The sequence below is a fragment of the Rhodoferax ferrireducens T118 genome, assembly GCF_000013605.1.
Classification (GTDB): Bacteria; Pseudomonadota; Gammaproteobacteria; order Burkholderiales; family Burkholderiaceae_C; genus Rhodoferax; species Rhodoferax ferrireducens.
In genome coordinates this window covers 1,995,807-2,457,179 of the sequence record NC_007908.1, presented here as the reverse complement: position 1 = coordinate 2,457,179, position 461,373 = coordinate 1,995,807, and the positions used below count along the sequence as shown (strand labels likewise).

The 461,373-nt window shown below is 59.8% G+C and carries 396 protein-coding genes, 3 tRNA genes and 1 pseudogene (2 of these 400 running past the window's edge); 185 read left to right on the top strand and 215 right to left on the bottom strand.

What is annotated here, in order from left to right; translation table 11 throughout:
• The 4 genes from earP to RFER_RS11310 form a co-directional block, all read left to right on the top strand.
• On the top strand, positions 1-856 hold the 3' portion of the coding sequence (gene earP / locus RFER_RS11325) for an elongation factor P maturation arginine rhamnosyltransferase EarP (protein WP_041792032.1). Its footprint begins 266 nt before the window's first position; only the last 856 of its 1,122 coding nucleotides appear in the window; the start codon falls outside the window, past its left edge; it ends in the stop codon at positions 854-856.
• Between the two features lie 92 nt (positions 857-948).
• Positions 949-1,503: an elongation factor P gene (gene efp, locus RFER_RS11320; protein ID WP_011464532.1), complete on the top strand. Its 555-nt coding sequence runs from the start codon at positions 949-951 to the stop codon at positions 1,501-1,503.
• 130 nt (positions 1,504-1,633) lie between these two features.
• Positions 1,634-3,202 (top strand): thymidine phosphorylase family protein, encoded by a 1,569-nt coding sequence (locus tag RFER_RS11315; protein ID WP_011464531.1) that lies wholly within the window; start codon positions 1,634-1,636, stop codon positions 3,200-3,202.
• The gene (locus RFER_RS11310; protein WP_011464530.1) at positions 3,202-4,107 is read left to right on the top strand and encodes a ribose-phosphate pyrophosphokinase; all 906 of its coding nucleotides are present in this window, start codon (positions 3,202-3,204) and stop codon (positions 4,105-4,107) included. Before RFER_RS11315 ends, RFER_RS11310 begins: the two co-directional genes overlap by 1 nt.
• 27 nt (positions 4,108-4,134) lie before the next feature.
• On the opposite strand, the gene RFER_RS11305 is transcribed toward RFER_RS11310, so the two are convergent.
• A complete protein-coding gene (locus RFER_RS11305; RefSeq protein ID WP_011464529.1) occupies positions 4,135-5,535 on the bottom strand; it encodes a phenylacetate--CoA ligase family protein in 1,401 nt (466 codons plus the stop codon).
• Positions 5,536-5,665: 130 nt separating this feature from the next.
• On the opposite strand from RFER_RS11305, the gene RFER_RS11300 reads away from it, so the two are divergent.
• From RFER_RS11300 to ahpC, 5 genes are all read left to right on the top strand, one after another.
• Positions 5,666-5,977 (top strand): DUF883 family protein, encoded by a 312-nt coding sequence (locus RFER_RS11300; protein WP_011464528.1) that lies wholly within the window; start codon positions 5,666-5,668, stop codon positions 5,975-5,977.
• 24 nt (positions 5,978-6,001) lie between these two features.
• Positions 6,002-6,403, top strand: coding sequence for a phage holin family protein (locus RFER_RS11295; protein ID WP_011464527.1), 402 nt, complete (start codon positions 6,002-6,004; stop codon positions 6,401-6,403).
• On the top strand, positions 6,390-6,695 hold the full coding sequence (locus tag RFER_RS11290; protein WP_011464526.1) for a YqjK-like family protein: 306 nt from the start codon (positions 6,390-6,392) through the stop codon (positions 6,693-6,695). The genes RFER_RS11295 and RFER_RS11290 overlap by 14 nt, the downstream gene beginning before the upstream one ends.
• 60 nt (positions 6,696-6,755) lie before the next feature.
• The gene (locus RFER_RS11285; RefSeq protein ID WP_011464525.1) at positions 6,756-7,619 is read left to right on the top strand and encodes a TIGR00730 family Rossman fold protein; all 864 of its coding nucleotides are present in this window, start codon (positions 6,756-6,758) and stop codon (positions 7,617-7,619) included.
• Positions 7,620-7,840: 221 nt separating this feature from the next.
• A complete protein-coding gene (ahpC, locus tag RFER_RS11280; protein ID WP_011464524.1) occupies positions 7,841-8,404 on the top strand; it encodes an alkyl hydroperoxide reductase subunit C in 564 nt (187 codons plus the stop codon).
• Positions 8,405-8,495: 91 nt separating this feature from the next.
• Here ahpC and RFER_RS11275 read toward each other — a convergent pair whose 3' ends face one another.
• Both RFER_RS11275 and rlmB read right to left on the bottom strand, forming a co-directional pair.
• Complete coding sequence (locus RFER_RS11275) at positions 8,496-8,855, bottom strand: hypothetical protein (protein ID WP_011464523.1); 360 nt, start codon at positions 8,853-8,855, stop codon at positions 8,496-8,498.
• Positions 8,856-8,907: 52 nt separating this feature from the next.
• Entirely contained in the window at positions 8,908-9,678 is a 771-nt protein-coding gene (gene rlmB / locus RFER_RS11270; RefSeq protein WP_011464522.1) for a 23S rRNA (guanosine(2251)-2'-O)-methyltransferase RlmB, read from the bottom strand.
• On the opposite strand from rlmB, the gene RFER_RS24105 reads away from it, so the two are divergent.
• Entirely contained in the window at positions 9,677-9,862 is a 186-nt protein-coding gene (locus RFER_RS24105; RefSeq protein WP_166485711.1) for a hypothetical protein, read from the top strand. The two genes, rlmB and RFER_RS24105, sit on opposite strands and share 2 nt — an antisense overlap.
• A gap of 277 nt (positions 9,863-10,139) precedes the next feature.
• Here the strand turns inward: RFER_RS24105 and RFER_RS11265 are convergent, their stop codons facing one another.
• The 3 genes from RFER_RS11265 to RFER_RS11255 form a co-directional block, all read right to left on the bottom strand.
• Positions 10,140-10,325 (bottom strand): hypothetical protein, encoded by a 186-nt coding sequence (locus tag RFER_RS11265; protein WP_011464521.1) that lies wholly within the window; start codon positions 10,323-10,325, stop codon positions 10,140-10,142.
• A 273-nt stretch (positions 10,326-10,598) separates the two neighbouring features.
• Entirely contained in the window at positions 10,599-11,429 is an 831-nt protein-coding gene (locus tag RFER_RS11260) for a class I SAM-dependent methyltransferase (RefSeq protein WP_011464520.1), read from the bottom strand.
• A 46-nt stretch (positions 11,430-11,475) separates the two neighbouring features.
• Positions 11,476-11,838, bottom strand: a complete 363-nt coding sequence (locus tag RFER_RS11255) for a group I truncated hemoglobin (RefSeq protein WP_041792026.1) — start codon at positions 11,836-11,838, stop codon at positions 11,476-11,478.
• A 206-nt stretch (positions 11,839-12,044) separates the two neighbouring features.
• On the opposite strand from RFER_RS11255, the gene RFER_RS11250 reads away from it, so the two are divergent.
• Positions 12,045-15,092, top strand: coding sequence for an AAA family ATPase (locus RFER_RS11250; RefSeq protein ID WP_011464518.1), 3,048 nt, complete (start codon positions 12,045-12,047; stop codon positions 15,090-15,092).
• A 203-nt stretch (positions 15,093-15,295) separates the two neighbouring features.
• Positions 15,296-15,754, top strand: a complete 459-nt coding sequence (locus RFER_RS11245) for a CHRD domain-containing protein (protein WP_011464517.1) — start codon at positions 15,296-15,298, stop codon at positions 15,752-15,754.
• A 195-nt stretch (positions 15,755-15,949) separates the two neighbouring features.
• On the opposite strand, the gene RFER_RS11240 is transcribed toward RFER_RS11245, so the two are convergent.
• The gene (locus RFER_RS11240) at positions 15,950-17,701 is read right to left on the bottom strand and encodes a methyl-accepting chemotaxis protein (protein ID WP_011464516.1); all 1,752 of its coding nucleotides are present in this window, start codon (positions 17,699-17,701) and stop codon (positions 15,950-15,952) included.
• Between the two features lie 289 nt (positions 17,702-17,990).
• Positions 17,991-18,470 (bottom strand): BON domain-containing protein, encoded by a 480-nt coding sequence (locus RFER_RS11235; RefSeq protein ID WP_011464515.1) that lies wholly within the window; start codon positions 18,468-18,470, stop codon positions 17,991-17,993.
• A gap of 264 nt (positions 18,471-18,734) precedes the next feature.
• Here RFER_RS11235 and RFER_RS11230 point away from each other — a divergent pair, with 264 nt between their 5' ends.
• Positions 18,735-19,970, top strand: coding sequence for an NAD(P)/FAD-dependent oxidoreductase (locus RFER_RS11230; RefSeq protein ID WP_011464514.1), 1,236 nt, complete (start codon positions 18,735-18,737; stop codon positions 19,968-19,970).
• A gap of 11 nt (positions 19,971-19,981) precedes the next feature.
• Here RFER_RS11230 and RFER_RS11225 read toward each other — a convergent pair whose 3' ends face one another.
• Positions 19,982-20,599 carry a 2'-5' RNA ligase family protein gene (locus RFER_RS11225; protein WP_011464513.1) on the bottom strand — a complete coding sequence of 206 codons (618 nt, stop codon included), beginning with the start codon at positions 20,597-20,599 and terminating at the stop codon, positions 19,982-19,984.
• A 101-nt stretch (positions 20,600-20,700) separates the two neighbouring features.
• On the bottom strand, positions 20,701-21,066 hold the full coding sequence (locus RFER_RS11220; protein ID WP_244095709.1) for a hypothetical protein: 366 nt from the start codon (positions 21,064-21,066) through the stop codon (positions 20,701-20,703).
• 439 nt (positions 21,067-21,505) lie between these two features.
• On the opposite strand from RFER_RS11220, the gene RFER_RS11215 reads away from it, so the two are divergent.
• Entirely contained in the window at positions 21,506-23,005 is a 1,500-nt protein-coding gene (locus RFER_RS11215; RefSeq protein ID WP_011464511.1) for a putative bifunctional diguanylate cyclase/phosphodiesterase, read from the top strand.
• A 393-nt stretch (positions 23,006-23,398) separates the two neighbouring features.
• Here the strand turns inward: RFER_RS11215 and RFER_RS11210 are convergent, their stop codons facing one another.
• Entirely contained in the window at positions 23,399-25,528 is a 2,130-nt protein-coding gene (locus tag RFER_RS11210; RefSeq protein WP_011464510.1) for a beta strand repeat-containing protein, read from the bottom strand.
• A 107-nt stretch (positions 25,529-25,635) separates the two neighbouring features.
• On the opposite strand from RFER_RS11210, the gene RFER_RS24100 reads away from it, so the two are divergent.
• The 4 genes from RFER_RS24100 to RFER_RS11195 all read left to right on the top strand — a co-directional run bounded on the left by RFER_RS24100 (position 25,636) and on the right by RFER_RS11195 (position 30,689).
• Positions 25,636-25,824, top strand: coding sequence for a hypothetical protein (locus RFER_RS24100; RefSeq protein WP_166485709.1), 189 nt, complete (start codon positions 25,636-25,638; stop codon positions 25,822-25,824).
• 80 nt (positions 25,825-25,904) lie between these two features.
• The gene (locus tag RFER_RS11205) at positions 25,905-27,827 is read left to right on the top strand and encodes a PrkA family serine protein kinase (protein ID WP_011464509.1); all 1,923 of its coding nucleotides are present in this window, start codon (positions 25,905-25,907) and stop codon (positions 27,825-27,827) included.
• A 49-nt stretch (positions 27,828-27,876) separates the two neighbouring features.
• Positions 27,877-29,145, top strand: coding sequence for a YeaH/YhbH family protein (locus RFER_RS11200; protein WP_011464508.1), 1,269 nt, complete (start codon positions 27,877-27,879; stop codon positions 29,143-29,145).
• 8 nt (positions 29,146-29,153) lie between these two features.
• A complete protein-coding gene (locus tag RFER_RS11195) occupies positions 29,154-30,689 on the top strand; it encodes a SpoVR family protein (RefSeq protein WP_011464507.1) in 1,536 nt (511 codons plus the stop codon).
• A 134-nt stretch (positions 30,690-30,823) separates the two neighbouring features.
• On the opposite strand, the gene lpdA is transcribed toward RFER_RS11195, so the two are convergent.
• From lpdA to aceE, 3 genes are all read right to left on the bottom strand, one after another.
• Positions 30,824-32,683 carry a dihydrolipoyl dehydrogenase gene (gene lpdA, locus RFER_RS11190; RefSeq protein WP_011464506.1) on the bottom strand — a complete coding sequence of 620 codons (1,860 nt, stop codon included), beginning with the start codon at positions 32,681-32,683 and terminating at the stop codon, positions 30,824-30,826.
• 129 nt (positions 32,684-32,812) lie between these two features.
• A complete protein-coding gene (gene aceF, locus RFER_RS11185; protein ID WP_011464505.1) occupies positions 32,813-34,501 on the bottom strand; it encodes a dihydrolipoyllysine-residue acetyltransferase in 1,689 nt (562 codons plus the stop codon).
• 141 nt (positions 34,502-34,642) lie between these two features.
• Positions 34,643-37,354 (bottom strand): pyruvate dehydrogenase (acetyl-transferring), homodimeric type, encoded by a 2,712-nt coding sequence (gene aceE, locus RFER_RS11180; protein ID WP_011464504.1) that lies wholly within the window; start codon positions 37,352-37,354, stop codon positions 34,643-34,645.
• A 208-nt stretch (positions 37,355-37,562) separates the two neighbouring features.
• Between aceE and RFER_RS11175 the strand changes: the two genes are divergently transcribed.
• The 5 genes from RFER_RS11175 (at position 37,563) to RFER_RS11155 (ending at position 44,414) form a co-directional block, all read left to right on the top strand.
• A complete protein-coding gene (locus tag RFER_RS11175) occupies positions 37,563-40,127 on the top strand; it encodes a PAS domain-containing sensor histidine kinase (RefSeq protein WP_049765647.1) in 2,565 nt (854 codons plus the stop codon).
• Positions 40,124-40,750 (top strand): response regulator transcription factor, encoded by a 627-nt coding sequence (locus RFER_RS11170; protein ID WP_011464502.1) that lies wholly within the window; start codon positions 40,124-40,126, stop codon positions 40,748-40,750. Before RFER_RS11175 ends, RFER_RS11170 begins: the two co-directional genes overlap by 4 nt.
• A gap of 74 nt (positions 40,751-40,824) precedes the next feature.
• On the top strand, positions 40,825-41,688 hold the full coding sequence (gene folD / locus RFER_RS11165) for a bifunctional methylenetetrahydrofolate dehydrogenase/methenyltetrahydrofolate cyclohydrolase FolD (protein WP_011464501.1): 864 nt from the start codon (positions 40,825-40,827) through the stop codon (positions 41,686-41,688).
• 6 nt (positions 41,689-41,694) lie between these two features.
• Positions 41,695-43,734 carry a M3 family metallopeptidase gene (locus RFER_RS11160; RefSeq protein ID WP_011464500.1) on the top strand — a complete coding sequence of 680 codons (2,040 nt, stop codon included), beginning with the start codon at positions 41,695-41,697 and terminating at the stop codon, positions 43,732-43,734.
• Between the two features lie 14 nt (positions 43,735-43,748).
• A complete protein-coding gene (locus RFER_RS11155) occupies positions 43,749-44,414 on the top strand; it encodes a DUF4124 domain-containing protein (RefSeq protein WP_011464499.1) in 666 nt (221 codons plus the stop codon).
• 46 nt (positions 44,415-44,460) lie between these two features.
• Here the strand turns inward: RFER_RS11155 and rpiA are convergent, their stop codons facing one another.
• A complete protein-coding gene (rpiA, locus tag RFER_RS11150) occupies positions 44,461-45,165 on the bottom strand; it encodes a ribose-5-phosphate isomerase RpiA (protein WP_011464498.1) in 705 nt (234 codons plus the stop codon).
• 46 nt (positions 45,166-45,211) lie between these two features.
• Here rpiA and RFER_RS11145 point away from each other — a divergent pair, with 46 nt between their 5' ends.
• The 3 genes from RFER_RS11145 (at position 45,212) to dnaG (ending at position 49,145) form a co-directional block, all read left to right on the top strand.
• A complete protein-coding gene (locus RFER_RS11145; RefSeq protein WP_011464497.1) occupies positions 45,212-46,285 on the top strand; it encodes a quinone-dependent dihydroorotate dehydrogenase in 1,074 nt (357 codons plus the stop codon).
• A gap of 108 nt (positions 46,286-46,393) precedes the next feature.
• Positions 46,394-47,152, top strand: coding sequence for a 3-hydroxyacyl-CoA dehydrogenase (locus tag RFER_RS11140; RefSeq protein WP_011464496.1), 759 nt, complete (start codon positions 46,394-46,396; stop codon positions 47,150-47,152).
• A gap of 115 nt (positions 47,153-47,267) precedes the next feature.
• The gene (gene dnaG, locus RFER_RS11135; protein WP_011464495.1) at positions 47,268-49,145 is read left to right on the top strand and encodes a DNA primase; all 1,878 of its coding nucleotides are present in this window, start codon (positions 47,268-47,270) and stop codon (positions 49,143-49,145) included.
• Between the two features lie 30 nt (positions 49,146-49,175).
• Here the strand turns inward: dnaG and def are convergent, their stop codons facing one another.
• Genes def through smc form a run of 4 tightly spaced genes read right to left on the bottom strand, consistent with a single transcriptional unit; the run spans position 49,176 to position 56,389 of the window.
• On the bottom strand, positions 49,176-49,736 hold the full coding sequence (def, locus tag RFER_RS11130; RefSeq protein WP_011464494.1) for a peptide deformylase: 561 nt from the start codon (positions 49,734-49,736) through the stop codon (positions 49,176-49,178).
• Positions 49,723-51,795, bottom strand: a complete 2,073-nt coding sequence (ligA, locus tag RFER_RS11125) for an NAD-dependent DNA ligase LigA (protein WP_011464493.1) — start codon at positions 51,793-51,795, stop codon at positions 49,723-49,725. The genes def and ligA overlap by 14 nt, the downstream gene beginning before the upstream one ends.
• A gap of 26 nt (positions 51,796-51,821) precedes the next feature.
• On the bottom strand, positions 51,822-52,868 hold the full coding sequence (locus RFER_RS11120; protein ID WP_041792010.1) for a cell division protein ZipA C-terminal FtsZ-binding domain-containing protein: 1,047 nt from the start codon (positions 52,866-52,868) through the stop codon (positions 51,822-51,824).
• Between the two features lie 5 nt (positions 52,869-52,873).
• The gene (gene smc, locus RFER_RS11115) at positions 52,874-56,389 is read right to left on the bottom strand and encodes a chromosome segregation protein SMC (RefSeq protein WP_011464491.1); all 3,516 of its coding nucleotides are present in this window, start codon (positions 56,387-56,389) and stop codon (positions 52,874-52,876) included.
• A 268-nt stretch (positions 56,390-56,657) separates the two neighbouring features.
• Between smc and RFER_RS11110 the strand changes: the two genes are divergently transcribed.
• The gene (locus RFER_RS11110; protein WP_011464490.1) at positions 56,658-57,095 is read left to right on the top strand and encodes a universal stress protein; all 438 of its coding nucleotides are present in this window, start codon (positions 56,658-56,660) and stop codon (positions 57,093-57,095) included.
• Positions 57,096-57,134: 39 nt separating this feature from the next.
• Here the strand turns inward: RFER_RS11110 and RFER_RS11105 are convergent, their stop codons facing one another.
• From RFER_RS11105 to ppsA, 7 genes are all read right to left on the bottom strand, one after another.
• A complete protein-coding gene (locus RFER_RS11105) occupies positions 57,135-60,044 on the bottom strand; it encodes an adenosylcobalamin-dependent ribonucleoside-diphosphate reductase (protein ID WP_011464489.1) in 2,910 nt (969 codons plus the stop codon).
• A gap of 311 nt (positions 60,045-60,355) precedes the next feature.
• Complete coding sequence (rplI, locus tag RFER_RS11100) at positions 60,356-60,808, bottom strand: 50S ribosomal protein L9 (protein WP_011464488.1); 453 nt, start codon at positions 60,806-60,808, stop codon at positions 60,356-60,358.
• Positions 60,809-60,819: 11 nt separating this feature from the next.
• A complete protein-coding gene (rpsR, locus tag RFER_RS11095) occupies positions 60,820-61,104 on the bottom strand; it encodes a 30S ribosomal protein S18 (RefSeq protein WP_011464487.1) in 285 nt (94 codons plus the stop codon).
• 29 nt (positions 61,105-61,133) lie between these two features.
• Positions 61,134-61,433, bottom strand: a complete 300-nt coding sequence (priB, locus tag RFER_RS11090; RefSeq protein ID WP_011464486.1) for a primosomal replication protein N — start codon at positions 61,431-61,433, stop codon at positions 61,134-61,136.
• Between the two features lie 23 nt (positions 61,434-61,456).
• Positions 61,457-61,822, bottom strand: coding sequence for a 30S ribosomal protein S6 (gene rpsF / locus RFER_RS11085; RefSeq protein ID WP_011464485.1), 366 nt, complete (start codon positions 61,820-61,822; stop codon positions 61,457-61,459).
• A 120-nt stretch (positions 61,823-61,942) separates the two neighbouring features.
• Complete coding sequence (locus tag RFER_RS11080) at positions 61,943-64,252, bottom strand: VC_2705 family sodium/solute symporter (RefSeq protein ID WP_011464484.1); 2,310 nt, start codon at positions 64,250-64,252, stop codon at positions 61,943-61,945.
• Positions 64,253-64,297: 45 nt separating this feature from the next.
• Positions 64,298-66,697 (bottom strand): phosphoenolpyruvate synthase, encoded by a 2,400-nt coding sequence (gene ppsA, locus RFER_RS11075; RefSeq protein WP_011464483.1) that lies wholly within the window; start codon positions 66,695-66,697, stop codon positions 64,298-64,300.
• 218 nt (positions 66,698-66,915) lie between these two features.
• Here ppsA and ppsR point away from each other — a divergent pair, with 218 nt between their 5' ends.
• The 3 genes from ppsR to RFER_RS11065 all read left to right on the top strand — a co-directional run bounded on the left by ppsR (position 66,916) and on the right by RFER_RS11065 (position 69,244).
• A complete protein-coding gene (gene ppsR / locus RFER_RS11070; protein WP_011464482.1) occupies positions 66,916-67,737 on the top strand; it encodes a posphoenolpyruvate synthetase regulatory kinase/phosphorylase PpsR in 822 nt (273 codons plus the stop codon).
• Positions 67,738-67,800: 63 nt separating this feature from the next.
• The gene (locus RFER_RS24890; RefSeq protein ID WP_279587666.1) at positions 67,801-67,926 is read left to right on the top strand and encodes a hypothetical protein; all 126 of its coding nucleotides are present in this window, start codon (positions 67,801-67,803) and stop codon (positions 67,924-67,926) included.
• Positions 67,927-68,035: 109 nt separating this feature from the next.
• On the top strand, positions 68,036-69,244 hold the full coding sequence (locus tag RFER_RS11065; protein WP_011464481.1) for a serine hydrolase domain-containing protein: 1,209 nt from the start codon (positions 68,036-68,038) through the stop codon (positions 69,242-69,244).
• Positions 69,245-69,334: 90 nt separating this feature from the next.
• On the opposite strand, the gene RFER_RS11060 is transcribed toward RFER_RS11065, so the two are convergent.
• Complete coding sequence (locus RFER_RS11060; RefSeq protein ID WP_011464480.1) at positions 69,335-70,378, bottom strand: NADP-dependent oxidoreductase; 1,044 nt, start codon at positions 70,376-70,378, stop codon at positions 69,335-69,337.
• A gap of 262 nt (positions 70,379-70,640) precedes the next feature.
• On the opposite strand from RFER_RS11060, the gene RFER_RS11055 reads away from it, so the two are divergent.
• The 4 genes from RFER_RS11055 (at position 70,641) to RFER_RS11040 (ending at position 75,250) form a co-directional block, all read left to right on the top strand.
• The gene (locus tag RFER_RS11055; RefSeq protein WP_011464479.1) at positions 70,641-71,228 is read left to right on the top strand and encodes a 2-oxoacid:acceptor oxidoreductase family protein; all 588 of its coding nucleotides are present in this window, start codon (positions 70,641-70,643) and stop codon (positions 71,226-71,228) included.
• On the top strand, positions 71,221-72,474 hold the full coding sequence (locus tag RFER_RS11050) for a transketolase C-terminal domain-containing protein (protein ID WP_011464478.1): 1,254 nt from the start codon (positions 71,221-71,223) through the stop codon (positions 72,472-72,474). Before RFER_RS11055 ends, RFER_RS11050 begins: the two co-directional genes overlap by 8 nt.
• A 95-nt stretch (positions 72,475-72,569) precedes the next feature.
• Positions 72,570-73,562 carry a thiamine pyrophosphate-dependent enzyme gene (locus RFER_RS11045; RefSeq protein ID WP_011464477.1) on the top strand — a complete coding sequence of 331 codons (993 nt, stop codon included), beginning with the start codon at positions 72,570-72,572 and terminating at the stop codon, positions 73,560-73,562.
• A gap of 62 nt (positions 73,563-73,624) precedes the next feature.
• Entirely contained in the window at positions 73,625-75,250 is a 1,626-nt protein-coding gene (locus RFER_RS11040; RefSeq protein WP_011464476.1) for an NAD(P)-binding protein, read from the top strand.
• An 85-nt stretch (positions 75,251-75,335) separates the two neighbouring features.
• Here the strand turns inward: RFER_RS11040 and RFER_RS11035 are convergent.
• The 10 genes from RFER_RS11035 to uvrB all read right to left on the bottom strand — a co-directional run bounded on the left by RFER_RS11035 (position 75,336) and on the right by uvrB (position 83,750).
• Positions 75,336-75,410, bottom strand: a tRNA-Val gene (locus RFER_RS11035).
• 39 nt (positions 75,411-75,449) lie between these two features.
• Positions 75,450-76,151, bottom strand: a complete 702-nt coding sequence (dnaQ, locus tag RFER_RS11030; RefSeq protein WP_011464475.1) for a DNA polymerase III subunit epsilon — start codon at positions 76,149-76,151, stop codon at positions 75,450-75,452.
• 2 nt (positions 76,152-76,153) lie between these two features.
• Positions 76,154-76,492, bottom strand: a complete 339-nt coding sequence (gene fdx / locus RFER_RS11025; RefSeq protein WP_011464474.1) for an ISC system 2Fe-2S type ferredoxin — start codon at positions 76,490-76,492, stop codon at positions 76,154-76,156.
• A gap of 22 nt (positions 76,493-76,514) precedes the next feature.
• A complete protein-coding gene (hscA, locus tag RFER_RS11020; RefSeq protein ID WP_011464473.1) occupies positions 76,515-78,371 on the bottom strand; it encodes a Fe-S protein assembly chaperone HscA in 1,857 nt (618 codons plus the stop codon).
• A 25-nt stretch (positions 78,372-78,396) separates the two neighbouring features.
• Positions 78,397-78,930, bottom strand: a complete 534-nt coding sequence (gene hscB / locus RFER_RS11015) for a Fe-S protein assembly co-chaperone HscB (RefSeq protein WP_011464472.1) — start codon at positions 78,928-78,930, stop codon at positions 78,397-78,399.
• On the bottom strand, positions 78,927-79,250 hold the full coding sequence (gene iscA, locus RFER_RS11010; protein ID WP_011464471.1) for an iron-sulfur cluster assembly protein IscA: 324 nt from the start codon (positions 79,248-79,250) through the stop codon (positions 78,927-78,929). Before iscA ends, hscB begins: the two co-directional genes overlap by 4 nt.
• 2 nt (positions 79,251-79,252) lie before the next feature.
• A complete protein-coding gene (gene iscU, locus RFER_RS11005) occupies positions 79,253-79,651 on the bottom strand; it encodes a Fe-S cluster assembly scaffold IscU (protein WP_011464470.1) in 399 nt (132 codons plus the stop codon).
• A 55-nt stretch (positions 79,652-79,706) separates the two neighbouring features.
• Positions 79,707-80,927: an IscS subfamily cysteine desulfurase gene (locus RFER_RS11000; RefSeq protein WP_041790588.1), complete on the bottom strand. Its 1,221-nt coding sequence runs from the start codon at positions 80,925-80,927 to the stop codon at positions 79,707-79,709.
• Positions 80,928-80,979: 52 nt separating this feature from the next.
• Positions 80,980-81,516 (bottom strand): Fe-S cluster assembly transcription factor, encoded by a 537-nt coding sequence (locus tag RFER_RS10995; RefSeq protein WP_011464468.1) that lies wholly within the window; start codon positions 81,514-81,516, stop codon positions 80,980-80,982.
• A 101-nt stretch (positions 81,517-81,617) separates the two neighbouring features.
• On the bottom strand, positions 81,618-83,750 hold the full coding sequence (gene uvrB, locus RFER_RS10990; RefSeq protein WP_011464467.1) for an excinuclease ABC subunit UvrB: 2,133 nt from the start codon (positions 83,748-83,750) through the stop codon (positions 81,618-81,620).
• A gap of 106 nt (positions 83,751-83,856) precedes the next feature.
• On the opposite strand from uvrB, the gene RFER_RS10985 reads away from it, so the two are divergent.
• The 3 genes from RFER_RS10985 to RFER_RS10975 all read left to right on the top strand — a co-directional run bounded on the left by RFER_RS10985 (position 83,857) and on the right by RFER_RS10975 (position 86,958).
• Complete coding sequence (locus RFER_RS10985; RefSeq protein WP_011464466.1) at positions 83,857-85,053, top strand: amino acid aminotransferase; 1,197 nt, start codon at positions 83,857-83,859, stop codon at positions 85,051-85,053.
• 91 nt (positions 85,054-85,144) lie between these two features.
• Entirely contained in the window at positions 85,145-85,990 is an 846-nt protein-coding gene (locus RFER_RS10980; protein WP_011464465.1) for a Rossmann-like and DUF2520 domain-containing protein, read from the top strand.
• 167 nt (positions 85,991-86,157) lie between these two features.
• Complete coding sequence (locus RFER_RS10975) at positions 86,158-86,958, top strand: class I SAM-dependent methyltransferase (RefSeq protein WP_011464464.1); 801 nt, start codon at positions 86,158-86,160, stop codon at positions 86,956-86,958.
• Between the two features lie 24 nt (positions 86,959-86,982).
• Here RFER_RS10975 and ettA read toward each other — a convergent pair whose 3' ends face one another.
• On the bottom strand, positions 86,983-88,644 hold the full coding sequence (gene ettA / locus RFER_RS10970; RefSeq protein WP_011464463.1) for an energy-dependent translational throttle protein EttA: 1,662 nt from the start codon (positions 88,642-88,644) through the stop codon (positions 86,983-86,985).
• 78 nt (positions 88,645-88,722) lie between these two features.
• Entirely contained in the window at positions 88,723-90,936 is a 2,214-nt protein-coding gene (locus RFER_RS10965; RefSeq protein ID WP_011464462.1) for a DUF1631 family protein, read from the bottom strand.
• Between the two features lie 372 nt (positions 90,937-91,308).
• On the opposite strand from RFER_RS10965, the gene RFER_RS10960 reads away from it, so the two are divergent.
• Together RFER_RS10960 and RFER_RS10955 are read left to right on the top strand one after the other, a co-directional pair.
• Positions 91,309-93,033, top strand: coding sequence for a DEAD/DEAH box helicase (locus RFER_RS10960; protein ID WP_011464461.1), 1,725 nt, complete (start codon positions 91,309-91,311; stop codon positions 93,031-93,033).
• A complete protein-coding gene (locus RFER_RS10955) occupies positions 92,933-93,616 on the top strand; it encodes a nucleoside-diphosphate sugar epimerase (protein WP_011464460.1) in 684 nt (227 codons plus the stop codon). The genes RFER_RS10960 and RFER_RS10955 overlap by 101 nt, the downstream gene beginning before the upstream one ends.
• Positions 93,617-93,668: 52 nt before the next feature.
• Here RFER_RS10955 and RFER_RS10950 read toward each other — a convergent pair whose 3' ends face one another.
• Positions 93,669-94,880, bottom strand: a complete 1,212-nt coding sequence (locus RFER_RS10950) for an MFS transporter (protein WP_011464459.1) — start codon at positions 94,878-94,880, stop codon at positions 93,669-93,671.
• A complete protein-coding gene (locus RFER_RS10945; RefSeq protein WP_011464458.1) occupies positions 94,877-96,277 on the bottom strand; it encodes a DNA recombination protein RmuC in 1,401 nt (466 codons plus the stop codon). The genes RFER_RS10950 and RFER_RS10945 overlap by 4 nt, the downstream gene beginning before the upstream one ends.
• A 388-nt stretch (positions 96,278-96,665) precedes the next feature.
• Between RFER_RS10945 and RFER_RS24590 the strand changes: the two genes are divergently transcribed.
• From RFER_RS24590 to RFER_RS10900, 10 genes are all read left to right on the top strand, one after another.
• Positions 96,666-96,890 (top strand): hypothetical protein, encoded by a 225-nt coding sequence (locus RFER_RS24590; RefSeq protein WP_244095707.1) that lies wholly within the window; start codon positions 96,666-96,668, stop codon positions 96,888-96,890.
• Between the two features lie 179 nt (positions 96,891-97,069).
• Positions 97,070-97,558: a MarR family winged helix-turn-helix transcriptional regulator gene (locus RFER_RS10940; protein ID WP_041790585.1), complete on the top strand. Its 489-nt coding sequence runs from the start codon at positions 97,070-97,072 to the stop codon at positions 97,556-97,558.
• Between the two features lie 44 nt (positions 97,559-97,602).
• The gene (locus RFER_RS10935) at positions 97,603-99,834 is read left to right on the top strand and encodes an alpha,alpha-trehalose-phosphate synthase (UDP-forming) (RefSeq protein ID WP_011464455.1); all 2,232 of its coding nucleotides are present in this window, start codon (positions 97,603-97,605) and stop codon (positions 99,832-99,834) included.
• Positions 99,835-99,947: 113 nt separating this feature from the next.
• On the top strand, positions 99,948-101,825 hold the full coding sequence (gene glgB, locus RFER_RS10930) for a 1,4-alpha-glucan branching protein GlgB (RefSeq protein ID WP_011464454.1): 1,878 nt from the start codon (positions 99,948-99,950) through the stop codon (positions 101,823-101,825).
• A complete protein-coding gene (locus RFER_RS10925; RefSeq protein ID WP_011464453.1) occupies positions 101,818-103,860 on the top strand; it encodes an alpha-1,4-glucan--maltose-1-phosphate maltosyltransferase in 2,043 nt (680 codons plus the stop codon). The genes glgB and RFER_RS10925 overlap by 8 nt, the downstream gene beginning before the upstream one ends.
• A 12-nt stretch (positions 103,861-103,872) precedes the next feature.
• On the top strand, positions 103,873-107,211 hold the full coding sequence (gene treS, locus RFER_RS10920) for a maltose alpha-D-glucosyltransferase (protein WP_011464452.1): 3,339 nt from the start codon (positions 103,873-103,875) through the stop codon (positions 107,209-107,211).
• Between the two features lie 40 nt (positions 107,212-107,251).
• Positions 107,252-107,944: a mechanosensitive ion channel family protein gene (locus RFER_RS10915; RefSeq protein ID WP_011464451.1), complete on the top strand. Its 693-nt coding sequence runs from the start codon at positions 107,252-107,254 to the stop codon at positions 107,942-107,944.
• Positions 107,931-110,090, top strand: a complete 2,160-nt coding sequence (gene glgX / locus RFER_RS10910; RefSeq protein ID WP_011464450.1) for a glycogen debranching protein GlgX — start codon at positions 107,931-107,933, stop codon at positions 110,088-110,090. The genes RFER_RS10915 and glgX overlap by 14 nt, the downstream gene beginning before the upstream one ends.
• Positions 110,091-110,097: 7 nt before the next feature.
• Positions 110,098-111,954 (top strand): malto-oligosyltrehalose trehalohydrolase, encoded by a 1,857-nt coding sequence (treZ, locus tag RFER_RS10905; RefSeq protein WP_041790582.1) that lies wholly within the window; start codon positions 110,098-110,100, stop codon positions 111,952-111,954.
• On the top strand, positions 111,947-117,058 hold the full coding sequence (locus RFER_RS10900) for a malto-oligosyltrehalose synthase (protein ID WP_011464448.1): 5,112 nt from the start codon (positions 111,947-111,949) through the stop codon (positions 117,056-117,058). Before treZ ends, RFER_RS10900 begins: the two co-directional genes overlap by 8 nt.
• Positions 117,059-117,109: 51 nt before the next feature.
• Here RFER_RS10900 and otsB read toward each other — a convergent pair whose 3' ends face one another.
• The 5 genes from otsB to RFER_RS24085 all read right to left on the bottom strand — a co-directional run bounded on the left by otsB (position 117,110) and on the right by RFER_RS24085 (position 121,685).
• Entirely contained in the window at positions 117,110-118,150 is a 1,041-nt protein-coding gene (otsB, locus tag RFER_RS10895; RefSeq protein WP_011464447.1) for a trehalose-phosphatase, read from the bottom strand.
• A 160-nt stretch (positions 118,151-118,310) separates the two neighbouring features.
• A complete protein-coding gene (locus tag RFER_RS10890) occupies positions 118,311-118,658 on the bottom strand; it encodes an HPF/RaiA family ribosome-associated protein (RefSeq protein WP_011464446.1) in 348 nt (115 codons plus the stop codon).
• An 80-nt stretch (positions 118,659-118,738) separates the two neighbouring features.
• Complete coding sequence (locus tag RFER_RS10885) at positions 118,739-120,199, bottom strand: phospholipase D-like domain-containing protein (RefSeq protein ID WP_011464445.1); 1,461 nt, start codon at positions 120,197-120,199, stop codon at positions 118,739-118,741.
• Positions 120,200-120,372: 173 nt separating this feature from the next.
• On the bottom strand, positions 120,373-121,464 hold the full coding sequence (locus RFER_RS10880) for a mechanosensitive ion channel family protein (RefSeq protein ID WP_041791998.1): 1,092 nt from the start codon (positions 121,462-121,464) through the stop codon (positions 120,373-120,375).
• A 5-nt stretch (positions 121,465-121,469) separates the two neighbouring features.
• Complete coding sequence (locus RFER_RS24085; RefSeq protein ID WP_166485705.1) at positions 121,470-121,685, bottom strand: hypothetical protein; 216 nt, start codon at positions 121,683-121,685, stop codon at positions 121,470-121,472.
• Here RFER_RS24085 and RFER_RS10875 point away from each other — a divergent pair.
• The gene (locus RFER_RS10875; RefSeq protein WP_041791996.1) at positions 121,675-122,004 is read left to right on the top strand and encodes an antibiotic biosynthesis monooxygenase family protein; all 330 of its coding nucleotides are present in this window, start codon (positions 121,675-121,677) and stop codon (positions 122,002-122,004) included. The two genes, RFER_RS24085 and RFER_RS10875, sit on opposite strands and share 11 nt — an antisense overlap.
• A 19-nt stretch (positions 122,005-122,023) precedes the next feature.
• Here RFER_RS10875 and RFER_RS10870 read toward each other — a convergent pair whose 3' ends face one another.
• The 3 genes from RFER_RS10870 to RFER_RS10860 are packed head-to-tail and all read right to left on the bottom strand — an operon-like array spanning position 122,024 to position 125,169.
• Positions 122,024-122,803 carry a slipin family protein gene (locus RFER_RS10870; RefSeq protein ID WP_011464442.1) on the bottom strand — a complete coding sequence of 260 codons (780 nt, stop codon included), beginning with the start codon at positions 122,801-122,803 and terminating at the stop codon, positions 122,024-122,026.
• 21 nt (positions 122,804-122,824) lie between these two features.
• A complete protein-coding gene (locus RFER_RS10865; RefSeq protein ID WP_011464441.1) occupies positions 122,825-124,291 on the bottom strand; it encodes an NfeD family protein in 1,467 nt (488 codons plus the stop codon).
• The gene (locus RFER_RS10860; protein WP_011464440.1) at positions 124,288-125,169 is read right to left on the bottom strand and encodes a universal stress protein; all 882 of its coding nucleotides are present in this window, start codon (positions 125,167-125,169) and stop codon (positions 124,288-124,290) included. The genes RFER_RS10865 and RFER_RS10860 overlap by 4 nt, the downstream gene beginning before the upstream one ends.
• Before the next feature lie 194 nt (positions 125,170-125,363).
• Between RFER_RS10860 and RFER_RS10855 the strand changes: the two genes are divergently transcribed.
• The 3 genes from RFER_RS10855 to RFER_RS10845 all read left to right on the top strand — a co-directional run bounded on the left by RFER_RS10855 (position 125,364) and on the right by RFER_RS10845 (position 130,288).
• Positions 125,364-126,437, top strand: coding sequence for an AI-2E family transporter (locus RFER_RS10855; protein WP_011464439.1), 1,074 nt, complete (start codon positions 125,364-125,366; stop codon positions 126,435-126,437).
• A 127-nt stretch (positions 126,438-126,564) separates the two neighbouring features.
• Complete coding sequence (locus tag RFER_RS10850) at positions 126,565-127,308, top strand: TVP38/TMEM64 family protein (RefSeq protein WP_011464438.1); 744 nt, start codon at positions 126,565-126,567, stop codon at positions 127,306-127,308.
• 109 nt (positions 127,309-127,417) lie between these two features.
• Positions 127,418-130,288 (top strand): AMP-binding protein, encoded by a 2,871-nt coding sequence (locus tag RFER_RS10845; protein WP_085998762.1) that lies wholly within the window; start codon positions 127,418-127,420, stop codon positions 130,286-130,288.
• 135 nt (positions 130,289-130,423) lie between these two features.
• On the opposite strand, the gene RFER_RS10840 is transcribed toward RFER_RS10845, so the two are convergent.
• The 4 genes from RFER_RS10840 to RFER_RS10825 form a co-directional block, all read right to left on the bottom strand.
• A complete protein-coding gene (locus tag RFER_RS10840; protein WP_011464436.1) occupies positions 130,424-131,407 on the bottom strand; it encodes a 2-hydroxyacid dehydrogenase in 984 nt (327 codons plus the stop codon).
• 37 nt (positions 131,408-131,444) lie between these two features.
• Complete coding sequence (gene nhaD, locus RFER_RS10835) at positions 131,445-132,728, bottom strand: sodium:proton antiporter NhaD (protein WP_011464435.1); 1,284 nt, start codon at positions 132,726-132,728, stop codon at positions 131,445-131,447.
• 278 nt (positions 132,729-133,006) lie between these two features.
• Positions 133,007-133,717, bottom strand: a complete 711-nt coding sequence (locus tag RFER_RS10830) for a nitroreductase (protein ID WP_011464434.1) — start codon at positions 133,715-133,717, stop codon at positions 133,007-133,009.
• Entirely contained in the window at positions 133,714-134,160 is a 447-nt protein-coding gene (locus RFER_RS10825) for an acyl-CoA thioesterase (RefSeq protein WP_041791988.1), read from the bottom strand. The genes RFER_RS10830 and RFER_RS10825 overlap by 4 nt, the downstream gene beginning before the upstream one ends.
• 243 nt (positions 134,161-134,403) lie before the next feature.
• Here RFER_RS10825 and RFER_RS10820 point away from each other — a divergent pair, with 243 nt between their 5' ends.
• The gene (locus RFER_RS10820; protein WP_011464432.1) at positions 134,404-134,946 is read left to right on the top strand and encodes a phasin family protein; all 543 of its coding nucleotides are present in this window, start codon (positions 134,404-134,406) and stop codon (positions 134,944-134,946) included.
• Positions 134,947-135,191: 245 nt separating this feature from the next.
• Here the strand turns inward: RFER_RS10820 and RFER_RS10815 are convergent, their stop codons facing one another.
• The 12 genes from RFER_RS10815 to RFER_RS10760 all read right to left on the bottom strand — a co-directional run bounded on the left by RFER_RS10815 (position 135,192) and on the right by RFER_RS10760 (position 151,340).
• Positions 135,192-136,334, bottom strand: a complete 1,143-nt coding sequence (locus RFER_RS10815; RefSeq protein WP_011464431.1) for an enoyl-CoA hydratase/isomerase family protein — start codon at positions 136,332-136,334, stop codon at positions 135,192-135,194.
• A complete protein-coding gene (locus tag RFER_RS10810) occupies positions 136,331-137,206 on the bottom strand; it encodes a DMT family transporter (RefSeq protein ID WP_041790576.1) in 876 nt (291 codons plus the stop codon). The genes RFER_RS10815 and RFER_RS10810 overlap by 4 nt, the downstream gene beginning before the upstream one ends.
• 17 nt (positions 137,207-137,223) lie before the next feature.
• Complete coding sequence (gene typA / locus RFER_RS10805) at positions 137,224-139,047, bottom strand: translational GTPase TypA (protein ID WP_011464429.1); 1,824 nt, start codon at positions 139,045-139,047, stop codon at positions 137,224-137,226.
• A 13-nt stretch (positions 139,048-139,060) separates the two neighbouring features.
• Positions 139,061-140,077 carry a tRNA pseudouridine(55) synthase TruB gene (truB, locus tag RFER_RS10800; protein WP_011464428.1) on the bottom strand — a complete coding sequence of 339 codons (1,017 nt, stop codon included), beginning with the start codon at positions 140,075-140,077 and terminating at the stop codon, positions 139,061-139,063.
• A 4-nt stretch (positions 140,078-140,081) separates the two neighbouring features.
• The gene (rbfA, locus tag RFER_RS10795; RefSeq protein ID WP_011464427.1) at positions 140,082-140,450 is read right to left on the bottom strand and encodes a 30S ribosome-binding factor RbfA; all 369 of its coding nucleotides are present in this window, start codon (positions 140,448-140,450) and stop codon (positions 140,082-140,084) included.
• 28 nt (positions 140,451-140,478) lie between these two features.
• Positions 140,479-143,415 (bottom strand): translation initiation factor IF-2, encoded by a 2,937-nt coding sequence (gene infB / locus RFER_RS10790; RefSeq protein WP_011464426.1) that lies wholly within the window; start codon positions 143,413-143,415, stop codon positions 140,479-140,481.
• A 24-nt stretch (positions 143,416-143,439) separates the two neighbouring features.
• Positions 143,440-144,936, bottom strand: coding sequence for a transcription termination factor NusA (nusA, locus tag RFER_RS10785; protein ID WP_011464425.1), 1,497 nt, complete (start codon positions 144,934-144,936; stop codon positions 143,440-143,442).
• A 22-nt stretch (positions 144,937-144,958) separates the two neighbouring features.
• The gene (gene rimP, locus RFER_RS10780) at positions 144,959-145,573 is read right to left on the bottom strand and encodes a ribosome maturation factor RimP (RefSeq protein WP_011464424.1); all 615 of its coding nucleotides are present in this window, start codon (positions 145,571-145,573) and stop codon (positions 144,959-144,961) included.
• 115 nt (positions 145,574-145,688) lie between these two features.
• A complete protein-coding gene (locus RFER_RS10775; protein ID WP_011464423.1) occupies positions 145,689-147,386 on the bottom strand; it encodes an ABC transporter ATP-binding protein in 1,698 nt (565 codons plus the stop codon).
• Positions 147,383-148,522, bottom strand: coding sequence for an ABC transporter permease (locus RFER_RS10770; protein WP_011464422.1), 1,140 nt, complete (start codon positions 148,520-148,522; stop codon positions 147,383-147,385). Before RFER_RS10770 ends, RFER_RS10775 begins: the two co-directional genes overlap by 4 nt.
• Positions 148,506-149,540: a microcin C ABC transporter permease YejB gene (locus RFER_RS10765; protein WP_011464421.1), complete on the bottom strand. Its 1,035-nt coding sequence runs from the start codon at positions 149,538-149,540 to the stop codon at positions 148,506-148,508. The genes RFER_RS10770 and RFER_RS10765 overlap by 17 nt, the downstream gene beginning before the upstream one ends.
• Positions 149,541-149,543: 3 nt before the next feature.
• On the bottom strand, positions 149,544-151,340 hold the full coding sequence (locus tag RFER_RS10760) for an extracellular solute-binding protein (RefSeq protein ID WP_041790567.1): 1,797 nt from the start codon (positions 151,338-151,340) through the stop codon (positions 149,544-149,546).
• Positions 151,341-151,470: 130 nt separating this feature from the next.
• Here RFER_RS10760 and fabI point away from each other — a divergent pair, with 130 nt between their 5' ends.
• Positions 151,471-152,256 (top strand): enoyl-ACP reductase FabI, encoded by a 786-nt coding sequence (gene fabI / locus RFER_RS10755; RefSeq protein WP_011464419.1) that lies wholly within the window; start codon positions 151,471-151,473, stop codon positions 152,254-152,256.
• Positions 152,257-152,332: 76 nt separating this feature from the next.
• Here the strand turns inward: fabI and RFER_RS10750 are convergent, their stop codons facing one another.
• Positions 152,333-154,621, bottom strand: coding sequence for an arginine/lysine/ornithine decarboxylase (locus RFER_RS10750; protein ID WP_011464418.1), 2,289 nt, complete (start codon positions 154,619-154,621; stop codon positions 152,333-152,335).
• A 132-nt stretch (positions 154,622-154,753) separates the two neighbouring features.
• Here RFER_RS10750 and RFER_RS10745 point away from each other — a divergent pair, with 132 nt between their 5' ends.
• Together RFER_RS10745 and RFER_RS10740 are read left to right on the top strand one after the other, a co-directional pair.
• Positions 154,754-155,179, top strand: a complete 426-nt coding sequence (locus RFER_RS10745) for an NfeD family protein (RefSeq protein ID WP_011464417.1) — start codon at positions 154,754-154,756, stop codon at positions 155,177-155,179.
• 29 nt (positions 155,180-155,208) lie between these two features.
• The gene (locus tag RFER_RS10740) at positions 155,209-156,120 is read left to right on the top strand and encodes an SPFH domain-containing protein (RefSeq protein WP_011464416.1); all 912 of its coding nucleotides are present in this window, start codon (positions 155,209-155,211) and stop codon (positions 156,118-156,120) included.
• Between the two features lie 84 nt (positions 156,121-156,204).
• Here RFER_RS10740 and murJ read toward each other — a convergent pair whose 3' ends face one another.
• Entirely contained in the window at positions 156,205-157,770 is a 1,566-nt protein-coding gene (gene murJ / locus RFER_RS10735; RefSeq protein WP_041790564.1) for a murein biosynthesis integral membrane protein MurJ, read from the bottom strand.
• An 85-nt stretch (positions 157,771-157,855) separates the two neighbouring features.
• On the opposite strand from murJ, the gene rpsT reads away from it, so the two are divergent.
• The 3 genes from rpsT (at position 157,856) to argF (ending at position 160,642) form a co-directional block, all read left to right on the top strand.
• A complete protein-coding gene (rpsT, locus tag RFER_RS10730; protein ID WP_011464414.1) occupies positions 157,856-158,158 on the top strand; it encodes a 30S ribosomal protein S20 in 303 nt (100 codons plus the stop codon).
• Positions 158,159-158,466: 308 nt separating this feature from the next.
• The gene (locus RFER_RS10725) at positions 158,467-159,681 is read left to right on the top strand and encodes an aspartate aminotransferase family protein (RefSeq protein WP_011464413.1); all 1,215 of its coding nucleotides are present in this window, start codon (positions 158,467-158,469) and stop codon (positions 159,679-159,681) included.
• Between the two features lie 52 nt (positions 159,682-159,733).
• Positions 159,734-160,642 carry an ornithine carbamoyltransferase gene (gene argF / locus RFER_RS10720; protein ID WP_011464412.1) on the top strand — a complete coding sequence of 303 codons (909 nt, stop codon included), beginning with the start codon at positions 159,734-159,736 and terminating at the stop codon, positions 160,640-160,642.
• 63 nt (positions 160,643-160,705) lie between these two features.
• Here the strand turns inward: argF and RFER_RS10715 are convergent.
• The 5 genes from RFER_RS10715 to RFER_RS10695 all read right to left on the bottom strand — a co-directional run bounded on the left by RFER_RS10715 (position 160,706) and on the right by RFER_RS10695 (position 164,352).
• Positions 160,706-160,795 (bottom strand) — tRNA-Ser (locus RFER_RS10715).
• A 106-nt stretch (positions 160,796-160,901) separates the two neighbouring features.
• Positions 160,902-162,032 carry a branched-chain amino acid ABC transporter substrate-binding protein gene (locus RFER_RS10710; protein WP_011464411.1) on the bottom strand — a complete coding sequence of 377 codons (1,131 nt, stop codon included), beginning with the start codon at positions 162,030-162,032 and terminating at the stop codon, positions 160,902-160,904.
• Positions 162,033-162,158: 126 nt separating this feature from the next.
• The gene (locus RFER_RS24080) at positions 162,159-162,461 is read right to left on the bottom strand and encodes a hypothetical protein (protein ID WP_011464410.1); all 303 of its coding nucleotides are present in this window, start codon (positions 162,459-162,461) and stop codon (positions 162,159-162,161) included.
• Positions 162,461-162,895, bottom strand: a complete 435-nt coding sequence (locus RFER_RS10700) for a DNA polymerase III subunit chi (protein ID WP_011464409.1) — start codon at positions 162,893-162,895, stop codon at positions 162,461-162,463. Before RFER_RS10700 ends, RFER_RS24080 begins: the two co-directional genes overlap by 1 nt.
• A gap of 17 nt (positions 162,896-162,912) precedes the next feature.
• Entirely contained in the window at positions 162,913-164,352 is a 1,440-nt protein-coding gene (locus tag RFER_RS10695) for a leucyl aminopeptidase (protein WP_011464408.1), read from the bottom strand.
• A 139-nt stretch (positions 164,353-164,491) separates the two neighbouring features.
• On the opposite strand from RFER_RS10695, the gene lptF reads away from it, so the two are divergent.
• The 9 genes from lptF (at position 164,492) to RFER_RS24075 (ending at position 172,617) form a co-directional block, all read left to right on the top strand.
• The gene (gene lptF / locus RFER_RS10690; RefSeq protein ID WP_011464407.1) at positions 164,492-165,613 is read left to right on the top strand and encodes an LPS export ABC transporter permease LptF; all 1,122 of its coding nucleotides are present in this window, start codon (positions 164,492-164,494) and stop codon (positions 165,611-165,613) included.
• Positions 165,610-166,716, top strand: coding sequence for an LPS export ABC transporter permease LptG (gene lptG, locus RFER_RS10685; RefSeq protein ID WP_011464406.1), 1,107 nt, complete (start codon positions 165,610-165,612; stop codon positions 166,714-166,716). The genes lptF and lptG overlap by 4 nt, the downstream gene beginning before the upstream one ends.
• A 34-nt stretch (positions 166,717-166,750) precedes the next feature.
• A complete protein-coding gene (locus tag RFER_RS10680; protein WP_011464405.1) occupies positions 166,751-167,122 on the top strand; it encodes a sirohydrochlorin chelatase in 372 nt (123 codons plus the stop codon).
• A gap of 76 nt (positions 167,123-167,198) precedes the next feature.
• Positions 167,199-168,152: a CysB family HTH-type transcriptional regulator gene (locus RFER_RS10675; protein WP_011464404.1), complete on the top strand. Its 954-nt coding sequence runs from the start codon at positions 167,199-167,201 to the stop codon at positions 168,150-168,152.
• A 30-nt stretch (positions 168,153-168,182) separates the two neighbouring features.
• On the top strand, positions 168,183-169,343 hold the full coding sequence (locus RFER_RS10670; RefSeq protein ID WP_011464403.1) for a pyridoxal phosphate-dependent aminotransferase: 1,161 nt from the start codon (positions 168,183-168,185) through the stop codon (positions 169,341-169,343).
• Between the two features lie 361 nt (positions 169,344-169,704).
• Positions 169,705-170,601 carry a c-type cytochrome gene (locus tag RFER_RS10660; RefSeq protein WP_011464402.1) on the top strand — a complete coding sequence of 299 codons (897 nt, stop codon included), beginning with the start codon at positions 169,705-169,707 and terminating at the stop codon, positions 170,599-170,601.
• 102 nt (positions 170,602-170,703) lie between these two features.
• Positions 170,704-171,786, top strand: a complete 1,083-nt coding sequence (locus RFER_RS10655; protein WP_049765645.1) for a PQQ-dependent sugar dehydrogenase — start codon at positions 170,704-170,706, stop codon at positions 171,784-171,786.
• A 154-nt stretch (positions 171,787-171,940) separates the two neighbouring features.
• Entirely contained in the window at positions 171,941-172,375 is a 435-nt protein-coding gene (locus RFER_RS10650; protein WP_011464400.1) for a hypothetical protein, read from the top strand.
• A 65-nt stretch (positions 172,376-172,440) separates the two neighbouring features.
• The gene (locus tag RFER_RS24075) at positions 172,441-172,617 is read left to right on the top strand and encodes a PQQ-dependent sugar dehydrogenase (protein WP_166485839.1); all 177 of its coding nucleotides are present in this window, start codon (positions 172,441-172,443) and stop codon (positions 172,615-172,617) included.
• Here RFER_RS24075 and RFER_RS10645 read toward each other — a convergent pair.
• Positions 172,595-173,980 (bottom strand): sodium-dependent transporter, encoded by a 1,386-nt coding sequence (locus tag RFER_RS10645; RefSeq protein WP_011464399.1) that lies wholly within the window; start codon positions 173,978-173,980, stop codon positions 172,595-172,597. The two genes, RFER_RS24075 and RFER_RS10645, sit on opposite strands and share 23 nt — an antisense overlap.
• Positions 173,977-177,813: an ATP-dependent RNA helicase HrpA gene (gene hrpA, locus RFER_RS10640; protein WP_244095872.1), complete on the bottom strand. Its 3,837-nt coding sequence runs from the start codon at positions 177,811-177,813 to the stop codon at positions 173,977-173,979. Before hrpA ends, RFER_RS10645 begins: the two co-directional genes overlap by 4 nt.
• Positions 177,814-177,952: 139 nt before the next feature.
• Between hrpA and argA the strand changes: the two genes are divergently transcribed.
• Positions 177,953-179,308, top strand: a complete 1,356-nt coding sequence (argA, locus tag RFER_RS10635; protein ID WP_011464397.1) for an amino-acid N-acetyltransferase — start codon at positions 177,953-177,955, stop codon at positions 179,306-179,308.
• 58 nt (positions 179,309-179,366) lie between these two features.
• Here argA and RFER_RS10630 read toward each other — a convergent pair whose 3' ends face one another.
• Entirely contained in the window at positions 179,367-179,891 is a 525-nt protein-coding gene (locus tag RFER_RS10630; protein ID WP_011464396.1) for a disulfide bond formation protein B, read from the bottom strand.
• Between the two features lie 105 nt (positions 179,892-179,996).
• Positions 179,997-180,230 carry a hypothetical protein gene (locus tag RFER_RS10625; protein WP_011464395.1) on the bottom strand — a complete coding sequence of 78 codons (234 nt, stop codon included), beginning with the start codon at positions 180,228-180,230 and terminating at the stop codon, positions 179,997-179,999.
• Between the two features lie 127 nt (positions 180,231-180,357).
• Here RFER_RS10625 and RFER_RS10620 point away from each other — a divergent pair, with 127 nt between their 5' ends.
• The 8 genes from RFER_RS10620 (at position 180,358) to bamC (ending at position 187,292) form a co-directional block, all read left to right on the top strand.
• Positions 180,358-180,630, top strand: coding sequence for an oxidative damage protection protein (locus RFER_RS10620; protein ID WP_011464394.1), 273 nt, complete (start codon positions 180,358-180,360; stop codon positions 180,628-180,630).
• A 12-nt stretch (positions 180,631-180,642) separates the two neighbouring features.
• On the top strand, positions 180,643-182,472 hold the full coding sequence (locus tag RFER_RS10615; RefSeq protein WP_011464393.1) for an FAD-dependent oxidoreductase: 1,830 nt from the start codon (positions 180,643-180,645) through the stop codon (positions 182,470-182,472).
• Complete coding sequence (locus RFER_RS10610; protein ID WP_011464392.1) at positions 182,469-183,074, top strand: C40 family peptidase; 606 nt, start codon at positions 182,469-182,471, stop codon at positions 183,072-183,074. Before RFER_RS10615 ends, RFER_RS10610 begins: the two co-directional genes overlap by 4 nt.
• A 213-nt stretch (positions 183,075-183,287) precedes the next feature.
• On the top strand, positions 183,288-184,508 hold the full coding sequence (locus tag RFER_RS10605; RefSeq protein ID WP_011464391.1) for an MFS transporter: 1,221 nt from the start codon (positions 183,288-183,290) through the stop codon (positions 184,506-184,508).
• A gap of 6 nt (positions 184,509-184,514) precedes the next feature.
• Positions 184,515-184,640 carry a hypothetical protein gene (locus RFER_RS24885; RefSeq protein ID WP_279587706.1) on the top strand — a complete coding sequence of 42 codons (126 nt, stop codon included), beginning with the start codon at positions 184,515-184,517 and terminating at the stop codon, positions 184,638-184,640.
• A 14-nt stretch (positions 184,641-184,654) separates the two neighbouring features.
• Entirely contained in the window at positions 184,655-185,239 is a 585-nt protein-coding gene (locus RFER_RS10600; RefSeq protein WP_011464390.1) for a class I SAM-dependent methyltransferase, read from the top strand.
• 36 nt (positions 185,240-185,275) lie between these two features.
• On the top strand, positions 185,276-186,169 hold the full coding sequence (dapA, locus tag RFER_RS10595; protein WP_011464389.1) for a 4-hydroxy-tetrahydrodipicolinate synthase: 894 nt from the start codon (positions 185,276-185,278) through the stop codon (positions 186,167-186,169).
• Positions 186,170-186,212: 43 nt separating this feature from the next.
• The gene (gene bamC / locus RFER_RS10590) at positions 186,213-187,292 is read left to right on the top strand and encodes an outer membrane protein assembly factor BamC (RefSeq protein ID WP_011464388.1); all 1,080 of its coding nucleotides are present in this window, start codon (positions 186,213-186,215) and stop codon (positions 187,290-187,292) included.
• A 16-nt stretch (positions 187,293-187,308) separates the two neighbouring features.
• On the opposite strand, the gene RFER_RS10585 is transcribed toward bamC, so the two are convergent.
• The 4 genes from RFER_RS10585 to tolB are packed head-to-tail and all read right to left on the bottom strand — an operon-like array spanning position 187,309 to position 190,699.
• The gene (locus RFER_RS10585) at positions 187,309-188,052 is read right to left on the bottom strand and encodes a tRNA threonylcarbamoyladenosine dehydratase (protein ID WP_011464387.1); all 744 of its coding nucleotides are present in this window, start codon (positions 188,050-188,052) and stop codon (positions 187,309-187,311) included.
• Positions 188,053-188,083: 31 nt separating this feature from the next.
• Positions 188,084-188,863: a tol-pal system protein YbgF gene (gene ybgF / locus RFER_RS10580; RefSeq protein ID WP_011464386.1), complete on the bottom strand. Its 780-nt coding sequence runs from the start codon at positions 188,861-188,863 to the stop codon at positions 188,084-188,086.
• A 5-nt stretch (positions 188,864-188,868) separates the two neighbouring features.
• Positions 188,869-189,402, bottom strand: a complete 534-nt coding sequence (pal, locus tag RFER_RS10575; protein ID WP_011464385.1) for a peptidoglycan-associated lipoprotein Pal — start codon at positions 189,400-189,402, stop codon at positions 188,869-188,871.
• Between the two features lie 19 nt (positions 189,403-189,421).
• Positions 189,422-190,699, bottom strand: a complete 1,278-nt coding sequence (gene tolB, locus RFER_RS10570) for a Tol-Pal system beta propeller repeat protein TolB (RefSeq protein ID WP_011464384.1) — start codon at positions 190,697-190,699, stop codon at positions 189,422-189,424.
• A gap of 185 nt (positions 190,700-190,884) precedes the next feature.
• On the opposite strand from tolB, the gene RFER_RS10565 reads away from it, so the two are divergent.
• The 5 genes from RFER_RS10565 (at position 190,885) to RFER_RS10545 (ending at position 196,058) form a co-directional block, all read left to right on the top strand.
• Positions 190,885-191,667: a glycosyltransferase family 2 protein gene (locus tag RFER_RS10565; protein WP_011464383.1), complete on the top strand. Its 783-nt coding sequence runs from the start codon at positions 190,885-190,887 to the stop codon at positions 191,665-191,667.
• Positions 191,664-193,409 (top strand): lipid A export permease/ATP-binding protein MsbA, encoded by a 1,746-nt coding sequence (gene msbA / locus RFER_RS10560; RefSeq protein WP_011464382.1) that lies wholly within the window; start codon positions 191,664-191,666, stop codon positions 193,407-193,409. The genes RFER_RS10565 and msbA overlap by 4 nt, the downstream gene beginning before the upstream one ends.
• A gap of 171 nt (positions 193,410-193,580) precedes the next feature.
• Positions 193,581-194,177 carry a methyltransferase domain-containing protein gene (locus tag RFER_RS10555; protein ID WP_011464381.1) on the top strand — a complete coding sequence of 199 codons (597 nt, stop codon included), beginning with the start codon at positions 193,581-193,583 and terminating at the stop codon, positions 194,175-194,177.
• Between the two features lie 12 nt (positions 194,178-194,189).
• Entirely contained in the window at positions 194,190-195,107 is a 918-nt protein-coding gene (locus RFER_RS10550) for an LPS biosynthesis protein (RefSeq protein ID WP_011464380.1), read from the top strand.
• A gap of 126 nt (positions 195,108-195,233) precedes the next feature.
• Positions 195,234-196,058: a glycosyltransferase family 2 protein gene (locus tag RFER_RS10545; RefSeq protein ID WP_011464379.1), complete on the top strand. Its 825-nt coding sequence runs from the start codon at positions 195,234-195,236 to the stop codon at positions 196,056-196,058.
• A gap of 71 nt (positions 196,059-196,129) precedes the next feature.
• Here the strand turns inward: RFER_RS10545 and RFER_RS10540 are convergent, their stop codons facing one another.
• The 11 genes from RFER_RS10540 to RFER_RS10490 all read right to left on the bottom strand — a co-directional run bounded on the left by RFER_RS10540 (position 196,130) and on the right by RFER_RS10490 (position 206,260).
• Entirely contained in the window at positions 196,130-197,284 is a 1,155-nt protein-coding gene (locus tag RFER_RS10540; RefSeq protein WP_244095851.1) for a glycosyltransferase family 4 protein, read from the bottom strand.
• Positions 197,285-197,376: 92 nt separating this feature from the next.
• A complete protein-coding gene (locus RFER_RS10535; RefSeq protein WP_011464377.1) occupies positions 197,377-198,126 on the bottom strand; it encodes a polysaccharide deacetylase family protein in 750 nt (249 codons plus the stop codon).
• A 154-nt stretch (positions 198,127-198,280) separates the two neighbouring features.
• The gene (locus RFER_RS10530; RefSeq protein ID WP_011464376.1) at positions 198,281-199,213 is read right to left on the bottom strand and encodes a hypothetical protein; all 933 of its coding nucleotides are present in this window, start codon (positions 199,211-199,213) and stop codon (positions 198,281-198,283) included.
• Positions 199,214-199,302: 89 nt separating this feature from the next.
• The gene (rng, locus tag RFER_RS10525) at positions 199,303-200,778 is read right to left on the bottom strand and encodes a ribonuclease G (RefSeq protein ID WP_011464375.1); all 1,476 of its coding nucleotides are present in this window, start codon (positions 200,776-200,778) and stop codon (positions 199,303-199,305) included.
• Positions 200,779-200,789: 11 nt separating this feature from the next.
• Positions 200,790-201,392, bottom strand: a complete 603-nt coding sequence (locus tag RFER_RS10520) for a Maf family protein (protein ID WP_011464374.1) — start codon at positions 201,390-201,392, stop codon at positions 200,790-200,792.
• A 31-nt stretch (positions 201,393-201,423) separates the two neighbouring features.
• Complete coding sequence (gene rlmH / locus RFER_RS10515) at positions 201,424-201,891, bottom strand: 23S rRNA (pseudouridine(1915)-N(3))-methyltransferase RlmH (protein ID WP_011464373.1); 468 nt, start codon at positions 201,889-201,891, stop codon at positions 201,424-201,426.
• A 9-nt stretch (positions 201,892-201,900) separates the two neighbouring features.
• On the bottom strand, positions 201,901-202,686 hold the full coding sequence (gene rsfS / locus RFER_RS10510) for a ribosome silencing factor (RefSeq protein ID WP_011464372.1): 786 nt from the start codon (positions 202,684-202,686) through the stop codon (positions 201,901-201,903).
• On the bottom strand, positions 202,686-203,282 hold the full coding sequence (nadD, locus tag RFER_RS10505; RefSeq protein ID WP_011464371.1) for a nicotinate (nicotinamide) nucleotide adenylyltransferase: 597 nt from the start codon (positions 203,280-203,282) through the stop codon (positions 202,686-202,688). The genes rsfS and nadD overlap by 1 nt, the downstream gene beginning before the upstream one ends.
• A gap of 1 nt (position 203,283) precedes the next feature.
• On the bottom strand, positions 203,284-204,216 hold the full coding sequence (gene hemF / locus RFER_RS10500) for an oxygen-dependent coproporphyrinogen oxidase (RefSeq protein WP_011464370.1): 933 nt from the start codon (positions 204,214-204,216) through the stop codon (positions 203,284-203,286).
• Complete coding sequence (gene purD, locus RFER_RS10495) at positions 204,213-205,529, bottom strand: phosphoribosylamine--glycine ligase (RefSeq protein WP_011464369.1); 1,317 nt, start codon at positions 205,527-205,529, stop codon at positions 204,213-204,215. The genes hemF and purD overlap by 4 nt, the downstream gene beginning before the upstream one ends.
• A complete protein-coding gene (locus tag RFER_RS10490) occupies positions 205,526-206,260 on the bottom strand; it encodes a YebC/PmpR family DNA-binding transcriptional regulator (protein ID WP_011464368.1) in 735 nt (244 codons plus the stop codon). The genes purD and RFER_RS10490 overlap by 4 nt, the downstream gene beginning before the upstream one ends.
• Positions 206,261-206,318: 58 nt before the next feature.
• On the opposite strand from RFER_RS10490, the gene RFER_RS10485 reads away from it, so the two are divergent.
• Positions 206,319-207,899 carry a helicase HerA-like domain-containing protein gene (locus RFER_RS10485; protein ID WP_011464367.1) on the top strand — a complete coding sequence of 527 codons (1,581 nt, stop codon included), beginning with the start codon at positions 206,319-206,321 and terminating at the stop codon, positions 207,897-207,899.
• Positions 207,900-207,977: 78 nt separating this feature from the next.
• On the top strand, positions 207,978-208,625 hold the full coding sequence (gene upp / locus RFER_RS10480; protein WP_011464366.1) for a uracil phosphoribosyltransferase: 648 nt from the start codon (positions 207,978-207,980) through the stop codon (positions 208,623-208,625).
• A gap of 102 nt (positions 208,626-208,727) precedes the next feature.
• On the opposite strand, the gene sbcB is transcribed toward upp, so the two are convergent.
• The 3 genes from sbcB to RFER_RS10465 form a co-directional block, all read right to left on the bottom strand.
• The gene (gene sbcB, locus RFER_RS10475; protein ID WP_011464365.1) at positions 208,728-210,185 is read right to left on the bottom strand and encodes an exodeoxyribonuclease I; all 1,458 of its coding nucleotides are present in this window, start codon (positions 210,183-210,185) and stop codon (positions 208,728-208,730) included.
• A 78-nt stretch (positions 210,186-210,263) separates the two neighbouring features.
• Positions 210,264-212,519: a RelA/SpoT family protein gene (locus tag RFER_RS10470; protein ID WP_011464364.1), complete on the bottom strand. Its 2,256-nt coding sequence runs from the start codon at positions 212,517-212,519 to the stop codon at positions 210,264-210,266.
• A gap of 14 nt (positions 212,520-212,533) precedes the next feature.
• On the bottom strand, positions 212,534-213,433 hold the full coding sequence (locus tag RFER_RS10465; RefSeq protein WP_011464363.1) for an alpha/beta fold hydrolase: 900 nt from the start codon (positions 213,431-213,433) through the stop codon (positions 212,534-212,536).
• A gap of 133 nt (positions 213,434-213,566) precedes the next feature.
• Between RFER_RS10465 and RFER_RS10460 the strand changes: the two genes are divergently transcribed.
• The gene (locus tag RFER_RS10460) at positions 213,567-214,337 is read left to right on the top strand and encodes a 3-hydroxybutyrate dehydrogenase (protein WP_011464362.1); all 771 of its coding nucleotides are present in this window, start codon (positions 213,567-213,569) and stop codon (positions 214,335-214,337) included.
• Positions 214,338-214,412: 75 nt separating this feature from the next.
• Here RFER_RS10460 and tsaD read toward each other — a convergent pair whose 3' ends face one another.
• The gene (tsaD, locus tag RFER_RS10455; RefSeq protein ID WP_041791950.1) at positions 214,413-215,477 is read right to left on the bottom strand and encodes a tRNA (adenosine(37)-N6)-threonylcarbamoyltransferase complex transferase subunit TsaD; all 1,065 of its coding nucleotides are present in this window, start codon (positions 215,475-215,477) and stop codon (positions 214,413-214,415) included.
• A 126-nt stretch (positions 215,478-215,603) separates the two neighbouring features.
• On the bottom strand, positions 215,604-216,254 hold the full coding sequence (locus RFER_RS10450; RefSeq protein WP_011464360.1) for a TetR family transcriptional regulator: 651 nt from the start codon (positions 216,252-216,254) through the stop codon (positions 215,604-215,606).
• A 144-nt stretch (positions 216,255-216,398) separates the two neighbouring features.
• Here RFER_RS10450 and RFER_RS10445 point away from each other — a divergent pair, with 144 nt between their 5' ends.
• The 5 genes from RFER_RS10445 (at position 216,399) to RFER_RS10425 (ending at position 224,449) form a co-directional block, all read left to right on the top strand.
• Entirely contained in the window at positions 216,399-217,685 is a 1,287-nt protein-coding gene (locus RFER_RS10445; RefSeq protein WP_011464359.1) for an efflux RND transporter periplasmic adaptor subunit, read from the top strand.
• A 12-nt stretch (positions 217,686-217,697) separates the two neighbouring features.
• Positions 217,698-220,856 carry an efflux RND transporter permease subunit gene (locus RFER_RS10440; RefSeq protein WP_011464358.1) on the top strand — a complete coding sequence of 1,053 codons (3,159 nt, stop codon included), beginning with the start codon at positions 217,698-217,700 and terminating at the stop codon, positions 220,854-220,856.
• 22 nt (positions 220,857-220,878) lie between these two features.
• Entirely contained in the window at positions 220,879-222,348 is a 1,470-nt protein-coding gene (locus tag RFER_RS10435; protein WP_041790551.1) for an efflux transporter outer membrane subunit, read from the top strand.
• Entirely contained in the window at positions 222,345-222,980 is a 636-nt protein-coding gene (locus tag RFER_RS10430) for an MlaC/ttg2D family ABC transporter substrate-binding protein (protein ID WP_011464356.1), read from the top strand. Before RFER_RS10435 ends, RFER_RS10430 begins: the two co-directional genes overlap by 4 nt.
• 65 nt (positions 222,981-223,045) lie before the next feature.
• The gene (locus tag RFER_RS10425; protein WP_011464355.1) at positions 223,046-224,449 is read left to right on the top strand and encodes a patatin-like phospholipase family protein; all 1,404 of its coding nucleotides are present in this window, start codon (positions 223,046-223,048) and stop codon (positions 224,447-224,449) included.
• A 42-nt stretch (positions 224,450-224,491) separates the two neighbouring features.
• Here RFER_RS10425 and eda read toward each other — a convergent pair whose 3' ends face one another.
• Together eda and edd are read right to left on the bottom strand one after the other, a co-directional pair.
• Complete coding sequence (gene eda / locus RFER_RS10420) at positions 224,492-225,127, bottom strand: bifunctional 4-hydroxy-2-oxoglutarate aldolase/2-dehydro-3-deoxy-phosphogluconate aldolase (RefSeq protein WP_011464354.1); 636 nt, start codon at positions 225,125-225,127, stop codon at positions 224,492-224,494.
• 31 nt (positions 225,128-225,158) lie between these two features.
• A complete protein-coding gene (edd, locus tag RFER_RS10415; protein WP_011464353.1) occupies positions 225,159-227,009 on the bottom strand; it encodes a phosphogluconate dehydratase in 1,851 nt (616 codons plus the stop codon).
• A 463-nt stretch (positions 227,010-227,472) separates the two neighbouring features.
• On the opposite strand from edd, the gene pdxH reads away from it, so the two are divergent.
• Positions 227,473-228,135: a pyridoxamine 5'-phosphate oxidase gene (pdxH, locus tag RFER_RS10410; protein ID WP_041790548.1), complete on the top strand. Its 663-nt coding sequence runs from the start codon at positions 227,473-227,475 to the stop codon at positions 228,133-228,135.
• 8 nt (positions 228,136-228,143) lie between these two features.
• On the opposite strand, the gene RFER_RS10405 is transcribed toward pdxH, so the two are convergent.
• Entirely contained in the window at positions 228,144-229,055 is a 912-nt protein-coding gene (locus tag RFER_RS10405; protein WP_011464351.1) for an HTH-type transcriptional regulator ArgP, read from the bottom strand.
• Between the two features lie 120 nt (positions 229,056-229,175).
• Here RFER_RS10405 and RFER_RS10400 point away from each other — a divergent pair, with 120 nt between their 5' ends.
• Positions 229,176-229,832, top strand: coding sequence for a LysE/ArgO family amino acid transporter (locus RFER_RS10400; RefSeq protein ID WP_011464350.1), 657 nt, complete (start codon positions 229,176-229,178; stop codon positions 229,830-229,832).
• A gap of 7 nt (positions 229,833-229,839) precedes the next feature.
• Here the strand turns inward: RFER_RS10400 and RFER_RS10395 are convergent, their stop codons facing one another.
• The 3 genes from RFER_RS10395 to RFER_RS10385 form a co-directional block, all read right to left on the bottom strand.
• The gene (locus RFER_RS10395; protein ID WP_011464349.1) at positions 229,840-230,787 is read right to left on the bottom strand and encodes an AEC family transporter; all 948 of its coding nucleotides are present in this window, start codon (positions 230,785-230,787) and stop codon (positions 229,840-229,842) included.
• Positions 230,788-230,793: 6 nt separating this feature from the next.
• Positions 230,794-233,829 (bottom strand): bifunctional diguanylate cyclase/phosphodiesterase, encoded by a 3,036-nt coding sequence (locus RFER_RS22995; RefSeq protein WP_049765643.1) that lies wholly within the window; start codon positions 233,827-233,829, stop codon positions 230,794-230,796.
• Between the two features lie 213 nt (positions 233,830-234,042).
• Positions 234,043-234,588 (bottom strand): Fur family transcriptional regulator, encoded by a 546-nt coding sequence (locus RFER_RS10385; RefSeq protein ID WP_011464347.1) that lies wholly within the window; start codon positions 234,586-234,588, stop codon positions 234,043-234,045.
• A gap of 115 nt (positions 234,589-234,703) precedes the next feature.
• Between RFER_RS10385 and RFER_RS10380 the strand changes: the two genes are divergently transcribed.
• The 4 genes from RFER_RS10380 to RFER_RS10365 are packed head-to-tail and all read left to right on the top strand — an operon-like array spanning position 234,704 to position 237,544.
• On the top strand, positions 234,704-234,904 hold the full coding sequence (locus RFER_RS10380) for a hypothetical protein (RefSeq protein WP_041790545.1): 201 nt from the start codon (positions 234,704-234,706) through the stop codon (positions 234,902-234,904).
• On the top strand, positions 234,898-235,710 hold the full coding sequence (locus tag RFER_RS10375; RefSeq protein ID WP_011464346.1) for a metal ABC transporter ATP-binding protein: 813 nt from the start codon (positions 234,898-234,900) through the stop codon (positions 235,708-235,710). The genes RFER_RS10380 and RFER_RS10375 overlap by 7 nt, the downstream gene beginning before the upstream one ends.
• Positions 235,707-236,606 (top strand): metal ABC transporter permease, encoded by a 900-nt coding sequence (locus RFER_RS10370; RefSeq protein ID WP_011464345.1) that lies wholly within the window; start codon positions 235,707-235,709, stop codon positions 236,604-236,606. The genes RFER_RS10375 and RFER_RS10370 overlap by 4 nt, the downstream gene beginning before the upstream one ends.
• Before the next feature lie 26 nt (positions 236,607-236,632).
• Positions 236,633-237,544: a metal ABC transporter substrate-binding protein gene (locus RFER_RS10365; protein ID WP_011464344.1), complete on the top strand. Its 912-nt coding sequence runs from the start codon at positions 236,633-236,635 to the stop codon at positions 237,542-237,544.
• Positions 237,545-237,595: 51 nt separating this feature from the next.
• Here RFER_RS10365 and RFER_RS10360 read toward each other — a convergent pair whose 3' ends face one another.
• A complete protein-coding gene (locus RFER_RS10360; RefSeq protein ID WP_011464343.1) occupies positions 237,596-238,621 on the bottom strand; it encodes an AraC family transcriptional regulator in 1,026 nt (341 codons plus the stop codon).
• A 208-nt stretch (positions 238,622-238,829) separates the two neighbouring features.
• Between RFER_RS10360 and RFER_RS10355 the strand changes: the two genes are divergently transcribed.
• The 9 genes from RFER_RS10355 to RFER_RS10315 all read left to right on the top strand — a co-directional run bounded on the left by RFER_RS10355 (position 238,830) and on the right by RFER_RS10315 (position 248,658).
• Positions 238,830-240,386: a malonyl-CoA decarboxylase gene (locus RFER_RS10355; protein ID WP_041790540.1), complete on the top strand. Its 1,557-nt coding sequence runs from the start codon at positions 238,830-238,832 to the stop codon at positions 240,384-240,386.
• Between the two features lie 94 nt (positions 240,387-240,480).
• Positions 240,481-240,672 carry a hypothetical protein gene (locus tag RFER_RS10350; RefSeq protein WP_011464341.1) on the top strand — a complete coding sequence of 64 codons (192 nt, stop codon included), beginning with the start codon at positions 240,481-240,483 and terminating at the stop codon, positions 240,670-240,672.
• A 68-nt stretch (positions 240,673-240,740) separates the two neighbouring features.
• Positions 240,741-241,970, top strand: coding sequence for a succinyldiaminopimelate transaminase (gene dapC / locus RFER_RS10345; protein ID WP_011464340.1), 1,230 nt, complete (start codon positions 240,741-240,743; stop codon positions 241,968-241,970).
• A 35-nt stretch (positions 241,971-242,005) separates the two neighbouring features.
• Entirely contained in the window at positions 242,006-242,830 is an 825-nt protein-coding gene (gene dapD / locus RFER_RS10340) for a 2,3,4,5-tetrahydropyridine-2,6-dicarboxylate N-succinyltransferase (RefSeq protein WP_011464339.1), read from the top strand.
• Positions 242,831-242,871: 41 nt separating this feature from the next.
• Positions 242,872-244,059 carry a PilT/PilU family type 4a pilus ATPase gene (locus RFER_RS10335; protein WP_011464338.1) on the top strand — a complete coding sequence of 396 codons (1,188 nt, stop codon included), beginning with the start codon at positions 242,872-242,874 and terminating at the stop codon, positions 244,057-244,059.
• Positions 244,060-244,078: 19 nt separating this feature from the next.
• On the top strand, positions 244,079-245,254 hold the full coding sequence (dapE, locus tag RFER_RS10330; RefSeq protein WP_011464337.1) for a succinyl-diaminopimelate desuccinylase: 1,176 nt from the start codon (positions 244,079-244,081) through the stop codon (positions 245,252-245,254).
• Positions 245,251-246,183: a 50S ribosomal protein L3 N(5)-glutamine methyltransferase gene (gene prmB / locus RFER_RS10325; protein WP_011464336.1), complete on the top strand. Its 933-nt coding sequence runs from the start codon at positions 245,251-245,253 to the stop codon at positions 246,181-246,183. The genes dapE and prmB overlap by 4 nt, the downstream gene beginning before the upstream one ends.
• A gap of 10 nt (positions 246,184-246,193) precedes the next feature.
• The gene (locus RFER_RS10320) at positions 246,194-246,706 is read left to right on the top strand and encodes a GNAT family N-acetyltransferase (protein ID WP_011464335.1); all 513 of its coding nucleotides are present in this window, start codon (positions 246,194-246,196) and stop codon (positions 246,704-246,706) included.
• On the top strand, positions 246,703-248,658 hold the full coding sequence (locus tag RFER_RS10315; RefSeq protein WP_011464334.1) for an ABC-F family ATP-binding cassette domain-containing protein: 1,956 nt from the start codon (positions 246,703-246,705) through the stop codon (positions 248,656-248,658). The genes RFER_RS10320 and RFER_RS10315 overlap by 4 nt, the downstream gene beginning before the upstream one ends.
• A 496-nt stretch (positions 248,659-249,154) precedes the next feature.
• Here RFER_RS10315 and dnaE read toward each other — a convergent pair whose 3' ends face one another.
• Positions 249,155-252,712 carry a DNA polymerase III subunit alpha gene (dnaE, locus tag RFER_RS10310; RefSeq protein ID WP_011464333.1) on the bottom strand — a complete coding sequence of 1,186 codons (3,558 nt, stop codon included), beginning with the start codon at positions 252,710-252,712 and terminating at the stop codon, positions 249,155-249,157.
• Between the two features lie 112 nt (positions 252,713-252,824).
• On the opposite strand from dnaE, the gene RFER_RS10305 reads away from it, so the two are divergent.
• The gene (locus RFER_RS10305) at positions 252,825-253,463 is read left to right on the top strand and encodes a response regulator (protein ID WP_011464332.1); all 639 of its coding nucleotides are present in this window, start codon (positions 252,825-252,827) and stop codon (positions 253,461-253,463) included.
• Here the strand turns inward: RFER_RS10305 and RFER_RS10300 are convergent.
• The 3 genes from RFER_RS10300 to RFER_RS10290 are packed head-to-tail and all read right to left on the bottom strand — an operon-like array spanning position 253,436 to position 258,405.
• Positions 253,436-255,397 (bottom strand): hybrid sensor histidine kinase/response regulator, encoded by a 1,962-nt coding sequence (locus RFER_RS10300; protein WP_011464331.1) that lies wholly within the window; start codon positions 255,395-255,397, stop codon positions 253,436-253,438. The genes RFER_RS10305 and RFER_RS10300 overlap by 28 nt on opposite strands.
• On the bottom strand, positions 255,394-256,326 hold the full coding sequence (locus tag RFER_RS10295; protein WP_011464330.1) for an ABC transporter substrate-binding protein: 933 nt from the start codon (positions 256,324-256,326) through the stop codon (positions 255,394-255,396). Before RFER_RS10295 ends, RFER_RS10300 begins: the two co-directional genes overlap by 4 nt.
• A 15-nt stretch (positions 256,327-256,341) precedes the next feature.
• Entirely contained in the window at positions 256,342-258,405 is a 2,064-nt protein-coding gene (locus RFER_RS10290) for a TonB-dependent receptor plug domain-containing protein (protein ID WP_011464329.1), read from the bottom strand.
• A 126-nt stretch (positions 258,406-258,531) separates the two neighbouring features.
• Between RFER_RS10290 and RFER_RS10285 the strand changes: the two genes are divergently transcribed.
• Positions 258,532-259,176, top strand: a complete 645-nt coding sequence (locus RFER_RS10285) for a hypothetical protein (protein WP_011464328.1) — start codon at positions 258,532-258,534, stop codon at positions 259,174-259,176.
• A gap of 434 nt (positions 259,177-259,610) precedes the next feature.
• Here the strand turns inward: RFER_RS10285 and RFER_RS10280 are convergent, their stop codons facing one another.
• Positions 259,611-259,907: a hypothetical protein gene (locus RFER_RS10280; RefSeq protein ID WP_166485704.1), complete on the bottom strand. Its 297-nt coding sequence runs from the start codon at positions 259,905-259,907 to the stop codon at positions 259,611-259,613.
• Between the two features lie 98 nt (positions 259,908-260,005).
• Complete coding sequence (dinG, locus tag RFER_RS10275; protein WP_011464326.1) at positions 260,006-262,156, bottom strand: ATP-dependent DNA helicase DinG; 2,151 nt, start codon at positions 262,154-262,156, stop codon at positions 260,006-260,008.
• A 338-nt stretch (positions 262,157-262,494) separates the two neighbouring features.
• Here dinG and RFER_RS10270 point away from each other — a divergent pair, with 338 nt between their 5' ends.
• Positions 262,495-264,012 carry a Ppx/GppA phosphatase family protein gene (locus tag RFER_RS10270; RefSeq protein ID WP_011464325.1) on the top strand — a complete coding sequence of 506 codons (1,518 nt, stop codon included), beginning with the start codon at positions 262,495-262,497 and terminating at the stop codon, positions 264,010-264,012.
• Between the two features lie 294 nt (positions 264,013-264,306).
• A complete protein-coding gene (locus RFER_RS10265; protein ID WP_244095850.1) occupies positions 264,307-265,335 on the top strand; it encodes an ABC transporter substrate-binding protein in 1,029 nt (342 codons plus the stop codon).
• Between the two features lie 6 nt (positions 265,336-265,341).
• Here RFER_RS10265 and RFER_RS10260 read toward each other — a convergent pair whose 3' ends face one another.
• The 3 genes from RFER_RS10260 to RFER_RS10250 all read right to left on the bottom strand — a co-directional run bounded on the left by RFER_RS10260 (position 265,342) and on the right by RFER_RS10250 (position 269,746).
• Positions 265,342-267,138, bottom strand: a complete 1,797-nt coding sequence (locus RFER_RS10260; RefSeq protein WP_011464323.1) for an EAL domain-containing protein — start codon at positions 267,136-267,138, stop codon at positions 265,342-265,344.
• Positions 267,139-267,299: 161 nt separating this feature from the next.
• A complete protein-coding gene (locus RFER_RS10255; RefSeq protein ID WP_041791924.1) occupies positions 267,300-268,883 on the bottom strand; it encodes a methyl-accepting chemotaxis protein in 1,584 nt (527 codons plus the stop codon).
• A 14-nt stretch (positions 268,884-268,897) separates the two neighbouring features.
• On the bottom strand, positions 268,898-269,746 hold the full coding sequence (locus tag RFER_RS10250; protein ID WP_011464321.1) for a GNAT family N-acetyltransferase: 849 nt from the start codon (positions 269,744-269,746) through the stop codon (positions 268,898-268,900).
• Between the two features lie 44 nt (positions 269,747-269,790).
• Between RFER_RS10250 and RFER_RS10245 the strand changes: the two genes are divergently transcribed.
• A complete protein-coding gene (locus tag RFER_RS10245) occupies positions 269,791-270,024 on the top strand; it encodes a hypothetical protein (RefSeq protein WP_166485703.1) in 234 nt (77 codons plus the stop codon).
• On the opposite strand, the gene RFER_RS10240 is transcribed toward RFER_RS10245, so the two are convergent.
• Both RFER_RS10240 and RFER_RS10235 read right to left on the bottom strand, forming a co-directional pair.
• Positions 269,992-271,080 (bottom strand): patatin-like phospholipase family protein, encoded by a 1,089-nt coding sequence (locus RFER_RS10240; protein WP_011464319.1) that lies wholly within the window; start codon positions 271,078-271,080, stop codon positions 269,992-269,994. The two genes, RFER_RS10245 and RFER_RS10240, sit on opposite strands and share 33 nt — an antisense overlap.
• 155 nt (positions 271,081-271,235) lie before the next feature.
• Positions 271,236-272,249: a M14 family zinc carboxypeptidase gene (locus RFER_RS10235; protein WP_049765641.1), complete on the bottom strand. Its 1,014-nt coding sequence runs from the start codon at positions 272,247-272,249 to the stop codon at positions 271,236-271,238.
• Between the two features lie 365 nt (positions 272,250-272,614).
• On the opposite strand from RFER_RS10235, the gene RFER_RS10230 reads away from it, so the two are divergent.
• Positions 272,615-274,114 (top strand): CYTH and CHAD domain-containing protein, encoded by a 1,500-nt coding sequence (locus RFER_RS10230; RefSeq protein ID WP_011464317.1) that lies wholly within the window; start codon positions 272,615-272,617, stop codon positions 274,112-274,114.
• A gap of 113 nt (positions 274,115-274,227) precedes the next feature.
• Here the strand turns inward: RFER_RS10230 and RFER_RS10225 are convergent, their stop codons facing one another.
• The gene (locus RFER_RS10225) at positions 274,228-274,788 is read right to left on the bottom strand and encodes a cytochrome b (protein WP_011464316.1); all 561 of its coding nucleotides are present in this window, start codon (positions 274,786-274,788) and stop codon (positions 274,228-274,230) included.
• 454 nt (positions 274,789-275,242) lie between these two features.
• Between RFER_RS10225 and RFER_RS10220 the strand changes: the two genes are divergently transcribed.
• Positions 275,243-275,716, top strand: coding sequence for an Lrp/AsnC family transcriptional regulator (locus tag RFER_RS10220; RefSeq protein WP_011464315.1), 474 nt, complete (start codon positions 275,243-275,245; stop codon positions 275,714-275,716).
• 162 nt (positions 275,717-275,878) lie between these two features.
• Here the strand turns inward: RFER_RS10220 and RFER_RS10215 are convergent, their stop codons facing one another.
• Together RFER_RS10215 and RFER_RS10210 are read right to left on the bottom strand one after the other, a co-directional pair.
• Positions 275,879-276,640, bottom strand: coding sequence for a lysophospholipid acyltransferase family protein (locus RFER_RS10215; RefSeq protein WP_011464314.1), 762 nt, complete (start codon positions 276,638-276,640; stop codon positions 275,879-275,881).
• Positions 276,641-276,660: 20 nt separating this feature from the next.
• Positions 276,661-278,607, bottom strand: a complete 1,947-nt coding sequence (locus RFER_RS10210) for a PhoX family protein (RefSeq protein ID WP_011464313.1) — start codon at positions 278,605-278,607, stop codon at positions 276,661-276,663.
• Between the two features lie 208 nt (positions 278,608-278,815).
• Here RFER_RS10210 and RFER_RS24575 point away from each other — a divergent pair, with 208 nt between their 5' ends.
• Entirely contained in the window at positions 278,816-279,226 is a 411-nt protein-coding gene (locus tag RFER_RS24575) for a hypothetical protein (protein WP_011464312.1), read from the top strand.
• 54 nt (positions 279,227-279,280) lie between these two features.
• Here the strand turns inward: RFER_RS24575 and sixA are convergent, their stop codons facing one another.
• Both sixA and ppk1 read right to left on the bottom strand, forming a co-directional pair.
• Positions 279,281-279,742: a phosphohistidine phosphatase SixA gene (sixA, locus tag RFER_RS10200; RefSeq protein ID WP_011464311.1), complete on the bottom strand. Its 462-nt coding sequence runs from the start codon at positions 279,740-279,742 to the stop codon at positions 279,281-279,283.
• Between the two features lies 1 nt (position 279,743).
• On the bottom strand, positions 279,744-281,846 hold the full coding sequence (gene ppk1 / locus RFER_RS10195) for a polyphosphate kinase 1 (RefSeq protein ID WP_011464310.1): 2,103 nt from the start codon (positions 281,844-281,846) through the stop codon (positions 279,744-279,746).
• 170 nt (positions 281,847-282,016) lie between these two features.
• Between ppk1 and RFER_RS10190 the strand changes: the two genes are divergently transcribed.
• On the top strand, positions 282,017-284,638 hold the full coding sequence (locus RFER_RS10190; RefSeq protein WP_166485702.1) for a bifunctional diguanylate cyclase/phosphodiesterase: 2,622 nt from the start codon (positions 282,017-282,019) through the stop codon (positions 284,636-284,638).
• Position 284,639: 1 nt separating this feature from the next.
• Here RFER_RS10190 and RFER_RS10185 read toward each other — a convergent pair whose 3' ends face one another.
• The 6 genes from RFER_RS10185 to RFER_RS10160 form a co-directional block, all read right to left on the bottom strand.
• Positions 284,640-284,972, bottom strand: coding sequence for a hypothetical protein (locus tag RFER_RS10185; RefSeq protein WP_011464308.1), 333 nt, complete (start codon positions 284,970-284,972; stop codon positions 284,640-284,642).
• Between the two features lie 83 nt (positions 284,973-285,055).
• Entirely contained in the window at positions 285,056-285,577 is a 522-nt protein-coding gene (locus tag RFER_RS10180; RefSeq protein WP_011464307.1) for a GNAT family N-acetyltransferase, read from the bottom strand.
• Positions 285,574-286,905 (bottom strand): phosphoglucosamine mutase, encoded by a 1,332-nt coding sequence (gene glmM, locus RFER_RS10175; protein WP_011464306.1) that lies wholly within the window; start codon positions 286,903-286,905, stop codon positions 285,574-285,576. The genes RFER_RS10180 and glmM overlap by 4 nt, the downstream gene beginning before the upstream one ends.
• A gap of 41 nt (positions 286,906-286,946) precedes the next feature.
• Positions 286,947-287,825: a dihydropteroate synthase gene (gene folP / locus RFER_RS10170; protein ID WP_011464305.1), complete on the bottom strand. Its 879-nt coding sequence runs from the start codon at positions 287,823-287,825 to the stop codon at positions 286,947-286,949.
• A 73-nt stretch (positions 287,826-287,898) separates the two neighbouring features.
• Positions 287,899-289,818, bottom strand: a complete 1,920-nt coding sequence (ftsH, locus tag RFER_RS10165) for an ATP-dependent zinc metalloprotease FtsH (protein WP_011464304.1) — start codon at positions 289,816-289,818, stop codon at positions 287,899-287,901.
• A gap of 118 nt (positions 289,819-289,936) precedes the next feature.
• A complete protein-coding gene (locus RFER_RS10160) occupies positions 289,937-290,611 on the bottom strand; it encodes an RlmE family RNA methyltransferase (protein WP_011464303.1) in 675 nt (224 codons plus the stop codon).
• A 28-nt stretch (positions 290,612-290,639) separates the two neighbouring features.
• Here RFER_RS10160 and RFER_RS10155 point away from each other — a divergent pair, with 28 nt between their 5' ends.
• On the top strand, positions 290,640-291,113 hold the full coding sequence (locus RFER_RS10155) for a YhbY family RNA-binding protein (protein WP_011464302.1): 474 nt from the start codon (positions 290,640-290,642) through the stop codon (positions 291,111-291,113).
• Positions 291,114-291,167: 54 nt separating this feature from the next.
• On the opposite strand, the gene RFER_RS10150 is transcribed toward RFER_RS10155, so the two are convergent.
• The 20 genes from RFER_RS10150 to rpsB form a co-directional block, all read right to left on the bottom strand.
• Positions 291,168-291,578: a DUF4149 domain-containing protein gene (locus RFER_RS10150; protein WP_011464301.1), complete on the bottom strand. Its 411-nt coding sequence runs from the start codon at positions 291,576-291,578 to the stop codon at positions 291,168-291,170.
• A 4-nt stretch (positions 291,579-291,582) separates the two neighbouring features.
• Positions 291,583-292,059, bottom strand: a complete 477-nt coding sequence (greA, locus tag RFER_RS10145) for a transcription elongation factor GreA (RefSeq protein ID WP_041790533.1) — start codon at positions 292,057-292,059, stop codon at positions 291,583-291,585.
• Positions 292,060-292,244: 185 nt separating this feature from the next.
• Positions 292,245-295,541: a carbamoyl-phosphate synthase large subunit gene (gene carB / locus RFER_RS10140; protein ID WP_011464299.1), complete on the bottom strand. Its 3,297-nt coding sequence runs from the start codon at positions 295,539-295,541 to the stop codon at positions 292,245-292,247.
• Positions 295,542-295,627: 86 nt separating this feature from the next.
• A complete protein-coding gene (gene leuE / locus RFER_RS10135; RefSeq protein WP_011464298.1) occupies positions 295,628-296,308 on the bottom strand; it encodes a leucine efflux protein LeuE in 681 nt (226 codons plus the stop codon).
• Positions 296,305-297,492 (bottom strand): glutamine-hydrolyzing carbamoyl-phosphate synthase small subunit, encoded by a 1,188-nt coding sequence (gene carA / locus RFER_RS10130; protein ID WP_041790530.1) that lies wholly within the window; start codon positions 297,490-297,492, stop codon positions 296,305-296,307. Before carA ends, leuE begins: the two co-directional genes overlap by 4 nt.
• Before the next feature lie 152 nt (positions 297,493-297,644).
• Positions 297,645-298,439, bottom strand: a complete 795-nt coding sequence (locus RFER_RS10125) for a TrmH family RNA methyltransferase (protein ID WP_011464296.1) — start codon at positions 298,437-298,439, stop codon at positions 297,645-297,647.
• On the bottom strand, positions 298,436-299,095 hold the full coding sequence (gene rnhB, locus RFER_RS10120; protein ID WP_049765639.1) for a ribonuclease HII: 660 nt from the start codon (positions 299,093-299,095) through the stop codon (positions 298,436-298,438). Before rnhB ends, RFER_RS10125 begins: the two co-directional genes overlap by 4 nt.
• Positions 299,067-300,236 carry a lipid-A-disaccharide synthase gene (gene lpxB / locus RFER_RS10115; protein WP_011464294.1) on the bottom strand — a complete coding sequence of 390 codons (1,170 nt, stop codon included), beginning with the start codon at positions 300,234-300,236 and terminating at the stop codon, positions 299,067-299,069. Before lpxB ends, rnhB begins: the two co-directional genes overlap by 29 nt.
• Positions 300,237-300,259: 23 nt before the next feature.
• Complete coding sequence (lpxA, locus tag RFER_RS10110; RefSeq protein WP_011464293.1) at positions 300,260-301,054, bottom strand: acyl-ACP--UDP-N-acetylglucosamine O-acyltransferase; 795 nt, start codon at positions 301,052-301,054, stop codon at positions 300,260-300,262.
• A gap of 10 nt (positions 301,055-301,064) precedes the next feature.
• Positions 301,065-301,502: a 3-hydroxyacyl-ACP dehydratase FabZ gene (gene fabZ / locus RFER_RS10105; RefSeq protein WP_041790528.1), complete on the bottom strand. Its 438-nt coding sequence runs from the start codon at positions 301,500-301,502 to the stop codon at positions 301,065-301,067.
• 106 nt (positions 301,503-301,608) lie between these two features.
• Complete coding sequence (gene lpxD, locus RFER_RS10100; RefSeq protein ID WP_011464291.1) at positions 301,609-302,598, bottom strand: UDP-3-O-(3-hydroxymyristoyl)glucosamine N-acyltransferase; 990 nt, start codon at positions 302,596-302,598, stop codon at positions 301,609-301,611.
• Between the two features lie 22 nt (positions 302,599-302,620).
• Positions 302,621-303,145, bottom strand: a complete 525-nt coding sequence (locus RFER_RS10095; RefSeq protein WP_011464290.1) for an OmpH family outer membrane protein — start codon at positions 303,143-303,145, stop codon at positions 302,621-302,623.
• The gene (gene bamA, locus RFER_RS10090; protein ID WP_041790525.1) at positions 303,145-305,427 is read right to left on the bottom strand and encodes an outer membrane protein assembly factor BamA; all 2,283 of its coding nucleotides are present in this window, start codon (positions 305,425-305,427) and stop codon (positions 303,145-303,147) included. Before bamA ends, RFER_RS10095 begins: the two co-directional genes overlap by 1 nt.
• Before the next feature lie 49 nt (positions 305,428-305,476).
• Positions 305,477-306,838, bottom strand: a complete 1,362-nt coding sequence (rseP, locus tag RFER_RS10085) for an RIP metalloprotease RseP (protein ID WP_011464288.1) — start codon at positions 306,836-306,838, stop codon at positions 305,477-305,479.
• 18 nt (positions 306,839-306,856) lie between these two features.
• Positions 306,857-308,071, bottom strand: a complete 1,215-nt coding sequence (ispC, locus tag RFER_RS10080) for a 1-deoxy-D-xylulose-5-phosphate reductoisomerase (protein ID WP_011464287.1) — start codon at positions 308,069-308,071, stop codon at positions 306,857-306,859.
• Between the two features lie 8 nt (positions 308,072-308,079).
• The gene (locus RFER_RS10075) at positions 308,080-308,925 is read right to left on the bottom strand and encodes a phosphatidate cytidylyltransferase (protein ID WP_011464286.1); all 846 of its coding nucleotides are present in this window, start codon (positions 308,923-308,925) and stop codon (positions 308,080-308,082) included.
• Positions 308,926-309,023: 98 nt separating this feature from the next.
• Complete coding sequence (gene frr, locus RFER_RS10070) at positions 309,024-309,584, bottom strand: ribosome recycling factor (RefSeq protein ID WP_011464285.1); 561 nt, start codon at positions 309,582-309,584, stop codon at positions 309,024-309,026.
• Between the two features lie 60 nt (positions 309,585-309,644).
• Entirely contained in the window at positions 309,645-310,367 is a 723-nt protein-coding gene (pyrH, locus tag RFER_RS10065; protein ID WP_011464284.1) for a UMP kinase, read from the bottom strand.
• Between the two features lie 109 nt (positions 310,368-310,476).
• Positions 310,477-311,400, bottom strand: a complete 924-nt coding sequence (gene tsf, locus RFER_RS10060) for a translation elongation factor Ts (RefSeq protein ID WP_011464283.1) — start codon at positions 311,398-311,400, stop codon at positions 310,477-310,479.
• A gap of 87 nt (positions 311,401-311,487) precedes the next feature.
• Positions 311,488-312,240: a 30S ribosomal protein S2 gene (gene rpsB / locus RFER_RS10055; RefSeq protein ID WP_011464282.1), complete on the bottom strand. Its 753-nt coding sequence runs from the start codon at positions 312,238-312,240 to the stop codon at positions 311,488-311,490.
• A gap of 174 nt (positions 312,241-312,414) precedes the next feature.
• Here rpsB and RFER_RS10050 point away from each other — a divergent pair, with 174 nt between their 5' ends.
• The 11 genes from RFER_RS10050 (at position 312,415) to RFER_RS10000 (ending at position 332,589) form a co-directional block, all read left to right on the top strand.
• On the top strand, positions 312,415-313,743 hold the full coding sequence (locus tag RFER_RS10050; protein ID WP_041790522.1) for an amidase: 1,329 nt from the start codon (positions 312,415-312,417) through the stop codon (positions 313,741-313,743).
• Between the two features lie 113 nt (positions 313,744-313,856).
• Positions 313,857-315,083, top strand: coding sequence for an FAD-dependent oxidoreductase (locus RFER_RS10045; protein WP_011464280.1), 1,227 nt, complete (start codon positions 313,857-313,859; stop codon positions 315,081-315,083).
• A 62-nt stretch (positions 315,084-315,145) separates the two neighbouring features.
• A complete protein-coding gene (locus RFER_RS10040; protein WP_011464279.1) occupies positions 315,146-315,988 on the top strand; it encodes an HDOD domain-containing protein in 843 nt (280 codons plus the stop codon).
• Positions 315,989-315,997: 9 nt separating this feature from the next.
• Positions 315,998-316,885: an MBL fold metallo-hydrolase gene (locus tag RFER_RS10035; RefSeq protein ID WP_011464278.1), complete on the top strand. Its 888-nt coding sequence runs from the start codon at positions 315,998-316,000 to the stop codon at positions 316,883-316,885.
• 5 nt (positions 316,886-316,890) lie between these two features.
• Positions 316,891-318,354, top strand: a complete 1,464-nt coding sequence (locus tag RFER_RS10030; RefSeq protein ID WP_011464277.1) for a bifunctional ADP-dependent NAD(P)H-hydrate dehydratase/NAD(P)H-hydrate epimerase — start codon at positions 316,891-316,893, stop codon at positions 318,352-318,354.
• Between the two features lie 171 nt (positions 318,355-318,525).
• Complete coding sequence (locus tag RFER_RS22990) at positions 318,526-322,587, top strand: EAL domain-containing protein (RefSeq protein WP_011464276.1); 4,062 nt, start codon at positions 318,526-318,528, stop codon at positions 322,585-322,587.
• 387 nt (positions 322,588-322,974) lie between these two features.
• Positions 322,975-327,036 carry an EAL domain-containing protein gene (locus RFER_RS23460; RefSeq protein ID WP_166485701.1) on the top strand — a complete coding sequence of 1,354 codons (4,062 nt, stop codon included), beginning with the start codon at positions 322,975-322,977 and terminating at the stop codon, positions 327,034-327,036.
• Between the two features lie 112 nt (positions 327,037-327,148).
• Positions 327,149-327,991 (top strand): HDOD domain-containing protein, encoded by an 843-nt coding sequence (locus RFER_RS10015; RefSeq protein ID WP_011464274.1) that lies wholly within the window; start codon positions 327,149-327,151, stop codon positions 327,989-327,991.
• A gap of 175 nt (positions 327,992-328,166) precedes the next feature.
• The gene (locus RFER_RS10010; RefSeq protein ID WP_011464273.1) at positions 328,167-329,516 is read left to right on the top strand and encodes an HD domain-containing phosphohydrolase; all 1,350 of its coding nucleotides are present in this window, start codon (positions 328,167-328,169) and stop codon (positions 329,514-329,516) included.
• A gap of 119 nt (positions 329,517-329,635) precedes the next feature.
• Complete coding sequence (locus RFER_RS10005; protein ID WP_011464272.1) at positions 329,636-330,931, top strand: HD-GYP domain-containing protein; 1,296 nt, start codon at positions 329,636-329,638, stop codon at positions 330,929-330,931.
• Positions 330,928-332,589, top strand: coding sequence for an ATP-binding protein (locus RFER_RS10000; RefSeq protein WP_011464271.1), 1,662 nt, complete (start codon positions 330,928-330,930; stop codon positions 332,587-332,589). Before RFER_RS10005 ends, RFER_RS10000 begins: the two co-directional genes overlap by 4 nt.
• 59 nt (positions 332,590-332,648) lie before the next feature.
• Here RFER_RS10000 and RFER_RS09995 read toward each other — a convergent pair whose 3' ends face one another.
• Positions 332,649-333,404: an SDR family oxidoreductase gene (locus RFER_RS09995; RefSeq protein ID WP_011464270.1), complete on the bottom strand. Its 756-nt coding sequence runs from the start codon at positions 333,402-333,404 to the stop codon at positions 332,649-332,651.
• A 36-nt stretch (positions 333,405-333,440) separates the two neighbouring features.
• Positions 333,441-335,681 carry a ribonuclease R gene (gene rnr, locus RFER_RS09990; RefSeq protein WP_011464269.1) on the bottom strand — a complete coding sequence of 747 codons (2,241 nt, stop codon included), beginning with the start codon at positions 335,679-335,681 and terminating at the stop codon, positions 333,441-333,443.
• Between the two features lie 50 nt (positions 335,682-335,731).
• Here rnr and RFER_RS09985 point away from each other — a divergent pair.
• Positions 335,732-335,816, top strand: a tRNA-Leu gene (locus RFER_RS09985).
• A gap of 113 nt (positions 335,817-335,929) precedes the next feature.
• Here the strand turns inward: RFER_RS09985 and rimO are convergent.
• From rimO to RFER_RS09970, 3 genes are all read right to left on the bottom strand, one after another.
• Positions 335,930-337,324 carry a 30S ribosomal protein S12 methylthiotransferase RimO gene (gene rimO, locus RFER_RS09980; RefSeq protein WP_011464268.1) on the bottom strand — a complete coding sequence of 465 codons (1,395 nt, stop codon included), beginning with the start codon at positions 337,322-337,324 and terminating at the stop codon, positions 335,930-335,932.
• A 34-nt stretch (positions 337,325-337,358) separates the two neighbouring features.
• Positions 337,359-337,892: a polyhydroxyalkanoate synthesis repressor PhaR gene (gene phaR, locus RFER_RS09975; protein ID WP_011464267.1), complete on the bottom strand. Its 534-nt coding sequence runs from the start codon at positions 337,890-337,892 to the stop codon at positions 337,359-337,361.
• 284 nt (positions 337,893-338,176) lie between these two features.
• Complete coding sequence (locus tag RFER_RS09970) at positions 338,177-338,464, bottom strand: late competence development ComFB family protein (RefSeq protein WP_011464266.1); 288 nt, start codon at positions 338,462-338,464, stop codon at positions 338,177-338,179.
• A gap of 276 nt (positions 338,465-338,740) precedes the next feature.
• Here RFER_RS09970 and RFER_RS09965 point away from each other — a divergent pair, with 276 nt between their 5' ends.
• The 6 genes from RFER_RS09965 to RFER_RS09940 all read left to right on the top strand — a co-directional run bounded on the left by RFER_RS09965 (position 338,741) and on the right by RFER_RS09940 (position 344,992).
• Positions 338,741-339,052: a winged helix-turn-helix transcriptional regulator gene (locus RFER_RS09965; protein ID WP_011464265.1), complete on the top strand. Its 312-nt coding sequence runs from the start codon at positions 338,741-338,743 to the stop codon at positions 339,050-339,052.
• A 95-nt stretch (positions 339,053-339,147) separates the two neighbouring features.
• Positions 339,148-339,501, top strand: coding sequence for an FKBP-type peptidyl-prolyl cis-trans isomerase (locus RFER_RS09960; protein ID WP_011464264.1), 354 nt, complete (start codon positions 339,148-339,150; stop codon positions 339,499-339,501).
• 162 nt (positions 339,502-339,663) lie between these two features.
• On the top strand, positions 339,664-340,227 hold the full coding sequence (gene grpE / locus RFER_RS09955; protein WP_011464263.1) for a nucleotide exchange factor GrpE: 564 nt from the start codon (positions 339,664-339,666) through the stop codon (positions 340,225-340,227).
• Between the two features lie 85 nt (positions 340,228-340,312).
• The gene (gene dnaK / locus RFER_RS09950; RefSeq protein ID WP_011464262.1) at positions 340,313-342,268 is read left to right on the top strand and encodes a molecular chaperone DnaK; all 1,956 of its coding nucleotides are present in this window, start codon (positions 340,313-340,315) and stop codon (positions 342,266-342,268) included.
• Between the two features lie 97 nt (positions 342,269-342,365).
• Entirely contained in the window at positions 342,366-343,505 is a 1,140-nt protein-coding gene (dnaJ, locus tag RFER_RS09945; protein ID WP_011464261.1) for a molecular chaperone DnaJ, read from the top strand.
• A gap of 122 nt (positions 343,506-343,627) precedes the next feature.
• On the top strand, positions 343,628-344,992 hold the full coding sequence (locus tag RFER_RS09940) for an MBL fold metallo-hydrolase (protein ID WP_011464260.1): 1,365 nt from the start codon (positions 343,628-343,630) through the stop codon (positions 344,990-344,992).
• Positions 344,993-345,053: 61 nt separating this feature from the next.
• Here the strand turns inward: RFER_RS09940 and RFER_RS09935 are convergent, their stop codons facing one another.
• Entirely contained in the window at positions 345,054-345,449 is a 396-nt protein-coding gene (locus RFER_RS09935) for a hypothetical protein (RefSeq protein WP_041791899.1), read from the bottom strand.
• 236 nt (positions 345,450-345,685) lie between these two features.
• Positions 345,686-346,936, bottom strand: coding sequence for an iron-containing alcohol dehydrogenase (locus tag RFER_RS09930; RefSeq protein WP_244095848.1), 1,251 nt, complete (start codon positions 346,934-346,936; stop codon positions 345,686-345,688).
• 197 nt (positions 346,937-347,133) lie between these two features.
• On the opposite strand from RFER_RS09930, the gene RFER_RS09925 reads away from it, so the two are divergent.
• The 5 genes from RFER_RS09925 to RFER_RS09910 all read left to right on the top strand — a co-directional run bounded on the left by RFER_RS09925 (position 347,134) and on the right by RFER_RS09910 (position 351,744).
• Positions 347,134-349,266: a dehydrogenase gene (locus RFER_RS09925; protein WP_011464257.1), complete on the top strand. Its 2,133-nt coding sequence runs from the start codon at positions 347,134-347,136 to the stop codon at positions 349,264-349,266.
• Positions 349,267-349,440: 174 nt separating this feature from the next.
• Complete coding sequence (locus RFER_RS09920; RefSeq protein ID WP_011464256.1) at positions 349,441-350,142, top strand: VIT1/CCC1 transporter family protein; 702 nt, start codon at positions 349,441-349,443, stop codon at positions 350,140-350,142.
• Entirely contained in the window at positions 350,139-350,309 is a 171-nt protein-coding gene (locus tag RFER_RS24065) for a hypothetical protein (RefSeq protein WP_166485700.1), read from the top strand. The genes RFER_RS09920 and RFER_RS24065 overlap by 4 nt, the downstream gene beginning before the upstream one ends.
• Positions 350,306-350,788: a GFA family protein gene (locus RFER_RS09915; RefSeq protein ID WP_011464255.1), complete on the top strand. Its 483-nt coding sequence runs from the start codon at positions 350,306-350,308 to the stop codon at positions 350,786-350,788. Before RFER_RS24065 ends, RFER_RS09915 begins: the two co-directional genes overlap by 4 nt.
• Positions 350,785-351,744: a rhodanese-related sulfurtransferase gene (locus tag RFER_RS09910; protein WP_011464254.1), complete on the top strand. Its 960-nt coding sequence runs from the start codon at positions 350,785-350,787 to the stop codon at positions 351,742-351,744. Before RFER_RS09915 ends, RFER_RS09910 begins: the two co-directional genes overlap by 4 nt.
• 55 nt (positions 351,745-351,799) lie before the next feature.
• Here the strand turns inward: RFER_RS09910 and RFER_RS09905 are convergent, their stop codons facing one another.
• The 4 genes from RFER_RS09905 to RFER_RS09890 all read right to left on the bottom strand — a co-directional run bounded on the left by RFER_RS09905 (position 351,800) and on the right by RFER_RS09890 (position 356,469).
• Positions 351,800-352,765 carry an NAD(P)H-dependent flavin oxidoreductase gene (locus RFER_RS09905; protein WP_011464253.1) on the bottom strand — a complete coding sequence of 322 codons (966 nt, stop codon included), beginning with the start codon at positions 352,763-352,765 and terminating at the stop codon, positions 351,800-351,802.
• A 100-nt stretch (positions 352,766-352,865) separates the two neighbouring features.
• A complete protein-coding gene (locus tag RFER_RS09900; protein WP_011464252.1) occupies positions 352,866-354,656 on the bottom strand; it encodes an acyl-CoA dehydrogenase in 1,791 nt (596 codons plus the stop codon).
• 101 nt (positions 354,657-354,757) lie between these two features.
• The gene (locus RFER_RS09895; protein WP_011464251.1) at positions 354,758-355,690 is read right to left on the bottom strand and encodes an electron transfer flavoprotein subunit alpha/FixB family protein; all 933 of its coding nucleotides are present in this window, start codon (positions 355,688-355,690) and stop codon (positions 354,758-354,760) included.
• A 29-nt stretch (positions 355,691-355,719) separates the two neighbouring features.
• The gene (locus tag RFER_RS09890) at positions 355,720-356,469 is read right to left on the bottom strand and encodes an electron transfer flavoprotein subunit beta/FixA family protein (protein ID WP_011464250.1); all 750 of its coding nucleotides are present in this window, start codon (positions 356,467-356,469) and stop codon (positions 355,720-355,722) included.
• 409 nt (positions 356,470-356,878) lie between these two features.
• Between RFER_RS09890 and RFER_RS09885 the strand changes: the two genes are divergently transcribed.
• Positions 356,879-357,754 (top strand): DMT family transporter, encoded by an 876-nt coding sequence (locus RFER_RS09885; RefSeq protein ID WP_244095847.1) that lies wholly within the window; start codon positions 356,879-356,881, stop codon positions 357,752-357,754.
• A 5-nt stretch (positions 357,755-357,759) separates the two neighbouring features.
• On the opposite strand, the gene rraA is transcribed toward RFER_RS09885, so the two are convergent.
• Positions 357,760-358,281: a ribonuclease E activity regulator RraA gene (gene rraA / locus RFER_RS09880; protein WP_011464248.1), complete on the bottom strand. Its 522-nt coding sequence runs from the start codon at positions 358,279-358,281 to the stop codon at positions 357,760-357,762.
• A gap of 184 nt (positions 358,282-358,465) precedes the next feature.
• Here rraA and RFER_RS09875 point away from each other — a divergent pair, with 184 nt between their 5' ends.
• From RFER_RS09875 to RFER_RS09850, 6 genes are all read left to right on the top strand, one after another.
• A complete protein-coding gene (locus RFER_RS09875) occupies positions 358,466-358,900 on the top strand; it encodes an SWIB/MDM2 domain-containing protein (protein WP_011464247.1) in 435 nt (144 codons plus the stop codon).
• 94 nt (positions 358,901-358,994) lie between these two features.
• Positions 358,995-359,999, top strand: a complete 1,005-nt coding sequence (locus tag RFER_RS09870; protein ID WP_011464246.1) for an ABC transporter permease subunit — start codon at positions 358,995-358,997, stop codon at positions 359,997-359,999.
• 8 nt (positions 360,000-360,007) lie between these two features.
• Entirely contained in the window at positions 360,008-360,916 is a 909-nt protein-coding gene (locus tag RFER_RS09865) for an ABC transporter permease subunit (RefSeq protein WP_011464245.1), read from the top strand.
• 23 nt (positions 360,917-360,939) lie between these two features.
• A complete protein-coding gene (locus RFER_RS09860; protein WP_011464244.1) occupies positions 360,940-361,908 on the top strand; it encodes an ABC transporter ATP-binding protein in 969 nt (322 codons plus the stop codon).
• On the top strand, positions 361,905-362,909 hold the full coding sequence (locus RFER_RS09855) for a peptide ABC transporter ATP-binding protein (protein ID WP_011464243.1): 1,005 nt from the start codon (positions 361,905-361,907) through the stop codon (positions 362,907-362,909). Before RFER_RS09860 ends, RFER_RS09855 begins: the two co-directional genes overlap by 4 nt.
• A gap of 19 nt (positions 362,910-362,928) precedes the next feature.
• Positions 362,929-364,557, top strand: a complete 1,629-nt coding sequence (locus tag RFER_RS09850) for an ABC transporter substrate-binding protein (protein ID WP_011464242.1) — start codon at positions 362,929-362,931, stop codon at positions 364,555-364,557.
• Between the two features lie 137 nt (positions 364,558-364,694).
• Here the strand turns inward: RFER_RS09850 and RFER_RS09845 are convergent, their stop codons facing one another.
• The 3 genes from RFER_RS09845 to RFER_RS09835 form a co-directional block, all read right to left on the bottom strand.
• On the bottom strand, positions 364,695-365,951 hold the full coding sequence (locus RFER_RS09845) for an Hsp70 family protein (RefSeq protein WP_011464241.1): 1,257 nt from the start codon (positions 365,949-365,951) through the stop codon (positions 364,695-364,697).
• Between the two features lie 202 nt (positions 365,952-366,153).
• Positions 366,154-366,471 carry a DUF190 domain-containing protein gene (locus RFER_RS09840; protein WP_011464240.1) on the bottom strand — a complete coding sequence of 106 codons (318 nt, stop codon included), beginning with the start codon at positions 366,469-366,471 and terminating at the stop codon, positions 366,154-366,156.
• 115 nt (positions 366,472-366,586) lie between these two features.
• Positions 366,587-367,807 carry an MFS transporter gene (locus tag RFER_RS09835; RefSeq protein WP_041790518.1) on the bottom strand — a complete coding sequence of 407 codons (1,221 nt, stop codon included), beginning with the start codon at positions 367,805-367,807 and terminating at the stop codon, positions 366,587-366,589.
• Positions 367,808-367,988: 181 nt separating this feature from the next.
• Between RFER_RS09835 and RFER_RS09830 the strand changes: the two genes are divergently transcribed.
• Positions 367,989-368,945, top strand: coding sequence for a DMT family transporter (locus RFER_RS09830; RefSeq protein WP_011464238.1), 957 nt, complete (start codon positions 367,989-367,991; stop codon positions 368,943-368,945).
• A gap of 146 nt (positions 368,946-369,091) precedes the next feature.
• Here RFER_RS09830 and RFER_RS09825 read toward each other — a convergent pair whose 3' ends face one another.
• Both RFER_RS09825 and dusA read right to left on the bottom strand, forming a co-directional pair.
• A complete protein-coding gene (locus RFER_RS09825; protein ID WP_041790514.1) occupies positions 369,092-369,286 on the bottom strand; it encodes a DUF3330 domain-containing protein in 195 nt (64 codons plus the stop codon).
• A 252-nt stretch (positions 369,287-369,538) separates the two neighbouring features.
• On the bottom strand, positions 369,539-370,534 hold the full coding sequence (gene dusA / locus RFER_RS09820) for a tRNA dihydrouridine(20/20a) synthase DusA (protein WP_011464237.1): 996 nt from the start codon (positions 370,532-370,534) through the stop codon (positions 369,539-369,541).
• 115 nt (positions 370,535-370,649) lie between these two features.
• On the opposite strand from dusA, the gene RFER_RS09815 reads away from it, so the two are divergent.
• The 3 genes from RFER_RS09815 to RFER_RS09805 are packed head-to-tail and all read left to right on the top strand — an operon-like array spanning position 370,650 to position 374,992.
• The gene (locus RFER_RS09815; protein WP_011464236.1) at positions 370,650-371,414 is read left to right on the top strand and encodes an ABC transporter ATP-binding protein; all 765 of its coding nucleotides are present in this window, start codon (positions 370,650-370,652) and stop codon (positions 371,412-371,414) included.
• Positions 371,415-371,424: 10 nt separating this feature from the next.
• Entirely contained in the window at positions 371,425-373,788 is a 2,364-nt protein-coding gene (locus RFER_RS09810; RefSeq protein WP_011464235.1) for an FtsX-like permease family protein, read from the top strand.
• Positions 373,789-373,804: 16 nt separating this feature from the next.
• Positions 373,805-374,992, top strand: a complete 1,188-nt coding sequence (locus RFER_RS09805) for an efflux RND transporter periplasmic adaptor subunit (protein WP_011464234.1) — start codon at positions 373,805-373,807, stop codon at positions 374,990-374,992.
• 34 nt (positions 374,993-375,026) lie between these two features.
• Here the strand turns inward: RFER_RS09805 and RFER_RS09800 are convergent, their stop codons facing one another.
• Together RFER_RS09800 and hemN are read right to left on the bottom strand one after the other, a co-directional pair.
• Positions 375,027-375,704, bottom strand: a complete 678-nt coding sequence (locus RFER_RS09800; RefSeq protein ID WP_011464233.1) for a sulfite exporter TauE/SafE family protein — start codon at positions 375,702-375,704, stop codon at positions 375,027-375,029.
• 8 nt (positions 375,705-375,712) lie between these two features.
• Positions 375,713-377,110 (bottom strand): oxygen-independent coproporphyrinogen III oxidase, encoded by a 1,398-nt coding sequence (hemN, locus tag RFER_RS09795; protein WP_011464232.1) that lies wholly within the window; start codon positions 377,108-377,110, stop codon positions 375,713-375,715.
• A gap of 140 nt (positions 377,111-377,250) precedes the next feature.
• On the opposite strand from hemN, the gene fnr reads away from it, so the two are divergent.
• Positions 377,251-377,979, top strand: a complete 729-nt coding sequence (gene fnr, locus RFER_RS09790) for a fumarate/nitrate reduction transcriptional regulator Fnr (protein WP_041790512.1) — start codon at positions 377,251-377,253, stop codon at positions 377,977-377,979.
• A gap of 11 nt (positions 377,980-377,990) precedes the next feature.
• On the opposite strand, the gene RFER_RS09785 is transcribed toward fnr, so the two are convergent.
• From RFER_RS09785 to RFER_RS09740, 10 genes are all read right to left on the bottom strand, one after another.
• Complete coding sequence (locus tag RFER_RS09785; protein ID WP_011464230.1) at positions 377,991-378,281, bottom strand: hypothetical protein; 291 nt, start codon at positions 378,279-378,281, stop codon at positions 377,991-377,993.
• A 34-nt stretch (positions 378,282-378,315) separates the two neighbouring features.
• Positions 378,316-378,603, bottom strand: coding sequence for a FixH family protein (locus RFER_RS09780; RefSeq protein WP_011464229.1), 288 nt, complete (start codon positions 378,601-378,603; stop codon positions 378,316-378,318).
• Between the two features lie 9 nt (positions 378,604-378,612).
• Positions 378,613-380,079: a cytochrome c oxidase accessory protein CcoG gene (ccoG, locus tag RFER_RS09775; RefSeq protein ID WP_011464228.1), complete on the bottom strand. Its 1,467-nt coding sequence runs from the start codon at positions 380,077-380,079 to the stop codon at positions 378,613-378,615.
• Between the two features lie 42 nt (positions 380,080-380,121).
• Positions 380,122-381,039 carry a cytochrome-c oxidase, cbb3-type subunit III gene (gene ccoP, locus RFER_RS09770; RefSeq protein ID WP_011464227.1) on the bottom strand — a complete coding sequence of 306 codons (918 nt, stop codon included), beginning with the start codon at positions 381,037-381,039 and terminating at the stop codon, positions 380,122-380,124.
• 29 nt (positions 381,040-381,068) lie between these two features.
• Complete coding sequence (locus RFER_RS09765) at positions 381,069-381,212, bottom strand: cbb3-type cytochrome oxidase subunit 3 (RefSeq protein WP_011464226.1); 144 nt, start codon at positions 381,210-381,212, stop codon at positions 381,069-381,071.
• 16 nt (positions 381,213-381,228) lie between these two features.
• A complete protein-coding gene (gene ccoO, locus RFER_RS09760) occupies positions 381,229-381,855 on the bottom strand; it encodes a cytochrome-c oxidase, cbb3-type subunit II (protein WP_011464225.1) in 627 nt (208 codons plus the stop codon).
• A 13-nt stretch (positions 381,856-381,868) separates the two neighbouring features.
• Positions 381,869-383,305 (bottom strand): cytochrome-c oxidase, cbb3-type subunit I, encoded by a 1,437-nt coding sequence (gene ccoN, locus RFER_RS09755; RefSeq protein WP_011464224.1) that lies wholly within the window; start codon positions 383,303-383,305, stop codon positions 381,869-381,871.
• Between the two features lie 107 nt (positions 383,306-383,412).
• A complete protein-coding gene (gene ccoS / locus RFER_RS09750) occupies positions 383,413-383,550 on the bottom strand; it encodes a cbb3-type cytochrome oxidase assembly protein CcoS (protein WP_041790507.1) in 138 nt (45 codons plus the stop codon).
• Between the two features lie 438 nt (positions 383,551-383,988).
• Positions 383,989-385,452 carry a PAS domain S-box protein gene (locus tag RFER_RS22985; protein ID WP_011464222.1) on the bottom strand — a complete coding sequence of 488 codons (1,464 nt, stop codon included), beginning with the start codon at positions 385,450-385,452 and terminating at the stop codon, positions 383,989-383,991.
• A 158-nt stretch (positions 385,453-385,610) separates the two neighbouring features.
• On the bottom strand, positions 385,611-387,998 hold the full coding sequence (locus tag RFER_RS09740) for a heavy metal translocating P-type ATPase (RefSeq protein ID WP_011464221.1): 2,388 nt from the start codon (positions 387,996-387,998) through the stop codon (positions 385,611-385,613).
• Between the two features lie 105 nt (positions 387,999-388,103).
• Here RFER_RS09740 and RFER_RS09735 point away from each other — a divergent pair, with 105 nt between their 5' ends.
• Positions 388,104-388,547, top strand: a complete 444-nt coding sequence (locus RFER_RS09735; RefSeq protein WP_011464220.1) for a universal stress protein — start codon at positions 388,104-388,106, stop codon at positions 388,545-388,547.
• Here RFER_RS09735 and RFER_RS09730 read toward each other — a convergent pair.
• The 4 genes from RFER_RS09730 to RFER_RS09715 all read right to left on the bottom strand — a co-directional run bounded on the left by RFER_RS09730 (position 388,539) and on the right by RFER_RS09715 (position 392,877).
• Positions 388,539-390,074, bottom strand: coding sequence for a malonate--CoA ligase (locus RFER_RS09730; RefSeq protein WP_041791875.1), 1,536 nt, complete (start codon positions 390,072-390,074; stop codon positions 388,539-388,541). The genes RFER_RS09735 and RFER_RS09730 overlap by 9 nt on opposite strands.
• Before the next feature lie 46 nt (positions 390,075-390,120).
• Positions 390,121-390,939 (bottom strand): enoyl-CoA hydratase/isomerase family protein, encoded by an 819-nt coding sequence (locus tag RFER_RS09725; RefSeq protein WP_011464218.1) that lies wholly within the window; start codon positions 390,937-390,939, stop codon positions 390,121-390,123.
• A 96-nt stretch (positions 390,940-391,035) separates the two neighbouring features.
• Positions 391,036-391,854, bottom strand: coding sequence for a prolipoprotein diacylglyceryl transferase (gene lgt, locus RFER_RS09720; protein ID WP_041790503.1), 819 nt, complete (start codon positions 391,852-391,854; stop codon positions 391,036-391,038).
• Positions 391,855-391,908: 54 nt separating this feature from the next.
• Entirely contained in the window at positions 391,909-392,877 is a 969-nt protein-coding gene (locus RFER_RS09715) for a LysR family transcriptional regulator (protein ID WP_011464216.1), read from the bottom strand.
• 104 nt (positions 392,878-392,981) lie between these two features.
• Here RFER_RS09715 and ilvD point away from each other — a divergent pair, with 104 nt between their 5' ends.
• The gene (gene ilvD, locus RFER_RS09710) at positions 392,982-394,676 is read left to right on the top strand and encodes a dihydroxy-acid dehydratase (protein ID WP_011464215.1); all 1,695 of its coding nucleotides are present in this window, start codon (positions 392,982-392,984) and stop codon (positions 394,674-394,676) included.
• Positions 394,677-394,793: 117 nt separating this feature from the next.
• Complete coding sequence (locus tag RFER_RS09705; protein WP_041791870.1) at positions 394,794-395,294, top strand: ComEA family DNA-binding protein; 501 nt, start codon at positions 394,794-394,796, stop codon at positions 395,292-395,294.
• 71 nt (positions 395,295-395,365) lie between these two features.
• On the opposite strand, the gene clpB is transcribed toward RFER_RS09705, so the two are convergent.
• Positions 395,366-397,978, bottom strand: coding sequence for an ATP-dependent chaperone ClpB (gene clpB, locus RFER_RS09700; RefSeq protein WP_011464213.1), 2,613 nt, complete (start codon positions 397,976-397,978; stop codon positions 395,366-395,368).
• A 95-nt stretch (positions 397,979-398,073) separates the two neighbouring features.
• Here clpB and RFER_RS09695 point away from each other — a divergent pair, with 95 nt between their 5' ends.
• Complete coding sequence (locus RFER_RS09695) at positions 398,074-398,640, top strand: hypothetical protein (protein ID WP_011464212.1); 567 nt, start codon at positions 398,074-398,076, stop codon at positions 398,638-398,640.
• On the opposite strand, the gene RFER_RS09690 is transcribed toward RFER_RS09695, so the two are convergent.
• The 7 genes from RFER_RS09690 to RFER_RS09660 form a co-directional block, all read right to left on the bottom strand.
• Positions 398,637-399,128 (bottom strand): molybdenum cofactor biosynthesis protein MoaE, encoded by a 492-nt coding sequence (locus RFER_RS09690; protein WP_011464211.1) that lies wholly within the window; start codon positions 399,126-399,128, stop codon positions 398,637-398,639. The two genes, RFER_RS09695 and RFER_RS09690, sit on opposite strands and share 4 nt — an antisense overlap.
• A gap of 367 nt (positions 399,129-399,495) precedes the next feature.
• On the bottom strand, positions 399,496-399,747 hold the full coding sequence (locus RFER_RS09685; RefSeq protein WP_011464210.1) for a MoaD/ThiS family protein: 252 nt from the start codon (positions 399,745-399,747) through the stop codon (positions 399,496-399,498).
• Positions 399,744-401,030, bottom strand: a complete 1,287-nt coding sequence (glp, locus tag RFER_RS09680; protein WP_011464209.1) for a molybdopterin molybdotransferase MoeA — start codon at positions 401,028-401,030, stop codon at positions 399,744-399,746. The genes RFER_RS09685 and glp overlap by 4 nt, the downstream gene beginning before the upstream one ends.
• The gene (gene mobB, locus RFER_RS09675; protein ID WP_011464208.1) at positions 401,027-401,560 is read right to left on the bottom strand and encodes a molybdopterin-guanine dinucleotide biosynthesis protein B; all 534 of its coding nucleotides are present in this window, start codon (positions 401,558-401,560) and stop codon (positions 401,027-401,029) included. The genes glp and mobB overlap by 4 nt, the downstream gene beginning before the upstream one ends.
• On the bottom strand, positions 401,557-402,984 hold the full coding sequence (thrC, locus tag RFER_RS09670) for a threonine synthase (RefSeq protein WP_011464207.1): 1,428 nt from the start codon (positions 402,982-402,984) through the stop codon (positions 401,557-401,559). The genes mobB and thrC overlap by 4 nt, the downstream gene beginning before the upstream one ends.
• Complete coding sequence (locus tag RFER_RS09665; protein WP_011464206.1) at positions 402,984-404,342, bottom strand: homoserine dehydrogenase; 1,359 nt, start codon at positions 404,340-404,342, stop codon at positions 402,984-402,986. Before RFER_RS09665 ends, thrC begins: the two co-directional genes overlap by 1 nt.
• A 70-nt stretch (positions 404,343-404,412) precedes the next feature.
• Complete coding sequence (locus RFER_RS09660) at positions 404,413-405,639, bottom strand: pyridoxal phosphate-dependent aminotransferase (protein ID WP_041791866.1); 1,227 nt, start codon at positions 405,637-405,639, stop codon at positions 404,413-404,415.
• Positions 405,640-405,748: 109 nt separating this feature from the next.
• Here RFER_RS09660 and RFER_RS09655 point away from each other — a divergent pair, with 109 nt between their 5' ends.
• The 6 genes from RFER_RS09655 (at position 405,749) to gluQRS (ending at position 411,680) form a co-directional block, all read left to right on the top strand.
• Complete coding sequence (locus tag RFER_RS09655; RefSeq protein WP_011464204.1) at positions 405,749-406,123, top strand: Mth938-like domain-containing protein; 375 nt, start codon at positions 405,749-405,751, stop codon at positions 406,121-406,123.
• A 158-nt stretch (positions 406,124-406,281) separates the two neighbouring features.
• Positions 406,282-406,767: a peroxiredoxin gene (locus tag RFER_RS09650; protein ID WP_041790498.1), complete on the top strand. Its 486-nt coding sequence runs from the start codon at positions 406,282-406,284 to the stop codon at positions 406,765-406,767.
• A gap of 114 nt (positions 406,768-406,881) precedes the next feature.
• Positions 406,882-408,699: a PhoH family protein gene (locus RFER_RS09645; protein ID WP_011464202.1), complete on the top strand. Its 1,818-nt coding sequence runs from the start codon at positions 406,882-406,884 to the stop codon at positions 408,697-408,699.
• Between the two features lie 5 nt (positions 408,700-408,704).
• On the top strand, positions 408,705-409,643 hold the full coding sequence (locus RFER_RS09640) for a LysR family transcriptional regulator (RefSeq protein WP_011464201.1): 939 nt from the start codon (positions 408,705-408,707) through the stop codon (positions 409,641-409,643).
• A gap of 37 nt (positions 409,644-409,680) precedes the next feature.
• Positions 409,681-410,736 carry an NAD(P)/FAD-dependent oxidoreductase gene (locus RFER_RS09635; protein WP_011464200.1) on the top strand — a complete coding sequence of 352 codons (1,056 nt, stop codon included), beginning with the start codon at positions 409,681-409,683 and terminating at the stop codon, positions 410,734-410,736.
• A gap of 14 nt (positions 410,737-410,750) precedes the next feature.
• A complete protein-coding gene (gene gluQRS / locus RFER_RS09630; protein WP_011464199.1) occupies positions 410,751-411,680 on the top strand; it encodes a tRNA glutamyl-Q(34) synthetase GluQRS in 930 nt (309 codons plus the stop codon).
• A gap of 22 nt (positions 411,681-411,702) precedes the next feature.
• Here gluQRS and RFER_RS09625 read toward each other — a convergent pair whose 3' ends face one another.
• The gene (locus tag RFER_RS09625; protein WP_244095846.1) at positions 411,703-412,698 is read right to left on the bottom strand and encodes a PfkB family carbohydrate kinase; all 996 of its coding nucleotides are present in this window, start codon (positions 412,696-412,698) and stop codon (positions 411,703-411,705) included.
• Between the two features lie 166 nt (positions 412,699-412,864).
• On the opposite strand from RFER_RS09625, the gene RFER_RS09620 reads away from it, so the two are divergent.
• From RFER_RS09620 to RFER_RS09575, 10 genes are all read left to right on the top strand, one after another.
• Positions 412,865-413,851, top strand: coding sequence for a sugar ABC transporter substrate-binding protein (locus RFER_RS09620; protein ID WP_041791861.1), 987 nt, complete (start codon positions 412,865-412,867; stop codon positions 413,849-413,851).
• A gap of 156 nt (positions 413,852-414,007) precedes the next feature.
• The gene (locus tag RFER_RS09615; protein WP_011464196.1) at positions 414,008-414,967 is read left to right on the top strand and encodes an ABC transporter permease; all 960 of its coding nucleotides are present in this window, start codon (positions 414,008-414,010) and stop codon (positions 414,965-414,967) included.
• The gene (locus RFER_RS09610; RefSeq protein WP_011464195.1) at positions 414,967-415,764 is read left to right on the top strand and encodes an ATP-binding cassette domain-containing protein; all 798 of its coding nucleotides are present in this window, start codon (positions 414,967-414,969) and stop codon (positions 415,762-415,764) included. The genes RFER_RS09615 and RFER_RS09610 overlap by 1 nt, the downstream gene beginning before the upstream one ends.
• Positions 415,765-415,773: 9 nt before the next feature.
• A complete protein-coding gene (locus tag RFER_RS09605; protein ID WP_011464194.1) occupies positions 415,774-416,226 on the top strand; it encodes an RbsD/FucU family protein in 453 nt (150 codons plus the stop codon).
• Positions 416,223-417,452: an ROK family transcriptional regulator gene (locus RFER_RS09600; RefSeq protein WP_011464193.1), complete on the top strand. Its 1,230-nt coding sequence runs from the start codon at positions 416,223-416,225 to the stop codon at positions 417,450-417,452. Before RFER_RS09605 ends, RFER_RS09600 begins: the two co-directional genes overlap by 4 nt.
• A 187-nt stretch (positions 417,453-417,639) precedes the next feature.
• The gene (locus RFER_RS09595) at positions 417,640-417,834 is read left to right on the top strand and encodes a hypothetical protein (RefSeq protein WP_011464192.1); all 195 of its coding nucleotides are present in this window, start codon (positions 417,640-417,642) and stop codon (positions 417,832-417,834) included.
• 52 nt (positions 417,835-417,886) lie between these two features.
• On the top strand, positions 417,887-421,153 hold the full coding sequence (locus RFER_RS22980) for an EAL domain-containing protein (protein WP_011464191.1): 3,267 nt from the start codon (positions 417,887-417,889) through the stop codon (positions 421,151-421,153).
• Between the two features lie 126 nt (positions 421,154-421,279).
• The gene (gene trmB / locus RFER_RS09585; RefSeq protein ID WP_011464190.1) at positions 421,280-422,017 is read left to right on the top strand and encodes a tRNA (guanosine(46)-N7)-methyltransferase TrmB; all 738 of its coding nucleotides are present in this window, start codon (positions 421,280-421,282) and stop codon (positions 422,015-422,017) included.
• Positions 422,004-422,912 (top strand): RluA family pseudouridine synthase, encoded by a 909-nt coding sequence (locus RFER_RS09580; protein WP_011464189.1) that lies wholly within the window; start codon positions 422,004-422,006, stop codon positions 422,910-422,912. The genes trmB and RFER_RS09580 overlap by 14 nt, the downstream gene beginning before the upstream one ends.
• A 45-nt stretch (positions 422,913-422,957) precedes the next feature.
• Positions 422,958-424,145 carry an MFS transporter gene (locus tag RFER_RS09575; RefSeq protein WP_011464188.1) on the top strand — a complete coding sequence of 396 codons (1,188 nt, stop codon included), beginning with the start codon at positions 422,958-422,960 and terminating at the stop codon, positions 424,143-424,145.
• A gap of 44 nt (positions 424,146-424,189) precedes the next feature.
• On the opposite strand, the gene RFER_RS09570 is transcribed toward RFER_RS09575, so the two are convergent.
• The 3 genes from RFER_RS09570 to RFER_RS09560 form a co-directional block, all read right to left on the bottom strand.
• Positions 424,190-424,789, bottom strand: a complete 600-nt coding sequence (locus RFER_RS09570) for a CBS domain-containing protein (protein WP_011464187.1) — start codon at positions 424,787-424,789, stop codon at positions 424,190-424,192.
• A gap of 258 nt (positions 424,790-425,047) precedes the next feature.
• Complete coding sequence (locus RFER_RS09565; RefSeq protein WP_166485698.1) at positions 425,048-425,680, bottom strand: hypothetical protein; 633 nt, start codon at positions 425,678-425,680, stop codon at positions 425,048-425,050.
• 439 nt (positions 425,681-426,119) lie between these two features.
• Positions 426,120-426,650, bottom strand: a complete 531-nt coding sequence (locus RFER_RS09560) for a PadR family transcriptional regulator (protein WP_011464186.1) — start codon at positions 426,648-426,650, stop codon at positions 426,120-426,122.
• Between the two features lie 198 nt (positions 426,651-426,848).
• On the opposite strand from RFER_RS09560, the pseudogene RFER_RS09555 reads away from it, so the two are divergent.
• The 6 genes and pseudogenes from RFER_RS09555 to RFER_RS09535 form a co-directional block, all read left to right on the top strand.
• Positions 426,849-428,867: pseudogene (locus tag RFER_RS09555) on the top strand (FAD-dependent oxidoreductase); the annotation flags it as partial.
• Entirely contained in the window at positions 428,859-429,347 is a 489-nt protein-coding gene (locus RFER_RS25035) for a nuclear transport factor 2 family protein (protein ID WP_341799120.1), read from the top strand. The pseudogene RFER_RS09555 and the gene RFER_RS25035, both read left to right, overlap by 9 nt.
• A gap of 27 nt (positions 429,348-429,374) precedes the next feature.
• On the top strand, positions 429,375-430,187 hold the full coding sequence (locus RFER_RS09550) for a crotonase/enoyl-CoA hydratase family protein (protein ID WP_011464184.1): 813 nt from the start codon (positions 429,375-429,377) through the stop codon (positions 430,185-430,187).
• A gap of 92 nt (positions 430,188-430,279) precedes the next feature.
• On the top strand, positions 430,280-430,654 hold the full coding sequence (locus RFER_RS09545; RefSeq protein WP_041791854.1) for a response regulator transcription factor: 375 nt from the start codon (positions 430,280-430,282) through the stop codon (positions 430,652-430,654).
• A 5-nt stretch (positions 430,655-430,659) separates the two neighbouring features.
• Entirely contained in the window at positions 430,660-431,268 is a 609-nt protein-coding gene (locus RFER_RS09540; protein ID WP_011464182.1) for a chemotaxis protein CheC, read from the top strand.
• Between the two features lie 13 nt (positions 431,269-431,281).
• The gene (locus RFER_RS09535) at positions 431,282-432,265 is read left to right on the top strand and encodes a diguanylate cyclase (RefSeq protein ID WP_011464181.1); all 984 of its coding nucleotides are present in this window, start codon (positions 431,282-431,284) and stop codon (positions 432,263-432,265) included.
• Positions 432,266-432,288: 23 nt separating this feature from the next.
• On the opposite strand, the gene RFER_RS09530 is transcribed toward RFER_RS09535, so the two are convergent.
• The 3 genes from RFER_RS09530 to RFER_RS09520 all read right to left on the bottom strand — a co-directional run bounded on the left by RFER_RS09530 (position 432,289) and on the right by RFER_RS09520 (position 436,786).
• Positions 432,289-434,568, bottom strand: a complete 2,280-nt coding sequence (locus tag RFER_RS09530) for a nitric-oxide reductase large subunit (RefSeq protein ID WP_041790490.1) — start codon at positions 434,566-434,568, stop codon at positions 432,289-432,291.
• A gap of 598 nt (positions 434,569-435,166) precedes the next feature.
• The gene (locus RFER_RS09525) at positions 435,167-435,550 is read right to left on the bottom strand and encodes a SirB2 family protein (protein ID WP_011464179.1); all 384 of its coding nucleotides are present in this window, start codon (positions 435,548-435,550) and stop codon (positions 435,167-435,169) included.
• Positions 435,551-435,580: 30 nt separating this feature from the next.
• The gene (locus RFER_RS09520) at positions 435,581-436,786 is read right to left on the bottom strand and encodes an NnrS family protein (RefSeq protein ID WP_011464178.1); all 1,206 of its coding nucleotides are present in this window, start codon (positions 436,784-436,786) and stop codon (positions 435,581-435,583) included.
• Between the two features lie 105 nt (positions 436,787-436,891).
• Between RFER_RS09520 and RFER_RS09515 the strand changes: the two genes are divergently transcribed.
• Positions 436,892-437,401, top strand: a complete 510-nt coding sequence (locus RFER_RS09515; RefSeq protein ID WP_011464177.1) for an Rrf2 family transcriptional regulator — start codon at positions 436,892-436,894, stop codon at positions 437,399-437,401.
• A gap of 215 nt (positions 437,402-437,616) precedes the next feature.
• On the opposite strand, the gene RFER_RS09510 is transcribed toward RFER_RS09515, so the two are convergent.
• Positions 437,617-438,780 carry an outer membrane beta-barrel protein gene (locus RFER_RS09510; RefSeq protein WP_011464176.1) on the bottom strand — a complete coding sequence of 388 codons (1,164 nt, stop codon included), beginning with the start codon at positions 438,778-438,780 and terminating at the stop codon, positions 437,617-437,619.
• Positions 438,781-438,883: 103 nt separating this feature from the next.
• The gene (locus RFER_RS09505) at positions 438,884-440,185 is read right to left on the bottom strand and encodes an ice-binding family protein (protein WP_244095844.1); all 1,302 of its coding nucleotides are present in this window, start codon (positions 440,183-440,185) and stop codon (positions 438,884-438,886) included.
• 614 nt (positions 440,186-440,799) lie between these two features.
• Between RFER_RS09505 and RFER_RS09500 the strand changes: the two genes are divergently transcribed.
• A complete protein-coding gene (locus tag RFER_RS09500) occupies positions 440,800-441,039 on the top strand; it encodes a hypothetical protein (protein ID WP_011464174.1) in 240 nt (79 codons plus the stop codon).
• 32 nt (positions 441,040-441,071) lie between these two features.
• Positions 441,072-441,230, top strand: coding sequence for a DUF3309 family protein (locus RFER_RS23455; RefSeq protein ID WP_011464173.1), 159 nt, complete (start codon positions 441,072-441,074; stop codon positions 441,228-441,230).
• A 34-nt stretch (positions 441,231-441,264) separates the two neighbouring features.
• Here RFER_RS23455 and RFER_RS09490 read toward each other — a convergent pair whose 3' ends face one another.
• The 5 genes from RFER_RS09490 to RFER_RS09470 all read right to left on the bottom strand — a co-directional run bounded on the left by RFER_RS09490 (position 441,265) and on the right by RFER_RS09470 (position 443,986).
• Positions 441,265-441,798, bottom strand: a complete 534-nt coding sequence (locus RFER_RS09490) for a hypothetical protein (RefSeq protein WP_011464172.1) — start codon at positions 441,796-441,798, stop codon at positions 441,265-441,267.
• Positions 441,795-442,178 carry a hypothetical protein gene (locus RFER_RS22975; protein ID WP_011464171.1) on the bottom strand — a complete coding sequence of 128 codons (384 nt, stop codon included), beginning with the start codon at positions 442,176-442,178 and terminating at the stop codon, positions 441,795-441,797. Before RFER_RS22975 ends, RFER_RS09490 begins: the two co-directional genes overlap by 4 nt.
• A gap of 125 nt (positions 442,179-442,303) precedes the next feature.
• Complete coding sequence (locus RFER_RS09480) at positions 442,304-442,648, bottom strand: DUF883 family protein (protein ID WP_011464170.1); 345 nt, start codon at positions 442,646-442,648, stop codon at positions 442,304-442,306.
• A gap of 95 nt (positions 442,649-442,743) precedes the next feature.
• Positions 442,744-442,908, bottom strand: a complete 165-nt coding sequence (locus RFER_RS23450; protein ID WP_011464169.1) for a DUF1328 domain-containing protein — start codon at positions 442,906-442,908, stop codon at positions 442,744-442,746.
• 196 nt (positions 442,909-443,104) lie between these two features.
• Positions 443,105-443,986, bottom strand: a complete 882-nt coding sequence (locus RFER_RS09470) for a sensor histidine kinase (protein WP_011464168.1) — start codon at positions 443,984-443,986, stop codon at positions 443,105-443,107.
• A 56-nt stretch (positions 443,987-444,042) separates the two neighbouring features.
• On the opposite strand from RFER_RS09470, the gene RFER_RS09465 reads away from it, so the two are divergent.
• Positions 444,043-444,675 carry a response regulator gene (locus RFER_RS09465; RefSeq protein ID WP_041791843.1) on the top strand — a complete coding sequence of 211 codons (633 nt, stop codon included), beginning with the start codon at positions 444,043-444,045 and terminating at the stop codon, positions 444,673-444,675.
• An 8-nt stretch (positions 444,676-444,683) separates the two neighbouring features.
• Here RFER_RS09465 and RFER_RS09460 read toward each other — a convergent pair whose 3' ends face one another.
• Complete coding sequence (locus RFER_RS09460) at positions 444,684-445,103, bottom strand: response regulator transcription factor (RefSeq protein WP_011464166.1); 420 nt, start codon at positions 445,101-445,103, stop codon at positions 444,684-444,686.
• Positions 445,104-445,333: 230 nt separating this feature from the next.
• On the opposite strand from RFER_RS09460, the gene bktB reads away from it, so the two are divergent.
• The 3 genes from bktB to RFER_RS09445 are packed head-to-tail and all read left to right on the top strand — an operon-like array spanning position 445,334 to position 449,162.
• Positions 445,334-446,521 (top strand): beta-ketothiolase BktB, encoded by a 1,188-nt coding sequence (bktB, locus tag RFER_RS09455; protein ID WP_011464165.1) that lies wholly within the window; start codon positions 445,334-445,336, stop codon positions 446,519-446,521.
• A gap of 28 nt (positions 446,522-446,549) precedes the next feature.
• Entirely contained in the window at positions 446,550-448,460 is a 1,911-nt protein-coding gene (locus RFER_RS09450) for a type IV pili methyl-accepting chemotaxis transducer N-terminal domain-containing protein (protein ID WP_011464164.1), read from the top strand.
• Between the two features lie 6 nt (positions 448,461-448,466).
• A complete protein-coding gene (locus tag RFER_RS09445) occupies positions 448,467-449,162 on the top strand; it encodes a response regulator (RefSeq protein ID WP_011464163.1) in 696 nt (231 codons plus the stop codon).
• 15 nt (positions 449,163-449,177) lie between these two features.
• Here the strand turns inward: RFER_RS09445 and RFER_RS09440 are convergent, their stop codons facing one another.
• Genes RFER_RS09440 through RFER_RS09395 form a run of 10 tightly spaced genes read right to left on the bottom strand, consistent with a single transcriptional unit; the run spans position 449,178 to position 457,453 of the window.
• Positions 449,178-449,408 carry a DUF3079 domain-containing protein gene (locus RFER_RS09440; RefSeq protein WP_011464162.1) on the bottom strand — a complete coding sequence of 77 codons (231 nt, stop codon included), beginning with the start codon at positions 449,406-449,408 and terminating at the stop codon, positions 449,178-449,180.
• Positions 449,409-449,435: 27 nt separating this feature from the next.
• Positions 449,436-450,677, bottom strand: coding sequence for a phosphoglycerate dehydrogenase (gene serA / locus RFER_RS09435; RefSeq protein WP_011464161.1), 1,242 nt, complete (start codon positions 450,675-450,677; stop codon positions 449,436-449,438).
• 50 nt (positions 450,678-450,727) lie between these two features.
• Entirely contained in the window at positions 450,728-451,192 is a 465-nt protein-coding gene (locus tag RFER_RS09430) for an RrF2 family transcriptional regulator (protein ID WP_011464160.1), read from the bottom strand.
• Positions 451,193-451,230: 38 nt separating this feature from the next.
• A complete protein-coding gene (locus tag RFER_RS09425) occupies positions 451,231-451,791 on the bottom strand; it encodes a NifU family protein (RefSeq protein WP_011464159.1) in 561 nt (186 codons plus the stop codon).
• Between the two features lie 30 nt (positions 451,792-451,821).
• Positions 451,822-452,310 carry a Fe-S cluster assembly sulfur transfer protein SufU gene (gene sufU / locus RFER_RS09420; protein WP_011464158.1) on the bottom strand — a complete coding sequence of 163 codons (489 nt, stop codon included), beginning with the start codon at positions 452,308-452,310 and terminating at the stop codon, positions 451,822-451,824.
• Positions 452,307-453,557 (bottom strand): cysteine desulfurase, encoded by a 1,251-nt coding sequence (locus tag RFER_RS09415; RefSeq protein WP_011464157.1) that lies wholly within the window; start codon positions 453,555-453,557, stop codon positions 452,307-452,309. Before RFER_RS09415 ends, sufU begins: the two co-directional genes overlap by 4 nt.
• Positions 453,554-454,882 (bottom strand): Fe-S cluster assembly protein SufD, encoded by a 1,329-nt coding sequence (sufD, locus tag RFER_RS09410; RefSeq protein ID WP_011464156.1) that lies wholly within the window; start codon positions 454,880-454,882, stop codon positions 453,554-453,556. Before sufD ends, RFER_RS09415 begins: the two co-directional genes overlap by 4 nt.
• Positions 454,879-455,670 carry a Fe-S cluster assembly ATPase SufC gene (gene sufC / locus RFER_RS09405; RefSeq protein ID WP_011464155.1) on the bottom strand — a complete coding sequence of 264 codons (792 nt, stop codon included), beginning with the start codon at positions 455,668-455,670 and terminating at the stop codon, positions 454,879-454,881. Before sufC ends, sufD begins: the two co-directional genes overlap by 4 nt.
• Positions 455,667-457,103: a Fe-S cluster assembly protein SufB gene (gene sufB, locus RFER_RS09400; RefSeq protein ID WP_011464154.1), complete on the bottom strand. Its 1,437-nt coding sequence runs from the start codon at positions 457,101-457,103 to the stop codon at positions 455,667-455,669. Before sufB ends, sufC begins: the two co-directional genes overlap by 4 nt.
• Complete coding sequence (locus RFER_RS09395; RefSeq protein ID WP_011464153.1) at positions 457,100-457,453, bottom strand: HesB/IscA family protein; 354 nt, start codon at positions 457,451-457,453, stop codon at positions 457,100-457,102. The genes sufB and RFER_RS09395 overlap by 4 nt, the downstream gene beginning before the upstream one ends.
• Before the next feature lie 131 nt (positions 457,454-457,584).
• Between RFER_RS09395 and RFER_RS09390 the strand changes: the two genes are divergently transcribed.
• Positions 457,585-457,824, top strand: coding sequence for a hypothetical protein (locus RFER_RS09390; protein ID WP_011464152.1), 240 nt, complete (start codon positions 457,585-457,587; stop codon positions 457,822-457,824).
• Here RFER_RS09390 and RFER_RS09385 read toward each other — a convergent pair.
• The 4 genes in view from RFER_RS09385 to osmF are tightly spaced (at most 44 nt apart) and all read right to left on the bottom strand, a layout consistent with a single transcriptional unit that may run on beyond the window.
• Entirely contained in the window at positions 457,813-458,583 is a 771-nt protein-coding gene (locus RFER_RS09385; RefSeq protein WP_011464151.1) for an ABC transporter permease, read from the bottom strand. The genes RFER_RS09390 and RFER_RS09385 overlap by 12 nt on opposite strands.
• On the bottom strand, positions 458,580-459,512 hold the full coding sequence (locus RFER_RS09380; RefSeq protein WP_011464150.1) for an ABC transporter ATP-binding protein: 933 nt from the start codon (positions 459,510-459,512) through the stop codon (positions 458,580-458,582). The genes RFER_RS09385 and RFER_RS09380 overlap by 4 nt, the downstream gene beginning before the upstream one ends.
• Positions 459,505-460,683: an ABC transporter permease gene (locus RFER_RS09375; RefSeq protein WP_011464149.1), complete on the bottom strand. Its 1,179-nt coding sequence runs from the start codon at positions 460,681-460,683 to the stop codon at positions 459,505-459,507. The genes RFER_RS09380 and RFER_RS09375 overlap by 8 nt, the downstream gene beginning before the upstream one ends.
• Positions 460,684-460,727: 44 nt before the next feature.
• Positions 460,728-461,373, bottom strand: the 3' portion of a protein-coding gene (osmF, locus tag RFER_RS09370) for a glycine betaine ABC transporter substrate-binding protein OsmF (protein ID WP_011464148.1). It continues 281 nt past the right edge of the window; only the last 646 of its 927 coding nucleotides appear in the window; the start codon falls outside the window, past its right edge; it ends in the stop codon at positions 460,728-460,730.

Sequence of the window (461,373 nt, the reverse complement as noted above, 5' to 3'; positions counted from 1 at the left end):
ATTTATAGCTGCTTACGCAGACTGGACGGGGGCTAGAGGCCAAAAAGGCTTATGGATTAACCTGGAGTACCTGAGCGCCGAAAGCTACGTCGAACGCAATCACGGTCTGCCCTCCCCGGTCATGACGGGGCCGGGCGCAGGTTTGTGCAAATACTTTTTCTACCCCGGCTTCAGCGTGGCCACGGGTGGCTTGTTGCGTGAACCCGATCTGGCAGAGCGCCAGGCCAGCTTCGAGCGTGCCGACTGGTTGCAACAACGAGGCGTCAACTGGCAGGGCGAGCGCCTGGTGTCCTTGTTTTGCTACGAGCCCCCGGCCTTGGCCGACTTGTTGGACCAGTTGGCCGCTGGTCCGCAAGCCACCCAACTGCTGGTGACCGCAGGCCGGGCGACGGCGGCAGTCACCGCCTGCATTTTGAACAAAACAAGGCTCAAGCCCTTATGGAACAAGCGTGAGCTGCTATCAATCAGCTACCTGCCAGCACTCACCCAGGACGACTACGACCATCTGCTGTGGGCCTGTGACCTGAATTTCGTGCGCGGGGAAGATTCATTGGTGCGCGCCTTGTGGGCGAACAAGCCCTTTGTCTGGCAGATCTACCCGCAGCACGACGACGCCCATCACCGCAAGCTGGAAGCTTTTCTGGCCATGCTGGACGCTCCGCCCTCGCTGCGGGCTTTTCACATGATCTGGAATGGTGTGAATAGCCATACAGACAGCAAGGCCAGCCAACAAACGCAACTGCCCGCGTTGGCGCTTGATTCATGGCGGCAAGTCGTGGTCAGAGCAGGTCAGCAACTGCGCCAGCAAGACGACCTTGTGACCCAGATCATGCGTTTTGCTTTAAAAAACCTTTAAAATAGCGAACTTTTGCGGGACTTCACCGGGTTTTTCATCCGTCCATCCCGCCCTTGCCGCGTCATTAGCGGCCAACTTTCACACATTTCGCTATGAAAACCGCTCAAGAAATTCGCGTTGGTAATGTCATCATGTACGGCAAAGACCCGATGGTCGTGCTACGGACCGAATACAGCCGCGGTGGCCGCAATTCGTCCACCGTTCGTATGAAGCTCAAAAGTCTGATTGCCAACTTCAATACTGAAGTGGTCTACAAAGCCGACGACAAGCTGGAACAGGTCATTCTGGACAAAAAAGAATGCACCTATTCTTATTTTGCCGAGCCGATGTACATCTGCATGGACACCGAATACAACCAGTACGAAGTCGAAGCCGAGAACATGGGCGACTCGCTCAACTACCTCGAAGATGGCATGGAACTCGAAGTGGTGTTCTACAACGAAAAAGCCATTTCGGTTGAAATGCCCACCAACGTGGTGCGCGAAATCACCTGGACCGAACCCGCTGTCAAAGGCGACACCTCCGGCAAGGTGCTCAAGCCAGCCAAAATCTCCACGGGTTTTGACGTGGGTGTGCCAATCTTTGTGGCACAGGGTGACAAGGTCGAGATCGACACCCGCACCGGCGAATACCGTAAACGCGTTTAATCAACGCCCGCCCGCACGCCGGGTCGCATAAAAAAGGCTTCCAGGAAGCCTTTTTTTTATGGGCGATTCCCAGTCCTTCCTGTCGCAAACTTTTTCGATCCAGTTCATTAAACCGATGTAGGCTTCGGCTATGCGCAAACACACCGACAAACCGCAGTTGGCCAGCAAGCTGGTGCTGCGCCGGGTGGCGATCGACACCTACCGTGAAAACGTGGCCTACCTGCACCGGGACTGCGCGGTATACCGGGCTGAAGGCTTCCAGGCCCTGTCCAAAGTCGAGGTCCGGGCCAACGGACGCCACATTCTGGCCACCCTGAACGTGGTGGATGACCCCAATATCGTCGCCTGCAATGAGCTCGGCCTGTCAGAAGACGCTTTTGCTCAGATGGCGGTGATTGATGGTCAGCCAGCCTCGGTGTCTCAGGCCGAACCGCCGCAGTCCATTGGCGCGCTGCGCCGCAAATTGGCCGGCGAACGGCTCGGCCGTGAGGACTTTCTGGGTATCGTGCGCGACATTGCCGAACTGCACTATTCCAAAATTGAACTGAGTGCTTTTGTTGTGGCCACCAACCGGGATGAACTGGACCGCGAAGAGGTCTACTTTTTGACCGAGGCGATGGTGGCCAGTGGTCGAACGCTCAACTGGCATGAACCCCTGGTGGTGGACAAACACTGTATTGGTGGCATTCCCGGCAACCGCAGCTCTATGCTGGTGGTGCCGATTGTGGCGGCGCACGGCCTGCTGTGCCCCAAAACATCATCGCGCGCCATCACCTCCCCGGCCGGTACGGCCGACACGATGGAAGTGCTGGCCAAGGTGGAGCTGCCTGTTGATCAGCTGGCGGACATCGTGCGCACGCATCGGGGCTGCCTGGCCTGGGGCGGCGCCGCCCATTTGTCGCCGGCCGACGATGTGCTGATTTCGGTCGAGCGACCGCTGGCGATTGACTCGCCAGGGCAAATGGTGGCCTCCATTCTGTCCAAGAAGATTGCCGCGGGGTCCACCCATCTGGTCCTTGATATTCCCATCGGCCCCAGCGCCAAAGTACGCTCCATGCCCGAGGCCCAACGTCTGCGCCGGCTTTTTGAGTACGTGGCGGGGCGCATGCATTTGTCGCTCGACGTGGTCGTGACCGATGGACGCCAACCCATCGGCAATGGCATCGGACCGGTGCTTGAGGCGCGCGATGTGATGCGGGTGCTGGAGAATGACCCCCGGGCACCCAACGACCTGCGACAAAAATCCTTGCGACTGGCTGGCCGACTGATTGAATTCGACCCGGATGTGCGCGGTGGCGACGGTTTTGCCATTGCGCGGGACATTCTGGATTCTGGCCGGGCACTGGCGAAAATGAACGCCATTATTGCCGCCCAGGGCGCTAAGCCGTTTGATCACAACCATCCGCAACTCGGCGCCTTGACCTTTGACATTTGCGCCAGCGAGTCCGGTGTGGTCACCGGCATTGACAACCTGCAGGTGGCGCGCATCGCCCGCTTGGCGGGTGCACCCAAAGTCATCGGCGCCGGCATTGATCTTTTTCACAAATTGGGGGAGGCGGTGACCAGTGGCGAGGTCTTGTACCGCGTTCACGCCGGGTTTCAAAGCGACCTCGACTTTGCGCGCCAAGCCTGCGCCAAGTCGACCGGCTATACCCTCGGGCGAGCCGAAGATGTACCCCATGTCTTTACGGAATTCTGATGTCGTCAACACCTGTTTTGCTGTGCTTTGGCGATGAGCAAGAGAACGCGGCACGCATCGCCCAGGTTGCTGGGCACCATCTGGTCCGTATCGATCGTCACCGCTTTCCCGACGGTGAACTCAAGCTGCGCCTGCCCCCGACCCTGCCGGATCATGTGGTCATCCTGCGCACGCTCAACGACCCGAATGAAAAACTGGTCGAGCTGCTGTTGACAGCCCAAACCGCGCGTGACCTGGGTGCCCGGCACCTGACGCTGGTCGCCCCTTACCTCGGCTACATGCGACAGGACGTGGCGTTTCAACCGGGCGAGGCCATCAGCCAGCGCATTGTCGGGAGATTTTTAGCCGGCCTGTTTGATGCCGTGATCACTGTTGACCCCCACCTACACCGCGTCGCCACATTGCAGCAGGCTGTGCCAGTTGCCAATGCGGTTGTGCTCAGCGCCGCCCCGCTGCTGTCAGACCTGATTGTTACCCAGCGCCCGAAAGCTTTGCTCTTGGGCCCGGATGAAGAGTCGGCGCAGTGGCTGGCACTGGCCGCATCACGCCATGGATTTGACTACGCCGTTTGTCGCAAGGTGCGCCGTGGTGACCGGGCAGTAGACATTGCACTGCCGGACATCCTTGTGTCGGGCCGTCAAGTGGTTCTGCTTGACGACGTGGTCAGCACCGGCCACACCCTGGCCCAAGCGACGCGGCAACTGCTGGCTGCGGGCGCAGCCTCGGTCGATGTTGCGGTCACACATGCCCTCTTTGTTGGCGATGCCTGGCAGATGATTCTGAACGCGGGTGTGCGCGAGGTATGGAGCACCGACTGCGTCAAGCATGCCAGCAACGCCGTCAGTATGAGCGCCCCCATTGGCGAGGCTTTGATCCGGATCGACGCCATGACCATGACGCGCTGAGCGCCAGCGTGGCGGGCTATTGCCGCATTAGCGGTGCTTGCGTTTCAATTGCGCGACGACGCGTTGCGGCTTGCCACTGCGTCCCCGGGGCACCGGTCGGCCCAGTTCTGCCCTGACGCGCAGCCGCGCCAGACCCTGCGTCACGGCAAATTTCTCCAGGGCGTTGCGGCAGCGCGCTGCCGCGGCTGCAGCATCGGCCCCATGCGGATCTAGCCTGAGCACCAGCGTGTGATCATCCTGCTGGCGCAATTGAAAATCGAACACGCCCGCATCGTCTTCAAGCAGCGTCGTCAGCGCCAGCGGCAAGAGCGTCACCAGGCGACCATCCTGTCCCGCCATCAGCAATGGATCATCCCGGCGACCCTGCACCTCAATCACCGGCAGTGGCGAGCCGCATTCACAGTGTTCTTTATGCACCGTGATCTGGTCGCCCATGTCATAACGGATCAGCGGTTGCACGAAATTGGCCAGATTGGTCAACAAGGTGGAATGTGAAACCTGCCCCGGCGGCACCGGCTGCCCCTGCGCATCAATCGGCTCCAGAATCAACCAGTCGGTATTGGCATGCATCTGCCCATGTTGACACTCCCAGCCAATCGACATGAATTCCGAGGCACCGTAGCTGTTGCGCACCGTGCACCCGAGCCCCTGCTCCACGTGTCGGCGCACGGCGGCACTCAGCGTTTCACCACCGGTCCAGATTTCTTTTGGGGCGAAGTGCAGCGCCCCTTGCGCAGCCACATCGCTTAGCAAGGCCGCCACGGTCGGATAGGTGGCGATGACGGTCGGCGCAAACGCATTGAGCTCATCAAGCAAAGTGCTGGTTGACTGCAAAATGGAAAAGCAACGCAAGCTTTGCGCCATGAACGGATTGAGTTGGCGCAGCCGTTGCATGCTCACCATACTGGCGAAGTGGCCGGTGGTGGCGCCCACAAAAGCGATGCGTTCCGCCAGCAACAAGGGATCAAACCAGCGCTGCAGCGGCCGTGGCGCGCTGCGGCGCAACGCCTCCAGTGCATCGTAAACCGCCATGGCGCGTGCATCCTGGACAAACACACCCGGTTGATGCCGGGTGCCAGAACTCTCCCATACCAGGTACTTGCCCAGGTAAGGCTCGCCAATACGCTGGGCATCGGCGGTGAACGCGCGAAGCTCAGCCGCCTTGAGTTGCGGGTCAGTCACCCAATCGTCAAAGCGCGCCATCAACTCAGCCCGGTCCAGCACCGGCAGCGCGCTCAGAGCCAGGGTGGCGGGCGTCTTGCCTTGCAGCCGCTCCCGGTACAGCGGGGAACCGCGCACAGCGGCGTCCAGCAGATGAGCCAGCCGGGTTTTCTGGCGCGCGGCGATCGCGTCCGGCGCGGCGCGCCCGCTGGCCAGCACATCCAGCGCCACAGCACCCAAGCGCAAAGGATCAAAAACTGTCGTCATAGGCGAAACATATCAGTGCGACTCCACACCCCCCAAATTGTGCGCAAGCAACGCATGTGATTTTTATCAAGACATGCAACAGGATCGGCTTTATTGTCAGACTTGGTTTCAATTTCAATGGAGGTTTGCAATGAATGATATGACGACGATTCAAAAAGACAAATTGATGAGCGACTTGCGCATGGTGATTGCCGACGCCGAAGAGGTGCTGCGCATGACAGCCGACGAGGTGGGCGAAGGCGCAGCCGATCTGCGCGGCCGCGTGCAAGCCCGAATGAATCAGGCCAAGGATGACCTGGTTCATTTGCAGGAAGCGGCAGTCGCCAAAGCCAAAGCCGCCGGTCATGTCGCTGATGATTTTGTGCATGACAACCCCTGGAAGTCTATCGGCATCGCGACAGGTGTCGGGTTGGTGATCGGCTTGCTGATCAGTCGCCGTTGAAACGGCAGCGAACCAGCCAAATCCATGAGTGAGCTGGGCAAGAACGTTGGTCTATTCGCCTCATTGCGCCGTCTGCTTGGCACGGTGCTTGAAATCGCCCAGGTGCGCCTGGACCTGCTGCGCACCGATGTTGAACTTGAGAAACGACGCCTCTTTGACGGTCTGCTCTGGGGTCTTGCTGCCCTGCTGATGCTGGGCGTTGGTGTGGTGTTGTTGTGCGGCTTCATCATCCTGCTGTTTGGGGAAGGTTATCGCCTGGCCGCGGTGGGCGTGTTGGCACTGCTTTTTCTTGCCGCAGGCGCCGGGCTGATTCGCGCGGCGCGGCGCCGACTGCAGAGTCCGAATGGCATGTTTGAAGCCAGCCTTGCTGAGTTGCAGCGGGATCGCGACGGGCTCCAAACATCAGGTTCCCATGAACAACGATGATCTGGTCTTACGGCAACAGCGCTTGCTGGTGCGCAGTGCGCAGTTGCGACTGCTCCTGGCCGATCAGGCGCAAGTCTTGCAGCGACCGCTGGCCTTGGCCGACCAGGCACAAAGCGGCCTGCAATGGCTTTATCGCAACCCACAGTGGCCGCTGGGCGCCTTGGCGCTTGTGGTTCTCGTGCGGCCGCGCCGCGCCATCGTGTGGGGCGGGCGCCTGTGGTGGGCCTGGAAAACCTTCAAGCAGACGCAAAAATGGTTGGCCAAACAGCCCTTGCAAGGTCGATCTCCTTGAATTGAGTCATCCCGGCCTGAGCCCGCGGTGCGTCACAGTTTTTCGCACACAATTGCCGCCATGGACACTAATCAAAATCTTTCCGAACGCCGCCTGGCTGATGCCTGGGCGGAACTGCAAAACCACTCTGACCTCGGCCATACTCTGGAGGCCGATGCCTACCGTCTGGCATTTGCCGACCCCGAGTTTTTGCTGCGACGGGAAACACGCGGCATCCGCTTTCAACTCGAAATGCTCAAACCCGATCTGGACCAGGCCGATCAAGGCATTGACAGCACCGTCGTGGTTTTTGGCAGCGCCCGCTCGGTCTCGCCCGAGGCTGCCCAAACCTCGCTGCAACAAGCCCAGACCAGTGGCGACGCCAATGCGCTGATCGTGGCGCAGCGGCAGGTGCGAAGCGCCCATTACTATGATCAGGCACGACTGTTTGCCCGGCAAGTGGCAGGGCACAGCGCACATCGACGGCCTGAAGAGCGCTTGTTTATTGCCACCGGGGGCGGTCCCGGCATCATGGAAGCGGCCAATCGCGGCGCGCACGAGATGGGCGCCCCAAGCGTGGGCCTGAATATTGCGCTGCTGCACGAGCAGCACCCCAACCCCTATATCACGCCGACCCTGAGTTTCAAATTTCACTACTTTGCTTTGCGCAAGATGCATTTCATGATGCGTGCCAAAGCCCTGGTGGCATTCCCCGGCGGCTTTGGCACGCTCGATGAATTGTTTGAAGTGATCACCCTGGTGCAGACCCGCAAGGCCAAGCCGGTGCCGATTGTCTTGTTTGGCACCGACTACTGGAAGCGACTGGTCAACATGAACGTCTTGGTGGAAGAAGGCGTGATCTCGGCGCAAGACCTGGATCTGTTCACCTATGTGGACGATGCCGATGCGGCGTGGGAGGTCATACGGAATTTTTATAAACTGTAAAAAAGCCGGACTAAATCAGCTTTGACCACCGACGCCGTGCAACTCGGAGTTCAATCAACCCGGCTCAAAATCCAGTGTCTTTTTCGTGCGCCGTGACGAAGTCTAAATAGTATTTTTCAATAGCTTGCATTTAATCAATTAACCAAAAAATCGCTGTGATGCAATAGCATTGCTGTTGATAGCTCTCTGATTAACCGAATTCATTAATAGGAAACCACGCCATGTCTCTGATCAATACCGAAGTGAAACCTTTTGCTGCCACTGCCTTCCACAATGGCCAGTTTGTGCCTGTCTCCAACGAAAGCCTCAAGGGCAAGTGGTCAGTGGTAGTGTTCTACCCAGCCGACTTTACTTTTGTCTGCCCGACCGAACTGGAAGACCTGGCCGACAATTACGCCACGTTCCAGAAGCTGGGCGTCGAGGTCTACAGCGTGTCCACCGACACCCATTTCGCGCACAAGGCTTGGCATGACACCTCCCCCGCCATCAAGAAGGTGAACTACGTGATGGTTGGCGACCCGACCGGCGCCATCACCCGCAACTTTGACGTGATGATCGAGGAAGAAGGCCTGGCCCTGCGCGGCACCTTCGTGATCAACCCCGACGGCGTGATCAAACTGTGCGAAATCCATGACAACGGCATCGGCCGTGATGCCTCAGAACTGCTGCGCAAGGTCAAGGCGGCCCAGTACGTGGCTTCCAACCCCGGTGAAGTTTGCCCCGCCAAGTGGCACGAAGGCGCCAAGACCCTGACCCCTTCACTGGACCTGGTCGGCAAGATATAGGGAAGGAAGGATGGGCGGATCAAATCAACTTGACCGTCCATTGCTGGCAGCACCAGCCCAGAACCCGGCACGCGCGTTTGACGCTTGTTGATCAGCGCGGGCTTTCAAAAAACAGGTAATTCGAGCCGAAGTCACTGATTTCGAAGTAGACTTTTTTCTCGCCCGGATCTGCCACAAAATTCAGGTTTTCGTCCAGTACGCCATAACCATAGCGGTAAGGACGCGGCTTGTTGTCTTCGGTGCCCATCGCGGTGCTGAGTTTGTCGATCTTGAGGAAGCGGCGCACGACCTTGTCGCCTGCATAGACCTCCAGCACGCCGTTGGTTCCAGTCCAGTTCTGGATGTCGCGGCTAATTTTGTTCTGTTGCTCCTGCGTGCAGCTTGATAGAAGAAACAAGGCGCTAGCCACCGCCAGTATTGCTCTAGCAGCTCTTAATTTAATAGTAATCATGAAGCTCCGTAATAGACAGACCGACGTGACGCGAAGCGAGCAATCTCTGTCCTCAGCCCATTCGCTGGCGTAATGCCTCGTACAAACACACACCACTGGCCACCGACACATTGAGGCTTTCAACAGCCCCGCGCATCGGGATGCTGACCAACTCATCACAGGTCTTGGCGGTCAGCGCGCGCATGCCATCGCCCTCGGCCCCCAGCACGAGCGCCACCGGCCCTTTGAGGTCGGCCTGGTAAATGGTTTTAGGTGCCACGTCGCTGGTGCCGATGATCCAGATATTGCGTTCCTTGAGTTCATTCAGGGTACGCGCCAGGTTGGTCACCATGAAGTAGGGCACGGTCTCAGCCGCGCCACTGGCGACCTTGGCCACTGTGGCGTTGATGCCAGCGGCGTGGTCTTTGGGAGCGATCACGGCGTGCACACCGGCGCCATCGGCCACGCGCAGGCAAGCACCTAGGTTGTGTGGATCGGTCACACCATCAAGCACCAGGATCAATGCTTCTTCCCGCTCGGTGGGGGGTCTGTCGGTCTGCGCCGCTTCGAGCTGCTCCAGCAATTCATCCAGCGATTTCACTTGTGCCAGCTCGTGCACCCGCGCCGCCACGCCCTGGTGGCCGTGACCACCGCAGAGCTTGGCCAGACGAATGCCATCGGCCTCGATCAAGCGCGCTCCGGCCTCATTGGCCTTGTCCAGAAACTGGCGCATGCGCGCATCACGGCGCGTCGGTTCGAAATAAATCTCGATGATGGACTGGGGTGCGGTTTTGAGGCGAACCCCGACGGCATGAAAGCCGAATAAAACTTTGGGTGAAGACATGGCTGAATTATCACAGCTTGCGCTTCTCATGGGTGCCACACGCCGTTACTGCATGATCGCCATGATCCTACCTGTTTGTGCTGCAAGGTATAAGTGGCAAAGAGCTTCTTTGCATTGCCCGCGCGGCCTTGCCCATGTTTCTCTTGATGGTGGCGGTGATTTTGCTGATCTATTTCGTGCCTGAATTGATTACCTGCTTGCCTCCCCAGATGAAACTCTGACCAGAGTTTCTCCATTGCCATGGCGCGGTCGCCAGCTACCTGCAAATTGTGGCCGCAACCGTGCTGGGCTGGCTGGTATTTGACCAGTTGCCGGGTCCAATCACTGCAATCGGTATTGCCTTCATCTGCCTGGCAGGGCTGGGGTGGCGCTGGTCGAGGTGCGCATGGCGTTTGTCAGGTCGCGCACGGCGCTGTTGAACAAATCAGAATAACAGCCCACGCCTCAGTCGGCAGTCAGACTCAGGATGACACGGGGCCGTCAGCGCCGGGTTCGGTCGATTGAGCCGCATCGTTGTCTTCGGGCAGCTCGGTTTCAGCACCCTCACCCACCTTGCGGTCGGCCTTGTGCTTCAGCTTCTCTTCCTTCTTCTTCTTTTTCGCCAGTTCTTTCTGACGCTTCTCGTATCCGTAATTCGGTGTTGCCAAAGTATGCTTTCAGGTTGTTGGAGGCACTTTACCAGAAGTTTCAAACAGTCTTTCGAGATTGGTGCACCTGCAGGCGGAACCATTTTGACGTCATAGACACTTTGAGCTGCAGTCGACCCGTTGCCAGTTTTTTGGTTATGCAACAACAGGATGGAAAACTATCAATGTGATAGCTGCGCACCCAACATTGACGGGGGCTAGCGCTTCATTTTGCCAGTTTTCTCACATGAACCCAATTCTCCAGCCGCGACTGTCCGTGCCCGCCATTCGCAGTCAACGTACTTTTATAACGGCCTCCAGGTACTCGCCCGGCACCACCATCGCGCCGTCGTCTGCGCGGTTGAACTGCCGCACCAAACGCAGCAGATCGGCGGCCAGGGCCTCCTGTTGGGCAGCATCGACGGCGCCGAACGCTTTTTGCATCGGACCGTAGTAGGTGCGAAACGTGTCGAGCCAGTGCTGCGGCGTGCGGTAGCGGAACACGAAGTTCTTGCGTGAGGTTTCGAGCGTGGCGATGGACTCGCCGAACAGCTCGCGCAGGCGATCTTCGGTGCCCCACAGTACCGCTGACTTGACACCTGCAGGCGGTGGGACGTAACGACCAATCAGCTTGAACAACTCACCGATAAAACCGGGTGGCGTCCAGTTGGCGAGGCCGATCTTGCCGCCCGGCCTGCACACGCGGGCGAGTTCATTCGCCGCCCGTTCCTGGTTCGGTGTAAACATGACACCGAAGGTGGATAGCACCACGTCGAACGATCCGTCCGCGTAGGGGAGGTTCTCGGCGTCCGCTTCTGTGAACTGCACGGCCAGGCCCTCGGCGCTGGCGCGCGCCTGACCACGCTCCAGTAACGCGCCCACATAGTCGGTTGAGACCACATCGCACCAGCGCCGCGCCGCGGCCAGTGTGGCGTTGCCGTTGCCGGCGGCGACATCCAGCACGCGCTCTTTGGCGCGTAAATCAAGCGCTTCGCATAGCGTCTCACCGACAATCTGCAGGGTTGTTCCAATGACAGCGTAGTCGCCTGCAGACCAGGTGGCTTGCTGCTTCTGCTTCAGCGCCACCAGATCAATGGCAGGCGCAGGGGATAAAGTTTCCATCATCGTGCTCCTGAATCAGGGTTGTATTTCACCGATATTCATCACGTCTTCATACGCGGATGATCTGGTCCTTGAGTGAATAGAGAATGGCGAGAACGTCTTTCTTCGAGTCCTCGTCGATGCCATTCTTGTTCAGCGCCACAAAGATGTCATCCACCACCACCAGGAATTCCTGCTCGCTGATGTTCATGCCCTTGTGCGCGGCGAGCATGCCCTGCCCGGTGTAAGTTTGCGGTCCGCCTGAGCCCGTCGTCAAAAACTCGCACGACAATTTTTTGATGTGTGCCATGTCTGTGATTTTCTCGAATCGCGTTTTGACGAGGGGATTGGCCAGGTGTGTGGCAATGATGTCGTCCACGAGTCGCGCGATACCGTCTGCGCCGCCGAGTCGTTGGTAGAGTGTCGTAGTCATGGGAAACTCCTTTTGATACTGAGGTACTTCGTTGATCTCACTGTGATCAAACGCGTCCGCGATTGCGAAACACGCCAAGGTATTGCACACCATCGACATCGCCCCAGGGTCACCCAAAAGTGGACAAACGGGGCGACAAATAGCGGACAGGCGCAGACCGCAGGGATAAGATGTATCAATAGGGGCATCAAGGACAGGCACCGAACATGATTGAGCAGAGCAATTCTTTCGGATACTGGCTGCGACGGCGGCGCAAGGCGCTTGATCTGACCCAGGATGCGCTGGCCAAAAAAGCCTGTTGTTCGCTGGCCGCCATCAAGAAGATCGAAGCCGAGGAGCGTCGACCTTCGCGAGGACTGGCGCAACGCCTGGCCGAGCAACTCGCGATTCCCGCCCAGGACCGGGCAGCGTTTTTGCAGGCTTCCCGCAACCTGCAAGCGCCCAAGCGCATGCCGCTTGATGAGTTGCCCATCGAAGCAATGCGCACCGCTGCCGCGAGCGACGGACTCGGGACTGTCGGCGATCAGCTCGCCCATGCCGGCGAACAAAAATTCCCCTTCGTCGGGCGCAACAAGGAGTACGGGCAGTTCATCGGTCTGATCGCCCGACTCACCGCGGGCAGCGGCCAGGTGGTACAGATCGAAGGTGAGGCGGGCATCGGCAAGAGCCGACTCATGGCTGAGGTCGCGTGTTATGCCCGCCAGCGGGCGTTGCCGGTGCTGGCCACCAATTGCTACGAGATCGAGCGCGCGATAGCGTATCAACCAGTGATCGATCTCGCCACCCAAGCGTGCGACGCAGCACCCGAGGCCCGGCTGCGTTTGATCGCGCCGATCCTGCTGGCCGAGATCGCCGCGCTGGTGCCGGCCATGGCGGCCCGTCTGCTTGACCTGCCATCCTTGTCGGCGGACTTTCCCGAGGCGCGCCAGGCGCGCCTGTTTCATGCGCTGGTACAACTCTTCGACGCGCTGGCGCAGGACCGGCAGTTGATTGTCATGATGGATGACATCCAATGGGCGGACGACGCCAGCCTGCGATTCCTGCATTTTTTCGCGCGCCAGATTGCGAGCCGGCCGGTGCTCCTGGCCTGTGCCTATCGGGACGAGGAACTGGGCAGCAACGAACACCTCACTGGCCTGCTTGAGAGCCTGCGCCGTGAACCCTACACGCGGCACATGGCGCTGGCACGGTTCGGACCCGGCGATACGCAAGCGCTGCTCAACGCAATGAACGACCCCAAACTGAGCGCGCCTGATCTCGCCGCCCGGCTGCACCGTGAAACGGACGGCAATCCATTTTTCCTCTGCTCGATCATGCACTCGCTGAGTGAAGATGAAGGCATGATCGGCGACGCGCTCAGCCTGCCGCTGCCGCACGCCCTGCGTGACTCGGTGCGGGCGCGTCTGGCCCGCGTGCCGCAGGAAGACCGGCTGCTGCTGGATGTGGCAGCCGTGCTCGGGCGCCGTTTTGACTTCGAGACCCTGCTCACGCTCGCTAGGGTGCCCGAAGAGCGCTTTTTGCACAGCCTGGATGCGCTGGTGAAGCGCCGGCTGCTGCGAGAGGAGCAGGACGGCGAATTCTATGATTTCAGTCACGACAAGGTGCGAGAGGTGGTGTACCGGGATATCGGCATGGCCGGGCGCGTGCTGCTGCACCGGGCGGTGGCGGAGATGCTGGAGCAGCATGCTGAAAGTGAAACGCATGAGCGCCATGCCCATCTTGCCGAGCACTATGAGCGCGGCAAGATGTGGCCCAAGGCGCTGCTTTATTTGGGTCTGGCCGCCGCGCACTCGCAAAAATTATTTGCAATGCGAGAAGCGCTGAAATGGTTTGACCGCGCCGTCGTGTTACTGCAAGCCCATCCCGAAGCGGCAACGCAAGCCCAACAACTCGCCTTGTACGAGCAGCGTGGCGCGGCGCGGGCGCAGGCAGGCCAGATCGAGGGCGCGGTGGCCGATTTTCAACGGGTGATCGATGCCGCGCGCGCGTTGGGTGAGCACGGGCATGCGCGTGATGTATTGATTCAGCTCGGCATGGCTTATCGACGCGCCGACGCCTACCAGCAGGCCATTGTCTGCTTGGACGAGGCGCTCACGGCGTCGCTGGCCATGGGCGATGAACGCCATGCGGCCGATACCTTGTATCACCTGGGAACGGTGGCCTGGAGCAACGGTCGCAACGATCTGGCGATCACCTACCACCAACAAGCGGTGGCGATCTGCGAGCGCCTGGGCCTGACTGACCTGGTCGCCGTGCAGGCCTTCCACGGCCGAGGGGAAGCCTATTTCGCCAATGCCGAACCGGCGGCGGCCATCGTTTCTTTTTCCCGTTCTCTCGACCTTGCACGCGGCATCGGCGACAAGAGCTATGAATCGGAAAACCTGATGATGATCGGCTGGGCCTGCAGCGGTCATATGGGGCTGGCCGACTACCCACGCGCCTTGTCACACTTCGACGCCGCCCTCGTCATCGCGCGCGCCGCCGACCTGCAATGGCATATCGGCCCGACCCTGATCGGACGCGCCAACGTGCAGGTGGCGCTCGGCCGATTTGGCCAGGCATGGCATGATTTGAACGAGGCCCTGCCCCGCCTTGAAACACTGGGGTTGGTTCGGTACCAGATCATGGCGCATGACGCGCTGGGCGGCCTGTTTCTGGACCTGAATCAGCCCGGGCAGGCGCTGCGGCACTTTGAACAGGGGCTGTCGCTCGCGCGCGACGCCGGCATCAAGTTCTGGCAGCCCAGGCTGCAAGCCGGTCTGGTGATTGCACAACTGCGCCTTGGTGTGCCAACTGATCGGGCAGCATTACTGGCGGCTCAGCAGTACACGCAGGATCACAGTGAAACCTGGCTGACGCTACGCTGCCTGGAGGCGCTCGCCGAGTTGGCGCTGGCCAGAGGCGACGCCGACGGGTGCGTCACGCAGGCGGACCAGTTGCTGGCGCTGGCCTCGCGCGGCGACTTGCGGGAGCTGATCGGACAAGCCCATCGCTTGCGCGGCCTGGCCTGGCTCCATGGCAAGGCATACGAATCTGCGCGCGATGAGCTGACGCTGGCCGCAACGCTGGCCGAGCAGATCGGGTGCGTCCGGCTCGCGTGGGAGTGTCACTGCGCGCTCGCTCGCGTTGCCGCTGCGCTCGGCGACGGCAGCGGCGAAAACACCCAGCGAGCCGGCGCACGCGTGCTGGCTGCACAAGTTGCCGAGAATCTGCGTGGCTCGGGTCTGATTTCCAATTTGGAGGCAGATCCGTGAGAGCCCTCTATCCTTGGCATCGCATTCTGTGCAGCACGGGTCAGCCTTGCTATGGCTACCAAAATAGTAGCTACAAGCCCAATGAATATGGGGGCTGGATGCCTATCTAGTTACACATTATCGGCCAACAAAACCGCGCTCAAAGCGCGTGCCCACCTACACTCGGGCCGAAACACTGCTCAATAACAAAGAAGGAGTCCAGCATGCGTTTTCATCTTGCCCTGCGCCACACGTTCGCATTGACCGGCCTGGCCTTGGGCTTGGCGGATTGCAGCGTCGCGCCGCCTGACCCCAACGCGCATCTGGCGACCTTCAGCACCCAGATGACGGGTATGAACGTGGTGCCTCCGGTGGCTACTGCGGCGACGGGGCGGGTGGACGCCGTGTTGAACAAGAACACTCGGCTGTTTCGCTGGAAGATGTCATTTGCCGGCTTGAGCGGCCCCGCCACCGCAGGCCACTTTCATGGTCCGGCCCTTATTGGCGCCAACGCCCGGGTCGCGCTGCCCTTGCACACCCCGGTCAGTAGCCCCCAGGAAGGTCACGCGACGCTGACCCCGGCGCAGGCTGCCGATCTGCTGGCGGGCAAGTGGTACGCGAATATTCACACCGCAGCCCACCCCGCTGGCGAGATTCGGGGGCAAATGATTTTGCGTGATTAAAGTGCTGGCGGTAGTGGCGACTGGGCTGGACGCGCTCGTCAAATTATGCTAATGTTTATATAGCAATACTTGCAGATGCGACGGGGGCTACAGCCTGATTTTGTTTAAATTCTCGTGGAATAGCCGCACTGCCGCATCAAGCCCCATGGGGCGCTTGTGGGCGTGCGCTGCTGAGAAAAAATTGCGCGTGGTCGGTCAAAAGCTTTCCCAGTCATCACCACCCGCTTTGGGGGTGGCAGCAGCGGGGGCTGCCAGGGAGTCGGGTTTGGCTCTGATCGCGGGTTTTGCGGGCGTGTTGCCCAGTTTCCTGGCCGCTGGAGCTGGAGCTGGAGCGGGTGCGGATCGAACACTCCTTGTCCGCTGCGGGGCGCTGCTGTCGGGCAGACCGGCACCCTGGCTCTGGGACAGCTTGAATACCGACACCGTACCGACCAGTTCTTGTGCCTGGCTCTTCAAGCTGCTCGCGGCGGCCGCCATTTCTTCCACCAGCGCGGCATTTTGCTGCGTCACCTGGTCCATTTGCGTCACGGCCTCGCTCACTTGCGCCACGCCCTGGCTCTGCTCGGTACTGGCGGCGCTGATCTCACCCATGATGTCGGTCACACGCCTGATCGAACTCACCACCTCGGTCATGGTGACACCGGCCTGATCGACCAGTGTGGAGCCCTGCTCGACACGCTGTACGCTGTCGTTGATCAGGCCCTTGATTTCCTTGGCGGCGTCGGCCGAGCGTCCGGCCAGGCTGCGCACTTCAGAAGCCACCACGGCAAAGCCACGGCCCTGCTCACCGGCGCGCGCCGCCTCCACCGCGGCGTTCAAGGCCAGGATGTTGGTCTGGAAGGCGATGCCGTCGATCACTTGAATGATGTCGGAGATTTTCTTGGAGCTGTCGTTGATGCCCTTCATGGTTTCCACCACCCGGCTCACCACCTCGCCGCCCTTGATGGCCACCGTGCTGGCGCTTTGAGCCAGTTGGTTGGCCTGTCTGGCGTTATCGGCGTTTTGCCGCACGGTGGCGCTGAGTTCTTCCATGGAGGCGGCGGTTTCCTCCAGCGCACTGGCCTGCTGTTCGGTGCGGGCACTCAGGTCGTTGTTGCCTTGGGCGATTTCGGCACTGGCCGTGGCCACGCCTTCCGAACCCTGGCGCACATTGCCCACAATGCGGGCGAGATTGTCTTTCATGGCTGACAGGGCTTGCAGCAGTTGTGCCGTTTCGTCCTTGCCCTCGGTCTGAATGTCGGTCGCAAGGTCACCATCCGCGACCCGCCGGGCGACCGCAACGGCATTTGTCAAAGGACCCGTAATACCCACGGTCAGCAGCCATGCGCAAATGACGCCGAAGGTCAGGACAAGGGCGGCGAGTGCCACCAGGTAATTGCGGCTGGTGGTCTCAATCCCGGAAATCTCGACGGCCTTTGCATCCAGATTTTTACGCTGCAGGCCGAGAAACTCGGAAACCAGCTTCATGTAGTTATCTGCAGCAGGTATGTAGGTGCTCTCAAGAAGACGATTCGCTTCGTCGGCTTGGCCGTCCGCCTTCAATTTGGTTACTTGGTCGCGGCTTGATAAATAGGCTTTGCGTACGTCCGAGACTTTTGAAAACAGGTCTTTTTCTTCCTGACTCGAAAGCAGAGGCTCGATCTGCTTCAGCAGCGCCGAAGTGCTTTTGGTGATTTCGGCCGCATTGGTCGAAAAGAAAGGAACCAGACTCGGATCGCTACTTTTTGCAACAGCCGTGGTGCGAATCACGGCAACGTTGATATTGCGGCTCCAGTCGCTGATGAGTCGCTCTTTGGCAAGCGGTTCCCGCGTCATTTCCCGTGTTGCGTTGCCCAGTGCGTTGAGCTGCCAAACGCCGATACCTGTGATGAGGACGGCAAAGGCCAAAACCACCGCAAAGCCGAACCCGAGGCGCTTGCCGATTTTCATTGATGCAAATATCTTCATGTGCGGGTTTCCGTATTTTTTTTGGCCAGTGGGAATTATTGTGGCGTCGATTCGATCAAGCCCATTTGTTCAGACCCGTCAGACGGCCGGTATCCACAAAAATCGTCGTATTCATGGGATAGAAAACTAAGGAGCGCCTTGTCGCGACCCTGAGCGCAACTATAGTCTTTCGACACCGGTTCAGGCCTGACGTGGATCAAGCATCCGGCGGACGGATCGAATATCCCGCCCCGGACCATCAACCTTCCACGAGCAACTTCAGTTTGCCAAGTGCGTGGTCCCAGCGCTTCTACTTGTCCACCACGATGAGTTGATTGATGACGGATTCGACATCGTCAATATTGCGCACGAGTTGCTCGACGGCGGAAGATTGTTCCCGCCTGCTGACGCAGCCCTTCAGCCAGACCCACCGGCGCTGCCCCAGGACCGAGATGCTGGTGTCCGAAAAGCGCCCATCCGCGAGAATCGCCTTCTTGACCCTTGGAATGATTTCCTTGTCGTACAAATAGGCATTCGGAAGGCGGCAGCGCCCGGACTGAAAACAGCTGGTGCCGCGCTCGGCTCGCCAGTGTGTTTCCTCTCGCACCTGGGCTGGCGTCATTGTCGGCTCTGCTGGCTTGGGGCAATTTGTTATGGCGGCTGTGATCTGCAGGAACGGGTCATCGAAATAGTTCGCGCGCGCCTCGTCTGCGAGCGCCCTGGCTGGCGGGACCAGTGCGATAACGCCCAGGATCAGGTAGCAGATGTTCATGGTTGAACCGAAGGCCATCGAATTCTCCTGAAAGTCGCCCGCTTGCCTGCGCCAGGGGCTTGGGTTGGCATGGTTGCGGTGGATGGTAAATCAGCGGCCATCAAGACTGGCATTTGATCTTGATTTCAAGTGTTTGAGGGCCGGCTTGTGGGCGCCGACAAGCAGCTACACTTTGCAAGGGTCGCTCGGCTGCACTGCCACGTCCTGGCAGGGCGTGATTCTGGTGCTGGACGGGCTTGATAGGAACGCGTCCACACGGGATGCATAACAAGGCGAACTACCATGAACTTCGTAATCATCGGCGCCGGATCCGCAGGGGTGCGGGCTGCTGAAACTCTGCGCGAAAATGATCCCCAAGCCAGTATCACGCTGGTCAGCGGTGAACCCGGCGAACCCTATTCGCGCATGGCCATTCCCTACATCCTGAATGGCGCTATTGACGAAAACGGCGCCCACCAGCGCCAATCGCATCACCATCTGGAGAGCCTTGGTATTCGCTACCTCAATTGCAAGGCGCTGCAGTTGCATGCGGGACCGGACGGCGGCCACGTCGATCTCGACGACGGCTCGCAGCTCAACTATGACCGGCTGCTGGTGGCCACCGGCTCATCGCCTTCGCTGCCGCCCATACCCGGCACCGATTTGCCGGGCGCGGTGACTTGCTGGACCCTGGAAGACGCCCGCCAGATCGCGGCCAAGCTCGTGCCCGGTGCGCGCGTGGTCATGTTGGGCGCGGGTTTTGTTGCCGGGGTGTGCATGAAGTCGCTTGTGAACAGCGGCGCGCAGCTGTCGGTGGTGGCCGGTCGCTCGGGACAGATTCTGCGTTCGATGATGACACCGGTCGGCAGTCACTTGCTGCAGCGCTGGCTGGAGGGCCGCGGCGTGGAGGTCATCACCAGCGGGCGCACCCTGCGCATCGAGCCAGGCCCGCGGCTGGTCATGGACACACGCACCATTGACGCCGACCTGATCATCCTGGCCACTGGCGTGCATCCGAATGTTGCTTTCCTCGAAGGCACCGGTGCCGAGATCCGCAGCGGTGTCGTGATTGATGAGCATATGCGCACCACGGTCCCGCATGTTTACGCGGCGGGCGATGTCGCCGAGGGGCGTGATTTTTCCACTGGCGAGTGGGTGGTGCATGCCTTGCAGCCCACCGCCACCGAACATGGACGCATCGCAGCGCTGAACATGACCGGCAAGGAGGTGGCTTACCGCGGCAGCCTGAGCATGAATGTGCTGGACTCCGTCGGCCTCATTTCCCACACCTTTGGGCTGTGGCAGGGCATCCCGACGGGCGACAACACCGAAGTGGTGGACGAAGCCAACTTTATCTACACCCGCCTGTGTTTCGATTCCGACCAGTTGATCGGTGCCATCACCATTGGTCATCCCCACCATGTGGGGGCCATCCGCGGCCTGATCCAGTCACGCCGCCACCTTGGCGCCTGGAAAGACCAATTGATGAAGAACCCACAACTGGTGATGGACGCCCTGGTTGACCTGAACCGCGGCTGAGCTTGACGCTGTCAGGCGCGCAAGGACCAGCGCCCCAGCACCTCATGCACCCCTTGGCCAACATGGCTCTTGATAAGGACAAATTCCTTCGCGGTCCAGATGATGGGCTCAATGGCGTGCTCGGCAATTGGGTGGCGATCGTACAAAACCGTCATATGCGGGGTAAAGCTACGTTTCACCGGTAGCCCCGCATGATCCATCGCCAGGCCAAGACTCTGGCGGAAAGCCGCAAGTTGTGCCGTGCCAGCGCCGCTACACAGAACGTAGGTCCCACTGCTCGGAAAGCTCATCGCGTGGTCAAAGACCACATCAAATGCAGGTGCCGCCACAGCGTCGCCGGCCTCTCTGGCAGTCCTGACAATGTCTGGCGGCAATTGAGCATACCCGCCGAGGTCGTGCAGCGTGACATGCAAGCGATGTGCCAGCAGCGGTTTGCCGAGCAATCCATGCTCGCGCCCCAAACGTGCTCCTTGAATCGCGATGGCATTGGCAGCATCGGCTTCTGGAAAAATGGAGAAGAACAAGGTATAGGGCGCCCGCCCACGTGGAAACTTTGCTGATGCTTTGGCCGAAGGTGGGGCCCCCGGCGGGGCGCCATCAAATCCGGGCAACGTGAACTGTTCAAACATACCGCCTCCTGGCATCAACCCCAAATTTCTGACACAAAAGACAGACTATTCTCGCGCCGGCGAAATTGACATACCTGTATTTTTTCCCAGTTCACGCCACCTCAATCCTGCGCTTTCACTTTGGAAGCCAGGAACAGTGCCGTCACCACATCGCGCACGGTTTTGCGATCTTCTGCTGACAAAACCATGTAGCGCTTGAGCATTTCACGGTTCTGCATGTTCAGGGTCGATGTATACAGACCGCCTTCCTGGTCATCGTGCGTCGCCGCCGCCGCCACGCCATAACGCAATTCCTCAGGGCTGACTTGCAGCCAGTCTGCCAGAACCTTGAGCTTATCCTGCATCGGAATCGACGCCCCCAGCAGCCAGCGGCGCGCTGCGTGGGGCGTGATGCTCTTACCCCAGTAGCGTTGGTTGAATTCATGGGCGACCAGTGTGGGAGAAGGCCGGATGCCGGCACTTTCCAAAGCTCGCCTCAATCGGTCCGAAAAAGCTTGTGTCTCCGCTATCTGTGTTGCATTTGCCATACCTTCGAAGGTAGGAGGTATGGAGCATCCAAGTCTTGATAATTGATCACATATTTTGTAATTCTAAGTTACAATTTTACAAAAAAAACAGATTCCGATCCTCGCATCAAGCGCCGTCCGAGGGCGCACCAGGGAGCGACTCACAACCATTACCACCGGACATCCCGATCACATCAACAGAAGAGGGGGGATGAAATTTATAAGGCAAAACCTGTCCGTTACACAGCATGATTATCAGATCCCCAGTGGTGAGAAGCTGCTATCCAGCGCTGACACATCCAGTCACATTTCGCGTGTCAGCGCGGCTTTCAAATGGTCAAGAACAGGCCCGCCAACTGGCGCATGCCGCCTCTGAAGCAGCGGCCAGGGGGACGATGTAATGACCCGTGTGCCTGGATATCTTTACAAGGTGGCAGCCCACCTGCTCCATGCCACTTTCCACGCATCCCTGCGCCGCCCCTTGAAGTGGCTTAGGGTGCAAGGTCTGCGCGAGAAAGTAACGCTGAATGCCGTACCCGATGGTGTTTTACGCATTGTCTGCGTCCACGACCTGAGCGAGCGCAAGAAATTTGAAGAGTCGCTGCGCTACCAAGCCACCCATGATGAGCTCACCGGTCTGCCGAATCGCTGGTTGTTTCACCTGCACCTGAGTCAAGCCCTGGTGCGTGCCCGGCGCACAGGTCTGAGAGTGGCGGTTTTGTTTCTGGATTTGGACTACTTCAGAAGTGTCAACGACAGTTTTGGGCACACTACCGGAGACGCCCTGCTGGTGCAAGTCGGCACTCGTATCCGCAGCACCCTGCGCGAAAACGACACGCTGGCCCGCCTGGGCGGCGACGAGTTCGCCATTCTGCTCGCCGATATGAAAAATGTGGATGAAGCGGTGCGTGTGGCCAGCAAGCTCCTGCTGTCGCTGCAGGCCTCGTACCGGCTGCAAGACCAGGATGTCTATTCCGGCGGCAGTCTGGGTCTGGCTTTTTATCCGGATGATGCGCAGGACAGTGACACCCTGCTGCGCTACGCTGACATGGCCATGTACCAGGCCAAACAGGCCGGGCGCGGAGGCTATGCCTGCTATTCGCAGGAAATGGACCTGCGCGGGCACGAAAACATGCGGCTGCATACACGGCTGAAAGAAGCCATGGCCCAAGGAATTTTGCAGTTGCATTACCAGCCGCAGGTGGATGTGGAAAGTGGTGCGATCGTGGGGGCAGAAGCCTTGTTGCGCTGGCACGACCCGGAGCTGGGCCATGTATCTCCGGCAAGGTTCATACCGGTTGCCGAGGCCACCGGCCTGATTTTGCCTTTGTCGGACTGGGTGCTGGAGACGGCGTGCCAGCAAATTGCCGCCTGGACTCAGGCCGGCACGCCATTACGGGTGGCCGTCAATGTTTCGGCGCAGCAATTTCGCCAGCGCAATCTGCCCGAGCAGGTACGCGCAGCACTGGCGCGCACCGGTGCGCAGGCCCAATGGCTGGACATTGAAATCACCGAGTCGGTGGCCATGACGCAGCCCGCGCAGGCGCGTGAACAGCTCGATGCCCTGGTGGGCTTGGGCTGCCGCATCGCCCTGGATGACTTTGGTACCGGCTATTCGTCGCTCGCCTATCTCAAGGCCCTGCCGGTGAGCAAGCTCAAAATTGACAAGAGTTTCATGGACGGCATTCCCCAGGACGCCAATGACGTCGCCATTTCCCGGGCCATCATTGCCTTGGCCAAAAGTCTGGGGTTGACACTGGTCGCCGAGGGGGTGGAAACCGATGCCCAGCTGGCCTTTTTGCGCCAATACGGTTGCGAGGTTTACCAGGGCTGGCTGTTTGCCAAAGCGATGACGGTGCAGGAGTTGACGTCACGCCTTCACGGCGTTCAAGTTCCCTGACTAGCCATCAGGGACCACGGCCTTTGCCGGTGCAGTAATCCCGGGCTACTCGTCGTTTTGCATCCAAGCCGTCTGCCTGGGGCGCAGGCTTGCAGCAGCACGAAGTCGGCGTTGCAACCCACGTCCAGCCCGCAATTCTCCAAACCCATGACACGGGCGGCTTGACGCTGACCGCCCCATCCGCCGTGGTTCGTTCAAAGTGCGGGATGCCACCCACCACGTCCACACCCTTGTCCAGCGCGCGCTTGAGGTTGGATGGGCACCCTGTTTTTGCCATCAAATTTATAGCTATCTACGCTTATTGCACGGGCGTAAGAAGCCAATTTTCAAGGCAGATTCATCCTCATGCGCATGGTATTGGCAAGTTCGGTGTATGCAGACGGACTATTGCCACTACTGAACAGTGACGTAAAAACCCGTCGCATCCTGTCCGGCCACGACGGCGGCACCATGGCTGGTGAGGGTGCTGAAGCTGCCGCTGATGCTGGCGGCCTGGATCAGCACCAATTTCTGTCCGCTGGCGTAGCCGCCGGTGAAGTTCAGCGTCAGTGTGCCGCCGAGCACCACCGTACCGGTCACCGTCAGTTGGTCATGCGTTACCCCCGGGGTGGCGCCGTCGATGGCCAGGGTCAGGCTGGCACTGCTACCCTGCTGGAAGCCGCCGCCCAGCGTCAGCGCCCGCGTGCCGCTGAGCGCCAGGGCTGCGTTGTTGGTCACGTTGCCGGTGCCCAGCGCAAGGGTGCTGCCCGCCAGCAGCCTGCCGCTGTTGAGGGTGGTGCCACCGCTGTAGCTGTTGTCGCGCAGGGTGACAGTGACGGCACCGTTGTGCACCAGGCTGCCGCTGCCGCTGATGTTGGACAGAATGATGTCGGTGGTGGTGTTCTGGATGATCAACTGGCCCGCGTTGACGATGGCATTGGTCGCAAGACCACCGCTGGACTCGGCTGTCAGCAGGCTGCTGTCACCGTTGTAGGTGGCTTGCAGCACGGTCGAATTGCTGCTTGCATTGACGGTGATGTAGTTCAGTGGCACGGTCTTGCCAGCACCGATGCGCAGGATGGCGTTGGCGCCGATGGTAGTGGTGCCGTTGTAGTTCTGCGGCTGGGCCAAGGTCACGTCATTGCCCGCCGTGGGCATGAGGGTGACGTTGCCCCAGCCGGTTTCACCCCCGCGGTGTGGGCCGCCACCGCCGCCGCTGATGCCGATGTTCAGGGTTACCGGGGCGTTGTAGTTGAACGCCAGCGTGCAGCCGCGCAGGTTGATGTAGGCGTTCTTCGCGCCCAGCGCCGGATACGGCTCGGCGGGTGATGGCGCAGAGGGCAGGAAGAAATTGGCGTGCGTGCCGTCGCCCCATTGCACCGTGCCTGCGCCGGATTCAATGTTGACCCCGCGGTAGCTGGCATCGTTGCCGTTGTTCAGTCCGTTGCGGTAGATGGCTTTGGCGTAGTTCAGTGCCGGATTGCTCAAGCCGGGATTGAGCACATTCGGGATGTTGTGCGGGCTGTTGTCAGTGTGGCTGTAAATGCCGGACATGACGATGGTGGAATTGCCAATGGCGTGGAAGTTAATGTCGTTGCCATAAGCCGCTTCAAAAATGTTTTGCGACACACTCACCACACTGCCCGGTGGGCTCCAGACCAGCCAGGAACCCTCGTTGAGCATAGCCTTGGCATTAGGTATGGATGCCGCCACATGGTTGCTGCCGAAGTCATGCCCGGTGGTCAGCGACAAAACACCACCAAAGGGATTGACCCCACGCAGTGAGTTGCCACCCCACACCCCCACGCCTTGCAAGACGGGGCCATTGCCGCTGATACGCCCCAGCAGAATGAACTGCGCGCTGCTGAGCACAATGCTGCCGTTGTTCTGGATGTGGTTCAGGTTGATCTCTCCATTGACCAAGCTGGCCGTGTTTTTGCCGTCGGAGGTGGCGATGATGTTGGGGTTGTTGTCGGCAGCGGTGTTGGTGCCGATCTGCAGCGTGACTCCGGGGTTGATGGTGAGCACCGGCGGATTGCTGCCGGTGATGTCAAGCCGATAGCCGCCGCTGGCGCTGGTTTTGGTAACGACCGCCACCTGCTGGGCATCGGGCAGGGTGAAGGTGCTGGCCTGGGTGATAACCAGGGTGCTGGGGTTGCCGGTGCCGCCGGTGGCCACCAGCGCCAGCGTTCCCTTGCCCGAGATCACACCGGTGTAGGTGCTGGTGCCTGCAGGCAGGCGGATGATGGCATCGCCACTGAGCGTGACATTCTGGTTGGCCAGAATGTCGGTGGTGATGTCGGTAGCGCTTGCAGTATCGGTCGCAGTGCCGGTTGGGGTTGCGGCTGAACTGCCGGAGCCACCACCGCCGCACGCTGACAAACCCAAGGCACTCAGGCTGCACAGAAACAGGCGGCGCGAAGCATCCTCTGCTGTGCGGCCCGGCTTGCCGAGTGCATCCGTGAATGCCGCTGATGTGTGGCAGGGGTGTGGCTGCAGGGGGTGGTTGGACACATCGCTTTTGCTCGATTGGGTATTGGTCATTGGTCTTTCACTTGCTTGCGCGGGTAGAAGAATGGCTGTCCATTGAGGGGGCCTGGTAACAGCCAATGTTAAGCTGACGCAAGTCAAGTTTTTATAGGGTGGGGCCGGTGCCCTCTCCTGCCCTTTTTGTATCCGTGGCCGATGCGGCTTACTTCGAAGGTCTGACCGGCAATGATGCCTTGCGGCGCAACAGCCCCCAAGGCAAGATCAATCCACTGCCCCACCAGCATAAGCAAAAAAATGACCCGCTGACCAAGGGCTTTTCTTATCCTTTTCTCCAGTGTCAAATTCCATAAATGACTATGATGAATTATTTCATTCGAAAAGCGCGTGCTTCACTCGGGTAAAGCCCGCCGATTGCAAAAGGAGATTCGTCATGAATGTCTTCGCACGTTACCAAGGTCGGTTTGAGGCCGCCAAGGAAGAAGAAATGTCGATCCAGGACTACCTGGATCTCTGCAAACGCGACACCACCGCCTACGCCACCGTTGCCGAGCGCATGCTGCGGGCCATTGGCGAGCCCGAGTTGGTCGATACCCGCACCGACCCCAGGCTGTCGCGTATCTTTGCCAACAAAATGCTCAGGCGTTATCCGGCGTTTCGCGACCTTTACGGCATGGAGGAAGTGATTGAGCAGATCGTCTCCTATTTCCGCCATGCCGCGCAAGGGCTGGAGGAGAAGAAACAGATTCTGTACCTGCTGGGCCCGGTCGGCGGCGGCAAATCGTCGCTGGCAGAGAAGCTCAAAGCCCTGATTGAAGTTGTGCCCATCTACACCATCAAGGGCTCACCGGTGCATGAGTCGCCCCTGGGCCTGTTCAATCCGCTGGAGGACGCGCAAATACTGGAGGACGACTACGGCATTTCGCGGCGTTACCTGGGCACCATCATGAGCCCGTGGGCGGTGAAGCGTCTGCATGAGTTCGGCGGCGACATCACCCGCTTTCGCGTGGTCAAGCTGCATCCATCGGTGCTGTCGCAAATCGCTGTTTCCAAGACCGAGCCGGGCGATGAGAACAACCAGGACATTTCTTCCCTGGTGGGCAAGATTGACATCCGCAAGCTTGAGACCTACTCCCAAAGCGACCCCGACGCGTATTCCTTCTCGGGCGGCCTGTGCCTGGCCAATCGCGGCGTGCTGGAATTTGTCGAGATGTTCAAGGCGCCCATCAAGGTACTGCACCCCTTGCTGACCGCCACGCAGGAGGGCAACTACAAGGGCACTGAAGGCTTCGGCGCCATTCCGTTTGACGGCTTGGTGCTGGCGCACTCCAACGAGGCCGAATGGCTGACGTTCAAGAACAATCGCAACAACGAGGCTTTTCTTGACCGCATTTACATCGTGAAGGTGCCCTACTCCCTGCGCGTGTCGGACGAGATTCACATCTACGAAAAACTGTTGGCCAATTCCTCACTGGTCAAGGCCCCGTGCGCGCCGGATACGCTCAAGATGCTGGCGCAGTTTGCCGTGTTGTCGCGGCTCAAGGAGCCGGAAAACTCCAGCATCTTCTCCAAGATGCGGGTCTATGACGGCGAAAACCTCAAGGACACCGACCCCAAGGCCAAGAGCTACCAGGAGTACCGCGATTTTGCCGGCGTGGATGAAGGCATGACGGGGCTATCAACCCGGTTCGCGTTCAAGATTCTCTCGCGCGTGTTCAATTTCGACCACCGCGAGGTTGCCGCTAACCCGGTGCATCTGATGTATGTGCTGGAGCAGCAGATTGAACAGGAGCAGTTCCCGGCTGAGGTCGCCGAACGCTACACCCGTTTCCTCAAGGAATTCCTCTCGCCGCGTTACGCCGAGTTCATTGGCAAGGAGATCCAGACCGCCTATCTGGAGAGCTACTCCGAGTACGGCCAGAATATCTTTGACCGCTATGTGACTTACGCCGACTTCTGGATTCAGGACCAGGAGTACCGCGACACCAACACCGGCGAGATTCTGGACCGTGGCGCTCTCAACAGCGAACTGGAGAAAATCGAGAAACCGGCCGGCATCTCGAACCCGAAGGATTTTCGCAACGAAGTGGTCAACTTTGTGCTGCGCGCCCGCGCCAAACACGAGGGGCAAAACCCGCCGTGGACGTCTTACGAAAAGCTGCGTGCGGTCATCGAGAAAAAAATGTTCTCCAATACGGAAGAACTGCTGCCAGTGATTTCGTTCAACGCCAAGGCCAGCGGCGACGAACAGAAGAAACACAAAGACTTCGTGAACCGGATGATCAGCAAGGGCTACACAGAGAAGCAGGTGCGCCTGCTGTGTGAATGGTATCTGCGCGTACGCAAGTCCTCCTGAGTTTTGCGACCCGACGGATGCCGAGATTCAATTTGAACGGGAATACCCCATGCCATTGCATATCGTAGACCGCCGCCTCGATAGCAAGCACAAGAGCTCGGTCAATCGCGGGCGTTTTATTGAACGCTTCAAGGGCCAGATTCGCAAAGCGGTGGCTGACGCCATCAACAAGCGAGGCATTCGCGATATAGACAACGGTGAAAAAATCGGCATCTCCGGCAAAGACATCGAGGAGCCTCAGTTTGCCCATGGTCACGGCGGCGTCTGGGAGACGGTGCGGCCTGGCAACGACCGCTTCAGCCGCGGCGAGCAGGTGGACCGGCCCAAGGGCGGTGGCGCCGGCGGCGGTGGCAGTCAAGCCAGCAAGGACGGCGAGAGCCTTGATGAATTCATGTTCACGCTGACCAAAGACGAGTTTCTGGACATTTTCTTTGACGAGCTGGCCCTGCCGCATCTGGTCAAGCAGCATCTGGCCCAGATCGAACAATATCGGCGCATTCGGGCTGGTTACACCCAGAGCGGCGTGCCCACCAATATCAACCTCGCCCGCACCATGCGCGGCGCCGCCGGCCGGCGCATCGCCGTCGGCGGGCCCTACACGGCGCAGCTGCGCGCCTTGCTGGCGCAGCTCGACGAACTCAAAGACAAGCTCACCGACGACGACCCGGAGCTGGAGCGTCTGCGCCAGGAGATTGCGCGCGTGCGCGCCAAGATGGACAAGGTGCCGTTCGTCGACTCCTTTGATCTGCGCTACAACAACCGCATTCGGGTGCCGCAGCCCAGCACGCAGGCCGTCATGTTCTGCCTGCTCGACGTCTCGGGTTCCATGGACGAAGAACGCAAGAACATCGCCAAACGCTTTTTTATGTTGCTCTATCTTTTTCTGACCCGAAATTACGAGCGCATTGAAGTCGTGTTCATTCGCCACCACACGGTTGCGGCGGAGGTTGACGAGGACGAATTCTTCACCTCGCGCGAATCCGGCGGCACGGTGGTCTCCAGCGCCCTGGAACTGATGTACAAAATCATCAGCGAGCGATATCCCAGCAACCTGTGGAATATTTATGGCGCTCAGGCATCTGACGGTGACAACTGGAACGATGACTCCGCGCATTGCCGCGAGCTGCTGGAGCAGTCCTTGCTGCCCCTGACGCAGTATTTCGCCTATATCGAAATCACCGATGGCCCGCCCCAAAACCTGTGGGAGGAATACGCCAAACTGCAGGCGGGCCATGCTGACCACTTTGCGATGCGGCGCATTGCCGCAGTGGCCGATATTTACCCCGTGTTTCGCGATCTTTTCAAGCAAAAGATCTGAGTCCCATCATGGCGCAAAAATCAAGCCCCGCTTTGCCCACCGGATCTGAGTGGACCTTTGCCGCCCTGGAGCAATACGACGAGGCTATTGGCCGCGTAGCGGCCGATTACCAGCTTGATTGCTACCCCCACATTCTGGAGGTCATTAGTGCCGAGCAGATGATGGATGCCTACGCCTCCATCGGCATGCCGGTGTATTACCACCACTGGTCCTACGGCAAGCATTTTCTGTCCACCGAGAACCGCTACAAGCGTGGCCAAATGGGTCTGGCCTACGAGATCGTCATCAACTCGGATCCCTGCATTGCCTACCTGATGGAAGAAAACACGCTGCCGATGCAGGGTTTGGTCATCGCCCATGCGGCCTATGGTCACAACTCCTTCTTTAAAGGCAACCATCTGTTCAAACAGTGGACCAGCGCCGATGCCATCGTGGACTACCTGGTGTTTGCCAAGAAATTCATTGCCCAGTGCGAAGAGCGACACGGCGTGGGCCTAGTCGAAAAGCTGCTTGATGCCTGCCACGCGCTGCAAAATCTGGGCGTGGACCGTTTCAAGCGCTCGCCGCGACTCTCCCTGAACAAGGAAACACTGCGACAAAAAGAGCGCTCGGACTACCTCCAGAGCCAGGTCAATGACCTGTGGCGCACCGTGCCGCCGCGCCCGGAAGCGGACCGAACCGAACAAGAGGCCCGGTTTCCGGCCGAGCCCGAAGAGAACCTGCTTTATTTCATTGAGAAAAACGCGCCCCTGCTGGAGTCCTGGCAGAGGGAGATCATTCGAATTGTGCGCAAAATCGGGCAGTACTTTTACCCCCAGCGCCAGACGCAGGTCATGAACGAGGGTTGGGCCACATTCTGGCATTACACCTTGCTCAATACGCTCTATGACCTGGGCGGCCTGTCCGACGGCTTCATGCTCGAATTCCTGCAATCACACACCAACGTCATCTACCAGCCGCCCTATAACAGCCCGCATTACTCTGGCATCAATCCTTATGCACTTGGTTTCGCCATGTGGCGCGACATCCGCCGCATCTGCGAAAACCCAAGCGCTGAAGACCGTGAGTGGTTTCCTGACATTGCCGGCTCCAACTGGCGCGAGAGCCTGGAGTTCGCGATGCAGAACTTCAAAGACGAGAGCTTCATCGCCCAATATCTCTCGCCCCAGCTCATGCGTGACTTTCGCTTTTTTTCGGTGCTCGATGATGATGCGCGCTCCAAGTTGCAGATCCAGGCGATTCACGATGAAAGTGGCTATCGGGCCTTGCGCCAACAGTTGTCCGAGCAGTACAACCTGGGCAGTCTGGAGCCCAATATCCAGATCTGGAACGTCGATTTACGCGGCGACCGCTCGCTGACCTTGCGCCACTTTTCCCAGCAGCGCCGGCCCTTGGACGAAGCGAGCAAGGCGGTGATGGAGCACGTTGCCTATCTGTGGGGCTTCACGGTGCGACTCGAGAACCAGGACAGCGACGGTAAAGTCAGCTTGATTGCAGAACGCATGCGGGAGAAGCGCGCCAGCCACCCCGGCATCGGCCCCTGAGGTTTGCCGCATGGCAGGGTCACCGGCGCGCAATCCCGTGGCCAGCACCGTAGAGTCTGTGTAGCTTGCCCCTCAGAATGCAGAAAGCCCGAACCTGTGAGGGTTCGGGCTTTTGCCTTGCAAGGGACGAGAGACTACTTACGCGCCGGCGGCAAGTCCGTGCAACTCCCATGCGCCACTTCAGCCGCCATGCCGATGCTCTCGCCCAGCGTGGGATGCGGGTGAATGGTCTTGCCGATGTCGATGGCGTCAGCGCCCATCTCGATCGCCAGCGCAATCTCACCAATCATGTCGCCCGCATGCGTGCCAACCATGCCGCCGCCCAGGATCTTGCCGTGGCCGTGCGCGTCCTCGCTGTCATCAAACAGCAGCTTGGTCACGCCTTCGTCGCGGCCGTTGGCAATGGCACGGCCGGACGCCGTCCAGGGGAACAGCCCCTTCTTGACCTTGATGCCTTGCGCCTTGGCCTGGTCTTCGGTCAGGCCGACCCAGGCCACCTCGGGGTCGGTGTAGGCCACGCTCGGGATGACGCGGGCGTTGAAGGCGGCGCTGGCCAGCTCTTTGTTGCCTTGTAATTCACCGGCTATCACTTCCGCTGCCACATGCGCTTCGTGCACCGCCTTGTGCGCCAGCATCGGCTGGCCCACGATGTCGCCGATGGCGAAGATGTGGGGCACGTTGGTGCGCATCTGGATGTCGACATTGATGAAGCCACGGTCTGTGACTGCGACGCCGGCTTTCTCGGCGGCGATCTTCTTGCCGTTGGGCGTGCGGCCCACCGCCTGCAACACCAGGTCGTAGGTTTGCGGTTCGGGCACTTTCACGCCCTCCTCTGCTGCGGCAAACGTCACCTCGATGCCCTCGGGCGTGGCTCTGGCGCCGACCGTTTTGGTCTTGAGCATGATGTTGTCGAAACGCGGGGCATTCATCTTTTGCCAGATCTTGACCAGGTCGCGATCCGCGCCCTGCATCAGGCCGTCGAGCATTTCGACCACGTCCAGGCGGGCGCCGAGCGTGCTGTAGACCGTGCCCATTTCCAGGCCGATGATGCCGCCGCCCAGGATCAGCATGCGTTTGGGCACCTCTTTAAGCGCCAGCGCGCCGGTGCTGTCCACCACGCGGGGATCGTCTGGCATGAACGGCAGGCGCACGGCTTGGCTGCCCGCAGCGATGATGCATTTCTTGAACGCAATGGTCTGCGTCTTGCCGGTTTTCTCTTGGGATGTGCCGGTGGTTTCTTCGACCTGCACATGGTTGGCGCCGACAAACGCGCCGTAGCCGCGCACCACGGTCACCTTGCGCATCTTGGCCATGGCGGCCAGGCCGCCGGTGAGCTTGGTGACGACTTTCTCTTTGTGAGCACGCAGCTTGTCCACACTGACTGTGGGCGCGCCAAAGTCCACGCCGAGCGCGGCCATGTGGCTGACTTCATCGATGACCGCAGCCACGTGCAGCAGCGCCTTGCTGGGGATGCAGCCCACGTTCAGACAGACACCGCCCAGTTGGGCGTAGCGCTCGACCAGGATGACTTTGAGGCCCAAATCCGCCGCGCGGAAGGCAGCCGAATAACCACCGGGGCCGCCGCCGAGCACCAGCAAATCGCAATCCAGATCGACGCCGCCTGCATAGCTGGCGGCAGTGGCGACTGGGATGGGCGCGCTCACAGCTGGAGATGCTACTGTTTGTGTAGCTGCCTGCGTAGACGCGACGGGGGCTACAGCCTGATTTGGCTTGATATCTGGAACGACAGGAGCCTCTGCCGCCTCCAGCACCAGCAACACCGAGCCTTCAGAGACCTTGTCGCCCAGCGCAACCTTGAGCTCCTTGACGACGCCCGCGTGGCTGCAGGGAATTTCCATGGACGCCTTGTCGGACTCCACTGTGATCAGGCTTTGCTCGGCCCGGACGGTGTCGCCGGGCTTGACCAGCAGCTCGATGACGGTGACTTCGGCGAAGTCGCCAATGTTGGGGACTTTGATGTCGATCAGTGCCATATTCTTCTCTTTCTAATTAGTTGAGGACAGAGCTTGTTCGCTTCGCGTAACTGCGGTCTGTCCCGCAAGGTTTCAGTATGTCGGGGTCAGAGCACGTTTGCTGCGCAAAGTGGTCTGACCCGCAAGGTTCTAAAGCAACACCCGGCGGAAATCGCCCAGGATTTGGCCCAGATAGACATTGAAGCGGGCCGCAGCGGCACCGTCAATCACGCGGTGGTCCCAGGTAAGTGACAGCGGCAGCATCAGGCGTGGCTGGAACGCCTTGCCATCCCACACCGGCTGGATGGTGGAGCGGCACACGCCCAGAATCGACACTTCAGGCGCGTTGATGATGGGCGTGAAATAACGCCCGCCAATGCCGCCCAGGCTGCTGATGGTGAAGCTGGCGCCGGTCATCTCGGCCGGGCTCAACTTGCCATCGCGCGCCTTTTTGGCCAGTTCGCCCATCTCGACCGAGATTTGCATGATGCCTTTTTGATCAGCATCCTTGATCACCGGCACCATCAGGCCGTTGGGCGTGTCCGCCGCAAAACCGATGTGGTAGTACTGCTTGTAGATCAGCGCGTCGCCGTCCAGCGAGCTGTTGAACTCGGGGTATTTCTTGAGCGCGGCCACGCAGGCCTTGATCAGGAACGCCAGCATGGTGACCTTCACGCCACTCTTCTCGTTCTCTTTGTTGGTCGAGACCCGGAAGGCTTCCAGGTCGGTGATGTCACAGTCGTCATGGTTGGTCACGGCCGGAATCAGGATCGCGTTGCGCAGCAGGTTGGCACCGCTGATTTTCTTGATGCGGCTGAGTTCCTTGCGCTCGACCGGCCCAAACTTGGCAAAGTCCACTTTCGGCCACGGGATCAGGCCCAGGCCTGCGCCGTCAGCGCCTGGAGCGGCTGCGGCTGCCTTGGGCTGTGCCTGAGCAGCCAGCGTTTGAATCGCGCCGCTCATCACCGAGCGGGTGAAGGCTTGCACGTCGTTGTCGGTGATGCGACCTTTGAGACCCGTGCCTTTGACCTCATCCAGGGGCACGCCCAACTCGCGGGCAAACTTGCGCACCGACGGCGAGGCGTGGGGCAGACCCAGCGGGGCCGATGTGGGGATGTGCGCGGGCACGGCCAGCACGGCAGTTGCTGGTGCAACAGCAGCCGCAGCCGAGACCAGCGGTGCAGCGGCTGCCGCTGAAGCCTGCGCAGTTGCAGCTGCAGCCATAGCAACCGGCGCGGCGCCTTCCAGAATCGCCAGCAGGTCGCCAATATTGACTTTGTCGCCCAGTTTGACCTTGAGCTCCTTGATCACGCCCGCCGCGCTGGACGGGATTTCCATGGATGCTTTATCAGACTCCACGGTAATCAGGCTTTGCTCAAGCCGGACAGCGTCGCCCACCTTGACCATGACCTCAATCACCGTCACATCCTTGAAGTCACCAATGTCAGGCACGTGTACCTCGACCGGGCCTGCGCTCGATGCTGCTACATCAGTAGCAGCTGGCGCAGGAGGAACGGGGGCTACAGCCTGATTTGTCTTGAATTCCTGGGCTGCTGCCGGCACCGCGGCGGCCGGTGCTGCAGCTGCGGTGCCCTCGGCACTAGCCACCTCCAGCAACAACAACAATGAGCCTTGCTTGACCTTGTCGCCCAAAGCGACCTTGAGCTCCTTGACCACGCCAGCCGATGACGACGGAATTTCCATCGACGCCTTGTCGGACTCGACGGTAATCAGGCTTTGTTCAGCCTTGACGGTGTCGCCCGGCTTGACCAGCAGTTCAATCACGGCAACTTCATCAAAATCGCCAATGTCCGGGACTTTTACTTCGATTAAGGACATACGTGTCTCCTTATTTATTCAGTTAACGGGCAAGGCAAGCGTGCCGCCCTCTCATTATGAAACCTGCTGTGCCACTGCCACCAACCCCCGCCTGCTGGCATGCGGCAGGGCGTGGTGTCACAAGGCAGCAGGTGATTCAGATCACGCGTACAGCGGATTGACCTTGTCGGTCTTGATACCGTACCTGGCAATCGCTTCAACCACTTTAGCCACCGGCAGCGTGCCTTCTTCACTCAGCGCCTTCAGCGCCGCCACCACGATGAAATGGCGGTTGATCTCGAAGTGCTCACGCAACTTGGAGCGGAAGTCGCTGCGGCCAAACCCGTCGGTGCCCAGCACTTTGAAGGTGCGGCCCTTGGGGATGAAGGAGCGAATCTGCTCGGCATAAGCCTTCATGTAGTCGGTGGCGGCCACCACCGGGCCGGCATGTTTTTCGAGCTGTTGGGCGACAAACGACACGCTGGGCGCCTGCGCCGGATGCAACAGGTTATGGCGCTCACAGGCTTGGCCGTCACGCGCCAGCTCGTTGAAGCTGGGGCAGCTCCAGACATTGGCACTGATGCCCCAGTCCTTGGCCAGCAGCTCTTGCGCGGCAATTGATTCACGCAGGATGCTGCCAGAGCCCAGCAACTGCACCGTCGGCTGCTTGGCAGCCGTTGTGCCCGCTTTGCACAGGTACATGCCCTTGATGATCTGCTCCTCAGTGCCCGCCGTCAGCCCGGGCATCGGGTAGTTTTCATTGAGCAGCGTGATGTAGTAATAAACGTTGTCCTGCTTCTCGACCATGCGCTTCAAGCCGTGGTGCAGGATGACGCCCACCTCATGCGCAAAGGTCGGGTCGTAGCTGATGCAGTTGGGAATGGTGCCGGCCAGGATGTGGCTGTGACCATCTTCGTGTTGCAGGCCTTCACCATTGAGCGTGGTGCGCCCGGAGGTGCCGCCCAGCAAAAAGCCGCGCGCCTGCATGTCGCCGGCCGCCCAGGCCAGGTCGCCGATGCGCTGGAAGCCAAACATCGAGTAGTACACGTAGAACGGCACCATGATGCGGTTGGAGGTGGAGTAGCTGGTAGCCGCCGCGATCCAGCTCGCCATGCCACCGGCTTCGTTGATACCCTCCTGCAGCACCTGGCCCTTGGCATCTTCCTTGTAGTACATGACCTGGTCTTTGTCGACCGGGGTGTATTTCTGGCCTTCCGGGTTGTAGATGCCAATCTGGCGGAATAAGCCTTCCATGCCAAAGGTGCGGCCCTCGTCGACCAGAATCGGCACAACCCGTGAACCCAGCGCCTGGTCGCGCAGCAACTGGCTCAAAAAGCGCACGTATGCTTGCGTGGTGGAGATTTCGCGGCCTTCGGCGGTCGGGTCGAGCACGGCTTTAAAGACTTCCAGCGCCGGCACGGTGAAATGCTCGTCGGCTTTGGTGCGCCGGTGCGGCAGGTAACCACCGAGCGCCTTGCGACGCTCGTGCAGATACTTCATCTCGGGTGTGTCATCGGCCGGTTTGTAGAACGGCAGCTTGGACAACTCGCTGTCCGGAATCGGGATGTTGAAACGATCACGGAAGATCTTGATGTCTTCATCGGTCAGTTTCTTGGTCTGGTGCACGGCGTTCTTGCCCTCGCCGCTCTTGCCCATGCCAAAACCCTTGACGGTCTTGATCAGCAACACGCTCGGCTGGTCCTTGTGATTGACCGCCGAATGGTAGGCGGCATACACTTTTTGCGGGTCATGGCCGCCGCGGCGCAGGTTCCAGATGTCGTCGTCGCTCATCTTGGCCACCATCGCCAGCGTGCGCGGGTCGCGGCCAAAGAAATGCTCGCGCACATAGGCGCCGTCTTTGGACTTGAAGGTCTGGTAGTCACCATCGAGCGTGTCCATCATGACCTTGCGCAAAGCGTCGTCTTTGTCACGCGCCAGCAGCGGATCCCAGTTGCTGCCCCACAGCAGCTTGATCACGTTCCAGCCCGCGCCGCGGAAGGTGCTTTCCAACTCCTGAATGATCTTGCCGTTGCCACGCACCGGGCCGTCCAGGCGCTGCAGGTTGCAGTTGATGACGAAAATCAGGTTGTCGAGTTTTTCGCGCGCGGCCAGACCGATAGCGCCCAGGGACTCCACCTCGTCCATTTCGCCATCGCCACAAAACACCCAGACCTTGCGGTTCTCGGTGTTGGCAATGCCACGGGCGTGCAGGTATTTCAGAAAGCGCGCCTGGTAAATTGCCATCAGCGGCCCGAGGCCCATTGACACCGTGGGGAATTGCCAGAACTCGGGCATCAGCTTGGGGTGCGGGTAGCTGGACAGGCCCTTGCCACCGGTTTCCTGGCGGAAATTGAGCAACTGCTCTTCGGTCAAACGGCCTTCAAGGTAGGCACGGGCATAAACACCGGGTGCCACGTGACCCTGGATATAGAGACAGTCACCACCATGGTTTTCACTCTCGGCATGCCAAAAATGGTTGAAACCGGCGCCAAACATATGGGCCAGCGAGGCAAACGAGCCAATGTGCCCGCCCAGATCGCCACCGTCCACGGGGTGATGCCGGTTGGCTTTAACCACCATCGCCATGGCGTTCCAGCGCATGTAGGCGCGCAGGCGTTCTTCAATTTCGATGTTGCCGGGGCAGCGCTCTTCCTGATCCGGCTCCAGGGTGTTGACATAGCCGGTGTTGGCCGAAAACGGCATGTCGATGCTGCCTTGGCGCGCATGCTCAAGCAACTGCTCCAGCAAAAAATGGGCGCGCTCAGGGCCTTCGCGCTCGATGACGGCGGATAGCGCATCCATCCATTCACGGGTTTCCTGGCTGTCGACGTCAGGCGCTGCTGCGCCGGCCAAATTCTCGGGAACTGCTGACATTTTTGTCTCCTGGGTGAGTTGTCGTTTTGATGTTATTGGGATTTTCTAAAAACGCCAATGGTTTAATTTTGCCAGAATTTTCAAAATATTTCGAATTATGCGATGTGATTTCATACTATGAGATAAAATGCACCCAAGCAAAGCCTAACTCATCCACACGTCGGGGCATCGGCCTTGCGTCAACATGCTGGCATCTACACTCGGCACTATGCCTTCAAGTTCTCTTATTCCACTCGCCGGTCCTGAGAAACTCACGCCGCCGGCAAGGTTAAAACGCTGGTGGCAGCGTTTGGCGCCGCAACGGCAGGACCGTTTTGCCGTGCTGGCGCCACTGGTGGCTGTGGTTCTGTTTTTGGCCGCCATCGTGGCGGCATTCGGTTATCTGCGACTGGAGGAAATCGAACGTGAGCAAGAAGCGGTCAATCGGGACGTGGAGTACACGCAGCAGCGTCTGCGTCTGCGGCTGCTGGAGCGCCAGGAACAGCTCATGCGGATCGCGCGTGAGGTTTCCAACCGGGAGCTCGATGCGGACGAGTTCCAGAGCCGGGCCGAGGCGATCGTCAACCAATACCCCGAGTTGGAAAGCCTGAGCTGGATTGACAACCGTCGCAACGTCAAAGCCAGCTTCGGCTCCGTCAGTCTGGCGCCGCACCTGGTTAAAAAAATAGGCAGCACACTGGAGCCAGGCGAATCGGTCAGCAGCTACAACCTGGCACGCGAGCTGCAGCAACCCATTTACGCGATGCACGCGGCAGGTGCCAACAGTCCTGCCGTGCTGCAATTGCACATTCCATTCAGCGACCGCGCCCGCTTTTTGGGTGTTCTGCTGGCCGAATACTCCATCGACGGTTTGTTCCGTTATGGCGTGCCCGCCGAGGTGTCAGCCCGTTACGCGGTCTCGTTCCATGATGCCAACGGGGGCCTGCTGGCGGGCACCAGCATTGCGCCGCGCAAGCCCGGCGCCCGCTTGCTGCCGTGGGACAAACCGGTCAATTTTTATGAAGTCCCGGTATCCCCGGTAGGCAATGGCCTCATCATCCGGGCCCAGGCGTATCGGGCCTCGCTGGGCGTGGTGGGCAGTGGGCTGTTCTGGCTGGTTAACGCCCTGAGCCTGATGACGGCCTGGATGTTGATCGCCAACTGGCGCCATACCCGCCGGCGCATGCAGGCGCAGCAGGCGCTGATATCGGAAACCAGCTTTCGCCGGGCCATGGAAAACTCCATGCTGACGGGCATGCGCGCGCTCGATCTGCAGGGCCGCATCACCTATGTCAATCCGGCTTTTTGCCGCATGACCGGGTGGAGTGAACCCGACCTGGTGGGGCGAACCGCGCCTTTTCCCTATTGGCCCGAGGCTGACATTGATTCCTTGTCTTCACGCCTGCAAGAAGAACTGGCCGGCAAGATTCAGTCCAGTGGCATCCAGTTCCGGGTCAAGCGCCGCGACGGATCGCTGTTTGACGCGCGGCTTTATGTCTCACCGCTGATTGATGCCCATGGCATACAAACCGGCTGGATGACGTCCATGACCGACATCAGTGAACCGAACCGGATTCGGGATCAACTGTCGGCCTCACACGAACGCTTTACCACGGTCCTCGAAGCGCTGGACGCCTCGATCTCGGTGGCGCCGCTGGGCAGCGACGAGCTGTTGTTTGCCAACAAACTGTACCGGCTGTGGTTTGGAACCGAAGCGGGCGGACATCTGCAACTGGTCGCCGAGGCCGGTGTACCGGCAACGCCCACCAGTGATGACTCGCTTGACCCCGTAGACGCTTTTGCCGGTCTGCCCACCAACTCGCTGCCCGACAGCGATCCTGAAAGTGCCGAGCTGTACGTCGACGCCCTGGGCAAGTGGTTGGAGGTGCGCACCCGTTATTTGAGCTGGGTCGATGGTCGCCTGGCGCAAATGGTGATTGCCACAGACATCACCGCGCGCCGGGTTGCCGAGGAACAATCTGCGGCCCAAATCGAGCGTGCCCAGACCGCCAGCCGCTTGATCACCATGGGTGAGATGGCCTCCAGCGTGGCGCACGAACTCAATCAGCCGCTGACCGCCATCAACAACTACTGCAACGGCATGGTGTCGCGCATCAAGTCGCAGCAAATCAGTGAAGACGAGTTGCTGGGTGCACTGGAAAAAACTGCCAAGCAGGCGCAGCGGGCCGGTCAGATCATTCATCGCATTCGCTCTTTCGTCAAACGCAGCGAGCCCAACCGCTCGCCATCGAACATCGAAAGCATGGTGGACGAAGCGGTGGAATTGGTGGAAATCGAGATGCGCCGGCGCAACGTGCGCCTCACCCACTATGTGGCCCCGCGCCTGCCGGTCCTGCTGGTGGACCCGATTCTGATCGAGCAGGTACTGGTCAATTTGCTTAAAAATGCCGCCGAATCTGTGGATGCCGCCCAGCGGCCCACGGCACAACGCAGTGTCATGTTGCGCGTCGCGCCAACGCAGGTCGACGACAAACCGGTGATTGAATTCGCCGTGCTGGACTCCGGCCAGGGGCTCGCGCCCGAGGTGATGGCGCGGCTGTATGAGGCTTTTCATTCCACCAAAGCCGAAGGCATGGGCATCGGCCTGAGCCTGTGCCGCTCGATTGTGGAATCGCACCTGGGCCGGATGAAAGCCGAGAACCTCTACAATGGCCCCGATCTGACCGGCTGCTGTTTCTCGTTCTGGATTCCCATGATAGAAGTGCTGCCACCGAAGGCACGTCTGCCAGCCGGTCAAGCCAACGACAACCAAGGACACCCAAGTAAAACATGAGTTTGATACCAAAAAAGGGCACGGTTTACGTGGTGGACGACGACGAAGCGGTACGTGACTCGCTTCAATGGCTACTCGAAGGCAAAGACTACCGGGTCCGCTGTTTTGAATCCGGCGAGTCATTTTTAAGCCGTTACGACGCCCGCGAGGTGGCCTGTTTGATCGTGGACATCCGCATGGGTGGCATGACCGGACTGGAACTGCAAAGTCGTTTGCTGGAGAGCCACTCGCCACTTCCCATTGTCTTCATCACCGGCCACGGTGACGTGCCGATGGCGGTAGACACCATGAAAAAAGGTGCGATGGACTTTATCCAGAAGCCATTCAAGGAAGATCAACTGGTCACACTGGTCGAGCGCATGCTGGAGCAGGCCAAAGACACTTTTGCCGACCATCAGAGCGCGGCCAGCCGGGACGCCCTGATGGCACGTCTGACGCTGCGCGAAGCACAGGTGCTGGAACGCATCGTGGCCGGGCGCCTGAACAAGCAGATTGCCGACGACCTGGGCATCAGCATCAAAACGGTGGAGGCGCACCGCGCCAACATCATGGAAAAGCTCAACGCCAATACGGTCGCCGACTTGCTGAAAATTGCTTTGGGACAAACCCCCGCAAAAGCTTAGTGCTATTTATTTTATAGCTGCCCGCCCAGTTCCGATAAGGGCTAGCGGGCTTTTTTACTTATAGGAATGAAATCATGACAACGCAGAAATTCGGTCAAATCATTGATGGTGTCGCCCTCTCTGCCAAGCTGCGTGCCGATGTTGCCACCCGCGTGCTGGCGCTCAAGGCACGCGGTGTGACCCCCGGCCTGGCGGTCATTCTGGTCGGCGAAGACCCCGCCAGCGCCGTGTACGTGCGCAACAAGGTCAAGGCCTGCCAAGACACCGGCGTGCGCTCGGTGTTCGAAAAGTACGAGGCTACTCTGTCCGAGGCCGATCTGCTGGCCCGCATTGCCGCGCTCAATGCCGATCCCAGCATCCACGGCATTCTGGTGCAGATGCCGATCCCCAAACACATCAACCCGCACAAGGTGATCGAAGCGATTTCTGTCACCAAAGACGTGGACGGTTATGCCACCTTGAGCGCCGGTGAATTGATGACCGGGGCGCCTGGTTTTCGGCCCTGCACGCCCTACGGCTGCATGAAACTGATTGAAACCACCGGCATTGATTTGCGCGGCAAACACGCCGTGGTCATCGGGCGCAGCAACACGGTGGGCAAACCGATGGCGCTGCTGCTGCTGCAAGCCAATGCTACCGTGACCGTGTGCCACAGCGCCACGCGGGACATCGGCTACCACACCCGCCAGGCGGACGTGATCGTCGCCGCGGTGGGCAAGCGCAATGTACTGACCGCCGATATGGTGAAACCTGGCGCGGTCGTGATTGATGTCGGCATGAACCGCAACGATGAAGGCAAGCTGTGTGGCGATGTGGACTTTGCCGGTGTGAAAGAAGTTGCAGGCTTCATTACCCCGGTGCCCGGTGGGGTCGGCCCCATGACCATTACGATGTTGCTGGTCAACACCCTTGAAGCCGCCGAACGCACCGTCAAGTAACACCGCATGAACAATCCCCTGCTCTCTTTTGACGATTTGCCGCTGTTCGACCAGATCAAGCCGGAGCACGTGGCGCCCGCCGTCGACCAGTTGCTGGCCGCTGCCAGCGCCGCACTGACGAGGGTCACCGCCCCGGATTTTCCGGCGCGCTGGAGCGACATTGCCAGTGTGCTGGATGTCGCCACTGAAAAGCTGGGGCGCGCCTGGGGCGCCGTGAGCCACTTGAACAGCGTGGCCGACACACCCGAGCTGCGCGCCGCCTACAACGAGGCGCTGCCCAAAATCACCGAGTTTTTTACCCGCCTGGGAGCCGATGAGCGCTTGTATGCCAAGTACAAAGCGATTGACCCGACTTCACTGGATGCAGAGCAGCGCCAGGCCCACAAAAACGCGCTGCGCAACTTTGTGCTGGGCGGCGCGGAACTGGTGGGTGCCGACCGCGAGCGCTTTGCCGCCATCCAGGAGCGCCAAGCCGAGCTGGGCCAAAAATTCAGCGAGAACGCGCTGGACGCGACCGACGCCTTTGCCTACTACGCCCAGGCGTCTGAACTCGACGGTGTGCCCGATGACGTGCAGCAGGCCGCCTTGACCGCGGCACAAGCAGAAGGCAAAGAAGGCTACAAGCTGACGCTCAAAATGCCGTGCTACCTGCCGGTGATGCAGTTTGCCCGTAAGAGCGCCCTGCGCGAGAAGCTGTACCGTGCCTATGTCACACGCGCCTCGGATCAGGCCGACCCCCAAACGCGCAAATTCGACAACTCGGCCCTGATCAGCGAAATGCTGGCCTTGCGGCTGGAAGAAGCCAAGTTGCTGGGCTACCGCAACTTTGGCGAACTCTCGGTTGTGCCCAAAATGGCCGAATCGCCTGAGCACGTGGTTACCTTTTTGCGCGACCTGGCGACCAAAGCGCGGCCATTCGCCGAGCAAGACCTGGCCGACCTGCGCGAGTTCGCCACGCAACAGCTGAACTTGCCCGACCCGCAGGCCTGGGACTGGCCTTATGTCAGCGAAAAGCTCAAGGAAGCGCGCTACGCCTTCAGCGAGCAGGAAGTCAAGCAGTACTTTCCGGCGCCCAAAGTGTTGGCGGGGCTGTTCAAAATTGTGGAGACACTGTTTGACGTCAACATCCGGGAAGACCATGCGCCGGTATGGAATGCCGGTGTCAAGTTCTACCGGATCGAGCGCACAGGCCATCTTGTCGGCCAGTTTTACCTGGACCCCTCAGCGCGCACCGGCAAGCGCGGCGGTGCCTGGATGGACGACGTGCGCTCTCGCTGGTTGCGCCCGGACACGCATCAATTGCAAACGCCTGTGGCGCATCTGGTGTGCAACTTTGCCGAAGGCGTGGGTGACAAACCGGCGCTGCTGACACACGACGATGTCACCACCCTGTTTCATGAATTTGGTCATGGCTTGCATCACCTGCTGTCGCAGGTCAACGAGCGCGACGTATCGGGCATCAGCGGTGTGGAGTGGGACGCGGTGGAGTTGCCCAGCCAGTTCATGGAAAACTTCTGCTGGGAGTGGGACGTGCTGCGCCACATGAGCGCGCATGTCGACACCGGCGCGCCGCTGCCGCGCGCGCTGTTTGACAAGATGCTGGCGGCGAAGAACTTCCAGAGTGGCATGCAGACGCTGCGGCAAATCGAGTTTTCGCTGTTTGACATGTTGCTGCACACGGCGCACGATCCCGCGCTTGACTTGATGCCTTTATTGAACCAGGTGCGGGCCGAAGTGGCGGTGCTGCAACCACCGGATTGGAGCCGCACGGCCCACACCTTCAGTCATATTTTTGCCGGTGGCTACGCCGCCGGTTACTACAGCTACAAATGGGCCGAAGTTTTGAGTGCCGATGCCTACGCCGCTTTTGAAGAAACAGTGGGCCAGGACGGTTTGCCCAACGTGGAGACAGGCCGAAAATACCGCCAGGCCATTCTGGAAGCCGGCGGCAGCCGCCCGGCCATGGAGTCGTTCAAGGCCTTTCGCGGGCGCGCGCCCAATCTGGATGCCTTGCTGCGGCATCAAGGTATGTCCGGAAAAAAGTGAAGCGAGTGCCCAACATGAAAAATAGCATCCATCAAGTCAACCCAAAAACATGGGGCGCCACTGCCGCCATTGGTGCGGCGCTGCTGCTGGCCGTGGGCCTGGCGCAGGCCCAGACGATTTATCGCGTGGTGGGGGCGGATGGCAAAGTGACGTTTTCTGACAAACCCCCGGTCGCTGCGGCCAACGTGAGCACTACCGAGGCGGGCGGCAAGGCGATGAGTGCCGGCGGGCCCGCGCTGCCGTTTGAGTTGCGGCAAGTGGTCAGCAAATACCCGGTCACGCTCTACACCTCCAGCAATTGCGCCCCCTGTGGATCGGGTCGCGCGCTGCTCAGCAGTCGCGGCATTCCATTCACCGAGAAAACCGTCAATACGGCCGAAGATAGCGATGCGCTGCAACGCATCAGTGGTGAGAACTCGCTGCCCTTTCTGACCATTGGCGGCCAGCAAATCAAGGGCTTCTCTGATTCGGAGTGGACACAATTTCTGAATGCAGCAGGTTATCCCAAGGCATCCGTGCTGCCCAGCGCCTACCGCAATCCGGCCACAACACCCTTGGTTGTGGTCCAAAAACCGGTTCCCACTGCCAAAGCTGAAGAGAATCAGAATCAGCCCCAATCGCCAGCGCCAGGCCAGGCGCCGGTGGACAGCCCCTCCAATCCGGCAGGTATCAAGTTTTAAGTCTTGATCAGTTGAGGACAGGGCTAACGATCTGTCCCGCCAAGTATCAGAAAGTCAAAGTCTTGACCCCTCGGGCCGTGCCCAAGAGGCACACCTGGGCCTTTTGATAGGCAAAAACACCCACTGTCACCACACCCGGCCACTGACTGACCAGCGTCTCGAAGGCCAGCGGGTCGCTTATCTGTAATCCGGTCACGTCAAGGAGAATCTGACCGTTATCCGTCACCAGCGGCTGATCGCCTTTGAGACGCACCTGCGCCCGGCCCCCCAGCGCAGCAAACTGCTGTGTGATCCGCTGCGCCGCCATGGGAATGATTTCGACCGGCAAGGGATACCGGCCCAGGGTCTGAACCAGCTTGGACTCATCGGCGATGCAGACGAATTGGTTGGCGAGCGCCGCCACAATCTTCTCGCGCGTGAGCGCTGCCCCACCGCCCTTGATCATGTTGCCGTGGCCGTCGATCTCATCGGCACCATCGATATAAACCGATAACTCGGCCACCTCATTGGCATCAAAGACAGGAATGCCCAAGGCCTTCAAGCGCAGGGTACTGGCTTCCGAACTGGAGACCGCACCCTTGATCAAATGTCTTATGCTGGCCAGGGCGTCGATGAATTTGTTCACGGTAGAACCGGTGCCAACGCCAACGATTTCGCCCGGCGCCACGTACTGCAGCGCGGCCTGGCCGACCAGGGTTTTGAGTTCATCTTGCGAAAGCGCGCCCGCAGCTTGGGAAATAGGGTTTGTCATCGGGGAAAATCAGGTCAGTTAAAAAATACGATGCAGGAATTATCCAATGGCTCTCATCCCTTACGCCCTCGCCCGCCCTTTTTTATTTAGCCTGGACCCGGAGACGGCCCATGAGTTGACCGTGCGTGCGCTGGCGCTGACCCAAGGGACTGCATTGCAACTGGCCTATGGCACCAGCCGGGTGAATGACCCGATCACGCTGGCCGGCCTGACTTTTCCGAACCGCGTTGGGCTGGCCGCCGGGCTGGACAAAAACGCCCGCTGCATTGACGGTCTGGGCGCCATGGGTTTTGGTTTTGTCGAGGTCGGCACCGTCACGCCACTGGCCCAGCCGGGCAACCCCAGACCGCGCCTGTTTCGCCTGCCCCAGGCGCAGGCGCTGATCAACCGGTTCGGGTTTAACAACGAGGGCTTGGCCAGCTTCATGGCCAACGTCAAGAATTCAACCTTTTATCGCCAGCGACAAAACCCGAACCTGGCAAGAAAGCCGCTGCCCTTGTTGCTGGGCCTGAATATCGGCAAGAACGCAGCCACACCGATTGAGCGTGCCACCGAGGACTATCTGACCTGCCTGGACGGTGTCTACCCGTATGCGGACTACGTCGCCGTCAATATTTCAAGCCCCAACACCAGGAACCTGCGTTCACTGCAAAGCGATGAAGCGCTCGACAGTTTGCTCGGCGCGATCGCGCACCGGCGCCAAGCGTTGGTCGCGCAACATGGCAAGCAGACCCCTATCTTTGTCAAGATTGCACCCGACCTGGATGCGTCGCAAGTGGACGTGATTGCAGCCAGCTTGAGGCGCCATGGCATGGACGGCGTGATCGCGACCAACACCACACTCAGCCGGGACGCCGTGAAAGGCCTGGCGCACGCTGATGAAACCGGCGGCTTGTCGGGTGCACCGGTACTGGCCATGAGCAACCGCGTGATCGGACAGCTGCGCGCCGCTTTGGGCCCGGGCTTTCCCATCATTGGCGTCGGCGGCGTGATGAGCGCCGATGACGCGGTGAGCAAAATCAGGGCTGGCGCCGATCTGGTGCAAATCTATACCGGCCTGATTTACCACGGCCCCAAGCTGGTGAAACAGGCCGCGGCACTGATCAAGACCAGCTGCTGAAGGCTTGCGGCAAGCGTCCGATCGATTGACGACGCCCGAAGAAATTGACGCTGGCGTCGATGCGTCATAATTGACGTTTACGTTAACGTCAATTGCAAGGAGATTCACATGGACATCGCAGGTAAGGTTTTCATCGTCACCGGTGGCGCGTCAGGTTTGGGTGAGGGCACCGCCCGCATGCTGGCGGCCAAGGGCGGCAAAGTGGTCATCGCCGATATGCAGGTTGAAAAAGGCGAAGCCATTGCCAAGGACATTGGCGGTGCTTTCGTCAAATGCGATGTCGCCCAGGAAGCCGATGGTCAGGCCGTGGTCGCCAAGGCTGTTTCCATGGGCAAACTCATGGGCCTGGTCAACTGCGCGGGCATTGCCCCGGCCGAGAAGACCGTGAACAAGAATGGCGCGCACAACCTGGCTGTTTTCACCAAGTGCATTACCGTCAATTTGATCGGCAGTTTCAACATGATTCGCCTGGCGGCGGATGCCATGTGCAAGAACGAACCCGAAGCCACCGGCGAGCGCGGCGTGCTGATTTCCACCGCATCGGTGGCCGCCTATGACGGCCAGATCGGCCAGGCCGCCTACAGCGCGTCCAAAGGGGGCATTGTCGGCATGACGCTGCCGATCGCGCGCGACCTGGCGCGCAACGGCATTCGCAACATGACCATCGCACCCGGTATTTTTGGCACCCCCATGATGTTCGGCATGCCTCAGGAAGTGCAGGACTCGCTGGCCGCCAGCGTGCCCTTTCCCTCGCGGCTGGGCACACCGCTGGACTACGCCAAGCTGGCGCAGCACATTTTCGAGAATGACATGCTCAACGGTGAAGTCATCCGGCTTGACGGCGCCATTCGCCTGGCACCGCGCTAGATTTCCTGCGCCCAGCACGGGCGCCCCTATCAGGTAGCCGGACCCCGGCCCCTGAACGCGGGGTGGTCGACCGCTAAAACCAGCCGGTCGATCCCCGTGTTTCTACAATCGCTGCATGTCCATTCCCCAGACCTTTATTCAGGAGTTGCTCGCACGCGCCGACGTGGTGGAGATCGTGGGCCGTTATGTGCAGCTTAAAAAGGGCGGCGCCAACTTCATGGGCCTGTGCCCGTTTCACGGGGAAAAGTCGCCCTCCTTCTCGGTCAGCCCGAGCAAGCAGTTTTATCACTGCTTTGGCTGTGGCAAAAACGGCGATGCCATCAGTTTCTTGATGGAGCACGCGGGCATGACCTTTGTGGAGGCGGTGCAAGACCTGGCCCAGCAATATGGTCTGCAAGTGCCTGAGGACGACGCCAGCCCGCAGGACCGGGCGCGCGCGCTTGAGCAGCGGCAAAAGCAGACTACCTTGACCGACGTGCTCGAAAGAGCAAACGATGCCTACAGAAAGCAGCTGAAAGAGTCCCCGCGCGCCGTGGACTACCTCAAGGGTCGCGGCGTCTCAGGTGAAATTGCCAAACAGTTTGGTTTGGGTTACGCGCCCGAGGGCTGGCGCAGTCTGGCCAGCGTTTTCCCCAGCTATGACGATCCACTGCTGGTCGAAAGCGGTCTGGTGATCCTGAATGTTGACGAGAATTCGGGTGAAGAAAAGCGCTACGACCGTTTTCGCGACCGGGTCATGTTCCCGATCCGCAACGTCAAGGGCGAATGTATTGGTTTTGGTGGCCGGGTGCTGGGCGACGACAAACCCAAATACCTCAACTCACCGGAAACCCCTGTTTTCAGCAAGGGACGTGAACTGTACGGCCTGTTTGAAGCCCGCAACGCGCTGCACGAGCAGGGCTACGCGCTGGTGACCGAAGGTTACATGGATGTGGTGGCGCTGGCCCAACTCGGTTTCTCCAATGCCGTGGCCACGCTGGGCACCGCCTGCACGGCAGAACATCTGCACAAGCTGTTTCGCTTCACCGATGCCGTGGTGTTCAGTTTCGATGGCGACGCGGCCGGCCGACGTGCCGCGCGCAAGGCACTCGATGGCGCCCTGCCCTTTGCCACCGATGTGCGCAGCGTCAAGTTCCTGTTCTTGCCGCCTGAACACGACCCCGACAGCTTCATCCGGGAATTTGGCAAGGAAGCCTTCGCCCGCTATGTGAGCGAAGCCGTCCCCTTGAGCCGCTTTTTGATTGACGCGGCGCGCGAAGGCTGCGACCTGAACACGGCTGAAGGCCGCGCCCACTTCGCCAGCAATGCCAAACCGCTGTGGCTGCTGCTGCCCGATGGTGCCCTGAAGCTGCAGTTGCTGAGCGAAATTGCCGACCTGGTGCAGTTGTCGAGTCGTGAATTGACCGAAGTGTGGAACCCATCAGCCGCAGGCAAAGGCAATGCAAAATCAAAAACCTATGAAAAACATAGCGCATCACCCAATGAATACGGGGGCTACAGCCAGAAATCATCTATAAAACCGCCACCACGTCCGCGTCCAGGTGGCCGCGTTCGGCCCACCAGCCGGGCCGACTACGCCGCCCGCCTCTTGCTGGGTGACATGGCCGCGCTTGAAGTCCTGTCAGCCGAAGACCACACGCTGCTGTGTGACTTGCCGGAACCGCACGGACCGCTTTTTGTGTGGCTGGAAAACCAACTGCATGAACACGGCCCGCAAGCCTGGGTGGCGCTGCGTGAAGGACTGCGCGGGCGCCAGGAGGAAGAACTCGCCGTTCGGCTCATGACCGGCTACGAGCTGGCCGGCCCGCTGGAGACGGATGAATCCAGTAAGGAACTGCGTGACCTGCTTAACCGCATGTTGGTTGAAAAGCTCAAAGTGCAGGAAACCGAAGCCATCCAGGCGGCCAAAGCGGATCCGGGCGCACTGCAACGCTACCGCGAGCTGCAGGCGCGTCGCTTCAAACTCGAATCGGTGCCGACTCGCTCTGAATAAGCGGGCCCGGCACGCGGCGGGCGCTGCAGCTCAGTCGTCCTGCCCGGCATCCAGCCCCGGAAAAAGAACGTCGGTAAAACCAAAGCGGCTGAAGTCGCGCACCCGCATCGGGTACAGCTTGCCGATCAAGTGGTCACACTCGTGCTGCACCACCCGGGCATGAAAACCCTCCACCGTGCGGTTGATCGGGTCGCCGTACTGGTCGAACCCGGTATAGCGAATACGGGCAAAACGCGGCACCATGGCACGCAGGCCCGGCACGGAGAGGCAGCCTTCCCAGTCTTCAACCTGCAGCGGCGTTGCGTCGTTTTCTGATGGCGGCAACGGTGTAATCACAGGGTTGAGCAAGACGGTTTGAGGCACCACCGGCGCCTGCGGATAACGCGGATTGCGGGCGTTGGAGCCAAAAATCACCAGTTGCAGGTCGACCCCGATTTGCGGCGCCGCCAGCCCGGCGCCATCGGCCGCCAGCATGGTGTCGAGCATGTCCGAGATCAGCAGATGCAATTCGTCCGTATCGAACAGGGTCACGGGTGGTGCGATGCGCAACAAGCGTGGATCGCCCATTTTGAGAATTTCACGAATGGCCATCAAGCAACTCCTTCAAACCAGCTTCATCCAACACGGCAACGCCCAGTTCCTGCGCCTTGGTGAGCTTGCTGCCCGCCTCAGTGCCCGCCACCACAAAAGTGGTTTTCTTGCTGACCGAACCCGCCACCTTGCCGCCGGCGGCCTCAATCAGGTCTTTGGCCTCATCGCGGCTCATGCTGGGCAGGGTGCCGGTGATGACGAAGGTTTTGCCTGAGAGTGGCGTCGGAGTGACCGGCGCCGGAGGGCCCTCTTGCCAGGTCACACCACAGGCGCGCAGTTGCTCCACCACCTCACGGTTATGCGGCTGGTCGAAAAATGTGCGCAAGCTTTGCGCCACGATGGGGCCAATGTCGTTGACCTGCAGCAGTTGTTCCAAAGAAGCGTCCATCACGGCGTCCAGGCTGCCAAAGTGCCGCGCCAGTTCCTTGGCGGTGGCCTCGCCCACATGCCGAATGCCCAATCCGAACAGAAAGCGCGGCAGCGTGGTCTGCTTCGATTTTTCCAAGGCTTGCAGGATGTTCTGCGCCGATTTGTCGGCCATGCGGTCCAGACTGGCCAGCGCGGTCAGGCCCAGCCGGTACAGGTCCGGCAGGATGCGAATAACGTGGCCATCAACCAGCTGATCAACCAGTTTTTCGCCCAGCCCCTCCACCTCGACCGCCCGGCGCTGGGCAAAATGCAGGATCGCCTGCTTGCGTTGGGCGCTGCAGAACAGCCCGCCGGTACAGCGGTAGTCAACTTCACCTTCTTCGCGCACGGCAGCGCTGCCGCACACCGGACACTGCCGCGGCATGGTGAACTCTGTTGCGCCGGGCTGACGCTTGTCCAGCAACACCGAAACCACTTCGGGAATCACGTCGCCGGCACGACGCACGATGACCGTGTCGCCCACGCGCACATCCTTGCGTCGCGCCTCGTCTTCGTTGTGCAGGGTGGCGTTGGTGACCGTGACACCGCCCACAAACACCGGCGCCAGCTTGGCCACCGGCGTGAGCTTGCCGGTGCGCCCCACCTGCACATCGATGTCCAGCACGGTGGTGAACTGCTCCTGGGCCGGGAACTTGTGCGCCACCGCCCAGCGCGGTTCGCGCGTCACAAAGCCCATGCGGCGCTGCAGCGCCAGGCTGTTGACCTTGTAGACCACGCCGTCAATGTCAAACGGCAGTGCGTCACGCTGGCGAGCTATCGATTCGTAATACGCTACTAATTCAGTAGCGCCTTGTGCAAGACCCACGAGGGCTGACACCGGAAAACCCCAGGTTTTCAGGGCTTGCAACAGCTCATAATGTGTTCCAAACGCGGGGCCACCCGCCTGCTCTGGTGTGACCTCACCCAAACCATAGGCAAAGAAGCTCAAGGGGCGCTGGGCGGCAATAGCCGGGTCCAGCTGGCGCACCGCACCGGCGGCGGCGTTGCGCGGGTTGACGAAGGTCTTTTGGCCGCGCGCTCGCTGCTGTTCGTTCAGCTTCTCAAAGTCATCGCGGCGCATGTACACCTCGCCGCGTACCTCCAGGATCGACGGCGCGTCAGCCGGCAGCCGCAGGGGAATTTGACCGATGGTGCGGACATTTTGGGTCACGTCCTCCCCCACTTCACCGTCGCCGCGCGTAGCCGCCTGCACCAGGATCCCAGATTCATAACGCAAGTTCATGGCCAGACCGTCAAACTTGGGTTCGGCCACGTACGCCACGGCGGGGGCAGCCTCGTCCAAGCCGAGTTCCCGCCGCACGCGAGTGTCAAAATTGCGCGCGCCACTGGCCTCGGTGTCGGTTTCAGTGCGAATGCTCAGCATGGGCACGGCGTGGCGCACGCTGGCAAACTGTTCCAAAGCTCGCCCACCGACGCGCTGGGTGGGAGAGTCTGGCGTGATCAGCTCCGGATGTTGTGCCTCGATCGCCTGCAACTCCTGAAACATGCGGTCGTACTCGGCATCCGGAATGGTCGGCGCGTCCTCCACGTAATAGTGATGAGCGTGTTCATGCAGCGCGCGCCTGAGCTGCGCCACATGGGCAGGATCAGGCAGCGGCGGCTCGGGTGGGAACAAATCGTTCGTTGCCATCAGGTGAGTGACCAGGAAACCAGCATTCAGGAAAAAAGGCGTCGCGCCAGCGCCGACCCGGCGGACAGATCACGCTGATCCAGCGTGTCGTACAACTGTTCAAGTTCGGCGCCAATCGTGTCCATGGCCTCAGGCGCGAGAGGTTGACCGTTGTCATCGGTTACCACGCCGTCCATGCTGTCTGCCAGCGCCAGGGCGGTCTCGCGCATGCGCTCAAAGGCGCGCTCGCTGCGGTCAACCTGCGCCACGTCCAGGCTGATCGCCACATCGCGAATTGCTGATTGGGCCGGGTCGTCCGCGAGCGCCGCCTGGGTGTCAAAACTCAGGCCCAGCACCGGCGGCATACCGGCAACGCTGGCGGGCACGACCATTCGCCCAGGAATGACGCCCGCCACAAAACCCAGGCGCGCCGCATTTTGCTGCACATAGCCTGGGCTCCAAGCCGCATGGCGAGCGCGCAACACAAAGCCCAACTGGGCATCGTGGTCGCTGGCAAACTGGTCCAGTTCGCGCGCCCGGGCCACCTCTTCGCGCATCTCGGGAAAATCAGGCGAACCATTGATGGCGTCACAGAAAGCCTGGGTTTTCATCACAAACTCGGAGTATTCAATCTCGTTGAGTGCGCCCGATCGGTTGGCCAGCTGTACACCGGCCTGAAACAGAGAATAGCGCTGGCCAGCCAGCGGCGTCTCCCAACGCTGTCCAGTTTCATTAAACCCTTCGATGGAAAACGGCTTGCTGCCAGCCCGTCGCGTTGGTGGCATGGCAGCCAACGCGGCATCGCCCGAGATCAAGCCCTCCAGCGCAATCGGCGCGATGACATCGATCAAGGCGTCCATGGACGCGCGTTTTTCCACTAACGGCAATGGAAAACTCGCCACATCAAACGCGGCTGCATCCAACCCGGGTTCAATGCCCACGCCGACCTGGGATTCAATGGCGGGTCCATCGCCGGGGTCGCTGGGTGCAGCCTGGCGCGGCTGGTTCTTGCGCGCCGACCAAGCCGCGTGTGCGGCCATGGCCGCCAGCACCAAGCCGCCCAGAATGGCCAAACCAATTTGCAAATTACTCATGACCATCAGGCAAGCTCCGCCATCGAGATGGCTGCATCCATATCCACCGCCACGATGCGCGACACACCTTGTTCCTGCATCGTGACACCAATCAGCTGCTTGGCCATTTCCATGGCGATCTTGTTGTGGCTAATGAACAGAAACTGGGTCTCTTTACTCATGCTGGACACCAGTTTGGCATAGCGCTCGGTGTTGGCATCGTCCAGCGGCGCATCGACCTCGTCGAGCAGACAGAACGGCGCCGGATTCAGCTGGAAAATCGCAAACACCAGCGCAATGGCGGTCAGCGCTTTTTCACCGCCAGAGAGCAAATGAATGGTCTGATTTTTCTTGCCTGGCGGCTGGGCAATCACCTGCACACCCGAGTCCAGAATTTCTTCGCCGGTGATCACCAGCCGGGCGTTGCCACCGCCGAACAGCTCGGGGAACATCCTGCCAAAGTGCTCGTTGACGGCGTTGAACGTGCCCGACAACAACTCGCGGGTTTCAGCGTCAATCTTCTTGATGGCGTCCTCCAGCGTGGTCATGGCCTCAACGAGGTCGGCATTTTGCGCATCCAGAAAATTCTTGCGCTCACTGGCCGCGGCCAGTTCATCGAGTGCAGCCAGATTGACTGCCCCCAAGGCGGCGATGTCGCGGTTGATGCGGTCAATCTCGCCTTGCATGCCGCCCAGACGCACATTGCCGTCCGCCAGGGATTTGGCCACCGCCTCCAGATCGGCCTGGGCGTCGGTGAGCAACTGGGTGTACTGCTCATAGCCCAGGCGCGCGGCCTGCTCCTTGAGCTGAAATTCGGTGATGCGCTGGCGCAAGGGGTCGAGCTCGCGCTCCAGCTGCAGGCGCCGTTCGTCGCTGGCGCGCAGTTTGGCGGTCAGGTCGTCGTACTCGCTGCGCTTGGCCCCCAGCGACTGCTCGCGCTCCAGCTTGATCGCCAAGGCATTCTGTAAACCACCCTGGGCCGCGGCATCGTTCAGGCGCGCCAATTCCTCATGGGCTCTTTCGGCTTCAGCCCTTACGGATTCTGCCTGTTGCGCTGCAGTTTCGATAGCACGCGACAGCTCGGCCTTGCGGGCATCCAGACTGCGCATGGAAAATATCGCTTCCTGCGACTGACGCTCCAGACTGCGCTGCTGCTCGCGGCACTCGCTCAACTTGCGCTCGGCCCCCATCACGCGCTCATCCAATTGGGCGTGGCGTTCCTGGGTGTCGGCCAGTTGCATGTCCAGCTCTTCAAACCGGCTCTCGGCGATCACGCGGCGCTCCTGCAAGTCGGCCAGCTGCGCATCGACTTCGGCCAGGTCAGCGGCAATTTGTGCGCTGCGCACCCGGGCCTGGTCGGCCAACTGCGTCAAGCGCAGGGTCTCCACCTGCAATTCATGCGCCCGGCTTTGGCTCTCGGCCGCTTCACGACGCACGGCCACCAAACGCTGCGACGCATCGGCGTAGGCCGCCTCGGCGCGTACCAGTGCTGAGCGCGACTCGTCGCTGATCATGGCCTGTGCCCGGAGCTGCTTCTCCAGGTTTTCAATTTCCTGGGCGCGGGCCAGCAAGCCGGCCTGCTCCGAGTCGGGCGCGTAAAAACTCACGCTGTAGGCGCCCACGGCATGGCCGGTCTTCACAAAAATCGTCTCGCCCGGCTGCAGCTTGTCGCGGCTAGCCAGGGCGTCTTCAAAACTGGGGGCGGTGAAGCAGCCTTGCAGCCAGTCCGTCAATACGGCTCTTTGACCGGCATCGTTGATGCGCAGCAAATCGGACAGGCGCGGCAATACGGCGGCCTTTTCGGGCGATGCGGCCAGCGGTGGGCTGTAAAACGCCAACTTGGCGGGCGGGGCGTCATTGCCAAAGGCGCGCACCAGCTCCAGGCGCGACACCTCCAGCGCACCCAGGCGCTCGCGCAAGGCCCCTTCCAGGGCATTTTCCCAACCCTGCTCGATGTGAATGCGGCTCCACAAACCCTGCAAGCTGTCCAGCCCATGTTTGGCCAGCCAGGGCTGCAGCTTGCCGTCGGTCTTGACCCTCTCCTGCAAGGCCTTGAGCGCTTCCATGCGGGCCGACAAATCAGCCTGCCGGGCTGATTCAGTGTTGACGGCCTGTTGCTGCTGGCGCCGGTCGTCGTCCAGTTGCGGCACGGTCTCCTGCAACTCGTGCAGGCGGGCCTCGGCAATGCTGGCGGTCTCCTGGGCCTGATCGAGCTGGCTTTGCAGGTTCAGCAGCCGCGCTTCATCGGGCGCGGCCAAGGCATTGCGATCCGCGCTCAGGCGTTCGCGGCGCGTGGTGAACTGGCGCGCTTGCTCCTCAATGCCGCGCTGGTCTGCGGCCAGCACCTGAATTTGCTGCTGCACCTGGCCCACACTGGCACGCTGCTCGTTGGCGCCTTTTTGCGCCAGCCGCAAAGCCTCTTCCAGATCGGGCAATTGCTGGGCCTGGTCTTCCACCTGGGCGGCCAGCAGCTCTGTTTTTTCTTCCCCGACCATGGCCAGTTCCAGCAGGTTTTCTATTTCTGCCTGCGCGTCATCCTTGCGGGTGGCCCATTGGGCGGTTTGCTCCTTGAGGGTGATCAGGCGCTGCTCGACCCGGTGGCGGCCTTCCACCACAAAACGGATCTCGGCTTCCAGCCGGCCGACCTCGGTACTGGCCTCGTACAACAGGCCCTGCGCCTGGTTGACCTGGTCGCCGGCCGCATAGTGGGCCTGGCGCACGGTCTCCAGCTCGGCCTCGATGTGGCGCAAATCCGCCACCCGGCTCTCCAGCGCATTGACTGCGCCTTGTGCGTCCGCCTTGACCTTGGCCTGATCGGCCTCGGACTCGGTGCGTTTGAGAAACCAGAGTTGATGCTGTTTGAGTGTGACGTCGGCCGTGAGCGCGTTGTACTTCTTGGCCACTTCGGCCTGCTTTTCCAGCTTCTCCAGATTGGCGTTGAGCTCGCGCAGGATGTCTTCCACCCGCGTCAGGTTTTCACGCGTATCCGACAGACGGTTTTCAGTCTCGCGGCGCCGTTCCTTGTATTTGGAGACACCGGCCGCCTCCTCCAGAAACAGGCGCAGTTCTTCGGGTTTGGACTCGATGATGCGGCTGATGGTGCCCTGGCCAATGATGGCGTAGGCACGCGGCCCCAGCCCGGTGCCCAGGAAGACGTCCTGCACGTCACGGCGGCGCACCGGCAGGTTGTTGATGAAGTAGCTGCTGGTGCCGTCGCGCGTGAGCACCCGCTTGACGGCAATCTCGCCAAACTGGTTCCACTGGCCGCCGGCGCGGTGGTCGGCATTGTCAAACACCAGTTCCACGCTGGCGCGGCTGGATGGTTTGCGGGTGTTGGTGCCATTGAAAATGACGTCCTGCATCGACTCGCCACGCAATTCCGACGCCTTGGACTCGCCCAGCACCCAGCGCACCGCATCCATGATGTTGGATTTGCCGCAGCCATTGGGACCCACCACGCCCACCAGTTGACCCGGCAGCATGAAATTGGTCGGCTCGGCGAAGGACTTGAACCCGGATAACTTGATTGAATTAAGACGCACAGGAATCGTTGACGCTAGCTTAAGTTAATTTGAGGGGCGAGCAGTCTACCTTCCAAGCAGCCCGCCCGGACATTGCCATGATACCTTGTCGGTTTCCGCAAAAAATATCTGCTGGTGACCTTGGTGAACGGTTATCGTGATAGCCTTAATAAATTGCATTTGCCGGCTGGATCGCACAGGAAACGTCAACTATTTGATATCGGTCATGTTTTTTAAGATGAGTCGATCGGACACTTGGTATCGTTGATATTAATAAGGAGTTTTCATCATGTTCAAGCACATACTCGTTCCAGTGGATGGTTCACCGACAGCACAGCTGGCGGTTGAAAAGGCAATCCAGCTGGCCAAGGCCTTTGACAGCCGGGTTTCCACGATTTTCGTGATTGATCCCTACCCGTTCACCGGGGTTGGAACCGATTTTGCTTATGGTCAGGCTGAGTATCTGAGTGCTGCGACCGCCGAGGCCAATGCGGCCGTGAAGGCCGCCAAAGCTGCGTTCATGGACGCAGGCGTCAGCGTGGAAGCTTCCGTGATTGAATCTCACTCTGCCTGGCGTGGCGTGGTGCAGGCCGCTGAGTCAATGCAGGCCGATTTGATCGTTATGGGATCACATGGGCGCAGCGGACTGGAAAAACTGGTGCTCGGCAGCGTCACGCAGGCCGTACTGTCGCACACCAAACTCCCTGTGCTCGTCGTGCGGGACTGAAGGCGCCAGAGGCTCAACCGGGCGCCTCCAAACCAATTCTTAACCGCACTGTCCAACGTAGCCACAGGCGGTACAGAAATCACATCCATCTTTGTGAATGACGGTTGGATTTCCGCATTCCGGGCAGATTTTGCCGGCCATGGTACTTGGTGCTCCCTGATTTTTTGGGGCATCAAGCACGCCCATGTCACGCAAGGGGAAACCTTCCTCGTCAAGCACCCCAAGCATGGCATAGCGGTGAATAATCAGTCTCGCGACATACGCAACCGTTGAAGGCCAGGTCTGCTGGCGGCGCTCCCCACGCGGCAAGCCCGGCACAAATGCCATGAAGTGGCCCAACGGTTCAGCATAGTTGAGCAGCTTGCGCAGCTTCATGCCGATCCACGCCGGATCGATCACTCGCATGTCCAGCGAGAGCAGTCGGGCCAATCCATCGAGTGCTCTTGGGTAATTACCTGAAAAGCCGACGGAGCAAGGTCGGGTCACAATGGCACCGTCAGGACCGGGCAAATTCACCTCTTTGAGTGTGACAGTGAATGCCTCGCCAGTCGCGGGATTGTCGACATCCACCGACCATGCCAGCGTGCCCGAGGGACCAGTCTGCGGTTCGCCCCGGCTGAACATGGCATCCAGCACGGGCGTTGGCACTTTGGTGTCGTTGCCGCCCAAGGCCGTGAGTTGATCACAGCGCCAGCGAATGACCGCCGCCGTGGCAGCCACCACACCCGGGAACAGACGGAGTTGGCCATGCGGCGGAAATGGCATCTCAAACGAATGCTCCTCGGCGACCGTGGCCAATGCGTCGAGCTTCAACTGCAACCAGGCCGGATCATTGGCGCGCAAATCCATGGAAAGCGTTTTGGCGAGTGCGCCCAAACCACGCGGCTGCTCTGTGCCATTGACCCACACCTCGAAGGGTTTGGGCGCGCCGCCTTCTTCGGGGGCCAACTCACCAACGAATAATGCAAAGTCCCCAAAAGGGTGATGCACCATGAACGTCCAAGCCGGATTGCCCGCAGGCAGCTCGGGGCGACTCGGCCAGCGCAAGGACGACAGCACAGCGGCTGGCAGACGCTCCAGCGCCAGTCGCTGGTTCGCGCTGTCAATTTGCAAGGCTGTTGCGGCGGCTGGGGCGGAGGATGAGCCCAAGGCAGGCGTCACGCTCAACACCGACCCCAGCACCGAGTTGGGTCGATAGGTGGCCAAGCCCTTTAAGCCCGACTGCCAGGCCTCCATATACAGGTTCTGAAAGTCGGCATAGGGATAGTTAACCGGAACATTGACCGTCTTGGAAATGGCGGTATCAATAAACGGCGCAACTGCGGCCACCATGGCTTCATGGGCCTGGGCACTCATTTCCAGCGCGGTAACGAATGCCGGGGTCAGTGCGGTGTCCTTGCCATAAAGGTGGCGATAAAGGCGCCAGGCGTGATCTTCCACAGCATACTCTTTGAAGCTGCCGTCAGCCATGCGCTTTTTGCGGGTGTAACTCCAGCTGAACGCGGGCTCGATGCCGTTGCTGGCGTTATCCGCAAAAGCCAGGCTGATGGTGCCGGTAGGCGCAATCGAGAGTAAATGCGAGTTGCGAAGACCATGCGTACGAACGCGTTCCTTCAGGGCGGGTGGCAAACGCGATGCGAACCTCTGGCCGGTGAGGTAAAGATCAGCATTGAACAAGGGGAAGGCCCCGCGTTCTTGCGCCAGATCGACCGAGGCATCGTAGGCGGTGTCGCGCATCAATTCGGAAATATCGCGTGCCATGTCGCGTGCCGCTTGCGTGTCGTAGCGCAAATTGAGCATCACCAGAGCGTCACCGAGCCCGGTATAACCCAGGCCAATGCGGCGCTTGCTGCGCGCCTCTTCCTGTTGCTGTGGCAAGGGCCAGACCGTCACGTCAAGTACGTTGTCGAGCATGCGCGTTGCTACGCGCGCTACTTCGACAAAAGCCGCCTTGTCAAAACTGGCAGCCTTTTCAAAGGGTTGTTTGATGAAGCGTGTCAGATCAATCGAGCCCAGGCAACAGCAACCGTAAGGAGGCAAGGGCTGCTCAGCGCAAGGATTGGTGCTGGCAATAGTCTCGCAATAAGAGAGGTTGTTGTCGCGATTGATGTGATCCAGGAACAAGACACCGGGCTCGGCATGATCATAGGTCGAGCGCATGATTTGATCCCATAATTCGCGCGCTTGTAAGGTCCGGTAGACCCAGATACCACTGTCAGTCACATGATGCGCCCCCGCTTCTTTTTGCGCAGGTCCTGGTTCAGCACGATGGACAAGGGCAAATGCCGCGTCTTTTTGCACCGCCTGCATGAAGGTATCGGTGATACCCACTGAAATATTGAAATTCTTCAGGTCACCGGTGTCCTTGGCATGGATGAACTCTTCAATATCAGGATGATCGCAGCGCAGAACACCCATTTGTGCGCCACGCCGGGCGCCAGCGGATTCGACCGTTTCGCAGGACCGATCAAACACGCGCATGTAGCTCACGGGGCCTGACGCACTGCTTTGCGTGCTGCCAACCCAGGCGCCGCGCGGGCGGATGCGGGAGAAGTCATAACCCACGCCACCGCCACGACGCATGGTCTCGGCCGCCTCGGTCAGCGCGGTGTAAATGCCGGGATGTCCGTCTTCCACATGGGCGATCGAGTCGCCGACGGGCTGCACAAAACAGTTGATCAAGGTGGCAGCCAGATCAGTGCCAGCCGCGGATTGAATGCGTCCGGCGGGTAGGAATCCGTTTTGCAGGGCCTGCAGAAACTTGGTTTCCCATTGCTTTTGCTGCTCTGGCGCCTCTACCTGAGCCAAAGCATGTGCAACACGCTGATTGACGTCAACAATGGTTTTTTCGGACCCTTTGCTGTACTTCTCAATCAGAACCTCTTCGCTGATGGGCTGGGGGGCAAGGGCGTGGATTGGCTTTGTTCGTGAGGGAGTTTTTTGGGTCATTATTTGTTCCTAAATTCTAGGGAATACTTGATTCCAGGTCGTGCGCTTTTCCCAGGGGGACTGTCGGGTACATGGTCTGCGTCAGCATGTGTGATGCGGGCATCACATTACAGCAAGACATTTGTTCGCCGTGAGCCCTTGGTCCGCGTCCAGACAGGTCCGTCAGGCCGGGACAGCGTCAACTTGACCATTCTACCGATTTGACGACCGGCGCCGCGTCAAAAAGAGGTCAGCAGACAGCGTTGACCGAAAAAAAAGCCCTCTGCTCGATTGCTAGAGGGCTTTTGACTCCAAGTGGAGCCTCAGTTGGCTTAAGCCGTTTCGCCGTAAACCGAAACTGTGATTTCCACCAGCACGTCGGTATGCAAGGCGACGCTGACTTTACTGTCGCCAACCACCTTGATCGGGCCATTGGGCATGCGAATTTGCGCCTTGGTTACCTTGAAGCCCGTCTTGGTCAGTTCTTCAGCGATATCGGCATTGGTCACAGAACCAAAGAGACGACCATCAACACCGGCCTTTTGGGTCAGCTTGCAGGTGGTACCTGCAAGCTTTTCGCCAACAGTCTGCGATTCAGCCAATTTGGCTGCGGCAGCTTTTTCGAGTTCAGCGCGCTTGGCTTCAAACTCTTGCTTCGCCGACGCCGTGGCGCGACGAGCGCGGCCAGAGGGAATCAGGAAGTTGCGGGCATAACCGTCTTTAACGCGCACGACCTCACCGAGATTACCAAGGTTCACAACCTTGTCGAGCAGAATAATTTGCATGATTGTGTTCCTTAAATCTTGTGCTGGTCGCTGTACGGCAGCATCGCAAGGAAACGTGCGCGCTTGATAGCGGTGTTGAGCTGACGCTGAAAAATGGCACGGGTGCCAGTCAGGCGAGCGGGAATGATCTTGCCGTTTTCGGCAATGAAATCGCGCAAGGTATCAATGTCCTTGTAATCGATCTCTTCAACGCCAGTCACGGTAAAGCGGCAAAAGCGCTTGCGCTTGAACAGCAGGTTCTGTGCTGGGCGCTTGGGGCGCTTGTCTTTGTTATTGAAACGTTTTGGTCCGGCCATGATGGACTCCTTAAATATTTATGAATTCGTTAATCTTGCTGAAATTCTTGAATGTGAAACACGACGTGCTTGCCATTGCGAGGTGTCGCCAGAAAACCGTTGAATCTCCAGGCACTGGCTATGGCTTGTTTTGCAAGCCGCTCAGCCATTGCACCAAAGGCCACCGCTTTCAGTGTCACCTTCACTTGTCTTATCTGCCCTGCTTCCTGAATCTCTGACTCATGCTCAAGTCTGATGTTCAGCGCCGGCAAACCGGCTGGTGTGTACCGCAGGGAATCAATTCCGGCGATACAGGCAGTCAAAACAAGCTGGTTGGCAACGTGGTTCACGCCCTTTGCAGGCAAAGAAGCCCTTAAGCCTGGTACTCGGCCTGCTGGGTCTTGCGGGCATCTTCACGTTCGACAGTTTTCATCATCGAAGAAGGACCGGTATCGGCTTTTTTCTTCAAAACAGTCAGATGACGCAGCACAGCATCATTAAACTTGAACGCGTGCTCCAACTCTGCCATGACAGCCTGGTCAGCTTCGATGTTGACGCAAAGGTAGTGGGCTTTGGCAAGCTTGTTGATCATGTAGACCAACTGGCGACGGCCCCAGTCTTCAACACGGTGCACTTTGCCGCCACCGGCAGTGATCATGCCCTTGTAACGTTCCAGCATGGCGGGAACCTGCTCGCTCTGATCCGGATGGATCATGAGAATGATTTCGTAATGACGCATTGATACTCCTTGTGGATGGCCCACATTGGGCAGAAAAAACCACCCTCAGCGTCTAATTGAGGTGTGGTAAGGCGAAGCCTCGCATTATATGCCAATGTCAGACCGACCGGTAACGTTACATCAACCGGGCGACGAAGATTCTGATCGAGACAGAAGACTGACCAGCACAGTGACCACAAAACCCGCCAAAACGCCAAATACTCCGGCAGAAACAGGCTGAATATCGAGCCATAACCCCGTGCCACTCAAGCCCAATACCGATCTAAGCGCTACGGAATTCACGGCCATGTAGTAGATCGTTAGTCCAAGACCTGTGATCATCCCGACGACGGCGGCCAACCGTGTCGTACGGCGCCAGAATATTCCCAACACCATCACCGGTACAAATGCGGCCCCAGCCAAAGAGAAAGAAGCCGAGACAAGATAAAGGATATCTGCAGGCCGCTGCGCAGCCACATAGGCAGCGACCAGGGCGACCAGCAACAGCGCAAACTTCGACAACATGACCCGTCTGACCGCCTCCGACTGGCTACTCCCGCCTCGATAGAAAAGATCATGTGCCAGCGCATTTCCAATCGTCAACAACAAGCCATCCGCCGTTGAGAGTGCAGCAGCAAGTCCACCCGCAGCCACAAGGCCGGACACAACATAAGGCAAGCCGCCCAACTCAGGCGTGGCCAGCATCACAATGTCCGCTCCCAGTTTGAGCTCTGAAAACTGGAGAATGTGGTCTCCATTGACATCGCTGACAGACACCAGCGTCGGGTCTACCTTCGCCCACTGTGCGATCCACACGGGCAATGAATCAAAGTTCTGCCCGACCAGTTGGCTCATGACCTCAAATTTCACCAGCACGGCCAAGGCGGGGGCAGACAAATACAGCAACGCAATAAAAAAAAGCGACCAGACGACGGATGTACGTGCCTCGGCCACCGTGCGAGTTGTATAAAAGCGCGTCAGCAAGTGAGGCAAACCAGCGGTCCCCACCATCAGACAAAACGTCAATGCCAGAAAGTTGCGCCGCGAAACATCAAACGCCTTCTTTTCATCAGCGCTCCCCTGCGGATCGCCAGCAAATGGTTTGGCGTGTGCTGGCATGCCGCCCAAGGGCTGCGCTCGATCCAGGTTATCTTGCATCGCATGCATCCAGCGCTCACGCGCGCTGACGGTGTCCTTTGGCAGCGCCGCAAGCTCACGTCTTGCGGCAACGACAATCGATTCATCCACTCGATGTTCGTTCAGAAAACGAATCTTTTCCCTTATCGTGTTTCGTTCACTCTCAAGCGATGCTTCCACGTGTTGCAGCTTGCGCTCATAGTCCCGCGCTCGCCGGGCGTATTCATTGATCACCTGCAGCTCGGCCGGCGAATCGATAAGTTGCCGTTCCAATTCCGTAATTTTTTGCAGTTGCTGCCCGTAAACAAACGGCGCCAATGGATTGCCCAATTGTTTGTAGGCCAGCCATGAAACAGGAATCAAAAAAGCCAGAATCAGTACAACATACTGAGTCACCTGCGTCCAGGTTACAGCCCGCATGCCGCCTAAAAACGAGCACACAAGAACGCCGCCCAACCCCAGCAAAATGCCAATTTCAAACTGAACACCAGTCAAACGGGACGTTATCAATCCTACGCCGTAAATCTGTGCCACGACATAGGTAAAAGAACACAGAACCGCCGCAAAAGCCGCAATCATCCGTGGCCAACGGCCCCCAAAACGGACGCCAAAATAGTCCGGAACTGTGTACAGATCGAGCTTTCTCAGATAAGGCGCGACAAGCAGCCCAACCAGGCAGAAGCCCCCCGTCCAGCCCAGCACATAGACCAGCCCTCCAGGCTGCGATGGTGTCCCTGAAAACCCCTGCAGGTAGAGCCCCCCCGCCATACTGATAAACGAGGCAGCACTCATCCAGTCGGCGGCAACCGCCATGCCGTTGTAAACAGCGGGGATGCTGCGTCCGGCAACGTAATACTCCGAGGCATCCGAAGTACGACCGTAGATCCCTATCACTGCGTACAAGGCGACTGTGGCGAACAAAAAAATGGAACCAACCCACATCTTCTTCAGCCCCAACCTCTCGGCGAGGGCCAGAGCCAGCAAGAACAGCAGCAAGCAAACAACGTACGCGGAGAATCGCCAATGAAGCCGGTGCTTGTAGGCGGTGTATGCAGCATCGGCCGTCGTAATTTCTCTGTCGCGCCGATTCGCAACCCAGGCGAACACCGCCACGACGGCGATAAAAATAAACACGCTGCCCTGGGCCGCGAACCAGTAGCCCAAGGGCCAGCCAGCGACGATTATCTGCAGGTCGCGTGCGAAGAACACCACGCCGAACGACGCCGCAAACCAGATCGCAAGAAGCCAGCCATGCAAGCGAAAACCGCCTGGTATTGGCTTGAATTCACCTACCTCCACCGCTGGATTCAACATCGCTGCATCATGACAGCCTGTGAAGGCTCAGGCCATAGGGGTTTGCTATTGCCCGGCCAGCCTCTGCCAGGTTGCAATCACGGAATCCGGATTCAGGGAAATCGATGAAATCCCTTCCTTGGCGAGCCACTCCGCAAAGTCAGGATGATCGCTGGGCCCCTGACCACAAATGCCAATGTACTTGCCTTCGGCTTTGCAGGCATTGATAGCCTGGCTGATGAGCGCGGTAACAGCAGGGTCGCGTTCATCAAAGTCAGCCGCCAGCAACTCCAGGCCGGAGTCACGATCGAGTCCCAGGGTCAGCTGGGTCAGGTCATTGGAGCCAATCGAGAAGCCATCAAAATACTGAAGAAACTGGCTTGCCAAAATGGCGTTGCTGGGGATCTCGCACATCATGATGATCTTCAGACCGTTTTCACCGCGTTTGAGTCCGTGGGTGGCCAACAGTTCGGTCACCTTTTTGGCTTGTCCCAACGTCCGGACAAACGGCACCATCACTTGGACGTTGCTCAAGCCCATGTCCTGGCGAACACGTTTGAGCGCCTCGCATTCCATCGCAAAGGCCTCACCGAAATCAGCGCTGACATAACGTGCGGCGCCACGGAAACCGAGCATGGGGTTCTCTTCTTCGGGCTCGTAGCGGCTGCCACCAATCAGTTTGCGGTATTCATTGCTCTTGAAATCGGACAGACGCACAATGACGGGCTTGGGCCAAAACGCGGCAGCGATCGTCGCGACACCTTCGGCGACCCGGTCCACATAAAAAGCGCGCGGCGAGGCATGGCCACGGGCAACGGATTCGACCGCCTTTTTAAGATCTGCGTCAATGTTGGGGTAGTCCAGAATCGCCTTGGGATGCACACCGATGTTGTTGTTGATGATGAACTCGAGGCGCGCCAAACCGACGCCTTCATTGGGCAACTGGCAAAAATCAAACGCCAGCTGCGGGTTGCCGACATTCATCATGATCTTGACGGCAGTTTTGGGTAGTTCGCCGCGTTGAACTTCGGTGATTTCGGCTTCCAGCAAGCCATCATAAATAAAACCGGTGTCACCCTCTGAGCAACTGACAGTCACCAGCATGCCGTCCTTGAGCGCCTCGGTCGCATTCCCACACCCGACTACCGCCGGTATACCCAGCTCGCGCGCGATGATGGCGGCATGACAGGTGCGTCCGCCCCGATTGGTCACAATGGCCGAGGCCCGCTTCATCACCGGCTCCCAGTTGGGATCGGTCATATCTGTCACAAGAATATCGCCAGCTTGCACCTTGTCCATCTCGCTGATGTTGTGCACGATGCGAACCGGGCCCGTGCCGATCTTCTGGCCAATGGCCCGCCCTTCGACGATCACGGCACTCTTGCCCTTGCCCTTGAGCTTGTAACGGTACTCGGCCTTGCCTGCGGACTGGCTCTTCACCGTCTCCGGACGGGCCTGCAAAATGTACAGTTCGCCGTCCAACCCGTCTTTGCCCCATTCAATGTCCATGGCACGGCCATAGTGCTCCTCAATCACCAACGCATATGCAGCCAGCTTCTCAACATCGGCCTCGGTCAATGAATAACGGTTGCGCATCTCGGTCGGCACATCCGTGGTTTTGACCAGCTTGCCGCCGTGGGCTTTTTCCTCGGGCGTTGTGAACTGCATCTGGATCAACTTGGAACCCAAACTGCGGCGGATCACGGCCCGCTTGCCCGCCTTGAGCATCGGCTTGTGCACATAAAACTCGTCCGGATTCACAGCACCCTGCACCACGGTCTCTCCCAGGCCGTAACTGGAGGTGATAAACACCACATCCTGAAAACCGGACTCGGTGTCAATGGTGAACATGACGCCCGCTGCGCCCAAGTCTGAACGCACCATGCGCTGAATGCCCGCGCTCAAGGCCACGTGCTCGTGGGCAAAGCCTTTGTGTACCCGGTAACTGATGGCACGGTCGTTGTACAAAGAGGCGAAAACTTCCCTGATTTTGTGCAGGATCTCGTCGATACCGATCACATTTAAAAAAGTTTCTTGCTGGCCGGCAAAGGAGGCATCCGGCAAATCTTCGGCCGTCGCGGACGAACGTACGGCAAAGGAGGCATGCGGATTGTCGGCACTCAGGGTAATGAAGGATTCACGAATGGCCTTTTCAAGGTCAGCCGGAAAGGGCTGCGCCTCAACCATGGCCCGAATCTCCGCACCCACCTGCGCCAGCGCCCGCACGTCGTCAGTGTCGAGGGCACCCAGGCGGGCATTGATCCTCCCGGCGAGGTCCTCATAAGCCAGAAAATCGCGGAACGCATGGGCTGTGGTCGCAAAACCGGTGGGCACTTTCACGCCGGTTGGCAAGTTTGAAATCATCTCGCCGAGACTGGCGTTTTTGCCGCCAACCGACTCGACGTCGGTCATTCTCAGGTTTTCAAACGGAACGACCAAGGCGGTCGAGCTAAAAAGGTCAGACATGGGAAAGCTCCAGAAGTTAAAAATGGATCAATGCACAAGCCCGGGCGCTCTGGTGCGCAGGCCATGCCCATGTCAACAGCTTGACTTTGTCGTTGTTCTAATCGGTCAGTGCAGTACATGGAAGAATTGGGTTGAATTTTTGCCATTGTAGGCTGCGAGTCGGCCGGGCGCAGCTGGCCCGTGCACAATGCCACAAGACAACCTAATCCTCACACACCATGTCGCAACGCACTGTATTTTTCATATCCGATGGCACCGGCATCACCGCAGAAACCTTCGGTAACGCCATCCTGGCCCAGTTTGAAACCAATTTCCGGCATGTCAGGCTGCCATTTACCGACTCTGTCGACAAAGCGCACCAAGCGGTCCGGGAAATCAACCATGCCGGCATCGTGGACGGCAACAAGTCCATTGTTTTTACGACGCTTGTTGATATGGAGGTGCTCAAAGTCATCACAGACAACTGCCACGGCATGGTGTTGGACATGTTTAGCACTTTTGTCCATCCCCTTGAATCCGAGCTCAATCTCAAGTCCAGCCACCGCATTGGCCGCTTCACCGATGCCAGCAAAAGCAGCGCCTACCAATCGCGCATTGAAGCCATTAACTTCTCACTGGCTCATGACGATGGGCAATCCAACACCGACCTGGAGCACTCCGATATTATTTTGGTTGGCGTCAGCCGAAGCGGAAAAACGCCGACTTCACTCTATCTGGCGATGCAATATGGGCTCAAAGCCTCCAACTACCCACTGATTCCAGACGACTTTGAGCGCCAACAGTTGCCCCCCGCGCTAAAGGCTCATAAAAGCAAACTTTTTGGTCTGACGATCCAGCCTGAACGTTTGAGCGAAATTCGCAACGAGCGCAGGCCCAATTCCAAATACGCCTCGCTGGAGAACTGCCGCATGGAAGTGAGTGAAGCTGAAGCCATGATGCGCCGCAGCGGTATCCGGTGGTTGTCCACCACCACCAAATCGATTGAAGAAATATCGACCACCATCCTGCAGGAAATCAGACCGGAACGCCTGGCCTATTGATTTGCTTCAATCAGGCCCTGGATGTCAACTGGATTACCCTGCGCGCAGGGCAACGATCGAACCATGACCGATTCAAACCAGAATATCCTTGGCCAGCCGTTGACCGGCTGGCGATTGCGGCTTGACACCATCATCTTTGAGGTCGATACACGCGCCGGGCGCTGGACTAGGATCGCCAACGCCACCTGAGTTGGCATGCCGACAAATTGACATTACTTTTTTGGAGATCAACTTGTTTCAAAACTCTATTGCGGGTGGCCTGCCAAAGTCGGCCAAGCTTGCCGGGACGCATCAGCAGATGGTTGACCCTCGCGGCAAGGTGTTACCCGGTCTGTCACCGGATCAGGTCGGCTTGTGCCCACAGCGCACGAATCGCGTCATGGCGGTACTGCAAGCCGAGGTGGATCGCCAGCGCCTGCCCGGCGCCGTTGTTCTGATTGCCCGGCACGGCAAGCTGGCCCTGTTTGACAGTTTGGGCGCGCTGGACCCAGCCACGAATTCCCCCATGACGCGGGACGCCATATTCCGCATTTATTCCATGACCAAGCCCATTGTGTCGGTGGCCGCCATGATGTTGATGGAACAGGGGCAACTGTTGTTGAATGACCCGGTGGCCAAATACCTGCCCGAATACGCGATGCAGAAGGTGGCCCATCTGGTTGACGGGGCGGTCCAACTGCAAGCCGTGCGACAAGCGGCCACGCTGCAGGACTTGTTGCGGCACACGGCCGGCCTGACCTATGAATTCATGGGCAATGCATCGGTGCAGCGGCAGTACGCGCAAATCAGAATCGGCTCGCGTGGACGCAGCAATGCCGAGCTTTCGCATCAACTGGCCGCTTTGCCGCTGCTGTTTGAGCCCGGTACCGTATGGGAGTATGGCCGCGCCACGGATGTACTGGGGCGCGTGGTGGAAATAGTCAGCGGCCAGACGCTAGGCGCGTATCTACAGGACCACATTTTCAAGCCGCTGGGTATGACCGACACCGGGTTTTCCGTGCCACCCGAACAGCACGCTCGCATTGCCGAACCCTTTGCCCGCGACCCCGAAGGCGGGGTGCAAATGCGGCTGATCGATGTGCGCGAGAACGCGGCTCTGGAATCCGGTGGCGGTGGCCTGGCGTCAACGGCTATGGATTACGCGCGATTTTTGCAGTTCATGCTAAACAAGGGCGAACTCGACGGCGTGCGCCTGTTGGGGCCCAGAACGGTCGAATTCATGACCGCGGACCATCTTGGGGAAATCCCTGTGAACAGTGGTGCATCGCGCGCCCTGTTGCCGCCGGGTCATGGTTTCGGGCTGGGTGTTGCGGTCCGCAAGAATCTGGGCGTCGCGTCGGTGCCAGGTTCGGTCGGCAGTTATTTCTGGGGCGGCATGGCAGGCACCACCTTCTTTGTGGATCCGGCCGAAGACCTGTTTGCCGTTCTAATGCTGCAGGCCCCCAACCAGCGCGAGTACTACCGTATGCTGTTTCGTGATCTGGTCTACGCCACGCTGATTGATTGAATCAACTATTCTATAAATTTATAATAAATCGGCTTCTAGCCTCCGTGAAATAAGCATAGTTAGCTATACATATAGTAGCGGTTATCAATCTCAATCTTCGGCGACTTGCAGCACCAGCTTGCCAAAGTTCTCGCCGCTGAAGAGCTTGTTGAGGGCTTCAGGGAAGGCATCCAGCCCCTTGACGACGTCCTCCTTGCTTTTCATGCGCCCGTCCTTGAGGTAGCCCGCCATCTCGGTCACCGCCAGGTGGTAGCGGTCGGCGTAGTCAAACACCACAATACCTTCCATGCGGGCGCGATTGACCAGCAGGCTCAGGTAGTTCTTGGGACCTTGTACAGCCGTCGTGTTGTTGTACTGGCTGATGGCACCGCAGATGATGATGCGGGCGCCGCGGTTGATACGCGTCAACACGGTATCCAGAATCTCGCCGCCGACGTTGTCAAAGTAGACGTCAACACCTGCCGGGCAATGTTGCTTCAAACCGTCCTTGACAGCACTGGGACCGGCCTTGTAGTCAATACAGGCATCAAAACCCAACTCTTTGACTACCCAGTCACACTTGGCCTGGCCGCCGGCAATGCCAACCGCGCGGCAACCCTTGATCTTCGCCATCTGGCCCACGGTCTGACCGACGGCGCCGGCCGCACCGGACACCACCACGGTTTCGCCCGCCCTGGGTTGGCCGACGTCCATCAGGCCAAAGTAACCGGTCATGCCTGGCATGCCCAGCACATTAAGCCACTGCGTCAGCGTGCCCATGCTCAAGTCAATTTTGACCAGGCCACTGCGTTTGAAGTCGGCTTGCACCAGCGTCAGGTACTCCTGGACGCCGAATCCTGCCGAAACGTAGTCGCCCACGGCAAATTGCGGATTTCTGGAAGCAATGACTTTGCCCACCCCGCCAGCGCGCATCACCTCGCCAATGGCCACGGGAGGAATGTAGCTTTTGCCTTCATTCATCCAGCCGCGCATGGCGGGGTCCAGCGAAAGTGCCAGTGTTTTGAGCAGCACACCGCCCTCAACCGGTTCCGCGACCGCCTCAAGGGTACTTTGCCAGTTGGCGCGGGTGGGTAGGCCGACAGGACGGGAGGCCAGGCGAATCTGGTGATTGGTCAAGGTGGCAAGTGCTGGCATGAAAAACTCCGGAAATTGAAACCGACTGATCCTAGCGCGAGCCGATACAGACGCGGGTAGCGAAAGCGACAGACGGCTCGAACGATCCCTGTATTGCGGCCTGAATTGACCTTTCACGGCGTCAGCATCTGGTTTTTGCGTCTACGCGAATATTGATCTAAAACAAGTTAAAAATTTATATCGTGGTGCAAAATTTCGTCTGACGGAATTATGCAGATCGCAAACCCGCTCTTTTGCATGACCGCAACACGAAAGGCCAACGATGTTTCAGGTACGAATTCACGGACGTGGGGGGCAAGGGGTGGTGACCGGTGCAGAAATGCTCTCGATCGCAGGTTTTTTGGGAGGTCGGCATGCGCAGGCCTTTCCCAGTTTTGGCTCAGAGCGCACCGGCGCGCCGGTGGTGGCTTATTGCCGCATGGACGACCAGGAAATCCGCTTGCGCGAACCGGTCATGGAGCCCGATGCGATCATCATTCAGGATCCGACTCTGTTGAATCAGGTAGATGTTTTTAGCGGACTCAAGAAAGATGGCTACATCCTGATCAATACCACCCGCACATTCGGGGAGTTGGGTTTGGGCGAGTTCGTCAGAGACTTCCAGAGGGACCATTTGCTGACCGTTGGCGCGACCGAGCTGTCCATCAAACATGTCGGGCGCCCGGTACCCAACGTGCCGCTATTGGGGGCCTTCGCGGCCGCCACTGGACTCATCACGCTCGAAGCGGTGCAGGCGGCCATCAGTCAAAAATTCAAGGGTGCGGTCGCGCAAGGCAACAAGGATGCCGCTCGGGACGCCTATGAAATAGTCAAACAACACGTAGCCAAGAGGGAGGCACACCATGCTTAAACAATGTGAAGGCTCGCATGCGGTGGCTCTGGCGGTGGCCATGAGCCGCCCTGAAGTTATTTGCGCCTACCCCATTTCACCCCAAACCCACATCGTTGAAGGCCTGGGAGAGATGGTTAAGTCCGGCTCCCTCGAACACTGTGAGTTCATCAATGTCGAGTCCGAATTTGCCGCAATGAGCGTTGCCATTGGCGCCTCCGCTGCGGGGGCTCGGGCCTATACGGCAACGGCCAGCCAAGGCCTGCTGTTCATGGCCGAAGCGGTTTACAACGCCTCCGGGCTGGGCCTGCCAATTGTCATGACGGTGGCCAATCGCTCGATTGGCGCGCCCATCAACATCTGGAACGACCACACCGACAGCATGTCGATGCGAGACGCCGGCTGGCTGCAGATATTTGCCGAAACCAACCAGGAAGCACTGGACCTGCACATTCAGGCTTTCAAAATTGCCGAAGAATTATCGCTGCCTGTGATGGTGTGCATGGATGGCTTCATTTTGACGCACGCCTACGAGCGGGTCGACGTGCCGGACCAAGCCCAGGTGGATCGATTTTTGCCGCCCTATGAACCCCGTCAGGTGCTCGACCCGAACGAGCCCGTCACGATTGGTGCCATGGTGGGCCCCGAGGCGTTTACCGAGGTGCGCTACCTGGCGCATGCCAAGCAGATGCAGGCGCTCGACCTGATTCCGCAAATTGCCGACGAATTCAAACAAATTTTTGGGCGTGACTCCGGCGGCTTGATCAAGACCTACCGTCTGGAAGACGCCGAGACCATCGTGATTGCCTTGGGCTCGGTACTGGGCACCATCAAGGACACCGTGGACGACATGCGCAAACAGGGCATCAAGATTGGCGTGCTCGGCATTACCTCCTATCGCCCGTTCCCGATTAACGCCATTCGGGAGGCGACAGCAAACGCCAAGCGCATCGTGGTCATTGAGAAATGTTTTGCCGTCGGCATTGGCGGTATCGTTTCTCGTGATGTGCGCAGCGCCGTGCGTAACCGGCCGCAGCCAGTGCTGACGGTGGTTGCCGGCTTGGGTGGACGGCCAATCACCAAGGCCTCTTTGAACAAATTGCTGCTTGACGCCATTGCTGACAAGCTTGAACTGCTGACCTTCCTGGACCTCGACTGGGACATTGTCAACCGTGTGCTTGATCGCGAGAAGAAGAAACGTCGCTCCGGTCCGGTGGCCGAAGGCATTTTGCGTGACATCGGCACGGTCGCGTCACACCTGGCCTGAAAACTTGCGGGACAGACCGCAGTTACGCAAAGCGAACCGGCTCTGTCCTCAACCAATCAAAGAGCCAGCTCTGTCCTCAACCGATTAGGAAAATCATGGAACAAACATTAGTCAAGTTTTACCAAACCGGTACTTTTACGGTTGGTAACCGCCTGCTCGCGCCCGAGCAGCGCAGCGTACAGGCCAACACCCAGCGCAGCAACTCGCTCAATTCCGGCCACCGTGCCTGTCAGGGCTGCGGCGAAGCGCTCGGCGCGCGCTACGCCATCGACGCCGCCATGCAGGCCACCAACGGCCAGTTGATAGCTGCCAACGCCACCGGCTGCCTGGAGGTGTTCTCCACCCCGTACCCCGAAACCTCCTGGCAAATGCCCTGGATTCACTCGCTGTTTGGCAACACGGCCGCTGTGGCAACCGGCATCGCGGCCGCCATGCGCGTGAAAGGTCGCAGTGAGGTGCGGGTCGTCGCCCAGGGCGGTGACGGTGGCACGACCGACATCGGCTTTGGCTGTTTGTCGGGCATGTTTGAGCGTAACGACGATGTGCTCTATATCTGTTACGACAACGAGGCCTACATGAACACTGGCGTACAGCGCTCATCGGCCACGCCACCGGCAGCGCGCACCGCTACCACGATGCCCGTGGGACCGCATCCAGGCAATGAATTTGGCCAGGGAAAAAATGTGCCGCAGATTGCCATGGCGCATGAAATCCCCTATGTAGCCACCGCGACGGTGGCCGACCTGCGGGATCTGGAATACAAGGTCAAGAAAGCCATGTCGATTCACGGCGCGCGTTACATCCACATCTTTGTCCCCTGCCCGCTCGGTTGGGGCGCCGCCTCACACGACACCATTCGGCTCGCACGGCTGGCCGTTGAGAGCGGTGTATTTCCGGTCTTTGAAGCCGAACGCGGCGAGGTGACCGGCGTGGCGAAAATCCGGCGCCGGGTGCCGATTGAGGATTACCTGAAACCACAAAAGCGTTTTGCTCACCTGTTTGGCAAAACCCCTGACCTTGAAACCATTGCACGGCTGCAAGCCAGGGCCGACCGCAACATCCGCCGCTTTGGCCTGCTGGATTCTTAATTAGTTGAGGACAGAGCTGGCTCACTTCGTGTACCTGCGGTCTGTCCCGCAAGGAGATTATTATGGAAAAACCATTTGCAATCACGCTAGATGTTGGCACCTCGCTGGCTAACCACACGGGCTCGTGGCGCACCGAGCGGCCGGTCTATCTGAACCGCATCCCGCCCTGTAACAGCCAGTGCCCGGCGGGCGAAAACATCCAGGCCTGGCTGTTTCACGCCGAGTCGGGTGATTATGAAAAAGCCTGGCGCGAACTGGTCGAACAAAATCCGTTTCCGGCCATCATGGGGCGGGTTTGCTATCACACCTGCGAGGCAGCGTGCAATCGGGCCCAGCTTGACGCCCCTGTAGGTATCAATTCGGTGGAACGGTTTCTGGGCGATGAGGCGATTGCGCTCGGCTGGAAATTCGAACGTCCCTCTGTGGCATCTGGCAAGAAGGTGCTGGTAGTGGGTGCGGGACCGTCTGGCTTGTCAGCGGCCTATCAACTGGCACGCCTGGGTCATCAAGTCACGGTGTTTGAAGCAGGCCCCATGCCAGGCGGCATGATGCGTTTTGGTATTCCCCAATACCGTTTGCCGCGTCAGGTGCTCGACGCCGAGGTGCAGCGCATTGTCGATCTGGGTGTGAACATTGAGTACAACACCAAAGTGAGCAACGTGCTGGAAGCCAAAGAGCAAGGCGGCTTTGAGGCCGTCTTTCTGGCAGTCGGCGCCCACATTGCCAAGCGCGCCTACATTCCAGCCGGTGACTCAGCCAAGGTGCTCGATGCAGTCTCGGTGCTGCGCTCCATGGAGGGCGAAGACAAACCCATGCTCGGTCGGCGGGTCATTGTTTATGGCGGGGGCAACACGGCGATTGACGTGGCGCGCACCGCCAAGCGCCTGGGCGCCACCGAATCCATCATTGTCTATCGGCGCAATCGCGAAAAAATGCCCGCCAGCGACCTGGAAGTGGAAGACGCGCTACAAGAAGGCGTGATGATCAAGTGGTTGTCCACCATCAAGCAAGCTGGTGAGTCATCCATTACGGTCGAAAAAATGGCGCTCGACGACAAGGGCTTTCCACAGCCCACTGGCGAGTTTGAAACCCTGGAAGCGGATTCTCTGGTACTGGCGCTAGGTCAGGACGTGGATCTGTCGCTGATTGAAGGGGTACCAGGTCTGGTCGTCAAGGACGGTGTGGTGGTGGTCGACGCCCAGATGATGACCGGTCACGCTGGTATTTTTGCCGGTGGCGACATGATTCCTGCCGAGCGCAACGTCACGGTGGCGATTGGGCACGGCAAAAAAGCAGCACGTAACATCGATGCCTGGTTGCGCGCTGAAGTCTATGCCGCTGCACCCAAGAGTGAGTTGGCCAGCTTTGACAAGCTCAACACCTGGTACTACAGCGACGCACCCAAAACGGTGCGCCCGATGCTGGACATGATCCGTCGCCAATCGACGTTTGAGGAAGTGCAAGGCGGTCTGGACGAAAGCAATGCGCTGTTTGAGGCGCGCCGCTGTCTCTCATGCGGAAACTGCTTTGAATGCGACAACTGCTACGGCGTGTGCCCGGACAATGCGGTCATCAAGCACGGCCCGGGCAAGGGTTTTGATTTCAATTACGACTACTGCAAGGGCTGCGGCATCTGCGTCTCAGAGTGCCCTTGCGGCGCGATCAAGATGGTGCCAGAAGATATTTGATCAGCCGCCGCCTCGCTCTAGCGGGCGTACCCAAGAAAAAAGGACTTGGCCATAAGGCCAAGTCCTTTTTTTACATCCAACTATTTGGTGGGCGGTGGAGGCTTCGAACCTCCGACCCCAGCAGTGTGAATGCTGTGCTCTACCCCTGAGCTAACCGCCCTGAATTCGATTCAGGAAAGCGTTGGATTATGCCCTATTTTCAGGCTGATTTACGCCACACTGTCTTGTTACCACTGGCTTTGTCAATCTGATTGAGAACATCATCATGCGCGGCCGACTCCTGGTCGTTCGCGGCCAGCACCGGCAACACAATGCTGCCAAGGTCGATCTGCACCACCTGCAAGCTTTCACTCTCGGTCGCACCAGCCTCCATCAGCAGGGCATCTTGCCCACGCGTCAGGTTAATGTAGACGTCGGCCAGCAGTTCGGCGTCCAGCAAGGCGCCATGCAGCGCCCGGCCCGAATTGTCAACACCGAGACGGTCGCACAGCGCGTTGAGTGAATTGCGCTTGCCGGGGAACATCTCCTTGGCCATGACCAAGGTATCGGTCACGCTGCCTACAAATTCCTTGAACCGGGGGCGGCCCAGCAGGGCCAGTTCCTTATTCAAAAAACCAAGGTCAAACGGGGCATTGTGAATGATGATTTCAGCATCCTTCACGTACGCCAGCAGCTCATCGGCCACGGCTTCAAACTTGGGTTTATCCTTCAGGAACGCAGAAGTAATACCGTGCACTCTGAGTGCATCTTCATGGCTTTCACGCCCGGGATTCAGGTAGAAATGTTTGTTGTTGCCGGTGAGTTTGCGCTTGAACAACTCGACACAACCAATTTCGATAATGCGGTCGCCCGTGTCGGCTGACAGACCCGTGGTTTCAGTATCCAGAAAAATTTGACGCATAGCTAGTGAGTTTCCTTGGCGTGATTGACGGAGTACTTGGGTATCTCCACCACCACATCTTGCCGCGCCAGAATGGCTTGGCAGCCCAAGCGTGATTGGGGCTCCAGGCCCCAGGCGCGATCGAGCATGTCCTCTTCATTCTCATCGACCTCATTGAGTGACGCAAACCCTTCGCGCACGATGACGTGGCAGGTGGTGCAGGCGCAACTCATCTCGCAGGCATGTTCAATATGGATGTGGTTGTCCAGCATGGCCTCACAAATAGAGGTGCCAGCCGGTGCCGATATTTCGACCCCTTGTGGGCAATACTCGGGATGCGGCAGTATTTTGATGACAGGCATATGTTTACTCGTTGAATCGGGATCAGACCGTTGCGATGTTTTTCCCAGCCAATGCTTTTTGTATGCCCCTATTCATCCGCATTGCCGCAAAGGCCTCAGTGCCTTTGGCCAGCGCCTGCGTCGCCGCTTCAATCCGGGCCGGATCTTCCAGGAGGCTTGTCACATGCACGGCAACCATCAGCCGATCAATGCCGGCACGATCCAACTCGGTGAGCAGGTCACCATCCGCATCCAGCGCGCTTTGCGTCGCCAGTACCATACGTTCGGCATCGACGCGGGCCTCGACAAGGGCACGGGCTTTCATGTCCACATCGGCCTTGGTGAAACTGTCTTGCAACATGTTGGCAATCTGCTCGTCACCCAGTCCGTAAGAGGGTTTGACATCAATTCGGGCTTCAACGCCGCTCAGCTGCTCGCGCGCACTGACGCTCAAGAGCCCATCGGCATCAACCGTGAAGGTGACGCGGATACGCGCGGCGCCTGCGGCCATGGGTGGGATGCCACGCAACTCAAAACGCGCCAGGCTCCGGCAATCTGCCACCAGGTCACGTTCACCCTGCACCACGTGCAACGCCAGCGCGGTTTGGCCGTCCTTGTAGGTGGTGAAATCCTGCGCTTTTGCGGTCGGAATGGTCTCATTGCGGGGCACAATCCGCTCAACCAGACCACCCATGGTCTCGATGCCAAGCGACAAGGGAATGACATCGAGCAACAGCAAGTCGCCACCGGCGTTATTGCCTGCCAACTGGTTGGCCTGTATGGCGGCGCCAAGCGCAACCACTTCATCGGGGTTGAGGTTGGTGAGGGGCACTCGACCAAAAAAATCAGCAACGGCTCGCTGAATCTGTGGCATGCGGGTGGAGCCGCCCACCATGACCACACCCTTGACATCGTTCTTGTCAAGATTGGCATCGCGCAGCGTCTTGCGCACCGCTCGCATGGTGCGTTGTGTCAGCTCTGCCGTCAGCTTTTCAAATTGCTCGCCGACCACCTCAAATTTAACGTTCTCGCCGCCAATACAGGCGTGGCAGGCGGCACAATGCGTCGCCGAAAGTTCTTCCTTGCAAGCGCGCGCCGCGATGATGGCAATCGCCTTGTCCTGCGGTGTTTTGGCGCGAACACCAGCCTGAGTCAGGATCCAATCGGCCAGTGCGCGGTCGTAATCATCACCACCCAGAGCCGAGTCGCCACCGGTCGCCAGCACTTCAAATACACCTTTTGTCAGCCGCAAGATGGAAATGTCAAAGGTCCCACCACCAAGGTCATAAATGGCATAAACGCCCTCGCTGGCGTTATCGAGCCCATAGGCAATCGCAGCAGCTGTGGGTTCATTGATCAGGCGCAGCACATTCAGACCCGCCAGCTTCGCTGCGTCTTTGGTGGCCTGACGCTGGGCGTCGTCAAAATAGGCTGGCACCGTGATCACCGCGCCATACAGGTCGTCATTGAAAGTGTCTTCTGCGCGGTAACGCAAGGTCGCCAAAATATCGGCACTGACCTCAACTGGCGATTTTTCACCTTGCACAGTGTGCAAACCCAGCATGCCGGGATGGTCCACAAAGCGGTACGGCAATTTCTCACGCCCGATCACATCGCACGCGCTGCGACCCATGAAGCGCTTGACCGAGGCAATGGTGTTTTCAGGATCGAGGGCTGACGCTGCTTGTGCCTCAAAGCCGATCTGGCGTCCACCCCCTTCAAGATAACGGACGATTGAAGGCAGGATGACACGACCCTGCGCGTCTGGCAAACATTCAGCGACTCCATGGCGCACGGACGCCACCAGTGAATGGGTGGTCCCCAAGTCAATGCCTACCGCAATGCGCCGCTGGTGCGGATTGGGTGTCTGACCGGGCTCGGAAATTTGTAGAAGCGCCATGATTTCTTTGTTCAGGATAGAGACGCTATTGTCCTCGCTCCACGGTTTCCATCTGATCGAGGCGGGCTTGCACATCACGCTCAAAGCGCTCGATGAACATCAACGCCCTCACCTGTTGCGCGGCCTGCAAATAGTCGTGTTGATGATCCAGAAATCGCTCGCATTTAGATAGCCCGTCACGCATAGCCAGCTTGACCTGGAGGCCTAAATCATCTAAATCTTCAAGGCTGTTGGCATCATCGAGCGCTTCGCGCCAGTCCATTTGCTGCATCAAAAACTCAGGCGGCATCGAGGTGTTGTTCTCGGCATTCACCGCCGCACCACGCAGTTCACACAAGTAAGCCGCGCGTTTGAGCGGGGCTTTGAGCCGCTGGTAAGCCTCGTTGATACGCACCGACCACTGCATGGCCACACGCTGCGCGGCAGCCCCTTGCGCGGCGAACTTATCGGGGTGCGCTTCGCGCTGCAAGTCTTTCCAGCGTGCGTCAATCGCAACACGGTCTTGCGCAAATTGAAGCGCGAGACCAAACAGTTCGAAATCGTTGGATTGGAGATTCACACCCGAAACGACTCGCCGCAGCCGCAACGGTCACGCTCTCGCGGGTTGTTGAACTTGAAGCCTTCATTGAGACCTTCACGCACGAAATCAAGTTCGGTGCCGTCCAGATAAGCAAAGCTTTTGGGCTCAATCAGAACCTTCACGCCAAAGTCTTCAAACACCATGTCTTCGGGCTCAATTTCATCGACATACTCCAGCTTGTAAGCCAGGCCCGAGCAACCCGTCGTTTTGACACCTAAGCGCACGCCCACACCCCTGCCCCGTTTGGCAAGGTAGCGAGTCACATGCCGTGCGGCGGCCTCAGTTAGCGTAACAGCCATGTTCAGTTCGTCAGCGCAGCGACGTGTTTTTTTCGATAGTCATCGACTGCTGCCTTGATGGCATCTTCAGCCAGGATGGAGCAATGGATTTTGACCGGTGGCAAAGCCAATTCCTCAGCGATTTCGCTGTTTTTAAGCGCCGCCGCTTGATCCAGCGTCTTGCCCTTGACCCACTCGGTGACCAAAGACGACGAAGCAATGGCCGAGCCACAGCCGTAGGTTTTGAAGCGCGCATCTTCAATCACGCCGGTTTCTGAATTGACCTTGATCTGCAACTTCATCACGTCACCGCAAGCCGGTGCGCCGACCATGCCGGTACCAACCGACTCATCGCCCTTGTCGAAGGATCCGACGTTGCGGGGATTTTCGTAGTGGTCAACAACCTTGTCAGAATATGCCATTTTTCTTTCTCCTGTTTGTCGTGCCGGGCCTGTTCCAGCATCCATGACGATACGGTTAATGGGCTGCCCACTGAATCGTGGATATATCGATACCCTCTTTGTACATATCCCAGAGCGGACTTAATTCACGCAGCTTGGCCACGTTGACTTTGATGGTCTCAACCGCGTAATCAATCTCTTCTTCAGTCGTCCATCGGCCAATCGTCATGCGCAGGCTGCTGTGTGCCAGCTCGTCACTGCGCCCCAAGGCGCGCAACACATAGCTGGGTTCCAGACTCGCCGACGTACAGGCAGAACCGCTGGAGACGGCCAAGCCCTTGATGCCCATCATCAAAGACTCGCCTTCGACATAGTTGAAGCTCATGTTCAGGTTGTGCGGCACACGTTTTTCAAGATGGCCGTTGATAAACACCTGTTCGACATCTTTCAAACCCGCCAGCATGCGGTCGTGCAGCGCCTGAATGCGGATGTTTTCACCCGCCATCTCTTCTTTGGCAATGCGGTAGGCCTCACCCATGCCAACAATCTGGTGCGTCGGCAAGGTGCCGGAGCGCATCCCGCGCTCATGCCCGCCACCATGCATTTGCGCCTCAATGCGGATGCGCGGTTTGCGCCGCACAAACAGGGCACCGATGCCTTTGGGACCGTAGGTTTTATGCGCAGTCAGGCTCATCAGATCGACCGGCAACTGGGTCAGGTCAAACTCGACCCGACCAGTCGCCTGCGCCGCATCAACGTGAAAAATAATGCCTTTTTCGCGGCAAAGCGCACCAATGGCGGCAATATCCTGGATAACACCAATCTCGTTATTCACGAACATGACACTTGCCAAAATGGTGTCAGGACGAATGGCGGCCTTGAATGCGTCAAGATTAATCAAACCATCTTCCTGCACATCCAGATACGTGACCGCAAAGCCTTGTCGCTCCAATTCGCGACAGGTATCAAGCACCGCTTTGTGTTCGGTCTTGACGGTAATGATGTGTTTGCCCTTGGTCTGGTAGAAATGGGCAGCGCCCTTCAAGGCCAGGTTGTCGGACTCGGTGGCGCCGGAGGTCCAGACGATTTCGCGTGGATCGGCTCCCACCAGGTCTGCAACTTGTTGACGCGCTTTTTCCACGGCGGCTTCGGCTTCCCAGCCCCAAGCGTGGCTGCGGGATGCGGGGTTGCCAAAGTGCTGGCGCAACCAGGGAATCATGGCATCCACCACCCGCTGATCGCAAGGGTTGGTCGCGCTGTAGTCCATATAAATCGGGAAATGCGGTGTGGTATCCATGGCGGGCTCGTTACTGCTATTTTGAAAAGGCTGAATTATCGACCGGCCAGTTTTACACTTTCGAATACGCATTGCCCAGCGCAAACACTGAATTCGGTATGTTCATGCGAATCGGCTTGATCGTCGGCATACTGGAAATGGCACGCTTGACCGTCGGCTTGTCTTCAATTTGAAGCCCTTTGGCCAATTGGTCGTCCACCAGTTTTTGCAGTGTCACAGAGTCCAAAAACTCCACCATTTTTGTATTCAATGACGTCCAGAGGTCGTGGGTCATGCAACGTGCACCCTCACCCAAGCAGTTCTCTTTGCCTGCGCAGTGGGTGGCATCAATCGGTTCATCCACAGACGTGATGATTTCTGCCACCGTGATCTCGGCTGGATTGCGCGCCAAGGTATAGCCCCCTCCGGGGCCGCGGGTGGACTCCACCAGCTCATGGCGTCGCAGTTTGCCAAACAACTGCTCCAGATATGACAGCGAAATCTGCTGGCGCTGACTTATGGCCGCCAAAGTGACCGGCCCGTTGCTCTGACGCAGACCCAAATCAATCATGGCAGTGACCGCAAAACGGCCTTTGGTGGTGAGACGCATCGCATACTCCTTGAAGCTGAATCGTACTTACTTGACTAATATAGTTGAGTATATCAAGAAACCAAGTAATTTACTCGGGTAACTAGACTGATCAGTATTTTTTAGTCTTTTGTTCCTGCAGCAATAACCACCACGTTGTCCCTGCCCGCTGCGCCAAAGGCCTGTTCCTTCAAAATACCCAGCTGATCGCGCACCCGCGCCGCCTTTTCGAACTCCAGGTTGCGCGCGTGTTCCATCATCAGTTTTTCCAGCCTCTTGATCTCGCGGGAGATGTCTTTCTCGCTCATGTCTTCCACCTGAGCACGCTGCATCGCGTCGCGCTCCAGCTTTTCTGCCTCTTGGCCGGCTTTTTCGCTGTAAACACCGTCGATCAGATCTTTCACCTGCTTCACGATGGAGCGTGGTGTGATTCCCATCGCCAGGTTGTGCGTCACCTGTTTGACACGACGGCGCTCAGTCTCGCCAATCGCTTTTCTCATCGACTCGGTCACCTTATCGGCATACAAAATCGCACGTCCCTCCAGATTGCGGGCAGCACGACCAATGGTCTGGATCAGGGAGCGCTCGGAGCGCAAAAAGCCTTCTTTATCGGCATCCAGAATCGCTACCAGCGACACCTCGGGAATATCCAGTCCCTCGCGCAGCAGGTTGATACCCACCAGCACATCAAACGTGCCCAAACGCAGGTCGCGCAAAATTTCGACCCGCTCCACGGTGTCGATGTCGCTGTGCAGGTAGCGCACCTTGACCCCGTTGTCACTCAAATAATCGGTCAGCTGTTCGGCCATGCGCTTGGTCAGCGTGGTGATCAACACGCGCTCATGTTTTTCGACACGAATGCGGATTTCTTGCAGCACATCATCCACCTGATTCACCGCCGGACGCACTTCCACTTCAGGGTCAACCAGGCCGGTCGGGCGCACCAGTTGTTCAACAATTTTTCCGGCATGGTCTTTTTCCCATTGCGCGGGCGTGGCGGAGACAAAAATGGCCTGGCGCATGCGGGTCTCGAACTCTTCAAACTTGAGCGGTCGGTTATCCAACGCGCTGGGCAGCCTGAAACCGTATTCAACCAGCGTGGTCTTGCGCGAGCGGTCGCCGTTGTACATGGCACCAAACTGGCCGATCAGCACATGGCTTTCGTCCAGAAACATCAGCGCGTCTTTCGGCAGGTAATCTGTCAACGTGGCAGGCGGCTCACCGGGGGCGGCACCGCTCAGGTGCCGAGAATAGTTTTCAATGCCCTTGCAATGCCCCACCTCGCTGAGCATCTCCAGATCAAACCGCGTGCGCTGCTCAATGCGCTGCGCCTCCACCAGCTTGCCCTGGCCAACAAACTCCTTGATGCGTTCTGCCAACTCGATCTTGATCGCCTCCACCGCAGACAGCACCTGCTCGCGCGGGGTCACGTAATGACTGCTGGGGTAGACGGTAAAGCGCGGTATTTTTTGCCGGATGCGCCCGGTGAGTGGGTCAAACAGCTGCAGTGACTCGATCTCGTCGTCAAACAGCTCGACCCGGATCGCCATCTCGCTGTGCTCGGCCGGAAAAATATCAATGGTGTCACCGCGCACCCGAAACGCCCCGCGTGAAAAATCCACATCGTTGCGCTGGTACTGCATGCGCACCAGTTGGGCAATCATGTCGCGCTGGCCCAGCTTGTCGCCCACCCGCAGCGTCATCACCATTTTGTGATACGCCTCGGGCTGGCCAATGCCGTAGATGGCCGACACCGTGGCCACAATCACCACGTCGCGGCGCTCCAGCACGCTTTTGGTACAGCTCAAGCGCATTTGTTCGATGTGCTCGTTGATGGCCGAGTCTTTTTCAATGAACAAATCGCGCTGCGGCACATAGGCCTCGGGCTGGTAGTAGTCGTAATAACTGACGAAGTACTCCACAGCATTCTTGGGAAAAAACTCACGGAACTCGCTGTACAACTGCGCCGCCAGTGTTTTGTTGGGCGCAAACACAATGGCGGGCCGCCCCAGTCTGGCAATCACATTGGCCATGGTGAAGGTTTTGCCCGAGCCGGTGACGCCCAGCAAGATTTGAAACACCTCACCGTCATTGACGCCTTCCACCAGTTGGTTGATGGCCTCTGGTTGGTCGCCAGCGGGTGGGTACGGCTGATACAGCTCAAAGGGTGAGTCGGGGTAGCGTACAAAGGTGCCGGAGCGAACCGGCTCGGCATCAGAGGACGTAACAAGAGCGGCGGGAGTGGGTACAGTCATAAAAAAGGTCAGTCAGCACGCAAGCGCTCGGTAAAATAACCGTTTGCAATCCGGCAAAACCCTTATTCTCGGTTTTTTTCCAATACCACTCTGAACAGGAACCCCCATGTCTCTCTTTTCCGCTGTCGAAATGGCCCCGCGCGACCCGATTCTGGGTCTCAACGAACAATTCAATGCCGACACCAACCCGGCCAAAGTTAATTTGGGCGTGGGCGTGTACTTCGACGACAACGGCAAACTGCCCCTGCTCCAATGTGTGCTGGCAGCCGAGAAAGCCATGATGGATGCGCCAAAACCCCACGGTTACCTGCCAATTGACGGCATTGCCGCTTACGACGCAGCCGTCAAGGCCTTGGTGTTTGGCGCTGACAGTGAGCCCGTCAAGAGTGGCCGCATTGCCACCATCCAGGCGCTGGGTGGCACCGGGGGCCTCAAGGTGGGAGCCGATTTTTTGAAGAAACTCAACCCCAAGGCCAAGGTGTTGATCAGCGACCCCAGCTGGGAAAACCACCGCGCGCTGTTCACCAATGCCGGCTTCACGGTTGAGTCTTACCGCTACTACGATGCCGCCACACGCAGCCTTGACTTTGCGGGCATGCTGGCCGACCTCAACGCCGCCGCTGCTGGCACCGTGGTGGTGCTACACGCTTGCTGCCACAACCCGACCGGCTATGACATCAGCCCGGCCCAGTGGGATCAAGTGATTGCCGCGGTCAAGGCCAAAAACCTGGTGCCGTTCCTCGACATGGCTTACCAGGGCTTTGGCTACGGCTTGACCGAAGATGGTGCGGTGATCGGTAAATTTGTTGCCGCTGGCCTGTTGTTTTTTGTGGCGACCAGCTTCAGCAAGAGCTTCAGCCTGTACGGTGAGCGTGTTGGCGCCTTGAGCGTGCTGTGCGACAACAAGGAAGAAGCCAGCCGGGTCCTGAGCCAGCTCAAGATCGTGATTCGCACCAATTACAGCAACCCGCCCAGCCACGGTGGCGCCATCGTGGCCGCCGTGCTGGGAACACCCGAGCTGCGCGCCCTGTGGGAAAAAGAATTAGGCGAAATGCGGGTGCGCATCAAAGCCATGCGCCAGAAGCTGGTCGACGGCCTGAAAGCCGCTGGCATCAAGCAAGACATGAGCTTCATCACCCAGCAAATCGGCATGTTCAGCTACTCAGGCCTGTCCAAGGACCAGATGGTGCGCCTGCGCAGTGAGTTTGGTGTGTATGGCACCGATACCGGGCGCATGTGCGTGGCCGCGCTCAACAGCAAGAACATTGACTACGTCTGCGCGTCGATTGCCAAGGTCATTTAAGCCAATCCAAAACTTTAGACAAAATAGCTGCTTAACCCCCGTAGAACGGGCGTAAGCAGCTATTTTTTTTATAGCACTTATCATTGGCGCCATGAAATCCATCAACATCGTTGGTTGCGGTCGGGTAGGCAAGACCTTGGGCCGTGCCTGGCACAGCAGCGGCGTCTATCGCGTACAGGATGTGCTGACGCGCTCGCTGGCGTCGGCCGAGCAGGCGGTGGCTTTTATGGGCGCGGGACGAGCCACAACCCGTCTGGCAGATCTGCGCCCGGCCGATGTCTGGATGCTGGCGGTGCCCGACGACCAGATTGCCCAGACTGCTGTGGCACTGGCACAAGCCGCCGCAAACTGGGCCAAATCCGCCCCAACCAACCCCGGCAAGCCACCCGCCATCGCCTTTCACTGCAGCGGCGCCCTCTCTTCTACCGAACTGGCGTCATTGCGCTCCCTGGGCTGGCAACTGGCCAGCGCACACTGCCTGCTCAGTTTTGCCGACCCCGGCACCGCACTGCAACAATTGGCAGGTTCCCCCTGCGCGCTTGAAGGCGACCCATCGGCGACTCTGGCCCTTGAGCCCGCATTTGTCCGCATTGGCACACGCTGCTTCCCGCTGGCGGCCGAGCACAAACTGCTGTATCACGCGGGGGCCGTATTTTCGACCAATTTTCTGCCGGTGCTACAAGACTTGGCACAGCAGTTGTGGCGCGACAGCGGAGTGCCCGCCGACATGGTGGCGCAGCTCAGCACCACTCTACTGCGCAATGCGGTCAACAACATCCTGGCACTCGGCCCCGTTTGCGCCTTGACCGGCCCTGCCGCCCGGGGCGACACGGCCCTGGTACAGCGCCAAGGCGAGGCCATCGCGCAGTGGAATACCACGGCGGGCGAGGCTTACCAGGCGCTAAGTCAACTGGCAGCCAAACTGGCAGCCAGTTGATTGCCACTTGGCCAGCGGCGCTACTGTGCGCCTGCTTCAAGTGGCTGCACCCAAGGTTTGTCAGCGCCTGAACACCAATCTATTGAGCGAGGTCAATCTTCCAAGGGGGCCCCGGGGAAACCCGTCAGTTATGATTCAAGAATCATCTTGACCCTCTAAGGAAAGCAATGTCTGCCTGGTTTTTATATACGTTTATCGGCGTGTTTGTCGTTCTTTCCAGCACGGCCCTCTTCTTCTTCGCGCTGACCCGCGGCACGCTGATCGTGCGCGGCGCTATGGGCAATTTGGAAGACGATGCAGCCCATGTCTACCCCCTTTACTCGAACATGCGGCTGATCAAATTGATCGATTTTCAGCCAGTCATTGCTGCCATTTTGCTGTTTCAATACGACCGGCTGGTCTCTGCCATTACCAGCGGGCTGCACCACATGGACTTGCGTGGAAAAAAAGTGCTGATCACATCCTGTGCTTTTGGCAATGTGATTCCCCGCGTGGTCACCGCGGCCGTCAAATCAGGCGCCAAACGCGTGCTGATTGCCGACATCATCAAGAACGAGTTGGTGCACGCTAATAGCAAGCTCCCCGAGTTCGCGGGCAAACTTGAATTTCTGCAAGAGAACGCCACATCGATGAAGCAGGCGGACGAGTCGGTTGACGCTAATGTGATTTTTTTCCTACTGCACGAGTTACCGCACCACCTCAAGAGCGTGGCCTTGAGTGAAGCCATGCGCGTGCTGGTACCGGGCGGAAAACTCTATCTGGCCGAATTTCATCGGCCTGATCTATGGGTACTTCGCGCGCTGAGCTGGACTTACTTCAAGGTGTTTGAACCCTTGGGTCTGGCACTCTGGGATTCTCACGACCCGCTGAATCAACTTGAAGCGATGGGTGGCTTTACCTGCGAGCGCCGCACCGTGTTCTTTGGCAACTTCCAGATCGTCATTGCCACCAAAAACCCCAAACCTTGAGGTTTTTGGTGCGCTTCACAGCGCTTATTTGAGGGCTTTGAACCGCATGCGATGCGGTTTGGCGCCCTCTTCACCGAGGCGTTTGCGCTTGTCGGCTTCATATTCCTGGTAGTTGCCATCAAAGAAGGTCCACTGGCTGTCGCCTTCGCAAGCCAAAATGTGGGTGGCAATACGGTCCAGGAACCAGCGGTCATGGCTGATGACCATGATGGAGCCGGCGAACTCCAGCAAGGCGTCTTCCAACGCCCGCAAAGTTTCCACATCCAGGTCGTTGGAAGGCTCATCGAGCATCAACACATTGCCGCCAGCAATCAGGGTCTTGGCCAAATGCAGTCGCCCGCGCTCACCACCCGACAGTGTTCCCACGCGTTTTTGCTGGTCCGCGCCGTTGAAATTGAAACGTCCGCAATACGCGCGGCTGGCCATCTGGAACTTGCCCACGTTCAGAATGTCAAGCCCGCCGGACACGTCTTCCCAGACGGTTTTTTCGTTCGACAAGTCATCCCGGTGCTGGTCGACAAATGCCATCTTGACGGTGGAGCCAATCTTGACCTCGCCACTGTCGGGTTTTTCCTTGCCCGCGATCATGCGGAACAAGGTCGATTTACCGGCACCGTTGGGGCCAATAATGCCGACGATGGCACCCGGTGGCACCTTGAAGCTCAGGTTATCGATAAGCATGCGGTCGCCAAACGACTTGCTGACATTGACAAATTCAATCACTTCGTTCCCGAGGCGGTCAGCGACGGGGATGAAGATTTCGTTGGTTTCGTTGCGTTTCTGATATTCAAAGTCAGACAGCTCTTCAAAGCGGGCCAAACGGGCCTTGCTCTTGGCTTGGCGTGCCTTGGGGTTCTGGCGTGACCATTCAAGCTCTTTCTTGAGTGCCTTGGCACGAGATTCTTCGCCCTTTTGCTCTTGCGACAGGCGCTCCTGCTTTTGCTCCAACCACGCGCTGTAGTTGCCTTTGTAAGGCATGCCATTGCCCCGGTCGAGCTCCAGAATCCACTCGGCGGCGTTGTCCAGAAAATAGCGGTCATGGGTGATGGCCACCACGGTGCCGGGATAGCGCTTCAAGAACTGTTCCAGCCAGTCCACCGATTCGGCATCCAGGTGATTGGTAGGCTCATCGAGCAGCAGCATGTCCGGCTTGGACAGCAGCAGGCGGCACAGGGCGACCCGGCGCTTTTCGCCCCCGGAGAGCACGCCGACCCTCGCCTCCCACGGAGGCAGCCGCAGCGCGTCAGCCGCTATTTCAAGTTGGTGCTCCGTATCCGCGCCCGTGCTGCCAATGATGGCTTCCATCCGGGCTTGTTCTTCAGCCAGAGCGTCGAAGTCGGCATCTTCGTCGCCGTAAGCGGCGTAAATTTCTTCCAGCCGGGCTTTGGCTTTGAACACATCACCCATGCCGGCTTCCACGCTTTCACGTACCGTCTGTTCGGGGTCCAGTTGCGGCTCTTGCGGCAAGTAGCCAATGTTCAGACCGGCCATGGGAATGGCTTCGCCTTCAAACTCCTTGTCGACCCCGGCCATGATTTTTAGCAGGGTGGACTTGCCGGAGCCATTGGTGCCCAGCACGCCAATTTTGGCGCCGGGGAAAAAGCTGAGGGAAATGTCTTTGAGAATGAACTTTTTCGGCGGAACAATCTTGCCGAGGTGGTTCATGGAAAATACGTATTGAGCCATGGGTCGTGCGGGGTACTTCTAAATGGAAACCCGCTATTATCGACGGTTCGCCCGGCGCGGCGGCGCCACCAGCCTGGATTAAGGTTGTTTCTCCACCCGACCCAGGTCATTTTCCAAAGCCATCTGGGCCACGGCGTCAAGCGCGTTGTCAACCACATGACCATCCGAGATGAAGCGCACCCGACCCTTCATCCGCAGGCGTTCCATGGTGCGCCGGGACAACGCATGCGCCATCCCGCCGCGGGAAATAAACATGAAAAGAGTCTGGTGCGGACTGGCCCAGGTCAATTGCGCGCGCACCCACACATCATCCACAATCAGTTCCACCCAAACCCCTGGGGTGAGCTCCACAACAGACCAAGGGCGCTGAACGTCGGTAGCTGATAGATGTTGAACATCAGGCTCCGAATAAGCCGATTCCTGGGCCTGATCATCGGCGCCCCAAAGACCCTCCTCGTCCAGCATGTCAGGCACATCCATCAGGCTGCCGACATCCAACAGGTCGCCAGCTGTCTGAGCCGCGGGCTCTGCCGCTCCGGCAACGGGTCCAACACGGCGACCTTCAAATGCTTTTTCATGCAGCGTGACCAAGGCGTCAAACAAGACCGGAATACGCTCCTGTGGATATTGAATCAGCTGTAGGCCGTGACGCAACTTGACCAGCAAATTAGGCACCAGTTGCACGAGTCTGAGCCGATTGCGCCGGGTCAATTGATGTTGGACGCTCCAGATCAAATCGTCCACCAACGCCAGATAGCCGTCGGGGTCGGTGCTGCCGTCGGCACACCCCAACTGCGACTCCGCCACCACCTGTGCCCAAGGCCCACGCAGAAAACCAGTCACCAGCTCAGGAATCTGCTTGTCTTTTTGACGTTCCTGGAACTCGTCTGCCAGCCGCTGCGCCAGCAGGTTTCTGTGCTCCACGTGCAGCAACGCGCGCGCTGCTTCTTCTTGTTGTTGCCGCTGCTTGACCTCATCCAAAGCCCAACCCGTTTCAAGCACGTGCCCCACCTGGGCAAACGATGCGGCATCACCATCGCCACCGGTCAAAACGCCAACCGCCTCTGAAATGGATGCCAAGAACCGGGAAAACCCGTCATCATTTTCAGACGTGTAACCCAGACTGCGGTGCGTCAGTCGGTCCAGGAACTGGCGTGCCGGATGCTGACGTTCGCTGAAGAACCGGGGATCGGCATCGGAAAGCGTCAACAGCACCGGCTCCAGCGTCTTGATAAGTGCACGCACTTTAAGCAGCAGTCTTTCGTCTTGCATCAGGTTGTCCAGCATCAGGCGTACAACTTCGGCACCCAGTTGCTTGCCCAACTGCTTGCCCTGCGTCGGCTCACGCACGACCATCTGCTGAGGTGTCTCTACCGGCACGCCCGGGTTCGAAGGCAAACTGGCGCGCTGCGCCAGACGTTTCATCATGGGCTCTATCAACTTCATGTCTTCCAGTGCGTCATAGCAGGCGGGCACCGTTTGCAAAAAGTCCTGCGCGGCCGGGTTGCCCTGCGCACCGTCAAGCTCGCCCGAAAGCAGCTTGCGCAGTTTGTCAAGCGTCACCAAGGTGCGCGAAACCGCGTTCTGGGTACCCTTTCCGGCCGCTGCACGCCCACCCGGCAAAGCGCCCACAGGCGAGGCGGGCTCGATGCCTTGTGAGCGCAACCAAATGCAGACTTCACGGTAAAGCTTATGCAGGCTCACCCCTAGCAATCCTGCAGCGGGCGTGATAAGCGCTGCCCGCGCCTGCTCGTCCGGCGCATGCTCCGCCAGGCTTGCTTGCAGTGCCCTCACAAAAACCTCGGGTTTGAGCGGGTTGAGCTGCGGCTGAACCGTGATCCAACCCAACAGACTGCTGACCAGGCCATTCAAGGCTGGAAGCAGGTCATCAACACAGCGGATAACCTCCTGCTGCGCCAGCGCAAATTCAATGCTGGCATCAATTTGGTGGGAGTCGAGTTGCTGCAAATCGTCAAAACGCAACAGCGTATGCGCCGCGATTTGTTGGGAACCGGTGTTGTATAAACCCAGCCGCAATTGTGCTTTGAACGTCGCTTTGACGGACGCGGCCTGCATACGCAGCGCATCAGTCACGGTTTTGCTGACGGCGAAGTGTTGCCCAAAAGACCTTTTACTCTTGGGCGTGGTGGCCGCTGCGGCCAATCCTTCCAGCACATCATCCATCAGGTTGTCGGCCTGCATCAGCACGACTTCCAGGCATTCCCGCAGCGAGGCACGACCATTGGCCTGATCGTGCGCCGCACCGATACGCCGAAGCAGAAATTTCTTCATCAGGAATGGCCCCTCATTGCAGATTCAGTTCGTCGAACCAATTCTCCCCGCTGCCACCAGGCAGAGACTGTCTCGGTAACAGACTGTTTCCAATCGGCCTGCCGTGACGAAATCAATTGTGGTGTGCGGGAGTCCAGACCACATGTCCGACACTGGTTAATCCATTGAATTCCATGAGGCGATGGGCAAAACATCGAGATCATGCGACAATGCATCAGTTGCGGAGCGTCAGTTGCCCGCTACGCCAGCACCTTGCTGGGAACCATGCCTCGCGCGGACGTTCACCCTTTGTACCCCATCTGCCTTTGACTGATTCAGTGTTTCAAGCACCGAGCAGGCCGATGCCACAGCGCCCAGGATAGGCGCCAAACCATGAAATTTGAAGAACTAAATTTGGCTCCGGCCATTATCAAAGCCGTGCTTGAGCAGGGCTACGAGACCCCCACCCCGATTCAAGCGCAAGCCATTCCGGCCGTGCTCGACGGCCACGACCTGCTTGGCGGCGCCCAAACCGGTACCGGTAAAACAGCCGCGTTTGTACTGCCCATGCTGCACAAGCTGAGCCAGAGTGAAGCGGCCCGCAACAAATTCGGCGGCATTGGCATTCGCGCCCTGGTGCTGACACCCACCCGTGAACTCGCCGCCCAAGTCGAAGAATCGGTGCAGACCTACGGCAAATACGTGGAACTGACGTCGACCGTGATTTTCGGCGGCGTCGGCATGAACCCGCAGATCAGCCGCGTCAAAAAAGGCGTCGACATTCTGGTGGCCACCCCGGGTCGCCTGCTGGACCTGCTGCAACAAGGCGTGCTGGATTTGAGTCAGGTGCAAATCCTGGTACTCGACGAGGCCGACCGTATGCTCGACATGGGCTTTATCCATGACGTCAAAAAAGTGCTGGCCGTGGTCCCCAAAGACAAACAGAGCCTGCTGTTCTCGGCCACCTTCAGTGAAGAAATTCGTGAGCTCGCCGCCACACTGCTCAAAAGCCCACTCACCATCCAGGTCACGCCGCGCAACACGACCGTGCAGCGCATCACGCAGCTGATTCACCCGGTCGGTCGCGGCAAAAAGAAAGCGCTACTGGCGCACATCGTTCAAGAGCGTAACTGGAGCCAGGTGCTGGTGTTCACCCGCACCAAATTTGGCGCCAACAACGTCGCCGAATTCCTGACCAAAAGCGGCATCAATGCCATGGCCCTGCACGGCAACAAAAGCCAGGCGGCGCGCACCCAGGCGCTGGCCGGCTTCAAGAGCGGCGACATTCGGGCCCTGGTGGCGACTGACATTGCCGCCCGCGGCATTGACATTGACGACCTGCCGCATGTGGTGAACTACGACATCCCCAACGTTTGCGAAGACTATGTGCACCGCATTGGCCGCACCGGGCGTGCGGGCGCTGACGGTGCTGCCGTCAACCTGGTGTGCCTGGACGAAGAAGGCTTCATGCAGGCGATTGAGCGCTTTACCAAGCAGGACATTGAAGTCCAGATCGTAGAAGGCTTCATGCCGGAGCCCGGCGAACAGGCTGAACCGATCGCCATGGGTCGCCAGACCATTTGGGGTGGCGCAGGCAAGCCGCCCAGCCGCGATGTCATGCAGGCAGCGGCCAGAACGGCACGCACCGAGATGCTGCAACGGGTGCGCGAGAACAAGGGCCCGCAGGGTGAGCGCGGTGGCCGCGCCGGTGCGGGTCGGGGTGGCAACGGCGGCGGACAGCGCTCGGCGGCACCACGCAGCCACGCCTCGGCGGGCGAACAGGCCGCACGTGGCCCCGGCCAACGCCCCGCACAAGGGCGCGCTGGCAATGCGGGTGGGTATCCAGGTGGCAATGGCGGTGGCAATAGTGGTGCTTACGGCGGCGGCAACTCGGCACCCTCGCGGTCGCCGTCGAGCCAGCCCGACCCCATGCGTACCAGCGTCGACATGATGGCTGAACGTGGTGCCCGCCGTGGTGGCGGTGGTTTCGGTGGCGGCAACCGTACGGGAGGTTCTTATGCGGGATCAGGTGGGCGCTCCGGCGGCGCGGGTGGCTTTGGTGGCGGGGGCAACGGGTCTCGTGGGCCGGGCAGTTCTCGCGGCTCTTTTAACCGATAAGCGCTATGCGGCGGTCCACTGTGTGGGCCGTCGACCGTTAACGCTCGAACACCCGAAGCTTTTCAGTCACGTGGTGGATTTCGCCACCCTGTCTGCGCTGCCCGGCATCAAGCACGTTGACGACGTCTTTGTCGCACTCGGCACAACCCTCAAGGTGGCCGGAAGCCAGGCCGCTTTTCGCGCGCTTGATTTTGAGGCTGTTGTGGCACTAGCCCGCGTCGGTAAATCGCTAGGCGCTACAAAATTGGGAGTCGTCAGCGCCATGGGCGCCAGCCCGGCATCCAATGTATTTTACAACCGGGTCAAAGGTGAAATGGAACAAGCCCTCGCCCGGTTGGGTTACCAGGTCTTGATCCTGGCGCGGCCATCGCTGCTGGTCGGCAACCGCGATGCCCTCGGACAAGCCGCACGGCCAGCTGAGAAACTGGGTTTGCTCGCGATGACGCTGTTCAAGCCCCTGATTCCCGCCAACTACAGACCCGTTGCGGCCGCGCAAGTAGCTAACGCATTGCTCAGCGCGGTACACAGTACTGAACGCGGCACGCGTGTTTTACTGTCGGGTGAAATGCAGGCCATCATTTAGAGCAAGCGCGACCGCGTGGCGTACGGTCCGGCTGTTTGATGCGGTTCGACGTTCATTCTGAGGTTTCTGTTGTGCCAGGCGACGCAGTCAAACTCGACACCGGTTTGAGTCGCCAGGCTGTGCGTGCCCCAACACCGACGGCCAATCCCACGATCCAGAACACCACGGACACCCCCACCACTGCCCCAGCGGTGCCAAACAACATCGGCATCATCACGCTCGACGCATTGATGGTCATCAGCCGCAGACCGAGCGCTTCACCATGGCGCGCCTCCGGCGTGATCTGGTGCAAGGTGCTCATGATCATGGGTTGTACCGAACCGAGCGCCAAGCCCAACAGAACGGAACAAGCCCCCATCGCCAGCGGTGTTGTCATCAGGGGATAGACACCAAACAGCACGGCGGTCATCACCATGGCAGAAGTCACGACAAACCACTCATGCACATGTGACGCAAACACCGGCAGCAACACCCGGACAAAGGCGGCCGCAATGGCAAATGCGCCCAGAATCATGCCGATCACCGAAGCGCTGAGGCCGCGCTCGTGCCCGAGAATCGGCACCACAAAGGTGTGCACATCCCAGCACGATGACAAGAGCCAGTTCACCAGTATCAGCCGGCGCATGAGGGGCTCGCGCAACAAGTCCCACGCCTTGTTGGGCGCAGCACCCTGCACCACGGCTACAGGAGGCAATTCCACGGTGCGGCGCACCCAGAACCAGGTCGCCAGTGGCAACAAGGCCATCAACAAAAAGGCCGCGCGAAAGCCGCTGTAGTCAATCAGCAGACCAGCCGTCAGGGGACCGACAAAATTCGACACCGCCGGACCGATGGCCAGCCAGCTGAACACCTTCTTCAACTCCGTCGCATTCTGCGCGGCCCGCCCCACATGGCGCTGCAGCGAAATGACGGCCACGCCCGTTGAGCCACCCGTCATCAGGGCGCTCAGGCACAGCACGGGAAAGACCGGGAACGCCACCGCCAGAGCGGCCCCCAGCGCCGCGGCAACAACACAAAAACCAACCGGGCGCTTGAGCCCGTGCCGGTCCACGTAGCGGCCCGCCGGCAAGGCCAGAAAAACCTGCGTCAAGGCAAACAGGGCCAGCAGGAAACCGACCGCCATGGCGCTGTATCCCGCGCGTAATGCCAGCAAGGGTGCCGCCATGCGCATGCCGGCCATGCAGGCATGCAGGCAGATTTGCCCGGCGATCAGGCGCGCCAGCGCAAAGCGGGGGGCTGGCAGGTGGGCAGGCGCGAGGCTCACGCCCGCTCTGCCTCCACGTCGCTGTCAAAGTCTTTGTCCATCGGGATCAGGGCCTGCACTTGCGTGTCGGGCAGCGCCTCGACTTTTTTCAGCGCGCGGCCCATGGCGCGGCTGCGGGTCTCGGCACTGTCCAGTGTTTTGAGCACGGTCTCGGTTTGCGACTTGACCTTGGCCAGCACGTCACCAAACTTGCCAAACTCGGTCTTGACCGCACCCAGCACCTGCCATACCTCGCTGGATCGCTTCTCCAGCGCGAGCGTGCGAAAGCCCATTTGCAAGGAACTCAGCATCGCCAGCAACGTGGTCGGCCCAGCCAGCGTGATGCGATGCTCGCGCTGCAGGGCCTGCATCAGGCCGGGCCGGCGCAGCACCTCGGCATACAGCCCTTCAGTCGGTAAAAACAGGATGGCGAAATCGGTGGTGTGCGGCGGCTCCACATATTTGTCGGCAATCGATTTCGCCTCCAGCCGGATGCGCAACTCCAGCGCCTTGCCGGCGGCTTCAGCGCCAGAGATATCCGCCCTGCCCTGCGCGTCCAGCAGCCGCTCGTAGTCCTCATTGGGAAACTTGGCGTCAATCGGCAGCCACAGCGGCTCGCTATGCGCAGACGTGCCCGGCAGCTTGATGGCAAAGTCGACGACGTTTTTGCTGCCTGGACGCGTCGCCACCTGCGCCGCGTATTGATCAACCACCAACACCTGTTCCAGCAGCGAGGCCAGTTGCGCCTCACCAAAAATGCCGCGGGTCTTCACGTTGGTCAGCAGGTGTTTGAGGTCGCCCACGCCGGCGGCCAGCGTCTGCATTTCACCCAGGCCCTTGTGGACTTGCTCCAATCGATCGGCCACTTGCTTGAAGCTCTCGCCGAGCCGGGTCTGCAGCGTGGTCTGCAACTTTTCATCAACCGTCGCGCGCATCTCGTCGAGTTTGGCGGCATTGGTGACTTGCAGCTGCGCCAACTGCTTTTCCAGCGTCTCACGAATTTCATTCATCCGCCGCGCGTTCGATTCACTCAGGGATGAGAGTTGCGTCGTCAGCGTATCCGACAGCGTCTTTTGCAGCAGGGCCAACTGCTGGGCAAAGGCGTCTATCTGGCTGTTTTGCGTGCGCGTGGCTTGTGCTCCCTGCTGCACCAGCGTTTGCTGAAACGTGGCCAGATTCTGCGTCAGTTCCTGGCGTCCACCACGTGCTGACTCGCTGATCTCGCGGCGCAGCTCGCGCTCCAGCCGCTCCGAGCTGTTTGCGACCAGTGCCAACAGCGCCTGGTGTGCTGTCTCCCGCGACAGCCGGTCAAGCTCGGCCTGGTCCCGCGCGCCGCCGCGCTGTAGAACGATCCAAATCAGCAAGCCGGCATTGAGCACGGCCAGGGCCAGTGCGGCCCAGAGTAGCAATTCATTCACGCTTGAAGATTCTCCTTGGGGGCTATTGTTGAGCAAAACGATTGTTGGTCTGCACAGGCGCGGCCCATGCCGGATTTTATATAACAAATCGGTCTGTAGCCCCCATGGATACTTGGCAACATGCTATTAAATGAGTAGTAAATTGATTTGTGAAAACGGCACACCCGGCGCATCGACACCATCAACTGGACGGCGTGGCAAGGGAAATCCCTATTTCAGGAATTGCATTTGATCAAAGACAATGAAGGCGTTGCTCTTGTTTTAAGCGGCGAGATCAACAAAACGAGTTTAGAGCCCTTTGGGGCTCTTTTTTTTTTGGGCCACCATTCTCATGACGATGATGAAGGCCATCAGCGTCGGCGCACTGGCGTAAGCCGTCGGTTGGGCGATGTCATTACCCAAGGCCCCGCCCATCGCCAGCGACGCCACCACCGGCCAGACCGCAGCTAACCGCTACCAACAACCCCGGCAGCAACAAAGCCATGCTGAAGTTCTCAACCCGAATGACGCCAAAGTACGCGGCATTGCCGTGCACCGACACGGCCATCACGCCGCCCAGGACTCGTGGGCTGACTCAGGTTTGTCACCAATAATGAAAAAACTGATTTTTTGAAATACATTGCAACAAATGCAATTTTGTTGTGCTGGTCCGGATGTAATCATCAAAAGCGTTCTGCAAAAGCGGGACTCGCAAACAGGAAGAATTCATGATCAAAGTCGGGCTCACGAGTCATGGCAAAGCGGGCCAGGCCGTGGCGCACGTGTTCAGCAGCGGACCACGCTAAGCAAACCATGCCACGCGACCATCAACCTGATGACACCCCCACCAGCGCAGCGCAGGTTTTGCGGCGCTTTCGGGTCGTCTTCAACGCCGTGCGCGGTCATTTTCAGGAAATTGAAAAGCGGGTTGGTTTGGGTGGCGCTCAGGTCTGGGCTTTGAATGTGGTCAGGGATCATCCCGGCATTGGCGTAGGCACCCTGGCAAAAAACATGGATATCCACCAGTCCACCGCCAGCAACCTGGTCAAGCTGCTGCTGCGTAAAGAGCTGATCAGCATGCACAAAGCAAGCGCCGACCGGCGCCAGGTTGAGCTTCAAATTTCGCCATCCGGCCTGGCTATTTTGAGCCAGGTGCCGGGACCGTTTGAAGGCGTGTTGCCGCAGGCCCTCAACCAGTTGTCTGCGGCAAGCTTGCTGCGACTGGATCAGGATTTGGGCGAATTGGTTGCACTGCTCAAAGCAGATGAAAAGGCCGCGGGCATCCCGTTGGCCCAACTGTAAAAATAAAACCGGTCTGTGCTTGAAACAGCGCTACAAGGAAACATATGCGACTCTCTTTACGCTTCGTTCTGCCACTGCTGCTGGTGCTGGCGGGCATTGCCTACGCCGTCGCGCCTCTGATCGACCGATTGACGCTGAGCTGGTTTGTGCGCGATCTCGACAGCCGCTCATCGTTGATAGCCAGCACCTTTCAGGAACCGCTGCAGGAGCAACTCGCTGCTGGCAAGAAGGCAAAAATTACAGAATTCTTCAACCGCGTCACGCAGGATGAACGGATTTTCGCGGTGGGGTACTGCGCCACGCCCACGGCCCCGATGTTGGCCAGCTACCAGCTTCCGGCGCAGATTCGTTGTGACAATCTTGACCGCTGGAACGCCCCGAGCGATCACCTGTTACCAAGCGCCCAGGGACCATTGCACGTGGCAGTGAAACCCATGGGCACTGAGGCCGTACCGACCGGTCAGCTGGTTGTGGTGCACGACATGAGCTTCATCACCCGGCGCAGCGAAGAAACCAAACGCTACCTCTTCTATGTCTTTATGGCATTGGGGGCGGCAGTCTCGCTGATCACGGTGATCGTGGCCCAGCTCTCATGGCGCGGCTGGATGGCCGGTGTGCGCGCTCTGCTGCGGGGCGAGGGGCTGCTGCGCCGGCCTGAAATCAGCGCCCCACCCGACCTGCCCGGCTTCAAGCCGATTGCACGCGACCTGCAACGCCTCATCAGCGAATTGGAGGCCGAGACCCGAGCTCGCGATGAAAGCCAGCTCACCTGGACGGCGGAGACCCTGCGTACCATTTTGCATGGCGAACTGCGTGGCGAGGACGTGATTGTGGTGTCCAACCGCGAACCCTACATCCACCAACGCCGCGGTGAGCGCATCGAGGTGCATCGCCCCGCGAGCGGCCTGGTGACAGCGCTGGAGCCGATCATGCGCGCCTGCTCGGGCACCTGGGTTGCACACGGCAGTGGCTCGGCCGACGCGGAGGTGGTTGACAAAAACGACCGCGTAGCCGTGCCACCCGAAAACCCCGCATACCATATTCGCCGTGTCTGGCTGACGCCTGAGGAAGAAGCGGGCTACTACTACGGTTTCTCCAATGAGGGACTTTGGCCCCTGTGCCACATCGCCCACGTTCGGCCTATTTTCCGCTCCAGCGACTGGACGCAATACGTAGCGGTTAACCGCAAGTTTGCCAAGGCGGTGGTGAGTGAGGCCAAGACCAAAAACCCGATTGTGCTGGTGCAGGACTACCACTTTGCGCTGTTGCCCAAGATGATCCACGACGAGCTGCCTGATGCCACCATCATCAGCTTCTGGCACATCCCCTGGCCTAACCCCGAATCGTTTGCCATTTGCCCATGGCGTGAGGAGATATTGGCGGGCATGCTGGGCAGCAGCATCATGGGTTTTCACACCCAGTCCCATTGCAACAATTTTGTTGATACGGTGGACCGCTTTCTGGAAGCGCGGGTCGACCGCGAATCGTTCAATGTCTCTTTTGGGGGCAAACTCACCGCCGTGCGGCGTTACCCGATTTCCATCGCCTGGCCACCGGACCCGGAACTGCTGCAAAAGACCGTGCCCGATTGCCGCAGCCACATTCGCCAGCTCAACGACTTGCCACCCGAACACAAGCTGGGCATCGGCGTTGACCGTCTGGATTACACCAAAGGCATCTTGGAGCGCTTTCGGGCCATTGAACGTCTGCTGGAGTTGAATCCGAACTGGATCGGCCACTTCACGTTTGTTCAGATTGCCGCACCGACACGCACAGGCATCGACGAGTACCAGCACCACGAGGCGCAGGTGCGTGCCCTGGCAGCGCGCATCAATGCGCGCTTTAGGAGCCGCGGACCCGCCCCCATCCTGCTGAAGATTGAGCAGCACGCGCCACCGCAGGTCTACGAATATTTCCGCGCCGCTGATCTGTGCTTTGTCAGCAGCCTGCACGATGGCATGAACCTGGTGGCCAAAGAGTTCGTCGCCGCCCGCGACGATGAACGCGGTGTCTTGGTACTGTCCGAATTCACCGGGGCCGCAAGGGAGTTGCCCGAAGCCCTGACCGTCAACCCGTACGATGCCGACCAGTGCGCGGCTGCCCTGCACCTGGCGTTGAGCATGCCCGAGGCCGAGCAGCGCGACCGTATGCGACTCATGCGCGGTCTGGTGGCCGAATTCAACGTCTTCCGCTGGGCCGGGCGCATGCTGCTCGATGCCGCCACCAAACGTCGGCGCAGTCGGGTGACTGATCAGCCAGGCACGTCGCCCCTGTGAAATAGAGACGCGCTTTGCCGCTTTCCATGGGACTGAAGGCGGCTTGCAGACATCGTCTGCCTTGCGATAGGGAATACCCATGAATGAGCCCTGTGTGCTAAGCTGAAAACTATATGAAGAGCGATCACGACATCTATCTCTTCCGTGAGGGAACACACGCGAAGCTGTACAACAAGCTGGGCTGCCACTTGCAGTCCAACGGCGGCGCGAACTTCGCAGTCTGGGCACCAAACGCTGAATCCGTCTCTGTCGTCGGCGACTGGAATTACTGGTCCGGCAATGTGGATCGCCTTGATCTGCGCGACGACGGCTCCGGCATCTGGCAGGGTTTCGTCGAGAACGCGGTTCGCGGTCAGGGCTACAAGTACCGCATTCAGTCAAGTCATGGCAGCTATGGCGTGGACAAGGCGGACCCGTTCGCGTTCTATGCGGAACCACCCCCCGCAACGGCCTCGCGCGTCTGGAGCCTTGAACACGATTGGAAAGACGATCAGTGGATGTCATCGCGCGGTCCAAAGAACGCGCTCGATGCACCGATGTCCATCTATGAGATCCATCTTGGCTCCTGGCGGCGCCAGGACGGACACTTCCTCGACTACCGCGAACTTGCGCATTCGCTGGCCGACTATGTGATCGAGATGGGCTTCACCCATGTTGAGCTGATGCCGGTGACCGAGCATCCGTTTTATGGCTCATGGGGCTACCAGACAACCGGGTACTTCGCACCTACCTCGCGCTTCGGCACACCGCAGGACTTCATGCACTTCGTCGATCACTTGCACCAGCGCGGAATCGGTGTGTTGCTGGACTGGGTGCCCTCGCATTTTCCGACGGATGAGCACGGGCTTGGCTATTTCGACGGCACCCATCTGTTCGAACATTCCGATCCGCGGCAGGGCTTCCACCCCGAATGGAACTCGAGCATCTTCAACTACGGGCGCAATGAAGTGCGCAGTTTCCTGATTTCATCGGGGCTGTTCTGGTTGGACAAGTACCACCTGGACGGCCTGCGGGTGGACGGCGTCGCCTCCATGCTCTACCTTGACTACGCCCGCAAGGAGGACGAGTGGATTCCAAACCGCCATGGTGGGCGAGAAAACCTGGAAGCCGTCGATTTCTTGCAGACACTGAACAAGGCTGTTTACCGTGAGTATCCCGACACGCTGACCATCGCCGAGGAGTCAACCGCCTGGCCGCGCGTGTCGCGGCCGACCGACATGGACGGGCTGGGTTTTGGCATGAAGTGGAATATGGGCTGGATGCACGACAGCCTGGCGTACATGCAGCAAGAGCCGGTCCACCGCAAATACCACCATCACAAGCTGACCTTCTCGCTGGTGTATGCCTTCAACGAGAATTTTGTCCTGCCGCTATCACACGACGAGGTGGTGCATGGCAAGGGATCGCTCTTGGGCAAGATGCCCGGCGACGCCTGGCAGCAGTTTGCAAACCTGCGTGCGCTGTTCGGCTACATGTGGGCGCATCCTGGCAAGAAGCTGCTCTTCATGGGCGGAGAGTTCGGCCAACGGCGTGAATGGACCCACGACGGCGAGCTGGAATGGTGGGTCACAAAGCTGGAGGGCCATGCCGGGCTACAACGCTACGTGGCGCAGCTTAACCGCGTGTACCGCAGCCTGCCAGCCCTCTACCAGTTGGATTTTTCTCCCGCCGGGTTTGAATGGGTGGAGGCCGACGCGGCTGACACCAGCGTTTTTGCCTTCCTGCGCAAGCCGCGTGAACATGGAGCACCGGTGCTGATCGTCAGCAATATGACGCCGGTGCCACGCACCAATTACATGCTCGGCGTGCCATTGGCCGGTTTCTGGCGTGAGGTGATCAACAGCGACGCCAGCGAATTTGGTGGCTCGGGTTGGGGCAACTTGGGCGGGGTCGAAGCATCTCCCGTGCGATTCCACGGCCGACCCCATTCGGTGTGCCTGACTTTGCCACCACTGTCCACACTCATCTTTGAACACGTGCCCCATGCCTAAATCCGCCACAGCCCAGACACCCTTGCCTTGCGCCTCGGTCGAGGACGGGCGCATTCGCGCCGTGATTGACGCCGTTCTTCCCAATGTGGACGGTGGCCGCTTCGCGGTGAAACGGGTGGCGGGTGAGAGCATGGTGGTCACGGCCCATTGCTTCACCGATGGCCACGACGTGTTGCGCGTGGTGCTGCGCTGGCGCAAGGAAGAGCAGGCCGAAGTGCACGAAGTCCCCATGAAGCCGCTAGGCAACGACGTCTGGTCCGCCGAGTTCACACCCACTGCGGTCGGACACTATCGTTACTCGGTCACCGCCTGGGTAGATCCGTTCGAGTCGTGGCGCTACGAGATGACGCGCCGCACCGATGTTGACGACATCCGCATGGCGTCGCAGGTAGGCGCGCTTGAGATCGCTGCAGCGGCACAGCGCGCGCGCGGCAGAGACTGCAAGACGCTGTCCAACTGGGCCAGGGATCTAAAGGCAGCAGCAAGCGACCGTACGGTCGACCCGACACTCCTCAAGGCACTGGCGCTGGATGAGGCTCTAGCTCAATTGGCGGCACGTTATCCCGACCGCAGTCTGGCTGCAAACTCCGATCAGGAGTTGCCGCTGGTCGCGGACCGCGCACGCGCGCGCTTCAGCACCTGGTACGAGTTATTTCCTCGCTCTGCCGCGCCTGAGCCTGGCCGACACGGCACTTTCAAAGATGTGGAGGCCCGCCTGCCTGTGATCGCAGCGATGGGGTTCGATGTTCTGTACTTCCCACCGATCCATCCCATCGGACTGGTGCAGCGCAAGGGCAAAAACAATGCACTGACCAGTGAGCCTGGTGATGTCGGCAGTCCCTGGGCGATCGGTGCCATCGAGGGTGGCCACAAGTCGATCCTGCCGACACTGGGTGCACCGGAAGATTTCAGGCACCTGGTGGCCAGGGCCGCGGATTTTGGGATCGAGATCGCACTCGATATCGCCTTTCAGTGCGCGCCCGACCACCCCTACGTCAAGGCGCACCCGAGCTGGTTCCGCTGGCGCCCTGACGGCAGCGTGCAGTGTGCCGAGAACCCACCGAAGAAATACCAGGATATCTACCCGTTCAATTTCGAAAGTGAAGATTGGCGCGGCTTGTGGGCGGAGCTCAAAAGCGTGTTCGACTACTGGATTCTTGAAGGTGTGAAAATCTTCCGCGTGGATAACCCGCATACCAAGGCCTTCCCGTTCTGGGAGTGGGCCATCTGCGAAATCAAGCGCAAGCACCCCGATGTTCTCTTCCTGGCCGAAGCCTTCACCCGGCCAAAGGTCATGCACCGGCTGGCCAAACTCGGCTTCACACAGTCGTACACCTATTTCACCTGGCGCAACAATAAACAGGAATTGACCAATTATTTCAAGGAGCTTTCAGGCGGTCCGGGTGTTGACTACTTCCGCCCCAATGTCTGGCCGAACACACCGGACATCCTGCACGAACAGCTGCAAAGCGGCGAGCCCGCCATGTACATGACCCGTCTGGTTCTTGCCGCTACATTGGCGGCGAGTTATGGTATCTACGGCCCGGCCTATGAGTTGCGCGAGCATTTGCCGAAGTCGCCCGGCAGTGAGGAGTATCTCAACTCGGAAAAATATCAACTGCGCAACTGGAACAATAATGATCCAGATAGCCTTGCACCCTTCATTACCCGAATCAATCAGATCCGTCACGACAACGCCGCGCTTCATGCGGACCACAGCCTGCGCTTCCTGCCCATCGACAACGACCAGCTTCTGGCCTACTCGAAAACCTCGGATGACGGCAACAACGTGGTGGTCACGGTGGTCAATCTTGACCCCCACAATGTCCAGTCAGGCATGGTTCATTTGGACCCCGAATCGATCGGAGTGGATGCCTCGCATCCGTTTCAGATGCACGACCTGCTAAGCAACCAGCGCTTTGTGTGGCAAGGCCGGCATCACTATATCCGTCTCGACCCGCACAGCGCGCCAGCACACGTCTTCGTCGTGCGCCGGCACGTCCGCGATGAACGCGACTTCGATTACTATTTTTGAAACCGGGCACCGATGAATGCACCTGCAACCAATCTGACGCTCGAAACTGTCGAGATTGATGGCCGCGACGATCCGCTGTGGTATCGCGACGCGGTCATCTACCAGCTCAACGTCAAAGCGTTCTTCGACAGCAACGACGACGGTATGGGTGACTTCAAGGGTGTCGCAATCAAGCTCGACTATGTCCGGGACCTGGGGGTCAACACCATCTGGCTGATGCCCTTCTATCCCTCGCCGATGCGCGACGACGGCTACGACATTGCGGAATATGAAGACGTTCACCCACAATACGGCTCGCTCGACGACTTTCGTGAAATGCTGGCCGAGGCGCACAAGCGCGACTTGCGGGTGATCATAGAGCTCGTCATGAATCACACATCAAGCGATCACCCGTGGTTCCAGGCAGCGCGACGCTCGCCACCGGGCTCGCCCGAGCGCGAGTTCTATGTCTGGAGCGATAGCGATCAGCTGTACAAAGACACGCGCATCATCTTCACCGATACCGAGACCTCCAACTGGACCTGGGACCCGGTGGCCAAGGCCTTCTTCTGGCACCGCTTCTTCAGTCATCAGCCTGATCTGAATTTCGACAATCCCAAAGTGCTCGAAGCAATCTTCAAGACCATGCGATTCTGGCTCGACATGGGCGTTGACGGTTTCCGCCTCGACGCCATTCCCTACCTCGTCGAGCGTGATGGCACCAGCAACGAGAACCTGCCGGAGACGCACGCGGTGATCAAACAGCTGCGCGCGGCCATCGACGCGCAATACAAGAACCGCTTCCTGCTGGCTGAAGCCAATATGTGGCCCGAGGACGTTCGAGAATACTTCGGCGACGGCGACGAGTGCCACATGGCCTACCACTTCCCGCTGATGCCGCGCATGTACATGGCCATCGCTCAGGAAGACCGTCACCCGATTATCGAAATCATGCAGCAAACGCCGGAAATTCCCGACGGCTGCCAGTGGGCCATCTTTCTGCGCAACCACGATGAACTGACCCTGGAAATGGTGACCAGCAAGGAACGGGACTACATGTACCGCATGTATGCGACTGACCCGCGGGCCCGGATCAACCTGGGTATTCGCCGCCGCCTCGCCCCGCTGATGGAGAACGACGCGGATCGCATCAAGCTGATGAACGCAATGCTGCTGTCGATGCCCGGCTCGCCCATCATCTACTACGGTGACGAGATCGGCATGGGCGACAACATGTTCGTCGGCGACCGCAACGGCGTGCGTACACCGATGCAGTGGAGCCCCGACCGCAACGCCGGTTTCTCCCGTGCCGACCCGCAACGCCTGTACCTGCAACCCATCATGGATCCGATGTACGGTTACGAGGCCCTCAACGTCGAGGCCCAGGCGCGCGACATCAGCTCGCTGCTCAACTGGACCAAACGGATGCTCGCCGTGCGCAAAAGCAGCCGGGCCTTCGGCCGCGGCAAACGCAGCTTCCTCAAGCCTGGCAACCGCAAGATCCTGGCGTACCTGAGCACGTACGAGGACGACACCATCCTGGCAGTGTTCAATCTGTCACGCGCGGCGCAGCCGGTGGAGCTGGAGCTGTCGGTCTACAAGGGCCGCGTGCCGGTCGAGATGCTGGGACGCACCTCCTTCCCGCCGATTGGCGAGCTGCCCTATCCGCTGACGCTGCCGTCATTCGGTTTCTTCTGGTTCCGGCTCGCCGCCGACGCTGAAGTTCCGAGCTGGCATCAGGAGCATGTGGCACTGCAAGACCGCCCGACGCTGGTGCTGTTTGATGGCTGGACCAGCTTCTTTCGCGATCGCGTGATGCCGTGGCGAATCGGAATGGCCGACCGCATGCGCACGCAATTCGAAACTGACACGCTGCCGCGTCATATTGAGATCCAGCGTTGGTACGCCTCCAAAGGCACGCCCATTGAACGCGCACGGCTGGTCGATCATGCAGTGTGGGAGGCCGGCAACTTCAGCTGGATGCTGCCCATTCTGAAACTGGACGGACCCGTCGGGGAATCGACCTATTTCATGCCGCTGGCACTGGCGTGGGAGGAGCGCGACGAAGAGCGCATCGCCAACCTCGCGCCCGCTGCGCTGGCCAAGGTACGCCAGCAGGCCAACGTTGGCATCATGGGCGATGCTTTCTACGACCCGGCCTTCTGCCGCGCCTTGGTCCAGGCGATCGGCGCCGACATGGAAATTGCCACTGCGGCCGGACGTCTGCAGTTCAAACCCACGACGGTGTTCAAAAACTTTACCTCAGACATCGCCGCGCTAACGGTATCGCGTCCGAGCACGACGAGCAGCAACACGGTTGTGACACTGGATGACACGCTTTTTCTCAAGGGTTACCGTCGTCTGCGCCAGGGCCTGAATCCCGAACTGGAGATGGGTCGCTTCCTGACTGAAGTCGTACACTTCCCGAACTGCGTTCCGGTGCTGGGCGCACTCGAATACTTCATGAGCGATGGCAACGTCATGACGCTGGCCCTGGTCCAGGGTTACGTGGCCAACCAAGGGGACGGCTGGGACTACACATCACGTTACGTCGAGCGCTTCCTGGAAGAGCTGCGCATCTCGGGCGAAGCCAATGCCACCGCAGGCGAAACACATGGCGGCTTTCTGGCTTTTGCCGCCACACTTGGCCAGCGCACTGCGGAGCTTCACCTCGCACTGACGCAACACACAGCAGAGCCAGCCTTCGACCCCGAACCTCTCTTGTCGAGAGATGTCATCGCGTTCAAGGACCGGGCGGCTAGAGAGGCCACCGCCACATTGTCACTGCTGCGCGAGCGCCAGGCGCAATTGCCCGCAGCCGCCCAAGAGGTAGCCCAAGCCCTGCTGTTGCAACAGGACCGCCTGCAGACTCGCATCGCCGCCGTCAAGACCGAGGGGAAAGTCAGCATCAAAACACGCTACCACGGCGACTACCATTTGGGCCAGGTCCTCGTAACCGGCAACGATTTCGTGATTATCGACTTCGAGGGTGAGCCAGCCCGCAGCTTTGAAGAACGCCGCACCAAGAGTTCACCTTTGCGCGACGTGGCGGGCATGCTGCGGTCTTTCAATTATGCACACTGGTCAGCGCTGCGGCGCGTGGCACAAAATACTGCCGAGATTGACCAACTGGAACCCGCAGTGCGCGAATGGGAGCGCAGCACCCGCGAGGCTTTCCTGGCGGCCTACGAGCACGTCATGATGTCGGTCGAATTGGCGCAGCCAGTTGACCTGGACCTGCTCGCATTGTTCGAACTGGAAAAGGCACTTTACGAACTCCGATACGAGCTCAATAATCGCATCGACTGGATCCAGGTGCCTTTGCAAGGTATCCTGGCCCTGATTGATCCTGATACGGGCCTGACACGCTGAGGTCGCCTTTGCAGCTGCAACCCCAACTGGAGTAGAGATCATGGAAAAACTGGACATTCAGCTCGAACCCTTGCGGGCCATCCTTTTTCAGATTGGTGCGTTCCTTCCACGCCTGCTGATCGCCGTGGTGGTGGTGCTGGGCGGCTGGCTGCTTGCCAAGGTAGCACGTATTGCGGTGACCAAGGCATTGCGTGCGATTAATTTCAACGTCCTCACCGAGCGCTCGGGCCTGGACAACTTCCTGCGCCAGGGCGGCATGTCCGGCGACACGACCTCCCTGTTCGGCATGCTCCTGTACTGGCTGGTCATCCTGGCCGCCCTGCTGATTGCCTTCAACGGACTCGGCCTGACCTACATCACCGATCTGCTGTCGCGTGTGGTGTGGTTTATTCCGAATGTCTTTGTTGCGCTGGGGGTGCTGGCATTCGGTTCTTACTTCGCGCGTTTCGTCGGAAACACTGTCGTCAGCAGCCTCAAGCTGCCCGATGCCAGCCTCCTGGGCAAGCTGGCGCAGTACGCCATCATGGCTTTCGTCGTCCTGATTGCACTGGAGCAGATCAAGGTCGGAGGCGACATTATTCGAGAGAGCTTCCTGGTAATTCTTGCCGGCATCGTGTTTGCGCTGGCACTCGCCTTTGGTCTGGGTGGCAGGGACTGGGCGGCCGAACGCATTGAGCACTGGTGGCCGCGCGACAAGAAGGCCAGGGACACCCTCGACCATGAAAACAAATGAGTTAATCACGGCAGTTTGGCCTGGGCACGCCTATCCGCGCGGCGCCCACTGGGACGGTGAGGGCGTCAATTTCGCGCTGTTCTCGCAACATGCCGAGAAAGTAGAGTTGTGTCTGTTCAACGAGACCGGTCGTCACGAACGTCAACGCATCGAGATTCGCGAACGCACCGACGACATCTGGCACTGCTACCTGCCCGAGGCCCGCCCGGGTCTGGCCTACGGCTACCGCGTGCACGGCCCCTACAAACCCGAAGAGGGCCACCGCTTCAACCCCAACAAGTTGTTGGTTGATCCCTATGCCAAAGACCTCATCGGCCAATTGCGATGGGGCGATGCGCTCTATGGCTACACCATCGGCAGCAAACGCGAGGACCTCTCGTTCGACCGCCGCGACAGTGCACCACTGGTGCCCAAGAGCCGCGTGGTCGAGCCCGCTTTCACATGGGGCGACGACCGCCGGCCCACGGTACCGTGGCAGGACATGGTCATCTATGAGTTGCACGTGCGCGGCTTCACCATGACCCATCCGGAGGTGCCAGCGCAGTTGCGCGGCACCTACGCGGGGCTCGGCTGTGCCCCGGTGGTCGACTACCTGAAACGCCTGGGGGTCACCACGATTGAATTGCTGCCCGTACATAGCTACGTCAGTGAACGCCACCTGGCCATCAAGGGGCTTTCAAACTACTGGGGCTACAACACCCTGGGTTTCTTCGCCCCAGAGAGGCGCTACAGCGCCTCGGGCAATGTCAAGGAATTCAAGACCTTGGTGAAGACGCTGCACTCAGCCGGCATCGAGGTGATCATTGACGTGGTCTACAACCACACCTGCGAAGGCAATCAGCTTGGGCCCACGCTCTCCCTGCGCGGCATCGACAACGCGTCCTACTACATCGCCAACGCCAGCAACCACCGGTATTACGACGACTTCAGCGGTTGTGGCAACACCGTCAACATTGAGCACCCGCGAACGCTTCAGTGGATGATGGACTCTTTGCGCTACTGGGTTGAAGAAATGCATGTCGACGGTTTTCGCTTCGACCTTGCTTCTGCGCTGGCGCGCGAAGCCGGTGAGGTAGAGAACCTGGGCGGTTTTTTCGATGCCATCCGCCAGGACCCGACGCTCAACCGCGTCAAGCTGATCGCCGAGCCCTGGGACTTGGGAAGCGGTGGTTATCGGGTTGGCAACTTCCCGCACGGCTGGGCCGAGTGGAACGATCGCTACCGTAACGGCATGCGCGCCTACTGGAAAGGTGACGACGGGCAGATCGGTGAGCTTGCACAGCGCCTCACCGGCTCGCATGACCTCTACGGCTGGTCGGGCAAACGCAGCCACGCCAGCATCAACTTCGTCACGGCGCACGACGGCTTCACGCTGCACGACCTGGTCTCCTACAACGACAAGCACAACGAGGCCAATGGCGAAGATAACCGCGACGGCAACAGCCACAACCTATCCTGGAACTGCGGCGCCGAGGGCGAGAGTGACAACCCCGCTATTCGGGCGCTGCGGGAGCGGCAGAAGCGCAACCTGTTGGCCACGTTGCTGCTGTCACAAGGCTTGCCCATGCTGCTGGCTGGTGACGAACGCGGCCACACGCAACTGGGCAACAACAACGTCTACTGTCAGGACAACCAGCTGGCCTGGCTGGACTGGACCCCGAGTCCGGAGCGCGATGCTTTGCATACTTTTGTGCAGCGCTTGATCAAACTGCGCCGGGAGCACCCGTCTCTGCGTCGGCGCAACTTCTTCGAAGGTAAGCCGCAGGATGGCGACACGGACAAGGATGTGTGCTGGCTGAAACCCGACGGCGGCGAGATGATGGGGCAGGATTGGAGCGACAACCAAGCACGATGCCTGGCGATGCTGGTGTCGGGCAGTGGCATTTCGGAGCGCGGCGCACATGGCGAAACACTGCACGACGATGACTTTCTGCTGCTCCTGAACAGCCACCATGCCGAGATACCCTTTGCCCTGCCGCCGGTGCGCGGGGGCGAATGGCTGCTGCTGCTTGACACCGCGACCCAGACCATTCCACCGGCCGACAACGGTCTGCCGCTCGCTTCGCCGCCAGCGTGGGGGCAGGCGAGTTATCCGCTGCAATCTCGCTCCCTGGTACTGCTGACCCGCGCCAGGACGCTTGTATGAAGTGACCATGAAACACGCCCATACCATGCCTTTTGGCGCCAGTGTGCTGCCGGGCGGTGGCGTGCACTTTGCGCTGTGGGCGCCGGGGGTTGGAAAAATCATGCTTGAGAACGGGCCAGACGCTGGCGCGCTCGCACACCCGATGGCGCATAGCGCCGACGGGTGGCATCAGCTGACGCTGCCCGGCGCGCAGGCCGGCGACCACTACCGCTACCGCCTGCCCGACGGCCTGCGCGTGCCGGACCCGGCCTCGCGCTACAACCCCGGCGATGTGCACGGCGCCAGCCAGGTGATTGACCCGCACGCCTATTTGTGGCGGCACGACACCTGGCGCGGCCGCCCCTGGCGAGAGGCCGTGATTTACGAATTGCATGTTGGCGCCTTCACGCCCGAGGGAACCTTTGCCGCAGCACAAAGCCGCCTGGCGGCGCTGGCCGCGCTCGGCATCACCGCCGTGGAACTAATGCCGCTCGCTGAATTCCCCGGTCGGCGCAACTGGGGCTATGACGGCGTACTCCCCTTCGCGCCCGATGCCTCCTATGGCACCCCGGACGAGCTCAAAGCCCTGATCGATACCGCCCACGAGCTCGGTTTGATGGTGTTGCTTGATGTCGTGTACAACCACTTCGGGCCGGAGGGCAACTACCTGCACGCCTACTGCCCGCATTTTTTCAACCCGGCGCACCAGACGCCCTGGGGCGCGGCCATCAACTACGACGGTGCCGATTCGCGCACGGTGCGCGACTTTTTTATCCACAACGCAATTTACTGGGTGGAAGAATTCCAGTTCGACGGCTTGCGTCTGGATGCCATTCACGCCATACGTGATGACTCCGAACGCCATATCGTGCGCGAGATCTGCGAAGCACTGCGCGCCGGCCCCGGTCGTGAGCGCCAGGTTCATGTAATTTTGGAGAACGACGCCAACCAGGCATCTTTTCTATCGCGCGACGCCAGCGGTGATCCGCTCGCCGCAACAGCGCAATGGAACGACGATCTGCACCATGCCGTCCATGTGCTGACCACCGGCGAGACTGACGGCTACTACGCTGACTACGCCGACGCACCGGTGGCCCAACTCGGGCGGGCACTGGCGCAGGGCTTCATCTTCCAGGGGCAGTCCTCGCCGTTTCGTCATGGCGAGCGACGCGGCGAGCCGAGCACACAGCTGCCACTGGCGGCCTTCGTCTCTTTTTTGCAGTCGCACGATCAGGTCGGCAACCGCGCCTTCGGCCAACGCATCCATGTATTGGGCGATCCGGTGCTGGTGCGTGCCGCCCTCGCCTGTGTGCTGCTGTCACCGCACATACCCATGCTGTTCATGGGTGAAGAATTCGCAGCCTCCACGCCCTTTCTGTACTTCTGCGATTTCGGTCCGGCGTTGGCGGATGCGGTGTCGCGCGGACGGCGTGCCGAGTTCGGCCGCTTCGCCGGGTTCGCCAGTGAAGCTGACCAGGCAAACATTCCGGACCCAAGCATGGAATCCACCCTTCTGGCGTCCAAGCTGCGCTGGGAAGAGCGTGACACCGCGCCACACAAGGACTGGCTGGACGAGGTACGCCACCTGCTGCACCTGCGCCAACGCCGACTGATACCACTGCTGGCCGGCCAACTAGGCGCTGGCCGCTTTCACTGCGAGGGCGAGACGCTGTCGGTTCAATGGCCGCTCGACCACGCGGGCACTCCAGCGAAAGGTGCGTGCCTGCATCTGCTCGCGCATTTCGGCCCGCAGCCGCGCGTCGGCGTGATGGCCCCGCCGGGCGAACTCCTCTATGGCACCGGCCTTGAACCCGAGGCGGGTGCCGCGCTACGGCTCGCGCCCGGCGCAGTCGTTCTAACGCTACAGGAGAGCCATCTTGTCTAGCCCGTGGACCGAGCACAACGCGCAGCCGTTGAATCAACTGTGCGCACACTTTGGCATTGCCACTGACTACGATGACATCTGGGGCACGCGCCACCCGGTAGCACACGCGAGCTTGCTGGCCCTGCTGTCGGATTTCGGCGTCACACTGGCTGACGAATCGGACACGCCTGACGCACTCGATGCCGTGCTGCGCTGTGCCTGGCGCCAGGCCCTGCCGCCAGTGGTGACAATTCAGGCGTCGGCGCCGGCGTGGGACGTGTCACTGCGCCTGCCCGCCTCGCTGACCCACATCCGCTGGCAACTGCGCGACGAAACCGGTACCTTGCACCAGGGCGAGGTCGCCGCCGATGCGCTGCCCGAGATCGCCCGCACCGAACTCGACGGTGTCGCCTGGTGCGAGCGCCAGCTGTCTTTCAGCTTGCGATTGGCCGCTGGCTACCATCGCCTGAGCGTGGCGGACCTGGCCGGCGAGACCCTGGTGATCAGCGCGCCCGAGCGTTGCTATCGTCCGGCAGCGCTGCAAAACGGCGGCAAAGTCTGGGGACCGACCGTACAACTGTATGCGCTGCGCTCCCGGCGCAATTGGGGCATTGGCGACTTCAGCGATCTGGCGCAGCTGGTCGGACAGATGGCCGAACGCGGTGCCGACATCATTGGACTCAGCCCCTTGCACGCGCTGTTCGTGCATAACCCGGCCCATGCCAGCCCTTACAGCCCCTCCTCGCGCCTGCAGCTCAACGTGCTGTACATCGATGTCGATGCGGTCGATGACTACGCCAGCTGTGAAGCGCTGGGACGGCTTGTCCATTCCGCCGAATTCCAGGGCCGGCTGGCGCGCTTGCGCGAGGCGCCACTGGTCGACTATGTTGGGGTTGCCGCAGTCAAATTCGAGGCGCTCGAATTGCTGTTCAGTCATTTCCGAGAACACCATCTGACCCCCGACGGTCTGCAGGCGGGCGACGACGCCGGACGCACCTTTCTCGCGTTCGTGGTGCAGGGCGGCGAAGCGTTGTACCGCCATGCCCTCTTTGAAGCGCTGCAGGCGCATTTCCATGCCAACGATGCCACCATTGGCGGTTGGCCGGGATGGCCGCTGGCGTACCAGGATCCCGACAGTCCTGAGGTGAAATCCTTCGCGGAGCAACACGCCGAGCGTGTGCGGTACCACCTGTACCTGCAATGGTTGGCGGCCAGCCAATTGGCACGCGCGAGCGACCACTGCCAGGCGCTGGGAATGGGTGTGGGCCTGTATGTTGACCTCGCCGTCTCGGTCGATCGAGCGGGCTCCGATGTCTGGTGCGAGCGCGCGTGCTTTGCCGCGGATGCCAGCATCGGCGCCCCGCCCGATGAGTTCAATCCGAATGGCCAGGGCTGGGGCTTGCCGCCGCTGCGGCCGGACCGCCTGCGCGCCAGCCAGTATCGGTACTTCATCGACACCTTGCGCGCCAATATGCGCGGTGCGGGCGCGCTGCGCATTGACCATGTGATGGGCTTGATGCGCCTGTTCTGGCTACCCCCTGGGCAGACCGCGCGCGAAGGCACTTACGTGCATTACGCGCTGGACGAGATGCTGGCCATCGTGGCATTGGAGAGCCAGCGTAACCGCTGCATGGTGATCGGTGAAGACCTGGGCACCGTGGCCGGCGAGGTGCGTTCGGCGCTGGCGCGTTTTGACGTGCTGTCCTATCGCCTGCTGTACTTCGAACGCCAGGACAATGGCGAATTCAAACCGGCGACCGACTACCCGGCGAATGCGCTGGTGGCCGTCAGCACGCACGACCTGGCGACACTGGCCGGCTGGTGGTGGGGGCTGGACTTGCGCCTGCGCCTGCAGCTCGGCCTGTTCCCCGACCTGCAGGTCTTCGAGAACCAATTGCTCGACCGCGCCCAGGAGCGCGTGCGGCTCCTGTCAGCGCTGCACCGCGCCGGCCTGTTGTCGGCGGCCGAAGTGGCCGATGCGCTGGCCGGGCCGGACCTGTCGGCGCACGCCGTGCAAGCGGTGCACGCGTTTCTGGCGGCGACGCCGTGCGCGCTCATGACCGTCCAGCTCGAGGACGCGCTCGGCGTAGCGGAGCAAATCAACATGCCCGGCACCACCGATGAGCAACCCAACTGGCGGCGCAAGCTGCCGCTGGACCTGGCCGCACTGGCCACCCACGAGGTGATGCTGAGTCTGGGCCGTACCCTGTCCGGGCTGCGGCCACGCTGGTCCGGTGGGGCCTCCAACCGCAGCCGTGCCCGGGCGACGGTGCCGCGCGCCACCTACCGGCTTCAGTTCCACAAAGATTTCACCTTCATGGATGCCATCCGCATCCTGCCCTACCTCGCGCGCCTGGGTGTGAGTCATGTTTACTGCTCGCCGATCCAGCGGGCGCGCGCCGGCAGCATGCACGGCTACGACGTGGTGGATCACAGTGAGGTCAACCCCGAGCTGGGCGGACGCGAAGGCTTCGAGCGCTTCGCCGCAGCCTTGCTTGAACGCGGCATGGGCATGTTGCTCGACATGGTGCCCAACCACATGGGCGTCATGGGCGGTGACAACGCCTGGTGGATGGACGTGCTGGAGAACGGGCCGGCCTCGCTTTATGCCCAGCACTTCGACATCGACTGGCAGCCGCTCAACCCCGAACTCACCGGCAAAGTGCTGCTCCCGGTGCTGAGCGACCACTATGGCGACGTCCTCATGAGTGGCAACATCGTGCTGCACTTTGAAGACAGCACGGGCAGCCTGGCGCTGCGTTACTTTGACCATTGTTTTCCGCTGGCGCCCGAGAGCTACCCGCAGGTCTTGATGCTGGCGCAGGCGCGGCTCGGTGATGTGGACCTGGCCGCCAGCCTGGCCAGCACGGCCACCGCTTTCGGTCACCTGCCCGGACGCGACGCCAGCGACCCCGGCGCGCGCACTGAGCGCGCGCGTGACAAGGAACTGCTCAAGACCCGCCTGGCGCGGCTGGCGGCGCGCCAGGCGAGCGTGGCGCAGGCCATCGCCAGCGCGGTGGCGGAACTCAATCTGGCGGGCGCCCGCGACGCGCTGCATGCGCTGATCGAAGCCCAGGCCTACCGGCTCGCCTACTGGCGCGTCGCCGTCGACGAGATCAACTACCGGCGCTTCTTCGACATCAATGAGCTCGCCGCCCTGCGCATGGAGCGCGAAGACGTGTTCGAAGCCACGCAGTCGTTCGCGCTGGACCTCGCGGCAGCCGGCCTGGTGGATGGGCTGCGCATCGATCATCCGGATGGGCTGTATGATCCGGCACGTTATTTCCAGCAGTTGCAGGAGGGCTACGCGCGACGCGCCGGCCTGCTGCTGGAAGGCCCGGACGAGCAGGGTCGGCCAGCGCGACCGCTGTATGTCGTGGCGGAAAAAATCGCCGCGCTCCACGAGGAGATTCCGCTGGACTGGCACATCCACGGCATGACCGGCTACCGTTTTGCCAACTCGGTCAACGGGCTGCTGGTTGACCCCTCGGCGGCGGCCAAATTCGCGCTGATCTGGCGCAACTTCACCGCAATCAGCGAGAGTTTCGACGAGTTGGCCTATGCCGGCAAGCGCGACATCATTCGCACGTCGCTGGCCTCCGAACTCAATGTCCTGTCAACCGAACTGCTGCGCATCGCCCGCGCCGACCGGCGCACCCGCGACTACACACTCAATGCGCTGCGCCGCGCCTTGACCGAGGTGGCCGCCTGCCTGCCGGTCTATCGCACCTACTTCATTGACCAGGCCTCGGCGCAGGACCAGCGCTATGTGGACTGGGCCGTGCGTGATGCCGAGCACCACAGCCAGGACGCCGACCTGTCGATCTTCGGCTTCGTGCGCCAGACCCTGCTCGGGCAGGCGCTGCCCGATGCCTCGGACAGCCTGCGCCAGCGCGTGCGCCGCTTCGCCAACCGGTTCCAGCAATTCAGTGCGCCGGTGGCGGCCAAGGGCGTCGAGGACACCGCTTTTTACCGCTATTTCCCCTTGTGTTCTCTCAACGAAGTCGGCGGCGACCCAAGCCGTTTCGGCGTCACGGTGGCCGCCTTCCACGCCGACAACGCCACAAGAGCAGAGCACTGGCCGCACAACATGCTGGCCACATCCACCCACGACAACAAGCGCTCGGAGGACGTGCGTAATCGCATCAACGTGCTGTCCGAAATGCCGGCGCGCTGGCGCCTGGCCTTGCGCCGCTGGCGCAGCCAGCACCGCGGCCTGCGCCACAAGCTGGAGGCGGCCAGTGCAGCAGTGGGGGCGCCCTCGCACGCCGACGAGTACCTGCTGTACCAGACGCTCCTGGGCACGCTGCCCGTGGGCGACTTGAACGAGACGACGCTGGCGCCCTACCGCGAACGCGTGGTGCTTTACATGCAGAAGGCAGCACGCGAAGCCAAGCTCCATACCCGCTGGACCCATCCGGACGAGAACTACGAGGCCGCGCTCGAAGGCTTCGTGCGGGCGCTGCTGGGGCACATTGAAAACAACACCTTCCTCACCGAACTGCAGACGCTCGGCGTGACGCTCGCGTGGTTCGGCGCGCTCAACAGCTTGAGCACGACCCTGCTCAAGTTGTCCTCCCCGGGTGTGCCCGACTTCTATCAGGGCCACGAGACCATCGGGCTGACGCTGGTGGACCCGGACAATCGCCGGCCCGTTGACTATGAGGCACTGAATCAAAGTCTTGCCTCATTGGAGTCCCTCGATCCAACGCAGTTGCCAACGCTGATGACCGCGCCGCAGGACGGCCGCGCCAAGCTGTGGATCACCTGGCGTCTGCTGGCCCTGCGGCGCGAGCGGCCGGCGCTGTTTCGCGATGGCGACTACACCGCGCTCAAGGTCAGCGGCGCGCATGCCCAGCACGTGGTCGCGTTCACGCGTCGCCATGAAGGCGCAACGCTGGTGGTCATTGCCGGACGCTTGTTCGCCCGGCTGCTCGGGGAAGCGATCCTCCCACCACTGGGCGAGTCCGTCTGGGCCGACACCACAGTTGCGATCAATCTGCCCGACGGCACGCGATTGACCAATGCACTGACCGACGAGACACTCATCGTCGAACACGGGCACATCAAGCTGGGCGCAGCATTCGCGCGCCTGCCGGCCGCCGCGTTGCTCGGTCCGACTTGACGCAGTCCTGCTTTCTTGCAGCGTGAATTCATTCAGCTGTCCATCACTGACTCATGCCCTTGTCCCCTCTGTCAGGGTGGCAAGTTCAGTCAGAAAACGTCGAACTTCCTCAATGCTGCCCAGGGCATACTGCGCCGCGGTGTCGCGGGGCTCGTCGCGCACCAGGATGCCGATGCCGTTGCCTTGCGCGTTCAGCGACCTGAATGCATCCTCGTCGGTGATGTCGTCCCCAAGATAAAGCACGAATACATCGGATTGCGCCAGGCCGAGCTTTCCGAGCAGCCAGATCATGGCCCGGCCCTTGTCCCAGTCGATATCCGGCTGCACTTCAAAAATCATCTTGCCGTGGGTTTTGCGCAGTTTCGGATGTGCTGCAAGCACCGCATTCACAGCGGGCTCCACGGCCTCCAGGTCAGACTCCCCCACGAGGCGAAAATGGACTGCGATGGCGTATTTCTTGCGCTCGACCAGAAGGCCGGGAACGTGCCCAAGTCGCTCCCGCAGCGCCAGCTCGGCCCGGTCGAGCTGGGGCAGAAATTCGCCGCCCTGCTCCTGCTCGAAGTGCATGCCCTGGGGGCCGAAGATTTCAAAGCCATGGCTGCCACCATAAACAATGTCTTTCAAACCCACCCTTGCCTGCACATCGGGCAGATCCCGGCCACTCATCACGACCACCGTGCAGCGCCGGGCCAGTGTGCGCACCGCATCACGCATGTCGTCCGACAGCAGTGCCAGCTCGGGGCTTTGCACAATCGGCGTCAACGTGCCGTCATAGTCAAGAAAAACCGCAGGGCTTCTGCCTTTCATACGGGCTTTGATGTCTGCGAGCGCCGCCAGAGCGGAAGGAAGTTCGTCACTGCGACGTCGGGCAGGTGCGACTTCCTGCGCTACGCTGACCTCCACCAGATCAGTCACCACCATGTGCGCGCCGGCGTCTTTCAGTTCCTGTGCATGGCCGCTACGGTCCACGCCGACGACCATGCCAAACCCGGCACGTCGGCCCGCCTGCACACCGGCAAGCGCTTCTTCCACCACCACGCTGCGGGCCGGTTTCACGTCAAGTTGTTCAGAGCTTGGATTTTTGGCGTTCATGTCCGCGAGCTCCTTACTTCGTGGCGGCAAAAACTACTCGCTCCCTGCCAGGGCTCCACCAGACCTGATTGCCACAAGGAGGCAGCTTCCGAATTGAGAATCAAGGTGCCGCCCCTTGCCTGACTTGACGCACCCCAGCTGTCTGTGCCGGAGACCAGACTTACTCTTGCGCAGCGCGGATCGTGTCGCGCCCGTTGCGGTCCTTGACGCGGCCCAGGTCGGTGTCCAGCGCACGTGCAAGCTTGTCCACAGCGCCGATGAAGGCGTTGTTCATATTGTCGGCCTCGGCCGTCACAGTCACCGGCTGGCGATTGACCACGCGCGCTTCAAGACGACAGCGTTTGTCGTTGACACCAGATTTGCCACCATCCACGTCGGTCAGAAAAACCTCCAGGCGGGAGATATGGTCTTGAAACCGGCCCAGACGTCCGCTCGCCTCGTCTCGCACCCATTGGGCCAGGGATTCGCCACCCTGGATGTGGTCGTCGGTGTTGACTTGTATTTGCATGCTGTCTCTCCTTGGTTGGGCTTTGCACATTGGCCGAAACAGGCCATCAAATATAAGTTCTTTATAGCACGCCCCGGCCTTCACAGATAAGGAGAGAGCAGCCAGACCAGCCGGTCGCGCAGGCGCCCCGCCAGAGACTGGCCCGCCAGCTCAGCGGCAGTGAGGCGGTGCGCATGGCAGATGCGTTCATCGACAAGGCCATCGAGTTGCTGCACCAACTGGGCATCGTGACACTCCAGGTTGTATTCAAAGTTCAACCGCAAACTGCGCGCGTCCCAGTTGGTGGAACCGATCAGCGACCACGCGTCATCCACCAGAAACAGTTTGGTGTGGTCAAACCCGGGTCCGCTCAGGTGCACGCGGCAGCCGCTGGAGACGAGGCCGGCGAACTGCGGTCGCATGGCCCAGTCCAACAAGGGCAGGTTGCTGCGCGCGGGCAAAACGATGTCCACCACCACGCCGCGCAGCGCAGTCACCCGCAGGGTGGTGAGCAACACTTCGTCGGGCAGGAAGTACGGCGTGACGATGCGCACCCGGCGCCGGGCGATGGCCAAAGCGCCAAGGATCACCTGGCGCATATGGTCGATGTCAGCATCCGGGCCGTCGGTCACACCGCGTGCCAGCACCGGGCCGCAGGGTTCGTTGGCGGCAAACCAGGGACTGCCGTGTAATGCCTCGCCGGTGGTAAAGGTCCAATCGGTGGCAAAGGTGCGCTGCAAATCAGCAACCACGGGACCTCGCACGGCGAAATGCAGGCATTGAACAGGCCGCTTCGGCTGGGTTGACAGCCAATGCACCGCGCTGATGTTCATGCCGCCGGTGAAGCCGAGCTCACCATCGACCACCATGATCTTGCGGTGGTTGCGCAAATTGGCCTGAGCCAGCAGGCGGGTCAGGCGCGGTCGCAGGAACGCCGCTGCAGGCACACCCGCATGGCGCAGTTGTTTGACCATGTTGCTACGGCTGTAGCGGGCCCCGACCGCATCAATGAGCACCCGCACCTGCACGCCGCGCGCCTGCGCCAGCGCCAGGGAGTCCACAAAGGCGTTCCCGGCCACATCATTATTGAAGATGTAGCTGAGCAGCGTGACCGAGCGGTGAGCCCCGTCAATCGCGGCCAGCATGGCTGGGTAGGCTTCATCGCCATGGACCAGCGGCGTCACCGCATTGCCAGCCAGCAAGGATCGCCCTGTGATCTCACGCGTCAGCCGGTTGATGCCCGCCAGTTCAGGCAAACAGATGGCATCGGCTTCGACGGAAGCATCAGCGCTTCCCCCCTCCCCCCGCCACGGGTCCTTGAGCCCCAGTGCGACACCGGCACGCTGAATACGGTTCACGCCGAGCATCAGGTACAGCAAGGCACCCAACAGCGGGGCCAGCCAGGCCAGCGCGATCCAGCCGATGGCGGTCTGCACGTGCCGCTTGTTAAGCAAGGCATGCACCGTCACAGCCGCCGCGCAACCCAAGTGCAGCAGGGACGCCAGCAGGGGCGCAAGGCCGTGCATCACCTGCAGCATGGATTCGAACCAGGAAGAGGTCATGCCCGCATGTTAGCCGTGCGTCTCCATGGCTTCCCCCTTTTGGATAAGAAGTAGTTTGGCAGAACCTGCATCGGGGTCACATTGACAACCTGGTGTGGGATTGCAATTAGCTATTGTATTGATAGCTACTAACGCTTATTTCACGGTGGCTATAGCCCTAAAAAGCATAAATACTATTCAACCTTCGCTGCCACTGGATCTTCCGTCTTGACTTGGGACGGGCTGCGATTGAGGTACAGCGTCTGGGTCGGGAAGGCAAACTTGATGTCATGCTCGGCTAAGCGGCGCACCAGTTGCAGGTTGATCGCCTGCTGGACGTCCATGAAGACGTTGTAGTCGGGTTTCAAAACGTAATAGACCGCCTCAAAATCCAGCGAAGACTGGCCAAAACTCTTGAAGTGGGCGCGGTCAAAGCGGGCATCGGCCTGCGCCTCAATGGCTTGCTGAATCAGTGCCGCAATCTGCTCAAGTTTCTTTGCCGGGGTGTCATAGGTGACTGCGATGGCGAACACGGCGCGGCGTTCCTGCATGCGCTTGTAGTTGCGGATGCGGCTTTTCAGCAGATCATTATTGGAAAAAATGATTTGTTCGCCGCCCAGGCTGCGAATGCGGGTGGTCTTCAGGCCGACGTGTTCCACGCTGCCCATCAGGTCATCCACAATCACGAAGTCGCCAATCACAAAAGGCTTGTCGATGGCGATCGACAGCGAGGCAAACAGGTCACCCAAAATGTTTTGCACCGCCAGTGCCACCGCAATACCGCCAATGCCCAGGCTGGTGACCAGGGCCGTCACGTTGAGGCCGAGGTTGTCGAGCATCAGCAGCAAGACCAGCACCCAGACCACCACCCGGCCCAGGAAGGACAACAGCGACAAGGTCATGGCGCGCGCGCCTTCGTCTTCCTTTTCACCTTGGGAAAAACGGTGTTTCAACCAGAACATCAGGCCCCGGTTGGCCCAAAAGCCAGCCTGCAAAATGATCAGGGTGATGAAGGCGCGGTCAACGAATTTCTCCAGCGCAGCGGGCAGCGTCAAAAAATGGGTGCCAAGGTAGACGCCCGTGGCGGCCACCAGCAAAATGCGTGTGGCCGACAGGACTTCGACCAGGAAGTCGTCAATCACCGTATCGGTGGTCTTGGCAACGCGCTCCAGATGGTGCAAAACCAGCCGCCGCAGGATGTGCAGCAGCAGCATGAAGGCGCTAGCGGCCAGCAGCGCGTAGACCCAGTCCTGGGCGGTGTTATTGTTTATCAGTTGACGAAACATCGTGATCAAATCCAAGTTTTCTTGACAGGATTTTGCGGCCATTCACACACCACCCGTGGTGCGCAGAAAAAATCTTTCAGCCGTGCGAGTGCCTCGTGCGGGCCATCACGATTGCCGTGACCGGTACGGGCATCGGATGCTCTGCAATTGAGATACGGCGTCCGGGCCGTGCGCGCGCGGATGTGCTGGTCGTCGCACAATGAAGCCACCATGAAATTCATTTTTGAAGTCCGGATGAAGCCCGGCTATACCGTGGACGAGTACGCTGCGGCCTGGATCCGTGCCAGCGAAATCATCCAGCGTACGCCCGGCGCGCGCGGCACCTTCCTGCACCGCAAGATCGGTTCGCCCGACACCCTGCTGGCGATTGCCACCTGGGAGTCCAAGGCGCACCGCGATGCCAAGGACGACAGCCGCAACGACACCGTGCGCGCCATCCTCGAAAAACATGCCCAAAACTGCGAGATCACGGTGATTGGCGAATTTGAAGAGCCGCAGTGGTCGGTGCTGCCGGACCCACAAACGCCTTCGCCCGGCTGAGCCGATGCAGCGCAGCGGCTCAGCCAGGCGCCGCTGACTTTGGCCGCTCAGACAGGCGATCCAGCACCGACGAAATCAGATCAATCGGCATCGGGAAAATGATGGTGGAACTCTTTTCCCCGGCAATCGCCGTGAGCGTCTGCAGGTAGCGCAACTGCATGGCCTGCGGGGCCTGCGCCAATTTTTGCGCCGCCTCCAGCAGCTTGGCGGACGCCTGCAATTCACCCTCGGCATGAATGATCTTGGCGCGCCGCTCGCGTTCGGCTTCGGCCTGCTTGGCAATGGCGCGCACCATGCTTTCGTTCAAATCGACGTTCTTGATCTCCACCTTCGAGACCTTGATGCCCCAGGCGTCAGTCTGCACATCAAGCACCTGCTGCAGTGCCTGGTTGATCTTGTCGCGCTCGGCCAGCAACTGGTCAAGCTCGTGCTTGCCAAGAATGGCACGCAAGGTCGTCTGCGCCAGCTGCGACGTGGCCAGCATGTAATTTTCGACCTGGATGATGGCGAGCTGCGGATCCACCACGCGGGCGTAGACCACGGCGTTGACCTTGACCGACACGTTGTCGCGCGTGATCACATCCTGCGGCGGTACATCCATCACCACGGTGCGCAGATCCACGCGCACCATCTGCTGGACGCCGGGCATCAAAATGATCAAACCCGGGCCTTTGACTTTCCAGAACCGCCCCAACTGGAACACCACGCCGCGCTCGTACTCGCGCAGAATGCGCACCGATGCGACCACCAGCATGATCAGCACAATCGGGATGAAGCCGTATCCGAGTTCCCAGTACATAGAGGTCTCCTTCATGTGACGTTACGGGCCCGAAGCCCTCAATGATCTCCTTGGCGCAGCGCCCGCGGTGGGCGCAGCCGCCATGGGTTCCACCTGCAACACCAGCCCCTCGCGTCCGGTCACCCTTACACGCTGGCCCCGGTGCAGCGCCGAGTCCGAGCGCACACGCCAGCGCTCGCTGTGCAGACGCATCCAGGCGTCATGGGGCGAGGCCTCAAGAATCTCGCCGGTCGCGCCTATCAGTTCCTCCGACCCGCTGACTACTGGCCGCTTGCGGGCTTTGAGCGCGAGCCGGAACATAACCAGCACAAACAGTCCATTCACGACCGCCACGGTGGCAATCAGCCCCACGGGTAAACCGAAACCCGGCGCGTCAGTGTCAATCAACATGATCGAGCCGATGACAAAGGCAATGGTGCCACCAATCCCCAACGCACCAAAGCTGGGCAGCAAGGCCTCAGCCACCAGCATCACAAAACCGAGCACGATCAATGCGACCCCGGCATAGCTCACTGGCAGCATTTGCAGCGCAAACATGCCCAGCAGGAGCGAGATCGAACCCGCCACCCCAGGCACGCCGAAACCCGGCGACATCAGCTCGAAGTAGATGCCGTAGATGCCGAGCAGCAGCAACAGGTAGGCCACGGTTGGGTCGGTGATGATTCCAAGCAGCCGGGTTCGCCAATCAGGCTCCATGGCGACCGTCCGCATCCCGTTGCTGACCACGCTGCGCGCAACACCGTCGCTCATCTGCACGGTACGGCCATGTGCCCGCTGCAATAGCGTGGGCAGATCAGCAGCGATGAAATCAATCACCCGCTGGTTTTGCGCTTCTTCGGCCGACAGGCTGACCCCGTCACGCACGGCACTGTCGGCCCACTCAACATTGCGCCCTCGCATCTGTGCCAGCGAGCGCAGATAGGCCGCCGAGTCATGCACGATTTTGCGGGTCATGGCGTCTGCCGCCGGGCGTACTGTGTCTGTGGCGTCTTTGGGTTCACTCGCCTTGCCCTGCGGCGCGGCCGGGTTGGCAGGCGTGGGCTGTGGTTGCTGTGGCGCGCCAGGCAAGCCACCCATTTGCACCGGTGTGGCAGCACCCAGGTTGGTGCCCGGCGCCATGACCGCCACATGGCTGGCGTAGACAATGTAGGCGCCCGCGCTGGCCGCGCGCGCGCCGCCGGGGGCCACCCAGGCAGCCACTGGCACGACTGACGCCAGGATGTCCTTGACGATCTGGCGGGTCGAACTGTCGAGCCCGCCCGGCGTGTCAATTTGCAACACCACCAGCGGTGCATGCTCATTGGCGGCCTTGTGCAGACCGCGCGCAATGTAGTCGGCCGTGGCCGGTCCTATCGGGCCGTTCACCGTCAGCAGCGGCACGGCGGCAGCGACAGCGCGCGGCACCGGCTTATCCGGTGTTGCCACACGCTCCTGCGCGGCAACCAACAAGGCAATCGCCATGATTGCCATTGCCAGCGCATATTTCATGGCACGACCAGCACATCGCGCAGGGTGTGTTGCAGCACCTGTTGGGCCATGCTGCCCAGCAGACGCTCAGCGCCTGCGCCCTGGCCATGATGGCTCACGGCTACGCAATCCGCAGGCAGTGCGGCGGCGCGCTCGAGGATGGCGCGTGCGGGCGAGTCTTCAAGTACCTCCGCGATCACCGGATGTTGGGTTTGCCGGGTCAGTGTCAGCGCCAGTTGCTCCAGTTGGCGCAGCGCCTGCGCGCGCATCGAATCGTGAGGCCCCGCTAACTCCTCCTGTGCCAGGGCCTGTAGCCACGCGGCGCGCTCCAGTGCAGGGGCGAGCGCCAGGACCAAATGATGCTGTGCCGCCGGAAACCCGGCGACGGCAAAAGTTGCCGCGCGCATCGCATCCGCGCCCAAATCAACTGCGACGAGCACCTTGGCATAAGGCCGGGCATGACCCCAGCGGACGGTCAGCACTGGGCAGGTCGGCGAGCGCAGCAGCCTGGAGGCGGTGCTGCCCAGTCCCAACAGACCCGGCTCGGGGCGTGAACCGATCACCAGCAATGCGGTGTCGTGGGCATTGACGTAGGCGTTGATGGCACTTGCTGCCTTGCCAACGGTGAAGCGTGCTTCAACCTGCAGCCCGGTTTTGGCGGCCAGCGATGCCGCCACCTCGGTCAGACGCCGCTGTATCTGAACATCCGGCGGTGGCTCTCTGGCAAGACGATGCGGATCAAAGACGCCCTGCAGGCTGTGCCAGGCACTCACATCGAACGCATGCAGCAGGCGCAGCGACGCGCCATGGGTCTGGGCCAACAGCACCGCCCGATCGACGGCCGCGTTGGAACCCGGTGAGAAATCGGTAGCCACCACAATGTTGCGAATCGGCGTCATGGTCGTATCTCCTCATGAGTCCCAAGCCCCTGCGTCACCGTCAATCAAACGCTCTTGGTTTGATGCTCCATGATTTTCAAAACTCGAGTTTGATCATCGTCAACTGCAGGTGCTGACTGCGGGTCGATGCTGTTGTCCGCCGAACCAAAAAGCGCACACTGTGCTTATCTTGTCTATCGTCACTAGGAGCCACCATGACCGAACAGCAAACACCGCTCTGGTTGCGCCGTACCGTACTCGCCGGCTTGCTGGGCGGCCTGTTGCTGGCGGGCTTTGTGGTGATGCAGCCATTCGTGGCGGCCATCGCCTGGGCAGCCATCCTGAGCTATGTCGCGTGGCCGCTGCATCTGAAAATGCTGGCGTGGCTGGGTGGTCGCCGGACCTGGGCCGCATTGGCCATGACCCTCGTGCTGACCCTGGTTCTTGGCTTGTCACTGCTATGGGCAGGCTTGTTGTTGCGCAGCGAGGGGGCAGCGGCCGTGCGTGAGGCAGCTGCGTTGTTGGAGAGCGGCGTGCGCTTGCCAGAGGCAATCTTGAGCATTGTGTGGCTGGGGCCGTGGCTGCAAGAGCGCTTGAGCGCGCTCAGCGGCGACCGTGCCGCCTGGGGCGCACCGCTGTCAGACCTGGCCGATCAATGGGGTGGCCACGCCATGCGCATGGTCGGTGATCTTGGTTTGAATGCGCTGCGCCTTTTTTTTGCCTTGCTGACATCTTTTTTCCTGTTCCTCGATGGTGATCAGATGCTCGAACAACTGCGCGGCGTCCTGTACGGCCTGCTCGGGAATCGGGTCCATGCCTATTTCAAGGCGGTGGGCGACACCACCCGCGCCGTGGTCTATGGCCTGTTGCTGGCTGCCTTGGCGCAAGGGCTGCTGGCGGGCCTGGGTTACTGGGCGGTTGGGGTCAGGGCGCCAGCCTTCTGGGGCGCGGCGACTGCCGTGGTGGCCCTGATCCCCTTCGGCGCCCCGGCGATCTGGGGCTCCATCGGTGCCTGGCTGTTGCTAAAAGGCCAGATCAGCGCGGGCGTCGGCCTGCTGCTTTGGGGCGCGCTGGCCGTGAGCTGGATTGACAACCTGGTGCGGCCGCTCGTCATCAGCGGCGTGGCCAAAATTCCGTTTCTACTGGTGTTGTTCGGCGTTCTGGGTGGGCTGGTGGCGTTCGGGCTCATCGGCCTGTTTGTCGGGCCGGTGATTCTGGCGATTCTGTTGGCACTCTGGCGCGAATGGGCCGCGGACAATGTCCAGGTGCGAGAGCCTCCGCCCGCCTGACACTCTCTGGCAAGCGCTGACGCTATCGTTTCAGTTCGGGTTCCCGCACACCGAAAACGGGACCGCGCGCTGATGGTTGCGTGGTTCAACGGATAATGCCTGACAGGAACTGCAACCCGAACGCTTGATGCCCACACCACCCGCGCGCCCTCCACCGCAGCCTCAGGGCCTGACCAAAGACACCGCTGTCGCACATGCGGGGCGCTGGGACTCGTCAACCGAGATTTCGCGGCGCGCTGGAATCGTGATCGCCGTCCTGCTCGTCACCGGGCTGCTGGCCCTGTCTGACACTGTTCACCACCAGATCGTCGCCGGCCTTGCGCTGGCCGAACCGGTTATTGCCCAGCACCCTGTTCTGGGCGCACTGATTTTCATGGGGCTGGCGGCGCTCTCGGCCATGCTGGTGTTCTTCTCCGGCGTGCTGCTTGTTCCCATCGGCGTTCAGACCTGGGGCGAGACGGGTTGCTTCCTCATGTTATGGAGCGGCTGGTGTCTGGGTGGACTCGTAACCTACGCCATTGGCCGCCGCCTGAAACGCCCCGCCGTGCAGCGCATGCTGTCCGGTGGAGTGATCAACCGCTATGAAAGACGAATTCCCGAAGGAGGCTCCTTCGTCACCGCCGTGCTGGTGCAACTGGCGGTTCCGTCAGACGTTTCGGGCTACTTCTTCGGGCTGCTCGGCTACCCGCTGCGCGTCTATTTCGGCGCCTTGATGCTCACCGAAATTCCGTACGCGCTGGGTACGGTTTTTCTCGGTAGCGCCTTCTTGCAAAGACAGTATGTGTTGCTGCTCTCGGCTGCCGGGGTTGCGCTTGTCGCACTGGGCCTGGCCTGGCTTCGGTGGCGCCGCGAACGGGCATCCCGCTTATAGCCGCAAGCACCCGCGGCGGACCGGCTCAGGCCATCTGGCTGTGAACGCTCTCCTGCTTGTTATTTGTCAATTGGCCGAAGGCTGCTTGTCATTGAATCGGCGAATGTCGATGAGCGATGAACAAACCTCCAGCGAAACAAAACGATCGGCCCCCCTTGGGGGGCGCGGGATTGCCTGTACGCTGGATTCCGAGTCGCTGGCACCGCGCTTGCTGGCGACGGTGCGCAGCGTGGCCGACGAGTTGCGGCCACAGGCGCGGCTCGCCGCCACCCTGGGATTGGACGATTCACTGGAGCGCGACTACGGCCTGGACAGCCTGGCCCGTGTCGAGCTGATCGCCCGCCTCGACCGCGATCTTGGCGTGTCGCTGGGTGAGGCGGCGATCACGCAGGCGGAGACGCCGCGCGACCTGTTGCGTTTCATCACACCCGTCAGTGGGCGCGGTGCCGCACCGGCGCGCGCACCACAGGCGCTCACGTCGCGAGAGGCGGTGAGTGACGACTATCCGCCGGACTCGGTCCAGACGCTGGTGGATGTTTTCGAATGGCACCTGCAGCACCACCCCGACCGCGTGCTCATCACCCTGTACGAGAACGGTGACCAGGCCGTCGATCTGCGCTACGCCGAATTGCACCGCGAGGCGGTCGCGCTGGCTGCGGGCTTGCGCGCGCTCGGGCTGGACAAGGGCGACAAGGTGGCGATCATGCTGCCCACCGGGCGCGAGTTCTTTGCCGCGTTCTTTGGCACGCTGTATGCAGGGCTGGTGCCGGTGCCGCTGTACCCGCCGGCACGGCCGTCGCAGCTTGAGGACCACCTGAAACGGATCGCGGCCATTGTGCGCAATGCCCAGGCGCGGGTGCTGGTGACCGTCGAGCGTGCCAAGCCGCTGTCGCAGCTGTTGCGGGCCCAGGCCGAAGCCCTGCAGTTCGTCCGCACGGTGGCCGACCTGTCGCTGGCGGACGCCCCCAGGATGCAGCCCGCGCTCACGGCATCGGACATCGCGTTCCTGCAGTACACCTCGGGCAGCACCGGCGATCCCAAGGGGGTGATCCTGACGCACGCCAACCTGCTGGCCAACCTGCGCGCGATGTGGCGGGCCTCGCAGGTCGGCAGCAGCGACACCTTCGTCTCCTGGCTGCCGCTGTACCACGACATGGGGCTGATCGGTGCCTGCCTGGGCGCCCTGTACCTGGGCTTTCATCTGGTGCTGATGTCGCCGCTGGCGTTTCTCGCCCGACCGGCGCGCTGGCTGGAGACCATCCACCGCCATCGTGGCACGGTGTCGGCGGCACCCAACTTCGCGTACGAGCTGTGCCTGTCCAAACTGACGGACGCTGAACTGGCTGGACTGGACCTGTCCTGCTGGCGGCTGGCGTTCAACGGGGCCGAGCCGGTGAGTCCCGATACGCTGGAACGCTTTGCGGCGCGGTTCGCGCCTTGCAGTTTCAAGCGCGAGGCGCTCACGCCGGTGTACGGCCTGGCCGAAAACACGGTTGGCCTGGCCTTTGGGCCGGTGGGCCGCGGCCCGCTGGTGGATCGCGTCGATCGGGCCGCGCTCGCCCGCGACGGCGTGGCGGAGCCGGCGCGGCCCGACGACGCGCAAGCGCTGCGCATCGTCTCCTGTGGCTCGCCGCTGCCCGGTCACGAACTGCGCGTGGTCGGCGCCGGCGGGCGCGAATTGCCCGAGCGTGAGCAGGGGCGCGTGCAGTTCCGCGGCCCGTCCAGCACCCAGGGCTACCTGAACAATCCGGTTGCCAATCAGCGCCTGCTCGACGGCGACTGGCTCAACACCGGCGACCTCGGCTACATCGCAGCCGCAGAACTGTTCCTCACCGGGCGCGAGAAGGACATCATCATCCGCGGTGGCTTCAACATCCACCCGCAGGAGCTCGAAAGCGCGGTGGCCAACATCGCCGGCGTGCGCAAGGGGGGCGTGGCGGTGTTCGCGGCGACCGATCGTCGCAGCGGCACCGAACGGCTGGTGGTGCTCGCCGAGACCCGGGTCCGTGAGCCGGCGCAACGTGCGCAAATGATCCGGGCCATCACCGCCCTGTCGGCCACGCTGCTGGGCGCGCCGGCCGACGACGTGGTGCTGGCGCCGCCACGCTCGGTATTGAAGACGTCCAGCGGCAAGACCCGCCGCGCCGCCTGCCGCGAGTTGTACGAGCAGGGCCGGCTCGGCACGACGCAGCGCCCGCCCTGGCAGCAATGGGCGGCCTTGGCCGCGACGGCGGCGGCGGCGCGGGTTCGCCGCGCGATCCGCACAACAGGCCGACTGGTCTGGGGGCTGTGGGCCTGGGCCGTGTTCTGCACGCTGGCGGCACTGGCGTGGGGTGCGGTAATGGTGTTGCCCGGCGTGGCCCGGCGCCGACGGGTCACGCGCGCGCTGACGCGCTTGCTGATCCGGCTGATCGGCCTGCCGCTGCGGGTCGAGGGGCTGGCGCGGCTGCCGGCGGCGGGGCCGCGCATCGTGGTGGCCAACCACGCCAGCTATGTCGATTCGATGCTGTTGGGTGCCGTGCTGCCGCCCGAGTTCTCCTTCGCCGCCAAGCGCGAGCTGGCCGACGCGGCGCTGATCGGCCCGGCGCTGCGCCGGCTAGGGATTGCCTTCGTCGAGCGCGTGGACGCGGCGCAGGGGATCGAGGACACCAAGGCGCTGCAAGCGCGTGTGCGTGCCGGCGAATCGATGGTGTTCTTCCCCGAAGGCCGGCTGCGGCGGGCCAGTGGCCTGCAGCCTTTCAAGCTCGGGGCCTTCGTCATCGCCGCCGAAACGGCGACGCCGGTGGTGCCGGTGGCGCTCAACGGCACCCGCTCGCTGCTGCGCGATGGGGCCTGGCTGCCGCTGCGCTGCGCTATTCAGTTGACGATTGGCGAGGCGATCCCTGCGACGGGTCCAGGCTGGAGCCGCGCGCTTGAACTGCGCGATGCGGCGCGCAAAGCGCTGGCCGCCCATCTGGCGGAGGCGACGCACGATGTTTGAAGCGCGCCAGGACCCGCCATCAGCGCACGGACAGTGCAAGAAAGACGAGGCCGGCCCGCATGTGCAATCCGACTCTGGGCTGCCAACAGGCGAAGCTACGTTGACTTGACACGGGATAAGCAAACAGCAAACAGCTTATGGCGTCACCAGCACCGCGGGGTTCAGCGGCGTCACGGGTTTGCCCTGCGTCAAAAATCCAATCAGGTTGTCAGCCGCCAGATTGGCCATGGCCAGCCGCGTGGGCATGGTGGCGCTGGCGATGTGCGGGGTCAGCACCACATTGGGCACAGTCAGCAAATCAGGGTGCACGGCGGGCTCGCCTTCAAACACATCGAGACCGGCGGCGGCTATCGTCTTGTTGCGCAAGGCCAGCGCCAGCGCGGCATCGTCCACAATGCCACCGCGCGCGATGTTGACCAGCGTGGCAGTGGGCTTCATTTGCGCCAGCTCGGCCGCACCGATGGCGTGGTGTGAAGACGCCGAATACGGCAGCACCAGCACCAGATGGTCTGCGGTTTTCAGCAACTCCTGTTTGCTGACGTAAATTGCCTTGCATTCAAGCTCGGTTGCGGCATCCAGCCGCGATCGATTGTGGTAAATCACCTGCATGCCAAAGCCATGGGCGCCGCGTTTGGCGATGCCCTGGCCGATGCGGCCCATACCCAGAATCCCGAGCGTGCTGCCATGAATATCGGCGCCGGCAAACATGTCGTAGCGCCAGCGTGTCCACTGGCCGGCGCGCAAAAAATGCTCCGCTTCGGCCATGCGACGCGCCGTCGCCATCAATAGGGCAAAGCCGAAGTCGGCAGTGGTCTCGGTCAGCACATCCGGTGCGTTGGTGCCCAACACTCTGGCTGCCGTCATGGCCGCTATGTCGAAGTTGTTGTAACCCACGGCCATGTTGGCGCAGATTTTCAACTCAGGGCAGGCGGCCAGCAACGCAGCGTCAATGCGCTCGCCACCGGTGGTGAACACGCCCTGTTTGCCTTTCAGTCGCTCAATCAACTGAGCCGATGTCCAGAGCTCATCGGCTTGGTTGGACGTGACCTCAAAGTGCTGCGCCAGCTTGGCAACAACTTCTGGGAAGATAGCCCGAGCAATCAATATTTTGGGTTTCATAACTGACAATCTGGTGCGGTTAAAACAAGCTGCCGATTCAATGCAGCAACTGGTTTTGCACGATGTAAACCGCCGCGCCCGCAAAATAACCAATCAGTGCCAGCCCGCTGATCTTGCGCATGTACCAGATGAAATCAATTTTTTCCAGGCCCATGGCGGCCACACCCGCGGCCGAGCCGATGATAAGAATTGAGCCACCGGTACCGGCGCAGTAAGCGACGAACTCCCACAGGAAACTGTCAGTGGGGTACTGTGCCAGCGTGTACATACCCATGGACGCAGCCACCAGCGGCACGTTATCCACCACGGCACTGGCAAGACCAATGACCATGACAATGATTTCCTGGCGCCCAACCAACTCATCCAGTGATTTCGCCAGGGCGGTCAGGATGTGGGTGTGCTCCAGCACCGCCACGGCCATCAGGATGCCGATAAAGAAGACGATGGAGCTCATGTCAATGCGCGTCAGCGCGCGCACCAGCGTCAGGTGTTGCTTCTGGCTTTCTTCCTTTTTCAGGTGCAACAAATCGCCCACCATCCACAACATGCCAAGACCAAACAAAATGCCCATGAAGGGCGGCAGGTGCGTCACGGTCTTGAACACCGGCACCCCGACCAGAATAGCCAGGCCGAGAAACAACATCAGGTTGCGCTCGAAAGCGGTCGAGTGCAGCGTGTCCGCGTCCTGCCTGCGCGGTGGCGGCACCACCGGACGCGCGCCGAGGACGAAACTGGTGACTGCCAGCGGCACAAGCAGATTGGTCAACGATGCAAGAAAGAGGCCCTTCATGATCGCCAGTGTGGTGATCTGGCCGCCGATCCAGAGCATGGTGGTGGTGACGTCTCCAATCGGCGTCCAGGCACCGCCGGCATTGGCGGCAATGACGATGATGCCGGCAAAGAACAGGCGGTCATCCCGTTTGTCGAGCAGCTTCTTCACGAGTGAAATCATGACGATGGTGGTGGTCAGATTGTCCAAGATCGAGCTCAGGAAAAACGACACAAAACCGATCATCCACATCAGCGTCGACAGGCGGGTAGTCTTGATGCGCGAGGTGATGGCCAGAAAGCCCTCATGCGCATCGACCACCTCGACAATGGTCATGGCCCCCATCAAAAAGAAAACAATCTGCGCGGTGCCCATCAGCGAGCGGTCGAGGTCAGCATTGACTTGGTTCACGTCACCGCTGGCCAGCGCATAAATGGTCCACAACCAGCCCGCGCCCATCAGGGCGGAGGCTGACTTGCTGATCTTGAGCGGATGCTCCAGCGCAATCGCCAGGTAGGACAAGACAAAAATGACGGAGATGGCGGCAATCATGGGGTACCTCGGGGGAAAAATCTCAATAGAACTTCAATAAAAATAGCAGCGCGCTGATTATGCAGGCCGTGCCATGTCAAAACCCTGACGTAAGTCAATCTGGCATGCGCGTCGCCACGCATGTCCTTGGACCGCGAATTGCAGAAATCGACAAGTAGTTGGGCCTTTGCGGCGCACCACCTTGATGACGATTTGTCATGGCCGGGATGCGCATGGCTTGACTCTAAGGCTTAACTTGCCTGGCGCCCAGCGTAATAACCCTAGATGTGTACCCCGGATCAAGTCAGCCAGTGCGTGAACTCTGCCACCGGCACCCGCGGCGTACGAAAGGTATTCACCACATCGTCTTCATCGGCGTAACCCAGCGCCATGCCGCAGACCAGCATCTCGTCGGCCCCGGCGCCGATGTGCGGCAGGATGATTTTGGCAAAGCCGTTCCACGCCGCCTGCGGGCAGGTATGCAGGCCACGAGAGCGCGCCGCCACCATGATGTTTTGCAGGAACATGCCGTAGTCCAGCAGCGAGCCGCGGCCCATCACCCGGTCCAACGTGAACATCAAACCCACCGGCGCGTCAAAAAACCTGTAATTGCGCTGATGCTGCAAATGCATCTTGTCCTTGTCCCCTTTGCCAATGCCCAACAGGTTGTACAGGCCCCAGCCGTTCTCGCGCCGCCGGTCGATGTAGGGACTGACCCATTTTTCGGGGTAATAGTCATATTCTTCGCGGTATTCATGGGCCAATACCGGATTGGCGCGCACGGCGTCGTGCGCAGCGCATACCTTCTCCACCAAGGCAGCACGACTCTCCCCCTGCAACACATAAACCCTCCAGGGCTGCGTGTTGGTGCCCGAGGGCGCGCGGCTCGCCACCTGCAGCAAGGCCGTCAGGGTCTGACGCGACACCGGCGCTTGAGTGAAGGCACGCGCGGACATGCGCGAGCTGATGGCGGCGTCCACGAGCGCGGCGTCCAGGCCGGATGGGGTCATAACAGTGTCTCCAGAACAGTTTTCAGATTGAGGGGCAAGGGTGCCGGGCGACGGGTTTGCTTGTCCACATAGACGTGAATGAAATGGCCCCTGGCCGCGGTCAGAGGCTCACCCTGCGCAAACAGGCCGACCTCGTAGCGCACGCTGGACGCGCCCAGCCGGGCCACACGAATGCCGGCCTCCACCGTCTGCGGAAAGGCCAGGGGCGAGAAGTAGTTGCACTGGGTTTCAATCACCAATCCGATGGTGTCGCCGTGGTGGATGTCAAGCACGCCCTGTTCGATCAGGTAGGCATTCACAGCCGTGTCGAACCAGCTGTAATAGACCACATTGTTCACGTGACCGTAGGCATCGTTGTCCATCCAGCGTGTGCTGATGCTGCGAAATACCTTGTAGGCACTGCGCGACGCGGGTTGGGGCTTGTCGGATCTGGCTTCACTCATGGGCCTGATTTTGCCAGTGCGGCGGCCCATTTCCGCAAAGGCTTTCATGTCAGGCGTATGTCAGGCCCCAATCACTGAACTTTTTAGAAATTTTGTTCTAAATTGTTGCAACGCAGCAAAAAACACTTGCATGGGCCCGCGATCACCCTATAATTTGAAACATGCTGCACTGCAACATAAATCAAATTCAAGCAGGGTTACGGGGCAGATATTTTTCATCCTAACTTTCAAAGGAAAATTACCATGTTGACCGTCGAACAAGTCCTGGCCTCACAAAAAGCCAACGTCGAAACCCTGTTGGGTCTGACCTCCAAAGCCTTCGAAGGTATGGAGCGTATCGTTGAATTGAACATGACCGCTTCCAAAGCAGCCCTGGCCGAAACCAGCGAAACTGCCAAAGCCTTTTTGAGCGCAAAAGATGCACAAGAGCTGCTGGCGCTGCAATCGAGCCTGATGCAACCGTTGGCTGAAAAAACAGCCGCCTACAGCCGCCATCTGTATGACATCGCGACCGGCTCCAGCGCTGAATTCAGCAAGGCTTTTGAAGCCCAGACTGCCGAAGCGCAACAAAAGTTCATGGGTTTGGTGGACAACGTCGCCAAGAACGCACCGGCTGGCTCTGAGTCGGCTGTTGCCGTCATGAAAAGCGCCGTAGCTGCAGCCAGCAACGCAATGGAATCAGTGCAAAAAGCGGTTCAGCAAGCAACTGAAGTGGCTGAAGCCAACTTCAACGCAGTTTCAGCGACCGCTGTGAATGCAGCCAAGCCCGCCGGCAAAAAGCGTTAATTAATAAAACTTGTGAAGTAAGTTAGAGATAAATCGTCTTTCTGGAGCAACATCTCTACAAAACTTAGGGCAAACCCTGAGATACTTCATACCAGTTGGATTTATGAAAAACATTTAGTTTTTTACTGGTTGTCTCCTCGGGTCCTTTCGAAACCAACAGGTTCAGGGACTCCTTAAGGGCTGGTCGCAAGATCAGCCCTTTTTTTTGGAAAAAAACTTGACAACGGGCTGAGTGTGATCAGCGACTATCTCAACTCACGCAACGGGTGGGCCTGAGGCGTCCACGGGCTGGTGAAAAATGGCGCCACCATCGCCGGGGTCACGTCTTCAATTCGGACCGGGTTCCAGTGCGGCGTGTTGTCTTTGTCCACAGCCAACGCCCGGATGCCTTCGACCGTCTCGCTCTGGTTGGCGCTGCGCCCCAGATGCCGGGGGGCAAAACAGTGGTGCACCATGTCGCGCTCCATGCGCAGGTCATCAGCCAGGCTCAAGGAGCGGGCGCGGCGAATCTGTTCCAGCGTCACTTGCAACATCACCGGTGAGCGCTGGCGCAAAGTGGCGGCAGTGCGTTGCGACCACTCGTCGTCAGCAGCCTCCAGCGCCTGCACCATGGCGACCACAGAGTCCAGTCCAAAATATTGATCAATTTGGCCTCTAGCCCCCATGGAATAAGCGGCATCAGCTATTGAATACATAGCAGTCCAGGAATCGATGGCTGTATCGCGATCAAAGTCCAGCTGGGCCAAAGCTTCCCAAGCTGACGACAACTGGGTGGCGTCAAAACAGACATCGGCCAGACCCAGCGTCAGCGCCGCGGCGGCGCCAAGGGTTTCCCCGGTCAAGGCCAACCATTCGCCGGTATGCCCCGGGCAGCGGCTCAGAAAATAGCCACCACCCACATCCGGGAACAAGCCAATGTTGGTTTCCGGCATGGCCATTTTGGTACGTTCCGTGACGATGCGGATCTTGGTGCCCTGACCAATGCCCATGCCACCGCCCATGACAATGCCATCCATGAAGGCCATTGAGGGCTTGGGGTAGGTGTGGATCAAATGATTGAGCCTGTATTCCTCGGTGAAGAAGTCTTCCAGCTCAGGATCACCCGCCAGCGCAGCCTGATGAAAAAAACGGATGTCACCACCGGCGCAAAAGGCGCCAAAAGGGCCGGTTTTGCTGTTGCCGCGAATGGCCACCGCCTTGACCCGAGCGTCACCGCGCCAAGCCAGCAGGCATTGGGTCAAGGCGCGGATCATGGGCAGCGACAAGGCGTTCAGGGCTTTGGGCCGATTCAGCGTGATGAAGCCAACCTGGCCGCGTACCTCGCTCAGCACAAGGGCTGCCTCATCGCTTGCTGCAGGGTTTTGTACATTCAGTCCAGCGTTCGTCATGCGCGGTTTCTCCATCCAATCAGTTCATTGACTGCCAATGCCCCGATCACCAGCGTACCGCCCAACAGCACATTGGGGCCCGGCACCTCGCCCGCGCCGACCCAGGCCAGCAAAATGCCAAAAATCACTTCCAGCAAGCCCAGCAGCGCCACTTCAGGCGCCTTCAGCACCCGGGTGCACAGCACCGCCAGTGCACAGGGAATAGCCAGTTGCACCAAGCCCAGCCCGGCCAGTAAGACCAGATCGTGCGCCGAGGCCTGAAAAGGCAAAGCCATGGGCAGGGTCACCAGGGATGAGAGCACGGCGCCGATCAACACAGCCGGAATCAGATCGACGTCGTGTCCTTGCGCGTGGGAATGTTGCGTGACGGTCCAGTTGGCGGCGCCGGAGATGGGGACACACAGAGCCACCAAGGTGCCGAGCAGGCTGCCACCTTGCGTGATCTGGCTGCCATACATATAGGCAATGCCGCCGCCGGCGACCACAATGGCGACCCAGGTTCGCAAAGCAATGCGGTGACCAATGAACAGGCGCGCGGCCAGCGCCGTGAACAAGGGCCCCAGCGCCATGGTAATCAACACATTGGCAACGCTGGTCAGCGTGATCGCCAGCATGAAAAAAGTGAACATGCCGGACCAACAGACGCCGGAAATCCACAGTGCTGAGCCGCCGCTGCGCATCCGGCTGAAAACGCCACGCCCGAGAAAAAGCGGCAGGATCACCAGCAACGACAGCACCGTGAAGAAGCTGCGCCAAAAGGTCACCTCAAAACTGCGGGCCTGCTCCAAATGGCGCGTGACCACCCCGGCGATGGACCACATCAGGGTCACCGCCACCATCAAGAGAACAGCCCGGTTGTGGGTGAGCCTCACGCGTCGTTAATCGGAAATTAGCGACCCGCCCGCTTGCGCTCGCTCTCAGTCAGATAACGCTTGCGCAGGCGAATCGACTTGGGCGTGATTTCGACCAGTTCGTCGTCTTCAATGAATTCCACGCCGTATTCCAGCGTCAATTGAATCGGCGGGGTGATCTTGATCGCATCTTCCTTGCCACTGACGCGGAAGTTGGTCAGCTGTTTGGTGCGCGTGGCGTTGACCACCAGATCGTTGTCACGGTTGTGGATGCCCACAATCATGCCTTCGTATACCGGGTCATTGGCCGTGACAAACATACGGCCGCGGTCATCGAGTTTGCCCAGCGCGTAGTTGAAGATTTCACCCGCATCCATGGAGATCAGTACGCCATTTTTGCGCCCGCCGATGTCACCCCTGTGGGGCTCATAGCTGTCAAAAATGTTGGAGATCAGGCCCGAGCCGCGCGTCAGGTTCAAGAATTCATTGGTAAAACCAATCAGACCACGCGCCGGAATGCGGTATTCCAAACGGACCCGGCCACGGCCATCGGGTTCCATGTTGATCAGGTCGCCCTTGCGCTCGCCCAAGGCTTGCATCACACCACCCTGGTGCTGCTCCTCGACGTCGATGGTCACCAGCTCGATCGGCTCATACTTTTCGCCATTGACCTCCTTGAGCACCACGCGCGGCTTGCTGACTGCCAACTCAAAACCTTCGCGCCGCATGTTTTCCAGCAGAATGGTCAAGTGCAGTTCGCCGCGACCCATGACTTCAAAGATACCTTCTTCATCGGTTTCTTTCACGCGCAAGGCCACGTTGTGTTGCAGTTCTTTTTGCAGACGATCCCAAATCTGGCGGCTGGTGACGTACTTGCCCTCACGGCCCGCCAGCGGGCTGGTGTTGACGCAGAAGTTCATGGTCAGGGTCGGTTCGTCCACCTTGAGCATGGGCAGCGGTGCCGGATTGACGGGATCGGTGATGGTCACGCCAATGCCGATGTCAGCCAGGCCGTTGATCAGCACGATTTCGCCTGGACCGGCATCCGTGGTCTGCACGCGCTCCAGGCCCTGGAAGGTCAACACCTGGTTGACACGACCTTTGACGGCCTTGCCATCCGGACCTTCCATCACGACCACGTCCATCATGGGCCTGATCGTGCCCTGGCTGATGCGCCCGACACCAATCCGGCCCACAAAGGTCGAAAAGTCGAGCGCCGAAATTTGCAGTTGCAGTGGCGCTGCAGGGTCACCCTGTTGGTGCGGCACATGCTTGAGAATGGTATTGAACAGGGCCGACATGTCGGGACCCCACTGTTCACCCTGACCGCCCTCTTCCAGCGACGACCAGCCGTTGATGCCGGAGGCATAGACCACGGGAAAATCCAGCTGTTCATCCGTGGCGCCGAGCTTGTCGAACAAATCAAACGCGGCGTTGACCACCCATTGGGGGCGCGCACCGGGCTTGTCCACCTTGTTCACCACCAGGATTGGCTTGAGTCCCAAGGCCAGGGCCTTTTTGGTCACAAAACGCGTTTGGGGCATGGGGCCTTCTTGCGCATCGATTAGCAGCACCACGCCGTCGACCATGCTCAATGCGCGTTCCACCTCGCCGCCGAAGTCGGCGTGACCGGGGGTGTCAACGATGTTGATGTGTGTGCCTTGCCAGGTCACGGCGCAGTTCTTGGCCAGGATCGTGATGCCACGCTCTTTTTCGATGGCGTTGTTGTCCATCACGGTGTCAACCACCTTCTCGTGCTCGGCAAAGGTGCCAGACTGGCGCAGCAATTGGTCGACCATGGTGGTCTTGCCATGATCGACGTGAGCGATGATGGCGATGTTTCGGATTTGCTTATGGGACATAGTTCACTTTCTCTTAAATCTCGTCAAAGTCTGTCGTCTGGAGGGCTGAGGGCGGGGCTGCGTGCAGCACGCTGGACCCCGATTCGCAATCTCCCACTATTTTCTCAATCTCAAGCGGACTCAATAGCCGCCCTGGTATCAACTCACCTGCCACAACATGGCCAGTGCCCAATAAGGCACGCGGTTTTTCGCCATAAACGGCAACTTGCCCGTTGTCAGGCCAATTTCCCCGGCGGCGCAAGCCGCTCAGGAACCGCCCTGCATTTTCAGTGTCCAGCGTGACGACCGTGTGCTCGCTCAGCAGCGACTCCACCGGCAGCAGCTGGCTCAATCTCTCTTCATCCGTCATCGCCTCCAATGCCGCCAGCGTCACACACTGCGCCACATCGAAGCCACCCGTCTCAACCCGGCGTAGCGCCGTCAGATGCGCGCCGCATCCCAGGGCTTCACCGATATCCTCAGCCAGGGTCCGGATGTAAGTGCCTTTGCTGCATTTAACTATCATTTTAATAGTTAAATATTCAGTATCCACGGGGGCTAGAGCCATATTTAGCTTATAAATTGTGACGTCACGACCTTCCCGCTCCACCTCGATACCGGCCCGCGCGTATTCGTACAGGGCCTTGCCGTCTTTTTTCAAGGCGCTGTGCATCGGCGGTATCTGCCGAATCAGCCCGGTGAAGCGTATCGCCACATCACTCAGGTCTTGCTCTGTCACCTTCACCGACCGCTCTTCAATGAGCTCGCCCTCGGCGTCGCCAGTACTTGTTTTCACACCCAGCCGCGCCACCGCCTCGTACGTTTTGTCCGCATCCAGCTGAAGCTGGCTGAACTTGGTGGCGGCACCAAAGCACAGCGGCAACAGACCCGTGGCCAGTGGATCGAGCGTGCCGGTGTGGCCGGCCTTCTCAGCCCGCAACAGCCACTTGGCTTTTTGCAAGGCGTCATTGCTCGACAGTCCCAAAGGCTTGTCCAGCAACAGCACCCCGTGCACGGGGCGCCTGGCAACCCGTGCACGCGGCGCATTCATCGGATCAATCCTCTTTGGCGCGAGAGGCAACAGCACGCGCAATCAAGGCGTTCATGTCGGCGGCGCGCTCGGTCGTTTGGTCAAACAAAAAATGCAGTGTGGGCACGGTATGAATGTGCAGCCGCTTGAACAGGCCCGCCCGCAAAAAGCCGGCAGCCTGATTCAGTCCTTCCGTACAGGCTTTGGGATCTCCCGCCAGCAGGCTGAAGTACACCTTGGCGTGCGCATAGTCAGGCGTGACTTCCACCGCCTGGATCGTCACCATACCCACCCGCGGATCTTTGAGCTCGCGCGCAATCAGCTCGGTCAGATCCCGCTGGATCTGATCGGCGACCTTGAAGGCGCGGTTGGGGGTTTTTGACTTTTTACGCACGATTTACGTCGGGTCCATCACAGCAACATCAAAGCGTTCTCGCGACTTCGCGAATTTCAAAGAATTCCAGCACGTCACCCTCTTGGATGTCGTTGTAGTTCTTGATATTCAAACCGCAATCAAAGCCTTCACGCACTTCCCTGACATCGTCCTTGAAGCGCTTGAGCGAGTCGAGTTCACCCGTGAAGATGACCATGTTGTCGCGCAGCAAACGCAGCCGCGCGGTGCGCCGCACGACGCCGGCAGTGACCATACAGCCAGCAATCGAGCCAATTTTCGACACCTTGAAAATCTGGCGAATTTCGGCGGTACCAATGACTTCTTCCTTCTTGTCCGGCGTCAACATGCCCGACATGGCGAGCTTGAGCTCATCCACGGCGTCATAGATGATGTCGTAGTAACGAATGTCCACGCCATTGTTCTCGGCCAGCTTGCGCGCGCCGGCATCGGCGCGGGTGTTGAAACCAATGATGACGGCCTTGGAGGCAATCGCCAGGTTCACATCCGACTCGCTGATGGCACCCACCGCGGTGTAGACCAGTTGCACCTTGACTTCGTCGGTCGAGAGCTTGAGCAAGGACTGCGCCAGCGCTTCCTGGGAACCCTGCACATCGGCCTTGATGATGATCGGCACCATCTTGACCTCGCCCGCGGCCATGTCGGTAAACATGTTCTCGAGCTTGGCAGCCTGTTGCTTGGCCAGTTTGGTGTGACGGAACTTGCCCGCGCGGTAAGTGGCAATTTCACGGGCACGGCGCTCATCGGCCATCACCATGAACTCGTCGCCGGCTTGCGGCACTTCAGTCAGACCCTGGATTTCGACCGGAATCGAAGGGCCTGCCGTCTTGATGGTTCTGCCGTTTTCGTCCAGCATGGCGCGCACGCGGCCATAGGTCGAACCCGCCAGCACAATGTCGCCGGTCTTGAGAGTGCCCGATTGCACCAGCACGGTGGCCACCGGGCCACGGCCCTTGTCCAACTGCGCCTCGATCACCAGGCCCTTGGCCATGGCGTCGACAGGTGCTTTGAGTTCCAGCACTTCAGCCTGCAGCAGCACTTGCTCCAGCAAGGCGTCAATACCCTGACCGGTTTTGGCCGACACGGGGACAAACGGCGAGTCACCGCCAAATTCCTCGGGCACCACTTCTTCGACCACCAGCTCGTTCTTGACGCGCTCGGGGTTGGCATCGGGCTTGTCGATCTTGTTGATGGCGACCACGATCGGCACACCGGCCGCCCGTGCGTGCTTGATGGCTTCTTTGGTTTGCGGCATCACACCGTCGTCGGCGGCAACTACCAGAATGACGATGTCGGTGGCCTTGGCGCCCCGGGCCCGCATGGCCGTAAAGGCTTCGTGACCGGGGGTATCCAGGAAGGAGATCATGCCGCGATCGGTTTCCACGTGGTAAGCGCCAATGTGCTGGGTAATGCCACCGGCTTCGCCCGTGGCGACCTTGGCACGACGAATGTAGTCCAGCAAGGAGGTTTTGCCATGGTCAACGTGACCCATGACGGTGACCACCGGTGCACGTGGCAGCGACTCGGACTGCTGCTGAGACACTTCATCGACGGTAAATGCTTCTGGATCGTCCAGCGCCGCCACAATCGCCTTGTGACCCATTTCTTCCACCAAAATCATGGCGGTGTCCTGGTCCAGGGGCTGGTTGATGGTGACCATCTGGCCGAGTTTCATCAGGTGTTTGATCACCTCGGACGCCTTGACGGCCATCTTGTGCGCCAACTCGGCCACCGTGATGGTCTCCGGCACATGCACCTCAATCACACGCTGCTCAACCGGCGCCGCCTGCACCCGATGGTCATCGCGGTCGCGATCACTGCTGCCGCGTCTGCCGCCACGAGCCGGGGCGCGCCAATTGGTACTGCGACCCGCCCCCGGTGCCGCTGTGGCGCCACGGGTGGGAATACCTTTTTTCTTCGCTGGATCGCCGGCCCAGCTGCTGGACAGCTTGGCTGACTTGACTTCTTTGCCAGCGCCCGCAGCGGCTCCGGCCGCCGGTGCACCAGGTGCACCAGGTGCCCCAGGCTTGGCCGGTTTCGCAGGCACGGCGCCAGCAGCTGGTTTGTGCAGCGTCCCCTTCATGGCCGGCTTGACTTCTTCCGGCTTCTTGGGTGGAGGCGGCGCTTTTTTGGCCGGCGAGGACATCATCAGGCGAATGGCAGCCGCTTCGCTCTCTGCCTTGCGTCGACGGTCCCCCAGATCAGCGGCACGAACCACATCTTCAGCCGCCCGAGCCTTGGACTCCGCCAATTCCTTTTCGCGTGCCAGCCCTTTTTCTTTGGCCAGGTGTTGCTCTTTTTCCGCTGCAGCCAAAACCTTGGCAGTTTCAATTTCAGTCGGATTTGGCGCCGGTTGCTCGGGCGCCACCGGCTTGCTTTTTTTCTTGAGCGCTTGTGCTGCTGCGGCTTCTGCAGCTTCTGCGGCTACTGCCGCAGCCTTTTCAGATGCTTCACGTGAGCGCGCTTCCTGCTCTTCACGCTGACGCCTGCGCTCAGACAGCTCTTCTTCCTGACGTCGAATCAACTCAGCCTGACGGCGCGCTTCTTCTTCCCGGCGTGCCAACTCAAGGTTGTCGACCTGCGGCGCGGCCTCGACTTCCTGTTCGGTCTCAAGCGCGGGAGCCTCCGCGCTCACCTCTACGCCATCGTCGCGCCGGATGAAGGTGCGTTTCTTGCGCACTTCGACCTGAATGGTGCGCGCCTTGCCACTGGCATCCGCCTGCTTGATTTCGGTGGTCGACTTCTTGACCAAGGTGATTTTTTTGCGCTCGGCGCCCGCCGCGCCATGGGTGGACTGCAAGTAACTCAATAGACGCTGTTTGTCAGCGTCGTTAAGCTTGTCGGAAGCTGCCGTTTTGGCAACGCCCGCCGATTTGAGCTGCTCAAGCAGCGTAGCGGTTGATTTTTTGAGTTCGTTTGCAAACTCGGCGACTGTCGTACTGAACATTTGTTGGGTAACCTTTCATGACCATTACTCTTGAGAAGCGGCGTCATTGGTAAACCAATGTTCGCGCGCCTTCATGATCAAGGTCTTGGCATCGTCCGCAGACTGGCCGGTGATTTCTGTCAATTCGTCAACGGCCAGGTCAGCCAGGTCGTCCAGGTTGTTAACGCCGCTTGTTGCCAGCTTGGCAATCAGCTCAGGGGTGAGGCCCTGCAGGTCGCGCAAATCCAGCGAAACCGCCTGCACACTCTCTTCATGCGCGATTTCCATGGTCAACAGCGCATCCTTGGCACGGGTGCGCAATTCGTTGGCTGTGTCTTCGTCGAAGCTCTCGATTTCGAGCATTTCTTCCAGCGGCACGTAAGCCACCTGCTCCAGGCTGGTAAAGCCTTCGGCAATCAGCAAATCGGCGATTTCTTCGTCCACATCGAGGTGTTCCATGAACAGCTTGCGACCCGAATCGGTTTCGCTCGCTTGTTTCTGGGCCGACTCGGCCGCATCCAGGATGTTGATCTTCCAGCCGGTCAGCTCGGAGGCCAGGCGCACGTTCTGGCCGCCCCGGCCGATCGCGATCGCCAGATTCTCCTCGTCGACCACCACATCCATGGCATGGCGCTCTTCGTCCACCACAATGCTCGACACGTTGGCCGGGGCCAGCGCCCCGATCACAAACTGGGCCGGGTCCTCGCTCCACAGCACGATATCAACGCGCTCGCCCGCCAACTCGTTGGTGACACCGTTGACGCGGGTACCACGGACCCCAACACAAGTGCCAATCGGATCGACCCGCTTGTCATGCGACAACACGGCGATCTTGGCGCGGGAACCGACATCACGGGCGCAGGATTTGATCTCCAGCAAGCCCTGCTCAATCTCGGGCACTTCCTGACGGAACAGCTCGATCATGAATTCAGGCGCCGAGCGCGACAGAATGATCGGCGCACCACGCAAGGTCAGATCGACTTCCATGATCATGGCGCGAACCCTGTCACCAACGCGCAAGTTTTCTTTCGGGATCATCTCCGTGCGACGCAGGCGGCCTTCAACGCGGCCTGACTCGACGATGAGGTCGCCTTTGTCCATGCGCTTGACGGTGCCAACAAAAATATTGTCGCCACGCGACATGAAGTCATTGAGCAGCATTTCACGCTCGGCGTCGCGGATTTTTTGCAGGATGACCTGCTTGGCCGCCATGGCGCCAATACGGCCAATCGGCAGCGACTCGACCGTTTCTTCGATGTATTCGTCGACCTCGATGTCGGGAATCTGTTCTTTGGCTTCAAACAACAGGATTTCCTGGTCGGGCAACTGCAAGCCCGCCTCATCGGGCACCACATGCCAACGACGAAATGTTTCGTAGTTGCCACTGTCGCGGTCAAGCGCCACCCGGATGTCGACATCACCGGGGTAAATCTTTCTTGTTGCCTGCGCCAGCGCCGCTTCAACTGCGCCAAACACCACATCAAGCTCCACGTTTTTTTCACGGGATATGGCTTCTACCAGCATTAACATTTCGCGATTCATGCCATGACTCTCCTGTTTCAATTCAATCCAAATTCGGCTCAGTGCCAGCCTTGGCACCTCGACCCTTAAAACTGACAATTGGCGCCAGGCGCGCCTCTTTCAACTCGTCAAGCGTAAAACCCAGCGCCTGCAGCGGCGCGGGCAATCTTTTTTTACTGACTCTTTGGCCGGGCTTGACCTCGGGCGCATCGCTCCAGACGATTTGCCAACCCGGCACCACCCCTGACTCGCCGTTGCTGCTTTGCGTGCGCTCCAACGTACCCCGAAACTTTTTGCGTGTGGCGTTCACCAGGGCCCCCGCCGCCGCGCCAATGGGCGCCTTCAAGGTGACATCAATCTCTCGCCCCACAAAGCGTTCAAAATCTTGCCCATGCCGCAAGGGACGATCGATACCGGGCGAGGACACCTCCAGCCGCTTGTAATCGACACCATCCACTTCCAGCGCAAACAACAACTGACGGGTCACTTTCTCGCAGTCTTCAACCGTGACAAACTGCTCAGCCTCGCTACCCGCCGTGCCGGGTACCCAAGGCAAATCGATCGTGATGCGCAGCAAACCGCCAGCGGAACGTTCGATTTCCACCAAGTCGTAACCCAGACCGGCTACGGTTTGCTCAACAATTTCTTTCAGCGCCACGTCAGTCCAAATGTCCCATAAAAAACAATCGACCAAAAAAAACGGGCGGTAGATACCCGCCCGTTTGGTCGTGAGGGGCGAATTATAGCCCAATATTGAAGAATATTCAGTGATTTTAACTGGCGGCTGCCAGCAAAGCGCATGTGTATTCGTGCTGCGGCGCCGCCAACAGGCGGGCTGCCGCGCCGGACTCCACAATGTGGCCTTCTTTCATGACCAGGACATGGTGCGCCATGGCCCGAATCACATCAACATCGTGCGTGATCAGCAAGTAACTCAAACCGCGCTCGCGTTGCAGGCGCTGCAGCAATAGCAACACCTGCTTCTGGATCGTCACATCCAGCGCGCTGGTCGGTTCGTCCAGCACCAGCACACGGGGGTTGATGATAAGTGCCCTGGCAATCGCCAGGCGCTGGCGCTGCCCGCCAGAAAACTCATGCGGGTAACGCTGCAGCAGCTCGGCCAGCCGGGCCGCACTGACGCCCTCATCCATGCCGACGTCGGCCAGTGCCTGTACCACGCGCTGACGACGCGCCTGCCGCGACAAGTCCGGCTCATGCACAGACAAACCTTCGCCGACAATTTCCTCAACGCTCAGACGCGGGGACAGCGAGGAAAAAGGGTCTTGAAACACCGCCTGCACTTCTCGGCGCATGGCCCGGTTGCTGGCCGCACTGATGCCCCAGGTTTGGCCCGCGACCTGTAGGTTGCCATTGCAGGGCAGCAAACCCAAAACCGCCAGCGCCAGCGTGGATTTGCCCGAACCAGACTCTCCCATGACGCCCACCGTCTGCCCCGCTGGCAGACTGAAATCTGCGCCCTGTACTGCGACAAACTCGCCATGTCTGAACCAGCCCTTGAAGCCTGGCAGCGGGATCGGGTAAACCACCCGCAGTCCCTGTGCGGTCATCAGCGCAGGCGCACCGGCTGGCGGCAATTGTTCCGCCCCGTCGCGCACCGGTTTGCTGTCAATCAGCCGACGGGTGTAGGGATGCTGCGGCCGGGCAAACACGTCTGCCGTAGCGCCTTGCTCCACGATCAAGCCGTTTTCCATCACGATGACGCGGTCGGCAAAACGCCGTACCAGATTCAGGTCATGGGTGATCATGAGCACGGCCATGCCGTTTTGGGCCTGAAAACTGGCCAGCAAATCAAGGATCTGGCCGCGCAAGGTCACATCCAGCGCGGTGGTTGGCTCGTCGGCCAGCAGCAATTGGGGCTGGCACGCCAGCGCCATGGCAATCATGGCGCGTTGCCGCTGGCCGCCGCTGAGCTGGTGCGGATAGGCGTTGACGCGCCGCTGCGGCTCGGAGATGCCGGTGTCTGCTATCAATTTAATTGCTACTTGAGCAGACTGAACGGGGGCTAGACCCTGTTTTAGCTCCAAAACCTCGCGAATCTGCTCACCCACCGTGAACAAAGGGTTCAGCGCCGTCATCGGTTCCTGAAAAATCATTGAGATCGCCTGCCCGCGCAGGCCGCGCAAGGCCTGCTCCGGCATTGACAGCAGATCACGCCCCTGAAACACGGCTTGGCCGCTGACGTCGGCGTTTTGCACCAGCCGCAACAGACTCAAGGCAGTGACTGTTTTGCCAGAGCCTGACTCACCGACCAACGCCACTTTCTCGCCCGCAGCGATGCAAAAGTCGATGCCGCGCACCACTTCCTGGCCGGCAAACGAAATACGCAGGCCACGGACATCGAGCAACGGTGTCGGTCCGCAATGACGAGGTTCCGCCGACAGGCCGCCCTTAGGCGGAACAGCCCCCTCGGGGGGCAGCGCAGTACGCGAAGCGACAAGCGTGGGGGTCATTTCTCAGCCTTGCGTGGGTCCAGCGCGTCACGCAAGGCATCGCCCATGAAGGTCAGCAGCAGCAAGGTCAGCACTAGCACACAGAAGGTGGCGAGTGAAATCCACCAGGCATCAATGTTGTTTTTGCCTTGCGACAGCAGTTCCCCCAGCGATGGCGTACCCGGTGGCACGCCCAGGCCCAGGAAATCCAGCGACGTCAACGCCAAAATCGCACCACTCATGCGAAACGGCAGGAACGTGACTACCGGCGTCATGCTGTTGGGCAGCAGGTGGCGGGTGATGATCTGCCAGTTGCTCACCCCCAGCGCACGCGCTGCGCGCACATAGTCCAACTGGCGATTGCGCAAGAATTCAGCGCGCACATAGTCACTCAAGCCCATCCAGCCGAACAGGCTGAGCAGAATCAGCAGCAGCGCCAGACTGGGGGCAAAAACGGCGCTGAAAATGATCAACAGGTACAACTCGGGCATGGAGCCCCAGATTTCAATGAAACGCTGAAACGCCAGATCCGTCTTGCCACCAAAAAACCCTTGAATGGCACCGGTGATGACACCCAGCAGCGTGCCGGTGAAAGTCAGCGCCAGGGCAAACAGCACACTGACGCGAAAGCCATAAATCAGCTGCGCCAGCAGGTCGCGCCCGCGGTCGTCCGTGCCCAGCCAGTTGTCACGCCCAGGCGCTGACGGGTTGGGCTCTTTGGCAAAGTAGTTCAAGGTCTTCGAGCCGTAAGGGTTGGGGGCAAACAGCGCCCAGTTGCCTGCCTGGGACAGGCGCTCGCGGATGAAAGGGTCGAGGTAGTCGGTGGCGGTGTCGAAATCTCCGCCAAAAGTCTTCTCCGAATACTCCTTGACGATCGGGAAGTAGGTCGTGCCCTGGTAGCGCACCAGCAGCGGGCGGTCGTTGGAGATCACTTCAGCCAGCAGGCTGAGCAGCACCAGCGTCACAAAAACCAGCAGGCTCCAATAGCCCAAACGGTTACGCTTGAACCGCAACCAGGCCCGACGGCCCGGCGATGGAGACTTCGGGGGCGTGCTCGCGGGGCCGCCGCGGAACCGGCTTTGCCGGGTCGCTGGCGGCGCCTCCTCAGGGGGGAGGCGGCCAGAGGCCGCTTCGGGGGGGTTAGTCAAATTTGACACGCGGATCGACCCAAACATAAGACAAATCTGAAATCAGCTTGGTCACCAGACCAATCAGCGTAAAGAAGTAAAGGGTGCCCAGCACCACCGGGTAATCGCGCCGGATCACACTCTCGTAACTCAGCAGCCCCAAGCCATCGAGCGAAAACAGCGTCTCGATCAGCAAGGAGCCGGTAAAAAAAGCGCCAATAAACGCCGCCGGGAAGCCGGTGATGATAGGAATCAGCGCATTGCGAAAAACGTGCTTCCACAGCACCTGGCGCTCGTCCAGGCCTTTGGCACGCGCCGTGACGACGTACTGCTTGCGGATTTCTTCCAGAAACGCGTTCTTGGTTAGCATGGTGGTGACGGCGAAGCTGCCCAGCACCATGGCGGTGACCGGCAGGGCGATGTGCCACAGGTAATCGACCACGCGCGCACCCCAGCTGAGCTCATCCCAGTTGCCCGACGTCAAGCCGCGCAACGGAAACCACTGCAGCTGTCCGCCAAAAATCACCAGCAGCGCCACCCCCAGGACGAAGCCGGGAATGGCGTAGCCAAACAGCACCAGCAGGGTCGTGACAAAGTCAAAACGCGAACCCGCGCGCACCGCTTTGGCCACGCCCAGCGGCACGGCAATCAAGTAGCTGATAAAGAATGTCCACAGTCCCAGACTGATGGAGACCGGCAGCTTCTCCCAAATCAGCTCCGACACACTTTTGTTCTGGAAAAAGCTCCGCCCCAGATCAAAACGGGCAAATTGCCCCAGCATTTGCAGGAAACGCTCGTGCGCGGGTTTGTCAAAACCGTAGAGCGCCTTGATCTGCTCGATGCGCCTCGGGTCCACCCCTTGCGCGCCGCGGTAACTCAAGCCGCCACTTTCAGCACCAGACCCTTTGCCACTGCCCGCCTTGGCCTCAGCCAGGTATTGTTCTACCGGGCCACCGGGCACAAATTGAACCACCATGAAAGTGATCAGCAAGACCCCCAGCAAGGTGGGAATCATCAGCAGCAAGCGTTTGAGGATGTAACTCAGCATGGTTTATTTGGCCCACCAGGTGTCGATCGCCCAGCCCTCGCCCGCCGCATAGGGCGGCATCGACTCGGGTTTGGCCAGGCGCCAACTGTTGTACACCATGCGATGTGTGCCCGCGCTCCATTGGGGAATCAGAAAATGACTGTGACTGATGACACGATCCAGCGCACGGCACGCGGGCAGCAGTTCGGCCTTGGACCTGGCGCTGGTCATCGCGCTGATCAACGCGTCGACGGCCGGGTTCTTGACGCCCGCAAAATTGCCGGAATCTTCCTGGTCGGCCGCCTTGGAGCCAAACATGTCCGCATACTCCTGCCCCGGGTTGTGGGTGCCGCCGTAGGCGATCGAGGTGATGTCAAACTCAAACTTCTGCAGGCGTTGCTGGTACAGGGCAAAGTCCACCGGGCGAAAGCTCAAACTGATGCCAATTTTTTCCAGATTTCGCGCCCACGGCGACGCCATGCGGGCACCGCTCTCGTTGCTGTCCAGGTACTCAATTTCAAACGCCTGGCCCTGGGCGTTGCGCAAGGCCCCATCGCGCACCTCCCAGCCTGCGGCCTTCAGCAGGGACTGGGCCTGGCGCAGGTTGGCGCGCAGGGATGAATCACCATCGGTGCGCGGCGCGACCGCCATGAGGCCAAAAGCGGCTGGCGGGATGTCTTGGCGCCAAGGGGTCATCAACGCCAGTTCTTGCACGCTGGGCATCCCGCTGGCCTGGCAATCGGTGTTGCCGAACAGGCCATTGACGCGCTGGTAGGCGTTGTAGAACATCTGCCGGTTCATCCATTCGAAATCCAGCGCCAAGCCCAGCGCCTGGCGCACGCGTATGTCCTTGAGTTTGTCGCGCCGGGTGTTGAGCACATAGCTCTGAAAGCCGGTCGGTAAACGGTGTTTGAACTCAGCCTTGACCAACTCACCAGTGTCAAAACGCTTGCCGTTCACCCGGCGCGCCCAATCGCCAGCCGAGAAAAACCGCATCAAATCAAACTCACCGGCTTTGAGCGCTTCCAGTCGCGCCGTACCATCCTTGTAAATCTTGACCGTGATGCGGTCAAAGTTGTTGCTGCCACGCTTCACATTCAGGTCCCTGGCCCAATAGTTCGGGTCACGCACATAAGTAATGTCTTTGCCAAAGCGCACCGGGCCAATTTTGTAAGGGCCACTGCCAATCGGGATGTCGGTGACGATTTGATCAAATGACTTGAGCTTGCCATTCACCCTGCCCCAGGCCCGGCTGAACACCGGCAGACCACCGACGGTGAGGGGCAGTTCCCGGTTCGGTTTTTTGAAGCGATAACGCACAGTGCGCTCATCAAGCACCTCCAGACCCGCCACATCTTCGAGCAGGCTCTTGTAGGCGGGCGACGTGTACGGCCCCATCAAAGTATCAAAGCTGTATTTCACGTCCTGGGCCAACACCGGGTCACCGTTGTGAAAACGGGCCTCGGGCGCCAGGCGAAAGGTGGCGCTCAAGCCATCTGGCGCCACGTCCACATCACGCGCCAGCAGGCCGTAACCGGCGCCGGTTTCATCCAGCGCGCCCGTCAGCAGCGAGTCAAACATCAAGTCCGCCAGATACGCCGGGGCCGAGCCCTTGATCGTGAACGGGTTGTACTTGTCAAAAGTGGACACGCGCAGATTGCTCACCAGCCGCAGTTCACCCCCCTTGGGCGCGTTCGGGTTGACATAATTGAAGTGGGAAAAATTGGCACCGTACTTCAGATCACCCCACAGCGCGTACCCATGCGCCGCCCACAACGGATTGCAGACAACAGACAAGCATAAAAAAAACAAACGTCGCATGCGACAATTCTGCATCAACAACACCTGCCGTCAGGCGGGTGTGATGAAAGCCGCTATAAACGGCTTTTCAAGCCGATTCCGACACGGCGACGATTTAACTGCATATCAAGAACTGAGAGAAGAGACCACTATGGGATTCCTGACAGGAAAAAAATTGCTGATTACCGGCGTATTGTCCAAACGCTCGATCGCGTACGGCATCGCGCAAGCCTGCCATGAACAAGGCGCGGAACTGGCCTTCAGCTACGTCGGCGAGCGTTTCAAGGAGCGCATCACTGAGTTTGCGGCCGATTTTGGTTCCACGCTGGTGTTTGACTGCGACGTGGCAGACGATGCCCAGATTGAAAAACTGTTCACCGATTTGGCCACGCACTGGCCCAAATTTGATGGCTTTGTGCACAGCATTGGCTACGCGCCGCGCGAGGCCATTGCCGGCAATTTCCTGGACGGTCTGACGCGTGAAAACTTTCGCATCGCGCACGACATCAGTGCCTACAGCTTCCCCGCCATGGCCAAGGCCGCCCTGCCCTACCTCAACGACAAGGCGTCCTTGCTCACACTCACTTACCTGGGCGGCGTGCGCGTGGTGCCCAGCTACAACACCATGGGTTTGGCCAAGGCATCACTGGAGTCGTCGGTGCGTTACCTGGCCGATGCGATTGGCCCACGCGGCATGCGCGTGAACGGCCTGAGCGCTGGCGCCGTCAAGACACTGGCCGCCAGCGGCATCAAGGACTTTGGCCGCTTGCTGGCCATTTCAGCCAGCGCATCACCTTTGAAGCGCAACGTGACGATTGAAGAGGTCGGTAATGTGGCCGCTTTCTTGCTCAGCGACCTGGCGTCCGGCATGACCGGGCAGATTTCTTATGTCGACTGCGGCGTCAGCCAGACCGCCGTGGCGGTCGTGGAGTCTTGATAAAATAGGGCTGTAGCCCCCGTCCCTGTTAAATAGGTAGCTATAATATTTATAGCTACCTATTTTATTTTCCGATTCAGGACTTGACGCAATCCGCGTAATAGTGCCGCTGCCCGTCAGCCTCCTGTTCTTCCACCAGTCCATGAATGTCGGTTTCAAAACCGGGGCACTGGGTATTGAACTCGCGGGCAAATTTCAGGTAGTCCACGATTTTCTTGTTGAACACTTCACCCGGTATCAGCAAGGGAATGCCGGGCGGGTAAGGTGTGACCAGGCCAACCGTGATGCGACCTTCCAGATCATCAATCGCCACGCGCTCGGTCTTGCGTAGCGCAATGTGGGCATAAGCATCGCTGGGCTTCATGGCCGGCGCCAGGTCACTTAAATACATGTCGGTCGTCAGGCGCGCAATGTCATATTTGGCGTAGAGCTGGTGCACGTGCTGGCACAGGTCAGCCAGCCCCATGGTTTCGTATTTGGGGTACTTCTGGCAAAACTCGGGCAGGATGCGCCACATCGGCTGGTTCTTGGCGTAGTCGTCCTTGAACTGCTGCAAGGCGGTCAACATGCTGTTCCAGCGGCCCTTGGTGATGCCGATGGTGAACATGATGAAAAAGCTGTAAAGCCCGGTTTTCTCGACCACCACGCCGTGTTCGGCGAGGAACTTGGTGACGATACTGGCCGGAATGCCGGTCTTGGCAAACTTGCCGTTCAAGTCCATGCCGGGCGTGACCACCGTCGATTTGATCGGGTCGAGCATGTTGAAGCCGGTGGCCATTTTGCCAAAACCGTGCCAGTTGACACCCGCCTTGGCTTTGGCTGACTCGCCTTTGATGATCCAGCTGTCGGCGCGGCCAATGCCTTCTTCCACCAGTTTTTCAGGTCCCCACACCTTGAACCACCAGTCGGTGCCGTATTCTTCGTCGATCTTGCGCATGGCACGGCGGAAATCGAGCGCTTCAGCGATGCTTTCTTCCACCAGCGCGGTGCCGCCGGGTGGCTCCATCATGGCGGCAGCCACGTCGCAACTGGCAATGATGCTGTACTGCGGGGAGGTAGAGGTGTGCATCAGATACGCGTCGTTGAACAGGTGCTTGTCGAGCTTGACGGTTTGCGAATCCTGCACCAGCACCTGGCTGGCCTGGCTGATGCCGGCCAGCAGCTTGTGGATCGATTGCGTGGCATAGACCATGGCGTGCTTGGGGCGCGAGCGCTTTTTACCCATCGCATGGTAGGTGCCGTAAAACGGGTGAAATGCCGCATGTGGCAACCAGGCTTCGTCAAAGTGGATGTTCTCCACATAGCCGTCCAGCATGTTTTTGACCGTCTCGGTGTTGTACAGCACACCGTCGTAGGTGGACTGGGTCAGCGTCAGCACGCGCGGCTTGATCCGGCTCAGGTCCACGTCGGGCAGATGCTCCTTGATCAAGGGGTTGGCCTTGATTTTTGCCTTGATGGACGCTGGCTCAAACTCGCTCTTGGGAATCGGCCCGATGATGCCGAAGTGGTTGCGCGTGGGCTTCAAAAACACCGGAATGGCCCCGGTCATGATGATGGCGTGCAGGATGGACACATGGCAATTGCGGTCCACCACCACCACGTCATTGGGCGCCACCGTGTGGTGCCACACCATCTTGTTGCTGGTACTGGTGCCGTTGGTGACAAAAAAGCAGTGGTCGGCATTGAAGATGCGCGCCGCATTACGCTCGCTCTTGCCAATCGCACCATCATGGTCCAGCAGTTGGCCCAGTTCTTCCACTGCGTTGCAGACGTCGGCACGCAGCATGTTCTCGCCATAAAACTGGTGGTACATCTGACCGACCGGGCTTTTCAGGAAGGCGACGCCACCGGAGTGCCCCGGGCAGTGCCAGGAGTAGGAACCATTCTCGGCGTAGTCCAACAAGGCCTTGAAAAACGGCGGCTGCACGCTCTCCAGATAAGCTTTGGCTTCGCGAATGATGTGACGCGCCACGAACTCGGGCGTGTCCTCAAACATGTGAATGAAACCATGCAGCTCGCGCAGGATGTCATTGGGCAAATGGCGTGAGGTCTTGGTCTCGCCGTAGATATAGATTGGCACATCAAGATTTTTACGACGCACCTCTTCGATGAAGTGGCGCAAGTTCACCACGGCCGGGTCGAGGTCCGGACCGGGGGTAAATTCCTCGTCATCAATGGACATGATGAAGGCACTGGCGCGGCTTTGCTGCTGCGCAAACTGGCTCAGGTCACCATAACTGGTCACACCCAGCACTTCCAGGCCTTCTGACTCGATGGCTTGGGCCAGCGCCCGTATACCCAGGCCGGAGGCGTTTTCAGAGCGAAAATCCTCGTCAATGATGATGATGGGAAAGCGAAATTTCATTGGTAACTCCAGCCACTTACAAAACAATTTCAGGAATGAGGCGCGAAGTGTAAGGACTAATCCATTCTCAGCCCTTGCGTATGGCGACTTTTGCCGCAGAATGTGGCAAGGGAAACACAATTGGAAACAAACATGGCTGAATCGACGATCTGGTGGCTGTTGGCGGGGGCGGTTATCGCGGCCGAACTGCTGACCGGCACCTTTTATTTGCTCATGTTGTCGCTGGGGCTGGCCGGCGCAGCCGTCGCCGCCCATCTGGGGGCGCCGGTGCCAGCCCAATTGGTGGTGGCGGCCGTGCTGGGTGGTGGTTTTGTTGTGGCTTGGCGCAGTTACAGGAAGCACCAGCCGCCTGCACTGCCTGCCAGTGCCAACCGGGATGTCAATCTGGATATTGGGGAAACCCTGCAGATCGAGGCGTGGAACGCAGATGGAACCAGCACGGCCAAGTACCGCGGTGCCGCCTGGAGCGTCTCACTGAAGGCGGGTGCCGTGGCGACCCCGGGTCTGCACCGCATCGTTGAGGTGACTGGCAGCCGCCTGGTGGTCGAGAAAGTGTGAATTCGGTTAGCTATTTTTTGGAGAGTTAAATGGAAGTTGCAGTCATCCTGTTCGTGATCGCGGTGATCTTTGTCACGCAGTCCATCAAGGTCGTTCCCCAACAACACGCGTGGGTCGTCGAGCGGCTTGGCAAATACAACGGTACCCTGATGCCGGGTTTGAACTTTCTGGTGCCCTTTGTCGACAAGGTAGCCTACAAGCATCTGCTCAAGGAAGTGCCGCTGGACATTGCCAGCCAGGTCTGCATCACGCGTGACAACACCCAGTTGCAGGTCGATGGCATTTTGTATTTCCAGGTGACCGATGCGATGCGCGCCAGCTATGGCTCCAGCAATTACATCGTGGCCATCTCTCAATTGGCGCAGACCTCGCTACGCTCCGTCATTGGCAAGCTCGAACTCGACAAAACCTTTGAAGAGCGCGACATCATCAACGCCCAGGTGGTGCAGGCGATTGATGAGGCCGCATTGAACTGGGGTGTCAAGGTGCTGCGTTATGAAATCAAGGACTTGACGCCACCGAAAGAAATCCTGCACGCCATGCAGCAGCAGATCACCGCCGAGCGTGAAAAGCGGGCACTGATTGCCGCCTCAGAAGGTCGGCGCCAGGAGCAGATCAACATAGCCACCGGTGAACGTGAAGCCTTTATTGCCCGTTCTGAAGGCGAAAAGCAGGCGGTGATCAACAAGGCCCAGGGCGATGCGCAATCCATTCTGGCCGTCGCCGAGGCCACCGCCCAGGCGATTGAACGTATCGCGTCGGCCATTCGCCAGCCCGGCGGTGCTGAGGCGGTGCAGCTCAAGGTGGCCGAAAAAGCGGTAGACGCCTATTCCAAAGTGGCGGCAGAGGCCACCACCACGCTGATTGTGCCCAGCAACATGACCGAGGTGTCAGCGCTGATTTCTTCGGCCATGAAAATGGTGCAAGTCCAGCGGGCTTAAGCGACTGTCAAAAGCAGGAAGCCGTCGCATCCATTCGAAAACGACGGCTTCCTGGCGTTGAAGGCCCAACAGCACTGACCCCGCTCAGCGCCGCAAGAACTGGCGCAGCTTCAGGCCCGCCGCCCAGATAGCTGCAAAATATATAGCGCCAGCGCCAATAAGGACGAGGGCTAGAAGCCAAATTCTCTTGAAACTCTCGCTACGCAGCTGGGTCCAGGCAAAAGCACTATTGGCCCACATCAAAAAGACAGCCAGCAAAGCGCAGGCGGCAATCACCTGCAACACAAAAGCGCCCCAACCCGGCTCGGGCTTGTAGCTGCCACGCCGCATGAGGCCCACAAGCAGCCAGCCGGCATTGATCATGGCGCCGATGCCAATTGACAGCGTCAGCGCGGCATGGGCAAACACAGGCACCAGCACAACGTTGAGCAACTGCGTGATGATCAACACGGCAACCGCTATGGTGACCGGCGTTTTGGTATCCTGGTTGGCGTAATACCCCGGCGCCAGGACCTTGATGGCCACGATCCCGATCAAGCCGACGCCCCACCCCATCAGTGCGTAAGTAATTTTTTGCACGTCCAAGTCAGTCATGGCACCGTAGTGGTACAGCACGGCCACCAGCGGCATCGGGAACACGATCAGCGCCACCGCGCACGGTACGGCCAGCAGCACCACCAGGCGCAGCCCCCAGTCCAGCATGGCGGAATATTTCGCCTTGTCTCCCGCTGCGCGGGCCAGTGCAAGCTGGGGCATCAGCACCACGCCCATGGCGACACCGAGCATGGCCGTGGGGAACTCCATCAAGCGGTCGGCATAGGTGATCCAGCTCACGCTGCCGGGCGCCAGATGCGAGGCGATCTGGGTGTTGATCAGCATTGAGATGTGCGCCACGCTCACCCCCAACAAAGCGGGTCCCATCAGGCGCAGGATGTTCTTGGTGGCGGGATCAGCCCAAGCCGCGCGCAACACACGCCAGCGCAGACCGATGGCGGGGGCGAGACCGAGTTTTTTCAAGGCCCACCACTGCACACCCAGTTGCAGCACGCCACCGAGCAACACGCCACCGGCCAGCGCGTAAATCGGCTCCAGCCCCAGGGTCTTGAACCAGGGCGCACCCAGCCACGCCGCGACAATCATGCACAGGTTCAACAACACCGGCGTGGCGGCCGGTACGGCAAAATGCTTCCAGGTATTGAGTACACCCGCGGCCAGCGCCACCAGCGACATGAAGGCAATGTAGGGAAACATCCAGCGCGTCATGACAATAGCCACCTCAAAGCCGCGCGGGTCCTGTTGCAGGCCACTGGCCATGGCCCACACCAGGGCCGGCGCTGCCGCCACGCCGATGACGCTGAGCACCAACAGAGCCCAGGTCAGGACCGTGGCGGCATGGTTGATCACGGTTTGGGTGGCCGCCTCGCCGTGCTGCGCTTTGGAGGCCGCCAGCACCGGCACAAAGGCCTGACTGAAGGCGCCTTCGCCAAAAAAGCGGCGAAACAGGTTGGGGATACGAAACGCGACATTAAACGCGTCCGTCATGGCATTGGCGCCAAAGGTCGATGCAATCAGAAGTTCGCGCACCAACCCGGTAATGCGTGACACCAGTGTCAGCAGGGAAACAATAGAAGCAGATTTGAGGAGACTCACCGCCCGAAGTGTAGCTGCGTCAGACCAGCACCTGTTAGAATCGCAGGCTTTGCTGGCAACATCCTCAGACACAAGGAACTAAATTATGGCATCTGGAAAACCCAAGAAAAAGAACCCGCGCCTGGCGTCGGGCCGTAAACGCGTCCGTCAGGACGTCAAAATCAACGCTGCAAACACCTCGCTGCGTTCCAAATACCGCACTGCGGTGAAGAACGTGGAAAAAGCGGTTGTCGCTGGCGACAAGGCCAAGGCAACCGAGTTGTTTGCCAAGATGCAAGCCGTGGTTGACACCGTGGCAGACAAAGGCATCTTCCACAAAAACAAGGCTGCTCGTGACAAGAGCCGTCTGTCGACCAAGGTGAAAGCCCTGGCCGCAATCGCCGCCTGATTTTTCAGGCAAATCGCACGGATTGATTTTCTAGAAAGTCGATCCGCCGTTTGTAACGGGTGCGCTGTCAGCAAAAGCAAAAGAGCCGTCGAAAGACGGCTTTTTTGTTGGAACACCTGTCTGAAACATCGAACGCATCGCAGTGATGTCAAATTGTCAAAAAAGCAGACAGGCCAATGGCCATAAAATCACGCTTCAACGGCCCAACCCACGTTGGGCCGCTTTATTTTTGAGCCTTGGAGGAACAGTCCGCAGCGTCGCAGCACGAGCTGGCTCTGTCCCCAACTGATTGGATGAAGTTTGAAACCATGAATGCATCTTTCATTGAAGCCGCATCGCCCCACGTCATGAACACCTACGGTCGTTTGCCCATCGCCCTGTCGCATGGTCAGGGCTGCCGCGTTTGGGATGTCAATGGCAAGTCGTATCTGGACGCGCTCGGCGGCATTGCCGTCAACACCCTGGGCCACAACCATCCCAAGCTGGTGCCAGCGCTTCAAGACCAGATCGGCAAAATCATCCACAGCTGCAACTATTACCACGTGCCCAACCAGGAAGTGCTGGCCAAAAAATTGGTCGAGCTGTCGGGCATGAGCAATGTCTTTTTCTGCTCCACCGGTCTGGAAGCGAACGAAGCCGCCTTGAAGCTGGCGCGCAAATTTGGCCATGACAAGGGCATTGAGCGGCCTGAGATTGTGGTTTACGAGAAGGCCTTTCATGGCCGCTCCATCGCCACCCTCAGCGCCACCGGCAACCCCAAGGTGCAGGCTGGTTTTGGCCCGCTGGTGGAAGGATTCATCCGGGTGCCGATCAACAGCATCGAAAGTCTTCAAGCCGCGACCGAAGGCAACACAAACGTGGTGGCCGTGTTTCTTGAGGCCATCCAGGGTGAAGGCGGCATCAACCCCATGCACATGGACTATCTCAAGGCGGTACGACAGCTGTGCGACGAGCGTGACTGGCTGCTGATGATTGACGAGGTGCAGTGCGGCATGGGCCGCACCGGCAAATGGTTTGCCCATCAATGGGCGGGCATCGTGCCTGACGTGATGCCCCTGGCCAAGGGCCTGGGCTCGGGTGTGCCAGTCGGTGCGGTGGTGGCAGGCCCCAAGGCCGCCGCCATTTTTCAGCCCGGCAACCACGGCACTACTTTTGGCGGCAACCCGCTGGCCATGCGGGCGGGGGTCGAGACCATTCGCATCATGGAAGAAGAGGGTCTGCTTGAGAACGCAGCACAGGTGGGCAAGCATCTGGCGGCAGCCCTCGCGCTTGCGCTGTCTGCCGAGCTGACCTCCGGCGCCATCAAGGAAATTCGGGGGATGGGTTTGATGATCGGGGTCGAACTGGCAAAACCCTGCTCCGCCCTGGTCCAGCAATGTGCCGACAACGGCCTGCTGATCAGTGTTACCGCCGACACCGTCATCCGCCTGGTGCCGCCACTGATCATGAGCGCGACCGAAGCCGATGAAGTGGTCAGCATCCTGTGTCCGCTGATCAAGCAGCTTTTGACTGACGCCAGCTGAAGAACGCCGACAACCGCCCACTGCTTCCTACCCTGCCCTGCGAGTACCCGCAATGAAACACTACCTGCAATTCAGCGACCTCACTGCCCTCGACTACGCCTACCTGTTTGAGCGGGCCGCCCTGATCAAGAAGAAGTTCAAGGCCTACGAAAAGCACCACCCGCTGGCTGATCGAACACTGGCCATGATTTTCGAGAAAGCATCCACCCGCACGCGGGTCAGCTTTGAGGCCGGCATGTACCAGATGGGCGGCAGCGTGGTGCACCTGACCACCGGCGACAGCCAGCTGGGCCGGGCCGAGCCGATTGAAGACAGCGCCAAGGTGATCAGCCGCATGGTCGATCTGGTGATGATCCGCACCTTTGAGCAGACCAAGATAGAGCGCTTTGCCCAACACTCGCGCGTGCCGGTCATCAACGGCCTGACCAATGAATTCCACCCGTGCCAGATTCTTGCCGACATCTTCACCTACATCGAACACCGCGGCTCCATTGCGGGCAAGACGGTTGCCTGGGTCGGTGACGGCAACAACATGGCCAACACCTGGCTGCAAGCGAGCGAAATTCTCGGCTTCAAGGTGCATGTCAGCACGCCCGGTGGCTATGAAGTTGACCAGTCCATCGCCGGCCTGCGCTCGAGTGACAGTTACCGGGTGTTTCAGGACCCGATGCAAGCGTGCGCCGGTGCCGACCTGGTCACCACCGATGTCTGGACCAGCATGGGTTTTGAGGCCGAAAACGAGGCCCGCAAAGTGGCATTTGCTGACTGGTGCGTGGACCTGGACATGATGCACGCGGCCAAGCCGGACGCGCTATTCATGCACTGCCTGCCCGCGCACCGGGGTGAAGAAGTGCAAGCCGAGGTGATTGACGGCGCGCAATCGGTGGTGTGGGAAGAAGCAGAAAACCGCATGCACGTGCAAAAGGCGCTCATGGAGTACCTGTTACTGGGACGTCTGTGAATGTGAGCCCGGCAAAAGCCGCATGAAATACGGGCCTCAAAAGGCCCGTATTCACTTATCAACTGGCGGAGCAGGGGGGATTCGAACCCCCGGAGGGTTTGACCCCTCGCACGCTTTCCAGGCGTGTGACTTAAACCACTCATCCACCGCTCCAGCACTCGCAATTTTAACCGAGCAAAGTCTGATTTCCCCTGCACGAGCCCAAGGGCCAAGAAAAAAGCCATCCGAAGATGGCTTTTTTTTCCGCTGCAGAACTGGATCAGTTCAAGGCTGCTTTTTTTCCACCCTTGTAGGTGTAGATTGTCATAGCCGGATTCTTCAACTCGCCATTCGGCTCGAACTGCACATTGGTGGTAATACCTTTGTAATTGGTCTCAGCCAATTTGGGGAGATAGACCTTGGGGTCTGCACTGCCAGCGCGCTTCATGGCGTCAACAATCACATTCACGGCGTCGTAGACATAAGGGCTGTAAACCTGAAACTGGCCGGGATACTTGGCGTCGTAACGTGCCTTCCAGGCTACACCACCGGGCATTTTGGCCAGAGAGGCGCCGCCTTCAGCGCAAATCACGTTTTCAAGTGTCTTGGCGCCAGCGGACTGTTTGATCAGATCCTGGGTACAGATACCATCACCGCCAAAATACTTGACATTGTTGAGACCGAGTTGCTCCATCTGACGCAACATGGGACCAGCTTGTGCGTCCATGCCGCCAAAGAACACGCCATCCGGATTTTTGCCCTTGATGGCCGTCAGGATCGCCATGAAGTCAACCGCCTTGTCAGTGGTGAACTGCTCATCAACAATCGTGATGCCTTTGGATGCGGCTGTTTTCTTGAAAATATCAGCGACCCCTTGGCCATAAGCCGTACGGTCATCAATCACGGCGATGCGCTTGAGCTTCAAAGTGTCAGCGGCGTAGAAAGCCAGGCCCGCGCCGAGCGAGTTGTCGTTGGCCAGCAAGCGGAATGTCGTCTTATAGCCGGGTTTGGTCAAATTGGGGTTGGTCGCCGATGGCGTGACCATGGGAATACCACAATCATGGTAAATCTTGGATGCGGGAATTGTGGTGCCCGAGTTGAGGTGACCGACCACACCATTTACTTTGGCGTCGCACAGTTTTTGTGCAACCGCTGCACCTTGTTTGGGATCGGCCGCATCATCTTCAGCCACCAATTGCAGCTTGACTTTCTTGCCTGCGATCACGACGCCTGCGGCGTTCAGATCGTCAACTGCCATCAGGGCGCCATTCTCGTTGTCCCGGCCATAAGTCGCCTGGGCACCGGAAATCGGAGCAACGTGCCCGATCTTGACGACCGTCTCCTGGGCCATGGCAACACCGGCAGCGGCTGCAATGGCAGCCACCACAGTAATTTTCAATTTCATTTGCATAGACAACTCCATTAATTTAAAAAAAATGTGAATTAAATAACTCCACACCCACCACGATAACGCAATTTCTGCGCCAGAAACATAGGGTAGACACCGAGCCGGTCTGCTAATGCCACATAATTTTTGCTAATGATCATCTTCTCGCAACGCCATCGCCTCAGCCACGGCTTGTTGCACGACAAGCGCCAGTTCTGCCCGAAGACTCAACTGCAAGGTGTGAAGTTGTTCCGTCACCAGGTTGCGAAGCATGGCGTCGGCGTCCTCGCGCAAACGACAATCAAGCACCCGATCGACCCGCTGCATCACGGACTGGATGATTTCATCAACGTCCCGGCCTGTCGACGGCGCTGTCCTGACCAATGAAGCTGGTTCTACCACCTCCGTCAGGGTGGGTACAAAACGAGGCAAATTTCGGGGTATTGTGTTCATCAGTACGACGTTTTCAAAGCCAGATCATGACGTGTGATGACGTAGCCACGATCGGCATAACTTTTCCAGCGGCTTCGCGCCGACTGACGATCTTCGTCCTCCTGGCCGACCACCTCGATGACACGCTCAAAGCGCTCAAACCCCTCGGGCACAAGTTGGCCAAGGTTGAGAAGCACCTGCTGGTGGGGCACCGCATGGGTGGATGTCGACAAAATCACGGGCGAAGCGGCAACGACGTGTGACTCACTCTCCAGAAAACAATGTGGCACAAAATCAACGGCTGAAAACGTCCAAAGGGCGCGGTCCAGTTGCTGCAGCACGTCCGGCGAACCTATCACCACAAGCTTGGCACCACTTGCCGCGGCCTTGCGCAGCAGACGGCAGGCATAGGCGACCCGGTCGGGTGCATTGAAGTGAAAGGCCACCTCAGTCATTGGTCATGTCACTTTTTTTATTTGGCTGAAGTGAGCAGGTATTCCAGCAGCAGCGCCACAGGGCGACCCGTGGCGCCCTTGGCCGTCCCGCTTTTCCAGGCCGTGCCGGCAATATCCAGATGCGCCCAAGGAAATTTCCCTGCAAAACGCTGCAGGAACTTGGCGGCGGTAATGGCGCCACCCGCGCGCCCTGCCACATTGGCAACATCGGCAAAACTGGTTTTGAGACCTTCGGCGTAATCGTCGTCCAGCGGCAGTCGCCAGCACAAGTCAAGCGAAGATTCCCCGGCCGACACCAGGGCCGCAGCCAATTGATCATCGGCCGAAAAAAGACCACTGCGCACGCCACCAAGCGCAATCACACAGGCGCCGGTCAAGGTGGCAATATCAACCACGGCACGCGGCTTGAAGCGCTCGGCATAGGTCAATGCGTCACACAACACCAAACGACCCTCGGCATCGGTATTCAAAATTTCAATGGTCTGACCACTCATGCTGGTGACCACGTCGCCGGGTTTGACTGACCGGCCATCGAGCAAATTTTCGCAAGAAGGAATCAAACCGATCACGTTAATCGCGGGCTTGAGCTGCGCCAACGCCAGAAAGACGCCCAGCACACTGGCCGCACCCGACATATCAAACTTCATCTCGTCCATGTCAGCTGCGGGCTTGATGGAAATGCCGCCGCTGTCAAAGGTGATGCCCTTGCCCAGCAGGACCGTCGGCGCCGCGGACTTTTGTGCACCGTCATAGCGCAACACAATGAAGCGCAGCGGTTCTTCCGAGCCTTGAGCGACCGCCATGAAAGCGCCCATCCCCAGCCTTTCCACCTGCTTGGGGCCCAGCACTTCACATTTGATGTTCGCAAGCTTGGCCAATGAACGCGCGGCACCCGCCAGCAGCGCAGGCGTGGCGTGGTTAGCGGGTCGATTGGCCCATTCTTTGGCGAACTCAATACCGGTGACGGCGGCCACGGCCCGATCAAAAACCGGCTTGAACCCGGATGAATTTGACACAGCCACGACAACGCGCTGGATCACCCGGCCCTCCGGCTTGGACTTGGTCGTGGTAAACACATAGCTGGCTTCAGCGGCGGCGGTCACGGCGGCACGCAGTGGCGCTTCTTGCGGTAAGGCGGCAAAACAAATCACGAGCTTTTTGACGTTGCCCGCTTTGACCGCCAACACGGCTGCTTTCACGGCCTTGCTGACCTCATTGGCTGAGCCTTCCCCAACATTCGCCAACACAGCGCGTGCGCAAGCCAATCCGGTTGGGCGGTACAAAACCAGCGCTTTGCCAGACTGACTCTCCAGGTCACCCGCTTTCAATGCTTGCGCCACCAATATGGATAAATTGTCTTTCCCCGGCTTAAAGGAAGTCGCGAGCAACACAATCAGAGCGTCGCACTTCTCCTTGGCGGCACCGTTCAGGTCGAGGGTTTCAAGTTCAAAGTTCATAATCCATACTTTTAATCAGTTGAGGACAGAGCTGGCTCTCCAGGCGTAGCTGCAGTCGGTCCCGCAAAGTTTCACAATAGTCCAAGAGAGCGTTGGCTCGCTTTACGCAGCTGCAGTCTGTCCCACAAAATCGCAACCGATGTTATTCCATTCTTCCATCCGCAAGGAACTGGCGCGCAGTTTTGGTGCGACGCTGATTGTGTTGGCGACGGTGGTCATGACGATGACACTGATTCGCACCTTGGGGCAGGCCTCGCGTGGCAGCTTCAATCCGTCTGACGTGATGCTGGTCATGGGTTATACAGTGCTCGCCTACATGCCGACCATTCTCACCATGAGCCTGTTTATTGCCATCATCGCCACTTTGTCACGCATGTACCGTGACAGTGAGATGGTGATCTGGTTCAGCAGTGGCAAGGGTCTGGCTGCTTTGCTTGGCCCTTTGTTCCGCTTTGCCTGGCCCGTGTTGCTGGTGGTAGCGGCTCTGGCCTTGTTGGTGCTGCCCTGGTCGAACCAGCGAATCGAAACCCTGAAGGATCAATATGAAAAACGGGGCGATATTGAACGTATTGAACCCGGTCAATTTCAGGAGTCGGCCGGCGGTAAAAGGGTGTTCTTTGTTGAAAAGGACGCCACCGGGAAGCAGGCTGGCAACAACGTGTTCATCGCGACCAACGAAGACGGCAAGGAGACCATCACTTCCGCTCGCCGCGGCCGGATCGAGACCATTGGACAAGACCGGTTTTTGATGCTCAGCAACGGACAACGACTGGAGAGCGTGCTTGGCACGTCGGACCTGAAAATCAGTGAGTTTGAAGAATACGGCATCAAGGTCGGGAAAGACGTTCTCAGTGGCAGCAATTACGTCCCCATCAATACCCAGCCTACTTTGGCATTGTTCAAGAATCAAACCCTGCCGAACCTGGCGGAATTGTCATGGCGCATCGGTTTGATTTTGGCGGCCATCAATTTTGTAATCATTGGCATTGCCGTTTCAGGCGTTAATCCACGCGTTGGGCGCAGCGCCAACCTGGTGTTTTCCTTGTTTGCCTTCGTCTTGTATTACAACCTGTTAAGCCTTGGCCAAAGCTGGATAGCCTCCGGCAAGTTCACCTTCGGCTGGTTTTTAGCGGTGGTGCATGGTGGCGCCTTGGTACTGGGCATCCTCTGGCTGGCCAAGGGGCATAACAACTGGCGCTGGCGCTCTTTGCCGGGCGCGCCCACTTTGTCCACCTCAACGTTGCGAAAGACACCCACTTGAAGACCCTGCGGCGCCTGATTTACGGCGAAGTGCTTTATGCGGTGGCTTTTGTCACCCTCGGCTTTCTCTCCCTGTTTTTCTTTTTTGATTTTGTTGAAGAAATCCAGGCGGTTGGACGTTATTCGGAAGCGGGCTACCGGCTCGTCCATGCCCTGACTTTTGTGGCGCTGATGATTCCGAGTCACTTGTATGAGCTATTGCCCATTGCCGTTCTCATTGGCACTATTTTTGTCATGGCACGCTTGGCGCAAAGCTCTGAATTCACCATATTGCGCACCAGTGGGCTGGGACCGTGGCGTGCCTTGAAAGCCTTGTTGCTGCTGGGTTTGGGATTTGTCGTGTTGACGTTTGCCATTGGGGATTACATTTCCCCTCCGGCAGACCGCGCGGGGCAGCTCCTCAAGGCCCGTTACCAGGGCAGCATCACGGTCGGTCAAACCGGTGCCTGGCTCAAGGAACAGCAGACCAACGCGCAATACGCCGTCAACGTCAGCGCCATGGCGCCGGATGGCAGCATGCGCGGCGTGCGGGTTTTCGAATTCGACAACCAGGGTTTCCTGATGTCCACCTTGCAGGCCGAAAGCGCCCAGTTTGGAGCCGATGACGCATGGAACCTCAGCCGCGTGAGCCGAACCGAGTTCCCGCCGCGTGATGCCGACACGGCACGCATTGATCGCGCCCAACTGGACAGTTTCAGGTGGCCCAACCAGATCAGCGCGGAGATGGTGGCGGCGGCGCTGCTCAAACCCGAACGCATGAGCACGATTGACCTGTTTCAGTACATCCAGCACCTGCGAGCCAACTCGCAAGTGGCTCAGCGCTACGAAATCGAGTTCTGGAAAAAGGTTTTCTATCCCCTGAGTTGCCTGGTCATGGTGGTGCTCGCCCTGCCCTTTGCCTACCTGCACTTTCGCTCGGGTGGCATTGCCACCTATGTCTTTGGCGGCGTCATGGCGGGCATCAGTTTCTTCTTGCTCAACAACGTCTTTGGCTACATGGGCAACCTGCAAAACTGGCAACCATGGCTAACCGCGGCGCTGCCGGGCATGATCTATCTCGTGCTTTCCCTGACTGCCTTTGGGTGGCTGGTCCTGCGGCGCTGACGTCGGCGCAGCGGTCAATGTGAGTGACATCTTGATGCAACCTCCTATGGTGCGCGGCACCATCCTGCTGGCGCACGGCTCGCGCGACCCCCTATGGCGCAAGCCAATTGAAGCGGTGGCCCAGCGGATGCGCGCCGTGGCCCCTGCGGTGCAAGTGCGCTGCGCCTACCTGGAACTCTCGGCTCCCAGTCTGCCCGACAGCGCGACAGAATTGGCAGCCCTGGGTGTCACGTCGATCACGGTGGTTCCGGTCTTTTTTGGCCTCGGCAAGCACACACGGGACGATTTGCCACTGCTGATGGCGGCGCTGCAGGCCAGCCATCCACAGTTGGCGTTCGATCTGAAGCCAGCGATCGGAGAGGACGCACAAGTCATTGAGTTGATCGCACGAATAGCCCTTTCGTGAGAATTTGGCCTTCGATGATGCGTTTTAACGCGATTGGGTAGGGCATAATAAATTTCATTCTTAGTTGAAATTCGATATGAACTTACACCAATTCCGCTTTGTGCAAGAGGCTGTCCGGCGCAACCTCAATCTGACCGAAGCGGCCAAGGCGCTGCACACGTCCCAGCCAGGCGTCTCCAAAGCCATCATTGAGTTGGAAGAAGAGCTGGGTATTGAAATTTTTGCCCGTCACGGCAAACGCCTCAAGCGAGTGACCGAGCCGGGTCAGCATGTTCTCAAAAGCATTGAGCTCATCATGCGGGAGGTGAGCAATCTCAAACGCATCGGTGAGCAATACAGTGCCGAAGACAGCGGCACCCTGTCGATCGCCACCACCCACACGCAGGCGCGCTATGTGCTGCCGGAACCCGTGGCCAAGCTGCGCCAAGCCTACCCCAAGGTCAATGTCAGCCTGCATCAGGGCTCGCCGGACCAGGTGGCGAGAATGTTGATTGATGAAGTGGCCGAGATCGGCATTGCCACTGAATCGTTGGATAGCTATTCCGAGCTGGTGACCTTACCCTGCTACGAGTGGCAGCATGTGCTCGTATTTCCGGTGGGCCACCCCTTGTGTCTGAAGGAGCACCTGACCCTGGAAGATATTGCCCACGAACCCCTGATCACCTACCACCCGTCTTACACCGGGCGCACCAAGATTGACCACGCCTTTGCCACCCGCAAGTTGGAGCCCCGCATTGCACTGGAGGCGATTGACTCGGACGTGATCAAGACCTATGTGCGCCTGGGCCTGGGCATCGGCATTGCCGCGGAAATGTCGGTGCGTGACGTGGTGGCCGAGGGCGCCCAAAGCGATCTGGTCGTGCGCCCCGCCGGGCTTTTGTTTGGCCAGAATGTGGCGCGCGTCGCCTTCAAACGTGGCGCCTACCTGCGCAATTTTGTTTACAAATTTGCCGAATTGCTGAGCGACCGGCTGAGCCGTGATCTGGTGGCACGTGCCATGCTGGGTCATGTTGATGACTACGAACTGTAAAAACCACTCCATTTCGAACTAGTAAATACCATGGGCATCACAAAAACCCCCTCTCTTCAGACCAAACTGCCCAACGTTGGCACCACTATTTTCACCGTCATGTCCGCGCTGGCGGCGGAAAAAAATGCCGTCAACCTGGGACAGGGCTTTCCCGATTTCAACTGCGACCCCAAGCTGGTCGATGTGGTGACCGACGCCATGAAGCAAGGCCTGAACCAGTATCCGCCCATGACCGGCGTGCCGGTATTGCGCGATGCGATTGCGGCCAAAATCAAGGCGCTGCACGGGCGCGACTACAGCGCTGCGAGCGAAATCACCGTCACGGCCGGCGCCACGCAAGCCATCATCACCATCATCCTGGCGGTCGTCCACGCGGGCGACGAGGTCATCGTGCTGGAGCCTTGTTACGACAGCTACGTGCCCAATATTGATCTCGCTGGCGGCGTGCCGGTGCGCGTGCCTTTGACACCGGGCACCTTCCGCCCCGACTTCGACAAAATCGCGGCAGCCATCACGCCGAAAACCCGCGCCATCATCATCAACTCGCCGCACAACCCCAGCGGCACGGTGTGGACGGCGGACGAAATGCTGCGCCTGCAGGAAATTCTCGCGCCCACCAACGTCTTGCTGATCAGCGACGAAGTCTATGAACACATGGTGTTTGACGGCCAGCAACACCAAAGTGCTTCGCGCTTTCCCGGCTTGGCAGCGCGTGCCTTCATCGTCTCCAGCTTCGGCAAAACCTATCATGTGACAGGCTGGAAAGTGGGCTACGTGGCCGCCCCCGCCACCTTGACCGCCGAGTTTCGCAAAGTACACCAGTTCAACGTGTTCACCGTCAACACGCCGGTGCAATACGGCCTGGCGACTTACATGGCCGACCCGAAACCCTATCTGGAGCTGCCCGCGTTTTACCAGCACAAGCGTGATCTCTTCCGCAAGGGCTTGGAGCGCACCAAGTTCAAGCTGCTGCCCTGCGAAGGCACCTACTTCCAGTCGGTGGACATCTCGGATGTCAGCGACTTGGGCGAGACCGATTTTTGCAAATGGCTCACCTCGGAAATTGGCGTGGCCGCCATTCCGCTGTCCGCGTTCTATGGCAACGGCTTTGATCAGCGTGTGGTTCGCTTCTGCTTTGCAAAGAAGGATGAAACGCTGAACGCGGCCCTGCAGCGCCTACAGACGCTATAAATACAATAGCTGCAAGTGCCTATTGCACAGGGGCAAGAGCCTTATTTGGTATAAATTGTCAGGCAGTTGCCACAACGGCCCCACGATCTGCCCCCAGCTGCCGCAAAGCTTGTTCCATTTTCTGCTTGTGCAGCCAACCGCAGCTGATACGCAGAACAGGGTCAAAGCGCAGCGCGCTGGCCACATTTCCACTTCCCTGGCACAAGACCAACCACAAGCGGGCATTGATAAAACACAAGGTCGGTCGCAGTCGAGCACTCCAAAATCCACGACCATTTGTCAAATGGTGACTGCCCGGGTCTGAGCCAGCGGACAGACAATCCTTGCGACAGCAGTCTCAATGCGCCCAGGAGAATTGATCATGAAACGTTCACTCAAATGGTTTCTGTGGATTGTGGCCTTGCTGGTCCTGCTGCTGGCTGGCGCTGTGTTGATTGGCCTGCAGATGAGCGAACGCAAGCGCATGCGCGTCATCGCGGTCCAGGTCGCTCCTGTGCCGTACACCACGGACGCTGCTGCGCTGGAACGTGGCCGCTACCTGTTCCAGACGCGTGGTTGTGCCGAATGCCACGGTACGAACGGGGCCGGCCGTGAATTTGTCAATGATGGCAAAGGCACGCGCATCGTCGGCGCCAACATCACGCCGGCCGGTCGGGTGGCCAAGTACACACCCGAGGACTGGGTTCGCACCGTCCGCCACGGGGTGAAGCCGGATGGGCGACCGGTCATGGTCATGCCCAGCGAAGACTACAACCGGTTCACCGACACTGATCTGGCAGCGGTCGTTGCTTATGTGCGCAGTTTGCCGCCGATGGCCGGTGGCGGGGCCATCGTGGACTTGCCCCTGCCGGCGCGCGTCTTGTATGGCTTTGACATGATCCCGGATGCGGCGCAGCGCATCAACCACGCGCTGCCGCCCTCGACACCAGTCGCCTCCGGTGTGACGCCAGAGCACGGCTCTTATGTGGCCAATATGTGCATCGGCTGCCACGGCGAAAAACTCTCTGGCGGCAGGATTGCGGGCGGCCCGCCGGACTGGCCCGCGGCAGCGAACATCACACCGGGTGAAGGCAGCGCCATGGTGCGCTACAAGGACGTCGATGCCTTTGTGACCATGTTGCGAACCGGCAAACGCCCGGATGGAAGCCCGATCGCGGTGATGCCGTTTGGGTCGTTCTCGAAAATGAATGATGTTGACAAGCGCGCCTTGTTTGCTTTCCTGCAAACGGTTCCCGCCAGAGCGGCCGGCCAGCATTAAAGGGCTGGCGCAATGCCCTGACTGTTTGGATCCGGATGGAAGTTCAACATGCCTCGATCTGTCAGGACCAGCGCGCTTTGTTTAATCTTGCTGGTGGCAAGCATGGCTCACGTTGGCGCCCAAACGGTGCTCCCCGACGTGGTGGCCTCCGGCCTGCAAAACCCGTGGGCGGTGGCATTCCTGCCCGAAGGCCGCTACCTGGTGACCGAGCGACCTGGGCGCATGCGGGTGATCGAAGCGAACGGCAAAGTGGGTGCCCCGCTGGCCGGCGTACCCACGGTCGCCGCGGGGGGGCAAGGTGGCTTGCTTGACCTGCTGCTGGACGCCGACTTTGCCCGCAATCACACGCTGTTTTTCTGCTTCTCCGAGCCCGGCCAGACCGGCAACAGCACCGCCCTGGCCCGCGCGCGCCTGTCGGACGACCGCACACGGCTGGAAGAGGTCAAGGTCATCTTCAGCCAGAAGCCCAAGGTGGCGAGCAGCCTCCACTTTGGCTGCCGCGTCGTGGAGAGTCGACACGGCGGCAAAGCCGACGGCATGCTGTTTCTGACGCTGGGCGAACGCTTTGTGCGCAAGGACGACGCGCAGAAGCTGGACAACCACCTGGGCAAGATCGTGCGCATCCACAAGGACGGCCGCGTACCCGCAGACAACCCGTTTGTCGGTCGCGCCGGTGCCCTGCCCGAAATCTGGTCTTACGGCCATCGCAACATCCAAGGCGCCACCCTCGCCCCCGACAGCACCCTGTGGACGCACGAGCACGGCCCACAGGGCGGGGACGAAATCAACCTGATTCAGCCCGGCAGCAACTATGGCTGGCCGGTGATCACCTATGGCGAGAACTATGGCGGCGGCCCCATTGGTGACGGCATCACCGCCAAAGAGGGTATGAAGCAGCCGTTGCACTACTGGGTGCCGTCGATAGCCCCTTCGGGCATGGCGTTTCTGACCAGCGAACGTTATGGCCATGCCTGGGCCGGCAATCTGTTTGTCGGCTCGCTCAAGTTTGGCTACCTGGACCGCATCGAGCTGTCAGAGCCGTTCAAAGGAACAGTCGTGCGCGAGCACAAGCTGCTGGCCGATCTGGGTGAGCGCATCCGCGACGTGCGCCAGGGGCCGGACGGCCTGCTCTATGTGCTGACTGATAACGCACGGGGACAGCTCATACGGCTGGCGCCGCGTTGATTTCAATTTCGTCTCCTGCGCTCTGAAGTTTGAATATCAGGTGGTGAGGCAAATCATCAGCCTAGTTGCGTTTGCGCAAGTACGAAAGTTCTCTTCTTTATACGATTAATGGCCACTTGCCCCTCCACTATCACATGAAGAAAGAGAGCTCGCAATGAAACGCTTGCACATTTACCCGTTGCTGTTCAGTCTGTTGTTCTGCTCCACGGCTACTCTGGTCACCGCGCAGACTGACACCCCGGCCGCGACGCAGCTGACGCGTGAACAAGTCAAAAGAGATCGCGATGAGTTCGTCAGAACTCACAGTTATGACCCTGTCACTGAAAACTGGGTTCTGAAGAAAGGCATGGAGCCGCCCAGTGGCATGAAAACGCGCGCAGAGGTGAAGGCTGAGCGTGATGCATTCCTGCGCGCCCATCGTTTCGAGCCAGTGAGTGGCACATGGGTAGCAAGCGAGAAGCCGCGGGACAGGAGCACGATGACGCGCGCACAAGTTCGCGAAGAGGCTCGCCAGTTTCATCGCACGCACCAGTGGGACGATAACACCAGTTCCTGGGTTGAAAAGAAGGTCGATACCAAGAAGAAATAAGGGGATTGGCACGAGCCGGCGCCTTCAATGCGTTGGCCCGGGCGTCGTGCTTTGCAGCTGATCTCATGGGGCGCTTTACTTTCAGCCCAGTTGCGCCCACGCCTTTGCGCTCGGCCACCAGGCGCCCGTCTTACGGCCATCGCAACGTCCAAGGCCCCGCCGCAGCCCCCGACGGCATCCTTTGGACGCACGAGCTTGACCCACGGGGCCGGGGCGAAGTCAGAAGAACTTCAAGCCCTTGAGCATCACGACCAGGATCAACGCGGGCGAGACATAGCGCAGCAAGAAAAACACCGCCTGTGCCAACTTTTGGTTGTGCAGTTGACCGTGGTTGGTCAGTGAGCGGCTGAACTTGTCAACACCCCACACCCAGCCGACAAACAGCGCAATAAAAATTCCCCCGGCGGGCAGGATGATGTTGGACGAGACGAAGTCGAATAAATCAAACATGCTCATCCCGAACAGCTTGAAGTCAGCCAACGCGCTGTTGCTCAGCGCGCAGCTGGCGCCCAGCACAACCAGCAAGCCAATGGTCAAGAGCGTGGCCTTCGGGCGCGACAGGCCCAAACGCTCGTGCAAGATGACCACCGGCACTTCCATCAGCGACAGCATCGCGCCGGTGGCGGCGATGGCCGCCAGCACGAAGAAGACCACCATCAGCCACTGTCCCATCGGGATCTGGGAAAACACGGCCGGAATCGTGATAAAGACCAGCGCTGGTCCGGCGGCGGGCGCAAAGCCGAAGGTAAATACCGCCGGAAAAATGGCGATACCCGCCAGCATCGAGATGCACAAATCGGCGCTCATGACGCGCACCGTGGTGAGTGGGATGTTCTGATCGTCCCGGAAATAGCTGCCGTAGGTCATCATGGTCCCCATGCCGATCGACAGCTTGAAAAATGCCAATCCCATGGCCGTCAGCACCACCGACGCGGTGATCTTGCTGAAATCTGGTTGAAACAGAAAGGCCAGCCCTTGCAGTGCCTTGTCCAGCGACAGACTGACCGCGCACAGCAGCAACAGCAGCAGAAACAAGATGGGCATCAGCTTCTTGGTCATGGCCTCGATGCCCTTGGTCACGCCCAACAGCAGGATGCCACCAATAAACACCAGCACACCCCACTGCCACAAGAGCGACTGCAGCGGGTCGCTGATCAGCGCGTTGAAGGCGGCCTCGGTCACCTGCGGATCGCTGCTGAGAATGGAGCCGCGCATCGCCTTGAACACATAGGCGAAAACCCAGGCCACCACTTCGGAATAGAAAGACAGAATCAAAAAAGCGGCCAGCATGCCCGCCACGCCAATCAGCCACCAAGGCTGGCGCTTGGGCGCCAAGGCTTGCAGGGTGGAAATGGGGTTGGCCTTGGCCGCGCGCCCGAGCGAAATCTCGGCCATCATCACCGGCAGCCCGACCAGCAGCGTGGCCAGCACGTAAACCAGCAGGAAACCAGCCCCCCCGTTGGCGCCGGTCAGGTACGGAAATTTCCAGATATTGCCCAAACCGACTGCCGAGCCCAGGGTGGCCGCCAGCACGCCAAAGCCGGAGCTGAAGCCGGCCCGCGCCAAGCCCAGCTTGGGCCCGGCAGTGGAAGTTTTTTCATTCATTGCAATTGTCCCCAAGCCTTTTCCAGGCGTTTCACACTCACCGGTTGCGGCGTGCGTAGTTCCTGCGCGAAGAAGCTGACGCGCAGTTCTTCGAGCAGCCATCTGAATTCTTGCAGGCGCTCATCAAGCACGCCTTTGCGCTCGGCCACCAGGCGCCAGTAGCGCTGTTCCAGCGGGCGCAGCTCCGCCAGGCGGGCGGCATCGCGGGCCGGGTCGGCGCGGTATTTTTCCAGCCGCGCGGTGATGGCTTTCTGGTAGCGGGCAAAGTGCTGCAGCGGGCCCCACGGCGACAGGATGAGAAAGCGCTTGGGCATCAAGCGGGCCAGTTGTTGGGCGGCGTCCGCGGTGGCCTCCGGCGCATTCTTGGTGTCCTTGATCTTGCGGGCTGCTACTGAGTACTCCAGCAGAATGGTGGCGGCCAGGCGTGCCACTTCATTGGCGATCAGGGTCAGGCGTCCCCGCCCCTCTTCCACCCGCCGCTTGAACGCAAACTCGTCAGTGGGTAATGGATCGAGCAGAAAGGCCCGGTCCAACGCCACGGCGAGGATCTGTTCACGCAGTTCTTCAATGGTGCCGCCACCGCTGCCGTCGGCGCCCTTGCCCACCTGCATAAAGGTGACTGCCATTTTCTGCAGATCGGGAATGTTCTTTTCCAGGTACTTGAGTGCGTCCTTGACCGCCAGCGAAAACAGGCGGCGCAGGCCAGCGCGGTGTTTGGCGGCAGCCACGTCGGGCTCGTCAAACACCTCGATCATGACGGCGTCACCGGCATCGATCAGCGCCGGGTAGCCGATCAGGGTCTGGCCCCCTTTTTGGATTTCAAGCAGTTCGGGCAACTCGCCAAAAGTCCAGGCGGTGTGGCGCTGACCTGCGGGGGCGACCGGTGTTACTATATTTTTAATAGCTTCCTTTGTACTGTGGACGCGGGCTATAGGCTTATTTTCCTTAAAGACTGGGAGTGCGGCGGCGTCCTTGGCCATTTTGAGGCCGGCCAAGGCCTGGAACGCACCACGCGCCTTGGCACCGAGTTCGGCCTTGAGCGCACCCAGGTTGCGCCCGGTGCCGAGCTGGCGGCCATGTTCGTCCACCACCCGGAAGTTCATGAAGAAGTGCGGGCTGAGCATGTCGACCTTGATGTCGGCGCGAACAATATCGATCGAGGTCGCCAGGCGCACCAGTTTCATCACCGCATCCAGCAAAGAGCCGTGACCAAAGACCTCGGGGGCGTTCAGCGTTTCGGCCATTTTGCTGGCCGTGTCGGGCAGCGGCACCAGGCGCGAGCGCGGACGCTGATGCAGGGTTTTGATGAGTGCCTGAATTTTGTCTTTCAGCATACCGGGCACCAGCCACTCGCAACGCTCTTCGTTAACCTGGTTCAGCACAAACAGCGGCACCGTCACGGTCAGGCCGTCCTTGGCGTCGCCCGGTTCGTGCAGATAAGCAGCAGCGCAGTCCACGCCACCCAGACGGATGGTTTTGGGGAAGGACTGGGTGGTGATGCCGGCGGCCTCATGGCGCATCAGCTCTTCGCGCGTCAGCAGCAGGAGCTTCGGGTTTTTCTTGATCTCCTCGCGGTACCAGTTCTCGAAGCTGTGGCCGCTGCACACATCGGCCGGCAATTGCTGGTCGTAGAAGGCAAAAATCAGCTCTTCGTCCACCAGCACGTCTTGCCGGCGCGCCTTGTGCTCCAAGTCTTCCACCTGTTTGATGAGCTTCTGGTTGGATTCCAGAAACGGCAGCTTGGTTTCCCACTGCCCATCCACCAGAGCCTGGCGGATGAATATCTCGCGCGCCGCGACCATATCTACCCGGCCGAAGTTGACCCGGCGCCCGCTGTAGATGACGATGCCGTAGAGCGTGGCGCGTTCCAGCGCCGTGACCTCGGCCACCTTCTTTTCCCAGTGCGGATCAAGCAGTTGTTTCTTGAGCAAATGGCCGCCCACCTGCTCCAGCCATTGCGGCTCAATGGCCGCAATGCCGCGGCCAAACAGGCGCGTGGTTTCCACCAGCTCGGCGGCCACGATCCAGCGGCCTGGTTTCTTGACCAGATGTGCGCCCGGATGCGGATAAAACTTGATGCCGCGTGCACCCAGGTACTCGCCCCCTCCTCCCGGTTTATCGCCTTCAGTTTCCAGCTTGCAGCCGATGTTGCCCAGCAGGCCGGACAGCATCGACAGGTGCAGTTGTTCGTAATTGGCGGGCAGCGTGTTGAGGCGCCATTTGTGCTCGGCCACCACCGTGTGCAGTTGCGAATGAATGTCGCGCCACTCGCGCACGCGGCGGATGTTGACGAAGTTTTGTCGCAGCAACTGCTCGTATTGGCGGTTGGACAACTTGTGCTGCCCCTCCCCGCCCTTGCCGTCATTAATCCATTTCCACAGCCTCAGATAACCGCTGAACTCGCTCTTTTCGTCGTCGAACTTGGCGTGTGCCTGATCCGCCTGCTGCTGCGCTTCCATCGGGCGGTCGCGCACGTCCTGCACGCTGAGCGCCGAGGCAATCACGAGCACTTCATCCAAGGCACCGCGCTCCCGTGCTTCCAGAATCATGCGGCCGACGCGCGGGTCCAGCGGCAATTTGGCCAGCTCCTGGCCCATGGTGGTCAACTCATTGGCATCATCGACGGCGCCGAGTTCATTGAGCAACTGGTAGCCGTCGGCAATGGCACGGCCCGACGGGCGCTCGATGAAGGGGAACTCTTCCACCAAACCCATGCGCAGCGACTTCATGCGCAGAATCACCCCCGCCAGTGATGAGCGCAGGATTTCCGGGTCGGTAAAGCGCGGCCGACCATTGAAGTCTTTCTCGTCATAGAGCCGGATGCAAATGCCATTGGCGACCCGGCCGCAGCGCCCGGCACGCTGGTTGGCAGAACTCTGGCTGATCGGCTCCACCAGCAACTGCTCCACTTTGCTTCTGAAACTGTAGCGCTTCATGCGCGCCGTGCCGGCGTCAATCACGTAGCGGATGCCCGGCACGGTGAGCGAGGTTTCAGCCACGTTGGTGGCCAGAATGATGCGCCGCCCGGTATGGCCGTCGAAAATGCGGTCCTGTTCGGCCTGCGACAGGCGCGCAAACAGCGGCAGCACCTCGGCGTTGCGAAACACAGGCTGGTGGCTCAGGTGGCCGCGCAGGTGATCCGCCGCCTCGCGGATTTCGCGCTCGCCGGGCAGGAACACCAGAATGTCGCCACTGTTGTGCACGTCGCGCCACAACTCATCAACCGCATCGGCAATCGCACTATTGAGGTCGTAGTCGCGTGATTCTTCGAACGGCCGGTAACGCTGCTCCACCGGGAACATGCGGCCCGACACCATGATGACCGGCGCTGGACCATTTCTACTGGCAAAGTGATCAGCAAAACGTTGCGCGTCGATGGTGGCCGAGGTCACCACAATCTTCAGGTCGGGACGACGCGGCAGGATCTGGCGCAGGTAGCCCAGCAGAAAATCAATGTTGAGAGAACGCTCGTGCGCCTCGTCGATGATGATGGTGTCGTAGGCTTTGAGCAGCGGGTCGGTTTGTGTTTCGGCCAGCAAGATGCCATCGGTCATCAGCTTGACCGAGGTATCGCGGCTGAGCCGGTCCTGAAACCGCACCTTGAAGCCCACCACATCGCCGAGCGTCGTTTTCAGCTCCTCGGCAATGCGCTTGGCGACACTGCTGGCGGCAATGCGGCGCGGCTGGGTGTGGCCGATCAATTTACCTCTACCGGGAGGGTAGTTCAGCTTGCCGCGCCCCATGGCCAGGGCGATCTTGGGCAACTGGGTCGTTTTGCCCGAGCCGGTCTCTCCGCACACGATGATGACCTGATGCTGCTCCAGCGCGGCCATGATCTCGTCGCGTTTACCCGACACGGGCAGGGATTCTGGAAACTCGATTTGGAGGGGCAAAGCAGTCAAGGCAATAAACTTCGTAGAGAATCGAGGATTATCCCAGCCCTTGTCCCCCCTTTATCCCCGCTGCATTCGCATGACCTCTGTTTTCAACTTCACCTTTGTGCCCTGGTTTCGCTCGGTGGCACCTTACATCCACAAGTTTCGCCACCAGACGTTTGTGGTCGGCATTGCGGGTGAGGCGATTGCGGCCGGCAAGTTGCAACACCTGGCGCAAGACCTGGCGATGATCCAGAGCATGGGCGTCAAGATTGTGCTGGTGCATGGCTTTCGACCCCAGGTGAGCGAGCAGCTCAAGGCCAAGGGCCATGCGGCGCGCTATTCCCATGGCATTCGCATCACGGACGAGGTTTCGCTGGACTGCGCCCAAGAGGCCGCTGGCCAATTGCGTTACGAGATCGAAGCCGCCTTCAGCCAGGGCCTGCCCAACACGCCGATGGCCGGCGCTACCGTGCGCGTGATTTCAGGCAATTTCCTCACGGCCCGACCGGTTGGGATTGTGGATGGCGTGGACTTCCAACACTCGGGTGTGGTGCGCAAGATTGACACCGCAGGCATCATGCGCTCGCTGGACATGGGCGCGCTGGTGTTGATGTCCCCGTTTGGTTTTTCACCCACCGGCGAGGCGTTTAACCTGACCATGGAAGAGGTCGCCACCTCGGTGGCCACGGCCTTGCAGGCCGATAAGCTCATTTTTGTGACAGAAATCCCGGGCATTCGTATCCACCCGGGGCAGCCAGAGAGTGAAGACAACCCGATTGACACCGAGTTGCCGCTCGTCACAGCCGAAAAAATGTTGACTGAATTGCCTGCGGCCAACCAGCCCACCGATACCGCGTTTTACCTGCAGCACTGCGTCAAGGCCTGCAAAGGCGGTGTGGAGCGCAGCCATATCATCCCGTTTGCAGTGGATGGCGCGATCCTGCTGGAGGTCTATGTGCATGACGGCATTGGCACCATGGTGGTGGACGAAAAACTGGAGAGCCTGCGCGAAGCCACGGTGGACGACGTGGGTGGCATCCTGCAACTGATTGAGCCGTTTGAAAAAGACGGCACGCTGGTCAAGCGCAGCCGCACCGAGATCGAGCGTGACGTCGGCAACTACACGGTAATTGAGCACGACGGCGTCATTTTTGCCTGCGCCGCGCTCTACCCCTACCCGGAAGCGCGCACCGGCGAAATGGCCGCCCTCACGGTGTCGCCCCAGGTGCAGGGCGAAGGCGATGGCGAGCGGGTTCTAAAACGCATTGAACAACGCGCCAGGGTCACCGGGCTGGAGAGCATTTTTGTGTTGACCACCCGCACCACGCACTGGTTTCTGAAACGCGGCTTTGTGCTGGTCGACCCGGACTGGCTACCTGAAGCCCGCAAACGCAAATACAACTGGGACCGGAAAAGCCAGGTCCTGGTGAAAAAACTTGGTAATGCTTGAGGGCCAGAAGCTCGCAAGATTCAATGAATTGAATCTGAGCTGACTGAAACCTTGTTGATCAGGAAACGCGGCGACTGACTCGCCGCCAGATCAGCGCCAGGGACAACAAGACGATGAGGCCGAAAACCACAAATGTCCAGTTGGCAATCGAGCCGCCCAGAAAAGTCCAATCGACCTTGCTGCAGTCGCCACTGCCTTTGAAAATCATGGGAATAGCGCGCTGCAGCGGAAAAGTCTCGATCATTCCATAGAAGTCGCGGCCACAACTGACCACTTCGGGCGGATACCACTGCAACCAGCTTTGCCGGGCCGCCACATAAGCACCAAAGCCGCTGGAGCCCAACATCAGCACAGCCCCCCCCAGATGCAGGCCTTTTCTACCGCTAGCCCCCGTCAATCCTGCGATGATTGCTACCAAAACAAGAGCATAGCGCTGGACGATGCACATCGGGCAGGGTTCCAGCCCCACCACATGCTGCAGGTACTGACCGAACGCCAACATGCCGATGCTTGCCAGACTGACAAACGCGAAGATGCGGCGCGGAGAATTATCCAGCCAGCCGGTCACAACCTGAAAACTCATCGCTATCCTTCATGGAGAAAATCATGGGACGAAACGCCCGATGATTTGGGGCGGCTTGAGGAAATAAGTTCCCGCGTCCCCGCAAATCCGTCTGAATTCAGATGATCAGCCCGCTGCCGCCTCGTCTGCCGCTTTGCAGGAGGGCGAGCACACCGCCTGGGATTTGCCAAGTATCTTGCGTGTGACCATCTGGGAGCGAGCGCGATGCTTGCCACACAGAAAGCACGACATGGTCGCAGCCCCGAACGACGTTGCCGCCGTGAAGGGAGAACCCGATACTTTGGATTTGTAACGCAGGCCATCGGCCAGCATTTTGGTTTTTGTGTCTGCTTTTGCCATAGCGTGTATTTTACTTCAGTGGCAGAAGACACGGTGACTTACCCATGATTCTGACCGGATGAAAGCAATGGCCACTCAAAGCTTGCTAAAGTCGTGGCTTCGCAAAAAAAATCGGGAAAAGGCTCAAATGGCACGCACTGTGAACTGCATCAAACTCGGCAAGGAAGCCGAAGGACTGGACTTTCCGCCCTACCCTGGTGAGTTGGGCAAACGCATCTGGGAGAGCGTGAGCAAACAAGCCTGGGCCGACTGGCTCAAGCATCAAACCATGCTGGTGAATGAAAACCGTCTCAATCTGGCGGATGCCCGGGCCCGTCAGTACTTGGCGCGTCAGATGGAAAATCACTTTTTTGGTGGCGGTGCCGACGCCGCCCAGGGTTACGTACCGCCCAGCGCTTGAAGCTGTTTATGCATGGTTGAGCTTGCGGCGGCCACTTGCTTGCATGAATGCGGCCTACCACAGGCCTGGTGTAAGCAAGAAGCCTGGCGCATCCTGGAAACCCGTTTTGGTCAGGGGCTTCATTTTCTGACTACTTGGCAGGCCTGGCGCAACGACCCGCAGCGCCCCAGAATGCTGCACTATGTTGCAGTAACCGCCGCGCCGCCTGATATCGATGAGTTACTGGCCGGTATGGCGTCATCCCCCGAACTCCTGTTGTTGGCCAAAGAGCTGGCGCCACAGTGCTTGGGCTTGTCGACTGGTTTTCAGCGTTTGACTTTCGATGGGGGCCACGTCTTATTGACCCTGTGCGTAGGCGACCTGACAGCGATGTTGCGGGCGCAGCAGTTCGCGGCTGATTCGATTTACCTGACTCCCGATCCTACTGACTGCCCAGACCGCTGCGCAGCTTCGAACTGGCGTGTTTGGACCGCCAAGGCCTTGGCACGCTGCTGCCGACGCGGCACCACACTGGTGGCCCCGGTGGATGCCGACCACTTGTATGCTGACTTGACGCAATGCGGGTTTGAGCTATCGACCATCCAGGCGGGTCAACCGACCGGCCCAGAGGCAGCGCCGACAAACATATCACTTCGCGCTCAGTTCAACCCTCGCTGGACGATCAAAAACACCCGCAACACGTTGCCCGCGCGCGCCATGGCAGTCAGCAGTTGTGCCGTCATCGGGGCGGGGCTGGCGGGGGCCAGCGTGGCAGCTTCACTGGCTCGACGCGGCTGGCAGGTACAGGTACTCGACCAGGCTCATACGCCCGCCGCTGGCGCGTCCGGCTTACCGGTGGGCCTGGTGGTGCCCCATGTGTCGGCCGACGACTGCGTACTGTCGCGCCTGTCACGCAGTGGCGTGCGACTCATGCTGCAGCAAGCGCGCAGCCTTTTGCGGCAGGGACAAGACTGGGATGCCACCGGGGTCTTGGAGCGCAGGCTGGACGGCCCGCCGGGCGTGCCCGATATCTGGCACCCACAGGCCGCCTGGCTCAAGCCAACCCAATTGGTGCGCGCCTGGCTGGCGCAGCTCGGTATTACTTTTCAGGGTGACGCCAAGGTGGCGGCCCTTCGTCAGCGTGGGGATGAATGGGAATTGCTGGACACAGACGGCGGTATGCTCCACCGTGCCAGCCGGGTGGTTTTCGCTAACGCGGGTGGTGCCATGGCCTTGCTTGACACACTGCAAGCGAGACTGCCGGCCTTGAACATTCGCGTCAATCAATTTCCGGTCATGCAGGGCGTACGGGGCCAGGTGTCTTGGGCCATGCACACTGGGCTGCCGGATGAGACGTTCCCCCCTTTTCCGATCAATGGCGCAGGCAGCATAGTGCCTTGGGTTCCGGTCGATGAGGATTGCGGTCAGAATCTGGCCTGGTTTGTTGGCGCCAGTTACCAACCCGACAGCCAGCCACCTGCACCAGACGAAAAAAATCATGCGACCAACCTGGCCCGTTTGCACAAGCTAAGCCCGAAGCTGGGACAAGCGCTGGCGGGCAAGTTTGCCGCAGGTGCTGTCAACGCCTGGAAAAACACGCGTTGCGTCACCGCTGACCGGTTGCCAGCAGTGGGCCCACTCGATCAGGTTGACCACCCGGGCCTGTGGATGTGTGCTGGCATGGGGTCCAGAGGCTTGAGCTTTTCAATGCTTTGCGCCGAATTGCTGGCGGCGCGCTGGAGCGGCGAGCCGCTGCCGATTGACGCGGGTCTGGCCCGCACACTCGAAGCAAGGCGTGGAGCCGACTGCCATCGAAATCGGCTTGACAGATCGCCTGAACTGCCAGTATCCTGCGCGCCATGAGAATTTCAGCCACCCTTGCCCTCCTGATCGCCCTTTTGTTTGCTGCCAGTGCGCAGGCCAGTCCGTCAGGGGCGAGTGATGACCTGGATAAATTCTTGATCAATGAAGATCTGCTGGCACGCATTGATCAAGTTCGACAGTCGGTCGGCCTGAAAGCATCTGAATTGGTCTTCACGGCCATGGGTTTTCTGGGTGTTCCCTACCGGCGCGGCGGCAACACGGCAGAAACCGGCTTTGACTGCAGCGGTTTTGTCCGGGCTATGTATCAGCAAACGGTTGGCTTGATCTTGCCGCGCAAAGCGGAACAACAGGCGGCAGCCACCAAGGTTATTAAACGCACCGACCTGCAGCCCGGCGATCTGGTGTTCTTTAATACACTGCGACGCGCCTTCAGCCATGTGGGCATTTACATTGGTGAAGGCAAATTCATTCATTCCCCCAAACCAGGCGCTCAAGTGCGGGTGGAAGACATGGGCGTGGCTTACTGGAAGCATCGCTTTGATGGCGCTCGTCGAGTGCAAACTGCCGCACCTGATGCGCCTGCGCCTGCGCCTGCCCTTGAGCCTGAGGCTATGCCGCCAATTGAACCCACACTGCACTGAATAAAATCATTCCCGCCAACTGAACCAAACGGCAACTGTCTCAGCACCGGATGCGTGCGCCTTTCTCGGTGCCGCATGGGAATTACTCAGTGAATCTACTTTGACGTCAAAGACACTTCAAGCCAGGCGAGCGGCACCTTGGTGCGGCCATCTCGATAGCGCCGAAGTGCTCAGATGCACCTGAGGTCGGTCTGAACCAACCTGACACACCCGATGACGATTACCACCCAAAAAATTTCCGCGACACAAATGCTGCTGTGCGGCGCCGCCATCGTGACGCTGTCCATGGGCATACGCCACGGCTTTGGCTTGTGGCTGCAACCGATCACACAAAGCCAGAACTGGAGTCGGGAGACCTTTGCCTTCGCCATTGCCATCCAGAATCTGGTCTGGGGTTTCACTGGCATTTTTGCCGGCATGTTGGCCGACCGCTTTGGTGCCTTCAAGGTCATTGTGGCGGGTGCCGTTTTGTATGCGCTTGGATTGGTGGGCATGGCGACTGCCACCACGCCACTGATCTTTGCCTTGACCGCTGGCGTATTGATTGGCATGGCGCAGGCGGGCACGACCTACGCTGTCATTTACGGGGTGATCGGGCGCAACATCGCGCCCCACAAGCGCTCCTGGGCCATGGGTGTGGCAGCGGCAGCGGGGTCGTTTGGGCAGTTTTTAATGGTACCCACCGAGGGCCTGTTAATCAGCAGTGTGGGCTGGCAAGAAGCCCTGATGGTGCTGGGTGCGGCCTCCCTGATGATGGTACCGCTGGCTTGGGGTTTGCACGAACCGGCGCTGGCGGGCAGCTTTGCCGTGCGCCGGGAACAAAGCATACTTCAGGCATTGGGAGAGGCTTTCAAGTACCCCAGCTTCCAGTTGCTGATGGCGGGTTATTTTGTTTGTGGCTTCCAGGTCGTGTTCATCGGAGTGCACATGCCAAGCTACTTGCGGGACAAGGGTCTGTCGCCCCAGGTGGCGAGTTATGCGCTGGCGCTGATTGGCTTGTTCAACGTCTTTGGCACTTATGCGGCCGGGGTACTGGGGCAGCGGATGCAGAAAAAAAACATTCTGGCGTTCATTTACCTGGCCCGTGCTTTTGCTATCAGCATCTTTCTGCTTGTGCCCTTGTCGCCGGTTAGCGTGTACATATTTTCCAGTGTCATGGGTTTGCTGTGGCTCTCCACGGTCCCGCCAACCAACGCCACAGTAGCGCAGATATTTGGCGTGACGCATCTTTCCATGCTGAGCGGTTTTGTTTTTTTCAGCCACCAAATCGGTTCTTTCATGGGCGTCTGGCTAGGCGGCTACCTGTATGACCGCACCGGCAGCTACGACCTGGTCTGGTACATCGCCATTGGATTAGGCGTGCTGGCGGCACTGGTCAATCTGCCCATCAAGGAAGCCTCCATTGTTCGCAGCCAGGCCATGCAGGGCACATAAAGCGTCATGAAACCCGGCCTCAAAATTCTGCTCTATGCGGGCGCCATTTGCGTGCTATTGGCTGTGTTTGCCCTGTACACCCGGCCTGATTTTTTGGTCACCTTGGCCAATCAGGTTTGGGCCTGTTTTTAAAGCAGATCATCATTTTGGATAAATTATCCGCCGCTACGGCGCATGGCCTGGGGCCTGCATCCAGTTGGGTGCAACGCTGGTCTCACCTTGTTGCGCGCCATGGGTCGGTGCTGGACATCGCGTGTGGGCAGGGCCGTCACATGCAATGGTTTGCCGAACAAGGCCACGCGGTTACCGGTATTGATCGCTCACCCGATGCAATTCGGGCGGCGAGTCGAATTGGTGAGGCGGTGCTGGCTGATATCGAAAACGCGTCCTGGCCGCTGATGCACAGAGGCCATGCCCGCCAATTTGATGCCGTGATTGTCACCAACTACTTATGGCGCCCGCTATTTGAGGTGATGACCCAGAGCGTTGCGCCGGGCGGCGTGCTGATCTACGAAACGTTTGCCCAAGGCCATGAAACCGTCGGCAAGCCCTCAAACCCTGATTTTCTGTTGCGACCGAACGAGTTGTTGACAGCCTTCAAGAGCCTGCAGATCGTCGCTTTTGAAGATGGTTTTCTGGATCACCCGCCTCGCTATGTACAACGGATCGCCGCGGTGCGACTTGATTTGGGCGAAGAAACCCAGCAGACACCAGCGCGATACACGCTCTAGGTAGAATGCACGCTTACTGTTAACTACCCCTCTGACATGACATCCTCAACCAGCCAAATTACGGGCAGCATCGTGGCGCTTGTCACCCCCATGCTTGATGATGGCAGCGTGGACTACCCCGCCCTGCGCAAACTCATCGACTGGCATATCGCGGAAGGCACCGACTGCATTGGCGTGGTGGGCACCACCGGTGAATCGCCCACAGTCAACGTGCAGGAGCACTGCGAAATCATCCGCGTCGCGGTTGAGCAGGCCGCAGGACGCGTGCCAATCATGGCCGGCTGCGGCGCCAACTGCACGGCCGAGGCGATCGAACTGACCCAATTTGCCAAAAAAGTCGGCGCAGATTGCCAGCTGCAAGTAGTGCCCTATTACAACAAGCCAACCCAGGAGGGTCAGTACCGGCACTTCAAAGCGATTGCAGAAGCAGTTGATCTGCCAATGGTTCTCTATAACGTTCCCGGTCGTGCCGTGGCAGACATGGCACACGATACCGTGCTGCGCCTGGCTCAGGTGCCTGGTATCGTTGGCATCAAGGAAGCCACCGGCCAAATTGATCGGGCGCAATGGTTGATCCGCGAAGCGCCCAAGGGCTTTGCCATTTACTCCGGCGATGACCCAACGGCGGTTGCCCTGATGTTGTGTGGTGGCCATGGCAACGTTAGCGTCACGGCCAATATTGCACCCCGACTGATGCACGAGCTGTGCGTGGCCGCGATGGCCGGTGACACAAAACGCGCCATGGAAATTCAGTTCAAATTACTGCCTTTGCACAAAAATCTGTTTATTGAGGCCAACCCGATCCCCGTCAAGTGGGCGGTGGCGCGGCTTAAGCTGTGCGGCGGTACCCTGCGTCTGCCCATGACACCTTTGACCCCAGCCAACGAAGCGGCGCTTGAGAGCGCTTTGCACGCCAGCGGTTTGCTCTGATCGACTCGGTCCGCCATCATTTATTACCCTTGGGAACCTATTTGTGAATCATTTTTCCAGACTCTCACTATTAAGCCTTTCATTGGCGTTAGCAGCATGCACGGTGCTTGATGGCGACAAAATCAATTACAAAAGCGCCAGCAAAGGCACTTCGCTTGAAGTGCCCCCAGACTTAACCCAACTGTCGCGCGAAACCCGTTATGCGGTGCCTGGTGGTGCTGTGTCGGCATCGAGTTTCCAGTTGGGTCAAGTGACTCAAACGGTACCGACCGCAACCACCTCGCTTGGAGATGTGCATATCGAACGTTCGGGCAACCAGCGCTGGTTGGTGATCAACCGTCCGGCCGACAAACTTTGGGAGCCGGTGCGCGATTTCTGGCAAGAAAATGGTTTTCTGCTGGCCATCGATCAAGCCAACCTTGGCATCATGGAAACTGACTGGGCCGAAAACCGGGCCAAAATTCCACAAGACTTTATTCGCAACACACTGGGTAAGGTAATTGATTCCCTGTATTCAACCGGCGAACGCGACAAATTTCGCACCCGGCTGGAACGTAATGCAAGCGGTGGCACCGATGTGTTCATCAGTCATCGAGGCATGATTGAGGTGTACAACAGTAGCGCTAAAGACACCACCGTATGGCAGCCCCGCGCCGCCGACCCAGAGCTTGAGGCGGAATTCTTGCGTCGGTTGATGGTCAAGTTGGGGGTAAGCCAAGAGCAGTCCAAGGCACTGTTGGCGGCGGGCGCCAGCCCGAGCAGTTCCCGCGCGGCTGCGATCAACGGACAACCCGTGGTCCAAATCGACGATGGGTTCGACCGGGCTTGGCGCCGTGTTGGCTTGTCGCTTGACCGTACCGGATTCACGGTCGAAGATCGCGATCGTGCACAGGGCGTCTACTTTGTCCGCTACGTAGCCCCTACGGCTGACAAGGCAGAACCAGGCTTCCTGGGTAAACTCTTTGGCGCATCAAAAGCAGATGCGGCGCCATTGAAATACCGCATTACGGTCATCAGCCAAGGAGCGTCAACGACGGTTTCGGTGCTCGATGCTGGTGGAAAACCTGATACATCCGCCAATGCACAACGAATTGTGAATGTTATCGCCGACGACCTCAAGTAAAAGCAGCGCCGCAGGATCAACCCGCCAGTCGGTCAAGAATCCAGCCTGCGGCACACTGACCAAAGGTGGCAGTCACGCTCACCACTGAGCCGTAGCCATGGCAATTGAGTGTTCCGTCCCCCTCGACCGCACAGGATGCGTCAGGGGCTTTCACCGCCTCTCGACTGAAAACACAGGCAACCCCGATTTTTCTTCCTTGACGCGGCGCATCGTGTTCCTTGCGCAAACGGTAGCGCAACTGCGCCAGCAAGGGGTCATGGGTTGTGTGTGTGAGATCATCAATGTCAACCAGATGGGCTTGGCGTTTGCCCCCTGCCGCACCGACTGAGATAAAAAGGGTACGGGTATTTCGCGCCCACACCGCCATTGCCGTCTTCGCCTTCACCTGATCGCAGGCATCAATGACTGCTGTAACGCCCTGGGGTAACAGCGTGGGCCAGTTGCCCGGCTCCACAAACTCCTCGATACACGTCACTTGGCACGCCGGATTAAAGGAAAGAATCCGGTCTCGCATCGCCAGCACCTTGGCCTGTCCCAAACTTGCCTCGACAGCATGTATTTGACGGTTGATATTGGATTCGGCCACGTGGTCGAGATCAACCAACGTCAAATGACCCACCCCGCTACGCGCCAGCGCCTCCGCAGCCCAAGAACCGACACCGCCAATACCAATAACTGCCACGTGCGCTGCAGCGATACGTTGCGCTCCCAAGACACCATAAAGACGTGCCAACCCGGTAAAGCGTCGATCAGTCGTCATGCCATGCCCTGATGGGACCCGTCGCAGCGCACTACTTGAGCCGTGGCAGTCTCTCTTTGGCAGCTATGGCCGCCTCTGACTGAGGATAGGCCTTGATCAGATCTTCCAGTGTTTTGCGGGCACCGCGCGTGTCCTTGAGTTCAATCTGGCAGTTGGCAATGGACAACACCGCCTCGGGAGCCCGCACGTGCTCCGGCTCTCTGGCAATCAGGGAGCGGAAGTTAATCATCGCCTCTTTGTAGTCACGAGTTGCATACTGCGCGTTGCCAAGCCAAAACAACGCAGACGGTCCATAACCCGTTGCAGGATAGCGCTTGAGAAACTCCAAGAAAACGCTTTGTGCGGCAGAAAAATCACCTTTTCTGAACACTGCCAACGCCGCCTCAAAGTCGCGCTTTTCAGCAGGCTCGGCCGTAAATTCACGACCGTCAACGGTGACTTTAGTGGGTTCAAACTGACGCAGGCGGTCATTCACCCCCTGGGCGGTGTCTTTCTGTTGACGCTGCAACTCCGCGACATCACGCACCAGCTGTTCATTCAAGCCCCGGAGCGTTGCCACTTCTGAGCGCAAGGTTTCGATCTGGCTTTGTAGGTCCAGCAGACTCCGCCGAAACGAAGCAGTGTCTTCACTGACACGGCTTACGCCTTGCCCTGACTCCACGCGAACGGCGTCGATACGCTGGCGCAGGTCAAGGATGGCCCTGCGCGCCTCCTCGTCATCGAACAACCCCGCACCGGCCGTTGCTGCACCCAAACCAAGTAAGACGAACGCAGCAATTCGACGGACTATTTTCACAGCATCCACTTCCATCACTGCTATTTATATCTAATTTCGGCACGCCTGTTTTTGGCCATGGCAGCTTCGTCAGAGCCCTGCACGGCTGGCTTTTCCTTGCCAAAACTGACCGCTTCAACCTGGCTGTCGACGACACCGAGCAGGCCCAGCGCACTGCGAACCGCCTCGGCCCGCTTCTGCCCCAGGGCAAGGTTGTATTCCCGACCACCACGCTCGTCAGTGTGGCCTTCAATCGCCACTTTGCGGCTCTTGTCAGCCTTGAGATAACGGGCATGGACCTCAATCAGAGACTGGAATTCCGGCTTGATCACATAGCTGTCGTAATCAAAATAAACAACCCGAGGCCCCCCAACAATGGCCGCATTTTGCGACGACGCACCCACATCCACCGAGGTCACATCACCCTTGCCAACCGCGCTCCCGGAACCGTTAGCGCCAGGCGGCAGCACCGATGTCCCGGTCTTGTCTACAACCGGCACCTCGTCAAGATTCGTGGTCGAACCACAACCCGCCATCAAGGCAGTCACAGCGAGAATCAAAAAAATACGTTTCATCAAATTACCCCTTTTTAATTTATTGCTTCTGGAACGGACCCCAGCCCGGTTCGCGAATATCGCCATTTTGACCCGCCAGACGAGCTTTTACCTTACCGTCCACTGTCGCCGTCATCAGTGCCTCCCGGCCTTGGCTCTGGGTTGCGTAAACAATCAAGCGACTGTTCGGCGCAAAACTGGGGCTTTCGTCTGCGGTTGTGTCGGTAATCGCGGTCACTGCGCCACTTGCAAGCTCCAGGACATGCAGTTTGAAGGCGCCGCTCACCCGGGAAATATAGGCCAGCCAGCGACCGTCCGGGCTGATGGCCGGAGAAATGTTGTAAGTGCCGGTAAAAGTCACCCGTTCCGCGCCGCCACCCGTGACTGGCATCCTGTAGATTTGCGGCGCTCCGCCCCGGTCACTGACGAAATAAATGTTTTTACCATCGGGTGCATAAACCGGCTCCGTGTCAATGCTGCTGTTCTGGGCCAGCCGGCGCGGCTCCCCTCCGCCAGCGTCAATGGCATACAGCTGAGAGCCTCCGTCGCGGCTCAGCGTAACGGCCAGTGTGCGCCCATCGGGCGACCAGGCCGGCGCACTGTTGGAACCCCTGAAATTTGCAATCAGACGCCGCTTGCCAGTGGCGACGTCGTGGGTATAGACAACCGGCTTGCGGGATTCAAACGACACGTACGCGATTTGGCTGCCGTTAGGCGACCAAGCTGGCGAAATGATGGGCTCGGGGCTGGCCAACGCCGATTGGGCATTTTCACCGTCAGCATCCGCAACCCACAGCTGATACCGCTGAGCGGCCTTGGTGACATAGGTGATGCGCGTTGAAAATGCACCTTTATCGCCAGTCAGTTTTTCATAAATGAAATCGGCAATGCGATGCGCTGACAGGCGCAAATCTGCCTGGGTCACGGCGTAGCTCTGACCACCAAGATCCTGCCCCCGCACGACATCCCACAGACGAAAGCGCACGTCATACCGGCCGTCAGCCAGACGGCTCACGCTGCCAGTCACCAGCGAGTCAGCCCCTTTTTGCCGCCACAGAGCCACATCGGGGCGAGTGCCCTCGTCGAGTGCCGCTCCAACCGTATCCACCCCACGAAACTGCCCGCTACGTTCCAAGTCGGCCTGGACGATGGCAGCAATTTTTTGCGGTACGCTGTCTTGACCGCGAAAGGCCGAGACGGCGATTGGCAACTGCGTTAGGCCTACACCGGAGACTTCGACGCGAAATTGTGCCAGGACCGGAAGACAAGTCATACCCACCAACAAACATAACAAAATCCGCTTTTTCATCATTTGCATTTTATCCCAGCCTCACAATGACAATATCGTCATTGACACGCGTTTACGAACACCTTGAAGCAGCTACCTGGACCCCAGTTCCAGACCTCGTGGTCATCTTAAACTAGACTACCACAAGTCATCTCGCCTAACGCGGTCTACTCACGTAGCCCAGTCGCAACTGTCTTCAAGTACCACCAACGCCAATGAGCAAGATATCTGTATACATAATTGCCTACAACGAAGTCGAAAAAGTCACAGCGACCATTGAAAGCGCCCGTTGGGCAGACGAAATTGTGTTGGTTGATTCCTGGAGTTCAGACGGTACGCCCGAACTTGCCACCAGTCTTGGTGCCAGGGTAGTTCAAGTCGATTTCAAAGGATTTGGCGACCTGCGCAATCAGGCTATTGCAGCCTGTTCTCATGAATGGATATTCAGTCTCGATGCAGACGAAAGATGCACTGAAGAAGTAGCAACAGAGATTCGTCGTCTCATGAGCGATCCGAATTCAGCCGACGTTTATCGTGTACCCCGGCGGAATTTTTTTATGGGGCGCTGGATCAAACATTCAGGCTGGTACCCCAACTATCGTCAGCCGCAGTTGTTTCGCAAAGATCACATGAGCTACGATCAAAAGGCGGTGCACGAGGGCTACCTGCTCAACACGTCAAAGCCCATTGGTCATCTCAAAAATGCGATTTGGCAATTCCCGTTCAAGAATATGAGTGAGGTGATGCACAAAGCCAACCGCTACTCCACATTGGGTGCACAGCGCATTGCGGAGCGTCGGCTATCGATGGGTAGCGCCTTGTCTCATGGCATTTGGGCGTTTGTGAAGCACTACCTATTCAAGCTTGGATTTATGGATGGCTGGGCCGGTTTTGTCATCGCGCTTCAAAGTTTTGAGGGAACTTTTTATCGCTATGTGAAAGCCATCGAAATTCAAAAAGGCGCCCAATGGCAGGCGCCCAGGCAAATCGACAAATGACAAAACCGATTTCTCTGAGTAATCGTGCCTTGTACGCCCGGTTGCTGTCGTATGTGCGGCCCTACTGGAAAGCAGTTTTTCTGGCTGTCATAGGAATGGTGGGAACTGCGGCTACGGAACCTGTGTTTCCAGCCATCATGAAATACCTGCTGGACAACGGTTTTCAAGCCAAAGACGCGCGAATGGTTTGGCTCATACCCATGGGCATTGTGACTTTGTTCTTGGTAAGAAGTGTCATTGTTTATTGCACCGGCTACCTGATGACGTGGATTTCCAGTCGACTCGTCACCGACCTGCGACGAACCATGTTTGCCAAACTCCTCGCGCTACCGACCCATCACTATGACGAGCATTCGGCGGGGCAGATGATCTCGCGGCTGGTGTACGACGTGAGCAACGTAACCGATGCGGCTACCAGCGCTCTAATTACGCTGGTGCGGGAATCGTTGACGGCTATCGCACTGATTGGATATCTGCTTTACCTGGACTGGAAGTTGACGCTCATCACTTTGGCCATCGGGCCCGTGATCGCTTTCACTGTTAAATCATTCAGTAAGCGAATGAGGGCGGCAAGCCAAAAAAGCCTGCAGGCGATGCGTTTCATCTCGCACACCATTGAGGAAACAATTTCGGCCCAGCAGGTGGTCAAGATCTTTGGTGGGCAGGAGCGGCAACAAAAACAATTCTTTGAGGCCACGGAACAATTCCGCCGCGCCCAAATGCGAGAAGCTATCCCCGCGTCGGCGATGACCCCGATCACGCATATCGCTGCATCGGTGGCGGTTGCGATCATTGCTTTCCTGGCTTTGAGCCAGTCTACGGGTCAGGCTGGCGCATCAGCGGGTAGCTTCATCTCGTTTATCACGGCCATGCTGATGCTGATTTCCCCAGTCAAGCAACTCGCAACCGTGAACCCGACAATCCAGCGCGGCTTGGCAGCATCGGAGAGCATCTTCGAGCTTCTGGACGCAGCGCAGGAAGACGACCGCGGCAAGCGGCAGTTGCTTCGCAGCAAAGGGGAAATCTGTTTTGACAATGTCAGCCTTCGTTACCTGGGCGCAGAGCGATTTGCCCTGAATGACATCAGTTTCCGGATTACTGCAGGCCAAACCGTGGCACTGGTTGGTGCTTCAGGCGGCGGCAAGAGCACGATCAGCGCCTTGATTCCGCGCTTCTACCCGGTCACATCAGGCCGAGTCCTGGTTGACGGTATTGACATCAATGACATCACGCTGGCCAGCCTGCGCCAAAACATCGCGCTAGTCAGCCAGAATGTCATACTTTTTAACGATACCGTCGGAGCCAATATTGCCTACGGATCACTCCAGACCTGCAGTCGGGATGATGTGATCAGGGCCGCGCGCGCGGCCAACGCCTGGGACTTTATTGAGCAGTTGCCCAATGGCCTGGACACGCCCATCGGTGAAAATGGCGCCAAGCTCTCTGGTGGTCAACGTCAACGCCTCGCCATCGCTCGTGCCTTGCTCAAGGACGCACCCATTCTCATACTCGACGAAGCCACTTCGGCGCTCGATACAGAATCCGAGCGTCAGGTGCAGGCCGCACTAGCCGTCCTCATGAAAAATAGAACCACCCTGGTCATCGCCCATCGGCTCAGCACCATTGAACACGCTGATTGCATTTTGGTACTGGACCAAGGGCGCATCGTTGAGACGGGCACCCACGCCGAGCTGCTACGGGCTGGCAGCTATTACGCCAACCTGAGTCGGCTGCAGGGATGAGCATTCCCATCCTCATGTACCACCCGATTGATATCCCGCCACCACGAGACACTCCGATGCGTGGGTTGGTGGTCTCACCCGGTTCGTTTGCCCGCCAAATTTTTTTAAAATGCATGGGCTACACGGGATTGTCCATGCGACACCTTGAACCATACTAATTTTGATGAGACCATGATCACAAAACACCTGGATTTGGGCTGCGGTCCGTGTCCGCGAAACCCTTACAGCCGCGATGAAGTGCATGCGGTCGACCTTGTTGCGCCTGAGGGTATGGAGCCCCGATTATTCCGGCAGGCCAACTTGAGCCTGGAACCGATCCCGCACCCGGATTCAACATTTGACTCGATCTCTGCTTTCGATTTCATCGAGCACATCCCGCGGGTTCTGACTGCAGCCGATGGCCGGGGCACTCGCTTTCCATTCATCGAATTGATGAATGAAATTCATCGTACGCTTAAGCCCGGCGGCCTGCTTTATGCACTGACTCCAGCCTACCCACATGCGGCAACCTTTCAAGACCCTACCCATGTAAACGTCATCACCAACATCACATCAATGTATTTTTGTGGTGACCAACCCCTTGCCCGCATGTACGGCTATCACGGCAGCTTCGAAGCACTGCGCAACGACTGGGCCATGTACCCCGAAGACTTTGTGCCCGGCACAATATTGGGCTGGCGCCGCAGGCTGCGGCGCTGGCGCCTCAAGCGTTCAGGCCGCCTGTCTCACCTTGTGTGGGAATTCGCCTGCGTCAAACCCGTACCCTAACGAGACATTAATATGCAACCGTTGGCAGATATTTGGCGCCGCTGGCGCCGTCAGATTAAATCCAGCGCGCCATTCGTACGGCGCCGTACCTACCGCATCCTGCTGAACAAGAATGCACGACTGATCGAATCTCTTGATGGCTTGGCGACACCGGCAAGCCAGGCAAGAGTGGAAATCCGCAAACCCCTGGCACAAAACCTGGAAGGTGAAGTCTGTCTGTTCGTGACCCACGCCGCTCAGCCAGTGCTCAAAACACACGTCATTCACCATGTTGAACATCTGCTGGACGCGGGCATACAGGTGATTCTGATTGTGAACACCAACCTGGCAACCGACACACTGACCATCGATGCGGACTTGGAGGCGCGATTGAGCGGTGTGCTAGTGCGCGAGAACACCGGTTTTGACTTTGGGGCATGGGCTCACGCCTACAGCCTGCTTGACCGTAAGTTGTGGCATAGGCTCTACCTTATCAACGACAGCATTGTTGGCCCACTCGGCCAAACCGAGTTCGCCCGCATGATGGGACGAATCAAGGCCAGCAGCGCTGACTTCATTGGATTAACTGAAAGTCTGGCACCAGCAAGGCATTTGCAAAGCTACTTTCTGGTATTCAATCGAAACGCGCTTCTCAGTCACGCATTTAACAAGCGAATACTTAGCATTCAAAACCTCCCAGAAAAGGGGCAGGTGGTGGATATCTATGAAATCAGATTGACCCAGCAGCTCTGCGCGCTAGGCCTGCGTTTTGAGGCGCTATTTCCAACCCTGTCCAACGATTTCTATAACTCTAACGATACTGCGTCCCGATGGGAGCAACTGTTATCGGCCGGATTCCCTTATCTGAAGACTAGCGTGATCAAGGAACTTCCGCGCGCCCCAAAAATCTTGATGGCCCGTGCGAGTGGTCAGGTCGATGCACAAATTTGACCATGACATGAATCCTTGACCCGTAACACGGCGGCCGCATTATCAAATTGAAACGGCGACCTGAACGTAAGACCGACTTCCACGCGCCGATGAATGCATTACTTTGCGGCTCTGCAATAACTGACCATGAACAAAAATAGCTACGCCATAACCTTCGCTTGCTACAACCAGGTTGAATATACCCGTCAATGCATTGACAGCATGATTAAGCACGGTACGCCACTGGATCGCTTAATCGTGGTCGACAATGGGTCACGTGACGATACGCGTGAATATTTGCAGAAACTCCCGTTGGGCGGACGCATTTATAACTCTGAAAACCTCGGCTGCGGCGTTGCATGGAATCAAGGGGCTTTGGCATTGCAGGCAGACTGGACCATTGTCATGAATAACGATGTTCTGGTCAGCGCAAACTGGATTGAAAATCTCATTGGCGCTGCGATAGAGAACAATGTTTCCGTCATCTCACCGGCCATGATTGAAGGCAAGCTTGGCTATGATTTCGAGGCTTTTGCGCCAGATGCCAGTAGAAACATGAAACTGGCTGTCCGCAAGGGATGGTGCCATGCAGTCTGTCTGGCAGTGCATAAATCCGTCTGGTTGAATATTGGATATTTTCAGGCAGTACCCAAATTATTGGGCTACGAGGATGCCCTGTTTTTCAATGAAATGGATAAAGCCAAGATCCCGAATGCCACAACCGGGGCCTCCTGGTTGCACCATTACGGCTCGATCACACAATCAGCCATGAAGAGAGAGCGCGGACTGAGAGAAGATGACGATCTCGCCTATCGCTATAACCATCGCCTCCTTCAACAATCCTGGTTGACACGGAAAATGAATAAATTCAATCGCAAAAGGCAATTAAGAGCTTGGCGAGATGAGGAAATGTCGGCCTATGGAATGACGATGCAGGGAAAATGCGATGGATCAGTGCTTGAGTGGGTTTGAATTGGCAATTGACTTGAAGACTTCGCAGACGCCATATGCAGCCCCCATAAATTGAATTAAAACGTGATCGCTCACGACGAAGAACCTGTCGCAACACAACCGGCGGCCTTGCATACGGAAAAATAAATCTCTTCTTGCTGATGAGCTATCGCTGGCCACTGATGCAAACGAGCAAAAGCGACCGCGGCTTCACCTAAACGGTGTCGCAGTAAATCATCTTGAAGCAGTTGATCCAAGGCTCTTGCAAGTTTTTTTGTGTCTTTAGGGTCGTCGAGAATCAACGCGTTCACTCCGTTCGTCAGAAGCGCCGATATTCCGCAATGCCGCTCGTCACTCACAACGACAGGCAGTCCGTGTGCCATGGCTTCGAGCACCACCATGGCAAACGTATCTTCCAGCGTCGGATGTGCCAGGCAATCCGACGCAACATAGGCGTCGTGGACATCATTCAAGGCGCCCAGAAAAATAACCTTGCCCTCAATGTCAGCCGCCTTCGCCTGCGCCCGAAATTCAGGAATTTGCGAAGCATTGCCCACAACGGCCAGCCAGGTGTTGTGGGGTAGCTGTCGCAATGCCCTGAACAGAGTCTCCAGCCCCTTCTTCCGATAATCGTTCCCCACAAACAGAATGCCATACCCGGCTTCGGGCAATCCCAATCTCTGGCGCGCCGCGAGTTGCAGTGCTGGTGTCGCGCTATCGCCAACTATTGCGACGCCTGGCGCCACAACCCTCAATGCGCGAGCGGTCACAGGATACGTGTTGGCCATCTGGGTCATCAAAATGTTGGATGTGACGACGATGCAGCGACTGTGCCGGCCTGAAAAACGCACATGTTCCAGCCAGAGATAGGCCAGCAGACGCGGACTCGTCAACACCTTCATCCAACGCATTGCCAATCGCCACCCTGTTCGCCCATGAAACAGGTTGTACTTCACCGGCAAAACATGCACGGTCTGAACCTGCCCATGCCACGTATTCTCATGCGAATGCACAACATCAAAACCCTGACGCGTGGCCAGCCACGTCGCTGTGGCATACCAGAGCTGGTTGATCCAGCGCGGCTTGAGAAATGGCGCAGAAATCCGATGGTAGGTAACACCCGGCCATTGATGGTCGATTTGCTGGGCAAAGACATGAATTTCGTGACGTTGCGCCAACTGCTCCACCAATGCGATGGAGTACCGCTCCGCTCCACCGCCGGTGGGTGAAAAAACACGATTCAGCACGGCGATACGCAGGCGCTTTTCACCTCCAGGCGGCGCCACTGGCTCAGACACTGACTGGCACGGCGTCTCGCCACGCCCCTGTGCTGTCGACGTCACGCGCGCCGCCGATCTTCGTAGCGTGTGGCCACCTTAAGCCACAGCATTAGCAGACTGGTGGAACGAACGACCGGTATCCGCGGCAATTGCATCGTATCCTCCTGCGCCTGGCAACGGCCGCGCTGCGTAGTGGTCACGGAGTCAAAACCAGCCGCGCGCGCCATCGCAATATGATCTGCCGTGTAGTCGCCATAGGGATAACAAAAATGCCGCACGGGGGAGTCGGTCATCTGTTCCAGTTCCGACTTGCACAGGGTAATTTCCTTCATGCAGGTCGCCATATCGGTTTGCGTCAGGCGCACATGATGACGGGTATGGGCACCCACTTCCTGCCCGCCAGCCAGCCACTGCCGCAGGTGCGAGGCATTCATGAGCGGTGTTTGCGCGATGCCAACCTTGCGGTCCCACTCGTTGCTCTTACCGAGTTGCTGGCTTACTGCATAACAAGTCGACGAAAAACCATGTCGAGTCAGAACCGGCAAGGCATTGGTCAAATTGTTCAGATACCCATCATCAAACGTGAGGCCCACCACTTTGCCAGTCTGCTTGCCCATCAAATAGGGCATCAATGCCGACATGGAAAGTCCGCGGTAGCCCAGCAGGTCCAATAAAGCCATCTGGCGGGCGAAGTCGCCGGGTGAAACGCACAGGCTTCGAAAGACTGCGCCCTTGGGCGGCGCAGTCTCAATCTGGTGGTACATCAGAATGGGAATCGACGACAGATTGGCGGTGAGAAGATTTGGCATCAAACAATAAGGCCACGCGGCCTACAAAAGCACCACATCGTATTGCTCTTGCCCCATGGCGTTTTCCATCTGCAGTGACACCGGCTTGCCGATGAAAAGCGAAGTCGGTGACGACTTTGTGAACCCCATTGCAACACCCTGAACACGAATGCCATCACATCCAGTCCACGAACGCACCGTTCGTGATCTGTAATGAGCCAGCGTCTGTCACCGTCTCCAGGCCCTGCCCGGTGCGACAGGCGGCGTACCAGTCGGCGGCGCCATGACCATGCAGGCTGACCTTCGAGAACTCCGGCTGAGATTTAAACATTTTGTATGCCGGTGGCACGAAAATCTGGGTGGGACGCCCAAGCATGTTGGCCGCATAGTGAGTAAAAGTGGAACAGGGTGAACCTATCAGCGTGTCGCAGCAGCCCAGCGCAAACAGGTCGGCAGCGGGGTGACGGGCTGAGACATGGCCGGCGCCAAAATGGGTGTAAGGAGATTCAGCGGGCATGTCAAAGATATCAAAGTTTTTCTGCAGGTTCGGGAAAGCGTCGAGGCTTCCTGAGCACGACACAAAAAAGGCCACGTTGGGCACAGCCTGCTGAATCTGCCTCATCACATGCTCGTACCACCAATCGGGCACGGCGGGCCAGACGAAGGCGTTCACGTCAAACACATCCGGGCTGATCAATGGAAAGTCGCCACGTCGAATGTGCACACCCACCAGCGGACGGTTCTCGTACCGGCTGAACGTGTCGCGTATCACGGCGATCAGGTCCGGGCGCAGCTTCACGCGCTGGGCCGTTGGCAGGTACAGTTTGCGCAGCAGATGGCGCGGACCGTGATGGGTGCGCAGGTTAACGTTGGCGTGATTTTGGATGCGGTCGAAGCCTTCCGAGGCGTCGCCGAGTAGTTTGAGGCTGTTAAGCCGACCCAACAGCCCACGACCGCGTCTGTGCGCTCCCACCACGTGTAGCGCATCGAGCTCACGCCAATCGAGGCATACCTCATGGCCAAAATACTCCGAGATCATGAAGGCCATCGCCAGCGCTTCCAGCCGTGTGCTGAGGCCAACATATTCGGTAATAAAAACTTTTTTCATGAATTAAGAATACGTTATTCGGTAGGGTTTTTTTGATCTTTGATTGTCTCCGGTACCCATAGTGGGCAAGCCGCTTTCTTCTGGCCCAGTCAAAGCAACACAATATCGTACTGCTCCTGCCCCATGGCGCTCTCGCTCTGCAGCGACACCGGCTTGCCAATGAACTCACTCAAGCCCGCCAGGTGCTGGCTTTCTTCATCCAGAAACAGCTCAATCACTTTGGGGGAAGCAATCACCCGAAATTCGCGCGGGTTGAACTGGCGTGCCTCGCGCAAAATCTCGCGAAAGATGTTGTAGGCCACTGTGCGCGCAGTCTTGACGATGCCTTTGCCTTCGCAGGTGGGGCACGGTTCGCACAGCATATGAGCCAGCGATTCACGGGTGCGTTTGCGCGTCATCTCGACCAGGCCGAGCTGCGAAAAACCACCGGCCATGGTCTTGACACGGTCGCGCGACAGCTGCTTGCGGATTTCAGCCAACACCGCCTCGCGATGGTCTTCGCGCACCATGTCAATGAAGTCCACGATGATGATGCCGCCCAGGTTGCGCAATCGGAGTTGCCGTGCAATCGCCTGAGCGGCTTCCAGGTTGGTCTTGAAAATGGTGTCGTCAAAATTGCGCGCGCCAACAAAACCGCCCGTGTTCACATCCACCGTGGTCAAGGCTTCGGTCTGGTCCACGATCAAATAACCGCCGGACTTCAGATCCACCCGACGCCCCAGCGCCTTGGCAATTTCTTCGTCAATGGCATACAGGTCAAAGATGGGCCGCTCACCCTTGTAGTGCTGCAACTTCTCGGCGGCGGCCGGCATGAATTCAAGACCAAAGGCCTTGAGCGCTTCAAACTGTTCCCGTGAATCGACCTTGATGGTCTGGGTGTTTTCACACACCAGGTCCCGCAGCACCCGTTGCAGCAAATTCAAGTCCTGGTGCAACAACGACAGAGGCGGCAGCCGTACCGAGGCACCCTTGATGCGGGCCCAGGCTTTACGCAAATAACCGATGTCGTCCGACAGCTCCAGGTCCGAGGCGTCTTCTCCATTGGTGCGCAAAATGAATCCGCCACCTTCGGTGCCCACCAGCTGCTGCAGGCGCGTGCGCAGTTCGTCGCGCTGGTTTTGCGGGATTTTTTGCGACACCCCGACATGGTCATCCTGTGGCAAGAAAACCAGCATGCGCCCGGCAATGCTGATCTGCGTGGACAGCCGCGCGCCTTTGGTGCCAATCGGGTCCTTGATGACCTGCACCAGCAGCACCTGGCCCTCAAACACCTGCTTTTCAATCGGGATCTGAGGCTGCGTGTTGCGCACCATGCTCGGGGGTTCACCCTCGGGCTGGCGGTGCCAGACATCGGCCACATGCAAAAACGCAGCCCGCTCCAGCCCGATGTCGATAAACGCCGACTGCATGCCCGGGAGCACGCGAACGACCTTGCCCAGATAGACATTGCCGACCAGCCCACGCTCCAGCGTGCGCTCAACGAGCAGTTCCTGCAGCGCGCCGTTTTCAACAATGGCAACCCGGGTTTCCTGCGGCGACCAGTTGATCAAAATGTCTTCTTGCATGGAGGGCCTGTTTAAACCTTGAAACCGAATGACTGCAGCAACTGTGCCGTCTCAAACATCGGCAGCCCCATGATGCCAGAGTAGCTCCCACTCATGTGCGAAATAAACGCCGCCGCCCTGCCCTGCACGGCGTAAGCACCCGCCTTGCCCAAGGGCTCACCCGATGCGGCATAGGTCTGAATCTGGCGCGAGCTCATGGCCGAAAAAGTCACGCGCGACTCGCACAGTACCTGCTCGCGTTTGCGTGCGGTGCCGAGCGCCACTGCGGTCAAGACACGGTGCGTGGTGTTGGAAAGCTCCTTCAACATGCGCGTGGCGTCAGCAGCATCAGTGGGTTTTCCAAAAATCTTGCGCCCCAGGGCCACCGTGGTATCCGAGCAGAGCACCGGCGCCGCCGGCAGACCCCGACGTTTGAGTCGCTGCAACGCCGCGTCCAGCTTCAGCTGCGTCACCCGTTTGACGTAAGCGGCCGGAGCCTCGTTGGGTAACACGGCTTCCAGCGCTTCTGCGTCTTCATCGGCATCAGGCAATAGCAGCTCATGGCGCACGCCCAGCAGCGCCAGCAACTGGCTGCGCCTTGGGCTTTGCGAGGCGAGGTAAATAAACTCACTCACTGAAACTACTCACGGCAAAGACCTTGAAATATCACTCACGATGATAGGGATGGTTGGCATTGATCGACCAGGCACGGTACAGCTGCTCAATCAACAACACCCGGACCATGGCGTGCGGCAGCGTCAGGTCGGACAGGCGAATGCGCTCATGCGCTGCCTGTTTGAACGCCGGGTCAAGCCCATCGGGCCCGCCAATGACCAGCGCCACGTCGTCGCTTTCCAGCTGCCAGTTTTGCAGCTTGGCGGCCAGAGCCAAAGTGGTCAAAGGGGTGCCGCGTTCGTCCAGCGCCACGATACGGCAGCCTTTGGGCAATGCCGCCTCTATGCGCCCCCGCTCTGCCGCAACCAAGGCCTCTACCGTCTTGGAGCCGCGCGGCTCAGTCTTGACGGCTTTGAGTTCAACTTTGAGCTCGAAGGGAAAGCGTTTGGCGTAATCGTCCCACGCTGTCTGCGCCCAGTCCGGCACCCTTTGGCCGACCGCAACAATCACCAACCGCACAAGAATCCGTCAGGCTTTGCGCACAGCCGTCTTCTTGGCCGGTGCTTTTTTGGCGACTGCGGCTTTGGCCACCACCTTCTTTGCAGCCACTTTCTTGGCCGGATCGTTGACGATGACTTTCTTCACAGCCACCTTGGCAGCGGGTTTGGGAGCGACTCTCGGAGTGGTCACCGCAGCGCTCACTTTGGCTGGCGCCTTTTTGGCAGCTACTTTTTTTGCCGGTACCTTTGCCGCCGCCGACTTGGCCGCCAACGCCGCCTTTTGCAGCTGTGCTTTGGACGGGAATGCCTCGGCCACACCCTTCTTGGCGGCGTTGGAGCGCCTGATATCCGCTATCGGTTGAGCGACTGCTCTAACGGCTTTAACAGCCTTCACCTCTTTGACCGGTTTGGCCGCTTCCTTCACGACCGGCTTTGCCGCGCCGAATTTGAGTCGCACCGGTTTGTCGCCCCACAATTCTTCCAGGTTGTAGTACTGTCGAAAATTGGGCTGCATGATGTGCACCACCGCTTGGCCGCAATCCACAATGATCCACTCGCCATTGGTCTCGCCTTCCATGCGTGGCTTGGCAAAACCGGCATCCCGCACCGCATCGCGCACGCTGGCGGCCAGCGCCTTGGTTTGCCGGTTCGACGTGCCCGAGGCAATGATGACCCGCTCAAACAAGGCGGACAGGTGTTCGGTATCAAAGACCACAATGTCCTGGGCTTTGACATCTTCGAGGCCATCAACTATGGCACGTTGGAGTTTTTGGATGTCTTTTTTGGCGATGGTGGAGAAGGTAGTGGTAGTCATCAAGCAGTCTGGTAAAGGTGGTGGTGGGCAATATAACGTGCAACAGGCTCAAAAACCATATCGGCAACGCTTAGATGTGCGGCAAATCGGGCCCGAATGTCGGTTGCGCTGACATTTAAAGCGGGCATGAGGAGTCGCCGGAATCTCGATTTATGCGTAGTTTCTAGATCAAATTTGGCTCCAGCCCCCGTCGAACAAGCGCGGGTAGCTACGCAAATTATAGCAAGTTGCAAAATCTCCTGCCAATCATGCCAACTTGGCAAGGCTTGCGCCTGGTCTTCGCCCAGAATCAAAAAGAACTCGGCCGTCGGCCACAGCGCCTTGAACTCACGCAAAGTATCCACCGTGTAGCTCGGGCCGACGCGCTCGAGTTCTCGCGGATCAACCACCACGTGCGGCAGCTCGGCAAATGCCAGTTGCGCCATGGCCAGGCGGTGTGGCGCCGGGCTCAGAGTCCGCGTCTTGTGCCAGGCTTCGCCGGTCGGGACCACGCGCAACTCATCAAGTTGCAACTCGGCCAGCGCCGCCTTGACCAACGCCGCATGGGCCACATGCGGGGGGTCAAACGCACCGCCAAAGACACCGATGCGCTTCACCTCAAACCCAATCCCGGCGCAGCAGAAAGCGGGTGTACAACTCGGCCTCCGGCGAACCCGCTGCGGGCACGTTCTGATACGACCAGCTCGCCAGCGGCGGCATCGACAGCAAAATGGATTCCGTGCGCCCGCCCGACTGCAGGCCAAAGTGCGTGCCACGGTCCCACACCAGATTGAACTCGACATAGCGACCGCGCCGATAAAGCTGAAATTCGCGCTCGCGCTTACCATAAACCGTATTTTTTCGGCGTTCGACAATGGGCAAATAGGCGTTCAAAAACGAATCGCCGACTGCCTGCATCATGGCCAGACTGCCCTCAAACCCCAGCTCGGAAAAATCATCAAAAAAGATGCCACCCACGCCGCGCGGCTCGGCGCGGTGCTTCAGGTAGAAGTAGTCATCACACCAGGTCTTGAAACGCGGGTATTTGTCGTCACCAAACGGCGCCAACGTGGCTTTGCAGGTGCTGTGAAAATGCCGCACGTCTTCTTCAAACCCGTAATACGGCGTCAGGTCCATGCCGCCGCCAAACCAGCACACCTGCGTGCCGTCAGCCGCTTTTGCCGCCAGCATGCGCACGTTCATGTGCACGGTGGGCACAAAAGGGTTGCGCGGATGAAACACCAGCGACACGCCCATCGCGTCAAACGGCGCACCCGCCAACTCGGGGCGATGCTGTGTAGCCGAAGGCGGCAACCGGGGGCCGCTCACTTTGGAAAATCCGCAGCCGGCCCGCTCGAAAACCGGACCCCCTTCCAGAATCTGCGTGATGCCCTTGCCTTGCAACAACTCGCCCGCTGGCTTTTGCCACGCGTCAAGCAAAAATGCCGTGTCGTCGATGTCCGCAATCGCCGCGGTAATACGCGCCTGCAAACCTTGCAGATAACTGCTGACCGCTTCGGTGTGCGCGCTGCCCACGGCCACTGCGCTCACGCCGCCGCTCCCTTGACTGCGCGGTGACCGATGTCCTTGCGGTATTGCATGCCCTCAAAGTGAATCCCCAGCGCCACTTCGTAGGCGCGGGCTTGGGCCTGGCGCACGTTGTCCGCCAGCACCGTCACACACAGGACCCGGCCACCGGCGGTGACCACGTCATCACCCTGCATCGCGGTGCCGGCATGAAACACAACCGCATCTTCGGTTTCCTTGGGCAGGCCGGTAATCACATCGCCCTTGCGCGGCTGCAGCGGGTAACCCTGCGCCGCCAGCACCACGCCCAGTGCCGTGCGACGATCCCACTGCAGCTCAATCTGGTCGAGCTTGCCGTGCGGACCCGGCTCGGTGGCGGCCAGCATCACCTCCACCAGATCAGACTTGAGGCGCAGCAAGATCGGCTGGGTTTCGGGGTCGCCCATGCGGCAGTTGAATTCGAGCGTCTTGGGGTGGCCTTCGGCATTGATCATCAAGCCGGCGTACAAAAAACCGGTGTACGGAATGCCGTCTTTTTCCATGCCACGGATGGTCGGCAAAATGATTTCACGCATGGTGCGGGCGTGCACATCGGGCGTCACCACCGGCGCCGGTGAATACGCACCCATGCCACCGGTGTTGGGCCCCAGATCATCATCCAGCAGGCGCTTGTGGTCCTGGCTGGTGGCCAGCGCCAGCACATTTTTGCCGTCCACCATCACGATGAAACTGGCTTCTTCGCCGAGCAAAAATTCCTCGATGACGACCCGCGGCACGGCTGGACCGTCCGCGCCCGGGTTGTGGGTGACACCCGGAGTGCCGTCTGCCAGCATGAAGTCGACCGCTGCGTGCGCCTCGGCCAGACTCAGAGCCACCACCACGCCCTTGCCTGCGGCCAGGCCGTCGGCCTTGACGACGATAGGCGCGCCCTTTTGCTCCAGGTAGGCATGCGCAGCCACCGGGTCAACAAAGGTCTCGTACTCAGCCGTCGGGATGCCGTGGCGCTTCATGAAAGCCTTGGAGAAGGCTTTGGAGCTCTCCAGTTGGGCAGCAGCCTGGGTCGGCCCAAACACGCGCAGACCGTGTTTGCGAAACTCATCAACCACCCCGGCGGCCAGCGGCACTTCGGGTCCGACCACCGTCAGCGCAATCTTGTTGTCAAGAGCCCAGGCCCGCAGTTGCTGCACATCCGTGATGTTGATGTTCTCAATGCGTTTGTCCAGCACTGTCCCCGCGTTGCCCGGCGCGACAAACACCTTCTGCGCCTTGGGCGACTGCGCCAGCTTCCAGGCCATGGCATGTTCACGGCCACCTCCGCCAATCACGAGAATATTCATAGGGCTTCGGCGTCAATCTCTGCGTTGTGATAAATCTCCTGCACGTCGTCCAGATCTTCCAGCGCATCGAGCAATTTCTGCATCCGCACCGCATCGTCGCCGGTGAGTTCAATCGGGTTTTCGGCGCGCATGGTCACATCGGCCGCCTCCGGTTTCAAGCCCGCGGCTTCCAGCGCATTCTTGACGGCCTCAAAATCCGGGTAAGCGGTCAGCACTTCGATGGCACCATCGTCATCGGTGATCACATCTTCGGCACCCGATTCCAGCGCCACTTCCATCACCTTGTCTTCATTGGTGCCGGGTGCAAAAATCAACTGGCCGCAGTGTTTGAACTGGAACGCCACCGAGCCTTCCGCGCCCATGTTGCCGCCAAATTTCGCAAAAGCGTGGCGCACTTCAGCCACGGTGCGCACCTTGTTGTCGGTCATGGTGTCCACCAGGATCGCCGCACCGCCGATGCCGTAGCCTTCGTAGCGAATCTCCTCGTACTGCACCCCTTCGAGCGTGCCGCTGGCCTTGTCAATGTTGTACTTGATGCGGTCCGCCGGCATGTTGGCCGCCTTGGCGCGCTCCACCGCCAGGCGCAGGCGCGGGTTGGTGCCAAGGTCAGCGCCGCCGGCGCGCGCCGCCACCGTGATTTCACGGATGATTCGGGTCCAGACCTTGCCCCGCTTCTCGTCCTGGCGGCCCTTGCGGTGCTGAATATTGGCCCATTTACTGTGTCCTGCCACGGGGAATCCTTCAAAAGTTCGTTACGCTATTGGTTCGATTGTACTTTTTGGGAATCTTATGTCTGATCCGATTCTGATTGCACAACATGGCAACACCGAATGCTTTCTGCGCCCTGACAAAGCCAACCGGCACGGACTCATCACCGGCGCCACCGGCACCGGCAAGACCATCACGCTGCAAACCATGGCCGAGGGCTTCTCGCGCATCGGCGTGCCGGTGTTCATGGCCGACGTCAAGGGCGATCTGACCGGCCTTTCCCAAGTCGGCGCTTTGGGATCAAAACTGGCCAAAGTCCTGACTGAACGTGCACTACCCGCTCCTGAATTCGCAGCATTTCCGACCACCCTGTGGGACGTCTTTGGCGAACAGGGCCACCCGGTGCGGGCCACCGTCAGCGATTTGGGCCCGCTGTTGCTGGGTCGCATGCTCAACCTCAACGAGACCCAGGCCGGCGTGCTGCAACTGGTGTTCAAGATCGCCGACGACGACGGCCTGCTGCTGCTGGACATGAAAGACCTGCGCGCCATGTGCCAACTGGTGGGCGACAACGCGTCCCAGTTCACCACCGAATACGGCAACATCAGCGCCGCCAGCATTGGCGCCATTCAGCGCGGGCTGATGCAAATCGAAGCCCAGGGCGGCAATCAGTTCTTTGGCGAACCGATGCTCAACATCGCCGATTTTCTGCAAACCGATGCCAACGGGCACGGCATGATCAACATCCTGGCGGCCGACAAGCTGATGAACGCGCCGCGCCTGTACGCCACGTTTTTGCTGTGGCTGCTGAGCGAACTGTTCGAGAATCTGCCCGAAGTGGGCGACCTGGACCAGCCCAAGATCGTGTTCTTCTTTGACGAAGCGCATTTGCTGTTCGCTGACGCACCCAAAGTCCTGATTGAGCGCATTGAGCTGGTGGTGCGCTTGGTGCGATCCAAGGGTGTGGGCGTGTTTTTCGTCACGCAAAACCCGCTCGACATTCCGGACTCGGTGCTGGCCCAATTGGGCAATCGTGTGCAGCACGCCTTGCGCGCTTTCACGCCGCGGGACCAGAAAGCCGTCAAATCGGCCGCCGACACCATGCGCCCGAATCCCGACCTGGACATCGGCGCTGCCATCACGGAACTGGCAGTGGGCGAAGCACTGGTGAGTTTTCTGGACGAAAAAGGCCGCCCCGGCATCACGCAGCGGGTCTACGTGCTGCCACCTGCCAGCCAGATTGGGCCGATCACGCCTGAGCAACGCAAAGCCCTGATGGCAGACTCCATCGTCGCCGGGGTTTATGAAAAGACGCTGGACCGGGAATCAGCGTTCGAGAAAATCAAGGGCCGCACCGCGGCACGACTGGACGCAGCCGCCAGTTCGACCGGCGCGTCCAGCGCAGCCACCCGCGACACCGAGCCACGAAGCAGTGGCCGGGCCAGGGCGCCGGCCGAAGCGCACAACGACAGCGCGGCAGCGGCACAGGCCAGCGGTGGTCTGCTCGACAGCCTGGGCTCCATTTTTGGCGGTGGCGTGCGCCGCACGCGCACCTCGGCCGGTGAACAACTCATCCGCAGTGCCGCCAGCTCGGTTGGCCGCGAAGTCGGTCGCCAGATCATCCGCGGCGTGCTGGGTGGCATTTTTGGCGGCAAACGCTAGTTGCCACGCGCGCACAATGGCCACCCTGAAACCCTGACAACCGCAACCCAATAACCACGAAGTAAAAAGACTACCCCCATGAACAGCCCCAACAACGACCCTCAAGTTCACGTCATCAACCACCCGCTGGTGCAGCACAAACTGACGCTGATGCGCAAAAAAGAAGCGAGCACCAACAGTTTTCGCACCCTGCTCAACGAGATCAGCATGCTGATGGCTTATGAAGTGACGCGCGATATGCCGATGCAAGAAGTCGAAATCGAGACGCCGCTGGAAACCATGAGCGCCAAAGTGATTGACGGCAAAAAACTGGTGCTGGTGTCGATCCTGCGCGCGGGCACCGGCATTCTGGACGGCATGCTCAGTGTCGTGCCGGGCGCCCGGGTCGGGCACATTGGCCTGTACCGCGACCCCAAGACGCTGCAGGCGGTGGAGTACTACTTCAAGATGCCCAAGGACATGCAGGAACGCGACGTGGTGGTGGTCGACCCGATGCTCGCCACCGGCAACTCCGCCGTGGCGGCGATTGAACGCGTCAAGGCGACCCACCCCAAGTCGATCAAGTTCGTCTGCCTGCTGACCTGCCCCGAAGGCGTCGCCACACTGCGCAAAGCGCACCCGGATGTGCCGATCTACACCGCAGCCATCGACCGCCAGCTCAACAGCCACGGCTACATCCTGCCGGGCCTGGGTGACGCCGGTGACCGGATCTTTGGCACGCAGTGAGTTTTATTCTTTATATGCAAAATCGGGCTCAAGCCCCCGTGATTCCTACGTAGGAAGCTACATATTTGGAAGCAACTCATGCTGACGCGTGGGCGACCAACATCACACCCGCTGTGGCGCAATCAGCTCGGCGTAGTCGTATAAGGCACCCAAAATGGCCTCACCCCGCTCATCGGCGGATTCGGCCAAGCTGTCGAGTTCTTCAAACAGTTGCTCAATGGTGAGTGCGCCACCCTCGCCGTCGAACAAACGCGCGCTGCGGTGGGCTTCCCAGCGCGCCAGCTCGTCAGCGCTCAGGCTTTGTGGAAAATTGCGCGCCCGGTAGCGCCACAGCAGTTCGGTCAGACGCGCATCGTCAAACGCAGGTCGCGCGCTGGCCAATTCCTGGGCCTTGAGCTGGCGCAAATCATTCAGGCGGCGGCGATCGGCGTTGCCAACAAAACCACCGTAGAGATCTTCGTCCACGTCCGGCGTCGCGGCCGCTGGGCGTTTGAACACCGCCGGCCAGATGCCGCTCATGTCGGGCAAGGCTTGCGCGTGCGCGGCGTTGGCCAGCTGCGCGTCCAGATTCAGACCCCAGCGCTGCGCCATGGCGCTCGACAAGGTCTTGTAGTTGCCAATCACCGTCGGGGATTTGTTCAGGTGGATCGACTTGACCGGCAGGCGCTGCACACCCTCGGGCAAATCCGCCGTTTTGGTGAACAGGCGCAGGCGAATCTGCTCGGCGTTCATCTGCGCCAACTCGCGCGGGTCAAACGCCAGATCCCAGGCCAGCAGCTCGTTTTTGTTGGCCGGGTGCATGGCCAGCGGCCACATCAACGCCAGGCAGCCGCGCTCGGGCGCAAACATGCCCGAGATGTGCAGAAAAGGCCGGGCCTGGGTCAAGGTGGTGGGCAAGCCGAGCTCGGCCATCACGCGGTCTTTCTTGTGCAGGCCAAAACAGAAGTCAAACAGCTTGGGCTGCGCCGTCTTGATCAAGCGCGCCAGCGCGATGGTGGCGCGCACGTCGCTCAAGGCATCGTGGGCCGCTTCATGCAGCAAGCCGTTGGCCGCGCTCAAATCGGTCAGCTTGAAGCTGGGTTTGCCCTCGGCATTGAGCGGCCACTCCATGCCGTCGGGTCGCAAGGCATAGGCGGTGCGCACCACGTCCAGCAAGTCCCAGCGGCCGCAGTCGTTTTGCCACTCGCGCGCATACGGGTCGATCAGGTTGCGCCAAAACATGAAGCGCGTGATCTCGTCGTCGAAACGGATCGTGTTGTAGCCCACCCCCACCGTGCCGGGCAGACTGAAGGCCTGCTCGATCTGCGCCGCAAACTGGTACTCGGGAATTCCCTTTTCAAGACACAGCTGCGGCGTAATGCCGGTGATCAGACATGCTTGCGGATCCGGCAAAAAATCACCAGCCGGCTGGCAATACAGCATGAGGGGGGCGCCAATAACATTGAGCTCGGCATCGGTGCGAATGGCGGCAAACTGCGCCGGGCGGTCGCGCCGGGTGTTGGTGCCAAAGGTCTCGTAGTCGTGCCAGAGGAAGGTGTGATGGGAGGGAGATGGGGTCATTTTTGGCGGCCAGCGATGAAAATGGGTTGGTTCATTGTTTCATTATCGCGAGGCCGTTGGTGGCCGACACCGCACCCCTCAACGCCGCCGCGCCGAGCGCACGCCCGGCAACTCCGCTACCACACCCAGCACCTTGTGCAGCCGTCCGGCATCCGACACTTCAACCGTGAAAGTCATCAAGGCGATGCCCTTGACGGACTGCGTCTGCACACCGATCACGTTCATCTTTTCCTTGGTGAAAACCTCGGAAATGTCGTGCAGCAAGCCCTGCCTGTCCATGGCGTGCACCGCCACGTCCACCGGGTACACCGCGCTGCCCGCCGATCCATTCGCACTGCCTGGGGGCTGGCCCCATTCCACCTCGATCACACGCTCGCCATTTTGGGCAATCATCTCGCGCAGGTTGGAGCAATCGGCACGGTGCACGCTGACCCCTTTGCCGCGGGTGACAAAGCCACAAATCGGGTCAGGCGGGGCCGGTTTGCAGCACTTGGCCAACTGCGTCATCAATGAATCAACACCCACCACCAACAAGCCACCCTTGGCCGGGTTGCTGGCGCTGCGCGGCTTCTTCAGCAGCGGCCCATCGTCGGCCTGCACCGGCTCGGGCGGGTGCAGCAGGGTCTCGATATTACGCAGCGAGAACTCGTCCTTGCCCACCACTTCAAACAGATCGTCGGCCGAGTTAAACCCCAGTTGCGCGGCCAGGTCCTGCAATTTGAGCGCTGTCTTACCCTCGCGCTGCAGCAGTTTCTCCACCGCCTCGCGGCCTTTGGCAACCGTTTCATGCAGGGCCTGGGCGTTGAACCAGGCGCGCACTTTGGAACGGGCCCGGTGGCTCACCAGGTAGCCTTGTTCTGCCATCAGCCAGTCGCGCGACGGCCCGCCCTCCTTGGCCACCGTCACTTCCACTGTCTGGCCATTTTTTAGCGGCGTGTTCAAAGGCACCATCACGCCATCAATTCGGGCTCCGCGGCAGCGGTGCCCCAGATCGGTGTGCACGCTGTAGGCAAAGTCGACGGCGGTGGCGCCTTGCGGCAGCTCCACAATGGCCGCCTCGGGCGTCAAGACATAAATACGGTCATCCAGGCCGACATCCTGCGCCGAAGTGCCCGACAGATCACGCTCCCACGCCAGCAACTGGCGCAGCACGGCAATCTTGGCGTCGTAGGAACTGGTGGCCGAGACGCCAGCGTAGCCTTTGACACCTGCCTCCTTGTAGGCCCAATGCGCCGCCACGCCGTGCTCGGCATGGTCGTGCATGGCCTGGGTGCGAATCTGGATCTCGATCGGCAGCCCCGCCGCATCGCGCACCACTGTGTGCAAGGACTGGTAGCCGTTGGCCTTGGGTTTGGCAATGTAGTCGTCAAATTCTTCGGCGATCGGTGTGAACTGGCTGTGTACCCAGCTCAAGGCGGCGTAGCAGTCCGCAATGTCTGCAACCACAATGCGCAGCGCCCGAATGTCATGGACCTGGTCAAATGCAAGCGATTTGCCGCGCATCTTCTTGACGATGCTAAAGATGTGTTTGGGTCGCCCCTGCACCGTGACGCTCATGCCCTGCGCCTTCAGGTCCGACTCCAGTTGTTGCCGCAATTGCTCAACGTGCAACTCGCGCTCGGAGCGCTTTTCATCGAGCAGACGCGCCACTTGGCGGTAGACATCAGGCTCCAGGAAACGAAACGCCAGGTCTTCCATCTCCCACTTGATTTCCCATATGCCCAGCCGGTTGGCCAGCGGCGCAAACACCTGCAAGGCCTCGCGCGCCACACCGGGCGGCGCGGCCTGGCGGGCAGCGGCAAAAAAGCGCAAAGTCTGCAGGCGCGAGGCCAGCCGCAGCATCACCACGCGCAAGTCGCGTGAAAAGGCGAGCAGCATCTTGCGCACATTCTCGGTTTGGGCGGCCGCTGTTTGCGCCATCGGGATGCCCGTGGCGGCGCGCTCGCTGGCCACTTGCGCCTGGCGCGCCTGGCGTTGCACCCGCACCAGCTTGGTGGTTTCTACCGCCAGCGCGGCAAAGTTGTCACCAAACGCCTTGGCGATCACCTCTTGGGGTTTGTTCAAGTGGTCGCAGGCATAAACCAGGTAACTGGCGGCCTGCATCGCCTCGGAACCGCCAATAATCCTGAGAATGGCCGCGACCGCGTCGGCATGGGCCAGCGTGTTCTCGCCGGTGTCGAGCGTCTCGCTGGCCAGCAGCGGCTCGGCAAACGCGCGAGCACGCGCCAGCGCATGGGACTGCTCCGGCAAAGTCTGCGCCGTGGCGGTCAGCAACTGCGGCAAGGGCTGCGCCAAAGATGCCGCGCCCGTTGGCTCGGCGGACAGGGTTTTCATGTGCAATACACCGGCTAGTCATCCAGTAAAAAAGAGGCGACCGCTTTCACCTGATCGCAGGCGATGAACGTGGGGGCGTGGCCCACGCCGGCAAACTCGGCCAGCCGCGCTTGGGGGCCGCGCGCCATCATGGCCCGCGCGGTTTGCATCGTGAGCAGGTCTGAAACAGCACCGCGAACCAGCAGGGTGCGGGCGGTGATCTGGTCATACAACTGCCACAACAGGGCTTCGCTTTGCGCGGCAGACTCTGGAGTGAGCGCGCGAAACGCCAGCGCCAGCGCCGGGTCGTAATGCAATGTGAGCGCACCCGACCCGTCGCCCAGCGGTCTGACCATCGGCTGCGACAAGGCCAGCCACTGTGCCGCTGTGTGCGGCCCAAAACTGCTGGCGATCACCCACAGGGCATCGGCGGCCTGCTGCAGCGAGTCAAATCGGCCGGTCTGGCCCAGGTACTCGCCAATGCGCTGCAAGGCCTGCCACTCCATCACCGGCCCAACGTCATTGAGCACCAGGCGGCGCACCGGCACCGGTAACGGCAGCTCGGGCTGCCCGGCCAGCACGATGCCAATCAAGCCCCCCATGCTGGTGCCCAACCAGTCCAGCGTGGTGGGCTGAAGTGCCGTCAACAGCGTCAGCATGTCGGCCGCGTAGACGGGAATCTGGTAGCCCTGCGGGTCCTTCAGCCAATCGCTCTGGCCCCGGCCCGCCACATCCGGACACACCACGCGCAGGCTGTCGCCCGCGCGCTCGCATAAGGCCTGCGCCAGCACATCAAAGTCACGCCCCTGGCGCGTCAGGCCGTGCACGCAAACCACCACATGGCCAGCCTCTGGGTTGCCCCATTGCCAATAAGCCATGCGGTGTCCACCAGAGGTGTCGGGGCACAGGACGTAATTCAAAGAAGGCTCGGTCATGTTGGGAGTTAGGGGTTTGATAAAGTCGGCGCAAAGCGCACGGGCGGGACTATTCTCTCAACCCGGTGCGCCATCACAGTAACAACATCCTAATTCAACCACAGTTCACCCCAACACTACACGGAGAAACATCATGTTAAAAGGTAAAACAGCGCTCGTCACCGGATCCACCAGCGGCATCGGTTTGGGGCTGGCCAAAGCCCTGGCCGCCCAGGGTGCCAACATCGTGCTGAACGGTTTTGGAGACGTTGAAGGCCCCAAGGCCGAAGTGGCAGCACTCGGCGTCAAAGTGGCTTACCACGGCGCCGACATGAGCAAACCGGCCGAAATTGAAGACATGTTGAAATTTGCCGCGGCGCAGTTTGGCCGGGTGGATATTCTGGTCAACAACGCTGGCATCCAGCACGTGGCCCGGGTCGAGAACTTCTCGGTGGAACGCTGGGACGCCATCATCGCCATCAACCTGAGCAGCGCCTTTCATGCCACCCGGCTGGCGCTGCCGGCGATGCAGAAGGCCAACTGGGGCCGCATCATCAACGTCGCCTCCGTGCACGGCCTGGTGGCCTCGGCTGAAAAATCAGCCTACGTCACGGCCAAGCACGGCGTGGTCGGACTGACCAAAGTCACCGCGCTGGAAAACGCCACCACCGGCGTCACCTGCAACGCCATCTGCCCCGGCTGGGTGCTCACGCCGCTGGTGCAAAAACAGGTCGATGCCAAAGCAGCAGCGGGCGGCATCAGCAATGCCGAGGCGATCAAACACTTGTTGAGTGAAAAGGAGCCGTCGCTGCAATTCACCACGCCCGAAGAGCTGGGTGCGCTGGCGGTGTTCTTCTGCTCACCGGCAGGCAACAATGTGCGCGGCGTCGCGTGGAATATGGACGGCGGCTGGGCAGCCCAATAACGCTATATTAATAATAGCAACAGATCCTTATAATACGGGGGCTAGCGGTCAATTTCGTCTACATTTTGGCCAGTCTCACGCCGACGCTGTCAGATCGCCCAGCGGCCAGCGCGGTCTGACGTCAAAAGCATAGACCTCGCTGGCTGCCTGCTGGCCGGACTGCAGGCGCATGGCAGCCGCCATGGCAATCATGGCGCCGTTGTCGGTACACAGATGCAGTTCCGGGTAATGCACCCGCACGCCGCGCTTGCCACACTCCGCATTGAGCTGCGCGCGCAAGCTGCGGTTGGCGCCCACACCGCCGGCCACCACCAGACGTTTGAGACTGGTTTGACTCAAAGCCGTCATCGACTTCTTGACCAGCACTTCGACAATGGCGGCCTGGGTCGAGGCCGCCAGGTCAGCCAGTACCTGCACCGGCAAGGCCTCGACCGACCCGTCCTGCGCGGCAGCCAGCTTTTTGGCCTGCACCATCACCGCCGTTTTCAAGCCGGCAAATGAAAAATCAAGATTGCCGCTTTTCAGCAAGGGACGAGGCAACTTGAACGCCGTGGCATCACCCTGCTCGGCCAGTCTCGACAGTGCCGGCCCTCCCGGATAAGCCAGCCCCAGCAGCTTGGCTGACTTGTCAAACGCCTCGCCGGCGGCATCATCAATCGTCTCGCCCAGCAATTCGTAACGCCCGACCCCGTCCACCCGCATCAACTGCGTGTGGCCGCCCGACACCAGCAGCGCCACGAAGGGGAATTCGGGCGGATCAGCACTCAAGAATGGTGACAGCAAATGCCCTTCCAGGTGATGCACACCCAACACCGGTTTACCCAGGGCCGCGCCCAGCGCGCACGCCACCCCCGCGCCCACCAGCAAGGCCCCGGCCAGACCCGGGCCGCGCGTGAACGCCACCACATCAATGTCTGCCAAGGTTCGACCGGATGCCGCAAGCACCTGCTCCGTCAGCGGCAGCACGCGGCGAATGTGGTCGCGACTGGCCAGTTCGGGCACCACGCCACCGTAGGCCTGGTGCATCTCGATCTGGCTGTACAAGGCATCGGCCAGAAGCACCGGCAATACACTGCCCCGCACCTCCACCAGCGCCACGCCCGTTTCATCACACGAGGACTCAATGCCCAATACCCGCAAGTTTTTTGCCATAGGGACGGAGTTTAGGGGATGCCCACGCGCGACACGCGCCGCCCCATCGTTGTGTTCAGCAACGCCGGTGACACCAGCCACGTGAAAGACACCATGGCCGCCGGTGTGACGGATTTACGGGGCCGGGGCTGCCTGCTGCTCAGGCGCCGGCACCAGCCCCAAACCGGCCAGATACACGCCCAGCGCCATTTCGGCAACGCCGACCAGCTCAAAGGCTTGCGGCGCCAGCAACCAGCTATGGATAAGCCCCACCACCAGCGCGTGCAGACCCTGCGCCGCCATTGAAAGCGACACCCGCAAGGGCGCCCCCCGACGCAAGGCGGCCTCCCGCAGGCTACGCTCCATCTGGCCGACCCCTTCAACATAGCATTGGAGATGGCGCGCCTTGACGGCCAGCAGTTCATCAACGTACTCCACCTTGAGCGTGGCCACCTCAAAAACACGACGGGTGCGTTCGTCCAAGGTGATCTTTCGCATGGTGTCCAGAATCGCGCGCTGCAACTCATGCAGCGGGTCCAACTCGGGATCATCCCCAATTTGATGCAAGGCATCTTCCAAAGGCAGGGTGGTGCGTTCCATCATGGCGTTGAACAAATCCGCCTTGTTTTTGAAATGCCAGTAAATCGCGCCCCGGCTCACGCCAGCGGCTTCTGCAATGTCATGCAAGGAGGTGCGGGAAACGCCCTTTTCGGCAAACACATGCTCCGCCGCATCCAGCAAACGGTTGCGGGTGGCGAGGGCTTCTTCCTTGGTACAGCGAGCCATGACGGGCTTCTTTCAAATAACGTTGTAAAAATGAAATGCAGGCAACATACATCCGTGATTGTATGTATACTTTGAGAAACCTGCTGGTTTTTAATACCATGCAGCAAAAAAAACCAAGATTCCCCTTCTTTCAGGAAGTGCACCATGTCCTTACCACGCGCCCGACTTTCCATCGCCACCCCCATCCCCCACCGGTCGCCATTGCGCGGCCACCTTGCCCTGACCTCTCTGAGTCTTGCGGCCCTGCTGGCGGGCTGCGGCCAAAGCAGTACCGCACCGGCGGGCCCCGCGGGCGGTATGCCGCCCGCCGAGGTGGGCGTGGTCACCGTCACCCCGGGTGACGTGGGTTTGATCACCGAACTGCCCGGCCGACTGGAGGCCTCACGCGTGGCCCAGGTGCGGGCACGGGCCGCCGGCATTCTGCAAAAACGGCTGTTTGTCGAGGGCAGCGACGTGAAAGCCGGTCAGGCTTTGTTCGAAATTGACGCCAGCCCCTACCAGGCCGCTTTTGCCAGTGCCCAGGGCAGCCTGGCCAAAGCCGAAGCCAACCTGATGCAAGCCAGTGCGCAAGCCGAGCGTTACAAACCCCTGGTCGAAGCCAAAGCCATCAGTCAACAGGAGTACGTAAACGCCCAGGCGGCAAGCAAACAGGCTGAGGCCGACGTCGCCATCGGCAAAGCCGCGGTGCAGACGGCACGCATCAACCTGAACTACGCCGCCGTCACCGCTCCGATCTCGGGCAGTATCGGCCGCTCACTGGTGACCGAAGGTGCGCTGGTGGGCCAGGGGGAAGCGACACCGCTGGCGGTGATCCAACAAATCGACCCCATGTATGTGAACTTCACGCAGTCGGCCTCCGAAGTGCTCAAGCTCAAGGCCGGTTTGACCAACGGCCAATACAAGCAGGCGGGCAAAGGTGCCGCCAGCGTCACCGTTATCCTGGAAGACGGAAGTACTTACAAACACACAGGCCGCCTGCTGTTTACCGACTTGACGGTGGATGCCACCAGCGGTCAAGTCACCTTGCGCGCTGAAGTTCCCAACCCCGAGAAAGCACTCTTGCCCGGCCTGTACGTGCGCGTCAAGCTGGAACAGGCGCAAGTCAACGGCGCCATTTTGCTGCCGCAACAAGCCGTCACACGGGGCGAGCAGGGCGACACCGTCATGGTCGTTGGCGCCGACAACCACCTCACGCCGCGCCCGATCAAACTGGGTTCTGCCCAAGACAACAAATGGGTTGTACTCGAAGGTCTCAAGGCTGGTGAACAGGTGATGGTCGAAGGCTTCCAGAAGCTGCCACGCGGCAAACCGGGTGATCCCATCGTCGTCAAGCCCGTGCCATGGCAATCGCAGGGCGGCAAGCCCGCAAGCGCCGCCAGCGTGGCTGCACCGGCAGCCCCGGCCAGCGCAGCATCCAGCGCTGCCCGCTAAGGAACCCGAGCCATGGCCAAATTTTTTATCGAACGCCCCATCTTTGCGTGGGTGATTGCCATTTTCATCATGGTGCTTGGCGGCGTGTCCATCAAGCAGTTGCCGATTGCACAGTACCCCACGGTAGCCCCGCCGACCATTCAGATATCCGCCGCCTATCCCGGTGCCACGGCGCAGACGCTGGAAGACAGCGTGCTAGCCGTCATCGAACGTGAAATGAACGGCGCTACCGGACTGGCCTACATGGAATCGACTAGCCAGGCCAACGGCACCGGCTCCATCTCACTGAGTTTTGAGCCCGGAACTGACCCGGCCTTGGCGCAAGTTGACGTGCAAAACCGACTGGCGCGCGCCACACCGCGACTGCCGACCATCGTGAACCAGCAGGGCGTGCGCGTCGAGAAATCACGCGCCAACTTTTTGTTGTTCACGATGTTGTCGTCCAAGAACCCCGACGTGACCCTGGACATGCTCAATGACTACGCGGCTCGCAACGTGTTGCCTGAGCTCCAGCGGATCACAGGCGTTGGCACGGTCACGCAATTCGGTTCGGAACGCGCCATGCGCATCTGGATTGATCCGAGCAAGCTCAGGGGATTCAATCTGTCGCTGGACCAGGTGAATGCGGCCATCCGTGCACAAAACGCGCAAATATCAGCGGGTAATCTTGGTGACCTGCCCAGCGCACCAGGCCAGACCATGAACGCGACCATCGTCGTACCGGGACAGCTGTCCTCGGTGGAGTCGTTTGGCAAGATCGTGCTGCGCGCCAATACCGACGGCTCCACGGTTCGACTCAAGGATGTCGCCCGCATCGAACTGGGCGCCCAGAGCTACAGCACCAGCGCGCGATTGAATGGCCAACCGGCTGTCGGCCTGGGCGTACAACTCACCCCCACGGCCAATGCACTGGCGACAGCAAAAGCGGTCAAGGTCAAGCTGGCCGAATTGCAGCCCTTGTTCCCGCAGGGGGTGAGCTACACCATCCCTTATGACACTTCCATTTTCATCTCGGCGTCGATCGGAAAAGTGGTTGAAACCCTGCTGGAAGCCATGTTGCTGGTGTTCCTGGTGATGTTCCTGTTTCTGCAGAACATTCGCTACACCATCATTCCGACCATCGTGGTGCCGGTGGCGCTGCTGGGAACCTTTGGCGCCTTGCTGGCCATGGGTTTCTCGATCAATGTTTTGACCATGTTCGGCATGGTGCTCGTTGTCGGCATTGTGGTCGATGATGCGATCGTGGTGGTGGAGAACGTGGAGCGCATCATGAGCGAAGAAGGCCTGCCCCCGTTGCAGGCCGCGCGCAAGGCCATGGGTCAGATATCGGGTGCCATCATTGGCATCACCGTGGTGCTGATTTCGGTATTTGTCCCGCTGGCCTTCTTTGCGGGCTCAACGGGCAACATCTACCGCCAGTTTTCCGCCACGATGGCCACCTCGATCGCCTTTTCGGCCTTTCTGGCCCTGTCACTGACCCCAGCGCTATGCGCCACGCTGCTGAAACCCGTCGAGGCCGGACACCACCTGGAAAAAGGCGGTTTCTTTGGCTGGTTCAACCGCGGCTTCAAATCTACCGCCAAGAACTATGAAGGCGGTTTGGCCAAGCTACTCAAGCGTGCCGGCCGGATGATGATCGTCTACGTCATGCTGATTGGCGTGGTCGGGCTGATTTACATGCGCCTGCCAACCTCGTTCCTGCCCAATGAAGATCAGGGCTACATCGTTACCAACGTGCAATTGCCCGCCGGCGCAACGCTTGAGCGCACTCGCTCGGTGCTCACGCAAGTCGAAGGCTACATGCTCAAGCAACCTGAGATCGCCAACATTGTCACCGTGGCCGGCTTCTCATTTTCAGGTCAGGGACAAAATGCCGGACTGGCGTTTGTGATTCTCAAGGATTGGAGTGAACGTGCGGGTCCGGAGCATTCGGCGCAAGCGGTCGCTGGGCGCGCATTTGGCGCCCTGATGGCGGTCCGTGATGCCTTCATCTTCGCACTGAGCCCGCCTCCCATTCCCGAGCTCGGCAATGCCACCGGCTTTACCTTCCGCTTGCAGGACCGCGGTAGCAAAGGACACGTCGCGCTGCTCAACGCACGCAATATGTTGCTGGGCATGGCGAGCCAAAGCAAAGTCCTCGCTGGCGTGCGACCTGACGGCTTGGAAGACGCGCCCCAGATGCAAATTGACATCGACCGCGACAAGGCCAGTGCGCTGGGCGTGGGGTTTGACAGCATCAACAGCGCTTTGTCAACAGCACTCGGTTCGGCCTATGTCAACGACTTCCCGAACGAAGGTCGGTTGCAACGCGTGGTCGTTCAGGTCGATGCCAGCGCACGGATGCAACCAGAAAAAGTACTGGACTTGCCCGTGCTCAACAGCAGCAATCAGATCGTGCCGCTCTCGGCTTTCGCCAGCACGCGCTGGGTCAACGGCCCGATGCAAACCGTTCGCTACAACGGCTATCCAGCCATGAAAATTGCCGGCGATGCCGGGCCCGGTTTCAGTACCGGGGACGCCATGGCCGAAATGGAAAAACTGGCCGCCAGACTTCCTGAAGGCTTCGGCTTCGAATGGACCGGCCAGTCACGCGAAGAAAAGCTTGCAGGCGCGCAGGCCATGGTCCTGTACGGCTTCGCGCTGCTGGCGGTGCTCCTGAGTCTGGCAGCGCTGTATGAGAGCTGGTCGATCCCGTTATCGGTGCTGCTGGTGGTGCCGCTGGGCGTGCTCGGCGTGGTGCTGGCAACCCTGTTGCGCGGCCTGTCCAACGACGTGTACTTCCAGATCGGTTTGATCACCATCATCGGTCTGTCCTCCAAGAACGCGATTCTGATCATCGAATTTGCCAAGGACCTGCAGGCCGAAGGCAAAAGCGTCATGGAATCTGCGCTCGGAGCAGCCCACCTGCGCTTTCGCCCCATCATCATGACCTCCACAGCGTTCACGCTGGGTGTGCTGCCGCTGTTCCTCTCAACCGGCGCCAGCTCCGCCAGTCAGCGCGCCATTGGCACCGGCGTGATTGGCGGCATGCTCACCGGCACGGTGCTGGCCGTCATTTTCGTGCCCGCCTTCTTTTTGCTGGTTCGCACCTTCTTCAAAGGCAGCCAGCGTCAGCACGAAAGAGATCTCAAAGCGGCTCATCTGCACCACCAAGAGGCCGGAAATGAATAATCACCGCTCACAAACACTGCCCATGAAGACTCCTCACCTTTCCCTCGCACGACCGGTGACGCATGGCCTGGCCCTGGCCGCGGTGGCCGCAGCCGCCCTGCTGGCGGGTTGCTCGATGATGCCGGCCTACGAGCGCCCCGCAGCGCCCATCGCTGCCCAATGGCCCGATGCCTCGACCGCGACGAAGAACCAGGCCAGCACGCCCGCCGCCGATCTGGCGTGGCAGGACTTCGTCGGCGACACGCCCTTGCGCGAGCTGATCCGCCTGGCGCTGGCGAACAACCGCGACCTGCGCGTGGCCGTGCTCAATATGGAACAGGTGCGTGCGGCCTACCAGATCCGCCGCGCTGATCAGTTTCCCACCCTGAACCTGGCGGCCACCGGCCTGCGTCAGCCCAGTACCAATGGCAGCGGTGGCATCAGCAGCGTCTATACCGCAGGCCTGGCGATGGCGTCGTGGGAAATCGACTTTTTTGGCCGCGTCGCCAGCCTGAAGGAATCGGCACTCGCGCAGTACCTGGCTTCAGATGAGGCGCGCCAGGCGGCGCAGACCAGTCTGATCGCCGCCGTGGCCAACACCTGGCTGAGCCTGCAGACCAACGACGAATTGCTGGCGTTGACGCAGCGCACGCTGGTCACGCGCGACGATTCGCTGCGCCTGACCAAGCTGCGCCTGGACAACGGCGCCGCCTCGGCACTGGACTTCCGCCAGGCCGAATCGCTGACGGCGCAAGCGCGCGCCACCCTGGCCCAACAGCGGCGCCTGCGCGCGCTGGACGTGAACGCGCTCACCCTGCTGGTGGGGCAGCCGCTGCCCGACACGCTGCTGGCCACCTCGGCCACTGCACCGGTTTTCCGCGACATGCCGGCCGGGCTGCCGTCCGACCTGCTGACGCGCCGCCCGGACATCCGCCAGGCCGAGCAGCAGCTGATCGCGGCCAATGCCAGCATTGGGGCGGCACGCGCAGCGTTCTTCCCGCGCATCTCGCTGACCGCCAGTGCCGGCAGCGCCAGCAGCGAGCTCTCCGGCCTGTTCAAAAACGGTTCCTGGGGTTGGACGCTGGCGCCGCAAGCACTGTTGCCGATCTTTGACGCCGGGCGCAACCAGGCCAATCTGGATGCCAGCAACGCGGGCCGCGACATCGCCGTGGCGCAGTACGAAAAGGCGATCCAGAGCGCCTTCCGCGAAGTGGCGGACGCGCTGGCCGGGCGCGCCACGCTGGACGAGCAGGTGCAAGCCCAGCAAGTGCAGCTTGACGCTGAAGCCGACCGCTTCCGCCTGGCCGACCTGCGTTACCGCAATGGCGTTGCCAGTTACCTGGACATACTGGACGCGCAACGCTCGCTGTTTGCCATCCAGCAGGGCGTGGCGCAAACCAAACTCGCGTATTTGCAGAACCAGGTCACCTTGTACAAGGCGCTGGGAGGCGGTGCATCCGACCGGGATGCGGTAGAAAAATCGGCGCTGCAAAAGAAGGAAGTTAGACCATGAACCGTCGCTTATGGGCACGCCTGTTAGTCACGCTGCTGATGAGCGCCGCCAGCCTGCTGGCCCTGCCGGCGCGCGCAGCGGATGAAGCCGCCGACACCCTGATCAAACGCCTGTTCACCGAGGTGCTGGACAGCATCAAGGCCGACAAAGCCATCCGTGCCGGGGATACCTCCCGGATCGCTGCGCTGGTGGATGCCAAGATCATGCCCAATGTCAATTTTCAGCGCATGACGGCCTCTGCCGTGGGTCCGGCCTGGCGGCAGGCGACGCCGGAACAGCAAAAACGTTTGCAGGATGAGTTCAAGATTTTGCTGCTGCGCACCTATGCTGGCGCGTTGACCCAGGTCAGCGACCAGACCATTGCCGTCAAGCCTCTGCGTGTGGCAGCGGACGACAAAGAGACCGTGGTTCGCACCGAGGTCAAAGGCCGGGGCGACCCCGTTCAGCTGGACTACCGGCTGGAAAAAACCTCTGGCGAGGGGCTTGGCTGGAAGATTTACAACCTGAACGTCATGGGTGTGTGGCTGGTGGAAACCTATCGCAGCCAGTTTGCCCAGGAAATCAATGGCAAAGGCATTGATGGCCTGATTGCCAGCCTGAGCACGCGCAACAAGGCCAACGCCGGTAGATGATGACTGGGAATTGATCAACGACACGACGCAGCAGTGAACGAGAAGGCCCAACTGGTGGAAGTGCTATGTTGACACAGCAACTGCGCCACGGCTTCGCTCTGTTGCTGGCGCTCCTTCTGACTGCCTGCTCCAGCGTGCGTCCATGGCAAAACCTGCCTTTGCCGCCCGATGTGGCGCTGCCCGCCGCGAGCAGCTTGGCCCCGGACGTGGGACCTCCAGTCAAGCAAGACAGCTCCATGCTGTTCGCCATCACCATCTCGGGCGGCGGTGCGCGCGCAGCCGCGTTTGGCTACGGCGTGCTGGATGCGCTGAGGCAAACCCAGGTGCATTGGAATGGCCGCGACATAGCGCTGCTTGACGAGCTGGACGTGATTAGCGGGGTATCGGGCGGAAGCTTCATCGCTGCCTACTACGCTGCTTTTGGCCAGCGAACTTTCCCCGCCTTTGAAAAGGATTTTCTGTACCAGAACTTCCAGGACACCTTGATCAGCAACGTGCTGCGCCCGGCCGCCCTGTACGAATTGTCCTCGCCCTGGTTTGGCCGCACGCAATTGCTCGCGCGTCGGCTAGATGAACTTTTCAAAGGCAAAACCTTCGGCGACCTGGCCGCCCGCCCCGGCCTGTTGATCTCGGCCACGGACCTGTCACTGGGCTCCAGCTTTGTATTCAGTCAGGAGCAGTTCGAGCTGATCTGCTCGGATCTGGCCAGTGTGCCGCTGTCGTTCGCAGTGGCCTCATCGTCGGCCGTGCCCATTGCACTCAGCCCTACAACACTCAAAAACCACAATGACGTTTGCCCACGCCCGCCAAACAGCCTCAACGGTGCAGCACCTACCGATTACCGCGTGCGCTTGCTGCGGGACAGCCAGCGCTCCTACCTGGACGCGAAGACGCGGCCGTACATCCACTTGGTAGATGGTGGCCTGGCTGACAACCTGGGACTGCGCACCTTGCTGGAGCAATCGTTGGCCGCCGGCGGTATCCGCAACGCCGCGCGTCGCACATCAAAAAATGCCATTCAAAAGCTCGTGATCATTGCCATCAATGCCGAGCGTGACCCGTCCGAGCGCATTGACGCCAGCGACAAGGTGCCTGACACCTTACAAGTTTTTGATGCACTGCTGTTTGGCGCCGGCGCCCGCGTCACACAGGAAACGCTCGGCTTGCTGACCGATACCGCGCAGGTGTGGCGTAGCGAGCTCAAGCACTCGGCGGCGCAGGACAATGACACTTTCACGCCTGACGCGCAAATCTACGTCGTCAACGTCAACCTGCGCGACGCACCCGAATTACTTCAGCGCAAGGCACTTCTCCAGATTCCTACTGCATTGTCAATTGTGCGAGCTGACGTGCGTCGCCTGGTTGAGGCAGGTCGCCACATTTTGCTGGAGTCTCCCGAATTCAAGGCATTGCTCAAGTCTTTCGATGGAGATCGAAAGACATACGCTGCCAATAAGCTATTATTTTAATAGCTTATAAGATAGATGCGACGGTGGCTAGCGGCCATATTCTTATAAACTTTTGGTGGCACGCGCCAACTGTGTGATGCGTGCCCAGTCGCCCTGCGTCAGGGCGTCGGCCGGCACCAGCCAGGAACCACCGACACACACCACATTGGGCAGTGCCAGAAAGTCGGGGGCGTTGTGCAAGGTCACACCGCCGGTGGGGCAGAACTTGACGTCAAAAAATGGACCACTCCAGGCTTTGAGCATGGCCGGTCCGCCCGCTTGCAAGGCCGGGAAGAACTTCAACTCGGTAAAGCCAGCTTCCAGCGCCTGCATGATTTCGCTGCCGGTCGCCACGCCCGGCAACAGCGCCAAGCCCACATCGCGGCAAGCCTGACCCACGGCGGGGGTAAAGCCGGGACTCACCGCAAAACGGGCACCGGCCATGGCGGCCGCCTGGGCATCGGCGCGCGTACGCACGGTACCGGCGCCAACCACGGCTTCGGGCACATCCCTGGCAATAGCCTCAATGCAGGCCAGCGCCTGTGGCGTGCGCAGCGTGACCTCCAGCATGCGGATGCCGCCTGCGACCAGAGCGCGCGCCATCGGCACGGCATGGGCGATGTTGTTCAACACAATGACCGGAATCACCGGGGCGTCCTGCATCACTTGCAGGGCTGAAAATTTTGGGTTTGTACTCATCGGCGTCTCCAGATTGATAGGGGGTGTTGATTCAAGACCAGGTGCAAGCACCATGCTCGGCGCTCAGGGCATTGCGCCGCATGCCGGCAAAAAGCTCACGCCCCATGCCAATGCCATTCGCGTGCCGCAGGGCTTCGGGCATGTCGTCCAGCGTGCGGGCGGCCCACGCGTCGGCAGCAACCAGCACCTCCAGCGTGCCCGTCGTGGCGTCCAGGCGAATCACATCGCCGTCGCGCACCTTGGCCAGCGGACCGCCGGCGGCGGCTTCGGGCGAGACGTGAATGGCGGCCGGCACTTTGCCCGAGGCGCCACTCATGCGCCCGTCGGTGACCAGCGCCACCTTGAAGCCTTTGCCCTGCAACACGGCCAGCGGCGGCGTGAGCTTGTGTAGCTCGGGCATGCCGTTGGCGTGCGGACCCTGCCAGCGCACCACACACACCACGCCGCCGGCGGCGTTTTCCAGGCACATGCGGTCCAGCTCCCCTGCGCCGAAGGCTGCATGCAAAGCTTCCTGCGAGTCAAACACCCGGCACGGGGCTTCCACCACATGGCGGTCGTCCGGCACGGCCGAGACCTTGATCACACTGCGCCCCAGATTGCCTTTGAGCAACATGAGGCCGCCGTGCGGGCTGAAGGGCGCACTGGCCGGCCGCACCACGCTGTCGTCTTTGCTGGCACCGGCATCGACCCAATGCAGCGCCCCTTGCCCGTCCGGTGTGCCGGCGGGGATGCCGGTGTATTCCCGCAGACCGCCGGCGCGCACCGTCAACACATCGGCGTGCATCAGCCCCGCATCCAGCAACTCACGAATCACAAAACCGGGTCCACCGGCGGCCTGGAACTGGTTCACGTCCGCGCTGCCGTTGGGGTAGACCCGTGTCAACAAGGGCACCACTTCCGACAGTTCGGAGAAATCATCCCAGTCAATCACGATGCCGGCCGCGCGGGCCACCGCCACCCAGTGAATCAGGTGGTTGGTGGAGCCGCCAGTGGCCAGCAAGGCCACCATGGCGTTGACGATGCAGCGCTCGTCCACCACTTCGCCAATCGGCGCAAACCGACGCGCCTTGGTGATGTCGAGCACGGTGCGCACGGCTTCGCGCGTCAGCTCGTCGCGGATCGTATTGCCCGGGTTGACAAAAGCGGTGCCCGGCACATGCAGGCCCATGGCTTCGAGCAGCATCTGGTTGCTGTTGGCGGTGCCGTAGAAGGTGCAGGTGCCCGCGCCGTGATAGGCCTTGGATTCGGCTTCCAGCAACTCGGGGCGCCCGACCAGACCTTGGGCGGCTTTCTCGCGCACCTTCGATTTTTCGTTGTTCGACAGACCCGAGGTCATGGGGCCGGCCGGCACAAACACGGTCGGCAAATGGCCAAAATGCAGCGCGCCGATCAGCAGGCCGGGCACGATCTTGTCGCACACGCCGATCATCAGCGCGGCATCGAACACGTCATGGCTCAGGGAGACCGCGGTGGCCATGGCGATCACGTCGCGCGAAAACAGACTGAGTTCCATGCCCGGCGTGCCTTGCGTCACGCCGTCGCACATCGCCGGCACGCCGCCAGCCACCTGGGCGGTGGCACCCAGCCTGCGGGCTTCCACCTTGATGATTTCAGGGTAATGCTGCATCGGGGCGTGGGCCGACAGGATGTCGTTGTAGGCGTTCACGATGCCGATATTGGGCGCTCGCTCGGCCACCACGCGGAATTTGTCATTGATGGGGAGTGCGGCAAAAGCGTGCGCCACGTTCGCGCAGCCCAGCCGCTGCGCACCGGGTTTGCGCTGCGCGGTAAGCGCCAGGCGCTCCAGGTAGGCACTGCGCGTGGGCTGGCTGCGTTGGCGGATGCGCTGCGTGACGGCTTCGACGGTTTGGTTGAGTTTCATGATTTTGTCAAATGTTGGTAACTTAATTACATTGGCTATGTTACCCGGTCTGCGCGGTGTATGGTTTTTGACCATTGCACTGATTTTTGCCGATCTTCCCCCACTCACACCCCCACCCCCTCTCCCGCCCCGCCGGGCGGAAGAGGGGAGCTTCATTTGGCCGCGTCTTCAAAGGTGGGAAATTGGCTCTTGATTGGCCGCTGGCCTCAAAGTGGACGCAACTTAGAAACGGGTCGCTCAAATCAATTGATACCTCAACGCCAAATGGCGCGTGTACGCCCCACCTTTAAAGACGCGGCCAAATGTGGCAGTTAGCTCCCCTTTCCGCCCCGGCGGGGGTGGAGAGGGGTTGGGGGAGAGGGGGGGGGGAATACAAAGCATCAAAAATCAACTCCCACCCGAGTCAAAGGACAAGGTTCTGACAATAAGACCCAAAGATCAACCTGCCTATACTCTTTCCCCTATGACCTCCATCGCCCACCTCCGCAAAAGCTACGAACGCGCCGAACTCAGCGAAGACGCCTCACACGCTGACCCGCTCCAGCAGTTTGAGAAATGGTTGAAAGAAGCCATTTCCGCTGAAATCCCCGAGCCCAACGCCATGACCGTGGCCACCGTAGCGAGTAACCTGCGCCCCAGCACCCGCGTGGTGCTGATCAAGGGCTATGACGAGCGCGGCATCACCTGGTTCACCAACTATGACAGCCGCAAGGGCCAGGAGCTGGCGGGCAACCCTTATGCCGCGCTGCAGTTTCACTGGGTGGAGCTGGAACGGGTGGTGCGCATCGAAGGCATTGTTGAAAAAGTGAGTGAGGAAGAAAGCGACAGCTACTTTCACAGCCGACCGCTGGACTCGCGCATCGGCGCCTGGGCCAGCCCGCAAAGCCAGGTGATCTCGGGGCGGAGCGTGCTGGTGGCCAACGCGGCCAAATACGGGGCAAAATTTTTGCTCAACCCGCCGCGCCCGCCGCACTGGGGCGGCTACCGCCTCAAGCCCGACCATTGGCAATTCTGGCAAGGCCGCAAGAGCCGCCTGCATGACCGGCTGCGCTACACCTTGATCGAACCTGCCAGCACCTTGCCCGATGCCAAACCGGTGTGGATTCGCGAACGTCTGGCGCCCTGAGAACCCAATCAACGCAAAATTTTGCGCGCGGCCTGCTTGACGGCCTGGGTCAGCCGTTGCGCGGACGCAGGCTCGCGCTCCCAGTGGTGCCAGTAAAGCGCCACATCCACCGCGCTGCCGGGCAATACCTCCACCAGCGCGGCATGCCCCGGGCGCGCCGACAGGTCCGCCAGGTGCAACTCCGGCACCATGCCCCAGCCCAAACCGTGCGCCAGCGCGCTTTCGAACGCGTCCACAGCGGGAACAAAATGCCGCGGGTACTGGGGCGTCGTCAACTGAAAGTTCTGTGCCAAAAAGATATCCTGCAAGCCGTCCTTGCGGTTAAAGATGACCGCTGGCGCGGCCAGCAAGCGGTGCACTGACAACGCCCCGGTCTTGGTGTGGCACTTTTCGACCAGCGCAGCCGCCGCCATGCAGCAATAGCGCATCACACCCAAATTTTCGGCCAGACAGCCGCGCATGGGCTGCGCCTGCGTGCTCACACAGCCCACGACATCGCCGTTCTTGAGCGATTCATGGGTGTGATCCTGGTCGTCAATCACCAGGTCCAGCAGCAGCCGGTGCCGTGTCAGCAAAGCCGCCACACCGGGCAAAAACCAGCTGACCAGGGAATCGGCGTTGACAGCGACACACAGGGTTTGCCAGGCGGTAGCGGCGCCCGGCCTGTGACCACCCAGCCCACCGACCAGATCGGCCTCCATCAGACGCAGTTGCTTGACGTGGGCCAGCAAGGCCTGCCCCGCGGCGGTGGCGCGCACCGTTTTGCCGCGCACCAGCAAACGCTGCCCCAGCGCGGACTCCAGGCCCTTGATACGCAGCGAGACGGCCGCCAGCGTCAAGTTCAAAGCCTGCGCAGCCGGACCAAAGCCCCCGTGCTCCAGCACCGCCGCCAAGGCCTCCAGTTGCCTCGCATCCAGCATTTCGCCCACCTTCCATCAAGTATTTTTTATCATTAGTTAGTTTAATTTAGTTTGGTTTAATAAATTCGGCGCTGGCGACACACTGGCATCTTTGCACCGAGCACCTTGCGCCGACACACCATGCTGCCTCTCTCTCACGCCCTGGCCCAGACCCCTGCTTTCAACGCGGGTTTGCTGCTCAGCCTCTCGCTCATCATGGCCTTGGGACCCCAGAACGCGCATGTGCTGCGCATGGGTTTACGGGGCCAGCACCTGTGGCTGACGATTGGCCTTTGCATTCTGTCGGACGTGCTGTTCATTGGCATGAGCATTTTTGGCCTGGGTCAGTTGGGCGGCCTGTCTGACACGATCAAGAACGCCCTGGTGGGCGGTGGCATCCTGTTCCTGCTGGTTTATGGCGCCCAGGCGTTTGCGCGCTTTCGCAGCGGCGCGGCCGCTGCCATGTCGCAGGCCAACGCCAGTGATGAGGTCGTCATGACACGCCGCCAGGCCATCCTGGCCGCGCTGGCTTTTTCATGGCTCAACCCGCATGTCTGGCTCGACACGGCCGTCTTGCTCGGCACCGCCTCACTGGCCTGGGGCCAGCCGGGCAACGCGGTGTTTGGCGCGGGCGCGGCCACCGGCTCGGTGATCTGGTTTACAGGCTTGGGCGTGTGCCTGTTGTGCCTGGGCCCGCGCCTGCGTCAACCCGGCGTGTGGCGGGCGCTGGACGCACTGGTGGCTTTGCTGATGTGGGGCACCGCCCTGGTGCTGGGGCTGGGTTTGCTGGGGCTTTAAATAGCGGTCAGAGCAAGCTCGCCAGCGCCATCACCAAGGAGAGCGTCACCAGCCCCAGGCCGGTGGACACCGCCATGCTGGCCGTCACCAATTCTTCAGCGACCTGGTAACGCTGCGAAAACATGAACACATTGGCACCGATCGGCAGCGCCGCTGTCACGATCATCACGGTCAGCTGCAAGCCACTCAAGCCCAAACCCCAGCACAGCAGCGCCACCAGCGCCGGGAACGCCAGGTTCTTGATCAGACTCAAACCCAGTGCCGCCTTGAAGTGGTCCCCGATGCGCACAGCGGTCAGCGTTACCCCAACCAGCACCAGGGCCACCGGGCCAAAAGCGTTGCCCAACAACTGGAGCGGGCGATCCACCACCGCTGGCATCACCTGGCCGGTTTGTGCAAACAGCAAGCCCACGATGATGGGCAAAGGCACCGGATGAATGATGCCGTTGCGCACCGCGCCCAGCACCGTCAACAGCATGTGCTGACCGCCCCCGCCACCGGCCGCGACTTTCTCGCGGGCGACTGCCAGTTCCAGCACCACGGTGGCAAACGTCAACAGCATCAGCGCATGGACCGAGATCAAGGTGAACAGTGTCACCAAGCCGGCCTGGCCATAAGCCAGCCCCACCAGCGGGATGCCAATCATCACCGTGTTGCTGAAAGTGGCAGCCAGCGCCAGCACCGCCGCGCGGCGCGTTCCCCCTTGCCAAATCAGAACGAAGCCAAACAGCAGCATGGCCGCCACAAAGTACATCAGCACCGGTTTGAAGTTGAGCTGCTCCACGTGCACCGTGCTCATGGTGCGAAACAGCAGCGCCGGTGTGAGCACCATGAAGACCAGGTTTGACAAGTCTTTTATGGCCTCAGCCCTTATCCAGCCTGCGCGGCCAGTTATAAAACCAATAGCAACCAACAGCACCACCGGCAGCAGGGAAGAGAGAACAGGATTGATCATGCAAATTTATTCAGCGACTAAAAAACACGCCAGCTCGGCGACCGGAACCGGGCGACCAAAGAAATAGCCCTGGAAATTGAGGCAGCCCTCGCCCTCCAGAAAATCACGCTGCATCTGGGTCTCCACGCCTTCGGCAATCACCATCATGCCAAGGCCGCGCCCCATCGCCACGGTGGCCCGGACCAATGCAGCGTCTTTCGGGTTGCTCAAGGCATCGCTCACAAACGACTGGTCAATCTTGATCTGGTCCAGCGGCAAGCGTTTGAGATAGGACAACGATGAATAGCCGGTACCAAAATCATCGAGCGAAAATCCGACGCCGTGAGCCTTGAGTGCCACCATCTTGGCGATGACGCCATCAACGTCCTTGACCAGCAGGCTCTCGGTCAGCTCCAGCTTGAGCCGGTCCGCCGGGGCCCCGGTGCGCGCCAGCGTTGCCAGTACATCCGACACAAAACTCTCACCGTGAAACTGCAACGCGCTGACGTTCACCGCGATCGTCAACTGCGCAGTATGTGCTTGTGTCCGCCAGAGCTGCAATTGGCGGCAAGCGGCCTCCATGACCCATTGGCCCAAGGGCAGGATCAGGCCGGTATCTTCAGCCAAGGGAATGAAGTGCGCTGGCGCCACCAAGCCACGCAGTGGATGCTGCCAGCGCACCAACGCCTCAACACCGATCAGACGGCCCGCGTGGTTCACCTGCGGCTGGTAATAAAGCAGGAACTGGTTTTCCTGCAGGCCAAGGCGCATATCCGCCTCCATCTCGGCGCGCGCACTGATGACCGCCTGCATGTCGGGGTCAAAAAAGCGCAGCGTGTTGCGCCCGGCATCCTTGGCCTGGTACAGCGCCAGGTCAGCCCGTTTGAGTAGCTCTTCGACCGTGTCCTGGCTGGCGTTGAACAGCGCCACACCCACACTGGCACTACCGTGGTGCGTAAAGTGGCCAAAAGGGTAAGGCTGGTGCAAAGCATCAAGGATCTTCTGGCCCACGCCTTCGGCCTGCGTGGCCGCCTCAGTCTGCTGCTCGCTCAGATCCTGCAGCATCACAACAAAATCATCACCCCCCAGCCTCGCCACCGTGTCGCATTCACGCACACAAAAGTTGAGCCGCTGGGCCACTTGCTGCAACAACACATCACCCTGCTCATGACCCTGGGTGTCGTTCAGGTTTTTAAAATTGTCCAGATCAATGAACAGCAAGGCGCCATGGCGACGGCTGCGCGTGCCGACCGCCAGCACCTGTTGCAGCCGGTCGTTCAGCAGGCGCCGATTAGGCAGCCCGGTGAGCAAGTCATAAAAAGCCAGATGCTCGATTTCGGCCTCGGCCGCCTTGCGCTTGGTGATGTCTTCCTTGATCGCCAGGTAATGAATCGGCCTGCCGTGATCGTCAAAAATAGGGGCAATCGCTGCCTGCTCCCAGAACAGCGAGCCATCCTTGCGGCGGCTGTGAAACTCACCATGCCAGATGTCTCCCGCCAGCAATGTGGCCCACATCTCGCGGTACTCATCCTCTGACTTTTCGTGCGACGACAAAATGCGGGGGTTCTGCCCCATGACCTCGGCACGCCGGTAACCACTGACCTGCTCGAACATCGGATTGACGTATTCAATGAGCCCCCGGGGGTCGCTGATGACGATGGAAACCGGCGATTGTTCGACCGCCGCCGACAAGGTGATCAAGGACTCTTCTGCCTGTTTGTGCGCCGTGACATCGGACACGAAACCGTGCCATAAGACCGAACCGTCATCGAGTTTTTGCGGCGCGGCCTTGCTCGACAGCCAGCGCACCGTGCCATCCCCAAACTTCACGCGATACTCATCGACCCAAGGCGTCAACGCACGGGATGAGGCCTGGATCGATGCCGCCACACCAGCCGCATCATCTGGGTGCATCAAGGCAAAAAGCGGCGCAGCATCCTGCGCAACAGCTTCAGGACTGAGCCGAAAGATTTTGTGCAGGCCAGCACTGGCAAAAGGGAAGCAGGAACTGCCATCGGGGCGCAGCAGGTACTGAAATACCACCCCCGGCACATGGTGGGTGAGGCTTTGCAACTGCACCAGGGCTTGCCGCTGCGCCGTCGAATGGCGCCGCCTGATGACCACATACCAGGATAGAAGCACGCCAAGAACGAGCAGGAGAACACTCAGGATGACGGCTTCCCATACGCGATGCTGCAGGGTGTCCTCTTGCTGGGCAAACACGTCCTTGCTGGCCAGCCCGACCAATACCAGTACCGGGTAAGAAGCCAATTGTTTGAAGTGGTAAAGGCGTTCGATACCGTCGGTCTGGGCTTGAAAGGTCAGCGTGCCGCTGGTATCGCCGCGGGCAATACGTGCAAAGACCGGGCTCGACACGGCATTGCCAGTGAATGTCTCCGTATGCGCGGTCTTGCGGGCGAGCAAGGATCCGGTCAATCCATACAGCGCCGCGACACCCTCATGACCGAGCTGGAGTTCGCCGTAAAAACGGGTGAAATAGGTGGGATCGAGCGACACGACAACCACACCAGCAAATTCTCCGTCATTGCCCACGATCCGACGCGAAACCCGGACCGACCACACCCCATAAGCCAGATCGAACTCGGGCTTTGAGATGAAAAGCGTGTCGCTGGCAGCTTCGCGCTGGGCCTTGAAGTAGTCCCGATCCGACACATCACGATGATCGCTCAGAGGCAGGCTGCTCAACCGAAGAATCCCCGACGCGTCAACGATACTGACCTGACGAATGGTTCTCTCATCAAAAACCCCCTCGACACGCATCGTGCCAAGGTCAAGACCACCTGAATGTTCCTGATATTCAGAACGAACCAGGCGCAAGGTCTGGTCAACGCTGTAAAAGATGCGTTCGGCATGTTCCTGGCCAATCCGCGCCAGATTGACTATTTCGTTTTCTGCGCCGCCCATGGCTTTGGCGCGGTCATCGTTGATCAGACGAAAAGTATGCAGCCAGACTGCGGCAAACACCAACGCGGCCAGCAACCAGATCGGCACATGGTGATTGAGCCTGACTAGTGCGCCGATGCGTTGACGAATAAATGGCATGGCTTCAGGTAGCAAAGCGTGTGGCCCGCGTTGTTGGTGTGGCGCACCCGGTCTCGGGCTGCTTGGCATGACAACCTGGGCGCCGATAGTGATCGACTAATTTGAAAACAAAACGTCAAGTATCTTCTGCCAGGAAATCTGCCATCCTGATTCAGATCAAGTATCGGAGCACTAATTCCAGCGTATCAGACAGCCAGTCACCAGGCGTCAGCATCAGGGCGTGACTGCAGGAGTCGGTGCGATTGAGGCTGCAGTTGCACAGTCCGCACACACGCCGCGCACCGCCAGATCCAGGCTCAGGCCCTGGTAGCCCAGGGCTTTGAGGGCTTGCAAAGCGTTTTGTGCCGCCACCTCCAAATCAAGCGCATTGCCCTGCAACGCACCTTCCAAAGGCTGGTCGCGGTGGCAGCTCTGGCACTCAAAGTGCGGCAACGCATGCACGCTGGCGGGCATGGACTGGTAACGGCGCACCCGATTGACGTCGACCCGGCACAGCAGCAGACCGACTTGGGTCAGCCGGTCAATCAGGCGGTACAGCGTCACGCGGTCCAGTGTGCCACCGCCCTCGCCTGCCCCTTGTCCATCCGCAGCACTGGCATCCTGCAACGCCGTCTGCAACTGGGCGTGGGTGTAACTGGTGTCAGGATGCGCCAGCAGCCAGCCCAACACCAGACGCGCGGCGCCCGTGCGGCGCAGGCCGTGGGCTGACAGCAAAGCGTCAATCGGATCAGGTGGACTCAAGCGGGTAACAGCAGGCATGACCAGGTCAAAGTTTTTTGGAAGGCAGGCAATTATTGCAATTGAGTTGCGTTAAACTATATCGCAATTCAGTTGCATTATCGCCGCAATCGCTATTTTTTGAACACACCCAAAGATGTCACACCCGACGCACGACCACGAGCACGGCCACCCGCACGCCCCGGGATCAGACCACGAGGCGCAACAGCCCGCCCAAACGCGCAGCGTGTTGGCCTGGCCCGCCTGGCTGCGCGTGTTGGCTGTGTTGCCGGTGCTGCTGGCACTGTGGTTGGCCGTGTGGTGGGCCAATACAGGCGCGGGAGTGACCGCGTGGTAACGGTCGACAACCTGACGGTCAGCTACCGCCAGCATCCGGCCCTGCACCACATCAGCGGCCGGTTTGCGCCCGGCGCGCTCACGGCGGTGATTGGCCCCAACGGCTCGGGAAAAAGCACGCTGCTCAAAAGCATCATGGGCTTGATCAAGCCCGAAGGTGGGCGCGTCTTGCTGACCACAGCGCGCGCGCGCATGGCCTACTTGCCGCAAATGACCGAGATTGACCGCGACTTTCCGATGCCGGTGCACGACTGTGTGCTGTTGGGCTGCTGGAGCAGCGTGGGTGCCTGGGGTGGGGTCAGCGCTGACCTGATGGCCCGCGCCAATGCGGCCATTCGCACCGTGGGGCTGGAAGGCTTTGAGCGTCGCACGGTGGGGTCACTCTCCAGCGGGCAGTTTCAGCGCGTGCTGTTTGCCCGCCTGCTGATGCAAGACGCTGACCTGATCTTGCTCGACGAACCCTTCAACGCCATGGACTCGCGCACCACGGCCGCACTGTTGACACTGATCCACCAATGGCACGCACAAGGCCGCACGGTGATTGCCGTGCTGCACGACGACGCGCAGGTGCGCGCGCACTTTGGGCAAACGGTGCTGCTGGCACGCGAGCTGGTGGCCTGGGGCGACACCGCACAGGTGCTCACCGAGTCCAATTTGCAGCGCGCCCGCGCCCTGGCCGAGGCCTGGGACGACAACGCCGACATTTGCCACACCGATGAGTCCGGTGGAAAAGATCCGCTAGCAGACATCGCATTCAAAACGCAGCCCAACACGGAGCCGGTCCGTTTGCACGGCGCAACCCCATGATGGCTTGGTACCAAACCCTCTGGGACTTTTCGGTCGGTCCCTTTGCCGAATTTGCCTTTATGCGTCGCGCGCTGGTAGCCACGTTGGCGCTGGCCATCAGCGCGGCACCCCTGGGCGTTTTTTTGACGCTGCGGCGCATGAGCCTGCTGGGCGACGCGCTGAGCCACGCGGTGCTGCCGGGCGTGGCGGTGGGCTTCATGCTGTTTGGCCTGTCGCTGCCCGCCATGGCGCTGGGCGGTGTGCTGGCGGGCTTGGCTGTCGCGGCGATTGCCGGCGTGGTCAGCCGCGCCACCCGCCTGAAGGAAGATGCCAGCCTGGCTGCCATCTACCTGGTGGCGCTGGCCCTGGGTGTGACGCTGATCTCGCGCCAGGGCAGCCAGCTTGACCTGCTGCATATTTTGTTTGGCAGCGCGCTGGGCGTCGATGCGCAAGGGCTGCTGCTGGTGGCTGGCGTGGCCAGTGTGAGCGTGATCGCTCTGGCCGCGCTGTACCGGGGGCTGGTGCTGGAAACCTTTGACCCGGTATTTCTGGCCGCCTCCGCCGGGCGCGGCTGGAGCCGCCGGGGATGGATCTGGCAACAAAGTTTTTTGATGCTGGTGGTGATCAACCTGGTGGCGGGTTTTCAGACCCTGGGCACGCTGATGGCAGTGGGCCTGATGATGCTGCCCGCCGTCTCAAGCCGGCTCTGGCACGACTCTTTAAGCGCCCAACTGCTCAACGCCAGCGCGCAAGCAGCTTTGGCGGGCGTGGCCGGGCTGCTGCTGTCTTATCACCTGGACACGCCCAGCGGGCCAACCATCATCGGCTGCGCCGGGGTGTTGTACGGCCTGTCCTTGTTGCTATCGCCCGGTGGCTGGTTGCCCACCGTGCTCAAGCGCCCGCACCGGGTGGGCTGAACTTTTCTTTACCTGACTGAATCTCGATGAAACGCGCAACTGTCAAATTTTTGGCCATCTCAACACTGGTCGTCAATGGTCTTCTGCCCAGCATCAGCCCCGCCGCCGAGCCGCTGCCGGTGGTGGCGTCTTTCAGTATTCTGGGCGACCTGGTGCAAGTGGTGGGCGGCGAGCGCGTCAAGGTCACGACGCTGGTCGGGCCGGATGCCGATGCGCATGCCTTTGAGCCCAAACCAGCGCACGCCAAAACTATTCTGCAGTCACGCCTGTTTGTCATCAACGGGCTCAACTATGAGCCGTGGGCGCAAAAACTGGCCCGATCAGCCAATTACAAGGGGGAGATCCTGGTCGCTTCCCAAGGCATCAAGGTGCGCAAGCTGCCACTCGACAAAGACCACCAGCACGCCGATGCCGACCCGCATGGCTGGCAAGACCCCAGCAACGTGGTGGTGTATGTCAAAAATATAGCCAAATCACTCGCCAGCCTCGACCCAGCGGGCGCAAGCAACTATCAAAAAAATAGCGAGACCTACATCAAGGAACTGGAAGCGCTGGACCAGTTCACCAAAGACCAGCTCGCGCCTTTGAGTATCAAACAACGCCAGGTCATCACCTCGCACGATGCATTTGGCTATTTTGCAGCGCGCTACCAGATCATTTTTTTGGCGCCTCAAGGCATCAACGCCGACGTGGAGCCCAGCGCCAAAGAGGTGGCCCAATTGATCCGGCAGATCAAGCGTGACAAGATCAAGGCCGTCTTTGTGGAAAACATGAGCAACCCCAAGCTGCTGGCTCAAATCACCCAGGACACGGGCGTCACGCTCGGCCCCAAGCTGTATGTGGATGCGCTCTCCGGCCCCAACGAGCCCGGTTCAACTTACCTGAAGATGATGCACCACAACGTGACGCAGCTGGTGGCGGGCATGCAGCGCAACTGAGGCCTTGACCCGTTTGCGTTTCGTTCGATTTGTCGCGCAACCTGACCCGGATCACGCAGAAGGAATCACCGCTGGTCGCCGGTAGGCCCCAGGCGTGCTGCCGGTCCAGGCCCTGAAGGCACGATGGAACGCGGGTGTGTTGTCGAAGCCGGCCAGCGCGGCAATCCGGTCAATGGATTCGCGCGTCGTGACCAGGCGTTCAATCGCCAGGTCACGACGCATCTCATCTTTGATTCTCTGAAATGTGCCCCCCTCAAGGGCGAGCCCTCTGGACAGGGAGCGACCCGACATGAAGAGTGCTGCGGCCACCGCATCCAATGACTGATCGGCACCGGAATGGGCCAGGAGGTATTCCCGCACGCGGGTACTGGTCGGGCCGTGATCGAAAGTCACAAATAGCCAATCATCGGGCGCACGTTTGACGAACTTGACCAACTCGATTTTGGTGCGATGAAAGGGTTGCCGCAACACCTGCTCGGCAAAGCTGACCGATGTGCAGCTTTGATCAAAGCTCACCGGACCCGGAAATAGTTGGGCGTACTCGGCAAAGTGCGCGGGACGTGCAAAGCCGAAACCAAGCGTCTCAATCGGCAACTCGCGCCCCACCAGCCAAGAGGCAACGCCGTGGATGAGTTTGACCATCAGCTCATGCCCAAAGATCGTTGGTGTGGTCAGTGCGCCCAGCGGCTTGAGCGCAATGGTCACACACTGGTTCTGGCGTGACAGTTGCAGCGCGTAGTCGTCGAGCAGCAGGTTCCAGAACCGCGTGAACCGGTACATGGCAACCCATACCGAGGGCGCATCGAGCAGGCTCAGGCCCAGGTACTTGAGTGTGCCGGCGCGGATCGGCCGCGACCAAAGGCCGAGCATCTCGTCGCCAATGCTCAAAGCAGTGATCTGGTAAAGCCGCACGAACTGTTCACGCGTCGCGCGGGCGCCGCGCTGCGGGAGGAGCGTGGGCGCAATACCGGCCTGACGAAGCAGCTCATCAATCGCTTCAGGCGCCAGCATCCGCGTGGCGCCCATCAGCAGATTCTGAACAAATGACATCGGGATGGTGGGGCTCGGATTGCGCATAGGGGGTTGCCACCGCGATGGCCCACGAAGTTTCGACAAAAAATGGCGCATCTCGCAACAAAACAGGCGCAAGCTGCAATTGCTTTGGCACGGAATGCTCAGTACTATACAGAGAGAATTCGGCCACCGCTTGCCAAGCAACTGGCGCAAATGGCAAGTTAGTAGACCAGCGGTCTCAGGCTGTCCGCATAAAAGGAAGGCACTTACCATGAATACCTCCGACTGGATCACCCGCAGCGTATCCAAACTGCTGCCCACCGCAGGTTCAATGCAAAAAGTGACGCTAGCCCCCGTGGAATATAGCCAAAGCGCTATTTATATGGGAGCAGATAATAACGTGTCGACGGCTGAAACGAGGCCGACACCGACCGCCGCGGCCGTGAACCAGCCGTCAACGTCGACCAGCACGAGTGAGCGATCGACTTCCCGCTCCCTGCGCGAACGCCTGGCAGGCACCTTGCGCCACAAGGACGAGGCGCTCTCACCGCGCTTGCTGCGTCGCACACTGACCGAACTGCAGACCGTAGTCGACAGCCAGGTCAGCGAGGTCGAAGGCGGGCGCCGCGCCAGTCAGTTCGCACTTTGGTATGCCACCGCCTCGCCCGCGCAGCGGCGCGACTGCTGGCTGCTGATGAGCGAGCAGTTTGCGCCCGACCCCGACATTGTCGAGACCGCGCGCGGACACTACGAGGCGGCCCAAAACACGCCCGACGCCGGGCAAGCCGAGATCAGCTTGCGCCGGGCGCTGGTGTCGCCGCGCAGCCGCTTGCTGCAACGCTTTGCAGCGTTCCCCGAAGGCATGCAATTTCTGCTTGGCCTGCGCACCGAGTTGCTGCCACACCTGAAAGCCGAAAAGCGCCTGCTGGCCCTGGACGGCGAGCTGGAAAACCTTTTTTCCAGCTGGTTTGACGTGGCGTTTCTGGAGTTACGCCGCATCAGTTGGGATTCGCCCGCGTCGCTGATCGAAAAGCTCATCAAATACGAAGCGGTGCATGACATTCGCGGCTGGAACGACATCAAGAACCGGCTTGATTCGGACCGCCGCTGCTACGGTTTTTTCCATCCTCAGTTGCCCAATGAACCACTGATCTTTGTCGAGGTGGCCCTGCTCGACAAACTGCCTTGCGCCATCTCGCCACTGCTGGACGAAGCGGCGGCACCGGCCGACCTGGCCAAAGCCACAACCGCCATCTTTTACTCCATCAGCAGCACCCAGACCGGTCTGCGCGGCATGAGTTTTGGCGACTCGCTGATCAAGCGCGTGGTGGAGACCCTCAGGGCCGAGTTTCCCCGCCTGCGCACTTTTGCCACCCTCTCGCCGATGCCGGGTTTTCGCAGTTGGCTGGGCAAGAACGTCACCGCCATGCTGGCTCGGCTCGATGAAAAGACCCGAGCCGCGCTTGCCAGTGCCGTGGGCGCGCAGCCCTTGGCGGCAGCGGACCTGCTGGCCGCCGCCGAGCAGGCGCAGTCACTTGACGCCAGATCGCCGCTGCGCCACTTCCTGATGCAATGCGCCGCCCACTACCTGGGCCACGAGCTGGCGCAAGGCAAGCCACTGGATCCGGTGACGCGTTTCCATCTGGGCAATGGCGCACGCGTCGAGCGGCTGAACTGGGGCGGAGATCTCTCGGCCAAAGGCTTCAAACAATCCTACGGCATGATGGTCAATTACCTGTACGACCTGAAGCGGCTGGACAAGTACCGGGCGCAGTTTGCCAACAGCAAACTGGCGGTTTCAAGCGAAGTTGAAACGCTGGGGTTTTGACGGAATTAGGGGCGTTCCCCTTCGAGCGGTATGGATTCATACCGGGTGCAGGGGCATACTGCAAGCTCAACACCAGCACCCAGACAGGAAAATAATGACCATCTGCCCCATCGCCATTGCCGTCGGCTGCAAGAAATGCCCGGTCTTCAAAATCTGCCCGGTCAAGTCCCTGATCGGCGACGTCCCCAAGGCCTCAGCCGTCAAGCCTGTCGCCAAGCCAGCCGTCAAACCCGCAGCCAAATCAGCAGCTAAATCGGCGCCAGCGCGCAAAAAAACCAGAAAATAAGCCGTCTTTGCTCGCCGGTCGGTGGCGCGACAGCCAGGCCCGCCGCTCAGGCGGGATAATCGCTGCCCATGAATCCACTGCTCACTCTTTTGCAGCCCTACCCGTTTGAGCGGCTGCGGCAACTTTTCTCCGGCGTCACCCCCAATCCAGCCTTGCGGCCGATCAGCCTCGGGCTGGGGGAACCCAAACACGCCACCCCCGCCTTCATTCAACAAGCCATGATCGAGGCTATTGGGCGCACGCCCAGTGGCCTGGCCAGCTACCCGGCCACGCAGGGCGAGCCCGCCCTGCGCGAAGCCTTTGCCCAGTGGCTGAAGAAACGCTATGCCATCCACGCCGACCCGGCCACGCAGATGCTGCCGGTGACCGGCTCGCGCGAAGCCTTGTTCGCCCTGACCCAAACCGTGGTTGACCCCGGCGCTCGCCAGCTTGGGCATGAAAAACCGCTGGTGGTCTGCCCCAATCCGTTTTACCAAATCTACGAAGGCGCCACGCTGCTGGCCGGTGCCCAGCCCTACTACGTCGCCAGCGACCCGGCGCGTAACTTTGCACCCGACTGGGCCGTTGTGCCAGCTAGCGTGTGGGCGCGCACCCAACTGCTGATCGTCTGTTCGCCGGGCAACCCGACCGGCGCGGTGATGCCCTTGTCGGAGTGGCAAATGCTGTTTGAACTGAGCGACCGGCACGGCTTTGTCATTGGCTCCGACGAGTGCTACAGCGAGATTTATTTCCACGACGACGCCCAGGGTGGACCGCCGCTGGGCGGCATGGAAGCCGCGGCGCAACTCGGCCGGCTGGACTTCAAGAACCTGATTTCACTCACCAGCCTGTCCAAACGCAGCAATGTGCCCGGCATGCGCAGCGGTTTTGTGGCCGGTGACGCCGCCATCATCAAGCAGTTTTTGCTCTACCGCACGTACCACGGCTGCGCCATGAGCCCGGTGGTGCAAGCCGCCAGCACGGCGGCCTGGCGCGATGAGCAGCATGTAGTCGAGAACCGGGCGCTGTACCGCAGCAAATTCGCCCAGGTCACCCCCTTGCTGGCCGAGGTGCTGGACGTGGCGCTGCCCGACGCCGGCTTTTATTTATGGGCCAAAGTGAAGGGCAATGACACCGACTTTGCCCGCGACTTGTTCGCTCTTTACAATGTGACGGTTTTACCCGGCTCCTACCTGGCGCGTGAAGCGCAAGGCGGCAACCCCGGTGCCGGGCGTATCCGCATGGCGCTGGTGGCCGAAACCGCCGAATGCGTGGAAGCCGCCCGGCGCATCGCGCAATTTGTCAAATCCAGAACCTGAAACCGAAACGGTTTCACCTCCCGAGAAGAATTTTCATGACGCAACAACTGCAATCCATCATCGACGCGGCCTGGGAAGACCGTGCCAATCTGTCCAGCGCCGCCGCCCCCAAAGAAGTGCTTGATGCGGTCGAGCACGTCATCTCCGACCTCAACGCCGGGCGCTTGCGCGTCGCCACCCGCGAGAGCGTGGGCCAATGGACCACGCACCAGTGGATCAAAAAAGCCGTGCTGCTGAGCTTTCGTCTCACCGACAACCAGGTCATGAAAGCCGGTGACCTGGGCTTTTATGACAAGGTGCCAACCAAATTTGCCCACCTCGACGAAGAAGCCATGAAGGCCTCGGGCGTGCGTGTGGTGCCACCGGCGGTGGCGCGGCGCGGCAGTTACCTGGCCAAGGGCGTGATCCTGATGCCCTCCTACGTCAACATCGGCGCCTATGTCGATGAAGGCACGATGGTCGACACCTGGGCCACCGTGGGCTCCTGCGCGCAGATCGGCAAGCATGTGCACCTGAGCGGCGGCGTTGGTATTGGCGGCGTGCTGGAGCCAATGCAGGCCGGCCCCACCATCATCGAGGACAACTGCTTCATCGGCGCCCGCTCCGAGGTGGTGGAAGGCGTGATCGTGGAAGAAAACTCGGTCATCTCGATGGGCGTTTACCTCGGGCAAAGCACGCCCATTTATGACCGCGCCACCGACACCGTGAGCTATGGCCGCATCCCCAGCGGCTCGGTTGTCATCAGCGGAAGCCTGCCCAAGAACGAGGGCAAATACAGCCTGTACGCGGCCATCATTGTCAAACGGGTGGATGCACAGACACGGGCCAAAACCAGCTTGAACGACCTGCTGCGCGACTGATTTTTTTCGACCCCCACACGCATAGAAACCGGGACGCAAGCATGGCAACCAGCGCACCAAACGCAACACCGGGCACCTCCGGCACCATGGAGCGAATTCTTCGCCTGATGAGCGAGAAAAAAGCGTCCGACGTTTATTTGTCCTCCAACTCGCCAGCCCTGATCCGCATCAACGGCCAATGCGTCCCGATCAACAGCCAGATGCTGCCGCCCGAGGCGCCACGCAATTTGCTGGCCGAAATACTGCCACCCAACCGCCTCGAAGAACTCGAAGAGTTGAATGAGCTCAACATCGGTTGGTCGCTGGCGGGCGTCGGCCGCTTTCGCATCAGCGCGATGCGCCAGCGCGGCTCCATCGCGGCGGTGATCCGCTATATCTCGGTCGACATCCCAGCGCTTGATACGCTGGGTGTGCCCCTGATTCTGGGCCAGTTGATCATGGAAAAGCGTGGCCTGCTGCTGATGGTGGGCGCCACCGGTGCCGGTAAAAGCACCACCATGGCCTCCATCATTGACCACCGCAACGCCAACGCCACCGGCCATATCCTGACGATTGAAGACCCGATGGAGTTCTTGTTCAAAAACAAGCGCTCGGTGGTCAACCAGCGTGAGGTTGGCACCGACACCCAGTCGACCCATATCGCCCTGAAGAACGCTTTGCGCCAGGCCCCCGACGTGATCATGATTGGCGAAATCCGCGACCGTGAGACCATGTCGGCGGCCATTGCCTACGCCCAGACCGGTCATTTGTGCCTGGCCACCCTGCACGCCAACAACAGCTACCAGGCGCTCAACCGGATCCTGAGTTTTTACCCGGTCGAAGTGCGCCAGACCATGCTGGGCGATCTGTCCGCCTCGCTCAAGGCGATTGTGTCGCAGCGTCTGCTTCGCACCACAGCCGGCGGACGCATCCCGGCGGTGGAAATCATGCTCAACACCAATCTGGTGGCCGAAATGATTGAAAAAGGCGATTTCTCCGGCGTCAAGGACGCCATGGAAAAGTCGATGGCCGAAGGTGGCCAGACCTTCGAGCAAGACATCGCACGCTTGATCCTGGAAGGCGTGGTGGACCGCAAAGAAGGTCTGCTCAACTCGGATTCACCGACCAATTTGATGTGGCGCCTGCAAAACGACTTCAACGCCCGGACACAAGCGTCCGAGCCCGCCGAAGACCCGGATGATCAACCCTCCTTCACCGAAATCACGTTCGACGTGAAACACGGGTCGTGAACCACCCATTTTGAAGCTGATGCCAAAAACTCTGCACCTGGCCGAACAACTGATCGCCCGCCCCTCGCTCACGCCCGATGATGCCGGCTGCCAGCAAATCATCGCTGAACGACTCGCCCCGCTGGGCTTTAGCTGTGAAACCATCACCAGCGGCCCGGCTGATTTCCGCGTCACCAATTTGTGGGCAAAACGGGCTGCAGCCCCCGTCAAATCTGCGCAACACACTACCAAATTAGTAGTTTTTGCCGGCCACACCGACATCGTGCCCAGCGGCCCGGTGCAGCAATGGCGCTGCCATCCGTTCACACCCACCCAGTTCGATGGCAAGTTGTACGGTCGCGGCGCGGCCGACATGAAAACCTCGCTGGCGGCGTTCGTCGTCGCGGTTGAAGAGTTTTTGACGGCCCAGCCGGACACGGCTTTGGCCATCGGTTTTTTGCTCACCAGCGACGAAGAAGGCCCGGCGCTGGATGGCACGGTCAAAGTCTGTGAAGCGCTGCAGGCGCGCGGCGAACGCATCGATTACTGCATCGTCGGTGAGCCCACCTCCCTGGAGCGCACCGGCGACATGATCAAAAACGGCCGCCGCGGCACGCTCAGCGCCCGCTTGACCGTCAAAGGTGTGCAAGGCCATATCGCCTACCCGCACCTGGCCAAAAACCCGATTCATCTGGTCGCACCCGCGCTGGCCGAGTTGGTGGGCGTCGAATGGGACCGGGGCAACGCGTTCTTCCCGCCCACCTCCTGGCAGATCAGCAACATCCACAGCGGCACCGGCGCCAGCAATGTGATTCCGGGCGCGGTGGTGATTGACTTCAACTTCCGCTTTTCCACCGAGTCCACACCCGAGTCGCTGCAGACCCGGCTGGCTGCGGTGCTGGAGCGCCACGAGCTCGACTACGAGCTGGCGTGGACGCTCGGTGGCACGCCGTTCCTGACCGAGCCCGGCACACTGGTCGACGCGGTGGTGGACGCGATCAAACAAGAGACCGGCCTGACCACCGTTCTCTCCACCACCGGGGGCACCAGCGACGGCCGTTTTATTGCCAGAATTTGCCCCCAGGTCATCGAGTTCGGCCCGCCCAATGCCAGCATCCACAAGATCGACGAACACATCAACGTTGCCGATATCGAGCCTTTGACAAACATCTACCGGCGCGTGCTGGAGAACCTGAGTGCGGGGCTGAGCGCATGACGGTGCTGGAACTGATCGAAGCAGCTGCCGCCCAGCTCACTGAGGCGGGGGTGGCATTTGGCCACGGCACCGACAACGCCTTTGACGAAGCCGCCTGGCTGGTGCTGTGGCAACTCGGGCTGCCGCTCGATACACCACTCGATACACCGCCAGCAGATGCGCCCGATGCGCCGCAATTTGCAGCAAATCGGCCTGTAGCCCCAGTGGAACAGGAGCAGGTAGCTACTCTTATAAGAGCAAGAATCACATCCCGCCAGCCCGCCGCTTACCTGACGCAGGAAGCCTGGTTGATGGGCGTGCCGTTTTACGTCGACCCGCGCGCCATCGTGCCGCGCTCGCTGATTGCCGAGTTGCTGGTGAACGGCGGCATTGACTACTGGCTCAGCGATGCCACCCACGCCGTGCTGGACCTGTGCTGCGGCAACGGCAGTCTGGCCGTGCTGGCGGCCATGGCTTACCCGGACGTGACGGTGGATGCCTCTGACTTGTCAAAGGAGGCCCTGGCGGTGGCCCGCATCAACGTTGACAAACATGGCCTGGGCGGGCGCATCACCCTGATCGAATCGGATGGCTTTGCTCGCCTGCCGGGCCGCTACGACCTGATTTTGTGCAACCCGCCCTACGTCAACTTGCAGAGCATGGCCGCACTGCCGCCTGAATTTCACGCCGAGCCCGCGCTGGCGCTGGACGGCAACCGCGCCGGCGGCCAGGATGGCATGGACTTCATCCGCAGACTCTTGCGTGAGGCGCCGCAGCACATGAATGAAGACGCCGTGCTGGTGCTGGAAATCGGCAACGAGCGCGAACACTTTGAAGCGGCCTTCCCCAGGCTGGAAGCGATCTGGCTGGAAACCAGCGCCGGTGAAGACCAGGTGCTGCTGCTGACACGGGAGGCCCTGAGGGCCAACCAGGAAGCCCGGCAGGACTAGTACCAAGACCATGCAGGCACTGTTCCAGCTGACAAATATTTCGACCCCGGCAGACTATGAGATTTTCAAAGGCCTGCTGCTGGAGTACGCTGCGCGCGACCTCGACGACCCCAAAAACAGCACCATCTGGAAAGACATCGAGCAGTTGCCGGGACGCTACGCAGCGCCCGTTGGCGCCGTGGTGCTGGCAACCGTCGGCGGTGAACTGGCGGGTTGCGGCGCGTATACGGCCACGGCGCACAGCGGCATTGCAGAAATCAAACGCGTTTATGTCCGGGACGGCTTTCGTCGTCAGGGACTGGCGCGCGCACTGACCCAGGCGCTCATCAGCCGCGCCAGGCAAGCGGGCTACGCGACAGCGGCCATCTGCACCTGGTCGCACAACACGCAGGCCCTCGCGCTCTACCAACAGCTGGGCTTCACACCCATTTCATCCTTCAGAGAGCCTTCCAAAGCTCACCTTGTTTTTCTCGGTTTGCCGCTCGGCCAATCCGGCCCAGACACAAACACTCTTCTTGCATGATCACTCTAAAAAACGTTACCCTGCGCCGCGGCGCCAAAGTGCTGCTTGACGGCGCCTCCGTCACCCTCAATCCAGGCGAAAAGGTCGGCCTGGTGGGCCGCAACGGCGCGGGCAAGTCCTCGCTGTTTGCGCTGCTCAACGGCACGCTGCCGGAAGACGGCGGCGAATACTTCATCCCCAGCCAATGGCGCATGGGCCAGGTCGCGCAGGACATGCCCGAGACCGAGCAAAGCGCCACCGACTATGTGGTCGACGGCGACACCACGCTGCTGGCCGCGCAACAGGAAGTCACCGCATCGGAGGCCACCGACGATTACGACCGCATGGCCCACGCCTACATGGCGCTGCAGGATGCCGGTGCGCACGACGCGCCGGCGCGCGCGCAAGCGCTGATCCTGGGGCTGGGCTTCAAGACCACCGAACTCAACAACCCGGTCAACAGCTTCTCGGGCGGCTGGCGCATGCGGCTGCAGTTGGCGCGTGCGCTGATGTGCCCATCGGATCTGCTGCTGCTCGACGAGCCCACCAACCACCTGGATCTGGACGCCTTGGTGTGGCTGGAGTCGTGGCTCAAAAAATATGACGGCACCATGATCGTCATCAGCCATGACCGCGAGTTTCTGGACGCCGTGACGGATGTCACGCTGCACATCGACGCGGCAAAATTGATGCGCTACGGCGGCAACTACAGCAAGTTCGAGGACATGCGCGCCGAGCAGATGAACCTGCAACAAAACGCGTTTGCCAAGCAGCAGGACAAGATTGCCCACCTGAAGAAGTTCATTGACCGCTTCAAGGCCAAGGCCAGCAAGGCGAAACAGGCGCAAAGCCGGGTCAAGGCGCTGGACCGCATGGAGAAAATTGCACCCCTGTTGAGTGAGGCTGACTTCACCTTTGAATTCAAGGAGCCCGCCAACCTGCCGAACCCGATGCTGTCGATGACGGGGGTCAGTTTTGGCTACCCGCCGCCCGACGATGCGCCAGTTGGCACGCCGCCGACCGTGATCGTCAAGAACGTCAGCCGCTCGGTGCTGGCCGGTCAGCGCATCGGTATCCTGGGTGCCAACGGGCAAGGCAAATCGACGGTGGTGAAAACCATCGCCCGCGAGCTGCAGCCCCTCGAAGGCGAGATCACCGAAGGCAAGGGCCTGAACATCGGCTACTTTGCGCAGCAAGAACTCGACGTGCTGCGCCCGCTAGATACGCCGCTGGAGCACATGATTCGCCTGGTCAAGGACCTGACCGCGCTGGGCAAGATTGCCGGCCAGGCGACACGCGAGCAGGACCTGCGCAGCTACCTGGGCACCTTCAACTTTGGCGGCGACATGGTCAAGCAGGCCGTGGGCAGCATGAGCGGCGGTGAGAAAGCAAGGCTGGTGCTGTGCATGATCGTCTGGCAGCGCCCCAACCTCTTGCTGCTCGATGAGCCGACCAACCACCTGGATCTGGCCACGCGGGAAGCCCTGAGCATGGCGCTCAACGAGTTTGAAGGCACGGTGATGCTGGTCAGCCATGACCGCGCTCTCTTACGCGCCGTCTGCGACGAGTTCTGGATGGTCTCGCGCGGTGGGGTTGAGCCCTTTGACGGTGATCTGGACGACTACCAGCGCTATTTGCTCGACGAAGCCAAACGCCAGCGCGAAGCCATCAAGGAGGCCAGCAGCGCAGCGGCCAAAGCCGAGCGCAAAGCACAGGCAGAAGCAGCGGCCAAGCCCAAGGTCAAGGTGGCGTCCAGCGGCGCCAAACGTCAACTCGAACAGCTCGAAGCCCGTATGGCGGTGCTCAACGGCGAAGGCGCGGCGCTGGAGGGCCTGCTCTCCAAATCGCCGCCGCCATCCGACTATGCCGAGCTGGGCAACCGGCTCAAGGCGGTCAACGACGAACTGCAGCTCCTGGAAGAGCAGTGGTTGACGCTGTCGGGGCAGGTGGAAGCAGCGGCTGTATCTCACTGAATTTCAAGGATTTCAGGCCGTCGGGCGAGATGAACGTTATTTCACGTCAAGACTTTTGTCATTTGCTCACGCCTGTTCTTCCCCCACTCACTCCCCCCGCCCTCTCTCGCCCCGCCGGGCGAAAGAGGGAGCTAACCGCCACATTTGGCCGCGTCCCTTAAGGTGGGAAATTGGTTCTTGACGGCGCGTTGGTCTCAAAAAGGCGGTAACCCATGAACCGGCCGATCCAGCTAATTGTCAGGTTAACTCGATGCCAAGCCTAAGCTGAAAACCAGCGCAGCATCTGCCTGGGTGCTCGGTCTCGTCATACCATGCCGCCACTTGGAGGCCAGCGAGCGGTTGAACTTCTCTTTTCCCACCTTCAAACACGCGGCCAAATGAAGCTCCCCTCTTTCGCCCGGCGGGGCGAGAGAGGGGTTGGGGGAGTGAGTGGGGAAAAAACAGCTATAAATCCAATAGCTACTTAGACACAAAACACGGGGGCTAGAACCCTATTTCACTCATAAACAATGTCAGACTTCCCCGCCCCCGCCTGCACCCGCCAGCCCGCCAGCGCCGCGTTGCTGGGGTAAAACTTGGCACGTTCCCCCAGTTGCAACTCCGCCGCAGCCCGAACGCCCTCCCCCTGGCAGGTCACCGACAGCCGCACGCCCAGGCCGCGCAGCAGCTCGCCCTGCTCGGTGACTTCGCGCAGCGGCGGGTAGTCCCGGGCCATGCGGGCGATATCGGGCGCCTGGCCGGGCTGCGTGCTCACCACCAGCCGCAAAAACTTGCCAAAGCGGCAGCGCGCCTGCTCCAAATCCCAAATCTGCGTCACCGTGAGCTGCATACCGCCTGAAAAACGGTCCGGTTTCAACTGGCCCATGACGATCACCAGTTCGTCGTCCTTGAGCAAATTCTTGTGCGCGTTGATCAGCGCTTCATCGGCTCGTGCCTCGATCACACCCGATTTATCGTCGAGCTTGAACAGCGCCAGCTTGCCGCGCTGGCCGTTGATGACCCGAAAATCAGTGATGATGCCGGCCAGCAACTGCGGCTCGCGGATGTCAATCAGGTCGTCGATCTGACGCTTGGCAAAGCGGCGCACTTCCAAAGCCACCTCGTCAAACAGATGGCCCGACAAATAAAAGCCGACGGCGGTTTTCTCGAACGTCAGGCGCTCTTTCACACCCCACGGCACAGCCTGCACCAGCTCCGGCTCTTGCGTGCTCGACCCTTGCGCGTCATCGTCCATGTCGAACAAACCGCCCTGGTTGGCGTTGGCCAGTGCGGCGGCGCCAAACTCGAACGCCAGGTCGGTCGAGGCCAGCAGGCTGGCGCGGTTGAGCTGGATGGCATCAAACGCACCGGCCTTGATCAGCGCCTCGACCGTGCGCTTGTTGACGCGCGAACGGTCCACCCGCACGCAAAAATCGAACAGACTTTTGAACGGCCCCGCCACATCGCCCGAGGGCCCGACACCACGGCCTTCGCGCGCCGCCACAATCGCCTCAATCGCTTGCTGGCCACTGCCCTTGATGGCGCTCAGGCCATAGCGAATGACCTTGTCGGAGATCGGCTCAAAGCGGCTGCCACCCCGGTTCACATCGGGCGGCTCAAACGTCAAGCCCATTTTCAAAGCGTCTTCGTACAAGACCTTGAGCTTGTCGGTGTCGTCCATTTCCACCGTCATGTTGGCGCAAAAGAACTCGGCCGTGTAGTGCACCTTGAGCCATGCCGTGTGGTAGGCCAACAGTGAATAGGCGGCCGCGTGCGACTTGTTGAAGCCATAGCCGGCAAATTTTTCCATCAAGTCAAATACCTCGTCGGCCTTGGCTTGATTGATGTTGTTTTTGGCCGCACCGTCGCGGAAGATCTGGCGCTGGCGGGCCATTTCATCGGCGTCTTTCTTGCCCATGGCGCGGCGCAGCATGTCAGCGCCACCGAGCGAATAGCCGCCCAGAATCTGTGCCGTCTGCATCACCTGCTCCTGGTAGACCATGATGCCGTAGGTCTCGCTCAGCATCTCGGCCACCAGCGGGTGCGGGTACTCGACCACCTCGCGGCCATGCTTGCGCGCCACAAAGCTGGGGATCAGGTCCATCGGGCCGGGCCGGTACAGGGCGTTGAGCGCAATCAGGTCTTCCAGGCGGGTCGGCTTGGCGTCTTTCAACATGCCCTGCATGCCGCGCGATTCAAACTGGAACACGGCCTCGGTCTTGCCCTCCTGAAACAGCTTGTAGACCCGCATGTCGTCCAGCGGCAGGTTCTCAAAGGCAAAGTTTTCCTGGCCCCGGTGACGCTCGATGATGAAGTCGCGCGCAATCTCCAGAATGGTGAGTGTGGCCAGGCCCAAAAAGTCGAACTTGACCAGGCCAATGGCTTCCACGTCGTATTTGTCAAACTGACTCACCGCCGAGTCACTACCGGGCTGCTGATAAAGCGGACAAAAGTCGGTCAGCTTGCCCGGTGCGATCAGCACACCGCCGGCGTGCATGCCGACGTTGCGCGTCAAGCCCTCTAACTTGCGCGCCAGTTCCAGCAGGGTCTTGACGTCTTCTTCCTTGGCCTCGCGCTCAGCCAGCAGCGGCTCGGCCTCGACGGCATAGACGGTTTTGTCGTCTTTCTTTCGATCCGGTGGCGGCAACTGCAGGCTCACGCTGACGCCCGGCTTGTTCGGGATCAGCTTGCTGATGCCATCGCAAAAGGTGTAGCTCATGTCCAGCACACGTCCCACGTCGCGCACCGCAGCGCGCGCGGCCATGGTGCCGAAAGTGACGATCTGGCTGACGGCGTCCTTGCCGTATTTGCTCTTGACGTAGTCAATCACCAGGTTGCGGTTGGTCTGACAAAAGTCGATGTCAAAGTCGGGCATCGAAACCCGTTCCGGGTTCAAAAAGCGCTCAAACAGCAGGTTGTAGCGCAAGGGGTCCAGGTCGGTGATTTTGAGCGAGTAGGCCACCAGCGACCCCGCGCCGGAGCCCCGTCCCGGCCCGACCGGGCAACCGTTGTTTTTGGCCCAGTTGATGAAGTCGCCCACAATCAAAAAATAGCCCGGAAAACCCATCTTCACGATGGTATTGAGCTCAAATTCAAGCCGTGCCAGGTAGCGCGGCATCTCTTGGCCGCGCTGCGCCGCATCCGGGTACAGATGGGCCATGCGCTCTTTCAGGCCCTCGTGCGAGGCATAGCGAAAGTAATCATCCGGCGTCATGCGCTGGCCGTTGACCTCGGGCGTCGGAAAGTCAGGCAGCTGCGGTTTGTCCAGCACCAGGGTCAGGTTGCAACGCCTGGCAATCTCCAGCGTGTTGGCGAGTGCCGAAGGCACGTCGGCAAACAGCGCCTGCATCTGCGCGCTGGACTTGAAATACTGCTCGCGCGTGAAGCGGCGCACCCGGCGTGGGTTGCTCAAAATTTCACCGTCGGCAATACACACGCGCGCCTCATGCGCTTCAAAATCATCCGGCCCGGCAAACTGAATCGGGTGCGTCGCCACCACCGGCAAACCAGCGCGCGCGGCCAATTGCACCGTGGCCACGACATGCGCCTCATCGTCGGGGCGACCGGCGCGCTGCAACTCCAGGTAAAACCGATGGGTAAATACGCCCGCCAACTGCAGTGCAGCGTCCAGCGCGCGCGCCACATCGCCCTGCAGCAGCGCCTGCCCCACCGGCCCGGCCTGGGCGCCGGACAAGACGATCAAGCCCTCGCCCAGCTCTTTCAGCCAGTCCAGCTTGACGCTGGCCTGCGCCTTGTTGCCCTGCTGCGTCCAGGCGCGCGCCAGCAACTCCGACAAATTGAGGTAACCCTGCTTGTTTTGCACCAGCAGCAGCAGCCGCGACAGCGCGCTGGCATCCTGGCCCAGCCCTTCGAGCCAGATTTCGGCGCCAATCAGCGGCTTGACGCCGCACTTGCGCGCCGCCTTGTAAAACTTGATGGCGCCAAACAGATTGCTCAGGTCGGTAATGGCCAAAGCCGGCTGGCCATCAGCGGCCGCGGCCTTGACGCTGTCGCCAATACGGTTGGTGCCGTCAACGACGGAAAATTCAGTGTGCAAACGAAGGTGGATAAACATGGTTCATTCTAATTTGCGGGACTGACCGCCGCGAATCCGTGCTCCTTTTCCCAGGTCTTGACCCAGCGCACGTTTTGCCGGCATCAGACGGGTGCATACTCGAACAAAAAAAATGAATCGCCTGAAAATCCTCGTTGTCGATGACCATGCCCTGGTGCGCGAAGGCTTGCACCAGGTTCTGCAGGGGCTGAACGAACCGGTTGAGGTGCTGGAGGCTCCTGACTGCGAGCGTGCTTTTGAACTGGCCGCCCTGCATCCTGAGCTTGATCTGGTGCTGCTCGACTACGACCTGCCCGGCATGAACGGCCTGGAAGCACTCAAGGTGCTGGGCCAGGCGCATCCCGAGCTCCCCATCCTCATGCTCTCGGGCATGGCCAATCCGCAGATGGTGCGCAAGGCGCTGGCCAGCGGCGCGGCCGGTTTTCTGTCCAAGAACGGCCATAGCGCCGACTTGCTGGCTGCCGTGTGCCTGGTGCTGGCGGGCGAGGTTTATGTGCCCATGGACCTGCTCACGCCAGGCGCCTCCCCGGGCAAGTCGGCGCCCCAAGTCACGCCGCGCCAGGCCGAGGTCCTGGCCCTGCTGCTGGACGGCCGCTCCAACAAGGAAATCAGTGAAGCGCTGGCGCTGACCGACGACACCACCAAGAACCATGTAACCGCCCTGCTGCGCGCTTTTGACGTCAAAAGCCGCACCCAGCTGGTGCTGGCTGCCAGCCGCCAGGGCTACACCGCCTCCCCGCCGTCAGCTTGAACCGACCGGGTCAAACGCCGCAGCAAGCTGCGCAGCTTGGCCGGACGCACCGGTTTTTGCAACAGGGTGAGCGATGCGAGCGCAGCCGCCTGCATCAGAGTGGCGTCAGTATCACCGCTGATCAGGCAGGCCGGTATCGGCTGGCCGGCAGCAGCACGCAGCTGGTGAATGACCTCAATGCCGTTTTCGCCATCACGCAAACGGTAGTCGGCCACGATCACCTCGGGCGCAACGCCGCTTTTGAGCAGCGCCAACGCCATGGCCAAGCCCTCTGCTACGGCCACCTCGACCCGCCACGAATCCAACAAGCTCACCAGCGCCTCCCGCACCAGTTGATCGTCCTCAATCACCAGCACCCGCAGGCCGGCAATGTCTTCAAAGTTGCGCGGTCGCAGCGGACTGCGCCGCTCAAGGGCAACGCCGGGCGGCGCCACTGGCACGCACAGGCTAAAGCGCGTGCCACGGCCCAAACTGGAGTGCATTTGCAAGGGGTAGCCGAGCAGTTGCGCACTGCGCTCCACAATGCTGAGCCCCAGTCCCTGGCCCTTGTTGCGGTCACGCTCGCTGTTGCCAATTTGGTAAAACTCCTTGAACACCGCCGACTGATGCTCTGGCGCGATGCCAATACCACTGTCCCACACCTCAATGCGGACGTGCTGGCCGTCAGCGCCAGATCGACACGCCAGCAATACGCCCCCAGTCTGCGTGTAGCGCAAGGCATTACTCAGCAGATTGAGCAGAACACGGTGCAGCAGGGCTGAGTCGCTCAGCACCCAAACCTGCGTCGGGCGCACGCGCAAACGCAAACCCTTTTGCTGGGCGGTCAACGCCAGACTGGCCCGCAATTGCTCAAACAGATCGGCCAGCGGGAAGGGGCGCAACTGCACCTGCACCGCCTGCGCCTCCAGCCTTGAGACATCGAGCAAGCCATCCAGCAGCTCCTGCAGCGCCTGCACCGACGCATCCAGGTTGCCGATCAAATGCGTCGTCGGCGCATCGTGCGGCAACTGTGCCAGTCGGGCGACAAACAGGCCCAGCGCGTGCATCGGTTGGCGCAAGTCATGACTCGCCGCGGCCAGAAAGCGCGACTTGGCCCGCGTGGCGGTCTCGGCCTCTTCTTTTTTCTCGCGCAAGGCCTGCGTCGCCGTGGCAATCCGCTGCTCCAGCTCATCCCGGCCGGACTCCAGCCGTTGCGCCATCACGTTGAGGCCCTGCTGCACCTCACGCAAGGGGTCACCCGGCAAGACCTCGGCGCGCGCCGACAGTTCGCCAGCACCGATGCGTTCAATCAGTCGGGAGACCCGCGCAATGGGCCGAATCACCCCACGGCCCAAGCGCGCCGCCAGCAAGGCGCCGAACAACAGGCCGCCCAGGGTGATGGCAATGCCCGCCAACAGCATCTGGCGCGCTCTCTGGTTCAGCGACTCGCGTGAAAACTCGATCAACACATGGCCGAGCAGGAGCGGCGCCGGCATGGCTTGACCGGCGCCGCCGGCGGTGTCGAACTGCGCTTGATACAGGTCGTCCAGTGGTACCTGGGTGGCCGCAACCGGCTGCAGCAACAAGTCCAGATCGGCGCCGGGCTCATACTGTTCACGTTCCTGCCGATCCAGCAACGGCTGTGTCTGATAGCTGGGCTTGCCCGCGTGCGCCAACACCTTGCCCTGCGCGTTCACAATGGCGACCGAGCGCACGTCAGCCTCGCGCAGCGCGCCACCGGCCAGGGTTCGCAACTGGCTGACGTTGTCTGAAAACAGGCCATATTCACTGGCCGTGGCGAGTTGGCGGGCCAGGGACCGGGCGCGCTGGCGGTGCGCCGCATTGATGTCATCGAAGCGGGTGAACAGAAACACCGCTGCCAGCAAGACGGCAATCAAGGCCACCGGCAACACCGCGGCCAACAACATCCGGTGACGGATACCGCCCAGTTTCATGGTGCCGCCTCCCGCTGGCGCAACAGTGTGCGCAAAACAGCAGCGTCGAGCCTCAGTCCGAGCGAACGGGCCACATGCTCATTGACGTCAACGCTGAAGTCCTGCGAATACAGCGGCGTGGCCGACAAGGTCTTGCCCTGCAAGACGCCACCGGCAATGAGGGCCGCTTGCTGACCGATTTGCTCAGGCGTGACATGCAGGGCCAGCAGGGCGCCAGCCCGTACATAGGCGGGTGAAAAAGCCACCAGAGGCACACCCGCCCGGAACGAAGTCAGCAGGACATTTTGAATGCTGCTGCTGTTGAAGACCTGCGGATCGGCCAGCGCCAACAACACATCGGCGCCTTCCAGCGCGGCCTTGAGGCCCGGAAAAAGCAATTCACCCTGCCCGACGTCCGCCTCCAGCAGGCTCAAGCCCCTGGCCTGCGCGAGCGCTCTCAAAGTGGGCGCCTGCGTTTTCGACTCGGGCCCCCACAGCACGCCAATGCGGCGCGCCTCGGGCAAGGCCAACTGAATCAGCCCCAGTTGTCGGCTCAGGGGCTGATCCAGATAGAGCGCCGAGAACTGGCTCGACGCCTTGCGCCCACTGCTGCGCAAGACCCGCTCAAAACTGCTGCGCGGCAGCAGCGCGCACAGCACCGGCGTAGTCAATGGCGCCAGTGCCAATGCATTGGCGGCTTGGGCACCCAGTGCCACAAACAGCTTGGGCGTCAACACACCGGCGCCAGCCAACTCGGCGGCTGTGAGCTGCAGCATGTCGTGGCGCGACCAGCCTGTGCGCTCAAGTTCGCGCACCAAGGTGTCAGCCGCCTGCGCATAAGCCGGGCTGCGTTCACTGCTGACGATCACGACCGTGACGGCCTGCACCGTTGGTGCCGTCAGGCAGCCGAGCCAGAACGTCAGCAACAGTAAACGCAGGCGCGCCAACATGGGACCGGACCAGACTTAGTTTTCCAGCCGCAGGGTCACGAAGGCGCGGCGTTGGAACCTGAATAGCTGATCAAAATCGAGGTATGGCGAGCCCAGGTTTTGCACGACCAAGGCGACTTCGCCCCGAGTGGCACCAAATTGCACTGGCAGGGCCAGCCGCAAATCGGTGCGGGTCATCGCCAGGTGACTGCCTGATGAACCCGTCAAAACAACCGGGCCGCTATCCTGGTGCATCAAACTTAGATCAACGCCGCCCGGCAATTTCTGAAGATAGGTCAGAGAACTGGCCACTTCCGGCGCTGGCAGAACGGTACCAGTATCAATCGAATTGATGTTGGTATAGGTTTGATTGAAAATGAACTGGGCATCTCGCCAAGGACGCCATTTCAACTGGTATTCAAAGCCTTTGATGGTGAAATCCTCATCGTTGACATAGTCCCACGGCGCTGATGCCAACAGGGTTGTGCCAGCGGGCAAAACAGACTTGCGCCCGCGCACGAAACCGGCAATCCGCTCGTGAAACACACGTACATCCAGGCCCGCGCGCAGCCACGGGAAGTCACCGAGGTAACCGAACTCGCGCACCAGCAAACTCTCAGGCTGGACGGCGCCGCTGGCCAACGCGGTTACCTTCAGTAAAACGCCATTCGAGGTGTAGCGCGCGTCGGCAAATTGCTCGAAAGTACTGTTTGAACGATAGGCTTTCGACACCCCAAAACGCAAGGTCTGACCCTGGGCGACGTGCCAGTTGACCATCAGCCGCGGCGAAAAATTGTCGCCCCTGACATTGTTATTTTCGTACATGCCGCCCGCATTCAACAGGGCGTTGTCGGCAAATCGCCATTCTGCGTTACCAAACAGGCGGGTGTAATCGGTGCGCAGGACGGCATCGGTGTTGTAAAGCGCCCGCGACACCACCTCCTCACGCCTGAGCTCACCACCCAGTACCACCCGAAGTGCAGAACTGTGGCGCAGGGTGTGCTGCAGGGACAGCGTGCTGCTGCTCGCGCGGCCACTGGTATCAATGTCAATGCTGTCATCAATACCCGCCACCAGATTCTTGAATTGAATCAGCGCCGCGTTTCCGCCGTCCGGATACGCCGCCACCTGATTTTTGTAGGAGAGCAGCGAATACGCAAAACTGTTCCGAAGGGACTCTTGGGTGTGCGACAAACTCAGCGCCATATCTTCATCCGCGCCCAGACTGCGCCGCCAGTCGAGTTGCGCATAGCCAGCGCCGAAAGAACGATCGTGCGGTGGATTGTCAGGCTTGCCCACGTAGCCTTCGCCGGAATCGATGGTTAAACCGCCCGCGCGCAGCCCAACTTCATCCCTCGCACTGGCGCGCAGATCAGCGCGAAGGTTCACGCGATTGATCAGGTTGTGGCCGTTCGACCCGCTCAGACCGTCGTCACCGCGGCGGTCAAGCCCGAGGCGAAAGGTGGCACCGTCCTGGCCCCAGCCAATGCTGGCCTGCGCATCGCGAATGCCGTTTTCGCCGGTCGTCACGGCGGCCTGCCGACCCAGCGTATCGACCGTGTGGCGCGTCACAATATTGATCACCCCCAGCATGGCGCGTGCACCGTAGGCAGCGGAGTTGGAGCCGCGCAGCACCTCGATGCGTTCAATATCGGCCATCGCCACGCTTTGCAAACCGGTGGCAGTACCGCCGAAAAGATAAGGCGAGTAGACCGAGCGCCCGTCCACCAGCACCTGCATGCGTGCCGAGTAGGCGTCAAAACTACCGTGGTAGCTGGCCAGTGGCGCGCCGGTTTCAAACGAGGTACTGGTCTGGAACCCGGGCACCAGACGCAGCAGGTCAGCCACGTCGCGTGCGCCGGAGAGCCGGATCATGTCGCGGTCGATGATGGTCACGGCACCCGGCGTCTCGTCCAGGCGCTGCGGCAGCCTGGATACCGACAACACAAGCGGCATCTCGGTCAGAAAATCGGTCTCGGACAGCGCCGTGGCGTTCGCGGCGCTGACGCTGACGGGCTCAGGTGTCTGCGCAATGGCCAGTCCGAGGCTGCCAAGCTGGCAGATCAGGGCACCCAATAGACGCAGGGTCGGCGCTAACATATTGTTTCTCATCATTACATTTTGCCTTGTCCGCCAGCCGTGCTCCCAAGCCAGGGCGCGGGCAAAGCGGCGCAACAACGTCATGACGTGCCCCATCAGGCAACATGGGTCACATAATGACGCACCATGTCCAAATCTGCACGTTCCACGCTTGATCTGCCCGTGGCAGTCACCACCGACCCAGCAACCGGTCTGCGCCACAAAGTCGGCGACGCCATTCTGGGGCTGGTGTTGCGCGTGCCCGCTTCCAGCGAAAGAGAAATTGAACAGCCCGAAAAGCGCGCCCGCGCGCTGAGCCGCGCCGCCGCCCGCCAGGCTGGTGTGATGGCCGGTTCGCTGGCACTGCCGCCGGGCTTTCTGGGCTGGCTGACGGTGCTGCCAGAACTGGTGGGGGTATGGAAGCTGCAAGCGCAACTGGTGTCAGACATCGCGGCGGTCTATGGCAAACAGGCCACGTTGGGCCGGGAGCAGATGATTTACTGCCTGTTCAAGCACGTCTCGGTGCAGTTGTTTCGCGATGTGGTGGTGCGCGTGGGCGAGCGCTATGTGGTTCAAACCGCGTCGCTGGGGTTTATTCAATCGGCCGCGCGGCTGCTGGGCGTCAAGGTGACGCAACGCATCATTGGCAAGAGTGCGAGCCGCTTTGTGCCCTTGCTTGGCGCAGTCGGCGTCAGCGCCTACGCCTACTTTGACACGCAACAAGTGGCCAAGACGGCAATCGACTTGTTTTCGAAAGAGATCGTCATCGATGCCGAAACGCCGTCGCGCTGACTTCTTGTAGACAAAACAGGGCTCTAGCCACCGTCCTATATGGGTGATGCGCTTTGATTTTCTTAGTGCTTCATTTTTTTATGTTGGGCATCGACAGAGCCACTAGCGCAATTCTTCCAGCGCAATTCTTTTTTCCGGCGCGGTATTCCCCCCTATCTCCCCCGCCTCTTTCCACCCCCGCCGGGGCGGAAAGAGGAGCCCCATGTGGCCGCGTCTATTTAGGTGGGAAATTGGCACGCAATGGCACGTTGACCTTCAACTGATTGAATGGCTTCGAGGTGTGTTGTCACCACTTCGAGGCCAACGCGCAGTCGCGCATGTAGTTCCCGCCTTTGAAGACGCGGCCACATGAAGCTCCCCTTTTTCGCCCGGCGGGGCGAGAAAGGGGTTGGGGGTATGAGTGGGGGCAAGAACGCCAAAAAATCCCAAGCCCTTCAAGAACCCGCCCGCTTGTCTTCCTTGATTTCCTTGACCTCCGCGTCAATCACATCGGAGTCGTCGCGCCGGGGCGCAGCGCCGTGCGCTGGCGGGCGATAAAAGTGCTGCCACATCGCTTGCCGATTGACCTGAAACGTCCAGGGACGCACCGGCTGACCGGTCAGCTTGGCCCACAACGCGCGCAGCAGCCACAGCACCAACACCAGCAAGGCGGCAACCAGCAGACTGGCCATGAAGATCAAACCCGCCAGTAGCAGCACCACCCGCACAACAAAACCAAAAATCGTATTCATCATCGCTTTCAATTCAAAACGCCTGTCCTTAACTTTTACCTCTGCCCTGACCTCAACTGCGGTCGCGGGCCCCGAATGCAAGGCAAGGGCTCGTCAAGCTACATCGCCCGCAGCACACCCGCCGAGCGGCGCAGCACCGCGTAGGCGGGCAAGCCCTGCAGCATGCGCCGCCCAAACGCCATGGTGAGCAGGCGCCGGTCATAACAGATGACGGTCGCCACATCTTCTTCGGTGCGAATCGCCCGCCCCGTCCACTGCAGCAGCCGGATACCGGTGGCAGGCACCACCAGTTCGGAAAACGGGTCGCGCCCGACACTTTTGAGCCACTCGGAGCGCGCTTCTTCCACCGGGTCCGACGGTGGACTGAAGGGCAATTTAGCAATCAACACGGTTTCGCACAGCCGCCCGGGCAAGTCCAGCCCTTCGCCAAACGACTGCAGGCCAAAAATGACGGAAGGCCGCCCCGCCTCCACCCGCGCCTGATGCGTGGCCAGCAGCCGGGTGCGCGCCATTTGCCCCTGCACCAGCACCACGTCCTGCAGCGTGGGGCTCAGGGCGTCGACCGCCGCTTTCATCTGCACGCGCGAGGTGAACAGGGCCAGCGCGCCATGTTCGATTTGGCTCAGATCGAGCAGCAACTCCGCCACCAGCTCGCGTGTGTAGGCCTCGACGTTCTTCGGGTCAGCCACGGTCTCGACCACGATCAAGCGACCTTGGGCGGTGTAATTAAAAGGGCTGGCGACCTCCAGCGTGGACACCGTCTCGTCGTTGTCGAGCCCGGCTTCCTGCAGAAAAAAATCAAAACTGCCGCAACTCGTCAGCGTCGCCGAGGTGATGACGGCGCCGCGCACCTGGCGCCACAGGCTTTGCTGCAACAGCTCGCCCGGCACAATCGGGCAGGCGTGGGCACTCATAAAAACCAGGCCCGAGCTGGTGTCGGACTTGAGCCACTTGGCCAGCGGTTGCGGCCCCTGTTGCAGCAGCATGCCGCTGGTGGCCAGCACACTGCCCAGCCTGGGCGCCATCGGACCGAGCTTGGCGTACAGCAGGGAGCTGCTCAAGGCCAGCGCCGGGTCTTCCTTGGCGCGCCGTTTCAGCTCGGCGCCCAGGGCTTCGAGCACGCCGGACAAGCCCCTGGCGTGGCCCTGAATCAGCGTCATCGGCTCCAGCAAGACAACCGGCAGCACGCCGTTCTTGAAGCGCTGGGTGCCGTCGTAGCCAGTGCCGCCGGTCCGCAACAAATCCATGGCGATGCGGCTGACATCGAGCAAGGCGGTCTTGAGCTGCTGGGCCAGGGTGTTGACGTCCTGATCAGGCGTCCGACTGATCTTCTCGCTCACCTCCAGCAAGATTTTGGGCAGTTTGTCGAGCCAGCGCAGGCTTGATAGGTCCATGCTGCTGGAAAACTGGTCCAGCGCGACGGCGGGCAGGTGGTGCCCTTCGTCAAACACCACCAGGCATTTTTCCAGCTCGGGCAGCGCATTCATGCCGAGCGAGGCCAGCACCAGGTCATGGTTGGCAACGATGACATTCGCTTCGGCCAGTTGCGTGCGCGCCTGGTAGTAGCTGCAGTCGCGAAAACGCGGGCAGTGCCGCGCGGTGCAGCTGTGGCGCTCCGCCGCCACCGCCGACCAGTCGCGCGCGTCGGGCTGCTCGGCGAGCTTGTCGCGGTCGCCGTCCCATTTGCCTTGGCTCAAGGCAGTGGCCAGCGCGTCATAGAGCTTCATGCGCCGCTCTTCAGGGTCAACACCCTGCAGCTGGGCGGCAAACGCTGCGCGCGTGGGTGGCGTGTCTTCATCCACGCCAAACAGCTCCTCGTTCAGTTCATCGCCGCCCGGACCGGCCAGGCGCTCCAGCTTGAACTTGCACACGTAGCGGCCACGCCCCTTGGCCAGCGCAAAGACAAAAGGGCTTTCCAGCACCGCGGCCAGCGCGGGCAAGTCCTTGGTCATCAGTTGCTCTTGCAGCGCCACCGTGGCGGTTGAAATGACGACCCGGGTTTTGCGCGCCAGCGCCAGCGCCACGGTAGTGGCCAGGTAAGCCGCCGACTTGCCCACGCCGGTGCCGGCCTGAATGACCGCAATAGACTTGTTGGGCTCGGCATGCTCGCCCAGCGTCACGCCCGACAAGGCACTGGCAATCTGCTGCGCCATGTCACGCTGGCCGGGGCGGGAGCGAAAACCCGCCGTGGCGTCCACCATCTGGTCAAAAGCGGCCAGCGACAGGCCCGCCAGATCGTCGGTACTCAAGCGAATGACTCCTGATTGGGTTGTTTGGATTGATTTTGCACAGCGGCTATTACACCGCCTTCACGACCTCAGCCGCCCGGCACCCGGCCAAAAAGGGCTTTATGCCGCCACGCTGGCGCCAGCAGCGCCCGATGGCCCGACCGGTTCACGGACATACCAACAAGGAGTAGAAAGGCAGAAACGAACGCTGCCTGACCACCGATAAGTATACGACAAATCAGGCTACAGCCCCCGTAAAATAGGCATGTATAGCTACTATAAATATAGCAAATGACAAGCGTCGCCGGGCCATCCAACCCGAATGCTATGCTGCACGCCCAAACACAGGAAGATTACCGATGCAAGAAGGAACGCGCCTGGCGGCTGTCGATTTGGGCTCCAACAGCTTTCGCCTTGAAATTGGACGGATTGAACACGGTCAGTTCTTCCGCACAGAATATTTGAAGGAAACCGTGCGCCAGGGCAACGGCCTGGATCCTGACCGAAATTTGACGCCTGAGGCGATGCAGCGTGGCTGGGATTGCCTGGCACGTTTTGGCGAACGTCTGGCTGGCTTTGGTGCGGCCGAGGTACGCGCCGTGGCGACACAAACCTTGCGCGAAGCGCGTAACCGGGTCGAGTTTTTGAAGCCCGCCAACAAGCTGCTGGGGTTCCAGATTGACGTCATCTCGGGCCGGGAAGAAGCCCGTCTGATCTACCAGGGCGTGGCCCAGGCGCTGCCGCACGGGGACGAGCGCCGTCTGGTGGTTGACATTGGCGGGCGCTCGACCGAGCTGATTCTGGGTCAGGGCCTGGAGCCCAGCCAGATGGAGTCGTACCGGGTTGGCAGCGTTGCCTGGTCGAGCCGCTATTTTGCCGACAACCAATTCACCAGGCGCGCCTTTGAAATGGCGGAAATTGCGGCCAAGGCGGTGCTGGACGAGGCGCTCAACACCTACCGGCGTGACGCCTGGGACGTGGCTTATGGCTCGGCGGGTACCGTGAACGCGGTTGCCGATGCGTTGGCCGCGGCGGGCTGGCCGACAGGCTACGTGAGCCGCGAAGGACTGGACTGGCTGCAAGACAAGTTGCTCAGCGCCCAAAGCGCTGATCGTCTTCGGCTGATGGGCATGCGGGAAGACCGGCGCGCCATCATCGGTGGAGGCTTGAGCGTTTTGCGGGCGGTTTTCGACTTGCTGGAAATCGATCAAATGCAGCAGACCACGGGCGGCCTGCGGCACGGACTGTTGTTTGACTTGATGGGCGCCACGCAAGACCAGTCCGATGTGCGCGAGCGCTCGGTACAACGGTTGGCCACCAAATTTGGAACCAATACGGCACATGGCCTGCGCGTTGGCAAAGTCGCCAGCCACTTGCTGGCGCAGCTTCAAGGCAGCGTTTTGAAGCCGCAAAGCCTGCCCGAGGACCCACTGGCTGAACGCATGCTGCGCAAGCTCGAATGGGCGGCCCGATTGCATGACATTGGCAGCCACATTTCCCACAGCGACTACCACAAACACGGCGCCTACATTCTGGACAATGCCGATGCCATGGGTTTTACCTTGCCCGAACTGCACAAGCTCAGCCTGCTGGTCTTGGGGCACCGGGGCAAGCTGCGAAAACTTGATGTGGACTTTGAAGACGAGCTGTTTGTCCAACAACTGCTGTGCTTGCGCCTGGCGGTCATTTTGTGCCACGCCCGTCGCGACCCCGACCTGGGCGGTTTGACACTGACGCGGACGGGCCGTGCCAACAGCTTCAGCCTCGACTGGCGGGCCGGCTGGGCCCAGGCTTTTCCCCAGTCGGCGCACCTGTTGCGCGAGGAAGTGCTGGCGTGGCAAAAAACACCTTGGTCATTGACCCTCAGCAACGGCTGAAGTCGGGGGTTTCGCGCACAGAGCGAAATTAGTGCCATAGTCACCTGCCTGTCACAGGACAAAACTATCCTCGGTTTTTCATTGACCGGGAGCGTCTTTCATGTTGAACCGTCGGGTTTTGGGTTTTGCCCCTGTTGCCGCTGCGTTGGCCGGGTGCGCTAGCGCTCAAAAGAAATGAGGGTGTATCCGTCTGAATGGACCCGGCGCAGTCTCTTGCGCGGCGCAGTGAGTCTGGCTGCGTGCACGGCGGCATCAGCCTGGCCGCAGTCAGGAAAATCTGCAGGCGCCCCGCGTATGCTAGTCGTGGCCCAGGTCGTGGACAACACACCAAGTCAGCTGGACGTGTCCAGGGACTTTCTGATTGGGTCCCGCGCTGCCTGGCAAGAGGTCAACAAAACAGGGGGCGTCAATGGACGCTCTATCCAGCACTTGGTCCTGGAGGTCGACGGCAGTTCCACCAGCCTGCGTGCAGCCCTTGAGACGATCAAGAAAACGGCCAATTGCGTGGTGCTTTCCGGTACAGCGGGTGACCGTGCCGCCAGCCAGCTCGTGGCATTGTTGAAGCAAGATCAGCACGACATTGCCCACGTTGCACCCTGGTTACAAAATTCTGATCTGGATGGGGACAATCGCACGTTTCCCATTTTTGCATCGCGTCAGGATCAAATCGCGCAAGCCATTAAATCGCTGTCCTTGATGGGCGTACCTGAGATGGGTGCCGTCTACGCGTCTGAGCAAGAGTACTCACTGTACCGCGACGATGTTGAGCGGGCGAGTGCTGCCTTGAAAATCAAGCTCATGTCTTTCAAACCAGGTGCAGGTCTGGCACAAGTTGGAAAAAGCCTGAACGCCGACACGCCCCGGATTCTGTTGTTTATGGGCGGCACACCGGAGCTCATGCAGTTTACCCAAAGCATTGACCAGCAGGCTCGGCAACGCTATCTGGTTGCGCTGGCTGATGTGAACCTGCAAACCCTGATGCAAATGGGTGCATCGCGCCATACACCCATCATGGCCACGCAGGTTGTCCCCATGGTCAACTCCCCGTCGCCCCTCGTGAAGTCCTACCGTCAGACGCTGGCTCGACTTTTTGATGAGCCGCCAACACCGCAAAGTTTGGCCGGTTATATCGCAGCACGCTACACAAGTGCAGTATTAGGCACCGTGGAAGGCGTCGTGACACGCCAGACTACCTTGCAGGCATTTCAACAGCGTCATGCGGTTGACCTGAGCGGGTTTCGTGTCAGCTTCAATACGCAGGGACGCGGCGGGTCCTACGTTACGCAAAGCATGCTTACCCCGGACGGTCGGCTTGTGGGCTGATGATTCTCAGCGAGTGCTGAAGTCGAGGGTATCGCGCACCAGCAGTCCCACGTTATGGGTCTTGGCGTCGTGCTTGGCCCGTGCCGCCTCCGACGCGACCTGCTCGGCATTGGCATACTCATCGCGCGCGACTTTGACGGCACCGATCGAGATGGTGGTCAAAGGGAAAAATCGGGGTACTCCAAAGCGATCTTCAGCTTCAATACCGCCAGCCGCACGCGCCGACGGATCAAACAGCTCCACCGCGCGCTTGGCAAATTCAGCGATGAATTGCTCGCATTGCACCCGCCAGTCATCACTCTGATACAGGATGATGAAGTCGTCGCCACCAACATGCCCGACAAAATCACGCCGTGGATCACAATGCGCCTGGGCGAGCCGGGCCACCAGACGAATCATTTCGTCGCCGCGCCAATAACCATATTGGTCGTTAAAGGGTTTGAAATTATTCAGATCGGCGTAGCAGGCAACAAAATCAACGCCACTGTTCAAGAGCCGCTCGATATGTTGACTGATCGGAATATTGCCCGGCAAAAAAGTCAGTGGGTTGGCATGGCGGGCCGCTTCAATGCGTGTCTCCGTGACTGAGCGAACCAGCTGATCGCCGGTGCCCAAGCCAGCATAGCGGCCGTTGTCCGTCACGACAAATCCATCGGCGAGGTAACGTTGGTCGTCCGACGTGAGAATGCCGATCAACTCGTCAACATTGTGGTCGCGCTCGATCAAGCGGGGCTCCAGATTGGCATGAACCAGGCACGGCTTGCGGCCCCATACCTCACGGTAATACAGCCTGCTGTATTCGTTCATAAAGCGTGAACGGTTGATGATCCCCACCGGGCGGGTGCCGTCAACAACTGCCGCGGCATGCAGCTTGGTGTGCGTCATAAACAGCGACGCCAATTCATCGTTGGTCGCATCCAAGCCGACAGCAGGCGCCTCCAGCACCAACAGGCGTTTTAAGGAGCCCGCGTTGGACGCCCGCCGCAACTCGGGGAACACGGCGACCCGACGGTCCTGCATCACGGCCATTGCCGGCTCTTCAATCTGCTCCCGCGGCAGTGCGGCCGGGCGCCCCAGAAGATAACCTTGGCCATAAGAAATGCCGAGATCGCGCAGAACGCGCAAGTCGTCCTCGGTCTCAATGCCTTCGGCGACCAGGGCGGTATCAAAGATGGCGGCAATTTGTTGCAAAGCCTGAATCGTCTTGACTTTGTCGGCGTGCAGGCTGAGGTCCTTGGTAAAGTATTTGTCGATCTTCACGATCTCGGGCTTGAGTTGCGACCACAGGCGCAGACTCGAGCGACCATCGCCAAAATCGTCCAGTGCGATGGAGACGCCGATCGCACGCAGCTCGCCCACGACGCTGGCGAAATAATCCATGTCGGTCACCCGCTCATACTCGGTGATCTCCAGCACCAAGCGGCGTGGCAAAACACCCAAGCCGCTGACCATCTCGATCAGGGCATCACGCCCGCATTGTTTCAAGACCTGAACCAGCACCTGCGCGCTGATATTGACAAACAGTCGCCCATTTTGAAGCAGCGTGCCCCACTGATCCAGTGCGGCAATGACACACAGGGTTTCAAACTCGAAGTTCAGCCTCTCATGTGCCGCTGCTGCCAACAACATATCGGGCGTATGCAATGAGGTGCCTTGTGGCCCGCGAATCAGGGCCTCATGGGAATAAATGGCACCACCCTCCAGCGACACAATGGGCTGATAGACCGGGTACAGCCCGGTGCCGCGCATCAGGTCAGCCAGCGGCCCGCAACCACGCCGCACGGCATAGGAGCGCGTCACCATCAGCATCGACCTGGCACTGCCGATCGGCCTGTCGCGCGTATCAGCTGAATTAAAGTTAATGGCAGGCCGCGCCGTCGCTGCGCCCGCTTGAACCATGTTCAATAGCATTGCTTTCTTTCAAAAAACAGGAATGGTTTCAGCGTGGCAAGCTGCCGCCCCCCTCAGCGAAGGGCCAGGGCAAGCGCCGGCAATCGAAACTGCCCGGCCATATCCCGCAAATCGCCAGCCTGCGCCTGCAAGCTTTGGGCAGCGGCCGCCGACTGCTCGACGACGGCCGCGTTTTGCTGGGTCATTTGATCGAGACGACTCAGAGCCGTATTGATACTCGCCATGCCGGCGCTTTGCTCACGGGTGCCGGTGCTGATGTCGCCAATCACCTGCACCACCCGCGCCACGGCATCATCGATGGCGCTCATGGTGTCACGCGCCTGGCGTACATTGAGCGTACCCAGTTTTGCCTTGTCCACCGAGACGCCGATCAAGGACCTGATTTCCTGCGCTGCCACGGCGCTGCGGTTGGCCAGCGCGCGGACTTCGGCGGCCACCACCGCAAAGCCGCGCCCGTGCTCACCGGCGCGAGCAGCCTCAACGGCGGCATTGAGCGCCAGGATGTTGGTCTGGAAAGCGATGCCGTCGATGACTGCCGTGATCTGCGCAATCTGGTGCGACGACTGGCTGATGTCGCTCATGGTCTGCATCACTTCGGTCATGGCCTTTCGGCCGGCTGTTGCCTCCACAGCTGCCGATCTGGCCAGTGCTTCGCCGCGCGAGGCTGCCGCCAGGGACTGATGCAGGGTCGCCGCGATCTGCTCCACCGCAGCGGCGGTCTGCTGCAGAAAGGAGGCGGCCAGTTCGGTTCGGCTGGAGAAGTCAAGATTGCCAGTTGCGATCTGCGTGGCGCCCTCGGCCACACCGTGACTGGCGCCCTGAACTTCAGACACCAAGGTGTGCAGAGACGACTGCATTCGGCTCAGTGCGGCCAGCAGGCGGCCGCCTTCATCGCGATCGTGTCCGTCGATGGGGTCACTCAGGTCCAGCGCCGCCACCCGGTCAGCGGCATCCACCGCCTGATGGATGGGCCGGGTGATGGCCCGCACAAGCCACGCCGACAGCAGGCCGCCCAGCAACAGGGCCCCACAGCCAAAGAGAACCAAACCCCATTGCGCTGACCGGCTCAAACCAGCTATTTCAACGACAGAAGCATCGATCCTGGCCTGCCGGGAATCCCGCAGCCGGGCAACGGCTTCCAGCAAGGCCTGCGCAGCCGGGGAAAAACGCTTGGCATACACCTGTTCAATGTTGGCCGTCACACCGCCATCGCGGGCGAGCGTCAATTCTTGCCGCGCCCGCAAAAATTCGCGATTGGCCTGCAGCATGTGCCCAAGCATCAATTGATCATCGGGACTGCTCAGCCGAGAGCCCAATTGACGCAGCAACTCGTCCACTACAGTGGAAGTCTGGTTGATCTCCGGGGTCAACACATCAGCGACTTGGGGTTCCGAACTCAGTGCGAAGGCCTTGGAGCGCGCCACATTGAGCGCGAGATGCCGGTACAAATCCACCGCCAGACGCTCGGTAGCCATGGCGTCATCGACCATGCGGCTGGTCTCGTTGGCCACTCGCTGCAAAGACCAGACCCCCAGCGCCGAGCCCAACAGGGCGACCGCCAGAACCAGCGACAGCACGACCCGTATTTGCCGCGAAAATGACCACGCGCCATTGAATTTTGAAAGTACTGTGCTCATGGTCATGGCTCGCATCACGCGCCCAGAAAATGCTTGCGGTAGCGCGGCGGCAAGTCGTTGATGCGCATCAGCATGGGGAGGTCGGCCGTGTTGAAATCCGGGTCCCAGGCGGGCGCCCCCAGAATCTTGGCGCCCAGTCGCAAATAGCCCTTGATCAAGGCCGGCGGCTCGACGCTCAGGCTGTGGTACAGCCGATCCACGGGCAGCGCCAGGCGCGGATGCACCTGGTGTTCGATCGGTGCCAGATGCGTTGCCTTGAGTTGATGCCAGATGCTGGCGGCCACATCACCGCTAACGATGCCGTTATGCAGCATCGGAATGCTGGCGCAGCCAATCATGGTATCGAGCTTGTTGCGCACCATGAACTCGGCCAGCGCGCCCCACAAGGCCATGATCACGCCGCCGTGACGATAGTCTGGATGCACGCAGCTTCGCCCCAGCTCCACCATGCGCTCACGCAGGCTGCGCAGGCGGGTGAGGTCAAACTCAAGGTCGCTGTAGGTGCTGCCGACGCGCCGGGCCTGGGCCGGCGTGAGCAGGCGGTAGGTTCCCACCACCTCCAGGGTCGATTCGTCGCGCACCAGCAGATGCTCACAATAGTTGTCGAACAAATCCACATCGTGGCCGGGTACGGTCGTATCCAGCCGGGCCCCCATTTCCCGGGCGAAAACCGCAAACCTCAAGCGCTGCGCTTGCCGCACTTCGTCCGCGTGTTGGGCCCATGAAACCACGAGGCCGGCGCGTTCGACAGGCGCGACTGGTCGTGGATTCGATACAACCAGAGGCGCGTGAGGCCGGTGAAACAGGCTCCGGGGCAAAGATAGCGGCGACAAAGGAAAGGTGGGGCTGGGTAGCTCTCTCATGACTTGCTCCTTTAAAGAATGGGACAAACCCGAATTGCATCGTGGTGAACCCGATGTTGGCGGCCTGGCGTGACAACACGATGGCAACTTCATGGCAGTTGCGTGACAGGATTTGCGCTCGCAGTTACGCCTGCTGGCGCCTGATCGCCAGCCATGGCGAGGTGGTGGCGGCCGTAACAATTCAATCCATGGTGTTTGGCAACAGTGGCGGCCCCGCTGGCGCCAGATGCCTGCGCATCACGACATCAGAAAAACCATTTTTTCATGTCAACGGTTGATCGTCGTCCAATGCCATCGGTACTCTCCGAGAGCCAGGCCGTGGCGCGCTCACGCCCCTGACCGCACAGCAGCTCGAGAAACGGCGCGTGCGCCAGCAGCTTGGTTTCGGTGCGCTGCAGGCTGACCAGCTCACTGGCGTCAATCATGTGAAACCGCATCTTCTGCAAGCGTCGCTCCAGCCTGCCCCAGGTCATAAATGTCGGGCTGGAAAATTCAGCCGCATGAACGAACATCCGCATCTCGCGCATGAAGTTGGCACTGAACGCCAGTTCGGCGATGCGCGACTCGATCTCATCCACTGTGTTCGGTGTGCCTTCGCGTTTCAGCGGACTCAGCAGCACCAGCAACACATCGCGCGAATCGCAGTCGTAAAACAGCGGGAATACCGCCGGATTGGCCGCGTAGCCACCGTCCCAATACGGCTCGCCATCGATTTCCACCGAATGATGTATCTTGGGCAGGCAGGCGGAGGCGAGCATCACGTCGACGCTGAGTTCTCGCTCGCGAAACACGCGCAGCTTGCCGGTATTGGCCTGCGTGGTGCCGACGAACAACTTGAACGGACTGCGCGCGCGCAACTGCTCAAAGTCGACCAGCCGATTGAGCAGATCGCGCAAGGGGTTCAGATCAAAAGGGTTGAGCTGTGCTGGCGAGAAGTAGCCGGCCCAGTTCACCAGCAACTTGCTGGCTGGCGACAGGCTGATCGCCTCGCCCTCACCCTGGGTCATCAAGCCCCAGGGCATCTGCTTGCCAACTTCGGTCCAGAAGTCCGACAGACCCTGGCGAGCGCCATCGCGCCCGCCCTTCATCCAGCCGTCGGCAAAGACCACCGCGTTCATGGCCCCGGCGCTGCTGCCGCTCAGGCCCTCGAACTCAATGCGCGGGTCTTCCAGCAGCGCGTCCAGAACGCCCCAGGTGAAGGCACCGTGCGCACCACCGCCCTGAAGCGCGAGGTTGAGCGGGCCGGGCGACGGTTGCACCAAGCGCTTGAGCCAGGCAAGGCCCGACGGCCTGGTGACGCCTGGGTGCGCGGGTGTTGCTGCGCTGTCAATCAAACGAACTCCTTCGCGGTGTGAGAACCGCCCTACCTGTGCGAATCAGTATAGGATTTTTCTGTGTCACCGTGCACACACTGGCCGAACAGCCCTGGGCCTTTCGTCAAGCGGTCGATCGTGCACAAGGTTGCACAAGGCCACGCCCGCGTTGTCGATCAATACCAGTCCTGTAGCGCCTGTGCATGGTGTTGCGCCCGGGTCTCATGGCCTGGAAGCCAAAGTGGGTGACCGCACGCAGCGCGCGACAAAAAGTCCAATAGCAACTGGTGCTGGCGGAGCACCCGCTGTTGGCGGTGCTCGATCAGGGGATTAAAAATGCCGTGCCGCGAAAACAGCTGGCGTGGATTCTTCTTCACCCAAAGCCAGGAACCCATCTCCAGCGTGAGCGGCAGAAATATGTTTTTGGCTTGCGCACATGACTGTTGGTACAAATGGTCCCACAAATCCCCATGCGCAAGGTACTGCAAGCTTTGCGGTTCAATAATGTACCGGTGATGGCTGTTCGACTGCACAAAAATGCTCTTGAGGGCATGCATCTCTGCCAGGTGGGTGATGGGCACCCGGGTATGGGCATAAGGAAACCAGATGCGGTCGCTGGCACCAAAACCCGAATGACAATCCACGCTCAGGCTGAAGCTGCGGGGCAACAACTCAGTTTTCACCACATCGGTCACGGCCTGATTCTCAATTTCCATTGCCTGGCCTTTGAGACCGCGGTACCAGGGCAAGCCAGCGCTCAAGCGCTGGCCGCCGACCAAAAATGGCACCGGCTCTTGCGCCTCAACCGGCGCGTTTCTCATCAAGTCCACTCCGTTGGGGTTGGCCCGGGTGCCAAGCGCCATGCCGCCGGGGTTGACAATCGGCATAAAGACCAGGCGAACCGATTCAAGTTGCCGGTGCAAGGTGCTGTCCCATTGCAGACGCATGACCAAGCTTTGCAGATACGAAATCACCACGCCGGTGCCAATGCGCTCCAGGCCATGAACACCACCAAAATAACCCACCGCCGGCACGTCGGGCGCTGGATTGCCCAATGCGATGACATGAACCGGATAGGAGCCCCCGCCTGGCAAATTGACGCTACAGACCACGCGTGTTTCGAGCCAAGCCGCACCCAATTCAATGATGCGCTCCAACGCAAGCAATTCTGGCAGCCTGGTCTGCGTCACAGTTGCCGATGGAATGAGAGTTGAAGGACGATCGTCATGAACGGTGAGCTTAGCGTCGAATCCGTCGCGCGTGCAACGCTTGTCTGTATAGGCGTCGTTATTTGACACTGACACAAGGCTGTCATAAGGCCGGTGTAATTTGGCTCCTGCCAACTTCAAAACGCCTGCCAGCGTCTGCCCCATGTTTAACAAAAGAACCTTCTTTCGCGTCATGGCCATCCCGGCCTGTATTGCCTATGGTGTGCTCGAATTCCTTGCTTTGCAACGCTCACGTCTGATGAGTCGTCGCACCTATTCCTAGACGCCACTGCCTGGGTCAGGAATGGAGGCCAAAGACGCATAATGAACAAATTGGCTTGCATCTTATGAAACCAAATAGTCTCCCGCAGGGTCCACAAGAAATTGAGCTCAAGCTGGCCTTGCCAGGCTCTGATCCCTCGCACCTGGCACAGCAGCTGGCTCAGATACCCTTGCTGGCGCGGCGCCAGGCGACCCGCCTGCACCTGCACAATGTTTACTACGATACGCCGACGCAGGTATTGCGACAGGCGCGTATCGCATTGCGAATACGGCGTGTTGGCAGCGATGCAAAACCGCAATGGCTACAGACCCTCAAAATGGGGGGGCTTGGTGACTCGGCGCTGAGCCAGCGTGGTGAATGGGAAGTGAGCGTGCCGGATGCCAGGCTCGACTTGCAGGCGCTCCAGGCGACCCCCTGGAGCGATATCGATCCTGATGGAAGCGTGTTTCAGTCCCTGGTGCCAAGTTTCTCAACGGTCTTCGACCGAACAATCTGGCTCATTCGAAAACACGACGGCAGCGTGGTCGAGGTCGCGCTGGACCTTGGGCAAATAGAAGCCAATCACTTGAATTCACCAATTTGCGAATTGGAGCTTGAATTGCTCGCAGGCTCACCCCTTGCCCTGTTTGACATCGCCCGACAAATTGCGAAGACAACTGCCGTATTGCCAGCCAATGCCAGCAAGGCCGAGCGTGGCTACACCCTGGCCGACGGCTGCCTGGACAAGCCACTGCGCGCCCAGCCCCCCAGTCTGACACCCAAGCTCTCATTACACGAGACGACGCGGCGAGTATTGCGTGAGATGTTCTGCCAGTTCACCACCAACCTTGGCCTGCTATGCAACTCTGACAACCCCGAGGTGGTGCACCAGGCCCGGGTCGGCTGGCGACGCTTTAAAAGTGCTTTGCGACTTTTCAAGGTAAGCCTCCCAGGCAACGCGACGCCATCGTGGCAAGCGCTACGGCCGCTATTAAATCTTCTAGGTGACGTGCGCAATTTCGACGTAGCCTGCACCGAAACGCTGCCCCCGCTCGGCGCCGCCTATGCCGCCGGAGACAGCCAACGGGCACAAACCTGGCACACGATGGAGCAGGCCCTGACCCAGGCCGCCATGCGCCAGCGCGAACTCGCGCGCGAGGCGCTCCAGCGGCCCGCGGTCGGCGCAAGCCTGCTTGAAATCACGCAATGGCTCGAAGGATGGTCAACTTTGAAGGCGCCGGACGAAGTCGCGCTTGAACCCAAAGAACCCCTGCGGGGCTGGGCCAGGCGTCGAATCAAGCGCCTGCATGATCAGCTGCAGCTCGCCCTGCGTGACACCAGCGACCCGGACAGTCAGCACCATGCTCGCATCATTGCCAAGCGAATGCGCTACGGCATCGAAGCATTGCAGCCGCTGCTACCCAAAAAGCGCTCGCAACGCTGGCATGAACAGGCGACCGAGCTTCAATTGAGTATTGGCGCAGCACGCGATGTCAGTCTGGCCATCACCCTGGTTGCCAAGCTAAAAATAGAACCCGGCGTGCTTGATTTCTTGCGTGGCGTCGCGGTCGGCAGACAAACGTGAGCTCATTTAACTCTTAAGTGCTGCTGATTGCGCCAGGCCACCCAACTATTTGAGGGAGGCAGACAGTCCTGGAAACACCAGGACCACCGTCCGCCAGCCGCTGCACTTTCACTTCATGTGGCCAATTTCCTGGAACCTGGCCACATGCGCAGCAAGGTGTTGTCGCGCTGGACGTAGTGATGGAATAAGGCTGCCGCCGCATGGCCACCGATCAGGAAGTAGCCGGCGGTCCCCACGAACTCATGGATTTCCTTGAGCTGGCCCGCCAACGCCTTGTCTGGCCCGATCAGCGCCGGGAGCGCCAAACCAAAAAATGGAATGGGTTTGCCGGCCGCACTCAGCATGAGCCAGCCCAGCAGCGGCATGCCAATCATGATGGCGTACAGCACCAGGTGGGCCAGTTTGCCGGCCATCGCTTGCCACTGAGGCAGGGCGGCTTGCGGGCGCGGCGCGGGGTAGATCGCGCGCATTGCCAGGCGCAGCCAAACCAGGGCAAACATGAGAAGACCCAGCATGAAGTGCAGGCTTTTCAAGGCCTCACGGGGCACGCTGCCCTTGTCAAAAAGCTCGCGCAAATTGATGCTGGCATACACGCCGATAAACAAGGCAAGCATCAGCCAATGCAGCGATATTGACGCCAAGTGATATCGATCCATTGTTTTTCTAAAAGTCATAAACCAACTCCTAATGTTGAAGAAGTCGGGATCCTAAAAATCCCTGCTTAAGGCCTCCTTAAATTTCAGCCATTTCAGGCGATTTGCTTACCTCTTGTCACCGTTGTTGCATCGCTCGCAATCCTTGACCATCTTTGAGCAAGGTACGTCGCCCCTCATCAAGAAAGGCATTCAAGGACGCGGGGTGGTTAAGAGATTCCATTAACCCAGGGCGAATGTTTCGCCTGGGTTCTGGTTTTGCATTGCCCGCCCTCGTGAGGCCAGCTTGCGCAATGTTTGGCTATGACCAATTTGTTGCATTTGCCCGTGGGTAACAGGTGAGGGAAGTGTAGACCGGGGCGCCCAGCAGGAGATTGCGTAGTTTTCGTAAAAATCAAGTTTTTAGATATTGACTGCTTGTAAATTAAATTAATTTGGAATAATCTGCCTGCATATTCGGAATATGAGGCAAAACATGAAACTGGATCGCTACGACCAACACATACTTGAAGTGCTGCAGCAAGACGGGCGCATCAATAACCAGGACCTGGCCGACCGCATCGGCCTGTCCCCCTCACCCTGCCTGCGCCGGGTGCGTGCGCTGGAGGAATCCGGCCTGATCGTGGGCTACCGGGCGGTGCTGGACGCCAAAAAACTGGGCCTGACGCTGCTGGCGCTGATCAACGTCTCCATGGACCTGCACACGCCCGAGCGCTTTGCCAATTTTGAGGCGACCGTGTGCGCATTGCCGGAGGTGCTGGACTGCCTGCTGATCACCGGGCAGGATGCCGACTACCAGCTCAAGGTGGCCGTGCGCGACATGGATCACTACCAATCTTTGCTGCTTGACCAGCTCACCCGCATTGAGGGCGTGACCGGTGTGCACTCCAGCTTCGTGCTGCGCAAAGTGGTGAGTAAAACGGAGCTGGCAGTGGCGCCACCACGATAGAACCTAAGATAGGGCCGGTATTAAAAATCGAACTCGGGACGTCTGATGGATGGGTCAAGAGAAGAAGTCCATGACACTCACATCAAAACTTGTGATGCGCCGACCATGAAACAAACCAAGGTGCAAGCCTGGAGTCCCACGCCACGCCACCGCTCTCTGCACTCAACTGTCTATGGGGCTTGCCCGCAGGGCTTCTACCGCCAGGCGCAGGTCGGCGCTCCACGCACGCCGTCCACGCTCTTGGGCTGATTGCTGCTCGCCAAAGATCAAGGTCGCGCACAGCGGCGGCGCGGTCAGCATGCGCCACATGGAGCCCATTAGCGTGTCGTTATTGATGTAGCACGGCGCCAGGCTGTGCGCGGCACTGGCGGCATCCGAAAACCGCAGCGCCACGGGTTGCACCGGCGCATTGGCAGCAATGGCGGCTTGCACTAGGTTGGCATGAAATGGCAGCACACCAACGCCGTCACTGCTGGTGCCTTCTGGAAACACCACGATCGAGTCACCGGCATGCAGGCTATCTGCCATCTGCTGCACCACACGCAAAGCGTCACGCCGGGACTCGCGCTCGATGAACAAGGTGCCGACAGCCGCAGCCAGAGTTCCGATCAGGGGCCAGCGCCCAACATCGGCTTTGGCGACAAAGCGGCAATGGCAGACCGCATAAATCACATAAATATCGAGCCACGAGATGTGGTTACACACCAGCAACAAGGGGCCACGCTTTGGCGGTCTGCCAACTACTACCAATTTAATAGCTAGCAGCGCAAGAAGGGCGAGGGCCCAAGCCCTGATTCGTTCTTGCTTTTGGGGAGTCGTCAGTCCTGGAAACACCAGGACCACCGTCCACCAGCCGCGCACCAGATGCAGCAGCACACATGCCAGCTTCCAACTGGCACGAACCCTGGGAGCGATCGGTTTCATCAAACCGAAACAACACACGCTCAAAGTGTGGGCAGGCCGCTGAGGTAGCCGATGGCGGCGCTCTTCTTGTTGTTCCAGTTCGCATTGATCAGCGGATCAGCACCGACCTTGACAACAGAGTGGATCGCCGTCCAGTCGCCCGCGTGCTGGAAGTTGCTCATGATGTAAGAGAAACCGTTGAGCTTGTCCACCGCCTGCAGGCCGGTCGACTCCGCACCGGCAGGCACCGACAAAATGCGCGACAGTTTCTTGGTGTCCACGTTGTAGGCCCACAGGAAGTTATTGACGTGCATGCCCGAGTCTTCGCCGATGTACAGCGTGCGCAGTTTTTCGGAAAATTTGAGGTTGTCCGGATTGGCCACTTTGTCGACGTTGGCGGTGTTGCCCACGGCATCGGGTGCGACCAAGTCTTCACCCACCAGTGCGAGAACAGCAGCCATGACGGTGGGCACCCAGTCACTGCCGATGGCCGTGCCCGCCTTGTCCTTCTGGCCTGCCGACAGCTTGAGTTCGTAGGTGGCACCGGCCGAGATGGCGCCCGCTTGAATGTCACCTGCCGTATCCGACATGCTTTTCTGGATGTACGAGATGGCGATGTACGCCACTTTGTCCTTGCGGTTGAGCGCAACCCCCTCCATCTTGGTGAATTCCATTGAGCCACCCATCACAGCGGCATAGCGATGGGATTCCAGGAAGGCCGCAGCTTTTTCCTGGCCGACGGTGAACTTGACCCATTCGGTCGCGCCGTTGAAGGCGATCTTGGTGTAGCTCGCATCCAGCGGATCTGTCTTCTTGACGGTGACGATGTCGCTGGCCTTGAGCGTGTCTGCCAGGGTCTTGATTTCAGCGCTGGTGGCGCTGCCCAGCTTGATCCAGGTGAGCGTGGCGGCACCGCCCGCGGTGGCCGAGGTCTGGGTCCATTTGGCGACGTACAGACTGCCGGCACTCAGGTCTTTTTCCTTGTCGGCGAGGAACATGAACAGACCGGTGTTGGTGCCGTCATCACCCATCAGCACGGTCTTGTTGTCAGGGCAGACTTCGACCAGTTCGCGCGCGATGCGGCCAAGGCAATAGTGCTTGACGATGGAGGCCGTGCCATCGGGGTTGACCGTGACTTCCGGCACGTGGCCGTAGTGGTAGGGGTTGGCGGCGGTGGTGCTGCCGTACAGGTTCTTGCTGAACTCCTGGAACATGGTGTTGCTGGCGATGTTCGCGGCGTCAGGCTCGTATTCTTCGCTGGAGAGGTGAGTGTTCCAGGGCGACAGGCTGGAGGCGCAGGTGATCCACAGGCCGTTGGCCGGCTTGGTGTCCACGTTGAAATGCTTGACGGCCTTCAGCGCGCCCGTCGTCTTGTCCTGGTCCAGGGTGGTGATGGAAATGGGCGATGGCAACTTTCCGTACATGCTGACGCCAGCGTTGTTCAACGTTTTGTACTCGTACTGCGTCACCAGGAACAGCGTGTTGCCCGTGACGCCCGCAACGGCCGGGTTGGGCAGGGAAATCAGGGAGTTGCCGTCCGGACAATCGGAGTAGAACGGCTCAGACGTGGTGCCCGACGTGTCCATGATGGGGTTGCCGTTGATGTCGTAGTAAGCGCCCGCAATCACGTTGGCGCTGCCGTTCTTGAGCGTGTCGCCGGTCTTGAACAGGGTGTTGTAGGTCAATGCCTGGGTCTTCGTGCTGGCATCGGAATAGCTGATCTTGACACTGGCGCTGGTGAAAGTGGCAGCGCGTTGTACATCGGTCATGGTGGCAGTCATGCCGATGAACTCCACACCCGTGGGGGCAACGGCTGTTGCGGCATCGCTGCCACCACAGGCGCTCAGACCCAAGCTTCCCAGCCCCAACGTGGCAACGCCACCGAGCGCGCCTTTGAGCACTTGGCGGCGCTGCAGGTGAGTCGATCCTGGCGCAATGCGCTCAGGCTTGCCGGATGCGGTGTTGGTGAGTGAAAAATTTGACTTCATGGAGACTCCTCGGGTTGAAAAGCCATCAGCATAAAAATCAATCATGACAGGATGACGGCGGTTTTATGACAGTGCCGTGAAACACCGCGAACCATGGCGATGACACGTGTGTGTGTCCAGGCAAACCCGTCCAATTGAACCTGCAACTTGACGAATTTGTATCAAACAATATAAACTGTATAAATCGTTTTTTAAAGGACAGTTCACCATGGTCACAACAAACAAAAAAATCGTTTCTGCCAAATCTGCAAAAACAGCCGCACCAGCAGTGGTTCGCGCCAAGGTCACGCCAGCGCCGGTAGCGCCGGCCACCATGGCAAAAGTTGCGCCCAAACGCAGCGCCAAGCCAATTGCCAAACCAATTGCCATGCCTAAGACTGAAAAGCCCGCCAAGGTGAAAAAATCGAAACTGGTACGCGACAGCTTTACCATCCCCAAGGCTGAATACACCGTGCTCGACGACCTGAAGCAACGCGCTGGCAAGCTGGCCCATGCCGTCAAGAAAAGTGAATTGCTCCGCGCCGGCATCAAGGCTCTGGCTGCCATGTCAGACGGGGCCTTTCTGGCCGCGCTGAAGGCCGTGCCAGCCATCAAGACCGGGCGCCCCAACAAAGATTGAACCGGCGCGAACTTCTGCCGGACCGCATCTGAAAATGCCGCGCTGGTGGATTCGCTAAATGACCTCGGGCGACTGCACCGCGACGACCACAGTCTGGGACAGTGCTTCGCGCTGGCGATTGCGCAGCCACCAGACCGCCCCTTTTTTGACCGCGCATTCGGGCGCGCTTAAACCGAGCAACTGGGCGATGGTTTGGCCCAACGTAGGTTGATGACCCACCACCAGCACGGTGCCTTTTGCAAGCGGCCACTGAACCAGCGCCAGCAACTGGTCGGCACTGGCGGCCGGCGCCAGTTCTTCTCGCAACTTGTATTTGCGTCCCAGTGCCTGCGCAGTTTGCTCACAACGGCGTGCCGGGCTCACAAAAATACGCGTCCCTTCGGGCAACTGACGGTCGAGCCAGTTCGCCATGCGTGCGGCCTGTTTTTCGCCGCGCGAAGTGAGTGAACGGGCCATGTCGTCACAACCCTCCAGCCATTCCTGCGCCTCCGCGTGACGCCATAAGATCAGGTCCATATCAGCCTGCGCGCCTGTCGTCCTGTCCGGCGTAGCGCGCCATCAGGGCAGCTTGTGCACCATGCGCCAGGCGTGGATGCTCGCACTTGACGCGCGCATAGGTGCCGTCCGGCAGCAAGTCCCACGCGTCCACACCGTCGTGCAAATAGGCCACCAACTCTTCATCAACAATGCGCTGGCGTTGCGCCGGGTCCGTGACTGGCCAGGCCAGTTCTACCCGGCGCAGCATGTTGCGATTCATCCAGTCGGCGCTGGACAGGTAAAGCTCTTCCACGTCATCAAGGCGAAAGTAGAAGACCCGCGAGTGCTCCAGAAACCGGCCAATGACGGAGCGGACCCGGATGTTGTCGGTGACACCCGGCACCTGGGCTGGCAGCATGCAGGCACCGCGCACGATCAGGTCAATCCTGGCACCCTTCTGCCCGGCCTGAATCAATGCGTAGATGAGTGCTTCATCCGTCAAGGCATTCATCTTGGCAACGATGCGAGCGACCCCACCGGACGCGGCCACAGCACCCAATTTATTGATTTTCTCGAGCAGCTTGCGTTGCAGATAAAACGGCGCCAACAATACCCGCTTGAGTTTGGGCAGCAGACTGTGGCTGGCCAAATGAACAAACACATGTTCAACATCGGCCGTGAGCACCGTGTCGGCCGTAAGGTGGCCCCAATCGGTGTACAGGCGCGCCGTGCGAGGGTTGTAGTTGCCGGTCGACAGGTGCGCGTAACGCACCAGCTTTTTGCCTTCACGGCGGGTGATCAGCATCATCTTGGCATGGGTTTTAAGCCCCACCACGCCGTACAGAACCTGCGCACCAATGGATTCAAGCATCTCGGACCAGTTGATGTTGGCCTCCTCGTCGAACCGAGCCTTGAGTTCCACCACCACGGTGACTTCTTTGCCACGCCGCACCGCCTCGCGCAGCAAATCCATCAACTCTGAGTCAACGCCTGTGCGATAGATCGTCTGTTTGATCGCCAGCACCTGCGGGTCATTCACGGCTTCACGTAAAAATGCCAGGACACCGCCAAAACTCTCAAACGGCTGGTGAATCAAGACGTCGCCCAGCTTGAGTTGCTCAAAAAACGATACGCCCGGTGTCAACTGCGTCGGATAACAGGACTGGTAGATGGGAAAACACAGTTTCGGCAACGGCACCAGATCGATCAACTGCGTCAATCGAACCAGATTGACCGGTCCGGGCACGCGGTACAAGGCCTGCTCCGGCAAATTGAACTGCTCGCGCAGAAACGCTGACAAGTACTCTGAGCACCCAGCGGACACTTCCAGCCGCACCGCTTGGCCAAATTGACGGGATTCCAGGCCCTGGCGCAAGGCTGTGCGCAAATTCCTGACGTCATCTTCATCCACGGCAAGATCGGAATGGCGCGTCACCCGGAACTGTGAGAACTGCCCGACATCACGCCCCGGGAACAACTCGGCCAGATGTCCCCGAATCACGCTGGAAAGGGAGACGAAGTGGTATGTTTTACCCGAGATTTTTTCCGGCATGCGGATCATGCGCGGTAAAACACGCGGCACCTTCACGATGGCAATCTCGTTCTCTCGGCCAAACGCGTCGTGGCCACCCAGGCGCACGATGAAATTGAGCGATTTATTGGCCACTTGCGGAAACGGATGCGAAGGGTCCAACCCGACCGGAATCAGCAAAGGGCGCACCTCGCGCTCGAAGAACTGCTTGACCCAGCGCCGCTGGGCCTCGTTACGCTCACCATGGGAGACCACCTTGATGCCCTGCGCCTCCAGTGTCGGCATCACGTGATTGTTGTACAGCGCATACTGGCTCGCGACCAAGGTGTGTGCGGTCATGGCAAGCCGCTCAAACGACGCCACCGTATAGTTTCCCTTGGCGTCCTGACGCTGGTTGGCCACCAGATGAGGCTCCGCCCGAACCTCAAAAAACTCATCCAGATTGGAAGACACAATGCACAGATAGCGCAGCCGCTCCAGCGGTGGAACGTCTTTGCGCCGGGCCCAATCCAGCACCCGCTCGTTGAACGCAAAAATGCTGTGATCGCGATCAAGAAGCGTCACCGCTGCAGTGGCCGGCATCAATTTTGGCTGACGAAAGAATGAAGACATGATGCCCCAAGGCTCGTTTATATGACTGATTGTTGACCGTATTGGTGACAATCGTGTGACAGCAGCTTACTCCGCACCCAGCTCAACTGGCGCAACGCGTCAAACCAGGTCCGTCGACGATGAAGCGCACACCGAGCCGACTCCTTTATTGATAGACTCCGACCGACATGATGAATGCAGCCCGCCAGCACCGCACGCGCCAATGGATTTTGGCGACGAGCGTCTTTGTTTTCAGCGCGGTGGCCATCGCTGTTTTAATCTGGCGCTGGGAACAGCAGACACTTATAGAAGTCCGCGCGCGAGCAGCTGATCTGACCGCAGATCACGCACACACCCTGCAACGCGATATCGAGCGGGCCTTGTCTGCAACCTATGCAATTGCCGCGCTGGTTCGCCAGGGCCAGGGAAACATCGCTGATTTCGAAGCGGTCGCCACTGAAATGCTGCCGTTTTATCCGGGCGTTGCCGCATTGGGAATGGCTCCCGACGGCATTATTCGAAACGTGGTGCCTCTTGCTGGCAATGAAAAAAGTATTGGCTTTAACCAGTTGAAGGACAACACCCAGAACCAAGAGGCGCTCATGGCCCGTGACACCGGCAGGCTGACACTGGCGGGACCCCTCAAGCTTGCGCAAGGTGGCCTGGGAGTTGTGGGGCGTCTGCCCGTCTTTCTGAACGATGCGCAGGGACACAAGGTGTTTTGGGGCTTCACTTACGTAACCTTGCGGTTTCCGGATGCTCTGGCCTCTGCCCGCCTGCCTCTTTTGACGCAACGCGGTTATGCCTACGAGCTTTGGCGCACCGCACCGGACACCGGCGAGCGACAAAGCATTGAGGCGTCTGGAAACGGTGTGCTCGATGCACCGGTAGAGCGCACGCTGGAACTGCCCAACGGCCAGTGGACACTGAGTGTCGCGCCGATCAACGGCTGGGGCCAATCAGACCGTCTCGGGTTCGAGGCCACCATCAACTTTTTTCTCAGCCTGTTGATGGCCTATCTCGCCTGGTTACTGTATGAGATGAGGGTGCGTGACCAGGGATTGGAAGTGCAGGTGAACGAGCGCACGGCTGAAATTCTGGCGACGCAGCGACAGCTTCAAGCCACGCTGGGCGCGATTCCGGACCCGCTGCTTGAGTTGGGACTGGACGGGCGCTGTTACAACGCACACTCGTCCCGGACTGACTCACTGCCATGGCCGACCGAGGACCTGATCGGCAGAACGATCATGGAATTGCTGCCGCCGCAGGCCTGCCAGATCGTGCTGGCGGCCTTGCAGGAAGCCAAAGAAAAAGAATGTTCAATCGGCAAACAAATCAAAGTGCCGCTTGACAATGGCATGCACTGGTTTGAAATGTCGGTGACGCGAAAATCAGCGTTGCCTGGCGAAGAACCCCTCTTTTTGGTTTTATGCCGCGACATCACCGAAAGCAAGCAGGCAGAGAGAAAAATCCAGTTGCTGGCACATTTTGATTCACTCACAGGCCTGCCCAATCGGGTGTTGTTGACCGACCGCTGCAACCTGGCACTTAGCGCCGCGCAGCGCAATGGCACACCGCTGGCGCTGTTGCTCCTGGACCTGGATCATTTCAAGAACGTCAACGACTCGCTCGGACACCGGGTAGGCGACGAAGTGCTGATTGCGCTAGCGGGTCGGCTCAAAGGCGCCGTGCGTGAGCAGGACACAGTTTGCCGTCTGGGTGGTGATGAGTTCATTTTGGTACTTCCCGAAACAAATGCTGCGGGTGCTGCACATATCGCCGAAATGTTGCTGCAATCGGCATTGGTGGCATTTGAGCTCGAACCGCATGAGTTGACGGTGACACCCAGCATCGGGATTGCCTTGTTTCCTGGCGATGGCTCGGACTTCGACACGCTGTCACGTTGCGCCGATGCCGCGATGTACCGCGCTAAAAAAGACGGGCGCAACAACTACCGCTTCTTCACGGCAGAAATGCAGGCTCGCTCTGAACGCACCCTGACGCTGGAAAATGCGCTGCGCCGTGCTTTGGAGCGCAATCAGCTGCAGTTGCACTACCAGCCGCAAATTTCGCTGGCGAGTGGCCGTGTCGTTGGCGCAGAAGCCTTGCTGCGATGGAGTCACCCCGAACTGGGGGCTGTGCCGCCGGCTGAATTCATTCCCGTGGCCGAGACCTGCGGACTGATTTTGCCCATCGGCGAATGGGTCCTGCGTACCTCCGTGCAGCAGCTCAAGGCATGGATTGACGCCGGGATGCTGCCCATTGCTCTCTCTGTCAATCTGTCATCGGTGCAGTTCCGCCATGCCGACCTACCTGAACTGGTAACCAGCATTCTGAATGAAGCCCAGTTGCCCGCCCATTTGCTGGAACTCGAACTGACCGAAAACGTTGCCATGACCGACCCGCTGGGGGCCATTGCCGTCATGAACAATTTGCACGAGCGCGGCGTACGCATGTCGATTGATGACTTTGGCACGGGTTACTCGTCGCTGAGCTACCTGAAAAAGTTTCGGGTCTACAAAATCAAGATCGATCAGTCTTTTGTGCGTGACATCACCGAAGACTCCGACGACAAGGCGATTGTGGGCGCCATCATCAGCATGGCGACAAGCCTGGGCATGCAAACCATTGCCGAAGGGGTAGAAACCGAGGGGCAGCTTGAATTTTTGAAGGCCAAGGGCTGCACCGAAGTGCAAGGCTACTATTTCAGCCGACCGCTGCCGGTTGAACAGTTTGAGGCGTTCATGGGGACAAAATCATCTTCAAACCAGCCGTTTGTTCCCGCTCAGTCCGCAATTGACATAAGGCTCTGAATCAACGACCTGGCTTATCGCTGTGCGACACATCAAAGCCATCGGCCACGTAGGCTGGGCCTTTCATGAGCCAGACAATGACACAGCCGATGGTGACAGTCACCACCAGCGCCCAGATAAAGATCACCAAACCAATCATCACAAAATCAAACAGTTGAATGCGTCGCGCCAGTTCGGCCGCGCTGCCGTCGACGATCAAAAAACGGGCAGCCAGCGACATGAGGGCAGGCAACAGCGTACCCGCCAGACACGCCGTCGGCATCAAGCGCAGCAGGCGCCACTCAAGTCCATAGGGCGTCTGCTGAAATCCAGGCAATTTTCGAAGCCAGTTCATGCGCAGGATTTTAAAAGAATAGCCAATATTCTGCTGCTATCCACGCGCACAGCATCCTGACCAGGAAGCTCAACTGCTTGCCATTAACGAAGCCACTTCTGCAAAAATTGAGCCTGCCCCATGGCCGGGTCAAGTTGGTAGTTGGCAAATCCAACGCGGTGATAAAGTTTAATGGCGCCCGCGTTGCCGTGCAGCACTTCGAGCGTGAGTTTGCAGGCACCCCGCTCACGCGCTATTTTCTCAGCCAGAGCCAGCATCTTTTCGGCCACACGCTGCCCCCGGTACGCAGGCAACACGGCCACATCGTGTACGTTGACCAAAGGCTGACAGGCAAAGGTCGAGAAGCCTTCAATGCAATTCACAAACCCGACAGGAAGACCACCGCCAAGACCGCCCACATCATCAAACGCCAGCACACTGAAGGCCTGCGGGCGCGCTGCGAGTGCCGGGATGAGATTGACTTTGGCGAATTCACTCAGGGGCTCGGCACCCCCCATCGGATCCTGGGCATAGGCGTCCAGCAAGCTCACCAGTGCTTGCGCATGCACGGGGTTGGCGTAATCAGCGCGACAAACGCGCAGGGAAGTGTTGGGCGCCATGGTCATACCGAGAGGGTGTTGGCAATCCGCTCGGCGCACGCCCTGGCCTGGACGGCATCACGCGCCTCCACCATCACGCGCACCAAGGGCTCTGTGCCACTGGCACGAATCAGCAATCGGCCCGCGGCACCCAGTTCTGTCTCCACCGCCCGAGATTCGCTGGCCAGGTTGGCGCTGACTTGCCAGTCCTGGCCGGGCTGCAAGCGGACATTGATCAGCGTCTGCGGAAACAGTGTTACTTCAGCGAGCAACTCAGCCAACTTCTTCCCGCTGCGTACGCAGGCTTGCAACACCTGCAGAGCCGAGATTAGCCCATCGCCGGTGGTATGTTTGTCCAGCGCCAGCAAGTGGCCAGAGCCTTCTCCGCCAAGCAGCCACTTGTGCTTTTCAAGCTCTTCCAGCACATAACGATCCCCCACCTTGGCGCGCACAAACTGCACCCCACGGGCTCGAAGCGCCACCTCCACGGCCATATTGGTCATCAAGGTACCCACCACACCCGGTACCGGTTCATCGCGTCCCAGTCGCTCGTCCACCAACAGATATAACAGCTCATCTCCGTTGTACAGACGACCCGCATGGTCAACCAACTGCAGACGATCAGCATCGCCATCGAGCGCCACACCAAAATCAGCTTGGTGCGCCTTGACGGCTTCAATCAAGGCCTGCGGATGTGTGGCTCCCACCTCGTGGTTGATGTTTAAACCGTCGGGCGAACAGCCAATGGCGACGACTTCTGCCCCCAATTCGTGAAACACCTTGGGCGCCACCTGGTAGGCCGCACCGTGCGCAGCATCCACCACGATTTTGAGCCCCTTGAGCGTGAGGTCGTTGGCAAATGTACTTTTGCAAAATTCAATGTAGCGGCCTGCGGCATCATCGAGTCGCCGCGTCTTGCCCAGGCTGGCGGAATCAGCCCATACCGGTGGCTCATCCAGCGCAGCCTCCACGTCATGCTCCCAAACGTCTGGCAGTTTGCTGCCCTGAGCACTGAAAAACTTAATGCCATTGTCGGCAAAGGGGTTGTGGCTGGCGCTGATGACCACGCCCAGCGAGGCTCGCTGAGCGCGCGTGAGGTAGGCCACGCCCGGTGTCGGCAAGGGACCCAGCAACACGACATCGACACCGGCAGAATTGAAACCACTCTCCAGCGCGCTCTCCAGCATGTAGCCCGAGATGCGGGTGTCCTTGCCAATTAGCACGGTCGGACGCGCTTCTGATTTTTTGAGCACGCGACCCACCGCGTGGGCCAGACGCAACACAAAATCAGGGGTGATGGGCGCTTGCCCAACCGTGCCGCGAATACCATCCGTGCCAAAATATTTTCTAGTCATTGATCTACTCTTGCCTATCTGTTAAATGAAATCGACGCCAACTATCTTATAGCGCCGAGCACCTTGAGAGCCTGCACGGTTTCCCGCACGTCATGCACACGGACAATGGCTGCGCCACGCTCCACGGCCAACAACGCAGCGGCCACACTGGGCACCAGGCGCTCATGAACATCCAGTGTCGCCGCGGCGGCCAGCGGGGTGGCTGTGATCGCTGCCAATGATGATTTTCGCGACCAACCGACCAGCAGCGGATAACCCGCACCCAGCAGCTCACCCTGCCGTGCCAGTAGCGCAAAATTCTGTGCCACGGTCTTGCCAAAGCCAATGCCGGGGTCAATAACGATACGATTCTTTTCTACCCCTAGCCCATGCAACGATTGGGCCAAATGCTCCAAAAATAATAGCACCTGCGGCACCACGTCCCCCTCCATGGGGGCCATCTGCATCGTCAAGGGTTCACGGTGCATGTGCATCAGACAGACGCCACAACTGGGGTGTTTTGCCACCACTTGCATGGCGTTCAAGGCAGCGGGTGCGGGGTTGGCACAGGGCTCAGTCCAACGCAGAGCCCAAATGTCGTTGATGATGTCAGCGCCAAGGTCCAGCACGGCTTGCATGACCCTTGGCTTGTAGGTATCGACCGATACCGGCACACCCAAGCGAACCGCTTCACGCACCACAGGCAGCACCCGCGCCAACTCCTCATCCAGTGGCAAGGACAAAGCGCCGGGACGGGTCGACTCCCCCCCGATATCCAGAATGTCAGCCCCCTCTTTGAGCAGCGTCTCACAGTGCCGCAGAGCCGCTGCGGTGGATGCGTGCTGACCACCGTCCGAGAACGAATCGGGTGTGATATTGACAATGCCCATCACCTGGGGGCGGCTGAGGTCAATCAGGAATCGGGCCGTGTTCCATTTCATGCTGAAAGAGCGCTCCAGAAATTTGAAAACAGAAACGGGGCTTGTCGCCCCGTTTTTTTGATAAATACCGTTTTCAGGCAGCCGTTGGCGCCACATCCGTTTTGACGGCGGGCGTGCCACCACTGCTGCTGTCACTGCCAGCGGGCGGGATACGTGGCGTCCAGTCTTTCGGCGGACGGGGCTCTTTACCGGCCATGATGTCGTCGAGCTGTTCACTGTCAATGGTTTCCCACTCCAGCAAGGCCTTGGCCATGGCGTGCATCTTGTCGCGATTGTCTTCAATGAGCTTGCGCGCCAGGCTGTATTGCTGGTCAATGATGCGGCGCACCTCGGCGTCAACCTTCTGCATGGTCTCTTCGCTCATGGTGGTGGTCTTGGTGACCGAGCGACCCAAAAACACCTCGCCCTCATTCTCGGCATAGACCATCGGACCCAGGGCATCGGTCATGCCATAACGCGTCACCATGTCGCGCGCAATATGGGTAGCACGCTCAAAATCGTTGCTGGCACCGGTGGTCATCTGGTTCATGAACACTTCTTCAGCAATACGACCACCAAACAGCATGCTGATCTGGTGCAGCATGTATTCGCTGTCGTAGCTGTAGCGGTCTTGCGCTGGCAAACTCATGGTGACGCCCAAGGCACGACCACGCGGAATGATGGTCACTTTGTGCACCGGATCGCACTTGGACAACAACTTGCCGATCAACGCGTGACCCGACTCGTGATAAGCCGTGTTCTTGCGCTCGCTTTCGGGCATGACCATGCTCTTGCGCTCCGGGCCCATCAGAATTTTGTCCTTGGCTTTTTCAAAGTCCGCCATCTCAACCGTGCGGGCATTGCGACGTGCCGCCATCAAGGCCGCCTCATTGCACAAATTAGCGAGATCGGCACCCGACATGCCCGGTGTACCGCGTGCGATCACCCCGGCATTGACATCCTGACCCAAGGGCACTTTGCGCATGTGTACATTGAGAATTTGCTCACGGCCCCGAATATCGGGCAGAGTGACATACACCTGCCGGTCGAAGCGGCCCGGCCGCAGCAACGCGGAGTCAAGAATGTCAGGGCGATTGGTGGCAGCCACCACGATCACGCCAACATTGGTCTCAAAACCATCCATCTCCACCAGCATCTGGTTCAGTGTTTGTTCACGCTCGTCATTGCCACCGCCCAAGCCGGCGCCACGTTGCCGACCCACAGCATCAATTTCGTCGATAAAGATAATGCAAGGTGCATTTTTCTTGGCGTTCTCAAACATGTCGCGCACCCGGGAAGCACCGACGCCGACGAACATTTCAACAAAATCAGAACCCGAAATCGAAAAGAACGGAACCTTGGCTTCACCGGCAATGCCTTTGGCCAGCAGCGTCTTGCCAGTGCCCGGTGGGCCCACCAGCAACAGGCCGCGCGGAATGCGCCCACCCAGCTTCTGGAATTTGGCCGGATCTTTCAGAAAGTCAACCACTTCCTTGACTTCTTCCTTGGCCTCGTCACAACCCGCAACATCAGCGAAGGTCACCAAGTTGGTGTTTTCGTCAAGCAGACGTGCCTTGGATTTACCAAAACTGAAGGCCCCACCCTTGCCGCCGCCCTGCATCTGGCGCATAAAGTAAACCCAGACACCGATCAACAAGAGCATCGGCCCCCAACTGACCAGCAGCGTCATGAGCAAAGAACCTTCTTCGCGCGGTTTGACATCAAACTTGACATCATTGGCGATCAAGTCACCCACCAGACCACGGTCCAGGTATGTCGCGGTGGTCCTGACCCTGCGGTCATCGGTCGTCACAGCCACAATTTCAGTACCGCCCTGCCCCTCCTGGATGACAGCGCTCTTGATGCGATTATTTCGAACTTCCTCCAGAAAGTCAGAGTAGCCCAGATACCCGGCGCTCGCAGGCCCACGCGCATCAAACTGCTTGAATACCGTGAAAAGCACAAGAGCAATAACGAGCCAGACGGCAATTTTTGAAAACCACTGATTATTCAAGCGAGGCTCCAAAGGGTGAGCAAATAAGAAGACAGAGATAACTTGGGTTGCATTTTAGGCGTTTCAAGATGCGCCGGACATGGTTTTCTGCCGTTCATCCTCAGACAAAGCATGGGATTCAATGGGGTTTCAAACCCAGACCGACAAGAAAAGTTTCTGACGACTTGTCACGTGAGGCCTTGGGTTTGATCCGCTTGACCAGCAAAAAGGTCTCCTTGAATCGTTTGACCAGTGGGTCGTAGGAAGCGCCATGAAACACTTTTGCCACCAGCGCGCCCTCCGGCTTCATGTGGTTCTGGGCGAATTCAAGCGCCAACTCAACGAGATTCTCAATGCGGGCAGCGTCGGCAGAGTCAATGCCCGACAAGTTGGGGGCCATGTCGGAGAGCACCAGATCGGCTTGGCGCCCCTTCATTTCAGCCTCAAGCTGCAGCAAGACATCGGACTCCCGAAAATCCCCCTGCAGGAAGACGACGCCTTCCACCGGCTCCATCGGCAGGATATCAAGCGCAATGATAGTGCCGTTGAGCGCCCCGACCGCCGCGCCGCCGCCGGTGGCGGTTTTGGGTGACATTTTGCGGCGCACGTACTGGCTCCACGCGCCGGGGGTTGAGCCCAGATCCACCACCAGCTGACCCGGCTTGATCAAACCCAGCGTTTCATCGATTTCCTTGAGCTTGTACGCGGCGCGGGCACGATAACCTTCGAGTTTTGCCAATTTGACGTAGGTGTCATTGACGTGGTCGTTTAACCAGGCCCGATTGACCTTACTGCTTTTAGTTTGGGATTTCATTTTGGCCTTCCTCGCCGATAATATCGATATGTCTCAAATTCAACTGACCCCCGCCCAACGCAAAGAACACCGCTCCGAAGCGCATCACCTTGACCCCGTCGTCATGGTGGGTGGTGACGGGCTCACCGCTGCGGTTAAAAAAGAAGCCGATGCCGCCTTGAACGCACACGGGCTGATCAAGATTCGCGTCTTCTCGGACGATCGGGCCACACGCGAAGCCATGTTTCAGACCCTGGCCGACGAACTGGGCGCCGCACCGATTCAGCATATCGGCAAGCTGCTGGTACTCTGGCGACCGATGCCGGAACGGGAGAAAACAGTTGATGAAGATCGCATGCCCGGCCCACGCGACTTCAAAGTACTGAAATACAGCAAACGCGGCGGCCAGCGTCCCGAAGTCAAGACCTTGCGTGTGCTGGGCAACCAGCGCCTCACTTCGGGGGGCCAGGTGAAGCGTTCCAAACCGAAACAAATCAGCATCAAGAAGCGCAGTCAAACCTGAAGTTCCGAGAACTTGCGGGACAGGTCCCAGCCACACGCATCAAACCTGCCCTTTCTAAGTACGTTGCGACGTCAACTTCCAGAAAGTCGCCCCAGCGCACAACCATTGCAGCAAATACATCGCGCTGCCCACGCTGTGCCACAAGCGCAAATTCTCGCGCGCCACAATGCGGGGCGCCACGGCAAACTCGGCCAGCAGCGCCAGCAGCATCCCTCCCACTATAAAAATAATAGCTGTTTGTTCAATTGGGGCGGGGGCTAGAGCCTGATTTTTCCTTGAACTCATGAGCAGCAGCAAAGCACACACACAGGACACCCCGGTCTGAGCGGCGAACAGGCGTGCCGCCATATTACCCGCCAGCGCCGGGGTCGGCAAAGTCGCAAACAGCAGGGGCACAACCAGGAATCCGATCGTGCTCAGGCTGCCCCACCACAGAGCAGCCGCCCACAACGGCAACCGTGACATCAGCTTAGACGTAGCTCACCGCCACCACTTCATAGTGTTTGATGCCACCCGGCGCCTGCACTTCGGCCGTGTCACCTTGTTCTTTGCCAATCAGCGCCCGGGCAATCGGGCTGCCAATGTTGATCAAGCCCAGTTTGATATCGGCTTCATCTTCGCCGACGATCTGGTAAGTCACGGCTGCGCCGGACGCCTCGTCCTCAAGTTGCACCGTGGCACCAAACACCACCCGGCCTTCCGCATGCAGTTCAACGGGGTCAATGACCTGGCAGACCGAGAGCTTGCCTTCAATCTCCTGAATGCGTCCTTCGATAAAGCCCTGCTTGTCTTTGGCGACCTCGTACTCGGCGTTTTCGCTCAGGTCACCCTGGGCGCGCGCCTCGGCGATGGCGTTGATGACCCAGGGGCGATCAACCGTTTTCAGCTTGTGCAACTCGGCTTTGAGCTTTTCAGCGCCGCGTTTGGTAATAGGAAGGGTAGCCACGTGCTGCTCCGTTAAAGGGAATGGGATATAAAAATAAAACCGCCGAGCGTTACCGTTCGGCGGCATGGACTAAGAGTTCGAGGGGCAACCGTATTTCTGGAAGTTTGCGCAACAGACGGAAGTCACGCGAAACTGGCAAGCTGCGCCCCCAATGGGTTAGATTATGCAGTGATTGTCAGGTCGCATCAAGCACCCGCCAACTGGGCATGCATTTCCTGGATCGAAATAACACTCAGGTCGTCCATGTAGCGCATTCCCTGCACGGCCGCCTCGGCGCCGGCAATGGTCGTGAAGGTGGTTACCCGCCCGAACAAAGCCGAGGTGCGAATATGACGCGAGTCCGCGATCGCATTGCGCCGCTCTTCCACTGTATTGATGACCAGCGCAATTTCCTGGTTCTTGATCATGTCCACAATGTTGGGGCGCCCTTCGGTCACCTTGTTAACCGTGGCACAGCTCACACCGGCCGCGTTGATGGCCAAGGCCGTTCCCTTGGTTGCCAGCAGCGTGAACCCCAGTTCCACCAGATCACGCGCGACCTCAATGACACGGGGTTTGTCGTTGTTTTTGACCGAGATGAACACCTTGCCCGCAGGCTCGCCCGAGGGGGTGCGCGGCCGTGGCAATTTGGTGCCGGCCCCGATTTGAGACTTCACAAAGGCCTCGCCAAAAGTCTTGCCCACGCCCATCACCTCGCCAGTGGACTTCATCTCGGGGCCAAGAATGGTATCAACGCCGGGAAATTTGACAAAGGGGAACACCGCTTCTTTCACGCTGAAATAGGGTGGCGTCACTTCCGTCCCGATGCCCTGAGAGGCGAGCGACTGACCGACCATGCAGCGGGCCGCCACCTTGGCCAACTGAACACCGGTGGCTTTGGACACAAAGGGCACGGTGCGGGACGCTCTTGGATTGACTTCCAGCACAAAAATAACGTCAGCGCCCTCCAGGGTCTGAATGGCGAACTGCACGTTCATCAAGCCGACCACGTTCAAGGCCTCGGCCATGGCCGCCGTTTGCCGCCTGATCTCTGTCACTGTTTCGGCACACAAGCTGTAGGGCGGCAGCGAGCAGGCCGAGTCGCCACTGTGCACGCCCGCCTGTTCAATGTGTTCCATGACGCCGCCGATGAAGGTCTGCCCCTGCGCGTCGCGCACACAGTCCACATCGCACTCAATGGCGTCATTCAAGAAACGGTCCAGCAGCACCGGCGAATCGTGGCTGACCTTGACCGCCTCGCGCATGTAGCGCTCCAGGTCGCGCTGCTCATGCACAATTTCCATGGCCCGGCCACCCAGCACATAGCTCGGTCGCACCACCAGCGGGTAGCCCAGCGCGGCCGCTTTTTCAAGCGCCTCGGGCTCGGTGCGGGCAGTCGCGTTGGCAGGTTGACGAAGCCCGAGTTGATGCAGCAACTTCTGAAAGCGCTCACGGTCTTCGGCGGCGTCAATCATGTCAGGCGAGGTGCCGATGATGGGCACGCCGTTGGCTTCCAGCGCCAACGCCAGTTTGAGTGGTGTCTGGCCCCCGTACTGCACGATCACGCCATAGGGCTTTTCCTTGTCCACAATTTCAAGCACGTCTTCCAGCGTGACCGGCTCGAAATAGAGACGATCCGAGGTGTCGTAGTCGGTCGACACAGTCTCGGGGTTGCAGTTGACCATGATGGTCTCATAGCCGTCCTCGCGCATCGCCAGCGCCGCATGCACACAGCAGTAGTCAAACTCAATGCCCTGGCCAATGCGGTTCGGGCCACCGCCGAGCACCATGATTTTTTTCCGGTCCGTGGGATCGGCCTCGCACTCGCTACCGGTGTCGAACGGGCTGGACGACTCATAGGTCGAGTACAGATACGCCGTGTTGGTGGCGAACTCGGCCGCGCAGGTGTCAACACGCTTATAGACCGGGCGCACACCCAGGGCGTGGCGCTTCTCACGCACAGCCGTGTCGGTGGTCTTGAACTGCTTGGCCAGGCGCCGATCGGAAAATCCTTTTTGCTTCAAAGCGCGCAAGGTCGCGCCGTCCATCGCATCCAGCGCGGAGCCCTGTTCCGGCGCGGGCAAGCGCTCAATCTCCAGCTCAATCTTGACGATCTGCTCAATCTGCACCAGAAACCAACGGTCAATTTTGGTCAGCTCAAACACCTCGTCCACGCTCCAGCCGGCGGCAAACGCGTCGCCCACGTACCAGATACGCTCGGGGCCGGGCTCGCCCAACTCTTTTTCCAGTACTTCACGGTCCTGCGTTTTCTCATTCATGCCATCGACGCCAACTTCGAGGCCACGCAGGGCTTTCTGGAACGACTCCTGAAAGGTGCGCCCCATCGCCATCACTTCACCGACCGATTTCATCTGCGTCGTCAGGCGGCTGTCGGCCGCCGGGAATTTTTCGAACGCGAAACGCGGAATCTTCGTCACCACGTAGTCAATGCTCGGCTCAAAGCTGGCGGGTGTGGCCCCGCCCGTGATGTCATTGCGCAATTCGTCCAGCGTGTAACCGACTGCGAGTTTGGCGGCGATCTTGGCAATCGGAAAACCAGTAGCCTTGGAAGCCAGCGCCGAGGAGCGGCTGACGCGCGGATTCATCTCGATCACCACCATGCGCCCATCTTCGGGGTTGATGGAAAACTGCACGTTGGAGCCACCGGTATCGACGCCGATTTCGCGCAGCACGGCCAGACTGGCGTTGCGCAGAATCTGGTACTCCTTGTCGCTCAGCGTCTGCGCCGGCGCGACCGTGATCGAGTCGCCCGTGTGCACACCCATCGGATCCAGGTTTTCAATGGAACAAATGATGATGCAGTTGTCAGCCTGGTCGCGCACCACCTCCATCTCGTACTCTTTCCAGCCGAGCAGCGATTCTTCAATCAGCAGCTCATTGGTCGGCGACGCCTCCAGACCGCGCTTGCAGATGACTTCGAATTCTTCCGAGTTGTAGGCAATGCCGCCACCAGTGCCGCCCAGCGTGAAACTGGGCCGGATCACGGTCGGGAAACCCACCGTCTTTTGCACGCCCCAGGCTTCTTCCATGCTGTGGGCAATGCCGGAGCGGGCCGAACCCAGACCAATTTTGGTCATGGCGTCCTTGAACTTCAGGCGATCTTCGGCCTTGTCGATGGCCTCGGGCTTGGCGCCAATCAATTCGACGTTGTACTTTTCCAGCACGCCGTGGTGCCACAGGTCGAGCGCACAGTTCAGCGCGGTCTGACCGCCCATGGTCGGCAGGATCGCATCGGGACGCTCCTTGGCGATGATTTTTTCAACCGTCTGCCAGGTGATCGGCTCGATGTAGGTGACGTCCGCCGTGGCCGGGTCGGTCATGATGGTGGCCGGGTTGCTGTTGATCAGAATGACTTTGAAGCCTTCTTCGCGCAACGCCTTGCAGGCCTGCACACCAGAGTAGTCAAACTCGCAAGCCTGGCCGATGATGATCGGGCCGGCGCCAATGATGAGGATGCTTTTGATGTCGGTACGTTTTGGCATATTGTTGACTGCTCTCTCGTTGTCAGGTGCAACCTTGAGGCTGCATCTGCAAATTCATAAACTCAAAAATGGTGTATCAAACTGAATCAGTTCAGGCTGGCTGTGGCCAGTTTGGCCCCAAACCAGACAAACAAACCACCCACCAGGCTGGAGAGCCCGCTTGAGAGCCGCTTGCGCTGGCTGAAGGCTTGCGCCAGCCGGGCACCCGCAAAAATCAGCGCCGTCAGGTAGGCGGCACTGAAGCTCATCAAAATGGCGCTCAAAATCAAAAACGGCACTTCAGGCTGGGCGTAGGCAGGGTCAATGAACTGCACAAAGAACGACAGCAAAAACAAGATCGCCTTTGGGTTGAGCAAGCTGATCAGCAGCGCCCGGCGAAATGGCCGCTGCAAGTGCGCAGCCGCCGCTGCCGGTTTGGGAGCAGGCGCCGCCGCCGTCGACGGCAGAACATCCGCACGCGCGCGCAAGCCAGCGATGGCGCCACGCAGCAAATTCAACCCGACCCAAAACAGATACGCCGCACCGGCGTACTTGACCACCATGAACACGGCCGGATGCGTGCGCAGCAGGCTGGCCGCGCCCAAAGCGGTACACAGCAGCAAAATAGTGTCGCCCACAAACACCCCAAACGCGCCTTGATAGCCGGCACGGACACCGCGCACGGTGGCCACGGACAGCACATACAGCGAGTTGGGCCCAGGCAGCAAAATGATGCCGAAAGCACCGACAACATAAGTCCACAGGTCGGTGACGCCGTAAAAACTCATGCCCTGTGCTCCATCGCCAGCAGGAAACGGTCAAACAGGTAGCCGATATCGTGCGGCCCCGGCGAGGCCTCCGGGTGGCCTTGGAAACAAAACGCCGGTTTGTCGGTGCGCTCCAGCCCCTGCAGCGTGCCGTCGAACAGGCTGATATGGGTGGCACGCAAATGAGTCGGCAACATGTTTTCATCCACCGCAAAACCGTGGTTTTGACTGGTGATGCTGACGCGCCCGCTATCAAGGTCTTTGACCGGATGGTTGGCCCCGTGGTGGCCAAACTTCATTTTGAAGGTCCTGGCACCACTGGCCAGCGCCATGATTTGATGCCCCAGGCAAATGCCAAAGGTCGGAATGCCGGACTCGATCAACTCGGCAACGGCGGCAATGGCGTAGTCGCACGGCTGCGGGTCGCCGGGCCCGTTGCTCAAGAAGATGCCATCGGGCTGGTACTTGAGCGCATCAAACGCAGGGGTCTGCGCTGGCACCACGGTCACCCTGCAACCACGCTCGGCCAACATGCGCAAAATGTTCTTTTTAATGCCAAAGTCGTACGCCACGACATGAAACTTCGGCTTTGTGAGTTCTCCATAACCGGGCTTGCCGCCGAGGACTGGCTGGGACAAGCGCCACTCGGTCTGGGTCCATGCATAGGGCTCTTTGACCGTGACCACCCGGGCCAGATCCAGTCCGGCCATGGCAGGCGCCGCCTGCGCCAGCGCAATGGCCTTGTCGATCAGGCTCTGGGTCACCGCCTCGCCCTGCGCCAAGGCCATGATGCAGCCGTTTTGCGCACCCTGGCTGCGCAACTGGCGCGTCAGCTTGCGGGTATCGATGTTGGCAATCGCCACCGTGCCTTCGCGCACCAGGTAGTCACCCAGGGACATGGTTTGACGGAAATTGGATGCCAGCAGCGGCAAGTCCTTGATGACCAGACCGGCCACATGCACTTTATCGGCCTCAACATCGTCAAAATTGACGCCGTAGTTGCCTATGTGCGGATACGTGAGGGTAACGATTTGCTGGCAGTAGCTCGGGTCTGTGAGGATTTCCTGGTAGCCGGTCATGGCGGTGTTGAACACCACCTCGCCGACGGTGGAGCCGGCGGCTCCAATGGAATGACCAACATAGACTGTGCCGTCTGCGAGCGCCAAGATGGCGGGGGGAACATTTCCCTGTAAAGACAAAAGCACTGGGTTCTCCGGAAGGGGTTTTCGGGTACGCCCACGCCCGCTCAAGATTGAACTCTTGGCTTGCATTGTCGGGAGAATTGGCTTGAGAAGGCGCTAGGCGTACAGGGTGCGATGAGGCCTCCAAGTATAACCGAGGGGCCGTCAGGCAGCGATCACCCCACCAAGGAGGTTGCCGCACTGGCATGCAGGCAAATGGCAGCGGCGGCAGCGACGTTAAGAGACTCTTCACCGCCGGGCTGGGCAATACGCACATGCAAGCGGGCCAGCGCCTCCAACTCGGCGCTGACGCCCTGCCCTTCGTGCCCCAGCGCCCAGGCGCAGGGCATCGGCAGCGCCTGATTGGCGATCGCCTGATGCAAATAGGAGCCCCGATGCGAGCTGGTCACCACGATCGGCACGGCCAGTAGCGCCAGATCAGCCAGCGCCACGCCTTCGATCAATTGCAAACCCCAATGCGCGCCCATACCGGCGCGCAGCACTTTGGGGCTCCACAGCGCAGCCGTACCTTTCAAGGCGATGACTTGTTTGAAGCCGAAGGCTGAGGCACTGCGCAGAATCGATCCGACATTGCCTGCGTCTTGCACCCGGTCCAGAATAACCGACGCCATGACCGGCTGCAAAGCCGCCACCAGCGGCAAATCAAAGACAAAGCCCATCTGGGCGGGTGACTCAAGGCCACTGATCGCCGCGAACAAGGAATCCGGGATAACTATACTTTTTATAGCTGCCTGCGCATATTTCGCGGGGGCTAGAGGCCAAAATGACTCTGAAAAAACACCGATGGCGGGCGTCACATGACGGGCCAGTGCGGCAGCACCCAGGTGCTCACCCTCGGCCCAGAACCGGCCCTGTTTCCGATAGCCGGTGTTATCTTGCGCCAGGCGACGCAGGTCTTTGAGAAAAGCGTTGTCGCGCGACGTGATGTGCTGAACCTCTGGCGCACTCATGGCAGCGCCTCTCGCAACACCTCAGCCACCGGGCCAAAGGTTTTGCGGTGCTGCGGGCAAGCCCCATGCTTTGTCAAGGCCGCCAGGTGCTGCACCGTGCCATAGCCTTTGTGCCGTGCAAAACCATATTGCGGGTACTGCACATCCACCTCGGCGCACCAGCGGTCGCGGTGGACCTTGGCCAGAATCGAGGCGGCCGATATGGCAGCGACCAGTGCGTCGCCTTTGACAATGGCTTCAGCCCGCATGGTCAACACCGGCAGCCGGTTGCCATCCACCAGCACCAGTGCGGGCTTAAGCCGCAGACCCTCAACCGCCCGGCGCATCGCGAGCAGCGTGGCTTGCAGAATGTTGAGTCGCTCAATTTCCTCCACGCTGGCCTGGGCAATGCAGCAGCACAGAGCTTTGGCACGAATCTCGTCAAACAACTGCTCGCGACGCCGCGCGCTGAGTATCTTGGAATCCGCCAAACCTTTGATCGGCTGCAGGTCGTCCAGGATCACGGCGGCGGCCACCACGGGGCCCGCCAGCGGGCCGCGCCCGGCCTCGTCCACCCCGGCGACCAATCCAGCAACATCCCACAGGAGCGATGCCTGTTTGATGGATGGCGTGTGAAGCACGGCTTGTTCAGCCTTGGAGGACTTGCTGGATCGCATGGGCGGCCAATCGAGGAGTGTCGCGCTGCAACTCTGTGTGCAGGGCGGTGAATTTTTGTTGCAGAGCCGCTATTTTCGCAGGATGCGATGCCTTGGCATCGATCCAGAGCAACACCGCGTCAGCCAGCGCTTGTGCTGTGGCAGCGTCTTGCAGCAATTCGGGCACGACAAAATCCTGGCACAAAATATTGGGCAAACCGACCCAGGGCTGCAACTGTTTGCGCCGCATGATCTGCCAGGAGAGCCAACCCATGCGGTAGGCGATCACCATCGGACGCTTGAACAGGGCCGCTTCCAGCGTGGCAGTGCCACTGGCGATCAAGGTGACATCACAAGCCGCCAGCACCGTGTGCGACTGGCCCGCAATGATTTGCAGATGCGCCTGCATGCCGCTGGCACGGGCGGCGTGCTCAATGCCTGCCCTCAACGCTGGAATGGCAGGAACTATAAATTTAATAGCTGGATGCGCTTTGTTGATAAGGGCTGCAGCCTGAAAGAACCTTAAAGCCAGATGATTGATTTCAGATTGACGACTGCCGGGCAAGATCGCGACAACTTGGTCCCCATCGGCCAGTCCCAAGGCGGCACGCGCAGCCGATCGATCGGGCTCCATCGGAATCACGTTGGCCAATGGGTGCCCAACGTAGGTCGCGGCGATGCCGTGCCGGGCCAGCAGAGCGGGCTCGAACGGGAAAATACACAACACATGGTCGACACTGCGGCGAATCTTCTCTACCCGCTCAGGGCGCCAGGCCCAGATGGACGGTGACACAAAATGCACGGTCTTGATGCCCTGGGCTTTCAGGTCTTGCTCCAGATCCAGGTTGAAGTCGGGCGCATCCACACCAATGAAGACATCGGGCTGCTGCCGCAGCAGCCGGGTTTTGAGTTGGCGGCGAATACCTACAATCTCGCGGTAGCGGCGCAGCACCTCCCAACCAAAGCCATGCACCGAGAGTTTGTCATGCCCCCACCAGGCCACCAGGCCACGGCGCGCCATCTGAGGGCCGCCGATGCCGACTGCGGTCATAAGTGGCCATTGCTCCCGCAGACCATCCAGCAGCAAACCCGCAAGCAGATCACCCGAGGTTTCGCCGGCCACCAGCGCCACCTGGAGATGTTGGCTAATTTGATTTGCCATCCAGGCTTCAGCGCGCTTTTGATTCAGCGCACAATGCCACGCTGGGGCGACGTTTGCTCCAAAAATAAGAGCATCATCTCCACATCTGGCAGGGACTCAGGGCTATTTTTCACCAAATCCGCAATGCGCTCACGCGCCAGCTGTAGCGTCAGACTCTCGCGATACAGGGCTTTGTGCATGGCTTTGACGACAGCAATACGCTCTGGCGAAAAACCACGACGGCGCAGTCCTTCATAGTTCATGGAGCGGGCCTGCGCCGGCTGGCCCTGACACATGACGAACGGCGGCAAATCGGCCAACAACACCGTGCACAGGGCCGTCATGCTGTGGGCGCCAATCTTCACAAACTGATGCACCACGGTGAAGCCGCCCAGAATCGCCCAGTCTCCCACATGGACGTGGCCCGCCAACTGGGAATTGTTGGCAAATATGGTCTTGTTGCCGACGACGCAATCGTGCGCAAGGTGCACATAGGCCATCAGCCAGTTGTCATCGCCGACGCGGGTTACACCCAGATCCCCTGGCGAGCCAATGTTGAAGGTGCAGAACTCGCGAATGGTGTTGCGGTCGCCAATGACCAGTTCACAGGGTTCTCCGGCGTACTTCTTGTCTTGCGGAATAGCACCCAAAGAGCTGAATTGGAAAATGCGGTTGTCGCGTCCGATCGTGGTGTGTCCTTCAATCACGCAATGCGGACCAATGGTGGTCCCCGCCCCCACCTTGACGTTGGGGCCAATCAGGCTGTAGGGGCCAACGGTCACCGAGCTGTCCAGCTGGGCCTGGGAATCGACAATCGCCGTGGCATGAATGGTTGTCAAACCAACACCTTCAGGCTATTTTGCGCACAGCGCAGGTCAACTCGGCTTCCACTGCGAGTTCATTGTCCACCAGGGCGCGCGCCTTGAACTTGAAAATGCCCGCCTTCATGCGCACCAACTCAACTTCAAGAATCAGTTGATCGCCAGGCTCCACCGGACGCTTGAAGCGCACGCCATCCATGCCGGCAAAATAGTAAACAGAATCCTCGTCTGGCGTCGTATCGATCGCGTCAAACGCCAGCAGCGCGGCGGCCTGCGCCAGGGCTTCAAGCATCAACACGCCCGGCATCACCGGCCGATAGGGAAAATGGCCTTGAAAAAAAGGCTCATTGATGGTGACATTTTTCACCGCCCGGATGCTCTTACCCTTGTCAATCGCCAGCACCCGATCCACCAGCAGGAAGGGGTAACGGTGTGGCAGTTGCTTGAGAATTTTATAAATGTCCATGGTATTTCTATTCAATTGGGGACCCAGCTTGTTCGCTTCGTGTCACTACGGTCTGTCCCGCAAGGTTTTTATTTAGTTGAGGACAGAGCTTGTTCACTGCGTGTAACTACGGTCTGTCCCGCAAAGTCATTAGTTTATCTTCCAGCGCCCGAATGCGGTCGCGCAAACTGTGCAGTTGTTTCAGTGACGCAGCATTTTTTTCCCAGGCGGCATTGTCATCAATCGGGAACATGCCCGTGTAGTGACCGGGCTTGCGAAGCGAGCGGGTGACCACTGTGGCCGCCGAGATGTTGACACCATCGGCCAGCGTCAGATGTCCCAGCACAATGGCACCGCCGCCCAGGGTGCAATGAGCGCCAATGGTGGCGCTGCCAGCCACACCGGCGCAACCGGCCATCGCGGTATGTTTTCCAACGTGTACGTTGTGGCCGATCTGTATCAAGTTGTCGAGCTTGACGCCGTCTTCAATCACCGTGTCTTGCAAGGCGCCGCGGTCAATGCAGGTATTGGCGCCAATTTCAACGTCGTTGCCGATGCGAACCGCACCGAGTTGTTCAATTTTTTCCCACGCCCCTGCATGGGGCGCAAAACCAAAACCATCGGCACCGATCACAACGCCTGAATGCAGCAGACAACGCTCGCCGATGACACAGTTTTCACCCACCGTCACGCGCGACTTGAGCACCGTATCGGCACCCACGCTGGCGCCACTCTCAATCACGCACAGGGCGCCAATGCAGGCGCGCGGGTGCACAAAAGCCTCAGGGTCAATCACAGCGCTCGGGTGAATCTGCGGCCGTACCGTCCGCGGCAGACTCTTTTTCCAGAGTTGCGTGACACGGGCAAAGTACAGATAAGGTTGCTCGGTCACGATGCAAGCCCCGCGCGCCAGCGCCACTCCTCGCATTTCCGGGCTGACGATGACACAAGCGGCTCTGGAGGCCGCCAATTGGTTCTGGTACTTGGGGTGGCTGAGAAAACTCAACTGTTGTGGCGTTGCGCTTTCAAGTGGCGCCAAGCCCTCGATTTTGAGACTTGCATCGCCCTGCAAATCTCCGCCAAGCAATTCGACAATCGAACCTAGAAGCAGCGTCACACGTCACTTGCCTGAGGCACCGCTATTTAACGCCGTTCGAATTCAGGACCTTGAGGACTTTGTCGGTGATATCCAGTCTTGGATTGACATACACCGCGTCCTGCAGAATCAGGTCGTATTTTTCGGCTTCAGCCACCTGCTTCACCACTTTGTTGGCGCGCTCAATCACCTGCTGCAACTCTTCGTTTTTGCGGGCATTCAGATCTTCCTGAAATTCACGACGTTTGCGCTGGAAGTCACGATCCTGCTCCACCAACTGCTTTTGCCGCGTGGTGCGCTGCCCCGCCGACAAAGTAGGAGCTTCACGGTCAAAGGTGTCAGCCAGCGTCTTCAACGCAGCCCCCAGATCAATGATCTCTTTTTCGCGCTTGGAAAACTCCTGCTCAAGCTTGAGTTGGGCCGACTTGGCCGTACTCGCCTCCTTGAAAATCCGGTCGGTACTGACGAATCCGATCCTGAACTCCTGGGCTTGAGCCTGCATTTGGGCCGATACCAGCAGGCCGCCGAACAGAATACTGGCAAAACTGCGACGTAGAAGATAGTTCATTAGAAAGTCGTTCCAATTTGAAATTGCATGGTCTGGATTTTATCGCCTTCGAACTTTTTGATGGGCTTGGCAATCGCCAGTCGCAACGGACCGACCGGCGATATCCAGCTGACGCCCACCCCGACTGATGAGCGCAGGCTGCCCGCATTTTCATTGACCGCGCCCGAACCCGACACACTGCCAACATCAAGGAACGCAAACATCCGCAAGGTCCTGTCATTGCCGGCGCCGGGAAAGGGGGAAAGTATTTCGGCGTTCAAATTCACCTTTTTGGTACCACCCAGGACGGTTCCTGTGCTGTCCTTCGGTCCCAGACTGCCCTGTTCAAAACCCCGCACCGACCCCAAACCGCCCCCGTAGAAATTTTTAAACACTGGATAAGTTTTATCGCCGACGGCCGCACCCAAGCCCAATTCGCCGTTAAACGCAGCCGTGAACTGCTTGTTGAGCGGTATGTATTCTTGGTACTGATAAGTGGCACGCACATAACGAAGGTCGCCTGCAACGGACCACTCGGCATTCGCTCGTTGATAACGACCAGAGTTCGGCGCCAATGCACTGTCACGCCGATCACGCGACCAGCCCACCGTCAACGGAATCGCCACGTTGTCATGGTCAACGTAAGGGAGGTACGAATTTGGCAGCAGAGTACCGGGCGTGATCGTCGTCTTCTCGGCGCCAGCCCCAAAATAAACGGTATCCGTCTCGGTGAAAGGAACGCCAAAGCGCAAACTGCCGCCGGAGGTCACCACCTTGTAATAGCTTGTATCCTGATACGGACTGCTGGTCCGATGGTAGACATCAATGGTTCTGGACACACCGTCCGCCGTGAAATAGGGGTCGGTGGTGTTGAAAACGATGACCCGGTTGATCTTGCTGGTGTTGACTTGCACACCCAAGGAGTTACCCGAACCAAAGGCGTTTTCCTGCTTCAAACCAAAGGAAAGCCCGAGCCCATCGGCACTTGAAAAGCCAGCACCCAGACTCAGGCTACCGGTCGGTTTTTCAACAACATTGATGCTCAGGTCAACCTGATCCGGTGACCCGGCTACTTCCTGGGTTTCGATACCCACCTCACTGAAGTAGCCCAGGCGATCCACGCGGTCGCGTGACAGCTTGATCTTGTCGGCGTCGTACCAGGATGCCTCAAATTGCCGAAACTCCCGGCGCACCACCACATCACGCGTGCGACTGTTGCCTGCTACATTGATTTTGCGCACATAGGCCCGCCGCGACGGCTCTGCCTGCAGGACCAGGGCGACACGGTTGTTGACGCGATCGATGTCAGGGCGCGCCTGCACCCGCGCAAAAGCAAAGCCGAAATTGCCGAAATAGTCGGTGAACGCCTTCGTGGTCTTGGCAACTTCATCGGCGTTATAGGCCTGCCCCGGTCGAATTGTCACCAACGACTTGAACTCGTCGTCTTTGCCCAGAAAATTACCTTCAAGCTTGACGCCACTCACGATAAAGCGCTCACCTTCGGTGATGTTGATCGTGATGGAAATATCCGTCTTATTAGGCAAAATCGCCACCTGCGTTGAGTCCACTTTGAACTCCAGATAACCCCGTGTCAGGTAATAAGAACGCAGGGTTTCAATATCAGCATTGAGTTTGGCACGTGAATAACGATCCGACTTGGTGTACCAGCTCAGCCAGCCACCGGTGTCCAGATCAAACAGGCCACGCAAGGTTGACTCGCCAAAAACATGGTTGCCAACGATCCGAATTTCGCTGATCTTTGCCGCCTCGCCCTCGGTGACAGTAAACGTCAGGTTGACCCGGTTGCGTTCAATCGGCGTCACCGTCGTCACCACTTCTGCGGCATACAGGCTGCGATTGATGTATTGCCGTTTGAGTTCCTGTTCAGCGCGGTCAAGCTGGGCTTTGTCAAACGGGCGGCCATCAGCCAGGCCGATATCACGCAAGGCTTTTTTGAGGACGTCCTTGTCAAACTCTTTGGTGCCGACAAACTCAACCTCCGCAACGGTGGGCCGCTCCTCGACCACAATCACCAACACGTCACCACTGACCTCAATGCGGACGTCCTTGAACAGACCCAGCGCAAAAAGTGTCCGGATTGCGGAAGAGCCCACTTCGTCGTTATAGACGTCGCCGACGCGAACCGGCAGCGACACGAAAACAGTGCCTGGCTCCACCCGCTGCAAGCCCTCAATACGAATATCGCGCACAGTGAAAGGACTGACCGCCCAGGCCGTGCCGGCCACAAAAACCAGAGACGCGACGGCGGATACGGTGCGCAGAGCAAAGCGATTGAATTGCATTTTTAGTATTAAAAAAATCAAGCCGATGTTGAATGTCAACACCAGACATTTAGCCAAATAAGCGGGTGATGTCGTTAAAGAGGGCAATCGACATCAGAAGAAACAGGATGGCAACGCCACCCCGCTGCAAAGTCTCCATCCAGGCATCCGGAACCGGTTTGCCCGTCACGCCTTCCCAAAGATAATACATCAGGTGACCACCGTCCAAAACCGGCAGCGGCAGCAAATTCAAAACGCCCAAGCTGACACTGATCAAGGCCAGGAACAGCAAGTACTGCGTCAGTCCCATGGCAGCGGATTTGCCGGCGTAGTCCGCAATTGTCAAAGGACCGCTGAGGTTTTTGACTGAAGCCTCGCCAATCAACATCTTGCCCATCATTCTGAGCGTCAAGAGAGAGACATCCCAAGTATGCGTCACGCCGCGCCACAAACCGTCGACAGCGCCATAGCGCACCGTCACCAGCTCCGGCATGGCCCCAACATAGGCGCCGATTCTCCCCACCAACAACTCTCCGTCTTGTCGAGTCTCGGGCGTGACGATGATTTCAAGTTCGATTCCGGCCCGGTCAATTTTCCAGGTGGCTGGGACGGTTCGGCCGTTCACGATCGATGCGCGAATCAGCCGACGCAATTGCTGGCCGTCCACCACCGGCACCGACCCGACCTGGCGCACCACATCACCATCGCGCAAACCAGCTTTGTCGGCCGCGGCGCCCACGGTGACCTCGCCAATGACAGGACGGGTGTACGGGCCCACGACCCCGATTCTGCGAAACAAGTCCGCATTGGCCTCGCTGGCATCCATGGCCGAGAGCTTCAGCAGCACGTCGCTTGTCGTCGTACGTCCCGGCCCCGTCAGCTCCAGTCGCACGTCTTGCCCTTCCAGCGCCCCCCGGGTCAAGAACCAGCGCAGGTCTTCAAACGACGCCACGCTCTTCATTTCGTCGTCGGCAAAGCCGGCACGCTGGACCCGCTCACCGCCCGCCAATCCGGCCTGCTGCGCAATCGAACCCGCCTCGGGGCTGGCCAGTATCGCTGCCGGATATTGCACGCCGCTCCAGTTCACCACCGCGTACAACAACACCGCGAGCAGCAAATTGGCCACCGGGCCCGCCGCCACAATGGCGACGCGCGAACGCAAAGGCTGGTTGTTGAATGCCAGATGCCGCTCACCCTCGGGCACCGGTGCCTCGCGCTCATCCAGCATCTTGACGTAGCCGCCCAGCGGAAAAGCGCACAGCGCAAATTCGGTCGATGAACCCTTGCGCTGCCATTGATACAAGGTCTTGCCAAATCCAATGGAAAAACGCAGCACTTTGACACCACAAGCCACGGCCACCCGGTAGTGGCCATACTCATGGATGGCGATCAAAACACCAAGGGCAAGTACAAAGGCGGCAAGAGTCAGCATGCGTCTTCTATTGGAAATCTATTGATTGCCGACACGGCGCACCACCTGCTGCGCGGCAGCACGCGACTCGGCGTCCAGCGCCAGCAGATCCTCCAGCGACTGCGGGCTGGCTGGGACAACCGATTCAAGTGTTTCCAGATTAACCCCATGAATCTGGTCAAACCGTATTTGGCCGTCAAGAAACGCAGCGACCGCCACTTCATTGGCGGCGTTCAACACGGCAGTCGAACCGGAAGGCGCCCGCAACACTGCCCACGCCAGCTGCAAACCCGGAAAACGTTGTTCATGGCCGTTCGAGTCCAGCGACTCGAACGTCAGGTCAGCCATCGCCCGAAAATCCAGCGCACCAGCACCCGAGACCATGCGATCCGGCCAGCACAGGCCATAGGCAATCGGCACTTTCATGTCGGGCGTGCCGAGCTGGGCCAGGACGGAATTGTCTTTGTACTGCACCATTGAATGAATGACGCTCTGCGGGTGAATCACCACCTCAATCTGCTCCGGATTGACACCGAACAGGAATCTGGCCTCAATGACTTCCAGCGCCTTGTTCATCATGGTGGCAGAGTCGACCGATATCTTGCGTCCCATGACCCAATTGGGGTGGGCGCAGGCCTGGTCCGGCGTCACGTCCCGCAGCGTTTGGGGCTCGCGCTGTCTGAACGGCCCACCTGAGGCGGTGAGAATAATTTTGTCGATCTGGCTCGACCAGACGGCAGCATCGTCGGGTAATGACTGAAAAATGGCCGAATGCTCGCTGTCAATCGGCAGCAGCTTGGCGCCCCCTTTGGCCACCGCCTGCATGAAATAGGCACCACCCACCACCAAAGCTTCCTTGTTGGCCAGCAACAAACGTTTGCCCGCCTGGGCTGCCGCCAAACAGGAGGCCAATCCGGCCGCCCCCACGATCGCCGCCATAACCGCGTCCACCAGTTCATGCGAGGCAATCATGGCAAGAGCCGATGCGCCCCAAAGAACCCGTGTCGTCAAATGAAGTTCGCGGCATTGGCGCTCCAGCGCGCGTCCATGGGGCTCACTGACCATAACGGCAAACACGGGTTTGAACCGCACGCACTGTTCCAGCATCAATTGAGTCTGAGTCGCAGCGCTCAGGGCGAAGACCTCGAACCGATCGGGATGGCGCGCAATCACATCGAGCGTGCTGACCCCAATGGATCCCGTCGAGCCCAAAATAGCAACCCGCTGCTTGGGCAAGTTTTTCACATCATTCATTGGCACCGTCACACAGAGTAAAGCATCATGGCCAGCGGCAAGGTAGGCAACAAGGCGTCCACCCGGTCCAATACACCGCCATGACCTGGCAGCAAGCCGCTGCTGTCCTTGACGCCCGCACTGCGTTTCACCAGCGACTCAAACAAGTCACCCACAACGCTCATCGCCGCCATGAAAATGGCGGCAATCAGCAGCAACCAGCCACCTTGTCGACCCACGTGGGTATAAAAACTGGGTACGGTGCTGGCCCATGCGGCATCCAACCAACGCCAGGCAAAGGCCAGCGCAATGACACCTACCATGCCGCCCCATACACCTTCCCAGCTTTTGCCGGGGCTGATGCTGGGCGCCAGTTTGCTTCGGCTAAAACGCCCGCCGAAGGTGCGGCCCGCAAAATAGGCACCAATGTCCGCCACCCACACCAGCACCAGGATGGAGAGCAAAAAATTAATGCCAATCACCCTCGCCTGCGCCACTGCCAGCCAGGCCAGGCACAGCGCCAGCAGACCCGCCAACAGCCGCAGCGCCCGCGGATGGGCCGACCAGGCCGACACACCACGGTGCAACACCCAGGCGCCAGCCAGCACCCAAACAGCACCAGCAGTCATCCAGAGCCCGCCCAGCGATCGCTCCAGCCAGCCTGACCACCAAGCCGCAGCACACAGCAGCCCGCAGACCAGCCCAGCGCCAAGCGAGGCCGACTGGGAATAGCCGTTCAGGCGAGCCCACTCCCACCCACCGGCAACAATCAGCAACAGGGCGATGGCACAAAATGGCTCAGGCGAGCGATAGAACATCGCTGGCAGCAAGATAAGCAGCATGACCAGGGCGGTGATAACACGCTGCTTCAACATCTATTGGTTCTCAAGCCAAACCACGCACAACAGTCGGCATGACAAGCTGATCTGCATGGCGATGGGGGAGGAAACACCTGAGGCAAGCTTGGTGCAAATCAGACCGCCATGATGTCTTGCTCTTTGGCAGCCACCAGTTGGTCGATCACGATGACGTGCCGGTCAGTCACTTTCTGAATGTCGGTCTCGCAGCGTTTTTGCTCATCTTCCGAGGCCAGCTTGTCCTTGACGGCTTTTCTGATCGCTTCATTGGCATCACGGCGCAAATTGCGTATCGCGATCTTGGCGCCTTCGCCTTCACCGCGAACCACTTTGGAGAGCTCCTTGCGTCGCTCCTCCGACATGGCTGGCATCGGGACGCGGATCAAGTCACCCATGGACGACGGGTTGAGTCCCAGATCGCTGTCGCGAATGGCTTTTTCGATCTTGGCGCCCATCCCCTTTTCCCAGGGTTGCACACTGATGGTTCGGGCATCCAGCAAGGACACATTGGCCACCTGGCTGATCGGCAGCATGGCACCGTAATAGTCAACGTGCACGGTGTCCAGCAACGCAGGGTTGGCGCGACCGGTCCGAATCTTGGTCAGGTTGTGTTTAAACGCTTCGATGGATTGGTCCATCTTGCCTTCAACCGTGTTTTTTATCTCGGCAATCGTCATGTTTATTCCTCACTCGACTGTTCAAAGGACACTGTTCAAAAAAATGCGATTTTGACACGGTCAGGCATAAACCAGCGTGCCCTCATCTTGGCCCATCACCACACGCTTGAGGGCACCATGTTTCAATATGGAGAACACTTTGATGGGTAGTTTTTGATCGCGGCACAAGGCAAACGCAGTGGCATCCATGATGCCCAGGTTTTGCGTCATCGCGTCATCAAATGAAATTTTGCTGTAACGAGTAGCCTGCGGGTCTTTCTTGGGATCGGCGGTGTAAACACCATCGACCTTGGTCGCCTTCAGCACCACCTCGGCGCCGATTTCAGCGCCACGCAAAGCGGCAGCGGTGTCGGTGGTGAAAAACGGGTTGCCGGTACCGGCCGCAAAAATCACCACTTTGCCTTCTTCAAGGTATTGCAGCGCCTTGGGTCGAACATAGGGCTCCACCACCTGTTCAATCGCAATGGCCGACATGACGCGTGCGGTCAGCCCCGCCTTGTTCATGGTGTCACCCAGGGCAAGGGCATTCATGACGGTGGCCAACATGCCCATGTAATCGGCAGTCGCCCGATCCATCCCGACCGAGCCACCCGCCACACCCCGAAAAATATTGCCACCGCCAATGACGACCGCCACCTCCACGCCCAAACGTGTCACCTCAGCGATCTCGTCGACCATGCGCACGATAGTGTCATGGTTAATACCGAACTGGTCATCGCCCATCAAGGCCTCGCCTGACAGCTTGAGCAAAATACGCTTATGGGCTGGTTTGGCGACGGACATGATGAACTCCTGATGTGATGACGGTTGAGCGGGGTAAATCCAAATTCAGATCTATGGTTTCGATCTGAACCCGGATTGAAATACCTGGTTTTCGCAGGGGCAAGGGCAATCAGCTGGCCTGTTTGGCAGCCGCCATCTGGGCCGCCACTTCAGCGGCAAAGTCCTCGACTTTCTTCTCGATGCCTTCACCCACCACGTACAGCGTAAACGCCTTCACCGTCGTACCCGTGGCCTTGAGCATCTGCTCAACCGTCTGCTTGTCATTCTTCACAAATGACTGGTTAAACAGCGATACTTCCTTGAGGTATTTTTGTACGCCGCCTTCAATGCGCTTGGCGACGATCTCGGCCGACTGAACCGGCTTGCCAGCAGCCGTCGCCACGGAAGCATCTTCAGCTGCCTTGGCGGCTGCCACGGAACGCTCCCTGGCCACCAGTTCGGCCGGGACATCGTCGCTGGACAAAGCCACCGGCTTCATGGCAGCGACGTGCATCGCCACGTCCTTGGCGGCAGTGGCGTCACCGTCAAACTCAACCACGACGCCAATGCGGGTGCCGTGCAAATAAGAGGCCAGCTTGGCACCTGACGCAAAACGTTTGAAGCGGCGAAAGCTCATGTTCTCGCCGATCTTGCCGATCAGGCCCTTGCGCACATCTTCAAGCGTCGGCCCAAAACCATCCTGGGTGTAAGGCAAGGCAGCCAGCGCCGCCAGGTCAGCGGGATTGTTCTGCGCAATCAGCTTGACCGCCGCATTGGCCAATGCCAAAAAGCTGTCGTTCTTGGTGACAAAGTCGGTTTCGCAGTTGACTTCGAGCAAAGCGCCGACGTCAGCCTCCATGTAGCTGGTGATCACGCCTTCGGCGGTAATGCGTCCAGCAGCCTTGCCGGCTTTGCTGCCAAGCTTGACGCGCAGCAACTCTTCCGCCTTGACCATGTCACCTTGCGCCTCGGTCAAGGCGCGCTTGCATTCCATCATGGGAGCATCCGTCTTGCCACGCAGTTCAGCCACCATGCTTGCGGTAATTGCAGCCATTTTTTTCTCCGTCATCAGTTCAAATATTTAAATGGGGACTCAAAAAAGGGGCCCAGAAGCCCCCTTTTTTTTAGGGCAGCAGACAGCTCAGGCTGCTGTTTCATTCACTTCAACAAATTCGTCAGAGCTCTCAGCGACGACGGCCTTGACCACATCGTCCACCGCATTGGAACGACCTTCAATGATCGCATCGGCAATGCCGCGAGCATACAAAATAACCGCCTTGGATGAGTCATCATTGCCAGGAATGATGTAATCAATTCCTTCAGGCGAGTGATTGGTGTCGACCACGGCAATCAGGGGAATGCCGAGCTTTTTGGCTTCGGCAATCGCAATTTTGTGGAAACCGACGTCAATCACGAAAATCGCATCCGGCAGCACCGTCATATCCTGAATGCCGCCAATGTCGCGTTCGAGCTTGGCCAGCTCACGGGCGAACATGAGCTGCTCTTTCTTGCTCAAGCTGTCCAGACCCGCTTCTTGCTGGATCTTCATGTCTTTGAGGCGTTTGATGGAGGTCTTGACCGTCTTGAAGTTGGTCAACATGCCGCCGAGCCAACGCTGGTCAACATAAGGCACGCCGGCACGCTGGGCTTCCAGGGCGACGGTCTCACGTGCCTGGCGTTTGGTACCCACCATCAGCACGGTGCCGCGCCGGGCGGAAACCTGGCTCGCAAACTTGGCGGCCTCCTGGAACATCGGCAACGATTTTTCCAGGTTGATGATGTGAATCTTGTTGCGATGGCCGAAGATGAACGGGGCCATTTTGGGGTTCCAGAAGCGGGTTTGGTGGCCAAAATGGACACCGGCTTCCAGCATTTCGCGCATGGTAATTGCCATAATTAATTCCAAAGGTTAGGTCTAAAATCCAGTTCGTTTTTGCCACTTTTCGATGGCGCTACTGATGCGCCGGTAAAAAGTTGCAACACCTTGATGAAACTGGTTTGCTGTTTTGCTCACCAAATAGCCACTTGGGCCACCCAGCAAAGCCTGACAATTATAGCCTGCGATTCCATGCTTTCAGACCTCCACACCACCCGGCAGCGCTTGCGCACTGGCCAAACCCAGGCAACAAGCGAAATTGAGCGGGCCATTCAGGCCGCGCAATCACCTGCCTGCCAGCATGCCTTCGTGCAGACCACATTTGACGAGGCCCGCGCCATCGCCAACACCCCGGGCATCCAGACCAAGCCGCTGGCGGGCCTGGCCGTTTCCATCAAGGACCTGTTTGATGTGGCCGGACAAACCACCTGCGCCGGCTCGGTGGTCCTCAAGGACAACCCGCCCGCCGAGCAAGACAGCCCGGCCGTTGCGCGTTTGCGCCGCGCTGGCGCCGCCTTCATGGGGCGCACCCATATGGTGGAATTTGCATTCTCGGGCGTCGGCACCAATCCACACTTTGGTACACCGGTCAACCCGTGCAGCACCGATGTGCCACGCATTCCCGGTGGCTCCTCGTCGGGCGCTGGCGTATCAGTCGCTACCGGCGCCGCCTTCATCGGTCTGGGAAGCGACACCGGCGGCTCCATCCGCATCCCGGCCGCTCTGAACGGCATTGTTGGCTTTAAAAGCACCGCCCGCCTGGTGCCGACCCAAGGTGCTCTGCCACTGTCCACCACACTTGACACGGTCTGCGCCATGACCCGCAGCGTGCGTGACGCGATGCTGGCGCACGAGCTGCTGGCCCAGCGCCAGGTGACGCGCAGCTCCGCGCCACTGGCCGCCTACCGCCTGGCCGTTGCCCGCACCCTGATGCAGGACGAGCTGGACGACACCGTTTCACGCGCCTGGCAGCGCACCCTGGCCACCCTGCGCCGGGCCGGAGCCCAGGTTGAAGAAGTCAACCTGACCGAGATCGGCCAGCTGCAGTCGATTCAGGCCGCTGGCAGCTTGGCGGCGGCCGAGAGTTACGTTTGGCATCGCCAGTTACTTGAGCGCAACGCCGCTGCTTACGACCCACGCGTGGCAAGCCGCATCCAGCGCGGCGCCAGCATGAGTGCCTATGACTACATCACGCTGCTGCGCGAGCGGCAACGCTGGATCAGCCAGATGGCATCGGCCCTGCAGGGCTTTGACGCGGTGTTGTCGCCCACCGTCCCGATCGTGGCACCACCCATGGCGGAGCTGGCACCAGGCCTCGCGCGCGACGCTGCTTTCTTGCGCGTCAACGCCCTGCTGCTGCGCAACCCCAGCGTGGTCAACATGCTCGATGGCTGCGCGCTGTCGCTGCCGTGCCAGACCGCCGATGAGTTACCCGTGGGTTTGATGGTCTGGGCCGGTGCGTTGCGCGACGACACCGTGCTCAATATCGCGCTGCAGATCGAGCGAATACTACAAAAATAATAGCACATTGTGCATAATACACGGTGGCTAGAGGCCATTTCATCAGTTAGTTTAAGACAGAGTTCCGCTTCGCTACGGTCTGTCCCGCAAGGTTTGCAAGAATAAAGGGATTCATGAAGATTGCAGTTATTGGCGCCGGCATCATCGGCGTCACCACGGCCTATGAGCTGAGCCGTGATGGGCACGATGTCACCGTGCTGGAACGCTGTGGTGCCGCAGCCGAAGAAGCCAGTTTTGCCAATGCCGGCATCGTGGCACCCGGCATGCCGAACCGGGAAGTGAGCCCTATTTTCAGCCGCCCTACCCCCATCAGACTGAGCTGGCCAATTTCGGCTCACGAGCTGGCCTGGTTCTGGAAGTGGCGCCGCGCCCGTCGGCTTGACCGCCATCGGGCCAGTCAGGCTCAGAGGCAGAGCCTGGCCAGCTACAGCCGTGAACGTTTGCACCACATCACGGCGGATTTAAAACTGGACTACGAACGCAGCGAGGGTCTCCTGATGTTGCTGCGCTCCGAGCAGGACAGCAAAATGGTACAGCCTGGTCTGCAGCTGATGCGTGAAGCGGGCCGGGATTTCAAGGAACTGAGCGCACCCGACGTCCGCAAGCTGGAGCCGGCCTTGAGTCCGGACACGCCATTTTTTGGTGCCATTCAACTCATCGATGCGGAGGTCGCCAACTGCCGCCAGTTTGCCCTGCTGCTCAAAAACGAGTCGCAACGCTGTGGCGTCAAATTTGAGTTCAACACCGAAGTCACACACATCAGCAGCGCCGGCGGCGTCACGCTCACGGTCGCCGGCGAAACCGGCGCCCGCCCCTTTGACGCCGCTGTGATCTGCGCGGGGACCGATTCGGCGCGCTTGCTCGGCCCGCTGGGCATCAGGCTGGCGCTGGCCGCCGTCCATGGCTACTCCATCAGCGCGCCTATTCGCGAGCCGCTCAACGCGCCGCGCAGTGGCGTCATCGATCGGCGCCACCAAGTGGCTATCACCCGCCTGGGCAACCGGGTGCGCGTGTCAGGCCTGGCCGAACTGGGCGGCGTACCTGGAAGAAACCGGGCCGACGCCCTGCAAACCCTCTACCGGGTGTTGCATGACTGGTTCCCGGGCGCCGCCAAACTGTCAAGCGGCGTGCAGGAGTGGAAAGGTGCACGCCCGATGTTGCCCGACGGGGCGCCGGTTGTGGGCGCCAGCGGTGTGCCGGGCCTGTGGCTGAACCTGGGGCATGGGGCCAGTGGCTGGGCCTTGAGTTGCGGCTCAGCCCGTGTTTTGGCCGACCTGATGGCGGGCAGACCACCTGACCTCGACGTCAACGCATTCGGCATCGAACGGCTGGGGCGCTAAAACAAGACATTCATCAGGGCCTGCTACATTGTCAGCCTAACCGGTTCACAGAAAATTCCCGCATGAGCCCTGAACTCTCTTTAAAACTCGCCGCCGCCGTGGACGGCATGCCTGCGTTTCCCAAAAGCGTGCAAAAGATCCTGGAACTCACGCGCGACGTCAACTGCTCGCCCAAGGATCTGGTGCAAGTCATTGACAAGGATCCGGTGGTCACGGTCAAGGTGCTGCGCGTGGTCAACTCGGCTTACTACAGCCTGCCCAAGCAGATCACCTCCATCAACCATGCGGTGGTTTACTTGGGCTTTAACACCATCAAAAACCTGGCCTTGAGCATCGCCGCCATCGGCATGCTGCCGGCCAGCAATGCGGCCGGTTTTGACGGCGCGCAGTACCTGATTCACTCGCTGTCCACGGCGGCCATCGCCAAGCAGCTGGCCTTGCGTCTGGATGATGCCGACCCGATGGACTGTTTTATTGCCGGCCTGCTGCACGATTTTGGCAAGGTGGTGTTCGCGCAGTTCATGCCGACCGAATTTCGCAAGGCCCTGGAAACCAGCCAATGGAACGAGAGCTCACTGCACCTGGCGCTGCGAGACGTGATCGGTGCTGATCACGCGGTCGTCGGTGCGATGCTGGTCGAAAAATGGCGTTTCCCGGCCGACCTGGTGGAAACCATTCGCTACCAGTACGGCCCGGAAATCAAAGACACACCGATGATCGCCTGTGTCTTTGCCGCCAACCAGATCAGCAAGAAGCTCGAATTCGGCTTTGCCGGCAACCCCTACATCGAACAACTGCCACCCGCTATTGCGCAGCGGCTGGGTGGCACCTTGGACGAACTGATTGTCTCTTTGGGCGACCTGGCACCCCTGCTGGAAGAAGCCAAAATATTTTCAAAAGTTTGAGGTCACTGCATGAAAATCAGATTTTGGGGCGTGCGCGGCTCCATTGCTTCACCCGGCCCGAGCACCGTGCGTTATGGCGGCAACACCACCTGCATCGAGATTCGCACCGACAACAACGAGCTGATCATCCTGGACGCCGGCACCGGCATTTTTCCGCTGTCGCAGACGCTGCTGGCCGAGCTGCCGGTGACTGCCAACGTGTTCATCAGCCACTCGCACTGGGACCACATTCAGGGCCTGCCGTTTTTCATCCCCAACTTCATTCCCGGCAACACCTTGCGCCTGCATGGTGCGTTTGACCCGGTGTCGGGCAAGGGCGTGGAGCAGGTGATGGCGGTGCAACTGCAGTACAGCTATTTCCCGGTGCGCGAGGCCGAGATGAAGGCGCGCATGGAATACGTCACGCTCAAGCCCGAGCAGAGCCTGCAGATTGGCTCCGCCACGGTCACACCTTTTCTCATGAATCACCCCGTGATTGACTTCGGCTACCGCATTGAAGCCAACGGCAAGTCGGTGTTCTTTACCGGAGACCATGAGCCGCCGCTCAACATCTACGAACCCGGCGACGAGAGCTACGACGAGTACCAGGGTTTCATTGATGAAAAAGCCCACAGCATCCTGCGCGCCATGCACGGCGTCGACGTGCTGATTGCCGACAGTTCCTACACTGAAGCGGAATACCCGGCCAAAAAAGGCTGGGGCCACGGCACCTTCAACTCCAGCATGGCGTACGCCAAGGCGGCTGGCGCCAAGATGCTGTTTTGCACGCACCATGAACCGACCCGCAGCGACGATGCACTCGAAGCCGCTTTCCGCCAAGTGCTGCTTGACAACCCGCCGCTCCCCGGTGGCCCCGAGGTTCGACTCGCGCGCGAGGGCGAAACCTACGAGTTTTAGAACCGATGCAAAAAATAGACTTCCGAACCCGCCACGCCTTGTTCAACGTGGCGGCCACACGCGCCATGGAGCAGGCGGCACAGGCCGCCCTGCCCGCTCACACCCTGATGGCGCGCGCCGGGCTGGCCGTGGCGCAACTGGCGCTCGCCCTGGCGCCGCACGCCCGGCGCATCTGGATCGCCTGCGGGCCCGGCAACAACGGCGGCGACGGGCTGGAGGCCGCCATGCACTTGCAGCGCTGGGGCAAGCAGCCGGTGCTCACCTGGCTCGGCAGCGCAGACACGGCGCCAGCAGATGCCGCGGCTTCTTACCAGCGTGCGCTGCAGGCCGGCGTCACCTTCTCGCAGACGCCGCCCGACGCGTTTGATTTGTGCATTGATGCCTTGCTGGGCATCGGCAGCCAGGTACGCGAGCCCGACGGTCGCATGGCCGACTGGATCAGGTTGATCAACGCCAGCAAGCAGGCGGTGCTGGCGGTGGACTTGCCCACCGGCCTGCACGCCGACACCGGCGCCGTGACGCAACTGAGCGTCAAGGCCACGCACACCTTGAGCCTGCTCACACTCAAACCCGGCTTGTTCACCGCGCATGGGCGCGACGCCGCTGGCAGCGTCTGGCTGGCTGACCTCGGCGTGGATCAACTCACCGCCCTGGCGCAACAACCGCTTGCACCAACGGCCTGGCTGGCAGGCGCGCCGCCGGCGGCCGAGCGCCCGCATGCCTCGCACAAAGGCAGCTACGGCGATATCGCCGTGGTGGGCGGCGCACCCGGCATGACCGGTGCCGCCCTGCTGGCAGCGTCGGCCGCGCTGCACGCGGGCGCCGGGCGGGTTTTTGTCGGCTTGCTCGACGGTGGCACGCTGAGCGTGGATACCAGCCAACCCGAGCTGATGTTCCGACCGGTCGAGGCACTTGAGCTGTCCGCCATGACGGTTGTTTGCGGCTGTGGTGGCGGGGACGCCATTTGTGCGCAGCTGCCCAGGATTTTATCGGCTGCAGCCGCCGTCGTTATTGATGCAGATGCTATAAATGTAATAGCAAATGACACCAAGCTTCAAACCTTGCTGACCGAGCGCAGCCAGCGTGGTGCCGCCACCGTGCTGACACCGCACCCACTGGAAGCCGCGCGCCTGCTGGGCACCAGCGCCGCACAGGTCCAGGCGGATCGCCTAGCCGCTTGCGGGCAACTGGCCGAGCGCTATCACTGCACCGTGGTGCTCAAAGGTTCGGGCACGCTGATGGCTGCCCCCGGCCAGACCTCCGTCATCAATCCCACCGGCAACGCCCGCCTGGCCACCGCAGGTACGGGCGATGTATTGGCGGGGCTGATTGGCGCGCGCCTGGCGGGCGGCCTGGACGCTTTTGAGGCCGCTTGCCAGGCGGTCTACCAGCACGGTCTGGCGGCCGATCGGTGGCCCCCCGGGCGCGCCTTGACGGCTGGAGCCTTGTCTCGTCTACTATTACATTAATAGCTACTAATGCAATAAATACAAGGGCTGGAGGCCAGTTTCATATCAATCAGGGAGTAGACAGCAGCCAGCGGCAGTGCCCATCAAGCAGATGCACAATACGGCACCCAGAGTCATCAACGGCGTGGCGTTGAGCAAAAAGGTAAGAAAGCACCCCAATTCAAAATCGGCATGGATTTGAATATCTTTCAGTCACACTCGCTCAAGGCCCGCGTGACCCTCTTTTCGCTGACAATTTTTGTGCTCAGTATCTGGGCGCTGGCGCTGTTTGCCAGTCGCATGTTGCGCGCGGACATGCAGCAGCAATTGGGGGACCAGCAACTGGCGAGCGTGACTGGGGTGGCGGCAGGGATCAGTCACAAATTGGAAGAACGTTTGGTAGCACTGGATCAGGTGGCCGAACGCATGGATCCGGCCCTGCTGCGTCATGACGCCGCACTGCAAGAATTCCTGGAGGCACAGCCGGTTTTTCGCGGTCTATTCAATGCCGGCGTCATCGTCACCACGCTGGACGGCACGGTCAGCCACGCGGTGCCGTTCGCCAAGGAACGGATCGGCGTTACTACCCTGGCGATCGGGGCGATTGCCGCCGCGCTGCGGCAGGGGCGCACAACGGTCGGTCAGCCGGTGATGGACAAGGCGCTGCCAGCGCCACTGATCACCATGGCGGCGCCCATTCGCAATCCACAGGGCCAGGTGATCGGGGCTCTGGCTGGCATGATCAATCTAACATTGCCTAATCTGCTGGACCCGATCAGCCAGGGCCGTTATGGCAAGACTGGCAGCTATCTGCTGGTTGCGCGACCAGCCCGGATGGTGATCACCAACACCGACAAAAAACGGGTCATGGAGGCAGCGCCTGCGCCCGGCGTCAACCGCCTGATTGACCGCTTCATGCAGGGTTATGAGGGTTCCGCAATTTTCGTTGACCCCTTTGAGGTGGAAACACTGACCTCGGCCAAGGGCATCACGCTGGCCGATTGGTACGTGGCGGCGGCATTGCCCACCGCCGAAGCCTTTGCACCCATCGACGCCATGCAGCGGCGTATTGTGCTGGCCACCGTGCTGCTGACCCTGCTGGCGGGCGGCCTGACATGGTGGATGCTGCGCCGGCAACTGGCGCCGCTGCTCGCCACCGCCGAAACCTTGGTGGCCCTGCCCACAGCCCAGACATTTCCGATCGCGCTGCCCGTCGCTCACCCGGACGAAATTGGCCACTTGATTGATGGCTTCAATCACCTGCTGGCTCACCTGCACCAGCGTGAGACCCTGCTCAAGCAGATTCTTGACACCTCCAGCGCCGCCATCTTTGTCATCGACTCACAGGGCCGCATCACGCAAGCCAACCAGCGCATGGCCGAGATGTTCGGTTGCCCGCTCGACACCCTGATCGGGCATGACTACGTCAGCCTGGTGCACCCGGCGGAGCGCAATGTCGGACAACAGAACATGCTGGCTTTGCTGGCCAACAAAGTCTCGTCCTCCGATTTGGAGCGCCTGTATTGGCGCGCCGACGAATCCGAATTCTGGGGCCACCTGGCGTGCCGCGGCTTCCACGACGCCAGCACCCATCAACATTGCTTTGTCGGTGTCATTACGGACATCACCGAACGGATCCAGGTCGGGAAATTCGAGCAACTTCGCAGCCGCATTCTGGAGCTTCTGGCAAGCGGTGAGCCACTGCCCCTCATTCTTGAAGCCCTGGTGCGCGGCGTGGAGCAACTCAACCCCACCATGCTGTGCAGCATCTTGCTGCTCAGCGGCGACGGCCAGCATCTGGGCCAAGGTGTGGCGCCGAGTCTGCCCGACTTTTATAACGCGGCCATCGACGGCATTGAAATCGGCGCCGGTGCCGGCTCCTGCGGCACGTCCGCCTTTACCGCGGAGCGCGTCATCGTCAGCGACATTGCAACCCATGTGTATTGGCAGCGCTACAAGGAACTCGCGGCACGCGCCGACTTGGGCGCCTGCTGGTCGCAGCCCATTCTTTCCTCCCTGGGCCAGGTGCTGGGAACCTTTGCCAGCTACCACCACACCACCCACACGCCGACGTCGGCTGAAATTGCCTCGGTTGAGCGCTTTGCCCGGATCGCCGCCATCGTGATTGAAGGACAAGCCGCGGCCAAAAAAATGCGCGACAGCGAAGAACGTTTTCGCACCCTGATCGAGGAATCACCCGCCGCGATCCTGGTCCATCGTGAGCTGCGCATCATTTATCTCAATCCAGCCGCCATCGCGATGTTTGGTGCCCGCACAGCGCAAGAACTGGTCGGCAAGGCCCTCCTTGATTTGATTCATCCGGATTCCCATCAAGTCGCCACGGCGCGCGTCAGGCACATCACCAACACCGGCCATGCGGCGCCTCTGATCGATGAAAAATATCTCAGGCTCGATGGCACGCCGATTGACGTGGAAGTCCAGAGCACTTCGATTATTTACGAGGGGCTAGCGGCCATCCGGACTGCTTTTCGCGACATCTCCGAGCGCAAACTGGCGCACGACAAGCTGCAACTTGCGGCCAACGTCTTCAGCCATGCCCGCGAGGGCATCGCCATCACCGACGCACGCGCCACCATCATTGATGTCAATGAGGCTTTTTGCCGCATCACCGGCTACAGCCGGGACGAAGTGCTGGGCCAGAACCCGCGAGTGCTGGGCTCGGGCCGCCAGGACAAGGCGTTTTACGCCGCCATGTGGCACGACCTGGGCGAACAAGGCCATTGGTACGGTGAAATCTGGAACCGGCGCAAAAACGGCGAGTTGTACCCCGAGATGCTCACCATCAGCGCCGTGCGCACGGACCAGGGCCAGGTCCAGAACTATGTCGCGCTGTTTTCCGACATCAGCGCCATCAAGGCGCACCAACACGAGCTCGAACACATTGCCCACTTTGACGCCCTCACCAACTTGCCCAACCGGGTGCTGCTGGCCGACCGCTTGCAGCAAGCCATGGCGCAGGCGCAGCGCCGTGGCCAGATGCTGGCGCTGGCCTACCTCGACCTCGACGGCTTCAAGGCCATCAACGACCGCCATGGCCATGAAGCCGGCGATCTGCTGCTCATGACAGTCGCCACCCGCATGAAGCAGACCCTGCGCGAGGGCGACACGCTGGCGCGCATTGGTGGCGACGAGTTCGTGGCGGTGCTGCTCGATCTGAGCGACAGCAAGGCCAGCGCGCCCATGCTCAGCCGCTTGTTGGCGGCGGCGGCCGAACCGGTGCGCCTGGGCGATCTGGCGCTGCAAGTTTCGGCCAGCCTGGGTGTGACCTTTTATCCGCAGGTCGATGAGATGGAAGCTGACCAGTTGCTGCGCCAGGCCGATCAGGCCATGTACCAGGCCAAGCTGGCGGGCAAAAACCGCTACCACTTTTTTGACGCGGCACAAGACCGCAGCGCGCGCGGACATCATGAGAGCCTGGAGCGCATCCGCCAGGCGCTTGACCGACGTGAATTCGTGCTCTATTACCAGCCCAAGGTCAACATGCGCACCGGCGCCGTGATTGGTGCTGAAGCGCTGATTCGCTGGCAACATCCCGAAAAAGGGCTGCTTGCCCCGGCCCTGTTTTTGCCCGTGATCGAGGATCATCCGCTGGCCGTCGATATTGGCGAGTGGGTGATCGCCACCGCGCTGATCCAGAACGAGCTTTGGCAGGCCGACGGGCTGGACATGCCGATTAGCGTCAACGTCGGCGCACGCCAGCTCCAGCAGGCCGACTTCGTGCCACGCCTGCGCGAGCTGCTGGCCGCACAACCCGGGGTCAAGCCGTTTCAGCTGGAAATCGAGGTGCTGGAGACCAGTGCCCTCGAAGACTGGGTTGGCGTGTCGCAATCGATTGAAGAATGCCGGGAAATGGGGGTGCTGTTTGCCCTGGACGATTTTGGTACCGGCTATTCGTCGCTGACCTACCTCAAACGTCTGCAAGTCGATCTGCTCAAGATTGACCAGAGCTTTGTGCGCGACATGCTCGACGACCCCGACGACATGGCCATTTTGCAGGGTGTTATCGGCCTGGCCGGTGCGTTTCGGCGCAACGTCATTGCCGAAGGTGTGGAGACCATTGCCCACGGCACCTTGCTGCTGCAACTGGGCTGCGATCTGGGGCAAGGCTTCGGCATTGCGCGGCCCATGCCCGCCGACCTCTTTCCGGCCTGGGCGGCAAGCTGGCAGCGCGATGCAGCCTGGGTTGCCGCGGGCGGCACGGACCACCCGTCGCTCATGGCAACCCTTCAATAGCTACTAAATAGATAGCATTAAATGCAGACTGAACGTGGACTAGAGGCTCATTTTATATAAATAAGCAGTGGCGCTGACCTGCATCAAGAGTGCAGGTCAATTTTGAACCAACCTGTTGCGGCAGTACCCAAAACGCACCCGTCTCATCGCAAACACCTAGCGCCAATCCTGGAAAAACCATTATTCTCTGCACTGCACAAGCGCTGTCCCGGCGTCAACGCCTATTGAAAGAAGCCCCCACGGTCAAAGTCCGCATGAATCCAGATTTCTTCAGTCGCGCTCACTGGTCATTTTTGTACTCAACATCTGGGCGCAGGCGTTCTACGCCAACCGCACGCTGCACCAAGACCAGCCAGGCATTGACGAAACCATGACGAAAATATGACCATGAATCCCGTCACCAGGACGCCCGATGATCTGGCGGGTACCTCACTGATCCGTGCTGCCGGGCGGCTGGTGCTCGTCTATGCTGTCTTTGCCGGCTTGTGGATTTGGCTCTCGGATGAATTGCTGGCGTGGCTGGTCAGCGATCCGGCCGAAATCGTCCAGGCCAGCATCTTTAAAGGCTGGCTGTTTGTGGTCGCCACGTCCCTGTTGCTTTATGGCTTGCTACGGCGACTGCTGAGGCAGAGCCTAGTTGCCTCGATGCGCGAGCAAGAAGCGCAAGCCGAAAATCATCGCAGCCAGCAGTTGCTGACGGCTCTGATTGACAGTTCAACGGACGCCATTTTCGCCAAAGACCTGGCCGGACGCTACTTATTGTTCAACCACGAAACCACGCGCGTCATGGGCACCACACCTGAGCGGGCGCTGGGCCATGATGACACGGCACTGTTCCCGCCTGAGCAAGCCGAGTTGATCCGCGCCAACGATCAGCGCGTACTCGCGTTGAACCGGACCACCAGCTACGAGGAGACACTGGAAACGGTCGATGGCGAGCGCGTTTTTCTTGCCACCAAGGGGCCCCTGCGCGACAGCAATGGACAAGTCATTGGCCTGTTTGGCATCTCGCGCGACATCACCGACCGAAAAAGAGACGAAACCAGACTCACCCTGGAAGCGCGCCGCGCCGAGGCGCTGTTGACGCTGCCTGGCGCAGCCGAAATCATGACTGAGAGCGCCTTCATGCAGCACGGGCAAGAGTTGGCCGAGCAGCTCACCGGCAGCCAGATCGCCTTCATTCATCTGGTGCACGATGACCAGGAAACGATTGAACTGGTGAACTGGTCGCGCAGCACGCTGGCGCAGTACTGCACCAGCGCTTTTGACAGGCACTACCCCGTCAGCCAGGCCCGCATCTGGGCCGATGCACTGCGCCTGCGCACGTCGGTGGTCATCAATGACTACGCCAGCGTGATGGGCAAACATGGCCTGCCTGAAGGCCATGCGCAGCTCGACCGCCTGATCAACGTGCCGGTCATCGACGGCGGCCTGGTGCGCATGATGGCCGGCGTCGGCAACAAGCCCGAGCCCTACACCGAGGCCGACGTGGAAACAGTGCGCCTGATCGCCGACGCCGTCTGGCGCATCGTGCGTCAACGCCGGGCCGAGACAGCGCTGCACGAAAGCGAACAGCGGCATCGTCTGCTCGCCGACAACGCCAGTGATGTCATCTGGACCATGGACCTGAAAGGCCGCTTTACCTACGTCAGTCCTTCGGTCGAAAAGCTTCGCGGTTTCACCAGTGCGGAGGTGATGCAGCAAACCCTGGCGCAAACTCTGTGCCCCTCATCGATCCCGGTAGCGACCGAGGCGCTGGGCAAGTCCATGGCTTCCATGGCGGCCGGTTTGCCCTTCATCGGATTCAGGGGCGAGCTGGAACAACCTTGCAAAGACGGATCAACGGTCTGGACCGAGATTTCCACCAATGGCATGCGCAATGAGCAAGGTGACTTTGTCGGTATCGTCGGCGTCAGCCGCAACATCACCGAGCGCAAAGCCCAGCAACAACAGCTTCAACTCGCGGCGCAGGTGTTTGCACAGGGGCGCGAAGGTATCACTGTCACCGATGCTCGGGGCCACATCATCATGGTCAACCGGGCCTTTAGCGAGATCACCGGCTATACGCAAGCCGAGGTGCTGGGGCAAAACCCGCGCATCCTGAAATCCGAGCGACAAAGCCCGGAGTTTTACCTCGACATGTGGACTGCGCTCACCACGTCGGGCCATTGGGCTGGCGAAATGTGGAATCGGAAAAAAGACGGTACGGTGTACCCGGAGTGGATGGCCATCTCGGCGCTGCGTGACAGCCAGGGCCTAACCACGCACTATGTCGCGAGCTTTAGCGACTTGAGCACCGCCAAGGCCGCTGAAAGCCGCATCCAGTGGCTGTCGCAATTCGACACCCTCACCGGCCTGCCCAACCGCACCCTGCTGCAGGACCGCACGGCGCTGGCCCTCAGCATGGTGCAGCGCGCGCGGGAGCCGCTGACCATGCTGCTGGTCGCCATCGATCATTTTGGCGCCGTCAATGACACCCTGGGGCATCAGCTTGGCGACGAGCTATTGGTCGAAATGGCCAGACGCCTGAGCGATTCAGTGCGCGAGCAAGATACCGTGTCCCGTATGGGTGGCAAAGAATTTGTGCTGGTCTTGCCTGGCACGCCGGCCATGGGAGCCGCACACCTGGCCACTGAACTGCTCTGGAAACTGTCCCGGCCCTGCTCACTGGGCATGCACGAACTGACCCTGACCGCATCGATCGGCATTGCCAGCTTCCCGGACAACGGGGCTGACTTTGACACGCTGTTCAAAGCGGTTGAAATCGCCATGCATCGTGCGCAGCTCAAAGGGCGCGACACCTATCAGTTCTACAGCGACGACATGTATGAGCAAGTGCTGGCGCACGACCGCCTGATAAAAGCCTTGCGCCAGGCGATCGTTCTGGATCAACTGCAACTGGTGTACCAGCCCCAGGTGGACTTGCAAACCGGGCAAATCTGCGGTGTCGAGGCGCTGTTGCGCTGGCAGCACCCCGAGCTGGGCGCCGTATCGCCGGGGCAGTTCATTCCCCTGGCCGAGGAATCGGGCCTCATCATCGGCATCGGTGAGTGGGTGTTGCGACGTGCCTGCCAGGACATTCGCCGCTGGCTTGATCACGGCATCAAAGTCCCGCATGTGGCGATCAATGCGTCGCCCTTGCAATTTCGCGACAACAATTTGGTGCTTCAGGTCAAAGCCGCCCTGACCGAATCGCAGATTGACCCGGCGCTGATTTATATCGAGGTCACCGAGAGTGCACTGATGGATGACGTGCCACGCAACGAAGCCATGCTCAAGGCGCTAAAAGACCTGGGCATCAAGCTCTCGCTGGACGACTTCGGCACCGGTTACTCGTCGCTGAGCTACCTCAAGCGCTTTCCATTCGACCAGGTCAAGATCGACCAATCTTTTGTACGGGACATTGCCACCAGCCAGAGCGACAGCCTGCTGGTGAAGGTGATTGTGTCCATGGCCCATGGCTTGGGCATGAAGGTCATTGCCGAAGGGGTGGAAACCGAAGCCCAGTGCGAGATCATGCGCACCAGCATCTGTGACGAAATTCAGGGCTATTTCTTTTGCAAGCCTATCTCAGCCCAGGCGATTGAAGAACTGTTTTCTGAAGGTCGCCAGTTGCCAGCGCATCTGCTGCGCCTGCAAAAGCCGCAGCGCACGCTGCTGCTGGTGGACGACGAGCCCAACATCCTGGCCTCGCTCAAGCGCCTGTTCAGGCGCGATGGCCATCTGATCCTGACCGCCAACAGTGGCGCTGAGGGGCTGGAGCTGTTGTCCCGGCAAAAGGTCGATCTGATCATCTCGGATCAGCGCATGCCGGGCATGACCGGGGTGGAGTTCCTGCGCGCCGCCAAAGCCCTGTACCCTGACACGATTCGCATCGTGCTGTCAGGCTACACCGAGTTGCAGTCCGTGACGGATGCCATCAATGAAGGCGCCGTCTACCGCTTCTTGACCAAGCCGTGGGAGGATGAGCCACTGCGCGAGCACATCAACAAGGCCTTTGAATACAAGGAGTTGCTGGAGGAAAACCGCCAGCTCGACGTCAAGATTCGCACCACCAACCAGGAGTTGATTGCCGCCAATCGGCAACTCGGCGACATCCTGCAAAACAAGCGCCACCAGATCGAGCGCGACGAAACCAGTCTGGCGATTGCGCGTGAAGCCTTGCAGCACATGCCGCTGCCCGTGATTGGGGTGGATGACGAAGGCTTGATTGCGTTTGCAAATGTGGCTGCCGAACACCGGTTCGCCGACGCCGGCGCCTTGCTCGGCATTGAACTGGCTCGGGCGCTACCCGCCGTCGATGCAGCCATCGCCGCTGCCGTTGAAGGGACGCCCTGCGAGCTGCTGATTGACGACACCCGCTACCTGGTCAAGTGGAACCCCATGGGCATCAACTCGCGCTCCAGAGGAAAAATAGTCACCTTGATTCATACCGGGCCTGCCGCATGAGCGATTTGCAGCGACAAGAACGGCTGAAACGATTATTTCGGCTGGCCGGCAACAACGCAGAGGGGCGCTACCTGCTTGCGCTCATGGCGCGCTACCGGAGGGTTGCCGTGCCATGAACCACATCGTGATGGATGACGTGCTGGAAAGAATCCACAACCTGCCCTCGCTGCCAGTGGTGGTGATGGAGTTGTTGGCGTGCATGGGCCAGGACGATGCCAACATTGAGGCACTGGCGGAAAAGATCACAAAGGACCAGGCCTTGTCGGCCAAGACCTTGCGCCTTGCCAATTCATCCTTTTATGGCATGGCGCGCCAGGTCACCACCATCCAGGAAGCCATTGCCATCCTGGGTTTCAGAACGGTGCGCAGCCTGGCCGCCACAGCCGCCCTGATTGGCAACTTCTCCGCCAACCCTGGCAACAGCTTCGATTTCACCCCGTTCTGGCGCCACGCCATTGGGGCTGCCGTGTGCGCCCGGGAACTGGCGCCCCACCTCCATCTCAACCCGGACCAGGCCTACACCGCAGGCCTGCTGCACGACATTGGGCGCTTGGTGTTGGTCACGCAGTTTCAGCCGCAGTACCGGGCCACCATGACGTACCGGGCCGAGCGGGATTGCCATCTGCTGGATGCAGAACACGCCGTGCTGGGCCTTGACCACGCGCAGGTGGGCCATGCGCTGACGCAGCTCTGGCAGTTCCCGCTGAGCATGCAACAGGCGCTGGCCGAGCACCATGCGCCCAGCAGCCTTGGCATGCAGCCGCTCTCGCTGGTGGTGATGGCCGCTGACGCCATTGCCCATGCGCTGGACTTGTCGATGGACGCCGACGACCTGGTTGCGCCTGTGCCGCCGGGTCTGTGGCAACAATTGGGTCTGGATGAAGCGACCCTGCTGCAGGTTTTTGCGAGCGTCGAACAACAGTTCGACGCCACCAGCCTGCTTTTGAACGGCTGAGGACTCAAGCTTATGAACAGTCCAATCCGGGCCAATGCGGCGGCAGCTCAAGGTCTTGCCGACGTCGATCAAGCCATTTCTACACCACCAAGACCGTTGGCAAAGGCAGCGCCTTTCACGTCGCGCCACCGCTCAAGCAAACCACTACGCCAGCAGCCAATGGAGCCAACGCAACATGACGGATAACAGCACCACGACACCCGGCGCCAGTGCAGCGCTGCTGCCCACCATTTTGTGCGTCGACGATGAACCCAACATTCTGTCGGCGCTCAAACGGCTGTTTCGCGGCAAAGGCTGGCAGGTACTGTCCGCCGAAGGGGGCCAGGCCGCCCTGGCGCTGCTGCAGACGCAGTCGGTTGACCTGGTCATCTCCGACATGCGCATGCCGGAGATGGATGGTGCCCAGTTTTTGGCGCAAGTGCGCGTACGCTGGCCCGACACGGTACGCCTGCTGCTGACGGGTCACTCCGACATCGACGCCATCATTGACGCCATCAACCGGGGGGAGATTTACCGCTACATCACCAAACCGTGGGACGACAACGACATCGTGCTGATCGTGCGCCAGGCGCTGGAGCGCCAGGCACTGGAGCATGAGAAGAAGCGCCTGGAAGCGCTGACCACCCGCCAGAACGAAGAACTCAAGGCCCTCAACACGAGTCTGGAAGCCAAGGTGGAAGCGCGCACGACTGAACTCAGGATCGCCAACGAGTCACTGCAAGACGCCAATGAGCGACTGAAAAGCAGCTTCGTCACTTCGATCAAGGTGTTTTCCACCCTGATGGAAATGCGCGGCGGCAATTTGGCCGGGCACTCGCGTCGTGTGGCCGATCTGGCGCGGCGCATGGCCACCAAGCTCAAACTCGACAGCAAACTGGTGCAGGATATATTTGTCGCCGGCCTGTTGCACGAAATTGGCAAGGTCGGTTTTGCCGACGAACTGCTGAACACGCCGGTGGCGATGATGAAACCTGAACAGTTGGACGCCTACCGAAAACACACGGTGCAAGCCGAGCAGTTGCTGCTGCCGCTGGCCGAATTGCGCGCTGCCTCTGACATCATCACGGCACAATTTGAACGCTTTGATGGCAGCGGCTTCCCAGCCCGGCTTGGCGGTCCAAACATACCTATCGGAACCCGGATTTTGTCGCTGGCCAGTGACTACGACAACATGCAAATCGGCACGCTGACGCACAGCCGTCTAAAGCCGGAAGAAGCCAAAACCCTGATTGTCCGTGGCAGCGGGCAGCGCTATGACCCGGAGGTGGTGAGCGCCTTCCTGGAAGTCTTCAGTGGCGTGCCACGACAAGCCGCTGACAAGGAAAGCTTTTCTGAAATGAGGGTCAAAGCGTGCAACCTGAAAGCAGGCATGATGCTGGCACGCGATCTCCTCGCACCGAGCGGCCTATTGATGCTGTCGGCAGAGCATGTGCTCGATCAACGCATGATCGGCAAGATCATCACTTTTGAAAAATCAGGCGGCATGGAATTAACCGCCTACATTCGCGTGGCTAGCGCATCCTGAGTGGGAATTTTCTCAATGAACATCCGATACACAAACAAGCGCCAGATTTTTGGACCGGCCCGCCAGCGCCGGGTTTTTACCCGCGGCTTGGGTTGTGACAAGGCGACCAGGAGCCTGGTTTGAACGCCACGGCCAACCGCAATATCTCCGTGGACCAGCTTCGCGTGGGGCTGTACGTCCATCTTGACTTGAAGTGGTTTGAGCATCCGTTCGCGTTTGGCCATTTCAGGATCAAGTCCGAGGAACAAATCACGCTGATCCGCAACCTGGGTCTGAAGACGGTGCGCTTCAGCCAGGAACTGAGCGAGGGCAGTCCCCCTCCCCAGGTGGTCGCGCCGCTCACCCCCATACCCAACACGGCTGCGGCTGCCAGCATGGCGCCGGAGCTGTCCCAGATCATGCTGACCAAGCAGGCCATGATGGCGCAGATGCGGCTGCGAAGGCAGGCGACCGAGCGCATCGAGAATGCCTTTGTCAACACCGCCAAGACCATCCGCAACATCGAGAAAAACCTGTACAGCCGACCGCTTGAAACCGTGCAGCAGGCCACCCTGCTGATTGGCCAGATCACCGATTCGATTCTCAGTGCCCCGGAACTGGCGATTCATGTGATGGGCGACAAGATGGGGGGCGAAGAGCTGTACTTGCATTCGCTTAACGTCACCATGCTGTCGATCATGATGGCCCGCGACATCAAACTGCCCGTTGAGGTCGTGAGCGTGCTCGGCGTCGGTGCGCTGCTGCACGATATTGGGCACAAAGAAGTGCCCGACAAGATCTTGCGCAAAACCGAAGCACTGACGCAGGCAGAGCGCAGTTTCTATGAAATGCACTGCCAGTTTGGAGTGGGGATGGGTCAGCGCATGGGTCTGGCACCGGCAGCGCTGTCAATCATCCGGGAGCATCACGAGCTGTTTGACGGCAGCGGCTATCCGGCCAAGCTCCAAGGCGAATCGGTCAGCCTGCTGTCGCGCATTGTGGTCATTGCCAATTATTACGATGAGTTGTGCAACCCGTCTGCCATTGCCGATGCGCTGACACCGCATGAAGCACTGTCCCTCATGTTTGCCAAGTTACGCAGCAAGTTCGATCCCAAGCTGCTGCAGGTCTTCATTCGATGTCTGGGGGTGTATCCGCCAGGCACGATCGTCCAGCTATCCAACGGCGCCATTGGCATGGTGGTGACCGTCAACACGGCACGCCCCATGAAGCCCACGTTGATGGTGTACGACGCCGAGGTGCCCAAGGATGAAGCCATCCTGCTTGACATGGAACGTGAGACCGAGGTCAACATTGCGAAAGCCATCCGGCCGGCCCAAGTGCCGCAAGAGGTGTACAACTACTTGAGCCCGCGCAAACGGGTCAGCTACTACTTTGATGCGTCCTCTGCACGGCCACAGGCGGGCATGCCATGAATGCGCTGGCCAGACTGATGCTCGACAACAGCCCCGAGATGGTGCTGTTGGTCAACCCGGCAACACTGCAGATCATGATGGCCAACGCGTCGGTGGTCAAGACACTGGGCTACTCGCTGGCGCAGTTGCAGGGCTTGGCGATCACCGAGATTGAAAGTGCGCTACAGGATGTTTTTTATTGGGAGGACGTTCGAACTGGCCAGTGTCTTGAAGTACAGAGTCAGGAGGGGCAGTATCGCTGCGCGCAGGGAGAACTTTTGACGGTCAGCAAGTCAATTCGGCTGCTTGACCAAGACGGGGCGCCTCTGCTGCTGGTGCAGGCCGTGCAGACCCGCAATGAGCGCAAGGCGGAGGACGCGCTGGCACAAACCTTGTCGCAGTTGCGAGCCACGCTGGAGTCCACTGGCAATGGCATCCTGGTCATTGGCTGGCAAGGCCGGATCGAGAGTATGAACCGCCTGTTTGGCAAGATGTGGGAGATTTCTGACGATCTGCTCGACTCGCATGACGATGCGCGCATTCTGGGTTTTGTGGCCGGGCGTGTCATCGAGTCCGGGCTGCTTCACGCGCGACTGGGTGCGATCGTGGACAAGCGCGAGACCGAAGACCTGCTGCACCACCAGGACGGTCGCGTGTTCGAGGTCAGCTCGCGTCCGCAGTACCTGGGTGAGCAGATTATCGGCCGCGTGTTTGGTTTTCAGGACATCACCCAGCGCACGCTGGCCGAAGCCGCATTGCGTGAATCGCGCGACTTGCTGGAACAAAGGGTGCGATCCCGAACAGCCGACTTGAATACCGCCAATGAGACGCTGCAGCAGGAAAAGGAGCGCCAGGCCATTTTGATCAAGCGACTGGAAGAGGCGCAAAACCAGCTGCTGCAATCGGAGCGCATGGCGTCCATCGGCCAACTGGCGGCCGGCGTCGCGCATGAAATCAACAATCCGGTGGGGTTTGTCAACTCCAATCTGGGCTCCTTGCAGCGCTATGTCACCGACATGCTCAGGTTGCTGTCGGTCTACGAGAAGGCTGAAGGCGCCCTCCCTGGGGCGGCGACGCAAGAGATAAACCAGGTCAAGGCGGACATTGATGTCGAGTTCCTGCGCGAAGACGTCGCCAACTTGCTCGTCGAATCGCTGGACGGGCTCAAGCGCGTCACGCGCATCGTGCAGGACTTGAAAGATTTTTCTCATGTGGATGAATCAGAGCGCCAGTGGGCCGACCTGGAGGCCGGGCTGGAGAGCACCTTGCGCGTGGTCTGGAACGAGCTCAAGTACAAGGCCGAGGTGATCAAGGAGTTTGCAGGTATTCCGCAAGTCGAATGCTTTGCTTTTCAGCTTAACCAGGTGTTCATGAACCTCTTGATCAACGCCTCGCACGCCATTGAAGGGCGTGGCACCATTGCCATCCGCACCGGGCACGACGACGCCTGTGTGTGGGTGGAAGTGCAAGACAGCGGCCGCGGCATCCAGCCGGAGCATCTGTCCCGGATTTTTGAACCGTTCTTCACGACCAAACCAGTCGGCCAAGGCACCGGGCTGGGCCTTTCACTGGCTTACGGTATTGTCAAAAAACACGATGGGCGCATTGAGGTCAAGAGCGAATTGGGACAGGGGACGGTGTTCAGGGTGATCCTGCCCAAGAAAACCAAGACACTATAAAAATAGTAGCTAATTAAGCAATCCACATGAGGGCTACAGCCCGATTTCTCATATAAAGTCTAGCCACGCCCGGCAAACGGCATCTTGGTCGCCATCACGGTATGGAACATCACGTTCGCTTCCAGCGGCAAATTGGCCATGTACAGCACCGATTGGCCGACGATGTTGACATCCATTAACGGCTCGATGGCGATGTCCCCATTGGCCTGCAAGATGCCGGTTGCCATGCGCTGGGCCATCTCAGTGGCGGCATTGCCAACGTCGATTTGCCCGACGGCAATATCGTACTTGCGGCCATCAAGCGAAGCCGCCTTGGTCAGGCCCGTGACGGCGTGTTTGGTCGCGGTGTAGGCAATCGAATTGGGGCGCGGCGTGGTGGCAGAAATAGAGCCGTTGTTGATGATGCGCCCACCTAGCGGGGTCTGCGCCTTCATGACCCGAAACGCCTGCTGGATGCACAGGAACATACCGGTCAGGTTGATGTCCACCACATTATTCCACTGCGCCAGCGTCAGGTCTTCCAGGGCAATAGCGGGCGCACCGACACCCGCATTATTGAACAGCACATCAACGCGCCCAAATGCGCTCACCGTGGCATCAAACAGTGCCTTGACAGAATCAGCGTCAGACACATCGGTGGGCACGGCCAGCGCTCGCTCGGGCGCCGCACCCAAGGCGATCACCTCGGCCAGTGGCCCAGAGCGTCGACCGGCCAGCACCACCCGGTAGCCGTGTGCCAGCAGCGCCAGCGCAGCCGCCTTGCCGATGCCACTGCCCGCGCCGGTGACGATGGCGACTTTTGAATTTGAGGTCATATCTGTTGCTTACGTAAAGAAATTAGTGGTCTCAAATCAGGAGCGTCGACGCGGCTTGCGTCCTGGATCCTTGCTCTTGCTGGCGGATTTTGGCGCGCGCACATCGGGTTCCGAAGTTTTTCGTGCGCGGCGCTTGCCCGCTGCATTGGCAGACTCGCCAGCGGGAGCATCACGGCTGCCAGCGGCGCGCGGCAACTCCTTGTCTTTGCCGCCCCGCGCCGCCAGTGCCTCCCCCTCGTGAATCAGCCGGAAATCAATGCGTCGCCCATCCAGGTCCACCCGGCTCACCTGCACCTGAAGCCGGGTGCCAATCGCGTAGCGCATACCCGTGCGCTCACCGCGCAACTCCTGGCGCATCTCATCAAACTTGAAATAATCGCCACCGAGCTCCGTGATATGCACCAGGCCCTCAACATACATGGCGTCCAGCGTGACAAAAATGCCGAAGCTGGTCACGGAGCTGACAACACCCCCGTACTCCTCACCCAAATGCTCGCGCATGTACTTGCACTTGAGCCAGGCTTCGACATCGCGGCTGGCCTCGTCGGCGCGACGTTCATTGGCGCTGCAATGCATGCCCGCAGCTTGCCAGGCCTGCGTTTCGGCACTCAATTTTTTGGGCTTCTGCCCCGGCTCGGCGACGCGCGCGGCCAAGCCCTTTTCGAGTCGCCGTGAGAGCTTGGCGTGAGCCTCGCCCGGCAGCGGCAACACCGGCAAGTGGTATTTGGTCCCGGCCAGAATCGCCTTGATGACCCGGTGCACCAGCAGATCCGGGTAGCGCCGAATCGGACTGGTGAAATGGGTATAGGCATCAAACGCCAGACCAAAATGCCCTTCATTCACGGGCGTGTAAATCGCCTGCTGCATGGAACGCAGCAGCATGGAGTGAATCTGCTGGGCGTCGGGCCGGTCTTTGGTGGCGTTGGCAATGGTCTGAAACTCGCCCGGCGAGGGATTGTCACTGATGGAATGCCCCACGCCGGTCACTTTAAGGTAGTTGCGCAGAATCTCTTTTTTCTCGGGTGTCGGGCCTTCATGCACCCGAAACAACCCTGCATGCTTGCTCTGGGCAATAAAGTCTGCACTGCAGACGTTGGCCGCCAGCATGGCCTCTTCGACAATTTTGTGCGCATCGTTGCGCGTGCGCGGAATGATTTTCTCGATTCGCCCACTCTCATCACACACGATCTGCGTCTCAACGGTTTCAAAATCAACCGCGCCGCGGCGTGCACGCGCCTTCAGCAGGGCCTGAAAGACATCGTGCAGGTTGATCAAATCACCTACCCGCTCTTTGCGCTTGAGGGCTTCGGGGCCATGCGTATTGGCCAAAATTGCAGCTACCTCGGTGTAGGTAAAGCGAGCATGGCTCCACATCACAGCCGGGTAAAACTGGTAAGCCGAAACCTCCCCGTCCGCGCTGATCATCATGTCGCACACCATGCACAGGCGTTCGACTTCAGGGTTGAGCGAACACAGACCGTTGGAGAGTTTCTCCGGCAGCATCGGGATCACGCGGCGCGGAAAATACACGCTGGTGGCGCGTTCATAGGCGTCGATATCAATGGCCGAGCCGTTTTCCACATAATGGCTCACGTCGGCAATGGCCACCAGCAAACGCCAGCCCTGCTCCGCCGTCTTGCCCTTGCCAATTTTCACTGGTTCGCAGTACACCGCATCGTCAAAATCACGGGCATCCTCGCCGTCGATCGTGACCAAGGGCACGTCGGTCAGATCGACCCGGTGCTTCTTGTCTTGCGGACGCACGTGGTCGGGCAAGGTGCGCGCCAATGCAGTGCAGGCCTCTGAGAACTCATGCGGCACACTGTATTTGCGCACCGCAATTTCAATCTCCATGCCGGGGTCGTCGACCTCGCCGAGTATTTCCTTGATGCGCCCAACCGGCTGTCCGTACAGGGACGGTGGCTCGGTCAACTCAACGACCACGACCTGACCCGGCTTGGCCAGGCCGGTCGCCGACTTCGGAATCAATACATCCTGCCCGTAGCATTTGTCTTCCGGCACCACAATCCAGATGCCACTTTCCTGCAACAAGCGCCCAATGATGGTTTGACTTGTTCTTTCGATGATCTCAAGCACGCGGCCTTCGGGGCGACCTTTGCGATCACTGCGCACAATGCGCACCTTGACCCGGTCCTTGTGCAGCACGGCACGCATCTCGTTGGGTGGCAAATAGATGTCGGGTTGACCGTCATCACGGGTCACAAACCCATGTCCATCACGGTGCCCCAGCACGGTTCCTTCAACTTCGTCCAGCAAGCCGCTGGTTTGGCTAATATTTTTGATACAATAATCCTCTTTCCTGAAATGCCCGGATGGCGGAATTGGTAGACGCGCACGGTTCAGGTCCGTGTGCCGAAAGGTGTGGAGGTTCGAGTCCTCTTCCGGGCACCAATGTTAATGAAAACCAGAGATCTTCTAGCAAGATTTCTGGTTTTTTTTTGGCCAGGAAGCACTGCTCTTGCATTGGCTCCCGGCTTGTCCTGAAATGTTTCAAGGCTTGAATCTTAAAACGGCTGAGCCACAAGATCGTGTCCCTGTGCACCGACAATGCGCGCTTTGGTAAATTCACCAACCCGTAAAGTCTTGCTGATCTTTTCCGGCGGCAGCAGTTTCACCACACCGTCAATCTCAGGCGCATCGGCATAGGAGCGGCCGAGGCCACCCTTTTTACCCAAACCAGGCGCGGAATCGACCAACACCTGCATCGTGGCGCCGATGCGCTGTTGCAGTTTGGCGCTTGAGACTGCCTCGGCGACCGCCATGAAGCGTGCGCGCCGCTCTTCGCGCAATTCAATCGGCAACATGCCGCCAATGTCATTGGCGACAGCACCCTGCACCGGGCTGTAGGCAAAACAACCGGCACGGTCAATTTGAGCCTCCCGCATGAAATCGAGCAAATGCGAAAACTCTTCTTCCGTTTCGCCCGGAAATCCTGCGATGAACGTGCTGCGCACCACAATATCGGGACAGACCTCACGCCAGCGCTGGATGCGCTCCAGATTTTTCTCGCCGCTGGCCGGGCGTTTCATGCGCTTGAGCACCTCCGGGTGACTGTGTTGCAGAGGCACATCCAGGTAGGGCAACACTTTGCCGGCGGCCATCAAAGGCAACAAGTCATCGACACTCGGGTACGGGTAAACATAGTGCAAACGCACCCAGGCACCATAAGGCTCAGCCATGTCGCCCAGTGCTGCGGCAAGTTCCAGCAGGCGGGTCTTGGTGGGTTTGCCATCCCAGAAACCGGTGCGGTATTTGACATCCACGCCATACGCTGACGTGTCCTGGCTGATCACCAGCAACTCTTTCACACCGCCTTCAAACAGGGCGCGCGCTTCCTTGAGCACGTCACCAATCGGGCGCGACACCAGATCGCCGCGCATGGACGGAATGATGCAAAACGTGCAGCGGTGGTTGCAGCCTTCGCTGATCTTGATGTAGGCGTAGTGCCGGGGCGTGAGCTTGATGCCCGCCACACCAAAAGCATTGGGCACCAGATCAATAAACGGGTCGTGCGGCTTGGGCAGGTTGGCATGCACCGCATCCATCACCTCCTGCGTTGCCTGCGGGCCGGTGACGGCCAGCACGCTCGGGTGCATTTGCCGCACCAGGTTGCCACCACCCTCGGCGGTCTTGGCGCCCAAACAACCGGTGACGATCACCTTGCCGTTTTCGGCCAGCGCTTCACCGATGGTGTCCAGACTCTCTTTGACCGCATCATCGATGAAACCACAAGTGTTGACGATCACCAGATCGGCACCCTGAAATGTCTTGGAGGTTTGATAACCCTCGGCGCTCAATTGCGTGAGGATCAGTTCGGAATCTGTCAGCGCCTTGGCGCAACCCAAGCTGACGAAACCGACTTTGGGTGCTGTATTGCTTTTTGTAATAACTTCGCTCATAAATAAATAAATTGTTCCAGCATTCGCGCCACGATCAGCGTTTGATGCCAAACGCCCCGAGCATCTGACCGGTCTGTTTTTGCATCTGTTCCTGCATTTGCTCGAACAGGTTTTTGGACTGTTCCAGTTTGCCGCCCAGCATGCTCTGCAGCACGGGGGACTGCAATGCCATGAACTGGGTCCACATTTCCGGTGACAGACCTTTGCTTTGTTCTGCAAATTTGGCCTGAACGTCCATCAATTGCTGCATGTTTTTTTCCAGGTAGCCACCCATGAAACCCTGCATGGCATGGCCATAGAAACGGATCACACTGGCCAGCACTGGCGCGGTGAACATGGGAGAGTCATTGGACTCTTCTTCCAGAATGATTTGAAGCAGAATGCTGCGCGTCAGGTCTTCGCCGGTTTTGACATCCATCACGACAAAGGGCTCACTGTCCATCACCAGGCGCTTGACCTGGGCCAGCGTGATGTAACTCGACGTGTCGGTGTCGTAAAGGCGTCGGTTAGGGTATTTTTTTATGATCCGCTGGGTGACTTTTGGCTCAGCGACTTTCTTGGATTGCATGGGATTCCCTTAAGCACAGTTCGAAGCTGAAATAGCTGTATTGCACTGCAGCACATTTTAGGGATTACACCAGCACTAACGTCCCGAGGTTTACCCTGAGGCCAAGTGCAACTAAAAAATAATTGCCGGCACAACGGGACTCAAAGCGATCAAATTACAGTCCAAGCGGTATATTTTAACCGTCTATCAAGACAACACGCGCCAACACACCCTCAATACCCGGCAATCTTGAAATGCCTTGCTGGCGTCCTTGAACTCGCCAACCACATCAGCCAACAGGCTTGTTAAACCAGCGCCTGGCGCTTGGCCACCCGATCAGCGACAAAAGCAAAGGCAAAAATCAGCCCTTCGGCCATGGATTGTTCGATGGCATGGCGTTCATGTTCAGTCAGGTAGAACATCATGTCCACATCGTGCCGGACATAACGCGCAGGCAGGCGGTTCAATGCGACACAGGCCACATCAGCCAGCATATCGGACGTGAAACCCGGGTGCGCCGCAGACTGCCGCGCCACCGCCTCAAACACCAGTCGTTCGTAATAATTGTGAACCTGTTCAAAATTGATAACCATGAAATCCTCCAAAATATCGCCAGACATCAAGCCTTCAAGAAAATCACCTTAGCAGCTCCACTGGCCCCTGACAAGAACAATCATCCTGAAAAAGAATGAGAAAAACTTCCGTGGCTGTGGCAGTGCGACTGATGATAGCTATGAAACATGTAGCATGTCTTCAATCTGCGCTATAGTTTCGGCCAGCGCCGGAAAACTACAGATATCAAATGTCTGACGACTTTTGCCAGTTCAAGACGCTCGTCGATCAATCAATACCAAAAGGAGAGTTGTCTCATGAGTTCCAAAGAAAATGCTGCAATCGGTCAACTGCTTGAACTTCTCGAGTCGCGTTATGCCATTCGGGTTCTGTGGGCCTTGAGGGATGGTCACGCGCAGACTTTTCGATTGCTGCAGGACAGCGTAGGCACCATTACTCCCAACACGCTGAACACCCGCATCAAGAATTTGCGCGCAGCCGGACTGGTCGATCATGGCAATGAGGGCTACGTCGTCACGACTTTGGGGGCGGATCTGCTCAAACGCTTGGCCGACCTTCCGGCATTTGCCACCAAATGGGTGGCAACCCTTGCCAAGAAAGACATTTGAACACCCCGGTCTGCTGAGACTTTTTATTAATGGCTGTAGCCCTTGTAGACAGGGCGTATTAAGCTATACTTTTTATAGCAAACAAGGATTTCAACATGACAACGACCCCCTCTGGACTTCAATATGAAGACACCGTAATCGGCTCCGGCCCACAGGCGACCAAGGGCCAAAGCGTCACGGTTCACTACACCGGCTGGCTTTATAACGACGGCGTTCAAGGTGCCAAGTTTGACTCCAGCAAAGATCGCAACGACCCATTTGTCTTTTCGCTGGGCGCCGGCATGGTGATTCGAGGTTGGGACGAAGGCGTGGCAGGCATGCAGGTAGGCGGCTCACGCACCCTGATCATCCCGGCGGCGCTGGGTTATGGCGCGCGTGGTGCCGGTGGTGTCATTCCGCCCAATGCCACATTGAAGTTTGACGTCGAACTGCTCGGCCTGTCAGGCTGACCTGCTGCGCCACCCAAGCGGCTTACCCAGCGACCCGGGCGCCACATCCGGCGCGCTCGCTTTGTTCCTGAGCCGGCTTTCGGCTCGTACGTCTTGCGCTCTTGAATTGTCTGTGTATGGCCCCATATCGAGGGCTTAGTATTTGAAATTTGGCTCAATAGCATGTCTGAAACCAATCCAAACCAAACCAAACCACCTGCTACCGGGTATCAGAGCACCGAAGAAATGGTCGCCGCGCAGGGCGCCTACGAGTCGGACGCTTTGTCGCGTGCACAAGCCGATCTGGCTGAATTACAAGCCAAAAGCGCTGAACTCGCCGACCAGTATCTGCGGGCCAAGGCCGAGGCTGACAACGCCCGGCGCCGTGCCGAAGACGAAATCTCCAAGGCGCGCAAGTTTGCGGTCGAGGCTTTTGCCGAAAGTCTGCTGCCCGTAGCAGACAGCTTGGAGGCGGGTCTGATCATCAAGGACGCCACCATTGACCATCTTCGCGAAGGTACCCAGGCGACCCTGCGCCAATTGCTGGCAGCACTGGAGCGCAACAAGGTGATTCCCATCAACCCACAGCCTGGAACGACTAAATTTGATCCCCATCAGCACCAGGCCATCAGCGTGGTGCCCTCGGAGTTCGATGCCAACATCGTGGTCACGGTGCTGCAAAAAGGTTACGCCATCGCCGATCGCGTGCTGCGCCCAGCGCTGGTCACCGTCGCCGCACCAAAATAATTAGCAACGTGATGGTCGTCGTGACTTGAAAATTTTCGGCTGATCCACACGTTAACAGCATCTGACTTTCATTTAAGGAAAAATCATGGGAAGAATCATCGGCATCGATCTGGGCACGACCAACAGTTGCGTCGCCATCATGGAGGGCAACACGCCCAAGGTCATTGAAAACTCTGAAGGGGCGCGCACCACGCCGTCCATCATTGCTTATCAGGAAGACGGCGAAGTACTGGTCGGCGCCTCGGCCAAGCGTCAGGCGGTGACCAACCCGAAGAACACGCTGTACGCCGTCAAGCGGCTGATTGGCCGCAAGTTCACTGAAAAGGAAGTCCAGAAAGACATCAACCTGATGCCTTACAAAATTGCAGCCGCTGACAATGGTGACGCCTGGGTCGAAGTGCGCGGCAACCGGATGGCGCCCCAGCAGGTCAGCGCCGATGTGCTGCGCAAAATGAAAAAGACGGCCGAGGACTACCTGGGCGAAACGGTCACCGAGGCCGTTATTACGGTGCCGGCTTATTTCAATGACGCACAGCGTCAGGCCACCAAAGATGCGGGTCGCATCGCCGGACTCGATGTCAAACGCATCATCAACGAACCTACCGCTGCAGCACTGGCTTACGGTCTGGACAAGACTGAAAAAGGCGACCGCAAAATCGCGGTTTTTGACTTGGGTGGCGGCACTTTTGACGTGTCCATCATTGAAATTGCCGACGTTGACGGCGAAAAGCAGTTTGAAGTTTTGTCCACCAACGGCGATACCTTCTTGGGCGGCGAAGATTTTGACCAACGCATCATCGACTTCGTCATCGCCGAGTTCAAGAAAGAGCAAGGGGTTGATCTGGGCAAGGACGTGCTGGCCCTGCAGCGCCTGAAAGAAGCCGCCGAGAAGGCCAAGATTGAGCTCTCCAGCAGTGCGCAGACTGACATCAACCTGCCGTACGTGACGGCCGATGCTTCCGGCCCGAAACACCTGAGCATCAAGCTCACCCGCGCCAAGCTTGAGTCACTGGTTGAAGAATTGATCGAACGCACCATTGCGCCTTGCCGCACCGCCATCAAGGACGCTGGTGTCAACGTGGCTGACATCAACGACGTGATTCTGGTCGGCGGCATGACGCGCATGCCCAAGGTGCAGGAAAAGGTCAAGGAATTGTTTGGACGCGAGCCGCGCAAGGACGTGAACCCGGACGAAGCCGTGGCCGTCGGTGCTGCCATTCAAGGCCAGGTGCTGTCCGGCGACCGCAAGGACGTGTTGTTGCTCGACGTGACGCCTTTGAGCCTGGGTATTGAAACGCTGGGCGGTGTCATGACCAAGATGATCACCAAGAACACCACCATCCCGACCAAGTTTGCACAGACCTTCTCGACCGCCGACGACAACCAGCCGGCTGTGACCATCAAGGTGTTTCAGGGCGAACGTGAAATCGCCGCTGGCAACAAGATGCTCGGTGAGTTCAACCTGGAAGGTATTCCACCGTCCGCCCGGGGCACACCGCAAATTGAAGTGTCGTTTGACATCGACGCCAACGGCATCCTGCATGTGGGCGCCAAGGACAAAGGCACAGGTAAAGAAAACAAGATCACGATCAAGGCCAATTCCGGCTTGACCGAAGCGGAAATTCAGCAAATGGTGAAAGACGCTGAGTTGAACGCCGCCGACGACAAGCGCAAGCTTGACCTGGTGCAGGCCAAGAACCAGGCCGATGCCAGCTTGCACAGCGTGAAGAAGAGCCTGACCGAATACGGCGACAAGCTCGAAGCCGGCGAGAAGGAAAAGATCGAAGAAGCGATCAAGCACCTGGAAGAAGCCATCAAAGGCGACGATAAGGCGCATATTGAGGAAAAAAGCACCGCTTTGATGACCATCAGCCAGAAGCTGGGCGAAAAAATGTATGCCGATATGCAGGCCAAACAAGCAGCTGAAGCGGGCGCAGGCGATCCAGGTGCCCAAGCGGCAGCGGGTGCACAAAACACTTCAAACCAGGCGGCTGACGACAATGTGGTCGACGCGGAAGTGAAAGAAGTCAAAAAAGGTTAAGCGCTTGCGCTGGACATTGTTGTAAACACTGAAAAGGGGCGCCGCGTTGAATAATTGTTCAACGCGGCGTTTGCGTTGAAACCAGGCACTCAAAGACATGGCTAAAAGAGACTACTACGAAGTCCTGGGCGTTCCCAAGAACGCATCGGACGAAGAAATCAAAAAGGCTTATCGCAAACATGCGATGAAGCATCACCCGGACCGCAATCAGGGCGACGCCTCCAAGGCGGCTGAGGAAAAATTCAAGGAGTCCAAGGAAGCCTACGAAATGCTGTCGGACCCGCAAAAGCGTGCGGCCTACGACCAGCACGGTCATGCCGGTGTTGATCCCAATATGCGCGGCGGACCCGGTGCGGAAGGTTATGGCGGGTTCGCCGAAGCCTTTGGCGATATTTTTGGCGACATGTTTGGCCAGCAGCGCGGTCGGGCCGGTGCGGGGGGTGGACGCCAGGTTTTCCGTGGCAGCGATCTGAGCTATGCGATGGAGGTGACGCTGGAAGAGGCGGCTCGGGGCAAGGATGCCCAGATCCGGATTCCGAGCTGGGACGCGTGCGACGTGTGCCATGGCAGCGGTGCCAAACCCGGCACCCAGGCCAAGACCTGCGGCACCTGCAGCGGCTCGGGCGCCGTGCAAATGCGCCAGGGCTTTTTCAGCGTGCAGCAAACCTGCCCGACCTGCCGCGGCACTGGCAAAGTCATTCCCGAGCCCTGCACGGCCTGTCATGGGCAGGGCAAGATCAAAAAGCAGAAAACGCTGGAAGTCAAGATTCCAGCCGGTATCGACGGTGGCATGCGCATTCGCAGCGCCGGCAACGGGGAGCCTGGCACCAACGGCGGCCCGGCCGGTGACCTGTACATCGAAATCCGCCTCAAGAAACACGACATTTTTGAGCGTGACGGCGATGACATCCATTGCTCGGTGCCGATCAGCATCATCACGGCTTCGCTGGGTGGTGAAATTGATGTACCAACACTGAGCGGCAAGGCCGCCATTGATATCCCCGAAGGAACCCAAACCGGCAAGCAATTCCGGCTGCGCGGCAAAGGTATCAAGGGCGTGCGCGCCAGCTATCCCGGTGATCTGTATTGCCACATTCTGGTGGAGACACCGGTCAAGTTGAGCGAACACCAGCGCAAGCTGCTGCGCGAGCTTGACGAGTCGCTGAAAAAAGGGGGCAGCAAACATTCGCCCAGCGGCGACAGCTGGACCGACCGGCTGAAAAGTTTTTTCAGTTGAGGAAAATCACATAACGTCATAAAAATTGACGCACCAGAAATGCCACGAAAGATTTAACTGTCTTCGTGGCATTTTTCTGTGCATAGTGTGGGCATGACATCACCTAAGCGGGAGATTTCCACATGAGCGTCAACATTACTTTTCTGGGGGGCGCTGGCACCGTCACCGGCTCCAAATACCTGGTGCGCCACGGCGCCGAATCTCTGCTGGTCGACTGCGGCCTGTTTCAGGGCTACAAGCCGCTGCGCTTGCGCAACTGGACCCGTTTGCCGGTCGCGCCGAACCAGATTGATGCGGTTGTATTGACCCATGCCCACCTGGACCACAGCGGCTACCTGCCGCTGCTGGTCAGGGAAGGCTTCGCCGGCCATGTGCACGCCACCAGCGGCACACGCGACCTGTGCCGCATCCTGCTGCCCGACAGCGGCCACATCCAGGAAGAAGACGCTGCGTTTGCCAACCGCCACGGTTTCTCCAAACACGCGCCCGCCCTGCCCTTGTACACCCGGCAAGATGCACTCGATTGCCTGCCCCGGATCAAGGCGGTCGACTTTGGCAAGACCTTCCAGCCCATCCCCGGCTGGCGCGTCACGTTCTCCACGGCCGGGCATATTCTGGGTGCCGCCAGTGTGTTGCTGGAAGTGGCCGGACGGCGCATTCTGTTCTCAGGTGATCTGGGTCGCACCGACGACCTGATCATGAATCCCCCGGCGAAGGCGCCAGCCGCCAACACGGTCTTGATCGAGTCCACCTATGGCGACCGCGAACACCCCAAGGAAGACGTGCTGGCCGAACTGGCGCCCGCGTTGCAAAAGCTGGCCAAGCGCGGCGGCGTGGCGGTGATTCCGGTGTTTGCTGTGGGGCGGGCACAAGCCCTGCTGCACGCGATTCATCAACTCAAGCTGCGCGGCGAACTCCCCACCTCGCTACCTGTATTTCTGGACAGCCCGATGGCCGTGCACACCACCCATTTATTTGAGGCGCATCAGGGTGAACACCGGCTCAGCAGCAAGGACACCCACGCGCTGACGCACAGCGCCACCATGGTCAACAGCACCGATGAGTCACGTGCCCTGGCCAGTCGCCATGGCCCGATGGTGATTCTGTCAGCCAGCGGCATGGCCACCGGCGGGCGCGTGCTGCATCACCTCGCGCACTACGCGGGGAACCACCGCAACATGATCATCCTGACCGGCTACCAGGCACCCGGCACCCGCGGCGCGACCATCGCCGGTGGCGCCAAGTCGGTGCGCATCCACGGCCACGATGTGGAACTCCAGGCTGAAGTGGTGCAGTTGCAGTCGGCCTCAGCGCACGCAGACGCCAGTCAGCTGCTGGCCTGGCTGCGCACGATGCCCCAGGCACCTGACCAAGTCTATGTGACCCACGGCGAGTGGGGTGCTTCAGACGAATTTCGCAAACGCATCAAGCACGAGTTGGGCTGGCGGGCCATCATGCCGGAGCACGGTTCAACCTGGCCGACCTGAGCCGGAGCCCGGCAGCTTTGCCAGGACCTGCCCATCACCGTGCTGCGTTGCATTACCCAGCCTATTGGGCAGGCGTGACCGTCACGCTCTTGCGCAAGATTCCGCCAGCCTCGACACCACTTTGGACATTGCCCTCACCAAGAATGCGCGCCTGGCAAGCGATGCGGTCCTCACCTTGGTGGGCGTCACAGCGCCGCAGCGTATTCTGCTGATACTGGTCAGGGGCACTGTTGAGGGCACCGCGCCTGGCTTCGGCCAAGGCGTTTTTGGCCTCCCGACGGCAGGCTGCAAGATCCTGGTTTGATTGCCCGCTGGCACACGCCGCCATATCCTGGCGGTAGCGCGCCTGCGCGTCGGCCGTGGCACTGGCGTTCACCGCCAGCGCGGCTGAAGTGCACAGCAAGGTGGCCGCTGCGGCAAGGGCGAGATTGCGAAACGCAAAGCGTATGCTGGTCATGATGAACTCCTCGGTGATACGAAATGACGAATGCAGAGGGTCTGAGACCGCAGGCCGCTTGTTATAGCCGGCTGGCGCATGGAGCGGCTGACAGGGGGACCACATTGCATTGTTGAAGGCTAGGCCAAAAATCCCGCGCTGTATGTGCGCTCGCGTACCGAGGCGAAAATTGTCACAAACCGCTTATTGCTGGCAGTATTGAAAAAGACAGGACTGAAGACGTCAGTCAGAGCCCGTCACAGCGCCTTGAGTTTTTTGCGTGCGGCGGGTTTTGGCAACACGGCGCGAATCAAGGCCGCACAGCTTTCGACCGACATATAGCGTGGCACCGGGTAATTGGTATCCGCTTCACGGCAGGCAGCTCTCGCCAAGGCGGGAATGTCCGCTTTGCGCAGCGCGTTCAGTTGGCGCGGAATGCCAAGGTCGCGGCTTAACGCGTCGATCGACGCCAGAAACTCCTGCGCCAGCACGTCCTCTGGCTCCCCCTGGGTCCCCACTTCGGCGTGCAGCGCCAGAACCGCCAATCTGTCATTGACGGCAGGGCCGTAAAACCGCAGGACATGCGGCAACATGATGGCATTGGCGAGACCATGCGGCGTGTGGTATTTGCCGCCCAGTTGGTGGGCAATGGCGTGGACATTGCCTACATTGGCCCGGGTGAATGCCAGGCCGGCATAGGTCGCCGCCAGCGCCATTTGTTCGCGCGCCTCGAGGTTGTTGCCGTCCTTGTAGACCGCACGCAAATTGTGATAAATCAGGCGCACCGCGGCCAGCGCCATGCGATCGGAGTCGTCGGTGGACCAGTGGCCGATGAAAGCTTCAATTGCATGGGTCAGCGCATCCATGCCGGTGGCGGCAGTGACATGGCGCGGCAGCCCGGTCATCAAGACGGGGTCCAGGGCCGCCATCTTTGGCACAATGCGGGTATCCGCAATCACCAATTTCATCTTGTTTTCAGGGTCGGAAATGACAGCGGCCACGGTCACTTCAGAACCGGTGCCGGCGGTGGTTGGCACGGCATAGATGGGAACGGGTGCGTGCAAGCCCCGGAAATACCCCGCCAGGCTGCGCGGCGACTTGTGGTTGGCCGCCGACAGCCCAATAGCCTTGGCGGCATCCATCGCCGAGCCACCGCCAAAGGCCACGATGGCGTCACAGCCCTCGGTCTTGAAAACCGCAATTCCTTTCTCGATCAGCGGGATGGGCGCGTCCTGGGTGATTTCATCAAACACCACAAAGGCCGTTCCGCCTTCGGTCAAGGCCTGGGTCAATCGATTCAGCAAGCCCAGACCGGAGACGATGGGGTCGGTGACGATCAGGACCTTGCGGTGACCAAAGCCGCAGACAGCTTGTCCCAGCCGCGCACTTGAGCCGGGTCCCACCAGCAGGGTGGGCTGCGGTATGGGCATCAGTCGCGTCACCAGACCCGCCGCCCGCATGACGGCCGAAAGCCCCACCGAGCGCCCCACGTCCGCGATCAGATTCATGGTCAACATCGTTCTCCTGGTTGCGCCTGGTGGCCCCGGCGCTCAGAACTTGCCGCAAAACCAGCCAGTGGCGTCTGCCGAGCATTCAGTGAAATATGTGCAATTTAATGACAAGGTAGAAGGTAGCGGGTTGATCATGATCAACCCGCGAATCCGTGGCCAGCGGCAAAGTGGAAATACCTTCACTGGACGGACACATGAAAAGAGTCGTCAGCATCAGCTTGGGCGCGCGTGCCCAGGATTTTGAGTTTGTTGCATCCTTCATGGGACAGCAAATCAGTGTTCAGCGCCTGGGCACCGACGGCAGCACGAGCAAGGCCGTAAGCCTGCTGAAACACTGGGAAAAACACGCCGATGTGCTGGGCTTGGGGGTCGCGAAAGACAGCTACAACGTCGGTTCCCGCCGCTACATTGAAAAAGACAGCGCCCGCATGGCAGGCGTTGTCAAGCGCATCCCGGTGACCACCGGGGGTCGCTTGAACGACATCCTGCAGGAATGGGCTTTGCGCCATGTGCAGATCAAGCTGGGCAACTATTTCAACAACGCCAGAACCCTGTTTTTTTCCGGCATGAGCAACTACAAGCTGGCAACGTGCATGGCAGAGTACAGCCAGAACCTGCAGTTTGCCGACCCGCTGTTGCAGTTCGGGGTGCCCAAGCTGCTGACCTCGCTGAATGCCCTGGAGCTGTATGCCGCTGGTGCGCACTACGTATCCGACTGGGCGTTGCCAAGTGTGATGTCTTGCGCCCCCGTCAAGCAGTGGACCCGTTTCGTTCTGGGCAAGGCGATGCAGGAAGCGACCGTGATCGTGGCACCGGTGCATGAACTGGACGATTTCAATGCGGAAGAATTGGCTGGCAAGACCCTCATCACCACCTCTGTCAATGACGAGCGCTTGGCCCGATTCAAGGAGAAGGGCGTTCACCTGGTGATTGATGGCGCGCCCAGAATGTTCGAGCACGTGCTGGGCCCCAATATCCTGGATGCCATGATCATCGCCGCCAGCGGCAAGAACCCACCAGATCTGCTGGAGGACGACTACCTGGAAATCATCACCGATTTGCAGATGGAACCACGCCTTCTGTACCCAGGCGGATTCAAACGTGTCAACCGCTTTGCCTTCGTCATCCATCCCCTGTCGCAGGAGTATTTCAAGGTGGTCAAGCCCATCGAGTTGCTGTCGCAGGTCTCGCCGCCCCTGTTCATGGACTCACTGGAAAAGGTGCTGGCCTATGCCCCGCCTTTTGTTTATTCAAGGGTGACGGGAATCAAGTCGCCCACGGGTGTGGAAGCTGAAGGGTGGCTGATTTCGGTGGGGGGAACACCCAGGGAGATCATGGCCCACAGCCCCGAATTTACCTACCGCCGCTTGCTGGCCGCGGCCGACATGGCCCAAAAGCTGGGCGCGCAGATCATGGGCCTGGGCGCTTTCACCAAGGTGGTGGGCGATGCGGGGCTGACCGTCGCCAAACGCGCGCCCCTGCCTATCACCACGGGCAACAGCTACAGCGCCTCCGGGGCGCTGTGGGCCGCGCATGATGCCTTGTTGCGTATGCGACTGCTACCCATGCCCAGAAAGGGCCAGAAAGTGCAATTCAAGGCCATGGTGGTCGGCGCCACCGGGGCTATCGGCTCGGTCTGCGCCCGCCTGCTGGCCACTTTCGCCGAGGAGCTTTACCTCGTCTCCCCAGAGACCGCCAAACTGCTGTCGCTCAAGGACTCCATCCTGAAAGAGACACCGGACGCCCGGCTGTTTCTGTCAGCCCGGGCCAACAAGGACATTGCCGGCATGGACATGATCGTGACCGCCACCTCCGGCGCCGGCAGGAAGGTGCTCGACATCATGAAGGTCAAGCCCGGCTGCGTCATCACCGATGTGGCACGCCCGCTGGACCTGCCGCCCGAGGAGGTCGTTAAGCGCCCGGATGTGCTGGTGATCGAATCCGGCGAAATCCAGCTGCCAGGGGATGTCCAGATGAAGAACATCGGCCTGCCCAAAAACCTGGCCTATGCCTGCCTGGCCGAGACCATCGTGCTGGCCTTGGAGGGGCGGTTCGAGAACTACACGGTCGGCCGTTCCATCGAATGGGAGAAGGTGCGCGAGATCTACCGCCTGGGCCTAAAGCATGGCATGAAGCTGGCGGCCATCTCCGGCGTCAATGGCGTGTTTTCCGATGCAGACATTGAGCGTGTGCGCGAGCTGGCCTTGGCGGCGCGTGCCGGAAAAACGCGGACAGCCCGAAAAGCGGGGGCCGTCAAACCGGTGGCCCCAGCGCGGACAAAACCGGTAACAGCCGTGAAAAGAAAACCGAGACTGCAAGCCAGATAGATGCCGGCCTGCCAGCCACAGCGGCTTCGCCGCGGCCGCAGATGCCCCACCAGCCCAAGACCGGGACCGGAATCCTGCATTGTCGCTACGGTCGCGTGCCAAGGACGGAAATTGTCACCAATCGATAATCCATCACAATATCAAATCTACCTTGAACGCGACAACACGACCCCCATGAAGCTATTTCACCGCCACACGGAACGTCACCGCACTGACCGGATAGGCTGGCTGCGCGCGGCCGTACTTGGCGCCAACGACGGTATCGTTTCAACCGCCAGTCTGGTGGTCGGTGTTGCGGCTGCCAGTGCGAGCCATGGCAGCATTTTGCTGACCGGTGTCGCGGGGCTGGTGGCGGGCGCCATGTCGATGGCCGCGGGTGAGTATGTCTCGGTCCACTCACAGGCAGACACCGAAACAGCTGACCTTTCGCGTGAGCGCGCCGAGCTCGAACTGGACCCGGCCTCAGAACGGCGTGAACTGGCAGCCATTTATGTCGCGCGGGGGCTGCAGCCCGGCCTGGCGCAGCAGGTGGCCGAGCAACTGATGCAGCACGACGCCCTGGGCGCCCATGCGCGCGACGAGCTCGGCATCTCCGATACTTTTAGCGCCCGGCCGGTTCAGGCCGCGCTGGCGTCGGCCGCCAGCTTCGCGGTCGGTTCGGTGCTGCCGCTGGCCGCCACGGCGTTGGCGCCCGAGACCGGCTTGATTGGCTGGGTGTCCGGAACGTCCCTGCTCTTCCTGGCCTTGTTGGGCGCCGTCGCCGCCCGGGTTGGCGGCGCCGGTGTTCTGGTTGGCGCCTGGCGGGTCACGTTCTGGGGTGCGCTCGCGATGGGGATCACGGCAGGGGTGGGCGCACTTTTCGGTGCGGTCGTTTGATTGCAGATTCAACCCGGGAGCCAGCACGCGACAGCGCCCGCCATTGTCACGTCGTGGGCTTTGTCCTGGTGTTTGAAGAGGCCGGCTTCATCGACGTGGGACGCCAAGGCAAATGCCGCCACGTCCTGCACCTGACATGGCAAAGTGAAGCGAAAATGGCGCCATGAGCACTCCAGAATCAACGAACTACGACGGCGCCTGCACTTGCGGCCACGTGCGCTACCGAATGACAACAAAGCCCCTGTTCGTCCATTGCTGTCATTGCCGCTGGTGCCAGCGCGAATCTGGCGCATCGTTCGCGTTGAATGCCATGATCGAAGCCGACCGCGTGCAATTGCTGCAAGGTGCGGTGGAGGTTGTCAACACACCGTCCCTCAGTGGCAAGGGTCAAAAGATATCGCGCTGCCCCCAATGCCGAATCGCCGTTTGGAGCAATTACGCCGGGGCCGGAGATGCTGTTCGCTTTGTTCGCGTCGGCACGCTCGATGAACCAGACCGTCTGCCACCCGACATCCACATTTTCACGGCATCCAAGCAGCCCTGGGTTGTGCTCGGGCCCGACACCCCGGCTGTTGAGGAATATTACGAAGCTTCACAGATGTGGCCGGCCGACAGTCTGGCGCGTCGCGCACAAATGCCCCTATGACTGAATTCCTGACCGCCGCCTTCTACAAGTTCGTCGAACTGCCCGATTTCGCGCAGCTCAAAGCACCGCTGCTCACCTGCTGCGAAGCCAACGACGTCAAAGGCACCATTTTGCTGGCGACTGAGGGCATCAACAGCACGATTGCCGGACCGGCGGTCGGCGTACACGCCGTGCTGGCCTATCTCAGGCGTGATCCGCGCCTGGCAGACCTGCAACATAAGGAAGCCTGGTCGGCCAAAGCACCGTTTTACCGGATGAAGGTGCGCCTCAAGCGCGAGATCGTCACCATGGGCGTGCCGGGCATCGACCCGAACCTTGTGGTTGGCACCTATGTCAAACCGCAAGACTGGAACGCATTGATTGGCGACCCCGATGTGGTGGTGATCGATACACGCAACGACTACGAAGTCGGCATCGGCACGTTTGCGGGTGCCGTCAACCCGGACATCCAGAGTTTTGCCATGCTGCCGCAATGGCTGGCACAAGCGCCCGCCTTGCACCCGGCCACCGGCAAGAAACCCAAAGTGGCCATGTTTTGCACCGGCGGCATCCGCTGCGAAAAGTCCACTGCCCTGTTGCGGGCGCAAGGCTTTGACGAGGTCTTCCACCTGGAAGGCGGCATCCTGAAATACCTGGAGACGATTCCCCCTGAGCAAAGCCTTTGGCAGGGCCAGTGTTTTGTGTTCGATGAACGGGTGTCGGTTGGCCACGGCCTGATACCTGGGCAGCACGATCTTTGCCGCGCCTGCCGGCAGCCTCTGGATGATGCTGACCTCGCATCACCGCTGTTTGAAGCGGGGGTGAGCTGCCCCAAATGCCATGCCATCACCCGCGACATTCAGAAAGACGGCGCCCGCGAACGCCAGCGCCAATGGGAGCTGGCCAAGGCACGTCAGCAAGTGCATATCGGCGCGAGCCCGGAACCGAAAGCCATGCCAGCTACGGCAGGCCGCTGACGATGCTACGTTTTAAATAGCACCAAGCAATTACTTCGCGGGGGCTGCAGCCCAATCAGGCATAGTTTTTTGCCAGCAGTCGCGCCCGCGCACTGGCGTACTCGCGCTTGAGCTGGGCCACAAAATCGGCGGTACGCTGAACCTTGGTGACAGCGCCAATGCCCTGGCCGCAACCCCAGATGTCTTTCCAGGCTCTGGACTTGTCGCCGCCAAAATTCATCTTGCTGGGGTCGCTTTCCGGCAGGTGCTCGGGGTCCAGGCCAGCGGCGCGGATACTGGGCGCCAGGTAGTTGCCATGGACACCGGTGAACAGGTTGCTGTAGACGATATCGTCCGAGTTGCTGTCGACAATGGCCTGCTTGTACTCTTGTGCGGCCCGTGCCTCTTCGGTGGAGATGAAGGCGGAACCGATATAGGCAAAGTCCGCGCCCATGGCCTGCGCGGCCAGCACGGCGTCGCCGGTGGCAATGGCGCCGCTCAAGACCAGCGGGCCGTCAAACCACTGGCGGATTTCCTGAATCAGCGCAAACGGGCTCTTCAAACCGGCATGTCCACCGGCACCGGCCGCCACTGCAATCAAACCGTCCGCGCCCTTCTCGATTGCCTTGTGCGCATGCTTGTTGTTGATGACGTCATGCAGCACCACACCGCCGTAGGAGTGGGCAGCCGCATTGATGTCTTCGCGCGCGCCCAAGGACGTGATGATGATCGGCACCTTGTACTTGACGCAAAGTGCCATGTCATGCTCCAGGCGGTCATTGCTCTTGTGCACGATCTGGTTGATGGCAAAGGGTGCGGCGGGCTGCTCCGGGTGGGCCAGGTTGTGGGCAGAGAGCGCTTCGGTGATTTCTATCAGCCATTCTTCCAACTGCTCGGCCGGGCGCGCATTGAGCGCCGGCATGGCACCGACCACACCGGCGATGCACTGGGCAATCACCAGCTTGGGGTTGCTGATGATGAACAAGGGCGAGCCGATCACGGGGAACGGCAAGCGGTTCAGGGGCGCGGGCAAGTGGGACATCGGATCTCCGTCAACATGAAATTCTATTGATAAAAATAGCCGCTAGCCCTTGTCCAGCAGGCGCGAGCGGCTATTAGATATGTAGCAGTTTTAAATCAGATCAGAACGCATCCAAGGCCAGCGCCGTGACGCTCTCGCAGCCGTCCACAATGGCGTCGCGCATGCCAGGGGCCTTGGTCAGCAAATGGTCGGCATAGAAGCGCGCCGTGATGATCTTGGCTTGCATGAAGGACACATCCACCCCTTGGGCGATCTCGTCCTGCGCCATCAGCAGCGCGCGCGCCAACTGCCAGCCCGCCATCAGGTTACCGGCCAGCATCAGATAGGGCACGCTGCCGGCAAACACATCACTGGGCCGGGTCTTGGTGTTGGTCGCCACAAAGTTCACCACGTCGACAAAGGCCACACGCGCCGCCTTGAGACGTTTGGCGACCGCCAGCGCATCGGCACTGCCACTCTTGACCAGCAAGCCTTCCGTCGCTTCAATCTGCGCGGCCAGCGCCTTGGCGGTTTGGCCGCCATCACGCGCGGTCTTGCGCCCGACCAGGTCATTGGCCTGAATGGCGGTGGTGCCTTCGTAGATGGTCAGGATCTTGGCATCACGGTAGTACTGCGCTGCACCGGTTTCTTCGATATAACCCATGCCGCCATGCACCTGCACGCCGAGCGAGGTGACCTCCAGGCTCATCTCGGTGCTGTAACCCTTGATCAGCGGCACCATGAACTCATAGAACGCCTGGTTCTGTTTGCGCACCTCGGCGTCTGCGTGATGATGCGCCGCGTCATAGGCCGCAGCTGCCACCGTCGCCATGGCGCGGCAGCCCTCGGTGTAGGCACGCATCGTCATCAGCATGCGCTTCACATCGGGGTGATAGATGATGGTCGCGTTGGCAGGTGCCAGAGCATCGACCGGACGGCTTTGAACCCGGTCTTTGGCAAAGGTCACCGCTTGTTGATAAGAGCGCTCGGCAATCGCGATGCCCTGCACGCCGACGCCAAAGCGGGCAGCGTTCATCATGATGAACATGTATTCCAGGCCGCGGTTCTCCTGACCCACCAGGTAACCCAAAGCACCCCCATGGTCACCAAATTGCAGCACGGCTGTCGGACTGGCCTTGATGCCCATCTTGTGCTCGATGCTGACGCATTGCACATCGTTGCGTGCACCCAGCGAGCCGTCTTTGTTCACCAAGAATTTGGGCACGACGAACAGGCTGATGCCCTTGACGCCTTCCGGTGCGCCAGTGACGCGGGCAAGCACCAGATGGACGATGTTTTCGGCCATATCGTGCTCACCCCAGGTGATGAAAACCTTGGTGCCAAACACCTTGTAACTGCCGTCTGCCAGCGGCTCAGCGCGCGAACGCACGGCGGCCAGATCGCTGCCAGCCTGTGGCTCGGTCAGGTTCATGGTGCCGGTCCACTTGCCGCTGACCAGGTTTTCAAGGTAGGTAGCTTTCAGTTCGTTGGAACCGGCCGTCAGCAGCGCTTCAATCGCGCCGTCAGTCAGCAGCGGGCACAGGGCAAAACTCATGTTGGCTGAGTTTTGCATTTCGCCGCAGGCCGCGCCGATGGTCTTGGGCAGCCCCTGTCCACCAAAATCGACCGGGTGTTGCAAGCCCTGCCAACCACCGTCAGCAAACTGGCGAAACGCTTGCTTGAAACCGGGTGTTGCCGTCACCACGCCATCTTTCCAGCTGGAAGGGTTCTTGTCACCCTCCCAGTTCAGCGGCGCAAGCACCCCCTCGTTGAACTTGGCAGCTTCCTCCAGCACGGCTTGCGCCGTCTCAAAACCAGCATCTTCAAAACCTGGCAACTGGGCGATCTGCTCAATATCGGCGAGATACTTGAGATTGAAAAGCATGTCTTTGAGGGGGGCAACGTAGCTCATGGTGAGTCTCCAAATGGAAAAGAGAAAGCGCGCACGTTCAATCGTTCAAACCGGGCGCGAAAAAAAAGGGCACCGCGAACGATGCCCTGTTTGTGCCTGGCTTACAGCGCGGCCACCAGTTCGGGCACCGCCACGAACAGGTCCGCTTCCAGGCCATAGTCGGCCACCGAGAAAATCGGCGCCTCGGGGTCTTTGTTGATGGCCACGATCACCTTGGAATCCTTCATGCCGGCCAGATGCTGGATCGCGCCGCTGATACCGACTGCGATGTACAGCTGCGGCGCCACGATCTTGCCGGTCTGGCCCACTTGCCAGTCATTGGGCGAGTAACCGGCGTCCACCGCGGCGCGCGAGGCACCAATGGCAGCACCGAGCTTGTCGGCCAGTGGCATCAGGATTTCCATGAACTTCTCGCTGGAGCCCAGCGCCCGGCCCCCGGCCACGATGATCTTGGCTGCGGTCAGCTCAGGGCGATCATTTTTGGCGATTTCACTGCCCATGTAAGTTGACTTGTCACTGGCCGCGACCGCCGCTACGGCCTCAATGGCGGCCGTGCCACCGCTGGCAGCTGCCGGGTCAAATCCGGTGGTGCGCACCGTGATGACCTTGATGGGGTCTGTGCTTTGCACAATCGCAATGGCGTTGCCGGCGTAGATCGGGCGCTCAAAGGTGTCGGGGCTGTCGACTTTGGTGACGTCAGAGATCTGTCCCACGTCGAGCTTGGCGGCCAGGCGCGGGGCGATGTTCTTGCCGGACGCCGTGGCGGCAAACAGGATATGGCTGTAGTTCGAGGCGAGGGCCAGAATCTGCGCGCTCATGTTCTCAGCCAGGCCGTGGGCCAGGGCGTCGCTGTCAGCGTGCAGCACCTTGGACACGCCGGCAATCTGCGCCGCTGCAGCGGCTGCGGCGCCGGCGTTGGCACCGGCTACCAGCACGTGCACCTCACCGCCACATTGGACGGCAGCGGTGACGGTGTTGAGGGTTGCGCCCTTGAGGGTCGCGTTGTCATGTTCGGCAATTACTAAAGATGTCATGAATGGGCTCCTGTAAGACTCGTCATCGCTTAGATGACTTTGGCTTCATTTTTGAGTTTGGCCACCAGCGTTGCCACATCGGGCACTTTGATGCCAGCGCTGCGTTTGGGTGGCTCGCTCACACGCAAGGTTTTGATGCGCGGTGTGACGTCGACCCCGAGGTCTTCGGGCTTGAAGATGTCGAGTTGCTTTTTCTTGGCCTTCATGATGTTGGGCAGTGTCACGTAGCGTGGCTCGTTCAGGCGCAAGTCGGCGGTGATGACCGCCGGCAAGGTGATGGACAGCGTTTCTGAGCCGCCGTCGACTTCACGCGTGACCGAGGCTTTGCCTTCAAGCACTTCAATCTTGCTGGCAAAAGTGGCTTGCGGCAGATCGGCCAGCGCAGCGAGCATTTGGCCGGTCTGGTTGCAGTCATCGTCAATGGCTTGCTTGCCCAGGATGATGAGGCCGGGCTGTTCTTTGTCCACCAGCGCCTTGAGCAACTTGGCCACGGCCAGCGGCTGCAGCTCGACCGAGGTCTCGACCAGGATGGCGCGGTCCGCGCCAATGGCCATGGCGGTGCGCAGGGTTTCCTGGCACTGGGTCACGCCGCAGGAGACGGCGATGACCTCGGAAACCACGCCTTTTTCTTTCAGGCGCACGGCTTCTTCGATGGCGATCTCATCAAAAGGGTTCATGCTCATTTTGACGTTGGCGACATCAACACCCGTGTTGTCCGATTTGACGCGGACCTTCACGTTGTAATCGACCACGCGTTTCACTGCGACCAGGACTTTCATTGCTTCGACTCCAGATAGTTACGAATTCGGCGATTGACTTGAAAAGGCACGTCACCCGAGTTGACGTGCACGTCAACTCGGACATTCTATGCTGTGCCATCCATCAGCCGGGTCATCCAGATGACAATCGGCTAATCCGGCACAAAATAGTACGGTCGTGCTTTTTTTGAATTATACCGGCATAAGAATCTGCCCTCGCCCAGGCCAGGTGCGCCAATAGCAGGCGGGCACCAGGAACTCAAAATATCTGGCGCAGCGCGAGCCTCCAATGCGGGCGGCTCCCAACAGACATCAGGCATGATGCGCAACTGCAGCAATTTCCAGGTAGATGACCGCAGTGACTCCCGCTCCAAGCTCCCAGCCAACAACATCCCGCCTGTTGCGCGGCTATTTTTATCTGACCCTCAGCATGTCCCTGGTGGGCAGCTACGTGGCCTTGTCCAAGCCACTGGCGGCCGCACTTCCGGTGTTGTTGCTGGCCTGGTTGCGATTTGGCATTGGCGCTCTGGCGATGCCGCATTGGCTCGCCAAACCAGCGACCGAAGTACCGATGACCTGGCACACAAAAAGGCTGCTTTTTCTGGAGTCTTTTTTAGGCAATTTTCTGTTCACCCTGTGCATGCTGTATGGCGTGAGCCTGACCAGCGCGGTCTCGGCGGGCATCATCATGGCCACCATTCCGGCCATGGTGGCACTGCTGAGCTGGGTCTTTTTGCGCGAGCGTATTGGGCTGCGGGTGTGGACGGCCATTGGCTGCGCCGCCTTCGGTATTGTCCTTTTTGCACTGTCAAAATCAGGACAAGTTACGCAGACAGGACACGGGCTGGAGCCACCTTCAATATATAAAGACGCATGGCTGGGCAATCTCCTTGTTTTTGCTGCAGTCGTGTGCGAGGCTTCTTACGCCGTCATCGGCAAGCAGCTCACTGGTGTGTTGACACCCAAACGTATCACCGCACTCATCAACCTGTGGGGCTTCATCTTGATGACGCCATTCGGTCTTTACGCCGCCATGAAATTTGATTTTTTGACGGTGCGGCCCGCGACCTGGCTGCTGCTCGTGTTCTATGCGCTGGCGGCCAGTGTCTGGACGGTCTGGTTGTGGATGACTGGACTCAAGACCGTACCGGCTGCCAGTGCCGGCGTCTTCACCGTGATGCTGCCGATCTCGGCGGCGCTGGTGGGGGTTCTGGTTTTGGGCGAAACGCTCAGTGGCATGCAGGTACTGGCATTCGCCATCGCCTTGGCTGGTGTGGTGTTGGCCACACTGCCAGCACAGCGCTAGAGACGCTACACGAGTCGACCGGCAGCCAGCACCATGCCATCTTCGTCCGCATAGAGCCAGTCGCCTGGTCGGACCCAGACGCCCTGGATTTGCAGCGCAAGGTCACTTTGCCCTTCGCCGCGCTTTTCCGTTGGCAGCGGCATGGACGCCAGAGCGCGAATGCCCAGACCCACCGCAGCCAGCTCGCTCACGTCACGCACGCAGCCATCTATCACCACACCGGCCCAACCATTTCTGGCAGCAGCCGCGCCCAGGTTGCCACCGAGCAGGGCGCGCCGCAAGGAGCCACCACCATCGACCACCAGCACCTTGCCAACGCGCCCCGCAGGCGTCTCTTGGTAGCCAACTGACTCGACGGCCGCTTTGACGCTTGAGTTGTCCTCAAAACATTTGACGGTCACCACCGGTCCGCAAAATTGGCGCACGCCGCCAAAGTCACGAAACACCGGGGGCAACACCCTGAAGGCGCCGGAAACATCGTTTTTGTGCGCATCGCACAGGTCACAGGTGGCAAATGAAGGGGTCATGTTCTTGTCCTTTAAGCAACAAAATTGTAGAGGTGATGATCGCAAACCAAAAAAAACAACATTTACCAATGAAATAAAGGCTTCCCCCCTTGGAAACATGCTCATTCTCCAGTAGCATCCACCGCACCAGTGAGGAAGCCGTTTTTTGCTGGTGATTCATCAACTTCCAGAAGGACAATAAATCATGGCAACTGCAAAGAAAGCACCGGCAAAAAAAGCTGCACCCGCTAAAAAAGTAGCGCCGGCCAAGAAAGTCGCTCCGGCTAAGAAAGTAGCCGTCAAGGCGGCTGCGCCGGCAAAGAAAGCCGCCCCAGCCAAGAAAGCAGCACCGGCCAAAAAAGTCGTTGCCAAAAAAGCACCTGCCAAAAAACGCACCGCCAACGCGGCCTTCATGAAGGCCTTGACGCCCAGCGCTGCGCTGGCCGCCGTTGTGGGCGTCGGCCCGCTGCCACGCACCGAGGTGGTCAAGCAACTGTGGACTTACATCAAGAAGAACAAGCTGCAAGACGCCGTCAACAAACGCATGATCAATGCCGACGCCAAGCTGAAGGAAGTTTTTGGCAAGGTGCAGGTCTCCATGTTTGAGATGGCGGGCCTGATCGGCAAGCACCTGAAATAAGCAGCGTTCGCTGCCTAGCGAAAAGGCCGACGCGAGTCGGCTTTTTTGTTCTGGCATGATCCACGCTTTGCCCCGATCACTCAAACTCTGAACCATGCTGCGTTTTCTCTTAACCCGCTTCAGCCTGATCATCCCGACCTTCATCGGCATGACGCTGTTGGCGTTCTTCCTGATTCGCCTGGTACCGGGGGATCCGATTGAGACCCTGGCGGGCGAACGCGGCATCGATGCCGTGCGCCACGCCACCCTGCTCAAGGAGTACGGACTGGACCGCCCGGTGCTGGTGCAATACGGCATTTACATCGGCCGTGTGCTGCAAGGCGATCTGGGCAAATCGATCATCACCCACGAACCCGTGCTGCGTGAGTTCATGACACTGTTTCCCGCCACCATTGAACTCGCGCTATGCGCGATTTTTTTCGCCTTGTTGCTGGGCATTCCGGCGGGTATTCTGGCGGCGGTACGACGAAATACGATATTCGACCATGGCGTGATGGGTGTGTCACTCACCGGCTATTCGATGCCGATCTTCTGGTGGGGCTTGCTGCTGATCCTGCTGTTTTCAGTGCAACTCGACCTGACGCCGGTGTCAGGTCGCATTGCCGTGGAGTATTTCATTGAACCCGTCACCGGCCTGCTGCTGATTGACAGCTGGCTGGCTGGCGACAAAGGGGCCTTCTGGTCCGCCTTCACCCATTTGATTTTGCCGACCATCGTGCTCGGGACCAATCCATTGGCGGTAATTGCCCGCATGACGCGCTCAGCCATGCTTGAAGTACTGGGTGAAGACTACATTCGCACCGCGCGCGCCAAGGGCTTGTCCAACCTGCGGGTGGTCGGTCTGCACGCCTTGCGCAATGCGCTGATTCCGGTGATCACGGTGATTGGATTACAGGTCGGTGTGCTGTTTACCGGCGCCATCCTGACCGAAACCATTTTTTCCTGGCCGGGCGTGGGCAAGTGGCTGATTGAAGCGATTGGCCGACGCGACTATCCCGTTTTGCAAGGTGGCATGCTGCTGCTCGGCATGATCGTGATGACGGTCAACCTGCTGGTGGACGTGACCTACGGCATCATCAACCCCCGCATCCGGCACTGAAGGCCAGCATGATGAGCACTAGTTTGACAAGTTTACAGATCGACGAGGCCTTGGAGCCACCGCACCCGCTGCGTGAGTTTTGGCGCTACTTCAGCAGCAACAAAGGCGCCGTCGGCGGCCTGGTGATTGTGGTGCTGGTGCTCCTGATTGCCATGTTTGCGCCCTTGATTGCGCCCTATGCGCCCGACCTGACCGACCCCAACGTCTTTCTGAAACCACCCGCCTGGCAAACCGAGGGCTCCAGCGCCCACTGGCTGGGCACCGACGCCATTGGGCGCGACATCCTCTCGCGACTGATTTTTGGCGCCCGCCTGTCGCTGGCGATTGGCCTGGCGGTGGTGACGCTGTCGGTGATCACTGGCACTATTTTGGGGCTCACCGCCGGTTATTTTCGGGGTATCTTTGAGGTCGCCGTGATGCGCCTGATGGACATCATCCTGACGCTGCCGAGCCTGCTGCTGGCAATCGTGATCGTGGCCATTTTGGGCCCGGGCCTGATGAATGCCATGCTGGCGGTGGCGGTGGTGGTCTTGCCGCACTATGTGCGCATCACACGCGCCGCCGTCATCTCCGAGGCCTCCAAGGACTATGTAACCGCCGCCCGCATGAATGGCGCCGGCCACCTGCGCCTGATGTTCAACGAGATCCTGCCCAACTGCACCGCGCCCTTGATTGTGCAGGCCTCGCTCGGTATCTCGGCGGCCATTCTGGACGCGGCTGCTTTAGGTTTTCTGGGCCTGGGCGCGCAACCGCCTTCGCCCGAATGGGGCACCATGCTGGCCGATGCGCGTGAGTTTGTGCTGCGCGCCTGGTGGGTGGTCACCTTCCCGGGCCTGGCTATTTTGATCACAGTACTGGCCTTCAACTTACTCGGTGATGGTCTACGCGACGCATTTGACCCCAAGCTCAAACGCTGACGGCCCACCTTAATCATCTTCTTATGGCTTTACTTGAAATTGAAAATCTGTCGGTCGATTTCCCTTCGACCAACAGCGTGATGCACGCGGTCGAAGGTGTCAGTCTGTCACTGGACACCGGCGACGTGCTGGGCATCGTCGGCGAATCCGGCTCCGGCAAAAGCGTCACCATGATGGCGCTGATGGGGCTGGTGGCCTACCCCGGTGTCGTCACGGCCGACAAGCTGCGCTTTGACGGTCACGACCTGCTCAAACTCTCCACCAAAGAACGCAGCCAACTCATCGGCAAAGACGTGGCGATGATCTTCCAGGACCCCACCACCAGCCTCAACCCCTGCTTTACCGTCGGCTTTCAACTGGCCGAGACGCTCAAGCTGCACCTGGGTCTGGACGCCAAGGCGGCCAAACGGCGCTCCATCGAACTGCTGGAACAAGTCGGCATTCCGGCACCCGAGAGTCGCCTCAAGATCTATCCGCATCAGATGTCGGGCGGCATGAACCAGCGCGTCATGATCGCCATGGCCATTTCCTGCAACCCCAAGCTGCTGATTGCCGATGAACCCACCACCGCGCTGGACGTGACGATTCAGGCCCAGATTCTGGACTTGCTGCGCAGCCTGCAAAAAGAGCGTGGCATGGCGCTGGTGTTGATCACGCACAACATGGGCGTCGTGTCTGAGATGGCGCAACGCGTGGCGGTTATGTACGCCGGCCAGATCATGGAAGAACAATCGGCGCAAACCCTGTTTGCCACGCCGCACCATCCCTACACCGAGGCGCTGATGTCCGCCATGCCCGAGCGCAGCGACGGCGTGAGCCGCCTGGCCACCATTCCCGGCATGGTGCCGGGCCTCTATGACCGGCCCAGTGGCTGCCTGTTTGCGCCGCGCTGTGCATACGCGGTGGACAGCTGCCGCGCCCAGCGCCCGCCCCTGCGCCCGTGGCAAGACGGCATGGTGCGCTGCCAGTTTCCACTCGGGGGAAAAGCATGAGCCCGTCTGAAACACCCGTGGTCGTCGCGCGCGATCTGCGCCAGGTCTACAAAATCAGCCGCGGCTTTCTGCACGCCGCGGATCAACTGCAGGCGGTGAGCGGTGTCTCCTTCACGCTGCACGCCGGCAAGACACTGGCGGTGGTGGGCGAGTCGGGTTGTGGCAAGTCCACGCTGGCGCGCATGGTGTCGCTGATCGAGACGCCCACTGCCGGTGAACTGCGCCTCAATGGCGTGGACGTGGTGAAAGCCAGCACCACTGAACGCCATGCGCTGCGCCGTGCCGTGCAACTGGTGTTCCAGAATCCGTATGGCTCACTGAATCCGCGCAAGAAAATCGGTGCCATTCTGGAGGCCCCGCTGGAGATCAATACCGAATTGACGGCGGCACAACGTGCCGAGCAGGCACGCGCCATGCTGGCCCTGGTCGGCCTGCGCCCGGAGCACTATGACCGCTACCCGCACATGTTCTCGGGCGGCCAGCGCCAGCGCGTGGCCATAGCGCGCGCCCTCATGCTCAGACCAGCGGTGATCGTGGCTGACGAGCCGGTGTCGGCGCTCGATGTCTCGATTCAGGCCCAGGTCCTCAACCTGCTGGCCGACTTGCAACAAGAGTTGGGCCTGGCCTACCTGTTTATCTCGCACGACCTGGGCGTGGTGCGCTACATTGCCCACGACCTGCTGGTGATGTACCTGGGCCACGCGGTCGAACAAGGCGAGAAAAAAACCATCTTCGCGCAGCCGCTGCATCCCTACACGCAAGCACTGCTGGCCTCTACACCGGGCATCATTGGCAGCGGCACGGCGCACAAACGTATCGTGCTCACGGGTGAGTTGCCCTCGCCTTTGAACCCACCCAGCGGTTGTGTGTTTTCCACCCGCTGCCCCAATGTGGTGGCACGCTGTCACACGGAGCGTCCGGTCCTGCGCGAACTGGCTGGCCGCCAGGTGGCGTGCCACGAGGCCGAGCAATTTATCCAACCCGCTGCTGAGCAGCATTAACCCCGAAGGAGTCCACAAGATGACCTGTTCAAAATCAAGCGCACGCCGAAAATTCGGCCTCAAGCCTGCTGTGCTGTGCGCCATCGCATTGCCCGCCTTGTTGGCGTTGGCGCCGGCCGCGGCCAAGACGCTGGTGTATTGCTCGGAAGGCAGCCCGGAGAACTTTTACCCGGGCGTCAACACCACCGGCACTTCGTTTGATGCCGGGGTCCAGATCTATGACACGCCGGTGCAGTTCGAGCGTGGCGGCACCAAGGTCCTGCCCGCCCTGGCGGAAAAGTGGGACATCTCCAAAGACGGCACTGAATACACCTTTCACCTGCGCCAAGGCGTGAAATGGCAGTCCAACAAAAACTTCAAGCCAACGCGCGACTTCAACGCCGACGACTTCATTTTCTCCATCGAGCGCCAGTGGAAGCAAGCTGACCCCTACTTCAAGGTCACCAGTTCCAACCACTCCTACTTTGACGACATGGGCATGCCCAAGCTGCTCAAGTCGGTCGACAAGGTGGACGCGTACACGGTCAAGATCACGCTGAACAAGCCGGAAGCCCCGTTCCTGGCCAATATGGCGATGCCGCACAACGGCGTGCAGTCCAAGGAATATGCGATTGCCATGCTCAAGGCCGGCACCCCTGAAAAACTTGACCAGGAGCCGGTTGGCACTGGCCCGTTCTCCCTGGTGCAGTACCAGAAAGACGCACTGATCCGCTACAAGGCGTTCCCGCAGTACTGGGCCGGCAAGGCCAAGATTGACGATTTGATTTTTGCCATCACCCCCGACGCCTCGGTGCGCTGGGCCAAGCTGCAAAAAGGTGAATGCCATGTCATGCCCTACCCCAATCCGGCGGATCTGGAGGCCATGCGCAAGAACACCAGCATCAAGGTGCTGGAGCAACCCGGCCTAAACGTCGGTTATCTGGCCTACAACACAACCAAAAAGCCGTTTGATGACGTGCGCGTGCGCAAAGCCATCAATATGGCGATCGACAAAAAGGCGATCATTTCAGCGGTCTATTTGAGCACCGGCATCCCGGCCATCAACCCGATCCCGCCGACGATGTGGTCTTACAACAAATCCGTCAAGGACGACGCTTTTGACCCGGCAGCCGCCAAGAAACTGCTGGCGACCGCTGGCTACCCGGACGGGTTCAGCACCGACCTGTGGGCCATGCCGGTACAGCGCCCCTACAACCCCAATGCGCGCCGGATTGCCGAGCTGATGCAAGCCGACCTGGCCAAAGTGGGGGTCAAGGCCGAAATCAAGAGCTTTGAGTGGGGTGAATACCGCAAGCGCATGCAGGCCGGCGAACACCAGATGGGCATGCTCGGCTGGACCGGTGACAACGGCGACCCTGACAACTTCCTCAACACCTTGCTGGGCTGCACCTCGGCCAAGGCCAATGGCTCCAACGTTGCCAAGTTCTGCTTCCAGCCGTTCGAGGACTTGATCCAGAAGGCCAAGATCACCTCCAACCTGGCCGAGCGCACCAAACTGTATGAGCAGGCCCAGGTGATCTTCAAGGAACAGGCGCCCTGGTTCACCATCGCCCACGCGGTTGCCCTGAAGCCGGTGCGCAATGAAGTCGTCGACTTCAAGATCAGCCCGTTTGGCACCCACGTGTTCTATGGCGTTGACATCAAGTAAGCCGCGCATCTTGCGCTGACAACAAAAAGCCGGTTCACACCGGCTTTTTTTATGTCAAATCAGGCTACAGCCGCGTGTTTATTGCTTCAACAGCTATCAATTATTCTCAGCGCCGGCAGCGGGACCGGTTGCGCCAGTCACGCACGGCTGTACGCCAGGCCTGAGGCCACACCGCCAAAGAGGTCACCCTCCACCACCGACACGCCCGCAAATTCAGTTTGCAGGGCCTGTTGGAACGGCCGCAATGCCGATGAGCCGCCGGTCAGGTAGATGGCGTCAATTGAAGCATCGCTCAAGCCGGCGCGCCGCACACATTCCCGCGCGCACGCGACGGTCCGTGCCAGCAAAGCTGCCAAGTGCTCTCGCATGTCGGCGACACCCATGGGCGCGGCCAGACCCGCCTCGACATACGACAGATCCACCGCCGTATCGCCGTTCGCCTGCGAACAATGAATCTTGGCCTGCTCAACCTGATTGGCAATGCGGTGCCCATGGCGGTGCGTGAGCACGTTCATCAGGCGCTGGTGCAAATGCGGGTCAGCATAATTGGTGCGCAGCGCCCGGGCCTGGCTCAGGGCACGCTGCGGGTACAGCCAGTTGATCAGATGCCAGGTGGACAGACTGAAAAAAATCCGGCTGGGCACCTCACGCTGCTGCGGCCCCAACTGGCGATAGCCCAACAGCGGCATCACCTGCTCCAGGCTGAGTTTTTGGTCAAAGTCGGTGCCCCCGATGTGCACACCGGTCGTGCCCAACACGTCCCCCGTTCGGTCGGCCTGGGCCATGCGCCCCGGCCCCAGGCGAACCACGCTGAAGTCCGAAGTCCCGCCCCCCAGGTCCGCCACCAGCACCGTGCTTTCACGCGTGAGGCGCCGCTCATAGTCCAGCGCCGCAGCAATGGGCTCCAACTGAAACGACACGTCATCAAATCCGGCCGCCTGCGCGGCCTCCCGCAGGGACTGCTGGGCCAATGCATCACGCACCGGGTCATCATCGACAAAATGCACCGGCCGTCCCATCACCACACGTCCAGGCTCTGCGCCCAGCGCCAGCGCGGCGCGCGCACGCAGCGTCGCCAGGAATGTGGCGATGATGTCCTGGAAACTGATCTGTCGGTGGTTGATGAGTGTCGACTCCAGCAACAGCGAGCTGCCCAGGAGACTCTTGAGCGAACGCATCAGCCGGCCCTCGGTACCGTTGAGGTACTGCGCCAGGGCATCCCGCCCGAAATGGGTGCTGACCTCTTCCGTGTTGTAGAACACGGCCGTCGGCATCGACGCCGACTCGCCTTCCAGCGCAATCAAGCGCGCCTGGCCGTCCGCAGGTGCCCAGGCCATGGCCGAATTTGAAGTGCCGAAGTCAATGCCGAGCGTGCCCTGGCGTGAAAATTTCATGAAAGATGGGAACGTAATGGCTGGCAAGCAGCGATTGACTTGCCTGTCCTCAGTGGCTGGCAAATCAGGACTGGCGATTTTGCCACCTCGGACGGCCCGACGGTACCGGTCAACAGAATAACGGAGACAGCGCGATTGATCTCCCGCAGCCGCTTGTAGTTGGCAATGCGCCCGGCGCGTGCCGGGGCGTCAACAGAGACACTTACAGCTCGCCGGTCATGCCAAATTCAATCGGTGCCTTCACAAAGAACACATTGATTTTCTCCTCGCGCAGCCGCTGAAACATACGTTCGGCATCCGCCGCACTGAGCGCCATCGTGACCTCCAGGGGTTGATCGGCCATGTCGATGAAGTGCGCCGAGTGCAGCTTGCCGTCGCGTCCGAAGCCCTCCGCAGCGGCGCTCAAGGTCGCACCACCGACACCGAGATTACGGGCTTCTTTCAGCAGCCATTCCCCGAGAGGCGTCCAGCCATGCCTTCGATCCTGTTGAGTGAAAAAAGTCAGTTGATAGCCTTGCAAGATGGTCTCCTTCAAATCAAGGTGGTTTCAATAGTGCCACAGATGCCACTCCCGGCAGCATCAGCCAGGAACCCGCGCCGTGTGCGCCAATGGCCGCGCCAGCCCGCGCCACAAGCTACCTTCTTGACCGCGCCGTCCTCTGGCCCACCCCCAGCGCCGCCACCACACTCAGCAGCAGCACCGCCGCTGCACCGAACAGCGTTGCGCCATACCAGCCCCGGTCCATGAACACGCCAAACACAAAGGGCGATAGCGCGAAGCCGGTATCCAGACCCGAATACACCAGACCATAAACCCGGCCCGTGGCGCCCTGGGGCGTGGCATTTTTGATCATCATGTCGCGTGACGGCCCGCCAATCCCGACCGCAAATCCCGTACCCGCCAGCACCACCATGGTGCCCGTGGCACCCAAAAGGCCGGTGCCACACAGCGCCAGCAACACAGCGGCCACCGCCATCGACATGGCAACCACACGATCACTATGTCCAGTGCGCGCCGCCACAAATCCGCCCACAAAGATACCCACCGCGCCGCACAACATGTAGGCAGTCAGCGTCAGGGTAGCGGCCTCAAAGCTGACGCCGTGCATGGCTTTGAGAATGGAGACCGAAAAGCTTTGCACCACCGCCAGCGTCATGGTGGAGAACAGAAAGAAGGCAAAGCACCACCACACCACCGGCAACTTCATGAACGCCATACTGTGTTCTGCCCCAACGTCTGCATGCTGCACCGCCACCTGGGTGCTCAGTTTGTCGCGCTGCAAAATCAGCCACACCAGAATGCCGACATACATCACCGCGGCGGCCAGATAGGCCGTGCGCCAGTTGTACAGACTGCTCAGCGTGACCAGAAAGACCGGGGCCGCGGCCCAGCCCAGATAGCCGGTCAAGCCGTGGGCGCTGAAGGCATGGCCCAGCCGCGGGGCGGAGACTCTTTGATTCAAAATAGTGAAATCAACCGGATGAAAAATGGCATTGCCCAAGCCCGCCAGCGCTGCCACGCCGACCAAGCCTGCGTAACCCGTCACCAGGGACGCCGCGCCACACGCCAGCACAAAAATCCCCAGCGCCACAAACAGCAGCGGCCTGGCGCCGAGCCGATCCACCGCAAAACCGGCAGAGGCCTGCCCCAGCCCCGAAACCACGAAAAACGTGGTCATCAGCAATCCCAACTCGGCGTAGCTCAAACCAAACTCGGTCATAAACACCGGAAACAGCGGCGCCAGCAACAGATGGGCAAAATGGGAACTGGCATGGGCCAGGCCGACAAGGCCAATGATGGTGGCATCCTGTTTGAGCGGCACGGCGAGGGGTAAATGAAGGGAGGTACTGGTCATGCTGCGATGGTAAGTGAATCGTTTCAACCGCGCAGAGCGCACCCCCCATTCACCCGCGCCACCAACATTCGGTCAAAGTTTATACAAAATTGGCCTGTGGCCCCCGTAGAATATACATATATAGCTATTATTTATATAGCATATTGTGGCTTCTGATACAACCGAGGCAAGGTACATCAAGGTGAAAACGCACAAGGGATCCAGCGCCGTGCTGGCGGCATTGGCCGCCGCCGCCCTGTTTGGGGCCAGTACGCCCTTGGCCAAGCAATTTGTCGGCGACATGTCGGCCCTGCTGCTGGCGGGCTTGCTGTATTTGGGCAGTGGTGTCGGCTTGCTGGCCTTGCGCGTTCTGCGCGACCACGGTTGGCACAGTCCTGGCCTGGCGCGCCGCGAATGGCCATGGCTGTTAACCGCCATCGGCTGCGGCGGCGTGGTGGGGCCGACCTTGCTGATGCTGGGCCTGGCGAGCACCAGCGCGGCGGCGGCGTCCCTGCTGCTTAACCTGGAAGGCGTGTTGACGGCGCTGCTGGCCTGGTTCGTCTTCAAAGAAAACGCCAACCGGCGCGTGGTGTTGGGCATGGCGCTGATTGTGGCGGGCGGGCTTTTGTTGTCCTGGCCCGGCCCTGCGGTTGGCACAAACCATGGCGGCGCGGGAGCCGCATTGATTGTGGGCGCCTGCCTGTGCTGGGCACTGGACAACAACCTGACGCGCCAGGTTTCCAACTCGGATGCCTTGTTTATTGCGGGCCTGAAAGGAATCGTTGCTGCGCTGGTCAACATCGGATTGGCTTTGGCGCTGGGCCAATCTCTGCCACCGTGGCGCGTGGTGGGGCCGGTCCTGCTGATTGGTTTTGTGGGCTACGGCATCAGCTTGGCGCTGTTCGTGCTGGCCCTGCGCGGTTTGGGTGCGGCGCGCACCGGCGCTTACTTCGGCGCGGCACCCTTCGTGGGGGCAGGCATCGCCATTGGCGTGTTCGGTGAGAGCACGTCGCCCTTGTTCTGGGGCGCCGGTCTGCTCATGGCCGCGGGGCTCTGGTTGCACCTGACGGAGCGACATGAGCATCCGCACTGGCACGGCACCCTGCAGCACAGCCACCCGCACTTCCCGGATATTCATCACCGGCATGACCATTCTTGAGCTTGCAGGACAGGCCGAAACCAAAAAACTTGCGGGTCAGAGCAAGACCAAAAAGCTTGCGGGACAGACCGCAGTCAAGCGAAGCGAACAAGCTCTGTCCTCAACACTTCAAGGCGAACAAGCTCCCTCCTCAACACGTCAAGACATCATGAGCCAGACTTTTCGACTGGCGCATCCGTCTCATCGCGCTGGTCCTTCCACTTTTGATAGCAGTCCAGTCCGCAAAAATGCGCCACGTAGTCTGTCGCTTCAGGAACGACGGCTTCGCTTATCGGCACTTCCTTCAGGCAGATCTCGCATGCAACTTGTTCCACTTTGACCGGTGTGTCATTTGTTGTCATAGCTGTCTCCAGTTAATCAAACCATCCAACTCGTTTCCCTCCCCGGTTGGGGATGGCGATCCACCTTACATGCCACCTGTTTGCCGTAACAGGTGCGTGAACGTGATCGCCAAGAACACTATAGGCTTACGTGCAGCGCAAAGCAACGTGCCAAGGTCGAGCGCCTGAATTGCTACATCTTTTATAGCTTCATGCGCAATACCGACGGGGGCTAAAGCCTGATTTTGTATAAAGACCGGAAACGGGTGTGGCTTACGTGGCCGGCACCGGGGTGTGCGCCAGGGCCATCACATCATGCGCAGGCAGCCCCTTGAGCTTGTGATCACTCCAGACCTGGCGCCAGTGACGCGCACCCGGCAGTCCGTGACGCAAGCCCAGCATGTGGCGGGCCATGGTGGGCCAGGGTGTGCCGTGCTCGGCGGCTTCGCGCGTCATGTAGTCGCACATCTGCTGCTCGACCTGCTCGCGGGTGGTTTCTGTCGCGTCAGCGCCGAAGAACGTCGCATCCCAGGAAGCCAGCCACCACGGGTTGTGATAGGCCTCGCGCCCCAGCATCACGCCGTCCAGGTGCAACAGGTGCCCGGCGATCTGCGCGCTGCTGGTGATGCCGCCATTGATGACGATGACGAGCGAGGGAAAATCGCGTTTGAGCTGGTAGGCCAGCTCATAGCGCAGGGGCGGCACGTCACGGTTTTCTTTTGGACTCAGACCCTTGAGCCAGGCATTGCGGGCGTGCACGATGAAAGTGCGACAGCCGGCCTCGCTGACGCTGCCAACAAAATCACGCACGAATTCGTAACTCTCGGTTTTGTCGATGCCAATTCGGTGTTTCACGGTGACCGGCACCGACACCACATCCACCATCGCCTTGACGCAATCCGCCACCAGCTGCGGCTCAGCCATCAGGCAGGCGCCAAACGCGCCGCGCTGCACCCGCTCGCTCGGGCAGCCACAGTTCAAGTTGACCTCGTCATAACCCCACTCTTCACCGAGCTTGGCACACCGCGCCAGGTCGGCCGGTTCGCTGCCACCCAACTGCAATGCGACTGGATGTTCTTGCTCGTTGTAGCGCAGGTGACGTGACACGTCGCCATAAATCAGGGCGCCAGTCGTCACCATCTCGGTGTAAAGCAGCGCATGCTGTGTGAGCAGGCGATGGAAATAACGGCAATGGCGATCGGTCCAGTCCAGCATCGGGGCAACGGACAGCCTCCAGCGGTCGGGGGGAACGGGTTTCGGGCTCAGCATGGGCTGAATTATCCCAGTCATGGCACAAGCCGCGGATACATGACAAACATCAATTGCCGTCGTCCCGATGCATGACACACTGTGATCCGAAATCGCCAACCGCAAGGCCCAGACCGTGATTGCCCCCCCACTCGCCGACCATTCCACAGAGGAAATACCAGTTGATGATGCCGGTCGCCCGGCCGTCTTCACCGCAAAAACCTTAAGCAAAACCTACCAGATGGGCGAGGTGAAGGTTCAGGCCCTGGTGGATGTCGATCTGACCATCTATCGCGGTGAATTCATCGTTTTGCTGGGTCCGTCTGGCAGCGGCAAATCTACCCTGCTCAACATCCTGGGGGGGCTGGACCGCCCGACCAGTGGCCTGGCCCGTTTTGCCGAGCATGACCTCACGGCGGCGACCGAGTCGCAATTGACGCAATACCGGCGCGAGCATGTGGGCTTTGTGTTCCAGTTCTACAACCTGATTCCCAGCCTGACCGTGCGCGAGAACGTTGAGCTGGTCACCGATATTGCCGACAACCCCATGCCGGCCGAAGAAGCCCTCGGCCTGGTCGGGCTGGCCGAGCGCCTGGATCACTTCCCGTCCCAGCTGTCCGGCGGCGAGCAGCAGCGCGTGGCCATCGCGCGCGCCATCGTGAAGCGCCCGGAAGTGTTGCTGTGTGACGAGCCGACCGGCGCGCTGGACTATGTGACCGGCAAACTGGTGCTGGAAGTGATCGAACGCGTCAACCGGGAGCTGGGCACAACGGCCATCGTCATTACGCACAATGCCGCGATTGCCAGCATGGCCGATCGCGTGCTGTACCTGGGCGGCGGGCGCATCCAGCGCGTTGAACCAAACGCCCACAAACTGAAACCGTCGGAGTTGTCTTGGTAAAGGTGCCCGGGTGAAAGCCCTTGACCGCAAGCTGCTGCGCGATTTGCGCTTGATGTGGAGCCAGGCGCTGACCATCGCGTTGGTGGTCGCCAGCAGCGTGGCAGGATTTATCACGACCTTCAGCGCCTACGATGCCTTGTCCTGGTCACGCGATCTTTATTACGCCGATGCCCGCTTTGCCGATGTGTTTGCCACGCTCAAACGGGCACCCCTCTCGCTGGAGCGCCAGTTTGAGACCATTGCCGGCGCGGCCCATGTGGAAACTTCGCTGACCGAGCTTGTGCCGATCACCATACCGAACGTGGCCGACCCCATCATTGGCCGCTTGATCGGGCTTGACGCGCGCTCACCGCAGCGCCTGAACAAGGTGCATCTGCGCAGCGGGCGCATGATAGCGGCGCATCACAGTGGCGCCATCGAAGCGCTGGTGTCAGAGGGCTTTGCGGTTGGGCGCCAGCTCAAGCCTGGCGACCGCATTGGTGCGCTGATCAACGGCCGGCGTGAGGAACTGCTGCTGGTAGGAATTGCGCTCTCGCCCGAGTACATCTTCGCGGGCATGGCCGGCTCACCGGATCAACGCGGCTTCGGCGTCTTCTGGATTGACCGGCAGGCGCTGGCCGCCGCTTACAACATGGAAGGCGCTTTCAACCAGGTGGCGGTGCGACTTGGCCCCGGTGCTACCGAGGGGCCCGTCATCGACCAACTGGACCGCTTGCTCACGCCCTATGGCGGGATCAGCGCCCATGGCCGGGATCAGCAGATGTCCCACATGATGCTCAACTCGGAAATCCAGGAGCAGCGCGTGCTTGGCACGGTATTGCCGAGCATTTTTCTGGCCGTGGCCGGGTTTCTGTTGAATGTGGTGCTGAGCCGGCAGATTGCGACCCAGCGCGAACAGATTGCCGCCCTGAAGGCGCTCGGTTACGAGAACCGGGCCATCGGTCTGCACTATTTGAAACTGGTGCTGATCATCGTGGTGTTCGGCCTGGCCCTGGGGCTGGCCATTGGCGCCACGCTGGGGCACTGGTTCGTCGGCATTTATGCCGATTTTTTCAGATTCCCGCAATTGCGCTACCGCGTCAGGCCCGAACTGATCCTGGCCGCCATCAGCGTGGCCACGGCGGCGGCGGTGCTGGCCACACTCACGGCCATTCGGGCCACGGTGCGACTGGCACCGGCCGAAGCCATGCGCCCACCCGCTCCTGGTCTGTACAAACCGATGCTGATTGAGCGCTGGGGCTTGCAGCACTGGTTCTCCCCGGCGGTTCGCATGATTTTGCGCACCATGGAACGTCGCCCGCTGCGCACGGCGCTGACCGTCTTTGGTATCGCAGTCGCGATGGCGATCGTGATCACCGGTTCGTTCTGGCGCGACTCCATCGGGGGCTTGATGGACACGCAGTTCAATCAGGTTCTGCGTGGGGACGTATCGATCGGTCTGATCGAGGCCACGCCGACCCGCATCCAGCATGAAATGGCCAAACTGCCGCATGTCACGGCGGTGGAAGGAGTCCGCACGGTCGCCGCACGGCTGGTCAACGCCAATCACAGCTGGCGCGGCGCCATCCAGGGAAAACCTGAACAGCCCGAATTGCACCGTATCGTCGGTCTGGAGCGTCAGGTCTTCAAGCCGCCGCGCAGCGGATTACTCCTGACAGACCGCCTGGCCGATCGGCTCAAGGTCAAGCCGGGCGACACCGTGCGCCTGGAGTTTCTGGAAGGGCGGCGTGAGGCGCTGGACATCAACGTGGCGGGGGTCGTGACCGAGATGCTGGGGATGAACGCCTATATCGAAAGACACGCATTGAACGCCCTCCTTCGGGAGGGCGATATTGTCAATCAGCTCACCGTCGCCGTGGACCGTGGGCATGACGCAGAGCTATTGAACGAACTCAAAGAGCTGCCGCGGGTAGCGATTGCCGTCAGCAAGTCGGTCATGAAACGAAACATCGAGGAGGTCACCGCGCGCAACCTGATGGTGTTCAGCGGCATTCTGACCGCATTTGCCACCGTCATCGCCATCGGTGTGGTCTATAACAACGCCCGTATCGCGCTGGCGGAGCGGGCCTGGGAACTGGCCAGTCTGCGTGTGCTGGGATTCACCCGGGGCGAGGTGTCAGCCTTTCTGCTGGGCGAACTGGCGATTGAAATCGCGCTGGCCACACCATTGGGAATGGCACTGGGCTACTTTCTGGCATCGACCATTGTTGGCTTGATCAAGACGGATGAGTTTTATTTTCCTTTTGTGATCCACCCCGCCACCTACGCCTACGCTGTCCTGTGCGTGTTTGGCGCCGGCATTGTCAGCGCGCTGGTTGTGCGGCGCCGGGTGGATACGCTGGATCTGGTCGGTGTGCTCAAAACACGCGAATAGGAAAACTGGAGAAAGAATGAAAAGAAAAGTATGGATTGGGATCGTTGGCTTGCTGGTGCTGGCGCTCTTGGGGTGGGCCTTCATGCCGACCCCGGCAGAAGTCGAGATAGCGGCCGTGACCCAGGGACGGTTTGAACGTTCTGTGCAGGAGGACGGCAAGACCCGCCTGCGCGACCGCTATGTCGTCTCGGCGCCGCTGGCGGGTCGCGTGGCGCGCATCCTCCTCAAACAAGGCGATACGGTGATGCGCGACGCCCCCGTCGCGACATTCTGGCCCGTGGCCCCGGCACTGCTTGATGAGCGCACCCGCGCCGAGCAAAGTGCACGCATTGGTGCGATGCAGGCCTCGGTAGCACGGGCACAGGCCAACGTCGGGCGAGCCGGCGCGGCGCTTGACCAGGCGCAGGCGGAACTCAAACGCAGCGAAGCGCTTGCCCAACAGGGTTTTGTTTCACCCAACCAGAATGAAACCGGGCGACTTGCCGTGCGCCTGCGCGAGAAAGAGCTGGAAAGCGCGCGGCAAGAAGAGGCCGCCGCGCGCCATGAGTTGGAACAGTCACGCGTTGCCTTGCGCCAGTTCTCCCAGATCACGCCGGGTGGGCGGCAACGTGCCTATGACGTCAAGGCGCCCGTCTCAGGCAAGGTTCTGAAGGTGCAGCAGCAAAGTGAAGGCATCGTGATGGCTGGCACACCGATCATGGAACTGGGCGACCCGACCCAGCTTGAAGTGGTGGTGGATATCCTGACCGAAGATGCCGCGCAGATCAAGCCGGGCACCGCGGTGCAGCTCTCAAACTGGGGTGGACCCGACGTGCTGACAGGACAAGTTCGGCTCATCGAACCGGCGGCATTCACCAAAGTCTCGGCTTTGGGGGTGGAAGAACAGCGCGTCAATGCGATTATCGACATCACCTCGCCTCCCGAAAAATGGCAGGCATTGGGCGACGGGTTCAAGGTGGATGTGCGTGTGCTGGTCCAAGTCGTGGAAAACGCGGTCATGATTCCGGTCAGCGCCTTGTTTCCGGTTGGTGCCCGCTCAGGCCTTTTTGTGCTGGACAAGGGCCATGCTCGCCTGAAAGAGATTGAAGTGGCAGCACGCAACGGTGCCCTGGCCTGGGTCAAGACGGGGCTGACCAAGGATACTCAGGTGATCGTCTACCCGGACACCAAGCTCAAAGACGGCGACCGGGTCAAGACGCGTTGAAACCGGGCGCTCGGAGTCGGCAAAAAACGACTCGTCAAGGCGTTGCGCACCAGGGCGCGGCGTCGTGGGCATACGCCATCCACAAAGCCCAGACCGAACTGGCAGCCAATGCCAGACCGGCCAGGCGCACACCCCAATCGCCAGCCCCATTACCCCGCAAACGCAGCCATAACCAGGGACCCGCCATCATGGAGACACTGGTGCCTAAGGCAAACAAGGCCATTACCCAGGCGCCTTCAAGGGCATGGCCTGTCAAAGCGGCAACCAGCAGCGCCGAATAGAGCAAGCCGCAGGGCAAAAAAGTCCAGAGAGCGCCAATCACCAGTGGCGCACCCCGGCCCCGCCCGGCAGCCAGGGAGCGTGCACCAATCCATATTTTTTTGCCCGCCTGCTCCAGCCAAACCGGTTGCTGCGCTTTCCAGAGTAACAACAGGCCCAGCACCAGGGTTGCGACATGAAACAGCGTCCACACCGGGCGCAACGCGGCCGACTGCACCGTCAACCAGCCCAAACCCTGCATCGAGGCTGCCGCCAGCGACCCGAGTGCGGAATAGCCCAATACCCGACCGATCTGGAAGCTCCACATGGCTGAATTCTTGCGCGGGCCTGCTGCTTGCCCGATCCCGGCACAGGCAGCGCCACACATGGCAATGCAGTGCGGCCCTCCGGCCAGGCCCATCAACAAGGCGGTGACAGCCAGAGAGGATTGCATTGACCCGATCAGATAATCTTGGAAAACCGCGCGCGCGTGCGGTCGGTCTGCAAATAGCGATCAAACACCATGGCCACGGCGCGGACAAAAAACCAGCCCATGTCAGTGACCTGAATGCCGACATCGTCCACCGTGACCATGCCCTGATCCGCCAGCTTTTGCAGGGCTTCCATTTCAGGCGCAAAGTACTTGCGAAATTCGATCAGATGCGCCAACTCAATGGACTCGAACAGAACTTGCCCTTGGCACATGATGGCCATGATCACGGCGCGACGCAACAGGTCGTCACGCGTCAACGCCAAGCCGCGCACCACGGGGAAGCGCCCCTGATCCAGATAGTCGTAATACTCTTCCAGGGTCTTGGCATTCTGGCTATAGGTGGCGCCAATCCGGCCGATCGACGACACGCCAAGTCCAATCAGGTCGCAATCGGGTTGGGTGCTGTAGCCCTGAAAATTGCGATGCAGCCGACCTTGCCGCTTGGCAATCGCCAGCGAGTCCGTCGGCAATGCAAAGTGGTCCATCCCGACATAGACATAACCAGCACCCATAAAAGCGGCCATGGACCGCGCCAGCATGGCCACCTTGGCCGCACCGCTGGGAATCTCCACGGTCGGAATGCGGCGCTGGGGCTTGAAACGCTCGGGCAAGTGGGCATAGGCGTACAAGGCAATACGCTCCGGCCGCAACTCGACCACCTGCGCCAGTGTGCGGTCAAATGACTCCGGGCTTTGCAGAGGCAGGCCATAAATCAGGTCCGCATTGATGGAATCAAAACCGCGTTCGCGGGCGGCTGCCACCAAGGCAAAAACCTGTTCGGCCGGCTGCACACGGTGTACCGATTTTTGAACATCAGGGTCGAAATCCTGAATCCCAAAGCTCAAACGATTGAATCCCAACTCGGCCAAGGTATCGAGCCGCGACGCGTCGATGGTGCGCGGGTCCACCTCGATCGAGTATTCACCGCTTGGGGCGAAGGTAAAGTTGCGCCGCAACATGGCCATCAACTCGCGCAGCTCATCATCCGTCAAAAAAGTGGGACTGCCACCACCCAGATGCAATTGGGTCACCGTTTGTCCTACACCCAGTTGCTCCGTGTGCAAATCGACTTCGCGGCTCAGGTAGCGCAAATAAGGGCCGGCCCGATCATGGTGCTTGGTGATGATCTTGTTGCAGGCGCAGTAATAACACAGGGATTCACAGAAAGGGATGTGAACATATAAAGACAATGGCAGCGTCATGGCCGCCCCCCCAGCCCGCCGAAGCTTCAAGGCTTGGGTATAGTCCTCAACTGAAAATGCCTCAACAAAACGGTCCGCGGTGGGATAAGAGGTATAACGCGGTCCCGATACATCGAAACGACGGATGAGGTCTTCGGAAATTGGTTCAGCAACGGCTGTGTTCATGGAAATTCCTTGTCAATTTTGACAAATGTGCCTCAATAATTGAAATCGTCTCTTGACCTAGATTGAATCATAAAGAAGTGTAAGACCTAAAAAATTGACCCACATCAGGACAGGTCAATGATTAGTGCCAAAATGACATCATGAACCCTCACACCATCAAAGTCGCATGCTCAAACTGTAACTTGCGGGAGCTGTGCATGCCCTTGGGCCTGAGTGAAGAAGAACTCGATTTGATCGATGACATGGTCGCCGCGCGGCGCACGGTCAAGCGTGGCTCTCTTCTTTTTCGCAATGGCGAGAAGTTCACCAGCCTGTATGCCATTCGCACCGGTTTCTTCAAAACCTGTGTAGCCTCCGAGGATGGACGGGATCAGGTAACGGGCTTCCAAATGGCCGGCGAAGTCGTGGGTCTCGACGGAATCGTCAACGACTACCACACGTGCGACGCCGTTGCCCTGGAAGACGCTGAGGTCTGTGTCATGCCATTTGATCGTATTGAAGAGCTGTCACGCGCAGTCAATTCACTCCAGCGCCACGTCCACAAGATCATGAGCCGCGAGATCGTACGCGAGCACGGAGTGATGCTGCTGTTGGGCAGCATGCGCGCAGAGGAGCGTCTGGCTACCTTCCTTTTGAATCTGGTTCAGCGACTGCACGCCCGCGGCTTCTCGCAGTCAGAATTGATACTCCGCATGACGCGCGAAGAAATTGGCAGTTTTTTGGGTTTGAAACTCGAAACCGTGAGCCGCACATTTTCAAGATTCGCTGAAGAAGGCATCGTGGAAGTCAAACAACGTCATGTCCGCATCCTCAACACGGACGCGTTGAAGGATATTGTCAATCCAAAATCCGGTGCCGGAACAGCCTGAGAAAAACCGACTCAGCAGCGCCCTTGCTTGGAGCAGCTCTCCGGGCGTGCATTCGCCGGCAAAGGGCAGCGGTTGACTTCAAACGGCGACATCGACAGCAAGGTGGTCAAGCCACTGGCCAACATGGTGATGCCCCAAAAGACAAAAAACGCCATGGTGTAAACACCCTGACGGGAAAACCCGATGGGTTGCCCGAACCACTGCAGGTCCTGCGGATCGACCATTGCAAATACAAGCACTTCAAGCACACCAGCCACCAGAAAGGCAGGCCAGATAATCCACATTAAGCGTTGCGACAACATAATCGGGCGTCCTGTATTTCAGAGGTCATTACGTTCAAGGCCTATGGACAGCTTTGGAACCGGTGACAAAGCCAGTCTGCGCATGGTTACGGGCCTGCAGGGCTGGTGCCATGCTGGCAGCCTGCGCATCATCTCCCAATGTCTTGTTGATTTCAATCCCCTGGCGGTAATAGTCTTCGGTAATGACCGGATCAGGTCTCGTCACGGCAAGATACAAAGTAACAAAAGCGGCCACGACCACGATAGCCGGACCAGCCACGACCAGCCAAACATAGCCAAACTTCCACCAGGGTTCAGGAGATTTGAGGGTATCGTTTTTCATAAACTATCCTTATTGCGGCACCAAAAACACGGATTTTTCTGCATCATGGACATGCATGTCAATTGATTCAATTTCGAATTTGATCGGATGTGAGCCGGGCGGCGCCACTTCGGGTGGCAACTGGGTCCGCACCACCAGCCAGCGCGCCTGCGCTGCGGGTACCGTCAATTCGTTGTCCGAGGTTACTTCAAGCCCAGGTAGACCAGACACCGTGACTTTGAAGCGCTGATCCGTTTCAGTGGCGTTCATGACTTGCAGACGGTAGACGTTCTCAATCTTGCCCGCCTCGACCACGCGCGCCATGACACCGCGATCCCGGATCACATCAACCCTGAACGGTTTGCGCAGCGCCAGACTGGTCACCATCGCGATCACAATCGTCGCCAGAATGGCGGTGTAGACCAGAATGCGTGGGCGCAGCACGTGACGCAAGGTTTGCGACTGGGTCCAATGCTCCTGCATGGCGTGTTCGGTGGTGTACTTGACCAGGCCGCGTGCGTAACCCATTTTGTCCATCACTTCGTCACAGACATCGGCGCAGGCACCACAGCCGATGCACTCATATTGCAGGCCTTTGCGGATATCAATGCCGGTCGGACAGACCTGGACACACAGGCTGCAATCGACGCAGGCACCCAGGTTCAACTGGGCGGGATCGGCCTTGCGTGAGCGGGCCCCGCGGGGCTCGCCGCGCTCGGTGTCGTAGGTGACGATCAGCGTGTCTTTATCAAACATGGCGCTTTGAAAGCGCGCATAGGGGCACATGTGCTTGCAGACCTGCTCGCGCATGAAGCCGGCGTTGCCGTAGGTGGCGAAGCCATAGAAGAAGGTCCAGAACACTTCCCAGGAGCCCATGCTCATCTGCAGGAGGTCGACGCCATGTTGTTTGATCGGTGTGAAATAACCGACAAAGGTAAAGCCGGTCCAAAACGCCACGGCCAGCCACAGGAAATGCTTGGTGGATTTGCGCATGCCCCTGTCCAGCGACCAAGGCTGGGCGTCGCGGCGCAGGCGCGCTGAGCGATCCCCCTCGACCTTTTTCTCGATCCAGAGGAAAATTTCGGTATAGACCGTCTGTGGACAGGCGTAACCACACCACAGGCGCCCGGCCACTGCCGTAAAGAGAAACAGCGACAGGGCCGAGATGACCAGAATACCGGTGAGGTAGATGAAGTCCTGCGGGTACAGCACCAGGCCAAAGATGTAGAAGCGCCTGGAGGCCAGGTCAAACAGGACGGCCTGGCGCTGGCCCCACTCCAGCCAGGGCAGACCGTAAAAGATGATCTGGGTCAGCCAGACCATGCCCCAGCGCCAGTTGGAGAACAGGCCCGAGACACTGCGCGGATAAATCGTCTGGTGCGAGGCGTACAGGGAGAGCATGCCGTCATCCGCTGATTCGGGCGGACGCGGCGGCTCAAAGCCTTCTTGATGAACGATGGGGATGACCTTGTAATTGCCGAATGCCTTATTGTTCAACAGCGTACTTTCCGAGTGACTACCAGACTAATGATATAGAGCTTACTGAGCGGCGATACCGCCCTTGTTGGAAAGCCCCCAAACATAAGAAGCCAACACGTGAACCTGAGCCTCTGTCAACTTATCAGCCTGGGCGGGCATCTGGTTTGTCTTGCCCTCATTGATCATGGCAACAATGGCAGCCTCGCCATAGCCGTGCAACCAAATGTTGTCTGTCAAGTTGGCTGAACCAAGTGTCTGGTTACCCTTACCGTCGATACCGTGACAAGCGGCGCAGACAGCAAATTTTTCCTTACCGAGGGCTGCCTGAACAGAATCGTGTGGGCTACCAGACAGGCTCAACACATACTGTGCCAGGTTCTTGACATCTTCTGCCGTGCCGACAGCCGCTGCCATCGGTGGCATCACGGCAATACGACCCTTGGTGATGTCGGCTTTGATAATCTCCGGCGTACCGCCACCCAACCAATCGTTGTCAGTCAGGTTCGGAAAACCCTTGTTGCCGCGAGCATCAGAGCCGTGGCACTGGGCGCAGTTGTTCATGAACAAACGCTCACCAATAGCCATGGCCTGTGCATCTTTGGCCACGTCTTCGGGTTTCATGGCTGAAAATTTGGCATACAAGGGGGCGACCTCGGCATTGCCTTTATCGACCTCCGCCTGGTGTTGCCCAACGGACGTCCAGCCCAACTTGCCGCCATAAGTGCCTAGCCCTGGATACAGCGCCAGATAGATGAAGGAAAAAACAATCGTGATGACAAACAACCAGGCCCACCAGCGCGGCAGGGGGTTGTTCATCTCCCGCAAATCGCCATCCCACACATGCCCGGTAGTGTTATCGCTGGTCGACATGCCTTTGGACTTGCCGGTCAATATCAGCAGCAGCAAACAGGCCACGATACTGACGATGGTGATTCCGGCGACATATATCGACCAGAAATTGCTTGTAAAGTCGCTCATCTTTTATCCTCTTTTTTTATTGCAGTTCGTCAGTCTTGTTCAAAAGGTAGGTTCGCGGCTTCCTCGAAATCAGCCGCATTTCGGCGGGAGTAAGCCCACACAATGATGCCAATAAATGTGATGAAGCTAACCACCGTGGCCATCGAACGAAGGGTGTTGATATCGAGTTCCATACAAAATATCTCCCGTTTACTTGACCAAGGTTCCTAAAACCTGCAAATAGGCAATGACGGCCTCAACTTCTTTCTTGCCTCTCAACTCTTCCGATGACTTGGCTATTTGCTCATCGGTATAAGGCACGCCGACGATCCGCAATGCTTTCATGTGCGCCGGCATCGAATCCGCATCGACAGAGTCTCTGAGAAGCCATGGATAAGCCGGCATATTCGATTCAGGCACCAAATCCCGCGGATTGTTCAGGTGCGTTGTGTGCCACTTATCGCTGTACTTGCCACCGACGCGATGCAGATCAGGACCGGTGCGCTTGCTGCCCCATTGAAATGGATGGTCGTAGACAAATTCGCCCGCTACGGAATAGTGGCCGTAACGCAGGGTTTCGGCGCGGAACGGTCGAATCATTTGTGAGTGGCAGTTGTAGCAACCCTCTCGAGTGTAAATGTCACGCCCCGCCAACTGGAGTGCCGTGTAAGGCTGCAGGCCCTTGACCGGCTCAGTCGTGGACTTCTGGAAAAACAGCGGAACAATTTCCACCAAGCCACCCACCAGCAACACCAGCAAGATCAAAACGATCATCAGGAAGTTGTTGGTTTCGATTCTTTCGTGCGACAGTGCGCCGCTTGCCTTGTTGTTTGCCATGGTATTTTCCTTTTCAAGCGTGGGCAACAGCGGCCGGAATGGTCACGGTGACGGAACGGCCATTGGTCGCCGTCTTGAACGTGTTCCAGAGCATGACCAGCATGCCTCCGAGGTACAAAAGACCACCTAGCAAACGCAACACATAAAACGGGAACGTGGCCTTGACGGATTCCACAAAAGTGTAGGTCAAGGTGCCATCGGGGTTGATCGAGCGCCACATCAAACCCTGCATCACACCGGCAATCCACATGGCCGCGATGTAGATCACGATTCCAATCGTCGCGGTCCAGAAATGCACCTCAATGGCCTTCACGCTGTACATCTGCTTCTGGCCAAACAGACGCGGGATCAGGTAGTACATGGAGCCCATGGTCACCAGACCCACCCAACCCAGCGCTCCTGAGTGCACGTGACCCACGGTCCAGTCGGTGTAGTGCGACAAGGCATTGACGGTCTTGATCGACATCATCGGACCTTCAAAGGTCGACATGCCATAAAACGACAGCGACACAATCAGGAAACGCAGAATAGGATCATCACGGAGTTTGTGCCAGGCACCCGACAAGGTCATGATGCCGTTGATCATGCCGCCCCAGCTTGGTGCCAGCAAAATCAGGGAAAACACCATCCCCACCGATTGCGTCCAGTCCGGCAGCGCGGTGTAGTGCAGATGGTGCGGGCCTGCCCACATATAAGTGAAGATCAGCGCCCAAAAGTGAACAATGGACAGGCGGTATGAATACACCGGCCGCTCAGCCTGCTTGGGAATGAAGTAATACATCATGCCCAGGAAGCCTGCCGTCAAAAAGAACCCAACTGCGTTGTGGCCATACCACCACTGCACCATGGCATCCTGCACACCCGCATACGCTGAGTACGACTTCATGTAGCCCGCGGGAATGGCGGCACTGTTAACCAAATGCAGCAACGCCACAGCAAGAATGAAAGCGCCAAAAAACCAGTTCGCCACATAAATATGACGAACTTTGCGGGTGCCGACCGTGCCAAAAAACACGATCGCGTAGGAAACCCAGACCACCGTAATCAGGATGTCAATCGGCCATTCCAGTTCTGCATATTCTTTGCCTTGGGTAAACCCCAATGGCAGAGAAACAGCAGCGGAGAGAATAACCAGTTGCCAGGCCCAAAAAGTGAAAGAGGCCAGACCACCCGCAAACAGACGAACCTGACAGGTTCGCTGAACCACATAGTAAGAAGCGGCAAACAAACCACAGCCGCCAAAGGCAAAAATCACCGCATTGGTGTGCAAGGGGCGCAAACGACCGTAGCTAAGCCAGGAAATACCAAGATTCAGCTCCGGCCAAGCCAACTGGGCGGCAATGATCACGCCCACCAGCATACCGACCACGCCCCAGACCACCGTCATGACAGCAAACTGCCTGACAACCTTATCGTCGTAGGTAGTTGCTAGCGTATTTGAAAATGCCATATTCACCTCTTCTCAGTTTGTTTTACATTAGTTTCTTATGGTTCGTCACGTTGTCTCGCCACTTACCAGCAGATCTTATGAACCCTGTCAAATTCTTACAAAAATACTCATGAATCCTTGAGAATTCTTTCACCTTCAGACTCGATATCCTCAAATTGACCACGGTAAATCGCCCACCACAGTCCAGCGAGGATGAAAAACACCAGAATGACGGACAACGGAATCAACAAATACAGTATGTCCATCAAGTTCTCACTATCCCAATCCAACAAGCTTGACCAGGTGCCGGTGCTCTTGATCAACTTTGGAGATAACGATCTTTAACCCGTCTCGCCATTCGATCACGAACGGGGTTTTCTTGACACTTGTTTCTGCAATCATCGGAAAATTTCGCTATTTGAAGTGTAAATTATCCAAGGGAACATCCAAGACAGCCAATCGGTGAAGTCGCACATCAAATCTGCCTTTGAAGCCGGGGCGTTTCAACGCCTGGTCTGACAATGGGATCGATTCAATGGCTCTTGATGGGCAGGCTTGGTACTTGGCAAGACTGTACGCCTCAAACTGCACCGTGAGAATACCTTGGACACGGTATTTTCATACCTACATAAAGGTAAAACGAGCCGTCACGATATGCTGAAGCGGTTCATCGAACCAGCAAGCTGCCGGGCAAGCCACCGCGTCTATTCTGAACCCAGCTTGCTCTGCATCGCATAGCGTGTCAGTTCGGCAACAGTGTGCAAATCGAGTTTGCCCATCAGATCGCGTCGGTGGGTCACCACGGTGGCAGGCGAGATTTGCAATTTCTCTGCGATTTGTGCGGATGTGCACCCCATGGCGACGAGCTCAAGGACCTGACGTTGACGGGCGCTAATGCGCGCCGACCTATCCAACTCACCTGACCGCTCGCGCTCGACAAGTGCAGGCGGCTTGCTGACCTCACGCATCAGCGACTCAATGCGCCGCAGCAACTCAGAACCCTCCTGATTGAGACGCTTGTTGTCGCTGATATCGAGCTGCGTACCGGCAGCACGCAAGGGGCCCCCGTCGGCGTCGCGGACAACCACCTTGCCCCGTTCCAGCACCCAGACCCAATGGCCGTCTTTGTGGCGCATCCGGTGTTCGGATTCATAAGCGCGCGTTTCGCCGCTCAAGTGTGCGTCCCGCGCGGCACAGACCAGTGGCCAATCCTTCGGGTGCACCAGCTTCTCCAGGCTGCGGATGTTAGGTTCGATCTCATCCTGGCCGTAGCCCAGCATGGCACACCAGCGCGCACTGGTCGCAAACTCGCCACTGCCGACATGCCAGTCCCACAGACCCAGGCCGGAGCCGGCCAGCGCCAATTCCAACTGCTGCTCGCTTTTCTGAATCAGCAGCTCGGCGGCCTTGCTTTCGGTGATGTCTTGCTTGATGGCAACAAAGTTACGAATCGAACCGTCGCTCGCAGTCACTGGCGCAATCGCCATGGCCTCGTCATAGAAGGAGCCGTCCTTGCGCCGGTTGATGAGTTCGCCGCGCCAGACCTGCCCCGAGAGGATGGTCGCCCACATGTGCCGGTAAAACGCGCCATCATGCTTGCCGGAACTCACCAACTGGCTCGGATTGCAGCCGAGCGCCTCCTCAACACAATAGCCGGTCATCTGAGTGAAGGCCAGGTTGGCCCACTCAATTTTCCCCTGGACGTCGGTGATCACAATGCCATTCGCAGCCGAATCCAGGGCAACTTCAAACAGTCGCAAACGCGACTCAAGTTTCGCACGCACCAGCGCGTTGCGCATGGTGCGTCCCAAGGCTTTGTAATCAAACTGGCCTCTGATCAAATAGTCCTGCGCACCGGCCTCGAGGGCGGCAATGGCAAAGTTATCGTCATCGACGCCGTTGAGCACAATGATGGGCACATTGGGTAAGGCAGCGTTCATCGCCACCACGGTGGACATCCCGGATGAATCAGGCAAGGAAGTCTTGAGCAGAATGACGTCGGGCCTGACCTGACGCGCTTGCGCAATACCTTGCGCCAGAGATTTTGCCCATATCAGAGAAGGCTCATGGTCGTCTCGGCAGAATCCGGCTTGTTGCAGACAGGATTTGATCAAACCAAAGTCGCCCAACGCATCCTCCACCACGAGGATGGTTGTGGCTTGAGCCATGGCATTACCAGCCCTGTCTCCAGTCGCCACGGAGGATGAAAAATTCAAAAAATGTCCTTTGCCAATGTCGGATCAACTATTCGCCCGGAGCTGATCAGGGTTACGATCTGAAATTTCATGAAGCAAGACCACAGAACCCGCGCTCACGTCGTATGTCGTCATTGCACACCCGCCAAGTCATGGCAAGGCAGGGGTGTTTTTGCAGGCTTCGCACCATAGGATAACCGCAAGGCGTTGAGTACCACCAACAAGGAACTCATGCCCATACCCAGACCCGCCAGCCAAGCTGGCATCCACCCCACCATAGCCAGCGGCACACACACCGCGTTGTACCCGGCCGCCCACCAGAGATTTTGCCGCACCACACGCAGGGTACGACGAGCCAGACTCAGCGCTTGCGCCACCGCACCGATTTGATCACCCAGCACAATAAAGTCCGCCTGCGCCTGCGCCAATGGCACCGCCTGCCCAAAGGCGAACGACACGTGGGCGCCGGCCAGCACCGGGCCATCATTAAGACCATCCCCCACGACGGCCACCCTGTGCCCCTGTTGTTGGGCACTACGCAAGAAATCGAGCTTGTCCTGCGGTGAACAGGCGCCCTTGAACGCTGTGATGCCAACCTGAGCGGCAACCCTGGCCGCGGCCGACAGACTATCGCCTGACAACAGGTGCACCGCGATGCCCGCACCCTGCAGGGCCGCCACCGTCGCGATCGCATCCGATCGCAGATCTTCATGAAATTCAAAAGTCGCCAGCCAGCCCTGCGCGTCGCTCAGGCAGGCCTGCAAGGTGTCTGGCCGGGCAATCTCAACACCACAGAAGTCAGCAGAACCCAGCCGCAGCTCAATCGGTGCACCGCCGGCGCTGTCAGACCGGACCCGGCCCGACACCCCGGCGCCTGCCAACTCGCGCACGCCTTCGGCCTGCCAGGGCGCAGAGCTTGCGGCCCCGACCGCCGCCAGTACCAAGGCCCGCGATACCGGGTGCAGTGAATAGTGCGCCAAAGTGGCCGCCATGGCCAGCGCCTGCTCTGGGGCAACGCCCGCTCGCGTCTGAACGTCCCCCAATACCATGGCATCACGCGTCAAGGTGCCCGTTTTATCAAACACCACCGTGTCAATCGCCGCCAACGCCTCAAAGGCCTCCAGTCGACGTACCAGCACGCCCCGTCGCGCCAAAGTGCCCGCTGCCGCCAACATGGCAGCCGGCGTTGCCAATGACAAGGCACAAGGGCAGGTCACAACCAGCACCGCCACCGCCACCATCAGCGCATGGCCCGGTCCCCGCCCCCACCAGAAAGCAGCAGCCAGACCCGCGGCCAACAGGACCGCCAACAAAAAAGGCTTGGCAATGCGATCCGCCAGGCGCGCGATCGGTGGCTTGGTTGTTGACGCGCTTTCCATCAACGCCACAATCTGGGCAAAACGGGTTTGATGGCCGAGTCGCTCGACCCGAACCTGAACCACGGTTGAGAGGTTATGGCTGCCGGCGATCACCGCCGCGCCAACGCCACGCGCGACCGGGCGCGACTCGCCCGTGAGCAAGGCCTCATCGACCGTTGTCTCGCCTTGCAGCACCACACCATCAGCCGGAAAAGTCTCACCCGGCAGGATTCGCATGACGTCGCCCGCCACTAGGCGGCGCACCGGCACACGTTCATAAGTTCCGTCTCCAGCCCGGCGCGCCACGCTGTCGGGCAAGCGGTTCATCAAGACTTCCAGCGCGCCGGCGGTTCGATCCCGCAGGCGCAATTCCAGCCAGCGGCCAGACAACAGGAAGAAAACAAACATGGTGAGCGAGTCGAAATAGACCTCACGACCAAAAATACCCAGCGGCTCAAACGTGCCAGCGGTGCTAACGGCAAAAGTAATCAGCATGCCCAAGGCCACCGGCAAATCCATGCTGATGCGGCGATGCAACACGTCGCGCATGGCACTGCCAAAGAACGGCCCGCAGGAGAACAGGACCACCGGCAGCGTCAACACCCAGGACGCCCAGCGCAGCAGTTGCTCCATTTCGGCCGTCAAATCACCAGGCTCTGCGACGTAGGCCGGGTAGGCGTACATCATCACCTGCATCATGCACAGCCCGGCCACCAGCAGGCGCCAAAGCGCCTTGCGCGCTTCGGTTTTTCGGCGCTCGCGGGCAAACGCATCGTTGGCCGGCACAGCACGGTAACCGGCCGCTTGCACCGCACCCATCCAGTCCGACGGGCGCACCGCATCTGCCGACCAGACGACGCGCGCACGATGGCTGCCAGCACTGACGTCGGCCGTCACCACGCCCGGCACGCCCAGCAACGCATCTTCAAGCGTCAAGGCACAGGCCGCGCAGTGCATGCCTTCAATCAGGATGTTGGACTCCCAATAATTGGCGCGCTTGACATCAGGACGACTGAAGGCCGACCACTCCTGCGGGTCATCCAGCAGCCGCAGCCTCTCTACAGCCGCCTCAGAACCTGGCGCTTGGGCTGGACTGCTGTCATCTGGATTGATCGGGACAGGTGGCGCCGCGACGGCGACGGCCGGACTGGCAATTGACATGAGTTCCAAGAGTTGCCGACAAGGCCCGCATTTTACTTGACGACCATCAAATCAACAGCGAACGAGCGGTGTAAGCTGCATGTCTTTAGCCCCCAGGAACAAACCATGTACAAAAAAATTCTTGTCGCCACCGATGGTTCCACCTTGTCAAAAAAAGCGGTCAGCAGCGCGATTGACCTGGCGGCGCTGTGCGAGGCCGAATTGGTGGCCATGAAAGTCATCCCGCGCTACCCGCAAAGCTATTTTGAGGGCGGTCTGGCCTTGCAGGCAGCCGAGGTTAGCCGGGTTGAAAAACAGTGGGCTGAAGACGGTCAGGCCGTTGTCGACGCAGTGCAGCAAGCCGCGCTGGCCAAAGGCGTCAAGACCAAGGCCATCACGGTCAAGTCGGACCTGGTATCGGACGCCATCATTGCCGCAGCCAAAAAACACAAATGCGACTTGATCGTCATGGCATCACACGGCCGCCGTGGCATCAAGCGCATGCTGCTGGGCAGTGAAACCCAGCTGGTGCTCACACACTCTCATGTGCCGGTGCTGGTGCTACGCTGAATACTGTTCGCGCAACACGTTTTTTTGCACCTTGCCCATGCTGTTGCGCGGCAGGGCATCGACCACAAAGCACTGCTTGGGCACCTTGAAATTGGCCAAGGTCGCTTTCAGGCTGACAAGAATCCTGGCGGACTCTAGCGCCACACCCGGTTTGGCCACCACCACGGCCACGCCAACCTCGCCAAAGTCAGCGTGGGGAACACCAACCACGGCGCTCTCGGCCACGCCCGGCAACTCGTTGATATAGCCCTCCACCTCCGCCGGATAGACGTTGTAGCCGCCGCTGATAACCAGGTCTTTGCTGCGCCCCACGATCGTCACATAGCCCTGCGCGTCGATTTTGCCGACATCGCCGGTTTTGAAGAAACCATCCAAGGTGAATTCTTCGGCTGTCTTCTCTGGCATGTGCCAGTAACCCTTGAACACGTTGGGTCCCATGACCTCGATGTTGCCGATTTCCCCTGCCGCCACATTCTCGCCAGCGTCGTCCTGCACCCGCAGGCTGACACCCGGCAAAGGGAGCCCGACGGTGCCACCGCGGCGCGCGCCTTCCGACTCGCGGTACGGGTTGGACGTGATCATGGCGGTTTCGCTCATGCCATAGCGCTCCAGAATAGTGTGGCCGGTGCGCTCCTGCCAGGCCTTGAAAGTTTCAATCAACAAGGGGGCGGAGCCAGAAATGAAGAGCCGCATGTGACGCGCCACTTCCCGGGTCAGGCCCGGTTCGGCCAGCAGGCGCACATAAAGCGTGGGCACACCCATGAACACAGTGGCTTCAGGCAGCTTCTTGATCACCGTTTTGGGATCAAACTGATTGAGCCAGATCATCTGGCTGCCGCTCAGCAGTGCGCCGTGAATCGCCACAAACAGGCCATGCACATGAAAGATCGGCAAGGCATGCAGCAGCACATCACCACCCTCATCCAAGCTGCGCCAGCCCCAGTAACTTTTCAGCACCTGGGCGTTGCTGAGCAAATTGCCGTGCGTCAACATGGCACCTTTGGAGCGGCCGGTGGTGCCGCTGGTGTAAATGATGGCCGCCAGCTCATCGGCATGCTTGAATGCCACCTCATGCTGATCGGGCTGGGCGGCGGCGCGCGCCAGCAGCGAGCCGGTGCGATTCTCATTGAGCGTGAAGACATGCTGCGTGCCCGCCTTGAACGCCAGTTGGCTGATCCAGCCAAAATTCCGATCCGTACAAACCACCACGGCGGGTTCCGCATTGCCAATGAAATACGCCATCTCGGCGCTTTGGTAGGCGGTGTTGAGCGGCAAAAAAACAAACCCGGCGCGCAAGGTCGCCAGATACAGCAGCAGCGCCTCGACCGATTTTTCCACCTGCACCGCGATGCGGGCACCTGCTGGCAAGTCAAGCGACCCGAGCAGGTTGGCCAGCATGGCCGTCGCGCGCTCCAGGTCGCGCCAGGAGTACAGCAGGCCGGTGTCGGTTTCAATCGCTAGCGCGTCGAGGTTTGGAGGGAATGCTGCGCGCAAGGCAGCAAAAAGATTGGCATTACTTTGATTCATCACGTTTTGGGTCCGCATATCGGACGATTTTTTGAGTTTGACACCTTCAAAACACCGGCTTTCGCTTTTCCAGAAAGGCGGTGATGCCTTCACGGTGTTCGGCACTGGCAGCGTAAGCGTAGGCATTGGCGCCGCCATTTGCTAGTAAATTGGTAGCTTCTTGCACCCTATTGACGGGGGCTAGAGGCTGATTTAACGCTCTTAATGTCTGTTTATTCAGCCGCGCCGCCTGCGGTGCCAGGGCTGCCATGCGCAGTGTGATCGCTTGCGCCTGTGCCGCCAAGGACTCCTCTGACAGCACCTGGCTGAGAAAACCTGCGGCCTTCATGTCTACCGCTTCGAGAATCTCTGCGGCCAGCAGCATCTGGCGCGCCACGGTCAGCCCCACTTCACGTGCCACCAGGGCGGCTTCACGCGGCGCCATCGGAAAGCCCAGCCGGGCAATCGGCGCGCCAAATTGGGCGCTGGCAGCGGCCAGCCGGATATCGCAACAACTGGCAATCTCAACCCCAGCACCCATGCAGTTACCCGCAATTTGCGCCACGATCGGCACGTCGCAGTCCAGCATGGCCTGCAGGCCACCCCAGACGTCGCTCTCGTGAAAGTCGCGCAAACTGGCTTCCTGAAACCGGAAATCAGCGTACTCGGAGATATCACCGCCCGCGCAGAAATGCGCGCCCTCCCCCGCCACCAGCACACACCGCAGGTCAGGGCTGCGCTGAATGCGCTCAAAAACAGCGCGCAAGTCGCGCCACATGGCACGCGACATGGCATTGAATTTGGGCTTGTTGGCGATCGTGACCAGCGCCACCGCGTCCCGGTGCTCGCAGTGAACATGGCCATGCCGCGCCACTTTAGAACTCATAACGATCTGCTTTCAGAATGAAACCAAGCTTTCTCAGCCAACACATTTGCTATTATATAAATAGCATTTTGCGCTTATTCCACGGGGGCTAGAGCCCTATTTTGTATGAGTCATTGGCGAGCGCCGGGCCCACCACCACAATCCCACACCGCCGACGATCATGGGCAGGCACAGCCATTGCCCCATGCTCATGCCGAGCGACAGAATGCCAAGAAACGCATCCGGTTCGCGGAAAAACTCGGCGATAAAGCGAAACACGCCGTAGCCCACCAAGAAGGCCGCCGCCACCTGGCCCTGTTTGCGCTCCTTGCGAGCGTACAGCCACAGCAGCACGAACAACAGCAGCCCTTCGCCCAAGAACTGATACACCTGCGATGGATGCCGTGGCAGATCGCCCGCGCCCCTGAAAACCATGCCCCAGGGCAAATCCGGGCTGCTCAGACGCCCCCACAGTTCGCCGTTGATAAAGTTGCCCACCCGCCCCGCCGCCAGGCCCGTGGGCACACACGGCGCCACAAAATCAGCCACCTGCAGCCAGGGTTTGGCGCGTGAATGGGCAAACCAGATCATGGCGGCAATCACGCCCAGCATGCCACCGTGAAAGCTCATGCCGCCTTGCCAGACGGCAAAAACCTCCAGCGGGTGCGCCAGGTAGTAGAGCGGCTTGTAAAACAGGCAGTAGCCGATGCGCCCGCCCAGCACGACGCCCATCACGCCCATGAACAGAATGTCTTCCACGTCTTTGCGCGACCAGGCACCAGCCCCTGCGATCGAGGCAAACGGCTCATGCCGAAGGCGACGGATACCCAGAAACATGAACAAGCCAAAAGCGGCGAGATAGGTCAGTCCGTACCAGTGGACGGCCAGCGGTCCGAGTTGCAGGGCAACGGGATTTATTTGAGGATGAATCAGCATGGACGGCATTGTGCACGCAAGCGCAGGCCCCTATCGCGAAGACCCGTGCGCGTTTCATGCGAGCTGCGACCGTGCAAACGCCACAAAGCGCTCCAGTGTCGGACTGATGCCGTCCTGACGCCACACCAGACTGGTCTCGCAGCCCGGCATCGCGTTGACCTTGTTGCCAGGGGCTTTCTGAGTTGCACCTACCTCGCGGTAGATCACACCGGAGCGCTGAAACTGGCGCACGCTCTCGGGCACCCACGCCACACCCAGCCCGGCCGACACCAGGTTGACAATCGTCTGCATCTGGATGGCCTCCTGCGCCACCGCGGGCAGGTAGCCTGCCGCGTGGTACAGCGCAAAGATCGCGTCATACAGCGAAGGCACGATGCGCCGCGGAAAGATGACCAGTGGCTCCGCCAACACCTCGTTCAAAGTCAGCACGGCTCGACTCGCCAGCCGATGATGTTCGGGCAGGGCGAGCACCAGCGACTCTTGCGTGATCAACAAATGCGCCAGGCCCACTGGGGCAAAGCCCGGCGCATGCAGCATAAAGCCGGCATCCATCTCACCGCGCTCAAGCCCGAGTAACTGCACGTCACCCGTGGCTTCCAGCAGATCGAGTTGCACCTTGGGGTAGAGCTGCCGAAAGGCGCGCACCCACTGCGGCAACAGCGCAAAGCCCACGGTGGACACAAAGGCCAGCCGCAGGCGCCCCACTTCGCCCGTCGCTGCCGCCCGGGCCTGCGCCGGCAAGGCCTGCGCGCGCGCCAGCAGATCCAGCACGGCCGGCAGCAAGGCCTGCCCGGTGGCGGTGAGTTGCACACTGCGCTTGGTGCGGTCAAACAGGCGCACACCCAACAGCTTTTCCAGCTGGGCGATCGCTTGCGTCAGGGGCGGCTGGGTCATGTGCAGGCGCGCGGCCGCGTGGCCAAAATGCAGTTCTTCGGCCACGGCCGAGAACTGCCGCCACAGCCGCAGTTCGATGAGGTGCGGGTTCAACGGCTGGTGGAACGACTGATTGAGCGACTCATTCATATGCTGCGAGTATTAATTGCCACTTAAAAATATATTGGAACAACATAATAGCCCGGCGCATACTCTGGCCTGAAAAACGGCAATCCTTTCACGAGAGACTTCTTATGGACATCAAACCAGTCATCCTGAACCCACGCAGCAAAAACATCACCGAGGGCAAATCGCGGGCGCCCAATCGCTCCATGTACTACGCCATGGGCTACGAGGCCGACGACTTCAAGAAGCCCATGATCGGTGTCGCCAACGGCCACAGCACCATCACACCGTGCAACTCCGGCCTGCAAAAGCTGGCCGATGCCGCCATTGCCGCGATTGAAGAAGCCGGCGGCAACGCCCAGGTGTTCGGCACCCCCACCATTTCCGACGGCATGTCGATGGGCACCGAGGGCATGAAGTATTCGCTGGTCAGCCGCGAAGTAATTTCCGACTGTATTGAGACCTGCGTGCAGGGCCAGTGGATGGACGGTGTGCTGGTGATCGGCGGTTGCGACAAAAACATGCCCGGCGGCCTGATGGGCATGCTGCGCGCCAATGTGCCCGCGATTTATGTCTACGGCGGCACCATTTTGCCGGGCCATTACAAGGGCCAGGACCTCAACATCGTGAGCGTGTTCGAGGCCGTGGGCGAGAACGCCGCAGGTCGCATGAGCGACGAAGATCTGTTGGAGATTGAGCGCCGCGCCATCCCTGGCCCCGGCTCTTGCGGCGGCATGTACACCGCCAACACCATGAGTTCGGCCTTTGAGGCACTGGGCATCTCCCTGGTCTACTCGTCCACCATGGCCAATCCGCATGACGAGAAGCTGAATTCGGCCCAAGAATCAGCCAAGGTGCTGATTGAAGCCATCAAGAACGACCTGAAGCCGCGTGACATCGTGACCCGCAAATCGATTGAGAACGCGATTGCCGTTGTGATGGCGATTGGCGGCTCGACCAACGCGGTGCTGCATTTCCTGGCGATTGCCCATGCCGCAGGCGTGGAGTGGACGATTGACGACTTTGAGCGTGTACGCCAAAAAACCCCGGTGTTGTGCGACCTCAAACCGAGCGGCAAGTACCTGGCGGTGGACCTGCACCGCGCCGGTGGCATTCCGCAAGTGATGAAGATGCTGCTAAGCGCTGGCCTGCTGCACGGCGACTGCATCACCATCACCGGCCAGACCGTGGCTGAAGTGTTGAAAGACGTGCCGGATGCACCACGGGCAGACCAAAACGTGATTCGGCCGATGAACAAACCGATGTATGCCCAGGGCCATCTGGCCATTCTGAAGGGCAACCTGGCCCCGGAAGGCTGCGTCGCCAAGATCACCGGCCTGAAAAACCCGGTCATGACCGGCCCGGCACGCGTCTTTGAGGACGAACAATCGGCCTTGGCCGCGATTCTGGCCAACAAGATTGTGGCCGGCGATGTCATGGTGCTGCGCTACCTCGGCCCCAAAGGCGGCCCCGGCATGCCCGAAATGCTGGCCCCGACCGGCGCGCTGGTCGGCCAGGGTTTGGGCGAATCAGTCGGCCTGATCACCGACGGCCGTTTCTCCGGTGGCACCTGGGGCATGGTGGTCGGTCACGTGGCACCGGAAGCGGCTGCCGGCGGCCTGATTGCTTTGATTGAAGAAGGCGACTCGATCACCATCGACGCGCACCAGTTGCTGCTGCAACTCAACGTCAGCGACGACATCATTGCCAAACGCCGTAGCGTGTGGACGGCCCCGCAGCCGCGCTACACACGCGGCGTGCAGGCCAAGTTTGCCTTTAACGCATCCACCGCCAGCAAGGGTGCGGTGCTGGACAACTACTGAACGACGGCGCCGCTGACAAGTCAACCTAACCTGGAACCGGACCGTTATGGCGAGGTGTCTCTTTATTTGCATGACGAGCCACTGATCCAGTTCAATCCAAACTTTGAGGAGTTTTTCATGTTCAAAAAATTGCTGGCTTTTTTTGCCGCCATGTTCCTGGTCGCAGCGTTCGCGGCGGTCGACGTCAACAAAGCCACTGAAGCCGAGCTCGATGGCATCAAAGGCATCGGTCCCGTGACCACCAAGCTGATTATTTCCGAGCGCAAAAAAGGTGAATTCAAGAGTTGGGACGATTTTGTGACCCGCGTGAAAGGCGTCGGCGACAAAAATGCGGCCAAGTTTTCCGCTGAAGGTCTGACTGTCTCGGGTGCCACGTACCAGGGCCCAAGTGCAGCACCGGCCAAGAAAGCCAACAAGCCATTGACGGAAAAGGCCAAAGATGCGGCCGTGACCACCAAAGACGCCGTCAAGGGTGCGGCTATCAGCACCAAGGACGCGGTTAAAGGAGCGGCTGTCGGCACCAAGGACGCGGTCAAAGAAACTGCAAAAGACGTGAAGACAGCTGTCACGCCTAAAGCTGATGCAGCCAAACCGGCTGCCAGCGCTGCCAAAAAATAAGGCCAGAATTTGCGCTTATAAAAAAACCCGCCAAGGCGGGTTTTTTCGCATTGGGACTTCAGGCCGCGCCCTCAGTGCACCACCCGCTCAAAGCTGAACTGCCCGGGCGAGCGGATCGGGTCCACATCGACAGGAATCACGTCTTTCGGCGCGAACTTGCCTTCCAGCAGCAGCTTGGACAGCGGGTTTTCGATCCGTTGCTGGATCGCACGGCGCAGGGGTCGCGCGCCAAACACCGGGTCGAAACCGACCTTGGCCAGCTCAGCCAGCGCCGCAGGAGACACCTCCAGCGTCAACTCCATCTTGGCCAGGCGCTCTTGCAGCACCTGAATCTGGATTGCGGCAATCTTGGCAATGTGCGATGCATCGAGCGCGTGGAACACCACGGTCTCGTCGATACGATTCAAAAATTCGGGCCGGAAGTAATTTTTCAGCTCCGCCGTCACCGCGTCCTTGATGTCCTCGCTGTCTTGCCCGACCATGCTCTGGATCATCTGCGAACCGATGTTACTGGTCATCACGATCACGGTGTTCTTGAAGTCCACCGTGCGGCCCTGGCCGTCAGTCAAACGCCCATCGTCAAGCACTTGCAGCAACACGTTGAACACATCCGGATGCGCTTTTTCGACCTCATCGAGCAGCAGCACGCTGTAGGGCTTGCGGCGCACGGCTTCGGTCAGGTAGCCGCCCTCCTCGTAACCGACATAGCCGGGTGGCGCGCCAATCAATCGCGCCACCGAATGTTTCTCCATGAACTCACTCATGTCGATGCGCACCAGGTGGTCTTCCGAGTCAAACAGGAAACCGGCCAGCGCCTTGCACAGCTCGGTCTTGCCAACCCCCGTGGGGCCGAGGAACAGGAACGAGCCGGTCGGCCGATTCGGGTCCGACAAGCCGGCGCGCGAGCGGCGGATGGCGTTGGCGACCGCCGTGATGGCTTCGTCCTGCCCGACCACGCGCTGGTGCAGTTTGGCCTCCATCAGCAGCAGTTTGTCGCGCTCACCCTGCATCATTTTGGACACCGGAATACCGGTGGCACGGCTCACCACTTCGGCAATTTCTTCGGCACCGACCATGGTGCGCAGCAACTGCGCGCGCCCGCCGTCCTTGGCTGTCTTGGCTCTGCCCGCTTCCTGGTCTTGTGCGTCCTTGAGCTGCTTTTCCAGCCCCGGCAGCTTGCCATACTGCAACTCGCCAGCGCGGTTGAAATCGCCCTTGCGGGTGAGCTCCTCAATCTGGAAACGCACCTTTTCGATCTCTTCCATGATCGCTTTGGAGCCCTGGGCCTGGGCTTTTTCGGCCTTCCAGATTTCGTCCAGATCGGCAATCTCCTTCTGCAACCGGACGATCTCCTCCTCGATCAGGCCAAAGCGTTTTTGCGAGGCTTCATCCTTCTCGCGGCGCACGGCTTCGCGCTCGATCTGCAACTGGATCAATCGCCGGTCGAGCTTGTCCATCACCTCAGGCTTGGAGTCGAGCTCGATCTTGATCTTGGAGGCCGCCTCGTCAATCAGGTCAATCGCCTTGTCGGGCAGGAAACGGTCGGTGATGTAACGGTGGCTCAACTCCGCGGCCGCGACGATCGCCGGGTCGGTGATCTGCACGCCATGGTGGGTTTCATACTTGGCCTGCAGACCGCGCAGGATGGCGATGGTGTCTTCCACCGTGGGCTCTCCGACCAGGATTTTCTGGAAGCGGCGTTCCAGCGCGGCGTCTTTTTCGACGTACTTGCGGTATTCGTCCAGCGTGGTCGCGCCCACGCAGTGCAACTCACCTCGCGCCAGGGCGGGTTTGAGCATATTGCCCGCATCCATTGCGCCCTCGGCCTTGCCGGCGCCCACCATGGTGTGCAACTCGTCAATGAACACAATGGTCTGGCCTTCGTCCTTGGCCAGGTCTTTGAGCACATTTTTCAACCGCTCTTCAAACTCGCCACGGAACTTGGCCCCTGCCAGCAAGGAGGCCATGTCGAGCGACAAAACCCGCTTGCCCTTGAGTGAATCGGGCACTTCACCGGCGACGATGCGTTGCGCCAGGCCTTCCACAATGGCGGTCTTGCCGACACCGGGCTCGCCAATCAGGACGGGATTGTTTTTGGTGCGCCGTTGCAGCACCTGGATGGCACGGCGGATTTCATCGTCGCGACCAATCACCGGGTCAAGCTTGCCCAGGCGAGCCCGCTCGGTCAGGTCAATACAGTATTTTTTGAGCGATTCACGCTGGTCTTCGGCATCCGCGCTGTCCACGTTCTGGCCACCACGCACGGCGTCAATCGCCGCTTCCAGCGACTTGCGGGTCAAGCCGTTTTCTCTGGCAATTTTGCTGATGTCCTGCTTGCTGTCCGTCAGCACCAGCAAAAACAACTCACTGGCGACAAACTTGTCCCCGCGCTTGATGGATTCTTTCTCGGCTGCCTGCAACAGCGACACCATGTCGCGCCCGACCTGCACCTGCTCTTGCCCGGTCACCTCGGGCAGCCTCTTCATGGCAGCTTCGGCGGCGGCCAGAAGCCCTGGCACATTGACGCCAGCGCGCTGCAGCAAGGCTTTCGGGCCGTCCTCTTGCTTGAGCATGGCGATCAGCACATGGACCGGCTCGATATAGGCATTGTCACTGCCCAGGGCCAGCGTTTGCGCCTCGCCCAAGGCTTCCTGAAATTTGGTGGTGAGTTTTTCGATTCGCATGGCGATCCTCTTCATCGTTGATTCACGATTACCTTGGGTTAACAAAGCCCATTTCAAGGCCAACAGCGCGCGCCAGAGCTGACTAAAATCAAAACATGGTGATTCATCAAGTGCAAGTCAGCTACGTGGTGGCGCAGGATCGCCTGCTGGTGCGGCTCAACACGCGTGCGGACCAGGAACTGCGGCTTTGGCTGACACGCCGGATGGTGAAGAACCTGTTTTTACACATGCTGCAGGCGTCAGGCGCATCGCCCAGCCCGCTGCGTCCGCTGGCAAGTCAAGACGGCGGCGCCGACCGGGCTCTGGCCAAGTTCAAACGCCTGGAAGCACTGCAGCAAGCCGACTTTCAGACCCCGTTCAAAGTGCAGGCCTCGGCCTTGCCGATCGGCCAGGAGCCGCTGCTGGCCACCACGATCCACATCACGCCTCTTGACGCAGGCAACTTGCGCGTGGGGTTTGAAGAAAAACTGGAGGGCAGCCAGGGATCACGCTGCTTTGAAGTCACCCTGGGTCCGCCCTTGCTGCATGGCTTCATGCATCTGCTCGAACTGGCGCTGAAAGAAGCCGACTGGGGCCTGTTGCTGAGCCCTAACCCTGACGCTCCAGCTTCTTCGCCGCCGGATGCCTTTGCCAGTGCCGAGCCGCCGCGCTACCTGAACTAATTGGATGCCGCAATGCCCCAGCGTGCCAGGGCGGCATCGTCGCTGACTCGCGCATCAACCCAGCGCGCGCCCTCGGGGGTTTGCTCCTTCTTCCAGAACGGGGCTTGGGTTTTGAGGTAGTCCATCAAAAACTCGCAGGCCTTGAAACTCTCGCCCCGGTGCGCCGAGGTAACCGCCACCAGCACGATCTGATCCAGCGGTTGCAGCAGTCCAACGCGGTGAATGACACGCGCGCCATAGATGTCAAAACGCTTGAGCGCCGCATCCATCATGGCCTCGATCGATTTTTCGGTCATGCCGGGGTAATGCTCCAGCTCCATGCTGCTGATGCTGCCGGATGTGCCCGCGGTGCGGTCGCGCACGGTGCCGATGAAGCTGCAGACGGCGCCTACGCGGGGGTCTTGCGCACGTAGCAGCGCGACCTCAGTGCTGAGGTCGAAATCTGCGGTTTGAATGCTGACTCGTGGTGAAGTTGCTTGATTTTCCATGGGTTGCTTCCTTACTGGCGATGCCTCACATTTACTGGCGATGCCTCAGATCTTTTTATTGGTGTATTCCCCCCCTCTCCCCCAACCCCTCTCCACCCCCGCCGGGGCGGAAAGGGGAGCTAACCGCCACATTTGGCCTTGTCTTTGAAGGTGGGAAATCGACGCACCCAGGCACGTTGGCCTTTAACTAATTGATCGGCTTCTCGATGGGTTGGCACCACTCAAAGGCCAGTGCGCAGTCGACTGCAAATTTCCCACCTCAAAAAAACGCGGCCACATGAAGCTCCCCTCTTTCGCCCGGCGGGGCGAGAGAGGGGTTGGGGGAGTGAGTGGGGGAAAAAATAGCAATAAACCAGCCCTCACAAATTCACCCCCCCGTGACAGGAGGAAAGAACGCCACCTCAGCCCCCTCCACCAATGCAACAGCCTCATCACACATCACCTGATCAACAGCCAGCCGCACCGAGCGTCCCCGCGCCAGGCAATCAGCATACGCCCCGCCCCGCGCAATCAACTCATCCCGCAGCGCAGCCAAAGTGGCTGAATCGGTCGTCACGGACTCGCTGGCCAAACCCAGCGCCTCGCGGATGGAGGCGAAATACTTGACAGTAACTTTCATCCCAACAACTCCGAAAAAGGAATAAACCGCACGTGGTCACCAATAGCAATGGCCTGGCCGGGCGGGTTGTCCACCAGCCCATCACCCCAGACGGCCGAGGTCAGCACACCCGAGCTTTGGTTGGCAAACAGATCCAGCCCACCCGCGGCGTTGCGCCGCACGCGCAAGAACTCACGGCGTTTATCGGCTCTAGCCCAGGTGAAATGGGCGGGTATAGCTATTGATTTAATAGCGCTATGGGTGACCCCTTGCAATTCAAGCAAAAACGGCCGCACCAGCAGCAAGAAGGTGACAAAGCTTGACACCGGATTGCCAGGCAGCCCGATAAAGTGGGCGTTGGCCACCCGGCCATAGGCAAACGGCTTGCCGGGTTTGATGGCGATCTGCCACAAATCAAGCTGCCCCAGCGACTGCACGGCGGGCTTGATGTGGTCTTCTTCGCCGACCGAGACACCACCGCTGGTCAGGATCAGGTCATGGTCCTGCGCGGCCGCCTGCAGGGCGGCTACCGTGGCGTCCAGGCGGTCCGGCACGATACCCAGGTCGCTCACCTCACAGCCCAGGCGCAGCAGCAGCGCGCGCAAGAAGAAGCGGTTGGAGTTGTAGATGGCACCGGGCTTCATCTGCTCAGGCGCCACGTCGCCGGGCATGACCAACTCGTCGCCGGTCGAGAACAAGGCCACCCGCGGGCGCCGCGCTACCTGCAACAGGTTCATGCCAATACTGGCCGCCAGCCCCAATGCGGCGGGCGTTAGCAGCTCTCCTTTTGAGAGCACAACAGCGCCTCGTGTGACGTCCTCACCGGCACGGCGAATCCATTGGCCCGGTGCCGGCACGGACTTGATGCGCACCACGTTGCTGCTGTGTCCGTCCGCGCCAGGCAGCACTTCGCAGTCTTCCTGCATCACCACGGCATCGGCACCAAAAGGGATCGGCGCGCCGGTAAAAATACGCGCCACGGTCATCGGGGCCAACGGCACACCCGACGAGCCAGCGGCAATGCGTTGCGACACGGGCAAAGTGCCCGCCTCTGGCGCAGTAGCCTGCAAGGCCTGCGCCACGTCAAAGCAGCGCACGGCATAGCCATCCATCGAACTGTTGTCGTGCGGGGGCACCTGCAGGTCAGACACCAAATCTTGCGCCAGCACCCGGCCATCGGCCTCAAAGGTGGACACAAATTCGATATCGGCCAGCGGCACGGCAAAAGCCAGCAACTGGCTCAAAGCGTCATCGAGCGGCATCAGGGCCGCACGAGGCGAATCTGGCGAGCCGGGCCGCGTCATGCCATGTCTTCCAGGCAATAGTTGAAGCGGTCCTGATTCGCCACCAGCCAATCCGCCAGCGCCTCGGCATCATTGAGGTCCAGCACCGGGCGCAAGGTCGCGTGCGGCAGTTGATCGGGTGAATCGGTGGCAATGGCGACGATGAAGTCGTCGTCCATGTAGCGCGCCGGTTGCCTGGCCTGCGCCCGCCAGACCTCCACCTTGAGCAAGTCCGAGTCCTTGAAACCTTCGACCAGCACCCAGTCCACGCCCTCGTAGAGTTCGGCAATCAATTGATGCACCGTGAGTTGTGCCGCCTGCTCAAACTCGCGCATCAGCGCCAGCCGTTTGCTTGAGGCCACAACCACTTCAAAGGCACCGGCCTCACGGTGGCGGTAGGTGTCTTTTCCCGCATGGTCAATGTCAAAATGGTGGTGGGCATGCTTGACCACCGACACCCGCAGTCCCCTGCGCCGCAACGCCGGAATCAGCCGCTCCACCAGCGTGGTCTTGCCCGAGCCGGAAAACCCGGCAAAACCAACCACCTTCATGCGCAGTGCTCGGCAATATAGGCCTTGACCGCCTCAACATCAGCCGCCATGCGGGTCACACGCTTGGGCAAGGCTTCGATGCCGACAAATTTGGCTGGGCGATCCGGCTCACGCCCGAGCGCCTCCACAATCGTGGCGGCAAACTTGATGGGCAAGGCCGTCTCCATCACGATCATCGGCACCCCCGGCTGCAAATGCTCACGCGCCACCTTGACGCCGTCTGCGGTGTGTGTGTCGATCAGCATGCCAAAGCGCTCAAAGCTGTCTTTGATGGTGGCGAGGCGATCCGCATGGGTGCTCTGGCCGCTCTGAAAGCCATAGCGCAAGGTGCTCTGGTTAAAGGCCGGGTGCTGACTCAAATCAAAGCGGCCGGTGCGGGCCAGCGCATCCCCAAACAAGGCCTTGACCCGGGCCCCATCACGGCCCAGCAGGTCAAACACAAAGCGCTCAAAGTTGGACGCTTTGGAGATATCCATCGACGGACTCGATGTCTCATGCGTGTCGGCACTGCTGCGCACGCGGTAGACACCGGTTTTAAAAAACTCGTCCAGCACGTCGTTTTCATTGGTGGCCACCACCAGCTTGGCGATCGGCAGGCCCATCATGCGAGCCACATGACCGGCGCAGACATTGCCAAAGTTGCCGCTGGGTACCGTGAAGCTGACCTTCTCGGCATTGGTTTCGGTGGCCTGGAAGTAACCGGCAAAGTAGTACACCACCTGGGCCAGCAGGCGCGCCCAGTTGATGGAGTTGACCGTGCCGATCTTGTATTTGCGTTTGAACTCAAGGTCGTTGGACACGGCCTTGACCATATCCTGGCAATCATCAAACACGCCGTCGACGGCAATGTTGTGAATGTTCTCGTCCAACAGGCTGAACATCTGCGCCTGCTGGAACGGGCTCATGCGATTCGCCGGGCTGGTCATGAAGACGCGCACGCCTTTTTTGCCGCGCATGGCGTACTCGGCGGCGCTGCCGGTGTCGCCGCTGGTGGCGCCCAGAATGTTGAGCTCTTCACCGCGGCGCGCCAGCTCGTACTCAAACAGGTTACCCAGCAACTGCATCGCCAGGTCCTTGAAAGCCAGCGTCGGGCCATTGGACAGGGCCTCCAACCAGAGTCCATTCTCCAGGTGGCGCAGCGGCACAATTTCGCCGGTACCAAACACCTCGGCGGTGTAGGTCTTGTGGCAAATCGAGCGCAAGTCGGGCGCAGGAATGTCGTCGATATAGAGCGACAAAATCTCGAACGCCAGCTCGGCATAGCCCTCCTGGTGGTACACCGCGCGCCAGCGGGTCAGCGTGGCGTCGTCCACATGCGGATAACTTTCGGGCAGGTACAAGCCGCCGTCGGGCGCCAGGCCTTCGAGCAGGATTTCACAAAAATGCTTGCGACTCATGTCGCCACGGGTAGAGATGTAGTTCATCAGGCTAATTCTTCCTTGCGAATGCGGGTAATGGGTTCCAGCACGGTGGGCAGGGCCTGCATCAGGCCAATAGCAGCGTTCATTTTGGCCTCGACGCAGTCGTGGGTCAGGATGATGACGTCGGTCTGCGCGATCTGCACAACACCGCCCTGGCCCCCCACTTCATCGGCCTCGCGCTGCAGAACGGCGTCAATGCTGATGCTGAGCGACGCCAGAATGCCGGTCACCTTGGCCAGCACACCGGCTTCATCGGCCACGCGCAAACGCAGGTAATAGCTGGTCACCACCTCGCTCATGGGCAGCACCGGCAGATCGCTCATGGCATTGGGTTGGAACGCCAGATGCGGCACGCGCTGTGCCGCGTCTGCCGTGTGCAGGCGGGTGATGTCAACCAGGTCGGCAATAACCGCGCTGGCGGTTGGTTCGGAGCCCGCGCCCTTGCCGTAGTACAGCGTGGTGCCCACGGCATCGGCCTGCACCATGACCGCATTCATGGCCCCTTCCACATTGGCGATCAGGCGCTTGGCGGGCACCAGGCACGGGTGAACGCGCAACTCAACCCCGGCTGAAGTGTGTTGTGCCGCATCAAGCTCGCGCCGCTTGGTGATGCCCAGCAACTTGATGCGGTAGCCCAACTGCTCGGCATATTTGATGTCGGCGGCGCCGAGCTTGGTGATGCCTTCAACATAGGCCTTGTCGAACTGCACCGGAATACCGAACGCGATGGCCGACATGATGGTGACCTTGTGCGCGGCGTCCACGCCTTCAATGTCGAAGGTCGGATCGGCTTCGGCGTAACCCAGCGCCTGCGCTTGCTTGAGCGCCACGTCGAAGTTGATGCCTTTGTCCCGCATCTCGGACAGGATGAAATTGGTGGTGCCGTTGATGATGCCGGCGATCCACTCGATCCGGTTGGCCGTCAAGCCTTCACGTAAAGCCTTGATGATGGGAATGCCACCGGCCACTGCCGCCTCAAATGCCACCATCACGCCTTTTTTGGATGCGGCGGCAAAAATCTCGGTGCCATGCACGGCCAGCAGCGCCTTGTTGGCCGTGACCACATGTTTGCCCGCCGCAATCGCTTCCAGCACCAGGGTCTTGGCAATGCCGTAGCCGCCAATCAGTTCAATCACGATGTCGATGTCGGGGTTGGCAATCACCGCCCGGGCGTCATTGACCACCTTGACGTCTGGTCCGACCAGACTTTGCGCCCGCGCCACGTCCAGATCCGCCACCATGGTGATTTCGATGCCACGACCGGCACGGCGCTTGATTTCTTCCTGGTTGCGACGCAGCACATTGAAGGTGCCCGAACCGACAACGCCAATGCCTAAAAGACCTACTTGAATCGGATTCATAAATATTTTAATTAAATGGGCCTCTAGCCCCCGTGAAATATACGTTAATAGCTATTAAAATAATAGCATGCTAATTGCTGTGGCGCTTGCGGTAGGCTTCCAGAAACTTGGCCACACGGCCAATGGCTTCGCGCAAGTCATCTTCGTGCGGCAAAAACACAATCCGGAAGTGATCCGGCGCGGGCCAGTTGAAGCCCGTGCCCTGTACCAGCATGACGCGCGTTTCCTGCAGCAGCTCCAGAAAGAATTGCTGGTCGTCGGCGATCGGGTACAGCGTTGGATCGAGCCGCGGAAACATATACAACGCGGCGCTCGGCTTGACGCAGGTGACGCCCGGAATGGCGGTAATCAGTTCATAGGCCAAATCGCGCTGGCGGCGCAGACGCCCACCCTCGCACACCAGGTCATTGATGCTCTGGTAGCCCCCGAGCGCGGTCTGGATCGCCCACTGACCCGGCACGTTGGAACACAAGCGCATGTTCGAGAGCATGTTCAGGCCCTCGATGTAATCCAGCGCGGGTTTCTTGTCACCCGAGACGATCATCCAGCCCGCCCGGTAACCGCACGAGCGGTAGCTCTTGGACAGGGAGTTGAAGGTCAGCGTCAGCACATCGTCGCTCAGGGAACCAATCGCCGTGTGGCGCACGCCGTCGTACAGCACTTTGTCGTACACCTCGTCGGCAAAGATCACCAGACCGTGCTCGCGCGCAATCTGCACGATGGCCTTGAGCAGCTCATCGGAATACAGCGCGCCGGTCGGGTTGTTGGGGTTGATGACCACGATGCCCTTGGTACGCGGCGTGATCTTGGCGCGAATGTCATCCAGGTCCGGCATCCAGCCGCGGGCCTCATCACACATGTAATGCACCGGTGTGCCGCCCGACAGACTGGCGGCCGCCGTCCACAACGGGTAGTCGGGTGAGGGCAGCAGCAACTCGTCACCAATGTCGAGCAGCGTGTTGGTGGCCATGACGATCAGTTCACTGGCGCCATTGCCCAGATAGATGTCGTCCAGCGTCACGCCCTTGATGCCCTGCTTTTGGGTTTCATGCATGACCGCCTTGCGCGCCGCAAAAATACCCTTGCTGTCGGAGTAACCAGCCGAATTGGGCAGGTTGCGGATCATGTCCTGCTGGATTTCTTCCGGGGCGTCAAAGCCGAACACCGCCAGGTTGCCGATATTGAGCTTGATGATCTTGTGCCCCTCTTCTTCCATCTGGCGCGCGGCGTCCATGATGGGGCCGCGAATGTCGTAACAGACATTGGCCAATTTGGCTGATTTGCGTATGGTCTTCACAGGCTCTCCGATGGGGTTGCGCGGGGCGGAACTTATAATTTGACCACATTTCATTGTAAAAATTTTGCACTTTGACGCAGTGCAGCATCCAAATTCCCTCTTTGCCAACATGAAAATACATCCCGACGTCATCACGGTGCAATCCATCAGCGGTTACGGCCCAGGCTGGATCGGCCTGGGCACCGAGAAAATTACCGCCAGCGTGGTGATTGGCTCGGGTGGCGAACGCCTGACCTGGAATTGCCGCCGCTTTGAGGACCTGAGCGCCGAGCACTTTGATTTATTGGCCGCACTCAACACCGAGCTGGTGATCTTTGGCAGTGGCGAGCGCCTGCGATTTCCGCAAGGCGCCTGGATCAAATCGCTGATTGACAAACAGATCGGCCTCGAAACCATGGACACGCCAGCGGCCTGCCGCACCTACAACATCCTGGCCGGCGAAGGTCGCAGTGTCGTCGTGGCGCTGCTGATCGAAACCCCCTAGGGATAACGCGGACGCCCGGCTCGAAAGAGAATTTATCGTTTCGGGGTAAAATAGCAGGCTGTAGTCGGGGCTACAAGCACGCTGTCACAGCGGCAGATTGCGATAGGAGCCCTCGATTTGAGCGAATGACGCATCCCTGTTACACGAGATTAAGAACTATGGCGATCATTGTCAACAAACCCCTCCCGGAATTTGAATCCACGGCCACTGGCGGCGTCAGAGTCTCCAACACCTCTCACCTCGGAAAAGTTGTCGTCCTGTATTTTTATCCCAAGGACAACACCCCGGGCTGCACCACCGAAGCGATGCAGTTTCGCGACCGTTACCAGGACTTTGTCAAGGCGGGCGCCACCGTATTTGGCGTCTCGCGTGACAACATGCGCTCGCATGACGAGTTCAAAGCCAAACTGGAACTCCCGTTTGAGCTGATCGCCGACACGGAAGAAAAAATGTGCCACATGTTCGGCGTGGTCAAAAACAAGATCATGTACGGCAAGAAGGTCAAAGGCATCGAGCGCAGCACGTTCCTGATTGGCGCGGACGGCACCCTGAAAGAAGAATGGCGCGGCCTCAAGGTGCCAGGTCATGTGGACGATGTCTTGAAAGCGGTCAAAGCGCAGAAAAAAGTAGCCGTACCGGCCTGAGTTCCAGGCCGCGGTGTTTGTCGATCCGGCCCCGTATCAAGCCGCCCTGTTCTCAAGGCGGCTTTTTGCTTTTAAAGCCGCCCTTTAATTCCCATATTTGCGAGCAAACTCCTTATGCCATTGCCTCCTGCCCCTGCCAAACGCGCCGCGCTGCTGTCCGAACGGGACTACGATGTGCCGGTCGCAAGGCTGCCCCAAACACGCAAGACTGCGAGCCCATTGGCCGAGCCTGGCCTGACCGAAACACCTCAGGCACGGGTGGCCTCCGAAGTCACGCCAGCCAGTGGGCAGGCCCCTGCCGCAGCGCTTGCAGACAGGTCCGCAAGCCGCACCAGAACACCCCGAACAAGCCCTTCGGCCCGCAAGACTCGGCCCGAGTCCGACGTGCAAGTGCAAACGCCGCTATTCGCGCCAGTACCTGCGCCAGTACCCGCTTCAACCCGAACCCAGCCGCCCGCCGACATCAAGCCCAAGAAGACCAAACACAACGGGGCGGCCAAACTGTTTGTGCTTGACACCAACGTGCTGCTGCACGACCCGATGTGCCTGTTCCGCTTCGAGGAACACGACATCTTTTTGCCCATGATCGTGCTCGAAGAGCTTGATGCCCACAAAAAAGGCACCACCGAAGTCGCCCGCAACGCACGCCAAACCAGTCGTTCACTCGACGCATTGGCCGGCCATCAAGGCACTGACATCGCCAGCGGTCTGCCGCTCAACGCCACCGGCCACCGCGAAGCCAGCGGCAAGCTGTTTTTCCAGACCCAATTGCTGGACTACACGCTGCCGACCAGCCTGCCGCAAGGCAAGGCCGACAACCAGATCCTGGGGGTGGTGGAAGCCCTGCGCCAGCAACAGGCCCGCCAGCACAAAGAGCTGTCCACCAGCGCGCCCGAGGGCGCCGCACGCCCCGTGGCGCATGAGGTCGTGCTGGTGTCCAAAGACATCAACATGCGGGTCAAGGCGCGTGCGCTGGGACTTGCGACCGACGACTACCAAAACGACAAGACACTCGATGACGGTGACTTGCTGTACTCGGGCGCCATCGCCCTGCCGGCCAATTTCTGGACCAGTCAGGCCAAGACGGTCGAAAGCTGGCAACAAGGCGCGTACACGTTTTACCGCATCAGCGGTCCGATTGTTGCCAGCCTGCTGATCAATCAGTTTGTTTATTTTGAATCGCCCGGCGAGCCCAGTCTGTACGCCCGCGTGACTGAAATCCGGGGCAAGACGGCGGTGTTCAAGACCCTGAAGGACTACACCCACCTCAAGCACGCGGTCTGGGGCGTCACCTCCCGCAACCGGGAGCAAAACTTTGCCCTGAACATCCTGATGGACCCTGAAATCGACTTTGTCACCCTGACCGGTCAGGCCGGCACCGGCAAGACCCTGATGGCGCTGGCCTCGGGCCTGACGCAGGTGCTTGATGACCGGCGCTACACCGAGATCATCGTCACCCGCGCCACCGTCAGCGTGGGCGAAGACATCGGTTTCCTGCCTGGCACCGAAGAAGAAAAAATGGGCCCCTGGATGGGCGCGCTCGATGACAACCTGGAGGTGCTGGGCAAGACCGACACCAGCGCCGGCGAGTGGGGGCGCGCCGCCACCAGCGAGCTGATCCGCAGCCGCATCAAGATCAAGAGCATGAACTTCATGCGCGGGCGCACCTTTTTGAACAAATACGTCATCATCGACGAAGCGCAAAACCTGACGCCCAAGCAGATGAAGACGCTGATCACACGCGCCGGCCCCGGCACCAAAATCATTTGCATGGGCAACATCGCCCAGATCGACACCCCGTACCTGACCGAGGGTTCTTCCGGCCTGACCTATGCCGTGGACCGATTCAAAGGCTGGGCGCACGGCGGGCACATCACGCTGGCGCGCGGCGAGCGCTCACGGCTGGCGGACTTTGCCAGCGAAGTGCTGTAGGCAAGGTGGCCAGCGCCCGTGATGTCCTGACCCCCGACGCGCTGGCCCTGCTGCAGACCATAGCGCAGACCGGCAGCTTTGCCGCTGCCGCCCGCAGCCTCGGGGTCGTGCCCAGCGCCCTGACCTACCGGGTGCGCCAGTTGGAGGACGCGCTGGACGTCTTGCTGTATGACCGCAGCTCGCGTCAGGCACGTCTGACCGAAGCCGGTGCCGAACTGTTGCGCGAAGGCGCACGCTTGCTGGAAGAAATTGACGCCGTCGCAAATCGTGTCAAGCGCGTGGCCACCGGCTGGGAGCCGCAACTCACCATCGCCGTGGACAGCATCATCTCCAAGGCCACCGTGATGGAGCTGTGCGCGACCTTTTTTACCCTCAACCCGCCCACCCGCATCAAGCTGCGCGACGAAACCCTGTCGGGCACACTGGACGCCTTGATTTCAGGCCAGGCCGACCTGGCGCTTGGTGTCACCGAAGCCAGCACCAACACGGGCATTCACAGCAAGCCGCTGGGCGACGTGAGCTTTGTTTATGCGGTGGCACCGCATCACCCGCTGGCCAATGCATCGGAGCCGCTTAAAGACGAGCTGGTGCGACAACACCGCGCAGTGGCGGTGGCCGACACCATCACCCGCGGTGGTGGCCTGACCTTCGGCTTGCTGGGCGGGCAGGACGTGTTCACCGTGGCCACCATGCAGGACAAGCTCGATGCGCAACTGCGCGGGCTGGGCAGCGGCTTTGTGCCTGATAGCATGGCCCGCGGCTACATTGAAACCGGCCGCCTGGTCGTTAAAAAAATGGAACGTCCGCAACGACTGATTCGGGTCAACTACGCGTGGCGCAGCGTCGCCAAGTCGAGTCCGGGCCGTGCATTGCAGTGGTGGCTGGCCCAGCTTGAGAGCCCCACCACACGCATGGCTTTGCTGGAGCGTTACCGAGGCGTGTAAAGTGCATGACATACAACAATCCTTGGACACATCGTTTATGAACCAATCCAGACTCCAATCTCAAAATATTGCCATCATTGGCGCTGGCATGGCTGGCGTTGCCTGCGCCCGTACCTTGGTGCAGGCGGGTCACAAGGTCACACTGCTGGAAAAAAGCAGCGGCGTGGGCGGACGCATGGCGACACGCAGCACGGCCTTTGGCACGTTTGACACCGGTGCGCAATATTTCACCGTTCGCGATCCGCGCTTTGCGCGGGCGTTGGCGACTGTGCCCGGCGTGTGCAAAACCTGGAGCGCCAACACCATACGGGTACTTGACGCGCATGGTCAGGTCGCGGCAACAGACTTTCCCGCCGCCGAAACCCATTGGGTTCCCACCCCCGGCATGAATGCACTGGTCAGCCGCTGGGCGCAACCACTGCTCGATCAACACAGCGTCGAACTGGAAACACGGGTGACGCAACTGAGCCGCGATGCCGTTCATCCACACCAATGGCAGCTTCACACCGAGGGTCAAGATGGCGCGCAGCATGTGTTTTCCGGCTTCGATGCCGTCCTGCTGGCCATTCCGGCAGAGCAGGCGCGCTTGCTGCTGGAGACCTCGCCCCAAGCCGACGGGCTGGCGCGCCAGATTGACCGGGTCGACGCCGCACCCTGCTGGACGCTGATGTTGGCGTTTCCGCAGGCCATGCAGCCGGACCTGTCGGCCCTGGGACCGCAGTGGAATGCGGCGCGCAGCACGCACCACCGCATTGCCTGGCTGGCGCGCGAGTCGAGCAAGCCCGGACGCGGCAGCGTGGAGCGCTGGACCGTGCAAGCCAGCGCCGCCTGGTCGCAAGAACATCTGCAGGACGATGCCGCGCGGGTGCAAGCCAAGCTGCTCAAGGCATTTACCGAGGTCACCGGTATCCGCGCCGAGCCCGCCCATATCGATACGCAACGCTGGCTGTACGCCAAGACGACCGCACCACTGGGTAAATCACACGTGTGGGATGCCGGCGCCGGCCTCGGCGTTTGCGGCGACTGGTGCCTGGGCGATCGGGTGGAAAACGCGTTTGTCTCAGGTCTGGAACTGGCGCTGGCCGTGGTTTAAACCTTAGACAAGGCATGGTGGCCCAATACATAGGGCGCTTTTCCCCCTCGCCCACCGGACCGCTGCACGCGGGCTCGCTGGTGGCGGCACTGGCCAGTTGGCTCGACGCCCGCGCCCACGCCGGCCAGTGGCTGGTGCGTATCGAAGACGTGGACACACCACGCTGCGTGGCTGGCATGGACCGGGTCATCCTGCAGCAACTGGCCGCGTGTGGCCTGCACGCGGACCAGCCGCCCGTGTGGCAATCGCAGCGCACCGGGCTCTACCAGCAGGCGCTGGACCAGTTGGTGGTGCAGGGACTGGCCTACCCCTGTGCCTGTTCACGCAAGGACATCGAAACCGCGCTGAGTCGTCTGGGCCAGGCGCGAGCACGCCACGGCGAGCTGGTTTATCCGGGCACCTGCCGCACCGGCTTACACGGCCGCGTGGGGCGCGCATGGCGGTTGCGCACTGATTTGTTTAAGCAAAATAAGCCTCTAGCCACCGTGGAATATACGCAAGAAGCTACTAATTTAATAGCATGCAACATCATCCACTGGACCGACCGCCGCCTGGGTGCGCAACAGCAGGACGTGCCAGCGCAGGTGGGTGATTTTGTGCTCAAGCGCTTTGACGGCTGCTTTACCTACCAGCTCGCCGTGGTGGTGGACGATGCGGCGCAGGGCATCACCGATGTGGTGCGCGGCGAGGATCTGGCGGACAACACGGCGCGGCAGATTCTGCTGCAGCAGTATTTGGGGCTGCCGACACCGCGCTACCTGCACACGCCACTGGTGCTGGGTGCCCATGGTGAGAAATTGTCGAAACAAAATGGCGCGCAGGCACTTGACACGACCGAGCCGCTGGCCGCGTTGAACCATGCCGCCCGCGTGCTGGGCTTGCCCGCTTGTAGTGGCAGCGTGGCGGGTGCACTGGAGGCCTGGGTTGAAGCTTGGGACGCCTGAGACTCAACGACAAGAACCACCGTCAACACGTAAACGACATCGCAACGGATTCAAGCCGGGCCAGCACTTCCGAACGCGTAGGCGGCACACACCCGCGGCGCATCACACACAAACTGGCGCTGGCAATGGCGCCGCCCAGCAGCTTCTTGGCTACCTCTTCAGAAACGAACGCACTTCCCCAATCCGCAGGCAACTCGTGCCCCAGCATGGCCGCAACCAGCCCGGCCAGAAAGCAGTCGCCCGCACCCACGGTGTCCACGACCGCTACAGGCTCCAACTCGCGCGCCTGAAACACCTGACCCGCACGCGTCAGCAACGCGGCCCCCTGCGCGCCCAGGGTAAGCGCCAGCACGCTGGCTCGGCTGCTTTGCAGCAGGTGTTGCGCCTGGGCCAGAGCGCCGGCTCCGGGCAAATTCAGGCCAGCCAGGTCCTCGTCACTGGCTTTGATCACATCGGCGAACTGCAGCGCGGTCAGCACATGGCGGCGGTATTGCTCCTGGTGGGGCATGACCGACGGGCGCAAATTGGCATCAATCACCACGGTGCGTCCAGCCTGGCGCTGCGCGGCCAGCCACGGCAGATAGGTCTCGGCATCATCGGGGGAAAGCGCCAGCGCGCCGGTGCACACCAGCGACAGGGTTTCAACCCTGCTGCACGCTTGCTTCAGTGCCGCGGCCGAGGTGGCGCGGTCAGCCACGCCCTCGCGGTAAAACGCATAGTCCGGGTGGCCCTGTTCATCGACATTCACCACCGCCAATGAAGTGACCTGTGGCACCGCCTCCGGCACCGCCAGATGCACCCCAGCTTCCAGCAAACCTTGCGCCAGCCGTCGACCAAAACGATCCCGTGACAAGGGATTCAGGTACAGCGTGCCTATCCCTTGACGCGCCAGCGCCCTGGTGAGGTTGTAGACCGCACCACCCAGGCAGGGCTCAAACCGGCCATCGGCGTGGGCAATGAAATCAATCAGGGCCTCGCCCGCCGTGGCCACTTGAATAGAAGAATTTATTTGCAGCATGTAAGGGTTTTCCATAACTAAAACAACTTGATTTAGTAACAATGACAGGACTATAGTCCAGCCACGCTGATCGAACAAGCGTAATTTCCCGTAGCGGACACCACGGGAAAAGATGAGTCACTACAAGCACCCCGGCCGCAAGGTCTGCAACCAAGAAGGACATCACATGAAACTCTCTACCACCCTGATTCTGAGCACCCTGACCCTGGCCGCCAGCGCCGCCTTTGCCGCTGACCAGCCCGTCATCGGTTTGATCACCAAGACCGAAACCAACCCCTTCTTCGTCAAGATGAAGGAAGGCGCCCAGGCCGAGGCCAAGAAAGCCGGTGCCAAGCTGATGACCGCCACCGGCAAGAAGGACGGTGACACCGCCAGCCAGATCACCGCGCTGGAGAACATGGCCGCCGCAGGTGCCAAGACGATTCTGATTACCTCCACGGGCGACGCCATCATCCCGACCGTGAAAAAAGTGCAGGCCAAGGGCGTTCAAGTGATTGCGCTGGACAGCCCGTTTGACGGCGCGGATGCCCTGTTTGCCACCGACAACTACAAAGCCGGCGTGCTGATCGGCCAGTATGCCAAGGCAGCCCTGGGCGACAAGCCCGCCAAGATCGCCATGCTCGATTTGTTCCCTGGCCACCCGGTGGGCGCACAACGCCACAACGGTTTCATGAGCGGCTTTGGCTTGAAGGCCAATGATGCCAAATCCAACGAACTCTCCAGCACCGCCGAGACGGTGTGCGCCGGCGACACCGACGGTAACCAGGCCAAGGGTCAGACCGCGATGGAAAACTGCCTGCAAAAGAACCCGGACATCAATGTGGTCTACACCATCAATGAACCCGCTGCCGCAGGTGCCTACAACGCGCTGAAAAAAGCCGGTAAGGAAAAAGGCGTGATCATTGTGTCGGTGGACGGCGGCTGCCAGGGTGTCAAGGACACCGCCGCCGGCAAGATTGCCGCCACCTCGCAGCAATACCCGCTGAAGATGGCCTCCATGGGTGTGGCTGCCGGGGTTGAATACGCCAAGACCGGCAAGAAGGTCTCTGGCTATGTGGACACTGGCGTGACGCTGATCGCCAACAAGGCAGTGACCGGTGTGGACAGCAAGGACACCAAGGTCGGCTTGGATCTGTGCTGGGGCAACAAGTAAGCTGCCAACAGCTTATAAAAAGACCGTCATTGCGAGGCGCGCAGCGACGCGGCAATCCAGACGCTCATGGATTGCCAGGCTGCGCTCGCCATGACGAAAAAACGATTCTTTGGCATTTCAAATTCTTGCCCCCCAAATTTTTCTACGGAGACAGTGATGTCCACGACAAACAAACGCCCCATTCCCTGGGGAGCGCTTGGCCCCTGGATCGCATTGGCGGTCACTTGCCTGTTTTTTGCCACCCAGTCAGCGCGCTTTTTGAGCGGCGAAAACCTGTCGCTGGTGCTGCAACAAGTGATGGTGGTAGGCGTATTGGCCATTGGCCAGACCCTGATCATTCTGACCGCCGGCATTGACCTGTCGTGCGGCATGGTGATGGCCCTGGGCGGCGTTGTCATGACCAAATTTGCCGTCGACTACGGCCTGAACCCCTACGCGGCCATTGCCTGCGGCCTGGGCGTGACCACCGGTTTTGGCCTGCTCAACGGCCTGCTGGTGACGCGCATCAAACTGCCTCCTTTCATCGTGACGCTGGGCACCCTGAACATTGCCTTTGCCATCACCCAGATCTACTCTGAGTCTCAAACCATCACCAACCTGCCCAGCGTCATGACCGCGCTGGGAGAGACCTTCAATCTTGGCAGCACCGAAGTCAGCCTGGGCACGGTGACGATGTTGCTGCTGTACGCCATGGCCTGGTTTGTGCTGCGCGAAACCGCGCCGGGACGCCACCTGTACGCCGTGGGCAACAACCCGGAAGCGGCGCGCCTGACCGGCATCAGCGTGGACCGGGTGCTGGTGATTGTTTACTCGCTGGCCGGCCTGTTTTACGGCATTGCCGCCATGCTGTCGGTAGCGCGCACGGGGGTGGGCGACCCCAACGCCGGGCAAACCGAAAACCTCGATGCAATCACCGCGGTGGTGCTGGGCGGCACCAGCCTGTTTGGCGGTCGCGGCATTATTTTGGGCTCCCTGGTGGGGGCGGTGATTGTGGGTGTGTTCCGCAACGGCCTGACCCTGATGGGTGTGGCCTCGGTGTACCAGACATTGATCACCGGTATTTTGGTGATTCTGGCTGTCGCTGCCGACCAGATGTCGCGCAAGGGAGCACGCTGATGAACACGTCCACGTCAAAACCACTCGTGATGCAGACCAAGGGCATCGTCAAACGCTACGGCCAGGTGACCGCGCTGGACGGTACCGACTTTGAACTACGCGCGGGAGAAATCATGGCCATCATTGGCGACAACGGCGCGGGAAAATCGTCGCTGATCAAGACCCTGTCAGGTGCCTCTGTGCCCGATGAAGGCGAGATCTTTCTTGACGGCAAATCTGTGCACTTCAAGTCGCCCATCGATGCCCGCCGCGCCGGCATCGAGACGGTCTACCAGGACTTGGCGGTGGCCCCGGCCATGAGTATTGCCGAGAACCTGTTCCTGGGCCGCGAACTCATCAGGCCCGGCCTGCTGGGCCACCTGCTGCAACTGCTGGACAAGAAAGAAATGCTGGCGCAGGCGATTGCACGCATGCAGGAACTCAAGGTTGGCATCCGCTCCATGACACAGGCGGTGGAAACCCTGTCGGGTGGCCAACGGCAGTGCGTGGCCGTGGCCCGCGCGGCCGCCTTTGCCCAGCATGTGGTGATCATGGACGAGCCCACCGCTGCGTTGGGCGTGAAAGAAGGCAACATGGTGCTGGAGCTGATTCGCCGGGTACGCGACAAGGGCCTGCCGGTGATTCTGATCAGCCACAACATGCCACACGTGTTTGAGGTGGCGGACCGCATCCACATCCAGCGCCTGGGTAAACGCGCCGCGGTGGTCAACCCCAAAACCATCAGCATGAGCGACACCGTGGCCGTGATGACAGGGGCCAAGACGGTGGACGAACTGCCCGCCAACGCCCACGCCTGAAGGCCCACCATGCTCAAAGGAATCAACCCCCTGCTCACCCCCGAGCTGCTGAAAATCCTGATGGAAATGGGCCACGACGACGCGCTGGTGCTGGGTGACGCCAACTTCACCGCCATGCGGTTTGCCGCAGGCAAACCGGTGATCAGGCTGCCGGGCACGTCCATGGCGCAAGTGACGCAGGCGATCACCTCGGTGTTGCCATTGGCGGCTGACGTGGCTCATCCGGTGGCTTTCATGCAGGCCAGCGGCACAGAGCCCCCTGCCCTGTCGGCCCTGCAACGCGAGGTGCTGGCGCTCGTCGAGCCTGAGCTGCGCAGCGGCCAAAGCGCAGAGCCCCTGGAGCGCTTTGCGTTTTATGAGCGCGCTCGCGCGGCCTACGCCTATGTGATGACCGGCGAGCTGCAACCGTTTGGCAACTTTATTTTGCGCAAAGGTGCCATCGGTGAGAATCTACGCCCATGACCCCACCGCGCGCCGCCCCAACCGCTGAAGCTCCTGCCCTGCTGCGCCCGCGTGGCTCCAACCACGTGGGCATGCGCCAGTTCAATGAGCGGGTGGTACTGCAGGCGATCCGGCTCAACGGCAGTCTGCCCAAAGCGGATTTGGCGCGTCTTACCGGCCTCACCGCGCAAACCATCGGACTCATCACCACCCGGCTGGTCGAGGACGGTTTGATTCTCAAGCAAGACCGCGTGCGCGGGCGCATTGGGCAACCCTCGGTACCGCTGTCGCTCAACCCGGACGGCGCGTTTGCCATTGGCATCAAGATTGGACGGCGCAGTGCCGACTGGTTGATGGTGGACTTCTGCGGCCAGGTGCGCCAGCGCCAAAGCCTGGACTATGCCTTTCCCGATGCCCATTCGCTGCTACCCGACATCAAGGAGCGACTGCAGGCCATGGGTGACCAACTCGGTGCTTTGAAAGACCGCCTGGTCGGCGTGGGCGTGGCGGCCCCCTTTCAACTGGGCGGCTGGCACAAGATGCTGGGCCTGTCCGAGGCCCAGTCAGAAACCTGGAACCAGATTGACCTGCGTGCCCAAGTGCAGGCCATGACCAACACACCCGTCAGCTTTGCCAAAGACACCTCGGCTGCTTGTGTGGCCGAACTGGTGGCCGGGCGCGGGCGCGACCTGAAGAATTTTTTATATGTGTTTGTCGACACCTTTGTGGGCGGCGGGCTGGTCATCAACTCGCACTTGCATGGCGGTTTACACGGCAATGCGGGAGCGGTGGCCTCGCTGCCCTGCGGCATGGCACAGGGCGACACACCGCCCCCACAACTGATTCACCATGCGTCGCTGTGGGAACTGGAGCAGCGCCTGACGGCCAAGGGGCTGGACCCCCACGCCGCCTATGACGACCGCGCCCTGGCGACGCCGTTTGAGGCTGAAACCCAGGCGTGGCTCAAGCAGGCCGCCAACGCGCTGGCCCATGCGGTGGTGAGTGGCACGGCATTTCTGGACATCGACGCGGTGGTGATCGACGGCTCGTTTTGCCGACCGCTGCTGACCCTCCTGATCGCGCAAACCCAGCAAGCACTCAAGCGCTACAACTGGGAGGGCCTGTGGCCTGCCAACGTGATCGCGGGCAATGTGGGCCCTGATGCCCGCGCACTGGGCGGCGCGCTGATGCCGCTGCACGCCAACTTTGCGCCCGATCAGGACTTGTTCTTGAAAGTTGGCGCTTAAGCTGATATTTGCCGGGCACAAAAAAGATTCTTCGTTGGGCCGCGTGCCGGACCTGCCCGCTGGCAGCGCCGGCGCGGCGCGCAAGTCGGGGATTTCCCAGTTGAGCGAGCGGGTTGCGCCGGTGACCCAATCGGCCTATTCTTCAGACTGATGGCGCAACAAGCGCAACACCTCAGCGGAGGATTCCATGAACCAGTCAAACACAAAAATGCAGCGTCTGGCCGTTATATTTGTGTTCGCCAACCTGCTGTTCAACTACCCCCTGCTGGCGCTGTTCAACCGCGCCAGCATGCTGGGCGGCATTCCACTGCTGTATGTCTATGTGTTTGTTGCCTGGGCCTTGCTGATCGGCCTGCTGGCGCTCGTGATCGAGAGGAGATAGCGCCATGGGCAGCGAAGGTCGGATCCCTCTGCCGGTCTTCGAGGACTGAATCATGTCGGCCTGGGTCATCCTTTTCTCCGTCGCAGTCTATCTGGGACTGCTCTTCTTCATCGCCTACCGCGGCGACAAGGCGGCCGATGCCGGACGCAGCCTGATCGCCAGCCCCTATGTGTATGCCCTCTCACTGGGCGTCTACACCTCCGCCTGGACCTTCTACGGCAGCGTCGGGCGCGCCGCCACCAGCGGTATTGGCTTCCTTCCCGTCTATCTCGGACCCACCGTCATGATCGCCCTGTGGTGGATGGTACTGCGCAAGATCATCCGAATCTCCAAGGACAACCGCATCACATCGCTGGCCGATTTCATTTCATCACGCTACGGCAAGAGTGCGGCGCTGGCCGGATTGGTCACGGTGATCGCATTGGTCGGCGTCACACCCTACATTTCGCTGCAACTGAAGGCGATTTCCACCAGCTTCGGCATCCTGCGCAGCTACCCCGACATCCTGTTGCTGGCACCGCCGCAGCCGCCGCAGAGCATCTGGCACGACACGGCGTTTTACGCGGCCCTGATCCTGGCGGCGTTCACCATCGTTTTCGGCACCCGCAAGATCGACGCCGCAGAGCGTCACGAGGGCCTGGTGGCCGCGATTGCCTTCGAGTCGTTGGTCAAGCTGCTGGCCTTTCTAGCAGTCGGCATCTTCGTCACCTGGGGCATGTATGACGGCGTGCGTGACATCTTCGCCCGTGCCGCGCAAGTGCCGCGCATCGCTGAAGTCTTCACCATTGGCGGCTCGACCGAGGCCTACCGCGGCTGGACCTCGCCCGCCGACGCTGCCACTCGGCTGGCGTTGGCACCGGGCACAGTCATGGACATCTACCAGAGCTGGGCCGAGCTGTTCTCGACAGCCTTCGTCGGGATGCTGGCCATCATGTTCCTGCCGCGCCAGTTCCAGATCGCCGTCGTTGAGAATGTCGACGAGGCACATCTGAACAAGGCGATCTGGCTCTTTCCCCTTTACCTCTTCCTGTTCTCCCTCTTCGTCCTGCCAATCGCCATGGGCGGCCTGTTGCATTTTGGCACCAGCGTCAATCCTGATGCCTTCGTCCTGACCCTGCCCCTGGCCGGACAGCAGAAAGCACTGGCGCTGCTGGTCTTCCTCGGCGGCTTCTCGGCCGCCACCGGCATGGTGATCGTCGAGAGCATCGCCCTGTCGACCATGGTCTGCAACGACCTGGTCATGCCGATCTTGCTGCGCATCAAGGCGCTGCGTCTGACCGAGCGCGCCGATATCTCCGCCCTGCTGCTGGCGATCCGTCGCATCACCATCGTGCTCGGCCTGCTGCTCGGCTACACCTATTACCGGCTGGCAGGCGAGGCTTACGCGCTGGTGTCGATTGGCCTCATTTCCTTCGCCGCCGTCGCCCAGTTCGCCCCGGCGCTGCTGGGCGGCATCTACTGGAAGGGCGGTACGCGAAGCGGCGCACTGTCCGGGCTAGGCGCCGGCTTCCTGGTCTGGGCCTATACGCTGATGCTGCCGGCTTTCGCCCGCTCCGGCTGGCTGCCCATGGCGCTGCTGGAACACGGGCCGTTTGCCATCGCGCAGCTGCGCCCGCTTGCCCTGTTCGGCCTGGACGGGCTCGACGAAATCAGCCACGCCATGCTCTGGAGCATGCTGGCCAACGTCGGCGCCTACCTGACGGTGTCGATCATGAGCGGGCAGAGCCTGGTCGAACAGACGCAGGCAGCGCTGTTCGTCGACGTCTTCAAGCATGGCCGCGGCGCCGAGAGGGTCTGGCGCGCGAGCGGCTCGCTGCTCGATCTGCACACGCTGATGGTGCGTTTTCTTGGCGCCGAGAACGCCCGCCAGGCGCTCGTTGCCTACGCCCGCCAGCGCGGCCTGGAATGGCCGCAGGAGATCGACGCCGAGCTGTCGCGTTACTGCGAGGCGCAACTGGCGGGCGCCATCGGCACCGCCTCGGCAAGGGTCATGATTGCGTCAGTGATCGAGGAAGAACTGCTGCGCGACAGCCTCACCGGTCTGCCCAACCGCGCGCTGCTTCTGACCCGGATCGACGATGCCATGAAACGCATCCAGATCGAATCCAGGCGCGGCTTTGCGCTGGTGTTCCTCACGCTTGACCGCTTCCGCACGATCACCGACAGCCTGGGCGGCGCCTACGGCGACCAGTTGCTGATCGCCATCGCGCAACGCCTGGGTACCGGCCTGCGCCCCGGTGACACGATCGCCCGCATCGGCGGCGAAAGCTTCGCCATCCTCCTCGACGAAACCAAGGACGCAGAGGTGGCGGCACGTTACGCCGAGCAGCTGCAATCTGCGCTGGCGGTCGGCTTCAACCTGGAGGGGCATGAACTATTCACGACCGCCAGCATCGGCATCGTTCTTGGCCACTCGGGCTACGTCGACGCCGGCGAGCTCCTGCGCGACGCCGAGACGGCCAGCCACAACGCCGAGCGGCGCGGCGGGGCGTGCTACGAGTTGTTCGCCGCCGATATGCGCGAGCGTGTCGTCGCTCTTCTCGAAATGGAAACCGAGTTGCGCCGGGCAGTGGCGCACGGCGAGGAATTCCTTGTCTATTACCAGCCCGTGGTGTCGCTGCAAACGGGCCGGCTGGCGGGTTTCGAGGCCCTCGTTCGCATGCGTCGCCCCGATGGCAAACTGGTACCACCGAGCGAATTTATCCCGCTCACCGAGGAGACCGGCCTCATCGTCTCAATCGGTCGCTGGGTGTTGACCGAGGCCTGCCGCCAGATGCACAGCTGGCAGCAACGCTACCCGGATCACCCGCCCATGCAGATCAGCGTCAACCTTGCCGGGCGGCAGTTCACCCAGCCCGCCCTGCTGCAGCAAATCGAAGCCGCGTTGGCGGAAACCGGCCTGGCCACCAGCAGTCTCAAGCTCGAAGTGACCGAGACCCTGCTCATGGCGCACGCCGAGGAGGCGGCGGTGGCGCTGGAGAAATTAAGCGCCCTTGGGATCAAGCTGCTGATGGACGACTTCGGCACCGGTTATTCATCGCTGTCCTACCTGTACCGTTTTCCGATCAACACACTGAAAATCGACGCCTCGTTCGTGCGCCGCATGGACGTTGACCGCAAGAGCGCCGACATCATCCAGAGCATCGTCACCCTGGCCCATGCCCTGAACATGGACATCATTGCCGAGGGGGTGGAGAATGCCGCGCAGTTGGCACAGTTACGGGCGCTGCAGGTGGAATACGGGCAGGGCTACCATTTTGGCCAGCCGCTCGATGCGGCGGCGGCCGAAGCGATGATCGTCGCCCGGCCGGTCTGGTAGCCAGCGCCCGGGGGATTGAGCCCGCCATCGTCTCTACAATCCTGTCCCGTGAACGATACAAACCGCACCCAACCGACCTCCCCTGACAACCCAAGCCTTGCGCGCCAACCCCGCATCCGGGGCCGCGTGCCGGAGGGCGTGGCCTTTCCGAAAGAAATCAAGAGTTTTGTGCGCCGCGCCGGTCGCACCACCACCGGCCAGGCCAAGGCCCTGGAGGACATGGGGCCCCAATTCCTGTTGCCCTACCAAACAAGTGCTATTGATTTTATAGCTACTTACGCAGATTCGACGGGGGCTAGAGGCAATAATGATATAAATCCCGGGCCAGTCATCCTGGAAATCGGCTTCGGCATGGGCGAAGCCACCGCCCATATCGCGGCCCTGATGCCGGAGAAAAACTTCCTGTGCTGCGAGGTGCACGAGCCTGGTGTGGGTGCGCTGCTCAAGCGCATTGGCGAGCAGGGCCTGCGCAACATCCGCATCGTGGCCCACGACGCCGTCGAGGTCATCGACCACATGCTGCCGCTGCAAAGCCTGGACGGTGTGCACATTTTCTTCCCCGACCCGTGGCACAAGAAGAAGCACAACAAGCGCCGTTTGATTCAAAGCGCCCTCATTGCCAAACTGGCCGCACGCCTGAAGGTCGGCGGCTACATCCACTGCGCCACCGACTGGCAGCCCTACGCCGAGCAGATTCTGGAAGTGCTGAGCAAGGAGCCGCTGCTGAAGAACACGGCCACACAAACTCACCCGGAGCTGGCAGGCTACGCGCCCAAGCCCTATTACCGCCCGCTGACCAAGTTTGAAAACCGCGGTATCAAACTCGGGCACGGCGTGTGGGATATCGTGTTTGAGCGGGTCTGACTTCATCAAGCCGCCCGCCCGCAACGGCGTCGGGCCCAGCTGCATCGGGCTGCCCGCCGGCGCCTGGCCCACCACCCTTGATTTCTTGACCGAGCGCTTTTCCGCCATCCCTCGGGACGTCTGGCACCAGCGCATGGCGCAGGGCGATGTGGTCGATGAGCACGGCGTGCAGCTCGCGCCCCACAGCGCCTACCAGGGCCACAGAAGGGTCTACTACTACCGCGCGGTGCCGGATGAGCCGCGCATCCCGTTTGATGAGGTGATCCTGTTCCAGGACGAGCAGCTGATCGTGGTCGACAAGCCGCATTTTTTACCCGTGATGCCCTCGGGCGGCTACCTGGCAGAGACCGTGCTGGTGCGACTGAAGCAAAAACTGGGCATCGACACGCTGGTGCCGGTGCATCGCATTGACCGCGACACCGCCGGGCTGGTGATGTTCTCCGTGCAGCCCGAAACCCGGGCCGCCTACCACGCGCTGTTCAGCCAGCGCAGCGTCAAAAAGACCTACGAAGCGATTGCCCCGTGGCGCGAGGGTTTGGCGCTGCCGATGACGCGCCAAAGCCGCATCGTCGAGGCCGGCCACTTCATGCTGCAGCACGAGGTCAGCGGCCCGCCCAACACCGTGACCCGGATTGAGGTGCTGCAAGTGCAGGGCGGCCTGGCCCGCTACCAGCTCCAACCCGTCACCGGCAAACGCCACCAGTTGCGTGTGCACATGGCGGCTTTGGGCCTGCCGATTCTGGGCGATGGCCTGTACCCTACCCTCACACCCGAAGGACAAGTTGACTACGAGCACCCCCTGCAACTGCTGGCCCGGCGCATTGAGTTTGTCGACCCGGTCAGCGGGCAAGCCCGGCAGTTTGAGAGCCGGCGCAGCTTGATGAGCCTGGCGTGACGCTCCTTATTTGATTTGAGCCTGGCTTTTTTTACCACCAACAGAATGCAACTTTTTTTTCGTCAGGCCGGCCAACAGGCGTCCCGGCCCATCGTCTGGCTGATCGGCTTTTTTGCCTTTCTGAATGTCTACTCCATGCAGGCGGTGCTGCCCATGGTGATGCAGGATTTTCACGCCTCACCCGTGCAAGCCGGGTTGACGGTGGGGGCAACCGTGCTGGCGGTGGCGCTCGTATCTCCCTTCATGGGCATGCTCTCCGACGCCTTCGGACGCAAAGTCATCATCTGCGCCTCCCTGTTCGCCCTGACGGTGCCGACGGCCCTGATCCCTGTGGCCGGCAGCCTGAACGCGCTGATTTTCCTGCGCTTCCTTCAGGGGCTGGCGGTTCCTGGCATCGTGGTGGTCCTGATCGCCTACCTGTCCGAGGAATTCCATTCGGGCGGGGTCGCCCGTATGACCGCCACCTATGTGGGCGGCACCGTCATGGGTGGCTTTTGCGGCCGTTTTATCACGGGCCACGCCGGTCATTTGTTGGGCTGGCGCGGTGCGTTCGTCACGCTGGCCCTACTGAATCTTTTTGGGGCTTTGCTGGTGCTGTGGCTGCTGCCTCCCTCGCGTTACTTTGTTGCCAACCGAAATATCAGAGCGGGGTTTGGCACGCTGTGGCGTCACCTGCATCACAAGCGACTGATGGCGGCTTGTGCCGTGGGTTTCTGCGTGCTGTTCTCGCTGGTGGGCACTTTCACCTATGTCAACCTGCACCTGGCATCAAGCCCTTTCAATCTCTCTTCCGCTGGCTTGGCCAATGTTTTCAGCGTCTATCTGGTGGGTGTTCTGGCGACCCCGCTGGCAGGGCCGTATGTTGTCCGGTTCGGTTTTCTGAGGTCACTCCTGGGGGCTTTGGCCCTGTCCGCCGCTGGCTTGTCGCTGACCCTGTTGCCCTCCTTGACTGCGGTCATCATCGGCCTGACGGTGTGTTCAACAGGCGTCTTCATTTGCCAGTCGGCCACCCTCAGCGCGATCGCTCAAAACGTCAGCGAGGGACGCTCCCTGGCCACGGGCATTTACTACATGAGCTACTACGCGGGCGGCGCGGCTGGCTCATTGCTGGCTGGGATGGCCTACGAAGGCTGGGGTTGGGGCGGCTCGGTGTTGTCCATCGCACTGATGCAGGCGCTGGCCGCCGTCATTGCAGCTGTCGCCTGGCGTCAGCCAGCTCAAAGCGGGGGTTGAAATGCCCATTGCCCAACCGGCAGGACTGGCGCCTTGTCGGGTTATCAGACGCCCGCGATAACCGCCTCAATTTCTGCGAAGGTTCTCGCCATTTCGTGCCCGTGTAACTGCACCCCCAGCTGACGCGCAATTTGCGAGGCCGAAAATATTCCAAGCAAATATTGTTTTTCATCCTTGCCCTGGCCCACCACGATGGCGTGGACCCTGCCATCTGCTTTCAATGAGGCCACGATGTTTCCCACTGAAGCCTTCTTGACTTCCTCAATATCCAGAGCATCCATTTTTTCCACAGGCACCATCACATCGGCAACGCGCAGTTCACTGCGCTTGGTTTGACGAGCTTGGGCCACCAGCACGGGCTTTTCCCCGAGGGCATCGACGGTCGTGATCACGCCGATGATGTTGTGGGTCTCCCCGACCACAAATAGCAACCTCACGCCGCGCACCAGCATGGAGTGGTTCGCTTCATCCAGAGAGGCGTCTGCGTTGATGGTGGCCGAAGGCACCTGTGAAAGGTCGGTCATGACAAGAATGGCGGCAGAATCGACGTTAACGACTGGCGGATTGAATGCCTCCAGCAGATAACAACCCTTGGAGGAAACCGATGTCTTTGGCAGGGGCCGGAATTGCGCGTCTTCGCTCATGTTTGCACCTTGGAGTAAATGGATTTTTCGATTAGTTGTGGAGGTCTGTCATTCCGTGTCAGCGGTCATTCACCGCGAAATCGCAGCCAGCTTCTTTTGGCTAGCTGCTTTGCGGCGCTTCACAACCATTTTCAAGCGGTCAAACAGAGTGCCGAGGGTAGCTACGTAACTTGTTGTCGTCAACCGGTCCGCATCGGCTTGCCGCCGGATACGCTGGACATTCTGCTTCCCAAGCTGTACCTGCAGACTGCGACCCGTTCAGCCGAAGCGATGAACCCTACATACCTTGGCCACGCTACCGATCTTCAAGGTACGCCCTGGATGTACCGTCGTTCTCGGCTCCCTCCGCTCTCCAGACGAAATGAGGCTAAGGCGGGTGTTTTCGACTCGAAACGCCCCATGGATGCCGAAGGCAAGACGGTACTCTTGCTGCGAACGGTAGCAATCGAGCTTCGACATTGCTATCCTTTCTGGGAGCGCCCAATCTACGATTGGCGGCTCGTCCGGCATGTAGTACTTGACCTCGCCATGAACAAGCATCTTGCTCTTAACAGACGGCCTTCGCAGCAGGGCAGCGCGAACGCCCGCGATGAGCTTTGTAGGATTGGTGATTTCTACACATGCGTTCGCTTGGAATTGAGCTGCCAACTCGGCGCTGAGCACGGTACTGAGGCAGAAGATGAAGATGTCGTCTTCGTTTGCCGTTGACTCAAACGAATGAGACAGAACCCGCGTCTCGCGTGTTGCGACAAGCGTTATCTCAAGCCCCTTCGCCGGACGATAGAGCTTTGTTCCTTCAAATTCATCGCCACGTACTTGCCCATCTTCGTAGTCGCGGAAGTACGACAGCGCTCGAAACAGGATCGCGCCCTCTCGGACGAAGGCGTCCACGTACTTCGCGGGTAGGTACTTGTAGAGGCTAGGCACGGGACGGGTCTAACGTCAAGTCAACCGCAAACCGCTGCGGCATAAATCGGCAAAATCACCAAGCGAAGCACCCGCCCTGCACGCAAACCTTGCTCGCCTAAAAGCAGCGGCAAACCCGGCGTCTGGGTTGTTTTGAAATCCGGCATGCTTCCTGCGTTTAGTCGTTCTTTTGAGTTCTACCAACTGTACCCGACCGGGTGAGTCTGCGAATTCAGCGTGGCACGGCATTCAGCCAACGCAAGTCGGTTTGATGTGCAAAACAAGAACTTCATATACTTGGATGAATAAAGACAAGATATCCATCTAACCACCGTATTTATTAACAAAGATGCTACTTTATCAGTAGCAATTTAGTCGTAAAAAACTGCATTGAAGTGCATTCAATGCACATATAAACCAACGTCTATTCCAGCACCGCCAACATTTCCGCACCCCAAGCAATCGACCCTTCCTCCAACAGAATGCCTTTTTTCAGGATCATGTGGTGGATGCGGGCCTCGCGGGACAAGGGCTTGCCGTGCAGAAAATCGCGCTGCTCGATGGCGCGGTAGTGCGCCAGTTTTTCCTGGTGCAGAGCGATGCGCCGGCGCAGTTCGTCGCGCAAATCGATCTCGCCCAAAGCGGCGTCGGCCCTGAGCTTGACCATGAACTCGTCGCGCAAATCCATGGGCGCAGAGGGCTCGCAGGCCCAGCGTGCCAGCTCGGCGCGGCCAGCGCTCAGCACCCGGTACTCGCGCTTGCGGGTCTTGCCGGCGTCGGGTGCGCTGCTGGACTCGATCCACCCGGCCGCCTCCATGCGGGCCAGCTCGCGGTAAATCTGCTGGTGCGTGGCGTGCCAGAAATAGCCAATGGACTTGTCAAAGCGGCGCGCCAGGTCGTAGCCGGAGGACGACTTTTCAATCAGCGAGGTCAATACGGCGTGGGCTAATGACATGGGAATCTGGACATGGGAACTTCACAGTGCGGCAGGAATTTCTGTCAGCCAGTCTAAGCGCATGAGCACAACTATGCAACTGGTTGCATAAAAATCAGAGTTGCCATAAACTTCTGCAACTGGTTGCATAGTTGCCCCGCGCAATGGACTTGTTGCAGCCTTTCGACCACCTTGACCTTTTTGAATGAGGACAACTTCATGAGCACCTACCCCCACCTGCTTAGCCCCCTCGACCTGGGCTTTACCACCCTGCCCAACCGGGTGCTGATGGGCTCCATGCACGTCGGGCTGGAAGAAGCCAAAGACGGCTTTGCCCGCATGGCCGCGTTCTACGCCGAGCGTGCGGCGGGTGGTGTCGGCCTGATCGTGACCGGTGGCATTGCCCCCAACGACCGCGCCCGCCCGATGCCGGGCGGTGCGCGCCTGACGACCGAAGAAGAAGCCGCCAAACACAAAGTGGTCACACAGGCCGTGCATGACGCCGGCGGCAAGATTGCGATGCAAATCCTGCACTTTGGCCGCTACGCCTACCACCCCGATCTGGTGGCGCCCAGTGCATTGCAAGCCCCGATCAACCCATTCCGCCCCAACCCGCTCTCTACCGACGAAGTGGTGCAAACCATTGACGACTTTGTGCGCTGCGCGGCACTGGCGCAATCGGCCGGTTACGACGGTGTCGAAATCATGGGCTCCGAAGGCTATCTGCTCAACGAGTTCGTCGCCGCGCGCACCAACCAGCGCGATGACGAATGGGGCGGCAGTTATGAGAACCGCATTCGCTTTCCGCTCGAGATCGTGCGCCGCACACGCGAGCGCGTCGGCAAGAACTTCATCATCATCTATCGCCTCTCGATGCTCGACCTGGTGGAAGGCGGCTCGACGCTGGACGAGGTGGTGCAACTGGCGCAAGCGATCGAGGCGGCCGGTGCCACCATCATCAACACCGGCGTGGGCTGGCACGAGGCACGCATCCCCACCATTGCGACCAAAGTGCCCCGTGCTGCCTGGGCCTGGGTCACGAAAAAGCTCATGGGCAAGGTCGGCATTCCGCTGGTCGCCACCAACCGCATCAACACGCCCGACGTGGCCGAGCAGTTGCTGGCTGACGGTTTCTGCAACATGGTGTCGATGGCGCGCCCCTTCCTGGCCGACCCGCTGTTTGTGCGCAAAGCCGAACAGGGCAAGGCGGACGAGATCAACACCTGCATCGGCTGCAACCAGGCCTGCCTGGACCACACGTTTGGCGGCAAGATCACCTCCTGCCTGGTGAACCCGCGCGCCTGCCATGAGACGCTGCTCAACATCGTGCCCGCCAAGACGCGCGGCAGCATCGCGGTGGTGGGCGCAGGCCCGGCCGGTTTGGCCTTTGCCATCACCGCCGCGCAACGCGGCTTTGAGGTCACGCTGTTTGACGCAGCATCCGAGATTGGCGGCCAGTTCAACATCGCCAAGCAGGTGCCGGGCAAGGAAGAGTTTGTCGAGACCCTGCGCTTCTTTGGCCGCCAGATTGAACTGACCGGCGTGAAGCTGAAACTCAATGCCCGAGTCAGCGCGCAGGAGCTGCTCAAAGGTGGCTACACCCATATCGTGCTGGCCACAGGTGTCACACCGCGCACACCGGCCATCGAGGGCATCGACCATCCGAAAGTGGTGGGCTACCTGGACGTGCTGCGCGACAAGTGCGCCGTGGGCCACACCGTGGCGCTGATTGGCGCGGGCGGCATCGGCTTTGACGTGGCTGAATTTCTGCTGCACAGCGGCACCAGCCCGAGTCTGGACCCGACCAAGTTTTTCGCCGAGTGGGGCGTGGACACCAACTACAGCACGCGCGGCGGCTTGACAGCACCACACATTGAAAAGAGCCCGCGCAAGGTTTACCTGCTGCAGCGCAAGACCAGCAAGGTGGGCGACGGCCTGGGCAAGACCACCGGCTGGATTCACCGCACGTCACTGAAGAACCGCCAGGTCGAGATGCTGGCGGGCGTGACTTACCGCAAGGTGGACGACGCCGGCCTGCACATCACCGTGGATGAGCGCGAGATGACCATTCCCGCCGACACCGTGGTGATCTGCGCCGGCCAGGACCCGCAGCGCGAATTGCAGGCTGCGCTGGCGGCCGCCGGCTGCAGCGTGCACCTGATCGGCGGCGCCGACAAGGCCGCCGAACTGGACGCCAAACGCGCCATCAAACAGGGCACCGAGCTGGCCGTGGCACTGGAAGGCGCAGGCACCGGGGCCGACACCGCGCCCGCTGCGAAACAGCAACAAGGCGTGCAACCCGCCGTGGCGGCTTCGCTAAAAAAGTGGCACACCATGGTGGCCCAAGGTGATGTGAGCGAGCTCTCCAGCATCCTGCACCCCAAGGCCGTCTTTCGCTCGCCCATGGCGCACACGCCGTACGCCAGTGCGCAGGCGGTGCAACTCATTTTGGGCACCGTGGTCAAGGTGTTTGAAGACTTCAGCTACCACCGCGAGCTGGCCAGCGCGGACGGTCTGAGTGTGGTGCTGGAATTCAGCGCCCGGGTGGGCGACAAGGCGCTCAAGGGCATCGACCTGATTCAATTCGACGCCGAGGGGAAAATCGTTGACTTTGAAGTCATGGTACGCCCCATGAGCGGCCTGCAAGCGCTGGGCGATGAAATGGGCAAGCGTCTGGCGCCTTATCTAAGCGCCTACAAAGCTGCCAAAACCCAATAATCTGCAACCCGCATCGAGGAACAAGACATGAGCTACGAGACACTTTCCGTCACCCTGGAAAACTACATCGCCACCGTGCGCCTGAACCGGCCCGAGAAGGCCAACGCCATGAACGCCACCATGTGGCAGGAGATCCGCAAGGCGTTCCAGTGGGTCGATGAAACGCCCGAGGCGCGCGTGGCCATTCTGGAAGGCGAAGGCAAGCTCTTCACCGCTGGCATCGACCTGCAAATGATGATGGGGCTGGGCCCGCAAATTCAAAACGAATGCGATGGCCGCACCCGAGAAGCCTTGCGCCGCGTCATCCTCGATCTGCAGGACACCTTGACCAGCCTGGAGCGCTGCCGCAAGCCGGTGCTGGCTGCGATTCACGGCGCCTGCGTCGGTGGCGGCATTGACCTGATCACCTGCGCCGACATGCGCTACTGCTCGGCGGACGCCTACTTCACCATCAAGGAAATCGACATCGGCATGACCGCCGACGTGGGTACGCTGCAGCGCCTGCCCAAACTGATTGGCGAAGGCATGGCACGCGAGCTGGCCTACACCGGCCGCAAGTTCAGCGCCGAAGAAGCGCGCGAGATGCGCTTGGTGAATCGGGTGTTTGAATCCCGCGAAGCGCTGCACGCGGGTGTGCTGGAGATTGCCACCAGCATCGCCGCCAAGTCGCCGCTGTCGATTCGCGGCACCAAGGAAATGATCACCTATGCGCGTGACCACTCGGTAGCCGACGGCCTGAACTACATTGCCACCTGGAACGCGGCCATGCTGATGAGCAAAGACCTGCAGGAAGCGATGATGGCCAACCTGGGCAAACGCGCGGCTGAATTCAAGCATTGATCTGGATGACGCTGGTCGTGGTTGAACCAGCTGGTCCGGCGCTACACTGGTCGACGAATTCGCTGGAATACCAACACGAGAGCCGCCCATCCATGGACCACCCTTCCCCCAAATCCGTCTTGATCGTCGACGACAGCCGTGTCTCACGCTTGCTGATCAGGTCCCTGATCCTGGCCCAGTTTCCGCACTGGACCGTCACTGAGGCGGTAAGCGGAGACGAAGCGCTGGCACTGGCCGCGGCGCGGCCCTTTGATTACTGCACCATGGACATCAACATGCCGGGCCTGCAGGGAACCGAGGCCACCGAGCAGTTGCTGAAAATGCAGCCGACCGTGCGCGTCGCCCTGTTCTCGGCGAATATTCAGGAATCGCAACAGATTCGCGCCACGCAGTTGGGTGCGCAGTTCGTGGCCAAGCCGGTGACCCCCAAATCGGTGGCCCTGGCACTGGCCTATTTTCAGGGGTAAGACTGATGACGATCACTGGCGCCCAGCTCGACGCATTGACCGAGATATTCAACATTGGCGCCGGGCGCGCGGCGTCCAGCCTGAGCGACATCGTGGGCGACGAAGTCCTGCTGTCGGTGCCCCGCGTCGAGTTTTACCGTGCCCACGAGGTCAACGCCAAAGTGTTGTCGCTTTCCTCGGCGCGACTCGGCTCGGTCAAACAAAAATTCAGGGGGCCGTTCAACCTGACAGCCTCCCTCTTGTTCACCGAAGAGCGGGCCCTGGAAATTGTGCAGGAGATGCTGGGCTCGCAAGTGCAGAAAGAGGACTTGGTCGAATATGAACAAGAGGCCATGTGCGAGGTCGGCAACATCATTTTGAACGCCTGCCTGTCGGCCATGGCGGACATGCTGGGCATTTCCTTTGAAAGCACGCTGCCCGAGTATTCGAGCGCTGAGCCCGACGTTGTCATTGAACGCCTGGTCGCCGACGCCGACAATCCATTGATGCTGGTTTTGCACATCAATATGCTGATCGAAAAGCGACGCAGCCAGGGAACCCTGATTTTCTGGTTGAGCTCCTCGTCTTTGCAGGAACTGATGCTTCATCTTGAACAGTTCGTCTCCCGTATCTAGCACTGCCCAAAAAATGGAACCTGAAAAACTCGATGGCGGCGCGAGCTGGCCACTGATCCTTGACGCCGTGGAGCTGGGTCTGGTGCTGGTGGACGCCGACGCGCGCGTGTTGCTGTGGAACGCCTGGCTGGCCCGCCACAGCGGGGTGAGCGCCCAGACAGCCCGCGGTCAGCCCTTGGCCGGCGTGTTTGGCGCGGGCCTGTCGGCCTCTTTTCTGACCGCGTTGAGCAACACCCTGCGCTACAGACTGCCGGTGGTGCTGTCCAATGTGCTGCACTTTTGCCCCCTGCCCCTGTACGCGCAGACACCAGCAGACGCAGCGGCCGCCCGGATGCCGCACGCCATCACCATGACACCATTGGTGCTGCCCCCATGGGGTGCCTGTTGTCTGATTCAGATCACCGATTCCAGCCGGGCAATTTCCCGCGAAAAAGTACTTCAAAGGCAATCAGAACGTCTCAACCGCGAGGTGATGACCGACAGTCTCACACGCGCCTTCAGTCGGGGCTTTTTCGACCATTTCTACCAGCAGGAATTCGCGCGGGCGCAAAGAAAAGGAACCAAGCTGTCGCTCATCATGATCGACGTGGATTACTTCAAGGACTACAACGATGCATATGGTCACCCTGCCGGCGACAAGGTGCTCATTGCCGTGGTACAGGCCCTTCAGGCCGTCCTGTTGCGTTCAACCGACAAGCTGGCCCGCTATGGGGGTGAAGAGTTTGCCGTCATACTGCCCGACTGCGGTGAGCACAAAGCGTTGGCAATTGCCGAACTGCTCCGGACCGCGGTTCTGGCGCTCAATCTGCCGCATCGAAAATCCGCCATATCGAACCAGCTCACCGTCAGTCTGGGCACCTCCACCCTGAAAGCTGGCCAAACCAGCAGCGCACAAGCGCTGCTGGATGCGGCTGATCAGGCCCTGTACGCCGCCAAGAACCAGGGGCGCAACTGCGTGCAGAGCCGCAGTCCACAGACCGTCGCAGCGCCTGCCTGACGATCGGTCTGTCCGCCTTTTCGTCAAGCCCGGTTGGCGCTGGCCACAGGCAACGCTGCCAGCTGCGCGCGTTTGCCACCCGTGAGCAAACGCACGGCAAACCAGGCCAGGAACAGAGCACCAACGGAGAACACCACATCGCCCGGCACCCGCATCCAGACCAGGGTTTCCATGAAGTGCGAATGAACGACTGCCGGTGAGCGTGCGAACCACATGCCCTGGGTGATGCTGGCCCAGGCCTGGTAGACGCCGGCCGGCACGAGCGAGATGAACACCATCATGGCCAGGCCAATATTGAGCGACCAGAACATCGGGGCCAGCAGCTTGTCAGACCAGGCCGCGCGATCCGACAGGCCGCGCAGGCAGAACAGCAACAGTCCGATACCCAGCATGCCGTAGACGCCGAACAGCGCGGCGTGGCCGTGGGCAGCCGTCATATTGAGCCCTTGCAGGTAATACAGCGCAATCGGCGTATTGATCGTGAAACCGAGCAAGCCGGCGCCCACCACGTTCCAGAAGCCCACCGCGATGAAACACAGGATCGACCACTTGTAGGCCTGCACCCAGGGCGCCGACTTGGAACGCTGGTAGTTGCGGTAGGCTTCAACGCCAATCATGGCGAGTGGCACCACTTCCAGCGCCGAGAACATGGCACCAATGGCAATCACGAAGGTGGGCGTGCCGGTGAAGTACAGATGATGCAAGGTGCCCAGAATACCGCCGAACAGGAACACGATGGTTTCCAGCACGATGGCGCTGTTGGCGGTGCTGGCGCGGATCAGACCCAGACGCGTGAACAGCAAGGCAATCACGGCGGTGGCAAATACTTCAAAGAAGCCTTCCACCCACAGGTGCACCAGCCACCAGCGCCAGTACTCGATCATCGAGTAGTGCGTGTGCGGGCCCCAGGTCAGGGACGTGGCATAGAAGCCGCCGATGCACAGCGCGGCCAGAAACACCATGGCAATCAGACCGCGGCTCTCCGACGGCGTCTTTAATGCAGGCCATAGCCCGCGGCCCAACAGGGTGACCCAGAACAACAAGCCAACAAACAGCAGCACTTGCCAAACGCGGCCCATGCTGGTGAACTCCAGGCCCTGATTGCCGATCCAGAAACTGAAACTATTGCCCAGGTGCTGCAATGAACCAAGCCAACCGAAGGCGGTGGAGCCAACCACGATGAACAGCAAGGCATAAAACAGCACGTCAACGCCGAGTTTCTGGTACTTTGGCTCATGGCCCGAGATGGCAGGAGCGATGTACAGACCGGTGGCCAGCCAGGCGGTCGCAATCCACAAGACGGCAAACTGGGTATGGATGGTGCGGCTCACCGTATAGGGCAGGATCTGCGCCAGCGGGAAGCCAAAAAAGCTCTGGCCCTCAACGGCGTAGTGGGCGGTAATGGCCCCCATGCCGATTTGCACCAGGATCAGGCCGATCACCACATAGAAGTATTTGCGGGTCGCTTTCATGGACGGGGTTGGCTTCAGATCGAACAGCGGATCGCTTTTGGGCGGGGTCGGGTCGCCCTCTTCCTTGGCTGTAGAGTGGTGAAAAATCATACCGGCGATGGCCGCGATCATGAAAATAATGCTGGCGATCGACCAGATACCGGCGCCCGCCGTTGGTGTGTTGTCAACCAGCGGTTCGTGCGGCCAGTTGCTGGTGTAGCTCAAATCGGTCTCACCGGGCCTGTCGGTGGCGGCCGACCAGGCCGACCAGAAGATAAAGGCCGGCAAGGCTTGCAAGTCAAGCGCATCGGGCAGGGAGCCGGCGTTCATTGCATACTGTTCACGCAGTTTGTCCAGTGACGGGTCGCTGCCAAACAGACCGACATAATGCGCGGCAACCTGGGCCACCGCCTCGGCGCGCTCCGGCGAGAGCGTGATGATGCCGGTGCTGGCGTCATAGGTGTTGCGCCGCATCTCGCTCTTGAGACGCGCGCTGAGTTCGGCTTGTTGCCCAACACTTAGCTGATCAAAAGGCTTGCCAAAATCACGTTGCGACCACACCGCACGCAGTGCCAGCGCTTCGCGATGCAACCAGTCAGCCGACCAATCCGGTGCGACATAACTGCCGTGACCCCAGACCGACCCCAACTGCTGACCGCCAGCGGAAAGCCAGGCTTCCTGACCAAGCTGAACTTGTCCTTCGGAAAACAAGACAGCGCCCTTGGTACTGACGACTTGTTTGGGAATAGGCGGCGCTGTCAGATAGATCTCGGTGCCGACCCAGCCTAAAACGGCAAAAGACAGTACACAGATGACAGCGAGCCAGGTCCAGAGTTTGCGCGTGGCATGCATGGCAGGGATTCCTTTATGGTTGAGTTGAAAATTGGATAAGCGCATGTTTTTCACAAAGCTATAAGATGTATTCTACGTGCATCTTTTCGCAAAAGGTAATTTGAATGCATCTTTATTTTCAATTGATGGTGCGTTCTTTTTTCAGCACAACGAGGCTTTTGAAGCGCAGCGTTGGTTCCACCAGCCTGGCCACTGGCGACTCCTGCATTTTTCAGATGTCGTATTCCCCCCCCTCTCCCCCAGCCCCTCTCCACCCCCGCCGGGGCGGAAAGGGGAGCTAACAGCCACATTTGGCCTTGTCTTTGAAGGTGGGAAATAAACGCGCCATGGCACGTTGGCCACAAACCGGCTGAGCGGCTTCTCGGTGGGTTGCCGCCACTTCGAGGCCAGCGCGCAATCAAGTACCAATTTCCCACCTCAAAAAACGCGGCCAAATGAAGCTCCCCTCTTCCGCCCAGCGGGGCGGGAGAGGGGTTGGGGGAGTGAGTGGGGGGGCAAGAACGTTAAAAAAAGACAACCCAGTCAAGAACCCCGCCCTGGCAGGGCAAGCTGTGTACCAGGCTAAAACGCGGCGGCCGAAATCAGGGCCGCGGCGGCGTCACAGCAAACCCCAACTGGGCGAATGGGTGAGCGCCACGCCGACAATGTAGCCAACGCTCAGCAACGCCCCCAGAAAAAACGGCAAACGTTGCTCCTGCGGTGTGCGCTTGCCCAGGGCGCGCATGCCCAGCAGGATGTACGCCAACAACGCCAGCACCTTGGCCGTGAGCCAGCCATTCACAAATGGGTATTGCCCGATGCGCCAGGCCAGCCACAGCGCAGCCGTCAGCAGCGTGGTGTCGATCACATGTGGCGCCACCTTGAGCAGTCGCCACTGCCGCCAGGGCTGTGCCAACAGCTCCAGCGAGCCACGCAAAACAAACAGGCTGACACTGAGCACGACACAAGTGACGTGCAGATATTTCACAAAAAGATAGTCCATGCGGATGCTCCCAAACCGTTGCGACGCGCCTCAACCATCCTTGCCATCAAGCCGGGTGCTCATCAGCCAGGGGGTGTAAATCCAGAGGTAAATCAAAAAGGCGGCACTCCACAGCATTGCGGTGGCAATCAGAGCCGACGCATAGAGAGCAGGCGCCAACAGCGGCAAAAAAACCCGCAGCAGCGCCGCCGTCATGACCAGCGCGTAAGCCAGCACCTCGGGACCCGACACCACCAACAATCGGCCGGTGTGGCCACGCGCCGTGCGGGTGATCATGCCGATGATGAGGCCACCGGTGGCCCCCACCGCCAGCGCATGCACACCCGCCGACACCGGCACCCAGCCCAGTTGGGCCAAGGCCAGTAATGCCAGGCCGACCGGAATCCAGGCGTAGGCGGCATGCAGAATCCACAGAATAGGCCGCTTCAGCGTGACGCCGAAACGCCAAGCCAACAGGCGCCGCACCTGCAACCCACTGGCCAGGCCCAGCACAATCAGACCTATCGCGCTGGGCGGCGCCAGCACCCAAAGTGCCAAGCCCAGCCCGGTGACGCCCAGTGTGACCCGCTCCAGCCACACCGGGGCGACCAGCTTCAGGCCCGGCGTTACCGCCATCGTGAACGCCGGAATGACGCGCCCGCCCATCACACATTCGATCATGATGATCAAAGCCAAACCCGCATACAAGGGCGTCATCGCCGACACGTTGAGCAGGCCCAGAACGGCCAGGTGGAACACCAGATTGGCGCCGGCCAGCAAGGCCAGAATCAAGCCGATCGGCAAGTTGCGGTAATTGCGTGCCCGCAGCAGCAGCGTGACCAAAATGGCTGCCGCGATCGGCAACAGCGCCATGTCCAGCACGGCATAAGCCACATAGGGTCCCGTCACCGAGGCCACACGTGCGCCCAGCCAAAGCAGCGCCAGGGCCGCCAACGTGGGACCGCGCGGCGTGGCCAAGCCGGTCCAGGCTTTGCCAGCCGTCATCAAAAAACCCACGATGATGGCCACTGCAAAGCCAAACAACATTTCATGGGCATGCCATAGCAGGGGCTGCGACGCCGGCGTGAGCTTCAACCAACCCAGGAAAATGGCCACCCACAACGGCACGATCAGTGCCGCGAGCAGTGCGCCACCCACATAAAAGGGCCGAAAACCCAATCGCAAGAAAGGCAGGCCTTGAGGCCTTTGGGCGGCGGCTCTGGTTTCAGAAAAGAGGGGCAAGGATGTTGGTTTCATGGCGGCAGGATGACAGGCACATCAACTATTTAAAAAGTACATTTTATATGCATCTTAAGACAAACTGCGATAAAATTCACAACAAAGCAAACCCTGAAAGCGCCCATGAGACTAACCGACTACACCGATTACACGCTACGGGTTTTGATGTTCTGCGCCCTCAATCCCGAGCGCTCAGTCACGATTGCCGAACTGGCCGAGAGCCACGCGATCTCCAAAAATCATTTGATGAAAGTCGTCAACGATCTGGCCCGCCAAGGACTGTTGCAGACGACACGCGGGCGCGGTGGCGGCTTGCGCCTGCTTAAACCAGCGGCCGATATTCGCATTGGCGATGTGGTACGCCAGACCGAGACCGATTTTCGCCTGGTCGAGTGCTTTGACCCCGGCCACAACACCTGCACCCTGACCGCCCAGTGCCAGTTAAAGCAGGTGTTCTGGACAGCAAAACAGAATTTTCTGGCCGAGCTGGACAAGGTAACGCTGGCTGATGTGACCTGCACAAGGCCCGCCAGTCAAGGTCCCGGTCATGCCCTGGGCGGTGATGTCAAAAGGGTCCCGGTGAGCGCAATCAAACGTGCGGCGCCCAGGAAAACCACCGCAAATTTACATTAAATCAGGCTGTAACCCCTGTGAAATAAGCATATATTGCTACTATATATGTAGCAAAGCGGGCCTTAATGAAAACTCGAAACAAGCCGCTGTCGGCAACTGACGCCACCGCCTACAACGCCGTGTTATGCACTTGGTGCTTTGCTTGGCACCCCAATGCAAGTTAAAGATCAAGAAAGCGCGAGGTATTGAGCTGTTTCCTCGCGCCACAGTCATCGTTAACGTGTACCGACAACTTCTACTTCGACCCGGCGATCAGGCTGCAAACAGGCAATCAGCGCTTTGCTGACTTTTTTGCCCTGGCATTCACCCGGCTTCGTCACCGGCTCAGCGCCGTCGACGCCTTTGGTCACAATCTTGTCGCCTGCAATCCCGATTGACGTCATCAGGTAGCCCTTGACGGCCTCCGCGCGGCGCTCCGAGAGCTTCTGGTTGTAGGCATGCGAGCCGATCCGGTCGGTATGCCCGGTGACCTTGATGACATCAAATTGAGTGTTCTTGAGCTCCGCCGCAAGCTTGTCCAGGTCCTGCTGGCCCGTCGGCTTGAGGCTTGCCTTGTCGAAGTCAAACAGAGAGTCCGCAGAGAAGGACACCTTCTTTGGAGCTGGTGGCGGCACCACCACTGGCACTGGCGCTGGCGGCGCCACCTCCACCGGCGGCGGCGCTTGGGCAACCACCACCGGTGGCGCAACGTAGGCCACGGGCACGGGAGTTGGTGTCTTTGCACCAAAGCGATAGATCAGGCCGAGCGAGACCAGATCAATGTCACCCTTATTGCCCACTGCATCATTGATGCGGTAGCGTTCAATCTCCGCTCGCATGGCCAGTGCGTCGGTGAAAGCATACTGCAGCCCGACGCCCACTTTGAGGTTGGTTTCACGCTTGCTGGGGCTGGGATTGAGCACATTGACCGCTCCGGTTCCGGCGAAGGAATCGGCGGCATCAGCGTAGTTCACACCAATGCGGCCCAAAACAGAAAACTTTTCTGAAATAGGCAAGGTACCGACGAGGTCAAGATTGAGGCCTTTGAGTTTGATGTTGCCACTCAAGGTTCCAGTTGGCACCGTATTGGCATTGAAGCCAAAATTGCCCAGATCGAAATAGCCGCCTTCAACAGCGAAATTCCGATTGAACTGGTAGCCGCCAAAAATCTTGTAACCACTGGAACGGTTGTCATCGGTAATCGAGGTCGTGGTCAAGCCAGAGCCCAACAGGCCACTGGTGATGCGCGCGTCATCAATGGTCGCGCTGGACCGGCCCACATTGGCCCCGGCGTACCAGCCTAAGTCATCCGCCAGTGCGAACGGGCCGGCGAGGATGGCCAGTGCAATCAAGCTCAGCTTGCCTGAGGCGCTTGCCAATTTGGTTCTAGCTAATTTCATATTTTTCTCCAGAAGGGAATTAAAACTTTTTCACTCTGCTTTGGTTGGACAACAACGGTCGACCGAAATGATTCTGTCGCCCGTTGTCTGTGCTGCAAAAAAATTAGGGCTTGGTCACGCGAGCGGCATTCAACGTGACCTGAGTCTGTGCCAGCATCCTGCCGGTCACCACTGCGCCAGTATTCAAGGAAATCAGCGTTTGACTCATAAGATTTCCCTTGAAGTCAGCGGTTGTTCCCAGGGTCGTCTGTCCAGACACCTGCCAGAAGATGTTCTTGGCTTGTGCACCACCGCTCAGAGTAACAATGGCACCGTTGCCCACGGTCAGGTCTTGAGCAATCTGGAATATCCAGACGTCATTCGGACCGCCCGACAGAGTAACGCCGGCACTTGTCACCTGAACGCCGGTACCCCATTTGTAGAGTCCGGGAGCGAGTGTCAGCCCACTGATGTTTCCTGCGCCCAAATCGATGGCATCAGGCGTTGCTCTTCCGGCGGCGTCGGTGAACGCGGTTTCCATGTCACTGATGGCTGTGGTCAAGGTGGTAGGCGTGGGCACAGCATAGTTGGCCGCATATACCTTTCCAGTCACATACAACGATGTTGAAAAAACATTCGTGGGGTCCGCGATCAAAGAAAATCCCGTGATGGCGGTGGAGTCGATTGGACTCACTCCAATGTCGCCAACAATCGCGGTGGTTCCCGTCGTTGAGATTCCCGATTTTGCCAAGACCACGAAGTTTCCGGCCGTTCCAAGATTGACCGCGGCAGGGCCTTTCGGAGCCTGCACAGTCAAGGTGGCGGAACCGGAACTGCTGCCGGACGTTGCAGTGATCAGCGCCGAACCAGCCGACACGCCGGTGGCGACGCCGGTGCTCGACAGGACTGTCGCCACCAGAGGACTGGCTGAAGTCCAAACCGCGGTCTTGCTGATATCGACGATGCTGCCATCAGAGTAAGTTCCCTTTGCAACAAAAGGCTGTGTCAGGCCAACGGGTACGGTGGCCAATGCCGGTGTCACGGCGATCGAAGCCAACGTTGCAGCAGTCACGGTCAAGTTGGTTGAGCTGTTTTTGCCACCAAAAGTGGCAGTGATGACCGATGCGCCGCTAGCGATGCCGGTAACGACGCCGGTGGTCTGCACGACCGTGGCCACACTGGGGGTGCCGGACGCCCAGTTGGTGTAGGCAGTGACGTCTCGGGTTGACCCATCGCTATAGGTCGCCGTCGAAATCAATGGCTGGATACTGCCAATAGGTATTGAGGCCGCAGCAGGCGCCACTGCCATCGACATCAATGTTGCGGAGGTCACGGTCAAGACGGCTGAGCCGGACTTGCCACCAAAATCAGCCGATATGACCGATGTGCCACTTGCGACGCCGGCGGCAACGCCATTGGCCTGCACGACAGTGGCCACACTGGGGGTGCCTGACGCCCAGTTGGAGGTTGCGGTCACATCACGGGTTGACCCATCGACGTAGGTCGCAGTCGCCATCAATGGCTGGATACCACCTGTCGGCATTGAGGCCGTTGCAGGCGTCACTGAGACGGAAACCACGCCCAAGCCCAAGGCCGGACTGCCGAGAATCGGATCTCGTCCGCCGCCACAGGCCGCAACCAAAACGCTCAGAAATAATGCCATGAACCACGGCAAGACTCTGGCATAGCTGTCATATTTTTTCATTTACTTTCCTATGTATTTATCCAGAAACCCATTGATGTAATTGCCCGACTTCCATCCGGCGCTCACGCTGCTGTTTTGCACAGTCGCTTAGGCGCCGTGCATCGCGTGGGCAGTATTGCCCCGCGCTGCTGGAACGTCTGTGCGATGACGCACACAGGCAGACGCAACAGACCAAATAGAAATATGGCTTGTGTGTTCGCCAACGCACAGAACCGCGCGGGCTAAAGGCCTAAGCTGAAAGTCTGCTGAGCGCGACAGCCAGGTCGTGCCGGTCTGGTTGCAGATGTCTTCTTCAAGTCGACCGCAATATTTCTAAAACTTTCAAAGGATTTCTCATGAAACGCTTGATGCTCATTTCAGCCCTGCTTGCCACACTGGGTTTGGCCGCCTGTGACCGACCCACCGTGGTCACTGTCCCCGCAACGCCCGTGGCCGTGCCCGGCCCCGCAGGTCCGCAGGGCCAAACCGGTAGCACCGGCAACACTGGCGCAACCGGCGACACTGGTGCAACTGGCAAGGCCGGTAGCGGCGCCACGATCATCGTGACGCCACCGGCTTCAGCACCTGCCAACTGAATCCACCAACTCACCACTTCAAGGAGAAGCTCATGAGCTTGGGAACCATACTGCTGATTGTTCTGATCTTGATGCTGATAGGCGCCATTCCGAGTTGGCCTCACAGCCGAAACTGGGGCTACGGACCCAGTGGTGGACTGGGACTGGTGGTGATCATCATCATCGTGTTGCTGTTAATGGGCCGCATATAACTGTCGTTCCTGGCGCGGCACCATGCCGCGTCCATCAGCGCGTCGGGGCATCAGGTCGGGTTGGCGACAAGCCGGCCGCCTGGGCTGGTTCCTGTGGCTGACGCGGCTGTCTGAGCAATTCTGTCAGTGCCGCGATCCAGGACTGCGTTGGTAGCTGGGCCACGGCCTTGGACAACAGTTGTGGCAACAGTCCGGCCAAGAGGGACGACGTGAAGACAAGACGCCACGGACGCGCCCGGACCAGCACACCACCCAAAAGCAAAGCCCCCACGATCAACCCCAGCGGATGACGCTGTGCCATGGGTTGCACCACAGTTTTCGTGGCTTCGCTGATCAGCAAACTGCTGATACGCCACGGGTGTTGCGCCCACCAACTGTGCACGGCCTCGATCACGATAGCGGCAGCGGGAATTGATTTCAGGCTGTCGAGCCAGGCCAGCCCAACAGCGCTGGCGTGCGCACTGGAGGCGCCGCCGCCCGCCGGGGCTGAAATGTCGCGCAAGGCAAGGCGCAATCGCTCACGCGACAGGGTCAGCCGTTCGGATGGAGTCAGCAATGCAGCACTCATGACGTGCTCACTTCGCGCAACATGGCCAGATCGGCCTTCATGTGCTGTTGAATGTTGTCAAAACCGCTGGCATCGACCCGCGACCGGATCGCCAGCAAACACCCTGCAGCCACGGCCATCGGCAACAACGGCACCACAACCAAGGCCCACGGCGCTTGCATGGTGGCCACGGGAATAACGGCCCAAATCATCAGTGCCACGCCCGCCAACACCGCAGCCGCTGCCAGGCAAGCCAACGCCACCGCGTAGAGCAGCGCACGTCGCCTCCAGGCGGCCGAGACTTGACCAAGCTCCGTGGCTAACAGCTCGGCGTAGGCCTCGGCATGGTCTGCCAGCAATTGCGGTCGGGTCGCGATCAGGAAAAACAGGGGGTGAATCATGACGGTCAAGCTCCGGAATCGAGAAATGGATGCATGACCGGAACCGTCACGGACAGCGCGGAGTCTGCATTGACGGCGATGCTGCAGTGGCTGCTGCCGCGCCGCGCACGCCTGATGAAAAGCAGTTAGCGTCGATCCCGCGAACTTGCCATCATACTGATCAGCGCCATCAGCGCAGCACCGGTTGCAGCGGCGATCAGTACCGACTTGATGGGTTCGTCCTTGATGTAGTTCAGCGTATTGTCCGAGGCGCGCAGCGCCTTGTCACGCAACTGTTGTGACGTGTCGCGCACACTGTCCGCACCACGATGCGCCAACGCGCTGGCTTGCTGACGCAAGTCCTGCACACTTCCGGCCAAGCTATCAAGCGCCTCATGGGTCATACGCTGGGTTGACTTGATGGCCTGGGTAGCGGACTCGGCAGCCTGGTCAGTCAGGCTGGATGGTTCTGGGGCGTTTTTATTAAACATGAAGGTTCCTTAAGAAAAGTCTGGAGTTAAATGGAAACTGTGGTGATGAGGCGTCGATCCAGACGGCTCGCCTGGCCCGCTTTCGCAACCCGGCGTCAGCGCTTTTTGATCAGACCAAACAGGAAACTGGCCACAGCCAGGATCGCAAACACAATGAATAAGATTTTGCCGATGCTGACGGCGCTGGCGGCAATGCCACCAAAGCCGAATAGAGCAGCAATCAAGGCAATGACAAAAAATACAACAGCGTAATGAAGCATATCCAGACTCCTGGTTTGAAAAGCGGCCAACCGCTTAGGGTAATTGGAACGAAAGGCCCGCAAACTGTGTCGCGGCATGCTTCAAGTGTGATCTTGATTGCAGGTGACGGCGATAGGCAAGCCCGCCGCAGCCTTGTCGGGTGGAGGCGCCAATTTGCGTAGGACGTCACTGACAACGCCTTGCTGCAGGTGCAGATCAGCTTGGCCTTGCGTTGTTTCTACGGTCGTGTCGCCCGTGCACTGGCGTCAGGTTCACTTGAATCAACGTGCCCTGCCCCGGCGCCGATACCAAGGCCAGGGTTCCGCCTTCGGCCTCAACCCGAAAACGCATACCCACCAAGCCATAGGCAGAACGCGGCTGCACGCTGGTATCAAAGCCAATCCCATCGTCACGAACCGAGACTTCCACCTGGCCATTGTCTGTGGCCAAGCGCACCCAAACATTCTGCGCTCGGGCATACTTTGTGATATTGGTAATGGCCTCTTGCACCAGACGATAAACCATCAGCTCGGCACTGACTTCAAGCTCTACCGGCTCCAGTTCGCAATGAACTGCGACACCTGAGATTTCAGCAAACTCACGCGTCAGAATTTCGAGCGTCGCCACCAAGCCCAGATTGCTCAGGGCGGACGGGCGCAAGTCTTCAATGATGCTGCGCCCGAGTGCAATGCCGCTGTTGAGTGTGCTAACCAGATGTGCCAACAGTTCCAGCGCCTCGGGTGCCCGGTCTGCCAGGCGCGATTTGATGCGGGCCGCATCAAGCTTGGCCGATGTCAGCAATGCACCCAAATCATCGTGCAAATTACGCGCCAGGCGATGACGCTCGTCTTCTCGCGCAGTCTGCAGATGGTGGGTCAACTCGGTCAGTTGCACCGTGCGAAGCGCGACCTCGGTTTCGAGTCGATCACGTCCGACCTGAACGGTGCGTTGCAACTCCTGTCGCAGCTTGTCAATCACTGAACGCTGGCGCCAATACATGAAGATCGCCAACAGACTGATAATCATCGACACCACGGCGGCGACACCAGCCAGCAGCAGGACAGAGTTGCCGTGTTTGGCAACGTTCAGTACATCCATCTTCAGCCCCTGCCCCAAAATGTGGGATCATGCAACAAAAAATGCTGCCAAACACCATGATTCGAATTGCCATTGTTGACGACCATGCGATGGTCCGCGCCGGATTGCGCCAATTTTTTTCCGACCAGATCGACTTCGCCGTGGTCGCCGAAGCAGCCAATGGCCGAGGGGCGCTTGACATCGTGCGCAAAGGCGAGGTCGACGTGATCCTGCTCGACATCTCCATGCCGGACCAAAGCGGTGTTGATGCACTGATCGCCATCCGGGCCCGTGCACCCGATTTGCCGGTACTGATTTTGAGTGGCTTTGCGGAAGAACATTACGCCACCACCTTGCTGCGCCAAGGTGCCAGTGGCTACCTGAACAAAGACTGCGACCCGGAAGAAATTGTCAAAGCGATCCGCACGGTGCATCGCGGGCGCAAGTACATCACGGCAGGTGTTGCCGAGCTTCTGGCGGACGGTTTGAGCGGGGGAACCGATAAGCCGCTTCATGAGAATCTGTCGGAGCGTGAGTTACAGGTTTTTTTGCGTCTGGCCAAGGGAGAGGCCATCGGCCACATGGCGGTCAGTATGTCGCTGAGCGTCAAGACGGTCAGCACCTACCGAACCCGGGTGATGGAAAAAATGAAACTCGAAACAAACAGCGACCTGACCTATTACGCGTTGAAAAGCGGCTTGATCCAATAGCCGCATAGTCAGGCCGACGTTCCGGGACCCGGTTGGCTGCTGCCGTCACCTGGATCCACTGGCAGCTGAGCGCAGTACTCGATAAGCGCATCGATCTCGTTGGACTTGTCAAAAACCCGGTCGGCACCGAGTTCAAGGCATTTGCGCCGAATATCCGCCGTGGCATAGTTGCTCAGTACCACCAATCTCTGCCGCGGCGTTAACCCACTCGCTGCCCTGAGCACACCCAGGCCGGAACCGGCCTTCAGAAAAATATCAACAATCACCAGGTCGGCCTGATTGCCTGGCTGCGACATCCACTGCACCGCCGTGAATTCATCGACGGCAGTGCCCACCACCTTGACAGGTGCCAGCTCTTCCAGAGTGACGATCAGGCTCTCGCGGATGACCGGGTTGTCTTCGACGATGTAAGTCTTTAGCTGTTGCATGGCCTGTAGCGTTACTTCCGTGAAGTCGAAAAAAATTCATTCGACTATGCCTGCGTCAACCCAAAAGGACCATCGGGCGCCAGCCCACCTCGTTGTCAGAAAATTCCTACAACGTCAACTTTTAATGCGAAGCGCCGGACGACCCGCTCCGGGATCACCGGCAGGGCTAAGATAAGACAGTTGGCATACCAATATGCTTATTCTTTTGTTTTATCTACCGGAGATCGTCCATGTCACGTGAAGTCGTAATCGTCAGCGGTGTGCGCAGCGCTATTGGTACCTATGGCGGCAGCCTGAAAGACATCGCCCCAACCGAACTGGCAGCGCAAGTGGTACGTGAGGCGCTCAAACGTGCGAACACAGACGGCCAGGATGTCGGCCATGTGGTTTTTGGCCATGTCGTCAACACAGAACCCAAAGACATGTATCTCTCGCGCGTAGCAGCCATCAACGGCGGTTGCGCGCAGGGCACACCGGCATTCAACGTCAACCGCCTGTGCGGCTCGGGTCTGCAGGCCATCGTTTCTGCCAGCCAGAGCATTTTGCTGGGTGACTGTGACATTGCGATTGGTGGCGGAGCCGAATGCATGAGCCGTGCGCCCTATGCCAGCCTGAATATGCGCTGGGGTGCGCGTATGGGCGACACCAAGATGGTTGACATGGTGGTCGGTGCGCTGAACGACCCGTTTGACACCGTCCACATGGGGGTCACCGCCGAAAACATTGCGGCCAAATGGGGCATTACGCGCGCTGATCAGGACGCATTGGCGGTAGAGAGCCACAACCGGGCGCAACGGGCGATTGAAACCGGCTACTTCAAGAGCCAAATCCTGCCCGTCGTGCTCAAAAGCAGAAAGGGCGACGTGGTTTTCGACACCGACGAACACTATCGCCCCAACTGCACGCTGGCCGACCTGGCCAAACTCAAGCCCGCCTTCCTCAAAGAGAACGGCACTGTCACGGCCGGCAACGCCTCCGGCATCAACGACGCCGCCGCCGCGGTGTTGCTGATGGAAGCGGCCACCGCCAAAGCGCGTGGCTTGAAACCACTGGCCCGACTGGTGGCTTACGCACATGCTGGCGTGGACCCCAAATACATGGGCATCGGCCCGGTACCTGCCAGTCAGATGGCCCTGAAAAAGGCGGGTTTGACCGTGAACGATCTGGACGTAATTGAGGCCAATGAGGCTTTTGCTGCGCAGGCCTGCGCCGTCAGTCGCGATTTGGGTCTGGACCCGGCCAAGGTCAACCCCAATGGTTCCGGTATTTCGCTGGGCCATCCGATTGGCGCGACCGGTGCCCTGATCACTGTCAAGGCCCTGTACGAACTGGAGCGCATCGGCGGCCGCTACGCACTGGTCACCATGTGCATTGGTGGTGGCCAGGGCATTGCAGCTGTTTTCGAGCGCGTCTCCTGACCGATAGACGCGCAGCAGACAACGCCATATGGCACACGTAAGACATTGGAGTCTGGGCGCCAAGTTGATGCTGGTGGGGGCGCCCTTTCTGCTGCTGGTTTTTATTTCTACCGTGGCAACGCTGTGGGTTTCCTGGCAGCTTGATGGTGGCGCCGCTGCGGTCAATGAAGCCGGCCGCATGCGAATGCAGTCTTACCGCATGTCTCTGGCTATTGGCACCGGCGAAACCAGAGAGCTGACCGCGCTAGCTACAGAATTTGACCGCAGTCTGGCCACCTTGCGCCATGGTGACCCCGATCGACCTTTGTTTGTGTCATGGGACGACACCTCGACAGCGCGGTTTGCCGTTATCGAGCAAGACTGGTCCCAATATCAAGCCCGTTGGATTGCAGGCCAACCACGCGTCTTGACTGACTTGCGGGCGCAGACCGTGACCTTTGCCTCCCACATTGATGCCTTCGTGAGCAGCATCGAGGCGCACATTGCCAAATGGACTGCCATGCTGCATTTGCTGCAGATCAGCATGCTGACACTGGTGATCTTGGGAGCGGCGGTGCTGCTTTACACCGGTTATCTTTTCGTGCTGGAGCCAGTGAGCCAACTCAAACAGGCGATTGAAAACATCCAGTCAGGTAATTTTGACGCCCGGGTTGAGCGCGTCACCAGTGACGAGTTTGGCACCTTGGCCGATGGTTTCAATGACATGGCAGCACATCTGCAGTCCATGTACCAAAACCTGGAAAGCAAAGTCGCTGAAAAGACCGCCCAGTTGCAAGAAAAGACTGCACGACTGGAGAGTCTCTATGAAGTCACCGCTCTGGTGAGCAACGCTACTTCACTGGAGGCGCTTGCGCAAGGATTTGCCAAAACTCTGGCACGGATTGCCCGCGCCGACGGGGTTGCCCTGCGCTGGTCAAATCAGGCCAACCAGCGCCACCTGATTCTGGCTGCCCACGGCCTGCCGGTCTCCATGGTGGATGCCGAGCAATGCATCTACACCGGCGACTGCCATTGTGGTGCCGCCAAAGCTGAACCCGGGCTGAACGTGATTCCAATCCGCAATATCGCCGGATCATCGCTGCAACATTGCGCCAAAGCTGGCTTTGAGACCTTGGTCACACTTCCCGTGCGACTGCATGAACGTTTGATGGGAGAGGTCGATTTGTTCTTCCACGCACGCGTCAATCCGACTTTGCCGGAGCGTTCCCTGCTGGAAGCACTGAGCAGCCATCTGGCCAGCGGTATGGAAAACCTGCGTCTCAATGCCCTTGAAATGGAAGCGGCTGTATCGCAGGAACGCCACCTGCTGGCCCGGGAACTGCATGACTCGATTGCCCAGTCACTGGCTTTTCTGAAGATCCAGGTGCAACTGATGCGCGATGCCATCAAGTCCAGCGACCCGGTAGAAATTGCAAAAGTACTGGAAGAAATTGATATTGGCGTGCGTGAAAGTTATGGTGACGTACGTGAGTTGCTGCTGCATTTCAGAACCCGAACCAATGCCGAGGATATTGAGCCGGCACTGGCCACCACCCTGCGCAAGTTTGAGCACCAGAGTGGCATCAAGGCGACGCTGGCAATGCAGGGGCAAGGCATGCCACTATTACCCGACCTGCAAATACAGGTGCTGCATATCATTCAGGAGGCACTCTCCAACGTGCGCAAGCACGCCCACGCATCACAAGTCTGGCTCGATGTGCAGCAACTCCCCGCCTGGCGTTTTGAAGTACGTGACAACGGCATTGGCTTTGACCTGGGCGATGACCCCCTCGACGAAACACATGTGGGTCTGCGTATCATGTCGGAGCGCTCGCAGCGCATTGGTGCTGAACTTGATGTCATTTCTACGCCGTCGCATGGCAGCTCGGTCATTTTGACATTGCCGCTTCCTGCACACCCCATGGCCAAAGTCAAACCAGTGGCTTCGATTCAGGCTTGAAACCTCATGCAAACAGTCTCTCCCCAACCGATTCGCATTTTGGTCGTTGACGATCACACCCTGTTTCGCCGGGGCCTGACAGCGCTTCTGGCGCGCGATCCCCAGTTATGTGTCATTGGGGATGCGGCGGATGCCGGTCAGGCGTTGCGCAAGGCACAGGAAATGCAACCAGACCTGATCCTGCTGGACAACCACTTGCCCGGCGTCAACGGCGTGGACGCCCTGCCCGCCCTGCGTGAAGCCGCACCCAACACCGTGATCCTGATGCTGACTGTCAGCGAAGATGAAAACGACCTGGCGGCGGCCCTGCGCGGCGGCGCCGCCGGGTATCTCCTTAAAACCATCGAAGGCGATGCCCTGACTGCCGCCATCGTGCGTGCCATGCAGGGCGACAGCGTGGTGGCGCCCGAGATGATGAACAAGCTGGTCGCCGCCTATCGGGGGACAAGTAAAGAAGTCCCCGGGATCGGCACAGCGCAGCCCCCGGCCGTCAGTGCCGGCCCTGCCATGGCCAGCCTTTCACCGCGCGAACGCGACATATTGCGTGGCATTGCGCGCGGCGCCAGCAACAAGGAAATTGGCCGCGAGCACGGTATTGCAGAAACCACTGTCAAGATTCACGTGCAGCACATTTTGCGCAAACTCGACGTCAGTTCGCGTGTGCACGCTGCTGTCATTGCCACCGAGCAAGGCCTGCTCTGAGCCTATGGGAAACGCTCACTTGTTGGCCTGATTTTGAAATTCGTTGCCTGGCTTGATGGGCGGATCCGCCGGCTTTTGATCGTGCTGGTGGTTATCACCCCAAGCCAGCCAGTCCTCACCAAAAAGTTCCACCGGGTGCGGTGAACGCTCGTTCGAGCATGCCATCGAATCGATTGAGCAGTATTGATCGCAACCCCAGCAAACACGTTCCGGTTTGGCGGGATGTATGGGAAATTTTTTGTTCATCGTTTGGCCAAAGAATATTCATGGCGATCAATACAAAATGCGACAACGGATCGTTTCCGGCACCGCGCAGAGTTCATCGAGTGCCACCTGGCTCGCCGCGCTGTCCACGTCGATCACCACATAACCGACTTCCTCGTTGGTGCTCAGGTACTGCGCCGCGATGTTGATGCCTGCCTCTGATAAGCGCTCGTTGACATGCGCCATGACCCCAGGCACGTTGTGGTGAATGTGCAGCAAGCGGCTGCGCCCGGTATGGGCGGGCAATGCCACTTCGGGAAAGTTGACGGCCGACGTGGTGGAACCGTTGCTGCTGTAGCGAATCAGCTTGGCAGCGACTTCCGTGCCGATGTTGATCTGCGCCTCCAGCGTGGAGCCGCCAATGTGCGGCGTCAGGATCACGTTGTCAAAGCGCGTCAATGGCGAGACAAAGACTGAATCGTTGCCTTGCGGTTCGATCGGAAAAACATCAATGGCGGCGCCGTGCAGATGCCGGCTCTCCAGCGCCACGGTAAGCGCCTCAATATCGACCACGCTGCCGCGCGACGCATTGATCAGGTGACTGCCCGGCTTCATGGCAGCCAGTTGCGCCGCGCCGATCATGAGGGCCGTCTGCGGCGTTTCAGGCACATGCAGGGTGACGACATCGGCCGCGCTCAGCAGGGCTTCGAGGCTGCTCATGGGCTGCGCGTTGCCCAGCGGCAGCTTGGCCTCAATGTCGGTAAATATCACGCGCATGCCGAGCTGCTCGGCCAGCACGCCAATTTGTGTGCCGATGTGGCCATAGCCGATGATGCCCAACGTCTTGCCGCGCACTTCAAAAGAATCGGCCGCGCTCTTGACCCAGCCACCGCGGTGCAGAACCGCGTTCTTTTCCGGAATGCCGCGCATCAGCATGATGATCTGCGCCAGCACCAGCTCGGCCACACTGCGGGTGTTGGAAAACGGGGCATTGAAGACGGGAACGCCCAAGCGCATGGCTTCCTTCAGGTCAACCTGGTTGGTGCCAATGCAAAAGCAGCCGACGGCAACCAGTTGGCGCGCGTGCTGCAGAACTTCGGCGGTGAGTTGGGTGCGTGAGCGCACCCCGACAAAATGCGCATCGGCAATGGCGGCCAGCAGTTCGTCGCCGGACAGTGACTTGGCATGCGTCACGATGCGCGTGTAGCCAGCTTGCTCCAACGCCTCGACTGCAGACGGGTGAATACCCTCGAACAACACGGCTTGAAGTTCGCTTTTGGCGGCGGATGAGTCGATGGATTTCTGGATCATGGCGGGCTCGGTAGTGATAAATGATCGGTATGAGGCGTGAACACAGCTTGTCACGCGATCGCTGCGCTTGGTCGCTTGTGAAAGGTCAGGGGCTGAACCTTCGTATTGCCTTCGGTGCCTGGCGCCAGCAGGTCAGCCAGCGTGTAGCGGTCGAGGTACTGCATGAAGCTTTGCAGTGCGCCATTGATGATGCCGGTCAAGTGGCAGCTGCTGGTCAACTGGCACGTGGTGTCGCTGGTGAGGCATTCAACAATGGTGAAATCTGGCTCCATGCTGCGTACCACGGCACCTAATCCAATGTCTTGCGGCGCCGCCGCGAGCCGCATGCCGCCGCCCTTGCCGCGCACGGTTTCCAGCCAGCCCGCCAGGGCCAATTGATGCGTTATTTTGGTCAGGTGCGCCTCAGAAATCTCATAAGCGCGCGCCACCTCCGAGATGGTGCACAGGCGCTCGGGATGCTGGCCGACATACATCAGCAGGCGCATCGCGTAGTCGCTCATCGTAGTCAGGCGCATATTGAAATTCTGTGGGGATTTTGGGAGGGGTTTTGGCCCTAGGCGGCGATCACTTCGATGTCGGGTTCCAAGGTGCGCAGCCGGCTCTCAATGCCTTGCAGGGTCCCTGAGATCGCGCTCGGGCAGGTGCCGCACGCGCCCTGGTAGTGCACGATGAGCTGGTTGCCAGCGAGGCCAAGAATGTGCAGGTCACCACCGTCACTTTGCAGGTAAGGCCGGATCTCCTGGTCCAGTATCAACTCAATGTCGTCCAAACGCTGTCGGTCTTGCGCGCTCAGATCCGCCACGTGGGCCCGCGCTTCAAAAACGGCTGCAGCCGACTGCTCACTGGCTGCTGGCGCGGCCCGCAAGGGAACCGCAATTTCGCGCACCAACGCGTCCCAGTTGGCCTGGCCATCCTGCGTCACGGTAAGCCAGCGGTCAATATAGAAAACGTTGGTTACATGATCAATGGCGAACAGCGCGCTGGCCAGTGCATCGCCCTGGGCCTGCTCGGCATTTTCATACGAATGGGCGATACCCCAGGTGAGCGGCTCGCGCAAGACAAACTTCCTCGCATTCGGGTTCGGTGTGTCTTCAATTTCAGCGATTTTTGGCATGATTTTGTCCTGTCGGTTAGGCCGCTTGCCTCACGCGTCGCCCAAGGGCGTGTGCATCGGGTCGGCCTCAGCCTCGGTCGACGCGCTGGGCTCGGCGTTGAACGCCGCCTGCAGCGTGTGCCACGGCAAAATGGCGCACTTCACGCGCATCGGCAGCTCACTGATGCCGGAAAAGACCGCCAAGCGGCCGATATGCGGGCTGTCCTTGGCGGCGATGCGGCCGGTCGCCATATCGACAAACTCGTGAATCAGCGTTTTGGCCTCGATCGCGCTCTTGCCCTTGACCGCCACCGTCATCATCGACGCCGACGCCTTGCAGATGGCGCACGATTCGCCGTGAAAGGCGATGCGCTCGACGCTGTCACCTTTGAGATCCAGCGCGACGTGAATGTGGTCGCCGCAGAGGGGATTAACCCCTTCGGCATGGTGGCTGGGGTGATCGAGCTCGCCGTAGTTGCGCGGCTTGCGGTTGTGGTCCAGGATCACTTCCTGGTACAGGGCCTTGGGATCGGCACTCATGCGAACACCTTTTGAACACTGCGAATGCCAGCGACCAGCGCGTCCACATCGGCCAGCGTGTTGTAAAACGCAAACGAAGCGCGCGAGGTGGCCACCACGCCCAGGCGCACCATCAAGGGCTGCGCGCAGTGGTGGCCGGTCCGCACTGCCACACCTTCCTGGTTGAGCAAAGTGCCCATGTCGTGCGGGTGAATGCCCTGCACGGCAAAGGACAACACCGCGGCCTTGTCTTTCGCGGTGCCCATCAGACGCACACCCGGCAGCGCACTTAAGTGTTCAGTCGCATAGCGCAATAATTCATGCTCGTGCGCGGCGATGGCCGGCATGCCGATGCTTGACAGGTAATCCACTGCAGCACCCAGGCCGATGGCAGCAGCAATCGGTGGCGTGCCGGCCTCGAACTTGTTTGGAATGGGGGCGTAAGTAGTTTTTTCAAAGGTGACGGTATGGATCATGTCGCCGCCACCCTTGAACGGCTGCATCGCCTCTAACAGGGCGGCGCGACCATACAGAACGCCGATACCAGTCGGGCCGCACATCTTGTGGCCCGAGAAAGCATAAAAATCACAGTCCAGATCCTGCACGTCCACCGCCAGGTGCGGCGCGGCCTGCGCGCCATCAACCAGCACGGGCACACCACGTGCGTGCGCAAAAGCGATCATCTGCTTGACCGGGTTGATGCTGCCCAGCGCGTTCGACACGTGGCCGACGCTCACCAAACGGGTGCGCTCGTTGAAAAGCGCCTCGTACTCGTCAACCAGCAACTCACCGGCGTCGTTGATCGGCACCACGCGAAGGATGGCGCCTTTCTCCAGCGCGAGCATTTGCCATGGCACGATGTTCGAGTGGTGTTCCAGCACGGTCAAAATGATCTCATCACCGGCCCTGATGTTCTGGCGGCCCCAGCCATGCGCCACCAGGTTGATGCCCTCGGTGGTGCCGCTGGTAAAGATCACCTCGCGCGCTTCACGCGCGTTGATGAACCGCTGCAGCCGGGTGCGCGCCGCCTCGTAGGCAGCGGTGGCGGTCTCCGACAGGTAATGCACCGCACGGTGGATGTTGGCGTGTTCCGTGCTCTGATAGCGCACCAGGCGGTCAATCACCGGCTGCGGCATCTGGCTCGATGCGGCGTTATCGAGATAGACCAGCGGCTTGCCCGCCACCGTGAGGCCAAGAATAGGAAAATCAGCGCGAACGCGGGCCACATTAAAGGCGGGTGGCATGGTGACAGCGGATGTGTTGTTCATGGCTGGCCTGTGGTCTGTTCAAGCACCGTCTGCTCAAGCTGCCGCCGCAGTGACGCGACGGGAATGCGGTTGATGACTTCAGCGCCAAAGGCGTAGGTCAGCAGATTGCGCGCCACCGCCTCCGAAAGACCTCTGCTTTGCAGATAAAAAACTTCATCGCTGTCGAGCTGGCCAACGGTGGCGCCATGCGTGCACTTCACGTCGTCGGCAAAGATTTCGAGTTGCGGCTGGGTATCAACCTGCGCCTTGCCTGAGAGCAGCAGGTTGCGGCTCGATTGCGCCGAATCTGTCTTTTGAGCGCCGGGGCGAACCATCACCTGGCCGTTAAACACCGCATGCGCGGCGCCGCCCACAATGCATTTGTGCAACTGGCGACTGACGCCGTGCGGCTTGGCGTGGTCGATGAAAGTGTGCGTATCGGCCAGCTGCTGGCCGCCGATCAGCGCCAATCCGTCCAGTGCGCACTCCGCCGCATCGGCGCTCTGTAGCACCTTGAGGTCGAGTCGGGAAATCTGCCCGCCCAGGGTGATGCTGGCCGAGTGGTAACGGCTTGCAGCGCCGAGCGACACCGCGCAACTGGCCATGTGAAAGGCTTGTTGGCTTTCGCGCTGGATGCGAACATGCGAAACCTGCGCGTTCGCGCCCAAGGCCACCTCGGCCACCGCGTTGGTGAAATACGTGCCTGGGTGCAAGGCCACGTAGTCTTCGATCAAGGTCGCTTTGCTGCCCGCGCCGGCCACCAGCAGAAGGCGCGGGTGGCTGGCCACATCAGGCTGCGTCGAAATATAGAGTACATGCACGGGCGCGGCCAGCGTGGTCTCACGCGGCACGACGAGCACGGCCGCATCCTGCAAAAAAGCGGTGTTCAACGCCGCAAACAATGCATCATGAAACGCAAGGTGCTGACCCAGATGCGGCTCAATGCTGGACGCCTGCCTGGCCAACATGGATGCAAGGGTACCGACAGCCAGACCGGCATCGGGCTTGAGACTGGAAAGTTGCGGTGCATGGACACCATCCACAAACACCAGCCGCGTCGTCACCTCTTCGATGTGCAGATGCTTTATATCGCCCGGCAGCAAGGCTGTCGGTGTACGCAGTGGATGAAACGACTGCCGGGCAAAGGTGGCCAGAGGGGTGAAGCGCCAGGCCTCGTCGTGCGTGCTGGGCAGCGTCAGTGCGCCCACGCGCTCCAGTGCCTGGGCGCGCAACGTTGTGAGCCATTTTGGCTGCGTTGATACCAAGCTGCCCGCCGTTTGAGTCAGGCTGGCAAGCAGGCCGTCCAGAACCCCTCGCTCAGTGACAAGCGCAGTCCCGGTGCTCATGACACAGCCCCCGCGGCCTCGGCTTCGGCCTCAATCCAGTCGTAACCGCGTTCTTCAAGTTCGAGCGCGAGTTCCTTGCCGCCGGTGCGGATGATGCGCCCGGCGCTCATCACATGCACGTAGTCAGGAACGATGTAGTTCAGCAAGCGCTGGTAGTGCGTGACCAGCACAATGGCGTTGTCCTTGCTGGCCAGGTGATTGACACCTTGCGACACCACGCGCAGCGCGTCGATGTCCAGGCCCGAGTCGGTTTCATCCAGGATGGCCAGGCTGGGCTCCAGCAACGCCATCTGCAAAATCTCGTTGCGCTTTTTCTCGCCGCCAGAAAAGCCTTCGTTGACACTGCGCTCCAGAAACTCGGGGCTCATCTCCAACAGCTTCATCTTCTCGCGCACCAGGTCGTCAAACTCAAGCGGGTCCAGCTCGTCATGACCGCGCTCAGCCTGCACGGTGTTGTAGGCCAGCCGCAGAAACTGGCTATTGCCCACGCCCGGGATTTCAATCGGGTACTGAAAGGCCAGAAAAACACCGGCACGGGCGCGCATTTCAGGGGACAGCTCCAGCAGGTTCTTGCCTTCAAACAGCACCTCGCCGCCCGTGACCTGGTACGCCGCGTGGCCCGCCAGCACCTTGGCGAAGGTGCTCTTGCCCGAGCCGTTCGGCCCCATGATGGCGTGAACTTCGCCGCGCTTCACGGTGAAGTTCAGACCCTTGAGAATGTCGGTCCCGTTGACGCTGGCGCACAGGTCGCGCACCTCCAGCAGTGTCTGGCTATTTTGAACAATCATCCTACGCTCCCTTCAAGCTTGAACCCGAGTAATTTAGTGGCTTCGACCGCGAACTCCATCGGCAACTGGCGAAACACGTCCTTGCAAAAACCGTTGATGATCATCGAGACGGCTTCCTCGGCACCGATGCCGCGTTGCGCGAAATAGAACATCTGGTCTTCACCAATTTTTGAGGTGGACGCTTCATGCTCCACCTGGGCGCTTTGGTTGCGCACCTGGATATAGGGGAAAGTGTTGGCGCTGCATTTGTCTCCCACCAGCATCGAGTCGCACTGCGAATAGTTGCGCGCGCCATCGGCACCCGGCATCACCTTGACCAGGCCGCGGTAGCTGTTGCTCGACTGGCCGGCCGAAATGCCCTTGCTGACAATGGTGCTGCGGGTGTTCTTGCCGATGTGGATCATCTTGGTGCCGGTATCGGCCTGCTGGTGGTGGTTGGTCACCGCCACTGAATAAAACTCGCCCACCGAGTTGTCGCCCATCAGAATGCACGACGGATACTTCCAGGTGATGGCCGATCCGGTTTCCACCTGGGTCCAGGAAATGCGCGAGTTGACACCCCGGCACAGGCCGCGCTTGGTGACGAAGTTGTAGATGCCACCAACGCCGTTTTCGTCGCCTGCGTACCAGTTTTGCACCGTCGAATATTTGATGTCGGCGTTGTCCAGCGCCACCAGTTCAACGACGGCTGCGTGCAGCTGGTTGGTGTCGAACTGGGGCGCGGTGCAGCCTTCGAGGTAGGACACCGAGGCGCCCTCTTCGGCCACGATCAGGGTGCGCTCGAACTGCCCGGTGTCCTGGGTGTTGATGCGAAAGTAGGTGGACAGGTCCATCGGGCACTTGACGCCCTTGGGGATGAAGCAAAAGGAGCCATCGGTGAACACCGCCGAATTGAGCGCGGCGTAGTAGTTGTCGGCCGCTGGCACCACGCTGCCGAGGTATTGCTTGACCAACTCGGGGTGATTTTGCACCGCCTCGGAAATCGACCCAAAAATGATGCCGACCTCGGCCAGCTTGGCCTTGTAGGTGGTGGTCACCGAAACGCTGTCAAAAATCACGTCCACCGCCACACCCGCCAGCGCCGCGCGCTCGTGCATCGGCACGCCGAGTTTTTCAAAGGTGCGCAGCAACTCGGGATCGACCTCGTCCATGCTTTTAAGCTTGGCCTTGGGCTTGGGTGCCGCGTAGTAGCTGATGGCCTGAAAATCGATCTTCGGATGTTTGACGTTGGCCCACCCGGGGTCGGTCATCGTGAGCCAGTGGCGAAACGCCTTCAGGCGGAATTCAAGCAGCCACTCGGGTTCATTCTTCTTGTTTGATATCAGCCGGATGGTGTCTTCACTCAGGCCCTTGGCCGCTACATCGGACGCAATGTCAGTGACAAAGCCATGCTTGTAGGGCTGATTGACCAGGTTTTGCAAGACGGCACTCATGCCGCGACTCCTTTGCCAGCGCCCGCCTTCAGGCTGAAGCTCTCGCCGCAGCCGCAGGTGGTGCCAACGTTGGGATTGTCAAACTGGAAGCTCTGCTTGAGCCCCTCGGTGACGAAATCGAGGCAGGCGCCGTCGAGCGTGAGCAGGTTTTGCGGGGCGATCAGCAGCGTGGCACCGTGGGCGTCAAAGCGCTGCTCGCCGGCCCGCACTTCGTCGGCCAGTTCATAGGTGTAGGCAAAGCCCGAGCAGCCGACGCTTTTGACGCCGACGCGCAAGCCCAAGCCACTGCCGCGCTTGGCAATTTGCGAGCGGATCTGCTTGGCCGCTGCTGGCGTGAGGGTAATGGTCATGATGCAACTCCTGTTGGGCCATTGGAACGGCGCGCGCCGGGCTTGGGCAGGTTTGAACATTGATGTTGGAATCTCATTTTTTGGAACTCCTTTGATGCTCGAATCTATAAGGTCTATTTATTCTATACCTTATGAACAAGCCGACCTTGAGCCCGACTTCACCGTCGCCCGACGGCGCAACCTGGTCGCCAGAGATCACCGGCATTTATGGAACAAAAATGGCTATAAGCCCTTATAAATACTGCGCAAACAGCTATATCAATGATAGCAACATTCGACTTGCCGACTGGGCCAGCGATGACCGTGACACCCTTTTGGTGTCGCGGGTATTGCCATTGACGTCAGCTGCGCTGGGCGGGTTACTGCGCTGACTGCCAGCGTCCCAGCCGCTGCACCAGCCTTTCAAAGCCCAGGTCGGTTACCACCGCAAGCAAACCCACCAGCACCGCGCCCTGCAGCACATACGCGGTATTAAAACCACTCAGGCCCACAATGATCGGCAGGCCCAGTGTCTTGGCGCCGACGGTCGAGGCAATGGCGGCGGTGCCGATATTGATAATGACCGAGGTGCGCACGCCCGCCAGAATCACCGGGGCGGCCAGCGGCAGCTCAACGCGCAGCAGGCGCTGCCAGGGGCTCAGCCCCAGGCCCTCAGCGGCTTCGCGCGCCGCCGGGGGCACCGAGGCGATACCGGCCAGGGTGCTTTGCAGCACCGGCAGCAAACCATACAGGGCGAGCGCGATCAGGGCCGGCGCTTCGCCAAAACCCACCACAGGAACCGCCACGGCCAAGACCGCCACCGGCGGAAAGGTCTGCCCGGCGGCCACCACGGTTTCAATCAGCGGGCGAAACTCGCGTCCGCTGGCCCGCGTGGCAAAAATCCCCGCGGCCACACCGACGATGACGGCAAAACCGCTGGACAGACCGACGATTTTCAGGTGCGCCAGCGTCAGCCCCAAAAAGCTGTCCTGCGCGTACACCGGCCGCTCCAACGCCGGAAACAGCGCGGCAAACAGGGGCTTGAGCCACGCCATGCCAAAGACCAGCAGCAGCAAGGCAGCCAAGGCCCAAGGCAAGGGATCGCGAGCCCAGGCACGGCCGCTGGCGCTGACAGGCGCTGCGCCGCTCATGGCCGCAGGTCCAGCAGGTCAGAGAAGTCGATCACGCCCAGGGCCTGGCCGTCGCCGTCCACCACCGGCAAGCGGTCAACCCGGCGCGACAAAAACATCGACAAGGCCTCACGCAAGCTCGAACTCGCCAACACCGGCGCGCCAGCGGCGTGCTCGCCCGCCCGCAGGCGCGTGGCCACGCTTTGCAGGCCCAGCAGTTTGATGCCGACATCGCTGCGGCCAAAAAAATCGCTCACGAAGTCATTGGCCGGACTTGAGAGCATCTGCAGCGGCGTGCCGCTTTGCACGATGCGCCCCTGGTCGAGCAAGACGATGCGCGTGGCCAGACTCAGTGCTTCGTCAATGTCATGCGTGACCAGCACAATGGTCTTGTCAAACGCCTTGTGAATGCGTGCAATCTCCAGTTGCAGCGCGGCCCGCGTCACCGGGTCGAGCGCGCCAAACGGCTCGTCCATCAGCAGCACTTCGGGGTTGCCCGCCAGTGCCCGCGCCACGCCCACGCGCTGCTGCTGGCCGCCCGAGAGCTGGTGCGGATAACGCTTGCGGTACAGCGTAGCGTCAAGTTGCAGCAGCGTCATCAGCTCCGTCACGCGGTCGTGGATGCGGCTTGGCGGCCATTTGAGCAGGGTCGGCACCGTGGCAATATTTTTCTCGACGCTCCAGTGCGGAAACAGCCCGACCGACTGGATCGCGTAACCCATGCGACGCCGAAGGTCTTCGGGCCGAAAACTGCGAATCTCGTCGCCGGCAAACGTGATGCGGCCGCTGTCATGCTCCAGCAGCCGGTTGATCATCTTGATCAAGGTGGATTTACCCGAGCCCGAGCTGCCCAGAATCACGGTGAACTCGCCGCGCGCAATATTCAGGCTCAGGTCTTCGATGGCCTTCACGCCGTTGAAGCCTTTGGAGACATGCTGCAGTTCAATCATTGTCGGGCTCCAGCGCCAGGGCAAGGGCCTTGAGCAAGGCGTCCACCGCCACGGCCATGGCCACCACCGGCAGCACGCCGAGCAGCACCAGATCGAGCGCACCGCTGAGCAAACCCTGAAACACGATGGCGCCGAAACCGCCCGCGCCGATCAAGGCCGCCACCACCGCCATGCCAATGGTCTGGACCGTGGCCACGCGCAGCCCCGAGAGAAAAATCGGCAAGGCCAGGGGCAGCTCGACGCGCCAGAAAATCTGCCGCGCCGTCAAGCCCATGCCGCGCGCCGCTTCAATCACCGGCGCAGGCACCTGGCTCAGCCCGGCGGCGGTGCTGCGCACGACCGGCAGCAGGGCATACAGCGTCAGGGCAATCACGGCCGGGGCCAGGCCTATGCCCTTGATGCCCAGTTGGGCCAGCACCGGCACGCTGGCTGCCAGCAGCGCCAGCGGCGCCATCAGCAAGCCAAACAGCGCAATCGAGGGCACGGTTTGAATCACGTTGAGCACGGCAAACAAGGGTGGGCGCAGCGCGCGCGACCTGTTTGACGCCAGGCCCAGCGGCACGCCAATCAGCAACGCGGGCAGCAGGCTGGCCAGCACAATTTGCACATGCTGCCACAACGCCGTGGTGAAGACATCCTGCCGGTTGGCGTATTCCTTGAGCAGCGACAAATCCTTGAACGCGCCGCCGCCAAGCAGCAGCCCCAGCGGCACGATGACGACGCCGGCGCCAAGCAGGCGCCAGCTCGGCTTCAAGGCCAGCCGCTGTATCGCGTCGGCCGCCGCCAGCCAGCTGAAAACGGCCAGCAGCCAGAACGCACCGCCCAGGGACGTGCGGGCGATCGCGCCCGACTGGCCCGCCAGCTGCGTTGCGTGGTCCGCCGCCAGCCCCGCCAGGCCAGTCAGCAGCAGCGTTGCCGCCAGGCAAACAATCATCTGTGTGCTGCGCGTCGGGCGCGTGAAAATGGCTAGCACCAGCAACAGGGCGGGCAGCAAGACCAGCCAGGCCAACCAGGAGCCGATGGGGCGGCCCGCTGTGGCGCTGACAAGTTGCGCCAGCGGTATACCGGTGCCAGCGGCCAGTCGATTGGGCGCGTGCGTCAAAAATGGCAAGCCCAGCGCTGCAACCAGGCCAGCCAGGACCAGCACAGCCACTACGCGGTTTTTGACCATTCCATCAATCGCGTGGCCCTACAGCGCAGCAACGCAGCAGCGTCTCACTTGATGAAGCCCTTGGCCCGCAGGTAATCGGCGGACACTTTTTTGGCGTCTTGCCCTTCCACCGCGATTTTTGCGTTGAGCGCTTGCAGCGTCGGGCCGTCCAGCGTCTTGAAAACCGGTGCGAGCAGATCCCTGATCTTCGGGTAGCGTGCCAGCGTTTCCGCGCGGATCAGCGGTGCCGGCGCGTAGATCGGCTGAATGCCTTTGGGGTCGTCCAGCACCACCAGTCCCAAAGCGGCAATTGCGCCGTCAGTGCCATAGGCCATGGCGGCGTTGACGCCCGAGGTCTGCTGGGCGGCGGCCTTGATGGTCACGGTGGTGTCGCCGCCGGCCAGCGTCAGGAGCTGGTCCTGCTTGAGCTTGAAGCCATAGGCGGTCTGGAACGCGGGCAACGCGTCGGTGCGCTCGATAAATTCAGCTGAAGCGGCCAGCTTGAACTGGCCGCCTTTGGCCAGCCACGGTCCCAAGTCGGCGAGCGACTTGACTTTGTTGCTGGTGGCTACATCCTGGCGCAGCGCAATGGCCCAGGTGTTGTTGGCCGGGGCGGGCTCCAGCCAGACGATCTTGTTTTTGTCGGCATCGAGCTTTTTCACCAGCTCGTAACCCGCCTTGGCGTTTTTCCAGGCCGGGTTTTTTTCATCG

Excerpts from the sequence above, each read along its gene's own strand:
- RFER_RS23455 (WP_011464173.1), top strand. The coding sequence starts at position 441,072 with ATGAGCTTGGGAACCATACTGCTGATTGTTCTGATCTTGATGCTGATA.
- frr (WP_011464285.1), bottom strand. The coding sequence starts at position 309,584 with ATGACGATTGCCGAGATAAAAAACACGGTTGAAGGCAAGATGGACCAA.
- RFER_RS10775 (WP_011464423.1), bottom strand. The coding sequence starts at position 147,386 with ATGACCCCCACGCTTGTCGCTTCGCGTACTGCGCTGCCCCCCGAGGGG.
- RFER_RS09870 (WP_011464246.1), top strand. The coding sequence starts at position 358,995 with ATGCTGCGTTTTCTCTTAACCCGCTTCAGCCTGATCATCCCGACCTTC.
- ilvD (WP_011464215.1), top strand. The coding sequence starts at position 392,982 with ATGGACATCAAACCAGTCATCCTGAACCCACGCAGCAAAAACATCACC.
- RFER_RS11040 (WP_011464476.1), top strand. The coding sequence starts at position 73,625 with ATGGAAAAACCATTTGCAATCACGCTAGATGTTGGCACCTCGCTGGCT.
- ppk1 (WP_011464310.1), bottom strand. The coding sequence starts at position 281,846 with ATGTCTTCATTCTTTCGTCAGCCAAAATTGATGCCGGCCACTGCAGCG.
- RFER_RS10430 (WP_011464356.1), top strand. The coding sequence starts at position 222,345 with ATGAACCGTCGCTTATGGGCACGCCTGTTAGTCACGCTGCTGATGAGC.
- RFER_RS10050 (WP_041790522.1), top strand. The coding sequence starts at position 312,415 with ATGCTTTCAGACCTCCACACCACCCGGCAGCGCTTGCGCACTGGCCAA.
- ybgF (WP_011464386.1), bottom strand. The coding sequence starts at position 188,863 with ATGGAAGTGGATGCTGTGAAAATAGTCCGTCGAATTGCTGCGTTCGTC.
- ispC (WP_011464287.1), bottom strand. The coding sequence starts at position 308,071 with ATGAATGATGTGAAAAACTTGCCCAAGCAGCGGGTTGCTATTTTGGGC.
- RFER_RS09835 (WP_041790518.1), bottom strand. The coding sequence starts at position 367,807 with ATGACCAGTACCTCCCTTCATTTACCCCTCGCCGTGCCGCTCAAACAG.
- RFER_RS10880 (WP_041791998.1), bottom strand. The coding sequence starts at position 121,464 with ATGTTTCGTCAACTGATAAACAATAACACCGCCCAGGACTGGGTCTAC.
- RFER_RS22980 (WP_011464191.1), top strand. The coding sequence starts at position 417,887 with ATGTCGGCCTGGGTCATCCTTTTCTCCGTCGCAGTCTATCTGGGACTG.
- RFER_RS10750 (WP_011464418.1), bottom strand. The coding sequence starts at position 154,621 with ATGAAATTTCGCTTTCCCATCATCATCATTGACGAGGATTTTCGCTCT.
- RFER_RS10625 (WP_011464395.1), bottom strand. The coding sequence starts at position 180,230 with ATGGCAAAAGCAGACACAAAAACCAAAATGCTGGCCGATGGCCTGCGT.
- glmM (WP_011464306.1), bottom strand. The coding sequence starts at position 286,905 with ATGACTAGAAAATATTTTGGCACGGATGGTATTCGCGGCACGGTTGGG.
- RFER_RS09860 (WP_011464244.1), top strand. The coding sequence starts at position 360,940 with ATGGCTTTACTTGAAATTGAAAATCTGTCGGTCGATTTCCCTTCGACC.
- RFER_RS09910 (WP_011464254.1), top strand. The coding sequence starts at position 350,785 with ATGACTGAATTCCTGACCGCCGCCTTCTACAAGTTCGTCGAACTGCCC.
- dnaQ (WP_011464475.1), bottom strand. The coding sequence starts at position 76,151 with ATGCGTCAAATTTTTCTGGATACTGAAACCACGGGTCTGTCAGCCGAC.
- RFER_RS09635 (WP_011464200.1), top strand. The coding sequence starts at position 409,681 with ATGAACCAATCCAGACTCCAATCTCAAAATATTGCCATCATTGGCGCT.
- RFER_RS10745 (WP_011464417.1), top strand. The coding sequence starts at position 154,754 with ATGGCTGAATCGACGATCTGGTGGCTGTTGGCGGGGGCGGTTATCGCG.
- RFER_RS09725 (WP_011464218.1), bottom strand. The coding sequence starts at position 390,939 with ATGAGTTCTAAAGTGGCGCGGCATGGCCATGTTCACTGCGAGCACCGG.
- RFER_RS10400 (WP_011464350.1), top strand. The coding sequence starts at position 229,176 with ATGCTGCCTCTCTCTCACGCCCTGGCCCAGACCCCTGCTTTCAACGCG.
- glgB (WP_011464454.1), top strand. The coding sequence starts at position 99,948 with ATGAAGAGCGATCACGACATCTATCTCTTCCGTGAGGGAACACACGCG.
- bamA (WP_041790525.1), bottom strand. The coding sequence starts at position 305,427 with ATGCAATTCAATCGCTTTGCTCTGCGCACCGTATCCGCCGTCGCGTCT.
- fdx (WP_011464474.1), bottom strand. The coding sequence starts at position 76,492 with ATGCCTGTCATCAAAATACTGCCGCATCCCGAGTATTGCCCACAAGGG.
- RFER_RS09500 (WP_011464174.1), top strand. The coding sequence starts at position 440,800 with ATGAAACGCTTGATGCTCATTTCAGCCCTGCTTGCCACACTGGGTTTG.
- RFER_RS10160 (WP_011464303.1), bottom strand. The coding sequence starts at position 290,611 with ATGAAATCCCAAACTAAAAGCAGTAAGGTCAATCGGGCCTGGTTAAAC.
- RFER_RS10445 (WP_011464359.1), top strand. The coding sequence starts at position 216,399 with ATGTCCTTACCACGCGCCCGACTTTCCATCGCCACCCCCATCCCCCAC.
- RFER_RS09930 (WP_244095848.1), bottom strand. The coding sequence starts at position 346,936 with ATGAATCTGATCGCGGACGTGGGGCGCTCGGTGGGGCTTTCGGCCGTC.
- lpxB (WP_011464294.1), bottom strand. The coding sequence starts at position 300,236 with ATGGCAAATCAAATTAGCCAACATCTCCAGGTGGCGCTGGTGGCCGGC.
- fabZ (WP_041790528.1), bottom strand. The coding sequence starts at position 301,502 with ATGGACATTTATAAAATTCTCAAGCAACTGCCACACCGTTACCCCTTC.
- leuE (WP_011464298.1), bottom strand. The coding sequence starts at position 296,308 with ATGAGTTTTTACGGCGTCACCGACCTGTGGACTTATGTTGTCGGTGCT.
- rpiA (WP_011464498.1), bottom strand. The coding sequence starts at position 45,165 with ATGACAAACCCTATTTCCCAAGCTGCGGGCGCGCTTTCGCAAGATGAA.
- RFER_RS10300 (WP_011464331.1), bottom strand. The coding sequence starts at position 255,397 with ATGAAACTGGGCGGTATCCGTCACCGGATGTTGTTGGCCGCGGTGTTG.
- RFER_RS10350 (WP_011464341.1), top strand. The coding sequence starts at position 240,481 with ATGACCATCTGCCCCATCGCCATTGCCGTCGGCTGCAAGAAATGCCCG.
- dnaJ (WP_011464261.1), top strand. The coding sequence starts at position 342,366 with ATGGCTAAAAGAGACTACTACGAAGTCCTGGGCGTTCCCAAGAACGCA.
- RFER_RS11110 (WP_011464490.1), top strand. The coding sequence starts at position 56,658 with ATGTTCAAGCACATACTCGTTCCAGTGGATGGTTCACCGACAGCACAG.
- ccoP (WP_011464227.1), bottom strand. The coding sequence starts at position 381,039 with ATGAGCGACTTTACAAGCAATTTCTGGTCGATATATGTCGCCGGAATC.
- RFER_RS09545 (WP_041791854.1), top strand. The coding sequence starts at position 430,280 with ATGGACCACCCTTCCCCCAAATCCGTCTTGATCGTCGACGACAGCCGT.
- RFER_RS10485 (WP_011464367.1), top strand. The coding sequence starts at position 206,319 with ATGTCTGATCCGATTCTGATTGCACAACATGGCAACACCGAATGCTTT.
- RFER_RS11210 (WP_011464510.1), bottom strand. The coding sequence starts at position 25,528 with ATGACCAATACCCAATCGAGCAAAAGCGATGTGTCCAACCACCCCCTG.
- RFER_RS10225 (WP_011464316.1), bottom strand. The coding sequence starts at position 274,788 with ATGACTTTTAGAAAAACAATGGATCGATATCACTTGGCGTCAATATCG.
- RFER_RS11050 (WP_011464478.1), top strand. The coding sequence starts at position 71,221 with ATGCTTAAACAATGTGAAGGCTCGCATGCGGTGGCTCTGGCGGTGGCC.
- RFER_RS09685 (WP_011464210.1), bottom strand. The coding sequence starts at position 399,747 with ATGAAAGTTACTGTCAAGTATTTCGCCTCCATCCGCGAGGCGCTGGGT.
- RFER_RS10655 (WP_049765645.1), top strand. The coding sequence starts at position 170,704 with ATGGCTCACGTTGGCGCCCAAACGGTGCTCCCCGACGTGGTGGCCTCC.
- RFER_RS10820 (WP_011464432.1), top strand. The coding sequence starts at position 134,404 with ATGTTGACCGTCGAACAAGTCCTGGCCTCACAAAAAGCCAACGTCGAA.
- RFER_RS11290 (WP_011464526.1), top strand. The coding sequence starts at position 6,390 with ATGAACAACGATGATCTGGTCTTACGGCAACAGCGCTTGCTGGTGCGC.
- RFER_RS09645 (WP_011464202.1), top strand. The coding sequence starts at position 406,882 with ATGCCATTGCCTCCTGCCCCTGCCAAACGCGCCGCGCTGCTGTCCGAA.
- RFER_RS09515 (WP_011464177.1), top strand. The coding sequence starts at position 436,892 with ATGAGACTAACCGACTACACCGATTACACGCTACGGGTTTTGATGTTC.
- RFER_RS10215 (WP_011464314.1), bottom strand. The coding sequence starts at position 276,640 with ATGAAACCGATCGCTCCCAGGGTTCGTGCCAGTTGGAAGCTGGCATGT.
- RFER_RS09785 (WP_011464230.1), bottom strand. The coding sequence starts at position 378,281 with ATGTTGTCGCAACGCTTAATGTGGATTATCTGGCCTGCCTTTCTGGTG.
- RFER_RS09890 (WP_011464250.1), bottom strand. The coding sequence starts at position 356,469 with ATGAAAGTCCTGGTCGCAGTGAAACGCGTGGTCGATTACAACGTGAAG.
- RFER_RS09510 (WP_011464176.1), bottom strand. The coding sequence starts at position 438,780 with ATGAAATTAGCTAGAACCAAATTGGCAAGCGCCTCAGGCAAGCTGAGC.
- RFER_RS10010 (WP_011464273.1), top strand. The coding sequence starts at position 328,167 with ATGACGGATAACAGCACCACGACACCCGGCGCCAGTGCAGCGCTGCTG.
- RFER_RS09600 (WP_011464193.1), top strand. The coding sequence starts at position 416,223 with ATGACCCCACCGCGCGCCGCCCCAACCGCTGAAGCTCCTGCCCTGCTG.
- typA (WP_011464429.1), bottom strand. The coding sequence starts at position 139,047 with ATGTCCCATAAGCAAATCCGAAACATCGCCATCATCGCTCACGTCGAT.
- sbcB (WP_011464365.1), bottom strand. The coding sequence starts at position 210,185 with ATGACCCCATCTCCCTCCCATCACACCTTCCTCTGGCACGACTACGAG.
- efp (WP_011464532.1), top strand. The coding sequence starts at position 949 with ATGAAAACCGCTCAAGAAATTCGCGTTGGTAATGTCATCATGTACGGC.
- RFER_RS09970 (WP_011464266.1), bottom strand. The coding sequence starts at position 338,464 with ATGGTTATCAATTTTGAACAGGTTCACAATTATTACGAACGACTGGTG.
- treS (WP_011464452.1), top strand. The coding sequence starts at position 103,873 with ATGAATGCACCTGCAACCAATCTGACGCTCGAAACTGTCGAGATTGAT.
- RFER_RS11285 (WP_011464525.1), top strand. The coding sequence starts at position 6,756 with ATGGACACTAATCAAAATCTTTCCGAACGCCGCCTGGCTGATGCCTGG.
- RFER_RS09740 (WP_011464221.1), bottom strand. The coding sequence starts at position 387,998 with ATGTCAATTGCCAGTCCGGCCGTCGCCGTCGCGGCGCCACCTGTCCCG.
- RFER_RS10335 (WP_011464338.1), top strand. The coding sequence starts at position 242,872 with ATGGCAACCAGCGCACCAAACGCAACACCGGGCACCTCCGGCACCATG.
- ccoN (WP_011464224.1), bottom strand. The coding sequence starts at position 383,305 with ATGGCATTTTCAAATACGCTAGCAACTACCTACGACGATAAGGTTGTC.
- pal (WP_011464385.1), bottom strand. The coding sequence starts at position 189,402 with ATGAAACGTATTTTTTTGATTCTCGCTGTGACTGCCTTGATGGCGGGT.
- RFER_RS11225 (WP_011464513.1), bottom strand. The coding sequence starts at position 20,599 with ATGTTTGAACAGTTCACGTTGCCCGGATTTGATGGCGCCCCGCCGGGG.
- RFER_RS24080 (WP_011464410.1), bottom strand. The coding sequence starts at position 162,461 with ATGAACACAATACCCCGAAATTTGCCTCGTTTTGTACCCACCCTGACG.
- argA (WP_011464397.1), top strand. The coding sequence starts at position 177,953 with ATGACCTCTGTTTTCAACTTCACCTTTGTGCCCTGGTTTCGCTCGGTG.
- RFER_RS11160 (WP_011464500.1), top strand. The coding sequence starts at position 41,695 with ATGAACAATCCCCTGCTCTCTTTTGACGATTTGCCGCTGTTCGACCAG.
- RFER_RS23450 (WP_011464169.1), bottom strand. The coding sequence starts at position 442,908 with ATGCTTCATTACGCTGTTGTATTTTTTGTCATTGCCTTGATTGCTGCT.
- RFER_RS11295 (WP_011464527.1), top strand. The coding sequence starts at position 6,002 with ATGAGTGAGCTGGGCAAGAACGTTGGTCTATTCGCCTCATTGCGCCGT.
- RFER_RS10620 (WP_011464394.1), top strand. The coding sequence starts at position 180,358 with ATGGCACGCACTGTGAACTGCATCAAACTCGGCAAGGAAGCCGAAGGA.
- RFER_RS22990 (WP_011464276.1), top strand. The coding sequence starts at position 318,526 with ATGGATTTGAATATCTTTCAGTCACACTCGCTCAAGGCCCGCGTGACC.
- sufC (WP_011464155.1), bottom strand. The coding sequence starts at position 455,670 with ATGATTGTTCAAAATAGCCAGACACTGCTGGAGGTGCGCGACCTGTGC.
- ccoS (WP_041790507.1), bottom strand. The coding sequence starts at position 383,550 with ATGGACATACTGTATTTGTTGATTCCGTTGTCCGTCATTCTGGTGTTT.
- RFER_RS10180 (WP_011464307.1), bottom strand. The coding sequence starts at position 285,577 with ATGACCATGGCGCCCAACACTTCCCTGCGCGTTTGTCGCGCTGATTAC.
- RFER_RS11140 (WP_011464496.1), top strand. The coding sequence starts at position 46,394 with ATGGACATCGCAGGTAAGGTTTTCATCGTCACCGGTGGCGCGTCAGGT.
- RFER_RS10355 (WP_041790540.1), top strand. The coding sequence starts at position 238,830 with ATGAATACCTCCGACTGGATCACCCGCAGCGTATCCAAACTGCTGCCC.
- RFER_RS10530 (WP_011464376.1), bottom strand. The coding sequence starts at position 199,213 with ATGAAAAAAGTTTTTATTACCGAATATGTTGGCCTCAGCACACGGCTG.
- tsf (WP_011464283.1), bottom strand. The coding sequence starts at position 311,400 with ATGGCTGCAATTACCGCAAGCATGGTGGCTGAACTGCGTGGCAAGACG.
- RFER_RS11235 (WP_011464515.1), bottom strand. The coding sequence starts at position 18,470 with ATGGCCTTCGGTTCAACCATGAACATCTGCTACCTGATCCTGGGCGTT.
- RFER_RS10015 (WP_011464274.1), top strand. The coding sequence starts at position 327,149 with ATGAACCACATCGTGATGGATGACGTGCTGGAAAGAATCCACAACCTG.
- RFER_RS10865 (WP_011464441.1), bottom strand. The coding sequence starts at position 124,291 with ATGAAATATGCGCTGGCAATGGCAATCATGGCGATTGCCTTGTTGGTT.
- RFER_RS11315 (WP_011464531.1), top strand. The coding sequence starts at position 1,634 with ATGCGCAAACACACCGACAAACCGCAGTTGGCCAGCAAGCTGGTGCTG.
- RFER_RS10320 (WP_011464335.1), top strand. The coding sequence starts at position 246,194 with ATGCAGGCACTGTTCCAGCTGACAAATATTTCGACCCCGGCAGACTAT.
- infB (WP_011464426.1), bottom strand. The coding sequence starts at position 143,415 with ATGTTCAGTACGACAGTCGCCGAGTTTGCAAACGAACTCAAAAAATCA.
- glp (WP_011464209.1), bottom strand. The coding sequence starts at position 401,030 with ATGACGCGGCCCGGCTCGCCAGATTCGCCTCGTGCGGCCCTGATGCCG.
- RFER_RS10650 (WP_011464400.1), top strand. The coding sequence starts at position 171,941 with ATGAAACGCTTGCACATTTACCCGTTGCTGTTCAGTCTGTTGTTCTGC.
- RFER_RS10695 (WP_011464408.1), bottom strand. The coding sequence starts at position 164,352 with ATGAACTTTGAACTTGAAACCCTCGACCTGAACGGTGCCGCCAAGGAG.
- RFER_RS09665 (WP_011464206.1), bottom strand. The coding sequence starts at position 404,342 with ATGAATCCGATTCAAGTAGGTCTTTTAGGCATTGGCGTTGTCGGTTCG.
- treZ (WP_041790582.1), top strand. The coding sequence starts at position 110,098 with ATGAAACACGCCCATACCATGCCTTTTGGCGCCAGTGTGCTGCCGGGC.
- RFER_RS24075 (WP_166485839.1), top strand. The coding sequence starts at position 172,441 with ATGGGGCGCTTTACTTTCAGCCCAGTTGCGCCCACGCCTTTGCGCTCG.
- bktB (WP_011464165.1), top strand. The coding sequence starts at position 445,334 with ATGTCACGTGAAGTCGTAATCGTCAGCGGTGTGCGCAGCGCTATTGGT.
- RFER_RS10995 (WP_011464468.1), bottom strand. The coding sequence starts at position 81,516 with ATGCGTCTCACCACCAAAGGCCGTTTTGCGGTCACTGCCATGATTGAT.
- RFER_RS10365 (WP_011464344.1), top strand. The coding sequence starts at position 236,633 with ATGAAACGCGCAACTGTCAAATTTTTGGCCATCTCAACACTGGTCGTC.
- RFER_RS10985 (WP_011464466.1), top strand. The coding sequence starts at position 83,857 with ATGTCTCTCTTTTCCGCTGTCGAAATGGCCCCGCGCGACCCGATTCTG.
- RFER_RS10035 (WP_011464278.1), top strand. The coding sequence starts at position 315,998 with ATGAAAATCAGATTTTGGGGCGTGCGCGGCTCCATTGCTTCACCCGGC.
- RFER_RS11245 (WP_011464517.1), top strand. The coding sequence starts at position 15,296 with ATGCGTTTTCATCTTGCCCTGCGCCACACGTTCGCATTGACCGGCCTG.
- RFER_RS09490 (WP_011464172.1), bottom strand. The coding sequence starts at position 441,798 with ATGAGTGCTGCATTGCTGACTCCATCCGAACGGCTGACCCTGTCGCGT.
- RFER_RS10555 (WP_011464381.1), top strand. The coding sequence starts at position 193,581 with ATGATCACAAAACACCTGGATTTGGGCTGCGGTCCGTGTCCGCGAAAC.
- RFER_RS09900 (WP_011464252.1), bottom strand. The coding sequence starts at position 354,656 with ATGAGCTACGTTGCCCCCCTCAAAGACATGCTTTTCAATCTCAAGTAT.
- RFER_RS24885 (WP_279587706.1), top strand. The coding sequence starts at position 184,515 with ATGAAACCCGGCCTCAAAATTCTGCTCTATGCGGGCGCCATTTGCGTG.
- RFER_RS09395 (WP_011464153.1), bottom strand. The coding sequence starts at position 457,453 with ATGACCATTACCCTCACGCCAGCAGCGGCCAAGCAGATCCGCTCGCAA.
- RFER_RS10680 (WP_011464405.1), top strand. The coding sequence starts at position 166,751 with ATGCAACCTCCTATGGTGCGCGGCACCATCCTGCTGGCGCACGGCTCG.
- RFER_RS09690 (WP_011464211.1), bottom strand. The coding sequence starts at position 399,128 with ATGGAAAATCAAGCAACTTCACCACGAGTCAGCATTCAAACCGCAGAT.
- RFER_RS10315 (WP_011464334.1), top strand. The coding sequence starts at position 246,703 with ATGATCACTCTAAAAAACGTTACCCTGCGCCGCGGCGCCAAAGTGCTG.
- RFER_RS09470 (WP_011464168.1), bottom strand. The coding sequence starts at position 443,986 with ATGGATGTACTGAACGTTGCCAAACACGGCAACTCTGTCCTGCTGCTG.
- dnaG (WP_011464495.1), top strand. The coding sequence starts at position 47,268 with ATGTCCATTCCCCAGACCTTTATTCAGGAGTTGCTCGCACGCGCCGAC.
- RFER_RS10975 (WP_011464464.1), top strand. The coding sequence starts at position 86,158 with ATGTCTGCCTGGTTTTTATATACGTTTATCGGCGTGTTTGTCGTTCTT.
- dapA (WP_011464389.1), top strand. The coding sequence starts at position 185,276 with ATGACATCCTCAACCAGCCAAATTACGGGCAGCATCGTGGCGCTTGTC.
- RFER_RS10980 (WP_011464465.1), top strand. The coding sequence starts at position 85,145 with ATGAAATCCATCAACATCGTTGGTTGCGGTCGGGTAGGCAAGACCTTG.
- RFER_RS10210 (WP_011464313.1), bottom strand. The coding sequence starts at position 278,607 with ATGAAGTCAAATTTTTCACTCACCAACACCGCATCCGGCAAGCCTGAG.
- fnr (WP_041790512.1), top strand. The coding sequence starts at position 377,251 with ATGAACCCTCACACCATCAAAGTCGCATGCTCAAACTGTAACTTGCGG.
- pyrH (WP_011464284.1), bottom strand. The coding sequence starts at position 310,367 with ATGTCCGTCGCCAAACCAGCCCATAAGCGTATTTTGCTCAAGCTGTCA.
- RFER_RS10855 (WP_011464439.1), top strand. The coding sequence starts at position 125,364 with ATGACCGAACAGCAAACACCGCTCTGGTTGCGCCGTACCGTACTCGCC.
- gluQRS (WP_011464199.1), top strand. The coding sequence starts at position 410,751 with ATGGTGGCCCAATACATAGGGCGCTTTTCCCCCTCGCCCACCGGACCG.
- argF (WP_011464412.1), top strand. The coding sequence starts at position 159,734 with ATGAAACACTACCTGCAATTCAGCGACCTCACTGCCCTCGACTACGCC.
- RFER_RS10955 (WP_011464460.1), top strand. The coding sequence starts at position 92,933 with ATGCGGGATCAGGTGGGCGCTCCGGCGGCGCGGGTGGCTTTGGTGGCG.
- RFER_RS09480 (WP_011464170.1), bottom strand. The coding sequence starts at position 442,648 with ATGTTTAATAAAAACGCCCCAGAACCATCCAGCCTGACTGACCAGGCT.
- RFER_RS10965 (WP_011464462.1), bottom strand. The coding sequence starts at position 90,936 with ATGAAGAAATTTCTGCTTCGGCGTATCGGTGCGGCGCACGATCAGGCC.
- rimO (WP_011464268.1), bottom strand. The coding sequence starts at position 337,324 with ATGAGCGAAGTTATTACAAAAAGCAATACAGCACCCAAAGTCGGTTTC.
- rpsF (WP_011464485.1), bottom strand. The coding sequence starts at position 61,822 with ATGCGTCATTACGAAATCATTCTCATGATCCATCCGGATCAGAGCGAG.
- RFER_RS10230 (WP_011464317.1), top strand. The coding sequence starts at position 272,615 with ATGAAACCAAATAGTCTCCCGCAGGGTCCACAAGAAATTGAGCTCAAG.
- rng (WP_011464375.1), bottom strand. The coding sequence starts at position 200,778 with ATGCAAGAAGACATTTTGATCAACTGGTCGCCGCAGGAAACCCGGGTT.
- RFER_RS11120 (WP_041792010.1), bottom strand. The coding sequence starts at position 52,868 with ATGAGTAATTTGCAAATTGGTTTGGCCATTCTGGGCGGCTTGGTGCTG.
- RFER_RS10450 (WP_011464360.1), bottom strand. The coding sequence starts at position 216,254 with ATGGCTCGCTGTACCAAGGAAGAAGCCCTCGCCACCCGCAACCGTTTG.
- RFER_RS11170 (WP_011464502.1), top strand. The coding sequence starts at position 40,124 with ATGAGTTTGATACCAAAAAAGGGCACGGTTTACGTGGTGGACGACGAC.
- RFER_RS10675 (WP_011464404.1), top strand. The coding sequence starts at position 167,199 with ATGAACTTACACCAATTCCGCTTTGTGCAAGAGGCTGTCCGGCGCAAC.
- RFER_RS11275 (WP_011464523.1), bottom strand. The coding sequence starts at position 8,855 with ATGATTACTATTAAATTAAGAGCTGCTAGAGCAATACTGGCGGTGGCT.
- ligA (WP_011464493.1), bottom strand. The coding sequence starts at position 51,795 with ATGGCAACGAACGATTTGTTCCCACCCGAGCCGCCGCTGCCTGATCCT.
- sufB (WP_011464154.1), bottom strand. The coding sequence starts at position 457,103 with ATGAGTGCCGTCTTGCAAAACCTGGTCAATCAGCCCTACAAGCATGGC.
- RFER_RS09655 (WP_011464204.1), top strand. The coding sequence starts at position 405,749 with ATGAAAATACATCCCGACGTCATCACGGTGCAATCCATCAGCGGTTAC.
- RFER_RS24085 (WP_166485705.1), bottom strand. The coding sequence starts at position 121,685 with ATGAATTTCATGGTGGCTTCATTGTGCGACGACCAGCACATCCGCGCG.
- RFER_RS10815 (WP_011464431.1), bottom strand. The coding sequence starts at position 136,334 with ATGACGAACGCTGGACTGAATGTACAAAACCCTGCAGCAAGCGATGAG.
- RFER_RS10040 (WP_011464279.1), top strand. The coding sequence starts at position 315,146 with ATGAGCCCTGAACTCTCTTTAAAACTCGCCGCCGCCGTGGACGGCATG.
- RFER_RS09705 (WP_041791870.1), top strand. The coding sequence starts at position 394,794 with ATGTTCAAAAAATTGCTGGCTTTTTTTGCCGCCATGTTCCTGGTCGCA.
- RFER_RS11055 (WP_011464479.1), top strand. The coding sequence starts at position 70,641 with ATGTTTCAGGTACGAATTCACGGACGTGGGGGGCAAGGGGTGGTGACC.
- thrC (WP_011464207.1), bottom strand. The coding sequence starts at position 402,984 with ATGAACTACATCTCTACCCGTGGCGACATGAGTCGCAAGCATTTTTGT.
- aceF (WP_011464505.1), bottom strand. The coding sequence starts at position 34,501 with ATGTCCTTAATCGAAGTAAAAGTCCCGGACATTGGCGATTTTGATGAA.
- RFER_RS09525 (WP_011464179.1), bottom strand. The coding sequence starts at position 435,550 with ATGGACTATCTTTTTGTGAAATATCTGCACGTCACTTGTGTCGTGCTC.
- RFER_RS09865 (WP_011464245.1), top strand. The coding sequence starts at position 360,008 with ATGATGAGCACTAGTTTGACAAGTTTACAGATCGACGAGGCCTTGGAG.
- RFER_RS09905 (WP_011464253.1), bottom strand. The coding sequence starts at position 352,765 with ATGTCCCACTTGCCCGCGCCCCTGAACCGCTTGCCGTTCCCCGTGATC.
- RFER_RS09550 (WP_011464184.1), top strand. The coding sequence starts at position 429,375 with ATGAGCTACGAGACACTTTCCGTCACCCTGGAAAACTACATCGCCACC.
- mobB (WP_011464208.1), bottom strand. The coding sequence starts at position 401,560 with ATGAAGGTGGTTGGTTTTGCCGGGTTTTCCGGCTCGGGCAAGACCACG.
- RFER_RS22975 (WP_011464171.1), bottom strand. The coding sequence starts at position 442,178 with ATGATTCACCCCCTGTTTTTCCTGATCGCGACCCGACCGCAATTGCTG.
- RFER_RS10940 (WP_041790585.1), top strand. The coding sequence starts at position 97,070 with ATGCCACGCGACCATCAACCTGATGACACCCCCACCAGCGCAGCGCAG.
- dapC (WP_011464340.1), top strand. The coding sequence starts at position 240,741 with ATGAATCCACTGCTCACTCTTTTGCAGCCCTACCCGTTTGAGCGGCTG.
- RFER_RS09520 (WP_011464178.1), bottom strand. The coding sequence starts at position 436,786 with ATGAAACCAACATCCTTGCCCCTCTTTTCTGAAACCAGAGCCGCCGCC.
- RFER_RS09765 (WP_011464226.1), bottom strand. The coding sequence starts at position 381,212 with ATGGAACTCGATATCAACACCCTTCGTTCGATGGCCACGGTGGTTAGC.
- rsfS (WP_011464372.1), bottom strand. The coding sequence starts at position 202,686 with ATGACTACCACTACCTTCTCCACCATCGCCAAAAAAGACATCCAAAAA.
- RFER_RS10305 (WP_011464332.1), top strand. The coding sequence starts at position 252,825 with ATGAATCGCCTGAAAATCCTCGTTGTCGATGACCATGCCCTGGTGCGC.
- RFER_RS11215 (WP_011464511.1), top strand. The coding sequence starts at position 21,506 with ATGACCCGTGTGCCTGGATATCTTTACAAGGTGGCAGCCCACCTGCTC.
- RFER_RS09650 (WP_041790498.1), top strand. The coding sequence starts at position 406,282 with ATGGCGATCATTGTCAACAAACCCCTCCCGGAATTTGAATCCACGGCC.
- RFER_RS22985 (WP_011464222.1), bottom strand. The coding sequence starts at position 385,452 with ATGGCTCAAGCCACAACCATCCTCGTGGTGGAGGATGCGTTGGGCGAC.
- RFER_RS10915 (WP_011464451.1), top strand. The coding sequence starts at position 107,252 with ATGGAAAAACTGGACATTCAGCTCGAACCCTTGCGGGCCATCCTTTTT.
- RFER_RS10190 (WP_166485702.1), top strand. The coding sequence starts at position 282,017 with ATGAATGCAGCCCGCCAGCACCGCACGCGCCAATGGATTTTGGCGACG.
- RFER_RS09390 (WP_011464152.1), top strand. The coding sequence starts at position 457,585 with ATGAACAAGCCGACCTTGAGCCCGACTTCACCGTCGCCCGACGGCGCA.
- RFER_RS09895 (WP_011464251.1), bottom strand. The coding sequence starts at position 355,690 with ATGACATCTTTAGTAATTGCCGAACATGACAACGCGACCCTCAAGGGC.
- RFER_RS09445 (WP_011464163.1), top strand. The coding sequence starts at position 448,467 with ATGCAAACAGTCTCTCCCCAACCGATTCGCATTTTGGTCGTTGACGAT.
- RFER_RS11255 (WP_041792026.1), bottom strand. The coding sequence starts at position 11,838 with ATGACTACGACACTCTACCAACGACTCGGCGGCGCAGACGGTATCGCG.
- carB (WP_011464299.1), bottom strand. The coding sequence starts at position 295,541 with ATGCCAAAACGTACCGACATCAAAAGCATCCTCATCATTGGCGCCGGC.
- RFER_RS09605 (WP_011464194.1), top strand. The coding sequence starts at position 415,774 with ATGCTCAAAGGAATCAACCCCCTGCTCACCCCCGAGCTGCTGAAAATC.
- RFER_RS10385 (WP_011464347.1), bottom strand. The coding sequence starts at position 234,588 with ATGCCTGCTGTTACCCGCTTGAGTCCACCTGATCCGATTGACGCTTTG.
- RFER_RS10295 (WP_011464330.1), bottom strand. The coding sequence starts at position 256,326 with ATGTTGGCGCGCCTGCGTTTACTGTTGCTGACGTTCTGGCTCGGCTGC.
- RFER_RS10645 (WP_011464399.1), bottom strand. The coding sequence starts at position 173,980 with ATGAATGAAAAAACTTCCACTGCCGGGCCCAAGCTGGGCTTGGCGCGG.
- RFER_RS09715 (WP_011464216.1), bottom strand. The coding sequence starts at position 392,877 with ATGAATGAGTCGCTCAATCAGTCGTTCCACCAGCCGTTGAACCCGCAC.
- RFER_RS10125 (WP_011464296.1), bottom strand. The coding sequence starts at position 298,439 with ATGAGTGCGCCAGAGGTTCAGCACATCACGTCGCGCGACAACGCTTTT.
- RFER_RS10845 (WP_085998762.1), top strand. The coding sequence starts at position 127,418 with ATGAGCGATGAACAAACCTCCAGCGAAACAAAACGATCGGCCCCCCTT.
- sufD (WP_011464156.1), bottom strand. The coding sequence starts at position 454,882 with ATGAGCACCGGGACTGCGCTTGTCACTGAGCGAGGGGTTCTGGACGGC.
- lptF (WP_011464407.1), top strand. The coding sequence starts at position 164,492 with ATGTTATTCCATTCTTCCATCCGCAAGGAACTGGCGCGCAGTTTTGGT.
- iscA (WP_011464471.1), bottom strand. The coding sequence starts at position 79,250 with ATGGCTGTTACGCTAACTGAGGCCGCCGCACGGCATGTGACTCGCTAC.
- RFER_RS10660 (WP_011464402.1), top strand. The coding sequence starts at position 169,705 with ATGAAACGTTCACTCAAATGGTTTCTGTGGATTGTGGCCTTGCTGGTC.
- RFER_RS10075 (WP_011464286.1), bottom strand. The coding sequence starts at position 308,925 with ATGTTGAAGCAGCGTGTTATCACCGCCCTGGTCATGCTGCTTATCTTG.
- RFER_RS10395 (WP_011464349.1), bottom strand. The coding sequence starts at position 230,787 with ATGATCAATCCTGTTCTCTCTTCCCTGCTGCCGGTGGTGCTGTTGGTT.
- RFER_RS09845 (WP_011464241.1), bottom strand. The coding sequence starts at position 365,951 with ATGAAATTTTCACGCCAGGGCACGCTCGGCATTGACTTCGGCACTTCA.
- RFER_RS10615 (WP_011464393.1), top strand. The coding sequence starts at position 180,643 with ATGGTTGAGCTTGCGGCGGCCACTTGCTTGCATGAATGCGGCCTACCA.
- prmB (WP_011464336.1), top strand. The coding sequence starts at position 245,251 with ATGACGGTGCTGGAACTGATCGAAGCAGCTGCCGCCCAGCTCACTGAG.
- RFER_RS09695 (WP_011464212.1), top strand. The coding sequence starts at position 398,074 with ATGGTGATTCATCAAGTGCAAGTCAGCTACGTGGTGGCGCAGGATCGC.
- RFER_RS10630 (WP_011464396.1), bottom strand. The coding sequence starts at position 179,891 with ATGAGTTTTCAGGTTGTGACCGGCTGGCTGGATAATTCTCCGCGCCGC.
- RFER_RS11250 (WP_011464518.1), top strand. The coding sequence starts at position 12,045 with ATGATTGAGCAGAGCAATTCTTTCGGATACTGGCTGCGACGGCGGCGC.
- RFER_RS09440 (WP_011464162.1), bottom strand. The coding sequence starts at position 449,408 with ATGAACAAAAAATTTCCCATACATCCCGCCAAACCGGAACGTGTTTGC.
- RFER_RS10545 (WP_011464379.1), top strand. The coding sequence starts at position 195,234 with ATGAACAAAAATAGCTACGCCATAACCTTCGCTTGCTACAACCAGGTT.
- RFER_RS09965 (WP_011464265.1), top strand. The coding sequence starts at position 338,741 with ATGAGTTCCAAAGAAAATGCTGCAATCGGTCAACTGCTTGAACTTCTC.
- uvrB (WP_011464467.1), bottom strand. The coding sequence starts at position 83,750 with ATGACTGTACCCACTCCCGCCGCTCTTGTTACGTCCTCTGATGCCGAG.
- RFER_RS10825 (WP_041791988.1), bottom strand. The coding sequence starts at position 134,160 with ATGAGTGAAGCCAGATCCGACAAGCCCCAACCCGCGTCGCGCAGTGCC.
- RFER_RS10925 (WP_011464453.1), top strand. The coding sequence starts at position 101,818 with ATGCCTAAATCCGCCACAGCCCAGACACCCTTGCCTTGCGCCTCGGTC.
- RFER_RS11000 (WP_041790588.1), bottom strand. The coding sequence starts at position 80,927 with ATGGATACCACACCGCATTTCCCGATTTATATGGACTACAGCGCGACC.
- RFER_RS09570 (WP_011464187.1), bottom strand. The coding sequence starts at position 424,789 with ATGAGCGAAGACGCGCAATTCCGGCCCCTGCCAAAGACATCGGTTTCC.
- RFER_RS11045 (WP_011464477.1), top strand. The coding sequence starts at position 72,570 with ATGGAACAAACATTAGTCAAGTTTTACCAAACCGGTACTTTTACGGTT.
- dnaK (WP_011464262.1), top strand. The coding sequence starts at position 340,313 with ATGGGAAGAATCATCGGCATCGATCTGGGCACGACCAACAGTTGCGTC.
- RFER_RS10255 (WP_041791924.1), bottom strand. The coding sequence starts at position 268,883 with ATGAGCACAGTACTTTCAAAATTCAATGGCGCGTGGTCATTTTCGCGG.
- upp (WP_011464366.1), top strand. The coding sequence starts at position 207,978 with ATGAACAGCCCCAACAACGACCCTCAAGTTCACGTCATCAACCACCCG.
- RFER_RS10830 (WP_011464434.1), bottom strand. The coding sequence starts at position 133,717 with ATGACCCCATCCGGCCTGGACGCCGCGCTCGTGGACGCCGCCATCAGC.
- RFER_RS10860 (WP_011464440.1), bottom strand. The coding sequence starts at position 125,169 with ATGACGCCGATTCGCAACATTGTGGTGGCTACCGATTTCTCACCGGGT.
- RFER_RS10875 (WP_041791996.1), top strand. The coding sequence starts at position 121,675 with ATGAAATTCATTTTTGAAGTCCGGATGAAGCCCGGCTATACCGTGGAC.
- RFER_RS24105 (WP_166485711.1), top strand. The coding sequence starts at position 9,677 with ATGGCTGAATTATCACAGCTTGCGCTTCTCATGGGTGCCACACGCCGT.
- RFER_RS11240 (WP_011464516.1), bottom strand. The coding sequence starts at position 17,701 with ATGAAGATATTTGCATCAATGAAAATCGGCAAGCGCCTCGGGTTCGGC.
- RFER_RS09575 (WP_011464188.1), top strand. The coding sequence starts at position 422,958 with ATGCAACTTTTTTTTCGTCAGGCCGGCCAACAGGCGTCCCGGCCCATC.
- RFER_RS10435 (WP_041790551.1), top strand. The coding sequence starts at position 220,879 with ATGAAGACTCCTCACCTTTCCCTCGCACGACCGGTGACGCATGGCCTG.
- otsB (WP_011464447.1), bottom strand. The coding sequence starts at position 118,150 with ATGAACGCCAAAAATCCAAGCTCTGAACAACTTGACGTGAAACCGGCC.
- ppsR (WP_011464482.1), top strand. The coding sequence starts at position 66,916 with ATGTCGCAACGCACTGTATTTTTCATATCCGATGGCACCGGCATCACC.
- RFER_RS24575 (WP_011464312.1), top strand. The coding sequence starts at position 278,816 with ATGGTCACAACAAACAAAAAAATCGTTTCTGCCAAATCTGCAAAAACA.
- RFER_RS09610 (WP_011464195.1), top strand. The coding sequence starts at position 414,967 with ATGAACACGTCCACGTCAAAACCACTCGTGATGCAGACCAAGGGCATC.
- RFER_RS10935 (WP_011464455.1), top strand. The coding sequence starts at position 97,603 with ATGCGACTCTCTTTACGCTTCGTTCTGCCACTGCTGCTGGTGCTGGCG.
- RFER_RS09540 (WP_011464182.1), top strand. The coding sequence starts at position 430,660 with ATGACGATCACTGGCGCCCAGCTCGACGCATTGACCGAGATATTCAAC.
- ahpC (WP_011464524.1), top strand. The coding sequence starts at position 7,841 with ATGTCTCTGATCAATACCGAAGTGAAACCTTTTGCTGCCACTGCCTTC.
- RFER_RS11200 (WP_011464508.1), top strand. The coding sequence starts at position 27,877 with ATGCCATTGCATATCGTAGACCGCCGCCTCGATAGCAAGCACAAGAGC.
- clpB (WP_011464213.1), bottom strand. The coding sequence starts at position 397,978 with ATGCGAATCGAAAAACTCACCACCAAATTTCAGGAAGCCTTGGGCGAG.
- RFER_RS09560 (WP_011464186.1), bottom strand. The coding sequence starts at position 426,650 with ATGTCATTAGCCCACGCCGTATTGACCTCGCTGATTGAAAAGTCGTCC.
- RFER_RS11145 (WP_011464497.1), top strand. The coding sequence starts at position 45,212 with ATGGCTCTCATCCCTTACGCCCTCGCCCGCCCTTTTTTATTTAGCCTG.
- RFER_RS11310 (WP_011464530.1), top strand. The coding sequence starts at position 3,202 with ATGTCGTCAACACCTGTTTTGCTGTGCTTTGGCGATGAGCAAGAGAAC.
- RFER_RS09995 (WP_011464270.1), bottom strand. The coding sequence starts at position 333,404 with ATGACCTCAAATTCAAAAGTCGCCATCGTCACCGGCGCGGGCAGTGGC.
- tolB (WP_011464384.1), bottom strand. The coding sequence starts at position 190,699 with ATGCAAATGATGAAAAAGCGGATTTTGTTATGTTTGTTGGTGGGTATG.
- nhaD (WP_011464435.1), bottom strand. The coding sequence starts at position 132,728 with ATGATTGCCGCCATCTCCGTCATTTTTGTCTTGTCCTACCTGGCGATT.
- rpsT (WP_011464414.1), top strand. The coding sequence starts at position 157,856 with ATGGCATCTGGAAAACCCAAGAAAAAGAACCCGCGCCTGGCGTCGGGC.
- RFER_RS09375 (WP_011464149.1), bottom strand. The coding sequence starts at position 460,683 with ATGGTCAAAAACCGCGTAGTGGCTGTGCTGGTCCTGGCTGGCCTGGTT.
- RFER_RS09595 (WP_011464192.1), top strand. The coding sequence starts at position 417,640 with ATGAACCAGTCAAACACAAAAATGCAGCGTCTGGCCGTTATATTTGTG.
- RFER_RS10260 (WP_011464323.1), bottom strand. The coding sequence starts at position 267,138 with ATGGTGACGCGCTCCTATGCCGTGCGGCGTGGTTGCGGGCCGCTGGCT.
- RFER_RS10585 (WP_011464387.1), bottom strand. The coding sequence starts at position 188,052 with ATGACGACTGATCGACGCTTTACCGGGTTGGCACGTCTTTATGGTGTC.
- RFER_RS10760 (WP_041790567.1), bottom strand. The coding sequence starts at position 151,340 with ATGCGACGTTTGTTTTTTTTATGCTTGTCTGTTGTCTGCAATCCGTTG.
- RFER_RS10890 (WP_011464446.1), bottom strand. The coding sequence starts at position 118,658 with ATGCAAATACAAGTCAACACCGACGACCACATCCAGGGTGGCGAATCC.
- RFER_RS09875 (WP_011464247.1), top strand. The coding sequence starts at position 358,466 with ATGGCAACTGCAAAGAAAGCACCGGCAAAAAAAGCTGCACCCGCTAAA.
- RFER_RS09855 (WP_011464243.1), top strand. The coding sequence starts at position 361,905 with ATGAGCCCGTCTGAAACACCCGTGGTCGTCGCGCGCGATCTGCGCCAG.
- RFER_RS09460 (WP_011464166.1), bottom strand. The coding sequence starts at position 445,103 with ATGCAACAGCTAAAGACTTACATCGTCGAAGACAACCCGGTCATCCGC.
- RFER_RS09960 (WP_011464264.1), top strand. The coding sequence starts at position 339,148 with ATGACAACGACCCCCTCTGGACTTCAATATGAAGACACCGTAATCGGC.
- RFER_RS10150 (WP_011464301.1), bottom strand. The coding sequence starts at position 291,578 with ATGTCACGGTTGCCGTTGTGGGCGGCTGCTCTGTGGTGGGGCAGCCTG.
- RFER_RS11060 (WP_011464480.1), bottom strand. The coding sequence starts at position 70,378 with ATGCCAGCACTTGCCACCTTGACCAATCACCAGATTCGCCTGGCCTCC.
- dusA (WP_011464237.1), bottom strand. The coding sequence starts at position 370,534 with ATGCTGAGCCCGAAACCCGTTCCCCCCGACCGCTGGAGGCTGTCCGTT.
- pdxH (WP_041790548.1), top strand. The coding sequence starts at position 227,473 with ATGACCTCCATCGCCCACCTCCGCAAAAGCTACGAACGCGCCGAACTC.
- RFER_RS10405 (WP_011464351.1), bottom strand. The coding sequence starts at position 229,055 with ATGCTGGATGCGAGGCAACTGGAGGCCTTGGCGGCGGTGCTGGAGCAC.
- truB (WP_011464428.1), bottom strand. The coding sequence starts at position 140,077 with ATGAATGCGCCGCGTGCACGGGTTGCCAGGCGCCCCGTGCACGGGGTG.
- RFER_RS10030 (WP_011464277.1), top strand. The coding sequence starts at position 316,891 with ATGCAAAAAATAGACTTCCGAACCCGCCACGCCTTGTTCAACGTGGCG.
- RFER_RS10220 (WP_011464315.1), top strand. The coding sequence starts at position 275,243 with ATGAAACTGGATCGCTACGACCAACACATACTTGAAGTGCTGCAGCAA.
- RFER_RS10465 (WP_011464363.1), bottom strand. The coding sequence starts at position 213,433 with ATGACCGAGCCTTCTTTGAATTACGTCCTGTGCCCCGACACCTCTGGT.
- RFER_RS10885 (WP_011464445.1), bottom strand. The coding sequence starts at position 120,199 with ATGACCTCTTCCTGGTTCGAATCCATGCTGCAGGTGATGCACGGCCTT.
- RFER_RS11300 (WP_011464528.1), top strand. The coding sequence starts at position 5,666 with ATGAATGATATGACGACGATTCAAAAAGACAAATTGATGAGCGACTTG.
- RFER_RS09805 (WP_011464234.1), top strand. The coding sequence starts at position 373,805 with ATGAAAAGAAAAGTATGGATTGGGATCGTTGGCTTGCTGGTGCTGGCG.
- RFER_RS10380 (WP_041790545.1), top strand. The coding sequence starts at position 234,704 with ATGTCACACCCGACGCACGACCACGAGCACGGCCACCCGCACGCCCCG.
- RFER_RS10535 (WP_011464377.1), bottom strand. The coding sequence starts at position 198,126 with ATGCCAAATCTTCTCACCGCCAATCTGTCGTCGATTCCCATTCTGATG.
- RFER_RS10550 (WP_011464380.1), top strand. The coding sequence starts at position 194,190 with ATGCAACCGTTGGCAGATATTTGGCGCCGCTGGCGCCGTCAGATTAAA.
- RFER_RS09920 (WP_011464256.1), top strand. The coding sequence starts at position 349,441 with ATGAAGCTATTTCACCGCCACACGGAACGTCACCGCACTGACCGGATA.
- RFER_RS10000 (WP_011464271.1), top strand. The coding sequence starts at position 330,928 with ATGAATGCGCTGGCCAGACTGATGCTCGACAACAGCCCCGAGATGGTG.
- RFER_RS09625 (WP_244095846.1), bottom strand. The coding sequence starts at position 412,698 with ATGCTGCAAATAAATTCTTCTATTCAAGTGGCCACGGCGGGCGAGGCC.
- sixA (WP_011464311.1), bottom strand. The coding sequence starts at position 279,742 with ATGGACCTGATCTTATGGCGTCACGCGGAGGCGCAGGAATGGCTGGAG.
- nusA (WP_011464425.1), bottom strand. The coding sequence starts at position 144,936 with ATGAATCGCGAAATGTTAATGCTGGTAGAAGCCATATCCCGTGAAAAA.
- RFER_RS10250 (WP_011464321.1), bottom strand. The coding sequence starts at position 269,746 with ATGAGAGAGCTACCCAGCCCCACCTTTCCTTTGTCGCCGCTATCTTTG.
- RFER_RS09430 (WP_011464160.1), bottom strand. The coding sequence starts at position 451,192 with ATGCGCCTGACTACGATGAGCGACTACGCGATGCGCCTGCTGATGTAT.
- dapD (WP_011464339.1), top strand. The coding sequence starts at position 242,006 with ATGACGCAACAACTGCAATCCATCATCGACGCGGCCTGGGAAGACCGT.
- RFER_RS10740 (WP_011464416.1), top strand. The coding sequence starts at position 155,209 with ATGGAAGTTGCAGTCATCCTGTTCGTGATCGCGGTGATCTTTGTCACG.
- RFER_RS09535 (WP_011464181.1), top strand. The coding sequence starts at position 431,282 with ATGGAACCTGAAAAACTCGATGGCGGCGCGAGCTGGCCACTGATCCTT.
- RFER_RS10265 (WP_244095850.1), top strand. The coding sequence starts at position 264,307 with ATGCTAGTCGTGGCCCAGGTCGTGGACAACACACCAAGTCAGCTGGAC.
- lpdA (WP_011464506.1), bottom strand. The coding sequence starts at position 32,683 with ATGGCACTGATCGACATCAAAGTCCCCAACATTGGCGACTTCGCCGAA.
- RFER_RS10280 (WP_166485704.1), bottom strand. The coding sequence starts at position 259,907 with ATGAATACGATTTTTGGTTTTGTTGTGCGGGTGGTGCTGCTACTGGCG.
- dnaE (WP_011464333.1), bottom strand. The coding sequence starts at position 252,712 with ATGTTTATCCACCTTCGTTTGCACACTGAATTTTCCGTCGTTGACGGC.
- RFER_RS10370 (WP_011464345.1), top strand. The coding sequence starts at position 235,707 with ATGATGGCTTGGTACCAAACCCTCTGGGACTTTTCGGTCGGTCCCTTT.
- msbA (WP_011464382.1), top strand. The coding sequence starts at position 191,664 with ATGACAAAACCGATTTCTCTGAGTAATCGTGCCTTGTACGCCCGGTTG.
- grpE (WP_011464263.1), top strand. The coding sequence starts at position 339,664 with ATGTCTGAAACCAATCCAAACCAAACCAAACCACCTGCTACCGGGTAT.
- RFER_RS10840 (WP_011464436.1), bottom strand. The coding sequence starts at position 131,407 with ATGAAACCCAAAATATTGATTGCTCGGGCTATCTTCCCAGAAGTTGTT.
- RFER_RS10565 (WP_011464383.1), top strand. The coding sequence starts at position 190,885 with ATGAGCAAGATATCTGTATACATAATTGCCTACAACGAAGTCGAAAAA.
- RFER_RS09935 (WP_041791899.1), bottom strand. The coding sequence starts at position 345,449 with ATGACCAGCATACGCTTTGCGTTTCGCAATCTCGCCCTTGCCGCAGCG.
- RFER_RS11155 (WP_011464499.1), top strand. The coding sequence starts at position 43,749 with ATGAAAAATAGCATCCATCAAGTCAACCCAAAAACATGGGGCGCCACT.
- aceE (WP_011464504.1), bottom strand. The coding sequence starts at position 37,354 with ATGTCAGCAGTTCCCGAGAATTTGGCCGGCGCAGCAGCGCCTGACGTC.
- rlmB (WP_011464522.1), bottom strand. The coding sequence starts at position 9,678 with ATGTCTTCACCCAAAGTTTTATTCGGCTTTCATGCCGTCGGGGTTCGC.
- phaR (WP_011464267.1), bottom strand. The coding sequence starts at position 337,892 with ATGCAATCCAAGAAAGTCGCTGAGCCAAAAGTCACCCAGCGGATCATA.
- RFER_RS09530 (WP_041790490.1), bottom strand. The coding sequence starts at position 434,568 with ATGCATGCCACGCGCAAACTCTGGACCTGGCTCGCTGTCATCTGTGTA.
- fabI (WP_011464419.1), top strand. The coding sequence starts at position 151,471 with ATGGGATTCCTGACAGGAAAAAAATTGCTGATTACCGGCGTATTGTCC.
- RFER_RS10470 (WP_011464364.1), bottom strand. The coding sequence starts at position 212,519 with ATGAAAACCCTGTCCGCCGAGCCAACGGGCGCGGCATCTTTGGCGCAG.
- RFER_RS09825 (WP_041790514.1), bottom strand. The coding sequence starts at position 369,286 with ATGACAACAAATGACACACCGGTCAAAGTGGAACAAGTTGCATGCGAG.
- RFER_RS09850 (WP_011464242.1), top strand. The coding sequence starts at position 362,929 with ATGACCTGTTCAAAATCAAGCGCACGCCGAAAATTCGGCCTCAAGCCT.
- RFER_RS11065 (WP_011464481.1), top strand. The coding sequence starts at position 68,036 with ATGGTTGACCCTCGCGGCAAGGTGTTACCCGGTCTGTCACCGGATCAG.
- RFER_RS10045 (WP_011464280.1), top strand. The coding sequence starts at position 313,857 with ATGAAGATTGCAGTTATTGGCGCCGGCATCATCGGCGTCACCACGGCC.
- ccoO (WP_011464225.1), bottom strand. The coding sequence starts at position 381,855 with ATGGCAAACAACAAGGCAAGCGGCGCACTGTCGCACGAAAGAATCGAA.
- RFER_RS10290 (WP_011464329.1), bottom strand. The coding sequence starts at position 258,405 with ATGTTAGCGCCGACCCTGCGTCTATTGGGTGCCCTGATCTGCCAGCTT.
- RFER_RS09940 (WP_011464260.1), top strand. The coding sequence starts at position 343,628 with ATGAGCGTCAACATTACTTTTCTGGGGGGCGCTGGCACCGTCACCGGC.
- rplI (WP_011464488.1), bottom strand. The coding sequence starts at position 60,808 with ATGCAAATTATTCTGCTCGACAAGGTTGTGAACCTTGGTAATCTCGGT.
- RFER_RS09780 (WP_011464229.1), bottom strand. The coding sequence starts at position 378,603 with ATGAAAAACGATACCCTCAAATCTCCTGAACCCTGGTGGAAGTTTGGC.
- RFER_RS10765 (WP_011464421.1), bottom strand. The coding sequence starts at position 149,540 with ATGCTGAGTTACATCCTCAAACGCTTGCTGCTGATGATTCCCACCTTG.
- RFER_RS10670 (WP_011464403.1), top strand. The coding sequence starts at position 168,183 with ATGGGCATCACAAAAACCCCCTCTCTTCAGACCAAACTGCCCAACGTT.
- def (WP_011464494.1), bottom strand. The coding sequence starts at position 49,736 with ATGGCCATTCGTGAAATTCTCAAAATGGGCGATCCACGCTTGTTGCGC.
- RFER_RS10425 (WP_011464355.1), top strand. The coding sequence starts at position 223,046 with ATGTTGACACAGCAACTGCGCCACGGCTTCGCTCTGTTGCTGGCGCTC.
- serA (WP_011464161.1), bottom strand. The coding sequence starts at position 450,677 with ATGATCCAGAAATCCATCGACTCATCCGCCGCCAAAAGCGAACTTCAA.
- RFER_RS10850 (WP_011464438.1), top strand. The coding sequence starts at position 126,565 with ATGCCCACACCACCCGCGCGCCCTCCACCGCAGCCTCAGGGCCTGACC.
- hscA (WP_011464473.1), bottom strand. The coding sequence starts at position 78,371 with ATGGCGCTTCTACAAATTTCCGAGCCCGGTCAGACACCCAATCCGCAC.
- rpsR (WP_011464487.1), bottom strand. The coding sequence starts at position 61,104 with ATGGCCGGACCAAAACGTTTCAATAACAAAGACAAGCGCCCCAAGCGC.
- RFER_RS11205 (WP_011464509.1), top strand. The coding sequence starts at position 25,905 with ATGAATGTCTTCGCACGTTACCAAGGTCGGTTTGAGGCCGCCAAGGAA.
- RFER_RS11080 (WP_011464484.1), bottom strand. The coding sequence starts at position 64,252 with ATGTTGAATCCAGCGGTGGAGGTAGGTGAATTCAAGCCAATACCAGGC.
- hemN (WP_011464232.1), bottom strand. The coding sequence starts at position 377,110 with ATGAACACAGCCGTTGCTGAACCAATTTCCGAAGACCTCATCCGTCGT.
- RFER_RS09925 (WP_011464257.1), top strand. The coding sequence starts at position 347,134 with ATGAAAAGAGTCGTCAGCATCAGCTTGGGCGCGCGTGCCCAGGATTTT.
- RFER_RS23460 (WP_166485701.1), top strand. The coding sequence starts at position 322,975 with ATGAATCCCGTCACCAGGACGCCCGATGATCTGGCGGGTACCTCACTG.
- purD (WP_011464369.1), bottom strand. The coding sequence starts at position 205,529 with ATGAATATTCTCGTGATTGGCGGAGGTGGCCGTGAACATGCCATGGCC.
- RFER_RS10185 (WP_011464308.1), bottom strand. The coding sequence starts at position 284,972 with ATGAACTGGCTTCGAAAATTGCCTGGATTTCAGCAGACGCCCTATGGA.
- RFER_RS09885 (WP_244095847.1), top strand. The coding sequence starts at position 356,879 with ATGTCCCTGGTGGGCAGCTACGTGGCCTTGTCCAAGCCACTGGCGGCC.
- glgX (WP_011464450.1), top strand. The coding sequence starts at position 107,931 with ATGAAAACAAATGAGTTAATCACGGCAGTTTGGCCTGGGCACGCCTAT.
- RFER_RS11195 (WP_011464507.1), top strand. The coding sequence starts at position 29,154 with ATGGCGCAAAAATCAAGCCCCGCTTTGCCCACCGGATCTGAGTGGACC.
- RFER_RS11305 (WP_011464529.1), bottom strand. The coding sequence starts at position 5,535 with ATGACGACAGTTTTTGATCCTTTGCGCTTGGGTGCTGTGGCGCTGGAT.
- edd (WP_011464353.1), bottom strand. The coding sequence starts at position 227,009 with ATGAAACTCAACCAAACCGTCGAAGCCGTCACGCAGCGCATCCGCCAA.
- RFER_RS09450 (WP_011464164.1), top strand. The coding sequence starts at position 446,550 with ATGGCACACGTAAGACATTGGAGTCTGGGCGCCAAGTTGATGCTGGTG.
- RFER_RS24590 (WP_244095707.1), top strand. The coding sequence starts at position 96,666 with ATGTCATTACCCAAGGCCCCGCCCATCGCCAGCGACGCCACCACCGGC.
- rpsB (WP_011464282.1), bottom strand. The coding sequence starts at position 312,240 with ATGGCAATTACCATGCGCGAAATGCTGGAAGCCGGTGTCCATTTTGGC.
- RFER_RS09465 (WP_041791843.1), top strand. The coding sequence starts at position 444,043 with ATGATTCGAATTGCCATTGTTGACGACCATGCGATGGTCCGCGCCGGA.
- RFER_RS22995 (WP_049765643.1), bottom strand. The coding sequence starts at position 233,829 with ATGCCATTTATTCGTCAACGCATCGGCGCACTAGTCAGGCTCAATCAC.
- sufU (WP_011464158.1), bottom strand. The coding sequence starts at position 452,310 with ATGAGTGCCGATCCCAAGGCCCTGTACCAGGAAGTGATCCTGGACCAC.
- RFER_RS10440 (WP_011464358.1), top strand. The coding sequence starts at position 217,698 with ATGGCCAAATTTTTTATCGAACGCCCCATCTTTGCGTGGGTGATTGCC.
- RFER_RS10870 (WP_011464442.1), bottom strand. The coding sequence starts at position 122,803 with ATGTACTGGGAACTCGGATACGGCTTCATCCCGATTGTGCTGATCATG.
- rseP (WP_011464288.1), bottom strand. The coding sequence starts at position 306,838 with ATGCTGACTCTTGCCGCCTTTGTACTTGCCCTTGGTGTTTTGATCGCC.
- RFER_RS10460 (WP_011464362.1), top strand. The coding sequence starts at position 213,567 with ATGTTAAAAGGTAAAACAGCGCTCGTCACCGGATCCACCAGCGGCATC.
- RFER_RS11230 (WP_011464514.1), top strand. The coding sequence starts at position 18,735 with ATGAACTTCGTAATCATCGGCGCCGGATCCGCAGGGGTGCGGGCTGCT.
- RFER_RS10605 (WP_011464391.1), top strand. The coding sequence starts at position 183,288 with ATGACGATTACCACCCAAAAAATTTCCGCGACACAAATGCTGCTGTGC.
- RFER_RS11105 (WP_011464489.1), bottom strand. The coding sequence starts at position 60,044 with ATGACCCAAAAAACTCCCTCACGAACAAAGCCAATCCACGCCCTTGCC.
- RFER_RS09380 (WP_011464150.1), bottom strand. The coding sequence starts at position 459,512 with ATGATTGAACTGCAGCATGTCTCCAAAGGCTTCAACGGCGTGAAGGCC.
- RFER_RS09385 (WP_011464151.1), bottom strand. The coding sequence starts at position 458,583 with ATGAGCGGCGCAGCGCCTGTCAGCGCCAGCGGCCGTGCCTGGGCTCGC.
- lgt (WP_041790503.1), bottom strand. The coding sequence starts at position 391,854 with ATGCTGATTCATCCTCAAATAAATCCCGTTGCCCTGCAACTCGGACCG.
- RFER_RS09425 (WP_011464159.1), bottom strand. The coding sequence starts at position 451,791 with ATGCCAAAAATCGCTGAAATTGAAGACACACCGAACCCGAATGCGAGG.
- RFER_RS10155 (WP_011464302.1), top strand. The coding sequence starts at position 290,640 with ATGTCTCAAATTCAACTGACCCCCGCCCAACGCAAAGAACACCGCTCC.
- RFER_RS10095 (WP_011464290.1), bottom strand. The coding sequence starts at position 303,145 with ATGAACTATCTTCTACGTCGCAGTTTTGCCAGTATTCTGTTCGGCGGC.
- RFER_RS10725 (WP_011464413.1), top strand. The coding sequence starts at position 158,467 with ATGAATGCATCTTTCATTGAAGCCGCATCGCCCCACGTCATGAACACC.
- ppsA (WP_011464483.1), bottom strand. The coding sequence starts at position 66,697 with ATGTCTGACCTTTTTAGCTCGACCGCCTTGGTCGTTCCGTTTGAAAAC.
- RFER_RS24890 (WP_279587666.1), top strand. The coding sequence starts at position 67,801 with ATGACCGATTCAAACCAGAATATCCTTGGCCAGCCGTTGACCGGCTGG.
- RFER_RS11260 (WP_011464520.1), bottom strand. The coding sequence starts at position 11,429 with ATGATGGAAACTTTATCCCCTGCGCCTGCCATTGATCTGGTGGCGCTG.
- rraA (WP_011464248.1), bottom strand. The coding sequence starts at position 358,281 with ATGACCCCTTCATTTGCCACCTGTGACCTGTGCGATGCGCACAAAAAC.
- hrpA (WP_244095872.1), bottom strand. The coding sequence starts at position 177,813 with ATGGCCGCGCTGGAGCAGCATCAGGTCATCATCGTGTGCGGAGAGACC.
- RFER_RS09415 (WP_011464157.1), bottom strand. The coding sequence starts at position 453,557 with ATGAACAACACATCCGCTGTCACCATGCCACCCGCCTTTAATGTGGCC.
- RFER_RS10610 (WP_011464392.1), top strand. The coding sequence starts at position 182,469 with ATGAGAATTTCAGCCACCCTTGCCCTCCTGATCGCCCTTTTGTTTGCT.
- ettA (WP_011464463.1), bottom strand. The coding sequence starts at position 88,644 with ATGGCTCAATACGTATTTTCCATGAACCACCTCGGCAAGATTGTTCCG.
- RFER_RS09615 (WP_011464196.1), top strand. The coding sequence starts at position 414,008 with ATGTCCACGACAAACAAACGCCCCATTCCCTGGGGAGCGCTTGGCCCC.
- folD (WP_011464501.1), top strand. The coding sequence starts at position 40,825 with ATGACAACGCAGAAATTCGGTCAAATCATTGATGGTGTCGCCCTCTCT.
- RFER_RS09620 (WP_041791861.1), top strand. The coding sequence starts at position 412,865 with ATGAAACTCTCTACCACCCTGATTCTGAGCACCCTGACCCTGGCCGCC.
- RFER_RS10960 (WP_011464461.1), top strand. The coding sequence starts at position 91,309 with ATGAAATTTGAAGAACTAAATTTGGCTCCGGCCATTATCAAAGCCGTG.
- dapE (WP_011464337.1), top strand. The coding sequence starts at position 244,079 with ATGCCAAAAACTCTGCACCTGGCCGAACAACTGATCGCCCGCCCCTCG.
- RFER_RS10270 (WP_011464325.1), top strand. The coding sequence starts at position 262,495 with ATGCAAGAAGGAACGCGCCTGGCGGCTGTCGATTTGGGCTCCAACAGC.
- RFER_RS10285 (WP_011464328.1), top strand. The coding sequence starts at position 258,532 with ATGTCCAAATCTGCACGTTCCACGCTTGATCTGCCCGTGGCAGTCACC.
- RFER_RS09800 (WP_011464233.1), bottom strand. The coding sequence starts at position 375,704 with ATGCAATCCTCTCTGGCTGTCACCGCCTTGTTGATGGGCCTGGCCGGA.
- rnhB (WP_049765639.1), bottom strand. The coding sequence starts at position 299,095 with ATGCGATCCAGCAAGTCCTCCAAGGCTGAACAAGCCGTGCTTCACACG.
- RFER_RS10710 (WP_011464411.1), bottom strand. The coding sequence starts at position 162,032 with ATGCAAATGAAATTGAAAATTACTGTGGTGGCTGCCATTGCAGCCGCT.
- RFER_RS10700 (WP_011464409.1), bottom strand. The coding sequence starts at position 162,895 with ATGACTGAGGTGGCCTTTCACTTCAATGCACCCGACCGGGTCGCCTAT.
- RFER_RS09915 (WP_011464255.1), top strand. The coding sequence starts at position 350,306 with ATGAGCACTCCAGAATCAACGAACTACGACGGCGCCTGCACTTGCGGC.
- folP (WP_011464305.1), bottom strand. The coding sequence starts at position 287,825 with ATGAAATGGAACACGGCCCGATTCCTGATTGACCTCAGCCGCCCCCAG.
- RFER_RS11175 (WP_049765647.1), top strand. The coding sequence starts at position 37,563 with ATGCCTTCAAGTTCTCTTATTCCACTCGCCGGTCCTGAGAAACTCACG.
- RFER_RS10360 (WP_011464343.1), bottom strand. The coding sequence starts at position 238,621 with ATGCGCAATCCGAGCCCCACCATCCCGATGTCATTTGTTCAGAATCTG.
- RFER_RS09735 (WP_011464220.1), top strand. The coding sequence starts at position 388,104 with ATGTACAAAAAAATTCTTGTCGCCACCGATGGTTCCACCTTGTCAAAA.
- iscU (WP_011464470.1), bottom strand. The coding sequence starts at position 79,651 with ATGGCATATTCTGACAAGGTTGTTGACCACTACGAAAATCCCCGCAAC.
- RFER_RS09730 (WP_041791875.1), bottom strand. The coding sequence starts at position 390,074 with ATGAATCAAAGTAATGCCAATCTTTTTGCTGCCTTGCGCGCAGCATTC.
- eda (WP_011464354.1), bottom strand. The coding sequence starts at position 225,127 with ATGAGTACAAACCCAAAATTTTCAGCCCTGCAAGTGATGCAGGACGCC.